Origin of the sequence: Dactylosporangium sp. McL0621, from assembly GCF_049995355.1 — a bacterium.
Taxonomy (GTDB): domain Bacteria; phylum Actinomycetota; class Actinomycetes; order Mycobacteriales; family Micromonosporaceae; genus Dactylosporangium.
In genome coordinates this window covers 6,557,749-7,007,904 of the sequence record NZ_CP188259.1, presented here as the reverse complement: position 1 = coordinate 7,007,904, position 450,156 = coordinate 6,557,749, and the positions used below count along the sequence as shown (strand labels likewise).

408 protein-coding genes, 4 pseudogenes and 1 riboswitch (2 of these 413 cut by a window edge) are annotated in these 450,156 nt (G+C 73.5%); of the genes and pseudogenes, 205 read left to right on the top strand and 207 right to left on the bottom strand.

What is annotated here, in order from left to right:
* A protein-coding gene (locus ACPPVO_RS33060) for an ArsR/SmtB family transcription factor (protein WP_426502465.1) crosses the window boundary here: on the top strand, window positions 1–119 show its 3' end. The gene continues 196 nt to the left of window position 1, outside the view; the window shows 119 of its 315 coding nt (coding positions 197–315); its start codon lies beyond the left edge, outside the window; it ends in the stop codon at window positions 117–119.
* Between the two features lie 9 nt (window positions 120–128).
* Here ACPPVO_RS33060 and ACPPVO_RS33055 read toward each other — a convergent pair whose 3' ends face one another.
* Complete coding sequence (locus ACPPVO_RS33055) at window positions 129–695, bottom strand: hypothetical protein (protein ID WP_426502464.1); 567 nt, start codon at window positions 693–695, stop codon at window positions 129–131.
* A gap of 98 nt (window positions 696–793) precedes the next feature.
* On the opposite strand from ACPPVO_RS33055, the gene ACPPVO_RS33050 reads away from it, so the two are divergent.
* On the top strand, window positions 794–1,627 hold the full coding sequence (locus ACPPVO_RS33050; protein ID WP_426502463.1) for a M15 family metallopeptidase: 834 nt from the start codon (window positions 794–796) through the stop codon (window positions 1,625–1,627).
* On the opposite strand, the gene ACPPVO_RS33045 is transcribed toward ACPPVO_RS33050, so the two are convergent.
* The 3 genes from ACPPVO_RS33045 to ACPPVO_RS33035 all read right to left on the bottom strand — a co-directional run bounded on the left by ACPPVO_RS33045 (window position 1,620) and on the right by ACPPVO_RS33035 (window position 3,481).
* Window positions 1,620–1,973, bottom strand: a complete 354-nt coding sequence (locus ACPPVO_RS33045; RefSeq protein WP_426502462.1) for a hypothetical protein — start codon at window positions 1,971–1,973, stop codon at window positions 1,620–1,622. The genes ACPPVO_RS33050 and ACPPVO_RS33045 overlap by 8 nt on opposite strands.
* 192 nt (window positions 1,974–2,165) lie before the next feature.
* Window positions 2,166–3,113, bottom strand: coding sequence for a phosphotransferase (locus tag ACPPVO_RS33040; protein ID WP_426502461.1), 948 nt, complete (start codon window positions 3,111–3,113; stop codon window positions 2,166–2,168).
* Window positions 3,110–3,481, bottom strand: coding sequence for a winged helix-turn-helix transcriptional regulator (locus tag ACPPVO_RS33035; RefSeq protein ID WP_426502460.1), 372 nt, complete (start codon window positions 3,479–3,481; stop codon window positions 3,110–3,112). Before ACPPVO_RS33035 ends, ACPPVO_RS33040 begins: the two co-directional genes overlap by 4 nt.
* Before the next feature lie 66 nt (window positions 3,482–3,547).
* On the opposite strand from ACPPVO_RS33035, the gene ACPPVO_RS33030 reads away from it, so the two are divergent.
* On the top strand, window positions 3,548–4,414 hold the full coding sequence (locus tag ACPPVO_RS33030) for an aldo/keto reductase family oxidoreductase (RefSeq protein WP_426502459.1): 867 nt from the start codon (window positions 3,548–3,550) through the stop codon (window positions 4,412–4,414).
* On the opposite strand, the gene ACPPVO_RS33025 is transcribed toward ACPPVO_RS33030, so the two are convergent.
* Window positions 4,411–5,250: an NAD(P)H-binding protein gene (locus ACPPVO_RS33025; protein WP_426502458.1), complete on the bottom strand. Its 840-nt coding sequence runs from the start codon at window positions 5,248–5,250 to the stop codon at window positions 4,411–4,413. The two genes, ACPPVO_RS33030 and ACPPVO_RS33025, sit on opposite strands and share 4 nt — an antisense overlap.
* A gap of 83 nt (window positions 5,251–5,333) precedes the next feature.
* On the opposite strand from ACPPVO_RS33025, the gene ACPPVO_RS33020 reads away from it, so the two are divergent.
* The gene (locus tag ACPPVO_RS33020) at window positions 5,334–5,759 is read left to right on the top strand and encodes a MarR family winged helix-turn-helix transcriptional regulator (RefSeq protein ID WP_426502457.1); all 426 of its coding nucleotides are present in this window, start codon (window positions 5,334–5,336) and stop codon (window positions 5,757–5,759) included.
* A 20-nt stretch (window positions 5,760–5,779) separates the two neighbouring features.
* Here the strand turns inward: ACPPVO_RS33020 and ACPPVO_RS33015 are convergent, their stop codons facing one another.
* Window positions 5,780–6,253 (bottom strand): carboxymuconolactone decarboxylase family protein, encoded by a 474-nt coding sequence (locus ACPPVO_RS33015; RefSeq protein WP_426502456.1) that lies wholly within the window; start codon window positions 6,251–6,253, stop codon window positions 5,780–5,782.
* 137 nt (window positions 6,254–6,390) lie between these two features.
* On the opposite strand from ACPPVO_RS33015, the gene ACPPVO_RS33010 reads away from it, so the two are divergent.
* Window positions 6,391–7,257, top strand: a complete 867-nt coding sequence (locus tag ACPPVO_RS33010; RefSeq protein WP_426502455.1) for an RNA polymerase sigma-70 factor — start codon at window positions 6,391–6,393, stop codon at window positions 7,255–7,257.
* A gap of 210 nt (window positions 7,258–7,467) precedes the next feature.
* Window positions 7,468–7,806, top strand: a complete 339-nt coding sequence (locus tag ACPPVO_RS33005; RefSeq protein WP_426502454.1) for a hypothetical protein — start codon at window positions 7,468–7,470, stop codon at window positions 7,804–7,806.
* Here the strand turns inward: ACPPVO_RS33005 and ACPPVO_RS33000 are convergent.
* From ACPPVO_RS33000 to ACPPVO_RS32980, 5 genes are all read right to left on the bottom strand, one after another.
* On the bottom strand, window positions 7,745–8,374 hold the full coding sequence (locus ACPPVO_RS33000; RefSeq protein WP_426502453.1) for a DUF2306 domain-containing protein: 630 nt from the start codon (window positions 8,372–8,374) through the stop codon (window positions 7,745–7,747). The two genes, ACPPVO_RS33005 and ACPPVO_RS33000, sit on opposite strands and share 62 nt — an antisense overlap.
* Entirely contained in the window at window positions 8,371–8,724 is a 354-nt protein-coding gene (locus tag ACPPVO_RS32995) for a hypothetical protein (protein WP_426502452.1), read from the bottom strand. Before ACPPVO_RS32995 ends, ACPPVO_RS33000 begins: the two co-directional genes overlap by 4 nt.
* A gap of 10 nt (window positions 8,725–8,734) precedes the next feature.
* Window positions 8,735–9,067: a hypothetical protein gene (locus ACPPVO_RS32990; RefSeq protein WP_426502451.1), complete on the bottom strand. Its 333-nt coding sequence runs from the start codon at window positions 9,065–9,067 to the stop codon at window positions 8,735–8,737.
* 96 nt (window positions 9,068–9,163) lie between these two features.
* Window positions 9,164–9,937, bottom strand: a complete 774-nt coding sequence (locus tag ACPPVO_RS32985) for a phosphotransferase (protein ID WP_426502450.1) — start codon at window positions 9,935–9,937, stop codon at window positions 9,164–9,166.
* A 46-nt stretch (window positions 9,938–9,983) separates the two neighbouring features.
* Window positions 9,984–10,595 (bottom strand): TetR/AcrR family transcriptional regulator, encoded by a 612-nt coding sequence (locus ACPPVO_RS32980; RefSeq protein ID WP_426502449.1) that lies wholly within the window; start codon window positions 10,593–10,595, stop codon window positions 9,984–9,986.
* Between the two features lie 107 nt (window positions 10,596–10,702).
* Between ACPPVO_RS32980 and ACPPVO_RS32975 the strand changes: the two genes are divergently transcribed.
* Window positions 10,703–11,683, top strand: a complete 981-nt coding sequence (locus ACPPVO_RS32975) for a zinc-binding dehydrogenase (protein ID WP_426502448.1) — start codon at window positions 10,703–10,705, stop codon at window positions 11,681–11,683.
* Window positions 11,684–11,752: 69 nt separating this feature from the next.
* On the opposite strand, the gene ACPPVO_RS32970 is transcribed toward ACPPVO_RS32975, so the two are convergent.
* Together ACPPVO_RS32970 and ACPPVO_RS32965 are read right to left on the bottom strand one after the other, a co-directional pair.
* Entirely contained in the window at window positions 11,753–13,702 is a 1,950-nt protein-coding gene (locus ACPPVO_RS32970) for a hypothetical protein (RefSeq protein ID WP_426502447.1), read from the bottom strand.
* A 21-nt stretch (window positions 13,703–13,723) separates the two neighbouring features.
* On the bottom strand, window positions 13,724–14,626 hold the full coding sequence (locus tag ACPPVO_RS32965; RefSeq protein ID WP_426502446.1) for a DMT family transporter: 903 nt from the start codon (window positions 14,624–14,626) through the stop codon (window positions 13,724–13,726).
* A gap of 72 nt (window positions 14,627–14,698) precedes the next feature.
* Here ACPPVO_RS32965 and ACPPVO_RS32960 point away from each other — a divergent pair, with 72 nt between their 5' ends.
* Entirely contained in the window at window positions 14,699–15,616 is a 918-nt protein-coding gene (locus ACPPVO_RS32960) for a LysR family transcriptional regulator (protein ID WP_426502445.1), read from the top strand.
* 26 nt (window positions 15,617–15,642) lie between these two features.
* Here the strand turns inward: ACPPVO_RS32960 and ACPPVO_RS32955 are convergent, their stop codons facing one another.
* Window positions 15,643–15,816, bottom strand: a complete 174-nt coding sequence (locus ACPPVO_RS32955) for a helix-turn-helix domain-containing protein (RefSeq protein WP_426502444.1) — start codon at window positions 15,814–15,816, stop codon at window positions 15,643–15,645.
* Window positions 15,813–16,382, bottom strand: coding sequence for a cupin domain-containing protein (locus ACPPVO_RS32950; RefSeq protein ID WP_426502443.1), 570 nt, complete (start codon window positions 16,380–16,382; stop codon window positions 15,813–15,815). The genes ACPPVO_RS32955 and ACPPVO_RS32950 overlap by 4 nt, the downstream gene beginning before the upstream one ends.
* A gap of 51 nt (window positions 16,383–16,433) precedes the next feature.
* Between ACPPVO_RS32950 and ACPPVO_RS32945 the strand changes: the two genes are divergently transcribed.
* Together ACPPVO_RS32945 and ACPPVO_RS32940 are read left to right on the top strand one after the other, a co-directional pair.
* Window positions 16,434–17,543 (top strand): MFS transporter, encoded by a 1,110-nt coding sequence (locus ACPPVO_RS32945; RefSeq protein WP_426502442.1) that lies wholly within the window; start codon window positions 16,434–16,436, stop codon window positions 17,541–17,543.
* A gap of 54 nt (window positions 17,544–17,597) precedes the next feature.
* Window positions 17,598–17,645: pseudogene (locus tag ACPPVO_RS32940) on the top strand (hypothetical protein); the annotation flags it as partial.
* Here the strand turns inward: ACPPVO_RS32940 and ACPPVO_RS32935 are convergent.
* Genes ACPPVO_RS32935 through ACPPVO_RS32915 form a run of 5 tightly spaced genes read right to left on the bottom strand, consistent with a single transcriptional unit; the run spans window position 17,644 to window position 23,287 of the window.
* Window positions 17,644–18,672, bottom strand: coding sequence for a LacI family DNA-binding transcriptional regulator (locus ACPPVO_RS32935; RefSeq protein WP_426514739.1), 1,029 nt, complete (start codon window positions 18,670–18,672; stop codon window positions 17,644–17,646). The pseudogene ACPPVO_RS32940 and the gene ACPPVO_RS32935 overlap by 2 nt on opposite strands.
* 53 nt (window positions 18,673–18,725) lie before the next feature.
* The gene (locus ACPPVO_RS32930; RefSeq protein WP_426502441.1) at window positions 18,726–19,541 is read right to left on the bottom strand and encodes a carbohydrate ABC transporter permease; all 816 of its coding nucleotides are present in this window, start codon (window positions 19,539–19,541) and stop codon (window positions 18,726–18,728) included.
* Complete coding sequence (locus ACPPVO_RS32925) at window positions 19,538–20,407, bottom strand: carbohydrate ABC transporter permease (protein ID WP_426502440.1); 870 nt, start codon at window positions 20,405–20,407, stop codon at window positions 19,538–19,540. Before ACPPVO_RS32925 ends, ACPPVO_RS32930 begins: the two co-directional genes overlap by 4 nt.
* A complete protein-coding gene (locus ACPPVO_RS32920) occupies window positions 20,407–21,711 on the bottom strand; it encodes an ABC transporter substrate-binding protein (protein WP_426502439.1) in 1,305 nt (434 codons plus the stop codon). The genes ACPPVO_RS32925 and ACPPVO_RS32920 overlap by 1 nt, the downstream gene beginning before the upstream one ends.
* A 31-nt stretch (window positions 21,712–21,742) precedes the next feature.
* Window positions 21,743–23,287 carry a cellulase family glycosylhydrolase gene (locus ACPPVO_RS32915; protein ID WP_426502438.1) on the bottom strand — a complete coding sequence of 515 codons (1,545 nt, stop codon included), beginning with the start codon at window positions 23,285–23,287 and terminating at the stop codon, window positions 21,743–21,745.
* Window positions 23,288–23,460: 173 nt separating this feature from the next.
* Between ACPPVO_RS32915 and ACPPVO_RS32910 the strand changes: the two genes are divergently transcribed.
* The gene (locus ACPPVO_RS32910; protein ID WP_426502437.1) at window positions 23,461–23,679 is read left to right on the top strand and encodes a hypothetical protein; all 219 of its coding nucleotides are present in this window, start codon (window positions 23,461–23,463) and stop codon (window positions 23,677–23,679) included.
* A gap of 50 nt (window positions 23,680–23,729) precedes the next feature.
* On the opposite strand, the gene ACPPVO_RS32905 is transcribed toward ACPPVO_RS32910, so the two are convergent.
* From ACPPVO_RS32905 to ACPPVO_RS32895, 3 genes are all read right to left on the bottom strand, one after another.
* Window positions 23,730–24,725, bottom strand: a complete 996-nt coding sequence (locus tag ACPPVO_RS32905) for a hypothetical protein (RefSeq protein WP_426502436.1) — start codon at window positions 24,723–24,725, stop codon at window positions 23,730–23,732.
* Entirely contained in the window at window positions 24,725–25,285 is a 561-nt protein-coding gene (locus tag ACPPVO_RS32900; protein ID WP_426502435.1) for a sigma-70 family RNA polymerase sigma factor, read from the bottom strand. The genes ACPPVO_RS32905 and ACPPVO_RS32900 overlap by 1 nt, the downstream gene beginning before the upstream one ends.
* Before the next feature lie 246 nt (window positions 25,286–25,531).
* A complete protein-coding gene (locus ACPPVO_RS32895) occupies window positions 25,532–25,990 on the bottom strand; it encodes a hypothetical protein (protein WP_426502434.1) in 459 nt (152 codons plus the stop codon).
* Window positions 25,991–26,149: 159 nt separating this feature from the next.
* Here ACPPVO_RS32895 and ACPPVO_RS32890 point away from each other — a divergent pair, with 159 nt between their 5' ends.
* Both ACPPVO_RS32890 and ACPPVO_RS32885 read left to right on the top strand, forming a co-directional pair.
* Entirely contained in the window at window positions 26,150–26,620 is a 471-nt protein-coding gene (locus ACPPVO_RS32890) for a hypothetical protein (protein ID WP_426502433.1), read from the top strand.
* Entirely contained in the window at window positions 26,617–27,069 is a 453-nt protein-coding gene (locus tag ACPPVO_RS32885) for a hypothetical protein (protein WP_426502432.1), read from the top strand. Before ACPPVO_RS32890 ends, ACPPVO_RS32885 begins: the two co-directional genes overlap by 4 nt.
* 142 nt (window positions 27,070–27,211) lie before the next feature.
* Here the strand turns inward: ACPPVO_RS32885 and ACPPVO_RS32880 are convergent, their stop codons facing one another.
* From ACPPVO_RS32880 to ACPPVO_RS32870, 3 genes are all read right to left on the bottom strand, one after another.
* Window positions 27,212–30,079, bottom strand: coding sequence for an ATP-binding protein (locus ACPPVO_RS32880; protein WP_426502431.1), 2,868 nt, complete (start codon window positions 30,077–30,079; stop codon window positions 27,212–27,214).
* Between the two features lie 457 nt (window positions 30,080–30,536).
* Window positions 30,537–31,409 (bottom strand): hypothetical protein, encoded by an 873-nt coding sequence (locus ACPPVO_RS32875; RefSeq protein ID WP_426502430.1) that lies wholly within the window; start codon window positions 31,407–31,409, stop codon window positions 30,537–30,539.
* Entirely contained in the window at window positions 31,406–32,197 is a 792-nt protein-coding gene (locus ACPPVO_RS32870) for a MerR family transcriptional regulator (RefSeq protein ID WP_426502429.1), read from the bottom strand. Before ACPPVO_RS32870 ends, ACPPVO_RS32875 begins: the two co-directional genes overlap by 4 nt.
* A gap of 78 nt (window positions 32,198–32,275) precedes the next feature.
* Between ACPPVO_RS32870 and ACPPVO_RS32865 the strand changes: the two genes are divergently transcribed.
* The 3 genes from ACPPVO_RS32865 (at window position 32,276) to ACPPVO_RS32855 (ending at window position 33,761) form a co-directional block, all read left to right on the top strand.
* The gene (locus tag ACPPVO_RS32865; RefSeq protein ID WP_426502428.1) at window positions 32,276–33,088 is read left to right on the top strand and encodes a DUF6597 domain-containing transcriptional factor; all 813 of its coding nucleotides are present in this window, start codon (window positions 32,276–32,278) and stop codon (window positions 33,086–33,088) included.
* 4 nt (window positions 33,089–33,092) lie between these two features.
* Window positions 33,093–33,416 carry a dihydrofolate reductase family protein gene (locus ACPPVO_RS32860; RefSeq protein WP_426502427.1) on the top strand — a complete coding sequence of 108 codons (324 nt, stop codon included), beginning with the start codon at window positions 33,093–33,095 and terminating at the stop codon, window positions 33,414–33,416.
* Between the two features lie 177 nt (window positions 33,417–33,593).
* Window positions 33,594–33,761 (top strand): hypothetical protein, encoded by a 168-nt coding sequence (locus ACPPVO_RS32855; protein ID WP_426502426.1) that lies wholly within the window; start codon window positions 33,594–33,596, stop codon window positions 33,759–33,761.
* A 90-nt stretch (window positions 33,762–33,851) separates the two neighbouring features.
* On the opposite strand, the gene ACPPVO_RS32850 is transcribed toward ACPPVO_RS32855, so the two are convergent.
* On the bottom strand, window positions 33,852–34,130 hold the full coding sequence (locus ACPPVO_RS32850; RefSeq protein WP_426502425.1) for a hypothetical protein: 279 nt from the start codon (window positions 34,128–34,130) through the stop codon (window positions 33,852–33,854).
* Between the two features lie 395 nt (window positions 34,131–34,525).
* Between ACPPVO_RS32850 and ACPPVO_RS32845 the strand changes: the two genes are divergently transcribed.
* Window positions 34,526–35,269 carry an MBL fold metallo-hydrolase gene (locus tag ACPPVO_RS32845; RefSeq protein ID WP_426502424.1) on the top strand — a complete coding sequence of 248 codons (744 nt, stop codon included), beginning with the start codon at window positions 34,526–34,528 and terminating at the stop codon, window positions 35,267–35,269.
* A gap of 665 nt (window positions 35,270–35,934) precedes the next feature.
* On the opposite strand, the gene ACPPVO_RS32840 is transcribed toward ACPPVO_RS32845, so the two are convergent.
* Window positions 35,935–36,456 carry an RICIN domain-containing protein gene (locus ACPPVO_RS32840; protein ID WP_426502423.1) on the bottom strand — a complete coding sequence of 174 codons (522 nt, stop codon included), beginning with the start codon at window positions 36,454–36,456 and terminating at the stop codon, window positions 35,935–35,937.
* 36 nt (window positions 36,457–36,492) lie between these two features.
* Between ACPPVO_RS32840 and ACPPVO_RS32835 the strand changes: the two genes are divergently transcribed.
* On the top strand, window positions 36,493–36,834 hold the full coding sequence (locus ACPPVO_RS32835) for a hypothetical protein (RefSeq protein ID WP_426502422.1): 342 nt from the start codon (window positions 36,493–36,495) through the stop codon (window positions 36,832–36,834).
* Between the two features lie 240 nt (window positions 36,835–37,074).
* Here the strand turns inward: ACPPVO_RS32835 and ACPPVO_RS32830 are convergent, their stop codons facing one another.
* Window positions 37,075–40,152, bottom strand: coding sequence for an ATP-binding protein (locus ACPPVO_RS32830; protein ID WP_426502421.1), 3,078 nt, complete (start codon window positions 40,150–40,152; stop codon window positions 37,075–37,077).
* Between ACPPVO_RS32830 and ACPPVO_RS32825 the strand changes: the two genes are divergently transcribed.
* From ACPPVO_RS32825 to ACPPVO_RS32815, 3 genes are all read left to right on the top strand, one after another.
* Window positions 40,094–40,684 (top strand): hypothetical protein, encoded by a 591-nt coding sequence (locus ACPPVO_RS32825; protein ID WP_426502420.1) that lies wholly within the window; start codon window positions 40,094–40,096, stop codon window positions 40,682–40,684. The two genes, ACPPVO_RS32830 and ACPPVO_RS32825, sit on opposite strands and share 59 nt — an antisense overlap.
* Window positions 40,600–41,274: a hypothetical protein gene (locus tag ACPPVO_RS32820; protein WP_426502419.1), complete on the top strand. Its 675-nt coding sequence runs from the start codon at window positions 40,600–40,602 to the stop codon at window positions 41,272–41,274. The genes ACPPVO_RS32825 and ACPPVO_RS32820 overlap by 85 nt, the downstream gene beginning before the upstream one ends.
* Before the next feature lie 168 nt (window positions 41,275–41,442).
* Entirely contained in the window at window positions 41,443–41,781 is a 339-nt protein-coding gene (locus tag ACPPVO_RS32815; RefSeq protein WP_426502418.1) for a hypothetical protein, read from the top strand.
* A 193-nt stretch (window positions 41,782–41,974) separates the two neighbouring features.
* On the opposite strand, the gene ACPPVO_RS32810 is transcribed toward ACPPVO_RS32815, so the two are convergent.
* Entirely contained in the window at window positions 41,975–42,211 is a 237-nt protein-coding gene (locus ACPPVO_RS32810; RefSeq protein ID WP_426502417.1) for a hypothetical protein, read from the bottom strand.
* 514 nt (window positions 42,212–42,725) lie between these two features.
* Here ACPPVO_RS32810 and ACPPVO_RS32805 point away from each other — a divergent pair.
* Complete coding sequence (locus tag ACPPVO_RS32805) at window positions 42,726–43,073, top strand: hypothetical protein (protein WP_426502416.1); 348 nt, start codon at window positions 42,726–42,728, stop codon at window positions 43,071–43,073.
* A gap of 467 nt (window positions 43,074–43,540) precedes the next feature.
* On the opposite strand, the gene ACPPVO_RS32800 is transcribed toward ACPPVO_RS32805, so the two are convergent.
* The 5 genes from ACPPVO_RS32800 to ACPPVO_RS32780 all read right to left on the bottom strand — a co-directional run bounded on the left by ACPPVO_RS32800 (window position 43,541) and on the right by ACPPVO_RS32780 (window position 46,016).
* Window positions 43,541–44,248: an SDR family oxidoreductase gene (locus ACPPVO_RS32800; RefSeq protein WP_426502415.1), complete on the bottom strand. Its 708-nt coding sequence runs from the start codon at window positions 44,246–44,248 to the stop codon at window positions 43,541–43,543.
* Between the two features lie 9 nt (window positions 44,249–44,257).
* Complete coding sequence (locus ACPPVO_RS32795) at window positions 44,258–44,713, bottom strand: zinc-binding dehydrogenase (protein ID WP_426502414.1); 456 nt, start codon at window positions 44,711–44,713, stop codon at window positions 44,258–44,260.
* A 14-nt stretch (window positions 44,714–44,727) separates the two neighbouring features.
* The gene (locus ACPPVO_RS32790; protein WP_426502413.1) at window positions 44,728–44,874 is read right to left on the bottom strand and encodes a hypothetical protein; all 147 of its coding nucleotides are present in this window, start codon (window positions 44,872–44,874) and stop codon (window positions 44,728–44,730) included.
* Window positions 44,875–44,949: 75 nt separating this feature from the next.
* Window positions 44,950–45,126: a hypothetical protein gene (locus ACPPVO_RS32785; protein WP_426502412.1), complete on the bottom strand. Its 177-nt coding sequence runs from the start codon at window positions 45,124–45,126 to the stop codon at window positions 44,950–44,952.
* Between the two features lie 11 nt (window positions 45,127–45,137).
* The gene (locus tag ACPPVO_RS32780) at window positions 45,138–46,016 is read right to left on the bottom strand and encodes a helix-turn-helix transcriptional regulator (RefSeq protein WP_426502411.1); all 879 of its coding nucleotides are present in this window, start codon (window positions 46,014–46,016) and stop codon (window positions 45,138–45,140) included.
* A 308-nt stretch (window positions 46,017–46,324) separates the two neighbouring features.
* Here ACPPVO_RS32780 and ACPPVO_RS32775 point away from each other — a divergent pair, with 308 nt between their 5' ends.
* Together ACPPVO_RS32775 and ACPPVO_RS32770 are read left to right on the top strand one after the other, a co-directional pair.
* Entirely contained in the window at window positions 46,325–47,461 is a 1,137-nt protein-coding gene (locus tag ACPPVO_RS32775) for a HEAT repeat domain-containing protein (RefSeq protein WP_426502410.1), read from the top strand.
* Between the two features lie 74 nt (window positions 47,462–47,535).
* The gene (locus ACPPVO_RS32770; RefSeq protein WP_426514933.1) at window positions 47,536–47,766 is read left to right on the top strand and encodes a hypothetical protein; all 231 of its coding nucleotides are present in this window, start codon (window positions 47,536–47,538) and stop codon (window positions 47,764–47,766) included.
* Here the strand turns inward: ACPPVO_RS32770 and ACPPVO_RS32765 are convergent.
* Window positions 47,658–47,942, bottom strand: coding sequence for an HIT family protein (locus tag ACPPVO_RS32765; RefSeq protein ID WP_426502409.1), 285 nt, complete (start codon window positions 47,940–47,942; stop codon window positions 47,658–47,660). The genes ACPPVO_RS32770 and ACPPVO_RS32765 overlap by 109 nt on opposite strands.
* A 500-nt stretch (window positions 47,943–48,442) precedes the next feature.
* On the opposite strand from ACPPVO_RS32765, the gene ACPPVO_RS32760 reads away from it, so the two are divergent.
* Complete coding sequence (locus ACPPVO_RS32760) at window positions 48,443–49,117, top strand: cytidylate kinase family protein (protein ID WP_426502408.1); 675 nt, start codon at window positions 48,443–48,445, stop codon at window positions 49,115–49,117.
* Here the strand turns inward: ACPPVO_RS32760 and ACPPVO_RS32755 are convergent.
* Window positions 49,109–49,372, bottom strand: coding sequence for a GNAT family N-acetyltransferase (locus tag ACPPVO_RS32755; RefSeq protein ID WP_426502407.1), 264 nt, complete (start codon window positions 49,370–49,372; stop codon window positions 49,109–49,111). The two genes, ACPPVO_RS32760 and ACPPVO_RS32755, sit on opposite strands and share 9 nt — an antisense overlap.
* Window positions 49,373–49,421: 49 nt before the next feature.
* Window positions 49,422–49,811, bottom strand: a complete 390-nt coding sequence (locus ACPPVO_RS32750; protein WP_426502406.1) for a hypothetical protein — start codon at window positions 49,809–49,811, stop codon at window positions 49,422–49,424.
* Between the two features lie 73 nt (window positions 49,812–49,884).
* On the opposite strand from ACPPVO_RS32750, the gene ACPPVO_RS32745 reads away from it, so the two are divergent.
* Complete coding sequence (locus ACPPVO_RS32745; RefSeq protein WP_426502405.1) at window positions 49,885–50,655, top strand: hypothetical protein; 771 nt, start codon at window positions 49,885–49,887, stop codon at window positions 50,653–50,655.
* Window positions 50,656–50,858: 203 nt separating this feature from the next.
* On the top strand, window positions 50,859–51,761 hold the full coding sequence (locus ACPPVO_RS32740) for a pentapeptide repeat-containing protein (RefSeq protein ID WP_426502404.1): 903 nt from the start codon (window positions 50,859–50,861) through the stop codon (window positions 51,759–51,761).
* Window positions 51,762–51,961: 200 nt separating this feature from the next.
* Here the strand turns inward: ACPPVO_RS32740 and ACPPVO_RS32735 are convergent, their stop codons facing one another.
* Entirely contained in the window at window positions 51,962–52,930 is a 969-nt protein-coding gene (locus ACPPVO_RS32735) for a helix-turn-helix transcriptional regulator (RefSeq protein WP_426502403.1), read from the bottom strand.
* A 98-nt stretch (window positions 52,931–53,028) separates the two neighbouring features.
* Between ACPPVO_RS32735 and ACPPVO_RS32730 the strand changes: the two genes are divergently transcribed.
* Both ACPPVO_RS32730 and ACPPVO_RS32725 read left to right on the top strand, forming a co-directional pair.
* The gene (locus tag ACPPVO_RS32730; RefSeq protein WP_426502402.1) at window positions 53,029–53,937 is read left to right on the top strand and encodes an NmrA/HSCARG family protein; all 909 of its coding nucleotides are present in this window, start codon (window positions 53,029–53,031) and stop codon (window positions 53,935–53,937) included.
* A complete protein-coding gene (locus ACPPVO_RS32725) occupies window positions 53,934–54,446 on the top strand; it encodes a cupin domain-containing protein (RefSeq protein ID WP_426502401.1) in 513 nt (170 codons plus the stop codon). Before ACPPVO_RS32730 ends, ACPPVO_RS32725 begins: the two co-directional genes overlap by 4 nt.
* On the opposite strand, the gene ACPPVO_RS32720 is transcribed toward ACPPVO_RS32725, so the two are convergent.
* The 4 genes from ACPPVO_RS32720 to ACPPVO_RS32705 form a co-directional block, all read right to left on the bottom strand.
* Window positions 54,443–58,807 carry a CHAT domain-containing protein gene (locus ACPPVO_RS32720; RefSeq protein WP_426502400.1) on the bottom strand — a complete coding sequence of 1,455 codons (4,365 nt, stop codon included), beginning with the start codon at window positions 58,805–58,807 and terminating at the stop codon, window positions 54,443–54,445. The two genes, ACPPVO_RS32725 and ACPPVO_RS32720, sit on opposite strands and share 4 nt — an antisense overlap.
* Window positions 58,725–59,789 carry a hypothetical protein gene (locus ACPPVO_RS32715; protein ID WP_426502399.1) on the bottom strand — a complete coding sequence of 355 codons (1,065 nt, stop codon included), beginning with the start codon at window positions 59,787–59,789 and terminating at the stop codon, window positions 58,725–58,727. Before ACPPVO_RS32715 ends, ACPPVO_RS32720 begins: the two co-directional genes overlap by 83 nt.
* On the bottom strand, window positions 59,786–60,121 hold the full coding sequence (locus tag ACPPVO_RS32710) for a hypothetical protein (protein ID WP_426502398.1): 336 nt from the start codon (window positions 60,119–60,121) through the stop codon (window positions 59,786–59,788). The genes ACPPVO_RS32715 and ACPPVO_RS32710 overlap by 4 nt, the downstream gene beginning before the upstream one ends.
* A gap of 93 nt (window positions 60,122–60,214) precedes the next feature.
* Window positions 60,215–60,400, bottom strand: coding sequence for a hypothetical protein (locus ACPPVO_RS32705; protein WP_426502397.1), 186 nt, complete (start codon window positions 60,398–60,400; stop codon window positions 60,215–60,217).
* Window positions 60,401–60,420: 20 nt separating this feature from the next.
* Here ACPPVO_RS32705 and ACPPVO_RS32700 point away from each other — a divergent pair, with 20 nt between their 5' ends.
* Entirely contained in the window at window positions 60,421–60,573 is a 153-nt protein-coding gene (locus tag ACPPVO_RS32700; RefSeq protein WP_426502396.1) for a hypothetical protein, read from the top strand.
* Between the two features lie 127 nt (window positions 60,574–60,700).
* A complete protein-coding gene (locus ACPPVO_RS32695) occupies window positions 60,701–62,965 on the top strand; it encodes a HelD family protein (protein ID WP_426502395.1) in 2,265 nt (754 codons plus the stop codon).
* Here ACPPVO_RS32695 and ACPPVO_RS32690 read toward each other — a convergent pair.
* Complete coding sequence (locus ACPPVO_RS32690; protein WP_426502394.1) at window positions 62,956–63,837, bottom strand: SDR family oxidoreductase; 882 nt, start codon at window positions 63,835–63,837, stop codon at window positions 62,956–62,958. The two genes, ACPPVO_RS32695 and ACPPVO_RS32690, sit on opposite strands and share 10 nt — an antisense overlap.
* Before the next feature lie 84 nt (window positions 63,838–63,921).
* Between ACPPVO_RS32690 and ACPPVO_RS32685 the strand changes: the two genes are divergently transcribed.
* Complete coding sequence (locus ACPPVO_RS32685; protein ID WP_426502393.1) at window positions 63,922–64,500, top strand: TetR/AcrR family transcriptional regulator; 579 nt, start codon at window positions 63,922–63,924, stop codon at window positions 64,498–64,500.
* An 88-nt stretch (window positions 64,501–64,588) separates the two neighbouring features.
* On the opposite strand, the gene ACPPVO_RS32680 is transcribed toward ACPPVO_RS32685, so the two are convergent.
* The 5 genes from ACPPVO_RS32680 to ACPPVO_RS32660 all read right to left on the bottom strand — a co-directional run bounded on the left by ACPPVO_RS32680 (window position 64,589) and on the right by ACPPVO_RS32660 (window position 70,396).
* On the bottom strand, window positions 64,589–66,757 hold the full coding sequence (locus tag ACPPVO_RS32680; RefSeq protein WP_426502392.1) for an Hsp70 family protein: 2,169 nt from the start codon (window positions 66,755–66,757) through the stop codon (window positions 64,589–64,591).
* A gap of 147 nt (window positions 66,758–66,904) precedes the next feature.
* Entirely contained in the window at window positions 66,905–67,477 is a 573-nt protein-coding gene (locus ACPPVO_RS32675) for a response regulator (protein WP_426514738.1), read from the bottom strand.
* A gap of 56 nt (window positions 67,478–67,533) precedes the next feature.
* Window positions 67,534–68,748, bottom strand: a complete 1,215-nt coding sequence (locus tag ACPPVO_RS32670; protein WP_426502391.1) for a sensor histidine kinase — start codon at window positions 68,746–68,748, stop codon at window positions 67,534–67,536.
* Window positions 68,745–69,542, bottom strand: a complete 798-nt coding sequence (locus ACPPVO_RS32665; RefSeq protein WP_426502390.1) for an ABC transporter permease — start codon at window positions 69,540–69,542, stop codon at window positions 68,745–68,747. The genes ACPPVO_RS32670 and ACPPVO_RS32665 overlap by 4 nt, the downstream gene beginning before the upstream one ends.
* Window positions 69,539–70,396 (bottom strand): ABC transporter ATP-binding protein, encoded by an 858-nt coding sequence (locus tag ACPPVO_RS32660; protein ID WP_426502389.1) that lies wholly within the window; start codon window positions 70,394–70,396, stop codon window positions 69,539–69,541. The genes ACPPVO_RS32665 and ACPPVO_RS32660 overlap by 4 nt, the downstream gene beginning before the upstream one ends.
* 346 nt (window positions 70,397–70,742) lie before the next feature.
* On the opposite strand from ACPPVO_RS32660, the gene ACPPVO_RS32655 reads away from it, so the two are divergent.
* The 10 genes from ACPPVO_RS32655 (at window position 70,743) to ACPPVO_RS32610 (ending at window position 83,337) form a co-directional block, all read left to right on the top strand.
* Window positions 70,743–72,350, top strand: a complete 1,608-nt coding sequence (locus tag ACPPVO_RS32655) for a cellulase family glycosylhydrolase (RefSeq protein ID WP_426502388.1) — start codon at window positions 70,743–70,745, stop codon at window positions 72,348–72,350.
* A 777-nt stretch (window positions 72,351–73,127) separates the two neighbouring features.
* Complete coding sequence (locus ACPPVO_RS32650) at window positions 73,128–73,886, top strand: SDR family oxidoreductase (protein ID WP_426502387.1); 759 nt, start codon at window positions 73,128–73,130, stop codon at window positions 73,884–73,886.
* Between the two features lie 298 nt (window positions 73,887–74,184).
* Window positions 74,185–75,471 carry a hypothetical protein gene (locus ACPPVO_RS32645; protein WP_426502386.1) on the top strand — a complete coding sequence of 429 codons (1,287 nt, stop codon included), beginning with the start codon at window positions 74,185–74,187 and terminating at the stop codon, window positions 75,469–75,471.
* Window positions 75,468–76,562, top strand: coding sequence for a hypothetical protein (locus ACPPVO_RS32640; RefSeq protein ID WP_426502385.1), 1,095 nt, complete (start codon window positions 75,468–75,470; stop codon window positions 76,560–76,562). The genes ACPPVO_RS32645 and ACPPVO_RS32640 overlap by 4 nt, the downstream gene beginning before the upstream one ends.
* Window positions 76,563–76,707: 145 nt before the next feature.
* Window positions 76,708–77,451: a GntR family transcriptional regulator gene (locus ACPPVO_RS32635; protein WP_426502384.1), complete on the top strand. Its 744-nt coding sequence runs from the start codon at window positions 76,708–76,710 to the stop codon at window positions 77,449–77,451.
* Window positions 77,452–77,458: 7 nt separating this feature from the next.
* The gene (locus ACPPVO_RS32630; RefSeq protein ID WP_426502383.1) at window positions 77,459–77,686 is read left to right on the top strand and encodes a 4Fe-4S dicluster domain-containing protein; all 228 of its coding nucleotides are present in this window, start codon (window positions 77,459–77,461) and stop codon (window positions 77,684–77,686) included.
* The gene (locus tag ACPPVO_RS32625; RefSeq protein WP_426502382.1) at window positions 77,683–79,095 is read left to right on the top strand and encodes an ABC transporter substrate-binding protein; all 1,413 of its coding nucleotides are present in this window, start codon (window positions 77,683–77,685) and stop codon (window positions 79,093–79,095) included. Before ACPPVO_RS32630 ends, ACPPVO_RS32625 begins: the two co-directional genes overlap by 4 nt.
* A complete protein-coding gene (locus ACPPVO_RS32620; RefSeq protein WP_426502381.1) occupies window positions 79,092–79,961 on the top strand; it encodes an ABC transporter permease in 870 nt (289 codons plus the stop codon). Before ACPPVO_RS32625 ends, ACPPVO_RS32620 begins: the two co-directional genes overlap by 4 nt.
* Window positions 79,958–80,689: an ABC transporter ATP-binding protein gene (locus ACPPVO_RS32615; RefSeq protein WP_426502380.1), complete on the top strand. Its 732-nt coding sequence runs from the start codon at window positions 79,958–79,960 to the stop codon at window positions 80,687–80,689. Before ACPPVO_RS32620 ends, ACPPVO_RS32615 begins: the two co-directional genes overlap by 4 nt.
* Window positions 80,671–83,337 carry a fumarate reductase/succinate dehydrogenase flavoprotein subunit gene (locus tag ACPPVO_RS32610; protein WP_426502379.1) on the top strand — a complete coding sequence of 889 codons (2,667 nt, stop codon included), beginning with the start codon at window positions 80,671–80,673 and terminating at the stop codon, window positions 83,335–83,337. The genes ACPPVO_RS32615 and ACPPVO_RS32610 overlap by 19 nt, the downstream gene beginning before the upstream one ends.
* Window positions 83,338–84,154: 817 nt before the next feature.
* Here the strand turns inward: ACPPVO_RS32610 and ACPPVO_RS32605 are convergent.
* On the bottom strand, window positions 84,155–84,748 hold the full coding sequence (locus ACPPVO_RS32605; RefSeq protein ID WP_426514737.1) for a TetR/AcrR family transcriptional regulator: 594 nt from the start codon (window positions 84,746–84,748) through the stop codon (window positions 84,155–84,157).
* 93 nt (window positions 84,749–84,841) lie between these two features.
* Between ACPPVO_RS32605 and ACPPVO_RS32600 the strand changes: the two genes are divergently transcribed.
* Complete coding sequence (locus ACPPVO_RS32600) at window positions 84,842–85,684, top strand: enoyl-CoA hydratase/isomerase family protein (protein ID WP_426502378.1); 843 nt, start codon at window positions 84,842–84,844, stop codon at window positions 85,682–85,684.
* A gap of 350 nt (window positions 85,685–86,034) precedes the next feature.
* Entirely contained in the window at window positions 86,035–87,477 is a 1,443-nt protein-coding gene (locus ACPPVO_RS32595) for a sigma-70 family RNA polymerase sigma factor (RefSeq protein ID WP_426502377.1), read from the top strand.
* Between the two features lie 39 nt (window positions 87,478–87,516).
* On the opposite strand, the gene ACPPVO_RS32590 is transcribed toward ACPPVO_RS32595, so the two are convergent.
* The 4 genes from ACPPVO_RS32590 to ACPPVO_RS32575 all read right to left on the bottom strand — a co-directional run bounded on the left by ACPPVO_RS32590 (window position 87,517) and on the right by ACPPVO_RS32575 (window position 93,952).
* Window positions 87,517–88,893 (bottom strand): endo-1,4-beta-xylanase, encoded by a 1,377-nt coding sequence (locus ACPPVO_RS32590; RefSeq protein WP_426514736.1) that lies wholly within the window; start codon window positions 88,891–88,893, stop codon window positions 87,517–87,519.
* A 379-nt stretch (window positions 88,894–89,272) separates the two neighbouring features.
* The gene (locus ACPPVO_RS32585; RefSeq protein WP_426502376.1) at window positions 89,273–90,751 is read right to left on the bottom strand and encodes an arabinofuranosidase catalytic domain-containing protein; all 1,479 of its coding nucleotides are present in this window, start codon (window positions 90,749–90,751) and stop codon (window positions 89,273–89,275) included.
* A gap of 73 nt (window positions 90,752–90,824) precedes the next feature.
* Entirely contained in the window at window positions 90,825–92,447 is a 1,623-nt protein-coding gene (locus ACPPVO_RS32580; RefSeq protein ID WP_426502375.1) for a glycoside hydrolase family 27 protein, read from the bottom strand.
* A 29-nt stretch (window positions 92,448–92,476) separates the two neighbouring features.
* Complete coding sequence (locus ACPPVO_RS32575) at window positions 92,477–93,952, bottom strand: lectin (protein WP_426502374.1); 1,476 nt, start codon at window positions 93,950–93,952, stop codon at window positions 92,477–92,479.
* 281 nt (window positions 93,953–94,233) lie between these two features.
* On the opposite strand from ACPPVO_RS32575, the gene ACPPVO_RS32570 reads away from it, so the two are divergent.
* Window positions 94,234–95,334 carry a ricin-type beta-trefoil lectin domain protein gene (locus tag ACPPVO_RS32570; protein WP_426502373.1) on the top strand — a complete coding sequence of 367 codons (1,101 nt, stop codon included), beginning with the start codon at window positions 94,234–94,236 and terminating at the stop codon, window positions 95,332–95,334.
* A 19-nt stretch (window positions 95,335–95,353) separates the two neighbouring features.
* On the opposite strand, the gene ACPPVO_RS32565 is transcribed toward ACPPVO_RS32570, so the two are convergent.
* Window positions 95,354–96,316: a PaaX family transcriptional regulator C-terminal domain-containing protein gene (locus tag ACPPVO_RS32565; RefSeq protein ID WP_426502372.1), complete on the bottom strand. Its 963-nt coding sequence runs from the start codon at window positions 96,314–96,316 to the stop codon at window positions 95,354–95,356.
* A 162-nt stretch (window positions 96,317–96,478) separates the two neighbouring features.
* Here ACPPVO_RS32565 and ACPPVO_RS32560 point away from each other — a divergent pair, with 162 nt between their 5' ends.
* Window positions 96,479–97,816 carry an extracellular catalytic domain type 1 short-chain-length polyhydroxyalkanoate depolymerase gene (locus ACPPVO_RS32560; RefSeq protein ID WP_426502371.1) on the top strand — a complete coding sequence of 446 codons (1,338 nt, stop codon included), beginning with the start codon at window positions 96,479–96,481 and terminating at the stop codon, window positions 97,814–97,816.
* A 55-nt stretch (window positions 97,817–97,871) separates the two neighbouring features.
* Here ACPPVO_RS32560 and ACPPVO_RS32555 read toward each other — a convergent pair whose 3' ends face one another.
* Window positions 97,872–99,623, bottom strand: a complete 1,752-nt coding sequence (locus tag ACPPVO_RS32555) for a family 43 glycosylhydrolase (protein ID WP_426514735.1) — start codon at window positions 99,621–99,623, stop codon at window positions 97,872–97,874.
* A 378-nt stretch (window positions 99,624–100,001) separates the two neighbouring features.
* On the opposite strand from ACPPVO_RS32555, the gene ACPPVO_RS32550 reads away from it, so the two are divergent.
* The 10 genes from ACPPVO_RS32550 to ACPPVO_RS32505 all read left to right on the top strand — a co-directional run bounded on the left by ACPPVO_RS32550 (window position 100,002) and on the right by ACPPVO_RS32505 (window position 115,392).
* The gene (locus ACPPVO_RS32550; RefSeq protein WP_426502370.1) at window positions 100,002–101,444 is read left to right on the top strand and encodes a non-reducing end alpha-L-arabinofuranosidase family hydrolase; all 1,443 of its coding nucleotides are present in this window, start codon (window positions 100,002–100,004) and stop codon (window positions 101,442–101,444) included.
* Window positions 101,445–101,678: 234 nt separating this feature from the next.
* Window positions 101,679–103,145, top strand: coding sequence for a non-reducing end alpha-L-arabinofuranosidase family hydrolase (locus ACPPVO_RS32545; protein WP_426502369.1), 1,467 nt, complete (start codon window positions 101,679–101,681; stop codon window positions 103,143–103,145).
* Window positions 103,146–103,226: 81 nt separating this feature from the next.
* Window positions 103,227–104,564 (top strand): extracellular catalytic domain type 1 short-chain-length polyhydroxyalkanoate depolymerase, encoded by a 1,338-nt coding sequence (locus tag ACPPVO_RS32540; RefSeq protein WP_426502368.1) that lies wholly within the window; start codon window positions 103,227–103,229, stop codon window positions 104,562–104,564.
* Between the two features lie 80 nt (window positions 104,565–104,644).
* Window positions 104,645–106,318 carry a glycoside hydrolase family 27 protein gene (locus ACPPVO_RS32535; protein WP_426502367.1) on the top strand — a complete coding sequence of 558 codons (1,674 nt, stop codon included), beginning with the start codon at window positions 104,645–104,647 and terminating at the stop codon, window positions 106,316–106,318.
* Between the two features lie 29 nt (window positions 106,319–106,347).
* Window positions 106,348–108,420 (top strand): family 43 glycosylhydrolase, encoded by a 2,073-nt coding sequence (locus ACPPVO_RS32530; protein WP_426502366.1) that lies wholly within the window; start codon window positions 106,348–106,350, stop codon window positions 108,418–108,420.
* Complete coding sequence (locus tag ACPPVO_RS32525) at window positions 108,417–110,393, top strand: alpha-L-fucosidase (RefSeq protein ID WP_426502365.1); 1,977 nt, start codon at window positions 108,417–108,419, stop codon at window positions 110,391–110,393. The genes ACPPVO_RS32530 and ACPPVO_RS32525 overlap by 4 nt, the downstream gene beginning before the upstream one ends.
* 14 nt (window positions 110,394–110,407) lie before the next feature.
* On the top strand, window positions 110,408–112,807 hold the full coding sequence (locus ACPPVO_RS32520) for a ricin-type beta-trefoil lectin domain protein (protein ID WP_426502364.1): 2,400 nt from the start codon (window positions 110,408–110,410) through the stop codon (window positions 112,805–112,807).
* A gap of 49 nt (window positions 112,808–112,856) precedes the next feature.
* Window positions 112,857–113,177 (top strand): hypothetical protein, encoded by a 321-nt coding sequence (locus ACPPVO_RS32515; protein WP_426502363.1) that lies wholly within the window; start codon window positions 112,857–112,859, stop codon window positions 113,175–113,177.
* Entirely contained in the window at window positions 113,156–113,491 is a 336-nt protein-coding gene (locus tag ACPPVO_RS32510; RefSeq protein WP_426502362.1) for an L-rhamnose mutarotase, read from the top strand. The genes ACPPVO_RS32515 and ACPPVO_RS32510 overlap by 22 nt, the downstream gene beginning before the upstream one ends.
* Before the next feature lie 452 nt (window positions 113,492–113,943).
* Complete coding sequence (locus tag ACPPVO_RS32505) at window positions 113,944–115,392, top strand: arabinofuranosidase catalytic domain-containing protein (protein WP_426502361.1); 1,449 nt, start codon at window positions 113,944–113,946, stop codon at window positions 115,390–115,392.
* Window positions 115,393–115,450: 58 nt separating this feature from the next.
* Here the strand turns inward: ACPPVO_RS32505 and ACPPVO_RS32500 are convergent, their stop codons facing one another.
* The 3 genes and pseudogenes from ACPPVO_RS32500 to ACPPVO_RS32490 all read right to left on the bottom strand — a co-directional run.
* Window positions 115,451–117,148: a cellulose binding domain-containing protein gene (locus ACPPVO_RS32500; RefSeq protein WP_426502360.1), complete on the bottom strand. Its 1,698-nt coding sequence runs from the start codon at window positions 117,146–117,148 to the stop codon at window positions 115,451–115,453.
* A gap of 183 nt (window positions 117,149–117,331) precedes the next feature.
* The gene (locus tag ACPPVO_RS32495; protein WP_426502359.1) at window positions 117,332–118,357 is read right to left on the bottom strand and encodes an arabinofuranosidase catalytic domain-containing protein; all 1,026 of its coding nucleotides are present in this window, start codon (window positions 118,355–118,357) and stop codon (window positions 117,332–117,334) included.
* A 56-nt stretch (window positions 118,358–118,413) separates the two neighbouring features.
* A pseudogene (locus ACPPVO_RS32490) lies at window positions 118,414–118,755 on the bottom strand (cellulose binding domain-containing protein); the annotation flags it as partial.
* Between the two features lie 140 nt (window positions 118,756–118,895).
* Between ACPPVO_RS32490 and ACPPVO_RS32485 the strand changes: the two are divergent.
* The 3 genes from ACPPVO_RS32485 (at window position 118,896) to ACPPVO_RS32475 (ending at window position 122,741) form a co-directional block, all read left to right on the top strand.
* Complete coding sequence (locus ACPPVO_RS32485; protein ID WP_426502358.1) at window positions 118,896–119,933, top strand: LacI family DNA-binding transcriptional regulator; 1,038 nt, start codon at window positions 118,896–118,898, stop codon at window positions 119,931–119,933.
* A 172-nt stretch (window positions 119,934–120,105) separates the two neighbouring features.
* The gene (locus ACPPVO_RS32480; protein WP_426502357.1) at window positions 120,106–121,494 is read left to right on the top strand and encodes an endo-1,4-beta-xylanase; all 1,389 of its coding nucleotides are present in this window, start codon (window positions 120,106–120,108) and stop codon (window positions 121,492–121,494) included.
* Between the two features lie 260 nt (window positions 121,495–121,754).
* Window positions 121,755–122,741, top strand: coding sequence for a Clp protease N-terminal domain-containing protein (locus tag ACPPVO_RS32475; RefSeq protein ID WP_426502356.1), 987 nt, complete (start codon window positions 121,755–121,757; stop codon window positions 122,739–122,741).
* Window positions 122,742–122,745: 4 nt separating this feature from the next.
* Here the strand turns inward: ACPPVO_RS32475 and ACPPVO_RS32470 are convergent, their stop codons facing one another.
* The 4 genes from ACPPVO_RS32470 to ACPPVO_RS32455 all read right to left on the bottom strand — a co-directional run bounded on the left by ACPPVO_RS32470 (window position 122,746) and on the right by ACPPVO_RS32455 (window position 130,327).
* The gene (locus tag ACPPVO_RS32470; RefSeq protein WP_426502355.1) at window positions 122,746–124,455 is read right to left on the bottom strand and encodes an ABC transporter ATP-binding protein; all 1,710 of its coding nucleotides are present in this window, start codon (window positions 124,453–124,455) and stop codon (window positions 122,746–122,748) included.
* Window positions 124,452–126,116, bottom strand: coding sequence for an ABC transporter transmembrane domain-containing protein (locus ACPPVO_RS32465; protein WP_426502354.1), 1,665 nt, complete (start codon window positions 126,114–126,116; stop codon window positions 124,452–124,454). Before ACPPVO_RS32465 ends, ACPPVO_RS32470 begins: the two co-directional genes overlap by 4 nt.
* 7 nt (window positions 126,117–126,123) lie before the next feature.
* A complete protein-coding gene (locus tag ACPPVO_RS32460; RefSeq protein ID WP_426502353.1) occupies window positions 126,124–127,740 on the bottom strand; it encodes an AAA family ATPase in 1,617 nt (538 codons plus the stop codon).
* A 220-nt stretch (window positions 127,741–127,960) separates the two neighbouring features.
* The gene (locus ACPPVO_RS32455; protein WP_426502352.1) at window positions 127,961–130,327 is read right to left on the bottom strand and encodes a penicillin-binding protein; all 2,367 of its coding nucleotides are present in this window, start codon (window positions 130,325–130,327) and stop codon (window positions 127,961–127,963) included.
* Between the two features lie 220 nt (window positions 130,328–130,547).
* On the opposite strand from ACPPVO_RS32455, the gene ACPPVO_RS32450 reads away from it, so the two are divergent.
* Window positions 130,548–131,531 (top strand): cellulose binding domain-containing protein, encoded by a 984-nt coding sequence (locus ACPPVO_RS32450; protein ID WP_426502351.1) that lies wholly within the window; start codon window positions 130,548–130,550, stop codon window positions 131,529–131,531.
* 5 nt (window positions 131,532–131,536) lie between these two features.
* Here the strand turns inward: ACPPVO_RS32450 and ACPPVO_RS32445 are convergent, their stop codons facing one another.
* Both ACPPVO_RS32445 and ACPPVO_RS32440 read right to left on the bottom strand, forming a co-directional pair.
* Window positions 131,537–132,571, bottom strand: coding sequence for a LacI family DNA-binding transcriptional regulator (locus ACPPVO_RS32445; protein ID WP_426502350.1), 1,035 nt, complete (start codon window positions 132,569–132,571; stop codon window positions 131,537–131,539).
* A 42-nt stretch (window positions 132,572–132,613) separates the two neighbouring features.
* The gene (locus tag ACPPVO_RS32440; RefSeq protein WP_360383294.1) at window positions 132,614–133,645 is read right to left on the bottom strand and encodes a LacI family DNA-binding transcriptional regulator; all 1,032 of its coding nucleotides are present in this window, start codon (window positions 133,643–133,645) and stop codon (window positions 132,614–132,616) included.
* 156 nt (window positions 133,646–133,801) lie between these two features.
* Here ACPPVO_RS32440 and ACPPVO_RS32435 point away from each other — a divergent pair, with 156 nt between their 5' ends.
* The 5 genes from ACPPVO_RS32435 to ACPPVO_RS32415 all read left to right on the top strand — a co-directional run bounded on the left by ACPPVO_RS32435 (window position 133,802) and on the right by ACPPVO_RS32415 (window position 141,791).
* Entirely contained in the window at window positions 133,802–134,695 is an 894-nt protein-coding gene (locus ACPPVO_RS32435) for a carbohydrate ABC transporter permease (protein WP_426502348.1), read from the top strand.
* Window positions 134,692–135,513: a carbohydrate ABC transporter permease gene (locus ACPPVO_RS32430; protein WP_426502347.1), complete on the top strand. Its 822-nt coding sequence runs from the start codon at window positions 134,692–134,694 to the stop codon at window positions 135,511–135,513. The genes ACPPVO_RS32435 and ACPPVO_RS32430 overlap by 4 nt, the downstream gene beginning before the upstream one ends.
* The gene (locus tag ACPPVO_RS32425) at window positions 135,510–138,200 is read left to right on the top strand and encodes a family 78 glycoside hydrolase catalytic domain (protein ID WP_426502346.1); all 2,691 of its coding nucleotides are present in this window, start codon (window positions 135,510–135,512) and stop codon (window positions 138,198–138,200) included. Before ACPPVO_RS32430 ends, ACPPVO_RS32425 begins: the two co-directional genes overlap by 4 nt.
* The gene (locus tag ACPPVO_RS32420; RefSeq protein ID WP_426502345.1) at window positions 138,197–139,459 is read left to right on the top strand and encodes an ABC transporter substrate-binding protein; all 1,263 of its coding nucleotides are present in this window, start codon (window positions 138,197–138,199) and stop codon (window positions 139,457–139,459) included. Before ACPPVO_RS32425 ends, ACPPVO_RS32420 begins: the two co-directional genes overlap by 4 nt.
* A 103-nt stretch (window positions 139,460–139,562) precedes the next feature.
* Window positions 139,563–141,791, top strand: coding sequence for an alpha-L-rhamnosidase C-terminal domain-containing protein (locus ACPPVO_RS32415; protein WP_426502344.1), 2,229 nt, complete (start codon window positions 139,563–139,565; stop codon window positions 141,789–141,791).
* A gap of 7 nt (window positions 141,792–141,798) precedes the next feature.
* Here ACPPVO_RS32415 and ACPPVO_RS32410 read toward each other — a convergent pair whose 3' ends face one another.
* From ACPPVO_RS32410 to ACPPVO_RS32395, 4 genes are all read right to left on the bottom strand, one after another.
* Window positions 141,799–142,590: a helix-turn-helix domain-containing protein gene (locus ACPPVO_RS32410; RefSeq protein ID WP_426502343.1), complete on the bottom strand. Its 792-nt coding sequence runs from the start codon at window positions 142,588–142,590 to the stop codon at window positions 141,799–141,801.
* A gap of 4 nt (window positions 142,591–142,594) precedes the next feature.
* Window positions 142,595–143,152 (bottom strand): carboxymuconolactone decarboxylase family protein, encoded by a 558-nt coding sequence (locus ACPPVO_RS32405; RefSeq protein ID WP_426502342.1) that lies wholly within the window; start codon window positions 143,150–143,152, stop codon window positions 142,595–142,597.
* A 51-nt stretch (window positions 143,153–143,203) separates the two neighbouring features.
* On the bottom strand, window positions 143,204–144,427 hold the full coding sequence (locus ACPPVO_RS32400) for an MFS transporter (RefSeq protein WP_426502341.1): 1,224 nt from the start codon (window positions 144,425–144,427) through the stop codon (window positions 143,204–143,206).
* Window positions 144,428–144,516: 89 nt separating this feature from the next.
* Window positions 144,517–145,455 (bottom strand): LysR family transcriptional regulator, encoded by a 939-nt coding sequence (locus tag ACPPVO_RS32395; RefSeq protein ID WP_426502340.1) that lies wholly within the window; start codon window positions 145,453–145,455, stop codon window positions 144,517–144,519.
* A gap of 83 nt (window positions 145,456–145,538) precedes the next feature.
* On the opposite strand from ACPPVO_RS32395, the gene ACPPVO_RS32390 reads away from it, so the two are divergent.
* From ACPPVO_RS32390 to ACPPVO_RS32365, 6 genes are read left to right on the top strand one after another with little or no spacing between them, the layout of a single operon-like run.
* Window positions 145,539–146,660: an FAD-dependent monooxygenase gene (locus ACPPVO_RS32390; RefSeq protein ID WP_426502339.1), complete on the top strand. Its 1,122-nt coding sequence runs from the start codon at window positions 145,539–145,541 to the stop codon at window positions 146,658–146,660.
* A gap of 8 nt (window positions 146,661–146,668) precedes the next feature.
* Window positions 146,669–147,607, top strand: coding sequence for a VOC family protein (locus ACPPVO_RS32385; RefSeq protein ID WP_426502338.1), 939 nt, complete (start codon window positions 146,669–146,671; stop codon window positions 147,605–147,607).
* Between the two features lie 13 nt (window positions 147,608–147,620).
* On the top strand, window positions 147,621–148,541 hold the full coding sequence (locus ACPPVO_RS32380; RefSeq protein ID WP_426502337.1) for a fumarylacetoacetate hydrolase family protein: 921 nt from the start codon (window positions 147,621–147,623) through the stop codon (window positions 148,539–148,541).
* Window positions 148,538–149,233 carry an SDR family NAD(P)-dependent oxidoreductase gene (locus tag ACPPVO_RS32375; protein WP_426502336.1) on the top strand — a complete coding sequence of 232 codons (696 nt, stop codon included), beginning with the start codon at window positions 148,538–148,540 and terminating at the stop codon, window positions 149,231–149,233. Before ACPPVO_RS32380 ends, ACPPVO_RS32375 begins: the two co-directional genes overlap by 4 nt.
* A 2-nt stretch (window positions 149,234–149,235) precedes the next feature.
* The gene (locus ACPPVO_RS32370) at window positions 149,236–150,381 is read left to right on the top strand and encodes an alpha/beta hydrolase family protein (protein ID WP_426502335.1); all 1,146 of its coding nucleotides are present in this window, start codon (window positions 149,236–149,238) and stop codon (window positions 150,379–150,381) included.
* Complete coding sequence (locus ACPPVO_RS32365) at window positions 150,378–151,346, top strand: cyclase family protein (protein WP_426502334.1); 969 nt, start codon at window positions 150,378–150,380, stop codon at window positions 151,344–151,346. Before ACPPVO_RS32370 ends, ACPPVO_RS32365 begins: the two co-directional genes overlap by 4 nt.
* On the opposite strand, the gene ACPPVO_RS32360 is transcribed toward ACPPVO_RS32365, so the two are convergent.
* A complete protein-coding gene (locus ACPPVO_RS32360) occupies window positions 151,339–151,731 on the bottom strand; it encodes an alpha/beta fold hydrolase (protein WP_426502333.1) in 393 nt (130 codons plus the stop codon). The genes ACPPVO_RS32365 and ACPPVO_RS32360 overlap by 8 nt on opposite strands.
* Before the next feature lie 170 nt (window positions 151,732–151,901).
* Here ACPPVO_RS32360 and ACPPVO_RS32355 point away from each other — a divergent pair, with 170 nt between their 5' ends.
* Together ACPPVO_RS32355 and ACPPVO_RS32350 are read left to right on the top strand one after the other, a co-directional pair.
* Window positions 151,902–152,660, top strand: a complete 759-nt coding sequence (locus tag ACPPVO_RS32355) for an IclR family transcriptional regulator (RefSeq protein WP_426502332.1) — start codon at window positions 151,902–151,904, stop codon at window positions 152,658–152,660.
* A 115-nt stretch (window positions 152,661–152,775) separates the two neighbouring features.
* Window positions 152,776–155,376, top strand: coding sequence for an AAA family ATPase (locus ACPPVO_RS32350; RefSeq protein ID WP_426502331.1), 2,601 nt, complete (start codon window positions 152,776–152,778; stop codon window positions 155,374–155,376).
* Here ACPPVO_RS32350 and ACPPVO_RS32345 read toward each other — a convergent pair.
* Window positions 155,356–155,982 (bottom strand): TetR/AcrR family transcriptional regulator, encoded by a 627-nt coding sequence (locus ACPPVO_RS32345; RefSeq protein ID WP_426502330.1) that lies wholly within the window; start codon window positions 155,980–155,982, stop codon window positions 155,356–155,358. The genes ACPPVO_RS32350 and ACPPVO_RS32345 overlap by 21 nt on opposite strands.
* Before the next feature lie 51 nt (window positions 155,983–156,033).
* Here ACPPVO_RS32345 and ACPPVO_RS32340 point away from each other — a divergent pair, with 51 nt between their 5' ends.
* Window positions 156,034–157,476, top strand: coding sequence for an MFS transporter (locus ACPPVO_RS32340; RefSeq protein WP_426502329.1), 1,443 nt, complete (start codon window positions 156,034–156,036; stop codon window positions 157,474–157,476).
* 10 nt (window positions 157,477–157,486) lie between these two features.
* On the opposite strand, the gene ACPPVO_RS32335 is transcribed toward ACPPVO_RS32340, so the two are convergent.
* Genes ACPPVO_RS32335 through ACPPVO_RS32325 form a run of 3 tightly spaced genes read right to left on the bottom strand, consistent with a single transcriptional unit; the run spans window position 157,487 to window position 161,669 of the window.
* On the bottom strand, window positions 157,487–159,886 hold the full coding sequence (locus ACPPVO_RS32335; protein ID WP_426502328.1) for an ATP-binding protein: 2,400 nt from the start codon (window positions 159,884–159,886) through the stop codon (window positions 157,487–157,489).
* A complete protein-coding gene (locus ACPPVO_RS32330) occupies window positions 159,883–160,938 on the bottom strand; it encodes an AfsR/SARP family transcriptional regulator (protein ID WP_426502327.1) in 1,056 nt (351 codons plus the stop codon). Before ACPPVO_RS32330 ends, ACPPVO_RS32335 begins: the two co-directional genes overlap by 4 nt.
* 11 nt (window positions 160,939–160,949) lie before the next feature.
* Window positions 160,950–161,669: a TetR/AcrR family transcriptional regulator gene (locus ACPPVO_RS32325; protein ID WP_426502326.1), complete on the bottom strand. Its 720-nt coding sequence runs from the start codon at window positions 161,667–161,669 to the stop codon at window positions 160,950–160,952.
* A 38-nt stretch (window positions 161,670–161,707) separates the two neighbouring features.
* Between ACPPVO_RS32325 and ACPPVO_RS32320 the strand changes: the two genes are divergently transcribed.
* Together ACPPVO_RS32320 and ACPPVO_RS32315 are read left to right on the top strand one after the other, a co-directional pair.
* Window positions 161,708–163,168, top strand: coding sequence for an FAD-dependent monooxygenase (locus ACPPVO_RS32320; protein ID WP_426502325.1), 1,461 nt, complete (start codon window positions 161,708–161,710; stop codon window positions 163,166–163,168).
* A gap of 100 nt (window positions 163,169–163,268) precedes the next feature.
* Entirely contained in the window at window positions 163,269–164,816 is a 1,548-nt protein-coding gene (locus tag ACPPVO_RS32315; protein WP_426502324.1) for a sensor histidine kinase, read from the top strand.
* Window positions 164,817–164,826: 10 nt separating this feature from the next.
* Here ACPPVO_RS32315 and ACPPVO_RS32310 read toward each other — a convergent pair whose 3' ends face one another.
* A complete protein-coding gene (locus tag ACPPVO_RS32310; protein WP_426502323.1) occupies window positions 164,827–165,774 on the bottom strand; it encodes an anti-sigma factor RsbA family regulatory protein in 948 nt (315 codons plus the stop codon).
* The gene (locus ACPPVO_RS32305; RefSeq protein WP_426502322.1) at window positions 165,771–166,520 is read right to left on the bottom strand and encodes an MEDS domain-containing protein; all 750 of its coding nucleotides are present in this window, start codon (window positions 166,518–166,520) and stop codon (window positions 165,771–165,773) included. The genes ACPPVO_RS32310 and ACPPVO_RS32305 overlap by 4 nt, the downstream gene beginning before the upstream one ends.
* Window positions 166,521–166,727: 207 nt before the next feature.
* On the opposite strand from ACPPVO_RS32305, the gene ACPPVO_RS32300 reads away from it, so the two are divergent.
* Both ACPPVO_RS32300 and ACPPVO_RS32295 read left to right on the top strand, forming a co-directional pair.
* On the top strand, window positions 166,728–166,979 hold the full coding sequence (locus ACPPVO_RS32300) for a hypothetical protein (protein WP_426502321.1): 252 nt from the start codon (window positions 166,728–166,730) through the stop codon (window positions 166,977–166,979).
* Window positions 166,960–167,553, top strand: a complete 594-nt coding sequence (locus tag ACPPVO_RS32295) for an AAA family ATPase (RefSeq protein ID WP_426502320.1) — start codon at window positions 166,960–166,962, stop codon at window positions 167,551–167,553. Before ACPPVO_RS32300 ends, ACPPVO_RS32295 begins: the two co-directional genes overlap by 20 nt.
* Before the next feature lie 32 nt (window positions 167,554–167,585).
* Here the strand turns inward: ACPPVO_RS32295 and ACPPVO_RS32290 are convergent, their stop codons facing one another.
* Together ACPPVO_RS32290 and ACPPVO_RS32285 are read right to left on the bottom strand one after the other, a co-directional pair.
* Window positions 167,586–167,813: a hypothetical protein gene (locus ACPPVO_RS32290; protein ID WP_426502319.1), complete on the bottom strand. Its 228-nt coding sequence runs from the start codon at window positions 167,811–167,813 to the stop codon at window positions 167,586–167,588.
* Window positions 167,814–167,851: 38 nt separating this feature from the next.
* Window positions 167,852–168,412: a TetR family transcriptional regulator gene (locus tag ACPPVO_RS32285; protein WP_426502318.1), complete on the bottom strand. Its 561-nt coding sequence runs from the start codon at window positions 168,410–168,412 to the stop codon at window positions 167,852–167,854.
* 102 nt (window positions 168,413–168,514) lie between these two features.
* On the opposite strand from ACPPVO_RS32285, the gene ACPPVO_RS32280 reads away from it, so the two are divergent.
* Window positions 168,515–169,645 carry a hypothetical protein gene (locus ACPPVO_RS32280; protein WP_426502317.1) on the top strand — a complete coding sequence of 377 codons (1,131 nt, stop codon included), beginning with the start codon at window positions 168,515–168,517 and terminating at the stop codon, window positions 169,643–169,645.
* Here ACPPVO_RS32280 and ACPPVO_RS32275 read toward each other — a convergent pair.
* Genes ACPPVO_RS32275 through ACPPVO_RS32255 form a run of 5 tightly spaced genes read right to left on the bottom strand, consistent with a single transcriptional unit; the run spans window position 169,610 to window position 172,118 of the window.
* On the bottom strand, window positions 169,610–170,326 hold the full coding sequence (locus tag ACPPVO_RS32275) for an NUDIX hydrolase (RefSeq protein WP_426502316.1): 717 nt from the start codon (window positions 170,324–170,326) through the stop codon (window positions 169,610–169,612). The genes ACPPVO_RS32280 and ACPPVO_RS32275 overlap by 36 nt on opposite strands.
* A gap of 1 nt (window position 170,327) precedes the next feature.
* Window positions 170,328–171,056 (bottom strand): siderophore-interacting protein, encoded by a 729-nt coding sequence (locus ACPPVO_RS32270; protein WP_426502315.1) that lies wholly within the window; start codon window positions 171,054–171,056, stop codon window positions 170,328–170,330.
* A gap of 9 nt (window positions 171,057–171,065) precedes the next feature.
* On the bottom strand, window positions 171,066–171,326 hold the full coding sequence (locus ACPPVO_RS32265; RefSeq protein ID WP_426502314.1) for a hypothetical protein: 261 nt from the start codon (window positions 171,324–171,326) through the stop codon (window positions 171,066–171,068).
* A complete protein-coding gene (locus tag ACPPVO_RS32260; protein WP_426502313.1) occupies window positions 171,323–171,688 on the bottom strand; it encodes a DUF1622 domain-containing protein in 366 nt (121 codons plus the stop codon). Before ACPPVO_RS32260 ends, ACPPVO_RS32265 begins: the two co-directional genes overlap by 4 nt.
* Entirely contained in the window at window positions 171,678–172,118 is a 441-nt protein-coding gene (locus tag ACPPVO_RS32255; RefSeq protein ID WP_426502312.1) for a DUF6098 family protein, read from the bottom strand. Before ACPPVO_RS32255 ends, ACPPVO_RS32260 begins: the two co-directional genes overlap by 11 nt.
* A 129-nt stretch (window positions 172,119–172,247) precedes the next feature.
* Between ACPPVO_RS32255 and murJ the strand changes: the two genes are divergently transcribed.
* Together murJ and ACPPVO_RS32245 are read left to right on the top strand one after the other, a co-directional pair.
* Entirely contained in the window at window positions 172,248–173,726 is a 1,479-nt protein-coding gene (gene murJ / locus ACPPVO_RS32250; RefSeq protein ID WP_426514734.1) for a murein biosynthesis integral membrane protein MurJ, read from the top strand.
* A 22-nt stretch (window positions 173,727–173,748) separates the two neighbouring features.
* Entirely contained in the window at window positions 173,749–174,912 is a 1,164-nt protein-coding gene (locus ACPPVO_RS32245; protein WP_426502311.1) for a GAF domain-containing protein, read from the top strand.
* Window positions 174,913–175,071: 159 nt separating this feature from the next.
* On the opposite strand, the gene ACPPVO_RS32240 is transcribed toward ACPPVO_RS32245, so the two are convergent.
* The 7 genes from ACPPVO_RS32240 to ACPPVO_RS32210 all read right to left on the bottom strand — a co-directional run bounded on the left by ACPPVO_RS32240 (window position 175,072) and on the right by ACPPVO_RS32210 (window position 184,352).
* Window positions 175,072–175,446, bottom strand: coding sequence for a VOC family protein (locus tag ACPPVO_RS32240; RefSeq protein ID WP_426502310.1), 375 nt, complete (start codon window positions 175,444–175,446; stop codon window positions 175,072–175,074).
* 43 nt (window positions 175,447–175,489) lie between these two features.
* Window positions 175,490–178,663, bottom strand: coding sequence for a hypothetical protein (locus ACPPVO_RS32235; RefSeq protein ID WP_426502309.1), 3,174 nt, complete (start codon window positions 178,661–178,663; stop codon window positions 175,490–175,492).
* Between the two features lie 35 nt (window positions 178,664–178,698).
* Window positions 178,699–180,057: a GH1 family beta-glucosidase gene (locus ACPPVO_RS32230; protein WP_426502308.1), complete on the bottom strand. Its 1,359-nt coding sequence runs from the start codon at window positions 180,055–180,057 to the stop codon at window positions 178,699–178,701.
* 22 nt (window positions 180,058–180,079) lie between these two features.
* Entirely contained in the window at window positions 180,080–181,222 is a 1,143-nt protein-coding gene (locus ACPPVO_RS32225; RefSeq protein WP_426502307.1) for a sugar ABC transporter permease, read from the bottom strand.
* Window positions 181,219–181,926 carry an ATP-binding cassette domain-containing protein gene (locus tag ACPPVO_RS32220; RefSeq protein WP_426502306.1) on the bottom strand — a complete coding sequence of 236 codons (708 nt, stop codon included), beginning with the start codon at window positions 181,924–181,926 and terminating at the stop codon, window positions 181,219–181,221. Before ACPPVO_RS32220 ends, ACPPVO_RS32225 begins: the two co-directional genes overlap by 4 nt.
* Before the next feature lie 26 nt (window positions 181,927–181,952).
* On the bottom strand, window positions 181,953–183,029 hold the full coding sequence (locus ACPPVO_RS32215; protein ID WP_426502305.1) for a sugar ABC transporter substrate-binding protein: 1,077 nt from the start codon (window positions 183,027–183,029) through the stop codon (window positions 181,953–181,955).
* Window positions 183,030–183,107: 78 nt separating this feature from the next.
* Window positions 183,108–184,352, bottom strand: coding sequence for an ROK family protein (locus ACPPVO_RS32210; protein WP_426502304.1), 1,245 nt, complete (start codon window positions 184,350–184,352; stop codon window positions 183,108–183,110).
* 172 nt (window positions 184,353–184,524) lie between these two features.
* Between ACPPVO_RS32210 and ACPPVO_RS32205 the strand changes: the two genes are divergently transcribed.
* Entirely contained in the window at window positions 184,525–186,228 is a 1,704-nt protein-coding gene (locus tag ACPPVO_RS32205) for a ricin-type beta-trefoil lectin domain protein (RefSeq protein WP_426502303.1), read from the top strand.
* A gap of 355 nt (window positions 186,229–186,583) precedes the next feature.
* On the opposite strand, the gene ACPPVO_RS32200 is transcribed toward ACPPVO_RS32205, so the two are convergent.
* From ACPPVO_RS32200 to ACPPVO_RS32190, 3 genes are all read right to left on the bottom strand, one after another.
* Window positions 186,584–187,588, bottom strand: coding sequence for a ribonucleotide-diphosphate reductase subunit beta (locus tag ACPPVO_RS32200; RefSeq protein ID WP_426502302.1), 1,005 nt, complete (start codon window positions 187,586–187,588; stop codon window positions 186,584–186,586).
* Between the two features lie 74 nt (window positions 187,589–187,662).
* The gene (locus ACPPVO_RS32195; protein WP_426502301.1) at window positions 187,663–189,948 is read right to left on the bottom strand and encodes a ribonucleoside-diphosphate reductase subunit alpha; all 2,286 of its coding nucleotides are present in this window, start codon (window positions 189,946–189,948) and stop codon (window positions 187,663–187,665) included.
* Between the two features lie 139 nt (window positions 189,949–190,087).
* A riboswitch (cobalamin riboswitch) is annotated at window positions 190,088–190,295 on the bottom strand.
* Window positions 190,296–190,350: 55 nt separating this feature from the next.
* Window positions 190,351–192,609, bottom strand: a complete 2,259-nt coding sequence (locus ACPPVO_RS32190; RefSeq protein WP_426502300.1) for a DPP IV N-terminal domain-containing protein — start codon at window positions 192,607–192,609, stop codon at window positions 190,351–190,353.
* 177 nt (window positions 192,610–192,786) lie between these two features.
* Between ACPPVO_RS32190 and ACPPVO_RS32185 the strand changes: the two genes are divergently transcribed.
* Complete coding sequence (locus ACPPVO_RS32185; protein ID WP_426502299.1) at window positions 192,787–193,506, top strand: helix-turn-helix domain-containing protein; 720 nt, start codon at window positions 192,787–192,789, stop codon at window positions 193,504–193,506.
* Here the strand turns inward: ACPPVO_RS32185 and ACPPVO_RS32180 are convergent.
* Both ACPPVO_RS32180 and ACPPVO_RS32175 read right to left on the bottom strand, forming a co-directional pair.
* Complete coding sequence (locus ACPPVO_RS32180) at window positions 193,460–194,587, bottom strand: AI-2E family transporter (protein ID WP_426502298.1); 1,128 nt, start codon at window positions 194,585–194,587, stop codon at window positions 193,460–193,462. The genes ACPPVO_RS32185 and ACPPVO_RS32180 overlap by 47 nt on opposite strands.
* A gap of 28 nt (window positions 194,588–194,615) precedes the next feature.
* A complete protein-coding gene (locus ACPPVO_RS32175; protein WP_426502297.1) occupies window positions 194,616–195,356 on the bottom strand; it encodes a dienelactone hydrolase family protein in 741 nt (246 codons plus the stop codon).
* A 57-nt stretch (window positions 195,357–195,413) separates the two neighbouring features.
* Here ACPPVO_RS32175 and ACPPVO_RS32170 point away from each other — a divergent pair, with 57 nt between their 5' ends.
* Together ACPPVO_RS32170 and ACPPVO_RS32165 are read left to right on the top strand one after the other, a co-directional pair.
* Window positions 195,414–196,451 carry a helix-turn-helix domain-containing protein gene (locus ACPPVO_RS32170; RefSeq protein WP_426502296.1) on the top strand — a complete coding sequence of 346 codons (1,038 nt, stop codon included), beginning with the start codon at window positions 195,414–195,416 and terminating at the stop codon, window positions 196,449–196,451.
* Window positions 196,452–196,629: 178 nt separating this feature from the next.
* Window positions 196,630–197,481, top strand: a complete 852-nt coding sequence (locus ACPPVO_RS32165; protein WP_426502295.1) for an NAD(P)H-binding protein — start codon at window positions 196,630–196,632, stop codon at window positions 197,479–197,481.
* Here the strand turns inward: ACPPVO_RS32165 and ACPPVO_RS32160 are convergent.
* The 4 genes from ACPPVO_RS32160 to nhaA are packed head-to-tail and all read right to left on the bottom strand — an operon-like array spanning window position 197,474 to window position 200,668.
* Window positions 197,474–198,205, bottom strand: a complete 732-nt coding sequence (locus ACPPVO_RS32160; RefSeq protein WP_426502294.1) for an SDR family oxidoreductase — start codon at window positions 198,203–198,205, stop codon at window positions 197,474–197,476. The genes ACPPVO_RS32165 and ACPPVO_RS32160 overlap by 8 nt on opposite strands.
* Complete coding sequence (locus tag ACPPVO_RS32155) at window positions 198,202–198,501, bottom strand: putative quinol monooxygenase (RefSeq protein ID WP_360383194.1); 300 nt, start codon at window positions 198,499–198,501, stop codon at window positions 198,202–198,204. The genes ACPPVO_RS32160 and ACPPVO_RS32155 overlap by 4 nt, the downstream gene beginning before the upstream one ends.
* Before the next feature lie 36 nt (window positions 198,502–198,537).
* On the bottom strand, window positions 198,538–199,425 hold the full coding sequence (locus ACPPVO_RS32150; RefSeq protein WP_426502293.1) for a TIGR03620 family F420-dependent LLM class oxidoreductase: 888 nt from the start codon (window positions 199,423–199,425) through the stop codon (window positions 198,538–198,540).
* Between the two features lie 40 nt (window positions 199,426–199,465).
* Window positions 199,466–200,668 carry a Na+/H+ antiporter NhaA gene (gene nhaA / locus ACPPVO_RS32145; RefSeq protein ID WP_426502292.1) on the bottom strand — a complete coding sequence of 401 codons (1,203 nt, stop codon included), beginning with the start codon at window positions 200,666–200,668 and terminating at the stop codon, window positions 199,466–199,468.
* A gap of 61 nt (window positions 200,669–200,729) precedes the next feature.
* Here nhaA and ACPPVO_RS32140 point away from each other — a divergent pair, with 61 nt between their 5' ends.
* Both ACPPVO_RS32140 and ACPPVO_RS32135 read left to right on the top strand, forming a co-directional pair.
* A complete protein-coding gene (locus tag ACPPVO_RS32140; RefSeq protein ID WP_426502291.1) occupies window positions 200,730–200,873 on the top strand; it encodes a hypothetical protein in 144 nt (47 codons plus the stop codon).
* Between the two features lie 54 nt (window positions 200,874–200,927).
* A complete protein-coding gene (locus tag ACPPVO_RS32135; RefSeq protein ID WP_426502290.1) occupies window positions 200,928–202,109 on the top strand; it encodes a hypothetical protein in 1,182 nt (393 codons plus the stop codon).
* Window positions 202,110–202,163: 54 nt separating this feature from the next.
* On the opposite strand, the gene ACPPVO_RS32130 is transcribed toward ACPPVO_RS32135, so the two are convergent.
* Together ACPPVO_RS32130 and ACPPVO_RS32125 are read right to left on the bottom strand one after the other, a co-directional pair.
* Entirely contained in the window at window positions 202,164–203,120 is a 957-nt protein-coding gene (locus tag ACPPVO_RS32130) for an MBL fold metallo-hydrolase (RefSeq protein ID WP_426502289.1), read from the bottom strand.
* Window positions 203,121–203,194: 74 nt separating this feature from the next.
* Window positions 203,195–204,067 (bottom strand): serine hydrolase, encoded by an 873-nt coding sequence (locus ACPPVO_RS32125; protein ID WP_426502288.1) that lies wholly within the window; start codon window positions 204,065–204,067, stop codon window positions 203,195–203,197.
* Window positions 204,068–204,079: 12 nt separating this feature from the next.
* Here ACPPVO_RS32125 and ACPPVO_RS32120 point away from each other — a divergent pair, with 12 nt between their 5' ends.
* The gene (locus ACPPVO_RS32120; RefSeq protein WP_426502287.1) at window positions 204,080–205,045 is read left to right on the top strand and encodes a LysR family transcriptional regulator; all 966 of its coding nucleotides are present in this window, start codon (window positions 204,080–204,082) and stop codon (window positions 205,043–205,045) included.
* Between the two features lie 2 nt (window positions 205,046–205,047).
* On the opposite strand, the gene ACPPVO_RS32115 is transcribed toward ACPPVO_RS32120, so the two are convergent.
* Window positions 205,048–205,653 (bottom strand): TetR/AcrR family transcriptional regulator, encoded by a 606-nt coding sequence (locus tag ACPPVO_RS32115; protein ID WP_426502286.1) that lies wholly within the window; start codon window positions 205,651–205,653, stop codon window positions 205,048–205,050.
* A 105-nt stretch (window positions 205,654–205,758) separates the two neighbouring features.
* Between ACPPVO_RS32115 and ACPPVO_RS32110 the strand changes: the two genes are divergently transcribed.
* The 6 genes from ACPPVO_RS32110 to ACPPVO_RS32085 all read left to right on the top strand — a co-directional run bounded on the left by ACPPVO_RS32110 (window position 205,759) and on the right by ACPPVO_RS32085 (window position 215,109).
* Window positions 205,759–207,738 (top strand): acyl-CoA dehydrogenase family protein, encoded by a 1,980-nt coding sequence (locus tag ACPPVO_RS32110; RefSeq protein ID WP_426502285.1) that lies wholly within the window; start codon window positions 205,759–205,761, stop codon window positions 207,736–207,738.
* A gap of 195 nt (window positions 207,739–207,933) precedes the next feature.
* Complete coding sequence (locus ACPPVO_RS32105; protein ID WP_426502284.1) at window positions 207,934–210,066, top strand: acetate--CoA ligase family protein; 2,133 nt, start codon at window positions 207,934–207,936, stop codon at window positions 210,064–210,066.
* The gene (locus ACPPVO_RS32100) at window positions 210,066–211,184 is read left to right on the top strand and encodes an NAD(P)H-dependent flavin oxidoreductase (protein ID WP_426502283.1); all 1,119 of its coding nucleotides are present in this window, start codon (window positions 210,066–210,068) and stop codon (window positions 211,182–211,184) included. Before ACPPVO_RS32105 ends, ACPPVO_RS32100 begins: the two co-directional genes overlap by 1 nt.
* Window positions 211,185–211,200: 16 nt before the next feature.
* Entirely contained in the window at window positions 211,201–213,567 is a 2,367-nt protein-coding gene (locus ACPPVO_RS32095) for an acetyl-CoA acetyltransferase (protein ID WP_426502282.1), read from the top strand.
* A gap of 88 nt (window positions 213,568–213,655) precedes the next feature.
* The gene (locus tag ACPPVO_RS32090; protein WP_426502281.1) at window positions 213,656–214,396 is read left to right on the top strand and encodes a glycosyltransferase family A protein; all 741 of its coding nucleotides are present in this window, start codon (window positions 213,656–213,658) and stop codon (window positions 214,394–214,396) included.
* Window positions 214,393–215,109, top strand: coding sequence for a polysaccharide deacetylase family protein (locus tag ACPPVO_RS32085; protein ID WP_426502280.1), 717 nt, complete (start codon window positions 214,393–214,395; stop codon window positions 215,107–215,109). Before ACPPVO_RS32090 ends, ACPPVO_RS32085 begins: the two co-directional genes overlap by 4 nt.
* 3 nt (window positions 215,110–215,112) lie before the next feature.
* Here the strand turns inward: ACPPVO_RS32085 and ACPPVO_RS32080 are convergent, their stop codons facing one another.
* Both ACPPVO_RS32080 and ACPPVO_RS32075 read right to left on the bottom strand, forming a co-directional pair.
* Window positions 215,113–215,877, bottom strand: coding sequence for an AfsR/SARP family transcriptional regulator (locus ACPPVO_RS32080; RefSeq protein ID WP_426502279.1), 765 nt, complete (start codon window positions 215,875–215,877; stop codon window positions 215,113–215,115).
* The gene (locus ACPPVO_RS32075) at window positions 215,874–216,041 is read right to left on the bottom strand and encodes a hypothetical protein (RefSeq protein ID WP_426502278.1); all 168 of its coding nucleotides are present in this window, start codon (window positions 216,039–216,041) and stop codon (window positions 215,874–215,876) included. The genes ACPPVO_RS32080 and ACPPVO_RS32075 overlap by 4 nt, the downstream gene beginning before the upstream one ends.
* Before the next feature lie 219 nt (window positions 216,042–216,260).
* On the opposite strand from ACPPVO_RS32075, the gene ACPPVO_RS32070 reads away from it, so the two are divergent.
* Window positions 216,261–217,031 (top strand): response regulator transcription factor, encoded by a 771-nt coding sequence (locus ACPPVO_RS32070; RefSeq protein WP_426502277.1) that lies wholly within the window; start codon window positions 216,261–216,263, stop codon window positions 217,029–217,031.
* A gap of 81 nt (window positions 217,032–217,112) precedes the next feature.
* On the top strand, window positions 217,113–217,982 hold the full coding sequence (locus tag ACPPVO_RS32065; RefSeq protein ID WP_426502276.1) for a hypothetical protein: 870 nt from the start codon (window positions 217,113–217,115) through the stop codon (window positions 217,980–217,982).
* 102 nt (window positions 217,983–218,084) lie between these two features.
* Here the strand turns inward: ACPPVO_RS32065 and ACPPVO_RS32060 are convergent, their stop codons facing one another.
* From ACPPVO_RS32060 to ACPPVO_RS32030, 7 genes are all read right to left on the bottom strand, one after another.
* The gene (locus ACPPVO_RS32060; protein ID WP_426502275.1) at window positions 218,085–218,729 is read right to left on the bottom strand and encodes a 4'-phosphopantetheinyl transferase family protein; all 645 of its coding nucleotides are present in this window, start codon (window positions 218,727–218,729) and stop codon (window positions 218,085–218,087) included.
* On the bottom strand, window positions 218,726–220,432 hold the full coding sequence (locus tag ACPPVO_RS32055; protein WP_426502274.1) for a putative bifunctional diguanylate cyclase/phosphodiesterase: 1,707 nt from the start codon (window positions 220,430–220,432) through the stop codon (window positions 218,726–218,728). The genes ACPPVO_RS32060 and ACPPVO_RS32055 overlap by 4 nt, the downstream gene beginning before the upstream one ends.
* Before the next feature lie 61 nt (window positions 220,433–220,493).
* The gene (locus ACPPVO_RS32050; protein WP_360383172.1) at window positions 220,494–221,297 is read right to left on the bottom strand and encodes an SAM-dependent methyltransferase; all 804 of its coding nucleotides are present in this window, start codon (window positions 221,295–221,297) and stop codon (window positions 220,494–220,496) included.
* A 101-nt stretch (window positions 221,298–221,398) separates the two neighbouring features.
* Window positions 221,399–225,373, bottom strand: a complete 3,975-nt coding sequence (locus ACPPVO_RS32045) for a tetratricopeptide repeat protein (protein WP_426502273.1) — start codon at window positions 225,371–225,373, stop codon at window positions 221,399–221,401.
* On the bottom strand, window positions 225,370–225,786 hold the full coding sequence (locus tag ACPPVO_RS32040; protein ID WP_426502272.1) for a hypothetical protein: 417 nt from the start codon (window positions 225,784–225,786) through the stop codon (window positions 225,370–225,372). Before ACPPVO_RS32040 ends, ACPPVO_RS32045 begins: the two co-directional genes overlap by 4 nt.
* Window positions 225,787–225,837: 51 nt before the next feature.
* The gene (locus ACPPVO_RS32035) at window positions 225,838–226,779 is read right to left on the bottom strand and encodes an NAD(P)-dependent oxidoreductase (RefSeq protein ID WP_426502271.1); all 942 of its coding nucleotides are present in this window, start codon (window positions 226,777–226,779) and stop codon (window positions 225,838–225,840) included.
* 69 nt (window positions 226,780–226,848) lie between these two features.
* Complete coding sequence (locus ACPPVO_RS32030; protein ID WP_426502270.1) at window positions 226,849–227,940, bottom strand: LysR family transcriptional regulator; 1,092 nt, start codon at window positions 227,938–227,940, stop codon at window positions 226,849–226,851.
* Between the two features lie 84 nt (window positions 227,941–228,024).
* On the opposite strand from ACPPVO_RS32030, the gene ACPPVO_RS32025 reads away from it, so the two are divergent.
* Window positions 228,025–228,699, top strand: coding sequence for an alpha/beta fold hydrolase (locus ACPPVO_RS32025; protein ID WP_426502269.1), 675 nt, complete (start codon window positions 228,025–228,027; stop codon window positions 228,697–228,699).
* Complete coding sequence (locus ACPPVO_RS32020) at window positions 228,692–229,501, top strand: LLM class flavin-dependent oxidoreductase (RefSeq protein ID WP_426502268.1); 810 nt, start codon at window positions 228,692–228,694, stop codon at window positions 229,499–229,501. The genes ACPPVO_RS32025 and ACPPVO_RS32020 overlap by 8 nt, the downstream gene beginning before the upstream one ends.
* 1,035 nt (window positions 229,502–230,536) lie before the next feature.
* Here ACPPVO_RS32020 and ACPPVO_RS32015 read toward each other — a convergent pair.
* Complete coding sequence (locus tag ACPPVO_RS32015) at window positions 230,537–231,484, bottom strand: LLM class flavin-dependent oxidoreductase (RefSeq protein ID WP_426502267.1); 948 nt, start codon at window positions 231,482–231,484, stop codon at window positions 230,537–230,539.
* 58 nt (window positions 231,485–231,542) lie between these two features.
* Between ACPPVO_RS32015 and ACPPVO_RS32010 the strand changes: the two genes are divergently transcribed.
* Window positions 231,543–231,719, top strand: a complete 177-nt coding sequence (locus ACPPVO_RS32010) for a hypothetical protein (protein ID WP_426502266.1) — start codon at window positions 231,543–231,545, stop codon at window positions 231,717–231,719.
* A gap of 356 nt (window positions 231,720–232,075) precedes the next feature.
* Here the strand turns inward: ACPPVO_RS32010 and ACPPVO_RS32005 are convergent, their stop codons facing one another.
* Window positions 232,076–232,681, bottom strand: a complete 606-nt coding sequence (locus ACPPVO_RS32005; protein WP_426502265.1) for a dihydrofolate reductase family protein — start codon at window positions 232,679–232,681, stop codon at window positions 232,076–232,078.
* A gap of 172 nt (window positions 232,682–232,853) precedes the next feature.
* Here ACPPVO_RS32005 and ACPPVO_RS32000 point away from each other — a divergent pair, with 172 nt between their 5' ends.
* Together ACPPVO_RS32000 and ACPPVO_RS31995 are read left to right on the top strand one after the other, a co-directional pair.
* Window positions 232,854–233,303 carry an SCP2 sterol-binding domain-containing protein gene (locus ACPPVO_RS32000; RefSeq protein WP_426502264.1) on the top strand — a complete coding sequence of 150 codons (450 nt, stop codon included), beginning with the start codon at window positions 232,854–232,856 and terminating at the stop codon, window positions 233,301–233,303.
* Window positions 233,304–233,447: 144 nt separating this feature from the next.
* Window positions 233,448–234,251 (top strand): TIGR03084 family metal-binding protein, encoded by an 804-nt coding sequence (locus ACPPVO_RS31995; protein WP_426502263.1) that lies wholly within the window; start codon window positions 233,448–233,450, stop codon window positions 234,249–234,251.
* A 25-nt stretch (window positions 234,252–234,276) separates the two neighbouring features.
* Here the strand turns inward: ACPPVO_RS31995 and ACPPVO_RS31990 are convergent, their stop codons facing one another.
* From ACPPVO_RS31990 to ACPPVO_RS31960, 7 genes are all read right to left on the bottom strand, one after another.
* Window positions 234,277–234,915: a MerR family transcriptional regulator gene (locus ACPPVO_RS31990; RefSeq protein WP_426502262.1), complete on the bottom strand. Its 639-nt coding sequence runs from the start codon at window positions 234,913–234,915 to the stop codon at window positions 234,277–234,279.
* Window positions 234,916–235,212: 297 nt separating this feature from the next.
* The gene (locus tag ACPPVO_RS31985; RefSeq protein WP_426502261.1) at window positions 235,213–236,055 is read right to left on the bottom strand and encodes a helix-turn-helix domain-containing protein; all 843 of its coding nucleotides are present in this window, start codon (window positions 236,053–236,055) and stop codon (window positions 235,213–235,215) included.
* Between the two features lie 334 nt (window positions 236,056–236,389).
* A complete protein-coding gene (locus ACPPVO_RS31980) occupies window positions 236,390–238,015 on the bottom strand; it encodes a DHA2 family efflux MFS transporter permease subunit (RefSeq protein WP_426502260.1) in 1,626 nt (541 codons plus the stop codon).
* Window positions 238,012–239,073, bottom strand: coding sequence for a carboxymuconolactone decarboxylase family protein (locus tag ACPPVO_RS31975; protein WP_426502259.1), 1,062 nt, complete (start codon window positions 239,071–239,073; stop codon window positions 238,012–238,014). The genes ACPPVO_RS31980 and ACPPVO_RS31975 overlap by 4 nt, the downstream gene beginning before the upstream one ends.
* A gap of 103 nt (window positions 239,074–239,176) precedes the next feature.
* Window positions 239,177–240,814 carry an FAD-dependent oxidoreductase gene (locus tag ACPPVO_RS31970; RefSeq protein ID WP_426502258.1) on the bottom strand — a complete coding sequence of 546 codons (1,638 nt, stop codon included), beginning with the start codon at window positions 240,812–240,814 and terminating at the stop codon, window positions 239,177–239,179.
* Between the two features lie 174 nt (window positions 240,815–240,988).
* Window positions 240,989–241,519, bottom strand: coding sequence for a DUF5987 family protein (locus ACPPVO_RS31965; protein ID WP_426502257.1), 531 nt, complete (start codon window positions 241,517–241,519; stop codon window positions 240,989–240,991).
* Window positions 241,520–241,745: 226 nt separating this feature from the next.
* Window positions 241,746–242,795, bottom strand: coding sequence for an NAD-dependent epimerase/dehydratase family protein (locus tag ACPPVO_RS31960; protein ID WP_426502256.1), 1,050 nt, complete (start codon window positions 242,793–242,795; stop codon window positions 241,746–241,748).
* A gap of 134 nt (window positions 242,796–242,929) precedes the next feature.
* On the opposite strand from ACPPVO_RS31960, the gene ACPPVO_RS31955 reads away from it, so the two are divergent.
* From ACPPVO_RS31955 to ACPPVO_RS31915, 9 genes are all read left to right on the top strand, one after another.
* Window positions 242,930–243,991: a carboxymuconolactone decarboxylase family protein gene (locus ACPPVO_RS31955; protein ID WP_426502255.1), complete on the top strand. Its 1,062-nt coding sequence runs from the start codon at window positions 242,930–242,932 to the stop codon at window positions 243,989–243,991.
* 69 nt (window positions 243,992–244,060) lie between these two features.
* Window positions 244,061–244,642: a hypothetical protein gene (locus ACPPVO_RS31950; RefSeq protein WP_426502254.1), complete on the top strand. Its 582-nt coding sequence runs from the start codon at window positions 244,061–244,063 to the stop codon at window positions 244,640–244,642.
* On the top strand, window positions 244,642–245,262 hold the full coding sequence (locus ACPPVO_RS31945) for a copper resistance CopC family protein (protein ID WP_426502253.1): 621 nt from the start codon (window positions 244,642–244,644) through the stop codon (window positions 245,260–245,262). Before ACPPVO_RS31950 ends, ACPPVO_RS31945 begins: the two co-directional genes overlap by 1 nt.
* A gap of 52 nt (window positions 245,263–245,314) precedes the next feature.
* On the top strand, window positions 245,315–246,310 hold the full coding sequence (locus ACPPVO_RS31940) for a DUF1702 family protein (protein WP_426502252.1): 996 nt from the start codon (window positions 245,315–245,317) through the stop codon (window positions 246,308–246,310).
* A gap of 109 nt (window positions 246,311–246,419) precedes the next feature.
* The gene (locus tag ACPPVO_RS31935; RefSeq protein WP_426502251.1) at window positions 246,420–247,388 is read left to right on the top strand and encodes a DUF1702 family protein; all 969 of its coding nucleotides are present in this window, start codon (window positions 246,420–246,422) and stop codon (window positions 247,386–247,388) included.
* Window positions 247,389–247,439: 51 nt separating this feature from the next.
* The gene (locus ACPPVO_RS31930; protein ID WP_426502250.1) at window positions 247,440–253,277 is read left to right on the top strand and encodes an SDR family NAD(P)-dependent oxidoreductase; all 5,838 of its coding nucleotides are present in this window, start codon (window positions 247,440–247,442) and stop codon (window positions 253,275–253,277) included.
* A gap of 2 nt (window positions 253,278–253,279) precedes the next feature.
* On the top strand, window positions 253,280–253,732 hold the full coding sequence (locus tag ACPPVO_RS31925; RefSeq protein ID WP_360390831.1) for an acyl-CoA thioesterase: 453 nt from the start codon (window positions 253,280–253,282) through the stop codon (window positions 253,730–253,732).
* A gap of 17 nt (window positions 253,733–253,749) precedes the next feature.
* The gene (locus ACPPVO_RS31920; protein WP_426502249.1) at window positions 253,750–254,286 is read left to right on the top strand and encodes a flavin reductase family protein; all 537 of its coding nucleotides are present in this window, start codon (window positions 253,750–253,752) and stop codon (window positions 254,284–254,286) included.
* Window positions 254,283–255,638, top strand: coding sequence for a cytochrome P450 (locus ACPPVO_RS31915; RefSeq protein ID WP_426502248.1), 1,356 nt, complete (start codon window positions 254,283–254,285; stop codon window positions 255,636–255,638). Before ACPPVO_RS31920 ends, ACPPVO_RS31915 begins: the two co-directional genes overlap by 4 nt.
* Before the next feature lie 62 nt (window positions 255,639–255,700).
* Here the strand turns inward: ACPPVO_RS31915 and ACPPVO_RS31910 are convergent, their stop codons facing one another.
* Entirely contained in the window at window positions 255,701–257,104 is a 1,404-nt protein-coding gene (locus tag ACPPVO_RS31910) for a nucleotide disphospho-sugar-binding domain-containing protein (protein ID WP_360390840.1), read from the bottom strand.
* 60 nt (window positions 257,105–257,164) lie between these two features.
* Window positions 257,165–257,851, bottom strand: coding sequence for an O-methyltransferase (locus ACPPVO_RS31905; protein ID WP_426502247.1), 687 nt, complete (start codon window positions 257,849–257,851; stop codon window positions 257,165–257,167).
* A gap of 239 nt (window positions 257,852–258,090) precedes the next feature.
* Between ACPPVO_RS31905 and ACPPVO_RS31900 the strand changes: the two genes are divergently transcribed.
* The 7 genes from ACPPVO_RS31900 (at window position 258,091) to ACPPVO_RS31870 (ending at window position 265,794) form a co-directional block, all read left to right on the top strand.
* On the top strand, window positions 258,091–259,248 hold the full coding sequence (locus ACPPVO_RS31900) for an epoxide hydrolase family protein (protein ID WP_426502246.1): 1,158 nt from the start codon (window positions 258,091–258,093) through the stop codon (window positions 259,246–259,248).
* A gap of 24 nt (window positions 259,249–259,272) precedes the next feature.
* Complete coding sequence (locus ACPPVO_RS31895; protein WP_426502245.1) at window positions 259,273–260,661, top strand: NDP-hexose 2,3-dehydratase family protein; 1,389 nt, start codon at window positions 259,273–259,275, stop codon at window positions 260,659–260,661.
* Window positions 260,658–261,662 (top strand): NAD-dependent epimerase/dehydratase family protein, encoded by a 1,005-nt coding sequence (locus ACPPVO_RS31890; protein ID WP_426502244.1) that lies wholly within the window; start codon window positions 260,658–260,660, stop codon window positions 261,660–261,662. The genes ACPPVO_RS31895 and ACPPVO_RS31890 overlap by 4 nt, the downstream gene beginning before the upstream one ends.
* On the top strand, window positions 261,659–262,768 hold the full coding sequence (locus tag ACPPVO_RS31885) for a DegT/DnrJ/EryC1/StrS family aminotransferase (protein WP_426502243.1): 1,110 nt from the start codon (window positions 261,659–261,661) through the stop codon (window positions 262,766–262,768). Before ACPPVO_RS31890 ends, ACPPVO_RS31885 begins: the two co-directional genes overlap by 4 nt.
* Before the next feature lie 17 nt (window positions 262,769–262,785).
* Entirely contained in the window at window positions 262,786–263,412 is a 627-nt protein-coding gene (locus ACPPVO_RS31880; RefSeq protein ID WP_426502242.1) for a dTDP-4-dehydrorhamnose 3,5-epimerase family protein, read from the top strand.
* 75 nt (window positions 263,413–263,487) lie between these two features.
* Window positions 263,488–265,113 (top strand): MFS transporter, encoded by a 1,626-nt coding sequence (locus ACPPVO_RS31875; protein WP_426502241.1) that lies wholly within the window; start codon window positions 263,488–263,490, stop codon window positions 265,111–265,113.
* 93 nt (window positions 265,114–265,206) lie between these two features.
* Window positions 265,207–265,794 carry a dihydrofolate reductase family protein gene (locus ACPPVO_RS31870; RefSeq protein WP_426502240.1) on the top strand — a complete coding sequence of 196 codons (588 nt, stop codon included), beginning with the start codon at window positions 265,207–265,209 and terminating at the stop codon, window positions 265,792–265,794.
* Between the two features lie 58 nt (window positions 265,795–265,852).
* Here the strand turns inward: ACPPVO_RS31870 and ACPPVO_RS31865 are convergent, their stop codons facing one another.
* Window positions 265,853–267,148, bottom strand: a complete 1,296-nt coding sequence (locus ACPPVO_RS31865; RefSeq protein ID WP_426502239.1) for an acyltransferase family protein — start codon at window positions 267,146–267,148, stop codon at window positions 265,853–265,855.
* A gap of 290 nt (window positions 267,149–267,438) precedes the next feature.
* Between ACPPVO_RS31865 and ACPPVO_RS31860 the strand changes: the two genes are divergently transcribed.
* Window positions 267,439–268,446 (top strand): RNA polymerase subunit sigma-70, encoded by a 1,008-nt coding sequence (locus ACPPVO_RS31860; protein ID WP_426502238.1) that lies wholly within the window; start codon window positions 267,439–267,441, stop codon window positions 268,444–268,446.
* A gap of 62 nt (window positions 268,447–268,508) precedes the next feature.
* Here the strand turns inward: ACPPVO_RS31860 and ACPPVO_RS31855 are convergent, their stop codons facing one another.
* The 8 genes from ACPPVO_RS31855 to ACPPVO_RS31820 all read right to left on the bottom strand — a co-directional run bounded on the left by ACPPVO_RS31855 (window position 268,509) and on the right by ACPPVO_RS31820 (window position 282,460).
* Entirely contained in the window at window positions 268,509–269,636 is a 1,128-nt protein-coding gene (locus ACPPVO_RS31855; protein ID WP_426502237.1) for a cobalamin-independent methionine synthase II family protein, read from the bottom strand.
* A 26-nt stretch (window positions 269,637–269,662) separates the two neighbouring features.
* Window positions 269,663–270,913 (bottom strand): cytochrome P450, encoded by a 1,251-nt coding sequence (locus tag ACPPVO_RS31850; RefSeq protein ID WP_426502236.1) that lies wholly within the window; start codon window positions 270,911–270,913, stop codon window positions 269,663–269,665.
* Between the two features lie 167 nt (window positions 270,914–271,080).
* Window positions 271,081–272,232, bottom strand: coding sequence for an abortive infection protein (locus ACPPVO_RS31845; RefSeq protein ID WP_426502235.1), 1,152 nt, complete (start codon window positions 272,230–272,232; stop codon window positions 271,081–271,083).
* 52 nt (window positions 272,233–272,284) lie between these two features.
* Window positions 272,285–274,417 carry a peroxidase family protein gene (locus ACPPVO_RS31840; protein WP_426502234.1) on the bottom strand — a complete coding sequence of 711 codons (2,133 nt, stop codon included), beginning with the start codon at window positions 274,415–274,417 and terminating at the stop codon, window positions 272,285–272,287.
* A gap of 187 nt (window positions 274,418–274,604) precedes the next feature.
* Window positions 274,605–275,942 carry a condensation domain-containing protein gene (locus ACPPVO_RS31835; protein ID WP_426502233.1) on the bottom strand — a complete coding sequence of 446 codons (1,338 nt, stop codon included), beginning with the start codon at window positions 275,940–275,942 and terminating at the stop codon, window positions 274,605–274,607.
* 10 nt (window positions 275,943–275,952) lie between these two features.
* Window positions 275,953–277,455 carry a tryptophan 7-halogenase gene (locus ACPPVO_RS31830; RefSeq protein ID WP_426502232.1) on the bottom strand — a complete coding sequence of 501 codons (1,503 nt, stop codon included), beginning with the start codon at window positions 277,453–277,455 and terminating at the stop codon, window positions 275,953–275,955.
* A 35-nt stretch (window positions 277,456–277,490) separates the two neighbouring features.
* The gene (cmdF, locus tag ACPPVO_RS31825) at window positions 277,491–279,119 is read right to left on the bottom strand and encodes a tyrosine 2,3-aminomutase (protein WP_426502231.1); all 1,629 of its coding nucleotides are present in this window, start codon (window positions 279,117–279,119) and stop codon (window positions 277,491–277,493) included.
* Window positions 279,116–282,460 (bottom strand): non-ribosomal peptide synthetase, encoded by a 3,345-nt coding sequence (locus ACPPVO_RS31820; RefSeq protein ID WP_426502230.1) that lies wholly within the window; start codon window positions 282,458–282,460, stop codon window positions 279,116–279,118. Before ACPPVO_RS31820 ends, cmdF begins: the two co-directional genes overlap by 4 nt.
* 164 nt (window positions 282,461–282,624) lie before the next feature.
* Here ACPPVO_RS31820 and ACPPVO_RS31815 point away from each other — a divergent pair, with 164 nt between their 5' ends.
* Window positions 282,625–282,891, top strand: coding sequence for a phosphopantetheine-binding protein (locus ACPPVO_RS31815; RefSeq protein ID WP_426502229.1), 267 nt, complete (start codon window positions 282,625–282,627; stop codon window positions 282,889–282,891).
* Between the two features lie 99 nt (window positions 282,892–282,990).
* Here the strand turns inward: ACPPVO_RS31815 and ACPPVO_RS31810 are convergent, their stop codons facing one another.
* Window positions 282,991–284,355, bottom strand: coding sequence for an FAD-dependent oxidoreductase (locus ACPPVO_RS31810; protein ID WP_426502228.1), 1,365 nt, complete (start codon window positions 284,353–284,355; stop codon window positions 282,991–282,993).
* Window positions 284,348–285,952 (bottom strand): 4-hydroxyphenylacetate 3-hydroxylase family protein, encoded by a 1,605-nt coding sequence (locus ACPPVO_RS31805; protein ID WP_426502227.1) that lies wholly within the window; start codon window positions 285,950–285,952, stop codon window positions 284,348–284,350. The genes ACPPVO_RS31810 and ACPPVO_RS31805 overlap by 8 nt, the downstream gene beginning before the upstream one ends.
* Before the next feature lie 173 nt (window positions 285,953–286,125).
* Between ACPPVO_RS31805 and ACPPVO_RS31800 the strand changes: the two genes are divergently transcribed.
* The 5 genes from ACPPVO_RS31800 (at window position 286,126) to ACPPVO_RS31780 (ending at window position 292,226) form a co-directional block, all read left to right on the top strand.
* Entirely contained in the window at window positions 286,126–287,307 is a 1,182-nt protein-coding gene (locus ACPPVO_RS31800) for an acyl-CoA dehydrogenase family protein (protein WP_426502226.1), read from the top strand.
* Window positions 287,308–287,338: 31 nt separating this feature from the next.
* Entirely contained in the window at window positions 287,339–287,767 is a 429-nt protein-coding gene (locus ACPPVO_RS31795; RefSeq protein ID WP_360390902.1) for an SgcJ/EcaC family oxidoreductase, read from the top strand.
* Between the two features lie 289 nt (window positions 287,768–288,056).
* Window positions 288,057–290,123 carry a CRTAC1 family protein gene (locus ACPPVO_RS31790; protein WP_426502225.1) on the top strand — a complete coding sequence of 689 codons (2,067 nt, stop codon included), beginning with the start codon at window positions 288,057–288,059 and terminating at the stop codon, window positions 290,121–290,123.
* Window positions 290,124–290,143: 20 nt separating this feature from the next.
* A complete protein-coding gene (locus tag ACPPVO_RS31785) occupies window positions 290,144–291,160 on the top strand; it encodes an enediyne biosynthesis protein (protein ID WP_426514733.1) in 1,017 nt (338 codons plus the stop codon).
* 124 nt (window positions 291,161–291,284) lie between these two features.
* Complete coding sequence (locus tag ACPPVO_RS31780) at window positions 291,285–292,226, top strand: hypothetical protein (protein WP_426502224.1); 942 nt, start codon at window positions 291,285–291,287, stop codon at window positions 292,224–292,226.
* A gap of 36 nt (window positions 292,227–292,262) precedes the next feature.
* On the opposite strand, the gene ACPPVO_RS31775 is transcribed toward ACPPVO_RS31780, so the two are convergent.
* Complete coding sequence (locus tag ACPPVO_RS31775) at window positions 292,263–293,120, bottom strand: maleylpyruvate isomerase N-terminal domain-containing protein (RefSeq protein ID WP_426502223.1); 858 nt, start codon at window positions 293,118–293,120, stop codon at window positions 292,263–292,265.
* A 285-nt stretch (window positions 293,121–293,405) separates the two neighbouring features.
* Complete coding sequence (locus tag ACPPVO_RS31770; RefSeq protein WP_426502222.1) at window positions 293,406–294,257, bottom strand: DUF1996 domain-containing protein; 852 nt, start codon at window positions 294,255–294,257, stop codon at window positions 293,406–293,408.
* Window positions 294,258–294,519: 262 nt separating this feature from the next.
* Here ACPPVO_RS31770 and ACPPVO_RS31765 point away from each other — a divergent pair, with 262 nt between their 5' ends.
* The gene (locus tag ACPPVO_RS31765) at window positions 294,520–296,679 is read left to right on the top strand and encodes a discoidin domain-containing protein (protein WP_426502221.1); all 2,160 of its coding nucleotides are present in this window, start codon (window positions 294,520–294,522) and stop codon (window positions 296,677–296,679) included.
* A gap of 48 nt (window positions 296,680–296,727) precedes the next feature.
* On the opposite strand, the gene ACPPVO_RS31760 is transcribed toward ACPPVO_RS31765, so the two are convergent.
* Window positions 296,728–297,231: a YbhB/YbcL family Raf kinase inhibitor-like protein gene (locus ACPPVO_RS31760; RefSeq protein WP_426502220.1), complete on the bottom strand. Its 504-nt coding sequence runs from the start codon at window positions 297,229–297,231 to the stop codon at window positions 296,728–296,730.
* Window positions 297,232–297,278: 47 nt separating this feature from the next.
* Here ACPPVO_RS31760 and ACPPVO_RS31755 point away from each other — a divergent pair, with 47 nt between their 5' ends.
* Together ACPPVO_RS31755 and ACPPVO_RS31750 are read left to right on the top strand one after the other, a co-directional pair.
* Complete coding sequence (locus tag ACPPVO_RS31755; RefSeq protein ID WP_426502219.1) at window positions 297,279–297,926, top strand: GntR family transcriptional regulator; 648 nt, start codon at window positions 297,279–297,281, stop codon at window positions 297,924–297,926.
* A 37-nt stretch (window positions 297,927–297,963) separates the two neighbouring features.
* Window positions 297,964–298,620: a glycosyltransferase family 2 protein gene (locus ACPPVO_RS31750; protein ID WP_426502218.1), complete on the top strand. Its 657-nt coding sequence runs from the start codon at window positions 297,964–297,966 to the stop codon at window positions 298,618–298,620.
* A gap of 212 nt (window positions 298,621–298,832) precedes the next feature.
* On the opposite strand, the gene ACPPVO_RS31745 is transcribed toward ACPPVO_RS31750, so the two are convergent.
* Together ACPPVO_RS31745 and ACPPVO_RS31740 are read right to left on the bottom strand one after the other, a co-directional pair.
* Complete coding sequence (locus ACPPVO_RS31745) at window positions 298,833–299,153, bottom strand: transcriptional regulator (RefSeq protein WP_426502217.1); 321 nt, start codon at window positions 299,151–299,153, stop codon at window positions 298,833–298,835.
* Window positions 299,150–299,845, bottom strand: a complete 696-nt coding sequence (locus ACPPVO_RS31740) for a hypothetical protein (protein ID WP_426502216.1) — start codon at window positions 299,843–299,845, stop codon at window positions 299,150–299,152. Before ACPPVO_RS31740 ends, ACPPVO_RS31745 begins: the two co-directional genes overlap by 4 nt.
* 126 nt (window positions 299,846–299,971) lie before the next feature.
* Between ACPPVO_RS31740 and ACPPVO_RS31735 the strand changes: the two genes are divergently transcribed.
* Window positions 299,972–303,079, top strand: a complete 3,108-nt coding sequence (locus tag ACPPVO_RS31735; protein ID WP_426502215.1) for a BTAD domain-containing putative transcriptional regulator — start codon at window positions 299,972–299,974, stop codon at window positions 303,077–303,079.
* Here ACPPVO_RS31735 and ACPPVO_RS31730 read toward each other — a convergent pair.
* Window positions 303,063–303,812, bottom strand: a complete 750-nt coding sequence (locus tag ACPPVO_RS31730) for an ABC transporter permease (protein WP_426502214.1) — start codon at window positions 303,810–303,812, stop codon at window positions 303,063–303,065. The genes ACPPVO_RS31735 and ACPPVO_RS31730 overlap by 17 nt on opposite strands.
* A complete protein-coding gene (locus ACPPVO_RS31725; RefSeq protein ID WP_426502213.1) occupies window positions 303,809–304,744 on the bottom strand; it encodes an ATP-binding cassette domain-containing protein in 936 nt (311 codons plus the stop codon). Before ACPPVO_RS31725 ends, ACPPVO_RS31730 begins: the two co-directional genes overlap by 4 nt.
* A 106-nt stretch (window positions 304,745–304,850) precedes the next feature.
* Here ACPPVO_RS31725 and ACPPVO_RS31720 point away from each other — a divergent pair, with 106 nt between their 5' ends.
* The 5 genes from ACPPVO_RS31720 to ACPPVO_RS31700 are packed head-to-tail and all read left to right on the top strand — an operon-like array spanning window position 304,851 to window position 312,881.
* Window positions 304,851–307,430 carry an MGH1-like glycoside hydrolase domain-containing protein gene (locus tag ACPPVO_RS31720; protein WP_426502212.1) on the top strand — a complete coding sequence of 860 codons (2,580 nt, stop codon included), beginning with the start codon at window positions 304,851–304,853 and terminating at the stop codon, window positions 307,428–307,430.
* Window positions 307,427–309,322, top strand: a complete 1,896-nt coding sequence (locus ACPPVO_RS31715; RefSeq protein WP_426502211.1) for an amylo-alpha-1,6-glucosidase — start codon at window positions 307,427–307,429, stop codon at window positions 309,320–309,322. The genes ACPPVO_RS31720 and ACPPVO_RS31715 overlap by 4 nt, the downstream gene beginning before the upstream one ends.
* 10 nt (window positions 309,323–309,332) lie before the next feature.
* Complete coding sequence (locus ACPPVO_RS31710) at window positions 309,333–311,531, top strand: xanthine dehydrogenase family protein molybdopterin-binding subunit (protein ID WP_426502210.1); 2,199 nt, start codon at window positions 309,333–309,335, stop codon at window positions 311,529–311,531.
* On the top strand, window positions 311,510–312,427 hold the full coding sequence (locus ACPPVO_RS31705; RefSeq protein WP_426502209.1) for an FAD binding domain-containing protein: 918 nt from the start codon (window positions 311,510–311,512) through the stop codon (window positions 312,425–312,427). Before ACPPVO_RS31710 ends, ACPPVO_RS31705 begins: the two co-directional genes overlap by 22 nt.
* 1 nt (window position 312,428) lies before the next feature.
* A complete protein-coding gene (locus ACPPVO_RS31700) occupies window positions 312,429–312,881 on the top strand; it encodes a (2Fe-2S)-binding protein (protein WP_426502208.1) in 453 nt (150 codons plus the stop codon).
* On the opposite strand, the gene ACPPVO_RS31695 is transcribed toward ACPPVO_RS31700, so the two are convergent.
* From ACPPVO_RS31695 to ACPPVO_RS31675, 5 genes are all read right to left on the bottom strand, one after another.
* Complete coding sequence (locus ACPPVO_RS31695; RefSeq protein WP_426502207.1) at window positions 312,874–313,623, bottom strand: helix-turn-helix domain-containing protein; 750 nt, start codon at window positions 313,621–313,623, stop codon at window positions 312,874–312,876. The genes ACPPVO_RS31700 and ACPPVO_RS31695 overlap by 8 nt on opposite strands.
* A 1-nt stretch (window position 313,624) precedes the next feature.
* Window positions 313,625–313,927, bottom strand: coding sequence for a putative quinol monooxygenase (locus tag ACPPVO_RS31690; RefSeq protein ID WP_426502206.1), 303 nt, complete (start codon window positions 313,925–313,927; stop codon window positions 313,625–313,627).
* 90 nt (window positions 313,928–314,017) lie between these two features.
* A complete protein-coding gene (locus ACPPVO_RS31685; protein ID WP_426502205.1) occupies window positions 314,018–316,567 on the bottom strand; it encodes an ATP-dependent Clp protease ATP-binding subunit in 2,550 nt (849 codons plus the stop codon).
* 52 nt (window positions 316,568–316,619) lie between these two features.
* The gene (locus tag ACPPVO_RS31680) at window positions 316,620–317,033 is read right to left on the bottom strand and encodes a rhodanese-like domain-containing protein (protein ID WP_426502204.1); all 414 of its coding nucleotides are present in this window, start codon (window positions 317,031–317,033) and stop codon (window positions 316,620–316,622) included.
* A gap of 74 nt (window positions 317,034–317,107) precedes the next feature.
* Entirely contained in the window at window positions 317,108–318,658 is a 1,551-nt protein-coding gene (locus tag ACPPVO_RS31675) for a cellulose binding domain-containing protein (protein ID WP_426502203.1), read from the bottom strand.
* 253 nt (window positions 318,659–318,911) lie between these two features.
* Between ACPPVO_RS31675 and ACPPVO_RS31670 the strand changes: the two genes are divergently transcribed.
* From ACPPVO_RS31670 to ACPPVO_RS31640, 7 genes are all read left to right on the top strand, one after another.
* Window positions 318,912–319,154: a hypothetical protein gene (locus ACPPVO_RS31670; RefSeq protein ID WP_426502202.1), complete on the top strand. Its 243-nt coding sequence runs from the start codon at window positions 318,912–318,914 to the stop codon at window positions 319,152–319,154.
* A 72-nt stretch (window positions 319,155–319,226) separates the two neighbouring features.
* Window positions 319,227–319,316: a K(+)-transporting ATPase subunit F gene (gene kdpF, locus ACPPVO_RS31665; protein ID WP_260723139.1), complete on the top strand. Its 90-nt coding sequence runs from the start codon at window positions 319,227–319,229 to the stop codon at window positions 319,314–319,316.
* Complete coding sequence (gene kdpA / locus ACPPVO_RS31660) at window positions 319,316–320,977, top strand: potassium-transporting ATPase subunit KdpA (RefSeq protein WP_426502201.1); 1,662 nt, start codon at window positions 319,316–319,318, stop codon at window positions 320,975–320,977. Before kdpF ends, kdpA begins: the two co-directional genes overlap by 1 nt.
* A complete protein-coding gene (gene kdpB, locus ACPPVO_RS31655) occupies window positions 320,974–322,965 on the top strand; it encodes a potassium-transporting ATPase subunit KdpB (RefSeq protein WP_426502200.1) in 1,992 nt (663 codons plus the stop codon). The genes kdpA and kdpB overlap by 4 nt, the downstream gene beginning before the upstream one ends.
* Before the next feature lies 1 nt (window position 322,966).
* Window positions 322,967–323,719, top strand: coding sequence for a potassium-transporting ATPase subunit C (locus ACPPVO_RS31650; RefSeq protein WP_426502199.1), 753 nt, complete (start codon window positions 322,967–322,969; stop codon window positions 323,717–323,719).
* Between the two features lies 1 nt (window position 323,720).
* Complete coding sequence (locus tag ACPPVO_RS31645; protein ID WP_426502198.1) at window positions 323,721–326,213, top strand: ATP-binding protein; 2,493 nt, start codon at window positions 323,721–323,723, stop codon at window positions 326,211–326,213.
* Window positions 326,214–326,231: 18 nt separating this feature from the next.
* Window positions 326,232–326,384, top strand: a complete 153-nt coding sequence (locus tag ACPPVO_RS31640) for a hypothetical protein (RefSeq protein WP_426502197.1) — start codon at window positions 326,232–326,234, stop codon at window positions 326,382–326,384.
* A 13-nt stretch (window positions 326,385–326,397) separates the two neighbouring features.
* Here ACPPVO_RS31640 and ACPPVO_RS31635 read toward each other — a convergent pair whose 3' ends face one another.
* Window positions 326,398–326,826: a DUF6069 family protein gene (locus ACPPVO_RS31635; protein ID WP_426502196.1), complete on the bottom strand. Its 429-nt coding sequence runs from the start codon at window positions 326,824–326,826 to the stop codon at window positions 326,398–326,400.
* 89 nt (window positions 326,827–326,915) lie between these two features.
* Complete coding sequence (locus tag ACPPVO_RS31630) at window positions 326,916–327,497, bottom strand: TetR/AcrR family transcriptional regulator (protein ID WP_426502195.1); 582 nt, start codon at window positions 327,495–327,497, stop codon at window positions 326,916–326,918.
* Between the two features lie 49 nt (window positions 327,498–327,546).
* Here ACPPVO_RS31630 and ACPPVO_RS31625 point away from each other — a divergent pair, with 49 nt between their 5' ends.
* The 3 genes from ACPPVO_RS31625 to ACPPVO_RS31615 all read left to right on the top strand — a co-directional run bounded on the left by ACPPVO_RS31625 (window position 327,547) and on the right by ACPPVO_RS31615 (window position 329,707).
* Entirely contained in the window at window positions 327,547–328,479 is a 933-nt protein-coding gene (locus ACPPVO_RS31625) for an NADP-dependent oxidoreductase (protein WP_426502194.1), read from the top strand.
* 1 nt (window position 328,480) lies between these two features.
* Window positions 328,481–328,669 (top strand): hypothetical protein, encoded by a 189-nt coding sequence (locus ACPPVO_RS31620; RefSeq protein ID WP_426502193.1) that lies wholly within the window; start codon window positions 328,481–328,483, stop codon window positions 328,667–328,669.
* 180 nt (window positions 328,670–328,849) lie between these two features.
* Window positions 328,850–329,707: an oxidoreductase gene (locus ACPPVO_RS31615; RefSeq protein ID WP_426502192.1), complete on the top strand. Its 858-nt coding sequence runs from the start codon at window positions 328,850–328,852 to the stop codon at window positions 329,705–329,707.
* 3 nt (window positions 329,708–329,710) lie between these two features.
* Here the strand turns inward: ACPPVO_RS31615 and ACPPVO_RS31610 are convergent, their stop codons facing one another.
* Window positions 329,711–330,478: a hypothetical protein gene (locus ACPPVO_RS31610; protein WP_426502191.1), complete on the bottom strand. Its 768-nt coding sequence runs from the start codon at window positions 330,476–330,478 to the stop codon at window positions 329,711–329,713.
* Between the two features lie 203 nt (window positions 330,479–330,681).
* On the opposite strand from ACPPVO_RS31610, the gene ACPPVO_RS31605 reads away from it, so the two are divergent.
* The 6 genes from ACPPVO_RS31605 to ACPPVO_RS31580 all read left to right on the top strand — a co-directional run bounded on the left by ACPPVO_RS31605 (window position 330,682) and on the right by ACPPVO_RS31580 (window position 340,200).
* Window positions 330,682–334,773 carry a SpoIIE family protein phosphatase gene (locus ACPPVO_RS31605; RefSeq protein WP_426502190.1) on the top strand — a complete coding sequence of 1,364 codons (4,092 nt, stop codon included), beginning with the start codon at window positions 330,682–330,684 and terminating at the stop codon, window positions 334,771–334,773.
* Entirely contained in the window at window positions 334,770–335,084 is a 315-nt protein-coding gene (locus tag ACPPVO_RS31600; protein WP_426502189.1) for an STAS domain-containing protein, read from the top strand. Before ACPPVO_RS31605 ends, ACPPVO_RS31600 begins: the two co-directional genes overlap by 4 nt.
* Window positions 335,081–336,286: a PP2C family protein-serine/threonine phosphatase gene (locus ACPPVO_RS31595; protein WP_426502188.1), complete on the top strand. Its 1,206-nt coding sequence runs from the start codon at window positions 335,081–335,083 to the stop codon at window positions 336,284–336,286. The genes ACPPVO_RS31600 and ACPPVO_RS31595 overlap by 4 nt, the downstream gene beginning before the upstream one ends.
* Before the next feature lie 88 nt (window positions 336,287–336,374).
* Entirely contained in the window at window positions 336,375–337,574 is a 1,200-nt protein-coding gene (locus tag ACPPVO_RS31590) for an SGNH/GDSL hydrolase family protein (protein WP_426502187.1), read from the top strand.
* A gap of 42 nt (window positions 337,575–337,616) precedes the next feature.
* On the top strand, window positions 337,617–338,648 hold the full coding sequence (locus ACPPVO_RS31585) for a YihY/virulence factor BrkB family protein (protein ID WP_426502186.1): 1,032 nt from the start codon (window positions 337,617–337,619) through the stop codon (window positions 338,646–338,648).
* Between the two features lie 382 nt (window positions 338,649–339,030).
* The gene (locus ACPPVO_RS31580) at window positions 339,031–340,200 is read left to right on the top strand and encodes a M20 metallopeptidase family protein (RefSeq protein ID WP_426502185.1); all 1,170 of its coding nucleotides are present in this window, start codon (window positions 339,031–339,033) and stop codon (window positions 340,198–340,200) included.
* Between the two features lie 238 nt (window positions 340,201–340,438).
* On the opposite strand, the gene ACPPVO_RS31575 is transcribed toward ACPPVO_RS31580, so the two are convergent.
* Window positions 340,439–340,819 (bottom strand): STAS domain-containing protein, encoded by a 381-nt coding sequence (locus ACPPVO_RS31575; RefSeq protein WP_426502184.1) that lies wholly within the window; start codon window positions 340,817–340,819, stop codon window positions 340,439–340,441.
* An 88-nt stretch (window positions 340,820–340,907) separates the two neighbouring features.
* Here ACPPVO_RS31575 and ACPPVO_RS31570 point away from each other — a divergent pair, with 88 nt between their 5' ends.
* The 4 genes from ACPPVO_RS31570 (at window position 340,908) to ACPPVO_RS31555 (ending at window position 344,695) form a co-directional block, all read left to right on the top strand.
* Window positions 340,908–342,140, top strand: a complete 1,233-nt coding sequence (locus ACPPVO_RS31570; protein WP_426502183.1) for a PP2C family protein-serine/threonine phosphatase — start codon at window positions 340,908–340,910, stop codon at window positions 342,138–342,140.
* A 373-nt stretch (window positions 342,141–342,513) separates the two neighbouring features.
* A complete protein-coding gene (locus ACPPVO_RS31565; RefSeq protein WP_426502182.1) occupies window positions 342,514–342,909 on the top strand; it encodes a hypothetical protein in 396 nt (131 codons plus the stop codon).
* On the top strand, window positions 342,906–344,075 hold the full coding sequence (locus ACPPVO_RS31560; RefSeq protein WP_426502181.1) for a zinc-dependent alcohol dehydrogenase: 1,170 nt from the start codon (window positions 342,906–342,908) through the stop codon (window positions 344,073–344,075). Before ACPPVO_RS31565 ends, ACPPVO_RS31560 begins: the two co-directional genes overlap by 4 nt.
* A gap of 44 nt (window positions 344,076–344,119) precedes the next feature.
* Window positions 344,120–344,695, top strand: coding sequence for a DUF5709 domain-containing protein (locus tag ACPPVO_RS31555; RefSeq protein ID WP_426502180.1), 576 nt, complete (start codon window positions 344,120–344,122; stop codon window positions 344,693–344,695).
* On the opposite strand, the gene ACPPVO_RS31550 is transcribed toward ACPPVO_RS31555, so the two are convergent.
* A complete protein-coding gene (locus ACPPVO_RS31550) occupies window positions 344,623–345,495 on the bottom strand; it encodes an alpha/beta fold hydrolase (RefSeq protein WP_426502179.1) in 873 nt (290 codons plus the stop codon). The genes ACPPVO_RS31555 and ACPPVO_RS31550 overlap by 73 nt on opposite strands.
* Window positions 345,496–345,704: 209 nt before the next feature.
* Here ACPPVO_RS31550 and ACPPVO_RS31545 point away from each other — a divergent pair, with 209 nt between their 5' ends.
* The 5 genes from ACPPVO_RS31545 (at window position 345,705) to ACPPVO_RS31525 (ending at window position 348,855) form a co-directional block, all read left to right on the top strand.
* Window positions 345,705–346,133 (top strand): ATP-binding protein, encoded by a 429-nt coding sequence (locus ACPPVO_RS31545; RefSeq protein WP_426502178.1) that lies wholly within the window; start codon window positions 345,705–345,707, stop codon window positions 346,131–346,133.
* 63 nt (window positions 346,134–346,196) lie between these two features.
* The gene (locus ACPPVO_RS31540) at window positions 346,197–346,631 is read left to right on the top strand and encodes a phage holin family protein (protein WP_426514732.1); all 435 of its coding nucleotides are present in this window, start codon (window positions 346,197–346,199) and stop codon (window positions 346,629–346,631) included.
* The gene (locus ACPPVO_RS31535; protein WP_426502177.1) at window positions 346,628–347,188 is read left to right on the top strand and encodes a DUF3618 domain-containing protein; all 561 of its coding nucleotides are present in this window, start codon (window positions 346,628–346,630) and stop codon (window positions 347,186–347,188) included. Before ACPPVO_RS31540 ends, ACPPVO_RS31535 begins: the two co-directional genes overlap by 4 nt.
* Window positions 347,189–347,216: 28 nt before the next feature.
* The gene (locus ACPPVO_RS31530; RefSeq protein WP_426502176.1) at window positions 347,217–347,498 is read left to right on the top strand and encodes a hypothetical protein; all 282 of its coding nucleotides are present in this window, start codon (window positions 347,217–347,219) and stop codon (window positions 347,496–347,498) included.
* 142 nt (window positions 347,499–347,640) lie between these two features.
* Window positions 347,641–348,855, top strand: a complete 1,215-nt coding sequence (locus ACPPVO_RS31525; RefSeq protein WP_426502175.1) for a PP2C family protein-serine/threonine phosphatase — start codon at window positions 347,641–347,643, stop codon at window positions 348,853–348,855.
* 52 nt (window positions 348,856–348,907) lie between these two features.
* Here the strand turns inward: ACPPVO_RS31525 and ACPPVO_RS31520 are convergent, their stop codons facing one another.
* Window positions 348,908–349,354, bottom strand: coding sequence for an Hsp20/alpha crystallin family protein (locus ACPPVO_RS31520; RefSeq protein WP_426502174.1), 447 nt, complete (start codon window positions 349,352–349,354; stop codon window positions 348,908–348,910).
* A gap of 98 nt (window positions 349,355–349,452) precedes the next feature.
* Between ACPPVO_RS31520 and ACPPVO_RS31515 the strand changes: the two genes are divergently transcribed.
* Window positions 349,453–350,058 carry a hypothetical protein gene (locus tag ACPPVO_RS31515; protein WP_426502173.1) on the top strand — a complete coding sequence of 202 codons (606 nt, stop codon included), beginning with the start codon at window positions 349,453–349,455 and terminating at the stop codon, window positions 350,056–350,058.
* Window positions 350,059–350,217: 159 nt separating this feature from the next.
* On the opposite strand, the gene ACPPVO_RS31510 is transcribed toward ACPPVO_RS31515, so the two are convergent.
* On the bottom strand, window positions 350,218–351,234 hold the full coding sequence (locus ACPPVO_RS31510; RefSeq protein ID WP_426502172.1) for a LacI family DNA-binding transcriptional regulator: 1,017 nt from the start codon (window positions 351,232–351,234) through the stop codon (window positions 350,218–350,220).
* A gap of 56 nt (window positions 351,235–351,290) precedes the next feature.
* Between ACPPVO_RS31510 and ACPPVO_RS31505 the strand changes: the two genes are divergently transcribed.
* Window positions 351,291–352,100: a phytanoyl-CoA dioxygenase family protein gene (locus ACPPVO_RS31505; RefSeq protein WP_426502171.1), complete on the top strand. Its 810-nt coding sequence runs from the start codon at window positions 351,291–351,293 to the stop codon at window positions 352,098–352,100.
* 84 nt (window positions 352,101–352,184) lie between these two features.
* On the opposite strand, the gene ACPPVO_RS31500 is transcribed toward ACPPVO_RS31505, so the two are convergent.
* Entirely contained in the window at window positions 352,185–353,198 is a 1,014-nt protein-coding gene (locus ACPPVO_RS31500; RefSeq protein WP_426502170.1) for a LacI family DNA-binding transcriptional regulator, read from the bottom strand.
* Between the two features lie 88 nt (window positions 353,199–353,286).
* On the opposite strand from ACPPVO_RS31500, the gene ACPPVO_RS31495 reads away from it, so the two are divergent.
* The 5 genes from ACPPVO_RS31495 (at window position 353,287) to ACPPVO_RS31475 (ending at window position 358,468) form a co-directional block, all read left to right on the top strand.
* On the top strand, window positions 353,287–354,768 hold the full coding sequence (locus tag ACPPVO_RS31495; RefSeq protein WP_426502169.1) for an alpha-N-arabinofuranosidase: 1,482 nt from the start codon (window positions 353,287–353,289) through the stop codon (window positions 354,766–354,768).
* Between the two features lie 103 nt (window positions 354,769–354,871).
* Window positions 354,872–356,182: an ABC transporter substrate-binding protein gene (locus ACPPVO_RS31490; protein ID WP_426502168.1), complete on the top strand. Its 1,311-nt coding sequence runs from the start codon at window positions 354,872–354,874 to the stop codon at window positions 356,180–356,182.
* A gap of 3 nt (window positions 356,183–356,185) precedes the next feature.
* Window positions 356,186–357,085, top strand: coding sequence for a carbohydrate ABC transporter permease (locus ACPPVO_RS31485; protein WP_426502167.1), 900 nt, complete (start codon window positions 356,186–356,188; stop codon window positions 357,083–357,085).
* A 2-nt stretch (window positions 357,086–357,087) separates the two neighbouring features.
* A complete protein-coding gene (locus ACPPVO_RS31480) occupies window positions 357,088–357,906 on the top strand; it encodes a carbohydrate ABC transporter permease (protein WP_426502166.1) in 819 nt (272 codons plus the stop codon).
* Window positions 357,907–357,943: 37 nt separating this feature from the next.
* Window positions 357,944–358,468: a family 43 glycosylhydrolase gene (locus ACPPVO_RS31475; RefSeq protein ID WP_426514731.1), complete on the top strand. Its 525-nt coding sequence runs from the start codon at window positions 357,944–357,946 to the stop codon at window positions 358,466–358,468.
* Between the two features lie 7 nt (window positions 358,469–358,475).
* Here the strand turns inward: ACPPVO_RS31475 and ACPPVO_RS31470 are convergent, their stop codons facing one another.
* From ACPPVO_RS31470 to ACPPVO_RS31450, 5 genes are all read right to left on the bottom strand, one after another.
* The gene (locus tag ACPPVO_RS31470) at window positions 358,476–358,787 is read right to left on the bottom strand and encodes an STAS domain-containing protein (protein ID WP_426502165.1); all 312 of its coding nucleotides are present in this window, start codon (window positions 358,785–358,787) and stop codon (window positions 358,476–358,478) included.
* 121 nt (window positions 358,788–358,908) lie between these two features.
* The gene (locus ACPPVO_RS31465; RefSeq protein ID WP_426502164.1) at window positions 358,909–359,604 is read right to left on the bottom strand and encodes a diguanylate cyclase; all 696 of its coding nucleotides are present in this window, start codon (window positions 359,602–359,604) and stop codon (window positions 358,909–358,911) included.
* A 48-nt stretch (window positions 359,605–359,652) separates the two neighbouring features.
* The gene (locus ACPPVO_RS31460) at window positions 359,653–361,503 is read right to left on the bottom strand and encodes an acyltransferase family protein (protein ID WP_426502163.1); all 1,851 of its coding nucleotides are present in this window, start codon (window positions 361,501–361,503) and stop codon (window positions 359,653–359,655) included.
* A gap of 48 nt (window positions 361,504–361,551) precedes the next feature.
* On the bottom strand, window positions 361,552–362,226 hold the full coding sequence (locus ACPPVO_RS31455; RefSeq protein ID WP_426502162.1) for a DUF6766 family protein: 675 nt from the start codon (window positions 362,224–362,226) through the stop codon (window positions 361,552–361,554).
* Between the two features lie 81 nt (window positions 362,227–362,307).
* The gene (locus ACPPVO_RS31450) at window positions 362,308–362,721 is read right to left on the bottom strand and encodes a hypothetical protein (protein WP_426502161.1); all 414 of its coding nucleotides are present in this window, start codon (window positions 362,719–362,721) and stop codon (window positions 362,308–362,310) included.
* Between the two features lie 77 nt (window positions 362,722–362,798).
* Here ACPPVO_RS31450 and ACPPVO_RS31445 point away from each other — a divergent pair, with 77 nt between their 5' ends.
* Window positions 362,799–363,029, top strand: a complete 231-nt coding sequence (locus ACPPVO_RS31445; RefSeq protein ID WP_426502160.1) for a CDGSH iron-sulfur domain-containing protein — start codon at window positions 362,799–362,801, stop codon at window positions 363,027–363,029.
* Here the strand turns inward: ACPPVO_RS31445 and ACPPVO_RS31440 are convergent.
* The gene (locus tag ACPPVO_RS31440; RefSeq protein WP_426502159.1) at window positions 362,981–364,021 is read right to left on the bottom strand and encodes an iron-containing redox enzyme family protein; all 1,041 of its coding nucleotides are present in this window, start codon (window positions 364,019–364,021) and stop codon (window positions 362,981–362,983) included. The two genes, ACPPVO_RS31445 and ACPPVO_RS31440, sit on opposite strands and share 49 nt — an antisense overlap.
* Window positions 364,022–364,056: 35 nt before the next feature.
* Between ACPPVO_RS31440 and ACPPVO_RS31435 the strand changes: the two genes are divergently transcribed.
* Both ACPPVO_RS31435 and ACPPVO_RS31430 read left to right on the top strand, forming a co-directional pair.
* Entirely contained in the window at window positions 364,057–365,061 is a 1,005-nt protein-coding gene (locus tag ACPPVO_RS31435; protein WP_426502158.1) for a methyltransferase, read from the top strand.
* A complete protein-coding gene (locus ACPPVO_RS31430; RefSeq protein ID WP_426502157.1) occupies window positions 365,061–366,203 on the top strand; it encodes a carboxylate-amine ligase in 1,143 nt (380 codons plus the stop codon). Before ACPPVO_RS31435 ends, ACPPVO_RS31430 begins: the two co-directional genes overlap by 1 nt.
* 3 nt (window positions 366,204–366,206) lie before the next feature.
* Here ACPPVO_RS31430 and ACPPVO_RS31425 read toward each other — a convergent pair whose 3' ends face one another.
* The 4 genes from ACPPVO_RS31425 to ACPPVO_RS31410 are packed head-to-tail and all read right to left on the bottom strand — an operon-like array spanning window position 366,207 to window position 369,646.
* On the bottom strand, window positions 366,207–367,787 hold the full coding sequence (locus tag ACPPVO_RS31425; RefSeq protein ID WP_426502156.1) for an MFS transporter: 1,581 nt from the start codon (window positions 367,785–367,787) through the stop codon (window positions 366,207–366,209).
* A 17-nt stretch (window positions 367,788–367,804) separates the two neighbouring features.
* The gene (locus ACPPVO_RS31420; protein ID WP_426502155.1) at window positions 367,805–368,827 is read right to left on the bottom strand and encodes an FUSC family protein; all 1,023 of its coding nucleotides are present in this window, start codon (window positions 368,825–368,827) and stop codon (window positions 367,805–367,807) included.
* A 50-nt stretch (window positions 368,828–368,877) separates the two neighbouring features.
* Window positions 368,878–369,237 (bottom strand): hypothetical protein, encoded by a 360-nt coding sequence (locus tag ACPPVO_RS31415; RefSeq protein WP_426502154.1) that lies wholly within the window; start codon window positions 369,235–369,237, stop codon window positions 368,878–368,880.
* A 37-nt stretch (window positions 369,238–369,274) separates the two neighbouring features.
* A complete protein-coding gene (locus ACPPVO_RS31410) occupies window positions 369,275–369,646 on the bottom strand; it encodes a hypothetical protein (protein WP_426502153.1) in 372 nt (123 codons plus the stop codon).
* A gap of 80 nt (window positions 369,647–369,726) precedes the next feature.
* On the opposite strand from ACPPVO_RS31410, the gene ACPPVO_RS31405 reads away from it, so the two are divergent.
* Window positions 369,727–370,293: a dihydrofolate reductase family protein gene (locus ACPPVO_RS31405; protein WP_426502152.1), complete on the top strand. Its 567-nt coding sequence runs from the start codon at window positions 369,727–369,729 to the stop codon at window positions 370,291–370,293.
* A 2-nt stretch (window positions 370,294–370,295) separates the two neighbouring features.
* On the opposite strand, the gene ACPPVO_RS31400 is transcribed toward ACPPVO_RS31405, so the two are convergent.
* On the bottom strand, window positions 370,296–371,729 hold the full coding sequence (locus tag ACPPVO_RS31400) for a hypothetical protein (RefSeq protein ID WP_426502151.1): 1,434 nt from the start codon (window positions 371,727–371,729) through the stop codon (window positions 370,296–370,298).
* Between the two features lie 128 nt (window positions 371,730–371,857).
* Between ACPPVO_RS31400 and ACPPVO_RS31395 the strand changes: the two genes are divergently transcribed.
* The gene (locus tag ACPPVO_RS31395) at window positions 371,858–372,931 is read left to right on the top strand and encodes a hypothetical protein (RefSeq protein WP_426502150.1); all 1,074 of its coding nucleotides are present in this window, start codon (window positions 371,858–371,860) and stop codon (window positions 372,929–372,931) included.
* Between the two features lie 6 nt (window positions 372,932–372,937).
* Here the strand turns inward: ACPPVO_RS31395 and ACPPVO_RS31390 are convergent, their stop codons facing one another.
* Together ACPPVO_RS31390 and ACPPVO_RS31385 are read right to left on the bottom strand one after the other, a co-directional pair.
* Window positions 372,938–373,090 carry a hypothetical protein gene (locus ACPPVO_RS31390; RefSeq protein ID WP_426502149.1) on the bottom strand — a complete coding sequence of 51 codons (153 nt, stop codon included), beginning with the start codon at window positions 373,088–373,090 and terminating at the stop codon, window positions 372,938–372,940.
* Window positions 373,087–373,215, bottom strand: a complete 129-nt coding sequence (locus ACPPVO_RS31385; RefSeq protein WP_426502148.1) for a hypothetical protein — start codon at window positions 373,213–373,215, stop codon at window positions 373,087–373,089. The genes ACPPVO_RS31390 and ACPPVO_RS31385 overlap by 4 nt, the downstream gene beginning before the upstream one ends.
* Window positions 373,216–373,277: 62 nt before the next feature.
* Here ACPPVO_RS31385 and ACPPVO_RS31380 point away from each other — a divergent pair, with 62 nt between their 5' ends.
* Complete coding sequence (locus ACPPVO_RS31380; RefSeq protein ID WP_426502147.1) at window positions 373,278–374,447, top strand: phosphotransferase family protein; 1,170 nt, start codon at window positions 373,278–373,280, stop codon at window positions 374,445–374,447.
* A gap of 19 nt (window positions 374,448–374,466) precedes the next feature.
* On the opposite strand, the gene ACPPVO_RS31375 is transcribed toward ACPPVO_RS31380, so the two are convergent.
* The gene (locus ACPPVO_RS31375; protein ID WP_426502146.1) at window positions 374,467–374,895 is read right to left on the bottom strand and encodes a hypothetical protein; all 429 of its coding nucleotides are present in this window, start codon (window positions 374,893–374,895) and stop codon (window positions 374,467–374,469) included.
* On the opposite strand from ACPPVO_RS31375, the gene ACPPVO_RS31370 reads away from it, so the two are divergent.
* Both ACPPVO_RS31370 and ACPPVO_RS31365 read left to right on the top strand, forming a co-directional pair.
* The gene (locus ACPPVO_RS31370) at window positions 374,885–375,118 is read left to right on the top strand and encodes an Lrp/AsnC ligand binding domain-containing protein (protein WP_426502145.1); all 234 of its coding nucleotides are present in this window, start codon (window positions 374,885–374,887) and stop codon (window positions 375,116–375,118) included. The genes ACPPVO_RS31375 and ACPPVO_RS31370 overlap by 11 nt on opposite strands.
* Window positions 375,119–375,122: 4 nt before the next feature.
* A complete protein-coding gene (locus tag ACPPVO_RS31365; protein WP_426502144.1) occupies window positions 375,123–375,743 on the top strand; it encodes a hypothetical protein in 621 nt (206 codons plus the stop codon).
* Between the two features lie 12 nt (window positions 375,744–375,755).
* Here ACPPVO_RS31365 and ACPPVO_RS31360 read toward each other — a convergent pair whose 3' ends face one another.
* On the bottom strand, window positions 375,756–376,103 hold the full coding sequence (locus ACPPVO_RS31360) for a hypothetical protein (protein WP_426502143.1): 348 nt from the start codon (window positions 376,101–376,103) through the stop codon (window positions 375,756–375,758).
* A 268-nt stretch (window positions 376,104–376,371) separates the two neighbouring features.
* Window positions 376,372–376,821: a tannase/feruloyl esterase family alpha/beta hydrolase gene (locus ACPPVO_RS31355; protein ID WP_426502142.1), complete on the bottom strand. Its 450-nt coding sequence runs from the start codon at window positions 376,819–376,821 to the stop codon at window positions 376,372–376,374.
* 207 nt (window positions 376,822–377,028) lie between these two features.
* Between ACPPVO_RS31355 and ACPPVO_RS31350 the strand changes: the two genes are divergently transcribed.
* Entirely contained in the window at window positions 377,029–377,979 is a 951-nt protein-coding gene (locus tag ACPPVO_RS31350) for a DUF3500 domain-containing protein (protein WP_426502141.1), read from the top strand.
* Here the strand turns inward: ACPPVO_RS31350 and ACPPVO_RS31345 are convergent.
* Window positions 377,958–379,232: an MFS transporter gene (locus tag ACPPVO_RS31345; protein ID WP_426502140.1), complete on the bottom strand. Its 1,275-nt coding sequence runs from the start codon at window positions 379,230–379,232 to the stop codon at window positions 377,958–377,960. The genes ACPPVO_RS31350 and ACPPVO_RS31345 overlap by 22 nt on opposite strands.
* Window positions 379,233–379,286: 54 nt before the next feature.
* Here ACPPVO_RS31345 and ACPPVO_RS31340 point away from each other — a divergent pair, with 54 nt between their 5' ends.
* Entirely contained in the window at window positions 379,287–380,066 is a 780-nt protein-coding gene (locus ACPPVO_RS31340; protein ID WP_426502139.1) for a class I SAM-dependent methyltransferase, read from the top strand.
* Window positions 380,063–380,779 carry a DUF6193 family natural product biosynthesis protein gene (locus ACPPVO_RS31335; RefSeq protein WP_426502138.1) on the top strand — a complete coding sequence of 239 codons (717 nt, stop codon included), beginning with the start codon at window positions 380,063–380,065 and terminating at the stop codon, window positions 380,777–380,779. The genes ACPPVO_RS31340 and ACPPVO_RS31335 overlap by 4 nt, the downstream gene beginning before the upstream one ends.
* Window positions 380,780–380,977: 198 nt before the next feature.
* Here the strand turns inward: ACPPVO_RS31335 and ACPPVO_RS31330 are convergent, their stop codons facing one another.
* Window positions 380,978–381,937 (bottom strand): quinone oxidoreductase family protein, encoded by a 960-nt coding sequence (locus ACPPVO_RS31330; RefSeq protein ID WP_426502137.1) that lies wholly within the window; start codon window positions 381,935–381,937, stop codon window positions 380,978–380,980.
* Complete coding sequence (locus ACPPVO_RS31325; protein ID WP_426502136.1) at window positions 381,934–382,182, bottom strand: hypothetical protein; 249 nt, start codon at window positions 382,180–382,182, stop codon at window positions 381,934–381,936. Before ACPPVO_RS31325 ends, ACPPVO_RS31330 begins: the two co-directional genes overlap by 4 nt.
* A 70-nt stretch (window positions 382,183–382,252) precedes the next feature.
* Between ACPPVO_RS31325 and ACPPVO_RS31320 the strand changes: the two genes are divergently transcribed.
* The 3 genes from ACPPVO_RS31320 to ACPPVO_RS31310 all read left to right on the top strand — a co-directional run bounded on the left by ACPPVO_RS31320 (window position 382,253) and on the right by ACPPVO_RS31310 (window position 385,037).
* Window positions 382,253–382,885, top strand: coding sequence for a TetR/AcrR family transcriptional regulator C-terminal domain-containing protein (locus ACPPVO_RS31320; protein WP_426502135.1), 633 nt, complete (start codon window positions 382,253–382,255; stop codon window positions 382,883–382,885).
* Between the two features lie 90 nt (window positions 382,886–382,975).
* Window positions 382,976–384,451 (top strand): RNA-guided endonuclease InsQ/TnpB family protein, encoded by a 1,476-nt coding sequence (locus ACPPVO_RS31315; RefSeq protein WP_426502134.1) that lies wholly within the window; start codon window positions 382,976–382,978, stop codon window positions 384,449–384,451.
* Between the two features lie 10 nt (window positions 384,452–384,461).
* Window positions 384,462–385,037: a GIY-YIG nuclease family protein gene (locus tag ACPPVO_RS31310; RefSeq protein ID WP_426502133.1), complete on the top strand. Its 576-nt coding sequence runs from the start codon at window positions 384,462–384,464 to the stop codon at window positions 385,035–385,037.
* 13 nt (window positions 385,038–385,050) lie between these two features.
* Here ACPPVO_RS31310 and ACPPVO_RS31305 read toward each other — a convergent pair whose 3' ends face one another.
* Window positions 385,051–385,809 carry an alpha/beta hydrolase gene (locus ACPPVO_RS31305; RefSeq protein ID WP_426502132.1) on the bottom strand — a complete coding sequence of 253 codons (759 nt, stop codon included), beginning with the start codon at window positions 385,807–385,809 and terminating at the stop codon, window positions 385,051–385,053.
* Window positions 385,810–385,857: 48 nt separating this feature from the next.
* Between ACPPVO_RS31305 and ACPPVO_RS31300 the strand changes: the two genes are divergently transcribed.
* Window positions 385,858–386,733, top strand: a complete 876-nt coding sequence (locus ACPPVO_RS31300) for an aminoglycoside phosphotransferase family protein (RefSeq protein WP_426502131.1) — start codon at window positions 385,858–385,860, stop codon at window positions 386,731–386,733.
* Here the strand turns inward: ACPPVO_RS31300 and ACPPVO_RS31295 are convergent.
* Window positions 386,708–387,829, bottom strand: a complete 1,122-nt coding sequence (locus ACPPVO_RS31295) for a cellulose binding domain-containing protein (protein ID WP_426502130.1) — start codon at window positions 387,827–387,829, stop codon at window positions 386,708–386,710. The two genes, ACPPVO_RS31300 and ACPPVO_RS31295, sit on opposite strands and share 26 nt — an antisense overlap.
* A 267-nt stretch (window positions 387,830–388,096) precedes the next feature.
* Between ACPPVO_RS31295 and ACPPVO_RS31290 the strand changes: the two genes are divergently transcribed.
* A complete protein-coding gene (locus tag ACPPVO_RS31290; protein ID WP_426502129.1) occupies window positions 388,097–388,957 on the top strand; it encodes an aminoglycoside phosphotransferase family protein in 861 nt (286 codons plus the stop codon).
* Window positions 388,958–389,118: 161 nt separating this feature from the next.
* Here ACPPVO_RS31290 and ACPPVO_RS31285 read toward each other — a convergent pair whose 3' ends face one another.
* Window positions 389,119–390,054, bottom strand: a complete 936-nt coding sequence (locus ACPPVO_RS31285) for an intradiol ring-cleavage dioxygenase (RefSeq protein WP_426502128.1) — start codon at window positions 390,052–390,054, stop codon at window positions 389,119–389,121.
* 66 nt (window positions 390,055–390,120) lie between these two features.
* On the bottom strand, window positions 390,121–390,678 hold the full coding sequence (locus ACPPVO_RS31280) for a TetR/AcrR family transcriptional regulator (protein ID WP_426502127.1): 558 nt from the start codon (window positions 390,676–390,678) through the stop codon (window positions 390,121–390,123).
* Between the two features lie 88 nt (window positions 390,679–390,766).
* Between ACPPVO_RS31280 and ACPPVO_RS31275 the strand changes: the two genes are divergently transcribed.
* The 4 genes from ACPPVO_RS31275 (at window position 390,767) to ACPPVO_RS31260 (ending at window position 395,656) form a co-directional block, all read left to right on the top strand.
* Window positions 390,767–391,681, top strand: coding sequence for an NADP-dependent oxidoreductase (locus tag ACPPVO_RS31275; protein WP_426502126.1), 915 nt, complete (start codon window positions 390,767–390,769; stop codon window positions 391,679–391,681).
* Window positions 391,682–391,690: 9 nt separating this feature from the next.
* Entirely contained in the window at window positions 391,691–391,924 is a 234-nt protein-coding gene (locus ACPPVO_RS31270; RefSeq protein WP_426502125.1) for a zinc-ribbon domain-containing protein, read from the top strand.
* 107 nt (window positions 391,925–392,031) lie between these two features.
* Window positions 392,032–392,592, top strand: a complete 561-nt coding sequence (locus tag ACPPVO_RS31265; RefSeq protein WP_426502124.1) for a hypothetical protein — start codon at window positions 392,032–392,034, stop codon at window positions 392,590–392,592.
* A 115-nt stretch (window positions 392,593–392,707) separates the two neighbouring features.
* Window positions 392,708–395,656, top strand: a complete 2,949-nt coding sequence (locus tag ACPPVO_RS31260; protein ID WP_426502123.1) for a tetratricopeptide repeat protein — start codon at window positions 392,708–392,710, stop codon at window positions 395,654–395,656.
* Between the two features lie 73 nt (window positions 395,657–395,729).
* On the opposite strand, the gene ACPPVO_RS31255 is transcribed toward ACPPVO_RS31260, so the two are convergent.
* Window positions 395,730–396,920 carry an MFS transporter gene (locus tag ACPPVO_RS31255; protein ID WP_426502122.1) on the bottom strand — a complete coding sequence of 397 codons (1,191 nt, stop codon included), beginning with the start codon at window positions 396,918–396,920 and terminating at the stop codon, window positions 395,730–395,732.
* Window positions 396,921–397,006: 86 nt separating this feature from the next.
* Between ACPPVO_RS31255 and ACPPVO_RS31250 the strand changes: the two genes are divergently transcribed.
* The 4 genes from ACPPVO_RS31250 (at window position 397,007) to ACPPVO_RS31235 (ending at window position 400,473) form a co-directional block, all read left to right on the top strand.
* Complete coding sequence (locus ACPPVO_RS31250; RefSeq protein ID WP_426502121.1) at window positions 397,007–398,389, top strand: ferredoxin reductase family protein; 1,383 nt, start codon at window positions 397,007–397,009, stop codon at window positions 398,387–398,389.
* 6 nt (window positions 398,390–398,395) lie between these two features.
* Entirely contained in the window at window positions 398,396–398,803 is a 408-nt protein-coding gene (locus tag ACPPVO_RS31245; protein WP_426502120.1) for an FMN-binding protein, read from the top strand.
* Window positions 398,800–399,561, top strand: a complete 762-nt coding sequence (locus ACPPVO_RS31240) for an FAD:protein FMN transferase (RefSeq protein WP_426502119.1) — start codon at window positions 398,800–398,802, stop codon at window positions 399,559–399,561. The genes ACPPVO_RS31245 and ACPPVO_RS31240 overlap by 4 nt, the downstream gene beginning before the upstream one ends.
* Window positions 399,562–399,795: 234 nt before the next feature.
* Window positions 399,796–400,473, top strand: a complete 678-nt coding sequence (locus ACPPVO_RS31235; protein WP_426502118.1) for an alpha/beta hydrolase — start codon at window positions 399,796–399,798, stop codon at window positions 400,471–400,473.
* 6 nt (window positions 400,474–400,479) lie between these two features.
* On the opposite strand, the gene ACPPVO_RS31230 is transcribed toward ACPPVO_RS31235, so the two are convergent.
* Entirely contained in the window at window positions 400,480–400,710 is a 231-nt protein-coding gene (locus ACPPVO_RS31230) for a hypothetical protein (protein ID WP_426502117.1), read from the bottom strand.
* Between the two features lie 123 nt (window positions 400,711–400,833).
* Between ACPPVO_RS31230 and ACPPVO_RS31225 the strand changes: the two genes are divergently transcribed.
* The gene (locus ACPPVO_RS31225; protein ID WP_426502116.1) at window positions 400,834–401,694 is read left to right on the top strand and encodes an alpha/beta fold hydrolase; all 861 of its coding nucleotides are present in this window, start codon (window positions 400,834–400,836) and stop codon (window positions 401,692–401,694) included.
* A gap of 4 nt (window positions 401,695–401,698) precedes the next feature.
* On the opposite strand, the gene ACPPVO_RS31220 is transcribed toward ACPPVO_RS31225, so the two are convergent.
* Window positions 401,699–402,229 (bottom strand): DinB family protein, encoded by a 531-nt coding sequence (locus tag ACPPVO_RS31220; RefSeq protein WP_426502115.1) that lies wholly within the window; start codon window positions 402,227–402,229, stop codon window positions 401,699–401,701.
* Window positions 402,230–402,275: 46 nt separating this feature from the next.
* On the opposite strand from ACPPVO_RS31220, the gene ACPPVO_RS31215 reads away from it, so the two are divergent.
* Entirely contained in the window at window positions 402,276–403,076 is an 801-nt protein-coding gene (locus ACPPVO_RS31215) for an ATP-binding cassette domain-containing protein (protein ID WP_426502114.1), read from the top strand.
* A 144-nt stretch (window positions 403,077–403,220) separates the two neighbouring features.
* Window positions 403,221–403,712, top strand: a pseudogene (locus tag ACPPVO_RS31210) (ATP-binding cassette domain-containing protein); the annotation flags it as partial.
* A gap of 139 nt (window positions 403,713–403,851) precedes the next feature.
* Here the strand turns inward: ACPPVO_RS31210 and ACPPVO_RS31205 are convergent.
* Complete coding sequence (locus ACPPVO_RS31205; protein WP_426502113.1) at window positions 403,852–404,256, bottom strand: hypothetical protein; 405 nt, start codon at window positions 404,254–404,256, stop codon at window positions 403,852–403,854.
* Entirely contained in the window at window positions 404,253–405,221 is a 969-nt protein-coding gene (locus tag ACPPVO_RS31200) for an SDR family NAD(P)-dependent oxidoreductase (RefSeq protein WP_426502112.1), read from the bottom strand. Before ACPPVO_RS31200 ends, ACPPVO_RS31205 begins: the two co-directional genes overlap by 4 nt.
* On the opposite strand from ACPPVO_RS31200, the gene ACPPVO_RS31195 reads away from it, so the two are divergent.
* Both ACPPVO_RS31195 and ACPPVO_RS31190 read left to right on the top strand, forming a co-directional pair.
* On the top strand, window positions 405,220–405,405 hold the full coding sequence (locus ACPPVO_RS31195; RefSeq protein WP_426502111.1) for an antitoxin: 186 nt from the start codon (window positions 405,220–405,222) through the stop codon (window positions 405,403–405,405). The two genes, ACPPVO_RS31200 and ACPPVO_RS31195, sit on opposite strands and share 2 nt — an antisense overlap.
* Before the next feature lie 179 nt (window positions 405,406–405,584).
* Window positions 405,585–406,352 carry an STAS domain-containing protein gene (locus ACPPVO_RS31190; RefSeq protein WP_426502110.1) on the top strand — a complete coding sequence of 256 codons (768 nt, stop codon included), beginning with the start codon at window positions 405,585–405,587 and terminating at the stop codon, window positions 406,350–406,352.
* Here the strand turns inward: ACPPVO_RS31190 and ACPPVO_RS31185 are convergent.
* The 5 genes from ACPPVO_RS31185 to ACPPVO_RS31165 form a co-directional block, all read right to left on the bottom strand.
* Window positions 406,321–407,223 (bottom strand): ornithine cyclodeaminase family protein, encoded by a 903-nt coding sequence (locus ACPPVO_RS31185; protein WP_426502109.1) that lies wholly within the window; start codon window positions 407,221–407,223, stop codon window positions 406,321–406,323. The two genes, ACPPVO_RS31190 and ACPPVO_RS31185, sit on opposite strands and share 32 nt — an antisense overlap.
* A gap of 2 nt (window positions 407,224–407,225) precedes the next feature.
* Window positions 407,226–408,338: an alanine racemase gene (locus tag ACPPVO_RS31180; protein WP_426502108.1), complete on the bottom strand. Its 1,113-nt coding sequence runs from the start codon at window positions 408,336–408,338 to the stop codon at window positions 407,226–407,228.
* On the bottom strand, window positions 408,335–408,982 hold the full coding sequence (locus tag ACPPVO_RS31175) for a helix-turn-helix transcriptional regulator (RefSeq protein ID WP_426502107.1): 648 nt from the start codon (window positions 408,980–408,982) through the stop codon (window positions 408,335–408,337). Before ACPPVO_RS31175 ends, ACPPVO_RS31180 begins: the two co-directional genes overlap by 4 nt.
* A 44-nt stretch (window positions 408,983–409,026) precedes the next feature.
* Window positions 409,027–410,145 (bottom strand): M48 family metalloprotease, encoded by a 1,119-nt coding sequence (locus ACPPVO_RS31170; protein WP_426502106.1) that lies wholly within the window; start codon window positions 410,143–410,145, stop codon window positions 409,027–409,029.
* 173 nt (window positions 410,146–410,318) lie between these two features.
* Window positions 410,319–412,130, bottom strand: a complete 1,812-nt coding sequence (locus ACPPVO_RS31165) for an ABC transporter ATP-binding protein (RefSeq protein ID WP_426502105.1) — start codon at window positions 412,128–412,130, stop codon at window positions 410,319–410,321.
* Between the two features lie 147 nt (window positions 412,131–412,277).
* Between ACPPVO_RS31165 and ACPPVO_RS31160 the strand changes: the two genes are divergently transcribed.
* Both ACPPVO_RS31160 and ACPPVO_RS31155 read left to right on the top strand, forming a co-directional pair.
* Entirely contained in the window at window positions 412,278–412,469 is a 192-nt protein-coding gene (locus tag ACPPVO_RS31160) for a hypothetical protein (protein ID WP_426502104.1), read from the top strand.
* Window positions 412,470–412,524: 55 nt separating this feature from the next.
* Window positions 412,525–412,911 carry a S26 family signal peptidase gene (locus tag ACPPVO_RS31155; RefSeq protein ID WP_426502103.1) on the top strand — a complete coding sequence of 129 codons (387 nt, stop codon included), beginning with the start codon at window positions 412,525–412,527 and terminating at the stop codon, window positions 412,909–412,911.
* Here the strand turns inward: ACPPVO_RS31155 and ACPPVO_RS31150 are convergent.
* A complete protein-coding gene (locus ACPPVO_RS31150; protein WP_426502102.1) occupies window positions 412,859–413,143 on the bottom strand; it encodes a DUF427 domain-containing protein in 285 nt (94 codons plus the stop codon). The genes ACPPVO_RS31155 and ACPPVO_RS31150 overlap by 53 nt on opposite strands.
* Window positions 413,144–413,210: 67 nt before the next feature.
* Window positions 413,211–416,672, bottom strand: a complete 3,462-nt coding sequence (locus ACPPVO_RS31145) for a ricin-type beta-trefoil lectin domain protein (protein ID WP_426502101.1) — start codon at window positions 416,670–416,672, stop codon at window positions 413,211–413,213.
* A 310-nt stretch (window positions 416,673–416,982) separates the two neighbouring features.
* Between ACPPVO_RS31145 and ACPPVO_RS31140 the strand changes: the two genes are divergently transcribed.
* A complete protein-coding gene (locus ACPPVO_RS31140) occupies window positions 416,983–418,143 on the top strand; it encodes an epoxide hydrolase family protein (protein WP_426502100.1) in 1,161 nt (386 codons plus the stop codon).
* A gap of 122 nt (window positions 418,144–418,265) precedes the next feature.
* Here ACPPVO_RS31140 and ACPPVO_RS31135 read toward each other — a convergent pair whose 3' ends face one another.
* The gene (locus ACPPVO_RS31135; protein ID WP_426502099.1) at window positions 418,266–420,506 is read right to left on the bottom strand and encodes an MMPL family transporter; all 2,241 of its coding nucleotides are present in this window, start codon (window positions 420,504–420,506) and stop codon (window positions 418,266–418,268) included.
* A 127-nt stretch (window positions 420,507–420,633) separates the two neighbouring features.
* On the opposite strand from ACPPVO_RS31135, the gene ACPPVO_RS31130 reads away from it, so the two are divergent.
* A complete protein-coding gene (locus tag ACPPVO_RS31130; protein ID WP_426502098.1) occupies window positions 420,634–421,353 on the top strand; it encodes a TetR/AcrR family transcriptional regulator in 720 nt (239 codons plus the stop codon).
* A gap of 80 nt (window positions 421,354–421,433) precedes the next feature.
* On the opposite strand, the gene ACPPVO_RS31125 is transcribed toward ACPPVO_RS31130, so the two are convergent.
* Window positions 421,434–422,765 carry a hypothetical protein gene (locus ACPPVO_RS31125; RefSeq protein WP_426502097.1) on the bottom strand — a complete coding sequence of 444 codons (1,332 nt, stop codon included), beginning with the start codon at window positions 422,763–422,765 and terminating at the stop codon, window positions 421,434–421,436.
* Window positions 422,766–423,294: 529 nt separating this feature from the next.
* On the bottom strand, window positions 423,295–423,948 hold the full coding sequence (locus ACPPVO_RS31120; protein WP_426502096.1) for a TetR/AcrR family transcriptional regulator: 654 nt from the start codon (window positions 423,946–423,948) through the stop codon (window positions 423,295–423,297).
* Between the two features lie 80 nt (window positions 423,949–424,028).
* On the opposite strand from ACPPVO_RS31120, the gene ACPPVO_RS31115 reads away from it, so the two are divergent.
* From ACPPVO_RS31115 to ACPPVO_RS31100, 4 genes are all read left to right on the top strand, one after another.
* Window positions 424,029–425,054, top strand: coding sequence for an alpha/beta fold hydrolase (locus tag ACPPVO_RS31115; protein ID WP_426502095.1), 1,026 nt, complete (start codon window positions 424,029–424,031; stop codon window positions 425,052–425,054).
* 516 nt (window positions 425,055–425,570) lie between these two features.
* Complete coding sequence (locus tag ACPPVO_RS31110) at window positions 425,571–426,644, top strand: cellulose binding domain-containing protein (RefSeq protein WP_426514730.1); 1,074 nt, start codon at window positions 425,571–425,573, stop codon at window positions 426,642–426,644.
* A gap of 18 nt (window positions 426,645–426,662) precedes the next feature.
* Window positions 426,663–428,030 (top strand): extracellular catalytic domain type 1 short-chain-length polyhydroxyalkanoate depolymerase, encoded by a 1,368-nt coding sequence (locus ACPPVO_RS31105; protein ID WP_426502094.1) that lies wholly within the window; start codon window positions 426,663–426,665, stop codon window positions 428,028–428,030.
* A 54-nt stretch (window positions 428,031–428,084) separates the two neighbouring features.
* Window positions 428,085–429,335 carry a hypothetical protein gene (locus ACPPVO_RS31100; protein ID WP_426502093.1) on the top strand — a complete coding sequence of 417 codons (1,251 nt, stop codon included), beginning with the start codon at window positions 428,085–428,087 and terminating at the stop codon, window positions 429,333–429,335.
* 189 nt (window positions 429,336–429,524) lie between these two features.
* On the opposite strand, the gene ACPPVO_RS31095 is transcribed toward ACPPVO_RS31100, so the two are convergent.
* From ACPPVO_RS31095 to ACPPVO_RS31050, 10 genes are all read right to left on the bottom strand, one after another.
* Window positions 429,525–430,208, bottom strand: a complete 684-nt coding sequence (locus ACPPVO_RS31095) for a hypothetical protein (protein WP_426502092.1) — start codon at window positions 430,206–430,208, stop codon at window positions 429,525–429,527.
* A gap of 35 nt (window positions 430,209–430,243) precedes the next feature.
* Window positions 430,244–431,626, bottom strand: a complete 1,383-nt coding sequence (locus ACPPVO_RS31090) for a ricin-type beta-trefoil lectin domain protein (RefSeq protein WP_426502091.1) — start codon at window positions 431,624–431,626, stop codon at window positions 430,244–430,246.
* 207 nt (window positions 431,627–431,833) lie between these two features.
* Window positions 431,834–433,834, bottom strand: coding sequence for an ABC transporter permease subunit (locus ACPPVO_RS31085; protein ID WP_426502090.1), 2,001 nt, complete (start codon window positions 433,832–433,834; stop codon window positions 431,834–431,836).
* Window positions 433,831–435,270, bottom strand: coding sequence for an extracellular solute-binding protein (locus ACPPVO_RS31080; protein ID WP_426502089.1), 1,440 nt, complete (start codon window positions 435,268–435,270; stop codon window positions 433,831–433,833). Before ACPPVO_RS31080 ends, ACPPVO_RS31085 begins: the two co-directional genes overlap by 4 nt.
* 121 nt (window positions 435,271–435,391) lie before the next feature.
* Window positions 435,392–436,159 (bottom strand): IclR family transcriptional regulator, encoded by a 768-nt coding sequence (locus tag ACPPVO_RS31075; protein WP_426502088.1) that lies wholly within the window; start codon window positions 436,157–436,159, stop codon window positions 435,392–435,394.
* Window positions 436,160–436,375: 216 nt separating this feature from the next.
* On the bottom strand, window positions 436,376–437,110 hold the full coding sequence (locus ACPPVO_RS31070; RefSeq protein ID WP_426502087.1) for a hypothetical protein: 735 nt from the start codon (window positions 437,108–437,110) through the stop codon (window positions 436,376–436,378).
* Window positions 437,095–438,696 carry a hypothetical protein gene (locus ACPPVO_RS31065; RefSeq protein WP_426502086.1) on the bottom strand — a complete coding sequence of 534 codons (1,602 nt, stop codon included), beginning with the start codon at window positions 438,694–438,696 and terminating at the stop codon, window positions 437,095–437,097. Before ACPPVO_RS31065 ends, ACPPVO_RS31070 begins: the two co-directional genes overlap by 16 nt.
* Window positions 438,689–439,579: an ABC transporter ATP-binding protein gene (locus tag ACPPVO_RS31060; RefSeq protein ID WP_426502085.1), complete on the bottom strand. Its 891-nt coding sequence runs from the start codon at window positions 439,577–439,579 to the stop codon at window positions 438,689–438,691. The genes ACPPVO_RS31065 and ACPPVO_RS31060 overlap by 8 nt, the downstream gene beginning before the upstream one ends.
* A complete protein-coding gene (locus ACPPVO_RS31055) occupies window positions 439,576–440,424 on the bottom strand; it encodes a hypothetical protein (protein WP_426502084.1) in 849 nt (282 codons plus the stop codon). Before ACPPVO_RS31055 ends, ACPPVO_RS31060 begins: the two co-directional genes overlap by 4 nt.
* A complete protein-coding gene (locus tag ACPPVO_RS31050) occupies window positions 440,421–440,948 on the bottom strand; it encodes an RNA polymerase sigma factor (RefSeq protein ID WP_426514729.1) in 528 nt (175 codons plus the stop codon). The genes ACPPVO_RS31055 and ACPPVO_RS31050 overlap by 4 nt, the downstream gene beginning before the upstream one ends.
* Between ACPPVO_RS31050 and ACPPVO_RS31045 the strand changes: the two are divergent.
* A pseudogene (locus tag ACPPVO_RS31045) lies at window positions 440,947–441,414 on the top strand (hypothetical protein); the annotation flags it as partial. The gene ACPPVO_RS31050 and the pseudogene ACPPVO_RS31045 sit on opposite strands and share 2 nt — an antisense overlap.
* A 126-nt stretch (window positions 441,415–441,540) precedes the next feature.
* Here the strand turns inward: ACPPVO_RS31045 and ACPPVO_RS31040 are convergent.
* On the bottom strand, window positions 441,541–442,941 hold the full coding sequence (locus ACPPVO_RS31040) for an NAD(P)/FAD-dependent oxidoreductase (RefSeq protein ID WP_360382477.1): 1,401 nt from the start codon (window positions 442,939–442,941) through the stop codon (window positions 441,541–441,543).
* A gap of 109 nt (window positions 442,942–443,050) precedes the next feature.
* Here ACPPVO_RS31040 and ACPPVO_RS31035 point away from each other — a divergent pair, with 109 nt between their 5' ends.
* Window positions 443,051–443,719: a TetR/AcrR family transcriptional regulator gene (locus tag ACPPVO_RS31035; RefSeq protein ID WP_426502083.1), complete on the top strand. Its 669-nt coding sequence runs from the start codon at window positions 443,051–443,053 to the stop codon at window positions 443,717–443,719.
* Here ACPPVO_RS31035 and ACPPVO_RS31030 read toward each other — a convergent pair.
* Genes ACPPVO_RS31030 through ACPPVO_RS31015 form a run of 4 tightly spaced genes read right to left on the bottom strand, consistent with a single transcriptional unit; the run spans window position 443,706 to window position 447,232 of the window.
* A complete protein-coding gene (locus tag ACPPVO_RS31030) occupies window positions 443,706–444,509 on the bottom strand; it encodes a transglutaminase-like domain-containing protein (protein ID WP_426502082.1) in 804 nt (267 codons plus the stop codon). The two genes, ACPPVO_RS31035 and ACPPVO_RS31030, sit on opposite strands and share 14 nt — an antisense overlap.
* A 46-nt stretch (window positions 444,510–444,555) precedes the next feature.
* Window positions 444,556–445,434, bottom strand: coding sequence for a fructosamine kinase family protein (locus ACPPVO_RS31025; protein WP_426502081.1), 879 nt, complete (start codon window positions 445,432–445,434; stop codon window positions 444,556–444,558).
* Window positions 445,435–445,492: 58 nt separating this feature from the next.
* The gene (locus ACPPVO_RS31020) at window positions 445,493–446,587 is read right to left on the bottom strand and encodes a glycosyltransferase (protein ID WP_426502080.1); all 1,095 of its coding nucleotides are present in this window, start codon (window positions 446,585–446,587) and stop codon (window positions 445,493–445,495) included.
* Window positions 446,588–446,590: 3 nt separating this feature from the next.
* Window positions 446,591–447,232 carry a TetR/AcrR family transcriptional regulator gene (locus tag ACPPVO_RS31015; RefSeq protein ID WP_426502079.1) on the bottom strand — a complete coding sequence of 214 codons (642 nt, stop codon included), beginning with the start codon at window positions 447,230–447,232 and terminating at the stop codon, window positions 446,591–446,593.
* 62 nt (window positions 447,233–447,294) lie between these two features.
* On the opposite strand from ACPPVO_RS31015, the gene ACPPVO_RS31010 reads away from it, so the two are divergent.
* Window positions 447,295–447,894, top strand: coding sequence for an MBL fold metallo-hydrolase (locus ACPPVO_RS31010; RefSeq protein ID WP_426502078.1), 600 nt, complete (start codon window positions 447,295–447,297; stop codon window positions 447,892–447,894).
* Between the two features lie 7 nt (window positions 447,895–447,901).
* Here the strand turns inward: ACPPVO_RS31010 and ACPPVO_RS31005 are convergent, their stop codons facing one another.
* On the bottom strand, window positions 447,902–450,156 hold the 3' portion of the coding sequence (locus tag ACPPVO_RS31005; protein WP_426502077.1) for a putative bifunctional diguanylate cyclase/phosphodiesterase. 91 nt of this gene lie beyond the right edge of the window; only the last 2,255 of its 2,346 coding nucleotides appear in the window; its start codon lies beyond the right edge, outside the window; the stop codon is at window positions 447,902–447,904.

The window sequence follows — 450,156 nt, the reverse complement described above, 5'->3', positions numbered from 1 at the left end:
AGGCGGGCCTGACCCGCACCGTCGTGGCCGGCCGCACCCACACCGTCGAGCTGCGCCGCGACGAGCTCGACGCCCGTTTTCCCGGCCTGATCGACGCCCTGACCACCGGCACCGGGTGAAGGCCCGCCTCAGTCGTCGAACAGCGCGGTGGCCCGGCTCGCGGCGTCCAGGACGAGGGCGGCGTCGAGCTCGGCGGTCGTCTCGGCGATCCCGCGCGCCGGCCACTCGCAGACCACGTCGAGCCGGCCGGGCGGCGGCAGCGGCCACACCCAGTACGACTGCTCGTGCCGGTGCAGGCCGCCGTGCCCGCCCTCCGGCACCAGCCGCGGCCCCGCATCGCTCTCGTCGGACGGGCCGGGGTCGAGGTTCGTCACGACGGTACCGTCGGCGAAGCGCAGCCCGAAGCGCAGGAAGTCCTCCGGCACCGGCCCCGGCCCGAAGCGGCGCAGGAAGCCGCCGGACCCGAACGCGGTGCGGTGGCGCAGCGGCTCCCGCGTGTACGCGGTCACCACGAGCTGGAAGCCGTTCGGGTAGGCCCGCAGGTCGCCGAGGGTGAGCACGAGGTCGTCGGTGCGGGCGAGGATCACCGTGTCCGCGACGGCGCCGGGCAGGACCGTCTCGGGCCGGGCCCACGCGGGGCGGCGCGGCTCCGGCGGGGGCGGCGGCGGCTCGGGCCGCTGGTCGAAGAATCCCATGGACCCGAGTCTCGCACCACGCGGCGCGGACGTCCGCCGGGTGGCTTCCGCGGTGCCCGGGGCCGCATCGACCGGCGCGGACGCCGAATACTCCCCGGATGCGCCTGCTGATCGCCGTGATGGCCTGCCTGCTGCTGGCTGCGTGCGCGGGCCCGGCGGACCCGCCGGTGTCGGCGCCGGTGTCACCGCCCTCCGCCCCGGTTCCGGTGTCGCCGCCGGCGCCGAGCCCGTCCGTCACGCCGTCGTCGGCCAAGCTGCCGGCCGGCTTCGTGGACCTGGCCGACGTGGACGACAGCATCCTGGCCGACATCCGGTACGCCACCCCGCACAACTTCGTCGGCCGGCCCGTCACCGGGTACCTGCGGCCGCGCTGCCTGCTCGCGCGCCAGGCGGCCGAGGCCCTGCACCGGGTGCAGCAGAACGCCCAGGCGCGCGGGTACAGCCTCAAGGTGTACGACTGCTACCGCCCCCAGCAGGCCGTCGACGACTTCGTGGCCTGGTCCGGCGACGCCGACCAGCGCATGAAGGGCGAGTTCTACCCGCGGGAGGACAAGTCCGCGCTGTTCGACGACGGGTACATCGGCGGCCCCACCGCGCACAGCCGGGGTAGCACACTCGACCTGACGCTGGTGGCGACGCCGGCCCGCACCCAGCCGCCGTTCCGCGCGGACGACCCGCTGGTGTCGTGCACCGCCCCGGCCGGCACGCGGTTCCCGGACAACAGCATCGACATGGGTACCGGCTTCGACTGCTTCGACCCGCTGGCGCACACGGCGGCGACGGGCGTGACCGCCGCCGAGCGCGCCAACCGCACCCTGCTGACCGGCCTGATGTCGGCGGGCGGCTTCACCAACTACCCGAAGGAGTGGTGGCACTACACCCTCGACGGCGAGCCGTTCCCGGACACCTACTACAACTTCCCGGTCACGTGAGGAGCAGCTTCGTGCCCGCCGCGATGAGCCGCTGGATCGTCGGCGCCTGCGACTCGGCCTTCGCGTCCGTCGCGTTGACCGAGTACACCAGGCGGGTCGCGGCGTCGGCGGTGGCGGCGATCGCGGCGCTGTAGCCGTAGCGGGCGCCGGACTTACCCGCGGTGGCCGTCGGCGGCGCACCCGCGGCCCCGTCCGGCGGGCCGGCGATCGCGTCGCGGATCGGCGCGTACCACTGCGGGTCCGCGGCCGGCGGCGCGGCCCACGAGGCGGTACCGAGGCCGGTGGCGGCGGCGGCACCGCCGAGCGCGGCGATGGCGAGCAGGCTTCTGCGGGGCAACGTCGTCATGCGCCGAGGCTCACAGCCCGCGGGTAAACGGACATCCAGGGATACCCCGATCGAGATCCCTGATCTGCCACCGCGGGTACGCCAAGATGGTCGGGCTGCTCCGGCGCCACACCACGTCGTGGTGGCTGGCCGCGATGACCGATGCCGGCGCACACAGCGGCCCGGTCGGCAGCCTCCTCGGCTACGGCACGCTCAGCCTGGCCCACGACCCGACCCGGTACCAGGTCGGCTACACAACCTCGGTCCTGGGCCGGGCGCAGCTGGTGGTGCTGGCGTACCAGAGCGGCCTGGTCCAGGCGGGGGACCGGCTGCCCTGAGGGCCGCGGCGAGGAACGCGTCGCGGCGGAGCGTGGCGTGGGGGCTGTACAGCTGCGTCGGCGTGTTCAGCGCCGCCACGGCGTCCCAGTACGGGACGTGCGCGGCGCGCGTGCCGCTCGCCAGCTCCCAGCCCTCCAGGACGTGGCCGGGGGCGTCGTCGTCGTACAGGATCGCGACCTGCTTGCGCAGCTCGCCGAGGTCCACGCCGGGGTGGCCGACCCCGGCGGTCTTCCAGTCGATGAGGGCGCAGACCTCGCCGCCCCGCACGAGGGTGTTGCCGGGCCACACGTCGCCGTGGACGAACACGGCGGGCGCCCGCGGCGGCTCGATCGCCCGCACCCGTTCGTCGGCCCGCCGCAGCAGCGCGGTCGTGGGCATCCGGCCTTCGCGGCGGTCCGCGGCGAAGTCGTCGACCGCGATGGGCCGGGGCCGCCACGGCAGCTCCGGCCGCGGCTCGATCGTGACGGCGTGGACCCGGGCGATCGCGGCGCCGGCCGAGCGCAGCAGCGCGACGGAGGGCGCGGCGGGCCACGTGCTCGTCCCGGGTAGCACGGTCTCCAGGGTCGTCGTCGCCCCGGCCGCGAGCAGGCGCGGGGCCGGCAGCCCGTGCCGCGCGGCGACGACGAGCGCGGCCGCGTTCGTCGCGATCTGCTCGAGGGTGACCCGGCTGCTCGGGGTGCGCAGGATCGCCGGGTGCACCGACCCGTCGGGCGCCGTGATCTCGACCCACCACGGGCTTTCCCCGCCGTGCAGCGATCGAGCGGCCTCAGTCTTACCCTTCCCGCACCGCACGACTGTGACCCGGTCCGGGTCGGCTGTCAAGCGCCGCGGTCGTAGGTCTCCCGGTGGGCGTGCACGTCGTCCATGTGCGTCTCGGCCCAGGCCTTCAGGCCCCGGATCGTGTCGTGCAGCGAGTGGCCGAGGCCGGTCAGCTCGTACGACACCGTCACCGGCACGGTCGCCACCACGGTCCGCGTGACGAGGCCGTCGCGCTCCAGGGCGCGCAGCGTCTGGGTCAGCATCTTCTGGCTGACGCCGTCGAGGCGGCGGGCCAGCTCCGAGTACCGCAGCGGTCGCGGTTCGCCGTCGCAGTCGCGAAGGGCGGCCAGGACCAGCGTGACCCACTTGTTCGCGATCCGGTCGAGCAGCTGGCGGCTCGGGCACTGCGCCAGGAAAGCGTCGTACTGCATCTGGGTTCCTTACGAACTTTGAGGTGCCTTCTTCCCAATAGGAAGCTACTCCTCGAGAGTTGCGGCATGGAAACGACTGCACTTCCCGGCGGCACGTGGACCCTGGGCGACCTGACCGTGACCCGGTTCGGCTACGGCGCCATGCAGCTCGCCGGGCCCTGGGTCATGGGGCCGCCGGCCGACCACGACGGGGCGCTCGCCGTCCTCCGCGCGGCCGTCGAGCTCGGCATCACCCACATCGACACATCCGACGCCTACGGGCCGCACATCACGAACCGGCTGATCCGGGAGGCGCTGCACCCGTACCCCGGCGCGCTGCACATCGTCACGAAGGTCGGCGCGAACCGCGACCCGCAGGGCGGCTGGCCCCCGGCCCGTGACCCGCAGAGCCTGCGCCGGGCCGTGCAGGCCAACCTCGACAACCTCGGTCTCGAGGTACTGGACCTGGTCAACCTCCGGCTCGGCAACGCCGAGGGGCCCCGGGCCGGGTCGCTCGCCGAGGCGTTCGGGACGCTCGCCGAGCTGCAGGGGCAGGGCCTGATCCGCCACCTCGGCCTGAGCAACGCGACGCCGGAGCAGGTCGCCGAGGCGCAGGCGATCGCGCCGATCGTGTGTGTGCAGAACATGTACAACCTCGCGTACCGCCACGACGACGGCCTGGTCGACGCGCTCGCCGGCCAGGGCGTCGCCTATGTGCCGTTCTTCCCGCTCGGTGGGTTCAGCCCGCTGCAGTCCTCGGCGCTGTCGGCCGTGGCCGCCCGGCTGGAGGCGACCCCGATGGCGGTGGCGCTGGCCTGGCTGCTGCGGCGCTCGCCGAACATCCTGCTGATCCCCGGTACGTCGTCCGTGGCCCACCTGCGCGAGAACGCCGCGGGCGCGGGACTGTCGCTCTCCGACGACGACCGCGCCGAGCTGGACAAGATCGGAGGTTAGTTCCGGAATCGGTACGCGTTGCGCTCGCACCAGTCCGCGAAGGTTCGCGGGGCCCGGCCGAGCAGCCGCCGTACGGTGTCGGTGCGCAGCCCCCGGGTGTCCGCGCGCATGAGCGTGAAGCCCTCCAGGATCGCCTCGGCCAGGGCCGGTGGGGCGCCGTCCGGGAAGCGGGCCCGCACCGCCTCGGCCGGGGTGGCCGCGGTGCGCACCGCGAGGTCGCGGCCGAGCGCGGCGCCGAGCACGCGGACCTGCTCGGCGACGGTGAACGTCTCCTCCCCGGTGAGCATGTACCCGGCGCCGGCGTGCCCGTCCTCGGTCAGGGCCAGGGCGGCCACGGCGGCGATGTCGGCCGGGTCGATCGGGGCGTACCGGCCCGGCCCCGTCGGGTCGAGCACGCAGCCCTCGTCCCGGATCGTCGCCCGCCAGTCCAGCGCGTTGGTCATGAAGCCGCCGGGGCGCAGGAACGTCGCCGGTATGCCGCAGCCGCGGATGAGCTCCTCCCGCTCGTGGTGCCACCGGCCCATGGCCGGCATCGGGTCGCCGAGGACGTTGAACGACGACAGGTGCACGATGCGCCCGACGCCGGCCTCACGCGCCGCGGCCACGGCGTGCTCGGTGTGCCGCCGGCCGATGCCCGGCGTCACCAGGAACAGCGCGGACGCGCCGGCGAACGCCGCCGGTAGCGTCTCGGGCCGGTCCAGGTCGGCGACGACGACCTCGGCGGTCCGGGGGAGGGCCGCGGCGCGGGCGGGATCGCGCGCGAGGGCGCGGCAGGGCCCGAGGATCGCGGCCAGCTCGCGGCCGACGTTCCCGGTGGCGCCGGTGATGAGTAACATGGGACTCCTGTTCGTGTACCGGTTAACGACTACGGGCACGAACGCTAACCGGTTAACGATCTGTTCGTCAACGAGGGGGCGGGATGCCGGACTTCCTGGACCTGCACGGCCGCACGTCGAAGCAGGTGCGGGCGCTGACCGAGGCCCGCCTCCAGCGCCACGGCCTGCACCTGGGGCAGGACCGCCTGCTCGCCGAGCTGTGGGAGCGCGACGGCCGCACCCCGGGGGAGATCGCCACCGCCGCCGGCGTGACGACCCCCGCCGTGGTGAAGATGGCCGGCCGCATGGTCGAGGCCGGCTGGATCGCCAAGCGCGGCGACGAGCGCGACAGCCGCCTGGTCCGGCTCTGGCTCACCGACGCCGGCCGGGCCCTGCGGGAGCCGGTCGAGGCCGAGCGCCGCTGGGTCGACGAGCAGATCACCGCGGACCTCACCGCCGGCGAGCGTCGCGACCTGATCGCCGCCCTGGCCAAGGTCCACGCCGCGGCGCGCGCCCTCGCGGCCGGCTGACGGCGATCCGCCGCTCGGGGTCAGCCGAACATGCCGGGTTCGTAGGAGCCGCCCGGGTTGTGCACGATCACGCCGAGGCGGTTGGCCGCGTTGATCATGGCGACCAGGTAGACCAGGGCGGCGACCTGGTCGTCGTCGTAGTGCTTGCGCACCTGCGCCCAGGTGTCGTCGGAGACGCCCTCGTGGGCGTCGGCCAGCCTCGTGCCCTCCTCCGCGAGCGCCAGCGCGGCCCGCTCGGCCTCGGTGAAGACGGTCGAGTGGCGCCAGGCGGCGACCAGGTTGATGCGCACCGACGTCTCGCCGGCGTGCGCGGCGTCCTTGGTGTGGTAGTCGACGCAGAAGCCGCAGCCGTTGATCTGGCTCGCGCGCAGCATCACCAGGTCCTGCACGTCGCGGGGCAGCGGCGACTGCTGGATGGCCAGGCTGACGTTGGAGAAGCGCTTGCCGATCTTCGCGCCGAGCTCGTTGGTCATCAGGTCGAAGCGGGGTTCCATGGGCTGTCCTCACCGGTCGTTGGTGTTCGGTCGGACATGAAGATGCCGGCGGCGCGACCCCTGTGACCGTGCGGCAGTGTGGCCCGCGCCACGCGCCGGCGGTGTCACAGGGCGGCGGTGACCGGCATCGTGTGGGTATGGACCCGGCCACCGAGGCGTTCCTCGCCCACCGCAACCTGCTGTTCACCGTCGCGTACGAGATGCTCGGGTCGGCCGCCGACGCCGAGGACGCGCTCCAGGAGACCTGGCTGCGCTGGGTCGACGTCGACCTCGACACGGTGCGGGACCAGCGGGCGTACCTGGTGCGGATCACGACGCGCCAGGCGCTGGGCCGGCTGCGCACGCTCAGCCGCCGCCGGGAGTCCTACGTCGGGCCCTGGCTGCCCGAGCCGTTGCTGACCGCGCCCGACGTGGCCGAGGACGTCGAGCTGGCCGACAGCGTCTCGATGGCGATGCTGCTGGTGCTGGAGACCCTGAACCCGACCGAGCGGGCGGTCTTCGTCCTGCGGGAGGTGTTCGACCTCGAGTACGACGAGATCGCCGGGGCCGTCGACAAGAACCCGGCCGCGGTCCGGCAGATCGCGCACCGCGCCCGGGCGCACGTGGCCGCGCGCCGGCCGCGGGGCGACGTGTCGGCCGTCGAGTCCCGGGCCGCGCTGGAGGCGTTCCGGCTGGCGGTGGAGACCGGTGACCTGCAGCGCCTGCTCGACGTACTGTCGCCGGATGTTGTGCTCCTGACCGACGGCGGCGGCGTCCGGCCGGCCGCGCTGGATCCCGTGGTGGGGGCCGGGCGGGTGGCCGCCGTGCTGGGCCGGATCGCCGCCGCGGCGTCACTGCGGCCGGCACAGGTCAACGGCTGCCCGGCGCTGATCCTGCGGCTGGACGGCGCGGTCGATGCCGTCATCGCGCTGCGCATCGACGACGAGCTCGTGAGCGGCCTCTACGTCGTGCGCAACCCCGAGAAGCTGTCGCGGGTCGAGCGCGAGAGCCTGCTGAGCCGCTGAGACCGGCGTGTGGGCAATGGCGGCGATCCACTTTCGTGGGAGCGATCCCACGGGTAGCCGGCCCGGCAGTTAGGGTCGCCGGCGAGGTCGCGCTCCCGGCGGCTGCAGGCGGGCGTGGGCACGAGCCTGCCGCACTTCAGCGGCGTCGGCCGGGAGCCGCGCCCGGAGCAGGCCGAGGTGTGACTCGCCCCGGGCGCCCCGCAGTCCATTGTGGACGCCCTGACGGCCGGCGGCCTGACCGCCACCGGCGAGCGCACCGTCGCCGCCGAGTGGGCGGTGCTGAGCCGCTCCGGCGGAGCGCTCGGCATGCGCTTCTCGCTGCTGGCCGGCGTCGCCGCGATCCTGCTGGGCGCGGCCGGTCTCGCCGTCACCGTGCTCGGCGCGAGCCGGGCCGACCTCGTCGCCCTGCGCCGCCAGGGCGTCCCCGCGCGCGTGACCCGGCGCGTGGAGCCCGTCGCGACGCTGGCGCTCGTGGCCGTCGCGCTCGTCACGGGGGCGGCGGCAGCGGCGGTGGCGTGGTATGCGATCGGCCGGTACGTCGGACAATGAACAGCTCCACGAGCGCCAGATTGACGATCCAGCCGAGCGTCTGACCGATCGGGATCAGCTCGGGCACGCGGGCCGGGTCGGCGCCGCCGAACGGGATCTGGACCAGCAGCAGCACCGGCACGAGGACCCGCGCGGTGACGGCCAGGAACGTCAGCGCGTAGTTGCGCAGCATCCAGGCCCGGTGGGCGGCGAAGTCGCGCCTTCGCGCCGCCCGGTACGCGAGGCCGCCGGTGACGAGCCACAGCACGGCCGCGCTGATCAGCCCGACCTGCGTCAGGAGGCGGCCCGACCACAGCGCGACGGGGACGGTCGCGACCGCCGCGGGCAGCACCCCGGCGAGCAGGTACACGCGTCCGAGCGTCCGATGCGTCGTGCGGCCTCGCGTCAGGAACTGCAACGGGCCGAGCACCAGCGCGACCGCGGCGGTGAAGATGTGCGTCACCAGCACCGCGTACCGCAGGCCGCCGGGGACCTCGATGCGGCTGTCGCCGGGGTCCAGGCCCAGGTACGGGTAGCTGAGCCCGAGCGCGAAACCGACCGCGACGACGATCAGCAGCGCTCGCCTCACCGGTCCCGCCGGGCGGCGACCATCGCGGCGACGCCTGTGACCGCGGCGAAGAGCAGGCCGAGCGCCATCACCGAGGTACCGACGACGGTTCCTGGGTTGTCCGACGTGAGGTTCGGCGTCATCTGGCCGGCCGCCCACCCGCCGAAGACGATCCAGAGCGAGATCAGCACCGCGAAGATCGGGGCCCACCAGCGCCGGGCCAGCACGGCGGTCAGGGTGCCGCACACCGCGATGAAGGCGATGCCCGGCGGGAACCCGCCGAACTTGACCGGGTCGGCGATCCACTGCACGACGAGCCCGGCGATGCCGACCGCCAGCCCGGCCAGGGCGAGTTTCGTCTTCGTGTTCACGCGCTCCTCCTCACGACGGCGGCCGTCCCGAAGAGGATCGCGGCCGCGAAACCGAGCATCTGCAGCCAGCCCGCGAAGAAGCCGACGGAGGGCGGGCCGGTGAGCCGGCCGACGAACTCCGCGCTGGCGAGCCCGCCGGGAGGAAGAGCGCGGACATCGCCACGGCGAGCAGGGGCGCGAACCGCCACCGCACGGTGGCCACGACCACGGCGACGCCGAGGTAGATGAGGGGCCCGGGCCCGTCGTACCCGGCGAAGAGACTCCGCGAGGCGACGATCTCCGGCCCGGCGTCGCCGACCGCCGCCAGCACGAGCGCGACACAGGTCGCGGACTTGTTGGTCATGCCCCGATCATTCGCGGCGCGGCATCGATCGGCGTCCCCCGCACAGCGGCCCGCGCGTACGCAAACCTGCGTACGCGAGCTACGCCGGTCGCGCGGTCAGCGCCGCCAGAAGGTGTCCGGCAGGGACTCGACGTCGGTCGCGGAACGTTCGAGGAGCTCGGCGATGGGCAGCAGGGCGATCGACGCCGGGTCGCCGGCGTCGGCCATGCGGCGGATCACGCCGGCCTGGCGCCGGGCCCGCTGCGGTACCACGGTCGCGAAGACGCCCCGGTCGCCGTCGTAGCCGTACGCGTCGAGGAGCAGGTGCAGGCGCCGGGACCGTTCGCGCCGGTCGTCGTCGCTCAGCGGCGTGCGGTCGTGCGGCGACGCGAGCGGTATCCAGGTCAGCGCCGAGAACGCCAGGTCGAACTCCCGTGTGGACGGACCGGCGATGTCCCAGTCGCAGAAGCCGACCAGCCGGTCGCCGTCGACCACCGCGTTGTGCGGAGCCGCGTCCTGGTGCCCGACGACCAGCCCGGGGGCCATCGCGCCGCCGATGAACCAGTGCTCGTCGTCCGGCGGGGTGAAGCCGGCGGTCAGGTCGTGCACCCGGCGCAGCCACTGGCCGACCTGGGTCAGCATCGCGTCGGCCGACGCCCACGCGGGCCGGGGAACGCGGCCGCCGAGCGTCTCTCCCGGCAGGTAGGTGAGCATTTCGCGGCCCTGGTCGTCGAGGCCGAGCGCGCGGGGCGCCGCGTCGAAGCCGGCCCGCTCGAGGTGCCGCAGCAGGGCGTGCACCGTCGCCGTCCACGGGGCGGCCGGCTTGCGGATGGTGCCGTCGATCAGGACGGCGCCGGTGGTGTTGCCGCCGGGCAGGGCCTCTTCGCGCATCCGCCGTGTGTACCAGGCCTCGACCGCGCCGCGACACCGGTTTTGTTCAGGCCGCTGCCGTCAGCGTGTCCCATGCGGCCATCGCGCACGTGACGACCGTTTCCAGCTCGGCCCGCGTGGCGCCGTCGCGGGCCTGGATCGAGAGGCCCTGCACGACCGTGGTGTAGTAGCGGGCCAGGGCGTCGAGGCCGGCGGGCGGCGCGTCGAGGTCGCCGTCGGTCACGCCCCGGGCGAGGCGGTCCCTGATGGTGGTGTGCATGTCGCGCCGGCGGTCGGCCAGGAACTCCCGCACCGCGTGGTTCTCCACGGCGCCGGTCGGCGCGGCGAGGATCAGCATGCAGTAGTGCGGGGTGTCCGGACCGGTGATCTGGTCGGCGGTGGCGCGCAGCATGGCGTGGACCGCGGCGCGGGCGGTCGGCTGTTCGCGCAGCGCGCGCCGGGGCGGCTCGCCCGCGGTCCGGCCGTACAACATCATGACCTTGCGGAAGAGGTCCTCCTTGCTGCCGAAGCAGGCGTAGATGCTGGCCGAGGCGATGCCCATGGCCTGGGCCAGGTCGTGCAGCGAGGTGCCTTCGTAGCCGCGCTCCCAGAAGACGTCCAGCGCCTGGCGCAGGGCGGTGTCCGGGTCGAAGGTGCGCGGTCTGCCGCGACTGGCCATCGGTGCGTCTCCGTACTTTGTTTGTCGATCGACCAAGTTTAGCTTGACCCGGCGCCGAAGGGCCATGCACCATTTGTTGGTCGTTCGATAAACAACGAGGAGCTCCCATGCGCGCGCTGCAGCAGACGTCCCTGAACGGCCCGCAGGACCTGCGGCTGATCGGCGACGCCCCCGTGCCGAGCCCGGGCCCGGGGGAGGTCCTGGTCCGGGTCACCGCGGCCGGGGTCAACTTCGTCGACCTCTCGCAGGCCCGGGGCACGTTCGCCGGCGGACCGCGGCCGCCGTACGTGGCCGGCATCGAGGCCGCCGGTGAGGTCGTCGCCGCCGGCGAGGGGGTGACCGGCCTCGAGCCCGGCGCCCACGTCATCGGCGTCGCCATCGCCGGCGGCGCCTTCGCCGAGTACCTGGTGCTGCCGGCGGCCGCCGCGGTACCCGTGCCGGCGGGCTGGGCCGACCACGAGGCGCTGGGCCTGGTCGTGAACTGGCCGACCGCGCTGGCCGCCCTCAAGCCGCTCGGCGGCGTCGAGGCGGGCCAGACCGTGCTGATCCACGCCGCGGCCGGCGCGACCGGCCAGGCCGCGGTGACGATGGCCAAGCACTACGGGGCGACGGTGATCGCCGCGGCCGCGCCGGGCAAGCACGAGGCGGTACGCGCCCTCGGCGCCGACCACGTCATCGACTCCCACGGCCCCGACCTCGCCGCCGACGTCCTGCGCCTGACCGGCGGCGCGGGCGCCGACCTGGTGCTGGAGTCGGCGGGCGGCGCCATGCTCGCGGCGAGCCTGGCCGCGGCGAGGCGGGTCACCGGCCGGGTCGTCGTCTACGGCCTGGCCGGCGGGGAGGCCACGGTCAGCAACTGGGACCTCGTGTACAAGCACCAGGTCCACGTCATCGGCCTGAACATCGGCATCCTGATCCAGGCCGCACCGCAGGTCTTCGGCGCGGTCATGGGGGAGATGGCCGGGCTGCTCGCGGCCGGGGTCCTCGGGCCGGCGCAGCCCACCCTGCACGACCTGGCGGAGGGGCCGAAGGTGCTCGCGGAGCTGGAGGCGCGGGCCACCGTGGGCAAGCTCGCCCTGCGGCCCTGAGCGGCGGGGCGGTTCGACCTGTCCGCCTGGCGTGACGGCCGGACGTGGACCGTACCGTGCCGCGGGCGGTCAGGCGATCCAGTACGAGTACAGGTCGGCGCCGTCCACGGTGAAGCGGAACCTGACCTGCTGGCCGGCCAGGCTCGCCAGCGACACGCCGCTCGCCCAGGTGGCCGTGGCGTCCAGCTGGTCGCCGGTGACGGGGTTGGACGTCGCGACCACGGTGCCGGACGCGTTCAGTACCTCGACCTTCACGCTGCCGCCGGTGAACACGTCGGTGTTCAGGTGCAGCGTGCTGCCCGTGTACGTGACCGGCCTCGTCGTCACGGTGCCCGGCTCGTCGCCCGCGTTGCGCAGCGACACGAAGCCGTCGCGGCGCCAGGTGGCCAGGCCGATGCGCGCCGACTGGCCCGGGCCGCCGCCGTGGTCGACGTTGAAGCCGCCGTAGTACACCGAGACCGTGCTCGCGGTGGTCTGCAGGGTGCTCGACGTGAAGATCATCGAGTCGTCCCAGGCGCCCTGGTCGCCCAGGGGCAGGACCGGGTCGCGGGCCGGGCGGGACCAGCGCAGCAGGTCCTGGTCGCGGGAGGTGGCGAGCTGGGGCACGATCGGGCCGCCGCCGGCCCCGTTGGCCCCGGCGTCGGTGATGGTGAACATCCACGGCAGCGCCAGGTACACGCCCTCGTACGGGTACACCGGCATGCCGTACACCTGGGCCTCGAGGCCGCCGGCCCCGCGCGCCGCCTCGTCGTCGCGGTAGTCGCCCTCGACGGCCAGGCGCGGCGCGGTCCACGTCACGAAGTCGGTGCTGGTGGACACGAACGCCATGCGGTCGTTCGTGCCCGGCGACGCGGAGATGTCGACGGTGCGCTGCTTGGTGGTGGCGATGAACCGGCCCTGCGGGGCGTCGTAGACCACATTTGACACATCCCCGTACGGCAGGACCGGGGTGGTGCCGTACTGCGTCCACGCGATGCCGTCCGGCGAGAAGAACGCGTAGTAGCCCAGCGTCGCGTGGGTGGCGTCGGCGGCGATGAAGGTGAGCATCTTGTACCGCCGGTTGGCGTCCGTCGCCGCCGGGTCGTACACGACGGTGCCGCCCTTGTCGCCGACGATGTTGTTCGCGGTCGAGCCTTCGAAGGTGTACCGGCCCAGGTTCGGCTTGGTCCAGGTGACGCCGTCGGTGCTCGTGGCGTAGCACAGCAGGTACGCCAGCGTCGCGTTGTAGCACGTGTACCACATCTTGTACGCCGCGCCGGGGCTGCCGGTGACGACCGAGCCGTAGATGTAGTCGCTGGTCTCCCACGGCTTGTCCGGCACGATGACCGGGGCGCCGCGCTTCACCGCCGGGTGCACCTTGCGCCCGACGTCGACGGCCGACTCGATGCGGTAGTCGTCGGTGAACAGCTCGCGCGTCGGGCCCAGCGCCGCGGTGTAGGCCGGCGCGGCGGCGACCAGCGAGGCCTGGTCGACATAGGTGACCCCGCTGACGCTGGTACCGCTGTAGATGAGCACGGCCGCGTGGACCGTGCCCGCCGGCGCGCTCAGCGTCAGCGACTTCTCCTGCCAGGCGGTACTGAAGGCGGGGGTTGTGCTGCTGACGCCGATCCGGGCGCCGGTGGCGTCGTAGAACTCGAGGTAGAGCGACGCCTCGGTGCCGGAGGTGCCCTTGAACCACGCCTTCGCGGTGTAGCTCACGCCCGCGTAGGCGGTCACGTAGTGCCGGACGTAGATGTTGTCGGCCGCGGTGGCGTCGGTGACCCGCAGCGCCTCCCAGCCGTCGTGGCGGTTGGCCTCGGTGCTGATGAGGACGGCGTCGTTGGCGCCGGTCTTCGTCATCGTCCAGCCGACCGGGTGCTGATCCTGGTCGCCGACGTCGAAGGAGGAGTTGGCGAGCAGGTTGCCGTCGACCGCCACCGCCGGGTCGGGCAGCGGTCCGCCGGCGGCCGGGGAGCTGCCCAGCGGTACCAGGGCCAGCGCGGTCAGGCCGGCCGCACTGATTGCGATGGTGCGTTGCACACGTCGGAGCATGCCAACACCTCACGTGAAACTTCGTTCCATGTCAATACTTCGATGAGCCGGGCGCAGCTGCAGCACGACGACCGACGACAGGACCAGCAGCCCGCCGGCGAGTTGGACCGGGGTGAGGAGCTCGCCGAGGGTCAGGGCGGCCAGCGCCGTGGTGACCACCGGCTCGAAGGTCGACAGGATCGCGGCCGCCGACGGGCCGGTGCGCCGCAGGCCCGCGAAGAACGTCAGCATCGCCGCCACCGTGGAGACCACGGCGATGCAGGCCAGCCAGAACCAGCCCCGCGGCCCGAAGCGCAGGTCCACGCCGCCGGTCAGCAGGGCGCGGGCGCCGAAGGAGCCGGCCGCGCCGGTCATCACCAGCGTCGACAGGACCACCGGGGGCAGGCGGTCCACGACGGTGTCGGACACGAGGATGTACCCCGTGTAGACGACCGCGGAGCCGAAGCCCAGCAGCGCCCCGAGCGGGTGGAAGCTCCCGCCGCCCGCGCCGAGCAGGACCAGCAGCGTCCCGGCCGACGCGGCCACGAGGGCGGCGCCGCGCGCGGGGGTGAGGCGGTCCCGGCCCAGCAGTACCGCGGCCACGGTGACCAGGATCGGGTACGTGTACAGGATCAGCGACAGCAGCGTGGCGTCCATCATCCGCAGGGCCGAGAAGAACAGGCCGGCCTGGGTGGCGTACCCGACGGCGCCCAGCCCGACGGCGACGAGCAGCACCCGGCGGCCCCGTGCGCCCGGGCCCGTCCGGCGCAGGTCCGGCCGCGCCAGCAGGATCAGGCCCATCAGCGCGGCGGCCAGGGTGAAGCGCACCAGCAGCAGCGCGCCGGGGGAGACGCCGGCGTCGTAGGCGAGCTTGCCGAAGATGGCCAGGGCGCCGAAGCACGCCGCGGAGACGAGGCACAGCAGTGATCCCATCCGTCGAGGGTCGGCGACCGGAGTCATCAGGTCCAGCGATGATTCGTGGAGCTGATTCGTTAGGATTTCCGCATGACCGCACTGGACCTGCGGCGGCTGCGCTTCCTGCGGGAGTTCGAGGAGCGGGGCACGCTGGCCGCGGTCGCCGCCGCGCTCGGCTACAGCCCCTCCACCGTGTCCCAGCAACTGGCGCTGCTGGAGAAGGAGGCCGGGGCGCGGCTGTTCGACAAGGCCGGGCGCGGGGTGCGGCTGACCGACGCCGGGCGGCTCCTGGCCCAGCACGCGCGGGTGCTGCTCGCGGCGGCCGAGGCCGCCGAGGCCGACCTGGCCGCGCTCGCCGGTGACATCCGCGGGACCGTCCGCGCCGGTGGCCTGCAGTCGGCGGCCCGGCGCCTGCTGGTGCCGGCGGTGGCGACGATGATGGCCGAGCACCCGCGGGTCCGGGTCGAGGTCTTCGAGCTCGAGCTCGAGCAGTCCCTGCCCGGGCTGCGGCTGGGCTCGGTCGACCTGGTCATCGGCGACGAGTACGACGGCCATCCCCGGCCCCGTCCGGCGGGGCTGCGCTTCACGACGCTGCTCGAGGAGCCGCTCAAGCTCGTCCTGCCGGCCGCCCATCCGCTGGCCCGGCCGGGCGGGCCCGTCGCGGTGGCCGCCCTGCGCTCCGACATCTGGGCCGTGTCCGCCGAGGGCACCGGGCACCACGCCATGGTCGTCGGGACCTGCCGGTCGCTCGGCGGCTACGAGCCGGACCTGCGCCACCGCTCGAACGACGCCGACGTCCAGCTCGAGCTGGTGCGGGCCGGGGCCGCCGTCGCCCTGATGCCGCCGCTGGCCCTGCCCGGCGCCGACCCCGCGCTGGCCGTCCGGGACATCGCCGAGGCCACGCTCCGCCGCCGCCTGGTCGCCGTGACCCGGGACGGCCCGCTTGCGCCCGCGTTGATCGCCTTTCTCGACGCGGTGGAGAGGACCCGCGACACGGACATGATGTAGACCCGGGACGGTTGTCCGCCCTCGGCTCAGCGCAGGTGCGTGCCCGGGGTGTGCCCGAAGGCGCGGCGGAACACGTCGATGAACGCGCTCGCCGACGACCAGCCGCACCGGTGGGCCACCACGGTCACCGGGGTGTGCTCGGCGAGCAGCACCAGCGCGTGGTACAGCCGCAGCTGGGTCCGCCACTGCGGGAACGTCATGCCGAGGTCCGCCTGGAACAGCCGCGTCGGGTCCGCCCGCTCGCCCCCGCCGCGGCGCCGAGCGCGGCCAGGGTCCGGTCGTCGGCCGGGTCGGCCCGCAGCATCGCGCACACCGCCCGCAGCCGCGGATCGGAGGGTGCCGGCAGGTGTACCGGCTGCTGCGGGGCGGCGCGCAGCCGGTCCAGCAGCACGGCCCGCAGCCGGCGGCGCGGCGCCGACTCGTCGTGCGGCGGCCGGGTGTACTCGACGATGAGCTCCCGCAGCAGCGGCCCGACGGCGAGCACGGTGGGCTCGCGCAGCCGCAGTGGGTTCGTGGCCGCGGGCAGCCCGAGCAGGTGCAGCTCGAGCTCGCCGTGCGCGTGATGGGCGTGCACGGTGCCGGCGGGAACCCAGATGGCCCGCGTCGCCGGCGCGATCCACGACCCGCGGTCGGTCGTGATCGCGAGCGTGCCCCGCGCCGCGTACACGATCTGGTGGTCGTCGTGACGGTGCGCGGTGATCCCGGTCCCGCGGGCGAGCGTCTGCACCCGCGTAGGCGCCGTGGCGACGTGGCGGATTTTCGTCATTGATTGGCATTCTATCGGAAGCGGGACAGCGCTCCGGGCCGCGAGCATGGCATGGTGATCAGATTGTCCGTCGGGCACGCGAGCGTCGACATCTACCAGGGCATGGTGGCCGCCCTCGTACCGTTCTTCGTGGCCGAGCGCGGCTACGGCTACGCGGCCGCCTCCGGCATCGTGCTCGCCGCGTCGCTGCTGTCCTCCGTGGCCCAGCCGGCGTTCGGCGCGCTGACCGACCGGTGGGCGCTGCCGTGGCTGCTCCCGCTCAGCACCGTCCTCGCCGGCCTGGGCATCGCCGTCAGCGGCGTCGGCGACTCGTACGCGCTGACCCTCGCGGCCGTGGCGGTGTCCGGCCTCGGCGTCGCCGCGTACCACCCCGAGGCGGCGCGGGTCGCCCGGATCGCCAGCGCCGGAAGGCACACCGGGATGGGCTGGTTCTCCCTGGGCGGCAACCTCGGCTTCGCGGCCGCCCCGCTGCTCGTCGCCGCGGTCATCGGCGCCGGCGGCCTGCGCTGGTCGCCGCTGCTGCTCCTGCCCGCCCTCGCCGGCGCGGCCCTGTGCCGCCGCCCGCCCACCGGGAAGAGCGCTTTTGCCGCCGCGGCCCCGCTTCCCGACGACAGGGCCGCGTTCGGGCGGCTGTCCCTGGTCGTGGTCCTGCGCTCGGTCGTGTTCGTCGGGCTCAGCGCGTTCGTCGCCCTGTACGCCCCGCAGCGCACCGCGGGCGGCGTCTGGGCGGGCGGCGTCGCACTGTTCCTGCTGTACCTCGGCGGCGCGGTCGGCACCGTGCTGGGCAGCCGCCTGGCGGAGCGGTTCGGCCGGGTCGCGGTGCTGCGCTGGTCGTACCTGACGGCGGCGGTCGCGGTGGCGGGGGTCGTGCTGGTGCCGGGCCCGGCGTTCTTCGCGTTCGTGGCGCTGGCGTCGGCCGGGCTGTACGTGCCGTTCTCGCTGCAGATCACCCTCGCCCAGGACTACCTGCCGTCGCGCGTCGGCACGGCGAGCGGGGTCACCCTCGGCCTGGCGGTCAGCGTCGGCGGGGTCGTGAGCCCGCTGATCGGTACCGTCGCGGACCACACGTCGCTGCAGACGGCCCTCGCCCCGCTGATCGTGCTGCCGGCCGCGGGCTGGCTGGTCGCCCGCACCCTGCGCGAGCCGCCCCGGCCGGCGTGAGCAACGGTATCGCAGATAGACGTCCGATTCCCGCAAGCCCGCCGCCCCCGGGGCGTGCGCTCGGCCCGCGGGTGGACGGCGGCGCCGGTACGCCACGGGGTCAGCGTGGTCCGCTCGGGGGTCCGCCACGCCCTGGGTCTGGTCCTCCACGACGCCGAGTGAGGCGCGGGGCGGCCGCGGTGCTGCCGCGGACCATGAGCGTCGCCGCCGGCTCCTGCAGGGAGGTCGCGCGGCCCCCGTCGATGAGCTCCAGCAGCGCCCGGGCGGTGTGCGCGCCGTACGCCTGGATGTCCCACGACAGGGCGGTCAGCCCCGGGTGCACCAGCACGCACAGCTGGGAGTCGTCACCGGCCACGATGGACAGTTCACCGGGGACCGCGACCCCCATCTCCTGGGCGACGTTGAGTGCCGCCACGGCCATCAGGTCGTTGTCGAAGATGACGGCGGTCGGCCGGTCCCGCCGCGACAGCAGCGCCCGGGTCGCGCGGGCGCCCTCCTCCCACGTGTAGTCGGTCTCGACGATGTCCGGGCCCGGCAGCCCGTGCGCGGCCATGGCCCGGTTGAACGCCTCGATGCGCAGCTGGGTGTGGTTGAGCACCGGCAGCCCGGCGACCCGGGCGATGCGCCGGTGCCCGAGCGCCACGAGGTAGTCCACGGCCGCCACGACCGCGGCCTCGTCGTCGGTCCACACCGCGGGCAGGCCGGTGCCGGCGCGGTCGCGGCCGGCCAGGATCGCGGGCACGCGCAGCTCCTCGATCACCGGGATCCGGTCGTCCTGCGCCCACAGGTCGGTGACCACCATGCCGTCGACGCGCCGCTCGGCCCACCACAGGCGCATCGCCTCGATGGCGGTGCGGTGGTCCTCGACGATCTGCAGCAGCAGCCCGATCCGCTGCGCCGACAGCTCCCGCTCCAGCCCGGCGATGAACCGCATGAAGAACGGCTCGACGCCCAGCGTGTCCGCGGACCGGGCGATGATCAGCCCGACGCTGTGCGCGCGGGAGCCCGACAGCGACCGCGCCGCGACGCTGGGCCGCCAGCCGAGGTCGTTGGCGATGTCGATGATGCGCTGGCGCGTCTCCGGCGACACGCCCGGGCGGCCGTTGAGCGCGTACGACACCGCGCCTATCGAAACCCCGGCGCGGGCCGCGATCGACGCGATCGTCGGCCGCCGCGGCGCCGTCACTTCGTCGCCCCCGCGGTGAAACCGTTGTAGATGAAACGCTGCAGCAACAGGAACACCACCAGGGTCGGCAGGATGACGAGCACCGCCCCCGCACAGATGATCTCCCAGTGTGCCCCGTACGGGCCCTTGAACCGGAACAGCGAGGTCGAGATGACCGCGAGGTCGGGCGAGGGCATGTACAGGAACGGCACGTAGAAGTCGTTGTAGATGACCACGCCCTTGACGATGACGACCGTGGCGATCGCGGGCTTGAGCAGGGGCAGGATCACCGAGCGGTAGATGCGCCACGAGGAGGCGCCGTCCAGGCGGGCGGCCTCGTCAAGCGACACCGGGATGCCGCGGATGAACTGCACGAAGATGATGATCGACACGATGTCGGTGCCGGTGTACAGCGCGATCGGCGCCCACCGCGTGTTGAACATCCCGAAGCTGTTCACCACCTGGAACGTCGCCACCTGGGTCGTGACCCCGGGCACGAGCGCGGCGAGCAGGAACAGGGCCACGACCAGGCGGCGCAGGCGGAACCGGAACCGGTCGATCGCGTACGCGGCCATGGAGCCGATGAACACCGTCCCCGCGACCGACACCACGAGGATGACGACGGTGTTCAGCAGCGCCGGCAGCATCTGGCCCTGGGTGAACGCGAACCGGTAGTTGTGCAGGTTCAGCCAGTCGTGCGGCAGGTCCAGCGGGCCGGTCGAGGCGGCCTCCCGCTCGGTCTTGAACGACGTGGTGAACACGACCGCCAGCGGCAGCAGCGTCACCACGGCGGCGAGCACGAGCGAGAGGTACTTCGCGATACGAGCCGTCATACCAGGTCCGCGCCCTCGTCGGGGACCAGGCGCCGCTGCACCCAGGAGACCAGCAGCACGATCGCCAGCAGCACGATCGCCGCGGCCGAGGCCAGCCCGACCTTGTTGAACTGGAAGGCGAGCTTCACCGTCTGGATGACGAACGTGGTGCTGCCGTTGGCGCCCGCCGTCATGATGTACGGGATCTCGAACACCGACAGCGAGCCGGAGACGACGAGGATCGCGCTCAGCCCGATCACCGGCCGGATGCCGGGCACGATCAGGTGCCGGACCTGCCGCCAGCGGCTCGCCCCGTCCAGCTCCGCGGCCTCGTAGATCTCGCCCGGAATGGACTGGATCGCGCCCAGGAACAGGACGAAGTTCAGTCCGAGGTACCGCCACAAAGAAACGCCGGCGAGCGACCAGTTCACGAGGTCCGGGTCGCCGAGCCACAGGTGCTGCCCGTGCACGCCGAACAGGCGCAGCACGGAGTCGAGGGTGCCGCCGGGCTGGAAGAAGTACAGGAACACGAAGCCGATGGCGACGCCGTTGATGAGGTACGGGAAGAACAGCACACCCTTGAAGAAGGCCCGGAACCGCACATTGAAGCTCAGCACGGTCGCGAAGTACAGCGCCAGCACCATCTGCACCGCGCCGGAGGCGAGGTAGAACAGGCTGACGAAGAACACCTGGAACAGGTCCGGCCGGGTGAACAGCTCGGCGTAGTTGTCCGGCCCGACGAACGGCATCTCCGGGCTGAACCCGTCCCATTTGGTCAGGCTGTACCAGACGAGGTTCGCCACCGGCGCATACGTGAACGTCAGCAGGAAGGCCAGCGGCACGAGCAGGAACAGCCACGGCGTCGCCTTGGTCGTGAGCCGCCGCATCAATGCATCGCCGCCGCCCACTTCTTGTTGAGCTCGGCGAAGTAGGCGTCCAGGCCGCCCCCGGCCGCGCCCCGCGCGAGGTCGACGATGTGCTGGCGGTAGTCGGGCTTGCTGAGGCCGATCTCCGACTCGTTGTCGATCTTCGACACCAGCGCGTTCTTGTCCTGGCTCAGCTCGACGAACTGCACCCCGGCGCCCTGGTACGCCTGCAGCGTCGCCGGCAGCGCCCCGGACCTGAGCGTCGGCAGGAGGCTCTGGTCCTGCGCGTACGTGCTCTTGTCCACGAACCAGTCCAGCCAGGCCCGCGCCGCCTCCTTGTGCTTGGAGTGGATGCTCACGCCCTGCAGGTAGTCGGGGGAGTCCAGCGCGCAGTAGTGCCCGCCCGGCTGGGCCGGCCACGGCATGAAGCCGATGTTCGCCGGGTCGGTGCCCGCGAGCTTCGCCGCCTGCTGCATCTGCGAGATCGCCCACGAGGCCAGCATCAGCGTGCCGGTCTTGCCGGTGGCGATCTGGCTCTTCGCGGCGTCCCAGGCGGTCGTGGTCGGGTCGGTCTCGACCAGCCCGTCGTGCACCACGTCGTAGAGCAGCCGGTCGATCTGGGCCATCTCCTTGCCCGCCGCCCACGGCGCGGGGTCGGTCGCGAGGTTGTCGTTGGCCTTCGTGTCGCAGCTGCCCGAGCCGAGGTAGCTCTGCCAGGCCGTCATCGGCCAGCCCTCGTGGTAGATCGTGTACAGCGGGGTCGCGCCCGTCTTCGTCTTGATCGCGCGCAGGTCGGCGCGGAACTCGTCGAACGTCTTCGGCCACGCGGTGATCCCGGCCTGCTGCCAGACCGCCTTGTTGTACACGATGCCTGTCGCGTTGCCGTTGATGGCGACGCCGTACACCTGGCCGTCGACGGTGCCCTTGTCGACGAAGCGGTACTTCTGGGCGAGCTCGCCCTGCCCGCCGAGCGGCGCGAAGAACTTCGGGTAGTCCGGCACCGGCACCGCCGCCGGGATCATCAGCACGTCGCCGTAGTTGTCGCTGTTCATCCGGATCTTGACGGCGCCCTCGTAGTCGCTTATCGCCTCGAACTTGACGTGCACGTTCGGGTACGTCTTGTTGAACTCGGCCGCGTACCGGTCCAGGGTGCCGTCGCCGGCCAGGTCGGTCTTGTGGGTCAGCACCGTGATGTCGCCGCTGACCTTGGCCGGGTCGGCCGGAGCCGCGGCCGACCCGCCGGTGTCGCCGTGCCCGCCGTTGCAGCCGGCCGCGCCCAGCAGCACCGCCACGGCCGCCAGCAGCGCCGCTGAGCGCTTGCGCATGTGTCTCTCCTTCTCGCGTTCTCGAGCCGGACTACGGGTTCTGGGTCAGCAGGTGGGCCTTGTAGCCCTCGCCGAACGTCGCCGTCGGCGTGCCGTTCCAGTCGGTGATGAGCACGTTGCCGGCGCTGCCGCACACGCCCCACGGGTTCCACGTCCACGCCAGGTACCCGACGCCGTGCGCGTCGGCCCACGTCATCACCTGGTCGATGTAGTCGTGGGCGCAGGTGTTCTGGCCGATCTCGGTCGCCACCAGCGGGACCTGCGCGGCGACCGGGGCGATCTGGCTGTCCCAGCAGGCCGCGGTCACGCAGGCGTTGAAGTTGTACGTGTGCCACGACGCCGCGAGGTTGCCCGTCGGGTCCGTCGGCTTGTACTGCAGCCACTGGGTCATGTCGTTGGTCCACGTCAGCCCGGCGGTGAAGATGACGTTCGTCGCGCCGGTGGCCCGGACCGCGTTCACCAGGCTCTGCATGCCGGCCACCTGGTACCCGATCCCGGTGCAGGTGCCGCCGTCGCGCAGGCAGGTCCACGCCTCGGTCGCGTCGGTCCAGTTGTTCGCGGCGTCCGGGTACGGCTCGTTGAACAGGTCGAACACGACCGCGTTGTTGCCCTTGAACGCCGTGGCCACCTGGGTCCAGAACGTGGGCGCGTACTGCGCGTCGGGCATCGGCTTCTGGCAGGTCGCCTTGACGTCCGAGCAGCCCGCCCCGGCCCCGGAGTACTGCCCGTAGTTCCAGTGCATCTCCACGATCGGCGTGATGCCGCTGCCGACCAGGAGGTTCACGTAGTCCTTGACCGCCTGCTGGTACGCGGCGCCACTGGTGCCGGCCGCGGGCACGTCGGCGGTACCGAGCCAGCACTCCTCATTGAGCGGGACGCGCACCACATGGACGTTCCAGGTCTTCATCGCGTCGATCGACGCCTGGTCCGCGGGCCCGTCCCACATGCCGTTGCCCTGGATGCAGGCGAACTCGCCGCTGGACCGGTTCACGCCCAGCAGCCGGTACGGCGTCCCGGCCGCGGTCACGAGCTTGTTGCCGGACACGTGCAGGGCCGGGGCCTTGCCGCCGGTACCGCCACCGGACTGGCTCGGGCCGGGGCTGCTCGGCTTCGGGCTGCTCGGCCCGGAGCTCGTGGGCGTGCCGGTGCAGGCGACGCCGTTCAGGGCGAAGTTCGTCGGCTGCGGGAACGGGGTGGCCTGGGCACCGGTCCACGAGCCCTGCAGCCCGACGGACGTGTTGGTGGCACCGGTGCCGATCGAGCCGTTCCAGCCGACATCGGTGGCGGTGATGGCGGTGGTACCCGTAAATCCGGCGTTCCAGCCACCCCCACGGGTCTGCCCGGCCGGCAGCGTGAAGGTCAGGGTCCAGTGGCTGATCGGGTCGCCGAGGTTCTTGATGGCCAGGCCGGTGGTGAACCCGCCCGCCGTCGGCGACGACTGCCACGTGCTGAGATTCTGGTACGTGACCGAGCAGCCGGCGCTGGCGGCCGTAGCGGGCAGCGTCACGACGGCGACCCCGGCCACGGCGAGCGCGCCGACCGCGCCCATAGCCAGCGCGGCTCTTCGTTGCTTCATGCGGTCTCCTCGTTGGTGACGTCGATGGATGACGCACCCGGGAACATGAAGAACTTAAAGGTTTAAGTCAAGACGATCGATGCCCTGAAGGCCGTGATGTTCGAGCGGGGCTGAAACTTTCGCGGCCCGTTGATTAAGCTCTTAAGTCCGTGGATCGCTGGTACCGTCCGGCCATGGCCCGACGACCGTTACTCACAGCGGCGGCGTACACCGCCGCGACCGTGGTTGTGCTGCTGCTCGGGATGGCCTTGGTGTCCTTCCGGCACACCACGCTCCTCCAGGGCGGCGGAAAGACCGCGGTCCTACTCGCCGGCGCGGCACTCCTGGTGCTCGGAGCGGGACGCCTGGTCTTCAAGGCCCTCCGGGGCATGATCCGGCCCCGCGACCACTGAATGCCGCTCAGGCGGCCTGACACACGCGGTGCAACGTTGTGGTCACGGCACTAGCCAGGCAGCGGCGTCCAGGTCGAGCGGTCGATGCACGAGCCGAACCGGACCTCGCGCACCATCCGTTCCAGCATCGTCCGGGTCACCGTGCGACTGTCCGAGGTGCGCAGCTTGAGGGTGCACCCCGGCTGGTACTGCACGATCAACGCGGCCCCGTCGGGCTCGACGACCCCGTCGGAGTTCGCCTTGGTGACATACCAGGTGTCGTACCCGCCGATCGGCACAGGCGCCCCGAACAGCGAGCCGTACTGGACGTTGACCCCGATCTCGCTGGAAACGTTGAGCAAGGTCCGATGGTCGGCGTCCTGGAAGTTCAGCACGGTGTACGCGTCGAGCGGCTTGGAGATCACCGACGACGCACGCAGGCCGTCAGGCACGAAGCCGAGCCGGAACGGTACCTTCACGTCGTACGGCGGCCCGATCCGCACCGCCACGGCCGCCTTGGCCAGGCGGTCCTGCGGGGCCGAGCCGTACGCGATGATCCACGCGCCCGTCGGGTCGCGCCGGGCGACGCCCGCAGCCGCGTTGCCGACCGAGTCCTGAGGTGTAAACCTCCGCAGGGCGAAGCCGGTCGCCGAGTTGCCGAGGTCGATCCGTCGCGCACCCGCCAAAGTGCTGGGATCGTAGCTGTCACCCGGATCGTGGACCTCCGCCAGCACGTCGCCGCCGAGGACCAGGTGCTGCACGTCGCCGGATGCGTCGTAGCCCTGCAGCTCGAATCCGCTGTCCGGCGTCACAACTGCCGTGAGCTGCGACGGGCCCCGGTTGTACGGCGCTCCGGGGGCGATCACCGGCCGTGTGAACTGCCCCACGGCGAGCGTCGCCATCACTGCAACCGCCAGCGCACCAGCCACCACGCCCACCCGGCGGCGCCGCCGCAACCGCACCGCACCGGCCCTGACGTCGTCGAGCAGGCCGGCTCCATCGGATGCCAGGCCCGCGTGCTCCTCAAGGCTCTCCCGCAACACATCAATACTGTTCATCCCGGTCATCACTGCCGCCTTTCGGTCGCGAAGCTGGAGTCGGCCGGCTCGATCCGCAAAGCCGCCAAGGCACGCGTCGCGTTGCTGCGCACAGTGGCCGGGCGGCAGCTGAGCACATCTCCGATCTCGGCGTCGGAGAGCCCCTCGTAGAAGCGCAACACCAGCGTCGCGCGCTGCTGGGGCGGCAGGCCGGCCAGCCGTTGCCACATCGCCTCGCGGGCCGACGCGTCAGTGGCGAAGTCGCGCTGGGCCGGCGCCGCCGGCCCGTCGAGCGCATCGAACGTCAGCGGCACCGTCACCACCCGGCGACGGCGGCGCTGCGACAAGAACTCGTTGGTCAGCATCGCCCGCACGTAGGCATACGGCTCGTCCAGCACACCGATGCGCCGCCACCGGACCAGGGCACTGGTGAGCACGTCCTGCACCAGGTCACGAGCCGATTCTCGCTCACCGCACAGCAGCGTCGCGTAACGCAGCAACGCCGGCAACCGGGCCTGCGCGAAGTCCTCGAACCTCATAAGCCTCCTTCCGTCGGGAGAGAAACGCAGAAGGCAACCGATTTGCTGCATCGAGCCGGAAAATAGCGCGTCGTCGAGGACAGACCTCGACCCGAGCGCTCCCCGCTCGCCCCGCTCGTCACGCCGTTGTGCACCCCGGGGCGGAAACGGTTCCAGGTACGCGCTGAACGCCTCGCCGGTGCAGCCCCAGATCGTGGCGGTGTGTCCGGCCGGGTCGCGGTAGTACGCATCGAACGGACGCCCGACGCCACAAGTGCCTCACCCCGAGGTACATGCCGGGCCGCCCACGCGTGGACCTCACCTCACGTTGATACGCGAGAACCGGGGAAACCGGGAGCCGTCGAGTGCGGCTCCGATGACCCGCTGGGCGATGCCGGCGTCCACCACGACACAGGCCACCTCCATCGCTCCCGATCCGATGCTGCCGCCGTCGCAGTGGCCGAGCCCGGTCCAGCCGAGCACCTCATCCAGGTGGGCCATGATGGCGTTGCGCAGGTCGAGGTCGTCCGCATTGCCCCAGCGGCCGTCCAGGTCGTACTGCACCTCCATCCAGACGGCCTGCCCGGAGCCGAACTCCGCGAACCCCTGAGCGCGGGCGTCGGCGAGCACGCACTCCAGCCCGTCGCGGCGGTGGTGCGTCCGGGTCTCGCCCAGCTCGCCGACAACACCCCAATGCTCGGTGATCTGTCCACCGTCCGACCAGGCCTCGTGGTACCGAAGAAGCCCGCCCGAATCCCGCCGATACAGCTTGATCATGCGGCCACCGTACTGACCACGCGCGCCCCTCAGAAGGCCCGGTGACGCGGAGCTCCGACGACGAAGCGTGACGAGCTGCTCTGGGCGCGCTGGCTGGTGATGGCGCGCGGAGGACGAGGTGGCAGGGGGGCCGCGTGTACACACCGGTACCCTCGCCGGGTGACCTCCAACGACGACCCAGCCGACGGGCAAGCCCGATTCCACCAGCTCAGCGCCGCCGTGCGGGAGAGCCGGCCCGAAGACGACCCGGCGCTGCTCGCAGCTCTGCTCGCCGAGCCCGACCGGCTCATGGCAGAGTCGGTGCTGACGTCCCTTGTGGACACCAGGGCCGAAGGGCTGGCCTCGCCGGCGTCGTTCGCCGAGTGGGCGAAGCCGGTGCTGGACGCGGTGGGCACCGACGGATTCATCGCCCGCCGCGTGCAGGAGTGGTCCCTGTTCAAGGCGCTGCAGTCCGGCGAGCCGATCGATCGCGAGGCGCTGGCGGCCGCGTCCAACTGGCTCCAGCGCAAAGTGGTCGAGGAGGTCGATTCGGCCACGGTACTGGGGGTGCTGGGCGAGACCGGCCGCACGAAGCGGGTCCGCAACCTCGCGAAGACCCGCGCCGGGCGCCTGCGATCCCCGGGCCGGTGAACGGCAGACCCCGCGGCCCGGAGCGCCGGCCGGTCACGCCGGAGAGGCGGGTCGCGATCGGGGAGGCGATACTGCGGATCGAGGAGCTCGTCGACCGCGGTGACGACGCCACCGCTGCGATCGAGAAGCTGAACGAGATGACCGGCCACAGCTTCGGGCTCGACGACTTCCACCACCACTGCGGAGCGCCCGACCGTGAGCAGCTAATCGAGTGGGCGTGCGCGCCGCGACCAGTCCGACTGCCCGACGTCACCCGAGACGAGCTGGTCGAGATCGTGCGTCGCATCCTCGCCGACCCGACCGACGACTGGTACATCGAGGCGTTCGAGCGCAACACCGTGATGCCCGGCGCGAGCGGACTCATCTTCCACCCGCCGCCCGAGCTGCGGGACGCGACGGCGCAGGAGATCGTCGACGCCGCGCTGGCGTACCGCCCGATCGCGCTGTGACGCGGTACGAGCTTGAACGGCATGTCCGCGAGCCGGGGCGCCGAGGTCTGAGCCTTCCGCGCACGTCCTGGGCGGCGAAGTTACTCCCCTCAACGGTGATGTACCTGCCACCAGGAACGAGGACTCGGCGGCTTCGAACGCGTTACGGCACGGGGCCGTAGGGGCGGAGACGCCGAGCCGTGTCCTCCACGCCTGCCGGGGATCGAGCGAGCGCGTGTCCGCGGGGGGTGGCGGCGGGCGGGTAGCCACCGATCTGGTACTGCCCGACGCCTAGCGTGTGCAGGGCGTTGGCCTGGCCGAGCTGGCAGCCGAGCTGTCGGTAGAGGTCGACGGCCCGCCCAGCGCTGATGGTCGCGGCCCTGTGGTCGCCGATCAGGTTCAGCACGATGCCGAGGATGTGCAGGGCGTTGGCCTGGCCGAGCCGGCAGCCGAGCTGTCGGTAGAGGTCGAGGGCCTGCCCAGCGCTGATGGTCGCGGCCTTGAAATCGCCGGCCATGCACTGCGCGCGGCCGAGGATCTGCAGGGCGTTGGCCTGGCCGTACCGGTTGCCGAGCTGGCGGGACAGGACAAGGGCCTGCGCGGCGCTGGTGGTCGCCGCCGGGTAGTCGCCGGACAGGTACTGCACACGGCCGAGGATGTGCAGGGCGTTGGCCTGGCCGAGCGGGCAGCCGAGGTGCCGATAGAGGTCAAGGGCCAGCCCGGCGCTGGTGGCGGCCCCCGCCAGGTCGCCGGTCATGCACCGCACGATGCCGAGGGTGCTCAGGGCGTGAGCCTGGCCGAGCTGGTCGCCGAGCAGTCGGTACAGGTCGAGGACCTGCCGGGCGGTGATGGCCGCGGCGGCGTAGTGGCCGCTCTGGTGCTGCACAACGCCCAGGGTGTTCAGGGCGTTGGCCTGACCGCTCAGGTCGCCGAGCTGCCGGTACAGGTCGAGGGCCTGCCCGAGGGTGGTGGTCGCGGCCGGGTAGTCGTCGGTCAGGCGCTGCGCGTCGGCGAGGTTGGTCAGGGTGAGGGCCTGGCCGGGATGATCGTCGGCATCTCGCGCGCCCGCCAGGGCCGCATGGTGCAGGTTCAGGGCCAGCGTCCACGGGCCCTGGATGCGCAGGTGGTCGTGCAGCGCGGCAGGGATTCCGACGGCGGCCGGGGTACGGCGCCGGGCGGCGGCCCAACCCGCCACGGCAACCAGGTTGGACTGCTCCGCGTTGAGCCAGTCGGTGGCCTGTTGACGACTGGCCAGGGCGGGGGTCTCGACGGGCACCCAGCTGGTCTGGTGGACGGCGGGCGGGGTGCGATGGGTCTGCATCCGAGCGGCGGCGGTGACGGTGTGCAGGTAGAAGCCGAGCAGCCGGTCCAGGGCGGCGTCCTGCTCGGCGGGGGTGTCGGTGGCGGCCATGGTACGGGCGTGTTCAGCGATCAGATCGTGGAAGCGGAAGCGTCCCCGGTGCGGTTCGGTGATCAGGCTGTGTTCGAGCAGGTCCTCCAGCCCGCGGCTGGTCGCGGCGAGGCTGGCGTCGTCCAGGGCCGCCGCAGCGTAGGCGTCCAGGTCCGGACCGGTGTGCAGGCCCAGCCGGCGAAACAGCCGCTGCCGGTCGGCGGGCAGGTCACGGTAGGACAGGTCGAAGGCGGCCGCCACCGCAAGGTCCCCGCTGGCCAGTCCGGCCAGCCGGTCGCGGGTCCGGTCCAGGTCGTCGGCCAGGTCGGCGACGGTCCAGGTGGGGTGGGTGTGCAGGCGGGCTACGGTCAGGACGATCGCCAGGGGCAGGTTCCCACACAGCCGGATGATCCGCTCGACGCTGACTGGGCCGACTCGGTCGGCGCGCACCCCGGCGGTCGCGGCTCGGGACAGGAACAGCTCGGCGGCGGATCCCGGGGGCAGGATGTCCAGCGACACGAAGGCAGCGTCGGGCAGTACGGTCAGCTTCCGGCGGCTGGTGACCAGGACGAGGCAGCCGGGTGCGCCGGGCAGCAGCGGGGCCACGTGGGCGGCGCCGGCGGCGTCGTCGAGCACCAGCAGCGCGCGTTTGTGGGCCATCCGGTCGCGCCACAGGGCGGCCCGGGCATCCATATCGGCGGGGATCTGCGCCGCGGCGACCCCGTCGGCCTGCAACAGCGCCGCCAACGCCGCGGCTGGATCGACCCGGGCATGCCCTGGCTTGTGGGCCTGCAGATCCACGAACAACCGCCCGTCCGGAAACCGGGCGGCCAGGCGATGGGCGGCATGCACCGCGAAGGCGGTCTTTCCCACCCCGGCCATGCCATCTACGGCATGGATCGCTACCGTCCGCGCCCGCTGTTCGGTGGCTCCGTCGCCGACCGCGACGAGCAGGCGCTCAAGCTCGTCCTGGCGACCCACGAAGTCGGCCACGTCGGCGGGCAGCGTCTGCGCAGCCCGCAGCGGAGTCGGGTCTGCCACCGCCGAGTCCCGCTGCGTACGGGCACCCGGAACCCACAGCCAGGCGTCCTCGTCGACTTCCTTCTCGCGCACGCGTATCCGACGGAACTGGTCGCGGTCCAGTGCACTGCGCCCGCTGGCCACCCAGTCGCGATGCACCACATGCGACAGCACGACCACCAGCGCAGCGTCCGGTTCATCCGCCAGCGCCTGCCTGGCAGCTGACGAGTTCACCAGGCGACTGGCTCCCACCACGGCCCTCCCGACGAACCCGTTCGCGCCCTGCCGAACCGGACCCTCGTCAATCGCCATCCGCAACCGAAGCCGTCCACCACGACCAGCCTGAAGACTCTGTCGATGCAACAGTGCGGCCAGTTCGAAACAGAACTCGCCGACCACCCGCTGCGGCGCCTCGCCAGCGGGAATCAACGCGAGTTCCTCGTCCCCGCCCGTCTGGCGCTGCCATCGACGCCTGTCGACGTCGGCGCGGACCGCGGCGGTGTCCAGCAGCTGCACCAATACCCGCTGGATCTCGCCTTGCGCGATATCGTCGCGGGCGCCGTAGCCCTGCACGTCAACCGCCAGGCACAGGTAACGGCGAAACATGGCATCGATGCTCATCGACTCTCGTCCCATTTGTCGGCGCCGATCGGTTGCGGCGCCATCGTAGGCAGCCCCGACCGCCACACAACAGGCGTCCAGATCCGGAATAGACCGTACGAATATGCGGAGTTCGTCGATGATCGTCCATGGATAAAGATCTTCGAGGGGTTCGGCTTGATCGGCATCCGGGACGGAGCGTGTCGTGACATTGTCCGATGTATTGATCCCGGAGCGGGCCGACGACCCCATCCGCCCTTGCCCAGTGCTGGAATTGCTCCGGCGTCCAGCCGCGCCGACGGACGAGCCAGTCGAGGGCCCCGAACGTCGGCGACGAACCGCCGTCCAGCGGCGCCCCGTAGCTGGTCGACCTGACGCACGGATCGCGGGCAGATCCGTGCACTCGGTTTTGGCACGGTCTATCTTCGTGCCCGCGATTCGCAGTATTGCCGTGTCGCTGCGGATCGGCTGACTCCGTTCATGGAACGTTCTGCAGCGCGGGGACGCGGGCGCGGAGGGCGGCGACGGAGGTGGCGGCGTCAGCGGCGTAGAAGCGGAAGACGCGGGCACGGGCACGCTTGCCCAGCGGGCGCGTGAAGGTCACCGGCCGGGTGAGTTCCACCGACACGGTTGTCTGGCCGCCTTGGGAGAGGTCGACGCATCCGTCATCGTCAACCGCCCCCTTTTTGCCGCGCGCGATTCGGCGTTCGACCCGGACGGCGGCGATGTCCTGCGCCGGGATCCGGATGTCCAGAAGGGCGCCGGAGCGCAGCCGCAGAGAGCCGTCCGCTCCGATGACGTGGGGGCGGACCACCGAAGAGGCGAATAGGCCAAAAAAGAAGAGTACGCCCCATACGTCGAGGGCGAGCGTGATGTACCGGACGAGCGGCCAGGGGATGAGCAAGGCGAGAACCACCGTCTCGATGACGCAGACGCCGACGAGGATGAGTAGCAGGCCAGCGCCGCCGGAGGCGTACCGGACCGCGATGTCACCCTCTCGCACGCCGTGCCGCCAGCGGCCCGTCAGCAACCGCAGAATGCTGGTGTAGAGACGGAACTCGTGGATCATCAGCCTGAGCCCTGGAACTGACACCACGTCGGCGGCGATCGTGTAGAGAGCGGCCCCCCTGGCCAGGCCACCGCGCCGGTAGCGCAGGTAGGTCGTGGCCATCCTCGCCACCAGAAATATGAGGGGGACAGTCATCGCCAGTTCCAGAGCCAGGCGGACCGTGGAACCGACGTGGACTCCGGCCGTGGCGCACAGCGCCAGCAGCAGCACGCCGGCCACCCTGGCCCCGATCGACCACCACACCGCCTTGCGCAGGGTACGGCTTGCGGTGCGGTCCGTCATGACTTCCTCATCAGGTCGATGGCGCGACGGATCGCGGCGGCCTGGGCCGGGGCGAAGTCTGCGTAGAACGCAGCGGCAAAACCCTCGGCCGTGTCCTCAAGCTCCCCTTCGGGGAACGGGATCGCCTTCCGGACCGTCTCCGGGATAGCCGCGACCAGGGCCAGGGCGGTTTCCTCGATCCGGTGATCGTCTGCCGGCAGCTCGGCCAGCCCATCCAGGCGGGCGTAGACCGCGTAGGCCTGTTCGGCTGCCTCAGGATCTGAATCGAGTACCCGAGCAAGCTCACGGAGCCAGCCGGCGCCGCGGGCCAAGGGCGCGGTTTCCAAGAGAGCCAGGATCTCGCGGTCCTTGGCTGCCATCGCCGGTTCCGGCCCCGGCTTTCCCGCGCCGACGTCGGCCAAGCGGTCGAACAGCGCAGCCAGTCCGGCAGAGACGGGTGCCTGCCCGAAGTCCCTGCCTCCGGCCTCGGCCTGTCGCAGCAGCGGAGCCAGCCGGACCCGGCGCCGGCGGATGTCCTCTTCCTGACGGGCGAGGTCGCTATCGAGCTCACGCAGGATCTCCGCCAAATCTCGTCCGGCGTCATCGGCCAGCGCGTCGCCCACCTCGTCCAGGCTCAAACCCAGCTCGGTCAGGCGCCGTACCCGGGCAAGCTCGACGGCGTCCCGCAGCGAGTACTCGCGGTACCCGTTCGCTCTACGCTCGGGCTCAGCCAGCAGACCGATCCGGTGATAATGCCGGATCGCCCGGGTGCTGATGCCGACCAGTCCGGCGAGTTCTCCGATCCTCACCCCTCAAGGGAACACCATGACGCCGCGACAAGGTCAAACCGCTTGCCACGTCAGCGTGGTGCGCTCGCCACTGGGTTCATGGAGTACGTAGGTCGGGTACCGGGCCGGCCGCTCGACCGGTTCATCGATGACATTTACTGTCTGAATGGGGTGCCGCGCCACCGCCGGATGAACGTCCCGCCGATGCCGTCGGCACACCTGTTCCTCAATCTGGGCGGACCGGTCCGCCTATGGGATCCCGACGCATTGGTACCGCCGGCGGTGCTTACCGACGGGTGGTTCATGGGTCTGTGGACCAGGCGGTTCGTCTTCGAGTACCCCACCCGGGTGCGGCTGGTCGGGGTGCATTTCAAGCCTTGGGGGATGTCGCCGTTCGTCGATATGCCAGCAGCCGATCTCCAGGACCGATGGGTACCGGTCGACGCCGTCTGGCAACGGTCGTTGGACCGGATTCGCAACCAGGTCGGGGACACCGCTTCGGCGAGCGAGACGCTGCGAGTCTTGGAGGCCGAGCTGCGATCGCGACTTACCGAAGCACCGCCGCATGGTCTCGACCTGGTCCGGTACGCCGGCGGCCGGTTGGAATCTTTGCACGGCGCGGTCTCGGTCGGTGCGCTAACCGATTCCATTGGGGTCAGTGGCACTCACCTGGCCACGCAGTTCAAGTCTCACGTTGGGGTCACTCCGAAGCGGGTGGCGCGAATCTATCGGTTTGCGCAGCTGATCCTGTCCGTGGACGCCCTGCGTCCGGTCGATTGGTCGGCGCTTCAAGGTTTCACCTGCGTCGGCGCCCTACGTCCGGGCGACGTGGGAAGGCATCGGCACGATTGTGATGGGTCGGCACCTGTTCGACCTGGTGAACGGCTGGGAGGGTCATCCACCGGCTGGTGAGCACGTGGTTGTGGTGTCCCGTCGGCCCAAGCCGGAAGGCTGGCACCCCGAGGCGTCGTACCATTTCGTCGGTGATGTGGCGGCCGCCGTCGACAAGGCCAAACAGCTCGCCGGGCAGCGAGACGTCGCGGTGAACGCCGGCGAGGTGGGAAGCCAGATCCTGGCGGCCGGCCTCGTGGACGAGGTGGCGATGGACGTGGTGCCGGTGGTGTTCGGGTCGGGCAAACGCTACTTCGGCCGCATCGACGGGCAGTATCTGCTCGAGGATCCCCACGTGGTCATCCAGAGCAACCGGGTACTGCACCTGAGGTTCAAGGTACGCCGATAGACGCCTACGGATCACCGGACCGGAGTGGCGCAACCCGGGTCGATACGATCACACAATGGGTGCTGAGGATGAGGTTCGTGCGCTGTCGGCGCGGTGGGACGAAGCGCTGCTTGCCAACCACCCGGAACGGGTCGCGTCCTTCTGAACGACGACTGGGTCTACGTCGGCCCGGACGGCGTGACCCCCAAGTCCGACATCATCGGCTGGATCGCCTCTGGTCGTCTGCGGCACGACCGCATGACCTCGGTAGGCCCAGAGCACGTGGTACACGCCGGCGACACCATCGTTCTGACGGCGCGCAAGACCAGCGTCGGCACCTGGGACGGCAGCGTACACCGCCGATGAATGGATCACCGAGGTCTACGTCCGGGCAGGCGACGGCTGGCGCTGCGCACTGAGCCAGAAGACGCCGGCCCGCTCCGACGCCTGATCGGGTCATCCGGCGGGTTTGATACGCAGGACGGCGATGGTGGCGCGGATCTCGACCACCTCCAGATTCATAACATCGTTGACCGTCGCGACGCTTCCCAACTTGCAGTTCATCCTGACACCGCCGCGGCCCTGCGACGACACGCCGCCGCCACCCGAACAGCCCGACAGGCCGAAGCCCGACCCGGTCACCGGCGCGACCATCTCGATCGCGTCGGCGGTGATCGCCGTAACCTCGATCGGCCCGAGGCCATACCGTTCCGGCAGCACCACGACGTCGCCCACGGCGACCTCGATCTGGCAACTCCCGCCAACACACGGCCCGCTCGGCGCAGGCGACGGTGCGGCCGCCTGCGAAGAAGCCGGTACGCCACTGGCGGCTGAGGTCGCGGATGCGGACCCAACCGAAGAATCCGTTGAGCACGACGTCAGAGCAGCGAAAACGACTACCCCGACAACAGCGATCGCTGCGAACCACAACTCCTGCGGCATCTTAGCCATAGATCTCAGGCTATACCTGACCGAGCCCGCGCCGGCCGTCGGCGCGATCGCACAGCTCGGAGCGCCGATCAGCGCCGCCACAGCAGCCTATCGAGCGTGCGAGTGTTGCCGAACGGTCGGCGGCAAATGAGGATGTCGGTGACGTGTGCTGCAGATCGAGTGGCGATAGCATTCCTTGAATGCGACTCAGCGTTCTCGGCGCGTGCGGTGCGTGGCCCCAGGCGGGCGAGGCGTGCAGCGGTTTCCTCGTCGAGCACGACGGGTTCCGGCTACTTCTCGACCTCGGCTATGCGACCGTCCCGCGGCTGTTGAGGCGAATCCCCGCGGAACAGGTCGACGCCGTGTTCGTCAGCCACGGCCACCCCGACCACTGCGCGGACCTCAACCCACTGCTGCGGGCCCGTGCTCTCGGCGGCCGATCATCATCACCCCTACCGATCTACGCGCCGGCGGGCGCGCTCGATGCAGTGCTGGCACTGGACCGCCCCGGGATGCTCGACGACACATACGTGGTGCACGACGTCCTACCCGGCGCCCTGTTCGAACTCGGGCCGTTCCGGGCCGAGACCCGGCTCCTGCCACATTGGGAACCGAACGCCGGTATCCGTCTGGTCGCCGACGGTCGAGCATTCGCCTACACGGGCGACGCCGGGCCCAGCCGACATGTCGTAGACCTGGCCAGGGAGGTGGACCTGCTGGTGGCCGAGGCGACATACCCGGACCACGTGCCGGACCACTCGAGGCGGTACCTGTCGAGCGCGCGCACAGCCGGCCGGCAGGCTGCGGAAGCCAGTGCAGATCATCTGCTCCTGACTCATCTCTGGCCGGGAACCGACCCGCAGATCGCGCTGGCGGCGGCTGCCGAGACGTACGGCGGCACCTTGGACGTGGCCGTCAGCGACTTCACCGTCGATCTGGCCTGAACACACCCGGACCGCACCCGCTCATCGGCATCTTGTGGGCTGCGACAGCTCGTCGCGGTTCAGCCGGCAGTGCCGCTGCCAGTTCGGTGTCCGGCCGGGTCCAGGACGCCGAACGCTGGTGCGCGGCGTGCCCGTTGATGCCGTGGTTCGCGCAAACGCCACTCGCGACCTGGTTCCGGTCGCGATGATGACGATCATGCTGAGACACCGGCGGCTGGGGATAGTCGGGCGCGCGGACGGCGAGGCCGTCAGTCCATGTCCTGGTTCTGCGGCCGTGATGCTTGCAGGAGGTGAGTCGGTCGCGGACGACGGGTGCTGTGTTGAGCTGAGCGACGGTGGTTGCGATGTGCTGATTGTTGATGGCGATCCCGGTAAGGACGCCGACGATCGAAGCCGCGATACACACGACGACCTTGGTTCGTCGACGCACCGGCGATCTGCTGACGCCATCGTCGGCAGGCGGTTCGAACCCGGGCCGCCGTCCGCACACCCGGCGACCCGGAAACCGTGCGGTACCCGGCTCCGCCCGTTGCGCATCTGAGCCGTCGCGGGGGGGGGGGGGGGGGGGGGGGGAGCTGCTGGTCTTCGGCCTGTTCGGCTGTCGTTGACGACGGTGACGGGATCGCGGAGGTCCCCGGTGGCCTCCGCGGTCCCGTCCGGTCTGATCAGGCCGGAGTGGCCTGGAAGTACTGGTTGTTGCCGCCGGTCCACCCGTAGGTGTCGAGTTTCGCGCCGTCGCCGCGCGCGTCCTGGTACACGTCCAGGTAGAGGCCGCTGGAGACGTTCTGGATGGTCCGGCCGATGTAGTCGGTCGTCAGGCCGGTGCGCCACAGCTCGTACTGGTTGCCGTCGCAGGGAACCTGGAGCACCTGGTGACCGGACACGCCGTCGCTCCACAGGCACTTGCCGCTGTTCAGATTCTGGATCAGGTAGTAGCCGCTGGCCTGCTGCCAGAAGACCCACTTCTGGTTGTTGCCGCCCGTCCAGTGGTAGAGGATCACCGGTGCCAGCGTGCTGGTCGAGGCGCTTTGCACGTCCGCGAAGATGTACGGGTTGGATGCGGGCGACAGCCATGCGGTGAAGTTGCCGGAGGCGTGTGCCGTCCCGGGGCTGATGGCGACCGCGCCGGCCACCGCCGCGACCGTGGCGGCGGCGCTGACGGCGAGCTTCTTGAGTTTCCGGTTCATCGGGTGCTCCCTGTCGCGTTGCTGTGATCGATGCGGGTGAGTGTTTCGCCAGGGAAGACCGTCGAGTACGGACGGTCGATACGTCAGGAATCCGTCACAAGGTGGCCGATCGTTGCGACCGACATCGCCGCGGCGCTGAGGGCGTATGGCGACGACTCGTTGACCGATCAGGTCAAGAAGCTGCGCGTCGTGCATGTGCGGCTGCGGGGAGGACTTCTGCCAGAGCTTCGATACCGCCCCGAGACCGATTGGCGCGTATGGCAAGGGCCACCGGACCATATGCGCCTCGACCCGCCATGGGCGGGCTACCTCAACCTTGCAGTAGTCGACGACGTCATCGTCCACGTTGAGGTCCTGTACCGATCACCCCTGTGCTGATCCGATTCCAGGTGAGCGAACAGCGAATGGCTCCGCGTCTCGTCGCGCACGACCGGGGGCATGAGCGGATGCGGTGCGGGTATGTCTCGACGCTGGCGTCCGCGTCGGCGTTCGCCGTCATCGCCGGCGGCCCGGAACCCGGTGGTCGACGTCCGGGACATCGCGGACCTGCACGTGCGCGCGATGGTCGAGCCGGGCGCCGCGGGCGAGCGGTTCCTGGCCGCCGCCGGGGTGATGTCGCTACCGGAGATCGCGAATCTGCTGCGGGTACGGCTCGGCCCGGCGGCCCGCAAGGTGCCGACCCGAACGGCATCGGACTGGGCGATCCGCCTCGGCGCGCGGGTGAGCCCTCGCTTCGCGACGGTCGTTCCGGACCTGGGCGTGGCCCACCGGGCGTCGAGCGCGAAAGCACGCGAGGTCCTGGGCTGGCGGCCCCGGCCGATCGAGGAGACGATCCTGGACACCGCGGCCAACCCACCGCTCGGTCGCGTGCATCGCCCAGGCCGCGTCACCGGCCATCGAGGCGGCCATGGTTTGGTAGCGGGTCCAGCCCGACATCTCGAAAGTGTCTCCCTCGGCCTGGTACACCGTGCCGAGCAGGGACCGCGCCGTCTCGACATCGCCCTGCAGCGCGGTGATCACGGCCAGATAACCGACCCACTCATCCGGGATCCGCCAACGTCCGAGGTCATGGCGGCGTCGAATCGGGAAACCCCCGACCTGGCTGGCAAGGTGGTACAGGCTTTCCTGAGCCGGCCCTGGGTGCGGGTCGGCGGAGTTCGCGAGCAGCGAGGCAACGCCGTCCGCAGTGGTATGGCCTAGCCAGCTGAACCACTGATACGCCGCGCCGATGTCGCCGATGTCCCACTGGTACAGGCCCCAGGCCTGCCGGCCGTACGCCTGGATGATCGGGTCCGCGGACGCCTGGCCTTGCTCATGCAGCCGGCGAGCCCACATCCCACGGTCTTTCTCGGTGTTGACGTAGGCCCCGGTCATCCGAAAGAAGAGAAACTCGGCGGCGGCCGTCTCGCGGCCGAGTTTGCCGGCAAGATATGCGCCCCGTTCCAGCAACTCGAACGTCGAGCCGCCAAATCCCGGGGGCTCGACGGCGAGGAGGTTGTGCAGCGACAGGACGGACAGTTCCAGCTCCAGCAGCCCTGCGGTCCGGGCGATCTGGACGGCCGATTCCAGGTTCCGATAGGCGGCTGCGAACGCGAGCTTGGTTGCCGCGCGGCGACCCGCGCGCGCCAGTGCCTTCGCGGTGCGACCCGGGTCGGCCAGGGGGCCAGCGCCCCGCAGATGGTAGGCGAGGCGTTCGGCGACGGACTCGTCGTCCGCATGGATGTGTTCGAGGGCGTCGGCGACGCGTAGATGCAGCTGGACGGCCTGCTGCAGCCCAGTGGTCTCGGTGACCGAATCGCGGACCAGGTCGTGCGCGAAGCGCCACGAGAACGGGTCTTCCGGCCTGGTCTCCAGGAGACCGAGTGCTTGCAGCGGTTCGAGGCGTTCGAGGCAGTCGGCGATGTCGACGCCGATCGCGCGGGCGAGCAGGTCGAGGTCCAGGTCGCGGCCGATGACCGCGGCGATGCGCAGCAGGCGGTGAGCGCTGTCGTCGAGACCGGTCATCCGATCGCGGACGACGTCTCGCACGGTGCCCGGCACCCCGGCCCGTGTTGATGCGCCGCCGTCGCCGAGCGCGCCGCCGTCGCTGAGCAGCCGGGACAGCTCCTGGACGAAGAACGGATTGCCGGCGGTGCGGACATGGATGTCGCGGGCGACCTCGGCACCGGGATCGTGGCCGGTTTCGCGGCGGATGAGCTCGGTCACGTCGGTCAAGCCGAGCGGGCCGAGCCGGATCCTGCGGTGACCGGGCAGCCGGCTGGCCTCAGCCAGCACCCGCGACAGGCTGGAGCGGGGTGTGGGTGCGCGATCGCGCAGCGCACCGATGATCACCGTGCCGGCGGGTAAGCGGCCCGCCGGGTGGCCGAACAGCTGGAGCGAGGCGGCGTCGGCCCACTGCAGGTCATCGATGATCAGCAGCATGGGCCGTGGCGCCGAGGCCTGCCCGACGACGGTGACGACCTGCTCGAACAGTCGGAACTGCGCACCGCTGTCGAGAATCGCCGGCGCGGCCGCATAATCGTCGTCTCGCGATTCGAGGAGGCCGCCGACCTCACTGGCGAGCCACTTCTCCCGCAACGGCGCGGGCAGACTGTCGAGAATCGGGCGGAGCGTCTGTTCCCAGGGCCACATCGACGGTGTTCCGTCGCCTTCCAGACATGAACCCCACACGACCAGCACGCCACGCCGGCTCGCTTCGGTGGCGATCTCTCGCACCAGGCGGGTCTTGCCCACGCCCGGCTCGCCTTCGACGATGCGGAGCGCTGGGCGGCCGGTGAATGCCATCTCGACGGATTCCCGCAGTAAGGCGAGTTCCTCCGCCCGGCCGACCAGCCCAGCTGCCGTTCGTACCGACGCGCCGTCACCCCCACCGTCCGTACGCGCCACGAGCGGCGACGCCGAGGGCTGCGACAGCACTCGCAGGTGTGCGGCTTGCAGCTCCGGGCCAGGATCGATACCGAGCTCGTCGGCAAGGCGGGCGCGGAACTCGCGGAACAACGACAGTGCCTCCGTCTGACGTCCCGCCGCCCCGAGAGCGGAGATGAGGCTGGCCTGGACGGGTTTGTGGAACGGCGCCATCGATGCGGCCAGCTGCAACGCCGCCAGCACCCGTGCCGGTCGGCGCAGCGACACGGCCAGTTCGGCCGCTTCAGTGCACGCGGCGTAGAACTCGTCGTCGATGGTGGTGAAGATCGGCAGCGCGGTTGACCTGTGCGTGAACCCGTCGCCCGCACGGCCCCGCCAGAGGCCGAGCGATTCGACATAGCGATCGAGCGCCATTTCAAGGCGTTGCTGTGCGAGGGCCTCCTTGGCCGTCTCGACGAGTTCCCGGAAGGTGACGAGATCCAGGGTGCCGGGGGGTGCGGTGAACAGGTAGGCGTTTCCGCGGCGGTGCAGGTAGGAACCGTGTCGCTTCCGTCGTTGATCGGCGGCGCGATGATCCCGCCCTAGCCAGCCGCGCTCGGCGGCGCCGGCGCGCTCGTGATGGAACGGGATGGAACGCCAACAGCGCGACGGCCCGATCTCAGGAGTGCCGATGCAGCGCGGATGGCGGATGGGCCCGGCGGTGGCCGGGGCCGTGGTGTTCGTGGCCGGCGTCGCGACCGTCGCCGCTGTCGGGGTCGCGCAGACCGTCGCGATGCCGCCGTGCTCGCTGGAGTATCCGTGCCGGCCGGACGAGCTGGGGTCCAGCTTCATCAGCGTCCTGCTGACACTGCCGTTCCTCGGCTGGGTCGGGCTGCGGTTCACGGCCGTCGTCGCGGCCGGGGCCGAGCTCATGGTCATGGCGCACGATCTGTGGTACCCCTCCTCGCGCCTGGCAGTGGTCCATCTGGCCGTCGTGGCCCTCGTGGCCGTCTGCGTCGTGCTCGCCCGGCGGGTCCGCGCCGAGCCGATGCGGTTCCGGCCCACCGCCGCCCAGTACACCCGCGCGGTGGTGCTGCTCGTCGCCGGCCTCGCCGTGGCCGGCTACACGTTCCACCGGCAGGTCGACGCCGACGCCCAGACGCGAGCGGCCCGGATCGTGACGTTGACGGTGACCGCCCGACTCGGCGACGACGCCATCGCGGTGGACACGCATGGTGTGCGGTGGACGAGCGGGAGCCGGTCCAGCGGGTCGTCGTCGTTGATCCGGCCGCGTATCCGGTGGGTTCCGAGCAACTCCTCGCCGTCGACGACGCGGGCCTGCGCCAGCTGGTCGCCGAGCCGTACGACGCAACCCTGCTGCTGATCCCCGCCATCTTCGCCGTCCTGCTCGGCGCCGGGCGGGTGTGGCGGCTACGGGAGGCCGCCGCCGATTCCCGGCTCGAGAAGGTGGTACGCGAGCCCGGCGCATGGCCGGCGCTGGGGCCCGAGGCACTGCTCATCGCCGTCGTCGCGGTGCTCGGCATCATCTACTGGGAGCCGGTGCTGGGCCGGCTGGTCCTGGCGGTCTGCGGCCCGGACACCTGCCGGCCGCTGCCGATGGTGCTCATCGGCTGGGCCGCCATCGCAGTGCCGATGTTCGCCCTGGTCGCGATCTCCACGCTCGCCCGGCCCGGCTGGATCGCGATGTGGTGGATCTACGGGTCGTCCGCGGTGCTGGCGTTCACCTGCTCCGTCCTGATCGCCGCCGCCGATCTGGACAACAGCCCGCGTCAGCCCACCTTCTTCGCAGCCCACCCGGGCTCGTTCGCGACCCTGACCGGCTCCGGTCTCGTACTCGCCGCCCTACCCCTGGCCGTCCCCTTCGCCCGAGCAGCGCGGGGCCGGACGCGGCTGCTGGTGCTGGCCGGCGCCGAACTGGCCGTGCTCCCGCTCGCGATCTGGCTCGGCAGCTGACCGCCGCGCCCGGCCGCCGACCGCACCGCTGACACCCACCGCGACGACGGCGGCGGTGCCGTCACCGAACGCCCGTCCGTCAGCGCCGACCGAGCATCCTCATCTGCTTGTAGGTGCCAGGGACCTTCAGGCCCTTGCCACCGCGGGCTGGCCGGACAAGAGTTGGACATGAGCCCGGATGCCAGCGAGGTGGTCGGAATGGCGTTCGCCGTCTTCTTGATCGTGCTGGTGGTAGTCGCGGTCGTGTCATCCGCCAGCGCGTGGTTTGCCAGGTGCCGAAGCCTGGATGCGGCCGGACCGCAGCCGGCTTCGCCACGAGCGGTGGAACCATGGGCCACCTCTGAGGCGATCGGTCGGGCTGACCGGCACGGTGAGCGCGCCGAGGCCGTCCTCGCCACGCGGCTACTTGCTGGTCGCATGTCGGCCGAAGAGTACCGGCGAGACATGGCCAGCCTCGCCGCGCGGGACACGGCCGGCCACCCGCTGGCCACCCCGCCCGACCAGTGATCCGGCCTTGACTGGGCCTTGCCCGGCGCACACGCCGGAGAGACCTCGATGGTCGTTTCGAACCGGTAGGAATGTCGATCTTCGTGAGCTCGAAGGACTACCTGCCGGTGTGGGCAAAGGGGAAAGAGGGCCGACGCGCCGGACCGAGTTGCACGGGTCGTGCCCTGGCCCGGGGCAACCTGGAGAGTCGGGGCTACCGGTCGGCCGGCGTGGTGTGCGTGGCGCCGCCGGGACGGCGGCGTGTTGCGCAGATCGTGGCGCGGGTAGCGGACAGCGTGATGGTGAACAGGTCGTAGTCGGCTGTGGCGGCGCGCAGACGGAGCAGGACGGTCAGCGCGATGGGAACCCCGGTGAGGGTCGCGCCGGCCAAGCCGGTCGCGGTGGTACGGACGGCGGCCGGGGTGCCGGGGCCGCAGCTCAGTGCACACAAAGAACCTGCGAGGCGATTTTCCTTCCCCGGCACTACCCGGGTCCGGTGCACAGGACCACAGCCGTTCGACCTTTCGGCCGTTCAGCCGCTGAACTCAACTGGGCTACCAGTTTCGCTCTCCCGCTCGTCTCGCAGGCCAATTTCTACGTTACGCCGGGACCGGGCCGGCGCGGGGTGAGAACTCGGGGGAGTCTCCGTCGTCCTCTCCCAGCGCCCGCGCTCCACCGCTGCCCAACGCGATTTTGGCGGTACCGCGGGCCTGCTGGTGCCGTCGGGCGTTGTTGTGTAATCGCGGCTGGCGTCGACTGGGTTGTGTTCATCGCCAATGACCCCCGCGCAGGCTCGGGGGGTGCCTGGTCGTGCGGGCGGCGGCCCGCGAGCCCCGGGTCAGTCGGGTCGTCGCGTGGGACGTTTTCACCGACCTGCACGAGAACGCCTCGCGGGCGTTGGACGCGGTCGGCTTGGAGACGGTCGAGAAGAACGCTGGCAGATCCCGGCGACGGCCCTCGACGCGGTGAGCAAGTCCGACCTGTTCATCGAGTGGACCTTCAATCAGGGCAAGCGGGTGATGGGTGTGGATACCCCGTCGGACGTTTTCAAAGCCTGGGACGAGTACCACACCGACGACGTCTCCTCGCTGGTGAAGCAGGACATTCTGCTGATGGTCGGGACCAAGGATCACTATGAGCCCCTGCACCAGCTCGGTGATCAGGTGATGACCCTGACCGCGGCGCCGTCGGTCACCTGCCGGGTCTTCACCGAGGAGGAGCAGGCGCAGAACCACTGCCAGGTCGGCAACACGGGCCTGGCGATCAGCGTGATCCTGAACTGGCTCGACCAGGTCGGCGGCCGGAAAGCCTGACCCGGACCGGGGGACAGGTCTCTGATCGCTGACCTGGCGACGGCGGCGCCCCGCGCTCGAGGTTCTCGGGCGTACGGTGCCGCCGTACCGGGTGTCCCGTTCCCTGGCTGCCGACTGCGCGCTGCCTCCGGGTGGCACGGGCAGGAGGGCGCAATGCCCAACCTCGCGCGGCCGTCAATACGGTCGGCTGCCCGGTTTCCGGCAAGTGGCTGGATCGATGCCACCGGTCGCCGTTCCTGGGGTTTGGACATGAGATCACGTACTTCAACAGCTTCCTCCGCCAGGACCGAAGTCGCCGCGCCTGAGCACGCTGCTCGGCCGCGCACGCACGGCATGCCCATGGCGGGCGATCTCTCATCCCCGCCGGCGGTGAGGTGGCGTCCCGGCTCCACCGGAAGCCGGCCGCCACGGCGGGCGTACGGCCCTTGACCACGCGGCTTACTCCCGCAGGCGGGATGCCGGCAGAGTCACCGGAAGAGGTTGCCGGTGATGTCGGCGTAGAAGAGGGCGGGGTCGCCGGAGAGGGAGGCCTTGACGTTGGCGGTGGGCTTGTCGGCGATGACTTCGATCTTGCCCGCTTCCATGCCGTCGAGGGCCTGGGCAACTACCACGTGGGGCGCGAGCTTGGGGATGTCGTAGCCGGCCATCATGTCCGTGTCGGCGATCGCCAGCGCCAGGGCGGTGACCAGAGTCTTCTGCTCGGCCAACTCGATGCGGATGCCGTTCGTCAGGGACCACTCGGCGGCCTTGGACGCGGCGTAGCCGTTGCTGCCGGGGGCGATGGTGTACCAGCTCAGCGCCGAGATGACGTTGAGAATGGCGCCACCGGCCAGCCTGGGCGCGAATGCGCGGGTGACGTTGAGGGTGCCCCAGAAGTTGGTGTCGAGGTCGCGGCTGATGTTCTCCAGGGAGGGACCGAGCAGCGGGGCGTCCGTGGAGGTGCCGGCGTTGTTGATGAGGATGTTGAGGTCGCCCACCTCGCGTGCCGCGGCCTCGATGGAAGCCGGATCGGTGATGTCCATCTGGAGGGCGATGGCACCGGGGGTGTCGATGCTGTCCAGGCGACGGGCGGTCGCATAGACGGTGGCGCCGCGGGCGAGGAGGGCCTCGGCGAAGGCCTTGCCCAGGCCGCGGTTGGCGCCGGTCACGAGAGCTGTTGAGCCGTTGATCTGCATGCCGCGACGTTAGAACCTCACGTTGACGTCAGGGGCGAACAATGCGAGGTGAATCACGGCCAGTCCCGGTCCACGCGGCCCCCCAGCAGATCCTGATCGCCCGCATCCGTGGCGAGGGCGGCGTCGCTGTTGACGAAGAGGTTGATGCCGCGTACGCCCCGCGTCTCGTCGGAAGGGAGCGGGCATCCACACCGTGGTGTTGACCAGGACGCCGCCCGCCCGGACCAGGCCGATCAGCTCGTTTAGCTGAGCCGGCTCGATCGGCGCCAGGTTGAGCACCACCTCCACCGGGGTCGTGGCCGTTGCCACCGTGGTGCTGGAGTGGTCGATGACCTCGTCGGCGCCCAGGGCCTTGACCCGCTCGGCGGTACGCGGCCCGGCCACGCCGACCACGTACGCCCCGGCGCGCTTGGCCAGCTGCACCGCGAAGCCGCCGACCGCCCCGCCCGCACCGTTGATGAGCACCCGCTGTCCGGCCGTCAGCCGCGCGTGTTGCCGTCGACGCCGTTGAACGATGTCGCCGCGACCCGGATCAGCACCTGCCCCGCGCCGGGGGTGGGCTGCTCGACGTCCTCGTAGCGCAGGACGCTCGGATCGCCGTACTCGTGGTAACGCACGGCCTTCATCTCAGGGCCCTTCCGGGGTTGGCGCTTCGTGTTCGAAGCGAATGTGGGTGGTGCGAGCCGGGGTGGATTCGCGGCTCAGGCAGCCGGCCGTTCGCGGCGTTCGCGGCCGGTGTCGACCTCCTGGATGACCTGAGGCCGTGGGCGTCGAGGTCGACGGCGACCGATGACATTTGCTTGGCGGCGAGGCGGCTGGTGATCGGCGTCCAGCACCAGGGCGTGCCAGAAACCGTGAACAAGAACGATGTTGCGCATGCTCGGGAACGTTAGGAAAGCCCGGCGGCGGCAACCACGTCCTGATTGTGCGGGGACACGCGGTAGGTGTGCAATGCGGCGATCCGCTGAGCGGTGGGCGTGCCTGCCACCGGTTGCAGGGTGAGCATCCGCTGCCGGGTCGTCGCCCCGGTCACGATCTCGCAGTCCAGGTCGAGGCGGCCGACCCGCTCGTCGTGCACCACCTTCGTCGAGCAGTGCAGCATCGCGACCGTATGCCGCCCCCACATCGCCCGGAACTCGCTGCTGGCGCCGCACAGCTGCTCGACGAGCTCACTCGCCGTACGGTCCTGGCCGCGTTGGGCGATCACCGCCCTCAGGTCCGACACGTAGGCCATCCCGGTCTGCTCCTGCTGCTCCGGTGGGTCGAGCCGATGCCGCCACGACGGCGACGTGAACCAGTGCCAGACGAGGTTCGCCTCCATACCTGGGCGGTCGGCGAACTGCCCGAACAGCGTGACGTTGAGCCAGTTCTGCGCCAGGACGGTGCCGAGGTCGTCGGTGACGAACGCCGGAGTCGTCCCCGAGATCGCCCCCAGCAGGTACGCGAGCCCGGGATCCACCGGTTCGGGCTGCGGCTCCCATCGGGCCGGGGCCGTGTGGCCCGCCAGCCGGAACAGATGGGCCTTCTCGGTATCGGTCAGCCGCAGCGCCGCAGCGATCCCGTCCAGCACGGTGGCCGACGGCCGTGGCCCTCTCGCCTGCTCGAGGCGCTCGTAGTAGGTAGCCGACACGTTGGCCAGCGCCGCCACCTCTTCGCGCCGCAGCCCCGGTGTCCGCCGCCGGGTCAGCGACGGCAACCCTGCTTCCACCGGTGTCAGGGCCTCGCGCCGGCGTCGTAAGAACTCACCCAGCCAGTCGCGGTTTTCCACCGCGCCATGGTACGTAAGGTTCGCTCCCGCTGCCCATGCGATCCTCGTCGCCGCGACGGCCGGGCCGCTTCGAGCACACTTCAGCCTTGCGACGGTGTGACGCTCGTCGCGGGCGTGGACGCGCCGCGTACGCCGTCAGGTGGTGCGGTAGCGGGACGCCAGCTCGGGGCTCGGTCCGTTGAACGCGGCCAGGTCGGCGGCGAAGACCGCGTCCAGTCTCTGCCCAGGCCGGGGCGGTTCTGCGAAGGAATCGGGGACCAGTCCATGAGCGGCTGCGGTCGGCAACGTTGGTCGTCCATACTCGTGCGATGCGTCATGAGGATCTTCTCGCGGAGACCGACTGGTCGGCGGTCGAGCACGCGTGCGGCAGGGCGCCGGGGGTGCCGCAGACTCCGGAGATCCTCACGGCACTGTTGAGCACCGAGGTCGCAACGCAGGTCAGCGCGCTCAACGCCCTCTATGACCTGGTGCACCACCAGGACACTCTTTACACCGCGACGCCACCGGCGGTGGATTTCGTGGTCGCCGTCCTGGGGGATCAGCGGACGCTGACGCCAGTCCCGGCCGATCGAAGGCGCGGCGCCAAGCTCGTGCCGTTACGGGCCGAGTTGCTCGGCTGGCTGACCTCTGTCATGGAGGCCGCCGCCGAGCACGAGCAATGGCCCCCGGCGGGCGGGGCGGCCGAGATCGCTGCCTGCCGTGCCGCTCGCCCGCGTGTGTATCAGGCCGCACGCTCGTGGTGCACCGATCCCGACCCCGAGGTCGTCGCCGCGGCGCTGGGGACGATCGCATGCCTGCTCGATGCCCCGGAGCTCAACGGCCACCGCCGCGGTGTCGCAGCGTGGCTGCACGACCAGGCCCTGGCGTCGCCAGATCGGGGTGTCCGGGTCATGGCGGTCCTGATGCTCGACGCATGGGGCTACGACACCACGCCGGTGCTGCAGCACGATCCGGACCCGGTCGTGCGGGCGACCGCCGCGCTGTCTGCCGCGCACACCCCGACACCGACCGCCACCCGGGCGATCCTCCAAGTGCTCTCGGCCCCGGCCGACGCCGCATGGTGCCAGCAGGTGTTTCCGCATTTCGGGCGGCTCTTCCCGTGGCGGCTCCTGCCCGCCGCCATCGATCGAGCGACGCTCGACGACCTCGTCCCGGCGCTGACGCTGCTGCTGGCCGACCCACCGACCGGCACCTACGCCGGCGACTGGGGCGCAAGGCTGCGCCGGAAGGCATTTCCGGACGGCTTCCCACCCTCGCGTCCGCTCAGCCCAGCCCAACGCGCACTGCTGCATCTGCTTGCCGAGCGTTGCTTCGGACCGGCCGCCCCGCCGGTCCGGTTCGCCACCGACACCCGCAGCGCACTGAGCGACCTCATCTTCGACGGCGCGGTTCACCGCGGACAGACCGCCGAGCAGTGGTCAACACCCCAGGAAAAGCCGGAATAGGCCACCTGTCCGAGGACTGGGCCGCCCCCGACTGGCGATCCCGCGTCGCAAAGTCGCGGATTCTCGCGGCCTGCGTGGAGGACCTCGACACGGTAACCGGGGCGTTCACCCATGGCGAAGAGCTGTACTACCTCCAGCAGTCGCGCATCATGGCAACCACCGTGCTCGCCAAGACCGACGCTGCGGAAATGACCGGTCAGTCCGTCGACGCGATAGCCTCTTTGATCGCTTGCGCGTCGCTGTCGAGGAGCGACCTCTCGCGCTCCGGCGAGTCGGGCTTGAGGGTCCAGCCGTCTCCTGCGTAGCGAGGGATGACGTGAAGGTGGAAGTGGAAGACCGTCTGGAAGGCGACTTCGCCATCACAGAGGAGGACGTTGATTCCCTCGCAGCGCAGCTTTGAGCGTCGCACGGCCCGTGCCATGTCATGACCGACCGACCAGACGTGAGCGCTCGTGGCTCCATCGAGGTCTTCGAGACCCACCGCGTGCTCGCGTGGCACGACGAGGAGATGGCCGGGTGTGACGGGGGTTCAGGTCCATGAAGGCCACGACGGTCTCGTCCTCGTACACCACACTGGCCTCGGCCTGCCGGGCCGCAACGGCGCAGAAGATGCACCCCGGCGCCGCCGATGTCGCGCTCTGTGTCATGCGCGCAATCGTCCCAGCGCACCCAGACAAGTGCTACGCAGTTGTTGCCGCGCCTGATGTCTGCCGACCGCTCATCGGCAGTTCAGCCTGGCGCGGGGCGCCGTTGCGCAGGACGTTCAGCTCTGTGCGCCGCGAGGCACCGTGGGCATGATGGTTCGGTGGCCAACGACCGTTCGACGGCAGCCGAACTCCATGACTATCTGGCCGGGCCTGCTCAAGGTCAACGGCACCGCAGTGCCCGTGGCCGGCGGCAACTGGATGCACTTCGATATGGCTCGCACGCATAAGGTTGGCTCGACATGGTGACCTACGCCAGATCAGGACGGGGCAGGACATGGACCGAGGCACCCGCGACGAACTGCTCGGCCGCCTGGCTGCGGCGGTCGGCTCCGTCACCGTCGCGCACCCGCTGCGGGTGGCCGTCGACGGAGCGCCCGCCGCCGGCAAGACCACGCTCGCCGACGAGCTCGCCGTCGTCCTGCGCGCCCAGGGCCGCGACGTCATCCGCGCGTCGATCGACGACTTCCTGTTTCCCCGCGCCCAGCGCTATCCGCGCGGCGAGTACTCGGCCGAAGGCTGCTACTTCGACACCCACGACTACGCCGCGCTGAACCGGGTACTGCTCGATCCGCTCGGCCCCGGCGGCGATCGGCGCTTCCAGAACGCGGTCTACGACCGGACTGCGGATGCGGTACTGTCGCCGCCGGTCTCGACCGCCCAGGCCGACGCCGTGCTGGTCTTCGACGGCGTCTTCCTCATGCGCCCGGAACTGTTCGACCGGTGGGATCTGCGCGTCTTCGTGTCGACCGCGCTCGAGAAGACCGTGGACCGTGCCGTGGTCCGGGAGCGCCAGGTGTCGTCCCGGGCCGAGGTCGAGCGGCGCTGGCGTGAGCGATACATCCCTTCCCAGCAGTTGTACTTCGCTGAGGTCCGCCCGGCCGACCACGCCGACATCGTCGTGCACAACGACGAGCCCCAGCAGCCGACCTGGGAGACCCGGTCATACTGAAGCCAGATGGATGCTCAGCTGGGAGCCCAGCTCACGGAAGCCGAGCGCCCGGGCCACCCGGCGGGACGCCTCGGGCCGGGCCCGCCACTGGGGGAGCAGGTCGGATCGCAGCGCGTCGGCCACGGCGGCGGTGGCGACGACCCGCGCGAGTCCTCGTCCGCGCTGCTCCGGCGCGGTCAGCACACTGAGGTGGGCGGTGTCGCCGGGCCACGCCTGGAAGCCGGCGGCCGCGACGACCTCCGTTGCGGTGCGCACCACGAACACCGGCGATGTGACGTCGGCCAGACCGGACTCGTCGGCGTCGTCAGCCGGTACACGGGCGATCAGGGTCTTGAGGTCGGCGTTGGCCGCGGGGATCGTCTCGAGCGCGGCGGTGCCGGCGGGGCGGAAACCGGCGCGTCGCAGTAGGCCGGGGTCGCCGCCCCAACGTCTCGTCGGCCGGCAGCGTGTCGTGAAGCTCGGCCATCGTGGGGAGATCGGCCAAGGCGCGCCGCACGGTCTCGGCAGCGTCGCCGTCGGGGGCGGTGACGATCACGGCTCCTCCCAGCGCGACGATGCCCACCCAGCCGGGCGGACACAGCGACGATTGCGGGGAGACCACGACCTCGACGGCCGCGTCCCGGAAGACGACCGGTGCCCCGGCCAGGCCGGCCCAAAGCCGTCGGGCGCGCTGCAGCAGGAGGTCGTCGGCCACGGTCGGATTATGGGGCAGAATCGGAGTCGTCCACATGACTGCGCCGGCGGCGCATGTGGATCATGCTGCTGTCATGACCTCCGAGCGTGGGCCCATCGGCATGTTGGTGATCGGCTCCGTGGAGCTCGTGATCGGTGGCGCAATGCTCGCCGCGGCCCTGCTCGGCCTCGCGCCGGCGGGCGGGTCGGTGTTGCTCATCATCGGCATCATCCTGTTCGTCACCGGGGCGCTGTTCCTGCTGATCGGTCTGGGGCTGCGCGGCCATGCCGCCGCGACGCGCCGGCTCCGGGCGGCCGGTGTACCCGGGCAGGCGCAGGTGGTCGCGGCGCGGCCGACCGGCGTCCAGCTCAACAGGCAGCCGCAGGTCCAGCTGGACCTGCGGGTCACCACGGCGGCCCACGGCACCTTCGACGTGGCCCTCAAGGTCTTCGTCCCGCTGGTCGCGATCGGCCGGATCAGCGACGGCCGGCCGCTCGCGGTGGTGGTCGACCCGGCCGACCGGCAGCGGATCGTCGTGGACTGGTCCGGCGCCGCCGAGACGCCGGTGCCCACACCGGCCGGGGCCGCGCAGCTGAGGGACCACCTGCTCCGCACGGGGGTACCAGCGCTGGCCAGGGTCCTGGGCGCGTCGTTCACCGGGCAGCTCGACGAGCGCGGCCGTCCGGTCTACGACGTCCAGATGCTCCTCGAGGTCGAGGGGCAGGCGCCGGTGGCCGGCCCCGGCCGGTTCGCGGTCCCGGCCGAGCGGGTGGCCGTCATGCAGCCGGGCGGCGTCATCCCGGTGCGGGTCGACCCGCACAACTCCGCGACGATGGCCGCCGACTGGGACCGGCTACCGGTCTGAGCCGAGCCCATGGGGCGAGACGGGGCGGTCGGGCCGGTCAGGATTCGTCGAGCAGCGGCGTTCTGCCGCCCGAACAGCGGTGCTGGAGCAGAGCGGTACCGCCGGACCCGCGCCGGGCAGGTCGAGGTCGTAGCCGACGCACCAGCGCAGCGAGAGTCGGACCCGCCCGGCCGGCAGTTGACCCGATCCGCGACTATCAGTGGGTGCGCAAGGTTCTCGTGCTCGCAGCGGCCCTGGCGGCCGCGGTTGCCGCGGTGCTCACCGCCGGTCCGGCGCTCGCTGCGCCACACGACGTCGGCTGCCCGGATCAGGTGCCGAACCTGGCCGGCAAGACCGTCACCTCGACGAAGGACCTGCCCAGCCACCTGCGCTGCGCCAACCTGCGCGGTGCGGTCCTCGACGGCCTCGACCTCAGCCAGGCCGACCTGCAGCACATCGACGCCGAGGGCGCCTCGTTCCGCCACGACGACCTGACCCAGGCCGACCTCGACTTCGCCGACCTGCGCGGCGCGCACTTCGACCGGGCCACGCTCGACCAGGCCGACCTCGTCCAGGTCGACGCCACCGGGGCATTCTTCCCGCACGCAAGCCTCGATCAGGCCGATCTCACCGACGCCCGGCTCACCGGCGCCGACCTCAACCTGGCGACGCTCGTCCAGACCGACCTCACCCGCACGGACCTGCGCGGCGCGTCGCTCTGGGCGGCCGCATCGGTCATGGCCCACGGTGGCGGCACGCGAATCAATCTGATCCAGCCCGGCGCTGTCCAGCTGATGTGGGTACTGGTCATCGTCGCCCTGGTCTTCCTGGTTCGCGGCGCGATCGCGGCCGCGCGCCCGCTGCGGTGGCGCGGCGCCCGCCGGCTCGACCTGCGCCCCGATTTCAAGCCGCTCGTCGCGTTCATCATCGCCACCTTCCTCATCGGGCTCCTCGGCAACGTATTGGCGCCGCTGCAGTTCATGGACCCGCTCCTGCCCGGTGGCATCGCCGTTGCGGTGATGGTCCTGGCGTGCGTCCTGCACGGTCCACCGCATCGGGCCGACAGGGTGCCACTGATCCTCCGGCCGTGGGACAGCGGCCCGGACGGACCAGCGGCCTTGCCGTAGGGCGACCGGTCGTGCACTGCGCTGTCACACTGAGCGCCATGCTGGGACTCTCCGCAGGCATTCCTGCAGGCGGCCGGGTACACACGCTGACCCTCTGACGCGGGCGCCCAAAGCGCGCCCGCGGACTGGCGAAGGGCACCTCCGCATGGTCCAGATGCACCTGGACGTCGAGGACAGGCCCGGTGGCCGACCCGGGCCGGTCAGGATCCGTCGAGCAGCGACGCCACCCGCTGGAGAGCGTCCTTGCTCGCCGGTACCTGCAGGACCATGAGCAGGTCGGGGTGCTCGACCGGGTGGAACTGGAACAGCTCGAGGTCCAGCCGGCCGGCCTCGGGGTGGTCGATCCGGATCGTCGCCGGCCGGAAGTCGCGGATCGGATACGTCGCCCACCACGCGCGGAACTGCGGGCTGGCCTCGCTCAGCTCCGCCACCATCGTCGCGAACCGCGGGTCGTCGGGGCGCCGGCCGACGACGGCCCGGAACTGGCTCAGCACCGCCCGCGCGGCCGGCTCCCAGCGGACCATGCGGGCCCGGCTCTGCGCGTCGGTGAACATCATCCACAGGAGGTTGCGCCGGTCGGCGGGGAGCGCGGCCGGGTCGTGGCGCAGCCGCGCGTACGGCGTGTTCCACACCACGTAGTCGAAGTGCGTGTCATAGATGGAGGCGATGGTCGGGGCGGCCGCGTCGACCAGGCGCTGCAGCCGGGGCAGCGCGTCACCGAGCTGTGTCTCGCCCACCGCGGTGGCGAGACCGGCCAGGCCGCGCAGGTGCCGGCGCTGGTCGGGGTCGAGCCGCAGCGCCCGGGCCAGCGCGTCGACGACCTGTTCCGACGCCGCGATGTTCCGGCCCTGCTCCAGCCAGGTGTACCAGGTCACGCCGACCCCGGAGAGCTCGGCGACCTCTTCCCGCCGCAGGCCGGGAGTCCGGCGCCGGCCGGGATCGAGGTCCTCCGGCAGCCCCACGTCGACCGGCCGGAGCCGGGCCCGCTGAGCCCGGAGAAAGGCCGCCAGCTCGACCCGGCGCGCCGGCCGCGGCGTCTCGTTCTGAGCCTGGAGGAGGGCGGCCGGCTCGGCCCGGCGCGCCGGCCGCGGCGTCTCGTTCTCAGCCGCGGGGGAGGCGGCCGGCTCGGCCCGGCGCGCCGGCCGCGGCGTCTCATTGCCATTCGTCACGCCGGCTCGGCTCCCGGGCGGAGTGGACGGTTACCGACCGCAGGCTAGCAGTATCAGCACCAGGACCAGCCGGGCGAACGCTCACTATTCTGCCACTCATGGCAGATCACGAGGGGCCGGTGCTGGTCATCGGGGCCACCGGCCAGCAGGGCGGCGCGACCGCGCGGCAGCTGCTCGAACACGGTCACACGGTCCACGCCTTCGTGCGCGACCCCGATTCGGCCGCCGCACGGGCGCTGCGGACGGCGGGGGCCGGCCTCGTCGTCGGGGACCTGGACGATCCGGCGTCGCTGCGCGCGGCGATGCGGGGTGTACACGGGGTCTTCCTCGTGCTGACGATGATGGACGGTCCCCGGATCAGCCCCGATGCGGTGGTGGCGGAGGAACGGCGGGGAAAGGCGGTGGCCGGCCTCGCCCACGAGGCCGGCATCGGGCATCTCGTCTACAGCTCGCTCAACGGCGCCGACGCCCTGTCCCGGATCCCGTACTACGACAGCAAGGCCCGGATCGAGGAGCACATCCACGCGCTCGGACTTCCGGCGACCGTCCTGCGTCCCGTGTCGTTCATGGACAACTTCGCGACCTACAACCGCCCGGTCCTGGACGACGGCGAGCTGGTGGTCAGCCTGGCCGTGCGCGAGGACCTGCCGATGCAGCTGATCTCGGTCCGCGACATCGGCGCCTTCGCGGCGATCGCGTTCGACCGGCCCGAGCACTTCCTCGGCCGGACCGTCGAGATCGCCGGGGACCGGCTCACACCGCCGCAGATCGCCGGGACCTTCGGCCGGGTCTGCGGCCTCCCGGCGCGTTTCCGCCAGACCCCCGTCGCGCAGGTCCGCGCCTTCGACGAACAACTGGCCCAGATGTTCACGTTCTTCAACGAGCACCCCTCCGAGCCGGTCGACCTCCCGGCGCTGCGGGCGCAGCACCCGGACCTGATGCGGCTGGAGACCTGGTTGCGTACGACCGGCTGGAAACCCCGAGCCCAGAAAGCGAGCGGACAATGACCGATGGACTGCTGCTACCGCCGGGAGGCGGCCGCCGGATCCAGGCCATGACCTTGAAGTCGGGCGCCGGACAGTCGGCGATCTGGTCGGCGTTCGAGGCCGAGGTCGCCCCGGGGTTCGATGTCGGAGCGCACCGGCACCAGCAGGCCGAGGAGGTGTTCTACGTGCTGGAAGGCGAGCTCGACCTGCTCGCCTTCCACCCGACCGGCAACGCCGGCGGCGACTGGCGTACCTGGGAGTCGCAGACCGGCGCCACGGTGTTCCGGGGCGGGCCGGGGAGCTTCATGTTCGTGCCCGCCGGGTGCCCGCACGCCTTCTTCAACCCGGGACGCGAAACGGCCCGGATGCTGTTCCTGGTGTCCCCGGCCGGCCACGAGCTCTACCTCCAGGAGCTCACCGACCTGCTGGCCGCCGGAGGACCACCGGACCAGGCCGCGATCGCGGCGCTGCGCAGCCGCCACGACATTCACCAGCTCACGCCCCTGACCAACCACCCGACCGGCGGTTAGGCGCCGACGTGGATGTGCGCCGCCCACAGGTCGGAGCGCTGCGGGTACGCGGCCCGCAGCGAGCGGACCACCCGGTGCAGCGCCCGGGCCGTGCGGGCGGTGTCCGGCGGCCCGCTGCCGTCGCCGGTGAGGTCGGTGTAGAGCTCGTCGGCGAGGCGGGCCGCGGCGCGGTCGTCGACCTCCCAGAGGGTGCCGATCACCTGGCGGTACCCGGCCAGCTGGAACGCCGCCGTCAGGTGCACGGACTCGTCGGCCAGCCGGGGCGTGGTCGCCGCCGTGCTGCACGCCGACAGGTACGCCAGGGCCCCGCCGGTCAGCCGTAGCCCGGCGATCGCGGCGACGGTGAGCGGGTGTTCGGCGTCGTCGTGGACCAGCAGCCGGGACCGGCTCGGCTCACGCGGGTCGGTGGAGCCGTGGCAGGCCAGGTGCGCGATCCGGTGGGTGCGCAGCGCCGCGACCACGGCGTCGTGGGTCGCCTCGGCGTCGCGCAGCAGGCTCGACTGTGGCAGCAGCGCCCGGATGCGTCTCGCCTCGATGTCGGCCCCGGGCAGCGGGGCGGCGCCCGCGGTCGTGGTCATCGCGACCACGACGGTGTCGCCGGGGCCGGGCGGGGCGGGCTCCGCGCGGCGGGCGTAGCCGAGCGCGCGCAGCGTCGGCGTGTACGACGACACCACGCGGTCCATGACGGCCGGGCCGCCCGCGCGGCCGGCGGCGTGCAGCGGCAACAGCGCCAGCGGGCCGACCGGGCACCACCAGAGCCGCGGCGGCTCGGCCCCGGCGGGCTCGAGGCGGTCCAGGACCGGCTCCGCGACGTGCTGCCACAGCCACTCGAGGGTCCCGTCCAGCGCCTCCCGGCCCTCCCGGCGGCGTGCGGCGTCCGGGTCGGCGGTGCCGGCGATGCCGTGCGCCAGCGCGCCGAGCTGGGCGGTGGCCGCGGCCGGGGTGAGCCCGGGCAGCGGCACCACCAGGACGGCCGGGGAGCCGGGCACGAGCAGCAGAGCCTCGCCGCTGTACCGGCTGACGTTGACGATCGCCACCGCGCCCCGGCCGGCGTGTGCGGTGAGCGTGGCGATCGGGGGCGGACGCAGGAAACCGGCGAGGGCGGGCACGGCGCGGACCCGGGTCAGCAGGGCGTCCCACTCGGCCAGCAGCGCGTCGCGGTCGGCCGGCGCCAGCCCGGAGGCGGCGTCGAGCTCCTCCCGCAGGGCGACGAACCGCTCGACCACCGCCGGGTCGTGCTCGCGCAGCGCGTCGACGTCGCCCCGCAGGTCGATCGTCTCGGCCAGCAGCAGCCCGCGCGCCTGCTCGAGCAGCTCGACGGCCCGCTCCGGGGCGCCGGCCGCGACGGCGACGGACGCCGCCTCGGCCCCGAGCCCGGCCAGCTGCCCGAGGCCGTGCTCGCGGTCCGCGCGCAGCAGCCGGCGCGGCGCCAGCATCGGCATCCGCTCCACGGCCCGCTCGTACGCGCGCAGGGCGGCGGCGGGGTCGCCGGTCAGCATCGCGATCCCGCCGAGGGCACGGTCGGCCAGGACCCGCACGCGCGTGGGTGCGTTGGCGGCGGCCGAGGCCCGCTCCAGCCGTTCGGCCGCCTCGGCGAGCGGCGCCGGGTCCAGCGTCGCGGTGTGCAGCGCGGCCAGGCTCTGGGCCAGGTTGACCTCGAACCCGGCCCGGCTCGGGTCGCCCGGCTCGATCCCGGCGACGGACTCCCGTCCGGCGGTGACGGCGTCCAGCAGGGCGGACTCGTCGCGGCTGGTCTCGTACACCTCCAGGAGCACCACACCCAGGTTCGACCGGACGGCCCGCCGGCTGGGGTGCCCGGCCGGCGTGTGGCCGGCCGCCTCGCGCAGCAGGCGCACCTGCTCGCCCGGCAGCGCGGGGTCGGGTGCATGGTCGTGCAGGAGGCCGAGGTCCAGGGCGAGGTTGCTGAGCCGGCCGGACCGGTCGGGGTGCCCGGGCGGCGACGCGGCCAGGCTTTCGCGTCGCGCGGCCACCAGCTCCGCGAGCACCGCGGGGTCGCCGGTGCGCTCCAGGGTCGCGTGCAGGACGTTGCCGAGGGTCTCGAAGCGCAGCCCGCGGTCGTGGTGCCCGGGCGGGGTGGCCCCGGCGGCGTCGGCGGCCGCCCGGTGCGCCTCGGCCAGCAGCGCCGAGTCCGACGTGTGCCGGTACTGCACCAGCAGCATGCGAGCCAGGGTCGCGCGGAACGTCGCCCGGGCGGTGGCCCGGGTTCCGAGCTCGACGGCGCGCCGGGCCGCGGCGGCCGCCTCCGCCGGTGCCTGTTCGTCGCCGACGGTCTCGGCGGACCGGCCGAGCGCGAGCGCCAGGTTGTTCCAGCGCCCGGCCAGCTCCGCCGGCGGTCCGCCGGCGCTCACCGCGGCCCGCCCGCACTCCACGGCCTCCCGCAGCGCGGCGGCGTCGCCGGTGAGCTCGGCCGTCGTGCGCAGGGCGATGCCGAGATGGTCGAGACGCCGGCCGCGGTCGGGGTCGTCCGCCGCGGCGGCGTCCAGCGCCTGCCGCGCCAGCCGCACCGCCTCCTGCACGTCGGCCGGCCGGTTGGCCCGCTCGGCCCGCATGAGCAGCGCGAGGCTGAGGTTCAACCGGCGCGCCCCGGGGTCGTTGCCGATCAGCGCGACCGCCCGGCCGCCCTCGTCGATCGCCTCGTCCAGCGCAGCCCCGTCGCCGGACAGCCGGTAGATCTCCTGCAGGGCGATGCACCGCAGGTCGTGGTAGCGGCCGCGGGCGAGGTGATCGTCGCCGGCGAGGTCCAGTGCCCGCGCGAGCAGCTCGTCGGCCGCCCGCGCCGTGGCCGCGTCGCCGTCGTACCGGGCCCGGGCCCATACCGTGAGGCCCAGCTCGGACAGGTGCCCGTGGTCCGGGCCGCCCGGGCCGGCGATGGCCCGGCGACCGGCCTCCTCGGCCTCGGCCAGCGGCGCGGGATCACCGGTGTGGTCGTACACCTCCCGCAGCATCCGGCCGAGCGCCGACTCCAGCCGCGGGCGCCGCGCGTCGTCCGCGCCGGCCGCGCGCACCGTCTGGCGCATGGTCTCAACGGCCTCGGCGAGGGCCGCGGCGTCGCCGGTGCGCTCGGCCAGCACCTCGAGCCCCTCGGCGAGGTTCCAGCGGGACACCAGCGCGGCCGGATCGTCCGCGGGCATGGCCGTCACCGCGCGGCGGTTCAGCTCGATCGACTCGGTCAGCAGCCCCGGGTCGGGGTCGTGGCGGTACGCGAGGCGCAGATCGCTTGCCAGGTTGTTGAGGACCAGGCCGTGCCGGTCATCGCCGGCCGGGAGCGCCGCGAGCGCCCGCCGGCCCAGGTCGACGACCTCGGGCAGCAGCCACGGGTCCCCGGTGTGCTGGTACTCCTCCCGCTCCTCCCGCCACCACCCCAGCAGCGTGTCCGCCGAGGACTCCGGGTCCGGCGGCTCGCCGTCGTCGTCGTCCACATTCGACCCGAGCGCGAGAGCGAGGTTGCGCGTGTACGGCACGCGCTCGGGATCGTCCTCGGCGAACGCGGCCACGCACTCGCGCAGCAGCGCCACCGCTTCCGCGGTCGCGTCGGGCCGGTCGAGCGCCAGGAGCGCCCCCGCGAGCCGGTTGGCCAGCTCGATGCGGTGCTTGCCGGGCTCGGCGTTCGCCTGCCGCAGCAGGGCCAGCGCGGCCTCGAGGTCGCCCGGCTCGGCCCGCTGCTCCAGGGCGGCGGCGAGCCGGGCCCAGTTCAGCGCCGGCCGCTCGTAGCCGGGCCACATCTGCTCGACCGCGCTGCGCAGCACGGCGATCGCCTCGCCCAGCTCGGCGGCGTCGCGGGTCTGCCGGGCGTGCAGCTGCAGCGCCGTGCCGAGCAGCGACGTCAGGTCCGGCCGCTGGTGGTGGCCCGGCGGGGTCGCGTGCAGGGCCCGGCGGTACCGGGCGATCGCCTCCTCGAGCGGGCCGACGGCCCCGGTCCGGTCGTGTTCCCGGACCAGGTCGTCGGCCTCGAACTGCCAGGTGCGGGCCGGGCCCGCCTCCGGGTGCAGGGGCGGGATCCCGTCCGGGCCGTAGTGGGCCACGTAGGCGCGCAGCTGGTCGGGCACCGCGTCCGGCTCGGCGCGGTACAGGTGGGCGTAGGCGGTCAGGGCCCGGTGCAGGTCGGTCTGGCCGCGTTCGTCACGCAGCCGGCCGTACCGCTCCCAGTGCAGCATCCCGATCACCGTCATGGACGCCGAGGCCGCGTCGGGGAAGCGGATCAGGCCGAGCAGCTCGGTGGCCTCGGCGACGGCCTCGTCGGCCATGATCGAGGACGGGTCACTGGTCTGCAGGTACCGCATCAGCCGCTTGCGCAGCCGCAGCCCGAGCCGGGTCCTGCGGTACGTCTCGCGCAGACTCACGATGACCCCCGGCGCTGAAGTCCTTGTACGACAGCCGGGCCAGCCGCGACTGCCGCGCCCACATCTCCCGCTCCTCGTCCAGCGTCGCCGGCAGCGTCAGCCCGAGCGCCGCCGCGAACGGGGCCCGCCCGACGTTGACCATGGCGCGCACCGCCGCCGCCCACTCGTCGGTCGTCACGACGGCGAGCCGGTACCAGCAGTACGACAGCAGCGGCAGGCCGACCGCGGCCGCCCACGGCAGCGGTCCCGGCCGCACCAGCGCCGCGACGAGGGCGGCCCCGGCGACGGCGAGGTGGCCGTAGAGCAGGGCCACGAAGAAGTCGACAGTCGTGCGCGCCTGCTCGACCTGCTTGGTGTTGCGCTCCTCGACGACCGACGTCAGCTCGTACCAGAAGACCTGCGTGTCGAGGCGGTAGCGGTCGTACCCGTACTCCTCCAGCCGCCGGATCGCGTTGCCCAGCCGCGTCGCGACCACCTGGTCGTCGTCCACCGGGAAGCGCCGCAGCCGCTCGTGCAGCAGCCCGCGCCGCACCGCGCCGCCGTTCGCGTCGGCGACCAGATGCCGGCGTACCGCCCGATGCGCGCGCATCGCGGCCAGCGCTTCCGCCCCGGCCTCGTCGAGCCGCCCGGCGCGCTCCCGGTCGACGAGCTCGACCGCGGCGATCCGGTCGGCCAGCAGCAGCTTGCGTTGCCGCATGCCCTCGCGGGCCCGGCTCGCCACCGACCGCGGCCAGCCGAGATAGCCCTCGAGAATCCGATACAGCGGCGTCTGTACCGCCGCGAGCATGAGCCCCGCCAGCACCGCGACGGCGAGCCCGGCCCCGGCGACGTCCACGTCGCGCACGAGCCGCCCGATCCCGGGCAGCCAGTGCGTCCCCGACAACACCCAGACCGCGAGCACCACGTTGACGGCCGCCGGCGCGATCCAGCCGACGAGCAGCGCCCAGCCGCCGCCCAGGACGCCTTTGACGATCTCGCTCAACGGGACCCCGTGATCCGGCGCCAGAGGCGCACGAGCAGGGGATCGCGGTCCACGCTGCGCGGCCCGGCCGTCCGGCCGGTCGAGTCCAGGTCGCTCAGGTAGGGGCCCGGCGGGGCGGCGCCGGTGGGATAGCTCGGGATGTCGGCGGGGTACGGCGGCGGCCGGACGTCGCCGTCGCTCAGATAGGGACCCGGGGGACTGCCGTAGGGATTGCGCGGCTGCCGGGCGTCGTCGTTGCTGTACGGGTCGGCCCAGGCCGTGTAGGGAACCGGCTGGTCGTAGGGCTGCTGCGGGGTGTCCTCGTGGCGGTACGGGTCCCGGTCCTCGGTCACGGCGCGGCCCCCTCCGGCGAATGCTTGGCGATGGACACCACCCTATGCGACCCGAACCCCGGCGACAGCCCCGCAGCGACCGGAGGCGAGCGGTCACCGCTCGGTGTACGAAGGCTCGTGCACGTGCCGGTCGGACGATCGGTGCAGCGCCCGGACCGTGCCCGGGTCGTGCGCGAACACGGTGGTGACGATTGCCGGGGCGCCGGCCGCGCGGGGTCCGCCGCTGAGGGCGGTGAGGTCGTTGTCGGCCCAGCGAGATCGGCGGTGCGTGCAGGACATGGCGCGGCAGGGCATCGGGCGTGGCGATGCGCTCCAGCAGGAGGTCCACGGCCGAGTGCGTCGACGTCAGCGCCGTCTCCACCGCCGCTCACGCGCTGATCCACCAGTGGACCGGCAACCCCGCCGGGCCGGGCATCCCGCTCAACCAGACCTGGCGCCTGCTGGGCCGGTAACCGCCGGACAACGCCGGGCCGCATCCTTGGGGAGCGGTCCGGCACTTTCCATTGTACGGGCCGCACAACCCCCACGAATCGCCCTGAATGCCGATTTTCGCCGCTCCCGCCCGGCCTACGCTGCAGTGTGTCCGACGTCAGAACGCAGGAGATCGCCGCCGAGCAGCACATCGTCGACCGGGTGTACGAGCGGCTCGAGGGCATGCGCGAGCAGGCGGCCGCGCTCGCCCGGGAGGGGTACACCCGCGCCTCCGGGAGCACGGTGACCGGACTGGTCGAGCGCGACGCGATGGTGCTGCGCGCCGCCGCGCAGATGCGGGCCCTCGACGCCGAGGAGGAGGGGCTCGTCTTCGGGCGCCTGGACTTCGACGACGGGGAGACCTTCCGCATCGGCCGCCTCGGCGTCCGGGACGGCATCGAACCGCTGCTCATCGACTGGCGTGCGCCCGCCGCCGCCCCGTTCTACCGGGCCACCTCCGGCCAGCCGCTCGGGGTCGTGCGCCGCCGCGTCATCATCTGCCGCGGGCGGCACGTGCTCGAGCTCGACGACGACGTGCTGACCCCGGAGCGGGCCGGCGACCTGCGCGTGATCGGCGAGGGCGCGCTGCTCGCGGCCCTGCGCCGGTCCCGGGGCCCGCACATGCGCGACATCGTCACCACCATCCAGCAGGAGCAGGACCGCGCGATCCGGGCCCCGGCCCGCGGCGTCACGCTCATCACCGGCGGCCCGGGCACCGGCAAGACCCAGGTCGCGCTGCACCGGGCGGCGTTCCTGCTGTACACCGACCGCGGCCGCCTCACCGACGGGCGCATCCTCGTCGTGGGCCCGTCGACGGTGTTCACCACGTACATCGGCCGGGTCCTGCCGTCGCTCGGCGAGGACAGCGTCCACCTGCGCGCGATCGGCGAGCTCGTCGACGGCGTGACCGCGACCCGCCGCGACCCCGCCGCGCTGGCCGGCATCAAGGGCGCCGAGCGGATGCGGGACGTCCTGACGGAGCTCATGTGGCAGACGCCCCCGGCGGCCCCGAGCCGACTGCGCCTGGTGTACGCCGGGCAGGTCCTCACCCTCGACGCCGCGGGCCTGCGCGAGGTGCGCCGCCGGGTCCGCGACGACGGCCGGCCCAACGCCGCCCGCCCGCGAGCCGCCCGGGCCCTGCTCGACGCGCTGTGGGCCGGGGTCGACGGCGCCCACCTCGACCGCGACCTGTTCACGGAGGAGGTCCGCGACCGCGGCGAGTTCGTGCGCTTCCTGCACGCGTGGTGGCCGCCGCTGACCCCGGCGTCGGTGCTGCCCTGGCTCGCCGAGCCCGAGCGGGTCGTCGGCCTCGACCCCGCCGACGCCGAGCGGCTCTCGGCGTCGTACCGCGGGCGGGCCGGCGACTGGTCCGTGGACGACGTCCCGCTCCTGGACGAGCTGGCCGGCCTGCTCGGCGAGCCCCCGGCGCCGCCGAAGGCCCCCGAGCCCGAGTGGCGCCTGCGGGAGCTCGGCGCCGGCCCCCGCCTCGTCTCCACGTTCGTGCTGAGCTGCGGCCTGCGCGACGGCTGGGAGCTGTACGCCCCCGGCCTGCTCACCCCCATGGCCCAGGCCGGCCAGTCGATCGACAACGACCAGGTCGGCGCGGCCCAGCGCTGGGCCGAGGCCGTCATCCGGCGCGAGGGCCACCGGGTCGTCGGCTGGACGGACGGCTTCGACCCGCACGGCGAGGAGGGCTACGTCCCGCGCCTGGCCGAGCCCCTCCTCCCGGACCCGCCGGCCGACGACACCTCGGCCGTGGACCCGTACCTGCACGTGATCCTCGACGAGGCCCAGGACCTCTCGCCGATGGAGTGCCGGATGATCGCGCGCCGCGCCGAGTACGCGTCGATGACCGTGGTCGGCGACCTCGGCCAGGCGACCCACCCGCTCGCGGTGGCGGCGTGGCCGGACCTGCTCGCCCGCCTCGACAAGCGCGAGGTGCGCACGTTGGACCTGCCGACCGGCTACCGGGTGCCGCAGACGATCGCCGACTACGCGGCGCGCGCGCTGGCCGCGGGGATCGAGCCGACGCGCTCGTACCGCCCGGGCGGCACCTTGACCGTGCGCCGCGTCGACGACCTGGCGGCCGCGGTCGCCGCGGCGCTGGACGAGGCCCCGGAGGGCGCGACGGTCGCGGTCATCGCCGCCGACGCGCTCGCCCCGGCGCTGCCCGGGCCCGTGGTTCCCGTGAGCCTCGTGAAGGGCCTCGAGTACGACCACGTGATCCTGGTCGAGCCGGCGGCGATCGTGGACGCGGAGCCGCGCGGGCTGAACCGGCTCTACGTCGCGCTGACCCGCGCCGTGGCCGCCCTCGTCGTGCTGCACCACGATCCGCTGCCGCCGGCCCTCGCGCTGCGGGAGCCTCAGGGCTGAAGGTTCTCCAGGTCCGCGAGGAGGCCGGGGTGGGTGGGCCGCCACCCGAGGACCTCGCGGGTGCGGGCGCTGGAGGCCGGCTGGTCCATGGCGAAGATCGGGCCGAACGGGCCGAAGGTCTGCTGCGGTACCGCCTCGACCGGCAGTCCCAGCCGCCGGCCGATGACGGCCGCGATGTCGCGTACCGCGTCGCCCTCGTCGGCGACGGCATGCCACACCGTCCCGGCAGGGGCCGACTCGAGGGCGAGCCGGAACAGGACCGCGGCGTCGCGGGCGTGCACGGCCGGCCAGCGCTGGGCGCCGTCGCCGGGGTAGCCGGCCACGCCGGTGCGGCGCGCCTGGTCGGTCAGCAGACCGGCGAACCCGCCCCGGCCCTCGTTGTGGACCGTGCGCGGCATGCGCACGGCCGTGCCGCGCACCCCGCGGGCGGCCAGCTCCAGCAGCGCGTTCACCGAACGGCCGCGCCCGCCCACCGGCCCGTCGGTCGGGGCGGGGTCGGCCTCGGTCGACGGGCGGCCCGGCACCCAGGGCGTGCCCGAGACCGCGACGATCGGGCGGTCGCTGCCGAGCAGCTCCGCCCCCAGCGCGGCGAGGGCGGCGCTCTCCTCGGCGATCGACCGGGCGAGGGCCTCGGCGGTGCTGTAGTCGGTACCGAACGCCAGGCTGATCACGCCCTCGGACCGGGCGGCGCCGGCCCGCAGGACGTCGAGGTCGGCCAGGTCCCCGCGCAGCACCTGGGCGCCGGCGCCGGTCAGGGCCTGCGCGGACCGGTCCGACCGGGCCAGCGCGAGAACGGTGTGACCGCCGGCGAGCAGCTCGGCGACGACGGCGGAGCCGATGGTACCGGTACCACCGGTGACGAAGACGTGCATGAAACGCTCCTGCAGTGACGAGACCAATGTCCCATCACCATACACGCCGACGGGACATTGGTCCCATCACCTATGATGGTCCGCATGGCCCGATGGCAACCGGAGACGACCCAGCGACTCGTGGTCGCGGCCGTCGACCTGTTCACCGAGCAGGGCTACGACGCCACCACGGTCGCCCAGATCGCCGAGCGCGCCGGCGTCACCAAGAGCACCTTCTTCCGCCACTTCGCCGACAAGCGCGAGCTCCTGGTCGCCGGCCAGGAGACCCTGAGCCGGCTGCTCGCCGAGGGGATCGCCGAGGCCCCCGTGAGCGCCAGCCCGCTGGAGGCGGTCGGGGCCGGGCTCGAGCGCGCGTCGAACGCCATGGGCCCGGCCAACCGCGAGCTCGGCCCCCGCCTGAAGGCGGCCGTGGCGGCCAGCACCGAGCTGCAGGAGCGCGACGCCCTCAAGAGCGTGGGTCTCGCCGCGGCCATGAGCGCCGCGCTCATCGCTCGCGGCGTGCCCGACCCGATCGCGCAGCTGGCCGCCGAGATGGGGGTCCTCGCCTTCAAACGGGGCTACGCCCACTGGTCCGAGGGCGATCGCGACGACGCCGGGGGGCTCGCGCCGCATGCGCTGGCCGCCCTGCAGGACCTGCGCACGGCAACGGCGGCGCTGGGCTGATCCCGCGAGCCGGCCCGTGACTGCCGCGCCCCGGCCGCGGAGCGCGAAGGCGGCACGCCTGTGCGGACACGCTGACGCACATGCGCGCTCATTTCGACGTTGAGCTGGATGGCGTGGCCGACGGAACCGTGAGCTTGATGTCGGCCGAGCCGCGCGGCTGCCCGCTGTAGCGGTCCAGGTCGAGCAGCCGCAGCGTGTACGGTCCGCCGGCCGGCGCCGGCACGACCCAGACCGCCTGGACATTGCGGTTCTGCTTGTCCTTGTCAACGACCTCACTCGGCGCGCTGTCCGGCGCACGCAGGTCGCCATCCGGCATGGCGAGGCGGACGTTGCCGGCGAAGATCCCGATGTCGACCTCGGTGCCGCGGTAGGTGACGTCGAAGGTGCAGGCGATCGCCCGGCTGCCGGCCGGGACCTGGCGGATCGCCTTCGGGTCGTCGCCGCGCAGCTCGCAGGTCAGGCCGTCGAAACGCAGCGCCGCGACGGTGATGCTGGTGGCCGCCAGCACCTGGACCGGTTCCAGGCTGATGAGTTGCCCGCCGGCGACGATCGGTACCTGCGCCCGCAGCTTGTCGTCGCTGCCCAGGCTGAGCACGCCGCCGGTCAGGTTGGTCATCCGCTCGGCGACGTCGAACGCGACGTCCGCCTCGATTTCCGAGCCGGCGCCGACCGCCCGGGTCGCGCCGGGGAATTTGCCGGGTGTCGCCTGGCCGGCGAACACAACCGAGATGGGGACTTCGACCGTGCTCAGGCTGCGATCCTTGGTCAACAGGTTCTTGACCTTCAAGTCGATCGTCAGCGTCTTCGCCGTCGCGTCGTAGGCGGCCTTGCCGAAGGTGACGCGAAACCCATTGTACCAGGCGACCTTGTGGATCTCGGCGCGGACGCCGCCAGGCCGGGCGGCATCGGCACTGCCCGCCCCCAGCGTGCCGGAACCCGGATCGTCGCCGCCACGCAGACCGCGCCCCTGGATGCCCGCCTGCCAGACCACCAGCACGACCGCGACCATCACGAGCGCGACGAGCCATCCGGCCGCTGGGACCCAGCGGCGTCTTCGCGGCCTCACGGGTGCGGCCGGCGTGATCGGTGGCGGCATCTGGGGCGCGGCGGCCGGTGTGCTTGCCGGCTCCGACGGTGCGGGGCCGGACCGCTCGGCCGCGACCGTCGATGTCGCGGGCTCGGCATCCGGTACCAACAACGCCCCCTGACCCACGACGAGTTCCGGCTCGTCGACCAGCAACGGTGCGCGGCCGAACCTCCGGTGCAGGAGGGTGGCGACCAATGGCACCCGGCTGGAGCCGCCGACCAGGAACAGCGCGTCGAGCCGCTCGGGTGGCACCGCCGCACCTTGCAGCACCCGCGCCGTCAGCTCGATCGTGGGACCGAGCAGCGGCTGGACGGCGGCGTCGAACTCCTCGCGGGTCACATGTGTGTCGATCTCGAGCAGCGGAACGTGGATCCGCACCGACGGCGCCCGCGACAGCTGCTCCTTGGCGGCCCGCAGGTCGGCGCGGAACCGCTGCAGGGTTCGCTGGCCGGCCGGATCGGTCGGGCTCACCAGCCGCCGCCACTGCCGCAGGTTCGGCGCCACGACCCCGGCGGCCAGGATGTCCAGCAGCGCGCCGTCGAGGTCGATGCCGCCGACGTCGTCGCGACCCGCGGTGCCCACGATGTCCCAGCCGCCTGGGGTACGGCGCAGGACCGTGCAGTCGAACGTTCCGCCGCCCAGGTCGTACACGGCCAGCGTGTATCCCGGCATGGCCGGCCGGGCCGGCAACGAGGCGTGGTACCAGGCCGCGGCCACCGGCTCCGGCACCAGCGACACGGCACCCAGCCCAGCGATCTCCGCCGCCCGCAGCAGCACCCCCCGCCGGCTCGCGCCCCACGCGGCCGGGCAGGTCAGCACCGTGCTGGACGGCGGCCCGCCCAGGCGCCGGGAAGCCTCGGTCAACACCCGCCGCAACGGCGCCGCGATCAACTCCTCGACCGGAATGCTGGTGCCGCCGAGCAGCACCCGCTCGTCGTCGATACGCAGTTTCGGGTTCGGCTCGTACCGCCCCGGATCGAGCTGCCCCGTCCGTACCGCGTCCTGGCCGGTCAGCAGCCGTCCGTCGGTCTCGATCGCCACCGCCGAGCTCAGCAGCGGCGAGGCGTCGAACAGCAGCGCCGTCGTGGGCGCGAGCACGGCCACCGTGTGCGTCGTGCCGAAATCGACCGCCAGCCGACGATCCCACTGCGCCCGTGCTGCGTCCGCCATCGCTGACTCCTCGACCGGGTACGGAACTGTCGGTACGTTCATACGACCGCGGCGCAACCCCTGCACCGATCCACAGCAGTTTCTGACAGACCCGTCGCCGGCCGGACGCAGGCAATGACTCACGTGCGCGGATCTGGACGCACGGCACTACAGCGGTGGGCGCAGGATCCCGCGCGACAACGCGGCGGTCACGGCGGCCGTCCGGTCACTTACGCCGAGCTTCACGAACGCGCGTACCAGGTGCGTCTTGACCGTCGCCTCGCTGATGAACAGCACGCGGCCGATCTCCGGGTTGGACAGTCCGTGGGCGACCAGGCCGAGCACCTCGGCCTCGCGCGGCGTGAGCTGCTCGGCGATCGGTGCCCGGCGCCGATCGGCCAGCCGCGCCGCGACCAGGGGCGCGAGCACCGACTCGCCCCGGGCCGCGGCGTGGATCGCGTCCACCAGTTGCGCGAGCGGGGTGTCCTTGAGCAGGTAGCCGACCGCACCGGCCTCGATGGCGCGCAGGATGTCTTCGTCGGTGTCGTACGTGGTGAGTACCAGGACCCGGACACCGGGCAAGCGGGCGGTGATGCGCGCGGTCGCCTCGGTGCCGTCGACGTCGGGCATCCGCAGATCCATCAGGACCACGTCGGGTCGCAGCGTGACGGTGAGGGTCAATGCCTCGCCGCCGGACGCCGCCTCGCCGACCACGTGGAGGTCCTCGGCCATCTCCAGCATGCCGCGGAGCCCGACCCGGACCACCGGGTGGTCGTCGACGAGCAGGACACGGACCGTCACCGTAAGTCCGGCGGTACCGTCAAAACCTGCTCCGGCAATGGCATCGGCAGCTCGACGCGGACCGTCGTGCCCGCGCCCGGCGCCGAGACGACCGTGCAGGTACCGCCGAGTCCGATCACCCTGCTGCGCAACCCGGAGAGGCCGTAGCCGCCGTGCCCGCGCCCGGGTTCGAAGCCCTGCCCGTCGTCGCTGACGGTGAGCGCGCCGGGCGAGAGCACGATGCGCACCGACGAGGCCTTGGCATGCCGCCGGACGTTGGCGAGGGCCTCTTGCGCGGCCCGGAGGAACACGGCGTCGCGCTCGGGCGCCCCGCCGCCCGGCGGGTCGTCGCTCTCGACGTCCACGGGGACGCCGGTGTCGCGGGTGTGCCGCTCGGCCAGCCGGGCCAGGGCGTCGGCCAGGCTGTGCGCGCTGAGGTCGGGCGGGCACAGGGCAGCCACCAGGGAGCGCGCCTCGGCCAGGTTCTCCCGGGCGGTGCGCTCGATGAAATCGAGCTGGTCGGGGACCGGGGTGGCGTCGCGCTCGAGGGTCAGCCGGGCCGACTGGGTCAGCATGAGGATGCTGGTGAAGCCCTGCGCCAGCGTGTCGTGGATCTCCACCGACAGCCGCTCGCGCTCGGCCGTCATGCCGGCCGTATGCCGTTCGCGGGCCAGCGCGGTGCGGGTCTCGATCAGCTCGGCAATGAGCATGCTGCGGGCGCGGCTCTGTGAGATGAGCGCGGAGATGTAGGCGCCGAGGAGCCCGGCCGACAGCACCGGGACGACCACCGTCGGCAGGAGTGCGACAGCGGTTGATGCGGAGAGCCCGAAATGGACGAACATGCCGGCCATGACCAGCCCGGCGAGGATGCCCAGGACGATCAGCCGGTCGCGCCACCGCCCGAGGAACAGGAACAGGTGCAGGAACAGCACGGACAGCAGGTACGCCGCGACCATCGTCACCATGATGAGCCCGGCGAAGAGCACGAGGGCCCCGGCGAACTGCACGATCCCGCGCCGCTCGCCGGGGCGCCCGACCGCGCGGGCGCCGACCCGCCAGTACCACACCAGCAACAGGCACAGCAGGAGGGACGCCAGCAGGCGGGAGCGCGTGGTCAGTGCGTCATCGGCCCAGACCAGCGCGCCGGTGAGAACCGGCACCACCACGGCCACCAGATGCCAGCCGGCATGGAACCGGTCCCACGCGTGCCCGCCCGTTGGCGCAGCGTTCAATTGTCCTCCCGGCCGGTCCAGCGGAACGTCAGCAGACACAGCGCCAGTCCGAGGATCACCCACGCTCCCAGCATGATGGCAACCCGGCCCAGTTCCCAAGACCCGGCGGGCTCGTTCGCGGCGAACGCGTCCGGCAGGAACACCGACCGCATGCCCTGCGCCATCCACTTCAGCGGGAACACCGCCGCGACCTGCTGCATCCACGCGGGCAGGTCGGTGAACACGAAGAAGACGCCCGAGATGAACTGCAGCACCAGCGCCACCGGGGTGACCACGGCCGGCGCCCGCTTGGCCTCCCGTGGGACCGACGAGAACGCGATCCCGCACAGCGTGCAGGCGGCGATGCCCAGCAGCGAGACCCACAGCAGCGTGAACCACTGCCTGCCCGTCGACGGCAGCGTCACGTCGAAGAACGTGGTCGCGATCGCCAGCATGATGGCGCAGCCGCCCACGCCGACCAGGTAGACCATCGCGACCTTGCCGATGAAGTACGAGCCGGCCGGCATCGGCGCACCGTACAGCCGCTTCAGCACGCCCCGGTCACGCTCCATCGGAATCTGGATCGCGAGGGTCTGAAAGCCGTTGGTGAGCTGCGCGGCGGCGATCATGCCGGCCACGAAGTACTGCGTCAGCGTCACCCCGGGCGCCACGTCGACGCCGCCGAAGACCGAGCCGAACACGACCAGCAGCAGGATCGGCAGCGCGAAGGAGAAGATGACCGACTCGCGGCCGCGGAAGAACTGGCGCAGTTCCAGGCCGCTACGCAGCAGACCAAGACGCAGCGTGAGGGTCATGCCGTCTCCTGAATCATCGAGAGGTACGCGTCTTCCAGCGACGGCCGGGTGACCGTCAGCTCCGGCACCTCGCCGCCGAATCGGGCGAACAGGTCGGCCACGAACTTCGCCGGGGTGTCGGTGTCGTGCTCCTGCGGGCCGTCCGGGACGGTCCAGCGGACCTTCGCCGCCGCGCTGCCCCGGCCGCCGAGCGTCGCCGGCGTGGCGACCGCCACCAGCCGTCCGCGGGCGATCACGCCGACCCGGTCGGCCAGCGTCTCCGCCTCGTCCAGGTAGTGCGTGGTGAGCAGGATCGTGGTACCGCCCGCGGCGAGGTTCCGGATCAGGTCCCAGAACTCGCGCCGGGCCTGCGGATCGAAGCCCGTCGTCGGCTCGTCGAGGAACAGCAGCTCCGGCCGGCCGATGATGCCCAGCGCCACGTCGAGCCGGCGGCGCTGCCCCCCGGAAAGCACCTTGGCCCGGTCCTTACGCTTCTCCTGCAGCCCGACCCGTTCGATCACCTTGTCCGGATGGTCGGGGTTCGGGTAGTACTTGGCGAAATGCTGGACAACCTCCAGCACCGACAGCTCCTCGAACTCGCCGGTGGACTGCAGCACGATGCCGATCCGGGACCGCCAGTCCAGCGGGCGGCGCTGCGGGTCGACGCCGAGAACACGTACTTCGCCGCCGCTGCGCTTGCGGAAGCCCTCCAGCATCTCGACGGTCGTGGTCTTGCCGGCACCGTTCGGCCCGAGCAGGGCGAACACCTCGCCCCGCTCGACGGTGAGATCGAGCCCGTCGACCGCCTGGTGGCTGCCGTAGGTCTTGCGTAGGCCCTTGGCCTCGATGGCATATGCATCGGTCACGATCTCCATCGTGACCGGTCCGCGACGTCCGCGGGTCAACCGGTCGATGGACGCGCCCTACGACGCCTCGGACTCGATGACTCCGGTAACTCGATTGATGGACGGCGCCGTCAGTGGTTCGGCGCGGGCAACTCGGTCGCGGCGCGTCAAGAGCATCGGCAATGTCCGAAAGATGCAGAGCCGGTTTGCGGCCGTCGCCGGCAAACCGGCTGCTCAGCGGCCTCCGGCGGTCAGGCGAACATTTCGTCGAAGCGCGTCGATTGACACCCGCCGCGCCCGTGGCAACACTCCTCGCCAGGTTCGGACCGGAGACGCCGCCACGTCCGGCGCTCGAGACCGTACGAGAGGAAACGTCATGAGTTCGAAAGTGAGGAGGGCCGGGCTCGCTGTCTTTGCCGCCACCCTGGTCCTCGCCGGAGCCGTGTACGGCGTGACGAGGTCAACCGCGGCCAACGCCGCGGTGCAGCTGACCGCTCCCCAGCTGGTCGCCGACATGGGCGCTGGGTGGAACCTCGGCAATCAGCTGGAGGCCAACGCCAACGGCATTCCCAGCGAGACGGCCTGGGGCAACCCGGTCATCACCCAGGCCCTCATCGACCGGGTGAAGGCATCGGGCTTCAAGACGATCCGCATCCCCATCTCGTACCTGGGAAAGATCGGGTCCGCCCCGAACTACACCGTCGACTCGGCCTGGTTGAATCGGGTCCAGGAGGTCGTCAACTACGCCTACAACTCCGGCCTGTACGTGCTGATCAACATGCACGGCGACGGCTACAAGAGCGTGACCGGTTCCTGGCTGATCTGCGACGCATCGGACCAGACCACGATCAAGGCCAAGTATCAGAAGGTCTGGCAACAGGTCGCGACGAAGTTCGCGAGCTACAACGATCACCTGATCCTCGAGTCGATGAACGAGGAGTTCGACGGGCAGTACGGCAACCCCACCCAGCCGTGCTACTCGAACATCGTCGCCTACAACCAGATCTTCGTCGACACCGTCCGGCGGACCGGCGGCACCAACGCGTCGCGATGGCTGCTCATCCCGGGCTGGAACACCAACATCGAGTACACGACGGGCAGCTACGGCTTCTCGCTGCCCACCGACGCCTACCGGTCGTCCTCCATCCCCAGCGGCGAGCAGCGACTCATGATCTCCGTGCACTACTACGACCCGTGGGATTTCACGGGCCAGGAGGACGGCAACATCACGCAGTGGGGAGCGGCCGCGACCAACTCGGCCAAGAAGTCGACCTGGGGCCAGGAAGACTACATGGACCTCACGCTGAAGAAGATGTACGACACCTTCGTCACCAAGGGCTATCCGTTCTTCGTCGGTGAGTACGGCTCGATCGACAAAACGTCGGCCGACCCGGCGAACAACACCTACCGCGCGAACTTCGCCAAAGCACTGGTCACCACCGTGAAGAAGTACGGCGGGGCGAGCGCCTACTGGGACAACGGCTACAACGGCCAGTACGGGTTCGGCCTGTTCAACCGCAGTTCCAACACCGTGACCCAGCAGGGCATCATCAGCGCCATCATCACCGCCGCCGGCGGCACGTCCCCCACCACCCCGCCCGTCACGCCGTCCCCGACCAAGACGCCCGTCACGCCGTCGCCCACGACCCCGACGAGCAGCCCGGGTGGCACCGGCACCTGCCGGGTCGTCAACGCGGTCAACGCGTGGAACACCGGCCTGACCAACAGCATCACCATCACCAACACCGGCAGCACCGCCATCAACGGCTGGAGCCTGGTCTTCACCCTGCCCGCCGGGCAGACCATCACCGGCGGCTGGAGCGCTACCTACTCCCCGACCAGCGGCACGGTGACCGCGACCAACGCCGGCTACAACGGCAATCTCGCCCCGGGCGGCTCCGCCACCATCGGCTACCAGGCCAGCCACACCGGCAACGCCGCCGCCCCCACAGGCTTCAAGCTCAACGGCTCCACCTGCAGCTGAAGGTGCGCGGGAAGCCGCAGTGGTTCGACGCGCCCCGATCGGGCCGGACGTTGCACCGTCCGGCCCGATCGGGCGGATCGACTCCGGCGATCAGAACGTCCTCCTTCAGATACGGCCCGCTGGAGGCTGAGATCGCGGCCTTGTGGTTACCGGCCCAGGCACCCACGTGAGCAGCCAGGTACAACATGGCCAGGATCGCGATGAGCGTCGTCGCCAGGTCGGGTCTGTCGCCATGGCCGCGGATTGGGCCGCGCCGCATGATGGCGCACATCGCGGTAGGTGCCGTCGCCCGCTGGGTCGGACGGTGGGCCCTGGTTGCCGCCGGCGTTGCTGTAGTTGGTCCAGGTGTTGGTGTTGCCGCCGACGGTTTCGGCGTGGGTTGACGGCGGCGGTGGAGGTGGCGGGGGCGCCGCGCCGCCCCAGGTGACGTGGTTCGACTCGTGGCCGCCGGCGTTCACCCAGTGGTCGGGTCCGTCGCCGGAGTAGCACTGGCTCTGGGTGGACGCGTTTCCGGATGCGTCGGCCGCCACAGTGAACCAGGTTTACTCAGACGATTGCCGGGCATCGCGTCTCAGCTATTCAGCGTGATCACGCGCGTCGTCCTGGAGTGCTGCTCATCTCAGAACTGCCGCTCGCGCTCCGCCCGAGCGCGGCCGTCCCTGCTGCGCGAGACCGTCGACGTGTGCTGCGCGGGGCGCTGGTCCGCGACGGCGGGACACCCGGGCGGGGTGACCGGTCATCTGCGCCGGGCATGTCCGAAACACCCGGGAGGTTGGCATGACGAACGTTCAGCAGGGCGGCAGGGTCGCCCTCATCACGGGTGCGAGCAGGGGGATCGGCGCGGCCGTGGCCCGGTTGCTGGCATCGCGGGGGATGCGGGTCGTGGTCAACTACCGCAGCAGCCGCGACAAGGCGGACGATGTGGTCGCGTCGATCGGGTCCACCGGCGGCCGGGCGATGGCCGTGGAGGCCGACGTGCGCGACGGGGACGCCGTGCTCGGCATGGTCGAGCAGGTCCGGGCCGCCATGGGCGAGGTGGAGGTCCTGGTCCACAGCGCATTGATCCCGTACGCCATCAGGTCGTTCGAGGAGATCTCGGTCGACGAACTGGGCAGCAAGGTGGAACAGGAGATGCGAGCGGCCTTCCTGGTGACGAAGGCCGTTGTCCCCGACATGACCTCGCGCAGCTACGGACGGATCGTCTACCTCGGCGCCGTGTTGAGCCGGCGGCCGGATGAAGGAATGATCGCGCTCGGAACCGCGAAGGCGGCCTTGAGCTCGTTCGCCCGCTTTGTCGCGCAGGAGCTGGGGCCCCGCGGGATCACCGTCAACGTGGTGGCCCCGGGGCCGGTGGGTGGCCTCCTCCATGCCACCCTCGATCAGGAACAGCAGCAGCGTATGGCGGCCCAGACGGCGCTGGGCCGCATCGCCTCCCCCGACGACGTGGCCCGGACTGTCGCCTTCTACGCCGGCGACGACAGCGGATTCATCACTGGCACGACCGCGCCGGTCAACGGCGGACTGACCATGGACTGAGGCAGGCGCCGACGCGCTGCACGGGGCGCCAACGACCCGGAAGTCTTCGATCAGCGTCGTGGCCCGTCGGCCGGAGGAGCGTATAGATCGAGTTTCCGCTCATGCCGCGGATGATGCGCGGCGGTGCTGCAGTCGTCGTCCGGCTGCTGTTGCCGGTCCGGGACCGCCGGTGTCAGGCCGCGTAGCGCCGGCCGCCCCGCAGGACCTGCGCACGGCAACGGCGGCGCCGGGCCGATCGCGAAAGCCGGGCCCGTTGGGACGATGACGTTCCGGCTGCGGATCGGCCAGCATTGGGGCCGTGCTGGGCCTTGGGGATACGTACGTCGAGGCGGCCGGGCTGTTCGTGGCGGCGGCCGGGCTCGGGGTCGCGGCGTACTGGGCGGTCGCCCGGCGCCGTTCGGCCCGGCTCCGTCCGGCCGGGCCCGTGACGGTCCAGGTGCGCAACAGCGCCGGCGTCTACATCGGCGACCACGGGCACCAGCAGAACTTCTTCCGGGTCGACGTGCCCGCGGCGATGTGGGCGTCGCTGGTGACGCTCGTCGCCTCGGTGCTGGCCGTGGGCGCGGGGTGGCTGTACCTCGGCTGGTTCAAGCCGAGCTTCGCGCCGAACTACCGCACCCAGTTCCTCGTCGACACGGCCGAGACCACCGACCGGGCCGACCTCGGCGCGGTCACCACCGCGCTCAGCAAGGCGGTCGGCAACTCCGGCGACCACGACGCCCTCGCGCTGCGCCGCTTCGGCGGTGAATGCGGGGCGTCGAACAACACGACGAGCCTGACCGGCTTCGGCACCGGCGACCGGCGGCCGCTCGTGACCGCGGCGAGCGGCCTGCGCGCCGGGGGCAAGCCCACGCTGGTGCGGGGCATCGTGGAGGCGGTCGAGGACTTCTCGAAGCCGCTCGGCGGCAAGGCCCGGCAGGTCGACCGGATCATCGTCGTGACCCGGCACGGCGCCGACGCCTGCGACGACGACACGGCGTACGTGGAGCGGGAGATCCGCGAGCGGGTCGGGGCGGCCGGGCTGGCGCTGGAGTTCCGGGTCATCGGCTACCAGGTGCCGGACGGCCAGCACGCCGAGCTGGAGCAGATCACGACCGCGGTCAAGGCCCCGCCGCCCCTCTACGCCGCGAACCCGGCCGACCTGGAGCGGGCCGTGGACTGGTACTCCAATGTGGAGCCGGTCCTGCACAGCGCCGCGGTGATCGTCGACACCCTGAACGCCACCGTGACGAACGTCAACACCGCCGTGGACGCCGTCGTGAACGGCCGCCTCGACGTCGCCGACGCCACGCTCGCCCAGGCGAAACGGGCGGCCGACGACACCGGGGCGCAGTTCGCGGACCTGACCGACCGGGTGAAGACCGCCGACGCCCGTGAGGTACACGACCGGGCCGTGCGGCTGCGGGAGCAACAGCAGCGCGTCGTCGCAGCGGCGTCCGAGCTGCTCGCGACCGCCCGGGCCGGATCGCCGCTCGAGCCGCCGCTGCAACGGTTCCGGCTCGTCGCGGCCGACTACAACAGCGAGGTCAACGCCCTGAACCAGGTGCTGGCCGCGCTGCGCGCGAAGCTGACGGCCGGCCCGTGAACGCGGCCCGGGCGCGGCGCCGGCCGCTCGTCGTGCAGCTCGTGGTGCTCGCCGTGGCCCTGGTCATCGGCGCGGCCGACCTCGTGGTCATCTTCGGGATGCCCGCCTACCGGACCGAGCTGCTCGTGGACGCCTCCCAGGACGCCGGCGACTTCACGGCGATCGCCGACGCCGTCGGCGCGGCGGCGCAGAACGCGGCCGACGGCGACTCGCTGTCCCTGCGGCGGTACGGCGGCGCGTGCGGCGACGGGCACAACACCGCGACGGTCGTCGGCCCCGGCACCGGGCACGGCGGCCCGATCGGCGCGGCGGTGCACGCCCTGAAACCGTCGGGGCGCCCCACGCTGCAGAGCGGCCTCCTGGCCGCGATCGGCGACTTCGCGGGCTACTACCCGTTGCGGGGCGAGCAGCAGAACCGCATCATCGTGGTGACCTCCCACGGCGCCGAGGCCTGCGCGGCCGACCAGGCCGCGGTGAGCCGGGCCGCCGCCGAGGCCGGCGTGCGGCTGGACTTCCGCTTCGTGGGCTACAAGGTCCCGAAGGACGAGCAGCCGTCGTACGCACAGCTCGCCGCCGCGACCGGCGCTCCGGTCCCCAAGTTCGTCACCACCGCGGGGGAGCTCGACACGACGCTGAAGGCGCTCACGGTCCCCAGGTCGCCCGAGGCGCAGCACGTCGCGGTCCCGAGCCCGTCGCCGTCGGCTCCGCTGGCCGACGGCGAGCATTACGTGTACATCAAGGGGATCGACGTGCCCCGGCGCCGGCTCACGGTCGACGAGTTCGAGTACTACACCCGTGAGCAGGCGAAGGCCGAGGAGCAGAAGGACGGTCTCGGCCCGGACTACGAGGACGACGGGTACTACTCGCGCAACCCCGACAAGAAGACGGTCGACGTCGACGTGGCCCCCGACCTCAGGATCGCCCTCAACATGCTCGACGGGTCCGCGGGGGACCCGCAGCACATCCGGAACGTCAGCCTGGACGAGCTGTCCGCCATCTTCGCCCGGCAGCCGTTGGCGCCGAACGAGTTCTTCAGGCTCACCATGGTGGGCGGCCGTGTCACCGTGCTGCAGGAGATCTGGCGGCCCTGAAGTGTCCCGCCATGCGGACGCACCGGTGGCGTAACCGGCGTACGGCGGCCGATCCCCGCAGCTCAGTGCGCTGCTTGCGCCGTCCGGGGTGGCGCAATCCCGTACCACTTCCCATCAATCCTATCGGCTTAGTAGTGTCTGGCCCGTGAATACGGTCATCGATGCGCACCGGCGGCGGGCCGATCGCGCTCGCCAGGTCGCCGACGTGCTGCGCCATCAGGTGCTGGACGGGGCGTATCCGGACGGGGCGCTACCCCGCGAGGAGCAGCTGAGCCGGGACTTCGACGCGTCGCGCAACACCGTGCGCGACGCGCTCGCGCTGCTCGTGGCCGAGGGCCTCGTCGAGCGAGTCCCCGGCGTCGGCACGACGGTGGTCACGGGAAAGTACCCGCACGGCCTGCACCGGCTCATGGGCCTGGCCGAGACGCTGCGCGACCACGGGGAGATCACCAACGAGGTGCGCGCCGTGGCGATCGTGCGGCCCCCGGCGGCCGTGGCGCGGCGGCTGGGTCTCGGCGGCGGCGACCGGGTGGTCTACGTCGAGCGGGTCCGGCACCTCTGCGGGCTGCCGCTGTCGCTGGACCTGACCTACCTCGCCCACGACATCGGCGAGCCGCTGCTCGGCGCCGATCTCGGCCACCGCGACATCTTCGGGCTCATCGAGGAGCTCGCCGGGCAGCCGCTGGGGACCGCGGAGATCTCCCTGGAGGCGGTCAACGCCGACCCGCACACCGCCGCACTGCTGGAAACCACGGACCGGGCGGCGCTGCTCATGGCCGAGCGGCTGACCCGCCTCGCCGACGGGCGCCCGGTCGACCTGGAGTGGATCCGCTTCCGCGGCGACCGGATCACGATGCAGGGCGAACTGCGCCGCACCGGCAGCGAATAGGAGCGCCATGCCGATCGTCAACCAGCGCGTCGACGTGCCCGTCACGATCGACCCGGACCGGTGCCTCGACGGATGCACGCTGTGCGTGGACGTCTGCCCGCTGGACTCCCTCGCCATCGACCCCGAGACCGGCAAGGCCTACATGCACGTCGACGAGTGCTGGTACTGCGGGCCCTGCGCGGCCCGGTGCCCCACCGGCGCCGTGACCGTCAACATGCCCTACCTGCTCCGGTGAGGCGCATCGTCGCGGCCGCGGCCGCGGTGCTGCTCACCGCCGGCTGCTCGGTCGCCGCGGCCGACTCCACCGCCGAGCCCGTCGTCGTCGGGTACCAGTCCAAGACCATCAACACCGTCACCGCCGGCACCCTGCTGCGGGCCAAGGGCTTCTTCGAGCAGCGGCTGAACGAGCTGGGCCGGCGCAACGGGCACCGGTACAGCGTCGTCTGGCAGGACTACGACACCGGCGCGCCGATCACCGCGCAGATGATGGCCGACAAGATCGACATCGGCTCGATGGGCGACTATCCGCTGCTGATCAACGCCGCGCGCGGGCAGCAGAGCGCGCAGACCCGCACGAAGCTCGTCGCCATCACCGGGTACAACTCCCGGGGTGGGCTCAACAGCATCGTCGTCGCGCCGGACTCACCCGTGCACTCGCTGGCCGACCTGCGCGGCCGGACCGTCTCCACCAGCGTCGGCTCGGCCGGGCACGGCCTGCTCGTCCAGGCCGCCCGCAAGGCGGGCCTCGACCCGGGGAAGGATTTCAAGACCGAGAACCAGCAGCCGCAGGTCGGCGCGAGCGCTTTGCAGTCCGGCGCGGTCGCGGCGCTGTCGCAGTTCGTCGCGTGGCCCGGGCTGCTGGTCTTCAACAACCAGGCCCGGGTGTTGTACGACGGAGGCGCCCTCGGCGTGCCCACACTGCACGGCGTCGTGGTGCGCGAGCGGTACGCGAGCGAGCACCCCGACGTGCTGCGCGCCTTCCTCGCCGCCCAGCTCGACGCGACCGGCTACCTGCACCAGCACCCGCTGGAGGCGGCGCAGGCCGTCGCCGACGCCACCGGCCTGCCGCCCGAGGTCGTGTACCTGTACAACGGCCCGAACGGCGTGTCCACCTTCGACGTGACCGTCAAGCCGCTGCTGCGCGACGCGCTGGCCCAGGACGTGCCGTTCCTCAAGGAGATCGGCGTGCTGCAGCAGGTCGACCTGGCCGCGTTCGTCGACGACCGGGCGATCCGCGAGGTCGCCGGGGCCGGCTACGACCGGGACCTCGCCGGAACCGCGAACCCCGCGGCCATCGCCGGCACCGACGCGGTCTGCGGCCGCCCGGTCACCGACCCGGCCCGGGCCGGCGAGATCTGGCCCGCCGGGGCCGCCGCGACCCAACCGGCGGCCACGCCCACCTGCCTGCTGCGGGCGCTGCGGGCGCTCACGACGACGCCGCGCGCCGCCTACGTCCCGGACACCGTGACCGGCACCCGCTGGTTCGCCGACCGCAGCGTGTGGGTCCGCGACCCGTCGGCCGGGGAACAGGACCGGTTCAAGCCGTTCACGACCGCCGACGGGGCCCGGTCCTATGTGGACGCTCATCCGGGGTCGGCCGTGGTGTCCTTCGCCGAGGCCAGGTCCGGGGCGGGTGCGCCGTGACCGCCGCGACCGTCACCGAGACCGCGGCGGCGGCAACGGTACCGTCGAGCCGGCGCCCGGCCGCCACCCGCCGGTACCCGCGCTGGCTGCGCTGGACGGTCCGCATCGCCTCCCTCGCCGCCGCGCTCGCGCTGTGGCAGTGGGCCAGCGCCGCCGGGCTGCACCTGTTCCTGCGCTTCGACCGGCTCCCCGGCCCGCTCGCGGTGGCCGACGCGTGGGGCGGGCACCTGGGCACGGCGCAGTACTGGCTCGACGTCGCCCAGAGCCTCGTGCGCATCCTGACCGGCTTCGCGCTCGCCGCCGTCCTCGGCGTGGCCGCGGGCATCGCGGTGGCGCGCTCCCGGATCGCCGCCGACGTCCTGCAGCCGCTGTTCGAGGTCGCCCGGCCGATCCCGGCGATCGCCCTCGTGCCGGTCGCGATCCTGCTGTTCGCCACCGACGAGCAGGGCATCGTGTTCATCACCGGCACCGCCGCGTTCTTCCCGGTCCTGGTCAGCACCCGCCACGCCGTGCGCGCCCTGCCGGCGGTGTGGGAGGACGCGGTGCGCACCATGGGCGGCGGCCGGCTGCGCGTGCTGGGCACCGTCGTGCTGCCCGGCATCCTGCCCGGCGTCTTCGGCGGCCTCTCCGTCGGCATGGGCGTGGCCTGGATCTGCGTCATCTCGGCCGAGATGATCTCCGGTGACTTCGGCATCGGCTACCGCACCTGGCAGGCCTACACCATCGTCGACTACCCGGGCGTGCTCGTCGGCATGGCCACCATCGGCGTGCTCGGCTGGCTCACCTCCGGCGCGGTGGAGCTGCTCGGCCGCCGCCTCACCCGCTGGCTGCCGGCCCGCGGCACCGGCACCGGGGGCCGGTCGTGATCGCCCTGCGGGCCGCCGGCGTGACCCTCGGCTACGGCGGCACGGCCGTCCTGCGCGGCGTCGACCTCGAGGTGCGCCCGGGGGAGGTGCTCGCCGTGGCCGGCCGGTCGGGCTGCGGCAAGTCGACACTGCTGCGTGCGTTCGCGGGCCTGCTCGCCCCGCAGGCGGGCACGGTGCTCGCCGACGGGGCGCCGGTGCGCGGTACCGCGCCGGAGCGGGCCCTGGTGTTCCAGGACGACGCGCTGCTGCCGTGGCGCACCGCCCGGCGCAACGTCGAGCTGCCGCTGGCGATCCGCCGCGTGCCGCGCGCCCAGCGCCGCGCCCGCGCCGAGGAGTGGCTGGCCCGGGTCGGGCTGGCCGGGCACGGGCGGCGGCTGCCCGGCGCCCTCTCCGGCGGCATGCGCCAGCGGGTCCAGCTCGCCCGCACCCTCGCCGGGGCACCTCGCGCGGTACTCATGGACGAGCCGTTCGGGGCGCTCGACGCCCAGACCCGCGCGGCCATGCAGCGCCTGCTGCTCGACGTGCTCGCCGACGCGCCCGCGACCGTCGTGTTCGTCACCCACGACGTCGACGAGGCGCTGCTGCTCGGCGACCGCGTCGCCGTCCTCGCCCCCGACGGGGTGCGCGACGTCCTCGACGTGCCCGGCGGGCGCGGCCGGGCCGGAGCCGCCGCCGCTCGTACCCGCATTCTCGAAGCCCTGGAGGCCACGTGCGCCCCGAACCCCTGACCGAGCGGCTGGAGCTCGACTGCGACGTGCTCGTCGTCGGCGGCGGCACCGCCGGGACCATGGCCGCCATCTCGGCCGCCGAGGCCGGGGCGCGGGTGCTGCTGCTGGAGAAGGCCCACGTGCGCCACTCGGGCGCGCTGGCCATGGGCATGGACGGGGTCAACAACGCCGTCATCCCGGGCAAGGCGACCCCGGAGGAGTACGTCGCCGAGATCACCCGCGCCAACGACGGCATCGTCGACCAGCGCACCGTGTACCAGACCGCCTCCCGCGGCCACGACATGGTGCGGCGGCTGGAGGGGTACGGCGTCAAGTTCGAGAAGGACGAGCACGGCGAGTACGCGGTGCGCCGCGTCCACCGCTCCGGCAGCTACGTGCTGCCGATGCCCGAGGGCCGCGACGTCAAGAAGGTGCTCTACCGGGTCCTGCGCGAGCGGCGGATGCGCGAACGGGTCCGCATCGAGAACCGGGTGATGCCGGTGCGGGTCCTGACCCGCGACGGCCGGGCGGTCGGCGTGGCCGGGCTGCACACCCGCACCGGGCAGTTCGTGACCGTCACCGCCGGCGCGGTCGTCCTCGCCACCGGGGCCTGCGGCCGGCTCGGCCTGCCGGCCAGCGGCTACCTCTACGGCACCTATGAGAACCCGACGAACGCCGGCGACGGCTACGCGATGGCGTACCACGCCGGCGCCGAGCTGTCCGGCATCGAGTGCTTCCAGATCAACCCGCTCATCAAGGACTACAACGGCCCGGCCTGCGCCTACGTCGCCAACCCGTTCGGCGGGTACCAGATCAACAACCGCGGCGAGCGCTTCGTCGACTGCGACTACTGGTCCGGCCAGATGATGGCCGAGGTGGCCCGCGAGATCGCCTCCGCCCGCGGCCCCATCTACCTCAAGCTCACCCACCTGCCGGAGGAGACGATCGGCCGCCTCGAGTCGATCCTGCACACCACCGAGCGGCCCACCCGCGGCACCTTCCACGAAGGCCGCGGCCACGACTACCGCACGCACGACGTGGAGATGCACATCTCCGAGATCGGGCTGTGCGGCGGCCACTCGGCCTCCGGCGTGTGGGTCGACGAGCACGGCGCCACGACCGTGCCCGGGCTGTACGCCGCCGGCGACCTCGCCTGCGTGCCGCACAACTACATGATCGGCGCGTTCGTCTTCGGCGACCTCGCCGGCCGGCACGCGGCCGGGCACCTCGCGCCCGGGCCGCTGCCCGAGGACCAGATCGCCGCCGCGCACGAGCTGGTCTACCGGCCGCTGTCCAACCCGGACGGCCCGCCGCAGCAGCAGGTGGAGTACAAGCTGCGCCGTTTCGTCAACGACTACCTGGCGCCGCCGAAGACCGCGGCGAAGCTCGACATCGCCGTCGAGACGTTCGAGCGCATCCGGGGCGAGATCGACGCGATGAGCGCCCGGACGCCGCACGAGCTCATGCGCTGCGCCGAGGTGACCTTCATCCGCGACTGCGCCGAGATGGCCGCCCGCGCCTCCCTGACGCGCGCCGAGAGCCGCTGGGGCCTCTACCACGAGCGGGCCGACCGGCCCGGCCGCGACGACGACTCCTGGTTCTGCCACCTGAACCTGTACCGCGGCGACGACGGCGCCATGCACTTCCGCAAACGGCCCGTCGCGCCGTACCTGGTGCCCGTGCCGGAGTTCGTGCCCCTGGACATCGCCGAGGAGGAGCTCGTCGCGGCGCCGGCCCGCGAACACGTCACGGCCCGGGCGGGCGCGGGCGGCCGTGCGGGTGGCGCGCCGGCGGCCGACGACCGCCTGCTCGACCTCGTCCGGCTGCTCGACGCCGAGCCGGACCTGGACCGGCTGCGCCCCTTCCTGGCCGACCCCGACCCGGCCGTGCGGCGGACGGCGGTGGCGGGGCTCACCGAGGCGGTACCGGACGGCGCCGCGCACGCCCTCGCCGGCGCCCTCGCCGACCCCGACCCGGGCGTGCGCGCGGCCGCGGTGACGGCCCTGCGCGAGCTCGCCGACGTCCTGCCCGCCGGCTTCGGCCCGGCCCTGCGCGCGCACGCCGGCCACGCCGACCCGGGCGTGCGCGCGGTCGTCGCCGAGCTGCTGCGCGTCACCGGCGACGGCCACCGCGGCGACTACACCCGGGCCCTCGGCGACGACACCCCGGCCGTGCGCCTGGCCGGCATCCGCGGCCTGGTCCGGCTCGACGACGCCGAGGGCCTGGCGGCCGCCGCGGCCGACCCCGACCGCGAGGTGCGCGTCGCCGCGGCGCACGGGCTCGGCACCGTGGCCGACCGCCGCGGCGCGCCCGCCCTGCTGCGCCTCGCCCGCGACGCCGACCCGCTCGTGCGCGCCGCGGCCCTCACCGCCGCGGCCGCGCTCGGCTGCCCGGGCCCGCTCGCCGGCGCCGCCGCCGACGGCCTGCGCGACCCGGCCTGGCAGGTCCGCGAGGGCGCCGCGGCCGGCCTCGCGGGCGCGCCGGCGGAGGTGGCGGTGCGGCCGCTGCTCGGTGCGGCCGGCGACGGGAACCTCGACGTGCGGCGGGCCGCCGTCCGGTCGCTGGCCCGGTGGGCCGGGCGTTCCGACGTGGCCGCGGCGCTGCGGGCGGCGGCCGAGGACCCGGACGCCGACGTGCGCGCGTACGCCCGGCAGGGCCTGGCCGGGTAGCCTTCGTACCGGCCGCGGGTGGGGCCGGAGCGCACGGCGATGAAGATGACGAAGACCACGACGCCGATGCAGATCCAGCCGCAGATGCCGAATGCGCCGAGGACGAGCCGGTCGCTGCTCACCCCCTTGTCCGCCGTCGAGCGGTGGTTGGCGGGGTCAGGGCAGATGGTGCTCAGGTCGGCCCGCTCCGCGTCGCTGCCGTTGTCCAGCCGTTTGCGCTTGAACTCGGCGTTGACCGCGCCGAGGCAGTCGGGGTGGGCGTCGGCGTAGCGGGTGTACTCGTACCAGCTCGTAACGCACCGCCTCTCGTTCTTCTCGCTCTCCAGGCCCAGCCCGGGCGGGGCGTACACGCCGAAGCTGACCGCGTTGCAGACCCGTCCGACGTCGTAGGCCCCCTCGGACTCCGGCCGCAGCGCGACCCGCTCGGCGGCCCGCGGGTTCTGCTCGCAGTGGTGCTTGGCCAGCGCAATCACCTCCTCGGCGACGTACGCCGGGGAGTCGAGTAGTTGCTGGTAGCGCTCGCACGCGGTCGAGTCGGCGGCGTTCGCCGGGCCGGCGCCGAACGTCACCGGCCCGAGCGCGGCCAGGAGAACCACGACGGTTCCCGCCAGCCGGCGTCGTCCCATGGTCGTGGCCCCTTTCGATGCGTTGCCAACCATGCAACGCGCCGGCGGGCCGGACTGCATCGAGCGTTCGGTTCAAGACGATCACCATTGGGGCGCCGACACCCCGACCAGCGTGGTGCCGGTCCCGGCGAGGAGGTAGCTGACGAGGTCGCCGGGCTGGGTGTAGTCGCGGATCAGGGCATGGCCGCCGGCTACATACCCCCGCGGCCGTCCTGGGTGGGCGCGCCGGGGCGGGTCAGCAGGCCCTCCATCAGCAGGCTCAGGTACCGGTCGCTGAGCTCGGCCGCCCCGGTCGACTGCCGGGCCGCCCACGCCATCGCGTTCGCGGTGGCCAGCAGTTCGCTCGCGGTCAGGTCGCGGCGCACCCGGCCGGACCGCTGGGCGCGCGCCAGCAGCTCCGTTGCCGCCGTGCGCAGGCCCTCGCACGAGGCGTGCAGGCGCGAGGCCGGGTCCTGCAGCGCCTCCATGACCGACGCGGGCAGGCCCTCGTACCGGGTGGAGGCGACCCCGAACCCGCGCAACCACGCGGCCAGGGCCTCGCCGGGGTCGGGCGCGTCGAGCAGCTCCACGGCCTGGGCGCGCAGTGCTTCGAAGCCCTCGCCGAGCAGGGCCTCCAGCAGTGCCTCCCGGGTGGGGAAGTGGCGGTACAGCGTGCCGATGCCCACCCCGGCCTGGCGGGCGACCTCCCGGAGCGAGGCGTCGGTGCCCTGCTCGGTGAAGACGGCCCGCGCGGCGGCGAGCAACTGGGTGTAGTTGCGCCGGGCGTCGGTGCGCATCGAGTCCATCACTCCGACATCCTTCCAGCTTGCTAAGCGGAGCGGTGCTCCAGTACATTCGGAGCAGTGCTCCGTATTATTCCATCACGGAAGGTGCCCGCCATGCCCAGGGAACTCGACGAATGGCATGCCCGTACGGGCGGCTACGTCCCGCGGCCCCGCTTCGAGTCGTACGCCGAGAAGTATGCCGACTACTTCGTGATGCAGCGCCGTGACGGGATCATCGAGCTGCGGATGCACACCGGCGGCGGACCCGCCCAGTTCGGCTTCGGCGCGCACAACGCCTGGGGTCAGGCCTGGCAGGAGATCGGCAACGACCCGGACAACGAGGTCTTGATCCTCACCGGCACCGGTGAGCACTGGCTCACGCTGCCCGTTCAGGACGGCGACGCGGCCGAGCGGACCCGCGCGCTCATGCGCGAGGCGCGCCCGGACGGGTTCGCGTACGAGCACACCTACTACGACGCGATCAAGCTGCTGGAGAACTTCGTCTTCGGGATCGACATCCCGACGATCGCCGCGATCAACGGGCCGAGCATCGCCCACACCGAGGTCGCGCTGCTGTGCGACATCACCCTGGCCGCCGAGACCGCCACCATCGTCGATCCCCATCTTCCCACCGGGGTCGCCCCGGGGGACGGCCAGCAGCTGACGCTGCAGGAACTGCTGGGCACCAAGCGGGCCGCGTACCACCTCTACACGGGCGAGCCGATCGGGGCCCGGCAGGCCCTGGAGCTCGGCCTGGTCAACGAGGTCCTGCCGGCCGGGCAGCTGCTGCCGCGCGCCTGGGCGATCGCGGAGAGCATCATGCGGAGCCCGCGCTCGGCCCGGCGGCTCACCCACGCCATCGCGCAGCGGCCCTGGAAGCGCCGGCTGGTCGACGACCTGGGCTTCGGCGTCGCCCACGAGATGTTCGGGATCTCCGCCGACCGGCTGCGCGGCTGACCCGGGCGGGCCGGGCGCCGGTCAGTCGACGGGCCGGTCGTCGGGCGCGGCCGCGCCGAGCCGGAGGGGCCGGCCGGTCCACGGTCCGGCGGGCCGGCCGGTCCACGGTCCGGCGGGCCGGCCGGTCCACGGTCCGGCGGGCCGCGTCGTGGGCGGCGAGGGCCTGGCTATCGAGCCGCGGACGGCGACCCCGAGCCGAGCGCGGGCCCGCGGCTGAACAAAGCCCGGGCCCCGGCAGTAAGCACGAAAAAATGTTATGCCACCGGTCCTGATCAAGTCGCTGTTCCGGCCGCTTGACAACATCCCGGGCGATATGCCGAGATGGACATCCGTAACAGGTCGGTGATGTATTGGGAACAAACACGGGTCAGGCCTCGCTCGTCGCCGCGGCGAAGGCCGGGGACGAGCGCGCGCTCGCCGACCTGCTCGCGGCGCACCTCCCGCTGGTGTACACGATCGTGCGCCGCGCCCTCGCCGGGCATCCGGGCGCCGTCGACGACGTCGTGCAGGAGACGATGCTGCGCGCGCTGCGCCAGCTGCCGTCGCTGCGGGAGCCGGAGAGCTTCCGGATCTGGCTGGCCGCGATCGCGGTCCGGCAGGCCGGCACCTACCTGCAGCGCGAGCGCGTCGCCGCCGGTCGCCGGGCGCCGCTGGACGTGCTGACCGACGCGCCGGACGCCGACGACTTCGAGGACCTCACGGTGCTGCGGGTGGAGCTGTCCGGGCAGCGGCGCCAGGTCGGGCAGGCCGTCGGCTGGCTGGACGCGGACGACCGGGTGCTGTGGTCGCTGTGGTGGCTGGAGATCGGCGAGGAGCTGACCCGGGCCGAGCTCGCCGCCGCGCTGCGAGTCAGCGTCGTGCACGCCGGGGTGCGGGTCCAGCGGATGCGCAACCGGCTCGAGCAGGCCCGCGTGCTCGTGGCGGCGCTCGACGCGCGGCCGCGCTGCCCGTGGCTGGACACGGTCGTCGCCGACTGGGACGGCATCCCGAGCCCGCTGTGGCGCAAGCGGATCGCCCGGCACACCCGCTCCTGCGTGGCCTGTGCGCGGGCCGCCGAGGGGATGGTCGACACCGAGCGGTTGCTCACCGGCTTTGCGCTGCTGCCGGTACCGGCTCTGCTCACCGGCGCTGTGGCGGTCCACGAGGCGGCCACCGGTACCACCGCATCGTCCTCGGTCGTCAGCGGCGCCGCGATCGGCGCGGCGAAAACGGGCTGGCCGGTCGCGAAGCTGGTCGTCGCCGGCTCCCTGGCCGCCGGGGTCGCGGTCGCGGCCCTCGCGTGGCCGCACGACGAGCCTCCGCCGCCGTCCGCGGCGCTCCCGTCCGCGGCGCCGTCGGCGTCATCGTCGTCCGCGGCCCCGCCGGCGACCCTGCACCCGGGCCCGGTCTCCCTCGAGCTGCAGAACGCGCCCGGGCGGTATCTCGGCACCGACGGCCAGCTCGGCATCCTCGTCACGGCCGACACGGCGTCGGGGCGGCAGCGGGCCACGTTCCAGGCGGTGCCGGGCCTGGCCGACGCGAACTGCTTCTCGTTCCGGGCCGCCGACGGGCAGTACCTGCGGCACGCGTCCTGGCGGCTGCGGCTGAGCCCCGGCGAGGGCTCCTCGCTGTTCCGCGGCGACGCCACCTTCTGCCCGCTCGGCACCGGCAACGGCGACGTGATGCTGGAGGCGTCGAACTACCGCGGGTACTTCATCCACCGCGACGGCGACCAGCTGTGGGTGCGGCAGGCGGACGGCACGGTGTCGTTCCACACCAACAGCACGTTCCGGATCCGGCCGGCGCTCGCGTAGCGGTGCGGCGACCGGACGGCCGCCGCACCGCGCCGAGCGTCAGCTCAGGCTGAACTTCTGGTTGGCTCCGCCCCAGCAGTCGTACAGCTGGACCTGCTGGCCGTTACCGGTGCCCCAGACGTCCAGGCAGCGCCCGGACTGCACACCGGAGATGGTGCCGTTGCTGTTGACGTTCCACTGCTGGTTGGCCTGGCCGTTGCAGCTGTAGATCTGCACGGCCGCGCCGTTGCCCGAGCCGGCGGCGTCGAGGCACATGTTGCCGTACACCTGCAGCTGCCGGCTCGACGTCAGCGTCCAGGCCTGGTTGGTCTGGCCGTTGCAGTCGTAGAGCTGCACCCGGGTGCCGTTGTTGTGCGAGGCGTTCGGCACGTCGATGCACCGGCCCGACTGGGCGCCGACGATCCGGCCCGACCCGCCGCCGCCCGTGGTGGGCGTCGGCGTCGGCGACACGGAGGCGGTCGGCGTCGGCGAGCCCGTGCTCGTCGGGTTGGCGGCGTTGAGGGCGTTGAGGACCGAGGTGTACGCGGCCTTCTTGTTGCCGCCGCCGTCAAACAGCAGCGGGCTCTCGCTGGACCGCCACGAGTCGCTGTCGCGCACGCCCCACACGGTGATGCCCACGCAGCGGGGCACGTTCATGCAGGCCTGGGTCAGCCCGGCGTACTGCGACGTCGACGCGTTCGTCACGTCGACCTCGGTCAGGGCCACGTCCACGCCCAGCGCGGCGAAGCTCGACAGGGTCGTCTGGAAGTTGCTGGGCAGTGAGCTGCCGCCGGTGAAGTGGGTCTGCAGCCCCACGCAGTCGATCGGCACGCCGCGGGACTTGAAGTCCTGGATCATGCGGTACACGCCCTGCGTCTTGGCGTACGACCAGTTCTCGATGTTGTAGTCGTTGTAGCACAGCTTCACCGACGGGTCGGCGGTGCGCGCGGTGCGGAGCGCCACCTCGATCCAGTCGTTGCCGGTGCCCTGCAGGTTCGACTGCCGGCGGCTGCCGTCCTCGTTGAACGCCTCGTTGACCACGTCCCAGTAGGCGAGCTTGCCCTTGTAGTGGCCCACGACGCCGTTGATGTGGTCGATCATCGCCTGGCGCAGGGTGGAGCCGGACAGGCTCTGCATCCACCCGGGCTGCTGCCCGTGCCACGCCAGGGTGTGGCCGCGGACCTTCATGCCGCGCTGGGTGGCCCAGTTGTAGATCTGGTCACCGGCGCTGAAGTTGAACTGGCCCCGCTGGGGCTCGGTCGCGTCGGGCTTCATCTCGTTCTCGGCGGTCACCATGTTGAACTCGCGCCCGGCGATGGTGGTGTACGTCGAGTCGCCGAGCCGGCCCGCCGCGATCGCGGTGCCGAAGTAGCGTCCCGACTGCGCGGCCGCGGCCCCGAGGGTGCTCGCCGCGGCGCTCGCGTCCGGGATCATCATCACCACGCCCGCGGCGGCGACGGCGGCGACGGCCCCGCCGATCACCGCCTTGACTCGCCATGATCGTCTCAAGATGGGCCTCCTTCTGGGTTCGGCGCCGGGCCACGTCCACGCCGCACGCGGCCGGCGGGAGCGCGGCCGCGCATACAGAAGGGGTGTCGGTGGGCTCGCAGGGCCCAGCGCCGAAGAACGGTGGGCTTCAATGCCACGCCATGCTGACACGGGTGCCCGCGGCGAGCAAGACTTTCCGGAATACTTTCGGAACGACTCCGGCCCACCCTGCCCGGCGTGTCGGTGGGGCCGTGGCAGTTCAGTAGGCGTGGGCCGGAGCCGTCCGTTCCGGAAGTTTCGAAGCGCTTACCGTGAAAATTTCGGCGGTTCAGCGGTAGCCGGCGGCCACGATGTTGGCCTGCACCGCGTTCTCGGTGGCGTCGGACGGGTACCCGGCGACCATGGCGCCCTCGTAGAACGTGCCGGCGCTGAGGTTCGCCCCGCCACCCGGCTTGCAGCAGTCGCCGCCGCTGCCCAGGATGATGGCGCCCTGCTTCTTCATCGGGCTGTACCCGCCGGGAAGCCCGCCGTCCCACAGGGTGTACAGGCTCCCGGACTGGGCGTTGCTGCCCTTCATGGCGAAGCGGGAGGTGCCGTTGTTCTTCAGCGTGGCCGTCACGAACTTGCTGGTGAAGGCCCGCTGGTTGGAGTTCCAGGCCTGGCTGCCCCCGGGGTACAGGCCCCACTCGAGGTCGGCCTGCACCCACGGGCCGGTGCCGGAGCACCCGCCGAACCAGCACTGGGTGCCGAAGTTGATCGCGTCCATGGCTCCGGCGGCGTCGGCCTTGCGGGTCGTCTCGCTGTTGCCGTAGTCGAAGCAGCAGCCGTTGTTGACGTGCGTGCCCGACGTGACCATGTACATGCCCTCAGGCGCCGAGCCGGTCGGCACCCCCGTGAGGTGCCCGTCGCGCCAGTAGCTGTTGCCGGGGTTGATGTACAGCGAATAGGCCTTGCTCCCGCCGACGGTCAGCGCCTCGGACGTGGCCCGCGCGGGGCTGCTCTGGCTGGAGCCGGGCACGACCGCGGAGCCCTGGTACCACAGGTCGTTGCCGTGGCCGGACTGGTCGTAGACCACCGTGATCACGCAGGTGGTACCGGCGCAGAACGCGTCCTGGGCGGCGGCGTCGGCCGAACCGCCGGCGCTGCCCACGGCGATGTCGCGGGTCGCGCTGTCCGACGCCCGGCGGACCTGGTAGAGCCTTCCGGCGTAGGCCTGCAGCAGCGCCCGCGTCGTGCTGTGCGCGGCGACGCACGGCGTGCCCCCGGCGGCGTAGAGGTCGCAGGGGCCCGAGCCGGACGGCGGTGGAGGCGTCGCCGACTGGCTCCACCGCTGGTTCGCCCCGCCGTTGCAGCTCCAGAGGATGAGCTTCGTGCCGTTGGCGGTGCCGGCCCCGTTGGCGTCCAGGCACAGCCCCGACTGCACCCCGGTGATGGTGCCGCTGCTGTTGACCGTCCACTGCTGGTTGGTCTGGCCGTTGCAGTCCCAGATGATGACCGCCGTGCCGTTGGTGGTGCCGCGGCCGTTCGCGTCCAGGCACTTGGTGCCGTACACCTGGAACTGTCCGGCGGCGGTATAGGTCCACGACTGGTTGGCCTGGCCGCTGCAGTCCCACAGCTGCAGCTGGGTGCCGTTGGTGGTGGCGGAGTTCGGCACGTCGATGCAGCGCCCGGACTGCTGCCCGACGATGGGCGCGGCCGTGGCGGCCGACGCGGCGCCGGCGGTCAGCGTCACGCCGGCGACGGCGAGGGCGGTGGCGACCAGCACGGCGAGTGCGGGCCGCCAACGCGGCGGAGCGAATTGGAGCATGGCGGTCCTCCGGTGGTAGTGGGGGGTGGGGCGTGGCGGGCGGCGGCGGGCCGCCCGCCACGCGGATCGATGGTCAGGAGCGCGACCACCGCTGGTTGGCGGCGCCCGTGCACGTCCACAGCTGCACGAGCGTGTTGTTGGCGGTGCCGGCCCCCGACACGTCGAGGCACAGCCCGGACTGCGCGCCGGTGATGGTGCCGTTGCTGTTGATGTTCCACTGCTGGTTGGTCTGGCCGTTGCAGTCCCAGATCTCCACCTTGGTGCCCGGCGAGGTCTGGTTGTTGTAGGCGTCGAGGCACTTGCCGAGGACCTGCAACTGGTTGCCGGCGGTGGCGGTCCACTGCTGGTTCGCCCCGCCGTTGCAGTCCCAGATCACCAGCTGCACCCCGTTGGTGGTGCTGCTGTTGGGATCGTCGAGGCAGCGGTTGGACGCGGCGCCGCGGATCACGGCCGTGGTGCCGCCGCCGGGGTTGCCGGTCGTACCGCCGGAGACGCGGTACATGACCACGCCGTGCCCGGGCACGCTCGCCGAGATCGTGCCGGTGGTGCTGCTGGTGGCCCCGCTCCACAGGTCGTTGAGCGTGTAGCTGGACGCGCCGGTCTTGCCGATCGCCGCGGCCGTGGTGCTGATGGTCGCGGTGCCGCTGTTCTCGTTGAACAGCACGACGGAGACGTCGCCGTTGGTCAGCGGCTTGGCCAGCACGTCGAGGCCGCCGGAGGAGCTCACCATCCGGCCCTGCTTGCCGGCCGGGTCCTGGTCGACCGCGATCACCGCCTTGTTGCCGAGGATCGACAGCGTGGTGGCGCTCGCGTTGACCAGGTTGTTGCCGGCCAGCAGCGGCGCGGCCATCTCGGCCCAGAGGCTGAAGTGGGCCCGGTCCTCGGTGGCGGACATGCCGTTGCCGACCTCGAGCATGTCCGGGTCGTTCCACTGCCCGGGCCCGGCGTAGGCGGCCAGCCCCACGTTCTGGTGGAAGATGTTGAGCATGCTGCCGAAGTTGGCCTGGATGTCGCCGGTGGTGCGCCACAGGTTGCCGACGGGTGCGGCCCAGGTCCACGGCGCGTTGACGCCCCACTCGCAGATGCTGTACACGATCGGGCGCCCGGTTGCGGCCAGGGCGTCGCGCATCGCCGAGTAGCGCGCGATGTACTGCTGCGTGGTGGAGCTGCCGTTGTTACTGCAGTTGTCGTACTTGAGGTAGTCCACGCCCCAGGCCGCGAACGAGCGCGCGTCCTGCGTCTCGTGGCCGAGGCTGCCGGGGTACCCGGCACACGTGAGCGTGCCGGCGTCCTCGTAGATGCCCAGCTTCAGGCCCTTGCCGTGCACGTACGCCGCGGTGCCCGAGATGCCGTCGGGGAACTTGGCGAAGTCGGGCTGCAGGTTGCCGGCCCCGTCGCGGCTGTGCTGCATCCAGCAGTCGTCGATGTTCACGTACTGGTAGCCGGCCGCGGCCAGCCCCGACGACACGATCCGGTCGGCGGTCTGCTTGACCAGCGTCTCGGAGACGTTGCAGCCGTAAGCGTTCCAGTCGTTCCACCCCATCGGCGGGGTGAGCGCCAGGTTGTTGGCCAGCGCGTGCGCCGGCTCGGCCGAGCGCACGCCGATGAACCAGAAGGCGGCGCCGGCCGCGAGCAGCAGCGCCACTGCGCGGGCCAGCCAGCCCCGGATGCGCGGGCGCCTGTCGTGCATGTGCATGGTGGTGTCTCCTTCTTGTCGGAGCCGCATCAGGCGCGCAGGCTCCATCGCTGGTTGGCGCCGCCGTTGCAGGACCAGAGGACGATCTTCGTGCCGTTGGCCGTCGCGGCTCCGCTGGCGTCGAGGCACAGGCCGGACTGGACGCCGGTGATGGTGCCGTCGGCGTTGACGGTCCACTGCTGGTTGGTCTGGCCGTTGCAGTCCCAGATGATCACGCTGGTGCCGTTGGTCGTGCCCCGGCCGTTGGCGTCCAGGCACTTGTTGCCGTACACCTGCAGCTGCTGTGACGCCGTGGCCGTGAAGCGCTGGTTGGCCCCGCCCCAGCAGTCGTAGAGCTGGACCTGGGCGCCGTTGGCGGTGCTCTGCCCGCTCACGTCGAGGCACCGGCCGGACTGCCCGCCGACGACCTCGACGCCGCTGGTCGGGCCGCCGGTGCCGAACGCGTAGCCGGCGGCGGTGACGCTGGCCTGCACCGCGTTCTCCGTGGCGTCGGACGGGTAGCCGGCGGTGATGGCGCCCTCGAAGAACTCGCCGACGCCGGTGTTGCTGTTGTCGCCGCCGGTGCCCAGCAGCAGGGAGCTGTCGGTCTTCATCGGTGAGTAGCCGTTGGGCAGCGGCCCGGAGAACGTGGTCGTCAGCCCGCCGGTGGTGGCGTTGCCGTACTTGAGGGTGAAGTTGCTGGTGCCGTTGTTCTTCTCCCAGGCCGAGACGAACGGGAAGTGCACGCCGGAGTTGTTCGGGTCCTTGTTGGAGCCGGTGTTGGTGTGGTACATGCCGTTCTCGAGGTCGGCCTCGACCCAGGGTCCGCTGCCGACGCAGTTGCCGAACCAGCAGGCGGTGCCCCACTCGATGGCGTTCATCGTGGCGTTGCCGGTGTCGGTGTGGGAGTTCTCGCCGCTGCCGTAGTCGAAGCAGCACCACTGGTTGACGTAGTTCGACGACGTCACCATGTAGATGCCCTCGGGCTGCGCCCCGGTCGGCGCGTTCTTCGCGTGGTCGATCCGGTAGCCGACGCCCTGGTTCACCTTGACGCCGTAGGCGCGCTGACCGCCCACCATGAGCGGCAGGGCCTTGGCGTCCGCGCCGACGTCGGCGCCGTTGGGGCCCGGGCCCTTCCAGAAGCCGCCCCAGGAGATCGGCAGGTCGTTGTGGTTGGTGCTCTGGTCGTAGATCTTCGTGATCGTGCACGACGTGTTGGCGCAGAAGGTGTCCTGCGCGGCCGCGTTGGCCACGCCGCCGGCCGCGAGCAGGCCGACGTCGGTGTAGGCGTGGTCGGAGCCCCGCTGCACCTGGTACAGCGGGCCGTTGTACGCGGCGAAGAGCGCCCGCGTCGTGCTGTGGGCGCCGATGCACGGCGTACCGCCGGAGGCGTAGATGTCACACACCTGCGGCGACGCCGCGTGGGCGCCGGTTACGGGGGCGAGCAGGGCGACCGCCCCGGCGGCAATGGCCGTCGCGGCGCCGGTCAGGGCCGCGCGGAGGCGGCGGCCGACATTCGATTCCATGACGATCGGGGTCCTCATGACGGGGGCGCCGCGCACAGCGGCGCCAGCGGCGGGCCGGTCCGCGATGTGAGCGCTCACAGAATTGGGCCGGTGATTGGGGTGTCCGACTGACGGTGCCACAATCTTTCCGCTCGTTCAAGAGCGGATTCCCGGGCCGTCCGACTCGTGTGCGGGGTCCTGCATAACATAAATTCCGGCTTGACGTTAAACGCGTACGCGCGCATTCTGACGCGGCTTTCGCAATTGGCGTATGGCAATCTCTATTGCGCAAGGAGCCGGTCGTGGGCAGAGCGGGTGGATGGATGCGGGCGGTCGCGCTCGCCGCGGTGGCCGTCGTCGTCGGTGCGGTGGTGCACGCACCCGCCGCCGCGGCCGAGTCCAACGGCGGGGTGCGGGTCATGCCGCTGGGCGACTCGATCACGGAGGGCACGCAGGTGCCGGGCGGGTACCGGATCGGGTTGTGGCAGCGGCTGGCCGCGGGCGGGTACCGGATCGACTTCGTGGGGTCCCAGTTCAACGGCCCGTCGAGCCTGGGTGATCATGATCATGAGGGGCACCCGGGGTGGCGGATCGATCAGGTCGACGCGAACATCGCCGGTTGGCTGCGGACCTCGGGCCCGCGCACGGTGTTGCTGCACCTCGGCACGAATGACGTGCTGCAGAACTACAACGTGTCGGGTGCGCCGGGCCGGTTGTCGACCCTGATCGACCACATCACGGCGGCGGCGCCGGACGCGGACGTGTTCGTGGCGACGATCATTCCGCTGGCGAACGCGGGTCAGGAGTCGGTGGTGCGCACGTTCAACGCCGCCATCCCGGGGATCGTGCAGAGCAAGGTCAACGCGGGTAAACACGTGCACCTGGTGGACATGCACAGCGTGGTGAGCACGTCCGAGCTGATCGACGGCGTGCACCCGACCGCGGGCGGCTACGACAAGATGGCCGCGGCCTGGTACAGCGCGCTGCGCTCGGTGCCCGGCAGCATCGGCACCACCGGCGGCAGCACGGCGTCCGCACTGGTCGGGGCCGCCTCCGGGCGCTGCCTGGACGTGCCGGGCGGCAACACCGGCAACGGCACCCAGCCGATCATCTGGGACTGCAACGGCAACGCCAACCAGCGCTGGACCGCCAACGGCGCGACCCTGCAGGCCCTCGGCAAGTGCCTCGACGCGCCGACGAACGCCGCGGCCGGCGCGAAGGTGCAGATCTGGGACTGCAGCGGCGGCGCCAACCAGCAGTGGAGCCTCAACGCCAACGGGACGATCAGCAGCGTCTCGTCGGGCCTGTGCCTCGACGTCTCCGGCGCCGGTACCGCCAACAACACCCCGGTGATCCTGTGGAGCTGCACGGCCTCGGCCAACCAGCGGTGGAGCCGCGCCTGAGCCGTCGCCGGCACCGGCGTCAGGGATCCTCGCCGCCGACCCCGGCGAGGATCTCGGCGACGGTGTGCGCGCCGATGCCGGACGGCGGCCCGTCGGTGTGGGCCGCCACGACCGCCCGCACGTGCTCCTCGGCGGCCCGGGCCAGGCCGTCGTAGACCGCGGCGAAGACCTCGGCGGTCGCCGCCCGCGGCCACCCGGGCGGCAGCAGGGCCAGGGGCAGGCGGGGGTCGAGCACGGCGAAGCGGCGGTACGTGTCCATCACCTCGGTGCGGGCGCGTACCGCCTCGGCACCGCCGACGGCCCCGGCGGCGATCCGCGGCAGCAACGGCCGCCAGCGCTCGGCGAACGCGTCGTAGTGCCCGGCGATGGCCGCGATGTCCCAGGCCTGGATCGGGTCGCGCCGGGCCGCCGCGCCGAGCTCGAGGTGCCGGGCGCGGAACACGGTCATCGCGCCCGGGGCCACCTCGTCGAGCTGGGCGGCGGACGGCCCGGCGAGCGCGTGCGGCGAGATCCACAGCCCGTCGTACAGGGGCGCGCAGCCCAGCCAGCGCAGCCGGCCGCGCAGGGCCCGGCGGCGGGTGCGCTCGTGCTGGGGCAGTGAGAAGGCGATGAGCGTCCACCACTCGTCCCACGGCTCGGCCCCGGCCGCCGACGACACGATCCACTGCCCGCCGGCCGAGAGCTGGCCGGCGGCGGCGGGGGCGAGCCGGTAGCGGCTGTGGCGGCCCCGGCGGGCGCCCAGCAGCACCCCGCGGCGGGCCAGCCGGCTGATCGCCGTGCGGGCCCCCGCCTCGCTCGCCCCGGCCTCGGCGAGCAGCGCGACGATGGCGGCCGACGGCAGCCAGGCGCGGGTGCGCAGCGTGTAGTCGGCCAGCAGCGTCACGGCCAGGCCCTGCGGGGCCGGCCCCGACTGCCGCCGGGGGAGCCGGACGGGGGCGTCGTCGTCCGGGAAGATCTCTTCGATGTCGAAGGCGTCGGCCAACTGGTGCTCCGGCGGGTCGGGTCGGTCGGGTGCGTGGACTCTATCCGACGTGATCGAGGTCATTCGATTGACACTTCCATGCCCCGCGAGCACACTTTGTGCCACGTGACGGTTGGGAGCCGCGCCGATTTCCGTTCGACCAGGCATCGAAGGAGCAGGCGCATGAACTTGGCACGGAAAATCCTGCTCGGCCCGGCGGTACTGCTCGCCGTGGCCGGGCTGACCCTCGTGGCGTTGCGGCCCGCATACGCCGCGACGCTGAGCGAGGTCACGAACTTCGGCTCGAACCCGGGCGGCATGCGGATGCATGTGTACGTGCCGGACGCCCGTCCCGCGAACCCGGCGATCGTGGTCGCCATGCACGGGTGCGGCGGATCGGGCCCCGGCTTCTACTCGGGCAGCGAGTTCGCCGGCCTCGCCGACCGGTACGGATTCATCGTCATCTACCCGACCGCGACCCAGCAGGCCGGCTTCGGCAACTGCTTCGACACCTGGTCCGATGCGGCCAAGCGGCGCGGCGGCGGCAGCGACCCGGTCTCGATCGTGTCGATGGTGACGTACGTGCAGCGGCAGTACGGCGGTGACCCGAACCGGGTGTACGCCACGGGCAGTTCCTCCGGCGGCATGATGACCAACGAGATGCTGGCGCTCTACCCGGACGTGTTCAAGGCCGGCGCGGCGTTCATGGGTGTGCCGTTCGGCTGCTTCGCGGGCGCCGCGGACTACCCGCCCGGCACCAGCCGCTGCACCGGCGGGAGCATGGACCGCACGCCGCAGCAGTGGGGCGACGCGGTACGCCAGGCCTATCCCGGCTACACCGGGCCGCGGCCGCGCGTCCAGCTGTGGCACGGCACCAGCGACACGCTCGTGCCGTACCAGCTGCTGCAGGAGGAGATCGAGCAGTGGACCGACGTGCTCGGCCTGAGCCAGACACCCACGGCCACCGACACCCCGCAGGCGGGCTGGAACCGGCGCCGCTACGGCACCGGCCAGGTCGAGGCGTACAGCATCCAGGGCGCCGGGCACAGCCTGCCGTCGAGCGGGATGGCCGCGGCCGCCATCGCGTTCTTCGGCCTGAACGGCACCGTACCCACCGATAGCGCCTCCCCGAGCCGGAGCCCGAGCGCGAGCCCGAGCCCGAGCGCGAGCGCGTCCGCCTCGTCCAGCCCGCCCCCGGCCGGGGGCGGGTGCCGCGTCACGGACACCGTCAACGCCTGGAACACCGGCCTGACCGAGAGCATCACCATCACCAACACCGGCACCACCGCGATCAACGGCTGGGCGCTGGCCTTCACGCTGCCGGCCGGCCAGAGCATCACCTCGGGCTGGAACGCGCAGTTCAGCCCGGCCAGCGGTTCGGTGACCGCGCGGAACATGAGCTACAACGGGGTACTCCCGGCCGGCGGGTCGACGACGATCGGCTTCCAGGCCACCCACACCGGCAACACCGCCCGCCCGGCGGCGTTCGCCCTCAACGGCACGGCCTGCGCCGCCGGCTGAGCCCGGCGGACCGTTCCCGGCCGCGGCACGTCCGCCGCGGCCGGGAACGGTGTGCCTACTGCAGGGAGGCGTCGTCGAGGTACAGGCCGTCGGTGCCGGCGGCCGTCTCGACGTAGAGGGTGGCGCCGGTCAGCGTGCCCGTCCACGACACGGTCGCGGTACCCGACAGCTGGGTCCAGCCGTTGGCGTTGACCGTGGCGGCCGGCGTCAGCTGCACGTAGTTGGTCGTGCCGTTCGCGGTGACGGCGAGGGTCACCTTCGCGCTCGGGGTGCCGCTCTGCGAACGGACCCAGACGCTCGTCGCGTAGCTGTGCCCGTTGGTCAGCTTCGACGTCACGTCCTGGGCCGGGCCGTTCCACGACGCCGTGCGGCCGGTGAGCAGCAGCGACTGGCTGCCGCCGTGGGCGACGGTGCTGCCGGCGAGCGTGCCGGCGCCGAACACCGTCCAGCCGCTCGGGCCGCCCTCCATGGTGCCGTTGGCGAGCAGGTTGCCGCCGCCGTCACCGCCGGTGCCCGTGAACTGCCACCAGTTGACGTTGAAGAGGTTGCCGGAGCCGCCGGTGTACTTGAAGTACAGGTCGTGGGTGCCGGTCGCGCCGCTGACCGGGCACGTCACGGTGGCCCAGGTCTGCCAGCCGCCGGTGCCGGCCACCGTGCACGTGCCGGCCAGGGTGCCGTTGACGCCGTCGAGGTGCAGCTCGATGCGCCCGCCGCTGGTCGCCGACGCGACCCGGGCGGTGAACGTGGTCGCGCCCGCGCCGAAGGCGACCCCCTTGACCTTGATGTTGTCGCCGTTCTCGATCCAGCCCACGTTCATGCCGCCCTCGCTGGACGGCTCGGTCTCCACGCCGTTCTCCCAGGCGATGGTCTCGGCCTCCTGGCGCACGTACGGGTTGAGCGGGCTCACCTGCGGCGCCCCGGTCGTGGACATGGACAGGGCCGGGATCGTGCCGTCGGCGTTGTAGCTGAACTTCTCCACGGCCACCGAGCGGGTGTAGCCGCTGCCGCCGGGCAGGGCGCCGTTGTGGTAGAAGAAGTACGAGCCGCCGTTGAAGTCGACGACGCCCGGATGGTTCGTGAAGCTGGCGCCCTGGCTCGCCATGACCGTGCCGCGGAAGGTCCACGGCCCGGTCGGGCCGGTCGCCGTGGAGTAGGCGATGTACTCCGAGCAGCACCGGGCGGCGAACACGTTGTAGTACAGGCCGTTGCGCTTGTAGACCCAGGGGCCCTCCTCGAACAGCGTCGGCCGGCTCGCGTTGCCGGTGCGGGTGCCGAAGCCGGCCGTGGTGAGCGGGATCTGGGCCGGGCTGCCGTTCGTCGAGATCATGTCGGCGTTCAGCTTCACGTACCACAGGTGCGGGTTGCCGTAGTACAGGTACGCCTGGCCGTCGTCGTCGATGAAGACCGTCGGGTCGATCTCGGAGTTCTGGATGAGCGGCCGGCCCAGGGCGTCGTGGAAGGGCCCGGTGGGGCTGTCGGCGACCCCCACGCCGATCGCCTGGGCGCCGTTGGCCATCCGCACCGGGACGTACCAGTAGAACTTCCCGTTGCGGTACACGGTCTGCCCGGCCCACGCGTCCGAGCTCGCCCAGCTGAACGTGGACAGGCTCATCGGCGAGCCGTGGTCGGTCCAGTTCACCATGTCGGCCGAGGACCAGACCCGCCAGTCGCGCATGGTGTAGTTCGTCGACCCGTCCTCGTCGTGCCCGGTGTACAGGTAGACCCGCCCGTTGTACACCAGCGGCGCCGGATCGGCGGTGTAGATGGTCTGCACGATCGGGTTGTCGGCCCGGGCCGCGGCCGGCATGAGCGCCGCCGCGCACAGCAGGGCGACCGCCGCGGTCAGCGCCCGCAAGAGGTCGGGGCGTCGTCGTCGCAGGATCGAGCGTTTCACATAGCCTCCCGGCATCGGTGGTGCATTGGGCATTCAGGAGTGTGCATCCGAAATTCCCGGTAATCAGGACCGACCAGTTGTCCGGCGCCGGCATAACAGGTTTTTCGTGGCGTCGCGATACCGGCGGTCACGAGCCCCGCGGCACCCTGCGTGCGGGCCAGGCCTGCACCGGAGAAAGTTTCACGGCGCGCCGGTGGGCCGGCCGCCCGGGCCCGATCCGACCCTTGACGCGAAAACTGTGAGCGGTCACATTCGCGAATGTAGTTCTCTCCCGCGTGACTGGAGGCTTTGATGAAGTTCCCTCGCACCCGGACCCGGGTGGTGGCCGCGGCCTGCACGGCCGGGCTCACCGTGGCCTGGGCCGCCACGGTGCTGACCGCGAACGCCGCCCAGGCCGCCGCCGGCTGCCGCGTCGACTACACCGTCGCCAGCTCCTGGCCCGGCGGCTTCAACGCCAACGTCACGGTCACCAACTTCGGCGAGGCGGTCAACGGCTGGCGGCTCACCTGGACGTTCGGCGCCGGGCAGGGCATCACCCAGCTGTGGAACGGCACGGTCACCCAGTCCGGCGCCCAGGTCACGGTCGTCAACGCCGGGTACAACGGCAGCATCCCCACCAACGGCACGGCCGCCTTCGGGTTCAACGGCTCGTGGAACGGCACCAACCCGGTCCCGGCCGACTTCGCGCTGAACGGCACCGCGTGCAACGGCCCGACCGGCAGCCCGTCGAGCGGCCCCTCGAGCAGCCCGCCGAGCAGCCCGCCCGTCAGCCCGTCCAGCAGCCCGCCCGTCAGCCCGTCCAGCAGCCCGAGCAGCCCCTCCCAGTCGTGCACCCTGCCGTCGTCGTACCGCTGGTCGTCGACCGGCGCGCTGGCGACCCCGCAGTCCGGGTGGGCGTCGCTGAAGGACTTCACGAACGTCGTCTACAACGGCAAGCACCTCGTCTACGCCACCACGCACGACAACGGCTCGGCGTGGGGGTCGATGAACTTCGGCCTCTTCAACGACTGGCCCGACATGGCCTCGGCGAGCCAGAACAAGATGTCGTTCGGTACCGTCGCGCCCACGCTGTTCTACTTCGCGCCGAAGAACATCTGGGTGCTGACCTACCAGTGGGGCGGGGCGTCGTTCAACTACCGCACGTCCAGCGATCCGTCCAACGCGAACGGATGGTCGGCGGCGCAGACGCTGTTCACCGGCACCATCTCCGGCTCCGGCACCGGCCCCATCGACCAGACCATCATCGGTGACGGCTCGAACATGTACCTGTTCTTCGCCGGCGACAACGGCAAGATCTACCGGGCGAGCATGCCGATCGGGAACTTCCCGGGCAGCTTCGGTTCCTCGTACACCCAGATCATGAGCGACTCGACGAACAACCTGTTCGAGGCGGTGCAGGTCTACAAGGTCAAGGGCCAGAACCAGTACCTCATGCTCGTCGAGGCCATCGGCGCCAACGGCCGCTACTTCCGCTCCTTCACGTCCTCGAGCCTGGGCGGCTCCTGGACGCCGCAGGCCGCGTCGGAGAGCAACCCGTTCGCGGGCAAGGCCAACAGCGGCGCGTCGTGGACCAACGACATCAGCCACGGCGACCTGGTGCGTACCAACCCGGACCAGACCATGACCGTGGACCCGTGCAACCTGCAGCTGCTGTACCAGGGCCGGGCCACCAACTCCGGTGGCGACTACGGCCTGCTGCCCTACCGACCGGGGGTGCTGACCTTGCGACGTTAGACGGGTTCGAGGTGACCGGTGGTCGTGGGCGACCGGCCCACGGCCACCGGCCTCGTGGGGTGAGCGCTCACATCGATACCTATTGAGTCCGCGAAAACGTTATGCGTCGACGGGACATTGAGTCGGTCTGGCATCGGCACCGACCGACGCCGATGATTGTTAGCGCTCACGTGGCCGGTCCGACCCGCCAAATCGGTCCGGCGATTTCGTCCAGCTGTTAGGAGTACACCCGCTATGAAACTCCTCGGCGCCGCGCTCGCGGCGACGGTCGTGGCCGCCGGGCTGGTGGTCGCCGTGAACGCGACCTCCGCCTCGGCGGCGACCGTCGACACGACGGCGTGGTACACCCTCGTCAACCGCAACTCCGGCAAGGCCCTCGACGTCTGCGGCGCGTCCACCGCGGACGGCGCCTGCATCCAGCAGTACACGCGGTCGGGCGGGCAGAACCAGCAGTGGCAGTTCGTCGACTCCGGCGGCGGCTACTACCGGCTCAAGGCCCGGCACTCCGGCAAGGTGCTGGACGTGTACAACTTCTCCACCGCCGACAGCGCGAAGCTCGTGCAGTGGACCGACGGCAACGGCACCAACCAGCAGTACCGCCTCGCCGACTCCGACGGTGGCTACGTCCGGCTGATCAACCGCAACTCGAGCAAGGCGGTCGAGGTGCAGGGCGCGTCCACCGCCGACGGGGGAGCGGTCGTGCAGTACAGCGACTGGGGCGGCACCAACCAGCAGTGGCAGCTCGTCCGCGTCGACGGCACCACCCCGACCACGCCGGGCAGCACCGGCGGGACGTGCTCGCTGCCGTCGTCGTACCGCTGGTCCTCGACCGGTGCGCTGGCGAACCCGAAGTCGGGCTGGGTGTCGCTGAAGGACTTCACGAACGTCGTGTACAACGGTAAGCACCTCGTGTACGCCACGACCCATGACACCGGTTCGACGTGGGGGTCGATGAACTTCGGCCTGTTCACGAACTGGTCGGACATGGGTTCGGCGAGCCAGAACGGCATGAGCTTCGGTGCGGTGGCGCCGACGCTGTTCTACTTCGCGCCGAAGAACATCTGGGTGCTGACCTACCAGTGGGGCGGGGCGTCGTTCAACTACCGCACGTCCAGCGATCCGTCCAACGCGAACGGATGGTCGGCGGCGCAGACGCTGTTCACCGGCACCATCTCCGGCTCCGGCACCGGCCCCATCGACCAGACCATCATCGGTGACGGCTCGAACATGTACCTGTTCTTCGCCGGCGACAACGGCAAGATCTACCGGGCGAGCATGCCGATCGGGAACTTCCCGGGCAGCTTCGGTTCCTCGTACACCCAGATCATGAGCGACTCGACGAACAACCTGTTCGAGGGCGTCGAGGTCTACAAGGTCCAGGGCCAGAGCCAGTACCTGATGCTCGTCGAGGCCATCGGCGCCAACGGCCGCTACTTCCGCTCGTTCACGTCCTCGAGCCTGGGCGGCTCCTGGACGCCGCAGGCCGCGAGCGAGAGCAACCCGTTCGCGGGCAAGGCCAACAGCGGCGCGTCGTGGACCAACGACATCAGCCACGGCGATCTGGTGCGCACCAACCCGGACCAGACCAAGACGGTCGACCCGTGCAACCTGCAGCTGCTGTACCAGGGCCGCGCGACCGGCTCCGGCGGCGACTACGGCCTGCTGCCGTACCGGCCGGCCGTCCTGACCCTGCAGCGCTGAACCAGCGTGCGCCCGGTGCACCCCGGACAGGGTGCACCGGGCGCCGTACGGATCCCGACTTCGAAGGAAGGTGGCACCGGCATGCGCATGGGACGACTGCTGACCGCCGCGGCGCTCGCCGCCGCGACCGCCCTGACCGCCGTCGCGCTGGCGGCCGCGCCCGCCATGGCGGCCGGGCTGACGCAGGTCACCGGGTTCGGCAACAACCCGACGAACCTCAACATGTACATCTACGTTCCGGCCCGGGTCGCGCCCCGCCCGGCGCTGCTGGTGCTCGTGCACTACTGCGGCGGCTCGGCCAGCGGCATCTTCAACGGCAACGGGCACGACTACGTGACCGCGGCCGACCGGTACGGGTACATCATCGTGCTGCCGGAGGCGACCCGCGACGGGCACTGCTTCGATGTGTCGACGCCCGCGGCGCTCACCCGCAACGGCGGCGGCGACTCCACCGGCATCATGTCGATGGTCGGCTACGCCCGCTCGCACTACCCGATCGACCCGGCCCGGATCGTGGTCTCCGGGTTCTCCTCCGGCGCGATGATGACAAACGTCCTGGCGGCGCAGTACCCGGACGTGTTCACCGCCGCATCGGCGTTCTCGGGCGTGCCGGCGGGGTGCTTCGCCACCACGAACGGGTCGCTGTGGAACAGCCAGTGCTCCGGCGGAACGGTCATCAAGACGGCGCAGCAGTGGGGCGACCAGGCCCGCGCGATGTACCCCGGCTACACCGGCGCGTACCCGCGGATGCAGGTGTGGCACGGTACCACCGACACCACCCTCGCCTACCCGAACTTCGGCGAGGAGCTCAAGCAGTGGACGAACCTGCGCGGGCTGGGCCAGACGCCGGCGTTCACCGATCATCCGCAGTCGAGCTGGACCCGGACCCGCTACGGCAGCACCGGCACGCAGGCCACCGTGGAGGGGATCAGCATCGCCGGGGTCGGCCACCAGCTGCCGATGTCCGGCCAGATCGCCTACGCCATCGCCTTCCTCGGCCTCGACACCGGCGGCGACACCACCGGCTCGCCGACGCCGGGCGGCACCACCGCGCTGGTCGGCGTCGCGTCCGGGCGCTGCCTCGACGTGCCCGGGTCCAACGCGGCCAACGGCACACAGCCGATCATCTGGGACTGCCACGGCACCGCCAACCAGCAGTGGACCATCAGCGGCCCGACGATCCGGGCGCTCGGCAAATGCCTCGACGCCCCGCTCAACGGCACCGCCGGCGTCAAGGCGCAGCTGTGGGACTGCAGCGGCGCGACGAACCAGCAGTGGACCCTCGGCGCGGACGGCTCCATCCGCAACGCGCAGTCCGGGCTGTGCCTGGACGTGTCGGGCGCCGGTACCGCCAACAACACGCCCGTGCAGCTGTGGACCTGCACCGGCGCCGCGAACCAGCGCTGGCTGCGCGGCTGACCACCCGGCGCCGCCCGCATCCGCACGTTGTTAGCGCTCACAAGACAGTGAAGTCCCTACCGCCAGAAGGACTGACGCTCATGCTCGCTGCATCACACGACCGGCGGCGCCGCACCCCGCTGCGCTGGGTCGCGCTCGCCGCCGCACTGCTGGCGTTCGCCGCGGCCGCCGTCGCCGTCCTGCGCCCGCCCAGCGCCCAGGCGCTGGAGAACGGCGTGGCCCGGACGCCCCCGATGGGCTGGAACTCCTGGAACACCTTCGGCTGCAACATCAACGAGACCCTGATCCGGCAGATGGCCGACTCGATCGTCAGCTCCGGGCTGCGGGACCTGGGCTACCAGTACGTCGTCGTCGACGACTGCTGGTTCAACCCCAGCCGCGACGGCTCCGGGAACCTGCAGGGCGACCCGTCGCGGTTCCCCAGCGGCATGAAGGCCCTCGGTGACTACCTGCACGGCAAGGGCCTGAAGTTCGGGCTGTACGAGGTGCCGGTCGACAAGACCTGCGCGCAGTACTTCGGCTCGTACCCCGGCGCCACCGGCAGCCAGGGCCACGAGGCCCAGGACGCGCGGCAGTTCGCGGCCTGGGGCGTGGACTACCTCAAGTACGACTGGTGCTCGCCCAACGGCTCGATCAGCGACCAGGTGACCACGTTCGCGAAGATGCGTGACGCGCTGGCCGCCTCCGGGCGCCCGATCGTCTTCAGCATCAACCCGAACAGCATCCACGCCAAGACCGGGCCGCAGCGCAACTGGGGCGACGTGGCCAACATGTGGCGCACCACCGAGGACATCACCAACGCCTGGGACACCGGCCAGAGCAACGGCTACCCGATGGGCATCCGGAACATCGTCGACGTCACGGTACCGCTGGCCGGATACGCCGGCCCGGGGCACTTCAACGACCCCGACATGCTCGAGGTCGGCCGCGGCGGCATGAACGACACCGAGATGCGCAGCCACTTCGCGCTGTGGTCGATGCTCGCCGCGCCGCTGCTGGCCGGCAACGACATCCGCTCGATGAACGCGGCGACGCAGACCATCCTCGGCAACCGCACGCTCATCGCCATCGACCAGGACACCCTGGGCCTGCAGGCGACCCAGGTCGCCAACGACGGCACGCGACGCGTCCTGGCCAAGCGCCTCGCCAACGGCGACGTGGCGGTCGCGCTGTTCAACCAGGGCGGCTCGACCACCACCGTCTCCACCACCGCCGCGGCCGTCGGCAAGGCGGGCGGCCCCTTCACGCTGCTTGACGCGTGGACGGGCGCCACCGCCACCACGTCCGGCCCGATCTCCGCGAGCGTGCCCGCCCACGGCACGGTGGTGTACCGGGTCAGCGGTGGTACCGGCGGCGGTACCACCACGCCGCCGCCGTCGGGCACCACGCTGGTCAGCGCCGCCTCCGGCCGGTGCCTCGACGTGCCCGACGCGAACACCGCCAACGGCACGCAGCCGATCATCTGGGACTGCAACGGCGGGACGAACCAGCGCTGGACCGTCAGCGGCCAGACCCTGCAGGCCCTCGGCAAGTGCCTCGACGCCCCGCTCAACGCCACCGCCGGCGCCAAGGTCCAGCTGTGGGACTGCAACGGCGGCGCCAACCAGCGCTGGACGCTCAACGCCTCCGGCACCGTCGCCGGCGCCGCCTCGGGCCTGTGCCTGGACGTCAACGGCGCCGCCACCGCCAACGGCACGACGGTGATCCTCTGGACCTGCACCGGCGCGGCCAACCAGCGCTGGACCTGGTCCTGACCCCCGCCCCCACCGAAGGGAACGCATCCATGACCATCAGGCGAAGGGCCGCGGCGATCGGCGCCGCCGTGCTGGCGCTGGCCGGGGGAGCCGCTGTCGCGCTGCACATCGCGCCGGCCGCGGCCGCCACGGTCGACACGAGCGCGTGGTACGTCCTCGTCAACCGCAACAGCGGCAAGGCGATCGACGTGTACAACTCGGCGACCAATGACGGCGCCCGCATCACCCAGTGGACCCGCAACAGCGGCGCGAACCAGCAGTGGCAGTTCGTCGACTCCGGCGGCGGCTACTACCGGCTCAAGTCGCGCTCGTCGGGCAAGGTGCTCGACGTCTACAACCTCTCCACCGCCGACGGCGCGAGCATCGTGCAGTGGAGCGACGGCAACGGCGTCAACCAGCAGTTCCGCCTGGCCGACTCCGACGGCGGCTACGTGCGGCTGCTCAACCGCAACAGCGGCAAGGCGGTCGAGGTGCAGAACGCGTCGACGGCCGACGGCGGCAACATCGTGCAGTACAGCGACTGGGGCGGGGCCAACCAGCAGTGGCAGCTCGTCCGCGCCGACGGCGGCAGCACCAGCCCGACGCCGACGTCACCGGCGCCCGGCGGCCAGTACAACAACCCGGTGGTGTGGCAGGACTTCGCCGACGGCGACATCATCCGCGTCGGCGACGCCTACTACTACTCGGCCTCCACGATGCACTACTCGCCCGGCGCGCCGATCCTGCGCTCGTACGACCTGGTGCACTGGGAGTACGCCGGGCACTCCGTGCCGAGCCTCGACTTCGACTCCAACGCCTACAACCTCAGCGGAGGCCGGGCGTACGTCAAGGGCATCTGGGCCTCGACGCTGAACTACCGGGCCAGCAACAGCACGTACTACTGGCTCGGCTGCGTCGAGTTCAACCGCACCTACGTCTACACCGCCTCCGCGGTCGACGGCACGTGGTCGAAGAAGGCCCGGATCAACAACTGCTACTACGACGCCGGCATGCTCATCGACGACAACGACACGATGTACGTCGCCTACGGCAACACGACGCTCAGCGTGGCCCAGCTCTCCGCCGACGGCACCAGCGAGGTCCGTCACCAGCAGGTCTTCCAGACGCCCGCGAGCGTCGGCACCCTGGAAGGCTCGCGCTTCTACAAGCGCAACGGCTCCTACTACATCTTCGTCACCAAGCCGGCCAACGGGCAGTACATCCTCAAGTCCAGCAGCCCGTGGGGCCCCTACGAGATGCGCCAGGTGCTGCTGAACATGCCCGGCCCGATCTCCGGCGGCGGGGTGCCGCACCAGGGCGGCCTGGTGCAGACCCAGAACGGCGACTGGTACTACATGGCCTTCGAGGACGCCTACCCCGGCGGCCGCGTCCCCGTCCTCGCCCCGATCACGTGGAGCGCCGACGGCTGGCCGAGCGTGCAGACCGTCAACGGCGGCTGGGGCAGCAGCTACCCGGCGCCGCGGATCTCCACCACGAAGACGGTCAAGCCCATGATCGGCACCGACACGTTCGGGACCGCCGCGCTCGGGCCGCAGTGGGAGTGGAACCACAACCCCGACAACACCAAATGGTCGGCCGGCAGCGGCCTGCGGCTGCAGACCGCGACCGTGACCAGTGACCTGTACTCGGCCCGCAACACGCTGACCCAGCGCATCCAGGGCCCGAGCTCGACCGCGACGATCGAGCTGGACTACTCGGCGATGGCCGACGGCGACCGGTCCGGGCTGGCGATGCTGCGCGACTCGTCGGCGTGGATCGGCATCAAACGCGACGGCGCCACCACCCGGGTCACCATGGTCAACGGGCTGACCATGGACGGCAGCTGGAACACGACCGGCACCGGCAGCGAGGCGGCCGCGGCCACCGTCTCCGGCGGCCGGATCTGGCTGCGCGCCACCGCCGACATCCGGCCCGGCTCCGGGCGGCAGGCGCGGTTCTCCTACAGCACCGACGGCGTCACGTTCACGACGCTCGGCCCGGCGTTCACGCTCAACAACGCCTGGCAGTTCTTCATGGGCTACCGCTACGCCGTGTTCAACTACGCCACCAAGTCTCTCGGTGGCGCCGTGACCGTTCGCTCCTTCGGACAGGACTCGCCATGACCTTCATCGTCACCCGCCGGCGGCTGCTCACGGCGGCCGGGCTCTCGGGCGCGGCCGCGTTCACCGGGCTGCTGCGGCCCGGTTCGGCCGCCGCCACCGCCGGACCCTCCAGCTACACCGCCGCCTGGTCGTCGGTCGACCAGCACCCGCCCGCGCCGGAATGGTTCCAGGACGCGAAGTTCGGCATCTACTACCACTGGGGCGCCTTCAGCGTCCCCGCGTACGCCAGCGAGTGGTACCCGCGCAACATGTACAACAACGGCTCGAACGAGAACAACCACCACAAGGCCGTCTACGGCGACCCGTCGGTCTGGCCGTACCACAACTTCATCAACGGCGCCCGCGACAAGGCCGGCAACTTCGTGCAGTTCGCGCCCAAACTGCGCTCGGCCGGCGGCGCCTTCGACCCCGACGAGTGGGCCCAGCTCTTCGCCGACGCCGGCGCCAGGTTCGCCGGGCCCGTCGCCGAGCACCACGATGGCTTCTCGATGTGGAACAGCAGCGTCAACGAGTGGAACTCGGTCGCCCGCGGCCCCCGCCTGGACCTGCTGCGGCTGCACGCCGACGCGATCCGGGCGAAGGGGCTGCGGCTGTACGTGTCGCTGCACCACGCCTACAACTTCACCGGCTACTACCAGTGGGTCCCGCAGCAGTCCGACGCGAGCCTGCGCAAGCTCTACGGCCAGCTCGGCACGGCGGAACAGCAGCTGTGGTACGACAAGCTGCGCGAGGTCATCGACGGCTACCAGCCCGACATCATCTTCCAGGACTTCAACCTGGGCCAGGTCAGCGAGGCCCAGCGGCTGAACTTCCTGTCGTACTACTACAACCGCGCGGTCGCCTGGAACAAGGACGTGGCCGCCACCTACAAGGACGGCTTCAACAACCGCGGCGAGGTCTACGACTTCGAACGCGGCGGGCCGGCCGACATCCAGTCGCCGTACTGGCTCACCGACGACAGCGTGTCGAGCTCCAGCTGGTGCTACACCAACGGCATCGGGTACTACCCGGCCAACGCGCTGCTGCACGCGCTGCTCGACCGGGTCAGCAAGAACGGCACGATGGTGCTCAACATCGCCCCGATGGCGGACGGCACCATCCCCTCCGGCCAGCGCAGCATCCTGCTGGCCATCGGCGATCACCTCCGGCGGTTCGGCGAGTCGGTGTACGCGACCCGGGCCTGGACCGTCTTCGGCGAGGGCCCGACCCAGATGGGCGGCGGCTCCTTCCAGACGCCGCGCATCGGCACCGCCCAGGACATCCGGTTCACCCGCAGCAAGGACAGCCGGATCCTGTACGCCACCGTGCTGGGCTGGCCCGGCAGCACGCTGCACATCACGACCCTGAACGCGAACCGGATCAACCTCAGCTCGCTCAGCGCCGTCGAGCTGCTCGGCGCCACGGCCGGGACCGCCATCAACCTGCCGACCCGAAGCCAGGACGGCTCCGGCCTGCACATCACGATGCCGTCGGCGAGCGCACCGTACAGCGCCGGCGCGTACGTGGTCCGGCTGACGTTCTCCGGCCAGATCCCGGCGCTGGGCGGCGGCGGTACGCCGACCGGCTGGGTCCGCATCGCCAACGTCACGACCGGCCTGGTGCTGGACAGCGGCGGCAGCGTCGCGTCCGGCTCCGTGCTCAAGCAGTGGAACTACGACGGCAGCACGAACCTGCAGTGGCAGGTGGTCGACCTCGGCACCGGCTACGTCCGCATCGTCAACCGCACCAACGGCATGGTGGCCGACAGCTGGGGCAACGCCGCCAACGGCGCGAACGCGATGCAGTCGCCCTGGAACGGCGGCAACAACCAGCAGTGGCGGCTCAACAGCGTCGGCAACGGGCGCTACCAGATCATCAACCGCGGCACGGGCACCGCCCTGGACGGCGCGGGCAGCACCGCCGCCGGCGCCACCACCGTCATGTGGGCGCCGAACGGCAGCACCAACAACCAGTGGACCATCACGGCCGTCTGAAGGAGCGCCTTTCCGTGCGACACCAACTACGCGTGCTCCGCCTCGGCCTCGCCGGCGCGGTGCTGGCGGCGGCCGTCCTGGTCACCGCCACCGCCGAACCCGCCGCGGCCGCGACCTCCATCACCGTCAACGGCTCGTCCGGCGGGCGGACGTTCGACGGCGTCGGCGCGGTCAGCGGCGGCGGCGGCAACAGCCGGCTGCTGATCGACTACCCCGAGGCCCAGCGCGGCCAGATCCTGGACTACCTGTTCAGCCCCGGCTACGGCGCCGCGCTGCAGATCCTCAAGGTCGAGGTCGGCGGCGACACCAACTCCACCAGCGGCTCCGAGCCCAGCCACGCGCACTTCCGCGGCGATCTGAACTGCGACCGCGGGTACGAATGGTGGATCATGGAGCAGGCCAAGGCCCGCAACCCGAACATCAAGCTGGCCGGGCTCGCCTGGGGCGCGCCCGGCTGGATCGGCAACGGGAACTTCATGTCCACCGACATGATTGACTACCTGGTCTCCTGGCTCGGCTGCGCGAGGCAGCACAACCTCACCATCGACTACATCACCGCGGCCCAGAACGAGAAGCGGACCGACGCCAACTGGACCATCAGCCTGCGCAGCGCGCTCAACGCCAACGGCTACAGCGGCGTGAAGATCATTTACGGCGACGACTACCCGGGCAGCTGGGGCCCGGCCAACGCGGTCGCGAGCAACGCATCGCTGCGCAACGCCATCGACGTGCTCAGCGCGCACTACGTGTGCGGCTACCTCAGCGCCCAGACGACGTGCACGGTGCCGGCCACCGCCACCAACACCGGTGAGACGCTGTGGAACAGCGAGGGCGGCTCGCAGGACTACAACGACGGCGCCAAGCCCCTCGCGCGGGGCATCAACCGCGGCTACGTCGACGGGAAGATGACCGCGTACCTCAACTGGGACCTGATCGCCGCGGTCACCCCCAACGTGCCGTGGGCGACCGTCGGCCTGGTGCTGGCCAACCAGCCGTGGTCGGGCTGGTACGCCGTCGGCAAGAACACCTGGGCCCTCGCCCACACCACCCAGTTCACCGCGCCCGGCTGGAAGTACCTCGACTCCTCCAGCGGCTACATCGGCGGCAACCGTAACAACGGCAGCTACGTCAGCCTGAAGTCGACAAACAACACCGACTACAGCACCGTCATCGAGACCATGGACGCGAGCGCCGCCCAGACGCTCAACTTCACCGTCGCCGGCGGGCTGTCCACCGGGGCCGTGCACGTCTGGTCGACCAACCTGAACTCGAACAGCGCCGCCGACCAGTTCCGCCACGCCACGGACATCACCCCGTCCGGCGGCGCGTTCTCGCTCACCGTCCAGCCCGGCTACCTGTACACCATCACCACCACCACCGGCCAGGGCAAGGGCACGGCGGCCAGCCCGGCCCAGGGTGCGCTGGCGCTGCCCTACGCCGACAACTTCGACGGCTACGCCGCTGGCCGGCAGCCCAGGTACCTGCAGGACATGCAGGGCGCCTTCGAGACCGCCGCGTGCGGGGCCGGGCGCTCCGGGATGTGCCTGCGCCAGTCCTCGCCCCAGGCGCCGATCACCTGGAAGACGCTCGCCGAGCCGAGCACCTACGGCGGCAACCTGTCCTGGGCCAACTACACCGTCTCCGCGGACGCGCTGCTGGAGAAGTCCGGGTACGTCCAGCTCGAGGGGCGCGTCGGCAGCCAGAACCTGGACCCGATCGCCAACCAGAACGCGTACTACCTGCGCGTCACCGACGGTGGCGCCTGGTCGATCCTGCGCAACAGCACCGGCGGGCAGCTCACGACGCTGCGCAGCGGGTCCGTGGCCGCGCTGGGTGTGAACCGCTGGCACGCTCTGGCGCTGGGCTTCTCCGGCAGCACCATCACGGCGGCCATCGACGGCGCCACGGTCGGCACCGTCACCGACTCCGCCTACGGCGCCGGGCAGGTCGGCTTCGGGACCAGCCAGGGCGAGACGGCCCAGTTCGACAACCTCTCCGTCGTCGCCGGCCCCGGCGGCTCCGGCGGGGCGACCGCGCCGCTGCGCAACCTCAACGCGGGCCGTTGCCTGGACGTGCCGTCCCGCTCGCAGACCAACGGCACGCAGCTGGCGCTGTGGGACTGCAACGGCGGCACCAACCAGCAGTGGACGCTCACCTCCGGCAAGCAGCTGCAGGTGTACGGCACCAAGTGCCTCGATGCCGAGAGCGGCGGAACCACCGCCGGCACCCGGACGGTCATCTGGGACTGCAACGGCCAGCCCAACCAGCAGTGGAACGTCAACGCCGACGGCACCGTCACCGGGGTGCAGTCCGGCCTGTGCCTGGACGCCAGCGGCGCCGGGACGGCCAACAGCACGCCGGTGATCCTGTGGAACTGCAACGGCGGCAGCAACCAGCAATGGAGCAGGAGCTGACGAGCGGCACGCACACCGTCGCAGCGGCGGCAAGCATCGCACGGCAAGGTTGAAACCCCTCCTGGCGGCCCCGGCCGGCCAGGAGGGGGCCGGCGACCACCTCGGCAAGCCGCGCATCGGCGGGGGCGGCGCCGGGTTGCGCCGCCGGCGGGACGGGCTCACCGCGCCGGCCGCCAACTACAATGTCGCCGGCAAGCGGTCGGGCCTGGTCACCGCGGCCGGTCCACACTGGACACCGGACGACCGGGCGACCGGACGCCGTTCGTCGCGATGGCGGGCGGCACCGGTGCGCAACCACGCCCGGGTCAGCGGCCGCCCGGAGAACGACCTGCCTGGAAGGAAACGAGGATGCAACGCTACGCCTCCGTGATCCGGCTGCGGCCGGAGCACCGTGCGACATACCTGGAGCTGCACGCCGCGGTCTGGCCGGGCGTCGAGCAGACATTGCGCGCGGCAAACATCCGCAACTACACCATCTTCATCCACGACGACCTGCTGTTCGGCTACTACGAGTACGTCGGCGACGACCACGAAGCCGACCAGGCCCGCATCGCCGAAGACCCCGTGACACAGCAGTGGTGGAAACTCACCGACCCCTGCCAGGAGTCGCTCGCCGCTCCCGGCGCCGGGCACTGGTGGGCACCGATGCGGCAGGTGTGGCACCTGAGCGAGGAGACCGCCTGACCCGCGCGGCGTACCACCTCGGCGAGCGCACCTTCGCCGTCCGCGAGGCCGACCCCGTCCCGCCCGGCCACGGCGAGGTCCGCATCGACGTCGCCTGCACCGGATATGCGGGACCCACCTGCGGACGGCTCGGCCTGGCCGCCCTGGACCCGGCCGCCGGTGACGTCGCCGCGCCGGTCCAGGAGGCCACGAACGACGCCGGCGCGCCGTGGTGTTCGAGGTCTCCGGCTCGGCCGCCGTTTCCGGCCTGCAACTTACATCGGGACGGCCCGGGGCAGCCGCATTTATCCATGTGCAGGCTTGAATGCGCGGATCGAATCTGGCACCGTCGGCTGGCCGAACCTGTGAGCGCTAACACGGCGCCCTTCCGCCGCGTTGCGTCGCCGCCCGAGCGCCTCCGCCGCGGCGACCAACATCGTTCACCGTGTCTTCAGCCCCGGAAAGGAAGCTCGATGTCCGAACGCACCCCGCGCCGGCGGCGCTGGCCGCTCGTCGCGGTCGCCGCGGCGCTGACCATCGGTGGCGCCGGCGTGGCCGGCACCCACCTGGCCTCCGCGGCCACGACCGGCTGCCGCGTCACCTACACCATCACCAACTCCTGGCCCGGCGGCTTCGGCGCCGGGGTCGACGTCACAAACCTCGGCGACGCCGTGAACGGCTGGCGGCTGACCTGGTCCTTCACCGCCGGGCAGAGCATCACCCAGCTGTGGAACGGTACCGCCGCGCAGTCCGGCAGTGCGGTGACCGTCACGAACGTCTCGTACAACGCCGCCATCGCCACCGGTGCCACCGTCAACTTCGGGTTCAACGGGAGCTGGACCGGCTCCAACCCGGCCCCCGCGAGCTTCGCGCTCAACGGCGTGACCTGCACCGGCAGCCCGAGCACCACCGGCCCGGCGCCGTCGTCGGCCGGCCCGTCGCCGAGCACCTCGAACCCGCCGCCCGGCCGCGGGCCGTGCGACATCTACGCGTCCGGCGGCACGCCGTGCGTGGCGGCGCACAGCACGACGCGGGCGTTGTACGGGGCGTACAACGGTGCGCTGTACCAGGTGCGGCGCTCCTCGGACAACACGACCCGCGACATCGGGGTCCTCGCCGCGGGCGGGTACGCCGACGCCGCCGCCCAGGACTCGTTCTGCGCGAACACGACCTGCCTGATCACGATCATCTACGACCAGTCGGGCCGCAACAACCGCCTCACCCAGGCCCCGCCCGGCGGCTTCAACGGCCCGGCGGCCGGCGGCTACGACAACCTCGCCAACGCCACCGCCGCGCCGCTCACCATCGCCGGGCACAAGGCCTACGGCGTCTACGTCGCGGCCGGCACCGGCTACCGCAACAACAACACCAACGGCGTGGCGACCGGCGACCAGCCCGAGGGCATGTACGCCATCTTCGACGGCACCCACTTCAACGGCGGCTGCTGCTTCGACTACGGCAACGCCGAGCGCAACAGCCGCGACAACGGCAACGGCACGATGGAGGCCATCTACTTCGGCAACATCAAGGTCTGGGGCTACGGTACCGGCAACGGTCCCTGGGTCATGGCCGACCTCGAGAACGGCCTGTTCTCCGGGGTCAACGCCGGCTACAACGCCAACGACCCGTCGGTGAACTACCGCTACCTCACCGCGATCGTCAAGGGCGAGCCGAACCACTGGGCCATCCGCGCCGGCAACGCCCAGTCCGGCGGCCTGTCGACGTTCTACGACGGCAAGCGCCCCAACGTGTCGGGCTACAACCCGATGAAGAAGGAAGGTGCCATCATCCTCGGCATCGGCGGCGACAACAGCGTCGGGGCCGCCGGCACCTTCTACGAGGGCGTCATGACGTCCGGGTACCCCACCAACGCCACCGAAGACGCGGTGCAGGCCAACATCACGGCGGCCGGCTACCGCTGATCGCCTGAAACAGTGCGGCCCCTCCGTTGCCGGAGGGGCCGCATTTTTCGGGTCGCGGTCAGGCCACGGTGCAGGGGATGCCGTTGAGGGTGAAGGCGGTCGGCTCGGCGGTGTTGCCGGTGTGGGTGGCCTGGAAGCCGATGTCGATGGTGGCGCCGGGCGCGAGCGTGCCGTTGTAGCTGAGGTTGCGGGCGCTGACCTGGCCGCTGGAGGGCGCGAAGGTGGCGTTCCAGCCGGAGGTGATGGCCTGGCCCGAGGGCAGGGTGAAGGCGAGCGTCCAGCCGTTGATGGTCGAGGTGCCGGTGTTGGTGATGCCGATGCTGGCCGTGAAGCCGTTGTTCCACGTGCTCATCGTGTAGGTGACCCGGGGGCCCGTGCCGCCGCCGCTGGGCGACGGGCTGAGCGAGGGGCTCGGCGAGACGGGGACCGAGGGGCTCGGCGAGGTCGTGTCGCCGAGGGCGGCCACGAACGTCATCGCGCTGCGGGCGGGGAGCGTGACGGTCAGGGAGCCGTTCGACATGCTGAGCGCGCTCTGCGGGGCCACGTTGCGGCTGGCGTCGGTGAGCCAGTTCGCGACGCTGCCCGACGCCGTGGTGTTCGCAAGGGTGAACTGCTGGGTCACCGCCGAGGTGTTCTTGTTGACGGCGACGATGACGACGGTGTTGCCGCCGCGGTACGCCGAGACGAAGACGTTCGACGCCGGGTTCGCGGTCGCGTCGATCCGCACGTATCCGGGGCGTACGAACCGGGCGAACTGCGCCATCATGGCGCCGCGCTTGCTGATCTGGCCGTCCTCGCGCATGGGGCCGTAGCTGCGCCGGATGGTCCACCAGATGTACGCCTGGAACTCGGCGTCGACCATGGCGTGGTGGATGTGCTCGCCCACGTCGAGCGCCTGCGGCCAGAGGTCCCCGGAATCGGAGCTGTTGGGGTAGTACACCTCGGTCATCCAGAGCTCCTTGCCCGCGCCCTTCTGCTTGAACAGCGGGTACGGGAAGTTCGCGTAGGACGTGCCGTAGAGGTGGGCCCCGATGATGTCCACGTTGGCCAGCGCCGTGGGGTCGTTGAGGATCGGGTCCGACATGGACTTCACGTACTGGAACGACTCGGGCGCGATGACCCGGGTGCTGATCGAGCCGGCGTTCTCCCGCAGGAAGCGGACGATCTCGGCGGAGGTCCACCACGTCCAGTCCGTGGCGTAGTCGGGCTCGTTCTGCACCGAGATGCCGTAGAGGTTCACCCCGTTGGTGCGCATGTACGAGGTGAAGTCGTTCAGGTGCTGGGCGTAGGCGCCGTACGAGCTGTACCTCAGGCGCTTCGCGTTGGTCTGGCTGCCGTGGGTGAACGTCTCGATCATGCTGGCGGGCGGGTTCCACGGCGAGGCGATGACGGTCGCCCCGAGCTCGACCGCACGCTTCGCCGTCGCCAGGTCACGGCTCCAGTCGGACTGGTTCTCGCCGACGGGGATCCGCAGCAGGGAGAACCCCAGCTGGCCGTCGCCGCCGCCGAACGCCGTGGTCCGCTGGGCGGCGGTGAGGTCACCGATCCAGGCCGCGTGGGCCATGCCGCCGAAGCCCCGGATCGTCTGCCGCGGCGCCGACGGATTGATGTTCGCCGCGGCGGCCGAAGCGTCCGTAGCCAGCAGGACCGACCCCGCGACCGTGAGGACCGGCACGGCCCCCATCGCCGTCAGGACGGTGCGCCGGCTCAGCATCCTGCGCTCGCCGGCCGGCGGCTCGTTCCGATCTTGCGTCATGTCTCGTCCTTCGATCGTTACCCGTTAGCGCTCACACGGTATGGTTTCGCCGTCGTCGCGCGTCAAGGAAAGGCGCACAGGGGCGCATGAATGGATTGCTCCAGCGTGAAAGTTTCCATTCGAAAAAGGGCGCCGACTTTTTCGATGCGCGCGGCGTAACCCATTTCTTCGAACGGATCGGCGTCAGCGGTAGCCGGCGGCCACGATGTTCGCCTGCACCGCGTTGTCGGTCGCGTCGGACGGGTACCCCGAAACCATCGCGCCCTCGTAGAACGTGCCCGCGCTCTGGTTCGTGTTCGTCGCGCAGCAGTCGCCGCCGCTGCCCAGGACGATCGCGCCCTGTTTGCGCATCGGGCTGTACCCGCGGGGCAGCGCGCCGTCCCACAGCGTCGTCAGGCTGCCGGCCTGGGCGTTGCTGCCCTTGATGGCGAAGCGCGAGGTGCCGTTGTTCTTCAGCATCGCGGTCACGTACTTGTTCGCGAACGCCCGCTGGTTCGGGTTCCACGACGAGCTGCCGCCCGGGTAGAGGCCGTACTCGAGGTCGGCCTGGACCCACGGGCCGCTGCCGGAGCAGCCGCCGAACCAGCAGCTCGTGCCGAAGTAGATGGCGTCCATGGCCCCGGCCCCGTCGGCGCGGCGGGTGGTCTCGCTGTTGCCGTAGTCGAAGCAGCAGCCGCTGTTGACGTGCGTGCCGCTGGCGACCATGTACATGCCCTCCGGGGCGCTGCCGGTCGGCACGCCGGTGGCGGCGCCGTTGCGCCAGTAGCTGTTGCCGGCGTTGATGTACAGCGAGTACGCCTTGGCGCTGCCCACCGTCAGCGACTCGCGGGTCGCGCTCGCCGGGGTGTCGGCCCCGCCGGCCCCGCCGGGCCCCTGGTAGGCCAGGTCGTTGCCGTGGCCGGACTGGTCGAACAGGATCGTCACGACGCACGACGTGCCCGCGCAGAAGGCGTCCTGCGTCGCGGCGTTGGCCACCCCGCCCGGCGCGAGCGCGGCGATGTTGCGCGTGGCGTTGTCGGAGGAGCGCCGCACCTGGTACAGGTTGCCGCCGTACGAGCCGTAGAGCGCCCGGACCGTGCTGTGCGCGGCGATGCAGGGGGTACCGCCGGCGGCGTAGAGGTCGCACGGCCCGCTCGACCCCGGCGGCGGCGGGGTCGTGCTGCCCGTCGGCGACGGCCGCCGGATGTGGGGGTGGTGCCGCCGGTGCACGTGACGCCGTTGAGCGCGAAGCTCGCCGGTGCGGGGTTGGTGGCGGTGTAGCTGCCGTTGAAGCCGAACGAGACGGTGGCGCCGGTGGCGATGGCGGCGTTGTACGAGACGTTGGTGACGGTGACCGCGGTGCCGGACTGCGCGGCGGTACCGTTCCACAGCTGGGTGATGCTCTGCCCGGCGGCGAAGGTCCAGGTCAGGTGCCAGCCGTTGACCGGGTCGCCGAGGTTTGTGACGTCGACGGCGGCGCCGAAGCCGCCCGGCCAGGAGTTGGTGACGGTGTACGTGACGCGGCAGCCGGTCGTGGCCGCGGAGGCGAGCTGCGCGCCGGCGACGGCGGCGCCGGTGAGCAGGAGGGCGGTGGCCGGGATCAGCGCCCACCGTCTGGATCGTGGCATGAGCACACCCCTCGGGATATTCGCGAACGTGTATGCGGGAGTGTTAGCGCTCACTTTTGCGGTGTCAACCGACGCCGCGGCGCGACCACCAGGGAGGCGTGCGCATAACGTTTTTCGGCGGCTCCCGTACACTCGCCGGTGTGATCGACAGGCATCTGCCCGCTCCGCGCGTGCGCTGGCGCGGCGACCTGTCCGTGGCGAAGATCGCGCAGCTCGCCGGGGTCTCCCAGCCCACCGTCTCCAAGGTGCTCAACGGCCGGGCCGGGGTCGGCGAGTCCACCCGCCGGCGCGTGGAGGATCTGCTGCGCGAGCACGGGTACCGCCGACCGGCCGGTATGCCCGCGACCGCCGGCCTCGAGGTGCTCTTCTCCGGGATGCTCAGCTACATCGCGGTCGCGGTCATGGGCGGCATCGAGGACGTGGCCGCGGCCCGGGACCTGACCGTCGGCTTCACCGACATCAAGCGGCGGGCGGCGGCCGGGCAGTCGTGGATCGAGCCGCTGCTGCTGCGCCGCCCCGTCGGGGTCGTCGCCGCCTTCGCCGGCTTCACCGCCGAGCATCTCGAACTGCTCGACGGCAACGGCATCCCGGTCGTGACCCTCGACCCGATCGGCGACCTGTACCCGACCCCATCCGTCGGCTCGAACAACTGGAGCGGCGCGCTGGCCGCCACCCGGCACCTGCTGGGCCTGGGCCACCAGCGCATCGGCGTGATCACCGGGCCGGTCAAGGACCTCGCCGCCCGGGCCCGCCTCGACGGCTTCCGGGCCGGCCTCGACGCCGCCGACGTGCCGTTCGACGAGCAGCTGCGGCGCAGCGGCGTGCTCACCTTCGAGGACGGCCGCGACCTCGGGCTCGAGCTGCTGCGGCGGGCCGACCCGCCGACCGCGGTGGTGTGCGGCAACGACCTGCAGGCCCTCGGCGTGTACGAGGCGGCCCGGATCGCCGGCCTGCGCATCCCCGGCGACCTCAGCGTGGTCGGCTTCGACGACATCGAGCACTGCAACTGGGCCGGGCCGCCCCTGACCACCGTGCACCAGCCGTTCGCCGAGATGGGCGCGGCCGCCGCGCGGCTCGTGCTCGACCTCGCCGCGGGGGAGCGCCCGGGCCAGTCCCGGATCGAGCTCAGCACCGCGCTCGTGGTGCGCGGCAGCACCGCGCCCCCGCCGACCAGCTGAAACTTTCAGGTCGCCCCGACCGCCCGGACCACGGGTCACCAGCAACCGGATCTCCGGCTCGGTATCGAGCGCATTGACGCCTGTCGTGTGAGCGATAACATTCGCGAATCTCATTCGCCAGAACGCCCGTACCGCTGCTCAGACCGCAGATCCGAGAAGGGAACCCTTCCGCATGTCGCGAATCCCCCGAGGCCGACACAGCCGTGTGCGCCTCGCCGTCACGCTCGCCGCGGTGAGCGCGGTCGCCGCCGGCGCGGCGATCGCCCTCGCCTCCGGGGCCGACGCCGGTACCACGCTGGGCGCCTCGGCCGCGGAGAAGGGCCGGTACTTCGGTACCGCGGTCGCCGCGGGCAAGCTCAGCAACAGCCAGTACACCGGCATCCTCGACCGCGAGTTCAACATGATCACGCCCGAGAACGAGATGAAGTGGGACGCGACCGAACCGTCCCAGGGCCAGTTCCGCTACACCTCCGCCGACCAGATCGTCTCCCACGCCCAGTCCCACGGGCAGCGGATGCGCGGGCACGCCCTGCTCTGGTACCAGCAGGAGCCCGGCTGGGCCCAGAACATGTCGGGCACGGCGCTGCGCAACGCGATGATGAACCACGTCTCGACCGTGGCCGGACACTACAAGGGCAAGATCTACGCCTGGGACGTGGTGAACGAGGCCTTCGCCGACGGCGGGGGCGGCGGGCGCCGGGACTCGAACCTGCAGCGGACCGGCAACGACTGGATCGAGGTCGCGTTCCGCACCGCCCGGGCCGCCGACCCGGGCGCGAAGCTCTGCTACAACGACTACAACACCGACGGCGTCAACGCCAAGAGCACCGGCGTGTACAACATGGTGAAGGACTTCAAGGCGCGCGGCGTGCCGATCGACTGCGTCGGCTTCCAGTCGCACCTGGGCGGCCTGCCGCCGTCGGACTACCAGGCGAACCTGCAGCGCTTCGCCGACCTCGGCGTCGAGGTGCAGATCACCGAGCTGGACATCTCCGGCTCCAACCAGGCCACCGCCTACGCCAACGTGGTGAAGGCCTGCCTGGCCGTGTCGCGCTGCGCCGGCATCACCGTGTGGGGCATCCGCGACAGCGACTCGTGGCGCACGGGCGAGAACCCGCTGCTGTTCGACGGCAACGGCAACAAGAAGGCGGCGTACACCTCCGCCCTCAACGCCCTCAACGGCCCGGGCAGCACCGTGTCGACGCCACCGGTTTCGTCGCCACCGGTTTCGTCGCCGCCCGTGTCCACGTCGCCGTCCTCGCCGGGCGGCAACGGCTGCACGGCGACCGTGTCGCTCAACCAGTGGCAGGGCGGCTTCGTGGCGACCGTGCGCGTCACCGCGGGTACCGGCGCGATCAACGGCTGGACCGTGAACCTGACCCTGCCCTCGGGCGCCGCGATCACCGGCATCTGGAACGCCAACCGCAGCGGCGACACCGGCGCGGTCCGGTTCACCAACGTGGCCTACAACGGCCAGGTCGGCGCGGGGCAGTACACCGAGTTCGGCTTCCAGGCCACCGGCACGGGTTCGGGCATCACCCCGGGCTGCTCGGCCGGCTGACTTTACGCAAGACGGGGTTCCGCGCCGGCTGATGGCGGGCGGCGGCGGAGGCCCGATCCCCGTGGCCGTGCGGTTGGCAGACCGCACGGCCACGGGCTTTCCCGGCATCCCGGGACGAGGCGGCCGTGACCGCGGGTGAACGCAGGCCCGGCACGTGACCTCGACGGGCCCCGGCGCGATGATTGACGCATGAGCGGGCTCGGTGGCTCCGTGTTCCAGGCCCTGCTCGGGGCCGGCCGGCCGAAAAGGGGACGGGTCCGGTGACCTCCACGGCCGTCCTGGCGCACCTGGCCCGCTGGCCGGCGCCCGACGAGGCGCCCGTGGTCAGTCAGGTGGGGCTCGCACTGCGAACCGACGGTGGATGGCCGCCCGCGCCGGAGCCGGCCGGCACGTCCGACCACGTCGGGGCGGACCGGGTCTCCGCGGTGCTGCGGGAGGCCCGATGGCGGCTGGCCGAACGGCAGCCCGTGGATCGGCCGGTCGTCGGCTGGCACCCCTCGGTCGCCGCGGCGCTCACGGCCACCATCGCCGAGGCGCGGAGCGCGGGCGTCGACCGCGCCGGTCCGAACCACTTCATGGTCGGCCTGCTCGGCACCGGCGACGAGCAGGCCCCGTTCGCGGCGTCCCTGCGTGCCGACCCGTCGTGGCGGCAGCCCGGGGAGCCCCACGTCCCGCTGGTCAACCGGCTCGACATCACCGAGGAACTGGACGAACGCAACGGCCGGCTCCTGGCCTGGCTCGGCCGGCGACTTCGCCGCGGCCGGGCCCGGCGCACCAGGTTCGGCGGCACGCTGGCCCCGAACCTGCTCGACGAGGCGGCACGGCAGGCGGTCCGCGCCGGCAACGGCACGGTCACGCCGGCGCATCTGGTGCTCGCGGTCGCGTCGCTGCGGGCCCAGCTCGACGCCTCCGGCCGCTCGCTGCGCGCGGCGGTCGCGCCGTGGAACGCCGCCGTGGAAACGCTCGGCCGGCACGGCGTGACGCTCGAGCGGGGTGCGGCCGCGCTGGCGCCGGACCCGCAGCAACCGATCCGTCCGGAGTGGACGGGCGAGGCCGAGGCGGCCGTCGAGCGATCGGTCGCCCTGGCCGCCGCGGCCGGCGACCCGGAGGTCGGGTCGTCGCACCTGACGATCGCCGCACTCGAGCACGAGGCCGCCGCCGCGCTGCTCGCGACGATCGGCGCCGATCCGGCCGCCGTCCGCGCCGAGCTCGAGACCGGGATGGCGCGCGGTACCGGCGGACGGTAGCGGCTCAGCCGTGCCACTGGCGCCAGAGGCGGGCGTACGGGCCGTCGCGGGTGATCAGGTCGTCGTGGGTGCCCAGCTCGATGATCCGGCCGCCGTCCATCACCGCGATGCGGTCCGCGTCGTGGGCCGTCTGCAGGCGGTGCGCGATGGCGATCACCGTGCGGTTGTGCAGTACCGCGGCCAGGGCCCGCTCCGCCGCGCGCGCCGCGCGCGGGTCCAGCAGGGCCGTCGCCTCGTCCAGGATCACCGTGTGCGGGTCGGCGAGCAGGACGCGGGCGAGCGCCAGCTGCTGGGCCTGGGCCCCGGTCGGCGGGTGCTCGCCGAGGTCGGTGTCCAGGTCGCCCGCCCAGTCCGCGCCGACCGTGCGCAGCGCCGCGGCCAGGCGGTCGTCCGGCGCCGGCACGATCAGGTTGTCCCGGACCGTCTCGCGGAAGACGTGGTGCTCCTGGGTCACCAGGACCACCTGCCGGCGCAGCACATCCGGCGGGAGCTCGGCCACGGCGACGCCGCCGACGGTGACCGTGCCGGTGTGCGGACGGTCCACGCCGGCCAGGAGCCGGCCCAGGGTGGACTTGCCGGCGCCGGAGAGGCCGACGATCGCCAGCCGTTCGCCGGGCTGGACCGTGAGGTTCACGTCGTGCAGCACGTCCGGGCCGCCCGGGTACGCGTAGCGGACGCCCCGCACCTCGATGCGGTCGCCGTCCGGGACCGCGGTGGCCGTCACCGGGTCGGCCGGCACGACGGCCAGGCCCTCGACCCGGGCGAACGAGGCGCTGCTGCTCTGCAGCTGCTCCAGCCAGATGAGGATGGTGTCCATCGGGCCGATCAGCTGGCGCAGGTACAGGGTGGCGGCGACGACCGTGCCGAGCGTCACCCGGTCGTCGCGGTACAGCAGGCCGCCGATCAGGAGGACCAGGACGACCGGGACGTTGTAGGAGCCCTCGGCGGCCGGGAAGTACACCGACCGCAGCCGCAGGGTGGCCAGCCGGCTGCGTCTGGTCCGGGCGATCGCGGCCCGGCCCACCGCCAGCCGGGAGCGGTGCAGGCGGAAGGCCTCGATGGTGCGCGCGCCGGCGGTGGTCGCGGCCAGCTCCTCCGCCAGCTCCGAGTTCGCGGCCCCCTCCTCCAGGTACGCGGTGCGGGCCCGGCGCAGGTACCAGCGGCCGGTGACCACGATCCCCGACAGCCCGAGGAGGCCGGCCAGCCCGAGCAGCGGGTCGAGCAGGAGCACCGCCGCGACCAGCAGCAGCGCCTGCATGCCGGCCACGAACACGCCGGGCAGCACGTCGCGGAGCGTGCCGGCGACCGCGTCCACGTCGCTCGTGCCGCGGGCGGCCAGGTCGCCGGGCGGGACCCGCTCGATCACCGAGGCGGGCAGGCTCAGCGCGCGGCCCAGGAAGCCCGTCCGGATGCGGGCCGCGGTGCGCTCGCCGAACCGGTACCCGAGCAGCAGGGCCGTCCGCGCGAGGACCGTCTGGGCCAGCGCGCACAGCAGGACGGCGCCGGCCAGCAGGTCGATCCGGGCCGCGGCGCGCGGTCCGGTGACCGCGTCGATCATCCGGCCCAGCAGGTAGGGCGGGCCCAGGGCGGCCACCGCCGCCAGCACGTTGAGCAGGAGCACGGCCGCCGCGGCCCGCTTGTCGGCGGCGATCAGCCGGCCGGCGGCCCGGGCGACCTGGCGGGCGTCCGCGATCGGCAGCGTCGGGGCGCTCACGACGCCTCCTCGGCCGCGGCGAACGTCCGGCTCACGAGGTCGCGGTACCCGGGCTCGCGCTCCAGCAGCTCGCGGTGCGTTCCCGAGGCGGCGACGCGGCCGTCGACGAGGTAGTGCACGACGTCGGCCCGGTCCAGCAGCACCGGCGACGTGGTGGACACCAGGGTGCCCCGGCCGGTGCGGGCCGCGGCCAGGCGCTCGGCGATGGCCGCCTCGGTGTGCGCGTCCACGGCCGAGGTGGGGTCGGTCGCGAGCAGCATCTCGGGGTCGGCGGCCAGGGCCCGGGCCAGCCGGACCCGCTGCCGCTGGCCGCCGGAGAGGTTCCGGCCGTCGCGTTCGACGACGTGGTCGAGCCCGGCGATGTCGGTGGCGACGGCGGCGCCGATCGCCCGGCGGATCGCGTCGTCGCCGGCCCCGGTGCCGCCCGCGACCACGTCCCGCAGCGCCCCGGCGAACAGGTGCGCGTCGTGGTCGGCGACCAGGATCCGCTCGCGTACCGCCGGCTTGGCGACGTCGGCGATCCGGTACGGGCCCCAGGTGGCGGCGGTGTCGGCGAACCGGCCGAGCCGGTCGATGATCACGGCCCCGTCGTGGGGGCGGGCCGAGGCCAGCATGGTCAGCCGGCCCGGCTCGGCGACCACGCCGGACTCCGGGTCGCGCAGGACCGCCGGGCCTGGCGGGGCGGCGCCGTGGCCCGGCTCCTCGACGGGCAGCCGGAGGAACCCGATGATCCGCCGGGCCGCGATCACCCCGCGGCTGACGTCGCCCGCGCTGAAGATCAGCATCCAGGTGGGTACCACGAGGATCGCCACATACCCGTAGACCGCGACCAGTTCGCCGACGGTGAGCTCGCCGCGGACCGTCAGCCGCGCCGCCAGCCAGGTCACCGAGGCCAGGAAGATCGTCGGCAGGCCGTCGCCCAGCGCGGTGATCCAGCTCAGGGGGGCGCCCATCCGGTACCCCTCGGCCCGGACGGCCTCCGACTGGGCGGCGTAGCGCTGCCGGTGCGCGTCCTTGCCGCCGAGGCCGTTGAGGATGCGCAGGCCGCCGAGCACGTCGACCAGCCGCGCGGCCAGCCGGCCCTGCCGCTCGCGGTACTCGCCGCCGGAGGTGTTGAGCCGGCGCAGCAGCGGCCCGAGCACCGTCGCGAGCACGACGACCCCGGCCGCCACGACCAGGGCGATCATCCCGGACACCCGGATGAGCAGCGTCATCACGACAACGTAGGCGACGATCGCGCCCACGCCCGGCCCGGTCACGGTCAGCGCCCGCGCGACCAGCCACACGTCGCCGATGCCGATGGTCACCACCTCGCCGGCGGTGATCCGGCGGGGGAGCGCGGCCCCGAGCGCCACCCCGTGGGCCATGACCGCGTCGGCCGTGCGCAGCGCGCCGTCCAGCCGGATCTTGGTCATGGTCCGGTGCCGGAGGATGCCGAGCACCGCGTTCGCCACCCCCACCACGAAGATGGCGCCGGCCCAGGCGACCAGCGGGCCGGTCTGCCGCGGGCGCAGGCCGCGGTCGATCGCCTGGGAGATCAGGTACGGCGTGATCGCCAGGCTGATCATCCAGAGCGAGCTCCACAGCGCGCCCAGCGCGACCCGTCGCTTCTGCCGCCACACCAACCATCCCAGGTACTGTCCCGGCCCCCGTGTCCGCATATGTTCATCATCGCCGATGAGCCGCGGTGTCGAGGGACGGCCAGCGGTGCGCGGCCCACTCGGGCCAGCCGGGCCAGCCCGGCGGCGGCGGCGGAACCGGTGCGCCGTAACGCATCTCGGCGGCGTCGGGCGCCTGGAACAGGGTCCGCCACTCGTCGACGTCGGCCTCGGTCATGGGGAACGTCGTGTGCGGCGCGGTCGCCTGGCGGTGGGCGATCCGGGCACGCTGGACGTCCCGGTCGACCGGCAGGTAGATCACGCGGCTGGACGCCCCGGCCGCGGCCGCCAGCCGGCGCAGCGCCGACCGTTCGTCGCGGCTCCAGAGCCCGAAGTCGAGCACCACGCTGGTCCCGAGCCGCAGCGCCTGCAGGGCCACCGTGATGAGCCGCCCCTCCAGTACGTCACGTTTGCCGCCGGCCTCGGGGTCGCCGAACAGCGGGATCATCCACTCGTCCGGGGTCAGCCGCAGCGCGCGGTGCGCCACGGCCAGCTCCCGGGCCCGGGTGGACTTGCCGGCGCCCGGCAGCCCGACCATCAGGAGCAGCTCGGCGCGCGCGGGGCGGCGGCGTCCCCGGAGCGCGAGACGCCTGACGGAGAGGTGGCGGCGGCGTCCCTGGGGCGCGAGACGCCTGACGAAGGGGTGGCGGCGGCGTCCCTGGGGCGCGAGACGCCTGACGAAGGGGTGGCGGCCGCGTCCCCGGGGTGCGAAACGCCTGACGAAGGTGCCCGCGGCCAGCCGGTCCGCCACGGCGAGGAACCTCGCCGCCTCCGCACGGTCGCCGAGGCGCAGGACATGCAGGCCGGTGGAGACGAGCTCGGCGTACGCCCACTCCCAGATGGCCTCCGGGCCGACCCCGGTGAGCCGGCCGAGCCGCCGGCAGGCGCGCCGGTCGAGAAGGCCCGGCACACCGCGGGCCAGGATCACGCCGAGGTCGTGCGCGGGCTCGGAGTGCAGCCCGCCCGGGTCGATGAGCGCGAAGTCCTCCGACCCCGGCCTCTGCAGAGCATTGAAGGCATGGACATCCCCGTGTACCAGCACAGCCCGGCCGGGATCGAAGGCCGCTTCCCGCGCGGCGGCACAGCGGACGGCCAGGCGCACGGCCGCCGCCGAGCACGGCCGTCCGAGGGCCTCCCACGTCTTCGGGATGAAGTCCGCGTGCCAGCGGGCCGCCTCCGCCGCGGTGGGCAGCCGGCCGCCGGTGGGCAGCCGGCCGCCGGCGGGGACCGGGCGCCATCCCCGGGCCGCGGTGCGCGCGAGCGCCGCCAGCTGACGCGGGGCCGGCCAGCCCAGGGCGGCCAGCGGCGGGCCGAGGCGCTCCAGCAGCAGGGCCCGGCGTGGCCCGTCGTGCCGGATCAGCCGGGCGTACGGGTCGCCGCCGGCGAGGCGCAGGGCGGCCAGCTGCCGCTCGAAGTCGGCCGCCGGGATCGACACCTTGAGGACGGCCGGCGTCCCGTCGATCGTCGTCGCCTCGGCGACGTAGGCGGTCCGGCCGCCGTCGAGCCGGGCGCCGAGGGTGATCGACCACTCGGCGGCGAGGCCGGCGAGCAGGCCGGGCAGCCCGGCCCGCCAGGCCTCCCCGATGGGCCCCCGCGCGCGCAGCGACAGCCCGACGCGCTCGGACACGGTGACTGGTGGAAGTGCCGGCACAGCTCTGCTCCCCGGATCACGGCAGGACCCGGCAGCACAGCGAGACACGCGATTCGGCTGCCGGAGGACACTGATCCGGCGGTACGCCCTGAGGCCGCGGTTACCTGAACCGCGATACCGCCGCTAAGCGGCGGCGCGGATGTTCATGGCGGCGGAGCAACCCATGAGATCACGATAGCCGACGGGCCCGGCGCGGTCACGCGGGCTGGCCGTTGCTGACGACGAGCTGGACCGGGCCGCCCTTGGTCGTGGCGCCGGCCGGGTTGGTGCGGTCGACGGTGCCGGCCGGGCACTTCGAGGCGACCTGGCCGGCCGCGACCGTGACCGCGAAGCCCGCCTTCGCGACCTTGTCCCGGGCCTGGTCGACCGCGAGGCACCTGACCGACGGGATGTCCACGAGCTTGCCCTGGGACCGGTCCTTGTTCGGCGGCGTGAACTTGACCTCCGGCTGGCCGGCCAGGCCGTCGCGCAGCACGCCGAGCGCCGCGTAGTTCACGGGCGCGTGCAGCATGTTCTTGTCGGTCTCGGGCCAGTCCGGGTCGGTCAGGAAGCCCGACACCGCGAGCTGCTTGGTCATGACGGTGAACGTGGCGCTCTTCTCCGAGTCCGTGGTACCCGACTTGCCGGCGATCTGGCGCTTCACGAAGCCCCGCGCGTACTGCGCCGTGGCGCCGTTGCACTTGCCGTTCGCGGACTGGTCGCCGACCGGGCAGCGGGCCATGTCCACGGCGGCGCGCGCGACCTCGGGGTCGACGGCCTGCTTGCACTTGGGATCGAGGCCCTCGACCTTCTTGCCGCTGTTGTCCCTGACCTCGAGGATCGGGGTCGGCTCGCAGTACAGGCCGTCCGCGGCGAGGGTGCCGTAGGCGTTGGCCAGCTGCAGCGGGGTCGTCGCGGAGACGCCGAGCGTGAAGGCGCCCCACTGCTTCGGGTCCCCGGCGAGCTTGGCGTCGTCGGGGGCGTTGAACTGGATGCCGAGGCGCTTGGCCACGTCGACCACGTGCTCGACGCCGACCTGCTGCTCCAGCGGCACGAAGAACGTGTTGATGGAGCTGCCGAACGCGGTCCACATGTTGTACGGGCCGGACTGCCCGTTGGAGTTCTTCGGGCAGTAGTGCGCCCCGTTGCACGCGGCGGAGCTGCCGGCGCTGATCGGGAAGTCGGAGACGAACTGCTTCTCCGTCTGGATCGTCGTGGCCAGCGGCAGCCCGGCCTCGAGGGCCGCGACCGCGGTGAAGATCTTGAACGCGGAGCCGGCCTGGTAGCCGGGGATGTCCGCGTCACCGGTGATGATCGGCACCGTGGTGTTCGGGTAGTTGCCCTTCTGCCCGCGCTTGCCGGGGTTGGTGTTCTCGCGGTTGCCGGTCTGGTCGTTGCTGAAGGTCCGGTTGGTCGCGAGGGCGGTCACCCGGCCCGTGCCGGGCTGGATGGCGGCCAGCATCAGCGCGTTGGGCGAGCCGAGGTGGACCTGCTGGTTCTTGGCGACCTCGCTGGGCTGCTCCTGCGCGTACTTCGCCGCCGCGGTCTGGGTCTGCAGGTCGAGCGAGGAGACGACCGTGTAGCCGCCGGACCGCAGCCGGTTGGCGCGCTGGTACTCGTCCTCCCCGAACACCTTCTGGTCGCTCCACCAGCGGCGCAGGTAGTCGCAGAAGAAGCCCGCATCGAGCCCCGGGCGCTGGATCGACTCGCAGCCCTCAGGAGTGCGCTTGCCGGTGACGGTGAGCTTCGTGCCGCTCGCGGCGTCGGCGGCGGCCTGGTCGATGTAGCCCATCGCGGCCATCTGGTTCAGCACGTACTTCTGCCGCTTGACCGCCTCCGGGTAGCCCTTCTCGGTGGCCGGGTCCATCGTGCCCGGCGCCTTCACCAGACCGGCGATGAGCGCGGCCTCGGGCAGCGTGAGGTCCTTGGGGTCCTTCTCGAAGTAGACGTGCGCGGCCGCGAAGACGCCGTAGGCGCCGTGGCCGAAGGGCGCGATGTTGAGGTACCGCTCCAGGATCTCCTTCTTGGAGAACTTCTTCTCCATGGCGATCGCGTACCGCATCTCCCGCAGCTTGCGCGTGGAGGTCTTGTCGGTCGCGTTGACCACCTCCTGCGGCGTGCGCGCGGAGTAGGCGATCGCCTGCCGGACGTACTGCATGGTCAGCGTCGAGGCGCCCTGCTCGGTCCCGCCCGCGTTCTGGTTGGCCACGAACGCCCGCGCGACGCCCTTCACGTCCACGCCCCGGTGCTCGAAGAACCGGTTGTCCTCGGCCGCGACCATCGCCTGCCACATCACCGGGGCGACGTCGTCGATCTTCACGTCCCGGCGGTTCTCGTCGTACATCATCGCCAGCAGCGTCTTGCCGTCGGAGGCTTTGACGTACGTGATCTGCGGCGAGGGCAGCACGTCGATGTCGGTCGGCAGGTTCTCGAACGTGTCGGACCCGGTCTTCGCGGCCAGCCCCGACATCGCGATCGCCGGGAACGCGGCGGCGGCCACCACCAGCCCCGCCAGGAGCCCACACAACAGCAGCGACGCCGCATTGGGCAGCAGGCCATGCTTGCGAATCCGTACCCGGGCCACGCGTCGTCCCCCTGTGTCATGCGGCGTCCTCGTTTGTCGTAGACGCGGCACGTGGAGCGTGAGGTTGGCGCCAGGGTGGAACTTTCAGTTTTCGGTACCGGCCGCCGCCGGTGCGCGCCCCGAGGGCATTGACGGGCCTCACTCGCGTGGCTAGCGCCCGCGAAACATAAACACCGCTTGTCCGGAAAGTTTCCAGATCTTGCTGAGATCGGAGAAGCCGATGAACAGACAGGCACGCCGCACGGTGCTGGTGCTGAGCGTGGTCTCCGTGTACGCCGCCAACTCCCTGAAGTTCATCGCCGCGATGAAGGCCGTCGACCCGAACATCCGCGTGTGCATCCAGCTGACCACCCCCGGGGCCTGGCCGGACGGGGTCACCAACGCCGCGAACCCCAAGTCGTGGAACGAGACCGTGCTGAGCGCGATCGGCGCGAAGACGGACTGCGTCATCATCCACTGGTACCCGGCCGGCTTCCCGCCCAGCACGGACGTGGCGGCGGCGCTGGAGTACCCGGGCCAGATCGCCGGCATGGTCTCCGCGGCGAAGGCGCAGGTGAAGCAGTACATCGGACTGAACCAGGCCAGTGTCCAGATCATGGTCACCGAGACGAACTCGAACGTCGCCGTGGACGTGCAGCCCAGCGCCCTCTTCGCGGCCGACAGCTACCTGACGTGGTTCGAGAACCACCCGGTCGCGAGCTACAAGGTCTACCAGCTCACCCCGGCCGGCCGGACGCTTGTCGCGAGCCCGGCCGCGACCACGCTCGACCTCGGCGGCCTGACGATCGGGGCCACGTACCGCTACCAGGCGGTCGCCGTCGACAGCCACGGCTACGAGTCGCTGCCGACCTCGCCGGCCACGGTGACGGTCCCGCCCCCGGCCGACGCCTCCTGCGCCGCGCACCACGAGATCAGCAACAGCTGGCAGGGCGGCTTCATCGCCGCCATCACGCTGACCAACCGCGCCGCGACACCGGTCAGCGACGGGCGGGTCACGTTCAGCTGGCCGGCCGACGGGCAGAGCGTGACGAACGGCTGGGGCGCCACCTGGACCCAGTCGGGCCGCCAGGTCACGGTGACCGCGGCGGGCACCATCGCCGGGGGCGGCGGCACCGCGAGCCTCGGCTTCCAGGGCGGATACACCGCGCAGAACCCGGCCCCGACGGTGTTCTACCTCAACGGCGTTCCCTGCTCGAACGTTTGACCGGGCTACCCGGGCGCGGCGGTCGTCCGGCGGACGGCCAGCGTCGGGGTGAGGGTCATGTGGGTCGCCGGGCGGGCCGGGTCGGCGATGCGCTCCAGCACCAGCCGGGCGGCGTTGCGGCCCAGCTGGCGCCCGCCCTGGTCGACGCTGGTCAGGCCGACCGGCGCGAAGTCGGCGAACATGGTGTTGTCGTACCCGGCGACGGCGATGTCGCCCGGCACGGCCAGGCCCGCCTCGGCCAGGGCCTGCATGACGCCCATGGCGACGATGTCGGCGCCGGCGAAGATGGCCGTCGGCGGGTGCAGGCGGGTCAGCAGCTGCCGGGCGCCGAGGTAGCCGCCCTCCTGGGTGTAGCTGGTGGAGGCGATGTCGATGTACTCGTGCAGGCCGCGGGCGCGCATGGCCTGGCGGTAGCCCTCGGCGCGCACCGCGTTGGGCATCTCGGTCATGCGGTCCCGGTCGCGCTCGAGGTGCTCGATGTGGGCGATGCGGCGGTGGCCGAGGTCGGCGAGGTGGTCGACGACGAGCGCGGCGCCGGCGATGTCGTCGTCGGCGACCGAGTCGTAGCCGGCGGCGCGTCCGTGCCGGCCGACGATGACCGTCGGTACGCGCTCGGCGACGTGCTGCAGGTGCCGGCGCGACGAGACCGGCGCGACCAGGATCAGCCCGTCGAGGCTGTGGTCGATCATCGTCTCGGTGACCCGGGCCTCCGCCGCCTCGCCGTTGCTGCCGGGCCCCATGAGCAGCTGGTACCCGGCGCCGTCGAGCAGCTCCGCGGCGCCGTCGAGGACGTCGGCGAAGAACGGGTTGCGGATGTTGGGCAGCATCACGCCGATCGTGTAGGTCTGGCCGCGCAGGCCCCGCGCCGACGCCTGCGGGCGGTAGCCGAGCTCGTCGATGGCCTTGCGGACCTTGGCCTGCATCTCGGGGCTCGCCCCGTAGGCGTTGCGCAGCACCTTCGACACGGCGGTGGTGGACACGTTGGCGTGCCGGGCCACGTCGATGATCGTGACCCGCCGCGTGGCCGCCGGTTTCGGCATTCGATCTCCTTGCGGGGGCTGCGGGCAACGTTGCCCGGGAGTCTACGGCCGCGCCGCCGGGGGCGCGGTGGAGCGCCGGGCGACGAGGGTGGGGGAGAGCCGGATGTGGCTGGTCGGGGCGTGCCGGTCGGCGCAGCGCTCCAGCAGCAGCCGGGCCGCGTTGCCGCCGATGCGGCGGCCGGCCTGGTCGACGGTGGTCAGCGAGACCGGGTCGAAGGCGGCGAGGGCGATGTTGTCGTAGCCGGCCACCGAGATGTCGGCCGGGACGGACCGCCCGGCCTCGGCCAGGGCCTGCAGGGCGCCGATCGCGACCACGTCCGCGCCGGTGAACAGGGCGGTGGGCAGGCTCGGGCGCTCGAGGAGCAGCCGCGCGCCGAGGTACCCGCCGTCGTGGGTGTAGGTCGTCGTCACGACGTCGATCTCGGCGGCGAGCCCGTGCGCGCGCATGGCGTCGCGGTAGCCGAGGGCCCGCACGGCGTTGGGCATCTCGGCCAGCCGGGTCGCGTCGGTCTCGTGATGGTCGATCAGCGCGATGCGCCGGTGCCCGAGCCCGACGAGGTGGTTGACGACGAGGTGCGCCCCCGCGTGGTCGTCGTCGGTGACGGTGTCGTACTGCGCGGAGCGGCCGTGCCGGCCGACGACGACCGTGGGCACGGCCCGGGCGATGCGGTCCAGCCGGGCGCGGGAGGCGAGCGGGGCGATGAGGACCAGGCCGTCCAGGCCGTGGTCGATCATCGCCTCGGTGACGCTCGCCTCGGTGTCCTCGCGGTTCCAGCTGGTGCCGTGCAGCAGCTGGTAGCCGGTCCCGTGCAGCTGGTCGTGCAGGCCCTCGAGGACGTCGGCGAAGAACGGGTTGCGGATGTCGGGCAGCATCACGCCGACCGTGTAGGTGCGGCCGCGCATCCCGCGGGCGGCGGCGTACGGGCGGTAGCCGAGCTCCTCCATGGACTGCCGGACGCGGGCCCGCGCGGCCGGGCTGGCGCCGGCGGCGTTGCGCAGCACCTTCGACACCGTGGTCGTGGACACCTGGGCGTGCCGGGCGACGTCGACGATTGTGACGCGGCGGTCCGTCATCGCGGCACTACCTCCGGGAGTGGGTAACGTTTCCCTCGCAGTGTACGGGCGATCACCGTTATCTCTTGACGGGGCCGCGGGCTCGAACCTATGGTCGGCGTCACACATTTGGAAAACGTTGCCCACGATCTCGGTACCAGTGAAACGTTTTAGAAGGTGGTTCCCATCGCATCGCTGCAAGCCCGGACCGGTCCGCCGTGGTGGTTCGCGGCGCCGGCGCTCCTGCTGTTCGCCTTCGTGGTCCTGGTGCCCAGTGCCCGGGGCGTGTACTACGCCTTCACCGACTGGGACGGCCTGTCGCCGGACCTGGCCTTCGTGGGGCTCGGCAACTTCGCCGCGATGGCCGACGACCCGAACGCGGTCCAGGCGGTCTGGCACACGCTGGTCATCGCGGTGTCCATCACGATCGTGCAGAACGGCGCCGGGCTGCTGCTGGCCCTCGGGGTCAACTCGATCATCAAGTCGCGCAACGTGCTGCGGGTGTTCCTGTTCGCCCCGGCCGTGGTGACGCCGATCGTGACCGCTTACCTGTGGCGCAACCTGCTCGGCCCGGACGGCGCCGTGAACAGCCTGCTGTCCGCGGTCGGGCTCGGGTCCTGGCGGCCGGACTGGCTCGGCGACCCGCAGCTGGCGCTGTGGTCGGTGGTGGCGGTCATCGTGTGGCAGTTCTCCGGGTACTCGATGGTGATCTTCCTCGCCGGGCTGCAGTCGATCCCGAAGGAGATCTACGAGGCGGCGGCGATGGACGGCACCGGCCCGGTGCGCCGGTTCTGGTCGATCGTCCGGCCCCTGCTCGCGCCGGCGATCACGATCAACCTGATGCTGTCGATCATCGGCGGGATCAAGCTCTTCGACCAGGTGTACGCGCTCACCGGCGGCGGCCCCGGGCACGCCACCGACACCATATCCACGCTGATCTACAAGGACGCCTTCACGCTTGGCGAGTTCGGCTACAGCATCGCCCTCGCGGTCGTCCTCACCATCATCGTGGCGGTCGCCTCGAGCGGGCAGTACCTGGTGCTGGCGCGCAACGAGCGGGCGGCGGCATGAACCGGTACCGCTGGCGGACCCTCGCCCTGGAGGCGGCGATGGTGGCCGCCGCCGCGGTCGTCGGGTTCCCGGTCTACGTCCTGGTGAACCTGGCCGTCCGGGCCCCCTCCGACACGAGCTCGCCGATCCGGCCGACCACCGCGCCGACCCTGTCGAACTTCAGCGCGGCCTGGCAGCAGGCCGGCCTCGGCGGCGCACTGATCAACAGCGCGCTGGTCACCGCGGTCAGCGTCGCCGTCGTGCTGGCCGTGTCCGCGCTGGCCGCCTATCCGCTGGCCCGGGTCGCCGCGGCGTGGTCCCGGGGCACCTTCCTGCTCATCATGCTCGGGCTCGTGCTGCCGTTCCAGCTCGCCGCGCTCCCGTTGTACCAGACCATGCGCGACCTGGGCCTGCTCGGCTCCGTAGGGGCGCTGGTGCTGTTCTACTCCGGCCTGCAGGTGCCCTTCACGACGTTCCTGTACGTCGGGTTCCTGCGCTCGCTGCCCCGCGACTTCGAGGACGCCGCGGCCATCGACGGCGCCTCCCCGATCGGCACGTTCCGGTACGTGGTCTTCCCGATGCTCAAGCCGGTCACGGTGACCGCGCTCGTCCTGAACGCGGTGGCGGTCTGGAACGACTTCTTCACCCCGCTGCTGTACCTCAGCGGCGGCACCCAGCAGACGGTGCCGGTCGCGCTCGCGGGCTTCTTCGGCCAGTACGTCTCGGACTGGAACCTCGTCTTCGCCGCGCTGGTGATCAGCATCGTGCCGGTGCTCGCCGTGTACTTCGCGCTGCAGCGCAGCATCATCAACGGCTTCGCCGGAGGGCTGAAGGGATGAGCCTGCGCATCTACGGACTGCAGGCCGAGCAGCTGGCGGAGCCGCTCGGCCTGGACCGGCCCCGGCCGCGGCTGTCGTGGAAGCTCGACAGCGACCGGCGCGGAGCGGCCCAGTCGGCGTACCGCATCACCGCCGCCCTCCGGCGCGACGACCTCGGCGAGCCGGGCCGGCTGGTGTGGGACAGCGGGCGCCGCGAGTCCGGCGACGGGCTGCTCGTCGCCTGGGAGGGACCCGTGCTGCAGTCGGCCACCCGCTACCACTGGCGGGTCGAGGCCTGGGACGAGACCGGCGCGCCGGCCGAGCCGGCGCAGAGCTGGTTCGAGACCGCGCTGCTGCACCGGGCCGACTGGACCGCGGCCTGGATCGGCCGGGACCCGGCGGAACTGCCCCCGGTCGACCCGCCCGGCGGCGACGACGTCGCCGGGGCCGACCTCGTGCCGCCGCCGCTGCACCTGCGCCGCTCGTTCGAGCTCGACCGGCCCCCGGTCCGCGCCCGCCTCTACGCCACCGCCCGGGGCATCTACGAGCCGCGGCTCAACGGCGCCCGCGTCGGCGACCGCGAGCTGGCCCCCGGCTGGACCGAGTACCACCGGCGGCTGCAGTACCAGACCTACGACGTGACCGGGCACCTCCGGCCCGGCCCGAACGTGCTCGCCGCGGTCGTCGCCGACGGCTGGTGGAGCGGCTACGTCGGGTTCGACCCGCGCCGGGCCGCCCGGCACTACGGCGACGACCCCGCCTTCCTGGCCCAGCTGGTGGTCGAGTACGCCGACGGGTCCCGGCAGGTCGTGGCCACCGACGCCGCGTGGACGGAGGGACCCGGCGCCATCGCCGGCGCCGACCTGCTCATGGGCCAGATCGTCGACGCGCGCCGGCACGTGCCCGGCTGGGACGAGCCCGGCCCCGCCGACGGGTTCCGGCCGGTCGCGGTCCTCGACGCCGAGCCCGGCCCGCTGGTCGCCGAGCCCGACCATCCGGTGCGCGTCACCGAGCAGCTCCCGGCGGCGACGGTGGAGTGCCGCGGGCCCGGCCGGTACATCGCCGACTTCGGGCAGAACCTCGTCGGCCGGGTCCGGCTGACCCTGCGCGGTGCGCCGGCCGGGCAGCGCGTCACGGTCCGGCACGCCGAGATGCTGGCCGGCGGCGAGCTGTACACCGCCAACCTGCGCCGGGCCGCGGCGACCGACGTCTACGTCGCCGCCGGCGATCCCGTCGAGGTCTTCGAACCGCGGTTCACCACGCACGGCTTCCGCTACGCCGAGATCGACGGCCACCCGGGCGACGTCGTCGCGCAGGTCCTGCACAACGACACCCCGTTCACGGGCCGGTTCGAGTGCTCCGATCCGGTCACCAACCGGCTGTACGACAACATCCGGTGGGGGCAGCGCGGCAACTTCGTCGCCGTCCCGACCGACTGCCCGCAGCGCGACGAGCGCCTCGGGTGGCTCGCCGACGCGCAGATCTTCGCCCCGACCGCCGGCCGCAACGCCGACGTCGCCGCGTTCTTCGCCCGCTGGATGCGCGACGTCGTCGACGGGCAGGACGACGGCGGGGCGTTCCGCGACGTCGCCCCGGTCGTCACCCTCGGCCGCGAGGCCGCCCCGGCCTGGGGCGACGCCGGCGTGATCATTCCCTGGTACCTGTGGCGCACCTACGGCGACCGGCAGGCGCTGGCGCACGCGTACCCGGCCATGAAGGCCTGGATCGCGCACGTCCGCCGGCACAACCCGGACCTGCGGTGGCGCCGCCGGGCCGGCAGCAACTACGGCGACTGGCTGCAGATCGGCGCCGACACCCCGCGGGAGGTGCTGGCGACCGCCTACTTCGCCCGCAGTACCGCGATCGTCGCCGACGCCGCCGCCGTGCTCGGCCACGCGGCGGAGGCGGCCGAGCACCGCGCGCTGCACACCGCGATCCGGCAGGCGTTCGCCAGCTCCTACGTCCGCGCCGACGGCACCGTCGCCGGCGAGACCCAGACCGCGTACCTGCTCGCCCTCGGCTTCGGCCTGCTGCCCGAGGATCTCGTCGCGGCGGCGGCGGGGCACCTCGCGGCCGACATCGAGCGGCGCGGGCACCGGCTCACGACCGGCTTCGTCGGGGTACCGCTGCTGGGCCCGGTCCTGACCGAGCACGGCCGGCCCGACCTCGCCTACGCGCTGCTGCACCAGGACGCGTTCCCGTCCTGGGGCTACTCGATCCGCCACGGCGCCACCACCATCTGGGAGCGCTGGGACGGCTGGACCGAGCACGACGGCTTCCAGGCCGGCGCCATGAACTCCTTCAACCACTACAGCCTCGGCAGCATCGGCGACTGGCTGTTCGGCCGGGTCGCCGGCATCGACCAGGCCCCCGGCTCGGTGGCCTACCGGGAGCTGCTGCTGCGCCCGACCCCGGGCGGCCGGCTCACCTGGGCCCGCGCGGAGCAGGACACCGCCCGCGGCCGCGTCGCCTGCGGCTGGGCCGTCACCGACGACCGGATCACCGTGACCGCCACGGTGCCACCCGGCAGCACCGCCGTGCTCGAACTGCCCACGGCCGACCCGGCGAGCGTCCGCGAGGACGACCGGCCGGTCGACACCCAGCCGGGGGTACTCCGGGCCGGACCGTCACCCAGCGGCCTCACCGTGGGCCTGACGTCCGGCCGCTACACCTTCACCGCCGCCGCACCCCTCAGGGAGACATCATGAAACGACCCGCAAGCGTGGCGGCCGCGACCGCCGCCGCCGTCGTGGCCCTCGCCGCCTGCAGCAGTGGCACCAACGCAGGATCCGGCGGTACCGACGCCAAGACCCTCACCCTCGCCTCCGTCGACCAGGGCTCCATCGAGGACGTCGTCAAGGCCTTCGAGGCCGCCAACCCCGGCGTCAAGGTCCGCTACACCACCAGCGGCGCCGACCAGTACCAGCAGCAGATCCGCACCCAGCTCGCGTCCGGGACGGCTCCCGACGTCATGACGGTCTGGCCCGGCAACGGCAACCCGGGCGCCACCTACGTGCTCGCCAAGCCCGGCTACCTGCTCGACCTGTCCGACCAGCCCTGGGTGGCCAAGCTCCCCGCCGGGCTCAAGGGCGTCACCCAGTTCCAGGGCAAGACCTACAACGCGGTCTTCGGCCTCAACGGCATCGGCGCCGTCTACAACCAGCAGGCCCTCGACCAGGCCCAGCTCAAGCCGCCGACCACGTGGACCGAGCTGCTCACCTTCTGCCGCGCCGCGGCCGGCAAGGGTACGCCCGCGTTCGCGCTCGGCATCCAGGACAACTGGGTCACCCAGCTCGCCCTGTACGCGCTCGTCGCCACCCTCGTCTACGGCCCGGACCGCGACTTCGACACGAAGATGCAGAGCGGCTCGGCGACCTTCGCCCAGTCCCCGTGGACGACGGCGATGGCCAAGTACCAGGAGATGAACGGCGCCGCCTGCTTCCAGAAGAACCCCCTGGGCACCAGCTACGAGGCCAGCCAGGAGCTCGCCGCGTCCGGCAAGACCCTCGGCATCATCCAGGGCAACTGGGTCGTCGCCCTGCTCAAGGGCAAGAACCCGGCCGCGTCGTTCGTGCTGAAGGCCCTGCCGGCCACCGACACCCCGGCGACGTTCGTGATGCCCGCCGCGGCCGGCGCCGGCTACGGCGTCAACGCCAAGACCAAGAACAAGGAGCTGGCCCTGAAGTTCGTCAGCTACATCATGTCGCCGGAGGGCATGAAGGTCTTCAACGGCAAGCAGGGCAGCCTGCCGGCGATCCCGGACAACGGCTCCGGCGCGGACCCGGCCTTCACCGAGCTGACCACGTTCCTGAAGGACAACCGGACGGTCCCGTTCATGGACCAGCTGTGGCCGAACGCCAAGGTCCAGCAGACCATGCTCTCCGGCCTGCAGGAGATCTTCAGCGGACAGTCCACTCCGGACAAGGTCCTGGCCGCGATGGACGCCGACTACAAGGCCGGCGCCTGACCGTGCAGCGGTTCCCGGACGGCTTCCTCTGGGGCGCGGCGACGTCCGCGCACCACCGGCCGCCTCGACGCGACCGCCTGACGGCCCACGAGAAGGAGTCTCGATGCATCGATCCAAGCTCACCCGCCTGCTCGTCGCCTGCGCGGTCGGCGCCACCGCGGTCGTCGCCCCGCCGGCGGCGGCCGAAGCCGCCCCGGAGCCGGCGTGGCACCGTTACGTCCTGGGGCCGGCGGCGCCGACCGTGACCCCGGTGCGGGCCGAGGGCCGCGGCGACGTCACGCGGCCCGACGCGCTCGTGTCCGGCCGCGGCCGGGGCGCCACGCTCACCACCGTCGCCGGGGCGACGCCCGCCTCGGTCCTGCTCGACTTCGGCCGTGACGTCGCCGGGACGCCCGGCATCGACGTCACCGCCGTGACCGGGGCGCCGACGCTCACCCTCGTCACCGGGGAGGCGCGCCAGTACCTGCGCCGCCCCGCCGCCACCACCGTCGCCGCCCCGGCCACCGCCGGCGCCACCGTGGTCACGCTCGCCTCCGCGGCCAACCTGGAGGCCGGCAACACCATCACGTTCGGCACCGGCGCGACGGCGCAGACCCGCACCGTCACCGCCTTCGACACCACCGCCGCGACCGTCACCGTCGGCCCGGCGCTGGCGCAGGACGTGCCGGCCGGAACGGCCGTCACCACCAGCCCCGGCGCGCCCGCCTCCGACGAGTCGCGCGGCCTGGCCGGGGTCGGCGGGCCGGACACGTTCCAGCCCACCGCCGCGGGCCGGCTCACCGGCGGCTTCCACGGCGGGTTCCGGTTCATCCTGCTGACCCTGGCCACCCCCGGCTCCGTCACCGTCTCCGGGGCCGGCGTGGACTTCCAGGCGTACCGGGCCACCCCGGCCGACTACCGTGGCTGGTTCCTGTCCAGCGACGACCAGCTCAACCGCATGTGGTACTCCGGCGCCTACACCCTGCAGCTCGACATCAAGCCGGCCGGGCTCAACGGCCTGCCCGAGACGCGCATCTACGACGGGGCCAAGCGCGACCGCAGCATCTGGACCGGCGACCTGCTCGTGCAGGCGCCCACCGCGATCAGCACGCTCGGGCCGCCCGGGGCCGACGCCGTGCGCTCCTCGCTCGACGTGCTGCTCGCCGCCCAGCGCGCCGACGGGGCCCTGCCCGGGTCGCCGGACTTCGGCAAGGGCCGGAACCCGGCCGGGTCGCCGCTGTTCTACTCGAACAACTACTCCGGCTACGGGGCCCGCGCCGTCATCGACTACTACCGGTACACCGGCGACGCCGCGTACGCCACCGCCGCGCTGCCCGCCCTGCGCCGCGAGCTCGCCTACAACGACACGTTCATGGACGCCAACCATCTGGTCGTGTCCAACGACCGCGACTTCTGGCAGGCCACCCAGACCGGCGAGGTCACCAAGTACAGCATCGACCACCACGTCCTGCTGCGCGAGATGGCGTGGCTGGAGCGCCGCCTCGGCTCGGCCGACGCGGCCGCCGCCGACGAGGCCGAGGCCGATGCGATAAAGGCCGCGGTCAACGAGCGGCTGTGGAGCCCGGCCCTCGGCGCCTACGGCCAGAGCAGCGACCACCCCGACGTGCTCGTCGAGGACGCCAACGCCCTGGCGCTGCAGTACGGCATCGTCCCGGCCGAGCGCCGCGCGAGCGTGCTCGACGCGCTGCGGCGGTTGTGGACCCCGTACGGTGCGATCCTCGGGCCGGGCCTGCAGGACCCGACCGGGCACACCATCGAGCCGTTCGGCAACGGCATGGAGACGGCCGGGCGCTTCGCCGTGCAGGACACCGCGGGCGCGCTCGAGCTGATGCGCCGCACGTGGGGGCCGATGGTGGACCCGGGCAACCCGCTGTACACCGGCGGGCTGTGGGAGTTCAAGAACTCCAGCGGCGGCGTCAACCGCGCCACCGCGAGCCTCGCGCACGGCTGGGCCGCCTCGCCCACCGTCCAGCTCACCGAGCAGGTGCTCGGCGTGAGCCCGGTCGGCCCCGGGTACGCGACCTGGCGCATCCAGCCGCACACCGGCGGCCTGACCTGGGCCCAGGGCGCGGTACCGACGCAGTACGGCACCATCACCGCGGGCTGGGCCTCGATCCTGTTCGGCCAGCTCGTGGCCCTGCAGGCGGACACGCCGGCGGGTACCACCGGGACCATCGCCGTGCCGGCCACCGCCCGGACCGTGGTGACCGTGAACGGCCGCGTCGTGTGGGAGCACGGGCACGGCCACGGGTACCAGGCGACGCTCGCCGACGGCTACGTCCAGCTCACCGTGCCGGGCGGCAGGTACACGGTCGCGGCGGTGGGCCGGTGACCGCCGCTCACCGGGCGAGCGCGCGGGCGTGGTCGCGCGTCGTGTCGTCCATCGGGAAGAAGCACTCGATGCGCAGCTCCTGCAGGGTGACGTCCTGCGCCGTGCCGAGCGTCGTCACGGTCGAGAAGTAGCCGAGGCGCCGGCCGTCGCGGGCGTACCAGATCGGCACGACCGGCAGGACCGGCACGGTGACGTCCAGGGAGCGCAGTGAGGCGGGGACACCGGGGTAGGCCAGCACCTCCCGCAGGATGTGCTGGGCCCGCTCGTCGGTGGCCCCGCCCACGGCCTCGCGCCGCACCCGGCGGACCAGGGCCTCGCACACGTCGGGCCAGTTCTGCACGTGTTCCCGGACGCCGTCCGGGTGGAACATCCGGCGCAGGACGTTCGGCGGCCCGGGCACCGGCGTTTCGTGCCCGGCCCGCAGGAACGCGAAGAACCGCTCGGCCGCCGTGTTCGTGTGCCGGATGTTCCAGTCGCGGTCGATCACCAGCGCGGGGTAGGGCTCCTGCTGGGCCAGGATGGCCCCGAGCGCGTCGCGCACGACCGCCAGCTCGGGGCCGTCGAGGGCCGACTCCTGGTACGCCGGCGCGAATCCGGCGGCGAGCAGCAGGGTGTTGCGCTCCCGCAGCGGCACGTCGAGCACCTCGGCGAGCCGCAGCACCATGGCCCGGGACGGGCTCGAGCGGCCGGTCTCGATGAAGGACAGGTGCCGCAGCGAGACGGCCGACTCCGCCGACAGCGCGAGCTGACTGAGCCCGCGGGCGGCTCGCCAGCGCTTGAGGAGCGGGCCGACGGTCATCGCTTCAGTATTCCGGGTCCCAGGCGTACTCGCGGTACTGATCCTGCAGCGCGGCGTCCGCGAACGTCGCCGTGTAGTTGGTCATCGTGGAGATCGCCACCCCGGCCACCACGTCGAGCACCCGGGCCCGGTCGAAGCCGGCCGCGACGAACGCGTCCGTGTCCGCCGCCTCGAGCCGGCCGCGCTTGGCGATCAGCGCCCGGGTCAGCGTGGAGAGGGCCCGCAGCCGCGGGTCGGCGGGGGACCGCCGCCGCCGGATCGCCTCGACGTCGGCAGGCGGCACCCCGTCCTGGAGCGCTTCGAGCGTGTGGAAGGCGACCGCCCAGGTGCAGGCGTTGGCGACGGCGTTCGACAGCAGCAGCACCTGGCGCTCGGCCGGCGTGAACGGGGTCTCGCCGCGGAAGTGGCCGAACGCCGCGAAGAAGGAGCGCAGCAGCGCGGGCGAGTCCGCCATCGCCGCGGCCGTGCTCGGTACGAACCCGAAGGCCTCCTGCAGGTGGGCCAGTTGCGGCCGGGCCCAGCCGGGCGCGGTGTCGAGCGTGTGGACCGTTTGGTTCGTCATGCCCTCGACACTGCGCCCGCGGCTGCGGCGGAACAATTCCCTCCGAGGTAACTATCCCCGGGGGCCCGGCGACGCCCCGGCGGGGACGGCGAGCGTGTCGGTGCGGTCCAGCGGCGCCGCGCCGCGGGGGAGCAGCAGGGTGGCGACGGCGAGCACGGCGGAGATCCCGGCGAGCACGCCGAGCGCCGGCTGCAGGCCGCCGGCGGCGGCGCCGAACGCGGCGATCAGCAGCGGGGACAGGAACTCGCCGAGGAACAGGAAGCCGGTCCACAGGCCGGTGCCGCGGCCGCGCTGCGCGAACTCGAGCCGGTTGATGGCCCAGGTGACGAGCACCGGCAGCAGCAGGCCGGTGCCGGCGCCGGTGATGACCGCGCCGACGGTGATGACGGGGATGTCCGGGCCGAGCGCGACGACGGCCAGGCCGGCCGCGGCGACCCCGAACGCGATCGGCAGCAGCTGGCGGGGCGTGCGCCCGGAGAGCTTCGCGAACGACGCCGAGCCGGCCGCGGTGGCCAGCGACATCGCCGCGCTGAGGGCGCCGATGGTCGCGGTCGCGGTCACGCCGATGTCGTCGAGGACGAACGACAGCTGCACGATGAGGGCGTAGAACACGACGCCGCCGACGAGGGTCACCAGGCACGGGACGAGCAGGGTGCGCCAGGGCAGCGGCGGCAGCCGCCGCTGCGGGGCCGCCGCGGCGGGGCGCTCGGGCTGCCACAGCGAGCGGATCATCGGTACCGCGAGGGGGACGGCGACGGCGTAGAGCCAGAACGGGGTCCGCCAGCCGGACGAGCCGAGCGCGCCGCCGACGGCCAGGAACACGGTCGCGGACAGGGTCGCCACGAGCGTCTGCAGGCCGAGGTACCGGCTGCGGCGCGGCCCCGTCCAGTAGTCGGCGATGAGCGTGGTGCAGCAGGTCATGATGGCCGCCTCGCACAGGCCGACGAGCACGCGGCTCGCGATGATGGCGCCGAGCGACGGCAGGTACAGCGGCGCGGTGCCGGCGACCGCGTAGACGAACATGGCCACGATGAGCAGCCGCTTGCGGTCGAGGCGGTCGACGACGACGCCGGCGAACGGGGCGGTGAGGCCGATGACGAGGGCCGGCACCGTGAGCACGACGGGCACGAGCACATCGGCGCCGGGCACGGCCGCGAACTGGTCCTGCATCTGGGGCAGTACCGGGGCGATGAGCACGGCGCCGAGCACGGACAGGCAGCTTCCGGCCAGCAGCAGGGCGAGTTGTACCCGACCGGCCTGACGGGGTGCGGACATGGCGGACGCCTTTCGGGGCGGCGACGGAGTGCGAGCACTATCGGCACGCGGGGCCGCCCGGAGGAAGAGCGAATCGCCGATGGTCGCTATCAGCCGGACTGATGGGCGCCGCCGAGCTCCGCGCCGGCGGCCGCGAAGACGGAGCGCAGCCAGGCGTGGGCCGGGTCGTTGCGGTACATCGGGTGCCACCACAGCGCCTCGGTGAGCGGCACGACCTCGAACGGGCAGGGCAGGACCCGCACCCCGGCCGGCTCGGCGAGGCGCCGGGCGAGCTGCTGCTGGATCAGCGCCACCCGGTTGGTCCCGGCGACCAGGAACGGCATGGGCAGGAACCCGTCGACGACCACCTCGACGCGCGGCTCGACACCGATCATGCTCAGCTGCCGGGCGGCCGGGGCGAACGCCGTCGGCCCGTTGAACAGCACGACCCAGCCCATCTCCCCGAGCTGGCGCAGCGTGAGCGCGTCGCCGACGTCCGGGTTGCCGGCCGAGACGATGCACACCCAGTGATCCGTGTAGAGGTCCAGGTGCGGCAGGCCGGTGAGGAAGCCGTGCGGGATGATCAGCCCGTCGGCGGTGCGCAGGGTGTCCGGGGCGTGGTCGACCGCCTCCGGCGAGGTCTGGCGCAGGTGCAGCCGCACCCCGGGGGCCTGCTCGGCGAGCCGGCGGGTGACGTGCGGGCCCAGCACGGTCGCGGCGTAGTCGGAGGTCACCACCGTGAACTCGCGGACCAGCGAGCTCGGGTCGAACTCGGCCGTCGCGTCGAACACCCGGCGCACCCCGGCCAGCGCCGGCGCGGTCAGGACGGCCAGCTGCGCGGCCAGCGGCGTCAGCTCGTAGCGGTTGCCGACCCGGTTGAGCAGCGGATCGCCGAAGTGGCGGCGCAGCCGGGCGAGGGCGGCGCTCACCGCGGGCTGGCTGACCCCGAGCGCCTGGGCGGTGCGCGTGACGTTGCGTTCGCGCAGCAGCGTATCGAGGCTGACCAGCAGGTTCAGGTCGAGGTTGGCCAGGACCCGGTCCGCCGTCATCGGCCCAGCATAAACGCCGGTGATGCCCACCATCAGCAAGTGCTGGCTACCTGATACCCGGGTGATCTCGCACAGTGGTGCCCATGCCAGCAGTTCGTAACGTGCTCGTAATCGGCGCCGGGGCCGCGGGTACCGCGACCGCGATTCTCCTCGCCGAGGGCGGCGTCTCCGTCGACCTGGTCGACATCAAGCCCGACGCCGGCGCCGTGGGCTCCGGCATCACCCTGCAGGGCAACGCCCTGCGTGTCCTGCGCCGGCTCGGCGTCTGGGACCAGGTACGGGCGGAGGGCTACGGGTTCGACACCCTGGGGCTGCGCGCGCCGGACCCGCACGGGACGCTCATCGCCGAGCTCACCGACCACCGCACCGGCGGCCCGGACCTGCCGGCCACGGTCGGCATGTACCGGCCGGCGCTGGCGCGGATCCTGACCGACCGCGCGGTCGCGGCGGGCGCCAAGGTCAGCTACGCCACCACCTGCACCAGCCTGGACCCGGACGGTGGCGTCACGTTCGCCGACGGGTCCACGGCCCGGTACGACCTGATCGTCGGGGCCGACGGGGTGCGCTCCTGGACCCGCGACGCGCTCGGCATCGACCTGGGTACGCGACCCGTCGGCATGGGCATCTGGCGGGCGTTCACGCCGCGGCCCGCGAGCGTGACCCGCACCGACCTGTACTACGGCGGCCCCAGCTACATCGCCGGGTACTGCCCGACCGGCGCGGACTCGCTGTACGCGTACGTGGTCGAGGAGGCCCAGGACCGCAGCGCGCTCGGCCCGGAGGAGTCCCTCGCCGTCATGCGCGGCCTGGCCGAGGCGTACCACGGCCCGTGGGACGACATCCGCCCGCTGCTGACCGACCCGTCCCGGGTGAACTACACCCGGTTCGAGAGCCACGTGCTGCCGGCCCCGTGGAACCGCGGCCGGGCCGTGCTCATCGGCGACGCCGCCCACACCTGCCCGCCCACGCTCGCGCAGGGCGCGGCCCAGGCCCTCGAGGACGCGGCCGTGCTCGCCGAGCTCCTCCTGGGCGCCGACCGGCTCGACGACACGCTGTGGCAGGCGTTCACCGACCGCCGGTACGAGCGGGCCAGGACGGTCGTCGACGCCTCGCTGCAGCTGGCCCGCTGGCTGCTGGACCGCGAGCGCGGCGACGTACCCGGCCTCATGGCCCGCATCGCCCACCTCGTCAGCGAACCCGCGTAAGGAACCCGATGTCAGAGCGGCTCATCACGCACCTGCGGCACGTCGACCTCGCCGTGCCCGACTACGACCGGCAGCTGGACTTCTACACCACGATGTGGGGCCTGACCCCGGAGACGACCGACGACGGCATCGCCTTCCTCGCCGCCGCCGGCTCGCCCGAGCAGTACTCGGTGCGCCTGCGCCGGGCCGAAGAGAAGCGCCTCGACCTCATCTCCTTCGGCGCGGCGAACGCGGCCGACGTCGACGCCCTCGCCGAGCGGCTCGGCCGCGACGGTGTGCCGCTCGTCGGCGAGCCGGGCCCGCTGCAGACCCCCGGCGGCGGGTACGGCTTCCGCTGCTTCGACATCGACGGGCGCACGGTCGAGGTCTCCAGCGACGTCGCCGTCCGGGTCCACCGCAAGGTCGAGGAGGGCGAGTCCATCCCGGTCAAGCTCTCCCACGTGGTGGTCAACGGGCCGAACCCGGAGGCCACGGTCGCGTTCTACGAGCGGCACCTCGGCTTCGCGCTGTCCGACACGCTCACCTCGCCGCACATGGGCTCGGTGATGTGGTTCCTGCGCACGAACCGGTACCACCACAGCCTCGCCATCGCCCGCGGCCCGCACGTGTCGCTGCACCACGCCTCGTTCGAGCTGCGCGGCCTGGACGAGTACATGCGCGGCACCGGGCGGCTGCTGCGCGCCGGCGTCGAGAAGGTCTGGGGGCCGGGCCGGCACATGGCCGGCAACAACACCTTCAGCTACTTCCTCGACCCGCACGGCAACACCGTCGAGTACACCACCGAGCTGGAGGAGCTCGACGAGGACACCTGGCACCCGCACCTCTACGACTTCTCCGACCCGATGGTCACCGACCAGTGGGGCACCGCGAACCCGATGAGCGAGTTCGTCGCCAAGCGGTCGTTCAACGACCGCGACCGCGGCGTCTTCGTCGCTCCCCCCGTCTGATGGGCGCGGTCTGATGCGGCTCGCGACCTACCGCCACGCCGGGCGGGACCGCGCCGGCGTCGTCGCCGGCGAGCGGGTCCATCCGCTGGACGGCCTCGACATGCGCGGCGTCGTCGCGCTCGGCCTCGACGCCGCGCTGGAGGCCGGCGAGCGGGCGCTGCGGCTCGGCGGCGTCCCGCTGGGCGAGGTGCGGCTGCTGGCGCCGATCCGGCCGGCGAGCATCCGGGACTTCGTGGCCTTCGAAGAGCACGTGGAAGGTGTACGGCGAAGTGTCGACGGCGCCCGCGGAGTGCCCGACGCGTGGTACGACGCCCCGACGTTCTACTTCACCAACCCGCACACCGTCATCGGCCCGGACGACGCGGCCGCCTTCCCGGCCGCGTGCGCCGCCCGCGACTTCGAGCTGGAGGTCGCGGCCGTCGTCGGGCCCGGGGCGATCTTCGGGTACACCATCCTCAACGACTGGTCGGCGCGCGACCTGCAGAGCCGGGAGATGCAGGTGCGCCTGGGCCCGGCCAAGGGCAAGGACTTCGCGACCACCCTGGGCCCGTGGATCGTCACCGCCGACGAGCTCGCGGGCCGGCGCGACGCCGACGGCTTCCTGGACCTGCGCTGCACCGCGTCGGTCAACGGCGTCGAGGTCGGCCGCGACCGGCTGGCCAACATGGGCTGGACGTTCGAGACGCTGCTCGCCTACGCCGCCCGCGACAGCCGCGTCGTGCCCGGCGACGTCCTGGGCTCGGGCACCGTGGGCAACGGCGGCTGCCTGGCCGAGCTGTGGGGCCGCCACGGCGCCGCCGCCCCGCCGCCGGTGCAGCCCGGCGACGTCGTGACGCTCACGGTCGAGGGCCTCGGCACCCTCACCAACACGGTCGCCGTCGCCCCGCCGGCCCCGCCGCTGCCCGCGTTCCGCCGCCCCGGCGGCCGCCGGTGAGCGTGGTCGTGACCGGGGCCGCCTCCGGCATCGGGGCCGCGGTCACCGCCGCCCTCCCCGGCGCGATCGCGCTGGACGTCGCGCCGGCCGACGGCGTGCGCCCCTTCGACGTCACCGACGCGTCGGCGTGGGCCGCGCTCGCCGGGGAGCTGCGCGCCGACCCGCCGCGCGGCCTGGTCCACTGCGCCGGCACGACCCTCCGGGCCCGCCTCGGCGAGGTGACCGCCGAGGCGTTCGCGGGCGTCCACGCGGTGAACGTCCTCGGGCCGCTGCTGGGCATCCAGGCCCTGGCCCCGCTCATGCCGCCCGGCGCGTCGATCGTCGTCGTCGGCTCGCTCGCCGCCCTGCAGGGCCACTACCCGGTGGCCTACACGACAAGCAAGTGGGCGGTGCGCGGGCTCGTCCGCGCGGCGAGCCTCGAGCTCGGCCCGCGCGGCATCCGGGTCAACGCGGTGCACCCCGGCTTCATCGACACGCCGATGACCGCCTCCGCCCCGCCGGCGTTCCGGGCCGCAGCCATCGCCGAGACGCCGCTGGGCCGCGCCGGCAACGCCGCCGAGGTCGCCGCCGTCGTGCGGTTCCTGCTCACCGACGCCGCCGCCTACGTCACCGGCGCCGAGATCCCCGTCGACGGCGGCGCATCCGGCCACGGCGGCGCGAAGTCCGTGTCCGACGCTCTCCGAAAGGCCTGACCGTGTTCGAGTACTTCCCCGGCAACTACGTGTGGAACCTGGGCGTCGTCGCCACCCTCAACAGCGGTGGCCTCATCGACGAGGTCGACCGCGCCTGCCGGCCCATCCGGGAGCTGGCCGCGCAGGGGTCCGACGTCGGCACCCGCGAGTTCATGGCCGCCTGGACCGCCGTCGCCGAGGACCTGGCCGCGCAGGCCGGGGCGGACGAGAAGGCCGGGCACCGGCGCACGGCGGGGCAGAAGTACCGCCGCGCCACCAACTATCTCGTCCAGGCCGAGCGGATGCAGAGCGCCCACGACCCGGACCGCAACGTGGTGTACCGCCGCTGCCTCGACCTGCAGCAGAAGGTGTTCGACCTGATCGACCCGGCCACCACCCGCGTCGCCGTGCCGTTCGAGGGCACGACGTTGCCCGCGTACTTCACGAACGCCGGCGGCACCGCGCCGTGCATCGTCATGTGGAACGGCCTCGACTCGACCAAGGAGCACATGTACGCCTCCGGGTTCGCCGAGGAGCTCGCCGCCCGGGGCATCTCCACCCTCATGGTCGACTGCCCCGGCAGCGGCGAGGCGCTGCGGCTGCAGGGCCTGACCGCGCGGGTGTCCACAGAGGACTGGGCCGCCGCCTGCGTCGACTACCTGCAGGGCCGCGACGACGTCGACCCCGGACGGATCGGCCTGGTCGGCTGGTCGCTCGGCGGCTACTACGCGCCCCGCGCCGCCGCGTTCGAGCCGCGGCTCGCGCTGTGCGTCGCGTGGGGCGCGAACCACGACTGGGGCGCGGTGCAGCGGCGCCGGCTGGAGCGGGAGGGCGAGAACCCGGTCCCGCACTACTGGGACCATGTGCTGTGGGTCTGGGGCGAGACCGACCTCGACACGTTCATCGGCAAGGCCGAGGCGGTAAACCTCGACGGCGTCGTCGAGCGGATCGCGGTGCCGTTCCTCGTCGTGCACGGCGAGAACGACCGGCAGATCCCGCTGCGGTACGCGCACCGCTCCTACGAGCAGGCCGTCAACAGCCCCCGGCGCGAGCTGCGCGTCTTCACCGCGGCCGAGGGCGGCGCCGAGCACATCGGCCTCGACCACCTCTCGCACGTGAGCGTCTTCATCGCCGACTGGATCGCCGACGTCCTCGGAGCCCGGGCATGAGCTTGGACCGCACCGACCCCGAGGGCGAAATCCGCGCCGCCGCCGCGGCGTGCTCCAACTGGAACCGTTGGGGCGCCGACGACGTACGCGGCACGATGAACTTCCTCACCGAGGAGAAGCGGCGCCGGGGCGCGGCCCTCGTGCGGCGCGGCGTGTCGTTCTCGCTGGCGCAGCGCTTCGACATGGACGGGCCGCAGAAGGGCTGGCGGCGGCGGACCAACCCGGTGCACACGATGCTCGACACCGGTACCGATGCGGCGGCCGGCATCCAGGGCTTCCCGCACGGGCTCGGCGGCGCCGACGACGTCATCAGCATGCCGCTGCAGTGCTCGACCCAGTGGGACGGGCTCGGGCACATCTTCGACCACGGGCTCGCCTGGAACGGCCGCCCGGCCGGCGAGGTGGTCACCAGCCTCGGCGACGGGGTCACCGGCATCGAGACCGTCGCGGACGTCATCGCCGGCCGGGCGGTCCTGCTCGACGTCGGGCGCGCGTTCGGCAGCGGCGGGGAACTGCCCGACGGGTTCGCCATCACCGAGAAGCACCTGCGTGCCACGGCCGGGCGGCAGGGCCCCTCGGCGGCGGTCGGCCGCGGCGACCTCGTCCTCGTGCGCACCGGCCAGCTCACCCGCGCCCGCCGCGACGGCTGGGGCGACTACGCCGGCGGGGCCGCCCCCGGGCTGTCGTTCACCACCGCCGGCTGGCTGCACCGCACCGAGATCGCCGCGATCGCCACCGACACGTGGGGCTTCGAGGTGCGGCCGAACGAGTTCGACGTCGCGTTCCAGCCGCTGCACCAGGTCGCCATCCCGCACATCGGGCTGTTCATCGGCGAGATGTGGGACCTCGACGCGCTCGCGGAGGACTGCGCCGCCGACGGCGTCTACGACTGCTGGCTGACCGCGGCGCCGATCCCCGTCACCGGCGCGGTGGGCGCCCCGGTCAACCCCGTCGCGGTCAAATGACCTCACGCAGCAGCGCCGCGACCGCCGCCGGGCGTTCGGCCGGGGCGAGGTGGGCCACGCCGTCGAGCACGACGAGGCGGCCGCGCCGGACCCCGGAGGCGATCTCGGCAAGGCCGGCCGTGGGGGTGACCCGGTCGTCTCCGCCCGCGACGGCGACGACCGGCACGCCGATCCCGGCCAGCCGCGCCCGCACGTCGAAGCCGGCCAGCGCCTCGCACACCCCGGCGTAGCCGGCAGCGGCCCCCGGCCGGAGCCGGTCGGCGAGGTCCAGCACCCCGCGGGCCAGGTCGGCGACGCCGAACGCGGCCGCCGGTGGGGCGCCGCGGCCGTGCCCGGGCAGCTCCCAGCCCACGACGTGGTCGCGCCCCCCAGCTCGTCCACGCACCGCGACCACAGCGCCTCGGCCGACGTGCCCAGGGACGGGCCGAGCAGCAGCAGCGGCCGGTCGGGTACGTCGGCCAGCACGACTCCGGTCAGGTCACTCACCCCGGCACCATGGACACGGCGCCGGGGTCGGTGCGAGAGTCGGTTTCCGATGAGCGGAAGGGGTGGCGGGTGACGGCGAGCGTGACGTCGCGGGCGCTGGACCTGCTCGGCGCGTTCGACGGCGACCACCGCAGCCTGACGCTGAGCGAGCTGGCGCGGCGGGCCGGGCTGCCGCTGACGACCACGCACCGGCTGGCCGGCGAGCTGTGCCGGTGGGGGGCGCTGCACCGCCGGGCCGCGGGGGAGTACGTCATCGGACGGCGCCTGTGGGACCTCGGCCTGCTCGCCCCGGTGCCGACCGGCCTGCGCGAGGCCGCCTCGCCGTTCCTGCACGACCTGTACGCGGCCACGCTCGCGACGGTCCACCTCGCGGTCGCCGACGGCGCCCAGGCGCTGTACGTCGACCGGATCTCCGGCAACGCGACGGTGCCGATCGTCAGCAAGGTCGGCTCCCGGCTGCCCATGCACGCGACCGGGGTCGGCAAGGTGCTGCTCGCCCACGCCGAGCCGGACGTCCTGGCCGCGGCGCTCGGGGCGCTGACCCGGATCACGCCGTACACCGTCGTGCGCCCCGACCGGCTCCTCGAGCAGCTGCGGCGGGTCCGGTCCGACGGGTACGCCACGACCGCCGAGGAGATGAGCGCCGGCGCCTGCTCGGTGGCGGTGCCGGTGCGCGGCCCCGGCGGCGAGGTCGTCGCGGCCCTCGGGATCGTCGTGCCGGACCTGCGCCGCCAGCAGCAGCGGCTCGTGGCCGCGCTGCGCGTCGCGGCCCAGGGCATCGGCCGCACCCTCCCGCCGGCGCCGCCGCAAGCGCCGGCGCCGGCATGAGCACGGTGCTCATGGTGAGCGGCCTCTCGGCTGCGCTCCGGACCGCTCACGCCCTGGTGTGTCCGGAATGAGCACCGGGGTCGGCCGGGCCGCCGCGACGGCGGACACTGACGGCGTGAAGCTGCTCGAACGCGACTCGGCGCTGGCGTCGCTGGCCGAGTACGCGCGGGACGCCCTGGCCGGCGACGGCCGGCTGGTGCTCGTCGGCGGCGAGGCCGGCGTCGGCAAGTCGAGCCTGGTCGAGGCGTTCACCGAGCGGCTGGCCGGGACGATGCCCACGGCCCGGGCGGCCTGGGGCCTGTGCGACGGCCTGTCCACGCCGCGGCCGCTCGGCCCGCTGTTCGACATCGCCGGCGAGCTCGGCGGCGAACTGCTCGAGCGCTCCCGCGCCCGCGCGTCGCGCGACGAGCTGTTCGCGACGCTGCTGCGCCAGGCCGACGCGCCGGGCGAGCTGCACGTGCTGGTGCTGGAGGACCTGCACTGGGCCGACGAGGCGACAATCGACCTGCTGCGCTTCCTCGGGCGGCGGCTGCGCGGCGCCCGCATCCTGCTCGTCGCCACCTACCGCGACGACGACCTGCCCTCGCGCGACCTGCTGCGGATCGCCCTCGGCGACATCGCCACCCAGCGCACGACCCGGCGGATCGGCCTCGCCCCGCTGTCGGTCCGGGCGGTGGAGCACCTCGCGGGCGGCAGCGGCATCGAGCCGGCCGGCCTGCACCGGCTGACCGGGGGCAACCCGTTCTTCGTGACCGAGGTGGTGCGCTCCGGCTCCGCGGCCGTGCCGGCCTCGGCGCGCGACGTGGTGCTGGCCCGGGTCGCCACCCTGGGCGAGGACGCCCGGGCGGTGCTCAACGCCGGCGCCCTGATCGGCAACCGGATCGACCCGCGGCTGCTGGCCGAGGCCACCGGCGGCCCGCCGGCCGTGCTGGACGAGCTGGTCATGTCCGGGCTGCTCATCGGCGACGGCGGCCTGCTGACCTTCCGGCACGAGCTGACCCGGCTCGCCGTCGAGCAGGCGATCCCGCAGCACCGGGTGGGCCCGATCCACGCCCGGATCCTGGCCGCGCTGGGCGAGCTGGGCCGCGACGACGACGCCGGGGCGGCCTTCCACGCGGAGGCGGCCGGGGACGCGCCGGCGGTGCTGCGGTACGCGGTGCGGGCCGCCCGCCGCGCGGCCGAGCTGGGCTCGCACCGGGAGTCCGCGGCGCAGTACGAGCGGGCCCTGCGCTGCGCCGACGGCGTGCCGCCGGCCCACCTCGCCGAGCTGTACGACGCGCTGGCCGCCGAGCTGTCCCTGGTCGATCGCGGGCCGCGGGTCTGCGAGGTGGCCGAGCGGGCCCGGGAGCTGTGGCACCGCGCCGGCAACCGGCTGCGGGAGGGCGCCGCCCAGCGCCGGCTCTCGGCCGCGCTGCGGTACGCGTGCCGCGGCCGGGAGGCCCTGGCCGCGGCCGAGGACGCCCTGGCCACGCTGGCGCCGCTGGGCCCGACCGCCGAGCTGGCCTGGGCCTGGGCGAACCTCGCGGCCCAGCGGATGGTGAGCGAGCAGCACGAGCTGGCGATCGCCACCGCGGCCCGCGCCCAGGAGCTCGCGGTGGCGCTGGGGCTGCCCGAGGTACACAGCGACGCCCTCATCACCGAGGGCTGCTCCCGCGCGATCGTCGGCGGCGACTGGCTCGGGCCGCTGGGCCGGGCGCTGGACCTCGGACTCGCGCACCGCCTCGACGAGCAGGTCGGCCGCGCCTACATCAACCTGCACGGGATGCTCTGCACCAAGCGCCGCTACCCGGAGGCCGAGCGGTACTACCAGGAGGGCGTGGCGTACTGCGACGAGCACGACGTGCGCACCTACGCCACCTGCATCCGCGCCGAGCGCGTCAACACCCTGGCCGGCACCGGGCGCTGGGACGAGTCGCTGGCGCTGGGCGAGTACGTGCTGACCAACCGCGTCGACGCGTCGCCGCTGAACCGGGTCACCCCGCTGGTCTGCCTCGGCCTGATCCGCGCCCGGCGCGGCGAGGACGGGGTGTGGCCGGCGCTGGACGAGGCGGCCGAGCTCGCCGACGGCTGCGACGGGCCGCAGTGGATCGCGTTCGTGCGGGCCGCGCGGGCCGAGGCGTACTGGCTCGAGGGTCGCGAGGAGCCGGCCCGGCGCGAGGCGGAGCTGGTCGCCGACGCCGTCGCGGGCGGCGACGAGTGGGCCCGCGGCCTGGCGGTCTTCTGGCTGCGGCGGACCGGCTCGGACCGGATGCCGGAGGGGACGCTCGCCGAGCCGTACCGGCTGGAGGCCGACGGCGACTGGCCGGCCGCGGCGGACCGGTGGGACGAGGCCGGCTCGGCGTACGAGGCCGCGCTGGTCCTGCTCGAGTCCGGCGACGGGGACGCCCGGCGGCGCGCCCTGGGCATCCTCGACGACCTCGGCGCGGCGGCCGCGGCCCGGGTCGCCCGGCAGCGGATGCGCCGCGAGGGCGTCCGCGCCGTCCCGGCCGGCCCGCGCGCCGCGACCCGCGCCCACCCGGCCGGGCTGACCCGGCGCGAGCGGGAGGTGCTCGCCCTGATCTGTGCCGGGCACACCAACGCCGAGATCGCGGAGCGGCTGTTCATCGCGGTGAAGACGGTCGACCACCACGTGTCGGCGGTGCTGGGCAAGCTCGGCGTCGCGACCCGCTCCGGCGCGGCCAAGGAGGCCGTCCGGCTAGGCCTGGTCACCGCCTGAGCCGCCGAACCCCGCGCGCAGGGCGTCGAACAGCCGCTCGAAGCGCGCCCGGTGCTCGTCCAGCACGGCGCTGTGCGGCTCCCCGGCGATGAGGCGCTGCGCCGTCTGCACCAGCACGGTGCCGTACCCCGCGACGAAGAACGCGGCGAACAGGTCGGCGTCGCCGGTGAAGCCCGGGTCGCGGCCGAGCTCGCCGGCGAGGGTCCGCTGCAGGTCGTAGGCGATCTCCCGGGCCCGCGCGATGAGCGCCGGCGACGCGGCGACGGTGCCGAAGAACGGCACGGACCGGTCGTTGACGCCGGAGAGCGGGTGCCGGGCGTCGAGGAGGCCGAGGGTCGCCGCCCGCAGCGACGCGAGCACGCCGGTGCCCGCCGGCCGGTCGCGCACGGTCGCGTGCAGGAGCTGCTCGGCGTCGGCCGCCCGGTCCAGGAACAGGTCCTCCTTGCGCGGGAAGTGGTTGAAGACCGTCACGCTCGACACCCCCGCCTCCCGGGCGACGTCGGCGACGGTGACCGCGTCGAACCCGCGCTCGAGGAACAGCCGGGCCGCGACCTCCGCGATCCGCGCCCGCGTCTGCGGCCCGCCGCGCTCGCCGGTCCTGGGCATGTGTGACCCCACTCTCTTGTGTGACTAAATTTAGTCGCTTAACCTAGCACCATGATGCGCGCCAACTGGGTGGCCCTGACCGGCCTGTCCGCGGTGTTCCTGTTCGAGATGCTCGACAACTCCATCCTCAACGTCGCGCTGCCCACGATCGGCCGCGAGCTGCATGCGTCGACGACCGCGCTGCAGTGGGTCACCGGCGCGTACGCGGTCGTGTTCGGCGGCCTGATGCTCGCCTTCGGCGCCGTGGCCGACCGCTTCGGCCGGCGCCGAGTCATGATCACCGGCCTGGCCCTGCTCGGCCTGGCCAGCCTGGCGACCGCGTTCGTCACCTCGGCCGAGCAGCTCATCGCCGTCCGGGCGGTGACGGGTGTCGCGGCGGCGATGACGACTCCAGGGTCGATGGCGCTGGCCTTCCGGCTGTTCGAGGAGGATAGCCTGCGCGTCCGGGCGATGACCCTCATCTCCACCGTGGGCCTGGTCGGGCTCGCGGTCGGCCCGACCGCGGGCGGCTTCGTGCTCGCGGTCGCACCCTGGCAGGTGCTGCTGCTGGTCAACGTGCCGATCGCCGTACTCGCCGCCGTCGGCATCCGGATCGGCGTCGCGCCCGACGACCCCGCCGGGCTGCACCGTGACCCGGCCGATCTTCCGGGCGCCGCATTCGGTACCGCCACCGTCGTGCTCGCCCTCGTCGCGCCGACCCTGTTCGTGAACGAGGGCACCGGCTCCTGGGCCCCGTGGACCGTCGCCGCCGCGGCCGTGCTGAGCGCCGTGCTGTTCGTCGTGCGCGAGCGCTCGGCGCCCCACCCGCTGCTGGACCTGAGGCTCGTCGCGCGGCCGCTCGTGTCCAGCGGGCTGGCGTACAAGGCCGCGACCGGGCTGGCGGTCGCCGGCCTCGGCTACCTGGCGACGCTGCAGCTGCAGCTGGACTGGGGCTGGTCGCCCGCGCTGGCCGCGATCGGCATGCTGCCCCAGGTCGTGGTCCTCATCGCCGGCGGCGCGCTGGTCAACCCGTTCGTGCAGCGGGTCGGGCTGGACCGCGCGGCCTGGCTCAGCGCCGCCGCGGTCGTGGCCGGGCTCGCGGTCTACGGGCTGCTGGGCCGGTACGGGTACGTCTGGGTCGCCCTCGCCCTCGCCCTCGTGGCCGCCGGCATCCGCGTGGTCGGCGTGGTCGCCGGGGTCAACGTGCTGCGGGGCCTGCCGAAGAGCCGCACCACGATCGGCGCGGCGCTTGTCGACACCGCCTCGGAGGTCACCTCGGGGGCGGGGATCGCGGTCACCGGCACCATCCTGGCCGCCCTGTTCACCGGAAACATCGCGACCTCGGCCTGGACCGCGGCCCAGACCGCGCAGTTCCGCCACGCCGTGACCGTCGCCGCGCTGACCCTCACCGTCGCGGCCGCGGCGCTGGTGGCCTGGGGCTACCTCCGCGGCCGGGGCGCCGCGAGCGACCAGGCCGTCGCGCCCGCGCCCGCGGCGGTCCGCGGAGCGGCCTGACGGCCAGGCCCTACGGACGGGCCGGATCCGCGGCGGTCACGGCCGCCCCGGGGTCGAGTTCCCAGCCCTGCTCGTACGCCGCGGCGAACGCCTCCGCGCCCATCGCTGCCCGGGCCGGACTGGCGAGCGCGCGGACCTGCGGATCGGTGCGGTCGTGCGCGCCCCGCAGCCGGGCGGCGACCCCGAGGAGCACGGCCGGCTCGGGCCACCGCCCGCGTGCCGCGGCGAGCGCCGCCGCGTGCACCGCGACCGGCGACAGGGCCGGCAGTTCCCGGGTCGCCACCGCGGCCGCGTACGCCTCCCGTAGCGCCTTCTCCGCCCCGGCCAGGTCGCCCCGCGCCAGACCGAGGGCGGCCCGTGCGCAGCCGACAAGCGTCCGGGCGTGGTCCGCGGGGAACGCGGCGCCGCTGCGCAGGCCCCGTTCGGCGACGTCGAGGAGCTCACCGGCCCGGTCCAGGTCGCCGAGGCGCACCCGCAGGCCGGCCTCGCTCGTGTCGATCAGGACCAGCATCTCCGCCGCGGACGCGTGCAGCGCCCGCTCCCGGGCCGAATCGATCATGGCCAGGGCCCGGTCGGTGTCGTCGCCCCGCAGGTGAACGTCGATCCAGCGCAGGTCGCTGTGGAGCTGGTCGCCGAGGCTGAGCGCGCCGAACCCGTCCGCCAGCGTCCGGGCCGCCCGCAGGTCCTCCAGTGCGCCGTCGAGGTCGTCGTACCGTCGCCGCTGGGCGCGCATCGGTAGGGTGGCGGCCTCGCCCCAGCGGTCGCCGGCCTGCCGGAAACGGGCCAGCGACGCCTCCACGTGGGCGTACATCCGGTCGAGCGCGCCCGCATTCTCGGCGATCTCGGCGAGGAACATGTGGGCCAGTCCGGACAGCCACACGTCGTCGCCCTCGGCCAGCGTACGGAAGATCGTGCGCGCCGTCGCGGGCTCCAGCAGGAAGTACATGACCGGGCCGAACACGCGGTACTGGCTCGGCAGGTCCGGGTGCGCGAGCAACCGGTCGGCCAGTGCCCGCATCTCCGCCCGGTCGTCCGCGGCCTGCCCGGCGGTGATTCCCGACAGGATGTCCGCCCGGTTCAGCAGGTACACGGCCCGGGCGCAGTCGCGTTCGGGCGTCGGCCCGCCGCCGGGTACCGCCAGCGCCTCGCCCAGCCAGTAGGCGCCGTCGGGCTGGCGCCCGGACATCTGCCAGTACCAGGTCAGGCTCAGGGCGAGCGCGATCGCGCCGCGGGAGTCGTGGGTGGCGCACAGGTGATGCAGGGCGGCGACCGTGTTGTCGTACTCGGCGCTGATGACGCTCATGGCGTTGAGCTGCCCGGCCCCGCGCAGCCGCGGGTCGTGGCGGGCCATCAGCCCGGCGAAGTGGGCGGCGGCCCGGTCGCGGGCCGGGCCGAGGTCGCCGGTGCCGGTCAGGCGTTCCGCGCCGTACTCGCGGATGGTTTCGAGCATGCGGTAACGGCCGGCGCCGGGGGCGAGCTGCAGCAGTGACCGGTCGACGAGGGCGGCGAGCAGGTCGGGGACGTCGGCGGCGGGCACGGAGGTGCCGGCGCAGACGGCGGTGGCCGAGGCGGGGGTGACGCCGCCGGGCAGGACGGAGATCCGATCCGCGACGGTGCGTTCGTGCTCGTCGAGCAGTTCCCAGCTCCAGGCGATGACGGCCCGCAGGGTGCGGTGCCGGGGCGGTGCCGTACGACTGCCGGTGGTGAGCAGCCGGAAGCGGTCCGCGAGCCCGTCGGCCAGGTCGGGCAGCGACAGCGTCCGCAACCGGGCGGCGGCCAGCTCGAGGGCCAGCGGCAGGCCGTCCAGGCCGCGGACGACGTATTTGATCTGCGGCAACGTCGAAGGATCAACATCGAAGCCCGGCCGTACGGCGGCGGCCCGCTCGACGAACAGCCGCACCGACGCCGCCCGCCGGGCCGCTTCGACGCCGTCGCCGGGCTCGGGCAGCGGGAGCGATCCGAGAGGCACGAGCGCCTCGCCGTCGACCGCGAGGGGTTCGCGGCTGGTGGCGAGCACGCGCAGCCCGGGGCAGCGGGACAGCAGGGCGGCGACCAGGCGGGCCACCGCGTCGATCAGGTGCTCGCAGTTGTCGACCAGCAGCAGGCTCTCCCGGCCGCCGAGCTCGCCGGCGAGGACGTCCAGCTCGTCACCCTCGGCCCGTTTGCGGGCGTCGAGCATCGCGCCGCCGCGCAGCCCGATCCCGGCGAGCACGGCGGTGGCGACCTTCGCTGGTTCGCTGACGGGCGCGAGGTCGACGAGCCACGCGCCGTCGCGGTGGCGGCGGGCGGCCTCCATTGCGAGCCGGGTCTTCCCGGCGCCGCCCGGCCCGACGACGGTGACCAGACGCCCGGCGGTGAACAGGGTGCCGATGCGGTCCAGGTCGTCGTCGCGGCCGATGAAGCTGGTCAATGGCGCCGGCAGCCCCGCCGGGGTCCGGACGGGGGCCGCGCTCCCGGCCGGGGCGTCCGGCGCCGGGGCGGGCGGACCGGGGCGCAGCAGCCGCAGATGGCGTTCCCGCAGGGCAGTGCCCGGGTCGGCGCCGAGGAAGTCGGCCAGGAGGCGCGGACGCGTTCGTAGACGGCCAGCGCCTCGGCCTGACGCCCGGCGGCGGCGAGCGCATCCATCAGCAGCGCGGCCGCCCGCTCGTGGACCGGCTGCTCGGCCACCAGCCCGGTCAGTCGGACCACGGCCGCCTCGGCGCGCCCCAGCGCCAGCTCGGCGGCGGCGAGGTCGGCGACCGCCTCGACCGACACCTGCGCCAGCCGGGTCGCGACCGTGGGCGCGACCGCGGCGATCACGGCGGGTTCGGCGCCGGGCCGCTCGCCCCACAGCGTCACCGCCTCGGCGAGCGCGGCGGCCGCCGCGGCCGGATCACCCGCCCGCAGCCGCTCCCGGCCGGCGGTGGCGAGTCGCTCGAAGCGCAGCGCATCCACGTCGGCCGCGTCCACCGCGAGCCGGTAGCCGCCCACCACCTGCAGGAGCACGCCAGGCGCCGCGCCGTCCGGGGTGAGGGCGCGCCGCAGCCGGGAGGCGAGGGTCTGCAGGGCGGAGGCCGGACCGGACGGCGGTTCCCCGGCCCAGATCGCCTCGACCAGCACGCCGGGCTCGACCGGGCGGCCGCCGGCGAGCGCCAGCCGGACGAGCAGGCCCCGTAGCCGGCCGCCCGGGACGGGCAGGACGGTGCCCCGGCGAGACGCCTGGAACTCGCCGAGCAGCGTGACGCGAAGCCCCGCACCCAGGTCCATCGCACGATCCTCGCGCGGCGACCGGCACGCGCCCTGCTCGTGATCCTGATCGGCCGGACGTGTCCGCTCCTCGGACTCCCGCACCGACTGGGCCGGGCCCTGGTGGTGCCCGGGATTCTCGGCTTCGTCTCGCTGGCGGCGTTCATGGCGGTCCTGGCATCGGGAGCCGGCGTCCTCATCGGCCTGTTCGAGCGCGGCGCGGTTGTACTCGGTCATGATCGGCCTGATCAGTGTGGGGGTAGCCCTGCGCCCAGGCCGTCCAGGAGCCAGTCCAGGATCGCCTCGAAGGTCTGCGGGGCCGGGGCGTGCCGTTCCGGGTCGGCGGCCCACCGGCTGAAGTGGGGGTGGGCGCCCGCGGCGGCGATGCGCTCCAGGTAGGGCGCCGCGCTCGCGGCCAGGTCGGCGTCCGTCGGGGTGCCGATGCCGGCGCGCATGCGCTGCTCCTCCAGCAGGGCCAGGCCCGAGCCGAACACGTGGCCCAGGACGGTGTTCACGAAGCCCATTCGCGTCGCCGCGGGCAGGTTCAGCGGGTCGAGCTCGGCCAGGGCGGCGTCGTACAGGTTGAGCGCGTTCGGGCCCAGGGGCGGCCGGGCGAAGGCGAGGCGGGCGAACCACGGGTGACGCTGGACCGCCGCCCAGCCCGAGGTGCCGAGCTCGCGCAGGGCCGGGCGCCAGCCGTCGCCGCGGTGCACGGAGAACCGGCCGTAAACCTGGTCGGCCATGAGGTCGGCGAGGCCGTCCTTGCTTCCGACGTACCGGTAGAGCGCCATCGGGCTGCGCACGCCCAGGCGGCCGGCGAGCGCGCGCATGGTGATCTCGCCGCCGGGCTCGCGGTCGGCCAGCTCGGTCGCGGCGGCCACGATGCGTTCGCGGCTGAGCGGCTCCGTGGTGCGCGGGGGAGCGGGGGCGTCGAACCACACCAGGCCGCCGGGTTCGGGATTGTTCATGGTGGACGAAGATTATCAGGTGGTGTACAACGTACACCATGAGTGGACTACGTACACCGGACGTGCTCGTCGTCGGGGGCGGGCTCGTCGGGCTCACCGCCGCGCTCGTGCTGCGCCACCACGGCGTCTCCGTCACCCTCGTGGAGCGGCGGGCCGGCACCTCGCCGCAGCCCAAGGCCCGCCGCTTCCACATGCGCACCATGGAGATCTTCCGCGAGCTCGGGCTGGCCGGGCTCGTGCACGAGGCCGCCCGCGACCTCGCCGGGCACGATCACATGGCGGCCGGGCGCACCCTCGCCGAGGCCCGGCAGCTCCCGCTGTGGCAGCCCGCCGGCGGCCTCGCCGCCGAGGTCAGCCCGGAGTCGCCGTGCCTGCTCGCCCAGGACGCCCTCGAGCCGCTGCTGCGCGCCGCCGCCGTCGACGCCGGGGCCGACGTGCGCTTCGGCACGCCGCTGGCCGGTCTCGAGCAGACCGCCGGGGAGGTGGTCGGCCGGCTCGCCGACGGCGAGATCCGCGCCCGCTACGTCGTGGCCGCCGACGGAGCCCGCAGCGGGATCCGCGAGGCGCTGGGCATCACCCGGTCGGGCCGGGGCGCGATCGGCGGGCCGAGCGTGAACGTGTACTTCACCGCCGACCTCGGCGAGGTCGTGCGCGGCCGCGAGTTCAACCTGTGCCAGATCGAGCACCCGGACGCGCCGGGCGGGCTCGCCTCGGTGGACGGGCGGTACCGCTGGGTGTTCATGAGCCCGGGCGGCGAGACCGGACGCGACTGGCCGGCGCGGCTGCGGCAGGCCCTGGGGGTACCGCTGCCGGATCTGGAGGTTCTGAGTGTGCTGCCGTGGCAGGCCGAGATGCTCGTCGCCGACCGGTATTCGGACGGGCGCGTCCACCTCGCCGGGGATGCCGCCCACGTGATGCCGCCGTATGCGGCCAGCGGGGCGAACACCGGGATCGCCGACGTGCACAACCTCGGCTGGAAGCTCGCCGCCGTTCTGCGCGGCGAGGCCGGGCCCGGGCTGCTGGACAGCTACGACGCCGAACGCCGCCCGGCCGGCTGGTTCGCGGCCGACCAGTCCGCGCGCCGCACCGACTCGTTCAAGCGCGGCACCCCCGACCCGGCCCTCGCCCACCCGTACGTGCTCGCGGCCGGCGGCTTCCAGTACACCGCCGGCGCGCTGGTGCCGGACGGCTCCGAGGAGCCCGTGCTGGACTTCGCCCCGGCCGGCCGGGCCGGCACCCGGGTGCCGCACCGCTGGCTCGACGACGCGCGGACCCGCTCCACGCTCGACCTCGCCGGACCCGGCTGGGCGATCCTGCCGGGCGGAAATCGGGTGGATTTCGCCGGTACCGGCGAGTGCCTGCTCCTGCGCCCGGACCACGTGGTCGCCTGGCGGGGCCGCGGGGCCGGCGAGGCCGCGAAGGTGCGGGCCGCGCTGCTGGCGGCTGGGGGCTGTATCGAAGTGGATGGCCGGGCTGCGGCGGACTCAGGCACCGTCTGAGCCTCGCCTCGCTCCGACCCCCACTTCGATACAGCCCCTAGTAGCGTTGCGAAGGTGTGGGTCTGAACGCCTGCGGCGGAGCCTGGTCGCCTTCGGACTGGTGGCCGTGGTCGTCGGCCTGGCCAGCTCCGGCTGGCTGAGCCCGTGGTGGTCGGTGTTCGTCGACGACGCCGCGCAGTTCCTCGCCGCGCTCGCCGCGACGCTGGCCTGCTGGATCGCGGCGGCCCGGCACCACGGCGCCCAGCGGTGGTGGCGCATCTGGATGGGGGCCGCGGCGTGCGGCTGGACGCTGGGCCAGGTCATCTGGTCGTGGTACCAGCTCTACGCCGGCGTCGGGCTGCCCACGCCGTCGCTCGCCGACGCCGGCTACCTGACCCTGCCCGTCTTCGCGTTCGCCGCGCTCGTCACCCTCTCCGCCGGCCAGTCCGTGCACCGGCTGCCCCGCCACCTGGAGGGGCAGGTCCTGGGCGCCCTCGACGGCCTGGTCATCGTCGGCGCGCTGTTCGTGCTGAGCTGGGTCACCGCGCTCGGGGCGGTCGTGCACGACGGCGCCGCGAGCCGGATGGCCTACCTGGTCGCGCTCGCGTACCCGATCACCGACCTGCTGCTGACCGTGCGGGTCCTGATGCTCATCGGCACGGCCTCGGCCGGCAACCGCGCGCAGCTGATGCTGCTCGGGGCGGGGCTGTTCGGCATCGCGATGTCCGACAGCGTCTTCGCCTATCAGGTGACGATCGGCGCGCACGGCATCCCGCCGCTGGGCGACGCCGGGTTCGTCGCGGGCTTCGTTCTCGTCGCCATCGCCGCGTGGACGGAGACGAAGCAGCCGCAGGGCTGGACGTCGCGTCCGGACCCGCACTGGGGGCGGCTGCTGCTGCCGTACTTCGCGGTCGGCGCCATGGCCGTGGCGCTGATCGTGCAGCGGGCCTGCGGCAACGAGCCCGACGACACCGCCGGGTTCGTCGCGTCCGCGGTCGTGACGCTGCTCGTCGTGCGCCAGGCCGTCACCCTCGTGCGGGTGGGCGGGCTGGTCGCGTCGCGGACGCGGCTCGTGCTCGCCACCGACGACGACCGGCGGCAGCTGGAGCGCGACCTGCACGACGGCGTCCAGCAGCGGCTCATCGCCCTGGCGCTGGACATCCGCCGGGCCGAGGCGGAGGTGCCGCCGGAGTGCTCCCGGCTGCGCGACCAGCTCAACGACGTGGTGGGCGCGCTGAACGGCACCGTCGACGAGGTGCGGGAGCTCTCGCGCGGGGTACACCCGGCGATCCTCACCCAGGGCGGCCTGCGCCTCGGGCTGCGCGCGCTGGCCCGCCGCTCGGCCGCGCCCGTTGAGCTCGACGTGCGGGTGGACGGGCGGCTGCCCGAGCCGGTCGAGGTCGCGGCGTACTACGTGATGGCCGAGGCGCTGACCAACGCGGCCAAGTACGCCGAGGCGAGCGTCGTGTCGGCCGCGGTCGAGGTGCGCAGCGGCGTGCTGCACATGTCGATCAGCGACGACGGGGTCGGTGGCGCGGACCCCCGGCGCGGCACCGGCATCATCGGCCTGACCGACCGGGTCGAGGCCCTCGGCGGCACGCTCGCCGTGGACAGCCCGCCCGGGCTGGGCACCCGGCTGCACGCCGAGTTCCCGCTGGACCGGCCCTGACGCTTTTCGATCAGGGGCGCTCGGCGACCAGGCGGATGGTGAAGCCGTCGGGGCCGTGGTGCAGCGACACGTACGCGCAGAGCTGGTGGGTCAGCCACAGGCCCAGCCCGCCCGGCCCGCCCGCCGGCATCAGCCCGGCGGCCGGGTCGGCCGGTCCGGGGCCGGCGTCGGTCACGGCGACGACGATGCGGCCCGGCTCGGCCCAGCCCCGCAGCCGCACCGGCGACGCGCCGTGCCGGATGGCGTTGGTGACCACCTCGGTGACGCTCAGCTCCAGCCCCTGCCGCTCCTCGTCGCCCAGCCCGGCGATCAGCTGGAGCACGCCGACGGCGTGGCGGCCCTGCGCGGGCGACGGGTCCGCGAGCTCCAGCGCCGGGGGCGCGGCCTGCAGCGGTACCGTCCACGGGGCGACCGCGGTGGCGAGGAAGTCCCGCGGGCGCAGGTACAGGGGGCTGGGCCGGCGGTCGCCGTCGGCGGTGACCACGTGCGTGTGCGTGCGCCGTACGTCCTCGAGCACCTCGGGCGGGGCGGTGCGGGTGTCGTAGGGGCACAGCCCGTACATCGGGAACTCGTCGTAGACCTCGTTGGCGGCGGCCTCGTACCGCGCCCACCACTCCCAGGGCACGCCGACCCCCGGGTGCGGCACGTCGCCCGCGATGCGGATCTGCGCCGCGCCGCCCGCGACGTAGCCGGCCAGCATCTCGCGGTGGCTGCGGATCGCCGAGGCCGGGCGCAGGTAGTGCGGGCCGCCGTCGATGAACCGCACGCCGCCGCCCTCGCCGAGCGCCGCGCGCAGCAGCTGCTGGTTGCGCCCGCCGAAGATCGAGACCGTCGGCTCGCCGGCCGCGACGCCCTCGCGCAGGAACGGCAGCACGACCGCGAGGAACTCCTCGTCGGAGCCGTAGAACGCGGCTTCGTGCAGGATGCCGTCGTGCCCGGCCGCGGGGCCAGATCTCACGACATCACCACCCGGAGGTCACCCAGTTGCAGCAGACCGGCCAACCGTGCCACGGGGCTGCCCGGGTCGACCAGCAGCGCGGTGGCGGCGCCGCGGCCCCGGACGTGCTCGACGAGCCGGATCAGGGCCCGGTGGTCGATGAAGGTGAGCTCCCGCGCGTCCAGGGTGACCACGCCGCCGTCCGCCGCCAGCTCGGCCCGGCCGAGCGCGTTCTGCAGCTGCGCGTGCCCGCCGGGGTCGACCTCGCCGGCCAGCACCGCGGCGACGCCCGGCCGGTCGGTGGCGAAGAGCCGCAGCGGGGTCGAGCCCCGCCGGGCCACCGGGTGCATCCCGGCCAGCTCGGCCACGGCCTCGTCGCCCAGCTCGCTGCGGTTGAACCCGCACAGGCCCGACATCGGCCGGCGCGCCATGAACACGTCCATGAGGAACTCGTACCGGGCGAACGCCGCCCGCTCCTGCGCGGTGCGCACCAGCGGGGTCGCGTCCGCGGCGACGCGCAGTCCGGTGTAGCCGTCGGCGAGCGCCCGCTCGGTGGCCCGGGCGTAGGTGCGCACCTGCGCGGCCGGGTCCGCCGCGGCCGTGGGATCGCGGTCGGCGACGAACATCACCTGCTGGCCGGCGGCCCGGCCGTCGGCCAGGAACCGCTCCACGACGGGGTGGTACTCGTCCGGGTCGTCGAACACCCAGCCGACGTGATCGTGGCCGCCGAGGGCGTCGACGGTGTCGACGAAGCCCGAGTGGCGCATGCCGGAAAGGTAACACGCGTGCCGCCGGACCCGCTGTGACCAGGCCCGGGTCCGGCGGTTGCCGTTGTCGTGGTGGTCGTTGTTCTGGGGACTCGGCGATGTGGCGCGCGGCGGGTACCCTTGGTCGCGAAGGGGAGTAGTCCTCCGCCGTGTCGCCGTCAGTTCGGAGCCCTCGTGGCTCCCGGTGCCCGGGCCCCGCACCGCGGGGTGGACGAGACCTTCGACCCAGCAGGTGACGAACACGTTGCCGCGGACGGGGTCGGGGTCCTCTTCGTGGATTCGGCCCCCGCCGGCGGCGGGAAGGCCTCACTCATGCCAACGCTTGCCGACCGTTTTCGCCGGTTCCTGCGCAGCCCGCAGGGGCAGCGGCTGATCGTCCGGGCGCAGGAAGAGCTGCGCAAGCCCCAGAACCGCCGCCGCCTCCAGCAGGTCGTCGCCCGTGTCCGCCGTCGCGGTTGAGCGCCCCGGCGAGCTCCGGTACGGCACCGACGCCGTGCTGGTGGTCGCGGGTGTCCCGGGCGCGGGCAAGACCACCCTGCTCCGGCGCCTCTTCCCGACCGGCGGCGCGGGCGTGCGCGTGCTGGACTCGGACCACTCCCGGGAATGGTGGCGGCCGTACCTGGGCCGGCTGCCGTACCGGTACTGGCGCCCGATCGTGCACGCCACCCACTACGCCCGCCTCGTGCACACACTCGGCGGGCCGGGCCCGGTGGTCGTGCACGAGTGCGCGACGCGGCCCTGGGCGCGGCGACTGATCTTCGCCGCCGCGCGCCGGTCCGGCCGCCGGGTCCACCTGCTGCTGCTCGACGTCAGCCCGGCCGACGCGCTCGCGGGGCAGGAGTCGCGGGGGCGCCGGGTGCGCTCCGCGGCGTTCGCGGCGCACTGCCGCAACTGGCAGGACGTGCTGCGCGACGCCCACCGCGAGGCCGCGACCGTCACGCGCATCGACCGCCCGGGCGCGACCGCCCTGCGCGCGATCCGCTTCGGCCCGGCCGCCGACCGTGCCGACCGGGTCGCGGTCCGGCCCGGTTAGCGTTCGCCGTCCGGGCCGCGGTCTCGGTCCGGTTAGCGTTCGCTGACCACGATCGCGGGCGCCCGCAGCGGTCTTGGGTCCGGTGGCAGGCGGAGCCGCGCGGCGTGCCAGGCGGCCCGCTCGTCGCCGAGCCCGTCGGCGTCCCGTGGCGCGGCCGCCCCACGCGAGCCGCGGGCCGGACGACGGCAGCGGATGCTGAGGACGTCCGCGGCGGCGATCCAGCGGGCCGGGCGGGGCAGTGGTGGCGGCGGGGCGGTCATGCGCCAAGTCTTGTATCGGCCGGCGCCGCGGCCCGGGCTCAGCTCAGCTCGGCCCGCAGGGTGGCCAGCGAGGCCTCGATGATGTCGTACAGGGGGCGGTCGTCGTCGCGGTCGAGCCACTCGGTCACGGAGACGTACATCAGGGTCACCGACGTCTCGGCGAGCAGCGCGGCCCGGGTCGGCTCGAGGCCGCGGGCGCGGAAGCCGTCCCGGACCACCTCGGCCAGGGCGGCGCGTTTGTGCAGGTCGCGCTCGCGCAGGCCGGGGTCGGACTCGACGATCGCCCGGCGCTGGCGCAGGGCCGGCTTGCGGCCCTCGAACTGGGCCTCGGCGACCGTGCGCAGGCCCTCGAGGAGCGTCGTGAGCGGGTCGCCGGCCGCCGGGGCCGCGGCCATGAGCTGCCCGGCGAACGCGGAGATGGCCTCGTCCGCGAAGAGCACCTCGCGCTTGTCGGCGAAGTACCGGAAGAACGTGCGCGTCGTCAGGCCGGCCCGCGCGGTGATCGCCGGCACCGTGGTCGCGGCGAAGCCCTGCTCGGCGAAGAGCTCGAGGGCCGCCTGGCGCAGCCGCTCGCGCGCGTCGGGTTGCCACCGTGCCATGTCCGCAGTCTAGCGGTGATGACATGTCGTGTCATGAGAGGTACGGTCATGACACGGCGTGTCGTCAGCGGGACGGCCGCCGCACCAGGGCGGAGCTGTGCCATGACCGAGGTTTGGATTCTGGGCGGGACCGGCCGCAGCGGGCGGGCGATCGCCGCCGAGCTGCTGCGCCGGGGCATCGGGCCGGTGCTTGTCGGACGGGACGCCGGCCGGCTGGCGGAGGCGGCCGCCGGGCTGCGGCCGGCGGGGACCGGTGCGGCCGGCGGGCTCCGGACGGTCGTGGCCGGGTCGGTCGCCGGGACGGCGGATGCGATCCGCCGGGAGCGCCCCGCCGTGGTCGTCAACACCATCGGTCCGTTCATCGAGACCGCGGCGCCCCTCCTGGAGGCGTGCCGGCCGTCCAGCCACTACCTGGACCTGGCCAACGACCTGGCCGCGGTGGCCGCGACCCTCGGCCGGAGCCGGGCGTTCACCGACGCCGGGCGCACCGCCGTCACCGGGGCCGGCTTCGGCGTCACCGCGACCGAGAGCGTCGTGGTGAAGCTGTGCGAGGGGCGGCCGGCCCCGCGGCGGGCGCGGGTCGACATGGTGCCGTCGCTCGCCGTGGAGGCCGGGGCCGTCGGCGATGCCCTCGCGGGCACCATCGTGGAGGGGCTGCCGGGCGTCGCGGGCGGCGGGCGGTTCCAGGGCCGGCGGTACCGCGGCGGACGGCTGGCCCCGGCCCGCCTGGGCGGCGACCCGATCCGGCTGGTGCTGCCCGACGGCTCGACGGTCACCACCGCGAGCATGCCGCTGGGCGAGCTGATGGCGGCCCAGCGCGCCAGCGGCGCCGCGGACGTGGTCGCCGCGTCGAGCGAGGCCCCGTCCTCGCCGCTCGTCCGCGCGGTGCTGCCGGCCGCGACCGCCCTGCTCGCGATCGGGCCGGTGCGCGCCTTCGCCCGGCGGCGTCTGGCGGCGGTACGGTTCACGGCCCGGCCGAAGCCGCGCGAGCACTCCTGGGGCCACGCCGTCGTGCAGTGGCCGGACGGGAGCACCCGCGAGGGCTGGCTGCGCGTCGGCGAGGCCCAGGCCTTCACCGCCGCCGTACCGGCCGAGGTCGTCCGCCGCCTGCTCGACGGCGAGGGCAAGCCGGGCGCGTACACCCCGGCCGCGCTGTTCGGCTCGGCCCTCGCCGAGTCCTGCGGCGGCGAGTACCGCCTAGAGGAGCCCGGCCTCGCGCAGCGCCCGCATTGAGATGCGCGTCGCGGCGGCGTCGGGGTCGCGGACGCGGTCGGCCGCCTCGCTCGCCGGGACGATCCGCCGGTGGGCGATCTCGAACCGCGGCTCCCAGGCCCCGACGGCCACGCGTGCGAGCCAGTAGGAGCGGACGAGCACCAGGCCCAGCTCGCGGCCCCGGACGCAGGCGCTGCGCGACCAGCCCAGCCGCCTCGCCTCCCGGACCTCGACGCACGCCTCCTCGCGCAGCTCCCGGGCCAGGGTCTCCCGCGGCGTCTCGGCCCCCTCCGGCCGCCCGGCGGGGAAGCCCCAGAACACCCCGTCGGGGCTGATGAGCACCAGGTCACGGCCGTCGCCGGCGACACAGATGCCGGCGGCGCCGTGGTCGCGGCCCACGGGCTCGGCCGCGGGCGGATGCCAGGACACCAGCCAGTGCTGGCCACCCGACACCGTCGGCATCGGCTCGTCGTCGGCGGCCGGCTCCGGGGTCGTCACCTCAGTCGCCGCCGGCGCCGGAGCCCGGCCGGCGGGGTCCGGGGTCGTCACCTCAGTCGCCGCCGGCGCCGGAGCCCGGCCGGCGGGGTCCGGGGTCGTCACCTCAGTCGCCGCCGGCGCCGGAGCCCGGCCGGCCGGGTCCGGGGTCGTCACCTCAGTCGCCGCCGGCGCCGGAGCCCGGCCGGCCGGGTCCGGGGTCGTCACCTCAGTCGCCGCCCGCGCCGAAGCCCGGGCGGCCCGGGGTCCACTGGGGCTGGGCGTGCACGGCCCGGCGGGCGAAGCCGCGCTTCTCGATCAGCAGGCGCTGCAGGAGGCGGCAGGTGTCGCTCTCGCCGGCCACGTACGCGACGCCGGCGCCGGGCGGCAGCTCCAGGTCGGCCACCGCGCGCAGCAGGACCCGGGAGCCGACCGCCGAGGCGCCGCCGCGGTGGACCCACGGCAGCGCGGGTACGCCGTCGGCCCCGGGCATCTCGTCGGCGGGCGCCGGGGCCTCGAAGACGCCGAGGGCCGGGGCCGAGCGGGGGAGGGCGGCCCGCATGGCCAGGAGCGGTACCGCACCCGTCTCGTCGCCCGCGAAGAGGTGGAACGCGGCGGAGCCGGCCAGGGTGATCTTGCTGCGGGGCGGCTCCAGCGTGACCCGGTCGCCGGGCGCCACCTTGCGCGCCCATGCGCAGCCCGGGCCGTCGGCGTCGTGCAGGGCGATGCGCAGCGACAGCAGGGAGCCGGCGGGGTCGTGGCGCCAGATGGAGTACACCCGGCGCGCCTCCCCGCCGTCCGCGGGCACCCGCACGACCAGGTGCGCGCCGGGCCGCAACCGCAGGCGCGGCACCTCCGGGCCGGCCAGGTCGATCTGGCGCATCGAGGCGGTGACGTCCCGGACGTCGCGGACCCGGCCCTGCAGCGGCGGCCGGGCCGTCCTGCGCGGATAGGTCACGCCGCGAGACTAACAATCCTCGTCGGGTCGCAGCGTGCGCCGGCGCAGCGCGGAGGCGGCGAGCCGGCGCACGGCCACGATCGCCGCGGCCACCAGCAGCGGCGGCCAGCCCGGCGGGCCGCCCAGGCGCAGCAGGCCGGCGGCGAGCCAGAAGTCCAGCGCCACCTGCAGCGCCGTGCGCACGCCCCCGCCGATGACGAGGGTGACGGCCCCGGTGACGAGCCCGGCGGCGACGCAGGCGAGGGCGGCGTAGGCCAGCAGCACGCTCACGGCACCGGCGCCCCGCGGCGGTCCAGCTCGGCCCGCTCCTCCTTGATCTCGCGGCTCAGGAAGTAGTTCAGGGCGGTGCGGATCGCGGCGATCGCCGCGAGCTCGCCGATCTCGCGCAGGGTGGGGGCGATCGCGGTCCGCAGGATGTCCGAGGCGAGCTGGAACTCGAGGCCGAGCGCGAGGAAGCGGCCGAGCCCCAGGCGGATGGGTGTGAAGCTCTCGGTGCGCCGGGTCCGGACGGCGGCGACCGCGAACCGCCCGAACGCGACGACCGCGCCGGTGAAGATGATGACCGCGCCGCCGGCCTCGACGACCCGGACGAGCAGATCGACCGCCGAGGCCAGCCACGCCTCACCGAACACCGGGCCCCCGCTCCGGGGCGCCCTCGGCCGCGATCTGCGCCGCGCACTCCTCCAGCGCCGCGTCGGAGATCCACGCGACCGGGTGCCGGCAGATGACGAGCGGCTCCTCGTCGCGGCCGCGGCCGCACTCCTCGGCGCGCAGGAGCCACGGGCGCACGCCGGGGCCGCACGGCTCGTGCCGGGCGCGGCAGTCGCAGAGGCGCCGGGCCACCCACAGGCGTACCGGGCGCTCGCCCCACCACGGCTCGACCCCCAGCGGGTGGGCCGGCAGCTCGGGCAGCGCCAGGCCCGTGAGGCCGCCGGCGCCGTGCTGCAGGCCGCCGGTGGACGCGAGGTCGGCCTGCGGGCCGCGCGACCAGCGGACGTACAGATCGTCGCCGCCGCGGCGCACGAGCTCGGCCAGCCGGTCCAGGACCTCGATCGTGTCCACGCCGGGCGGCCTCAGCGGGCGGCGGTGCCGTTGCTCATACCGCCGGGCCTACCCGGCGCGAGCGGCGGAAAACCACCACCGGATGCTAAGAAGGACGGCGTGGCCTCACTGAGCGGTGCCGGGCGGGGGATGGCGGTCGCGACCCTGGCGTCCCGCGTCGCGGGGTTCGTCCGGATCGTGGTGCTGACCGCGGCGCTCGGGCTCGGGACGCGGCTGCTGGACACGTACAACGTCGCCAACACGCTGCCCAACGCGGTCTTCGAGCTCGTCGTCGGCGGGGCGATGGCGAGCGTCGTCGTGCCGCTGCTCGCGCGGGCGGCGGTCACCGAGGCCGACGACGGCGTCGTCTACGCGCAGCGGCTGCTGTCGCTGATGGTGTACGGGCTGGGCGCGGTCACCATCGTCGCCGTCGTCGCCGCGCCGTGGCTCGTGCGGCTGTACGCGCCCGGCTTCACGGGGCCGCAGCGCGAGCTCGCCGTGGTCTTCTGCTGGTACTTCCTGCCGCAGATCCTGTTCTACGGCGTCGGGGCCACGGCCGGGGCCGTGCTCAACATCCGCGGGCGGTTCGGGGCCCCGGCGTGGGCGCCGCTCGTCAACAGCCTCGTCGTGATCGCCGTCGGGCTGGGCTACCTCGCGGTCGGCGGCCTCACGACGGTACACCTGACGCTGCTTGCGGTCGGCACGACCGCCGGCGTCGTCGCGCAGACGGCGCTCGTCGTGTGGGCGCTCGCGCGCAGCGGCTTCCCGGTGCGGCTGCACCTGGACCCGCGCGGGATCGGGGTGCGCCGGATCGGCCGCCTCGGCGCCTGGGTGCTGCTGTCGGTCCTCTCCGCCCAGGTCATGCTCGCGGCGGCGACGCGTGCGGCGTCGCTGAGCGGGCCGGGCGGGGTCACGGTGTACCAGAACGCGTACGCGATCTTCCAGGTGCCCTTCGCGGTCGTCGCGCTGTCGGTGATGACCACGATGCTGCCCCGCCTCAGCCGCAGCGCCGCCCGCCACGACCACGAGCGCGTCATCCGCGACCTGTCCCTGGCCGTGCGGGTCGCGGCCGTGGCCCTGGCCCCGGTGGCGGCGGCGATGCTCGTGCTCGGCCGCCCGGTCGCCGCGCTGCTGTTCGGCCACGGCCGCAGCGCCACCGCGACCGTGGGCGTGCTCGGCGTCGCCGTGGCCGCGTTCGGGCTGGCGCTGCTGCCGTTCGCCGCCTACATGATCCTGCAGCGCGGCTTCTACGCCCTGCAGGACACGAGGACGCCGGCGCTGATCACCGCGGCCGTGAGCGCCGTCGGCGTCGCCGGCTGCGGGGCCGCGATGTGGTGGCTGCCCACCGCCGACATCGTGGTCGGGGTGCCGCTCGCCTACGCCGCGGCGTACACCGTGGGCCTCGTGGCGACGGCGCTGGCCCTGCGCCGCCGCCTCGGGCGCATCGACGGGCGTCGCATCGCCGGCACGCACGGCCGGGTCCTGGTCGCGGCGGGCGTGGCCGGGGCGGGCGCGGCCCTCGCCGGCACCGTCATGACGGTGGTGCTCGCCGCGCTCGTCGGGCTGCTGCTGTATATCGCCGCTGCGGCCGCGCTGCGCCTGACCGAGCTGCGCCACGTGCGGTGGTGATCCGCCCCGGGTACGATGCGGCGTGGACGAAGATCTGCAAGCACTGTTCGGGCAGTCCAGCGCCGTGTTCGCCGCCCTCGCCGGGCCGGCCCACGAGGTGGAGTCGGCGAACCCCGCGTTCGCCGCCGCCCGCCCGGTGCTGACCGACCAGGACTTCGCCGCACTGCTCGACGAGGTGTACCGCACCGGCGAGGCGCGCTCCCGCCGCGACGTCCGCGTGGGCGAGGCGTTCTTCGACGTCAGCCTCGAGCCCCGCCGGGCCGCCGACGGTACCGTCACCGGGGTCCAGCTGATCGGCGTGGAGACCACCCAGGTCAAGCACGCCCAGCGGCTCATGGCCGAGCACCGCGCGCTGCTGGAGCAGATCGCCCGGCAGGCCCCGCTGCGCGAGGTCCTCGACGGCATGGCCCGCGGCATCGAGGACCTGGCCCCGCAGGAGGTGTTCGTCTCCGTCCTGCTCGCCGACGCCGACGGCCGCCACCTGCGCCACGGCGCCGCGCCGAGCCTGCCGGACTTCTACAACCAGGCCATCGACGGGATCGCCACCGGCGAGGGGGTGGGCTCGTGCGGTACCGCCGCGCACCGGCGGGAACCGGTCATCGTCACCGACATCGGCACCGACCCGTTCTGGGACGACTTCCGGGACCTCGCCGAACGGGCCGGGCTGGGCGCCTGCTGGTCCACGCCGATCCTCGCCCGGGACGGCACCCTGCTGGGTACCTTCGCGATGTACCACCGCACCCCGCGCGTCCCGCAGGACACCGACCTCGCCCTCACCCGGGTCTTCACCGGCACCGCGGCCCTGGCCATCGAGCGCCACCACATCGAGCAGGCCAAGGCGGCCGCCGAGGCCCTGGCCCGCGCGGCCCACGACGAGCTGGCCAGGGTCGTGCGCGCGGAGCGGGAGCTGCGCGCCGAGGCCGAGCAGCGCGCCGCCGTCGCCGCGGACCTGGCCGCCCGGATGCGCGCCGCCGCGGCCGCGCAGGCCGCCGCCCCGCACCCGGAGCGCTGCCAGCTCGGCGGCGCCGCCGGGTGCACCGCCCCGGCCGAGATCAAGGTCGCCGACTCCTGGGGCGACGCGGCCTGGGGCTGCCCCGGCCACGCCGAGGAGGCCATCCTCAACGTGCGCACGGCGTTCATCGCCAGCGAGGAGCTGGGCGGCCTGGCCGCCTACCGCGACCGCTAGGGCTGTATCGAAGTGGGGGCCGGGCTGCGGCGGACTCAGGCGCCGTCTGGAACCACGCCGGTCACACCCCGATACAACCCCGGTATCGGGGCGCGCCCGGCGCGGCCCCAGCCGACGCCTGAGCCTCGCCTCGCTCCGACCCCCACTTCGACACAGCCCCTAGCTGTCCGCCATGACCTCGTAGAGGTTGCCGGTCGCGTCGCGGAAGAACAGGCCCCGCGCGCACAGCGGGTGGTCGATCCGGCCGTTGTCCGGGGTCGCCGGGTGGTTGCCGAACGGCACCCCGGCCGCCCCGATGCGGGCGTGGACGGCGTCGAACGTGGCGCCGTCGACGGCGAAGGCCAGGTGGTGGCCGACCGGCTCCGCGGTGGTCATGAAGTCCAGCGTCAGCGTGTCGTTGACCCGGACCGGCCGGAAGTGCCCGTGCGTCCCGGCCGGCGGCAGGAGCTCGAAGCCCATGACGCCGGCCAGGAACCGGGCCGCCTCGTCGTTGTCGAGGGCGGGAACGATGGTGTGGTTCAGCGTGACGGTCATGGTTCCCATCGTACGGAGTGAGTACTCACTCCGGCAACGGGGTTCAGTACTGGCCCTGCCGGATGTTCTGCTGGATGTAGCGGAAGTACGGGCTCGCCGGGTCCATGTCGGTCGACGTCTGGGTGCTGCCCGGACGCTGGTTGCCGACGAACCAGTCGGCGACGATCGCCGCCTGCTGCTCCAGGTTGAACTCCGAGAACGACGCACCCGGGGGCCCGTACTCGTACGGGTCGTGCCTGAGCTGGTTGCCCAGGACGCCGGCGATCAGGCTGAGCTGCATCGGCGTGTGCGCGATCTGCCACGCGTGGGTCAGCTCGTGCACGAACGTCTCGCCGTACTGCTTGCCCCGGGCCAGCCCGAACTTGCGCGGGTCGGCGAACGCCTCCCGGCCCATGTTGAGGTAGATCCAGTCGCCGCTGCCGGGCATGGTGAACGGCCGGTCGTCCTTGCCGATGATGTCGGTCAGCAGGATGTCCTCGCGGGGCGGCAGGGTGCCGCCGAACACGGTGGAGTCGGCCCAGTCGTACTCCTCCGGGGTCAGCGACCGCGACTCGCTGCCGAACGAGGCGAGCCCCTCGGCGGCGATGGACAGCAGGGTGTTCGTCGGGCCGGCCATCCACAGGCTGCTGCCGATGATCCGCGCGCCGGGCACCAGCGACCCGGTGGCGAACAGCGAGCCGACCTCGACGCCGATGAACGCGACGAGCCCGACGACCGCGCCGACCGGCGAGGCGCCCAGCTCCCAGGTGACGATGAAGTCGACGACGTCCACCACGAACGTGCCGATGTCGCTGGAGTACGACACCGGGATGGCGACCTCGGCCGCCGCGAACGTCCGGAAGTACTGGGCGATGACGGGGTCGGCGGGGCGGAACTCGTCCCAGTCCTCGTCGCGGCCGCCCTCGGTGGAGAGGGTGCCCTCGACGTGCCCGTGGTGCGAGAACGCGAGGACCCGGCCGGCGCGGTTGCTGATTGTCGCGCTGACCCCGAAGGCGTACCCGTCCAGGCCGCTGTCGTGCGCGTGGCCGCGCCACCGGGAGGTGCCGTCGGGGAAGATCCGCGCCTCGACCCAGCCGCCGAGCGCGGCCAGGCCCTCGCTGGCGATCGGGCCGCCGAAGATGAGCGCCGGCTGGGCGTCGCCGATGCGGAACCAGTCGTGCCAGTCCCCGTGCCACCAGGCGCTCCAGACGCCGCCGTCGTCGCCGGCCGCGAACACGTCCATCTGGTCGGGGTTGCGGGACAGCACCGCGAGGGCTGCCCGCTGCGCAAAGGTGCGCGTGCCGACGCGGAACCAGTCGTGCCAGTCGCCGTGCCACCAGGCGCTGTAGACGCCGCCGTCGTCGCCGGCCGCGAACAGGTCCATCTGGTCGGGGTTGCGGGAGTTGAGGGCCAGTGGCGTGCCCTGGCCGAAGGTGCGGGTGCCGATCCGGAACCAGTCTTGCCACTCGCCGTGCCACCACGCGCTGTAGACGCCGCCGTCGTCGCCGACGGCGAACACGTCCATCTGGTCGGGGTTGCGGGAGTTGACCGCGAGTGGCGTGCCCTGGCTGAAGGTGCGGGTGCCGACGCGGAACCAGTCCTGCCAGTCCCCGTGCCACCACGCGCTCCACACACCGCCGTCCTCGCCGACGGCGAAGATGTCCATCTGGTCGGGGTTGCGGGAGTCGACCGCGATCGGGGTGTCCTGGCTGAAGGTGCGGGTGCCGATCCGGAACCAGTCGTGCCACTCGCCGTGCCACCAGGCGCTCCATAGGCCGCCGTCGTCGCCGACGGCGAAGATGTCCATCTGGTCGGGGTTGCGGGACAGCACGGCGATCGGGGTGCCCGGGGCGAACGTACGGGTGCCGATCCGGAACCAGTCCTGCCACTCGCCGTGCCACCACGCGCTGTAGACGCCGCCGTCCTCGCCGACCGCGAACAGGTCCATCTGGTCGGGGTTGCGGGAGTTGACCGCGATCGGGGTGCCCGGGCCGAAGCCGCGGGTGCCGATGCGGAACCAGTCGTCGTGCCACTGCCCGTTCCACCAGGCGCTGCGCACGGCGCCGTCGGCGGCGACGGCGAAGAGGTCCATCTGGTTCGGGGTGCGGGACAGGGCCGCGACCGGGGCCCCACCGCGAAAGACCGCCGGCTGTACCCCGACCGGCGGCTCGGGCTCGCCGCCGGCCCCGGCGGCCGCCCGGCGCTGCTCGATCACCAGGCGCAGCCAGTCGAGCAGGCCCTGGTAGGCCGGGTTGCGCGCGGCGAGCTGCTCGGCGAACGGCAGCAGGTCCAGCACGGCCCGCAGCGCCTCGACCGGCGGCAGCAGGCCGGAGACGACCGCGACCTCGGTGATCAGCTCGGCGAGCAGCGCGTCGGGGGCGGCGGGGGCGATCGCGAGGTGCCGCCGGACCGCCTCCCGGGCCGGCGGCTGCGCCTCGGCGTGCTGCCCGGACGCCTCGAGCCGCTGCGCGAACACGACAAGCGCCCACGCGAACCGGCCCTGGTAGTCGATGTTGCCCGGGTTGCGGGCGGCGAGCGCGGCGGCGGACGGCAGCATGGCGCGGATGGCCTCGACCCCCTCGGCCACCGGCAGCTGCCCGGAGATGACCGCCACCTGCACGATCATCTCGAAGATGAGCGCGTCGGACGCGGCCGGGGCGAACTGCAGGAACCGGGCGATGGCGGCGCGGGCCGGCGGCACCGACTCGTCGTGCTGACCGGCCGCCTCCAGGCGCTGCGACAGCACGACAAGCGTCCACGCGTACCGGTACTGGTATTCGGCGTTGGCCGGGTCGCCGGCCACGAGCCGCTCCGCGACCGGCACCAGGCCGCGCAGCGCCGTGGCCGCCTCCGCCGGGGGCAGCTGCCCGGAGATGACGGCGACCTGCACGAGCATGTCGAACGCCAGCCCCGCCGGCGTGTCCGGTCCGAGGCCGAGGAACCCGGCGATCGCGTCCCGGGCCGGCTGGACCGAATCGTCGTGCCGGCCGGCCGCCTCGAGGCGCTGCGAGAGGACGACGAGAATCCACGCGTACCGGTACCGCATGTCGAGGTTGCCCGGGTTGCGGGCGGCGAACCCGGCCGCGTACGGCGTGATGGCCTGCATGGCGGTGACGCCGTCGGCGGCGCCCACCTGCCCGCTCAGGACGGCCACGTCGACGACGAGGTTGAACAGCCGCGTGTCGTCCGCGGTCGCCGCTTCATCGATCAGTGCCTGGATGCTTGCCGCCGGATCCATCCCCGCTCGCCCCCTGTCAGGTCATGCGCGCTTCCTCATGACGGATGCGGCCGGAGGGGATCTGATACGAGGCCGTTGTCGCGGATGACGCCGGCGTACCAGTGGGCGCTGCGCTTCGGCCGGCGCGACTGGGTGGGGTAGTCGACGTAGTAGATGCCGTAGCGCACGCCGTAGCCCGAGGCCCACTCGAAGTTGTCGACGAACGACCACGGGAAGAAGCCGAACAGCGGCACGCCCCCGTCCAGCGCCTCGTGGGCCGCGCGGATGTGGCCGTCGAAGAACGCGATCCGCTCGTCGTCGGCGATCTCCCCGTCGGGGCCCGGGTAGTCGTGCAGGGCCAGGCCGGTCTCGGTGACGACGAGGGGGAGCGGCGTGTACTCCTTCGCCACCCGCCGCAGGATCTCGGTGAGGCCCTCCGGGTGCACGCCGATGCCGGTCACCGTCGGGTGCTCGGGCGGGACCCGCAGCCAGCCGCGGTCCGGGTCGGCCGGGTCGGCGCGGGCGTGGTGGCGCTCGTAGTAGTTGATGCCGAAGAAGTCCAGCGGTGCCGCGATCGCCTCGAGGTCGCCGTCGTGGACGAAGCCGAAGTCCGTGACCGGGGCGTAGTGCGCGGCGGCGTCGTCGGGGTAGGCGCCGCGGAACAGCGGGTCGAGGTACATCCGGTTCTCGTGCAGGTCGAGGCGGCGCGCGGCGGCGAGGTCGGCCGGGTCGGCGGTCGCGGGGTGCACGGACGTCAGGTTGCAGGTGATGCCGACCTGCCCGCGCACCCCGCCGGCGCGCAGGGCCGCGACGGCCCGGCCGTGGGCCAGGAGCAGATGGTGTACCGCGGTGACGGCGACCCGCTCGTCGCGCAGCCCGGGGGCGTGACGGCCCTCGAGGTGCCCGACGACGGCGGCGCAGTAGGGCTCGTTCAGCGTGAGCCAGTACGGAATCCGGTCGCCGAGGCGTTCGTGCACCGTGGCCGCGTAGTCCGCGAAGTGCTCGGCGGTGTCGCGGTTCGCCCAGCCGCCGCGGTCCTGCAGGGCCTGGGGGAGGTCCCAGTGGTACAGCGTCACCATCGGGGTGATGCCGCGCTCCAGCAGCCCGTCGGCGAGCCGGTCGTAGAAGTCCAGGCCGGCCGGGTTGACCGCGCCGGCGCCGGACGGGAAGACGCGGGGCCAGGCGACCGAGAAGCGGTAGGCGCCGACGCCGAGCCCGGCCAGCAGGTCGAGGTCGTCGCGCCAGCGGTGGTAGTGGTCGCAGGCGATGTCGCCGGTGTCGCCGCGCCGGACCGCGCCCGGGGTGTGGCTGAACGTGTCCCAGATGGACGGTCCGCGGCCGTCCTCGGCGACGGCGCCCTCGATCTGGTACGCGGCGGTGGCCGCACCCCACAGAAATCCGTCGGGGAAGCGCATGGTTGTGCCTTTCTGCGAGGAGCTATTCGGCGGAGCCGCGGGCGAGGCGCCGGCGGCGGCCCACCGCGTCGAGCACGACGGCGACGACGAGGATGACGCCGGTGGCGATGTTCTTCACGGCGGCCGGCTCGCCGAGCAGGTCGAGGCCGTTCTGCACGCTGCCGACGACGAGGGCGCCGAGGATCGCGTGGGAGATGCGCCCGCGGCCGCCGAAGAGGCTGGTCCCGCCGATCACGGCCGCCGCGATCGCGTTGAGCTGCAGGGTTCCGCCGCCGAGGGCGTTGGACGCGGAGAACTGCCGGGACGCCTCGACGACTCCCGCGAGCGCGGCGATCGCCGAGACGAGCACGAAGACCACGACCACCGTGCGCGCGACCGGGATGCCGGCGCGGCGGGCCGCCTCCCGGTTGCCGCCGATCGCGGTGACGTGCCGCCCGAACGGGGTGCCGGTCATGAGCACGCCGGCCGCCCCCGCCAGCGCCAGGAGCAGGACGAAGACCCAGGGGATCCCGAAGTACGAGTTCAGCAGCCACGTCACGGCGCCGACGAGCACCGCCACGGCCGCCACGGCGATGACCTCGGCCCGCGCGGGCGGGTTGGCCAGGCCGTGCCGGGCGCGGCGCCGCCGCCGCAGCGCCCGCAGGCCCGCGAAGCCGGCGACGACCAGCAGCGCGAGCACCCAGCCGAAGCCGGGCACGACGTAGCTGGAGGCGATCGAGCGGATCGCGGTGTCCCGGATCGGGATCTGCCCGCCGTCGCCGACCAGCGCGAGCTGCACGCCCTGCCAGACGAGCAGGCCGGCGAGGGTGATGATGAACGACGGGATGCCGGCCGCGGTGATGACGACGCCGTGCAGGAGGCCGATCACCGCGCCGGCGAGCACGGCGGCGGCGATGGCGAGCCACGGCGGCGCCCCGTGGTCGGCGATCAGCCGGGCCAGGACCGCGGCGCTGACGCCGGCGACCGCGCCGACCGACAGGTCGATCTCGCCGAGGACGAGCACCAGCACCATGCCGACGGCGAGGGTGCCGAGCACCGCGATCTGCAGCAGCAGGTTGGACAGGTTGCGTGCGGACAGGAAGTTGTGGTTGAGCGCCTGGAACAGCGCCCACACCACGACCAGCCCGACCAGGACGGTGGTGGTCCCGCTCGCCCGGCGGATCATGAGCGGCTCCCGGTGATGGCGGCGACCACGTCGTCGGTGGTGTCGGCGCCGGGGCGGAACTCCCCGGCGTTGCGGCCCAGGCGCAGCACGCTGATCCGGTCGGCCACGGCGAACACGTCGGCCATGTTGTGGGAGATGACCACGACGGCCAGTCCGCGGTCGCGCAGGCGGCGGATGAGGTCGTACACCATCGCCGTCTGCGCCACCCCGAGCGCCGCGGTCGGCTCGTCGAGCAGCACGATCCGGGAGCCCCAGAGCGCGGCCCGGCTGACCGCGATCGCCTGCCGCTGCCCGCCGGACAGCGCGGAGACCGGCTTGTCCAGGTCGGGCAGGTGGGCGGCGAGGTCGGCGATGACCCCTGCGGCATAGGCCTGCATCGCCTCCCGGTCCAGCAGCGGCGAGTACCGGCGGCGCCGCTCCCGCCCGAGGTACAGGTTGGCGGTCACGTCGAGGTTGTCGCACAGGGCCAGGTCCTGGTAGACGGTCTCGATGCCCAGCGCCGAGGCCTCCTTGGGGGAGCCGACGGTCACCGGCTCCCCGTCGAGCAGGATCTGCCCGGCGTCGATGCGGTGGGTGCCGGCGATGGCCTTGACGAGCGTCGACTTGCCGGCGCCGTTGTCGCCGACCAGGGCCACCACCTCGCCGGCGGTGGCCGTGAAGCCGACGTCGGTGAGCGCCGCGACGCGGCCGTACCGCTTGACCACGCCGCGGAGCTCGAGGGTCGGGGGACCTACAGGCTGCACTTGTCCGCCGCCAGTCCCGCGCAGATCTTGTCCTTCGTGCTGTACCCGTCCTTGATCACCACGTCGGCGATGTTCTCCTTGGTGACCGCGACCGGGTCGAGCAGCAGCGCCGGGACCTTGCCGGTGCCGTTGTCGACGGTGCTCGTGGTCAGCCCGGTGACCCCGGCGGCGTCGCCCTTGGCCAGCGCGACGGCGATCTGCGCGGTCGCGGTCGCCTCGGCCCGGATCGACTTGTACACGGTCATCGACTGGTTGCCGGCCAGGATGCTGCCCAGGCCCGCGTCGGTGGCGTCCTGGCCGGTGACGAGGACCTTGCCGTTGAGCTTGCGGGCGGTGAGCGCGGTGATGACGGCGTTGGCGAGCCCGTCGTTGGGGGCGACGACGCCCTGGACGTTGTCGGCGAGCTTGGTCAGCCCCTGCTCCATCGCCTGCTGGCCCTTGGCCGGGTCGAAGCCGGGCGTGTCGGACTCGTAGCCGAGCTTGAGCCGGCCGGACTGGAACGCCGGGTCGAGGATCTTGTGCGCGCCGGCCTTGAACTCGCGGCCCGGGGCCGAGGTGATGTCACCGTTGATCATCGCCACGGTGGCGCCCGGCGGCAGCTTGTCGAGCAGGTACTGCCCCTGCAGCTCGCCGACCTTCTCGTTCTGGAACGAGACGTACGCGGCCGGCACCGCGCCCTCGATCGCCCCGTCGTAGGCGATCACCCGGGCCCCGGCGGCGTCGGCCTTGGCCACGATCGACGCGCCGGCCTCGGCCGTGAACGGGCTGACCACGATCACCTTGGCCCCGTTGGTCAGCGCCGACTCGGCCTGCTGCAGCTGGACGGCGGCGTCGCCCTGGGCGTTGCCGGCGATCACCTTGATGTTCGGGTCGATGGCCTTCACGGCCTCCTCGAAGTACGGCTTGTCCTTGCTCTCGAAACGGTCGGCGCAGGTGGAGCAGGGCATCAGGAAGGCGATGGTGAGGTCCTTGCCCGGATTGCCGGTGTCCTGGGTGGCCGGGGCGGCCTGGGTGCAGGCCGCGGTGGCCAGGACGGAGGCCAGGACGAGCAGTCGTCGCAGCATTGGGTGTCCTTTTCTGGGGTGTTTTCGGGTGTACGGCACCGCGCCACCGGCATAGCGGCGGCGGGAGGGTGTGCCGGGTCAGCGCAGGCGCTCGACGCCGGCGCCGGTCTCGATGAGCTGGCTGATGGGCAGGGTGGCGGCGCCGCGGACGGCGGCCTCGGGGCCGAGCTGGGAGCGCACGAGGACGACCTCGCCGCCCGGCTGGGCGAGCGAGTCGGCGCGCACGGCGACCTGCAGCTCGTCCAGTAGCTCGGCGGCGATCCGGTCCCCGAACCAGCCGCCGACGATGATCTTCTCGGGGTTGTAGAGGTTGACGAGGTTGGACAGGGCGAGCCCGAGGTGGCGCACCAGGCCGTCGATCGCCCGCTGGGCCGCGGGATCGCCGCCGCGCCACGCGGTCAGGATCGCCTCGACGCCCTCGGTCTCGCGGCCGAGCCACGTCTCGTCGGGCCCGCGCCACTGATTGAGTACCGCCGACGCGCCGACGAAGGTCTCGACGCAGCCGGCGCGCCCGCACCGGCAGTGCGGGCCGTCCAGGCTGATCTTCGTGTGGCCCCACTCGCCGGCGCTGCTGGACGAGCCGCGGTAGAGCCGGCCGTCGGTGATGATGCCGGCGCCGGCGCCCTCGCCGATGAGCACCATGACGGCGTGCTCGGCGTCGCGGGCGGCGCCGTACCAGGCCTCGGCCTGGGTGGTCGACTTCGCGCCGTTGTCGATGTAGACCGGGATGCCGGGTCCTTCGCCGCGCCCTTTGCCGGGCCCGTCGCGGTCGTCGCCGCCCAGTTCGTTGCCGAAGCCCGCGAAGTCCGCGCCGTGCCAGCCGACGACCTCGGCGTGCACCAGCTGCCGGTCCTCCTCGACGATCCCCGGGACGCCGAGGCCGAGCCCGACCACGTCGGCGCTGCCGACGCCGAGCTCCGCGAGCATCGAGGCGACCTGGTCGGCGATCGCCGTGCGGGCCTCGCCGACCTCGATGCGGCGGCTCTTGAACGGGTACACCCGGGCGGCGAGGCGATTGAGCCCGAGGTCGAACACCTCCACGCCGATCTGGGTCTCGCCGACGTCCGCCCCGACCACGAGCCCGGCGTCGTGGGCGACCCGGACGATGGCGCGGCGCCGGCCGCCCTCGGAGTCGTGGAAGCCCTCCTCGCGGACCGTGCCCTCGGCGAGCAGCTCGTTCATCACGTTTGTCACGGTGGCGGGGGAGAGCCCGGTCGCCGTGCCGACCTCGCTGCGCGAGGTGGGTCCGTTGAGCCAGACGTGCCGCAGGATCAGCGCGCGGTTGCGCCGCCGCACGTCCTTGACCGAAGCCTTCTTCGCCACCGTTGCTCCAACCGTTGGTTCAATGGTTGTTTTATAGTCTGAAAAAAGTAGCCGCGCAAGAGTCCCGCCGGCCCGCTCGCACCGTCGTATAGACGCTTGTTGACATGGCGCGAACGAAACTGTAAACAAAGCTGACAGAGAGCGCTCTCAGGAGCGCGGGAGAGGTCAGTCGATGCGCAGGAAGCTCCAGGCGGCCCTGCTTGCCGCCGTCGTCGCGGTACCGGCGTACTACGCCGTCACCGCCACCATCGCCGCCAACGCCACCACCAACCCGGCGCCGCCGGGCTTCACCCTCACGTGGAGCGACGAGTTCGACGGGCCGGCCGGCTCGGGGCTCGACACCAACGTCTGGAAGTACGACACCGGCCCGGGCTCGAACTTCGGCACCGGCGAGATCGAGACCATGACGAGCAGTACCGCCAACGTCCACCACGACGGCGCCGGGCACCTGCTGCTGACCGCCCTGCACAGCGGCTCCGACGCCCGGTCGGGCTGGACGTCGGGCCGGATCGAGACGCAGGCCGCCACCTTCGGCGCGGCCCCGGGCGGCGTCATGCGCGTCGAGTCCCGGCTGCAGCAGCCGGACGTGAACACGGCCAACGGCGCCGGGTACTGGCCCGCCTTCTGGATGCTCGGCGCCCCGCTGCGGGCCGGCGTGCCGTGGCCGGACTCGGGCGAGATCGACGTCATGGAGGACATCAACGGCCGCAGCTCGCTCTTCAGCACCCTGCACTGCGGCGTCAACCCGGGCGGCCCGTGCAACGAGAGCACCGGCCTCGGCAGCGGCGAGCGCGGCTGCCCCGGCTGCCAGACCGGGTTCCACGACTACGCCGTGGAGGTCGACCGCTCGGTGTCGCCCGAGCAGATCCGCTTCTACTTCGACGGCGGCAACTTCTTCACGCTCAACGCCGGCCAGGTCGACGCGACCACCTGGTCCAACGCCGTCGACCACCCGTTCTTCATCATCTACGACCTCGCGATCGGCGGCGGCTTCCCGGACGCGTTCGGCGGCGGCCCAAACGCGTCGACCGTGTCGGGCGCGTCGCTCGTGGTCGACTCGGTGGCCGTGTACAACAAGGGCCCGGGCGGCGGCGGTTCGAGCGGCACCGGGTACAACGTGCTCGGTCCCGGCGGCAAGTGCGTGGACGTCGCCGGCGACGACACCGGCGGCAACGGCACGGCCGTGCAGCTCTGGGACTGCCAGTCGTGGGCGGTCGACCAGCACTGGGTGCTGAAGAACAACGGCACGCTGCAGACCCTGGGCCGGTGCCTGGACGTCGCCGACGCCTCCACCGCGGGCGGCGCGAAGCTGCAGCTGTGGGACTGCCACGGCGGCGCCAACCAGCAGTGGCGCACGACCCCCGGCGGGACGCTCGTGAACGTCGGCTCGGGCCGGTGCCTGGACTCGCCGTCGGGCAGCACCGCCAACGGCACCCGGCTGCAGATCTGGGACTGCAACGGCTCGGGCGCGCAGGCGTTCCCGTACAACGGCGGCGCCTCCAACATCGTCGGCCCGGCCGGCAAGTGCGTGGACGTGGCCGGCGACGACACGGGCGGCGACGGCGCGGCCGTGCTGCTGTGGGACTGCCAGGACGCGGCGCGCGACCAGAACTGGAAATGGACCGGCTCGGCGCTGACGACGCTCGGCAAGTGCCTCGACATCGCCGGCGGCGGAACCGGCAACGGTACCGTCCTGCAGCTGCACGACTGCACGGGCAACCCGGCCCAGGCATGGGTCGACGGCGGCAACGGCACCCTGCGCAACCCGCAGTCGGGCCGGTGCCTAGACACGCCGGGCGGCGCCACGGCCAACGGGACGCGGCTGCAGATCTGGGACTGCAACGGCAGCGGCGCGCAGACGTTCCGCAAGTCCTGAGCTCTCACGGGCCGGCGGTGCGCTCACAGTGCCGCCGGCCCATGACGCGGGAGCGCGGCGCGGGCCCGGCTGCGTGCTCAGCCGGGCGTCGCCCTCGTCGCGGCGGTGTTCGGCGGGGTGCCGCGGCGAGCTCGGGCGCTGACGGACCTGGTGACGGCGTTGCGGTACTGACGCCGGCGTTCACCCGGAACGTGTTCGGTGTGTCGGTGGATACCTGCCGCCGATCCACGCCCGCGACCTCAGCCGCATCCTGCTGGGGCGGGACTCGGCGAGCATCGATCTCGGCGTCGCGGTGGGCGGGCCGGAGGCCGGCGGTCAGCTTTAGGAAGACACGCCACCACCGGCGCTCGCGGGGTCAGAAGTCGTCGTCGAAGGTCACCGTGCCCGTCACGCCGTGCTGGTAGGCCGAGACCCGGCGTTCGAAGAAGTTGGACAGCTCCTGCACGTCCTGCAGCTCCATGAACGCGAACGGGTTGCGGCTGCCGTACAGCGGCTCGATGCCCAGCGTCGCCAGGCGGCGGTCGGCCACGTGCTGCAGGTACTCGCGCATGTCCGTCAGGGACAGGCCCGAGACGCCCTGCTCGAGCAGGTCCGCGGCGAACTGGACCTCGCACTCGACCGCCTCGGCCAGCATGTCGCGCACCTGCGCGGCCATCGTGTCGTCGAACAGGTCCGGCTCCTCGGCGCGGACGGTGTCCACGACGTCGAAGGCGAACGCCATGTGCATCGACTCGTCGCGGAACACCCAGTTGGTGCCCGAGGCGAGGCCGTGCAGCAGGCCGCGCGAGCGCAGGTAGTACACGTACGCGAAGGCGCCGTAGAAGAACAGGCCCTCGATGCACGCGGCGAAGCAGATGACGTTGAGCAGGAAGGCGCGCCGGTCGTCGCGGGTCCGCAGCGAGCGCAGCGCGAAGACGGAGTCGATCCACTTGAAGCAGAATGCCGCCTTGCGCGCGATCGACGGGATGTTGTCCACGGCCGCGAAGGCCGCGACGCGCTCGGCCTCGTCGGGCACGTAGGTGTCGAGCAGGTTCAGGTAGAACTGGACGTGCACGGCCTCCTCGAACAGCTGGCGCGAGAGGTACAGCCGCCCCTCCGGCGAGTTCACGTGCTGGTACAGGTTCAGCACGAGGTTGTTCGCGACGATCGTGTCGCCGGTGGCGAAGAAGGCGACCAGCCGCGAGACCAGGTGCCGCTCGGCCGGGGTCAGCCGGTCCAGGTCCGGGCGGTCGCTGTGCAGGTCCACCTCCTCGACGGTCCACGTGTTCTTGATGGCGTCCTTGTACCGGTCGAAGAAGCGCGGGTACCGCATGGGCCGCAGGGTCAGGTCCAGGCCGGGGTCCAACAGGCGCGCCGGCACCTCCGCAGGCTCCGGTACCGGCGCGAGAAGGCTGAGCCTCTGGTGAGCGGCCCCTCCGCTGCGCTCCGGACCGCTCACTGGCAGGCCTCGCACGACTCGGGGCTCTCCAGGGAGCAGGCCACCGCGATGAGCGGGACCGTCGCCTGCTGGATGCGCGTCGCCGGGCGGGAGCGCAGGTAGTAGGTGGTCTTCAGGCCGGACTTCCAGGCGTGCAGGTACATCGAGGAGAGCTTGCCGATCGTGGGCGCGCTCATGAACAGGTTCAGCGACTGCGACTGGTCGATGTACGGCGCCCGCGCGGCGGCCAGGTCGATCAGGGCGCGCTGCGGCAGCTCCCACGCGGTGCGGTACAGGTCGCGGACGTCGGCCGGCAGCTCGCCGATGCCCTGCACCGAGCCCTCGGCGCGCTTGATCTGCTCGCGGACCTCCGGCGTCCAGAGGCCGCGGGTCTTGAGCTCGCGCACCAGGTAGGAGTTGATCTGCAGGAACTCGCCCGACATCGTCTCGCGCTTGAACAGGTTGGACACCTGGGGCTCGATGCACTCGTAGCAGCCGGCGATCGAGGCGATGGTCGCGGTGGGCGCGATCGCCACGAGCAGCGAGTTGCGCAGGCCGTTTTCCGCGATCTGTGTGCGCAGCGCGGCCCAGCGCTCGTCATCCGTGGTAACGCCCCACAGGTCCGGGTGCAGCACGCCCGCGGCCGCTCTGGTCTCGGCGTACGCCGGGTGCGGGCCGAACCGCGCGGCCAGTTCCGCCGACGTCTCCAGTGCGGTGAGCAGAATTTCCTGCTGCACCGCTGTGGACAACGCCCGCGCGGCCGCCGAGTCGAACGGTAGTTTCAGCGCGAAGAAGGCGTCCTGCAGGCCCATCAGGCCGAGGCCGACCGGCCGCCACCGCGGGTTGGACGCCCCCGCCTGCCGCGAAGGGTAGTAGTTGATGTCGATGACGCGATCGAGGAAGACCACGGCGGTGCGGACCGTCTCCCGCAGTCGCTCCCAGTCGACGCCCGCACCGGTCACGTGCGCGCCGAGGTTGATCGAGCCGAGGTTGCACACGGCGGTCTCGTCGTCGCTGCTGACCTCGAGGATCTCGGTGCACAGGTTCGACAGGTGGATGGTGTTGCGCGGGCCACCGGTCTGGTTGGACAGGGCGTTGGCGCGGTCCTTGAACGTCATCCAGCCGTTGCCGGTCTGGGCGAGGGTGCGCATCATGCGGCCGTAGAGATCGCGGGCCTTGACGGTGCGCACCGCCTTCTTCTCGGCCGCGCGGTAGGCCGCGTCGAACGCCTCGCCGTGGAGGTCCGGCAGCTCGGGGGCGTCGGTGGGGTCGATCAGCGACCAGTCGCCGTCGGCCTCGACGCGGCGCATGAACTCGTCCGGCACCCAGTTGGCGAGGTTGAGGTTGTGGGTGCGGCGGGCGTCCTCGCCGGTGTTGTCCCGCAGCTCCAGGAACTCCTCGACGTCCGGGTGCCACGGCTCCAGATACACGCACGCCGCGCCCTTGCGCCGCCCGCCCTGGTTCACCGCGGCGACACCCGCGTCCAGCGTCTTGAGAAAGGGCACGATGCCGTTGGATAGCCCGTTGGTACCGCGGATGAGCGCGCCCCGCCCGCGCACGCGCGACCACGAGATCCCGATGCCGCCGGAGAACTTCGACAGCCGCGCGACCTGGTGGTAGCGCTCGTAGATGGAGTCGAGCTCGTCCCGGGGCGAGTCGACGAGGAAGCACGACGACATCTGCGTGTGCCGCGTGCCGGAGTTGAACAGGGTCGGCGAGCTCGGGAGGTAGGCCAGGGAGGACATGAGGCGGTAGAACCCGATCGCCTCGCCCGGGGTCTGCGACAGGCCGCAGGCCACGCGCAGCAGCCAGTACTGCGGCGTCTCCACGACCAGGCGGGCCTCGGGGTGGCGCAGCAGGTAGCGGTCGGCGACCGTGCGCAGGCCGAAGTACTCGAACCGCAGGTCCCCGTCGAGGTCGACGGCGTCGTCGAGCTTGCGCGCGTTCGCGGCGACGAACGCGGCGGTGTCGTCGCCGATCAGGCCGAGCTGGTGGCCGTAGCGGATCGACTGGCTGAAGCTCGCGACGCCCTGGCCGCGCACCTCCTTGTCCACGTACGCGGCCAGCAGCCGCGCGGCCAGCCGCGAGTACTGCGGCTCCTCCCCGATGAGCTCCGCCGCCGTCTGGATCGACAGCTTGTCCAGCTCGGCGGTGCTCGCCCCGTCGTACAGCCCGCTGATCGTGCGGGTCGCGACGCGCAGCGGGTCGACCTCGTCCAGGTCGCCGGCCCACCGCTCGACCGCGCGCACGATCTTGTTCACGTCAACGGCCTCGGTGTCGCCGTTGCGCTTGCTTACCTGCATCCGCGTGCCCTTTCTCGCCTCAGGTCGGAGGGCCGAAGGAGCGCGCGGGGACGCCGCCGGGACCCCTGCGGCGGCATGCGGCCAGGGTCCGGCTCGTGGCGTCGGCCGTCCCGCGCGGCCTTCGACCGCCGCGCACCGGGCGGTGCGCGGCGCGCTGGCAGGTCTTCGGACTCGTGGGCGCCGAGCGCATGCCTACTGACCGTCGCTTCCCAGGCCTGATCGGGCCCAGTGCACATGACGGCGATCGTTCCCACTGACCGCTGCGGGGCAGTCCCGGACTCGCACCGGGTTCCCTCTTGCCTCGGCCGCCCTGGGCGGGCGGCCGAACCAGCTGCGGTCATCACTATATATAGGGCTGCCGGAGAATTGGAAACACCAGATGTCGTGTCGGCGTGTCGTGGCTCAGGCGAACATCTCGGCGAGCATCTCCGGGCCGACCGGGATGGCGGCGGGGCGGTACGCGGGCGGCGGGGTGCCCATCAGCTCGCGCACCAGGAAGTCCCAGCAGCGCTTGCGCACGTACGCGAGGCAGTCCAGGAACGTGTGCTCGGCCCCGGGCACGATGAGCAGCTCGAAGTCCTTGTCCGCGGCGATGAGCCGGTCGGCCAGGCGCAGCGTGTGGTCCGGGTGGACCTGGTCGTCGAGCTCGCCGTGGACGAGCAGCAGCGGGCCGGCCAGCCGGTCGGCGAGGTCCACATTGGACGTCCGGGCCCAGGCGTCCGGGTCGTCCGCGCCGTCGTAGGACTCCACGAAGCCCGCGTTGAAGCAGCGGGCGTCGTGCGAGCCGGCCAGGGCGACGCCGGCCCGGTACACCGCGGGGAAGTCCAGCATCGCCCGCGCCGCGGCGAACCCGCCGCCGGAGTGCCCGAACGCGCCGACCCGGTCGAGGTCCATCCACGGCCGGTCCGCGGCGAGCTGTCGCAGCGCGGCGACGTGGTCGGCCAGGCCCCCGGCGTCGCCGAGGCGGCCGTAGGAGGCGTCGTGGAAGGCCTTGCCGCGCCCCGGCGTGCCGCGCCCGTCGAGCGCGACGACCACGAACCCGAGCGCGGCGAGGGGCTCGGCGTCCAGGCCCATGCCGCCGGGGTCGAAGCCGGGCTCGACCCGGCCGACCTGCGGGCCCGGGTAGAGGCTGTCCACGACCGGGTAGCGGCGCGCGGGGTCGAAGCCGTGCGGGCGGTACAGCACCCCGTAGACGTCCGTCACGCCGTCGGCCGCCTTGACGCGGAAGCGCTCGGCCGGGGTCCAGCCGGTGGCCCGGAGCCGGGTGATGTCGGCCCGCTCGAGCTCGACCAGCACGCGCCCGGTCCAGTCGCGGACGGTGGTCACCGGCGCGGTGTCCACTGTGGACGCACTGTCGACGAAGTACCCCCGGTGCCCGGGCAGCGTCACGACGTGGTCGAGCTCGTCGTCGGTCAGCCGGGCGAAGCCGGTGCCGTCCAGGCCGGCCCGGCACACCGTGCGCCGGTACGGGTCGGCCTCGACGAGGCCGGCGGCGGTGAAGTACACCGTGCGCTCCGCCTCGTCGACGTGCAGGATCTGCCGCACCGACCAGGGCCCGGAGGTGACCCGGCCCAGCGGCGCGCCGGTGTGCCGGTCGTAGCGGTACAGGTGGCCGGAGCCGTCACGCTGGGAGTACCACAGCACCTCGTCGGCCAGCACGCGTACGATCGGCGGCTCGTAGGCCCACTGGTTGGGCTCCACCCGGGTGTCGCCGGCCTCGCTGAGCACGGTGGTGACGGCGCCGGTGGCCGGGTCCAGGCGGTGCAGCGCGAGGGTGTGGCGGTCGCGGGCCTGGCCGAGGAAGTACACGGCCGAACCGTCCGCGGCCCACCAGGCCCACTTGGTCATGATGGGTGACAGCTGCGGCATGAGCAGCGGCTCGGTCTGCGCGCGGACCACGGTGCCGGTCGCGACGTCCAGCACCACGAGCTCGGCGAGCGGGAGGTGCTCGTCGCCGGGGTAGGCGTACCGCTGCGGATGCGTGCGCGGCGGCCCGCCGTCGGCCGGCCGGGCCTCGACGAGGTGGGTCTCGCGCACGTGGCGCTCGTCGGTGCGGTGGGCCAGCACCCGGCTCGAGTCCGGCGACCAGGCGATCGCCGGCGGCAGGTGCGGCAGGCCGATCTTGCGCAGCAGCGTGGCGTTGCCGGTGCATTCGGGGCCGCTGCCGTACCCGTAGTGGGCCTCGCCGTCGGTGGTCAGCGCCCACTCGCGGCCGTCGGCGCGGGCGCGGGCCCACAGGTCGTGCCCGCGCCGCGACACCGCGACCGTCCCGTCGGGCGACGGCACCTCGAGGGGGTTGCCCGGCGGCATGAACGTGGCCCGCTCGCAGGCGTAGCCGTCCAGGTCGCAGCGCCAGTACTCGCCGAGCGCGAAGAACTCCACGGCGTCGCCGGCGGGCACGATCGCCGCGAACGGCAGCGCCTCCGGGTCGACCGGCTGACCGGCCGCGGCGGCCAGGGCGGCGGCGAGCCGGTCGTGGTCGAAGCAGGGCTCGCGGGTGCCCGCGGCCGGGTCGACGCGCAGGAACCGGCCGTTCGCGGTGTACCAGAACCCGCCGTCGACCCACTGCGGCCTGATCTTGTCGCCGGCGACGAGCTCGCCGGGGTACGCCGGGCGGCGCAGGAGTTGTTCGGCCGTCCGGTAGTGCTGCTCGGTGCTCATGTCCGCCGTCCCCGTCCTCGTGGTTTCTGACGACGGAAACGCTACGTTGCGTTCATTGAATGGGCAACGATGATTCAACATAACGCCAGCTCAGGCCCACTATTTCATTGCGACAGCTGAGTAATCAACGCAACGTTCGTTGCGTTGAGTGGCCGGTGAACGCTAAGCTCGCGCACGGTGACGAGGCGGAGGGAGACCGCGGTGCGGCTCAGCCAGCAGGACCGGCAGCAGATCGCGCTGGGCGTGGCCGAGGGGCTCGCCTACGCGGAGATCGCCCGGCGCCTCGACCGGCCCACGTCGACGATCACGCGCGAGGTGATGCGCAACGGCGGCCCCACCGCCTACCGCGCCGAGCCGGCCCACCGGGCCACCGAGCAGCGCGCCCACCGGCGCCGGCCGACGGCGCCGCGGGGTCCGCGGCCGGCACCGCCCCGCGGCCGCGACGCCGGGGCCGTGCGCGACTACGAGGAGCGGTTCACGACGTTGCTGATGCAGTCGGGCCTGCCCCGGATGATGGCCCGGGTCCTGACCTGCCTCTACACCACCGACGCGGGCAGCCTCACCGCGGCCGGGCTCGTCGCGCGCCTCCAGGTCAGCCCGGCGTCGGTCTCCAAGGCGGTCGCCTTCCTGGAGCGTCAGGGCCTCGTGCGCCGCGACCGCGACGAACGGCGCCGCGAGCGGTACATCGTCGACGACGACGTCTGGTACCAGTCGATGATGGCCACCGTCCGCGCCAACGCCCGCCTCGCCGAGACCGCCCGGCAGGGCGTGGAGGTCCTCGGCCCCGACAGCCCGGCCGCGGCCCGCCTGGCGAACATCGCCGACTTCGTCGACTTCGTCGGCGAGAGCATCAGCCGCGCCGCCGAGCAGGGCCGGGAGATTCTCCGGAAGAACTAGCCGGGGTTTGCTCCTCGCCGACCGTCGCCGCGGGCTTGAGGCCGCCGCGGTGGGTGTCCCAGACGTCGCGCACGATGATCTGGATCATCCCGGCGACGGGGATGGCCAGCAGCGCGCCCAGGATGCCGGCCAGGTCGACGCCGGCGAGGATGGCGATCAGCACCGTGAGCGGGTTGAGCTTGACCGTTCGCGAGAGGATCACCGGCTGCAGCAGGTGGTTCTCCAGCTGCTGGTACACGACGAAGAAGACGACCACGACGATGCCCGCGGTCACGGAGTGCACGAACCCGGCCACGGCCGCGACCACCGCGCCCAGCGTCGCCCCCACCAGCGGGATCAGGTCGGCCACCGCGACGAACACGGCGATCAGCCCCGCGAACTGCACGCCGATGACGAGCAGCACGACGTACGTCAGCAGGCCGCAGATCAAACTGATGAGGAGGTTGCCGCTGATGTACCCGGTGATGGTCTTCGCGCAGTCCCGCCCGACCCGGCGGACGCGCTCGGCGCGCTCGGGCGCGAACAGCGCCAGGAACGCGGCGAGGAGCTTCGGCGCCTCGAGCACCATCAGGTACGACAGCACGAAGATCGTCACGATGCCGGCGACGGTGGTGGCCGCCGAGCGGGCGAAGGCGAGGGTGCCGCCGCCCAAGCTGCGCACGTACTGCTGGATCTGTTCCCGGTGCTGCTGCACCCACTGCAGCACGTGGAACCGCCGCAGCACGTCGCCCACCGGCCCGCGCCCGGCCCGGGCGTCCGCGATCAGCTGCGGTGCCTCGTCGGCGAACCGCGCCCCCTCGTGCACCAGGGGCGTGACGAACAGCGCGACGAGCCCGCCCAGCAGCGCGAAGACGGCCAGGAACACCACGAGCGTGGACAGCCAGCGCCTGCACCACGTCACGTGCCGCTCGACCCAGTCGGCGAGCGGATGCAGCGCGGTGGCGAACAGCGCGGCGACGACGATCCACACCAGCACCTGGCGCATCTGGTACAGCAGCAGCAACGCCAGCCCCGTCGAGAGCACCATCGCGATGACGATCGCCGTGATGCGGGCCACCGAGCGGTTGTCCGAAGCGGGCATGCGGTCCCCGTGCCCCGCCGCGACCGGGTCAAACGAGGAACGCCGCCAGCCGGCGCCAGACGTCGTCCACGGTATCCGGCCGCACCTCCCGGTCGAGGTAGTGCCGCTCGAAGAACCCGTGCGGCGCTCCGGGATAGACGACGAGCTCATGCGGTACACCCGCCGCAGTCAAATGTTCGTCGAACGCCCGCGGGACGGCGGCCGGAACGACCTCGTCGGCGCCGCCGAAGAGCCCGAGCACGGGGACCCGCACGCCGGCGACGAACGCGTCGGGCAGCGCCGGCTCGCGGCCCAGGTCGCCGGTCCACGGGTAGAACGCGACGACGCCGGCGACGTCGATGCCGGTGGTACCGGCCAGCAGCGCGGTGGCCCCGCCGAGGCAGAAGCCGAGCACGTAGGGCCGGCCGCCGAGGCGCTGCACCGCGGCGGCCACGTCGAGCAGCATCGTGTCGCGGAGGAGCCGCCGCTGGTGCGGCAGGTAGTCGAAGCGGCCGTCGCGCGCGGGTGACGCGGCCGTGCGGCCGTAGTAGTCGATCGCGAGCGTGGGGTGCCCGAGCCCGGCGAACCTCCCCGCCAGCTCGCGGTAGAACGGGTCGAGGCCGCCGGCGTCGGGCAGCAGGACGATCGCGGGCCCGGCCGGTCGCTCGGGCCGTGCCAGGAACGCGGCCACCCGGCTGCCGTCGGCGGCGGTCAGCTCGAGCTCGGCCCCGCGGACCGGATGCTCCTCGCCGGGCGGCACGGGTACGAGGTCGCTCTCGTCGTAACACATGCCCGCAGTTATCGCAGCCTCCCGCTCCCGGGCCATAACGATGTAGCGTTGTGCTTCATGATCAGGTACGAGCTGGGCGGCACGGACCTGGGCGACGTCCGGTTCGCGGTGTCGCCGCTGAACGAGCTCGTCCTGTCCCTGCGCGCCTGGCGGCACCCCGGCCTCTTCCCGCTGCACCTGCCCTGGCTGCGGGATCTGGCGTCGGTACGCGACCAGCTCGACGACGCCGTCCTGCTCGCCCTCACCAACGAGCGCGGCTGGACGCCCGACTTCCTCAGCCCGCGCCCGCACTCGCCGCTGACCCGTCTCGACGACGAGCTGGCCCGGCTGGCCGGCACCGACCCGGCCGCCGTGCGCCGCGACCTGCGGGCCGTGCACGGGACCACCCCGCTGCCGCCGCCGCTGCGGGGCTCCGGCCCGCGCGTGCTCGCCCGCATCGTCGCCGCGCTGCGCGACTACTGGCAGCGATGCTTCGCGCCGCACTGGCCCCGGATGCGGGCGCTGCTCGAGGGCGACGTGACGTACCGGGGCCGCCGCCTCGCCCAGGGCGGCCCGGCGGCGATGTTCGCGGAGCTGTCGGGCACCGTGCGCCTCGCCGGCCGCGTGGTCGAGGTCCGGCTGCCGAACGCCGAGGTGCGCTACACCCGGGTGGTCACCGACGGCCTGACCCTGGTGCCGACCCTGTGGACCTGGAACGCGTCGGCCCCGATCGCACCGGAGGAGCCCCCGATGATCCTGTACGCGGCGCGCGGCCTGGCCACCCTGTGGCAGCCGCAGACCCTGCCCGCCCCGGGCGCCGTCGCCGAGCTCATCGGCGCCACGCGCGCGGGCCTGCTGCGGCACCTGGAGACGCCGGCCTCGTCCACGGAGCTGGCCTCGCGCCTGGGCGTGACGCCGTCGGCCGTGAACCAGCACCTGCGGGCCCTGCACGCGGGCGGCCTGCTCATCACGGCGCGGCACGGGCGGTCGGTGCTGTACCGCCGCTCGGACCTCGGCGACCGGCTGCTCGGGCTCAGTACCGAAACGCCGTCACCAGGTCCCTCAGCCGCCCGCCGGACCGGTCGAGCTCCCCGGCGACCCGGCCGCCCTACCTGAGCTGAATCCCGCATCGTCCAGGCGCTCCAGGCGGGTCCAGCTGGCCCAGCCGCGCTCGCGCATCAGCTGCCGGTACGACTTCTCGATGCCCTGCACGTGGATGCTCATGGCGGCAAGCATGGAGGGTTGACGCTGCGTCAGGGTCAAGCCCGTGCTAGGCAGAAGGATGCGGATTCTGATGACCGGGGGCACCGGGAACGTCGGCCGGCTCGTCGTGGAGCAGCTCGTCGCGGCGGGCGTCGACGTGCGGGTGATGAGTCGCAGGCCGCGCGCCGACCGGCCCGGCGGCGTCGAGGTCGTCCCGGGCGACCTGGCCGAGCCGGACAGCCTGGGTCCGGCGCTGCGGGGCGTGGACCGGATGTACCTGTTCCCGTACGCGGCGACGGCGCCGCAGGTGGTCGCGCTGGCCGGGCGCGCGGGGGTCCGCCGGATCGTGACGCTGTCCTCGGGGGCGGTGACCACCGGGTACGACACCAACTTCCACCTGCCCGTGGAGCAGGCGGTGGAGGCGTCCGGGCTGGAGTGGACGCACGTGCGGCCCGGCGAGTTCATGCTCAACACGCTGTGGCTGTGGGGCCCGTCGATCCGGGCCGAGCGGGTGGTGCGCGACCCGTTCCCGGACTGGGCCGGCCACCCCGTGCACGAGCGCGACGTCGCCGACGTGGCGACCGTGGCGCTGCTGGGGGAGGGGCATGAGCACAGGGCGTACACCCTGAACGGCCCGGCCTGGATCAGCCGGCGCGAACAGATCCAGTCGATCGCCGGCGCGATCGGGGCCGACATCCGGCTCGAGGTGGTCACGCCGGCAAGGGCCCGGGAGCTGTACCTCGCGCAGGGCGGCTTCGCGGCCGCCTCGGCCGACTTCCTCACCGGCTTCGAGTCGTACTCCGGCGGCGACGAGGCGGTCGTCGACGCGCCGGTCGCCGATGCGCCCGCCGACACCTCGCTGACCACGGCGCAGGACGTCACCGGCCGGCCGGCGCGCACGTTCGCCGCGTGGGCCCGCGACCACGCCGGCGACTTCAGGTGAGCTGCTGGCCGCCGTCGACGTCGTAGGTCGCGCCGGTCAGGGCCGTGTTCGTCATCAGGTGTACCGCCAGGGCCGCCACGTCGCCCGGGCCGACCACGCGGCGGATGGGCAGGTGCGCGCGCAGCTCCGCGCGGCGCACGTCGAGGTCGTCGCCGAGCAGGCGGGCCGACAGGTCGGTGTCGACGAACCCGGCGGCGATGAGGTTGACCCGCACCGGCGCGAGCTCCAGCGCCAGGTTCGCCACCAGCGCGGGCATCGCGGCGGTGAGGGCGCCCGACAGCAACTGGCCGGGGCCGGGACGGCGGCCGCCGGTACCACCCATGAACAGCAGCGTCCCGGACGGGCGGATCTTCCCGGTGACGGCGCGGGCGAGGTGCAGCGGCAGCCACAGGTGCTCGTCGACGAGGCGGCGGGCCTGCGCGAAGTCGAGGTCGGCCAGGCGCGTGTAGTAGTTGCCGCCCACGGTCACCATGACGTGGTCGACCGGCTCGGCCCGCTCGGCGAAGAACCCTTGCAGGGCCTCGGGATCCGTGGCGTCGAAGGCCGCGACGCCGGCGGCGTCGAGGTTCGCCGCGGCCCGGGCGAGGCGGTCCTGGTCGCGGCCGACGAGCAGCACGTCGGCCCCGGACGTGCTGGCCTGGCGGGCCGTCTCCAGGCCGATGCCGCCGCTGCCGCCGAGCACCACCACGGTCTGCCCGGACAGCGGGGCGCTGCCGCCCGTCACCCGAACCCCTGGACCGGCTCGACCATCTCGACGCGCCGGTGCACGGCCCAGTGCTCGGCCTCGGTGAGCAGCCGCCGGGTGTGCGCCTGCCGCCGGTGCTCGTCGAGCGCCTCGTCGTCGCGGTAGAGCTCGTAGACGACCCGGGCGAGCGGCTCGCCGGCGACGTGATGCATGGTGTACGCGATGGCGCCCGGCTCGCTCGCCCGGACCGCCGCGCTCGTCTCGGCCGCGAGCCGGTCGAACGCGCGGGCCGCTTCCTCGTCGCGCAGGTCGAATCGCACCAGGAGTCCCAACACGGTTCCGAGCGTAGGGCGGCCGGAGGTACCGTCGCCTCACCCCAAAAGCGGTGCGAGCTCCTCGAGCTGGCGCAGGGTGTCGTTGGGGCCCTCGCCGAGGGGCTGGACGAGCACGTGGTCGGCGCCCGCGTCGTGGTGGGCCTTCACGCGCTCGACGATGTCCGCCGGGGTGCCCCAGGCGACGATCGCGTCGACGAGCCGGTCGCTGCCGGCCCCGGCCAGGTCCTCGTCGGCGAGCCCCAGGCGGCGGAGGTTTTTCACGTAGTTCGGCAGCTGCAGGTACCGCACGGTGTGCCGCCGCGCCACCTCGCGCGCCACCTGCGGGCTCGTCTCCACGACCACGGCCTGCTCGGGGATGAGCAGGCGGTCGGGGCCGAGCGCGGCGCGGGCCTCGGCGGTGTGCTCGGGCGGAACGAAGTACGTGTGCGCGCCGTCGGTGCGGTCGGCGGCCAGCTCCAGCATGCGCGGGCCGAGCGCGGCGAGGACGACGGGCAGGGTGGCCGGGGTCTCGCCCATCGCCGTGAGGTACTCGCGCATGCGCTGCAGCGGATTGCGGTACGCCTGACCGGACTGCTCCACTATCGGCGCGTGGCTGACGCCCAGCCCGAGGACGAACCGCCCCGGCCAGGCATCGGCGAGCGTGGCCGCCGCGGCGCGGGCCGTGCTGCCGTGGCGCGCCCAGATGTTCGCGATCCCGGTGCCGGCCACGATCCGCGAGGTGGCGGCCAGCCACACCGCCTCCTGCGCGAAGACGTCGTTGGCCCCGACGACCTCGCCCTGCCACACCGAGCGGTACCCGAGCGCCTCGATGCGGGCCACCACCTCGCGCTGCACGGCGGCGGGCTCCCGCTGCACCGCGTTGGTCCACACCCCGACGCCCCCGAGGGCCTGCCTGATCGCCGTCACACGCTGCGGTACCGACATGGCTTCATTCTTCCCGGCCAGCGGCCAAACATGCGCGGCATCACGCCGGCGGGGCGCGGCGGCGGTACCGGGCCGCGCGGACCGACAGGATGGCCCCGGCGAGGACTGTCGCGATCGCGGAGCCCGCGAGCACGCCGCTCTTGGCGTCGTCGAGCAGGCGCTGGCTGCCGTAGGACAGCTCGGCCATGAGCAGCGAGATCGTGAAGCCGATGCCGGCCAGCTGGGCCAGGCCCACGATGTCCCACCAGCCCAGCTCGGGGCTGAGCTCGGCCGGCGTGAGCGCCGCGGTCAGCCAGGCCCCGCCGGCGATCCCGGCGACCTTGCCGAGGACGAGCCCGAGGACGATCCCGACGGTGACCGTGTCGCCGAAGGGGCTGGCGGCGCGGAAGCTGACCCCGGCGGCCAGGAAGGCGAAGACGGGCAGGACCACCGCGGCGGTGACGGGCCGCAGCAGGTGCTCGGCCCGGTGGCTCGGGTCGGTCGCCTCGCCCGGCAGGGCCCGGGTCCGCATCAGCAGCCCCAGCGCGGCGCCGGCGATCGTCGCGTGGACCCCGCTCTCGTGCGTCAGGACCCAGACCGCGACCGCCAGCGGTACCGCGACCGCCCACCCCGGCACCCGCAGCGCCCGCAGCCACGCCGCGGCCCGCCCGGTCTGCAGCAGCCCGAACACGGCGAGCAGGCCCAGCGCGGCCACGAGCGGCGGCCAGCTCACCCCGGCCGCGTAGAACACCGCGATCACGACGATGGCGACGAGGTCGTCGACGACGGCGAGGGTCAGCAGGAACGTACGCAATGCGGGCGGGATCCCGCGGCCGACCAGGGCCAGCACGGCGACGGCGAATGCGACGTCGGTCGCCATCGGGATGCCCCAGCCGGCGGCGGCCTCGCCGTGCCCGGCGTTGACCAAGGTGAACACGAGCGCCGGGACGACGACACCGGCCAGGGCGGCGGCGATCGGGAGCAGCGCCCGGCGCGGGTGGCGCAGCTCGCCGTGGACGAACTCCTGCTTGAGCTCGTTGCCGACGAGGAAGAAGAACACCGCGAGCAGCCCGTCGGCGGCCCACACGGCCAGCGACAGGTGTAGATGCCAGGCGGCCGGCCCGACCTCGGTGCCGCGCAGCGTCTCGTAGGCCGCGGCCCACCGCGAGTTCGCCCAGACCAGCGCCGCGACCGTCGCCACGAGCAGCAGCACGCCCCCGACCACGTCCCGGCGCAGCGCCGCAGCGACCTTCACCGCCGCCATCCTACGGTCGGGACCAGCGGCTTTCGCTCACTCGCAGCGCGCCACGGGTGGCCGCCCGCGGATGAACTACGCCCCGCCGCCGCGGAACCCGGGGGAGCGGATGGCCGCGGCGATGCCCCGGCTGATGGCCGCCACGGAGGGCGGCATCTTCTTGCTGGTCCCGGCGCTGCGGCTGACCCGGGCGGCGCGGGTGAGCGCGGCCTGAGGACGGCCTCCGGCGGGGCAATGCGAACCGCGGACATCGACTACGGTGACGTCCGTGACCTATCCACCGAGCGGTGAACCCAGCCACGACCAGTACTACGGCGCCCAACCGGCGCCGTCCGGGCCACCGACCGGTGCCTTCCCGGGCCAGCCGGCCACGCCCGGCTACCCGCCGCAGCCGCAGTACGGGGAGCCGGCCGCGCCGGGCTACCGGCCGCCGCAGCAGTACGGGGAGCCGGCCGCGCCGGGCTACCCGCCGCAGCAGTACGGGGAGCCGGCCGCGCCGGGCTACCCGCCGCAGCAGTACGGGGAGCCGGCCGCGCCCGGCCACCCGTCACAGCCGCAGTACGGGGCGCCGCAGTACCCGCCGCCGACCGGCGCTTTTCCGAGCCAGCCGCCGGGGCCGCCGCCGACCGGGGCCTTCCCCGGCCAGCCGGCCGCGCCGGGTTACCCACCGCAGTACGCGCCGCCCCCCGGGTACCCGCCGCAGCCGCCGCCCACCCAGTCCTGGCAGGCGCCCGGGCCGCCGCCCGGCGGACCGCGCGGCACGATGCCCTGGGTGCTGATCAGCGTGATCGCCGGCGTCGTGGTCCTGGCCCTGGTCGGCGGCGTGCTGGCCATCCGCCAGCTGACGAGCTCCGACGACCCGGAGACGCCGAGCGCCCAGTCGGCCTCGACCACGGGCGCGACCACCACCGGCCCCGCGCTGCCGACCAGGGCCCCGACGAAGGGCGCCACCCCGACGAAGGCGGCCGCGCCGGCGAAGTACGCCGCGCCGGGCGACCTGTGCTCGTCGGACCTGACCGCGCTCGGCCCCTACGCGGCCAAGAAGGAGAAGTCCACGCCGAACGTGCGCAAGACCGGCGACGTCGCCCGCTCGGACTGCGACTTCGATCTGCGCATGTCCTCCGGCGTGAAGGTGACCTTCGGCATCAAGACCCAGGTGTACGCGACCGCCGAGGACGCGAAGGACTACTTCGACGTCGGCTACGACGCGGACAAGAAACGGTTCTTCGACGCCGACCTGAGCGGCCTGGGCGAGCAGTCGTACGGCACCAACCGGGACTGGGACATCGGCTCGAAGACCAGCGACTATACGATCCGCCTGGTCGACAGCAACCTCTACTTCTCGGTGAGCCTGGTGACCTTCGGCACCAGCTTCGTGCCGAAGGACCAGCTCAAGCCGAAGGTGATCGACGAGGCCAAGGCGCTCATCGCCAAACTGCCCACGGCCTGACGCCGTCCGCCCGGCCGGGGGAAGCGCCTGTCGTTTCCCCCGGCCGCGGGGGCGTCAGAAGGTGTACGGCGTGTCGTACTCCGGCATCAGCACCCGGGCGCGCGGCGAGGCCTGGTGGATCGCGGCGACGAACGCGTCGAGCTTCGCCTTGTCCGAGGCGGCCACCGCCGGCGGGTTGTGCAGCGGGGTCTCGAAGTTGTCCCAGTGCACCGGGACGACCACCCGCGGGTGGTCCAGCGCCGTCAGCAGCCGCGCGGTGAAGTCGTGCACGACGCCGCCGGACGGCAGGGCGACCATCGCCACGTCCGGGGCCAGGCCGGTGAGGTTGCGCCCGACGAAGTCGCTGCCGCCCATGAAGAAGACCTTCGGGCCGCCGGCGATCGTCACCTGGTAGGCGAGGGTGTCGCCCTCCGGCAGGTCCGCGATCGTCTGCGGGGCCGGCGGCTGGGCGACCCGCACGCCCGGGAACGCGAGCGAGTAGGCGGCGTTGCGGCTGTGCAGCGCCGCGATCACCTCGACGGTGTAGTCGCCGAAGTCGAGGTACTCGCCGCCCTTGACCGGGATCGCCTGGCCGCCCGGGACGCCCGAGGCGAGCGCCAGGTGGTAGGCGGTGAGGGTGCCCAGGACGCGGACGCCGGCGACGGTCTTCGCGATGTGCGGTACGTCGTTGAAGTGGTCCCAGTGCGTGTGCGTGACCAGGACCGTCTCCGGCTTGCCGATCCGCGGGCCGATCGCGTCGGGGTCGGCCTGAAGCGGCGTCGCCGGGTCGAACGCGCCGGTGAACAGGCCGGTGGGGTAGCGCGTGAGGTACGGGTCGACGAGGACCGTGCGCCCGTTGACGTCGATGCGCCAGCCGGAGGTACCGAACCATCGGAATGTGCCGTTGCCGGAGCGGTCGGCGGCCGGGGCGGCCGCGGCTCGGCCGGCGGCGGCGAGGCCGGTGGCCACGGCGGTGCCGGCGACGGCGGTGCGGATGAGGGCGCGGCGGTTCAGATCACGAGTTTCGATCATGGCGACCACCCAAGCACCGCGCCGCTCGGGCTGTCCAAGACCAAGGCCCGGCACGGCCCATATCCGAGTGGATATCAGCGCTGGTCACGCAGCCCGGCGACGGCGGCCGCGGCGGCCCGGCCCAGGGCCGTGTCGACCTCGATGCGGGGCGCGCGGCCGCCGCCGGTGACGAAGACCGCGACCGCGTAGCGACCGCCGTCCGGGTACTCCGCGACCCCGATCTCCATCGCGAGCCCCGGCAGCGTGCCGGTCTTGCCCGCGACCCGGACCTCGGCCGGGAACCCCGACCGGAGCCGGGTCCAGAACATCTGCCGGGCCATGAGGTCGCGGACCGCCGCGCACGCCGCGGGCGGGCCGGCCTCGTCGCGCCAGACCAGGCCGAGCAGGCGGGTCATCTCCTCGGGGGTGCTCGACGTCGTGCGCCGCGGGTCGAACACGCGCAGCGCCGCCACCCGCTCCGGCGGCAGCGTCGGGAACAGCCGCGCGAACTCGGCGTCGTCGCGGGCGCCGATGTCGGCGAACATCGACTCGAGCATCTCCCGGGGGCCGCCGACGACGTGGGTGCGGTGCAGGCCGAGCTCGGCGGCGAGCAGCGCGAGCAGGTCCGGGCCGCCGAGTCGGCGCAGCAGGACGTCGGCGGCGCTGTTGTCGCTGACGGACATGGCGAAGTACGCGAGGTCGCGCAGGGACAGCTCGACGTCGTCCGCGCATCCGGCGGTACCCCAGCCGCCGAGGCGGTCGCCGGCGCCGATCACGACACGCTCGGCCGGGTCGAGGGCGCCGGCCGCGACCTGCCGGGCGAACTCCAGGACCAGCAGGACCTTGACGATCGACGACAGCACGACCGGCTCGCCGGCGCCCACGCCGACCGCCCGCCCCGAGTCGATGTCGCACGCGTGCAGCCGGCCCCGCACCCCGGCCGCGGCGAAGGCCTCCTCGATCAACATAAGGTCAACTCTATGGCCGACCTGTCCAGGCACCTGCGGTATTTCCTCGTCGTCGCCGAGGAGCTGCACTTCAGCCGGGCCGCGGAGGTGCTCGGCATCGCCCAGCCGCCGCTGAGCCAGGCGATGCGCCGCCTGGAGCGCGAACTGGGCGTGACGCTGTTCGACCGGCTGCCGCGCGGTACCGAGCTCACCGCGGCCGGCCGCGCCCTGCGCGACGAGGCGCCCCAGTTCCTGGCGGCCGAGCGGCGCCTGCGCGCGCTCATGCACAGCATCCGCGACGGCGACCTCGGCACCCTGCGCGCCGGGGTGCCGCCGGAGACGCCCGCGGCCGCTCTCGGCGAGCTCCTGCGCCGCCTCGGCGAGCAGGCCCCCGGGCTCGACGTCGACCTGCAGGAGCTGACCACCGCCGAGCAGCTCGACCTGCTGGCCGCGGCGCGGCTGGACGTGGGCCTCGTGCACCACCCGGTCGACGCGGCCGACCTGCGCCGCGGACCGGTCACCCGGGTGCGTCTCGGCGTCGTGCTGCCGCGCGTCTCGCCGCTGGCCCGGCTGGCCGAGCTCACCGCGGACCAGCTCGCCGGGCAGGGGCTCGTGGTGTTTCCGCGGGCGACGGCGCCGGCGTGGTACGACACCCTGATCGGCGCCTGCCGGGAACTCGGGTTCGTGCCGTCGCGGGTGCGCCACGCCCGCAATCCGGAGTTCCTCTGCGGCCTCGTCCTGGCCGGGCTCGGGGTGGGCCTGGAGCGCGAGGACGCGGTGCGGCGCGAGCCGCGGGTCGCGTGGCGGCCCCTCGCGGGCGACCCGCTGTGGCAGGAGACGTCGGCGGTGTGGCCGCGGCGCGCCCCGCACCCGGCGGCGGCGCGGTTCGGCGAGCTGGCCGGCGCCGTGCTGGAGACCCGTGCCGACGTGCCCGGGCGCATCCTGGGCGCGCCGGGCCCGTGGTCGGTGGTGTTCGATCGCGCGCGTACCGCAGACTGACGTCAGGCGGGGGCGGTCACGGCGTGCAGCAGGAAGTCCACGAGGCGCCGGGCGTGGGCGGCGGTGTCCTGGGCGAGCGCGGCCCGCATGTCCGGCGGTGTGCTCATCGCGTGCATCATGGCGCCGCCGACGAGCGTGTCCAGCAGCAGCGTGATCGACGCGCCGGCGGGCAGCTCGCCACGGTCGATGCCGCGGCGCACGATGGCCCGTGCGGCGAGCGTCTGGGCCGTGCGCATCGCCTCGTAGTGCTCGGCGACGCCGGGGATCGTGGCGGCCTCCAGGGGCAGGCGCAGCGCCGCCCGGCTCGTGGGCCCGGCGTACAGGTCGAGCATCTGGGTCGCCAGCTCGACGAGGTCGCCGTCCAGGCTCCCGGTGTCGACGTCGCTGACCTGGAGCAGCCCGGTCGTGAGGGCGTCGGTCAGCAGCGCCTCCTTGCCGGCCCAGCGCAGGTAGACCGAGGCCTTGCCGACGCCGGCGCGCCGGGCGACGACCTCCATGGCGAAGCCGGCCCAGCCGTTGTCGCCGAACACGTCCAGCGCGGCCCGGACGATCCGGCGGTCCACCGCCGGGTCGCGGGGCCGGCCCGCCGCTGAGGGCGTCTCGCTCATCGTGACCATCCTCCGGGTCGACCGGGCCGGGCGTATTGCTGAACGGTTTCCGTCAGAATACACTGCTGAAACATGAACGGTTAGCGTTCAGTATTGGAGGGCGGCATGACACCGGACGAACTCGAGGCGCTGCGCGATGCCGTGCATGGGGCCGCCGCGAAGCACTGGGGCCGGGCCACGGCCGCCGGGACCGTCGACCTCGACGACGTGTACTCGGCCGGCGAGGCCCAGGGCTGGTTCGAGATCGGCGCGGACGACAACCTCGCCGCCGCGCTGACCGTCACCCGGGCGCTCGGCGCGGTCGCCTGCCCGCTGCCCGTCATGGACGCCTTCGTCGCGGCCCGCCTTGGGCTGTCCGGGCGGATCCTCGTCACCGTTGTGCCGGAGCACCTGGACGCGGCCGGGGCGGCCACCCAGGTGCTGCTCCTGAAGGAGGCCTCGCTGCACGAGATCACCGGCCGCGAGGAGCAGCCCGGCCTGGCCGTCCCGGCCTGGTCCAGCGTGCGCCTCGGCCCGCCCGTGCGGATCGTCGAGATCGCGGCCCGGCGGCGCGACGAGGCCGTCGCGCTGCTGCGGCTGGGTCTGGCCGCCCGGGCCCTGGCCGCCGCGCAGCGCGCCCACGAGATGGCGGTCGAGCACGCCAAGGTACGCCGGCAGTTCGGCCGGGCGATCGGCTCGTTCGGCGCGGTCCAGCAGCGGGCGGCCACGTGCCAGATCGACGTGAGCGCCGGCAACCACCTCATCGACCGGGCCGCCGAGGCGTACGCCGCCGGCCGCGACGACTGGCCGCTGCGGGCCGAGATCGCGGTCGAGTTCGCCGCCGCGGCCGCCCGCCGGGTGCAGCTCGGCGCCCACCACACCCTGGCCGCCATCGGGTATTTCGAGGAGCACGAGGCGCCGTGGCTGTTCCGCCGCGTGCACGCCGACGTCACCCGGCTGGCCGATCTCCCGCCCGGCCCCGGCAGCGTCGCCGACGTGCTGGTCGAGACCGGCTCGTCGCTGCCGGCCCTCGACGCCGACGAGCCGTTCCGTCACGAGGTCCGCGCGCTGATCGCCGCCTCGGACGACGGGACGGTCGCCGACGCGATGGCCGCGCGCGGCTGGTTCGGGATGGGCTGGCCGGAGCAGGCCGGCGGCCGCAACGCCTCGCTCGCCGAGCAGGTCGTGCTGCACGAGGAGATCACGTACGCGCGGGCGCCCGTCACGCTGCAGCTCGGCTCGGTGATGCTGCTCGGCGGCTCGATCCTGCGGCACGGCAGCGCCGAGCAGCAGCAGACGTTCCTGCCGCTGATCCGGGCCGGGAAGCTGCGCTTCTGCCTCGGTTACAGCGAGCCCGAGGCCGGCTCCGACCTGGCCTCGCTCCGCACACGCGCCGAGCGCGACGGCGACGGCTGGGTGGTCAACGGGCAGAAGCTGTGGACCACCGGCGGCCACGAGGCCAGCCACGTCTGGCTGGCCACGCGCACTGACCCCGGTGCCAACCCGCGGCACGCCGGGATCACCGTCTTCCTCGTGCCGATGGACACCCCCGGCATCACCGTGCAGCGGCATCGCGCCCTGTCCGGGGAGATCTCTTGTACGGTCTTCTACGACGACGTACGCATCCCCGACAGCTACAGGGTCGGCGAGGTCGACGGCGGCTGGAAGGTCATCACCGACGCCCTGGCCGGCGAACGCGTCCTCATGGGCGGCATCGCCGCGAGCCTGCTGCGCCAGCTCGACGACCTCCTCGGCGTCGTGCGCACAGATCCCGATCGCTATGTCGGCCCGCGCGGATCGGCGCGGCGGGCCCGCCTCGGCGAGCTGGCCGTGACCCTGCAGGCCAACCGGGCCCTCGTGGCCGCCGCGATCGGCGCCACCGCCGGCGGCCTCGGCGCCCGCCTCGAGGCGCCGATGGCGGGCGTCCTGGGCGGCGAGCTGGCCGAGCAGTTCGGCGAGGCGATGCTCGACATCCTGGGCCCGCGCGCGGCCCTGACCGGCGACTTCGAGTACGGCCTCCGGCTGTCGATCATGTACGTGGTCGGCGGCGGCACCAACGACATCCAGCGCGGGCTCATCGCCCGCGGACTCGGCCTTCCCCGCTAGGGGCTGTATCGAAGTGGATGGCCGGGCTGCGGCGGACTCAGGCGTCGCCGGGAACCGTAGCGGTCACACCCCGATACAACCCCGGTATCGGGGCGCGCCCGGCGCGGCCCCAGCCGACGCCTGAGCCTCGCCTCGCTCCGACCCCCACTTCGATACAGCCCCTAGCTAGGGGCTGTACACCCCTTGGAGCAGTACATGCCGTCTGACATCACCGGCGAGCGGCTCACGAGCCTCTTCCGGCCCCGCAGCGTCGCCCTGGTCGGCGCCGCCAACAAGTCCACCTTCTCCGGCCTGGCCTACCGCAACCTCGTCGAGTTCGGCTTCGACGCGAACACGTTCCTGGTCAACCGCCGCGGCGCGGAGACCCACGGCCGGGCCACGGTCACGTCCTGCCGGGAGATCGGCGAGCCGGTCGACGTCGCGTACCTCATGGTGCCGCAGGCGGGCACGCTGGAGGCGCTGGACGACGTCGCCGCCGCGGGGATCCGCAACGCGGTCGTGCTCTCCTCCGGCTACGGGGAGGCGGGCGAGGCCGGCCGCGCGGCGCAGGAGGAGCTCGTCGCGCACGCCCGGTCGCTGGATGTCGCACTGCTGGGCCCGAACATGCTCGGCTTCGCCAACTTCGTCGACCGGATTCCGGTGTGCTCGATCCCCGAGCTGCCCACGGTCGCCGGGCCGGTCGCGCTGCTGTCGCAGAGCGGCGCCAGCTCCGCGGCCATGCTGCAGTTCGCCACGATGGTCAACGTCGGGCTGTCGTACATGGTCACCCTCGGCAACGAGGCCATGATCACCGCGGGGCACGTGCTGGACTTCGTCGTCGACGACCCGCACACCCGCGCGGTCGCCGTCTTCATGGAGACCGTCCGCGACCCGGAGGTGTTCCGCCGCGCCGCCCGCCGGGCCGCCGAGGCGGGCAAGGCGGTGGTCGTGCTCAAGGCGGGCAGCAGCGAGCTGTCGGCCCGGACCGCGGCCGCGCACACGGGGGCGCTCGTCGGCGACGACCGGGTCATCGACGCGGTCTTCGCGGAGCTGGGCGTCATTCGCGTCGACAGCATCGAGGACATGCTCATCACGGCGGGTGCCGCGGCGGCGCTGGGCCGGCTGGAGCGCCCCGGCATCGGCATCGTGTCGATCTCCGGCGGCGCCTGCGACATCATCGCCGACCGGGCCGAGGACCTCGGCGCCGCCCTGCCCGAGCTGGCCGAGGAGACCCGCACGGCGCTGGCCGACATCATGCCGGCGTACGGCACCATCCAGAACCCGCTCGACGTCACCGGGGCCGCCATCCTCGACCCGACCATCTTCACCCGCTCGGTCCAGGTGCTCTCGAACGACCCGTCGATCGGCGTCGTCGGCATCGTGCAGGGCATGCCGTGGATCGACGACGGCCGGCCGTACTTCGGCCAGATGTTCATCGACGCCATCGGCGCCGGGATGGCCGCCGCGGCCGGCCCGACCGCCTTCATCAACCAGGTCGTGCAGCCGGTCACCGACTACAGCCGCGACGTCATGGCCAAGGGCGGGGTCCCGTACGTCATCCCGGGGCTGCGCCAGGCGGTCGTCGCCCTGCGCAACGTCGCCTGGTGGTCGCAGGCCTCCCGCGTGACGACGGTGGCGGCGCCGCCGGCGGCCGTCGTCGTGCCGCCGCGCGAGACCCGGTCCGGCCACTGGTCGGAGGCCGCCGCCCGCCGCCTGCTCACCGATGCCGGCGTGCCCGTTGTTCCCGCCCGCCTCGCCGCCTCGGCCGACGAGGCGGTCGCGGCCGCCGCCGAGCTCGACCGGCCCCTCGCCCTCAAGATTGTCTCGCCCGGCATCCTGCACAAGAGCGACATCGGCGGGGTACGGCTCGACGTCGCCCCGGACGAGGCGGCCGTCCGGGCCGCCTACGCCGCGGTGACCGCGGCCGCCGCCGCCGTACCCGGCGCCCGCGTGGACGGCGTGCTCGTGAGCCCGATGCGCCGCGGCGGCGTCGAGCTGCTCGTCGGCGTGGTCCGCGACGCCCAGTGGGGGCCGATGCTGGCCGTCGCCTTCGGCGGCATCTACGTCGAGATCCTGCACGACTCCGTGCTCGCCCCTCTGCCGGTCACCCCGGCGCAGGCCCGCGGGCTGCTCGAGCGCCTGCGCGGCATCGCCCTGCTGCGGGGCGCGCGCGGCGGCACGCCCGCCGACCTCGGCGCCGTCGCCGCCGCCGTGGCCCGCGTCGGCGACCTCGCGCTCGCCCTCGGCGACGACCTCGAATCCCTCGAAATCAACCCGCTCCGGGTCGACGGCGACGTCGTCGAGGCGCTCGACGCCGTCGTCACCTGGGCGCGAAAGGACCGGCACTGATGCGTACCGCCCTGACCGACCTGCTCGGCGTCGAGTACCCGATCGTCGGCTTCAACCGCTCGCCCGGCGTCGTCGCCGAGGTCACCAGGGCCGGCGGCTTCGGCGTGCTCGCCGCGTCGGCCTTCACCCCGCAGGAGCTCGACGCGCAGCTCACCTGGATCGAGGAGCAGGTCGGCGACCGGCCCTACGGCGTGGACATGCTCGTACCGTCGAAGTTCGCGGCCGGCGATCCGCAGAACCTGATCGCCAGCCTGCGGGCGCAGATCCCGGCCGAGCACTTTGCGTTCGTGCGGAGCCTGCTGGAGCGGTACGACATCCCGGCCGCGCCCGCCGGCCTGCGCGACTTCGACGAGATCGCGGCGGGCATCAACCCGGACGGCGCCGCCGCGCTGCTCGACGTCGCGTTCAAGCACAACATCAGGCTGTTCGCCAACGCGCTCGGCGCGCCGCCCGCGGAGCTGGTCGAGCGCAGCAAGGCCGCCGGGGTGGTGGTCGCGGCGCTCGTCGGGCAGGCCAAGCACGCCCAGCGCCAGGTCGAGGCCGGCGTCGACGTCCTGATCGCGCAGGGCACCGAGGCCGGCGGGCACACCGGCACGATCGCGACCATGGTGCTCACACCCGAGATCGTGGAGATCGCCGGCGACCGCCCGGTGCTCGCCGCCGGCGGCATCGGCTCCGGCCGCCAGATGGCCGCCGCCCTTGCCCTGGGCGCGGCCGGCGTGTGGACCGGCTCGGTGTGGCTGTCCAGCGAGGAGGACGTCGCCAACCAGGCGATCAAGAACAAGTTCCTGGCCGCGACCAGCAACGACACGCTGCGCTCGCCGACGCGCACCGGGAAGCCCGCGCGGCAGCTGCGCACCGCCTGGCACGACGCCTGGGCGGCCGCCGGCGCCCCGCAGCCGCTGCCCATGCCGCTGCAGCCGCTGCTGGTCAACGACGCCTGGAACCGCATCGACGCCGCCGCCCAGGCCGGCCACGAGGGCGCCCTGGAGCTGGAGTCCTTCTTCGTCGGCCAGATCGTCGGCTCCTTCCGGGACGTCCGCCCCGCCGCCGACATCCTGCGCACGATCGCCGCCGACTGCGAACGGCGCATCCGCGACCTGTCCGCCCTGCTCTGACCGGGAGTCACCTGTCATGTCACCGAACCTCGACGACCTTGACCCGCGCACCCCCGTCGTGGTGGGCGTCGGGCAGTCGTCCGAACGCCTCGACACCCCCGGCTACCGCGGTCGCTCACCGGTCGACCTCGCCGCCGACGCGGCCCGGGAAGCCCTGGCCGACGCCGGGGTCGACCCCGCCGCCGTCGACACCGTCGCCGCGACGCGGCAGTTCGAGAATTCGACGCCGATGTCGCGGGCGCCGCTGGGCCGCTCCGACAACTTCCCGCGCTCGGTCGCCGGGCGCCTGGGCGCCGACCCGAAGCGCGCCGTGCTCGACGTCAGCGGCGGGCAGAGCCCGCAGCACCTGGTCAACGAGTTCGCGGCGGCCATCGCGGCCGGGGACGCGGAGGTGGTACTGCTCTTCGGCGCCGAGGCCATATCGACGATCGAGCAGCACGCGAAGGCCGCCGACCGGCCCGGCTTCGCCGAGCACGCCGACGGCGACCTCGAGGACCGCGGCTACGGCCTGCGCGGGCTCGTCTCGATGCACCACGCCGCCCATGGGCTCGCCGACGCGCCGAGCCAGTACGCGCTGTTCGACAACGCCCGCCGGGCCCGGCTCAAGCTGACCCGCGAGGAGTACGCGCGGGCGATCGGCGAACTGTTCGCCCCGTTCACCCGCGTCGCCGCGGCCAACCCGCACGCGGCCGCCCCGACCGAGCGCGACGCCCGGGAGCTGGTCACGCCGACCGAGGCGAACCGTCCGATCGCGGACCCGTACACCCGCTACGTGGTGGCCCGGGAGAAGGTCAACCAGGGCGCCGCCGTCCTGCTCATGTCCGTCGCCGCCGCCCGCCGGCTCGGTGTGCCCGCCGACCGGTGGGTGTTCCTGGCCGGCCACGCCGACCTGCGCGAGCGCGACCTCATGCAGCGTGCGGACCTGTCCCGCGGCCCGGCCTCGGTCCGGGCCGCCGAACACGCCCTCGAGGTCGCGGGCATCGGCCCCGGTGACCTGGCCGCGATCGACCTCTACAGCTGCTTCGCCGCCCCGGTGTTCAACATCGCCGACGGCCTCGGCCTCGCCCCGCAGGACCCCCGGGGCCTGACGGCCACCGGCGGCCTGCCGTTCTTCGGCGGGGCCGGCAACAACTACTCCATGCACGCCATCGCCGAGATCGTCGGCCGGGCCCGCCGGAATCCGGGCCGCTACGGGCTCGTCGGCGCCAACGGCGGCATCATGAGCAAGTACTCCGTGGGCGTCTACAGCACCACCCCGTCGCCGTGGCGGCCCGACGACAGCGCCCGGCTGCAGGCCGAGATCGACGCGTGGCCCGCACCGGACGAGGCCCGGCAGGCCGACGGCTGGGCCACCATCGAGACGTACACCGTGAAGCACGCCCGCGACGGCAAGCGCATCGGCATCGTCATCGGGCGCCTGGAGGCGGACGGGCGCCGGTTCGTGGCCCGCACCGACGACCGCGACACCGCGACCGTCGAGCTGCTCGGCACCGGCGAGCCGATCGGGCAGCGCCTCTATGCGCGCTCCTTCGGCTTCGGCAACCGGGTCACCGTCGACGAGGCGACGATGCGGCAGTTGTACCCGGCCGAGCCCGCGGTGCTGCGCGAGCGCTACGAGCACATCCTGACCCGCCGCGACGGACACCTGCTCGAGGTCACCATCAACCGCCCCGAGGCGCGCAACAGCCTGCACCCGATGGCCAACGACGAGCTCGACCACGCCTTCGACGCCTACTTCGCCGCCGACGACCTGTGGGTCGCGATCCTCACCGGCGCCGGGGACAAGGCCTTCAGCGCCGGCAACGACCTCATCTACTCCGGCTCCGGCCGGCCCATGTGGGTGCCGAAGAACGGCTTCGCGGGCCTGACCAGCCGGCGGTACCTGCCCAAGCCGGTCATCGCCGCGGTCAACGGCTTCGCCATGGGCGGCGGCTGCGAGATCGCCCTCGCCTGCCACCTCGTCGTCGCCGACGCCACCGCGCGGTTCGCCCTCAGCGAGGTCAAGGTGGGCCTGATCGCCGGCGCGGGCGGCGTCGTACGGCTGCCCCGCACCGTGCCGGCCAAGCTGGCCAACGAGATGATCCTCACCGGGCGCCGGCTCACCGCCGACGAGGCCCTCGCCTGCGGCCTCGTCAACCGCGTCACCGGGGCGGGGCAGGCGATCGAGGGCGCCCGCGCCCTGGCCGCCGACATCCTCGAGTCGTCGCCGACCTCGGTGCGGATCTCGCTGCAGGTGATGGCCGAGACGCGCGGGATTCCCGACGTCGTCGAAGCGGTCACCCACCACAGCCCGGCCCTCGACGAGCTCATGGTGAGCGAGGACATGATGGAGGGGCTGACGGCGTTCGCCGAGAAGCGCCGGCCCCGGTGGCGCAACCGCTGACCCGACCGTTGAATAGGGGGAAAGCCCCCGGTCGAAATCGGGGGAAGTCCGGATCGTTTCGAGCGGTCCGGACATCAAGACTCTTCTCATGACCGACACGCCCAGGTTCAGCATCGTCATTCCGTGCTTCAACGAGGCCGGGTACGTCACCGACGCCCTCCTCTCCCTGCGCAAGCAGGACTTCGAGGGCGAGTTCGAGGTCGTCGTGGTCGACAACAACTGCACGGACGACACCGCCGGCATCGCCCGCGACTTCGGTGCACGGGTCGTGACCGAGCCGGTGCCCGGCGTGTGCAACGCCCGGCAGCGGGGCACGGAGGCGGCGCGCGGCGAGATCGTCGTCTCGGCCGACGCCGACACGGTCTACGATCGCGACTGGCTGAGCCGCATCGACGCCCGGTTCCGGGCCGACGAGCGCGTCGTGGCGGTGGTCGGGCCGTGCCGGTACGCCGACGGCCCGCGCTGGGGCAAGACCTACGCCCGGATGCTGTTCGGCGCCGTCAACGGCGTCTACAAGATGACCGGCCGCGCGGTCTACGCGAGCGCGACGAACATCGCGTTCCGGCGCGAGGCCTGGACCGGCTACGACACCACCCTGACCCAGGGCGGCGACGAGCTCGACCAGCTGCGCCGCCTGCGGCCGCAGGGCCGGATCGTCTACGATCACGCCAACCCGACGTACACCTCGGGCCGGCGGCTCAGCCGTGGACTGACCTACAACCTGTTCGTGAGCCTGCCCGTGCACTACGTGCTGACCTACGCCGTGAACCGCGCCGCGGGCCGCCGCGTGCTCGGCCAGGCCCCGGCGTTCCGGGAGACGTCCCGATGATCGTGCTCGCGGTCCTGACCCTGGCGGCGGCGCTGGGCGTGTCCTACTGGCTGCTGATGTCGCCGTTCGCGCCGTCTTCGCGGCGGTACCCGTACCACGCCCCCGCCACCGAGAAGGTCGTCGCCCTGACCTTCGACGACGGGCCCAACGAGCCGTACACCTCGCAGATCCTCGACCTCCTGAAGGCCAACGACATCCGGGCGACGTTCTTCCACGTCGGCCAGTGCGTCGAGCGCCACCCGGAGGTCGCGGTGCGCGCCCTGGACGCCGGCCACGTGCTGGGCAACCACTCGCTGAGCCACCGGTTCGGCACCTACCTGCGGCCGCGGGCCTTCGAGCGCGAGGTCGAGCGCACCCAGCACATCCTGGAGGGGGTCACGGGCCGCACACCGGCCCTGGCCCGCACGCCGTGGCTCTGGCGCCAGCCGGCCCTGCTGCGCATGCTGCGCCGCCGCGGGCTGCACGCCGTGGCGGGCGAGTTCGTCCACGCCCTCGAGGTCTTCCAGCCGTCGGGGGTACGGATGGCCCGCCGCGCGATCGCCAAGACCCGCCCGGGCTCGATCCTCATCTTCCACGACGGCTTCGACAGCCGCGGGGGAGACCGGACGCAGACGGTGGTCGCGGTGCGCGAGACGATCGCGGGGCTGCTGGCGCGGGGGTACCGCTTCGTGACGGTGGACGAGCTGCTGGGCGTGCCGGCGTACCAGGCGTAGCCGTCACTGCGGGACAGGGGAGCGCCGCCGGCCGATCCGGGCGCGGCGGCGCGGGACCGGGAGGCGGCGGATCAGGTCGGCGGCGGGTTCGGCGCCGAGCTCCGAGCGCAGCAGCGCCCGGTACGTCTCGTAGCTGCGCCGGGCCTCGACCCAGTTGCCCTCGGCCAGGTGGGCCTCGATCAGGGCCCGCTGCGCGCTCTCCCGCAGCGGCTCCACGCCCACCGCCGTCAGCGCCGCCTCCACCGCCTCCGCGCAGCGCGACGACGCGCGGAGGCGTTCGCTCACGGCCTCGATCGCGTGCAGCATGCGCTGGCGCAGGCGTTCGCGCTCCATGAGGAGCCAGTCGTCGTACCAGCCGGGCAGCAGGTCCAGGGCGTCGCCCCACCACGGGGCGATGACGAGGTCGGCCGGCTCCTCGGTGCGCTGGATCAGGCGGGCCGCCCAGGCGTTGATCACGCTCAGGTCCACGGTGACCGCGCCGGACATGCACAGGGTCCACTTGTCCGCGTGGATCAGCTCGACCGGCAGCGTCCGCAGGCGCCACAGGGCCGAGCGCAGGTTGCCCGCGGCGCGGGCGTCGTCGCCGGTGGGCCACAGGGTTCCCGCGGCGCAGCGGCGCTCGATGCGGCCGGTCCGCAGCGCCACGAACACGAGCAGGCGCTTGCTGCCCTCCGGTACCTCGTAGCGGCGGCCGCCGAGGCTGAGACAGGGGCCGCCGGCCAGGTGCAGGACCGGGGTTCCGGCATCGGCGAACACACTGATCGTCACCGGCCCGCCTCCTCCGCGAAGCGCTCGAGGAACTCATGGACGGCGGCGGTCGCCGCTTCCACGTCGGGCAGCCGCCGGGACTCCTCGGCCGTGCGAGTGTCGACGTCCGGGTTCATGAGCACGGTGATCAGCAGGCCGGACGGTTGCCGTTGCACGCGGAGCACGCAGACGCCGGTACGGTTGGCTGGCATTGGCATGGCCCCAGCCTCGCCGGTCATCGTCACCGCACCGTGCTGCGCCGCCCCCGTATGCTCGCAGACTCCCGGCCGCGGCGACATACGACGTGTCACGTAGCCCGACCGGCGGACCTCGATGGGCTGAACGTCTTGACGAGGAGCCGACAGTACGGTCGAGTCCGGCTCCGCGGCCGAGATGCTGACAGTATGGCGGCGCTGTCGGCACGCGACTACGAGCGGATGCTCGACCTCGTCGTGTGCGCGATGGCCGACATCGACGAGGGTCGTTCGGCGTGGCAGCGTGTCTGCGTCGAGCTGGGCGGGTCCGTCGACGCCGCGCTCGCCGGGATGTTCGACATCGGCTGGCCCGAGGGCGTCACGCGCCGGCGGGTGGTCTGGCCCGTCTGGGTCGACGAGGTCGCCATGACCAACGGCGACTCCGCCGCCCACCCGCTGGTCCGGCACTTCGGCCTGCGCCGCGCCTGGCGTACCCGCACGCTGCGGGACGTGCCCGACGACTGCGGCTGGCTCACCGCGCCGCGGTACGCCGCCGCCCGCGAACAGCTCGGCGACGTCACCGAGCACGTGGGCGTGCCGCTGTCCGTCGTGCGCGGCGGGTTCCGCTTCCTGGCGCTCGGGCGCCCGGACACCAACTTCACCGAGCACGAGCAGGCGTACCTCTCCCGCGTCCAGCCCGTGCTCGCCCGGCTCGACGGCCACCTGGAGACCGTCGTGCGCTGGCGGGGCGCGAACGGCACCGGCAGCGCGCCGAGCGCGCTCGAGGAGCACCGGATCACCCCGCGCGAGCTGACCGTGCTGGCCCTGTTCGCCGACGGCCTGACCATCCCGGCGATCGGCCGCCGGCTCGGCATCTCGCCGCGGACGGTGACCAAGCACCAGGAGAACCTGCAGCGCAAGCTGCGCACCCGGGACCGGCTCACGACCGTCCTGCGGGCGCAGCGCCTCGGCATCGTCTGACCGGGGGCCGCCTTCGCGGTGACGCCGGGGTGACGCTCGGGCCCCACGCTGGGTTCGGAAATCTTCCTGGAAAGGCCGACCATGCTCATCACCGAACTCGCGCTGGTCGCGGACACTGCGAACGTGACCGGCTCACAGCTCAACCGCGTCGCCGCCGCGCTGCAGAAGCAGGCGATCCGCGACTTCGCGCCGATCTGGGACATCGTCGCCACGATCGACGGCTTCGAGCGCCTCGAGGACGTGCCGATCGGGTACTGGCCGATCATCGTCCGCGACGACATCGACGCCCCGGGCGCGGCCGGCGTCCACCTGGACCGCAACGGCCAGCCGTTCGCGCTCGTGCAGTTCGGCGACAGCTGGTCGCTGACCGCCAGCCACGAGATGCTCGAGATGCTGGTCGACCCGTTCGGCAACCGGCTCGTCGCCGGCCAGTCGCCCAAGCCGGACCAGGGCCGCGTCGAGTTCCTCGTCGAGGTCGCCGACCCCTCCGAGGACGCGCAGTTCGGGTACACCGTCAACGGCCTGCTCGTCTCGGACTTCTTCACGCCGCAGTTCTACGACCCGGTCGCCGCCGGCGGGGTGCGGTACACCTTCGGCGGTCACCTCACCGGCCCGCGCCGCATCGCCAAGGGCGGCTACCTCAGCTGGCACGACCCGATCAGCGACCACTGGTGGCAGCAGATCTGGTTCGACACCGACGAGCCGCAGTTCCGCGACCTGGGCCGCCTGACCGACCGCGCGGGCAGCCTGCGCTCCGCGATCGACGCCCGCACCCAGACGGCGCTGCGCATGGCCCGCGAGGGCGCCGGGTCGGCCCAGCTCACCTCGGCCCGCGAGCTGACCGCCCAGATCAAGACCACGACGGGCTCCCGGGCCGGCGACCTGCGCCGGCAGATCCAGGACATCCGCGACGCCGGCGCCACCGAGGGGGTGTGGGTCGACGTGCCGTAGTACCGAGCCGGTCAATCGGCGGCGCGGGCCAGCAGGAGCGCGCCGTGCAGGTAGGAGACGGCCCCGAGCGTGGCCGCCCGCACCGGGGCCGGGGGCCGGCGTTCACCGGGGGGCTGGCAGCGCGATCGCCGTGAGGACCAGGCCCGAGCGGGCCAGCCACCGGCCGTCGAGGCGGCTCATCGGGCCGGGCACGAGCAGCCGGGCCGTGAACGCGCCGGCCTCGGCGTCGATGGTGATGTCCGCCTCCGTGAAGTCGAGCCAGCGCCGCGCGAGCGGGTACCACGTCTTGTACACCGACTCCTTGGCGCTGAACAGCAGCCGGTCCCAGCGCACCTCCGGCCGCGCCCGCAGCAGCGCGCCGATGCGGTCCACCTCCCCGGGAAGGGCGATGGTGTCGAGGACGCCCTCGGGCAGCGGCTCGTCCGGCTCGGCGTCGACCCCGACGGAGGCGAGATCGCGATCGCGGGCGACAACGGCGGCACGGTACCCCGCGCAGTGCGTGATGCTGCCCACGACGCCCGGCGGCCACAGCGGCTCCCGCTTCGGGCCGGACAGCACCGCCACCGGCGGCTCCCCGAGCCCCAGCAGCGCCTGCCGCGCGCAGTGCCGGGCGGTGGTGAACTCCCGCCGCCGCTTCTCGACCGCGCCGGCGACCAGGCGCTCCTCCTCCGGCCACAGCTTCGCGTCGGGAGGGTCGCCGGTCACCTCGAAGGCGCTCGACGCCGCGGGCAGGATCTCCTCGATCAAGACGTCGTGAGCCGCTCGGTGATGTGCTCGGCCGGGGCGGGGCGGCCCAGGTGGTACCCCTGGCCGGTGTCGCAGCCGAGCTCCAGCAGGCGCCGCCGCTGGGCCTCCGTCTCGATGCCCTCGACGGTCACCGCGAGGCCCAGGTCGCGGCCGAGCTTGATCATGGCGGTGAGCACCGTGTGGTCGGGGCCGTCGGCGGCGTGGCGGCCCTTGAGGTAGCCGGCGAAACAACCCGCGATCTTGATGGTGTGCACGGGCAGGTTACTGATCTCGGCGAGTCGGCAGTTGCCGGTACCGAAATCGTCGAGTGAGATCCGCACGCCCATGCGGGCCAGGTCGTCGAGCGTGCCCAGGCCCTCCGGGTCGAGCAGGACGTTCTCGGTGACCTCCAGGTGGAGCAGGCCCTCGGGCAGCCCGGTCTCGTCGAGGATCGCCCGCACCATGGCCGGCAGGCCCGGCCGGCGCAGCTGCGCCTCGGCCACGTTGACGCTCACGAACATCGGCCGGTCGGGGTCGGCCGCGTGCCACGCGGCGGCCTGGACGCAGGCGCGGCGCAGGACGTCCTCGCCCAGCGGCACGATCAGGCCGGTGTGCTCGGCCAGGTCGATGAACCGGCCCGGCATGATCACGCCGTGGACCGGGTGCCGCCACCGCACCAGCGCCTCGGCGCCGGCGAGGTGCCCGGTGGCCAGGTCGACGAGCGGCTGGTACTCCACCACGAACTCGCCGCGGGTGAGCGCGTCGGGCATCTCCGCGCTGAGCGCGTGCCGGGCGCTCTCCTCGGCGGCGCGCTCCGGGTCGTAGACCATCCAGTGCCCGCGCCGCTCGCGCTTGGCCCAGGCCAGGGCCTGCTCGGCCGCGCCGAGCAGGGCCGCGGGGTCGGTGTCGGCGGCGGCCTGCTCGACGACGCCGACGCTGGCCCCGATCGGCAGGTTGTACCCGTTGTTGATCGGGAACGTGTGCGCGATCGCGGCGAGCGCCTCGTCGGCGGCCTTCGTCACCTCGTCCGGGCCGGTGGTGTCGGCCACGAGCAGGACGAAGGTGTCGTTGTCGAGGTGCGCGGCGAAGTGCCCGGCGGTGCGGGCGAGCCGGTCGAGGCGGTGCGCGACGGTACCCAGCACCTGGTCGCCGCTGCGGTAGCCGAGGCTCTCGTTGACGGTCCGGAACCGGTCGAGGTTGATCAGGCACAACCCGAGCCGGCGCCGCGGATGCCCCTCGAGGGCGTCGCCGAGCTGCCGCAGCAGCGCGTCGCGGTTGCGCGGGACGGTGTGGGTCCGCACGGTCAGCGTGCGCTTGGCCAGCTCGGCGCGCCGCAGCGCCTCCTGGGCCGCGACCGTCTGGTCGATGAGGGCGCCCGTGAAGCCGGTCGCGACGGCGCCCAGCAGCTCGTCCAGGCGGGCGCGGGCGTCCGGGCGGAGCATCCGCACATCGGCGAGGAAGCGGCGGCCGATGAGCATCGTCGTGCCGCCGAGCAGCTCCGGCGTGGCGATCCCGGCCGCCACGAGGTCGGCGCCGAGCTGCCGCCCGGGGGCGGCCGCGAACGGCTCGGCGTGCAGTGCCTCGGCGAGCCGCCGCGCGAACCGCTCGAGCAGGGCGTAGACCTCTTCGCGGCTGTGGCGCAGCACCGTCTGGCCGGTGACGACACGGGTCCAGGCCCGGGTGAACGCGTCGATGCCGGCCGTCCGGCCATCGGACGGGATCACGCCGCTGATTATGGTCCAACGACAACGCTGAATGCCAGCGCCACGCGGACGCAAAGCCGATCTACGGTTTGCGGCCGACGGCCGCGAGCACCTCCGGCCGGGGCTCGGTGCCGCGGTCCTCGGGCTCGGGGTGCCAGTCGGTCACCGGTACGACACCCGGCGCGACGACCTCCAGCCCGTCGAGCAGCCCGCGGATCTGCTCCGCGCTGCGCAGGTGCAGCGGGGTCGAGGTGCGCTGGTACACCCCCTTGACCGCATCGGCGTCCTCCTCGTGCTGCGGCGGCGGCGAGCCGTGCGAGATCGCGATGAAGCTGCCCGGCTTCACCGCCTCCCGGAACCGGCGCACGATGCCCGCCGGGTCGTCCTCGTCCGGCACGAAGTGCAGCACCGCGATGAGCATGACCGCGACCGGCTCGGTGAAGTCCAGCAGCCCGCTCACCGCGGGGTGGCGCACGATGTCGTCCGGGCGGCGCACGTCGCCGACCATCACGTCGGCGTTCGGGTTGCTCGCGAGGATCGCGCGGCCGTGCGCGACGGCGACCGGGTCGATGTCGACGTACATCACCCGGGCCCCCGGATCGGCCTGCTGCGCCACCTCGTGGACGCTGGCCAGGGTCGGGATGCCCGAGCCGACGTCGAGGAACTGCCGCACGCCGCCGGCCACCAGCCGGCGCACCGCCCGGCCCAGGAACGCCCGGTTGGCCAGCCCGATCTGGCGCGCGTTCGGCGCCATCGACACGACTCGCTCGACCATCTCCCGGTCGGCCGCGAAGTTGTGGAACCCGCCCAGCGAGTAGTCGTACATCCGCGCCGCGTTCGGCACGCTGATGTCAATGTCCTCCGGTGCCCACTCCGGTCGCGTCATCGCCGTACCGCACCCCCCGTGTCGTCGTCAGCGCCGTCATATTATGGCCACATGGCCGAAGCCGCCAGGCCCTGAAGATTTTGAGTTTCCGGGCCCGGCGATCAATCGACGCTGTCGACCATACCGATGCGGCGGAGGATGCGGTCCGCGTCCCGGTGGCCGGCCGCGCCCGCCGGGTCGCCGAGCTCGTCCGCGCACCGCGCCGCGCCGGCCAGCGCCCGGGCCCGCTCCAGCGGCGACCCGACCGCGACGGCCAGCGCGAGGGCCCGGTGGTGCCGCGCGCGGGCGCCCTCGGCGTCGTCCCGGCGCAGCAGCAGGCGGCCCTGCAGGTTGAGGACCTCGGCCTGCCCGCGCCGGTCGCCCACCCGCTCGTAGGTGTCGAGCGCGGCCGCGAGGTCGGCCGCGGCCGCGAGGTCGTGCCCCTGGGCCAGCCGCAACGCCCCGAGGGCGGCCCGCACGTACGCGGCCCGGTGCGGCTCCCCGGTGGCGCGGGACCGGGCCAGGGCCGACTCGAGCAGCCGCTCGGCCTCGTCGAAGCGCCCCGCCTCGCGGTGGACCACGGCGAGCTCGCACAGCATGCCCGGATACGGCTCCGGCTGGAGTCGGCGGTACCCGTCGTGCGCCTGCCGCAGCCACTCGGCCGCCCCGTCGAGGTCACCGGCCAGGCGCCGCTGCACGCCGAGCTCGAACTGCGCGGACGCCTCGCCGAACGGGTCGCTGACGGCCCGGAAGATCTCCAGCGCCGCCTCGCCCAGCGCGCTCGCCCGCGGCAGGTCGTCGAGCAGCCGGCGGACACCGGCCAGGAAGCAGCGCGCCCAGCCCTCCCCGGCCCGCTCACCGCGGGCGACGCGGAGGTCGAGCGCCCGCTCGAGCGCCCGCAGCGCCGCGCGGTACCGCGACGCCCCCTGGTGCGCGAGGCCGAGCTGGGTGAGCACCCACGCCTCGGACGACCGGTCGCCGGTGGCCCGGCAGCGCCGCAGCGCCCGGTTCAGGTCCCGCACCGCCGCGGGGTAGTCGGCCCGCGCGAGATGCTGGTTGGCCCGCTCCACGATCACCCGCAACTCGCCGGTTCCCGTGGCCCCCTGCAGCGCCCGCTCGAAGGCGCCGGCCGCGCGGTCGTGGTCCCCGCCCGTCCGCCACACCACGCCCAGGTCGCACTCGACCTCGGCCGCGTTGGCCCGGTCGCCGGCCGCCGCGAACCGCGCGCCCGCCTCCCGCAACAGCTCCACCGCGCCGTCCCGGTCGCCGCCGCCGAGCCGCACCTGGGCGAGCTGCCGCCCGCACCACGTCTCGCGCGCCGCGTGGCCCAGCTCGGCCGCGATCAGCCGGGCCTCCGCGAACGCCTCGCCCGCCTCCGCCCACCGGCCCATCGGCAGGCACAGCAGCCCGAGCTCGGCCAGGGTCTCGCCCAGGCCGGCGCGGTCGGCGAGGCGGCGGCGCACGTCGAGCGCCTCCCGCAGCTCGGGCGCCGCCCGGGCGTACTCGCCGAGCAGGCGCAGGACGACCCCGTGCTCGTGCAGCGACCAGCCGAGGGCGGCGGCGTCGTCGAGGTCGCGGCGGACGGCGACCGAGCGCGCCAGGGCCGCCTCGGAGGCGGGCAGGTCGCCGAGCAGCCGCCGGACCGCCCCCAGCTCCGCCGCGGCCCATCCGGTCTGGCGCCGGTTGTCGGAGCGCGTGCCCGCCTCGACCGCCCGCTCGAGCGCGATGGCGGCCTCGGCCGGGCGGCCCGACTGCCGCAGCACCGTGGCGAGGCGGCCGGAGGTGCCGGCCTCGTCGTAGAGGTTGCCGTTGTCGCGGTCGATCGTCGCGGCGCGCTGCAGCGCCAGCCGCGCCTCGTCGTACCGCCCGGCCGCCCGGTGGGCCTCGCCGAGCGCCTTGAGCACCTGCGTCTCGGCCCGCCGGTTGCCCAGGTCCTCGACGATCGCCAGCGCCTCGCGCAGTACCTCGGCCGCGCCGGCGTGGTCCCCGCCACCCGTCCGGGTCTCGCCGAGCTGCCGGAGCAGGTCCGCCTCCACGCTGCGCTCGGCCAGCTCGCGCGCGGTGCCGAGGGCCGTCTCCAGGTGCGCCGTCGCGGCCGCGTGCTCGCCGGTCGCCGACAGCGCGGCCGCGAGCTGGCCCTGGAGGTCGGCCTCGCCCAGCCGGTCGCCGAGCCGCCGGCGGACGGCGAGCGCGCGTTCGAAGAGGGGTACCGCCGCCGCCGGGTCGCCGTGGAAGCGCCGCAGCACGCCCCAGGCCCGCAGCGCCGTGGCCTCGCCGGCGTGGTCGCCCGCGGCGCGCCGGCCCTCCACCGCCTGCTCCAGCTCGGGGTCGCCGTCGAACTCGCGGCTCACCGCGAGCCGGACGGCGCGGATGATGTTGGCGGTGAAGACCTGCCCGGCCGCGTTGCCGGTCTCCTGCCTGATCGCGAGCGCCTGTTCGAGCGTGGCCAGGGCGGTGCCCGGGGTGCCGGTGAGGGCCTGGACGACGCCGAGCTCGTGCAGCGCCCACGCCTCCACCTCACGCTGGCCGAGTTCGCGGTGGATGAGTACCGCCGCCTCGAAGTTCTCCCGGGCCGCCGGATAGTCGCCGAGGCGGCTGCGGAACGAGCCCAGCTGCCCGAGCGCCCACGCCTCGTTCCGGCGGTTCCCGCGGCGGCGGGCGGCGGTGTTGTACCGCTCCACGAGCTCGATCCCGAGGGTCAGCGGCCCGTCCAGGTTCACCACCGTGACGCAGCTGTACGTCAGGTCCTCCGCCCGCTCCGGCCAGCCGCGCTCCTCGGCGCAGCGCAGGGCGGCCAGCAGGTTGCCGCGCTCGGCCCGCATCCAGGCCGCGGCGCCGGCAAAGCCGAGCAGGTCCGGCGCGTCGGGCGGGGCCGTGCTGCCGGTGCGGATGCTGTACCCGCTCAACTGGTCGCTGGCCAGGGCGGCCAGCGCCTGGTAGTGCGCGAGGAGCCGCTCGACGGCCGGGTCGCCCTCGCCCGGCTCGGCCTTCGCCCGCAGGTAGCGCCCGACGAGGTCGTGCAGGCCGTACCGCTGATGCCCGAACTGCTCGAGCAGCCGGTGGGTGTGCAGCTCCCGGAGCCGGCGGTGGGCCTCGTCGAGGGGCAGGCCGGTCAGGGCGGCGACGGCGGGCGGCCCGATGTCGCCGCCGGGCGCGATGCTGAGCAGGCGCAGCACCGCCTGCCGGTCCGCGCCGAGCCGCGCGTACGACAGCTGGAACGCCGATGCGACGCCGACGGTACCGTCCTCGAGGTGCGCGTCGATGCCCGCCAGCCGGTCCCGGGCCGACTCCAGGTCCGCGAGCAGGTCGCGGACGTGCCCGGCCTCGGCGTCGGCCCCCGCGGCCACGATGGTGATCGCCAGCGGCAGCCGGCCGCACAGCCGCACCAGCGCCTCGGCCGCGGCGTGTTCGTCGGCGCGCAGCGGGCGCGGATGGACGCGGGCGAACAGCGCCACGGCGTCGGGCACCGGCAGCGTGTCGACGGTGAGCAGGGTCGCCCCGTAGTCCCGGCGCAGCCCGGCCAGGCGCTGCCGGCTGGTGACGAGCACCAGGCACGACGCGGCCCCGGGCAGCAGCGCGGCGATCTGCCGGACGTCGGCCGCGTTGTCGAGCAGCAGCAGCATCCGCCGCCCGGCGACCCGGTCCCGCCAGGCCGCGGCCCGCTCGTCGGTCGCGGCCGGGATCTGCTCCGGGGGTACCCCGGCCGCGGCCAGCAGTACCGCCAGGACCTCGGCGGGCTCGGCCGGCTGATGGTCGGCGCTGTGCGCGTGAAGGTCGACGAAGAGCTGCCCGTCGGGGTACCGGTCGGCGATCCGGTGCGCGACCCGCAGGGCCAGGGCGGTCTTGCCGACGCCGGGCATGCCGTCGAGGGCGCAGATGCTCGCGGTACCGTCGGCGATGCCCGCCAGGATCCGCTGGATCTGCTCGTCGCGCCCGGTGAACGTGGCGATGTCGGCCCGCAGCGTGCGCATCCGCGGCGGCGGGGGAGTCGCGCCCGCCACGATGATGTTGTACTGGTCCCCGGCGAACTGGTTGAACGTGCCGCCGAACGACTGCCCCGTGAGGGTGACGCCGGGCTCGCGCGGCGCCCCGCTCATGGCCGGTGGTCGTGGTAGTGCTGGTCGCCCACGAACTGGTTGAAGGTGCTCGTGCCGTGCGCCTCGCCGCGCATCGTGACGCGGCCGATCGTGACCTGGGCCGAGGCGGCCGGGGCCGGCGCCGGGACCCGTTCGAGCAGCGCCCGCAGCTCGTCGCCGGCCTCGGGGTGGTCCATCAGCAGCTCGAGGGCGCGCGCCTGCCAGATCCGCACCAGCGCGTCCTCGACCTCGGCCCGGCCGGCCCGCCGCGCCGCGGTCACCCGCTCGCGCAGCGCGTCGAGGTCGGCGGCGATCGGGTCCTCGCGGCGGTACCGCCGCCAGACGGCGACGACGCCCGCGTGCGCCCGCGACCACTCGTGCGTGGCCATCGCCGTCACGAGCGCGGCGCCGAACGAGGTCACCACCGGATCCACGTCACTCACGATACGTGGCCGCGGCCACTACGCATCGGTACCGCTCGGTGGTTACCGCGGCACGACGTTGCGCAGGGCCGCCCCGGTGCGCAGCGCCGCCAGGTTCCCGGCGATCAGCCCGGCCGCGCCGATCGGCCGGCCGCCGGCGGCGTGCGGCGTGATGATGACGTTCGGCTCGTCCCACAGCCCGGAGCCGGCCGGCAGCGGCTCGGTCTCGAACACGTCGAGCGCCGCCCCGGCCAGGCGCCGGGCCCGGATCGCGGCGAGCAGCGCCGCCTCGTCGACCGCCGAACCGCGACCGACGTTTATCACCCAGGCGTGGGCCGGCAGCAGCGCGAGCCGCTCGGCCCCGAGCGCGTGCCGGGTCTCGGCGGTGCCCGGAAGGATCATGACCAGGACGTCGGTCGCCGGTAGTACCGCCGGCAGGTCGTCGCCGAGCAGCACGGGCACGCCGCCGCGTTCGCCGCGGTGCCGCGCGATGCCCGTGACGGTCGCGCCGAGCGCGGCGAGGTGCGGCGCGAGCGTGGCCGCGATGCCGCCGAACCCCCAGATCGTCACCCGGGCCCCGCGCAGGGTCCGGAAGGTGCCGGCCGGGGCCACCGGCTGCAGCCCGCCGAGCTCCCCGGCCCACCGGTGGCCGACCTGCGCGCGGATCACGAGGTTGAGCCGGCGCGCCGCGGCGAGGATCAGCGCGAGCGCGTGCTCGGCCACGGGCGTGTCGTGCAACGTCTGCCCGGCGGTGATGACGACGCCGGGGTCGAACCCTGCCGCGAGTACCGCGTCCGGCCCGGCGGCGAGCGTCTGCACCCAGCGCAACCGTCGCAGCCGCCGCGCCGAGTCGAGCAGCTGGTCGGCCGGGTTGCCCCAGACCACCAGGGCCTCGGCGTCACAGTGCTCGTCGGGCACCGGCCGGTCCACGGCGTACCCGACGGCGACGACATCGGACGGCAGCTCGACGTCGAGATCGATGCTGGTCGGCAGGAGCATTTTCATGCCCCCGAACCTACGGCCCGTTCTCCGGCGTGGCGGTGGCGGTCGGGCGGCCGCCACCCCGTGCGCCCTTCATTCGCGTCGGTACCGGGCCGTGACCTCGGTCGCGAGCTCGATCGCCCGCGCCGCGAGCGGGGACTGCGTGCGCCCGGCCGGCCAGAGCAGGTAGATCTCGCGCGGCGGGAACGCCGGTCGCAACTCGTGCACGGCCAGCGTCTCGCCGGCGCCCCCGAGCGTCTCATGAACGCCCTCGAGCGTCTCGTGAACGCCCTCGAGCGTCTCGTGAACGCCCTCGAGCGTTTCGTGAAGCCCTCGAGCGTTTCGTGAACGGCCCTCGAGCGTTTCGTGAACGCCTCCGAGCGTTTCGTGAACGCCTCCGAGCGTTTCGTGCACGCCTCCGAGCGTTTCGTGAACGCCCCCGAGCGTTTCGTGCACGCCCTCGAGGACCAGCCGGGGCAGGACCGCCGAGCCGATGCCGGCCCGCACCATCGACAGCACGGCCTCGTTGCTCGTCGTGCGGAACACGTTGCGGGGCCGCACGCCGGCGCGGGCGAACGCCTCCTCCACCCGGGGCTGGTCGCACACGGCGGGCCACGCCACCATCGGCGCGTCGTGCAGCGCGCGCAGTGGCACCGGGCCGTCGGGGAAGGCGCCGCGGCGGGCGACGAGCGCGTACGGGTCGTCGAGCAGCTTGCGGTGCTCGACGTTCCCGGCGGCCCGCCCGTCGAAGAAGACCAGGTCGAGGTCGTCGACGCGCGGCGGGTCCGTCTCCTCCTCGAACAGGCGGATGTCGCAGTCGGGGTACTCCGCGCGGAGCCGCCGCACGAGCCGCGGCAGGATCACGGTGGACAGGCTCTGGAACGTGCCGATGTCCACGCGGCCCTCGCCGGCCCGGAACCGGTCGACGGCGTCGGCCATGGCCCGGGCCCGGCTCAGCAGCTCCCGCCCGTGGGCCAGCACGACCCGCCCCAGCGGGGTGATCGTCACCGGCCGCGGCCCGCCCGGCCGGTCGAACACCGCGCCGCCGACGGCCCGCTCCAGCCCGGCGACCTGCTGGCTCACGGTCGACTGGGTGTACCCGAGCCGCGCCGCCGCCCGTCCGAACGACCCCTCCTCGACGATGGCGGCCATGGTGGCGAGATGGCGCAGATCGACGTCCGTCACGTCGCCATCCTATCGGCCAGTACGATTGCTTTGATCGGAACCAATCGTTTTTCAGCATGCTTCGCCGCGGTTAGCGTGACAGGCATGACCACTTTCGTACTGATTCACGGGGCGGGAGACTCCGGCTGGTCCTGGCACCTCGTGGCCGCCGAGCTGCGCGCCCGGGGCCATGACGTGGTCGCCCCCGACCTGCCGGACGCCGAGTCGGCCGACCTCGACGCCTACGCCGCCGCGGTGCTCGCGGCCACCGGCGACCGTCCGGACGCGATCGTCGCCGCGCACTCGTTCGGCGCGTTCACCGCGCCGCTGGTGGCCGACCGGCTCGCGGCCCGCGCCCTCGTGCTCGTGGCCGGGATGATCCCCGCGCCCGGCGAGCGGCCCGCGGACTGGTGGGCCAACGTCGGCTACCAGGATGCGGTACGCGCCCAGGCGGCCCGGGACGGCGGGCTGACCGGCAGCGACGATCCGTACGTCTGCTACTACCACGACGTGCCCCGGCCGCTCGCCGAGGAGGCCCTCCGCCGCGAGCGCGCACACCCGTCGGAGCCGGCCTACGCGCAGCCCTGGCCGCTGGACGCCTGGCCCGGGGTACCGACGAGATTTGTGCTTTTCCGGCAGGACCGCTGCTTCCCGGCGCAACTGTTCCGGCGGCTGGCCCCCGAGCGGCTGGGCGTAACGCCCGACGAGCTCGACGCCGGCCACTGCGGCGCACTCAGCCGCCCGGCCGCGCTGGCCGACCTCCTGCACGGCCATGCGTAGCGGCCCGCGGTCGGCGATCTGGCTGCCGCTCTTCGACGAACTGGCCGATCCCGTGACCGTGACCGGCCTGGCCGCGGCGGCGGAGGAGGCCGGCTGGGACGGGTTCTTCGTCTGGGACCACGTGCGGTGGCGCGCGCCCGTGAGGTCGGTCGCCGACCCGTGGGTCACGCTGGCGGCGATCGCGGCGGGCACCTCGCGCCTGCGGATCGGCCCGATGGTCACCCCACTGCCGCGCCGCCGCCCGGCCAAGGTGGCCCGCGAGACCGCAACCCTGGACCGCCTGAGCGACGGCCGCCTAACCCTGGGCGTGGGCATAGGCGGCGACGCGTCCGGCGAGCTGTCGCGCCTCGGCGAGGAGCCGGACGACCGCCGGCGCGGCGAGATGCTGGACGAGGCGCTGGAGATCCTCGCGGCCGCCTGGTCCGGTTCGCCGGTACGCCACCGAGGCGCGCACTACCTCGTCGACGACGTCGAGTTCCGGCCGGGACCGGTGCAGGGGCCGGCGGTACCGATATGGGTGGCGGCTTTTCCGGGCGCCGCGAAACCCCTGCGCCGCGCGGCCCGGCACCAGGGCTTCTTCCCAGTAAACTTCGAGCACGCCGACCAGCTGGCGGAGGCGGTCGCCACCGTCACCGCAATGCGGCCCGACCCCACAGCGCCGTACGACATCGCGGCCGAACGCCCGCCGGGCGCCGACCCGGCCCCGCTGGTGAGGGCGGGCGCGACGTGGCTGCTGACGGCGTTCGAGCCGGAGTCGCTGTCCCTGGACCACGTGCGCGGCGTGGTACGCGACGGACCGTAGCGCCGCGGCGCGGCGTCGAGCTGGAGTCGTTGTCCCTGGACCGTGTGCGCGACGGGCCGTAGCGCTGCGGCACGGCGGCGAGCTGGAGTCGCTGTCCCTGGACCGCGTGCGCGACGGCCGTAGCGCTGCGGCACGGCGGGGCTGGACCACGTGCGTGGCGTGGTGCGTGACGGGCCGTGGCGCTGCGGCGCGGCGGCGAGTTGGAGTCGTTGTCCCTGGGCCACGTGTGCGGTGTGGTGCGTGACGGGCCATAGCGCTGCAGCAAGACGGCGAGCCGGGTAGGTGCGTCGTGCGGGTGGGATTCGGGCGACATCAGCACGGCGCACGTCGCGCCTGTGGCGTCGACACGGCGCACGTCGCGCCTGTGGCGTCGACACGGCGCACGTCGCGCCTGTGGCGTCGACACGGCGCACGTCGCGCCTGTGGCGTCGACACGGCGCACGTCGCGCCTGTGGCGTCGACACGGCGCACGTCGCGCGCGGCGTCGACACGATGCACGTCCCGCCCGCGCCGTGGTGCACGCAGCGGCCATAGCGCTCTTCGTCGCCGCATGACGTCACGGCGGAGCGGCTGCCCGGCGCCGAACCGGTCCCGCTGGTGCCGGCGCGCGCGACCTGGCTGCTGATGGCGTGCGAGTCCAACCCCGCTTGACGGAGTTCGAGCCGGAGTCGCAGTCCCTGAACCAGGTGCGTGACGCGGCCTTAACGCTGTAACACGCCGGCGAGCCGAGTGAGTGCGTCGTGCGGGTCGGGTTCGGCCGGGTTCAGCGTGTCGCTTGTCGTGCCCGCGGTGTGGTGCGCGATGCGGCGTCAGCGCTGCAGCACGCCGGCCAGCGGAGTCACTGTGTCGTGCGGGTCGGGTCGGGTTCGGCCGGGTTCAGCGTGTCGCTTGTCGTGCCCGCGGTGTGCTGCGCGATGCGGCGTTAGCGCTCCAGCACGCCGGCCAGCAGAGTCACTGTGTCGTGCGGGTCGGGTCGGGTTCGGCCGGGTTCAGCGTGTCGCTTGTCGTGCCCGCGGTGTGGTGCGTGACGCGGCCTTAACGCTGTAAGACGCCCGCGAGCCGGGTGAGGGCGTCGAGTGGGTCGGGCTCGGCCGGGATCAGCACGACGCTCGTCGCCCCCGCCGCGTGCCGGGCCGCGATCTGCGCGCGCACCTCGTCGGGCGTCCCGGCCAGTGACAGCTCCCGCACCCACGCGTCGGGCAGCGTGGCCGCGAACTCCGGGCCGCTCGCGGCCGCCGCGCGGTGTTGCGCCAGCTCGGCCGCGAAGGGCAGCGGGGCCAGGTGTGGGGCCCAGTCCGGCTCGCCGATCCAGGCCAGGCCGGGCCGCACCAGGTCGCGGGCGGCGCGCCCGTCGGGGCCGACGGCCGCGGCGTCGTACGTGATGACGATCGGCGACGGGGCCGCGAACCGCTCGATCGCGTCCGCGATGTAGGGCGGGGCGGACGGTTCGGCCAGCAGCAGCCCGTCGGAGACCTCGCCGGCGATGGCGATCGACTTCGGGCCGCGCACGCCCAGCACCACCGGCGGTACCACCGACGGGGTTTCGCCGATCACCACGCCCTCGACCTGCACGTAGCGCCCCGCGGCCGGGCCCGGCTCGCCGCGCAGCAGCGCCCGCACGGCCACCGTGTACTCGCGCAGCAGCGTCAGCGGGCTCGCCGGTCGCGCGCCGACCTGCCGCATCCAGTCGGGCATCCCGTGCCCGATGCCCGCGATCAGGCGCTCGGGGAACAGCTGGGCCAGGGTCGCGAGCTCCATGGCGGCGAACGCGGCGTTGCGCGCCCCGGCCGGCAGGATCCCGATGCCGACCACGATGTGCGACGTGGCCGCGAGCACCGCCCCGGCCTGGGCGACGCCGCCCCGGAATCCCAGGTCCTCCACGACCCAGAGCTCCTCGAAGCCCAGCTGCTCGGCCCGGCGGGCATAGGACAGCACACGGTCCGCGGGAAGGTCCCGCGGCAGCATCACCCCGACTCGTGTCATGCGGCAAGCCTGCCACATCCGGGGTGTCAGCCAGGTTGCAACGTGCGATCGTGGATTGATGTGGGGTGATGTTCCGGGCTGGCGGTCGGCGCCGGCGTCGGTCCTGGCGCTGTTGTTCGCCGGCGTGGCCGTGGTCGTGGCCAACCGGACGTTCCGGATCGTCATCGAGCCCGTCGCGCTGGCGGCGGAGCAGCGCGAGCAGTTCCTGCCGTGTCCGTCCGCGGCTTCCTGCTGACCCGCAGTGGCGCGAACCGGCTCGTCGCGCGCGACCTGATGCCGGACTACCTGACCCGGACCGACGTCGCCCGCACCCTCACCAGCCGGCTCGCCACGCCGAGCTGCCTGCGCCGGTTCGACGCGGGCGACGGCGACCTGCGGGCGTTACGCGGCGACCCCGGCCACGGCCTGCTGATGCCGGTGCACCCGCGGATGACGCAGGCGTGGCGGCCGATCGCCGAGACGTTCGCGCGCGTGATCGACGGCGACGACCCGGCCGCGTGCGCCCGGGGGCTCGACGAGCGGCTCCGCGAGATTCCTGAACGGGTGAGGCCCGGACGCCGGACGGTCCGGAGACCGTCCGGCGCCGGTTCGCTACTTCAGGACCTTGTAGGTGATGTGCGTGACGCCCGGTGCGTCGATGACCTCGACCGTCTCCAGCTTCGTCTGCTCGCTGATGTTGTCCAGCAGGCGGACGCCGCCGCCGAGCAGGATCGGCACGATGGAGAGCTGGACCTCGTCGAGCAGCCCGGCCTCCAGGGCCTGCTGGACGGACTGGCTGCCGGTCAGCGCCACCGCCTTGCTGCCCGCGGCCTTCTTGGCCTGCTTGATGCAGCTCTCGATGCCGTCGGTGACGTAGGTGTAGGGCACCGAGCCCTTCACCGGCTCGGCCGGGGCCTTGTGGGTGAGCACGAAGACCGGCAGGCCGGGAACGGGGCCGTCACCCTCCCACGCGTTGGCGATCTCGTAGGTCCGCCGCCCGGTGACGACCGCACCGGAGGCGTCGAGACCCGCGTCGAAGAAGTCCGCGCTCTTTTTCGACAGGCGGAACCGGTCGTAGTGACGGCTGGGTGTGTCGCCGTTGAAATACCACTCGAAGAGTGCCTCGCCCCCCTCACCCAACGGGTGCTTCCTGCCGTCGTTCGGCCCGGCGATGAAGCCGTCGACCGACACCGCCAGAGCCACCGTGACTTTACCCATGCGCTTCCCCTCCGACTGTCCGTCCGTGGTCGTTGACAGACTCCTTCATTGAGACGGCGCCGCGCACGGAAAGTCATCGGTGTCCGCAACATCGGAGTAGGCAGCGGCCGTGGCGCCCTCGGAGAATCAAGTTCTGATCCGTTGTGCGCGAACGCTGAGGAGGGAAACGCCGATGTCCGCTGCCGAGGCCGATCCGGCGACGATGGAGCCGCGCGCGTTCGCGCAACTGATCAAGCGCACCCCGACCGGCGAGCTGCGCGACGTCATGGGCGGCGAGCGCCGCGGCGTCTTTCTCGACGGCATCTTCGTGCGGATGCCCGGCCTGTTCCGGGCCGACCGGGCCGGCGCGATGGAGGCGGTCATCCACTGGACGGTGGGGGACCGGCCGGACGGCGGGGCCGACACCTACGAGCTGGTCATCTCCGGCGGCACCTGCCGGCTGTCGGCCCACCCGGCGCGCCAGCCGCGGCTGACCCTCACCGTCGGGGCCCTCGACTTCCTCAACCTCGTCACCGGCAACGCGCACCCGATGGCCATGTTCATGACGGGCAAGCTGAAGGCCGCGGGCGACATCCCCCTCGCCACCCGGATTCCGCGGCTGTTCGACATCCCGAAGGCCTGACCGATACAGCAATCACGGAGAAGACAGCGCCACCCGCGCCGGCGCATGCTCGAGCGACCGTGACGGCGACTCGAGCCGCGGTCATGCCGAGGCCGATGCAGTGCGGGGGCGGCCTGATGACCGAGTGCCAGAGAGGGCAAACCCGTGACAGAGCAGCCGAACGTGGTCTCCCACCTGATCGCCGAGGGCAACGACGTCGACCGGTTGGTGGCCGATCTCGACGAGAGCCGGTGGTCCACCCCGACCCCCGCGCCCGGATGGACCGTCGCGCACCAGATCGCCCACCTGTCGGCGGTGTTCCGGATGGCCGCGCTCGCGGCCGCCGACCCGCAGAAGTTCACCGCGTTCGCGTCGCGGCTCGGGCCCGACTTCAACGCCAACGTCGACGCGGCGCTCGCGCCGTTCCTCGCCCAGCCGCCGGGGCAGCTGCTGCAGAGCTGGCGGGCCGAGCGCGGCCGCGCCGAGGCCGCTGTGGGCGCGCTCCCGCCGGACCAGCTGGTGCCGTGGCTCGTTCGGCCGCTGCCGGCCCGGGTCCTCGCCGCGGCCGGGATGATGGAGCTGTTCGGCCACGGCCAGGACATCGCCGACGCGCTCGGCGTCCGCCGGGATTACACCGACCGCGTCCGGGTGCTCGTCGAGTTCGCGGTGCGGGTCTGGGACTTCGGCTACATCGCGCGCGGGCTCACGGCCCCGGACGTCGAGTTCGGCTTCGAGCTGACCGCCCCGTCCGGCGCCGTGTGGACGTTCGGGCCGCCGGACGCCGCCCAGCGCATCACCGGGCCGGCCGTGGACTTCTGCCTGCTGGTCACCCGGCGGCGCCACCGCGGCGACCTCGCCCTGGCCGCGACCGGTGCGGACGCCGAGCAGTGGCTCGACATCGCGCAGGCGTACCGCGGGCCCGCCGGCGCCGGCCGGGCCGCCGGCCAGTTCACGGTGTCGCAGCGGTAGTGCTCGTGTTCGCCGCCCCCGACCCTCAGCTCGGCTCCGGGTCGGGGGCGCACTCGTGGCAGTGGGCCGCCACCTGGTGCTCCTGGGACATCCGGCGCATAGCGGTGAAGGCGACCTCGAGCAGTACCGTGCGCACCACCGCCTCCGCACGGCCGGCGGCGGACCCGGTGTCCAGCAGCCGGAGCTCCTGCCGGGCCAGCTCGTTGGCGGCCTCGGCGTACGGCGTGAAGAAGTCGATGTCGGTCGCGCAGCCGAGCCGCTGCAGCGCCGTCACGACGAGCGCGAGCTGGGTCCGGCCGCGTGAGTCGTCGGCCACCAGCCAGCCCTGACCGTCGATGAATTCGTCGATGTCGGCCTGCGCCTTCTTGGTGGCGCTCAACGCCGGCTCCTCGGAGAACAGGACCCGGTTGACCGCCTCGAAAAGGTTGGGCAGGGGCAGTTGCCGGTCTTCTATTGCGTTGAGTAATTCTCGCACGGAAGACAGGTCCAGACGGCCGATACTGGTGAACGCACGAATGAGCCACAATCGACGAAGATGCTGCTCGCCGTACACGGCCTGATTGCGACTGGTGGATCTACCCGGAGGAAGGAGCCGCTCACGAAGATAAAACTTGATCGTCGCGACCGGCACGCCTGTATGTCGGCTAAGATCCGAGATGCGCACGCGACGTCCTCCCCCATGGTCGGCCTCACTGATCCAGCAGTGTAATTCCCCACATTGTCGAGGATCAATGGCTAGTCATTGATGTGCGATATGTCGGATATGCCGCCGCGGGCCGGGGCGCGGCCCACCGCCGGCGTGCGTCCGGCACGCCGGGGGCGCCGGCGCGGGCGTGGGCCCGGTACGGCGTGGGCCCGGTACGGCGTCCGAATACCCCTCACCCTATAGGGATTTGTCGAAGTTGTCGTCTTCTGGGTTGCGCCCCTGCCGGGCGGCCGCCACGCCGGCCTCCGCCCGGACTCACGCCGCCGTGCTGCTCGCGTGGTGCTCGTTCGCGGCCCGCGCCGCGGTGCCCACCAGTGAGGGCATGGTGCCCGCGGCCCGGGCGACGGCCAGCTGCCGCACGTCGAGCAGGGCGAGCAGCACGGGCGGGTCCAGCGCCTTGAGCGGCTTGAGCGTCACGTCGGCCCGGATGACGGAGTCCTTGCGGACCGCGATCGGGCCCTCGGTGGCCACGCAGATGGGCTGGCTGGGCGGCTGGTGCACGCTGTCGAAGGCGCCGGTGGCGCACTCCCGCGATGCGGACTGCGCCAGCAAATGCCAGGTGCCCGGCGGTACCGAGTCGAAGCCGAAGGGCCCCGGCCCGGTCAGGATCGCGCAGCGCACCGGCGTGCCCTCGGGGATGCGCTCGGGGAAGAGGCCGATGAAGACGAGCCCGCAGGTCTGGTCGGCGGGGGCGTGCACGACCCCCTCGACGCGTGCGCTCGACTGCACCAGCACGCAGGCCGGGTCGGTCTGGATCTGCTGGGCGAACCCGGCCCGCCGGCGGTAGGTGGTGGGTGACATGCCGACGCTGCGGCTGAACCGGGAGCTGAACGTGCCGATGCTGTTGTAGCCGACCCGCAGGCTGATGTCGGCGACGTTGAGGGAGGTGGAGACCAGCAGATACTTGGCGCGTTGCAGGCGCAGGGCCGACAGGAAGCGCCCTGGCGATACTCCGGTCACCCGCTGGAAAATGCGGGTGAAGTGGAATTTGCTGAACATCGCGGCCCGGGCCATGTCATCCACCGTGAGTTGCTCACTCAAATTCGCCCGCATGGTGGTGATGGCCCGGCGCACTGCTTGCTCCGCCGATTCCTCCATATCTCCTCCGATCGACCGAGTTGGACACGGTTGTCTTTCGACACGCGGGAAGGCATGCTCCGAAACATGACGGTAATGTGAATTGCTGGACCCTATTGACATCGACGGTGCCGAATGTCGTGAGGTCTGATTCGCGACGATCGAACCGGGTTCCGTCTCGTCTGGCGTTGAGGCTAGCCGAGGGATGACGGGTGAGCAACGGTGTGAAAGCGCTGAGTGCATGGACCGCAATCGTGAAGTCGGTGACCAGGGCGGGTGGCCCTGAATGCCGCGTCCATTTTCTGCGTTTAGGTCGATCTGCCGGATAGTAGAACGAACCACATCCGGTTCCGCACTACTCATTTACCGCCGCGGATTTACGTGCTTCATTGACTTCGGACTCGCCCATTGTGATAATGGGCCGGGTGACGGCCAGGGCGAGCAGACTCCCGGCGAACAACACCACGGCGACCACTCCGAGGGTGGGCCGGGCGGCCGGCAGGAATGCCTGACCGAAGGTGTCGGCCACCAGTTGCTGGAAGCGGCCGCCGAGGTCGCCCGGAAGCCCGTCCGGGGTCCGGACCCCGCCGTGCTGGCCACTGCCGAGCTGCAGGCCCCGATCGGCCGCCGCGGCGAAGCCGTCGACGAAGGGCCCGCGGGCCGACGGCGGCAGCTGCGTGGCCCGGTCGGCGGCGGCCTGGCGCAGCGAGGCGGCCAGGCGGTCCTGCAGGACCGCGCCGACGACCGCCGCGCCGAGCGCCGCGCCCACCTGCCGCGCGGTGTTGAGCACCGCGGATGCGGCCCCGGCCCGGTGCGGCGGCGTGGCGCGCATCGCCTCGGCCGTCGTCGGCGCGATCGCGCTGCCCATGCCGATGCCGATGAGCACCAGCGGCAGCACGAACACCGCGGCGCCCGACGTGCGCGAGGGCAGGAAGGCCACCCCCAGCACGCCCAGCGCGTAGGCCGCCAGCCCGCCGCACAGCAGCAGCCGGCTGCCGATCCGATCGGCGAGCCGCCCGGCGAGCGGGGCCACGGCGCTGAGCGTGAGGGTCCAGGGCAGCGCCGCCACGCCGGAGCCGAACGGGCTCATGCCGAGCAGCGTCTGGGTCTGCAGCACGAACACGAGCAGGAACCCGTACAGCGCGAACGACGTGATCAGCGTGATCAGCGTGGCGACGGTGAAGTTCCGGCGGGCGAACAGCTCCAACGGTACCAACGGCTCGGTCTGACGCTTTTCCCACAGCACGAAGAGCACCAGCAGCGCGACCGAGGCCGCCAGGATCGCCGGGATGCTCACCGGGCCCGCGACCCGCCCCCAGTGGTGGCGGCCGCCCTCGATGAGGCCGTAGACGACACCGACCAGGCCCAGGGTCGCCAGCAGCACCCCGACGAGGTCGAACCGGCTCGGCCGCGGTGTGCGCAGGTCCGGCACGAACCGGAACGTCAGCAGGATGCCGGCCAGCCCGATCGGCACGTTGATGAAGAAGATCCACCGCCAGCCGTACTCGGTGACGAGCAGCCCGCCCACCGTCGGTCCGCTGACCGCGGCGACGCCGGCGACCGCGGTGAAGATGCCGAAGGCCGCCCCGCGCCGCTCGGGGCGGAAGAGCCCGGAGATGAGCACCAGCGCCTGCGGCAGGAGGGCCGCGGCGCCCACGCCCTGGGCCACGCGGGCCGCGATGAGCTGAGCCGGGTCGGGGGCGGCGCCGCACCACACCGACGTGGCCGTGAACAGCGCCAGCCCGCCGGCGAACACGGCCCGGGGCCCGACCCGGTCGCCGAGCCGGCCGAAGACGATGAGCAGCGCGGCCAGCGCGATGAGGTAGCCGTTGAGCACCCACAGGATCTCGTCGATGCCGACGTCGAGGGAGCGCATCATGTCGGGGGCGGCGGTGTTGACGATGCTGGTGTCGAGCAGGATCAGGAAGTTGGCCAGGCACAGCACCAGCAGCGCCGGCCAGGGGCCGGACCGGGTCTTCACCGGGAGCCCTCCTTCCCCGCACCGGCGGCGGCGAGGTCGTGCCCGAGCTGCCGGGCGGTCGTCAGGCTCGCCCACGAGACGAGCTCGATCAGCGCCCGGTCGTCGTGGCCCTGGCCGCGGAAGTCCGCCACGACGGCGTCGGTGACCCGGTACGAGGCGAACGCGGCCAGCAGCGCCAGCCGCCCGGCCGGTCGCTCGGCCGCCGGCAGCGGGGCCACCGCGGGCTCGAGCCAGTCCCGCACGAACAGGCCGGGGGCCGGGCCGCCGCCGTCGGCCAGCCGTTCCAGCACGAGCCCCCGCACGCCGTCGGGCACGACGCGCCGCCCGCCGGCCTCGATCGCCGCGGCGGCCCGGGCCAGGGCCCCGGCGACGTGCGGCTGGCCGGCGGCCCAGGACAGGTCGGCGGGCAGCGGCGCCTCGGGCAGCAGGGGAAGCGACGTGCCGAGCGCCGGCCGGTGCCTGGCGAGGCCGCCCATGATGCGCCGGGCGACCCGCCGCACGGCCGTGCGCGCCGGCCCGGACACCGGCGGCAGCGGCGACTCGTGCAGGAAGATGTTCACCATCCGGTTGAGGTAGTGGAACGTCACGACGGTGGCGACCAGCTCGGGCACGTGCACGGCCCGGCAGGGCTCCGGCAGCGGGCCGCCGTCGCGGGCCCAGCGGGCGAGCGCGCGCAGCCGCGGGTCGGTGACGGCCTCCGTGCGCCCCGCGACGATCGCCTCGGCGTCCGGGCCGCCGGTGAGGCCGGCGAGCGTGGCGCCGTGCACCTCGACGCAGTACGGGCAGGCGTTGGCCGCCGACACGGCCGCCGCCACCGCCTCCTTCGCTTTCCGGTCGACCGCCCCGACGCACAGCAGGGTCTCGCGCACCACCATCCAGGCGGCGGCGAGGCTCAGCGGGGCCGGGGCGTGCAGCGCCACCGGCGGGGCGAGCATGCCGAAGTCGGCCTCGACCTGGTCGTACACCTCGGACACCAGCCCGGAGGCGGCGCGCCGCGCGACCGGTCTGACGTGGCGTACGTGTGCGAGGCCGACGCGGCGCGTCGCCCGAACGAGCATCTGGCCCACGGGACTTCCTCTCTCTGCGATGCGGCGCGGGTTCGCGCCGCACATGGGTCGGGGCACCGACGGCAGTGCCGCCGGTGCCCCGGATCGATCCGCTTCAGGCGGTGGGGGCGACGGCTCGCCGGCCCGCCGTTTCTCCGTTGGGTGCAGGGGCGCCGTAGGAGACGGCGACCCCGCGGGCCTGCAGCGCCGCGACGATGCCGGGCATGGCCCGCTCGGCCAGCGCGGCGATGGTCAGCGCCGGGTTGACGGTCAGCGCGCCCGGCACCGCCGAGCCGTCGGTGACGAAGATGCCCGGATGGTTGCGCAGCTCGTGCCCGTCGTCCAGCGCCGACGTGGCCGGGTCGTCACCGATCCGGCACGACGACAGCGGGTGTACCGTGTACGCCCCGACGAGATCGTTGGTCCACGGCATCACCCGCGCCAGCCCGTCCCGTTCGAGGATGTCCTTCACCGCGGCGTCGGCCAGGTTCCACCCGCGCCACGTGTTCCCCGTCGGGTGGTACCGCAGCGGCCCGTGCCCCAGCATCTGCTGCGAGAACCGGTGCGCGTTGCCGGTCTCCGGCGGCGGCCCGAAGACGCCCTCGTTGTCGTCCTCGGACATCGTGAACACGGTCAGCCACGACTGCCAGCGCCGCAGCATCTCCTTCTTCTCCGGGCCGAACCAGGTGGGGCCGGTGGCGTCCGGCACCTGGGCGAGGATGGTGCCGAGGCCGGGCGGGAAGTACAGCTGCTCGAGGGAGAACCGCTCGAACTCCGGCAGGGAGCCGTCGAGCCGGTCCCAGCTGGCGACGGTCGGGCCGCGGCCGATCTGGTTGGCCGCGTAGGCCGGCCCGTCGCCGCGGCTGAGGCCGAGCACCTCGCGCACGCGGTCCTCGTCGAAGACGGCGGTGTTGAGCCGCTCGCCGTTGCCGGAGAAGTAACGGCCGACCGCGTGCGGCATCGGGCCCAGGTCGGGCTCGGAGCGCTGCAGGATCACCGGGGTGGCGCCGGTACCGGCCGCCACGATCACGATCTTCGCGTCGATGGCCCCGGCGTCGTGCAGGATCCGGTAGTCCTCGCCGTCGACGATGCGGTAGTGGACCCGGTAGCCGCCGTCGTCGTTGCGCGTCAGGCGCTGCACCTCGTGCAGCGGCCGGATCTGCGCGCCGTGGGCGAGCGCCGCCGGCAGGTAGTTCAGCAGCAGCGAGCGCTTCGCGTCGAACCGGCAGCCCGCCATCATCCAGTTGCAGTTCGTGCACAGCTCGACGTCGACCGCCGACGGGGCCGGGTTGGCGGTGTGCCCGGCGTGCGCGCAGGCGGCCGCGAACAGCCCGCCCGCGTACGGCACCTTGTCCCAGGACTGCATCGTGATCGGCAGGGCCTCGGCGACGCGGTCGTACCAGGGGTCGAGCGCGGCCCGGCTGACCGCCGCCGGCCACATGCGCCGGCCGATGCTGCCCCGGCGCTCGAAGATGAACCCGGGCGCCCGCGGCATCGTGGCGAAGTAGACGACGCTGCCGCCGCCGACGCAGTTGCCGCCGAGCACGCTCATCCCGTCGCCGACGACGAAGTCGAAGATGCGGGTGTACGACGAGCCGAGCTTGAAGTCGTGGTCGAACTCCTCGCTCGTCAGCCAGGGCCCGCGCTCCAGCATCACCACGCGGGCGCCGCCGGCGGCGAGGTGGTAGCCGGCGATCGCGCCGCCGAAGCCGGTGCCGATGACGAGGACGTCGGTCTCCTCCGTTGCGTTCATGCCGGGACCTCCGCTTCGCTCCGGCCCCGCCATGACGAGACCTGTGCCTGCTGATGAGCGGCCACTCCGCTTCGCTCCGTACCGCTCATGCCGGGACCTCCGCTTCGCTCCGGCCCCGCCATGACGAGACCTGTGCCTGCTGATGAGCGGCCACTCCGCTTCGCTCCGTACCGCTCATGCCGGGCTCCCGGTCGCCGTCGTGTCGGGGTGGAGGCGGGCCAGCGGCCGGCCGTAGGAGAACCGCGGGAAGCGGAACAGCCCGTCGGCGTCGGGGCGCGCGTAGCCGATCGCGAGCAGGCCCGGGTGCCCGGCGGCGAACGCGTCGTGGGTGCTCATGTGCGCGGCGCTGTCGAAGGCCATGTTGCTGAACAGCGCGAGACCGACCCACAGCTGCTTCTCCGGGTGCCCGGGCGTGGTCAGGATCTGCACGAGGGCGGCGCGGTGCTCGTACGACAGCGCCACGAACGCCGGCACGTCGTCGTCGAGGTGCAGGCCGCGCTCCTCGGCGTAGTCCTCCGCGTGGTCGTTGAGCGTGAGGGCCAGCCCCTCCAGCGCGTCCGCGATCCCACCGGCGGGCTGTTCGAGGAGCTCGATGGCGCCCGAGGCGACCGCGCCGCCGCCGCTGGCGACACCCGCGATGGCGCGGTCGTCCGGCGAGCGCCGCTCGCCGGGAACGATGGTGTCGGCGAACGCCTCGAGCGTCATCGTCCGCGTCGGATCCGTTTCTGGCACACCGGGTTGCACGGCATACCCCTCCTGTTCGTGGGTGGTTCGGCTCGGGGGCTGTGAACCGGTATTTCCACACGGGCGGAATGGTGAGCGAATATGCCGGCGATGCGCCGCGCGGATCGGTTCTTCTGGTGCCGGACCATCGTCGCGGGAGCCTGAATCGGGGTGCATCTTCTGCGTTGCCGTTGCGCGTTGCGCTTTGTCACACCGTTTCGGAGATGCGCGCGGCGCGGCCGGCGAGGCGGCGGCCCAGCCGGCCGGTCGCGTGCAGCCAGGCCACCGTGTCGGCCATCGTGACGTACAGCGGCCGGGCCCCGGTGCCCAGCAGCGCGTCGGTGGCGGCGGCGTCGTACGGCCGCGCGGTGGCGCACAGGTAGACGGCGCCGTGCTCGGCCGGCAGGTGCACCGGCACCGCCCGCTGCAGCACCCCGACCAGCGCGCCGATCGGCAGCATCGCACGGGCGGGCAGGAAGACCGTCGGTAAGGTGCGCCCGGTGACCTCGCGCAGCGTCCGCACGTAGTCCCGGGTGGACACGTACCGGCCGGGCCCGAAGTAGCGGCGGGCACCGAGCCCCGGCCGCATCAGCCCGGCGTGCAGCGCGGCGGTGTCGCGGACGTCGCCGATCGGGAAGCCGCCGTACGGCCACATCGGCATCAGGCCGCGCAGGGCGTTGCGCAGGCGGGTGACCTGGTCGCCGAGGCGGTCGTCGTGCGGGCCGAGCACCGCGGGCGGGTAGGTGATGACGACGGGCGCCCCGTCGTCCTGGTGCCGGCGGGCGATCCGCTCGGCGTCGGCCTTCGTGCGCAGATAGGCATCGCGCGCCGTGCCGACCGGAGCCGCGGTGCTCAGCGGGGCGCCCGAACCGGCGTCCGGGCCGGGCAGCAGCGCGCCGAACGTCGACACGTGCACGATCGGGTCGAGCCCCGCGGCCCGGGCGGCGCCGAGGACCACCTCGGTGCCGGGCGCGTTGACGCGGCGCATCGCGGCCACGTCGCGGCTGTCGAAGCTGTACACGCCCGCGGCGTGCAGCACCGAGTCGCAGCCGGCGACCGCCCGCCGCACGGCGTCGCGGTCGGTGACGTCCCCGGCGGACGTGCCGACCTCGGCCGCGTCCACGCCCAGCGGCCGCAGCGCCGGGGCGACCGCCGCCGGGTTCCGCACCAGCATCCGCACCTCGTGACCGGCCCGCAGGAGCGCGGCGACCGAGTGCGCCCCGATGAACCCGGTTCCGCCGGTGACCAGGATCCGCATCGCCGCCTCCTCTACGTGCGCCAATCATCGCCAGCCCGGCCGCCGGGTGGTTCTCGCATCGTGCGGTGTCGCGCCCGCAGGCCTTGCCCGGGCTCCCGGACGGCAAATACTGGCTGCAGCCGAAGGAGGCAGCGATGATCGTCGGTCGAGTGGCGTCGTCAGTCGTCCAGCGTCAGGTCAAATATGTCGTGCCGGTGCCGGTGGAGTCCGCGGCCGGCCTCGTGTCCCGGGTGTACGAACAGGTCGCCGACGAGATGCGCATCGTCGTGCCGCCGGCCCTGCTGCACTCGCCCTCGCCCGACGTGCTCGCCGCGTACTGGATGCTCATGCGGGAGCCGCTGATGCCGACCCGGCACGTCGACCGGTCGACCAAGGAGGCGGTCGCCGCGGCGGTCTCGGTGGCCAACATCTGCCCGTACTGCGTCGACATGCACAGCGTCTCGCTGTACGACCTGTCCACCGAGCAGGACGCGGAGGCGCTGGCCGCGGACCGCGTCGAGGATCTCGCCGACCCGCACCAGCGCGCCGTCGCCGCCTGGGCGCGCACCGCGCACCAGCTCGACGACCCGGCCCCGGCGGCGCTGACGCCGGCCGCCCGCGCCGAGCTGACCGGGGTGGTGGTCAGCTTCCACTACCTGACCCGGATGGTGAACGTGTTCCTGTCCAGCTTCCTGCTCCCGCCCGGGCTGGGCCGGCGCTCCCGGCGGCGGGCGAAGCAGGGGATCAGCCGGATCCTGCGGGCCACGCTGCGCGCACCCCGCGAGGCCGGCCGGTCGCTGGCGCTGCTGCCCGACGCCGCCCTGCCGGCGAACGCGGGGTGGGCCGCGCCGCACCCGGAGGTGGCCGCGGCGGCGGCACGGTCCTACGCCGCGTTCGAGGCCGCCGGCGAGCGCTCGCTGCCGCCCGCGGTCCGCGCGATCGTCCTGGACCGGCTGGACCGGTGGCGGGGCGAGGAGACCGGGATCAGCACCGCGTGGTGCGAGGAGCTCATCGCCGGGCTGCCGCCGGCGGAGCGGGCCGCGGGACGGCTCGCGCTGCTGACCGCCCTCGCGTCGTACCAGGTCGACGAGGACGTGGTGGAGGAGTTCCGGCGGTACCACCCCCACGACGCGACGCTCGTCGACGCCGCCGCGTGGGCCGGCTACGCGGCCGCCGCGCTGGTCGGCGCCCGCCAGCAGGCCGCGTCCCTGCGGTAGCGCACTTTCGAAGAAGTTTCGGCCCGCCCCGACCGGCAGGGTGGACGGCAAACCGTGCGAGGAGGCCAGATGGTGAGCAGGGCAGAGGCGCAGCCGTACCGGGGCGGGCTGTCGCAGTGGTTGAGCGGGCGCGGCCATCGGCTCGCGCTCAACGGCTTCATGGTGATCGTGCTCGCGCACTGGGCCGAGCACCTCACCCAGGCGTACCAGATCTGGGTCCTGGGCTGGCCGGTGCCGAAGTCCAAGGGCGCGCTGGGGCTGGCGTACCCGTGGCTCGTCACGTCCGAGTGGCTGCACTACGGCTACGCGCTGGTGATGCTGGTCGGGCTGTGGCTGCTGCGCGGCGGGTTCGTGGGCCGGGCCCGCATCTGGTGGATGGTGGCGTTCGCGATCCAGTTCTGGCACCACATCGAGCACCTGCTGCTGTTCATCCAGGCCCAGACCGGCACGTTCTTCTTCGGCCGGGCCGTGCCCACCAGCGTGCTGCAGCTGGTGTTCCCGCGCGTCGAGCTGCACCTGTTCTACAACACCATCGTGTTCCTGCCGATGGTGGTCGCGGTCTGGCTGCACATGCGCCCGAACCGGGCCGAGGCCCAGCAGGCGACGTGCGCCTGTGCCGGTACCAGGGCACCGGCCTTGTCGGTCGCGTGATGACGCGGCCCTCGGGGGCCGGGGTCAGGCCCGCACCGGCCCGGCCGGGGCCGGTGCGGCGAATGCTGGGCGGGTTCGTGGTGGCGGCGGTGGCGATCACCGTCGCCACCCTTGCGTTGCTTGACCCCCCGGCCCGGTTCACCGGCACCGACCCGGCCGACGGCACCGTGCTCGGCGCGCCGCCGTCGCGCGTCGCCGCCGTGTTCACGGGCGGCTTCGAGCCGCGGGAGATGCACCTCACCGTCGCACCGGCCGGCGGCGGGCCGTCCGTCACGACCGGCCCCGTGCGCCGCGACGGCTCGGCGATCACCGTCGCGGTGTCCATCACGGCGACGGGGGAGTACCTCGTCGGCTACCACGTCCTGCTCGCCGACGGCCGGGAGCTGTCCGGCATCACCCGCTTCACCGTGTCCGGCACCGGGCCCGCGCCGGCCGCCGGCGGCCCGCCGGCCGAGGCGGAGGGCGACGGCGGGCACGTGCACGGCGGCGACGACCCGCTCAGCCTGGGCCTGCTCGCCCTCGACCTGGTCCTGCTGGTCGTCGTCGCGATCGTGCTGCTGCGCCGGCCACGGCGCCGAGACCGCACGGCAGGAGGCGGCACCGGGCCCATCGGCGCGTGACGATGGGTCGGGTGCCGCCGGCCGGCGGCGGCCGGACCGCGGGAGGACCACCATGCCCACCATGCTCGGCTCGCTGCGCAGGCTGGCGCTCACTCCGTCCCTGCTCGAGGTGACCTTCGCCGAACGGGGCTTCCCGGCCCCGGCGACCGCCGCGACCAGGCGGCTGGAGGCGATTCCCCAGGCCGTCATCTGCGGCTTCGAATGGGGCATCGACATGCGCTCCCAGTGGGAGCTGGAGCGCCGCCTGGAGCTGGTGGAGCCGGAGATGCGCGGCTTCGCCTACGAGGGCGCGGCGATGGCCTGCACGGTGCTCGACGCGATGGGCCCCGGCCGCGGCCACCGCGCCCGGGACCTGCTGAGCGGGCCCGGGTTGCCGCACACGTTCCTCACCTACATCGGCATCGGCTTCGCCATGGCCCGGCTGCCGCGGGTGCTGTGGAAGAAGGTCCTGCCGGACCTCACCGGCACCCCGTACTACCCGACGATGAGCTGGCTGGCCGTCGACGGGTACGGCTTCGACCGCGCCTACTTCCAGACGCCGCGCTGGGTCGGGCGGCAGGAGCGGTTCGAGCCTTACCCGTGGCAGGGGCACTCCGGGTACTTCAACCGCGCCTGCGACCAGGGCGTCGGCCGGGCGCTGTGGTTCATCCACGGCGGCCAGGCGGCCGACGTGGTGAGCGCGGTCGAGCGCTTCGCGGTCGAGCGCCGGGCCGACCTGTGGAGCGGCGTGGGCCTGGCGGCGACGTTCGCCGGCGGCTGCGACGCCGAGGGGCTCCGGCTGATGCGCCGCGCCGCCGGCGCCGACGGCGCACACCTGGCCCAGGGCTCCGTGTTCGCGGCCAAGGCCCGGGTCTTCTCCGGGTTCGTACCGCCGCACACCGAGGTGGCCACGGGCGCGTTCTGCGACATGTCCACGGCCTGGGCGGCCGAGCTCGCCGACGACGTCGCCACCGGCGGGCTGGCCGGCGGCACCGCCGAGCCGGACTACGAGGTGTGGCGCAGCCGCGTCCGTGACCATTTCCTGGTCGCCACCACGCCCTCGAAGTAGTAACAAGCGTTATCCACTTTCCATTGTTCGTCGTTTCCCGCAAGGGCGAAGAAGACGATTCCATCGATACCAATGATGATGGTTGTGACTTCCTCGACCAGGGGGCGTAATGAGCTATTGGCGATCGCTGAGGCGTCGTGTTCTGACACCGAACGTGTCGGAGACCAAACTCGAGGTCCGGGGCTTTCACGTGAAGAGCCCGGAAGCGCGGCACCGGCTGGAAACGGTCGGTGAGTCATTTCTGCGCGGTTATGCGCTGGCGGCGGAGGCCAGGCGGCCGCTCGACGCCGAGACCGGGCTGGAGCGGGTGAACGCCGAGTTCCGCGGCTTCGCCTACGAGGGCGCGGCGATGGGCTACGCGGTCCGCGACGGGCTGCCACTGGGCCGCCGCGACCACGTCGAGCAGTTCCTGCGGGGCCGCGCCGACCGGCACGTCTACATGGCCTACGTCGGGGTCGGCTGGGCGATGGCCCGGGTGCCGAAACTGCGGTGGCCGACGCTGCACATGCCCGACCCGCTGCTGCGCTGGCTGGTGCTGGACGGCTACGGGTTCCATCAGGCCTACTTCCGCACCCGCCGCTACGTGTACGAGCAGTACCGCGACGACCGCTTCGCCTGGCCCGGCGGCGGACCCGGCGACTACGCCAACCGCGTCGTCGACCAGGGCGTCGGCCGCGCGACGTGGTTCGTGGCCGGCACCGAGCCGCGGCGCGTGGTCGAGCTGTTCGCGAAGTTCGCGCCGCACCGGCGGGCCGACCTGTACTCCGGCGCGGGCCTCGCGGCCACCTACGCCGGCGGCGCCGACGCCGCGGAGCTGGAGTGGTTCCGCGACGCGGCCGGGGCGCACGCGGTCGACATCGCGCAGGGGTCGGCCTTCGCGGCCGCCGCCCGGCTGCGGGCCGACCTGCTGGTGCCGCACAACGAAGTCGCGACCAAGGTCTTCTGCGGCATGTCGCCCGCGGAGGCCGCGAAGGTGACCGACGAGACGCGGGTCCAGCTGCCCGGGCGCGCCGACATCGCCGACTACGAGGTCTGGCGGCAGCGAATCAGGGATGCGTTCGTACCCGTCGGCCGCTGAGGCGAGCCAACTGCGCGGTGTGGTGGCCGCGGGAGGAGAGGGTGTTTCAGCATGACGAAAATCGCTGTGGTGGGCATGGCATGCCGGTATCCGGACGCCACGTCGCCGCGGGAGCTGTGGGAGAACGCGGTGGCCGGGCGGCGCGCGTTCCGCCGCCTGCCGGACGTGCGCATGCGGCTGGACGACTACTGGGCGGCGGACCAAAAGACCCCGGACCGCTTCTACGCCCGCAACGCCGCCGTCATCGAGGGGTACGAGTTCGACCGGATCGCCTACAAGATCGCCGGGAGCACGTTCCGCTCCACCGACATGACGCACTGGCTGGCGCTGGACGTGGCCGCGATGGCCCTCGCCGACGCCGGGTTCCCGATGGGTGAGGGGCTGCCCCGCGAGCGTACCGGCGTCGTCGTCGGCAACACCCTCACCGGCGAGTTCTCCCGCGCGAACCAGCTGCGGCTGCGCTGGCCGTTCGTGCGGCGCATGGTGGCCGCCGCGCTCAAGGAGCAGGACTGGGACGACGACCAGCTCGGCACATTCCTCGACGACTTCGAGGCGACGTTCAAGAGCCCGTTCCCGGAGATCGACGAGGACACGCTCGCGGGGGCGCTGTCCAACACCATCGCCGGGCGGATCTGCAACCACTTCGACCTCAAGGGCGGCGGCTACACCGTCGACGGCGCGTGCTCCTCGTCGCTGCTGTCGGTGGCCACGGCGTGCAAGGCGCTGCTCGACGGCGACGTCGACGTCGCGGTCGCCGGCGGCGTCGACCTGTCCATCGACCCGTTCGAGATCATCGGCTTCGCCAAGACCGGCGCCCTCGCCACCGGCGAGATGCGGGTCTACGACCGCGCCTCCAACGGCTTCTGGCCCGGCGAGGGCTGCGGCATGGTCGTGCTGATGCGCGAGCCGGAGGCGGCCAAGGCCGGGCACCGCATCTACGCGTCCGTGGCCGGGTGGGGCATCTCCTCGGACGGCAAGGGCGGGATGACGCGCCCGGAGATCCGGGGGTACCAGCTCGCGCTGCGCCGTGCCTACGAGCGCTCCGGTTACGGCATCGACACCGTGGGGCTCTTCGAGGGCCACGGCACCGGTACCAAGGTCGGCGACGCCACCGAGCTCACCGCCCTCTCCGAGGCGCTCAACGCGGCCGGTGGCGACCGCCCGGTGCCGATCGGCTCCATCAAGGGCATGATCGGGCACACCAAGGCGGCCGCCGGCGTGGCCGGCCTCATCAAGGCCGCGATGGCCGTGCACCACGAGGTGCTGCCGCCGAGCGTCGGCAGCGTCGACCCGCACGAGGTGCTCACCCGGGACGCGCCGAACCTGCGCACCCTGCGCAAGGCCGAGCCCTGGCCGGCCGACGTGCCGGTGCGGGCGGGCGTCACCGCGATGGGCTTCGGCGGCATCAACACGCACGTCGCGCTGGCCGGCGCCCGGCCCCGCCGGCGTACCACCTTCGACACCCGCACGCGCGCGCTCGCCGCGTCGGTGCAGGACGCGGAGCTGCTGCTCGTCGACGCCGCGTCGCCGGGCGAGCTGGTCGAGCGGCTCGACCGGCTGATCGAGTTCGTGCCCGGGCTCGCCTACGCCCAGCTCGCCGACCTGGCCGCGACGCTGCACCGCGAGCTGCGCGACCTGCCGTTCCGGGCCGCGGCCGTGGTCTCCTCACCGGAGGACGCGGTGGCGCGCCTGACGCGGATCCGCGACGCCGCCGGGGCCGGTGAGACGACGATGCTCTCGGCCGACGGCCGGTGCCTGCTCGGCCACGCCGGCGGGCCGCGCCGGATCGGCTTCCTCTTCCCCGGGCAGGGGTCCGGGCGGGGCGTGAGCGGGGGCGCGCTGCGCCGCCGGTTCGCCGAGGCCGAGGAGGCGTACGTGGGCGCCGCGCTGCCGACCGGCGGCGACGTGGTGGCGACCGAGGTGGCCCAGCCGCGCATCGTCACCGGCTCGATCGCCGGGCTGCGGGTGCTCGGTACCCTCGGCATCGAGGCGTCCGTCGCGGTCGGGCACAGCCTCGGCGAGATCTCGGCCCTGCAGTGGGCCGGCGCGCTCGACGAGGAGACCCTGCTGCGCGTCGCCGGCGTCCGGGGCCGCACGATGGCCGCGCACAGCGCGTCGGGCACCATGGCCGGCGTCAGCGCCGGCCCCGACATCGTGGCGACGCTGTTCAAGGACCTGCCGGTGGTGATCGCCGGCTACAACGGGCCGAGCCAGACGGTCATCGCCGGCGCGGTCGACGCGGTGCTGGCCGCCTGCGAGTCGGCCCGCGGGGCCGGGCTGCAGGCCACCCGGCTGCCGGTGTCGCACGCGTTCCACTCGCCGCTGGTCGCCCCGGCCGCGGCGGCGTTCGCCGAGGCGCTCGCCGGTGAGGCGTTCGGGCCGGTGTCCCGCCGGGTCGTCTCCACCGTCACCGGCGACGTGCTGGCCCCCGACACCGACGTCGTCGCCCTGCTGCACCGCCAGATCACCGACCCGGTGCTGTTCAGCCAGGCGGTCGCGCTGGCCGCGAAGAACGTCGACCTGTTCATCGAGGTCGGCCCGGGCCGGGTCCTCGGCTCGCTCGCCGGCGCGTCGACGGAGGTGCCCACCGTCTCCCTGGAGACCGACGACGAGTCGATCGAGAGCCTGCTGCGGGTCGTCGGCGCCGCCTACACCATGGGCGGGGCGCGCGTCGACGTGGCGCTGTTCCACGGCCGGCTCGTCCGGCCGCTGCAGGTCGGCGCGGAGATGAAGTTCTTCGCCAGCCCCTGCGAGGCCGCGCCGATCTCGACCCTGCCGTCCAGTCGCCGCAGCACGGCGCCGGCGGAACCGGCCCCGAGCCCGTCCTCGGCCACAATGACCAGTCCGGACACCCCGGCGGGCCAGGTGGCCGAGGACGCACCCCGGCAGTCCGCCGAAGACCTGCTGCGCCGGCTCGCGGCCGAGCGGGCGGAGCTGCCGCTGGAGCTGGTGAGCAGCGACAGCCGGCTCCTCGACGACCTGCACCTGAGCTCGATCACCGTCGGGCAGGTCGTCAACCAGGCCGCGCAGCAGCTGCAGGCGCCCGCGGCCCACCTGCCCACCAACTTCGCCACCGCGACCGTCCGGGAGCTGGCCGAGGCGCTGGAGTCGGTGGCCCGCACGGCCGCCGACGCGGCGGCCGGGGCCGGGACGCCCGTCGTGGCCGGCGCCGCCGCCTGGGCCCGGCCCTGGCGGCTGGACCTCGACGAGGAGCCGGTGCCGGCGCGGGTCGCGCCGGAGGCCGTCGGCCGCTGGCAGGTGTACGCCCCGAGCGAGCACCCGCTCGGCGAGGAGCTGCGCCAGGCGCTGACCAACGCCCGGCTCGGCAACGGCGTCCTGGTCTGCCTGCCGCCGGACTGCGCCGAGGAGGACCTGCGCTACGCCCTGCACGGCGCGAAGTCGGTGCTGGGCGCGCCCGACGGGACCCGCTTCGTGCTCGTCCAGCACGGGCGCGGTGCGGCCGGCCTGGGCAAGACGCTGCGCCTCGAGGCGCCGCAGCTGCGCACGACAATCGTGCACCTGCCGGTCGGGCCGGGCGCGATCGACAAGGTCGTCGCCGAGGTCGGCGCGACCGCGACCTACGCCGAGGTCCACTACGACGGCGACCGCCGCCTGGTGCCGACGCTGCGCGCGATGCCGGTCCGGCCCAGCCACCGTCAGGCGGCGCTGGGCGCCGGCGACGTGCTGCTGGTGACCGGCGGCGGCAAGGGCATCACCGCCGAGTGCGCCCTGGCGATGGCGACCGACAGCGGGGCCCGCCTGGCGCTGCTGGGCCGCTCGGACCCGGCCGCGGACGCGGAGCTCTCGGCCAACCTCGCCCGCATCGCCGCGGCCGGGGTGACCGTGCGCTACGCCCGGGCCGACGTGACGGACGCCGCCGCGGTACGGCGGGCGGTCGACGAGCTGACCGGTGAGCTGGGGCCGGTCACGGCCGTGCTGCACGGCGCGGGCCGCAACGAGCCCACCGGCCTGGCGAGCCTGGACATGGCGGCGGTGCGCAGCACGTTCGCGCCGAAGATCGACGGCCTGCGCGCCGTCCTCGACGCCGTCGAACCCGAGCGGCTGCGGCTGCTGGTCACCCTCGGCAGCATCATCGGCCGGGCCGGCCTGCGGGGCGAGGCGCACTACGCCACCGCCAACGAATGGCTGGCCGATCTCACCGTCGAGTTCGGCCGGCAGTACCCGAACTGCCGCAGCCTGTGCCTGGAGTGGTCGGTGTGGTCGGGCGTCGGCATGGGGGAGCGGCTCTCGGTCGTGGAGTCCCTGAGCCGCGACGGCGTCACGCCGGTCACCCCCGACCAGGGCGTGGCGATTCTGCGCCGGCTCCTCGCCGACCCGCAGACCCCGCCGGTGACGGTCATCAGCGGGCGCACCGAGGGCATCGATACCGTCCGGTACCACCTGCCGAAGCTGCCGCTGCTGCGCTTCGTCGAGCGGCCGCTGATCCGCTACCACGGCGTCGAGGTGGTCACCGAGGCCGAGCTCAGCGTCGGCGTCGACGGGTACCTCGCCGACCACCACCTCGACGGCAACCTGCTGTTCCCGGCGGTCTTCGGGATGGAGGCGATGGCGCAGGTGGCCGCCGCCGTCACCGGGGTCGCCACGGTGCCGGTGATCGAGCAGGCCGAGTTCCTGCGCCCGATCGTGGTGCCGCCGTACGGCCGGACCACGATCCGGATCGCGGCCGTGGTGACCGACGACGACACCATCGAGGCGGCCATCCGCAGCGAGGAGACGGCGTTCGCCGCCGATCACTTCACCGCCCGGCTGCGCCTCGGCGCCGTCGCGGTGCCGGACGGCCCGCCGGACCAGGTCGCCGACGGCCTGAGCCCGGTGCCCCTCACGCCCGGCGACCTCTACGGCGGCACCCTGTTCCAGGGCGGCCGGTTCCAGCGGCTGCGCCGGTACCACCGCGCCGCCGCCCGCCACGTCGACGTCGACGTCGAGTCGGTCGAGGCGGTGGACTGGTTCGCCCCGTTCGTGCCGCACGAGCTGCTGCTGGGCGACCCCGGGGTGCGCGACGCGCTCATGCACGGCAACCAGGTCTGCGTCCCCGACGCCACCCTGCTGCCGGCCGGCGTCGAGCGGATCCACCCCGGCGGGGAGAAGCTCTCCGCGGCCCGGGAGCTTCGCTACTGCGCCACCGAGCGCAGCCGCGACGGCGACACCTACATGTACGACATCGCGCTGCGCAACGAGACCGGCGCGGTGGTCGAGCGCTGGGAGGGGCTGCGCCTGCGGGCCGTGCGCAAGCAGGACGGCCGCGGACCGTGGGTCGCCCCGCTGCTCGGCCCCTACCTGGAGCGCACCCTCGGGGACCTCACCGGCGCCCGGGTGGCCGTGGTGGTCGAGCCGGACGGCCCGGCCGACAAGCGGGCCGACCACGTCGCGCAGCGGCGGGCCCGGACGCTGGTGGCCGCCGGGCGGGCGTTCGGCCGCCCGGTCGAGCTGACCTACCGGCCCGACGGCCGGCCCGAGGTGGCCGGGGACCGCACGGTCTCGGCCGCGCACGGGGCCGGGGTCACGCTGTTCGTCGCCGCGCCGGGGCTGCTCGGCTGCGACGTCGAGCAGGTCGAGGAGCGCACCGAACAGACGTGGGAGGGCCTGCTCGGCACGCACGCCGAACTGGCCCGGCTCATCTGCGCGACGACCGGCGACAGCCTCGACACCGCCGGCACGCGGGTCTGGTCGGCGATCGAGTGCCTGCAGAAGGCCGGGCTGCCGCCGCGGGGCCCGCTCACCCTGCAGCCCGCGGCCCGCGACGGCTGGGTCGTGCTCAAGGCCGGCGAGGCCTGCGTCGCGACGTTCGTGACGACCCTGCGCGACGTGGCCCGCCCGGCCGTGTTCGCCGTGCTGACCGCTGCGGTGGCGGCCGAAGGGGAGCGGTGAGCGTGGACAAGTACTTCGAGATCCTGCACACCGTCGGCTTCGAAGAGACGAACATCGTCGGCAACGTGTACTACGTCAACTACCTGCGCTGGCAGGGCCGCTGCCGGGAGATGTTCCTCAAGCGGCACGCCCCGGACGTGCTCGCCGACCTGCAGGCCGACCTCAAGCTCTTCACGCTGCGGGTCGACTGCGAGTTCTTCGCCGAGATCACGGCCTTCGACGACCTCTCCATCCGGATGCGGCTGGTGGAGCTGGCCCAGACGCAGCTGGAGTTCGGGTTCGACTACGTGCGGCTCAACCCGGGCGGCGGCGAGACGCTCGTCGCCCGGGGGTCCCAACGAGTGGCGTGCATGCGGGGGCCCAACACCCGCACCGTGCCGGCCCGGGTGCCCGACGCGCTGCAACGCGCGCTCGAGCCCTACGCCGTCGACGCGCGCGCCGGGTACCGGCCCTAGCCATGCAGGAGGTCAGCATGAACGTCCAGCCCCAGCCGAACGGCACGGTCTTCGACCCGGCCGCGCTGCGGCGGGCCTTCGCGGCGTTCGCGACCGGGGTCACGGTCGTCACCGTCGGTGGGGTCACCCCGCACGGGATGACCGCGAACTCGTTCACGACGGTCTCGCTCGACCCGCCCCTGGTGCTGGTCTGCGTCAAACGCGACGCGATCATGCACGACGCCCTCGCCGCCGCCGGCGCGTTCGCGGTGTCGGTGCTGGCCTCCGACCAGGAGCCGGTGGCGCGGTACTTCGCCGACCGCCGCCGGCCCCTGGGCCGCCAGCAGTTCGACATCGTGGACTGGCGGGCGGGCGAGTGCACCGGCGCGCCGCTCATCGGCGGCGCGCTGGCGCACTTCGAATGCGAGATGTGGCGGGCCTACGACGGCGGCGACCACACCATCTTCCTGGGCCGGCCGGTGCGGTTGTACCGCCAGGCCGGCGACGACGCCCTGGTCTTCGTCGGCGGCGAGTTCCGCAACGTGACCAGGGCCCGGACCGAGGTGACGACATGACCGTGGTGAAGGCGCCCGGCCGCACGCCGCCGGGCCCCTCCAAGGCCTCCTCCATCCGCATGCTCATGGTGATGGGCCGGGACCGGCTCGGCATGATGAGCGATGCCGCCGCGCGCTACGGCGACGCGTCCCGGCTGCCGGTGGGGCCGAAGGACCTGTACTTCTTCAACCATCCCGACCACGCCAAGCACGTGCTGGCCGACAACGCCGCCAACTACCACAAGGGCATCGGCCTGGTGCACGCCCGCCGCGCCCTCGGCGACGGGCTGCTCACCAGCGAGGGCGAGCTGTGGCGCAAGCAGCGCAAGGTGATCCAGCCGGCGTTCCAGAGCCGGCGGATCGCGGCCCAGGCCTCGGTGATCGCGGAGGAGGGCGCCGCGCTGGTCGCCCGCCTCCGCGCCCACGGCGACGCCCCGGTCGACGTCCTGCAGGAGATGACCGGGCTCACCCTCGGGGTGCTCGGCCGGACCCTGCTCGACGTCGACCTGGGCGCGTACGACTCCATCGGCGGCGACTTCGCGGCCGTCCAGGACCAGGCGATGTTCGAGCTCGCGTCGCTCAGCGCGGTGCCCACCTGGATCCCGCTGCCCCGGCAGCTGCGGTTCCGCCGGGCCCGCCGCGATCTGCAGCGCATCGTCGACGACCTGGTCGCGCGGCGGACCGCCCGCTCGGTCGAGCGCGACGACGTGCTGTCGCGGCTCATCGTGTCCGCCGGCCAGGAGGAGGACCCGGGCATCGGCCGGCAGCGGCTGCGCGACGAGCTGGTGACGCTGCTGCTGGCCGGGCACGAGACCACGGCGAGCACGCTGAGCTGGACGCTGTACCTCATCGACCGGCACCCGGAGGTGCGCGAGCGGCTGCGCGAGGAGGCGCTGTCGGTGCTCGGCGACCGGCTGCCCACCTACGACGACCTGACCCGGCTGCGGTACACCGCGATGGTGATCGAGGAGGTCATGCGGCTGTTCCCGCCGGTGTGGATCCTGCCGCGCAAGTCCCTCGCCGAGGACGAGGTCGGCGGCTACCGGGTGCCGGCCGGCGCGGACCTGCTCATCTGCCCGTTCACGCTGCACCGCCACCCGGCCTTCTGGACCGACCCGGAGCGCTTCGACCCCGAGCGGTTCGACCCGGACAAGGTCCACGACCGGCCGCGGTACGCGTACATCCCGTTCGGCGCCGGGCCGCGCTTCTGCGTCGGCAACCACCTCGGCATGATGGAGGCCGCCTTCGTGACCGCGCTGCTCGTGCGCGAGCTGACGCTGACGAAGGAGCCCGGCTACGAGGTCCGGCCGGAGCCGATGCTGTCGCTGCGCGTGCGCGGCGGCCTGCCGATGCGGGTCCGCCCGGCCCGCTGAGCCACCCGCCCACGGCAATGCCCCCGGGAGTCGTACCTCCCGGGGGCATTTGCCTGCGCGGGTCAGCCGCGGCGGTTGCCGACGAGCGCCACGAGGGTGCCGACGACCTCGGCCGGGGACGGCGTCGCCAGCCACGACTCGTGGATCGCGGCGGCGCCGGTGCGGAACCGCGGCAGCTCGACGACCTGCAGGATGAGCTTGCCGATCTCCTCGACGCTCAGCGCCCGGTGGTTGAGCGCGACGCCGGCGCCGGTGCGGGACAGGTAGTTGGCGACCGGGGTCGCCTCGGTGCTCTTCGCCGGCATGATCCAGCGCGGCGCCGTCGCCTCGACCGCCTCGGCCACCCCGAACTCCCGGCCGACCTGGTAGGTACCGGTGTCGACGGCGTCCGGCGCGGCCGTCTCCTGCCGCAGCAGGAGCGACTCGCCGGTGTCGCACGAGATCTGCGGTACGCGCAACGCCCGCGCCGCCGCCATCGTGCCGACCCCGCCGTGGTGGATGATCGCCGAGCAGGTCGGCAGCAGCTGGGTCAGCGGCACCCACTCGATCGCGCACACGTTGTCGGGGAGCTTCTCGATGCCCTGCAGCTGCAGCGCGTTGAGGGTCGCCACGACCTCCACGCCGAGGCCGTCGACGGCCTCGATGAGCTTCGGCAGCCGGTCCCAGTCGCCGGGGATGAACCGCCGGTTCGACTCGCCCAGCGACAGCGCGACCCGGGGCACCTGCGGCTCGTGCAGCAGCCACGGCTGGGCCGGCTCGGCCCCGCTGTACGGGACGTGGCGCACGTGGATCGTGGTGACCGTGGTCGGCGGGCCGTACCCGGGCGGGGTCGGGTCGACGGTCCACTGCCCCAGCAGCAGCTCGTCGTCGATCTCGACGCCGTGGCGCTCGGCGAGCGGGCGCAGCAGGTCGGCGAGCGGGTTCTCCGGCAGGCCGGCCGCGCGCACCTGCTCGCGCCGGGCGGCGAGCCGCTGCAGGCTCCACGCGAAGCAGTCGGTGCCGAACAGCAGCCGGCCGTGCGCGGCGCCGGACAGCCGGGCCGCGAACGGGGCCGAGGAGAACGTCGGGTCCCACAGCACCAGGTCGGGCTTCCAGGCCTGGGCGAAGGCGATCAGGTCGCCGGCCTCGGGCAGGTCGGGGCGCACGTAGTCGGCCGCGGGGATGAGCATGTACTGGAAGAACGTGATCCAGTGCTCGAGCTCCTCCTCGTTCAGGCCGAGCGCCTCGGCGTAGGCGAGGACCAGCTCGGGATCGCGCGGCGTGGGCGCGTCCTCGCGGTTGCGGGCCTCGGTGGACTGCGGCTCGCCGAGCGCCACCGCGGTCAGCCCGGCCGCGGTGATGTTGTCGGTGATCGAGTAGTGCGAGGCGATCCGCACCTCGTGGCCCGCGCTCTGGAACGCCCACGCCAGGGGGACGATCGGCAGGAGGTGCGCGACCGAAGGGTACGTGGTGAACAGGACTCGCATCGGCGTCTCCGTCGGTTGGTCGGGGTGGCGTTGGAGGGGGGTGGCGTCGGTCGGGGTGGCTCAGTGTTTGCGGGCGATCGTGAGGCCGTCGGCGATCGGCAGCATCACCGTCTCCAGCCGCTCGTCGGCCGCGAGCGTCGCGTTGAACGTGCGCAACGCCTGGGCGCTGCGCCGGGCCAGGCCGGCGTCGGCCAGCTCCGGGTCGAGGACGTAGCCGTCGAGCAGGACGTTGTCGGCCAGCAGCAGGCCGCCGGGGCGCAGCACCGGCACGGCGAGCTCGAGGTAGGTCGGGTAGTTCATCTTGTCGGCGTCGACGAAGACGATGTCGGCCGATGCCGGCTCCAGGGTGCGCAGCGTGCGGCCCGCGGGCCCGAGGCGGAAGTCGATCCGGTCCTCGACCCCGGCGTGGCGCCAGTGCTCCCGGGCCAGGCCGATCCAGCGGTCGGTCACGTCGCAGCTGATCACCCGGCCGCCGGGGACCAGCCCGCGGGCCATGGCGAGGGCCGAGAGGCCGGTGAAGGTACCGACGTCCACCGCACACCGGGCGGACACCAGCTTCGTCAGCACGGTCAGCAGCGCCACCTGCTCCAGCGGCACGGCCATGCCGGCCGCGTCGCCCACCTTCGCGGTGCTCTCGGCCAGGCCGCGCACCGCCGGGTCGGGCGGGGAGCACGACCTGACCAGATAGTCCCGCATCGCCTGGTTGACCGGCACATGCTTGACCTCGGCGAATCCCGGGGTTCCCATCAGCCCTCCCTGGCCTCGACGAACTCACCACGGCACGGCACGCGCCGGCGCTGTCATCGTCGCGGGGGATCGACCGGCGTCGCATCCTCTGACGTGCGGCGTCGCCCCCGCTGACGTGCGCACGAGGCGGATTGCGTACATGCGCTGACTGCGCAACACCAGAGATGCGCGGGATCGGTGCGACCGGAGATCGTCGCCAGGAGAGCAATCCGACCTCCGTGCTACGAATTGGGGAAGCCATGCGCCGGTTCCGCATCGATGTGCCGCAGACCCAGCTGGACGACCTGCACCGCCGGCTCGCCGACACCCGATGGCCGGCCCAGCCGGACACCGGCTGGGAGCGCGGGGTGCCGCTGACCTACCTCCGCGAGCTGGCCGAGTACTGGCGCACCGGCTTCGACTGGCGCGCGGCCGAGGCCCGGCTCAACTCCTACGAGCAGTACGTCACCGAGATCGACGGCGCCGACGTGCACTTCCTGCACGTCCGCTCGCCCCACGCGGGGGCCCGGCCGCTGCTGCTGACCCACGGCTGGCCCGGCTCGGTCGCGGAGTTCCTCGACGTGATCGGGCCGCTGACCGACCCGGGCACCTACGGCGGCGACCCGGCCGACGCCTTCCACCTCGTCATCCCGTCGATCCCCGGGTTCGGCTTCTCCACCCCGAACGGCGGCACCGGCTGGGGTACCGCACGGGTGGCGGCCGCGTGGGCCGAGCTGATGCGCCGGCTCGGCTACGACCGGTACATCGCCCAGGGCGGCGACGCGGGCTCGGTCATCTCGCTGGGCATCGGGCGCGCCGACGCCGAGCACGTGGCCGGCGTCCACGTCAACATGCTGATGACGTTCCCGTCCGGCGATCCGGCCGAGCTCGCCGGGCTCGGCGAGGCCGACCTGGCCCGGCTGGGGCGGCTGTCCCGTTTCGACACGGAGCTGTCCGCGTACATGAAGCTGCAGTCGACGCGGCCGCTGACCCTGTCGTACGCGCTCACCGACTCGCCCGTCGGCCAGCTGGCCTGGATCGTGGAGAAGTTCCGCGAGTGGACCGACTCCGAGAAGGTCCCCGAGGACGCCGTCGACCGCGACCGGATGCTCACCATCGTCTCGACGTACTGGTTCACCGCGACGGCCGGCTCGTCGGCGATGCTCTACTTCGAGGACGCCGAGGGCCTGCGCCGCATCGGTGCGGCCGGCGGCGCGCTGCCCCCGCCGGTGACCGTGCCCGTCGGCGTGGCCGTGTTCCCGCACGACATCCTGCTGCCGGTCCGCCGGCTGGCCGACCGCGACCTGCCCAACATCGTGCAGTGGAGCGAGTTCGACAAGGGCGGCCACTTCGCCGCCCTGGAGCAGCCCGAGCTGTTCGTGGCCGACATCCGCGAGTTCGCCCGCCGGGTGCACTGAGCCCCGCTTCCGAGGGAGTCAGCGATGAGTACCGACCACGAAGCGTCGACCCCGGCCCGGCTCACCCACTCGGCGCTGTCGGACCGGCACGCCTTCGACGACGTCGAGACCTTCCTGCGGCGCATGGCGCAGGCGCGCGAGCACACGTACACCAACACCGCCCACGTGCCGCTGGGCGACCTCGCGCAGTGGCACACCGACGCCGAGGCCGGGGTCATCCGGCACGCCAGCGGCAAGTTCTTCACCGTGCAGGGCCTCGACGTGCACATCCCGACCGGCGCGGTACCGCGCTGGGACCAGCCGATCATCAACCAGCCCGAGATCGGCATCCTCGGCATCCTCATGAAGGAGTTCGACGGGGTCCTGCACTGCCTCATGCAGCTGAAGTCGGAGCCGGGCAACTGCAACGGCATCCAGGTGTCCCCGACGGTCCAGGCGACCCGCAGCAACTACACGCGGGTGCACGGCGGCAACCCCACCCCGTACCTGGACTACTTCCGCGACCGGTCGCAGCACCGGGTCATCCTCGACGCGCGCCAGTCGGAGCAGGGCGCCTGGTTCCTGCGCAAGCTGAACCGCAACATGATCATCGAGGTGACCGGCCCGGTGGAGGCCCGCGAGGGCTTCCACTGGCTCACCATCGCGCAGCTGCACGAGCTGCTCGCCCTCGACGACGTGGTGAACATGGACGCCCGCTCGGTGCTGTCCTGCATGCCGTTCGAGGAGTGGGCGGACCGCTCCGGCGACGCGCAGGACAGCCGGCACTCCACCGCCGAGCTGCTGAGCTGGATCACCGAGCGGCGCAGCCTCACCAGCGTGGACCTGCGCCAGGTACGGCTCGGGGACCTGGGGGAGTGGCGCGCCGACGGTGCCCGGATCTCCCACGTCCCGGAGCGCTTCTTCGACGTCATCGGGGTGCGGGTGGAGGCGTGCGGCCGCGAGGTCGGGCGCTGGGACCAGCCCATGTTCGCCGCCCGCGGCGAGGGGGTCGTGGCCTTCCTCATGACGCGCTTCGACGGTGTACCGCACGTGCTGGCCAACGCGCGCGTGGAGGCCGGCTACGCCGACCGGGTGGAGCTCGCGCCGACGGTGCAGTGCATCCCGGACAGCTACCGCGACCTGCCGCGCTCGAAGTGGCCGCCGTTCCTCGACGACGTGCTGCGGGCCGACCCCGCGGCGATCCGCTACGACGTGCTGCAGTCCGAGGAGGGCGGCCGCTTCTACCACACCCGCAGCCGCCACCTCGTCATCGAGACCGGCGACGAGCTGGTGCACCCGGAGTTCCGGTGGATGACCCCGCGGCAGCTGGCCGGGCTGCTGTGGCACAGCAACTACGTCAACGTCCAGGCCCGCAGCCTGCTGGCGTGCCTGCGCGCGGTCGAGCGGCTGGCCCCGGTGGAGCGTGCGCTGTGACCACCGTGACCGTACTGGGCGGCTCCGGCTTCCTCGGCAGCGCGTTTACCGCCGCCATCAGCGCCCGGCCGGTGCGGCTGCGGGTGCTGTCCCGCCGCCCCGCCCCCGTGCCCGCGGACGCCCGGGCCGACGTCGAGGTCCGCCGGGCCGACGTCGCCGACCCGGGCGTGGTGGCCGCGGCGGTGGCCGGCGCCGACGTCGTGGTGAACCTGCTCAAGCACGACGGCGACTGGCGCCGGGCCGGCACCGACCCGCGCAGCGAGCTGGTCAACACCGGCACGACCGCGGCCATCGTGGCGGCCCTGCGCGGCCGCCGGTCCTCGGGCCGCCACTCGCCGGCGGTGTGCGTGTTCGCCGGCACGGTGTCGCAGGTCGGGGTCCCCCCGGAGCGGCCCCTGGACGGCTCCGAGCCCGACCGGCCGCAGACGCCGTACGACGCGCAGAAGCTCGAGGCCGAGCGGCTGCTGCTGGCCGCGACCGCCGCCGGTGTGCTGCGCGGGGTCAGCCTGCGCCTGCCGACCATCTACGGGCAGGGCCCGGCCGCCACCGCGCCGGACGTCGGCGTCATCGCCGCGATGATCCGCCGCGCCCTCGACGGCGCACCGCTGACCATGTGGGGCGACGGCCGCGTCATGCGCGAGTTCGTCCACGTCGAGGACACCGTGCGGGCGTTCCTGGCCGCGATCGACGGGGCCGACCGGCTCAGCGGCCGGCACTGGCTGCTCGGCACCGGCGCGCCGAGCTCCCTGCGCGACGCGCTGCACCTGGTGTCCGGCGCCGTCGCCGCCGTCAGCGGGGCCGCGCCGGTCCCGGTGGTCGCCGTCCCGCCGCCCGCCCACGCCACCGCCACCGACCTGCGCAGCGTGCGCGTCGACCCCGCCCCGTTCAGCGCGGCCGCCAGCTGGTTTCCGCGCGTGACGCTGGCCGAGGGCATCAGCCGCACCGCCGCCGCGCTCTTCGCCGACCGTGACCGTGCTGCCCGAAACGGAGTGCTTGCGTGACCATCCGCGTCTGGAACTACACCGCCGAATACGAGGCCGAAAGGGCCGACGTCCTCGATGCCGTCGACAGCGTGTTCCGCTCCGGCCAGCTCGTGCTCGGCCCGAGCGTACAGAGTTTCGAGGAGGAGTTCGCCGCCTACCACGGCCTGCCGCACTGCGTCGGCGTCGACAACGGCACCAACGCCATCAAGCTCGGACTGCAGGCGCTCGGCATCGGGCCGGGCGACGAGGTCATCACCGTGTCCAACACCGCGGCGCCGACCGTCGTCGCCATCGACGCGCTGGGCGCCACGCCGGTCTTCGTCGACGTCCGCGAGGAGGACTACCTCATCGACGTCGGCCAGGTCGAGGCGGCCGTCACCGGGCGCACCAAGTGCCTCCTGCCGGTGCACCTGTACGGCCAGTGCGCCGACATGGCCCCGCTGCGGGAGATCGCCGACCGGCGCGGCCTGGCCCTGTTCGAGGACTGCGCGCAGGCGCACGGGGCCCGCCACCACGGCCGGCTCGCCGGCAGCATGGGCGACGCCGCCGCGTTCTCGTTCTACCCGACCAAGGTGCTCGGCGCCTACGGCGACGGCGGCGCCGTCGTCACCTCCAGCGCGCAGACCGACCAGCGCCTGCGCCGGCTGCGCTTCTACGGCATGGCGGAGCGCTACTACGTCGTGGAGACGCCGGGGCACAACAGCCGCCTCGACGAGGTCCAGGCGGAGATCCTGCGCCGCAAGCTCCGCCGCCTCGACGGGTACGTCGCCGCCCGGCGGGCCGTCGCCGCGCGCTACGCCGAGGGCCTGGGCGACACCGAGCTCGTGCTGCCGCGGGTGAACCCCGGCAACGAGCACGCCCACTACGTCTACGTCGTGCGCCACCCGCGCCGCGACGAGATCATCGAGCGGCTCAAGGCCTACGGCATCGAGCTCAACATCAGCTACCCGTGGCCGGTGCACACGATGACCGGGTTCGCGCGCCTCGGCCACGGCCAGGGCGCCCTGCCCGTCACCGAACGGCTGGCCGGGCAGATCTTCTCGCTGCCCATGTACCCCTCGCTCTCCCTCGACCTGCAGGACAAGGTCATCGACTCGCTCCGCCGGGTGCTCGAAACCGTCTGAGAAAGCCGGAGGTCCACGTGAAGGTTCGCAAGCTGGCCGTAGAAGGGGCACTGGAGTTCACCCCGCGGGTGTTCCAGGACGCCCGCGGCCTGTTCGTCTCGCCCTTCCAGGAGGAGGCGTTCGCGGCGGCCGCCGGGCGGCGGCTGTTCCCGGTCGCCCAGACCAACCACAGCCGCTCGTCCCGCGGCGTGGTGCGCGGCGTGCACTACACGACCACCCCGCCGGGCACCGCCAAGTACGTCTACTGCGCCCGCGGCGCCGCGCTGGACATCGTGGTGGACATCCGGGTGGGCTCGCCCACCTACGGCGCGGTGGACGCGGTGCTGCTGGACCAGGCCGACTTCCGCTGCATGTACTTCCCCGTCGGCGTCGGCCACGCGTTCGTCGCCCTCGCCGACGACACGGTGATGTCCTACATGCTCTCGGGCTCCTACGTGGCCGAGCAGGAGCTGGCCCTGCGGGCGCTGGACCCCGCGCTGGGGCTGCCGATCCCCGACGACGTCGAGCGGCTGCTGTCCGACCGCGACCGGGTCGCCATCACCCTGGCCGAGGCGCGCGCGCAGGGCCTGCTGCCGCGCTACGAGGAGTGCCGGCGGATCGAGGCGGCCCTGATGCCCCCGCTCGACGTCGCGGTGCCCGCGTAGCGCCGATGAGTTTTCCGGCGAACGGCCGTCTCAAGACATGCAGCCGGAACGTGGTACGAATACGAGGAGAGGGTCATGGAAACTGAAGCTGTCGAGCCGGGCGTGCGGGCGGGCCGGCGCGAATGGCTGGGGCTGGCGGTGCTGATCGTGCCGTCGATGCTGGCGATGATCGACCTGACCGTGCTGTTCCTGGCCCTGCCCAAGATCACGGTTGATCTCGGCGCCAACGCCACCCAGCAGCTGTGGATCAGCGACGTCTACGGCTTCCTCATCGCGGGCTTCCTGGTCACGATGGGCACGCTCGGCGACCGCGTCGGCCGGCGCCTGGTGCTGCTCGTCGGCGCCTCCGCGTTCGCCGTGCTGTCGGTCGTCGCGGCCTACGCCAACAGCGCCGAGATGCTGATCGTGGTCCGGGCGCTGATGGGCATCGCCGGCGCGACGATCTTCCCGAGCACGCTCGCGATGATCAACGGCATGTTCAAGAACCCGAAGCAGCTCGGCGTCGCGGTCGCCGCCTGGGCGACCGCCCTGACCGGCGGCGCGGCCATCGGGCCGGTCGTCGGCGGCGTGCTGCTGCACTGGTTCTGGTGGGGCTCGGTCTTCCTCATCGCGGTGCCCGTCATGGCGCTGCTGCTGATCGCGGGCCCGGCGCTGCTGCCCAACCTGAAGGCCCCCGACACCGGCCGCATCGACCCGCTCAGCGTGCTGCTGTCGCTCGCGGCGATCCTGCCGTTCATCTACGGGCTCAAGGAGGTCGCCCGCACCGGCTGGCACCTCACGCCGGTGCTCGTCTCCGTCGCCGGCATCGTGTTCGGCCTGCTGTTCGCGATGCGCCAGCGCAGCCTCGCCAGCCCGCTGCTGGACCTGCGCCTGTTCGCGATCCGCGCGGTCAGCGGGGCACTGGCGCTGGGCCTGCTCTCCGCGATCATCCAGGGCGGCGCGAGCTTCTTCATCACCCAGCACCTGCAGCTGGTGCGCGGGCTGAGCCCGCTCAGCGCCGGCCTGTGGCTGCTCGTGCCGACGCTCGCGCTGGTGCTCGGCATCTTCATCAGCATGGGCCTGGCCCAGGAGGTGGTGAAGCCGGCCTACATCCTCAGCGTCGGCGCGGTCATCGCCGCCATCGGCATGGTGGTGCTCACCCAGATCGGGCCCGCCTCGGGCCTGTCGACGCTCATCATCGGCGCCGTCATCGTCTACGTCGGCGGGGCTCCGGTGGGCCCGATGGTCAGCCAGATCGTCGTGCCGTCCTCGCCGCCGGAGAAGGCCGGCTCGGCCTCCGCGCTGCAGTCGACCGCGGGCGAGCTCGGCCTGTCGCTGGGCATCGCGCTGCTGGGCAGCATCGGCGCCGCCGTCTACCGGGGCGAGATCAGCGTGCCGGCGCCGCTCGCCGGGACCCCGGAGGGCGACGTCGCGTCGGAGACCGTCGCCGGCGCCCTGACGGTGGCCCAGAACCAGCCGGCCGACGTGGCCGGGGCCCTCGTGCAGTCGGCCCGCTCCGCCTTCGACAACGGCATGAACGCCGCCGCCGTGGTGGGCGCGATCGCCTTCCTGGCGCTGGCGCTGCTGCCGCTGGTGACCCTGCGGCACATCAGGCCCTTCGGGGCGCAGGAGAAGGAGGCGAAGGCCGCCGCCGAGGCCAAGGCGAACATCGGCAAGCAGCCTTCCGGGCACGACGCCCCGGCCTCGGCCGCCATCGACTGACCTCTCACCGCAACGCAGACCTGGCCGCTCCACCCCCGGGGGCGGCCAGGTCTGTGTCGTACCACCATCACCGAAAGAGAACGGAGAACATCAATGGCCACAGTAGTAGCCGACATGTCGATGTCCCTGGACGGCTTCATCGCCGATCCGGACGACTCGGTGGGATCGCTGTTCGACTGGTACTTCAACGGCGACGTCGCGGTGCCGTCGAGGTTTCCGCAGCGATGGACCTTCCACACGTCGAAGGCCAGCGCCGAGTGGCTGCGCGAGTCGATGGACAACGCGGGCGCCATCGTCACCGGCCGGCGGCTGTTCGACTACACCGACGGCTGGGGCGGCACCCACCCCTGGGACGTGCCGGTGTTCGTGGTGACGCACGAGGCGCCGGCGGACTGGCGGCGGGACGGCTTCACCTTCGTCACCGACGGCATCGCCGCCGCCGTGGCCCAGGCCTCGGCGGTCGCCGGCGACCGCTGGGTCGGCGTCGCCGGGCCCAACGTGGCCCAGCAGTGCCTCGACGAGGGCCTGCTGGACCTGTTGCGGATCAACCTGGTGCCGGTGCTGTTCGGCGAGGGCATCCGCTTCTTCGACGACCTGGCGGGCGCGCCGTACCGGCTGGAGGACCCCGTCGTGATCGAGGGGCGGTCGGTGACGCACATGCAGTACCGCGTGAAACGCTGAACCCACGCAGACCGGTGCCCCCGGAGACCTGCTCCGGGGGCACCGTCGTGGGCGGGCGTCAGCGGCGTGACGGGTCGAGCTCGCCGGCCGGCGCCGGGCTCACCGGCGCGTCCTGCTCGGCCGAGGACACCGCGGCCGCACCGGCCGGGGCCGGGGACACCGGGGCCTCCGCCGGGACCACGGTGCGCCGCGGGGTCTTGATGAAGCGCCGCAGGCCGCGGGTCGCCGGCAGCTCGACCGTGCGGTAGAGCACCCAGGCCGCGAACATCGCCACGGTCAGGTACAGCAGGAACATCAGCAGGTTGCCCCACACCGGCAGCGGCGTGCGCGGGTTGTCGATGAGGCCGATCGTGGCCATCCACTGCCGCGGGAAGTCGCGGTTCTCCCCGCCCGACATGATCGACTTGGCGTCGATGGTGAACAGGACGAAGAGCACGTGGACCGCGTAGAAGCAGAACGTCAGGTTGCCCAGCCACACCATCAGCCGGGACCGGGTCGGGCTCCACCGGCCGGTCAGGTCGGCACTGGCCAGGGCCGCGATGAGGATCGCGAACGGCACCATCACGACCGCGGCGATGCGCCAGTACGCCGGCACGAACATGTTGACGGCGAACGCGAGCACGCACAGCACGAGCGCGGTCGGCACGTTGATCCGGCTGCGGACGCCCCGCAGCATCAGCATCGCGACGGCGGCGCCCAGCACGAACTCGGCGAAGCGCGTCACCGGGAACGTCATCGTGACCCAGTAGCTGAACTGGGTGTGGAAGTTCTCCACCGGCGCCAGCATCGGCGGGGCCGGCTGGTGCAGGTCGAAGGTGCCGCCGATCAGCCGGGGCACGATCGCGGTGAACGCGACGGCGCCGATCGCGGTCGTCCACAGGGCCCGCTTGCTCGCCTGGGCGAACAGGATCAGCATCGGCGGCAGGAACAGGTAGAAGAACATCTCACAGCTCAGCGACCACAGCACCGGGTTGAGGCCGAGGGAGTGCGCCTGGTCCGGGCTCCACGACTGCACCAGCAGCAGGTTGGTGACGACGACCTTCCAGTCGGTCCACTTGCCGTGCACCAGGCCGAAGAGGAAGAACGCGATCACCGCGGTGACCACCGTGATCGGGTAGATCTTGGCCATCCGCCGCTGCCAGAACTCCGTCGCCCGCATGTCCAGCGGCGTCGACCAGGTCAGCACGAAACCGCTGAGCACGAAGAAGAAGCTCAGCACCGCCTGGCCGCTGTCGCCGAACAGAATCGCGAACACCAGATCGGAGCCCTGCGGCATCTCCGACCCGATCGGGGTGGCGAACTGCATGAACAGGAAATGGTTTCCGAAGACCAGGAACGCGGCTACCCATCGCATTCCGGTCAATGAGGGGAGCAGGTCTACGTTGGGGCGCATCCGCGCCGGTCGACCACGCATCGTTCACCAATCTTTCCCAGCGGCTGCGAATTCATGTCGTTGACCCGGTGCGACGCCGTCATCAGGCATCTTCACACCGGTCAATTGATGTGACATCTCTTGACGTGCGCAGCCGCGCGGCCGGCCACCCGCCGGGTGACGCCGCGTGTGACGCCAACGCGCTGCGTACACGCGTGGTAGCGTCGAGCCGATCGTCCAGGACCGGTGCAGCGAGTGACGGAGACCGATCAATGAGCCTCGAGGTCGAGACGGTGCGGACCCTCGACGAGGCGAGCTTCGCCGAACTGGTCGGACGCCACCGCGGCGAGCTGCAGGTGCACTGCTACCGGATGGTCGGCTCGTTCGAGGACGCCGAGGACCTGGTCCAGGAGACGTTCCTGCGCGCCTGGCGCGGCCGGGAGACGTTCCAGGGCCGCTCGTCGCTGCGCGCCTGGCTCTACCGCATCGCGACAAACGCCGGTCTCGACTTCCTGGAGCGGCACCCGCGCCAGCCGCGCCCGCGCGCGCCACAGGCCGACGGCGCGGGCGCGTCGCCGTACGACCTGCCGTGGCTGCAGCCCTACCCCGACAGGCTGCTCGACCTGGCCGCGCCGGCCGACGCCGAGCCCGACGCCGCGGTCGTGGCGAAGGAGACGATCGAGCTCGCGTTCATGGTCGCGATCCAGCACCTGCCGCCCCGGCAGCGGGCCGTGGTCATCCTCCGCGACGTGCTGGGCTGGCCCGCCGCCGACACCGCGGGCCTGCTCGAGCTGAGCGTGGCCGCGGCCAACAGCGCGCTCCAGCGCGGCCGGGCGACCCTCAAGGAGCACCTGCCGCCGCGCCGCCTGGAGTGGGGGGCGGCCGACGACCCGACCCGGGCCGAGCGGGCGCTGCTGCAGCGGTACATGGCGGTGCTCGACCACGCCGACATCGGCCCGGCGATGGCCGAGCTGCTGCACGAGGACGTGCGGGTCACCATGCCCCCGCACCCGTACTACTACGTCGGCCGGGAGCCGTACATCGCCAGCCTGCTGCCGTTGCTGGACCCGGCCTCGCCGGAGTACTTCGGGCAGTGGCGCAGCGTGGCGACCCGGGCCAACCGGCAGCCGGCGATCGCGCACTACGTGCGGCGGCCGGGCGACACCGAGTTCCGCCCGCAGGTGCTCGACGTGCTGCGCGTCGTCGACGGCCGGATCGCCGAGATCACCTCGTTCGTGCCGGCCCTGTTCCCGGCGTTCGGCCTGCCCGCGACAGTCTGACCGGACGGTGCGCACGCGCCGGCCCCGCCACCCGGACGGGCGGCGGGGCACGATGTGCGGTTTCAGCCCCAGACCTTCTGCGCGGTCTGCACGACCAGCTCCAGCTTGCGCCGCTGCTCGTCGAGCGTGAGCAGGTTGCCGCTCGCGGTCGAGGCGAAGCCGCACTGGGTGGTGATGCCCAGGTTTTCCAGCGGCACGTACTCGGCCGCCGCGTCGATGCGCCGGCGCAGGTCGTCGGGCGACTCCAGCTGCGGCGTCTTGGTGGAGACCAGGCCCAGCATGACGGTCCGGCCGGCGGGCATGTGGCGCAGCGGCTCGAAGCCGCCGGCGCGCTCCGAGTCGTACTCCAGCAGGAACCGGTCCACGCCGACCTCGCCGAACAGCCGCTCGGCGACCGGCTCGTAGCTGCCCTCGCCCATCCAGGCGCTGCGGTTGTTGCCGCGGCAGAAATGCATCGCGATCGTCGCGTCCGGGTTCTTGGCCTTCGCGGCCTCGACCACGGCCCGGTCCATCGAGACGGTCATGTCCAGCATCTGTTCGGCGGTCAGGCCGGTCATCGCGGTGAACTTGTCCCGCAGTTCCGTGTCGATGATCCACATGTAGCTGAGCGAGTCGAGCTGGATCCAGGACACGCCCTGGTCGAACAGGGTGTGGATCTCCTCGATCTGCAGGCGGACCACGTCCTCGAGCAGCTGCTCCGGCGACGGGTAGACGCCGTCGGAGATGCCCGGCTGCCACAGCGAGGTGCCCATCGAGGCGGCCATCATGGTGATCTTGTACTGACCCGGCGCGTGCTTGGCCAGGAACGCGGCCTCGGTGCTGGTCATCGCCTTCTTCTGGTACAGCTTGCCGCCCGCGGCCGCGCCCTCGAAGGCCAGCTCCTCGGGGGTCGGGTCGGCCATGCCGGCCCGGTGCCACGAGACCAGGCCGCCGGTCTCCTCGACCGGCACCAGGCCGCCGAGGGACTCCATCAGCCCGGCCATGAAGGTGCCGCGGCGCACCTCGCCCTCGGTGAACACCTCGACGCCGGCGTCGCGCTGCAGGGCGATCGCGGCCAGCGCGGCCTCGTCCTCCAGCTCGCGCAGGCGTTCGTCGCTCACGTCGCCCTTGGCGTGCGCGGCCCGGGCGTCGAGCAGCGCCTGCGGGCGGAGCAGGCTGCCGACGTGCTCGGCTCGGAATTGCGTCGTCATGTCGTAGTCCTTTCGCTTCCGGTCGCCTACCAGGTCACGGGGAACGACTGCAGGCGGGAGACGATGAAGTCGTACTTCCACGGGATCTCGGCCACCGGGACGGCCGGGCGCAGGTTCGGCAGGCGCCGCACGAGGGTCCGGAACACGATGTCGAGCTCGAGCCGGGCCAGGTTGTGGCCCAGGCAGTGGTGCAGGCCGTAGCTGAAGGCGAGCGGATTCGTCGGCGGCCGCGTGATGTCGAACTCGTCCGGGTGCGTGGTGACCGTCGGGTCGAGGTTGGCCGCGGCCATGCTCAGCAGGATGCCGTCGCCGGCCTTGATGGTGTGCCCGGCGATCTCGACGTCCTCGATCGCCACCCGGGCCAGCTGCTCGACGAGGTTGATGTACCGCAGGATCTCCTCGATCGCGCCGGGCGCCAGGTCCGGGTTCGCCCGCAGCGCCTCGTACTGGTCCGGGGGGTCCAGCATCGCGAGGGTGCCCAGGGCGATCGCGCTGATCGTGGTCATGCTGCCGGCCATGAGGATGGCGAGGGCGAACGCGGCCAGCTCGTCGCGGTTGAGCTCGCCGGTGCGCACGAACTTGACGATCAGATCGTCGAGCAGGCCGACGCCGGGCTCGACCTCCTTGGCCCGGATCAGCTGGTCGAGGTACGCGGTGAACTCCTCCAGCGCCTCGTCGGCCTTCTCCGGGTCGAGGATGTCGCGCATCGGGCCCTGGAAGTAGTCGCGCTCCTCGTACGGCACGCCGAGGAACATGCAGACCACCATCATCGGCACCGGCACGGCGAAGTGCGCCATGAAGTCCGCGCCCGGCCCCGCCGCCATGAGCGCGTCGAGGCGCTGGTCCACGATGCGCTGGATCGTCGGGCGGAACTTGGCGATCTGGCGGTTGGTGAAGCTCGGCAGCAGCATCTTGCGCTGCCGGGTGTGCGCCGGCGGGTCGACGCCGAACAGCACCTCGGGGAAGCCGCCCTCGACCTCGCGCGCCATCTCCCGGGTGGCCCGCATGTGCAGCAGCGACTCGTCGATCACCGGGTAGTCCTCGAACGTCGACAGGCTCGACATCCGCGGGTCGGCGAGCAGCGCCCGGACCTCCGCGGGGCCGGTCACGAACCAGGTGACCTTGCCGTCGTACAGCCGCACCTTCGTGATCGGGCCGGGGGCGCGGAACTTCGCCGTGCCCGCGCCGGGCTTGTACGGGCATTCCCGCTGCAGCGGGTAGTCCAGCACCTCGTGCTGCTGCGTTTCCACCGAATCGTTCAGCGCGGTCATGGCCATCCTCTGAATGCGGAAAAAGGCGGCGGCTCGTCTTCGTCAATGGTGGTCGGCGCCTATTGGGCGGGCATCTCCGAGAATGCCGTCCGGCCGCCCTGACCGGGCATTCCCCCGGGCGCGCCGCAGCGCACCGCGAATCGTCTCCGCGGTGCGCTGCGGCATTTCGGCGGTCAGGCGGGAACGGCGGCCCGGTCACGCACCCGCGCGTAGTACGCGGCGACGGCGTGGAACGACTTCTTGGGCGTGCGCCGGTATTGCGAGTTCGGGTCGGCGAAGTCCGTGCGGACCGACCGGACGATGCACATGCTGGCCATGTCGAGGTCGTGCCGCACGTCGGTCTCGTGGTGCGGGTGGGTCGGGTGGACCAGGTCGGCGGGCGCGACGCCGTAGACGCCGGCCCGGTCGAAGATCTCGAGCATCTTGCCGTAGTACTCCGCCTGGGCGCCCTCGTCGCGCTCGTGCCCGTCGAGGATGGTCAGGTTCGGCGTGCTGCGGTCGACGATGTCCCAGTTGAAGAAGCCCTTCTCCTCGGCACCCTGGTAGCTGGCGGTGCCGAAGCCGGAGACGAACACCGGCTTGCCGTGCCGGGTGTACCGGCCCAGCTCGCTGAGGTGCTGCTCGACCGTCATGTGCGCCGGGAACAGGTAGTGCACCACGCTGACGGCGTCGAACGGGGTCCAGTCGACCTGCTCCCAGGGCGCGGCGGTGTAGCTGAGCCGGCCGTGGTAGATGCCCCGCGTGACCCGGACGAGCCGGTCCAGGTAGGCGTTGAGCTTCGGCGCCGACTCGGTGAGCATCCCCGTGACGTTCTCGGTGAGCCACTGGTCGGCCGTCTTGGGCTCCCGCACGCCGAAGCGCTGGTCGCCGTCGAAGTAGATGTTCGCGAGCCGCTCCAGGTAGGGCTCGCCGGGGAAGATGCCGGGGGTGAAGATCGTGTGCGTGGCCCCGACCGTGAAGTCGATCGGGGCGCCCTGCTTGCGCAGCGACTCCGCGAGGCCGGCCAGCTCGGCGACGAAGTCGACGACCTGCTCCTGGGAGCGGTCCGGCAGCCGCGGGTCGAGCCGCACGTGCAGCCCGCGCTCGACGGCGGACTCGGCGGCGGCCGACAGCCGGCCCAGGTCGCTGCCGTACAGGTTGACCGAGTTGGCGTTGAGCTCGACCACCAGGTCCAGCTCCGCGTTCATCAGGTCGGTGTCCCACACGTTGCGGGAGGTCTCGCCCTGCCCGGTCGCGAACGTCGAGCCGGTGTCGAACTGGACGCTGCGCAGGACGATGCCGCGGGTGCCGTCCGGGCGGGTCTGATCCGCGGGTGGATGTGCCATGGTGGTTCCCTTCTGCACGAGGGGTTGGGCTGTAGGGCGCGCTGAACAGCCCCTAGATCTCCGCGCGGCCGCAGTACCAGGGCTGCCGGTCCGTGGCGGTCGCGCCGGCGGCGAAGTAGGCCCCGACCACGGGCGCGGCCACCGGCTCCTCGCCCTCGCCGTGCCAGGCGACGCCGTCGGCCTCGGCGGCCGTGGCCATGCTGGCGAAGAAGACCTGGGGGGCCAGCGAGTGCCGCGGGATGTCGGTGTTGCGGGCGATGACGTCGCCGAGGGTGGTGCGGTAGTCGATGCCGAACGCATTGCGGACGAACCGCAGCAGCGGGTTGATCTCGTAGAAGAACCGGTCGCCGTCGCGCAGCGCGGTGAACTGCGCGCGCCAGATCGTCCACTGCAGCTCGCCGAACTCCGAGTCGGGCCGGTGGCGCTCGCAGACCATGCCGGCGAACGCGTCGACCGCGTCGACGGTGCCGTAGACCGCCTTGAGCCGGGCCGCGAGGGTCGTGCGGCGCTTGCCGCGCACGGCGTTGTTCGCCTCGGCGGTGGTCTTGCGGCCGTGCCGGTCGTACAGCGCGACGAAGTCCAGGCAGTGCGGGCTGTCGATCTCGTGCCCCGGGGGCAGCAGCGGGTCGGCCGGGAACTCCTCGGTGTCCTCGCCGGTGATGTCCTTGAACGACGTCTTCGGGGCCAGCCCGAAGGCGCGGCGGATGTCGTTGTACTTCGGGAACCCGTGGTCGCGGCCGCGCTCGATGTCGACCGCGGCGAGGTCGTTGACGGCCTGCAGGGTGTCGGTGACGGGGGCGACCAGGCTGCGGATCCGGTTGGTGATGAGCTCGTCGTTGTTGCTCATCGGGGTCAGCCCGATGCCCTGCAGGGCCGGGCCGAGCTCCAGCCGCTCGATCAGGGTGGGCTGGAAGAACGTCAGGTAGCCGTGCGGGATGACGAGGTCGACCCGGTCGCCGCGGTACTTGACCTGGATGCCCAGCGAGCGCAGCCACTGCACCGTCCCGGCGTCGTAGCGGCGGGCCTCGGTGCGCACCTCCAGGGCCGGGTTGATCATCGAGTGGGCCCGGTAGCCGATGGTCGCGAACTCGTTGGTGACCGACGTGTTCACCCCGGGCCGGTAGCCGGTGTAGCGGGGCAGCTGCACGCCGAGCGCCGGCAGCCACTCGTTGTAGGTGATGTACTGCGTCTCGGCGATGACCACGGCCCGCGCGATCTGGAACTTGTCCTCCTCGGCCATCCCGCGCGGCAGCTGGTTCACGATCCGGTTGTGCTCGCGGGCGAAGAGGGTCTGGGCCGACAGCAGCATCGGGTTCTCGTTGGCCCGCTGGTCGCCGGCCGCGACCGCCTCGCCCGGGTCGGGCATCGCGCCGATCACCATGTTGGGCGCGCTCGCGGCGTCGCCGCGGGCGTTGCGGCGGGGCAGGTAGCCGTCCTTCATGAGCAGCCGGCCGCCGGAGTGGGCGGAGTCGCCGTCGGCCGGGCCCTCCCGCAGCCAGTTCAGGCGGGCCTCGTCGGAGCCGTACAGCGGCACGGCGTCGAGGTAGGAGCTGGCCATGTTGATCTGCTCGCGCGGGCCCGTCTCGCCAGTGCCCGGGGCCGGGATCGACCGGTTCATGAACACGAAGTCGAGATCGTTGCGGTACCGCTCGAGCGGGTCCGGGTCGGTGGTCGGGATGTTGGCGACGTCGCCGTCCTCACCCGTCTGCCGCCGGCCGCGGCGCAGCGCGATCGTGTGGTCCACGAACTGGCCCCAGACGAAGCCCCAGGCGCTGACATTGCGCGCCGAGTACAGGGTGACGTCGACGTCGTCGAAGAGGCGGTTGCTGATCCACCGGGTGTTCTTGCCGGGCGGCATCTGGGCGATGCCGTCGACGTACGCGGCCGGGGCCACCCGCGGGTAGATGCTCTCCGCGACGCCCCACTCCGGGTGCGCGAGGTTGTTGCCGCTGCCGTCGAGGCTGCGGACCTCCCAGACGTTGAGGACGCGGCGCCGCCCGGCCGCCGCCGCGGCGGGGGCGGCGGCCGCGGGCTCGCCGGCGGCGGCGTCGGCCGCCGCGCCGGTGCCGAGGCCGCCGACCACGGCGGCGACCCCGAGGGCGCCCTTGCCGAAGTCGCGGCGGGTGACCGTGTGCGCGGGTACCGCGCCGCCGGCGGGTACGTCGTCGTCGTGCATATCGGGCATCGCTGGCTCGCTTTCCTTCGGGCACGAAGCGTTTCCCCGTGGATTGGCCCCAGTCTCACGGCCGGGATCGGGCGTGTCGTCTCGCAGCGTGCGCTGTTGACGGCGGCCCGCGGCCCGGGCCGGGCGGACGGGGCCGAGCCGGCCCGGACGGGGCCGGGCCGGCCCGGGGACGGTCGCGCACGCGCCCTCAGGCGGCGACGGACCGCCCGACGACGGTGTCCAGCAGCGTGCGGCGCAGATCGGCCACCATGCCGGTCACCGTCTCCTCGTCGTACATGTGCCGCGTGTACGCCACCTTGCCGAACATCCCGCCGTCGGGGTGCAGGTCCAGCTCGGCCAGGATGCCGTCGGGGATCTGCGAGCCGACCGGCGTCGACACCACCCGCCGGCGGATCGCGTCGAACCGCAGGCCGTCGACGGTCTGCCCGTCCAGGGCCACGCCATGCTGGATGACCTGGAACGCGACCGCGGCCGCGCCGGGGTCCATCACCGCCGACATCAGCTCCGGCGCCTCCGTCACGACCTGCAGGAACGGCAGCTCGTTGGGGTACGTGGCCAGGCACGACGCGCGCACCGTGGCCACCACGTCGGCGAAGTCCCGGCAGCCGGACAGGTCGGCGCGCAGCGGCATGAAGTTGTAGAACGTGCCGATCACGTCGAGGGTCCAGGACGGGTCGCGGCCGGTGGTGAGCGTCGGTACCACGAGGTCCGTCACGCCGGTGCGGTCGCGCAGCATGACCATGAACGCCGCCATCAGCACCATGAACGGCGAGCTGCGGTACTGCCGGGCCGCCGCCAGGGTGGCCGTGCGGAACCCGTCCTCCAGCATGAAGCGGTGCCAGCCGGTGGTGTACGGGTCCGGGGTGCGCGGCCGGTCGTTCGGGACCGGCAGCACGCGGGCGCCGTCGAGGTGCCGGCGCCAGAACTCCTGGGCCTTGCGCACCGCCGCGCTGCCGGCCCGCTCCTGCTGCCAGGCCACGTAGTCGCGGTACTGCCGCACCGGGGGCAGCTGCGGCGACCCGCCGGCCCGGCGGGCGGCGTAGCAGGCGGTGAGGTCGCGCATCAGCACCTGCATCGACCAGCCGTCGACGAGGCTGTGGTGCGCGACGATCGCGAGGACCCCGTCGTGGTCGTCGAAGCGGCCCAGGACGGCCCGCATCCGCGGCGTCTCGGTGGTGATCGAGACCTCGGCCTCCACCTCGTTGAGGAACTCCTCGACCACCCGCTCCCGGTGCTCCGGCGCGGTCTCGGGGAGCTTGCGGGTGCTCAGCCGGGCCGCGTCCGGCGGGGCGATGCGCTGGTAGGCCTCGCCGTCGGCGAACACAACCTGCGTGCGCAGGGCCTCGTGCCGGGCGACCACGTAGTCCAGGGACTCCTTCAGCACCGCCGAGTTGAGCCCGCCGATGACCCGCCAGCCGGCCACGATGGTGTAGCGCGGGCCGAACGGGCCGGCCGCGCCGCCGCCGTCCATCATCCGCAGGAACTCCAGCTGCAGTGACAGGGGCGCGCGTTCGCTCGTCGTCATCGCCGCCTCCTCAGGCGTCCGGTTGGGCGGCCGGCACGGACCAGTGCAGGCCGTCGGTCGACGGCACGAGGCCGCCCGGGCGGATCGGTACCTGCTCGTCGAGGTTGCTGCCGGTCACGGCCTGCGCCTGGATCCGGTGCCCCTCCTTGGCCACCGAACGGATCAGCGCCGACTTCAGCAGCTCGTGGTTCTCCGCCTCGCCGCGGGCCCGCCGGTCGACGATCTCGGAGAGCTCCTCGAAGGCCGCGGACCGCGCGCTCACGTACGAGTCGGCGTCGACGAGGGCGATCTCGTGCGAGGCGCCGCCGCCGACCAGCTCCACGAACGACTCGACGTGCGAGGCCGCGTTGCGGGTGACCTTCTTGGCCTTCCAGAAGTACGAGTCCTCGTCCTGGTGCATGTCGTAGAACGCGACGAGGAAGTCGTGGAAGCGCGCGTACTCCATCCGGTAGCGCGTCTCGAACTCCTCGAACGCGGCCTGCTCCGGCACGTCGCCGGCGAGGGCGGTGTTGAGCGAGCGGGCCGCCAGCAGGCCGCCGTAGGTCGCCAGGTGCACGCCCTGGGAGAACACCGGGTCGATGAAGCACGCCGCGTCGCCGGACAGGACCATGCCCGGCCGCCAGAACTTCTCCTGCACGTAGGAGTAGTCCTTGCGGACCCGGACCTCGCCGTACGTGCCCTCGGTGACGCGCTTGGCGCCGGCGAGGTACTCCGCGATCAGCGGGCACTCGTCGATGAGCGCCAGCAGCGCCTTCTCCTGGTCGCCCTGGACCCGCTCGAGCTCCTCGGGCAGCAGGACCACGCCGACGCTGGTGAGGGTCGCGGACAGCGGGATGTACCAGAACCAGCCGGCCTCGAACGCGACCGCGAGGATGTTGCCCTCGTTGGGCGCCGGCAGCCGCTTGCCGCCCTCGAAGTAGCCGAACAGCGCCAGGTTGCGGAAGAACTCCGAGTAGACCCGGCGGCCGCCGATCCGCCCGTGGATGCGGCTCTTGTTGCCCGACGCGTCCACGAGGTAGCGGCTGCGCACCTCGTGCTCGCGGCCGCCGGCGTCGGTGTAGCGCACGCCGACGACCCGGCCGTCCTCCTCGATGACGTCGGCGACCGACGCCTCCTCGCGCACCTCGACGCCCTTGCGCCGGGCGTTGTCCAGCAGGATCTGGTCGAACTTCATCCGCTCGACCTGGTAGGCGGTGGAGGCGCCGTCGACGAACTTCGAGGACAGGGAGAAGGAGAACTCCCACGGCTCGGGGTTCTTGCCCCACCGGAAGCTACCGCCCCGCTTGATCGGGAAGCCGGCGTTCTTCAGCTCCTCCGACACGCCGAGGATCTTGCAGATGCCGTGGATGGTCGCCGGCAGCAGCGATTCGCCGATCTGGTACCGCGGGAACTTCTCCTTCTCCAGCAGCAGGACCCGGTGGCCCTGCATCGCCACGAGCGTCGACACGGTCGAACCACTCGGGCCGCCGCCGACGACCACGACGTCGAACTCGGCGTTGATGGGGTTGCTCACGTTGCGTCCTCCTCCTTGCGTGCGGCTGGTGCCGGTCAGCGCATCTCGACGTCGGTCCGGGCGATCGCGGCGGCGAAGACGCCCCGCGACAGTGCGTCGCCGACGGCCTCGAGGTCGTCGGCCATGTAGCGGTCGTGGTCGAGCGTCGGCACCAGCGCGCGGATCGCGTCGTAGGTGGCCTTGCCCGCCACGCTGAGCCCGTCGTAGCGACCCGACAGATCCACCGCCTGGGCGGCGGCGAGGTACTCCAGGGCCAGGATCGTGTTGTTGTTCTGCAGCACCCGCCGGGCGTTGCGGGCCGAGATGAGGCCCATGCTGACCACGTCCTGGTTGTCCCCGTTGGACGGAACGCTCTGCGTGCTGGCCGGGCCGATGGTCCGGTTCTCCGCGATCAGCGCCGTCGCCGGGTACTGCGCGCCGGCGAACCCGCTGTTGAGCCCCGGGTCGCCGGCGACCAGGAACTCCGGCAGGCCGTAGGAGAGGTGCCGGTTGAGCAGCCGGTTGCTCTGCCGCTCCGAGAGCACCCCGAGCTGGGTCAGCGCGATGGTGACGAAGTCCATGGCGAACGCGATCGGCTGGCCGTGGAAGTTCGCGCCGTGGAAGACCTCCTGGCCCACGAAGAACAGCGGGTTGTCGTTGGCCGAGTTCAGCTCGATGTCGAGCTTGTTCGTCGCGTGGTACAGCGTGTCGCGCACCGAGCCCAGGATCTGCGGGATGGCCCGCAGCGAGTACGCCTTCTGCAGGTAGACCTTGGTCCGCTGGACCGCCCCGGTCTCCAGGGTGCCGTCGCCCTTGCCCTGGTCGCCGCTGTCGGCGACCTGGCGGCGCAGGTCGGCGTGCTCGACGGTGAGCCGGCTGCCGGCCATCAGGCCGCGCATGTTGGCCGCGGTGTCGATCTGCCCCTGGTGCGGGCGGGCCACGTCGTGCCCCTCCGGCAGGAACGGGCTGCGCGAGCCCTGCAGCGTCTCGATGACCAGCGCGGTGACGATCTCGTGCTGGCGGACCTGGGTCAGCGCCCGGTCGACGACCAGCGCGCCGAGCCCGGTCATCGCCGAGGTGCCGTTGATCAGCGCCAGGCCCTCCTTGAACCGCAGCTCGAGGGGCTCGATGCCCAGCTCGCGCAGCACCGGGCCGGTCGGCACCCGCTTGCCGTCGCGCAGCAGGTAGCCCTCGCCGATGACGGTGGAGGCGATGTGCGACAGCGGGGCCAGGTCGCCGCTGGCGCCCAGCGAGCCGATCTCCGGGATCGCGGGGGTGATGCCGAGGTTGAGGTACAGCGCCAGGCGCTCCAGCACCTCGGGCCGGACCGCGGAGTAGCCCTTCGCGAGCGCGTTGAGCCGGGCGATGACGATCGCCCGCGCCTCGTGCTCGGCGAACAGCGGACCCACCCCGGCGCTGTGGCTGCGCACGAGGTTGGTCTGCAGCTCCACCTCCTTGGAGGTGCCGACGAGCATGTAGATCATCTCGCCGTAGCCGGTGGTGACCCCGTAGATCGGGATGTCCAGGGCGACGATGTCCTCGAACATGGCGCGGCTCTTCGTCGCCTTCGCCAGCGCGGACGGCGAGACCTCGCACGGCGCGCGGTCCTCGGCGATCCGGCGCACGTCGGGGATGGTCAGGTCGTTGCCGTTGAGCACTACCTGCTCGGTGTCGGCTCGCGTCATCTCAGTTCCTCCACTGGCTGTCCGGCGCCCGGTGGGCGGCCGGAGGGGGCTGGCTGTTCGGCGCCCGCTGGGCGGCCGGAGGGGGTTGGCGGCGTGCCCGCGGACGCCGGGCGGCCGGAGGGGGCTGGCTGTTCGGCGCCCGCCGGGCGGCCGGAGGGGGCCGGCTCTTCGGCGCCCGCCGGGCGGCCGGACGGGGTTCGGGGCGTGCCCGCGGCCGCGATACGGGCGGACAGGGCGGCGACCGTGGGACCCGCGAGGCAGTCGGCGAGCGAGAGCTGCACCCCGAACCGCTCGCGTACGCGGTGCACCAGCTGCATCAGCTGCAGCGAGTGCCCGCCGACCGCGAAGAACGTCTCGTGCGCGCCGACGCGGGGCACCCCGAGCAGCTGCGCGAACAGCTCGGCGACGTCCTGCTCCAGCGCCGTCTGCGGCGGCCGGGCCGCCTCGGCGGCGAGCGCGCGCGGCGCCGGCAGCCGGCGGCGGTCCACCTTGCCCGCGATGTTGCGGGGCAGGCGGCCCGGGAACGGCTCGAACAGGATCGGCAGCTGCCGGCCGAACCGGGTCCGCAGCGTCGCGCGCCACCGGGCCGGGCCGGCCGCGGGCGCGCCGTCGTCGCCGGGCCGGGCCACCACGTAGGCGACCAGCTGCACCACGAGGCCGTCGCGGTCCTTGCGCGGCACCACCACGCACTCCGCGACGGAGTCGTCGGCGGCCAGCGCGGCCTCGATCTCGGCCAGCTCCAGGCGGTTGCCCTGCAGCTTGACCTGCTGGTCGCGGCGGCCGCGGAACTCCAGCAGCCCGTCCGGGCGGCGCCGGGCGAGATCGCCGGTCCGGTAGCAGCGGCCGCCCGGCCCGGCGAGCGGGCGGAACGATCCGCTCGCCGGGTCGCCGACGTAGCCGTCCGCCACGTGCGGGCCGCAGATGACGATCTCGCCGGTCACGCCGGTCGGGCACGGCCGGTCGTCCTCGTCGACGACCAGGACCCGCCGTCCCGGGATGGCGGCGCCGATCGGCACCACCGCGGTACCCTCGTCGACCAGGCCCGGGCCCAGCTCGCACCAGGTCGCCGCGATGGTCTCGGTCGGGCCGTAGAGGTTGACCACGCGGGTGCCCGGCAGGGTCGCGCGCAGGGCCAGGACCAGCTCGCCGGGGACCGCCTCGCCCATCAGCACCAGGTGGTCGAGGGCGAGCCGGCCGGCGGCGCCGGTGGCGCGGATCGCGGCGAGGACCTCGCGGGCGAAGCTCGGCACGGTCTGCAGGAACGTCACCCGCTCCTCGGCCAGCCAGGCCACGAACCGCTCGGGGTGCACCCGCGCGCGGTCCGGCACCGGGCACAGCGTCCCGCCGGCCACGAGCGTCGCGAACACCTCGCAGAGGCTCGGGTCGTGGTCGGCGGCGACCCACTGCGCCACCCGGGCGCCGGGGCCCAGCCCGAACGCGTCGCCCATCCAGGAGACGAACTGGGAGAGCGCGCCGTGGGTCTGGGCGATGCCCTTCGGCCGGCCGGTGGAGCCGGACGTGTGCGCCACGTAGGCGGGCCGGTCCGCCGCCACGACCGCCCCGCCGCCGTCGCCGGCCGCGTCCTCGTCCCAGAACGTCAGAACGTCGAGGACGCGGCCGCCGAGCTCCTCGCGGAACCAGGTGGCGAGCTCGTCGGCGGCGGGGTCGCCGGCGACGAGCAGGGCGGCCGGGCGCTGCTCGCTGAGCACGGCCCGGGCCCGCTCGCCGGCCTCGCCGGTCCCGAGCCAGATCAGGTGGCCGCCGCTGTGCAGCACGCCGAGGGAGGCGGCCAGGTGCGGGGCGCCGTGCGGCATCCGGATCGCGACCGGGGCGCCCGGCGCGTCCAGCCGGGCCGCGATGGCCGCGGCCCGGCGCAGCAGCTCCCGGTAGGTGGTGGTGCCGACCGCGATGGCGCCGGAGTCCTCGCCGTGGCGCCGGACCAGCTCGTGCACCGGCGCGCCCGGCGGTCCGTCGGCGATGCGGTCGGACGTGGCCGCGATCCGGCGGGTCCGCAGCATGTCGTCCATGGGCAGGTCCGGCACCGGGCGGTCGGGCGCGGCGAGCGCGGCGTCGAGCAGGGTGCGCACGTGCGCGAGCACGAGGGCGGCCACGGCCCGTCCGGCCGCGCCGCCCCGGTAGCCGACCGTCCCGGTCACGGACGGGTGGACCTGCCGCACGGTCACGGTGAGCTCGGAGCGGGCCGGGGCGGCGTCGATGCGCCGGCCCATCACGTCGGCGCCGGCCAGCCGCAGCGACGGCATGGGGTCGGTGCGGTACTCGAACCGCACGTCGCTCAGCGGCGCCCGGCCCGGCTCGCGGTCCACGTCGAGCCCGGCCAGGAGCCGGCCGAACGGCATCTCCCGGTGCGCCAGGGCCGCCTCGGCGGTGGCCGCGACCCGGCGCACGAACTGGCGGAACGACGGCGCGCCGGTCAGGTCCGCGCCGACGACCAGCAGGTTGTCGAAGGGCCCGACGACGCCGGCGAACTCGGGCGGGCGCACCGTGGTGGTCACGCCGACCGCCACCGGCTCGCCGGCCGCGTACCGGCCCAGCACGGCCAGCCAGGCCGCCAGCAGCACGGTGGACTGGCCCTCCTTCCCGGCCTGGCACCACGCGGTCAGGCGGCGGCCGAACCCGGTGCCCCAGTCGAACGGCAGCACGCCGCCGGGGGACGGCGTGTGGCGGTCGCCGGGGAGGGCCACGGGGGCCGGCAGCGGGGTCAGCTCGGCCGTCCACCAGCGCAGCAGGTCGGCCTCGGACCGCTCGCGCTCGCGGCGGGCGAAGTCGGCGTAGCGCAGCGCCGGCGGGCGCGGCGGCGCCTCGGCGTACTCGCTGGAGACCTCGTCCACGAGCAGCGCGACCGAGCGCTCGTCGGCCACCGCCCGGTGCACGACCAGCACCGCGTGGTGGGCGTCGGCGGCGACCCGGACCACGGTCAGCCGGATCATCGGGCCCGCGGTGACGCTGAGCCGCCCGGCGACCAGGGCGGCGCTGAGCTCCTCGGCGCGCCGCTGCCGCCCGGGCCAGTCCAGCAGCGTCAGGTCGACCACCGAGAACGTGTCCGCGGCCGGCACGGTCGCGCGCTGGTGCGGGCGGCCGCCGGCGTCGGCGATCGACGAGCGCAGGATCTCGTGCCGGTGCAGCACCGCGAGCCACGCGCTGCGCAGCCGGTCGACGCGCAGCCGGCCCGAGATCCGGTACTGCCACGCCACCCGGTGCTCCGCCGAGTCCGGCACCAGGTGCTCCAGCAGCCACCACGCGTCCTGCGCGTGCGAGGTCGGTACGACATCGGTCGGGGAATGCGAGGCATTGGTCGCGGTCACCGTGTTCGGATCAGCCACGAAGGCATCGTTGCACGCCGGCGGGGCCGGAACTTCTTGTGTTTTGCGCTTACTCGCCGACCGTGCCGGAAACGCCCGCGTCCGAGCGCAATCTGAAGGATGACCGCGTCCGCTGGGGCCGCCGACAATTGGTCGCGGTGGTATTCGCGAAAGGAGCATGGCCGATGGTGGAGCAAGCGGGCGACCTCGATCCGGACGTGATCGCCAAGCGTGTCGAGGAGATCTGGAAGGACGTGCTGGACATGCCCGAAGGGCGGCGTGACCTCACGTTCTTCGACCTGCAGGGGCAGTCCATCTCCGCGGTGCGCATCACCGCCCGGGTCGAGGACGAGCTCGGCGTGCCGGTCGACGTCGGCATTCTGTTCGAGGATCCCGACCTGGACCGGTTCACGAGTGCGGTGCTGGCCGCCGCGACGACGCCGGTGGCCTGAAAGTTCATAGCAACGTCGTTTTCGCCAAAGCCTCAGGAAACACCCGCCGGGCAATTCCCGGCGGGTGTTCCTGAGGCTACGTTTCGTGTTTCCCCGGGCTTACGTCAGGGCGTGCTCGGGGGCCGGCGCGGGGCCCGTCGCCCGGCCGCCGCGCAGGACGCGCAGCATCGTGCCCGGGCTCATCAGCGCCGTCGGCGGGTCGACCAGCCCGGCGACCCGGAAGAAGGTCCGGGTGACGGCGCCGTCGTGGACCGCCGCCGCGTGCAGCCGCGACATGTAGGCGTTGGCGAGGCGCACCTTGAGGGTGCGGGGGCCCTCGACGCCCGGGAAGCCCAGGTCGCCGCCGGTCGAGATCTCCCACGGCACGCCGATCAGCGGCTTGATCTCGCGGAAGAACCGCAGCGCCTGCGGGTCGCCGAAGCGCTGGAGGTGTTCGCGCAGCGCGACCGCCTCCAGGGCGGCGGCGGTCATGCCCTGGCCGTAGACCGGGTTGAAGGCGCACACCGCGTCGCCGAACACCAGCAGCCCGGCCGGGAACTCGCGCAGCCGGTCGAAGCGGCGCCACACGCTCGCCGCCACGCGGAAGCTGACCGCCTCGTCGACCGGCTCCGCGGTGCGGATGGTCTCGTAGATCTCCGGGGCCGGCAGCGAGCGGGCGAAGGCGAGGAACCCCTCGTGGTCGGTGGGCGGGTAGTCGCCGAGGATGCCGGTCAGCGAGAGCATGGAGACGCCGTCGCCCAGCTTGGGGAAGAACGCGCCGCGCGGGAAGGCGGGGGAGGCGACCGGGTTGATGCTCAGGTCGGTGCCGTACGGGTCCTCGCGCAGCCGGAAGTGCCGCGTGGTGTACGCCATGTCGATCTTCACCCGGTCCTCGGCCGGGCGGGCGTAGCCGAACTCCTCGAGCCACGCCGGCATCCGGGAGCCGCGGCCGGTCGCGTCGACCACGAGGTCGGCCCGCAGCACCTGGGTGGCGGCCGCGGCGCCGTCGTCGAGCACCTCGACACCGATGACCCGCTTGCGGTCGGCAGTGGTGACCAGGCCCCGGATCGTGCAGCCCTCCAGGAACTCCACATTGGACAGCTCGGCCACCCGGGCGCGCACGTGGGCCTCCAGCACCGGCCTGGTCGCCGACACGCTGGAGAGCCCGGTGCGGGCCTGGCTGAGGCGCTTGCCGTTGAAGTACCAGCGCAGGTTCCCGGAAAGGTCGCCGGCGAGCACGCCCTCGGCCGCCATCGCCTTGTCGAGGCCCGGGAACAGCTCCTCGAGGATGTGCTGGCCCTTCGCGAGCAGCGCGTGCGCGTGCCGGCCGTGCGGCACCCCGCGGCGCGGGTCCCGCACCCCGAGCAGCCGGTCGCGGTCCACCAGCGACACGTGCCGGTAGGAGTCGGCGAGTATCCGGGCGGCGAGCAGGCCCCCGATGCCACCGCCGAGCACCACGGCTCGGTCTGCGACGTAGTCAACCATCCTGGCCGTCCTCCAGTCGTGAGTCTGATCGGGTCGGGGGGCCCGCGGCGTCGGGCCGGCCGTTCATCAGGTCGGTGCGCAGCCGGCGCAGGTCCTTGAACGAGTCGAGGTCCGGTACCGTCCAGCCGTCCAGGTCGTACTCGGACAGGCACGCGTCGGCGAACGCCTCGTAGCCGTCGGTGAGGCCGCCGGCCATCTGCGCGGAGAGCAGCGCGACCCGGGTGTCCTCGTGGCTGCCGGCGTAGTTGCGCTCGTACAGTTCGTGCCGCCCGCCGAACTCGGTGCCGACGGCGTCCCACAGCAGCTTCATGACCTTGACCCGCTGTACCGCGTCGACGCCGTTGGAGCCGCGGACGTAGGTGTCGAGGTACCGCCGCAGGTCGGGGTTCTGGAAGTCCTCGGCGCTGGAGTTGACGTAGATCAGGCCGCTGGCGACGTCCTGCTGGACGATCTCCTTGATCCGCGGGTAGCCGATCTGCATGAACCACCGGTAGGCCAGGCCGTACTGGGGGTTGGGCAGCACCGCGCCGCCGGTCCACGGCACCGGGTTGCGCGCCGCGGCGTCGGACAGCGCCCAGAACAGGTTGCGCCACGCCAGGACCTCGCCGAGGCGGCTCTGCACGCCGCGGAAGTCGCGGGTGCCGGTGATGTCCAGCGCCTTGAGCAGCAGGCCGGCGATGAACTCCAGCTTCACCGCCAGCCGGGTGCAGCCGTGGAAGGTGAACCGCTCGGGGAACCCGGAGCGCCCGGTGAACAGCTGCACCTTGGCCAGGTCGCCGTAGATGAAGACGTTCTCCCAGGGGATGAGCACCTTGTCCAGCACCAGGATCGAGTCGTTCTCGTCGAGGCGGGAGGAGAGCGGGTAGTCGAACGGGCTGCCGGTCATCGCCGCGGCGGCGCCGTAGGACGGCCGGCAGATCAGCTTCATGCCGGGCGCGTCCATCGGGATGGTCGCCACGACGGCGAACTTGCGGTCCTTGATGGGCAGGCCGTAGTGCGCGATGAAGTTGTAGTGGGTGAGCGCCGAGCCGGTGGCGACGACCTTGGCCCCGCTGACCACGAGCCCCGCGTCGGTCTCGCGCTCCACGTGCACGAAGACGTCCCCGACCTTGTCGGCGGGCAGCTTGCGGTCGACCGGCGGGTGCACGATCGCGTGGTTCCAGTACAGGACCTTCTCCTGCGACTCGCGGTACCAGCGCCGGGCGTTGGCGGAGTACGGCGCGTAGTACTCGGCGTTGGCCCCGAGCGTGCCGAGGAACGACGCCTTGTAGTCGGGGCTGCGGCCCATCCAGCCGTAGGTGAGCCGGGCCCAGGCCGCGATCGCGCCCTGGTGGGCGACCAGGTCCTCGGCGCTGCGCGGGGTGGTGAAGAACCGGTGCGTCCAGCCGTCGCTGCCGGGCGCGTCGGTCGGCGCGGTCAGCACGTCGCGGTGCTCCGGGTCGTGCAGCGCGTCGTAGAGCCGGGCGACCATCCGGACGGGGTTGCGGAACGCGAGGTGCGTCGTCACGTCTCGGACGCGCTCGCCGTAGATGTAGACCTCGCGGTCGTCGCGGAGGCTCTCGACGTACTCGTCGCCGGTCAGCGGGCGGGTGGTCATGAGCACCGATGGTGGCAGCCGCCGGCGCCGTGGCCCTCTCCCATCGTGCGCAGCTGCCGGCGCCGCGCGCGTGTGCCGGGAAGGACCGCACGGCCGGAGATGCCGGGCGGCCCGCCGGTCGGCACGGTGTCTGGTGGACGGTTCGGCGTGGACTCGAGAGGAGTCAGATGGCTATGACGACGACGGATGCTCCAACCCGCGAGGATCTCGTCGGGCGCGCGGCGGAGCTGGTGCCCCTGCTGCGCAGGCACGCGCCGTGGGCGGAGGAGCACCGGCGCCTGCACGAGGAGGTGGTCGAGGCGCTCACCGCCGCCGACATGTTCAAGCTGCGCCGGCCGCGGCAGTACGGCGGGCTCGAGGTCGACACCCGCACGCTCGTCGACGTGGCCACCGAGCTCGGCCGGGGCGACGGCTCCGCGGCGTGGGTCACCTCGGTGACGTGGATCCCCGGCTGGATGGCCTGCATGTTCCCCGACCACGTGCAGGACGAGGTGTTCGCCGGGCCGGACACCCGCGTGTGCGGCACCCTGAGCCCGTCGGCGATGGCGTTCCCGGCCGAGGGCGGCGTCGTGGTCAACGGCAAGTGGCAGTTCATCAGCGGCGCCCACCACGCCGACTGGCAGGTCATCATCGCCATCCACGTGCCGGCCGAGGGCGAGCCCTATCCGGTCATCGGTCTCGTGCCGATGGCCGACCTGCTCATCGTCGACGACTGGAACACCTTCGGGCTCAAGGGCACGGGCAGCGTCGGTACCGTGGCCAAGGATCTCTTCGTCCCGCAGGACCGGATTCTGCCGCTGCCGGTGGTCCTGGCGGGCCAGTCGGCCTCGAAGGTCAACGCGGAGTCGCCGATCTACCGCAGCCCGCTGCTGCCGGTGGCGTCCGCGTCGTCGGTCGGCGCGATCGTCGGGCTGGGCCGCGCGGCCCAGGACGCGTTCCTGCACCGGCTCCCGGGCCGGAAGATCAGCTACACCGGCTACGACAGCCAGCGCGAGGCGCCGGTGACGCACCTGCAGGTCGCCGACGCGGTGCTGCGCCTGGACGAGGCGGAGTTCCACGCCCACCGGCTGACCGCGCTGGTCGACGGCAAGGGCGCCGGCGGCGGCGAGTGGACGCTGACCGAGCGGGTGCAGGCCCGGGCCGACATGGGCGCCGTCGTGCAGCGCGCCAAGGAGGCCGTGGACATCCTCGCCGGGGCCAGCGGCGGCTCGTCGATCTACACCGACCTGCCGATCCAGCGGGTCATGCGCGACATCCACGCGGTACACCTGCACGCCCTGATGCACCCGAACACCAACGCCGAGCTCTACGGCCGCGTCCTGTGCGGCCTGGAGCCCAACACGCTCTACATCTGACCGGCCGCGGCCCAGCCCGAGAGGACACAGCATGACGAGCAGCACGACCAGCCCGACGGACCTGTCCGACGCCGACAAGGCGGCGGTCGCGTCGCTGACCCAGCGGGTCATCGCCGCGTGGGCGTACCACGACGCCGACGCGTTCGCCGGCGTGTTCGTCGACGACGGCACGATGACGATGCCCGGGGTGCACCTGAAGGGGCGCGCGAGCATCCGGGACTACATGGCCGACGGCTTCGCCGGCCGCTACAAGGGCACCCAGGTCACCGGCAAGCCGATCGACCTGCGCCCGCTCGGCCCGGACGCGGCGATCCTGCTGTCGCAGGGCGGCGTCATGGCGGCGGGGGAGTCCGAGGTGTCCGACGCCGAGGCGATCCGGGCCGCCTGGGTCGTCGTCCGGCACGACGGCCAGTGGCGGCTGTCGGCGTACGTCAACACCCCCCGCGACAAGGCCGCCTGAGCGTCACCCGGCCGCAATACCCGCGCCGCCCCGCCGTTTCCGGCGGGGCGGCGCTGTCGTTCGGGTGCGTTTCGAACAATGCGGACGCGGGTCTCGGAAAGCGCCACTATCCCCTGTCTATTCAGGAACATCGATGAGCACGTTTTGAGAAGACATAGATACCCGTAGCAGTGAAGATAGCTGTGGTCCGCATTCTTTTCGGGAGGTTGAAATCGGATCGCAGAAATGGCCGCCAAAGACTCTTCCGACCAGTTAAGGGGGACCGTTGCCAGCGCAACCTGTCGGTTTGATGCGCCGACTCATCCCAATCTGCTTCGTTCTCGTGGTGGTCGGCGCGTTGTACGTCAACGCGCGGCTGCCTTCCGTATCGGCCTCCGACCGGGCGGCGATGGCGTCACGGTTCAAGTTCACCGAGCTGCCGATCGCGATGCCGCCGGGCCTGCCCGAGCACACCGTGCGGGTGGTCAACCCCAAGTACGAGCACATCAAGGCGTGGATCTCCTCGGTCGGGGCCGCGGTGGCCGTGAACGACCTCGACGGCGAGGGCGTGGCCAACGACCTGTGCCTCGTCGACACCCGCAGCGACTCCGTGATCGTGACCCCGGCGCCGGACAGCGGCGGGACCTACGCGCCCTTCGTCCTCGACCCGTCGGCGAAGCTGCCCATGGGCCCGGCGATCGCGCCGATGGGCTGCACGCCGGGCGACTTCAACGCCGACGGCCGGATGGACGTGCTGGTCAACTACTGGGGCCGCACCCCGGTGCTGTTCATGCACAAGGCCGGCGCGAAGTCGCTGAGCCTCGACGCGTTCGCGCCGGTCGAGCTGATCCCCGGCAAGTCCACGCCGGACGGGGGCTACCAGGGGCCGCTGTGGAACACCAACGCCGTGGCGGTGGCCGACTTCGACGGTGACGGCCACGCCGACATCGGGGTGTTCAACTACTTCCCCGACACGCAGGTGCTGGACCCCAACGGCCACCCCGACGTGACGATGAACCACTCGATGTCCCGGGCCCAGAACGCCGGCGGCGCGCACGTCATGCGCTGGAAGTCCGCGACCGCGGGCGACCAGCCGACGGCCACGTTCGAGGAGCAGGTCGCCATCGACCCGAGGTACTCCACCGGCTGGACGCTCGGCTCCGCCTCCGCGGACCTCGACGGCGACCTGCTGCCGGAGCTGTACCTCGCCAACGACTTCGGCCAGGACCGCTTCTTCCACAACGTCTCGACCCCGGGCCACATCAAGTTCGCGCTGGCCGAGGGGAGCCGGGGCCCGACGACGCCCAAGTCCCTGGTCGTCGGGCACGACTCGTTCAAGGGGATGTCGGCCGAGTTCGGCGACCTCGACGGCCGCGGCCGGTTCGACCTCTTCGTCAGCAACATCACCGAGTCGTGGGGCCTGGAGGAGAGCAACTTCGTCTGGAGCAACACCGCGGCGACCCCGGAGGCGGCCCGCGCCGACCTGGCCGACGGCGTCGCGCCGTTCGAGAACAAGGCCGCGGCGAAGAACCTCGCCTGGGTCGGCTGGGGCTGGGACGCGAAGATGGCCGACTTCGACAACAGCGGCCGGCTCGTCGTCGTGCAGACCTGCGGCTTCGTCAAGGGCACCATCAACCGGTTCAACTGGCTGCAGGAGCTCGCGATGAGCAACGACCTGCTGCTGCAGGAGCCGGACATGTGGCCGAAGGCGGAACCCGGTGATGACATCGCCGGCTCCAACCCCCTGGCCTTCTGGGTCAGGGAGGAGCACACCGGCCGGTTCACCAACCTCAGCGCCAACCTGGGCCTGGCCGTGGAGACGCCGACGCGCGGGCTCGCGGTCGCCGACACCGACGGCGACGGCAGCCAGGACTTCGCCGTGGCCCGCCAGTGGGGCCCGCCGGCGTACTACCGCAACGGCAACACCGCCATGAGCGACTTCCTCGGCCTCCGCCTGTACCGCCCGGCGACGACGGGCGCGACCGGCACGACCGGGACCGCCGGCACAACCGGCACAACCGGCACGACCGGCACGACCAGCACGACCGGCACGACCGGCACGACGGGCGCGACCGGTACGACCGGGACCGGCGCGACCACCGGTGCCCCCGCGACCCCCGCCTACGGCGCGGTCGTACGCATCCGCACCGCCGACGGCCGGGTCCAGGTGGCCCAGCTCGACGGCGGCGGCGGGCACTCCGGCAAGCGCAGCTTCGACGTCTTCTTCGGCCTCGGCGCCGCCGGCGCCAAGCCGGTCTCGGCCGAGCTGAGCTGGCGTGACACCACCGGCGCCACGCACCACCAGAAGCTCGACCTGAGCGCCGGCTGGCACAACCTCATGCTGACCGACCAAGCCCAGGAGGTGACGACGCCGTGACGGACGTACAGCAGGCCCCCATGACCGATGCGGTGCCCACCGCGACCCCGCCCGCCAAGCTCACGCCGGCCGCACCGGCGCGGCCGGAGCCGGCGGCCACCCCGGGCAAGGCGCCCCGGGTCGACGCCCGCGACCCGCGCTACCTCGCGCTGCGCAACTTCGCGATCTCGATGAGCATCTTCAACATCCTCGGCTACACCGTGCTCGGCTTCGAGCAGCCGTGGACCTGGCCGCTGCTGTCGCTGCTGGTCGGCTACACGGCGGAGTTCGCCTTCGAGACGGTGCAGGCGCGGGCGCTGCGCCGGCCGGCCGCCTACTCGGGCAACGGGGCCTGGGGCGTGTACACGTTCCTGCTCCCGACCCACATCACCGCCCTCGCGGCCAACATGCTGCTCTACGCCAACGACGTGTTCTGGCCGATCGCGTTCGCGGTCGTCGTCGCGGTCGGCGGGAAGTACGTGCTGCAGGCCCCGATCAAGGGCCGGCTGCGGCACTTCATGAACCCGTCCAACCTCGGCATCACCGTGGCGCTGCTCGCGTTCCCGTGGGTGAACGTCGCCCCGCCGTACCACTTCACCGAGCACGTGCCGGACGTGATCCGCATCGTCGTCCCGGTCGTGATCATCACCGCCGGCACCGTGCTCAACGCGATGCTGACCAAGAAGGTGCCGCTCATCGTCGGCTGGGTCGGCGGGTTCGTCATCCAGGCGCTGATCCGCCACTACGTCTGGGACGTCGCGCTGTGGGCGGCCCTGGCCCCGATGACCGGGGTGGCATTCGTGCTGTTCACCAACTACATGATCACGGACCCGGGCACGACGCCCGGCCCCGCGCGCAACCAGTTCATGTTCGGCGCGAACGTGGCAATGGTCTACGGCCTGCTGATGCTGTTCAACGTCGTCTACACGCTGTTCTTCGCCGTCACCATCGTGTGCCTCCTGCGCGGCCTGTTCTGGTGGGCCAAGTGGCTGCGGGAGCGGCGGGCGCCGGAGCCGGCGGCGACACCGGCACCGGCTGCGGTACCCGTCACGGCATGAGCCCGGGCCGGGCGGCCAGGGTCGCCCGGCCCGCACCAAGTCGCGCCGCATCCGGCGTGACCGAACCATCAGGCGGCCCCGGACCGGGGCCGCCTGAACCCCGTACGGCAGGAGGGAAGCTCCCATGACCACTGCCCCCCGTTCCCTGACCCGCCCGGCCGCCGGCGGCCTCGAGCGCCCGATCCGCAGAGGCGCGGTCGTCGGGTGGAGCGTCGCCGCGGGCCTGCTGCTCGCCGTGCTCTGGTCCTTCGAACTGGTCGACAAGGTGATCGGCGACAATGTCGCCAACACGCTGCTCGGTCACGACGCCAAGAAGACGGCGATCGCCGGCACCGCGGCCGGCCTGGTGTTCGCGTTCGTCTCCGGGCTGGCCGGCACCTTCACCGCCTGCAACATCGCGATGGCGGCGTCGATCGGCCCGCTCAGCATCGCCGGCGGGGAGGCCCAGCGCCGCTCCGGGCTGTTCCGGACGCTGCTGCGGCCGATCGGCTGGCTCACCCTCGGCATGGTGTCGGTCTCGGCCGTCTACGGCTTCGTCGGCGTGCTCATCGGCGACGACCTGCCGCAGCTGTCGGCCGCGGTGGTCGGCACCGTACCGGTACGCCTCATCCAGTCGATGGTCGTCTTCGGCGTGATCGGGCTGGCCCTGACCTACCTCGGGCTCGCCGCGCTCGGGGTGCTGCCCGACGTGTTCCGCGACCGGCCCGTGGGGCGGGTCGTCGCGCTCGGCGCGCTGGTCGGCGGCTTCCTCATCGGCCGGCCGTACCCGCTGTTCAACAAGCTGTTCCACTGGGCCGCCGACACGCACAACCCGCTGTACGGGGCGGCCGCGTTCGTGCTGCAGTCGCTCGGCAACATCCTGATCGTCACGGCCCTGTTCGCGCTGCTGACCCTCGGCACCGGCGGCCGGTTCCTGCGCTGGATGGCGGCCGCGCCCCGGCGCACGACCGTCATCACCGCGGCGCTGCTGATCGCCCTGGGCGTCTTCACCGTCGTCTACTGGGACGTGCGGGTGCCCTCGATGTTCGGCTGGGGCTGGTTCCCGACCATGCCGTACAACACCTGACCGCCGGGCCCGGGCCGCGGCCGGACCGGTCGCGGCTCAGGCCGGCGCCAGGCGCCCGTTGGGCATGTGGACCACGCGCAGGAAGGCGGGCAGGCGCCACGGCCGCGGGCCGCCGACGACGACGTCGCGGCGCAGGGCCGCGGTCGCGGTGCTGATCCGCCCGAACAGCATCAGGTTGAACCGGGCCGGCCGGAACGTGACGCGCACGTCGTAGGGCTGCTCGTCCGGGGCGATCCACACCCGCCGGTCGCCGAGCATGATCGTCGCCTCCGGGGTGTGCGCGGAGCGGAACCGCACGGCGATCGGGTGGCGCGGCATCGGCAGCGACGTGTTCAGCAGCGTGCCGTAGTCCAGGCGCAGCATGCCGAGGAAGAACTGGTCCCAGTACAGCGCCGCCTCCTCGTCCGGCATCGGCCACGGGCGCCGGGCCGCGCGGGCCATGTCCCAGCCGTGCACCAGCAGCTCGTTGACGAGGTGCGACACGACGCCCGAGACCGGGACGAGGGACGAGCCCAGCCACGGGATCGGCGTCTGCGGCGCCATGTCCGCGGTGGCGGCGAGGATCCGCTCGATCGCGTCGCCGAGCGCGGCGGCCAGCGCGGCCGGGTCGCGCTCGGCGAAGTGGCGCAGCACGAGGGCGTTGACGTCGGCGACGGTGTCGACGTTGGTGGTCGACATGACCTCGGCGAGCCCGGGGACGTCCAGCAGCCTGGTCCCGGGCTCGACGAGCTCGACGTACAGCAGCGCGATCCCCAGCACGTGGGCCGCGGAGTCCGCGATCGTCCAGTCCCGCGTCGCCGGCGCCCGGGGATCGTCCGCGCCGGTGAGCAGGCCGCGGAACCGTGCCCCCGCGCCGCGCAGGGCCGACCGGGCGAGCGTCCACTGTTGCGTCACGGATCCACGGTCGCAGACGGCCCGCGGTGACCGGAACTCCTGGCGTGCTGCGCTGCCCGGTCCGTGGTGGATGTGGTCCAGGTGCAGCATCCGCTTGAGGACGTGGTCCAGCTCGGCGTCGTCGAAGCTGGACTTCCAGCGTCGCCCAGCGCCGCCGGCCCACCCTCGACGCCTGACAGAAAGCGTCCGCGATGCGGACTGTGCCGTGTCTTCGGGCACGCCGCCACAGGCGGGTGGCTCGGGGCCGATGGCGGTCGGCACCCGAGCCGGTCGATCCGCGGGGCATCAGGGGTTCTTCGGGTCCTCGCCGAAGCCGTTGCACTGCCGTCCGCCATTGATGCAGTACTGGACGAGGTAACTCTGGCGCGCCGGGTCCCAGCCGTTCATGAAGTCGTAGTGGAACGTGTAGCTCGCGCCCGAGGCGTAGGCCAGGCCGCCCGTGTCGCCGTTCTTCAGCGGGTACGGCAGCTTGATCTCCAGCATCGGGAGCGGGACCGGGTGATCGGCCGGGCACACGCCCGAGACCGGCCACGCCATGTGGGACTTGTGGTCGGCGGTGTCCAGGTGGACGCCGTCCCAGCAGCTCGGGGCGGTCAGGCGCACCTGCAGCGTCGCGCCCGCCGGGCAGGACGGCGGGATGTCCGTGCCCTTGTAGCCGGTGCACTGCCAGTTGCCGGTGAAGTGGGCGACGTCCGGGGTCTTGGCGTCGCCGACCAGGAGCTTGAACCCGGCCGGGAACGGCTTGACGGTGCGGTAGTCGCGCACGGCGGACTTGTAGTAGACGGTCGGCTTGTCCGGCTGCAGCGGCACGCCGCGCTGCAGCAGCGTCGGGAACCAGTAGCCGGACGCGTCGAGGGTGTCCTCGCACGAGGTGGCCCCGCCGACCAGTGACTGCGGGGTCGAGTTCGCGTTCACCGACGGGTTGCCGATGAACGAGTGGTTGTGCGAGGCGCCGGGCAGGCCCGGGAAGACGATCGGGTCGTCGCTGAGCGTGTGGTTGACGGTGCAGTTGGCGTGCATTTCGTGGTACTGGGTGCGGGGCGGGTCGTCGGCGGCGAGCGCCGGGCCGGCGATCGCGGCGGCGCCGGCCACGGCGAGGGCCGCGACGGCGATGGGCAGCATGGATCTGATGCTCATGTTCGACTCCTTGGCGGTGAATCGAGCATCGGCAATTGGTAGCTGCGGACCGTAGCAGCCTCCGCGACGGCGGGGAAAGCGCTTGCCATTGAGTTGCCATGCCATTTCATGGTCCACATTGGACGCACCGTGATCGATTTGGCAACTCATGGCAAACGGTTGTCCACGGCTGAGCGGCGGGCCTACCGTCCAGTCATCCGCCCCGCCGTACCGCGCCGCGCCGTTCACGCCGCGCGGCGGCGAATACTGTCCGGGAGCCGCCATGCAAACCATACGCCGAACACTGCTCGCCGCCGCGCTGCTGCTCGCGGCGGCCGCGCTCGTCGCCGTCGACCGGCCCGCGGTCGCCGCGGCGGCGTGCGGTACCACAAATGCCGCCCTCAACCGTCCGGCCACCGCTTCGTCGTCCGAGAGCGCGAGCCTCGGACCGGCCAAGGCGGTCGACGGGTCCGGCTCGTCGCGCTGGTCGAGCGCGCACGGTGTCGATCCACAGTGGATTCAGATCGATCTCGGGGCCACGACCCAGATCTGCCAGGTGGTACTGACGTGGCAGCGGTCGTACGCGACCGCGTACCGCATCGAGGTCTCGGCCGACGGGGTGAGCGGCTGGAGCCCGGTCTACTCGACCACGACCGGCGCCGGCGGCACCGAGACCCTGGCGGTGAACGGTTCCGGCCGCTACATCCGGATGTACGGCACGACGCGGGCGACCCAGTACGGGTACTCGCTGTACGAGTTCGCCGTCTACGCCGGCGATCCGGGCGGCCCGCAGTTGCCGGGCGGCGGCGATCTCGGCTCGAACGTGGTCGTCTTCGACCCGGGCCAGTCCTCGGCCACCATCCAGGCCCGGCTGGACCAGATCTTCACGCAGCAGGAGAAGAACCAGTTCGGCGACGAGCGCTACCAGCTGTTGTTCAAGCCGGGCTCGTACTCGGGCCTCAACGCCCAGCTCGGCTTCTACACGTCGATCAGCGGCCTCGGCCAGAACCCGCAGGACGTGCAGATCCACGGCGACGTCACGGTCGACGCGGGCTGGATGCAGGGCAACGCGACCCAGAACTTCTGGCGCTCGGCCGAGAACCTGTCCCTGTACCCGGTGTCGGGCACGGACCGGTGGGCGGTGGCCCAGGCGGCGCCGTTCCGCCGGATGGACGTGCACGGCGGCATGACGCTCGCGTCGCCGAACTGCGGGTGGGCGTCCGGCGGGTACATCGCCGACAGCCGGGTGAGCGGGCAGATCAGCCCGTGCTCGCAGCAGCAGTGGTTCACCCGCGACTCGACGATCGGCAGCTGGAAGGGCGCCCTGTGGAACATGGTGTTCTCGGGGGTCCAGGGCGCACCCGCCACCAGCTTCCCGTCGCCGGCGATCACGACGCTCGCCACGTCGCCGGTGACGCAGGAGAAGCCGTACCTGTACGCCGACGCGTCGGGCTACAGGGTGTTCGTGCCGTCGCAGCGGACCAACAGCAGCGGTGCGACCTGGATCAACGGGCAGACCCCGGGCACGTCGCTGCCGCTGAGCCAGTTCTATGTGGCGAAGCCGGGCGTGACCGCGGCGACGCTGAACCAGGCGGTCGCGCAGGGCCTGAACCTGCTGTTCACTCCGGGCGTGTACCACCTGGGCTCGACCGTGAACATCAACCGCGCCGGCACCGTGGTGCTCGGCCTGGGCTACGCGACGATCGTGGCGGACAACGGCGCCCTGCCGATGGCCGTCGGTGACGTCGACGGGGTCAAGATCGCCAGCCTGCTGTTCGACGCGGGCCCGACGAACTCCCCGGCCCTGCTGCAGGTCGGCCCGAACGGTGCCGGCGGCAACCACGCGGGGGCGCCGAACCTGGTCTCGGACGTCTTCCTGCGGGTCGGCGGCGCCGGTGCGGCCAAGGTCACCAACGCGCTCGTGGTCAACAACAACAACACGATCATCGACCACATCTGGTCCTGGCGGGCCGACCACGGTGCCGGGGCGGGCTGGACGTCCAACCCGGCCGACACCGGGCTCATCGTCAACGGCCAGAACGTCACCGCGTACGGCCTGTTCGTGGAGCACTTCGAGAAGTACAACGTCATCTGGAACGGCAACGGCGGCAAGACGATCTTCTTCCAGAACGAGCTGCCCTACGACCCGCCGTCGGCCGCCGCCTGGTCCCACGACGGGATCACCGGCTACGCCGCCTACAAGGTCGCCAACACCGTCACCTCGCACGAGGCGTGGGGCATGGGCAGCTACTGCGTCTTCACGACGGACCCGTCCATCGCGGCCTACCACTCGTTCGAGGCCCCGGTGAACGCGGACGTCAAGTTCCACGACATCCTGACGGTCTCGCTGGGCAAGGGCTCGATCACCCACGTCATCAACGACACGGGCGACGCCGCCCTGCCGAGCAAGGTGACACCGCACACCGTGGTCAGCTACCCGTGACCGGTGCGGGGCCCGGCGGCGCGGGTTGCCGCCGGGCCCCGCACCCCGTCAGGCGGGGGTCTCGGCCGTCGTGACCAGGGTGGCGCGGCCGAGGATGTGCCCGGACATGGTGAAGCCCAGCAGCGCGGGCGTCGCGTCGGCGGGCACGCCGATGTCCTCGACGTCGAGGGCGTGGACGGTGATGAAGTACCGGTGGACGCCGTGCCCGGCCGGCGGGCCGGCGGGGACGTACTGCGGCAGGCGCACGTCGTTGGGCAGCTGCACGGCGCCGGCGGGCAGGCCCGAGCCGGCGGCGTCGCCCGCGCCCTCGGGCAGGGACGTGGTGGCGGCCGGGAGGTTGGCGACCGCCCAGTGCCAGAAGCCGGAGCCGGTCGGGGCATCGGGGTCGTACATGGTCACGGCGTAGCTGCGGGTGCCGGCCGGGGCGCCGCTCCAGCTGAGCTGCGGCGAGGCCGCCCGGCCCGCGAAGGGCCGGCCGTCGCCGAGGGTCGCGCTGGTCAGGTCGAAGCCGGGCACCTGCGGCAGGCGCGCGAAGGGGTCGTTGTCGCTCATAATCGATATCTTCACAGATAATCGATTACCCTGCTAGGGTGGCGAATGTGACAACGCAACCCATCGAGCGACAGCCGTCGGAGCGGGTATACGTGCGCCTGCGCGCGGGCGTGCTGCGCGGCGAGTACGCGCCGCGGCAGGCGCTCAAGCCGCAGGAGCTGGCCAACGAGCACGGCGTGAGCCTCGCCGTCGTGCGGGAGGCGCTGCTGCGCCTGGTCGGCGAGGGGCTCGCGGAGCGGCTGCCGAACCGCGGGTTCGCCGTACCGGCGACGGGCGACGAACGGTGGCAGCGCGTCGCCGAGGCCCGGGCCGTCATCGAGCCGGCGACGCTACGGCTGGCGATCGAGCGCGGCGACCTGGAGTGGGAGGCCCGGGTCCGGGCCGCCCACCACCGCCTGGCGGGCACGCCGGTGGACGACCTCGACACGTGGTCGGAGGCGCATCGGCTGTTTCATCGGGTACTGCTGGAAGGCTGCGCCAACGACGCCCTGCTGGAGACGTTCGACCGCCTCTGGACCGCGAGCGAGCTCGCCCGCCGCTGGTCGGCGCGCGCCGCCCCGGGCCGCGACCACGCCGCCGAGCACCGCGCGATCGAGGAGGCCGCCCTGGCCCGCGCGGCCGACCGGGCGGCCGAGCTCCTGCGTATCCACGTGAGCCGCACGGTGGAGGCGCTCGCGATCGAGCCCCCGTCCTGATGAGTTTCGTGGGTTTTGCCGGGGTAAGGGGACCGCCATGTCCAAGGTCACCGTCGTGATCGCCACGCGGAACCGGTGCGCCGGACTCGAACGCACCCTCCGCGAGCTGCATCGCGGCGCCGGGCCGCCGCCGGTGGTGGTCGCCGGCAACGGTTCCCGCGACGGTACCGCGGCCATGCTCGCGGCCGCCTTCCCGCACGTGCACCACCTCCGGCTGGGCCGCAACGAGGGCGCGGTCGCCCGCAACCACGTGGCCGCCGCGGCCGGCACGCCGTACATCGCGTTCGCCGACGACGACTCCTGGTGGGCGCCGGGCGCGCTGAACCGGGCCGTCCGGCACCTCGACGCCGCGCCCCGCCTGGCGCTCGTCGCGGCCCGCACGCTCGTCGGGCCGCAGGAACGCCTCGACCCGGTGTCGGCGTTCATGGCGCAGGACCCGCTCGGCACCGCGGCCGACCTGCCGGGCCCATCGGTGCTGGGCTTCCTTTCCTGCGCCGCGACGCGTTCCTGGCCTGCGGCGGCTTCGACCCGGTGGTGTTCTTCTTCGGCGAGGAGGCCCGGGTGGCCCTCGACCTGCGCGCCGCCGGCCTCGGCCTGGCCTACTGCGCCGACGTCGTGGCGCACCACCACCCGGCGCCGGGCGCGTCCGCCGAGCCGGCGAAGCGGCTCCTGGCCCGGCGCAACCGCGCCCTGACGGCCTGGATGCGCCGCCCGATCCGTACCGCGATCGCCGCGACCGCCGAGGTGCTGGCGGCCACGCGCACGGGGCCACCGGCCCGCCGTACCGCGCGGGAACTGCTCGCCCGGATTCCCGCGCGCTGGCCGGGCGACGGCCGGTGCCCGCCGAGGTCGAGTTCGAGCTGGCCCTGCTGGCCGCGGCCGAACGCACGGGCGGCGCGGCGACGGTCAGCCGTTCGTAGTCTCGACGCGGGCGATGAGCTGCTTCAGGCGCCCGATCTCCGCCGCGAGCGCCGCGTCGCCGGCCGGGGTCAGGGTGATCCAGGTGCGGCCGCGCCTGCCCGCGTAGCCCTTCTCGACCTCGATCAGGCCGGCCGACTCGAGGACGCCGAGGTGCTGGGACAGGTTGCCGGCGGTCAGCTCCAGCTGGGCCCGCAGGAAGCCGAACTCGACCCGGCGGGCCTCGTGCGTGATGGTCAGGATGCCCAGCCGGACCCGCTGGTGCACGACGTCGTCGAGGCCGTTGACGGGGTGCGGGGCCTCGGTCATCGGGCCCGCCGTTGCGCCAGCGCGAAGCCGGCGCTGCCGAGCAGGAGCAGGCCGCCGGTGATGGTCAGCATCGGCGCGAACTGCCAGCGGCTGCCCCAGCCGTTGCCCCAGCCCAGATTGACCTTCGCCACCACGACGACAAGGTACCCCAGCGCGAACACCAGCAGCGCGACGTGCCGCTCCAGCCAGGCCAGCACCAGCAGGGCCAGCCCGAACGTGCCGGTGACGTCGACCAGGCGGTAGAGCGCCTCGACCGCGGCGGGCGGGCGGCCCAGGTCCGGCGGCGGGTCGAGGTGGACCCAGAACCGCATGGCGAAGGAGAACAGCACGACGAGCCCGACGCCGGTGAAGACGTACGGCAGGACCCGGGCCTCCACGCCGCGGGACCGGGCCACGCGCAGGTACACGGTGGCGATCACGATGTACCCGGCCGCGAGGGCCAGCGCCCAGTAGATCTCCGCGGCCACCATCTCGACGTGGCAGACCCGGCCGCCGTCGGGCAGGGTGCGGCAGTCGCTGACGATCCGGTAGCCGAAGCGGTACACGGGGATCGCGCCGAGGGTCAGCACGCCCAGCACGAGCAGCGGCAGCCACGTCACCCGCTGGGTGAGACGGACCCGGCGCGCGAGCTCGCGCACGTCGGCCAGCAGCCGGCGGGGGTCCCCGCCGGCGGAAACCGCATCGGAAGTCATACCAATAGGTTTGCACAACAAACCGATTGGCGCCAGTACCGGTTGGCGCGTCGGCCTCTCATCGAGCGACCGCCGCCCCATGTCGCCGCCGCGAGGCCCGCGACCGGCGCGTGGCAGAATCGCCAGGTGCAAATCGGGCTCTTGGGACCGTTCGAGGTTCGCGCGGACGACGGCGGTGTCGCCGACGTGCCGGGGGCGCGGCTGCGTGGGCTGCTCGTGGCGCTCGCGCTGCGGCCTGGGCACGCGGTTCCCAAGGGGACACTCGTCGACTGGATCTGGGGGGAGCAGCCGCCCGCCGATGCCACGAACGCGCTCCAGCGGCTCGTGTCCCGGCTGCGCAAGGTGCTGCCCGACGGGTCGATCGAGGGGCAGACGGACGGGTACCGGCTGACGCTGGACCCCGACGCCGTCGATGCCGTGCGGTTCGAGCGGCTCCTCGGGGCCGGCCGCGCCCGGGAGGCCCTTGCCCTCTGGCGCGGCGCGGCGATGGAGGACGTCGGGCTGCTCGACAGCATGGCGTTCGACGCGGCGGCCGCGCGGCTCGACGGGCTGCGGCTGGCGGCTCTGGAGGATCTGTACGAGGGCGAGACCGCGCACGGGCAGGGTGCCCCGCTCGTCACCGAGCTGACCGACCTCGTCGCCGCGCATCCGGAGCGTGAGCGGCTCGTCGCGGCGCTGGTCCGGGCCCTGGCCGCGGCCGGGCGGGACAGTGAGGCGCTGCTGGTGTACCAGCGCACCCGCGAGGCCCTCGCCGACTCGCTCGGGGTCGATCCCGGGCCGGAGCTGTCGGCGGTGCACGTCGCGCTGCTGCGGGGCGAGCTCGGGCGGCGGGAGGAGCGTCCGCGGACCAACCTGCGGGCCGAGCTGACCAGCTTCATCGGCCGGGACGCCGACGTCGCGGCGGTGCGGGACCTCGTCGCCGGGCACCGGCTCACGACGCTGATCGGGCCGGGCGGGGCGGGCAAGACCCGGCTCGCCGCGGAGACCGCGCGGACGCTGCTCGGCGATCTGCCGGACGGCGCGTGGCTGGTGGAGCTCGCGGCCATCGGGGCCGACGGTGACGTGGCACAGGCGACGATCGCGGGGCTGGGCCTGCGCGACACGCTGCTCGGCAACGCGCCGAACGCGGACCTGACCGACCGGCTCATCGCCGCCGTCCGGGACCGCGAGACGCTGCTGATCCTGGACAACTGCGAGCACGTCATCGACGCCGCGGCGGCGCTCGCGCACCGGGTGCTCGGGGCGTGCCGGCGGCTGCGCATCCTGGCCACCAGCCGGGAGCCGCTCGGCATCACCGGCGAGGCGCTGTGGCCGGTCGAGCCGCTGGGGCTGCCCGACGGCGACGCGGAGCCGGCCGAGATCGAGTCCGCGCCGGCGGTGCGGCTGCTGCGCGACCGGGCCGGGGCGGTACGCCGGGACATCGCGGCCGACCCGAGGACGCTGGCGGCGATGGCGCGGGTGTGCCGGGCGCTGGACGGGGTGCCGCTGGCGATCGAGCTGGCCGCGGCCCGGCTGCGCACCATGACCGTCGACCAGCTGGCGCACCGGCTCGACGACCGGTTCCGCCTGCTCACCGGGGGCAGCCGCACCGCGCTGCCGCGGCACCGGACGCTGCGCGCGGTGGTGGACTGGAGCTGGGAGCTGCTCAGCGACGCCGAGCGGATGGTCCTGCGGCGGCTGTCGGTGTTCGCCGGCGGGGCGAGCCTGGAGGTGGCCGAGCGGGTCTGCGCCGGGGACGGCGTCGAGCCGGAGCAGGTGCTCGAGCTGCTGACCGCGCTGACCGAGAAGTCGCTGCTGGTCATCGCGGCCGGCGACGCGCCGCGGTACCGGATGCTCGGCACGATCAAGGAGTACGCGGCGCAGCGGCTCGCGGAGGCCGGGGAGGAGGACCTGGCCCGCCGGGCGCACCTCGCGTGCTGCATCGAGCTCGCCGAGACCGCCGACCCGCACCTGCGCCGGGCCGAGCAGCTGGAGTGGCTCGCGATCCTCGAGGCCGAGCACGACAACATCGGCGCGGCGATGCGCGGGGCCCTCGCGGCCGGCGACGCGCACGCGGCGATGCGCCTCGGGGCGGGCGCCGGCTGGTACTGGTGGCTGGCCGGGCACAAGGCCGAGGGCATCGAGCTGCTCACCGCGGCGACGGCCCTGCCCGGCGAGGTGCCGGACGAGGTGCGGGCCCGGGCGTACGCGCTGATGGGCACGTTCGCCAGCGGCGGGCGCAACGACGAGACCCACGCGGCCGAGTGGATTCGCAAGGCCGGCGAGCTGCAGCGGCGCACCGGCTCGCGCGACCAGCTGCTGCAGTTCATCGCCCCGCTGGAGCGCATGCTGCAGGGGCCGGACCAGGCCCGGGACGCCTTCGAGCCGATGCTGCGCGCCGCCGACCCCTGGGCCCGGGCCCTGGCCCGGCTGCAGCTGGGCAAGATGCGGATCATCCTCGGCCACGGCGGCCGGGACGCCGACGCGTACCTCGAGCTGGCGCTGGCCGAGTTCCAGGCCCTGGGCGAGCGGTTCGGCATCCAGTTCGCGCTGTCGGAGCTGGCCGAGCGCATCGCCACCCGCGGCGAGTTCGCCGGCGCCTGCGAGCACTACGAGCAGGCGGTCGCGGTCATCGCCGAGGTCGGCGCGGTCGAGGACATCATCCGGATGCGCTCGCGCCAGGCGCTGCTGTACCGGTTGATGGGCGACGAGGAGGCCTCCGCGACCGCGATCGCCGAGGCGGACCGGTACGCCGCGCGGGTCACCTGGCCCGACGCGCTGGCCGACCTGGCCCTGAGCAAGGCGCGGCTCGCGGTCTGGGGCGGCGCCGCCGACGAGGCCCGCCGGCAGCTCGGCGTCGCGACGGCCCTGCTCGGCCCGGAGGCGGAGTGGGCGCACAACCGGGCGGCGAGCCACGACCTGCTCGGCTATCTGGCCGAGGACCTCGACGAGGCCCGGGCGCACCGCGCGGCGGCCTGCGCGGCGGCGGCCGAGGCCGGGTACCTGCGTGCGATCGCCGACGTCCTGGTCGGGGTCGCGGACCTGGCCCTGCGTCGCGACCAGCCCGAGCAGGCCGCGCGCCTGCTGGGGGCGGGCGCCGCGGTGCTCGGGCTGCCGGACCGGGCCAACCCGGACCGGACCCGCGTGGAGCGGGAGGCCCGGCGCCGCCTCGGCGACACGGGGTACGCCGAGGCGGCTCAGGAGGGGGCCCAGACGGACTGGACGGAGGTTGCCGCGGTTACGCTCGCCGCTTGAAACTGCGCAGCGCCCACAGGTAGCCGACCAGGCCGATCCCGGCGCACCAGGCGACCGCCTGGATCGCCGACCCTGTCGACGGCGTGCCGATCAGCAGCCCGCGCAGGGTCTCGATGATGGGCGTGAACGGCTGGTACTCGGCGAACTGCTTCACCCCGGCCCCCATCTTCCCGGCCGGCGAGAAGGCGCTGCTCAGGAACGGCAGCATGATCAGCGGTACCGTGCCCAGCCCCGCCGACTCCGCGCTCTTGGCGGCCAGCCCCAGCGCCACGGTGATCCAGCTCGCCGCGAACGCCAGCAGCAGGACCAGGCCGGCCACGCCGAGCCAGTCGGCGAACCCCGCGTCCGGGCGGAACCCCATCGCGAACGCCACCCCGACGATGGCCGCCACGGCCACCAGCGCCCGCAGGGTCGTCTCGACGACGTGGCCGGCCAGCACGGCGGCGCGGGAGACGTCCATCACCTTGAACCGGTTGATGACGCCGGTGGTCATGTCGGCGTTGACGGCCGTCGCGGTCGCCCCCAGCCCGTAGCTGATGGCCATCACGATCAGGCCCGGCGTCACGTAGTTGATGTACTTGACGCCGACGTCGAACGCGCCCCCGAGCACGTACACGAACATGAGCGCCATCACGATGGGGAACAGCACGGCGTTGAACACGGTGACCGGGTTGCGGACCGTGTGCTTGAAGTTGCGTCGGAGCATGATGGTCGAGTCGGCCACGGCGCTCATGCGGTCACCTCCGTGCTCGCGCGGCCCGTCAGGGCCAGGAAGACGTCGTCCAGGTCAGGGGTGTGCACCGAGAACTCCTCGATGCCGATCTCGTGGGTGTCGAGCCGGTCGAGCAGGGCCCGCAACGACCGGACGTCGCCGTCGCCGGGCACCCGCAGGGTCAGGTCCTGCTCGTCGCGGGTGGCGTCGGGCAGCACCCGCGCCGCCGCGTCGAGCTGGGTGCGGTCCGGGAACCGGAGGCGCACGTGGCTGCCCCGGACGCGGCGCTTGAGCTCCGCGGCCGTGCCCTCGGCGACCACGCGGCCCTGGTCGAGCACCGCGATCCGGTCGGCGAGCTGGTCGGCCTCGTCGAGGTACTGCGTGGTGAGGAAGATGGTCACGCCGCCGGCGACGAGGTCGCGGACGATGTCCCACATCGTGCGGCGGCTGCGCGGGTCGAGCCCGGTGGTCGGCTCGTCCAGGAAGATGATCCGGGGTCCGCCGACCAGGGTCATCGCCAGGTCGAGCTTGCGCCGCATGCCCCCGGAGTACGTCGAGGCGAGCTTGCCCGCGGCCTCGGCCAGGTCGAAGCGCTCCAGCAGCCCGGTGACGACCGGACCGGACGGGCGCACCCGCCGCAGGTCGGCCATCAGCTCGAGGTTCTCGCGGCCGGTCAGCAGCTCGTCGACCGCGGCGAACTGGCCGGTGACGCCGATGAGCCCGCGCACCGCCTTGGTCTCGGTGGTGACGTCGTGCCCGGCGATGCGCACCGTGCCGCCGTCGGCCGTCATCAGCGTGGTCAGCACGTTGACCGCGGTCGTCTTGCCGGCCCCGTTCGGGCCGAGCAGGGAGAAGATGGAGCCTGTGGGGACGTCGAGGTCGATGCCGTCGAGCACGACCTTCTCCCCGAATGATTTCCGCAGCCCCGTGGCCGCGATCGCCGAACTACTCATGCGAGGAGCATCGGCGGGTGGCCTGACACGCCTCCGCCACCGCCCTGACACGGCTCCCACCCGCGGGGTGTCGCCGCCCCGGCGCCGGGCGTGGTCGCCTGGAAGCATGAGCAATCCGGAGCGGGAGCGGGTGGCCACGGTCGGGCGGCCCGAGGACGGGCTGGCCGAGGCTAGCCCCTGGTATCGGTGGGGGCCCTATCTGAGCGAGCGCGCATGGGGGACCGTGCGCGAGGACTACAGCGACGGCGGGGCGGCGTGGGAGGCGTTTCCGCACGACCATGCCCGTTCCCGGGCGTACCGCTGGAGCGAGGACGGCCTCGCCGGGGTCTGCGACGCCGGGCAGCGGATGTGCTTCGCGCTGGCCTTCTGGAACGAGCGGGACCCGATCCTCAAGGAGCGCATCTTCGGGCTCACCGGCAACGAGGGCAACCACGGCGAGGACGCCAAGGAGTACTGGTGGTACCTCGACGCCACCCCCAGCCACAGCTGGATGCGGTGGCGCTACCACTACCCGCAGGCGGCGTTCCCGTACGAGGACCTCGTGGCCGAGAACCGGCGGCGCGGGCGCGACGAGCCGGAGTACGAGCTGCTCGACACCGGCGTCTTCGACGACGACCGGTACTTCGTGATCGAGGCCGACTACGCCAAGGCCGACCCGGACGACCTGTGCATCCAGGTCCGCATCACAAACGTCGGGCCCGACGCCGCGCCCCTGCACGTGCTGCCGACGCTGTGGTACCGCAACACCTGGTCCTGGGGCCCGGACGGCGAGCGGCCGCGGCTCACCTCCGACCGGCAGGCGATAAACGCCGGCTCGATGGTGCTGCAGGCCGACGGGCAACCGCAGCAGCTGTACTGCGACAACGACACCAACGCCGAGCGGCTCTTCGGCGCCGGCTCCACGGTGCCGTACCCCAAGGACGGCATCAACGACCACGTCCTGCACGGCGCCCCCACCGTCAACCCGGCCGGCGAGGGCACCAAGGCCGCCTTCTGGTACCAGCTGAACATCGGCCCCGGCGAGACCGTCGAGCTGAACCTCCGCCTCGCCCCGAAGGCCGACCCGAAGGCGTTCGGCCCCGCCTTCAAGAAGACGCTGCAGCAGCGGCGGCAGGAGGCCGACGCGTTCTACGCCGACCTGACCCCGAAGGGGACCAGCGCCGAGGACGCCATGATCATGCGGCAGGGCTTCGCCGGGATGATCTGGGGCAAGCAGTTCTACCACTACGACGTGGCCCAGTGGCTGGCCGGCGACCCCGCGCAGCCGCCACCCCCGCCCGGGCGGCGGCAGGGGCGCAACGCCGGCTGGCGGCATCTGGACGCGGCCGACGTCATGTCGATGCCGGACCCGTGGGAGTACCCGTGGTTCGCCGCCTGGGACTCGGCCTTCCACGCGGTCGCGCTGGCGCACCTCGACCCGGCCTTCGCGAAGTACCAACTCCTCCTGCTCTGCCGCGAGTGGTTCCAGCACCCCAACGGGGCCATCCCCGCCTACGAGTGGGCGTTCGAGGACCTCAACCCGCCGGTGCAGGCGTGGGCCGCGCTGCAGGTGTTCGAGATCGACGGCCGGCGTGACATCGAGTTCCTGACCCGGATCTTCTCGAAGCTCGTGCTGAACTTCACCTGGTGGGTCAACCGCGAGGACGCCGGGGGCAAGAATCTCTTCGAGGGCGGGTTCCTCGGGCTGGACAACATCGGCCCGATCGACCGGTCGCACCTGCCGCCGGGGTACACCCTGGAGCAGTCCGACGCCACCGCGTGGATGGCGTTCTACTGCCTGAACCTGCTGGAGATGGCGCGCGAGCTGGCCCAGCACAACCCGGCGCTGGACGACCTGGTCATCAAGTTCCTCGAGCACTTCGCGCTCATCACCGAGGCGATGCGCGGCAGCGCGCTGTGGGACGAGCAGGACAGCTTCTTCTACGACACGCTGCGCGGCCCGGACGGCTCCGCGGTGCCGCTGCGGGTGCGCTCGATGGTCGGCATCATCCCGCTGTTCGCCACCAAGACGCTGCGGGAGGAGGACTTCCAGCGGGTCCGGGCGCGGAGCAAGAGCCTCGCCGACATCCCCGAGGAGCACGTCATCCACACCGAGGACGGCGGCCGGTTCGTGGGCGTCGGGGTCGCCGGGGCCGGGCGGGTGCGCCGTGTGCTGCCGCACCTGTTCGACGAGGACGAGTTCCTGTCGCCGTACGGGCTGCGCGCCCTGTCGCGGTGGCACGCCGAGCACCCGTTCAGCGTGGACCTGCCGGGCTGGACCGCGACCGTCGGCTACGAGCCGGCGGAGTCCACGACCGGCATGTTCGGCGGCAACTCCAACTGGCGCGGGCCGCTCTGGATGCCGCTGAACTACCTCGTCATGCGGACCCTCGCGGACTACGACGCCAACCTCGGCGGCGCCGTGAAGGTCGAGTACCCGACGGGCTCGGGCCGGATGCTCACCGCCGGCGACATCGCCGAGGATCTGCGGCAGCGGATGCTCTCGCTGTACCGCCGCGGAGAGGACGGCCGCCGGCCCGCCTTCGGCTGGGTCGACAAGCTCCAGCACGACCCGAACTGGCGCGACAACCTGCTGTTCTTCGAGTACTTCCACGCCGACAACGGCGCCGGGCTCGGCGCGATGCACCAGACCGGCTGGACCGGCCTGCTCGCCGAGCTCGTGGCGCGCCCGGGGGTGCAGCGATGATCACGTTCGGACGGCAGATCTGCGGCGACCTCGAGTCCGCGAGCACCCGCGAGTGGCTGGTGACCGACGGGCTCGGCGGCTACGCGATGGGCACCGTCTCGGGGCTGCGCACCCGGCGCTACCACGGGCTGCTCGTGGTCGCCGCGCCCGGCGGCGGCGCGCGGCAGCTCGGCCTGGCCGCGCTCGAGCCCGTCGTACGGATCGGCGATCGGGTGGTGCGCCTCGCCACCGACGAGTGGGCCGGCGGCACCGTCGACCCGGCCGGGCACGTGCACCTGGCCGAGTTCCGCCTCGACGAGGGCGTGCCCTGCTGGCGCTGGGACCTCGGCGACGTGGTCGTCCAGCGCGAGATCGCGATGGCGCACGGGCGGGCCGCGGTCGGGGTCGTGTTCACGGTACTGCGGGCGCCGCGCCCGATCACGCTGGAGCTTACGCCGCTGTGCACGTGGCGGGACGCGCACGGCGAGCGCACCGCGGCCGGCGACCCGCGGGTGACCCCGGCCGCGGGCGGCTTCGCCTTCGAGGACGCCTACCGGGTCACCGGCCCGGACTGGCAGCCCGGCGGCGACTGGTACCGGGGCGTGTACGCCCGCGAGGAGGCGGGCCGCGGCCTCAACGCGGCCGAGGACCTCTGGGCCGCCGGGCACTTCACGGCGGAGCTGGAGGCCGGCGGTACCGCGGAGGTCACCGCGGCCGCGAGCCCCCTCGACCGCGCCGTGCCCACCGCGGCCGGCCTCGTCGTCGCCGCGCGCAAACGGGCCCGCAAGGTCGCCCGGCAGGCCGGCGCGAGCGACCCGGTCGGCCGGCAGCTCGCTCTCGCCGCCGACCAGTTCGTCGTCGGCACCCCGACCGGGCCGTCGGCGGTCGCGGGCTACCCGTGGTTCGGGGAGTGGTCCCGCGACCTCATGACGTCCTTCGAGGGGCTGTTCCTGAGCACCAACCGGCCCGACGACGCCCGCGCCGTGCTGCTGCGGGCCGGCGCCACGGTGTCGGAGGGTATGCTGGCCAACACCGCCGACACCGGCACGCTGGAGTACAACACTGCCGACGCGGCGCTGTGGTTCGTCCACGCGATCGGCCGCTACGCCGCGGCCACCGGCGACCTCGACACGGTAAACGCGCTCGCCGGCCCGATGCGGGAGATCCTGACCCGCCACCGCGACGGCACCCGTTACGGCATCGCCGCCGACCCGGCCGACGGGCTGCTCACCCAGGGCAAGCCCGGCTTCGCGCTCACCTGGATGGACGCGCGGGTCGACGGCCGCCCGGTCACCGAGCGGCAGGGCAAGGCCGTCGAGATCAACGCCCTGTGGATCTCGGCGCTCGCGTCCGCCGGGGAGCTGCTCGGGGACCGGGAGTTCACCGCGGCCGCGGAACGTGCCGCGTCGTCGTTCCGGCGCCGTTTCGTGCGCCCGGGCGGCGCGGGGCTCTACGACGTCGTGGACGGCCCCGCCGGCGACGACCCCACGGTCCGGCCGAACCAGCTTCTCGCCGTGTCGCTGCCGCACGCCCCGATCGGCGACGCGGCCCCGGTCGAGGCGTGCCGGCCGCTGCTCACCTCGCTCGGCCTGCGCTCGCTGGCCGCGTCCGACCCGGCCTACAAGGGCGTGCACCGCGGCGGCCCGTACGAGCGCGACTACGCCTACCACCAGGGCACGGTCTGGCCGTGGCTGATCGGGCCCTTCGCCGACGCCGCCCGCCGCACCGGCGTGGACACCACCGGCCTGCTCGACGGCCTCGAGCTGCACCTCGGCGAGTGGGGCCTGGGCTCGGTGTCGGAGACGGCGGACGGGGACGCCCCGCACGCGGCCACCGGCTGCCCGTTCCAGGCCTGGTCGGTCGCCGAGGTCCTCCGCGTCCGCCAGTCGTTTGCGGCCCCGGCGCGGGGGTAGGCGGGGTCGCATGATCGGTGCCCGGACCCCCCGCCGCGAGGACGCGCGCCTCGTGCGCGGGGCCGGGCAGTATGTTGCGGACGTCCGCGTCGAGGGCTGCCTCGACGCGGCGTTCGTGCGCGGCACCGTCGCCCACGGGGAACTGCGGGGCGTGGACCTGAGCCGGTCGCGCGAGGTGCCGGGGGTCCTGGGCGCGTGGGCGCACGCCGACCTGCCGTACCTGCCGCCGACCCCGCCGATGCTCGACCCCGGCTCGATCGAGGGGCGCCCGTGGCCGGCCCTGGCCACGGACCGGGTGCGCTACTACGGCGAGCCGGTCGCGATCGTGGTCGCCGCGGACCGGTACCTCGCCGAGGACGGGCGCGACGCGGCCGGCGTGCGGATCGACGCACTGCCGGTGCTGCTCGACCCGACGGAGGCGGCCGCGAGCGACGTGCGCCTGTTCGCGGGCCTGAGCAACGTGGCCGTCGAGCGGGAGTTCGGCGCGGCCGCCCCGGACGAGGTGTGGCGGGCCGCGGCGATCGTGGTCGAGGCGCGGTACCGCCAGCAGCTGCTCATCCACACCTCCATCGAGCCCCGGGCGATCCTCGTGCGCCCCGAGCCCGACGGCGGCCTGACCGTCTGGGCGTCGCACCAGGCCCCGCACCGGCTGCGCCGCGACCTCGCGGGGGCGTTCGGGCTCGAACCGGGCCGGGTCCGGGTGATCGTGCCCGACGTCGGCGGGGCCTTCGGCGGCAAGAGCGAGACGTGGCCCGAGTACCTCGCCGTGGTCGCCGCCGCCCGCCGCCTCGGCCGCCCGGTGCGCTGGCTCGAGGACCGCGCGGAGGCGCTCGCCGGGCCGCCGCACGGGCGCGGGCAGAACCAGCGCGTCCGGCTCGCCGCCGCCGCCGACGGCCGCATCCTCGCCTACGAGCTGCACGTCGACGCCGACGTCGGCGGCTACCCGCACACCGGCTCGTTCATGCCCATGGCCACGTCGATGATGGCGACCGGCGCGTACGCCATCGAACACGTGCATGTGCGCACCCGCGCGGTCGTGACGAACACCGCGCCCACGGCCCCGTACCGCGGCGCCGGGCGCCCCGAGGCGGCCGCGGCGATCGAGCGCACCGTGGAGCTGCTCGCCCGCCGGCTCGGCCTCGACCCGGCCGAGGTGCGCCGGCGCAACTTCATCACGGCCTTCCCGTACGCCACGCCCACCGGGTTCACCTACGACAGCGGCGACTACGCGGCCGCGCTCGGCGTGGCGCTCGCCGAGCTGAAGGTGGAGGACTGGCGCGCCGAGCAGGCCCGCCGCCGCGCCGCCGGGGGCCGGCCGATCGGCATCGGCCTGTGCACGTACGTCGAGCGCTCCGGGTCGGGGGAGGAGTACGGGGCCGTCGAGGCGTGCCCGGACGGCACGTTCGTCGCCGTGTCCGGCTGCTGCAGCACCGGTCAGGGGCACGAGACGTCCTTTCCGCAGGTGGTCGCCGACGTGCTGGGCGTCGAACCGGAGCGGGTCCGGCTCGTGGAGAAGGACACGGCACTGGTACCGCAGGGGATCGGCTCGTACGCCAGCCGATCGATGCAGACCGGCGGCGCCGCCCTGTACCGGGCCGCGGCCCGGCTCGTGGACACCGCGCGGCAGCGGGCCGCCGAGGCGCTGGCGGTGCCGGTGGCGCAGGTCGAGTACCGGGCCGGCGCGCTCGTGGCCGGCCCGCGCTCGGTCACGCTCGCCGCCCTCGCCCCGCTGCGGGCCGAGGAGACGCTCGACCCGCCGGAGGCGTTCCCGTTCGGCGCCTACGCGGCCGTCGTCGAGGTCGACCCGGAGCTCGGCGGCGTCGCCGTGCTCGAGCTCGTCGCGGTCGACGACTACGGCGTCGTGATCAACCCGCTCATCGTCGACGGGCAGGGGTACGGCTCCATCGCGCAGGGCCTCGGGCAGGCGCTGTACGAGGACGCGCGCTACGACGCCGACGGCCGCCCGGGCGCCGTGAGCCTGCTCGACTACCTGCTGCCGACCGTCTCCGAGCTGCCGCCGCTGCGCCTGGCCGAGACCTGCACCCCGAACCCGAACACCGCGCTGGGGGCCAAGGGCGCGGGCGAGGCCGGCTGCATCGGCGTGCCCCCGGCGATCGTCAACGCCGTCGCCGACGCGCTCGGCCTGGACGACCCGGCCGCCCTGCAGATGCCGCTGACGCCGTACACGTGCTGGAGCGCCGCCCGATGAAGCCCGCCCCGTTCGACTACGTGGCCGCCCGCAGCACCGGGGACGTCGTCGCCGCGCTCGCCGACGGCGACACCCACGTGCTCGCCGGTGGGCAGAGCCTGGTGCTGGAGATGAACTACCGCACCCGGCGGCCCGCGCGGCTCGTCGACATCAACCGGGTGCCGGGCTTCGACCGCCTGGAGGTGCTCGACGGCGCGCTGCGGGTCGGCCCGCTCGTGCGGCACCGCGCCTTCGCGGCCGGGGCCGGCGCGGCCGCGGCGCTGCGGCCCGGGACCGGGGAGCGGGCGGCCGCCGTGGGTGCGCTCGGCGACCTGCTGGGCCGGGTGGCCCGGCACATCGCCCATCCGCCGATCCGGGCCCGCGGCACCATGCTCGGCAGCCTCGCCTACGCCCACCCGGCCGCCGAGTGGCCCGCGGTCGCCGTCGCCCTCGACGCGCGCCTCGAGCTCGTCGCCGCCGCCGGGAGCCGCAGCGTCGCCGCCGCCGACTTCTTCACCGGGCCGTTCGCGACCGTACGCCGGCCGGGGGAGCTGCTGCACGCGGTACACCTGCCACTGCTGCCGCCCGGAACGAGCGTCGGCTTCGCCGAGCACCGGCGCACCCACGCCAGCTTCGCCCAACTGGCCGCCCTCGTGGCGGTGACGCTCGCCGGGGGCCGGGTCACCGCCGCGCGCATCGGCCTGGTCAACGCGGCCGAGCGCCCGGTCCGCGCGACCGGCGCGGAGGCGGCGCTGCGGGACCGGCCGCTGGACGACGCGGCGATCGCCGGGGCCGCCGCGGCCGCGCGGGACGACGCCGACCCGCGGCCGCAGCCGTACGCGGACGCCGGCTACCTGCGCCACGCCGCGGCCGTGCTGGTGCGCCGGGCCCTGCTGCAGGCGCGGGACGGAGGCTGACGTGCGCATCACCCTGACCGTCAACGACCGCGCGTACGAGCTCGACGTGCCGCCGCGGCGCACCCTGGCCGACGCCCTGCGCGAGGACTGCGGCCTCACCGGCACCCACCTCGGCTGCGAGCACGGCGTCTGCGGCGCGTGCACGGTACTCGTGGACGGCGAGGCGGTGCGCTCGTGCCTGATGTTCGCGGTGCAGTGCGACGGCGCCCGGGTCCGCACCGTGGAGGGCCTCGACCACCCGCTGCAGGCGGCGTTCTCGGCCGAGCACGCGCTGCAGTGCGGCTTCTGCACGCCGGGCTTCCTGATGCTGGCGACCGGCGCCCTGGAGTCGGACCCGGCGGTCTTCGACGACCCGGAGCGCCTGCGCGAGCTGCTGACGTCGAACCTGTGCCGGTGCACCGGCTACGAGGGCATCAGGCGGGCCTGCGAAACCATGCGCGACCGGATCAGCTGAAGCTGTCGCGGTACTGCGTCGGCGAGCGGCCGGTCAGCTCGCGGAACGCCGCGTTGAACGCCGACAGCGACGTGTACCCGACCGCGAACGCGATCTTCGTGACCGGCGCGTCGCCGGCCGCGAGCTCCTCGATCGCCCGCATGACGCGCATCCGGCGCAGGGCCGCGCGCCAGGTGAGGCCGGTCTCGTCCTCGAAGCGGCGGGCCAGGGACCGGGGCGCGAGGCCGACCGCGGCGGCGATGTCCTCGAAGCGGACCTGCTCGCCGAGGCGCTCCTCGGTGAGCCGCAGGGCGCGGCGCAGCTCGGGGGAGCGCCCGGCCGGCACGACGACCGGGCTCGGCGTCCCGGCGAGGCGCCAGGCGACCGCGGCCAGGGCCGTGAACAGCGCCGCGGCGTAGGGGGTGAGCGGCTCGTCGCCCGGGCCCCACGCGCCGCACTCGGCGACCAGGGCCCGCGCGAGCGGGGAGAGGTCGAACACGGCCAGCGGCGCGCCCGGCGGCGGGGTGAAGGCGGTGTCGAAGAGCACGGAGGCGGTGGTGACCGGCTGCGGCAGGCTCACCTGGATGGGGCGGCCGGCCTCGATGAGCGCCGCCCGGGCCGGTGGCAGCAGCCAGGCCTGGCCCTGCGCCTCCAGCCGGAGGGCACCGGTGGAGGCGCAGAGCAGGTAGTGCCGGTCGACGCACAGCTCGCGCGCGGGTTCGGGCGCAAAGGTGCGCACGAAGCTGTACGCCTGCCGGGTCATCTCAGGCCACCGTCTCCAGCAGTTCGGCGTGGAAGCGCCGGCTCACCGGCGCGTCGGTCATCATCGGGCGCAGCGCCGCGCCGGAGCGCGTGAAGGCTTCGGAGGCGAGGTACGGCGCGAACGCCTCCTCATCCTCCCACTCGTGCACGACGGTGACGGTGGTGTCGTCCTCCCGGGAGGCGTAGACCCGGAAGGCGATGTTGCCCGGCATGGCGCGGATCTGGTCGCGCTCGGACTCGAGCTGGGCGAGGGCCGCGGGCCGGTCGGCGGCGGCGGTGCGGAAATCGAGAATCGCGATGAACATGCAACGATCCTCGCCCGCGCCGCGACCGTACCGCCGCCGCCGGTCGGACAGGTTCACGCTCCCAGCGGACACGTTGTCCCGGTGCGGTTCTCAGCGGGCGGCCTGCGCCTGCGCCTGCGACGTGTCGAAGCGGAGGGCGCCGCCCTCGGCGTCGACCCGCACGTGCTGACCCCGGTCCAGCCGGCCCGTGAGGAGCATCTCGGAGAGCGGGTTGTCGACCTCGCGCTGGATGGTGCGCCGCAGCGGCCGGGCGCCGAACTCGGGCTCGTGCCCGTGCTCGGCGATCCAGTCCACCGCCGCCGGCGTGAACTCCACGGTGACGTCCTGGGCGCGCAGGCGTCGCCGGGTCAGCTCGAGCAGCAGCCGGGTGATCTCGCCGAGCTGCCCGGAAGTGAGCCGGGCGAAGATGACGACCTCGTCGATGCGGTTGAGGAACTCCGGGCGCAGCTCCTGCCGCAGCCGGCGCAGGACCCGGTCGCGCACCTCGCCGTCGTCGCGGCCGGCGCCCTCGCCGCCGGCGGTGAAGCCGAGCGCCGGGCCGCCGGCGGTGAGCAGCTCGGAGCCGAGGTTGCTCGTCATGATCAGCACGGTGTTGCGGAAGCTGACGGTGCGGCCCTGGCTGTCGGTGAGCCGGCCGTCGTCGAGCACCTGCAGCAGGAGGTTGAACACGTCCGGATGGGCCTTCTCGATCTCGTCGAGCAGGACCACGCTGTACGGGCGGCGGCGCACCGCCTCGGTGAGCTGCCCGGCCTCCTGGTAGCCGACGTAGCCGGGCGGCGCCCCGACGAGGCGGCTGACCGTGTGCCGCTCCTGGAACTCGCTCATGTCCAGCCGGATCATCCGGTGCTCGTCGCCGAACAGGGCCTCGGCGAGGGCGCGGGCCAGCTCGGTCTTGCCCACGCCGGTCGGGCCGAGGAACAGGAAGCTGCCGATCGGCCGGCCGGGGTCACCGAGCCCGGCCCGCGACCGGCGCACGGCCTCGGCCACCGACCGCACCGCGTCCTCCTGGCCGACCAGCCGCCGGTGCAGCCGCTCCTCGAGCCGGCCGAGCCGCTGCCGCTCCTCCTCGGTGAGCTGCGCGGCCGGGATGCCGGTGGCGCGGGACACGACCTCGGCGACGTCCTGGGCGGTGACCTCGCCGGGCCGGGCCGGTCCGGTGGCGGCCCGCTCGATGCGCGACCGCAGCTCGTGGATCCGGTCGCGCAGGGCGCTGGCGTGCTCGTACTGCTCCTGGGCGACCGCCTGGTCCTTGTCGCGCACCAGCTGCTCCAGCCGGGCCTCGAGGTCGCGCGTGTCGGTGGCCGGGGCCAGCGCGCGCAGCTGCACCCGGGCGCCGGCCTGGTCGATGAGGTCGATCGCCTTGTCGGGCAGGAACCGGTCGGTGAGGTACCGGCTGGACAGGTCGGCCGCGGCGACGAGCGCCTCGTCGCGGAACCGCACGCCGTGGTGGGCCTCGTAGCGGTCCCGCAGCCCGCGCAGGATCTCGACGGTGTCCGGCACCGAGGGCTCGGGGACCAGGACCGGCTGGAAGCGCCGCTCCAGCGCCGCGTCCTTCTCGATGTAGCGGCGGTACTCATCCAGGGTGGTCGCGCCCATGACGTGCAGCTCGCCGCGGGCCAGGGCCGGCTTGAGGATGTTCGCGGCGTCGGCCCCGCCGGTCTCGCCGCTGCTCCCGGTGCCCACGACGGTGTGGACCTCGTCGATGAACAGGATCAGCTCGTCGCTGTGGCGGCGCACCTCCTCGATGAGCGTCTTGAGCCGCTCCTCGAAGTCGCCGCGGTACCGGGTGCCGGCGACCAGCCCGGTCAGGTCGAGCTGGACCAGGCGCTTGCCGGTCAGCGTGCGCGGCACGTCCCCGTCGGCGATGCGCTGGGCCAGCCCTTCGGCGATCGCGGTCTTGCCCACGCCGGCCTCGCCGATGAGCACCGGGTTGTTCTTGGTGCGCCGGGCCAGCACCTCGACGCACTGGTCGATCTCGCCGGCCCGCCCGATGACCGGGTCGATCCGGCCTTCGCGGGCGGACGCGGTGAGGTCGGTGCCGTACCGGTCCAGCGTCGGGGTGTCGCCGTGCGCCGGACCGGCGCTGCGGGCACCGGCCGGGGCGCCCGGCGCCGGCTGGTTGATCGCGTCGCGCAGCGACTCCGGCGTCACCCGCTGCCCGGCGAGCGGCTCGCCGCCGGTCGACTGCGGGTTCAGCGACAGCGCGAGCAGGATGTGCTCGGGCCCGATGTACGACGCGCCGCCGGCCCGGGACAGCTGGTGCGCCTGCAGCAGGGCCCGCTTCGTGGCCGGCGACAGCGCCGATGTGCTGCCCATGGGCCGGGCGGGCCCGTGCTGGCGGTGCACGTCCAGCACCTGCCCGAGCTGGTCGGGGTCGCCCCCGGCCCGGCCGAGCACCTGGCGCAGCGGCTCGCGCTGCAGGATCGCCCACAGCAGGTGCACGGTGTCCAGGTCGTCGTCGCCGGAGTCGGCCGCGTAGCGGGCCGCGTCCAGCATGAGGTCGCGGGCCTCCTGGCTCATGAGCCGGCCGAGGTCGATCCGGCGGCCCGAGCGGTCGGCCGGACCGGCGAAGAACCGGGCGATCAGGTCGTCGAGCGGGTTGTCCGCGCCGGGGTCGTCGTCCCAGTAGGCGTTCGTCACCGGGGCCCGGCTACCCCGCCCGGGGCCCGGTAACCCTCCGCGGGCCGGCTCGTCAGCGGCGGACGTCGGCCGGGCCGCGGTGCAGCGGCAGCCCCGCGGCCAGCCACGCCTCCACCCCGCCGGCCAGGTCGGTCGCCCGGTGCAGCCCCACCCGCCGCAGGCTCTCGGCCGCCAGGCTGGAGCTGTACCCCTGCCGGCACACGACCACGACCTCGATGTCGTACCCGGCCGCCTCCCCGATGCGCGTGTCGCTCGCGGGGTCGAGGCGCCACTCGAGCACGGTGCGGTCGATGACGATCGCCCCGGGAAGCTCGCCGGTCTCGGCCCGCTGGGTCTCGGTCCGCGTGTCGACGACGAGGGCCCCGCGCCGGCGCGCCGCCTCCGTCTCGTGCGGGGTGTACCGCCGGATGCCGTTGCGGGCCTCGTCGAGGATCCGGTCCACGCCTGTGGCGCCGAGTTGCTGCACCCCCCGATTCTGCCGGGTGGCGGCCCCGGTCTCGGGGGCGGGTCGGCGTCGCGCCGTCCCGCCCCGGCGGGTACCTACCAGGTCAGCGGCAGGCCGTTGATGAACGTGGTGAGCGCGCCGGCGATGATCCGGTCGTCGTGCAGCGACGGGTGCCAGTCGCAGCCGAGGTGGTCCAGGCCCAGCGCGTTGTCGTCGTAGTACAGGCTGCGGACCCGGGTGTCGCCCTGGCCGGCGCGGGTCTGCACGATCTGCTGCACGGAGCTCGCGAACGCGGTGGTGATGTAGGACAGGTCGGGGTAGGTGAGCACGATGTACGTGTCCGGCCCGTACCGGTCCCGCAGCTTGGCGATGAACGCGAGGTAGGCGGTGCGGTAGTCGGCGGCGAGCGCGTCGACCGTGGCCCAGGGCTCACCCGCCGTGAGCGCGGTGGAGAAGTCGTTGATGCCGAGGCCGACGACGACCACCTGCGGCTTCCAGGTGCCCGGGTTCGGCCAGACGGCGCTGTTGTACAGCGCCTGGAGGTCCGTGTCGTAGTAGCTGCGGAAGCTGGTCGCGGTGTTCTGGCCGCCGTAGTTGCGCACCATGCCCAGCCCCGACCAGGCGATGGTCTGGTAGTCGGCGCCCAGGTCCTTGGCCGCGAGGGCGCCGAAGGCGGAGTCAGCGTTGGAGTTGCGGGTGACGCCGCCGTTGCTGCTGCAGTCGCGGGTGGTGGACATGTTGCCGTAGCCGGCGGTCCACGAGTCGCCGATGAGCTCGACCTGCCGGGGGCGCGCCGCGGGCCGGCTCAGGATCGCCCCGCCGGGCGCGGCGACGAAGCCGGAGAACTCGCCCGCGGCCCACGGGCTCTCGGTACGCTTCGCCAGCCGGACGGTGTGCTCGGCGTTGCTGAGGTTGTTCACCCAGTAGGTGGTCCGGCCGGGGGTGACCAGCGTCGCGACGGTCGCGCCGTCGACCTGCACCACGTAGTCGTTGTTGGAGTCGTTGAGGGCGACGCCGACGCCGGTGCCGCGGAACCGGCCCTCGAAGTAGACGCCCGGCCAGGTGTACTGCATGACGCCGTCAACGGTCCGGACCCGGCCGGGGGTGTACACCTGGGCCAGGCCGGCCGGCGGCGTGGACGCCGACGGCGACGGGGACGCCGGCTTCGACGACGACGGCGAGGCCGAGGGGGACGCCGGTTTGGACGACGACGCCGACGCCGAGGGGGATCCCGGCGGGACGGGGCCGTTGCAGGCCGTGCCGTTCAGGGTGTAGGCGGTCGGCACCGGGTTCGATCCGGTCCACGACCCGTTGAAGCCGAACGAGACGGTCGCGCCGCTGGCCAGGCTGCCGTTCCAGGCCGCGTTGGCCACGCTGACCTGGGCCCCGGTCTGGGTCACGGTGCCGTTCCACAGCTGCTGGACGGTCTGCCCCGCGCCGAAGGCCCACCCGAGCCGCCAGGTCGACACGGCGTCGCCCAGGTTCGTCAGGCTCACGCTGGCCCCGAAGCCGCCCGTCCACTGGCTGGTCACGGTGTAGGTCACGCGGCAGCCGGCGGCGGCCGCGGCCGGCCCGATCGCGCTGAGCGCGGCCCCGGCGGCGACGGCGCCGGTGGCGAGCGCCGCCACCCAATGCCGATTTCCCATCGATCCACCTCCTGGTGTCAGACATCGACTTACAGGAATTTTCGAAACCAGGGCAACCGGCCGGGACCCGGCCCGCCGCCGACCGCGTGGCGGCGATGAAACATGCACGCGTCAAGCGCGCGTCAAGAAACCCCGGTCCCGCGTAGGGAAAGCATCAAGAGCCCTGGGCCGGGTAGGACGCCCGGTCTTCACTTGCAGCGGAAGCGCAGCGAGTGTCGAAACGGGTGCGAGATGAGCGGGACATGGGTGGCCGGTGCGGCGCAACGCCGCCCCGGCCGGCCTCACCCTCGCCGCCGACCTCGTCGCCGCGTCCGCGACGGCGGCGACCGCCTGGACCGCGCTCGACGGGTTCCCGGTGCACCGGCCCGGCACGCTGGCCTGGGACGGCCCGGCGGACGCGCTCCGCCTCGCCGTGCGGCGGATGCGCGTCTGGCTCTGCGGCGGCGGGTTCGCGTCGTCGATTCATGTCCACAAGGAGGCGAGCCCCAGTGGCTGATGTGTGGTTTGTGTTGCTGACGATCGCGGTGTTCGTGGTCCTCGGCCTGGCGGTGCGGGCGGTGGAGCGGCTGTGAGTGCCGAGAATCTTGTCGGTCTGGTCCTGGCGGTCGCTCTGACCGCGTTTCTGGTCGCGGCGCTGTTGTTTCCGGAGCGGTTCTGATGAGCCCGACGGTGGCGGGTGTGTTGTTCATCGTGTCGCTGGTCGCGGTCCTGGTGCTGCTGTTCCGGCCGTTCGGTGACTACATGTTTCGGGCGATCACGGCCCCGCGTCATCTGCGTGCTGAGCGGTTCGTGTACCGGGTGGTCGGTGTCAACCCGGACGGTGAGCAGTCGTGGGGTGTCTACGCCCGCAGTGTGCTCGCGTTTTCGGCGGTGTCGGTGCTGTTCCTGTATGTGTTCCAGCGGTTGCAGGACCGGTTGTGGCTCAGTCTCGGGTTCGGTCCGGTCCGGCCGGGTCAGGCGTGGAACACGGCGGTGAGTTTCGTGACGAACACGAACTGGCAGTCGTACTCGGGTGAGTCGACGATGGGTCATCTGGTGCAGATGTCCGGGCTGGCGGTGCAGAACTTCGTGTCCGCGGCGGTTGGTGTGTCGGTTGCGGTGGCGCTGGTCCGCGGGTTCGCCCGGTCGAGGACTGATCAGCTCGGCAACTTCTGGGTCGATCTGGTCCGGGTCAGCCTGCGGGTGCTGCTGCCGGTCGCGGTCCTGGCCGCGCTGGTGCTCATCGCTGGTGGTGTGGTGCAGAACCTGTCGGCCGGGACCGAGGTGACGACCCTGGCCGGCGCGGGTCAGCACGTGACCGGGGGTCCGGTCGCGTCGCAGGAGGCGATCAAGGAACTCGGGACCAACGGTGGTGGTTTCTACAACGCCAACAGCTCCCACCCGTTCGAGAACCCGACCGGCTGGACCAACTGGCTGCAGATTTTGCTGATCCTGGTGATTCCGTTCAGTCTGCCGCGGGTGTTCGGGCGGATGGTCGGCGACCGGCGTCAGGGCCTGGCGATCGCGGGCATCATGGCGGTCCTGGCGATCGGCAGCACCATCGCGCTCACCGTCCTGCAGCTGCACCACGCCGGTACCGTGCCGGCCGCGGCCGGGGCAGCAACCGAAGGGGTGGAGACCCGGTTCGGGGTGGCGCAGTCGGCGACGTTCGCCGCGGCCACCACCCTGACCTCGACCGGCGCCGTGAACTCGTTCCACGACTCCTACACCGCGCTGGGCGGGATGGTGACGATGCTGAACATGATGCTCGGCGAGGTCGCGCCCGGCGGGGTCGGCTCCGGCCTGTACGGGATGCTCATCCTCGCCGTCATCACCGTGTTCGTGGCTGGGCTCATGGTCGGGCGGACACCGGAGTACCTGGGCAAGAAGATCGGGGCACGGGAGATCAAGTTCGCGTCGCTGTACCTGCTGACGACCCCGGCCCTGGTCCTCGTCGGCACCGCGACCGCGATGAGCTCGGCGTCGGCGCGTTCCGCGATGGCCAACCCCGGCCCGCACGGCCTGTCCGAGGTCCTCTACGCCTACACATCGGCGTCGAACAACAACGGCTCCGCGTTCGCCGGGATCAGCGTCAACACCACCTTCTACAACACGACACTCGGCCTGTGCATGCTCCTGGGCCGGTTCCTGCCCATCATCTTCGTCCTCGGCCTCGCCGGCTCCCTCGCCCGGCAACAACCGGTCCCCGCCTCCGCCGGAACCCTCAAAACGTACCAACCCCTCTTCATCGGCATGGTCGTCGCCGTCACCGTCGTCGTCGTCCTCCTCACCTACCTCCCAGCCGTCGCACTCGGCCCCCTCGCGGAAGGCATCCGATGAACGTCGCCGCAACCCTGCGGTCCACCCCCGACGCGCTGCGAAAGCTCAACCCGGCGACGCTGTGGCGTAACCCCGTCATGTTCATCGTCGAGATCGGCTCCATCTACTGCACCGTGCTCGCGATCGTGGATCCCGGCGTGTTCGCGTGGGCGATCGCGGCCTGGCTGTGGCTGACCGTGCTGTTCGCCAACGTCGCCGAGGCGGTCGCCGAGGGCCGCGGGAAGGCGCAGGCGGACACGTTGCGGCGCGCGAAGCAGGACACCGTCGCGCACCTGCGCGACGGCCGCGCGGTCCCGGCCGGCGAGCTCCAGCAGGGCGACGTCGTCGTGGTCGAGGCCGGTCAGGTCATCCCCGGCGACGGCGACGTGATCGAGGGCATCGCCTCGGTGGACGAGTCGGCGATCACCGGGGAGTCGGCGCCGGTCATCCGCGAGTCGGGCGGCGACCGGTCGGCGGTCACCGGCGGCACGAAGGTGCTCTCCGACCGGATCGTCGTGAAGATCACGCAGCGGCCGGGCGAGTCGTTCATCGACCGGATGATCGGCCTCGTCGAGGGGGCGAACCGGCAGAAGACCCCGAACGAGATCGCGCTGAACATCCTGCTCGCCTCGCTCACCATCATCTTCCTGCTCGCGGTCGTCACCCTGCAGCCCCTCGCCGTCTATTCGGGCGGCCCGGTCTCCGGCATCGTCCTCGTCGCCCTGCTGGTCTGCCTGATCCCGACCACGATCGGGGCGCTGCTCTCCGCGATCGGCATCGCCGGCATGGACCGGCTCGTGCAGCGCAACGTCCTGGCCATGTCCGGCCGGGCGGTCGAGGCGGCCGGCGACGTGAACACGCTGCTGCTGGACAAGACGGGCACGATCACACTCGGCAACCGCCAGGCCGGCAACCTGCTCCCGGTCGACGGGGTGACACCGGACGAGCTCGCGGAGGCCGCGCAGCTGTCATCGCTCGCCGACGAGACACCCGAGGGCCGTTCCATCGTCGTGTACGCCAAGGAGCACCACGGACTGCGCGAGCGCGACGTCGCCGGCGCCGTGTGGGTGCCGTTCACCGCACAGACCCGCATGTCCGGCGTCGACGTCGACGGGCGCGAGGTCCGCAAGGGCGCCGCGACCGCGGTGATGCAGTGGGTCCGCACCCACGGCGGGCACCCCACCAGCGAGGTCGGGTCCATCGTGGACGCCGTCTCCTCCTCCGGCGGCACCCCGCTCGTGGTCGCCGTCCGCCGCGCCGGCGAGCCGGCCCGCACCCTCGGCGTCATCCACCTCAAGGACGTCGTCAAACAAGGCATGCGGGAACGGTTCGAGGAGATGCGCCGCATGGGCATCCGCACCGTGATGATCACCGGGGACAACCCGCTGACGGCCAAAGCCATCGCCGAGGAGGCCGGCGTCGACGACTTCCTCGCCGAAGCCACCCCCGAGGACAAGATGGCCCTCATCAAACAGGAACAACAGGGCGGCAAACTCGTCGCGATGACCGGCGACGGCACCAACGACGCCCCCGCACTGGCCCAGGCCGACGTCGGCGTAGCCATGAACACCGGCACATCAGCCGCAAAAGAAGCCGGCAACATGGTCGACCTCGACTCCGACCCGACAAAACTCATCGAGATCGTCGAGATCGGCAAACAGCTGCTCATCACCCGCGGCGCACTGACCACCTTCTCCATCGCCAACGACATCGCCAAATACTTCGCGATCATCCCGGCAATGTTCGCCGCCGTATACCCCGGCCTGGACCGGCTCAACATCATGCGGCTGCACTCACCGCAATCAGCAATCCTCTCCGCCGTCATCTTCAACGCCCTCGTCATCATCGCGCTGATCCCCCTCGCCCTGCGCGGCGTGCGGTACCGGCCCGGCTCCGCCGCCGCCATGCTCCGCCGCAACCTGCTCATCTACGGCGCCGGCGGCATCATCGTGCCGTTCATCGGCATCAAACTCATCGACCTCATCGCCATGACCATCCCAGGAATCTGACATGCGCCTCCCAGCCTGGCTCGCCCAGCACCTCGCCGCCCTGCGCACCCTGGCCCTGCTCACCATCGTCCTCGGCCTCGCCTACCCCCTGCTCATGGTCGCCGCCGCCCGCCTGCCGGGCCTGAACCGCGACCACCGCGACCTCATCGGACAGTCCTTCGTGGACGGTCAGGGGCAACCGCTGCGGCAGTACTTCCAGTCCCGCCCGTCGGCCGCCGGCGACGGCTACGACCCGACCTCGACCGGCGCCAGCAACCTCGGCCCCGAGAACCTCAAGCTGCTGAACCTCGTCTGCGAGCGCAGCAAGGCGGTGGGGGAGCTCGAGCGCGTCGACGGCGCCCGGCCCTACTGCGCCCCCGACGGCCACGCCGCGGTGCTGGCGGTGTCCCCGGACCGGGTCGTCAGCGCCTACCAGGCCTGCCCCGCGACCCCCTTCGTGGCGTCGTACCAGGGCCGCGCGGTCGAGTGCGCCACCGGCGAGCCCGGCGGCGCGCTGGTCGCGATCCGCGGCGACGCGCCCGATCACCCGGCGGTGCCGGCCGATGCGGTCACGGCCAGCGGCAGCGGCCTCGACCCGCACATCAGCGTCGCCTACGCGAACCTCCAGGTGCCGCGGGTCGCCCAGGCGCGCAACCGGTCCGAGGCCGACGTGCGCAGGCTGGTGGACGAGCACACCGGAGGCCGTACGCTCGGGTTCATCGGGGAACCGGCGGTCAACGTGCTCGAGCTGAACCTCGCCCTGGATCGGAGCTGACATGACGGCGCGCGGGACGCTGCGGGTGTACCTGGGCGCGGCGCCCGGCGTCGGCAAGACCTACAAGATGCTCGAAGAGGGGCGGCGGCGCCGCGAACGCGGCACCGACGTGGTCGTGGGGTTCGTGGAGACCCACGACCGCCCCGCCACCGAGGCGATGCTCGAGGGCCTGGAGACCGTCCCGCGCCGGGACATGACCTACCGGGGCGCGGCCTTCACCGAGCTCGACCTCGACGCCGTCCTGGCCCGCCGGCCCGAGGTCGCCCTCGTCGACGAGCTCGCGCACACCAACGTGCCCGGCAGCGCCCACGCCAAGCGGTGGCAGGACGTCGAGCTGCTCCTCGAGGCCGGCATCGACGTGCTGACCACCGTCAACGTGCAGCACCTGGAGTCGCTCAACGACGTCGTCGAGGCGATCACCGGCGTGCCGCAGCGCGAGACCGTCCCCGACGCCGTGGTCCGGCGGGCCGAGCAGATCGAGCTCGTCGACATGACCCCGGAGGCGCTGCGCCGGCGGATGGCGCACGGCAACGTCTACAAGCCGGAGAAGATCGACGCCGCGCTCGGCAACTACTTCCGGGTCGGCAACCTCACCGCCCTGCGCGAGCTCGCCCTGCTGTGGCTGGCCGGCAAGGTCGACGAGCAGCTCGACCGGTACCGCAGCGAGCACGGCATCGACAAGAAGTGGGAGACCCGGGAGCGGGTCGTGGTCGCGCTGACCGGCGGCCCGGAGGGCGACACGCTCATCCGCCGGGCCGCGCGGGTCGCCGCCCGGACCAAGGCCGCCGACCTCCTCGCCGTGCACGTGGTCCGCGGCGACGGGCTCGCCGCCGCGGACCCGGCCCGCCTCACCCGGCAGCGGCTGCTCGTGGAGTCCCTCGGCGGCACGTACCACCAGGTCCTCGGGGCCGACGTGCCGCGCGCCCTGCTCGACTTCGCCCGCGGCGTCAACGCCACCCAGCTCGTCCTCGGAGCCAGCCGCCGCGGCCGCCTCGCCCAGATCCTCTCGCCCGGCGTGGGCACCACCACCACCGCCGAGTCCGGCGCCATCGACGTGCACCTCGTCACCCACGAGGAGGCGCGCCGGTTCGCCTTCCGCGCCCGGCGCCCGGGCGGCCTCGACCGCCGCCGGCGCATCGCCGGCCTGCTCGTCGCCGCGGCCGGCCTGCCGCTGCTGACCCTGGTCCTCGACGCCCTGCGCGACGGGACGGCACTGACCACCGAGATCCTCGCCTACCTGGTGCTGGCCGTCGCCGCCGCGCTCGTCGGCGGCCTGCTGCCCGCGCTCATCTGCGCCGTCGGCGGCTTCGTGCTGCTCAACTGGTTCTTCACGCCGCCGCTCAACCGGTTCACGATCGACGAGCGGGAGAACCTCTTCGCGCTCGTCGCGTTCGTCGGCGTCGCGGTCGCCGTGGCCACCGTCGTCGACAGCGCCGCCCGCCGGGCCCGCGATGCCGCCCGCGCCTCGGCCGAGGCCCAGACCCTGGCCACCCTCGCCGGCAGCGTCCTGCACGGCGACAACCCGCTCGAGGCGCTGCTGGAGCGGGTCCGCGAGTCCTTCGGCCAGTCCTGCGTGACACTGCTGGAGCGGGACTCGGAGCACGCACCGTGGCAGGTGGCCGCCTCGGTCGGCGCCGCGCCGTGCACCTCGCCGGCCGACGGTGAGACGGAGGTACCGATCGAGGAGAACGTGGCCCTGGTGCTGCGCGGACACGCCCTGCCCGCGACCGCCCGGCGCCTGGTCGAGGCGTTCGCCGCGCACGCCGCGATCGCCCTGCGCCAGCGCCGCCTGGGCGAGCAGGCCGCCGCCGCGGGTACCCTCGCCGAGGTCGACCGGCTGCGCACCGCGCTGCTCTCCGCGGTCAGCCACGACCTGCGCACCCCGCTCGCCTCCGCCAAGGCCGCCGTCGGCAGCCTGCGCAGCCCCGACATCGACTTCTCGCCCGAGGACACCGGGGAGCTGCTCGCCACCGCCGAGGAGTCGCTGGACAAGCTCACCCGCCTGGTCGAGAACCTGCTCGACATGTCCCGCCTGCAGGCCGGCGCCCTCGCCCTGACGCTGGAGGCGGTCGACCTCGCCGACGCCCTGCCCCGCGCCGCCGACGACCTCGACGCGGCCGTCGCGATCAGCGTGCCCGAGGAGCTGCCGGAGGTCACCGCCGACCCGGCCCTGCTGGAGCGCATCCTGGTCAACCTGATCGCCAACGCCCTGCGGCACAGCCCGCCGGACCGCCCGCCGTCGATCGGGGCCAGCGCCCACGCCGAGCGGGTCGAGATCCGGGTCGTCGACCACGGCCCGGGCCTGCCGGCGGCCGACCACGACCGCGTGTTCCAGCCGTTCCAGCGCCTCGGCGACCGCGACAACTCCACGGGCGTCGGCCTCGGCCTGGCCCTGTCCCGCGGCCTGGCCGAGGCGATGGGCGGCACCCTGCGGCCGGAGCCGACCCCGGGCGGCGGGCTGACCATGACCCTGAGCCTGCCCGGCGTCCGCTGACCCGCGTCCTCAGGCCGCGTGCTCCGGGTGGTCTCGGCGCTGCTCGCCTTCGTCTCGTTCTTCGCCGGCGCGCCGCTGCTGGTGATGATCGCCGAGGCCGTCGTCATTGTGGCGACGGTGGCGGCGCCCGTGCTCCTGCGCCGCCGGTCCGCCGTCACGGTGCCGGCCTGACCACGTCCTCGGGCTACGACCGCGGCGGGATGAGCCGGCGGTACGCCGGAACGGCCGCCGCGGCCACCCCGAGGTGCATCAGCATCAGGCAGAGGACCCCGGCGGTGGTGGTGCCCGGCTGCGACTTGTTCGCGAGCAGCAGCACGTCGGGGATCCACGAGAGCACGAGCACGGCGGGCACCAGCATCCGCAGCAGGCGGCCGGCGTCGCGGGCCCGGCTCGCGATCAGGTGCCAGCCGACGGCGCCGGCGAGCGCGCCGACGAGGGTCAGCATGCCGTACACCTGCGGCTGCAACGGCATGAACTCGCTCGGCGCGTCGAGCAGGGCCCGCCCGGTCAGCGCGATCACGCTGTTGACGACGAACCCGCCGACCGCCCCGATGCCGGCGGCGGCGAGGGTCGACTTCCACGAGATGCCGGGACGGGCGATGGTGCTGGTCATGGCGAGCCTCCCGAAGCTGTTGTTGAAGTTTCAACGACCAGCATCGGGGGCGACCCTACGAAATGCACTACCGTCTCTCTAAGACGGGCCTAAGAAAGCACCCGGACCGCCGGGGGTAGCGCCGCTGGCTCCGGGCGCGCCCGGAACGACTCGATCGTCAGCGCCGCGAACCGCCGCGACGCCGCCGCGCGAACGGCGGGCGACCCGGCCCGGATGCCCTCGTTGGCCATCAGCGCCACGACGACGTCCTCGAGCTCGAGGTCGGCGCGCAGCTCGCCGGACGCCTTGGCGCTGGCGATGAGGCGCAGCAGCAGGCGTACCGTCCGCTCGCGATCGGAGCGCAGGTAGCCGGTGGGCGCTCGGCGGCGGGCGGGCCGGCGCATCAGCTCCCCGACCACGTGGCGGAAACCGTGCCACGGGTCGGTCTCGGCGAGCCCCCGCTCCACGATCGCCGAGCACAGCGCCGGCTCGGCGGCCGCGGCGGCCGCGGTGAACAACGCCTCCTTGGTCGGGAAATGCCGGTACACCGTCGCCGGCCCGACCTCCGCCCGCCGCGCGATCTCCCGGATCGGCACGCCGAGCCCCTCGGCCGCGAACGCCGCGCGCGCGACGGCGAGGATGCGCCCCCGGTTGTCCCGCGCGTCCGAGCGCTGTCTCACTTCCGCCGTCACCCCTCTCACTTTAGCCAGGCGGGCGGGGGGTTCCGTTACGGTCCGGATCATGCGAGCAGTCCAGTTCACCGAGTACGGCCCGCCCGCCGTCGTCCACGTCGCCGACGTCCCGCCGCCCCACGCCGGCCCGGGGGAGATCCGCATCGCGGTGCGCGCGTCGGGCTTCTCGGCCGGCGAGACCCGCATCCGCTCCGGGCGGCTGCGCGACGTGGTCCCGGCGGCCTTCCCGTTCCGCACCGGCTTCGACGCCGCCGGGGTCGTCGACGAGGTCGGCCCGGGCGTGACCGGCACCGCCGCCGGCGACGAGGTGTTCGGCTGGACCGCGATGACGGCCCGGGGCGCCCACGCCGAGCACGCCGTCCTCGTCGCCTGGGCCGCGAAGCCGGCCGCGTGGACCTGGGCGGAGGCGGGCGGTGCCGCCGGTACCGCCGAAACGGGCACGCGCGTGCTGGACCGCCTCGGCGTCGGCCCCGGTCACACCGTGCTCGTGCACGGCGCGGCGGGCGGCGTCGGCACGGTCGCGGTCCAGCTGGCGGCGGCGCGGGGCGCGACGGTCATCGGCACGGCGAGCCCGGCCAACCACGCCTTCCTGCGCTCGCTGGGCGCGATTCCCGTGGTGTACGGCGAGGGCCTGCCCGACCGCGTGCGCCCCCTGGCCCCGGACGGCGTCGACGCGGTCTTCGACACCGCGGGCGGCGCACTGCCGGACCTGATCGCCGTCGCGGGCACCCCGGCACGCGTGGTGACCATCGCCGACCTCACCGCCGCGGCCCACGGCGTGCACATGTCCCACGGCTCCCCGTCCGCCGCCGCCGGGGATCCGCTGGCGGTCCACGCCCTGGCCCTCGCGGCCGCCCTGGCCGACGAGGGCCGGCTGCACATCCCGATCGCGGCGACGTTCCCGCTCGAGGCCGCGGCCGCGGCCCACGAACTGAGCGAGACCCGCCACGCCCGCGGCCGGATCGTCTTCGTCGTCTCGTAGGGTGACGCCGTGGCCACTGCCGACGAGCTGTTCCCCGGCCGCCGGCGTCGACGCGTGGCGCGAGGCCCTGGCCGGCGCCGGCGCGTCCGTCGGCGTGCACACCTACCCGGGCGCCGGGCACCTGTTCACGACGCCGGCACCCCGGACCACGACGGCCCGGCGTGCGAGCTGGCGTGGCGGCGGAGCCTGACGTTCCTCGACGGCCTCGGGTGATCAGCCGATGCACTCGGAGTCCGCGGCCCGGTTGCCGAGGGTGCTCACCTCGGTCAGCCGGGTCGCGGTGCGCCGAAGTCGATCCCCAGCCGGATATCGGCCGGCGCCCGTCACGGCCACCTAGGGGCCGGACGCGGCTGCGGTACTGTCGGCCCTCGTGACGAGCGAGCGATGGTTCTTCGGCGGCGATCTGGGCGTCGGCCGGGTCGGGTACGGCACGATGAAGCTCACGGGCTGGCCGCGCGGCGACGCGCCCGACCGGGACACCGCGCTGGCGATCCTGCGCCGGGCCGTGGAGCTGGGCGTCGACCACCTCGACACGTCGAACTACTACGCCCGCGCCGGCGTGGCCGCCAACGAGCTCATCCGGACGGCGCTGCACCCGTACCCGGCCGGCCTGGTCATCGTGACGAAGGTGGGCGCCCTCGTCGAGGGCGACGACCTCGGCCGCCCGGCCGCCGAGCACACCGGCCTCACGCCCGACGGCCTGCGCCGCGGCGTGGAGGCGAACCTGCGCACCCTGGGCCTGGACCAACTCGACGTGGTGAACCTGCGCCTGGGCGACCGCGGCCACGCCGACGCGCCCCTGGAGCCGGCCCTGGAGACTCTCATGGCCCTGCGCGCGGAGGGCCTGATCCGGCACCTGGGCGTGTCGAACGTGGACCGGGACCAGGTCGACCGGGCGCGCAAGGTCGCCGACATCGTGTGCGTGCAGAACCTCTACAACATCGCGGCCCGCGACGACGACCCGCTCGTGGACGCGTGCGCGGAGGCGGGCATCGCGTACGTGCCGTTCTTCCCGGTCGGCGGCTTCGCCCCGCTGACGGCGGACGCCCTGAGCACGGTGGCGGCCCGGCACGGCGCGTCGGTACCGCAGGTCGCCCTGGCCTGGCTGCTGGCCCGCTCCCCGAACATCGTGCTGATCCCGGGTACGGGCTCGCCGGCCCATCTCGAGGAGAACGTCGCGGCCGGCGGGCTCCGGCTGACGAGCGAGGACCTGGCCCGGCTCGGCTGATCCTCAGCGGACCGGATTGGTGTAGAGGCGGGTGTGGCAGCCCGACTCGCCCGGCTGGAGCTGGATGCGGGGGAAGTCGACCGGCTTCGGCTCGGCGCCCGGGTCCTTGATCATGACGATGCAGTCGCGCGTCTGGGGGTGGGGCACGCCCACGGCGGCCACGAGGGTGCCCTGGTCCGTCGTCGTGGTGTCGACGGTGATGTAGTCCGGCGGGAACGCGGCCCGCACCGTGCCCGCCAGCGTCTGCGGGGTCGCGGTGCGCAGAGCGTTCGCGAGGCGGGCCCGGGCGTCGTCCGGCAGCCGCGGCAGCGGCGTTTCCGAGGGCATGCTCGTCATGTGGGTCTTCGGGCACGGAATCCCGGCGTAGGCGGTGCCGCGGTAGATCTGCATCGTGTACCGGTAGCAGGCGGTGGCGTGCCCGGCGGTCTGACCGGGGTCGCCCAGCGACTGGCCCTTGCGTGCGGGCTCCCAGACGTCGATCTGGATCTCGATGACGCCCCGCTCGTCACTGGAGGCCCGCCCGGACCAGGCCACCGGCACGACCTGGATCTCGGGCGGCATTTGCAACGGTATGATCACGGTCGCGGTGACCGACTCGGCGTCGCGCCCGTCGCCGTTGTTGCCGATCTCGCCCTGGATCTGCTTGGCCGCCCACTCGGCCTCGTTGCGCGCCGCCTCGTTGCCGTCGCCCGGCCCGCGCGACCAGAACCCGCAGCCGAGCAGGGCGACGGCGACCAGCGCCGCGGCGATCGTCTTCCCCCGAGTCCCCATGCCGGGACTCTAGTGGCATCGATCAACCGGGCGAGCGCCTTGCGCGTCGTCGCGCCAACTGCTCGATGGCGTGCTCGTCCAGCCGTCGTCCAAGGCGGAGCTGCGGTATACCCGTACGGCGGCCCGCCGTGATTGAAGTCCGCGAGGACTGGGCACTGGGACCGCGACCGATCATGCCCGGCGAGCAAAGGGGGAGGGGCCGCATGCCCGAAGGCAGGCGTCCCGACGGGGCCGACGTGTTCGCCGCGGACGCCGAGGTCGGCCGGGACCTGGCCGCCGTGGACTGGGCGGCGACGCCGCTCGGGCCGCCCGGCGGGTGGCCGCAGAGCCTGCGTACCGCGGTGAGCATCCTGCTGGCCTCACGGTTCCCGATGTGGATGGCGTGGGGCCCGCGGCTGACGTTCTTCTGCAACGCCGCGTACCGCCGCGACACGCTCGGCCGCAAGTACCCGTGGGCGCTGGGCCGCCCGGCCAGCGAGGTCTGGGCCGAGATCTGGGACACCATCGGCCCGCGCATCGAGTCCGTGCTCGGCACGGGCGCCGCGACCTGGGACGAGGCGCTGCTGCTGTTCCTGGAGCGCTCCGGGTACCGCGAGGAGACGTACCACACCTTCTCCTACAGCCCGCTGCGCAACGACGACGGCGCGCTCACCGGCATGCTCTGCGTGGTCAGCGAGGACACCGAGCGTGTCATCGGCGAGCGGCGCATGGCCACGCTGCGCGACCTCGGCTCCGACCCGAGCGTCGTGCGCACCGAGCAGGAGATGCTCGCGTTCACCGCCGAGCAGCTCATGCGCAACGGCCGCGACCTGCCCTTCACGCTGACGTACCTCTTCGACGACGCCGGCGCGCGCCTGGCCGCCGCGACCGGCTTCCCCGCGGGGCACCCGGCCGCCCCGGAGCGCATCGGCGCGGACGGGGTCGCGGCGCCGTGGCCGCTGGCCGGCACGCCAACCCAGGTCGACCTGCGCGACCTCGACGGGCTGCCCACCGGCGCCTGGACCGAGCCGCCGGCCGAGGCGCTGCTGATGCCGCTGCTGCGCCAGGGCGCGGCGCCCTACGGCTTCCTCGTCGCCGGGCTCAACCGGTACCGGCTGCTCGACCAGGGCTACCGCGGCTTCCTCGAGCTCGCCGCCGGGCACGTGGCCACCGGCATCGCCAGCGCCCGCAGCTACCAGGCGCAGCAGCTGCGGGCCGAGGAGCTCGCGGAGCTCGACCGGGCCAAGACGACGTTCTTCTCCAACATCAGCCACGAGTTCCGCACGCCGCTGAGCCTGATCATGGGACCCTTGCAGGAGCTGCGCGACCGCCTGCCGGCCGACGACCACCAGGCCCGCAACGAGGTCGAGGTCATCCACCGCAACGGGCTGCGGCTGGGCAAGCTCGTCAACACGCTGCTGGACTTCTCCCGCATCGAGGCGGGCCGGATACAGGCGCGCTACGAGCCGGTCGACCTGCCGGCGTTCACCGCCGAGCTGGCCAGCGTGTTCCGGGCCGCGGTCGAGCGGGCCGGGCTGGCCTTCGAGGTCGACTGCCCGCCGCTGCCCCGGCCGGTGTACGCCGACCGGGGCATGTGGGAGAAGATCGTGCTCAACCTGCTCAGCAACGCGCTCAAGTTCACGTTCGACGGCGGCGTCCGGGTCGCCGTGGCCGCCGCGGGCGAGCACGCCGTCGTGACCGTGGCCGACACCGGCATCGGCGTGCCGGCCGAGGAGATGCCGCGGCTGTTCGAGCGCTTCCACCGCATCCCCACCGCGCGGGCCCGCTCCAACGAGGGCAGTGGGATCGGTCTCGCCCTGGTGCAGGAGCTGGTGTACCTGCACGGCGGCACCATCGAGGCGGTCAGCGGGCCCGGCGCCGGCACCACGTTCACCATCCGCCTGCCGTTCGGCTCGGCGCACCTGCCGGCCGACCAGCTCGCGACCTCGACGGGCAGCGACACCGCCACCGAGACCGCCGAGCCGTTCGTGCGCGAGGCGCTGCGCTGGCTGCCCGGCGCCGCCGAGGACGACCCCCAGGACGCCGGGCCGGTGGTACCCGCGGCGCCCGGCGACGGCCCCCGCGCCCGCGTGCTCGTCGCCGACGACAACACCGACATGCGCGACTACCTGCGCCGGCTGCTGGCCGCCCGGTACGAGGTGGCGACGGTCGCCGACGGTACCGCCGCCCTCGCCGCCGCCCGGGCCCAGCCGCCGGACCTGATCGTCAGCGACGTGATGATGCCCGGCCTGGACGGGCTGGCCCTCGTGGCGGCGCTGCGGTCCGACCCGCGCACCGCCGGCGTCCCGGTCATGCTGCTGTCCGCCCGGGCCGGGCAGGAGGCGGCGGTCGAGGGGCTGTCGGCCGGGGCCGACGACTACCTCGTCAAGCCGTTCGAGGCCCAGGAGCTGCTGGCCCGCGTACGGGCCAACGTCGACCTGGCGCGGCTGCGCAACCAGCACGCCCGGTTCCGCAGCGCGCTCATCGACTCGCTGCAGGAGGGGTTCTTCGTCGCCGACGCCGACGGCGCCGTCGTCGAGGTCAACGCCGCGTTCGCCGACATCGTGGGGTACCCGGCCGACGGGGTACCGTACGCGCCGCCGCACCCGTGGTGGCCGGACCCGGACACCGACCCGGTCGCCTACGAGGAGGTCATGGCCCAGTACCGCCACGTCGTCTCGGGGCGGCACGGCAACCTGGTGGTGCCGGTGCGCCACCGCGACGGGCACCGGCTGTGGACCGCCGTCACGATCAACTCCGTGCACGACGACGGCGGCTCGACGATGCTCGTCGGCACGCTGCGCGACATCACCACCGAGCGCTCGGCGGCCCAGCGCGAGACGGCGCTCAACGCCATGAACGAGCGGCTGGCCGGCGCCCGGACCGTGCCCGAGGTGCTGCAGGCGGCCGCCGCCCAGCTGCGCCGGCAGTGGCACGCCACCGGCGTGACCGCGCGCGCCGGGAGCGTCACGGTCACCGACGCGGCCGACGGGGCCGAGCCGCCCCCGGTCCTCGACGACCTGCTCGACCTCGGCCCGTCCCGCATCCTGATCGACATCGGCGACGCGGGCCGGCCCACCGGTGCCGGCACGTCCATCGAGTCGCCGCTCGGGCCGGTCGGGATCCGGCTGGCGCTCGACCCGGCGCGCGGCTTCGGCACCGAGGACCAGACGCTGCTGTTGCTGCTGTGCGGCTCGCTCGCGCAGGCGGTGCACCGGGCCTACGCGTTCGACCAGGAGCGCGAGGTCGCCGTCACGCTCCAGCGCTCGATCCTGGGCCCGGTCGTGCTGCCGGACGGCTTCGCGGTGCGCTACCAGCCGGCGACCCGGCCGCTGGAGGTCGGCGGCGACTGGTACGACGCCATCGACCTGCCCGACGGGCGCATCGGCATCATGGTCGGCGACTGCGTCGGCCGCGGGCTGACCGCCGCCACCATCATGGGCCAGCTGCGCAGCGCCGCCCGCGCCCTGCTGCTGCAGGCGACCGGGCCGGGCGAGGTGCTGACCGCGCTGGACCGGTTCGCGGCCCTGCTGCCCGGGGCGGTGTGCACCACGGCGTTCTGCGCCATCCTCGACCCGGAGGACGGCGGCCTGGTGTACTCCAGCGCCGGCCACCCGCCGGCCATCCTGTCCTTGCCGAACGGGCGCAGCGAGCTGCTGGAGGGCGGGCGGGGACTGCCCATCGGCGTGCCGCGCGACAGCGGCCGGGACGAGGCGCGCGCGGCCGTGCCACCGCGGGGGGTGCTGCTGGTGTACACCGACGGGCTCGTCGAACGCCGCCGGCGCCCGCTCACCGTCGGCATCGGCAACGCCGCCGAGGCCGTGCAGTCGCACCAGGCCCTGCCCGTCGACGAGCTCGCCGACCGGGTCATGGCGCAGATGATCGGCGAGGACGGCGCCAGCGACGACGTGGCGCTGCTGCTGTACCGCCACCCGGCCCCGCTGGAGCTGTCCTTCGAGGCCCGCAGCAACCAGCTGGCCCCGACCCGCGCCGCCCTGCGCCGCTGGATGCACCGGGCCGGCATCGGCAACCAGCTCGCCCAGCGCGTGCTCGTCGCCGCGGGCGAGGCGTGCGCCAACGCCATCGAGCACGGCCACCGCGAGGGCGTCGGCTGGGTCCGGCTGCTGGTCCGGGCGATGGGCGACGACCTGCACCTCACCGTCACCGACAACGGCAGCTGGCGGCCCGCGCGCAGCGAGCCCGACCCGAACCGCGGCCACGGCCTCAAGCTCATGCGGGCCCTCATGCAACACGTCGATCTGCGGACCGGCGCCACCGGTACGACCGTCGAGATGTCCACGAGGATCACATCATGACCACGCCGCTGCACATCACCATCGGACGCTCGGCCGACGGCGTCGCTCAGCTCAGTGCCGTCGGCGAGATCGACCTCACCAACGCCCCCGAGTTCGCGGCCCGGCTGCGCGACGCGCTGGGCGGTGGCTCGCGGGCGCTGGTCGACCTGACCCGGGTCGACTATCTCGACAGCGCGGCGCTGGCGACCCTGTTCGCGCACGCCGACCGCCTCGACATCCGCATCAGCCCGCTCAACGAGGCGCTGCTGTCGTTCAGCGGCCTGGACCAGCTCGCCGCCGTCGAAGTGGTCGCGGAGGGCGGCAGCCAGTGACCGGGACGCGCGACAGCGGGGAACAGCTGCGGCGACTGCAGCTGGTCACCGATGCCGCGCTGTCCAAGCTGGGCGTCGAGGACCTGCTCGAGGAGCTGCTCGTGCGGGCCCGCGAGCTGCTGCACGCCGACACCGCGACGGTGATGCTGCTCGACCCGACCGGCGCCGAGCTCGTCGCCACCGCGACCAGCGGTCTCGAGCGCGAGGTACACCAGGGCGTGCGGGTGCCGGTCGGTCGCGGCTTCGCGGGCACGGTCGCCGCGACCGCCCAGCCCCTCGCCATCGACCGCGTCGACGAGACGAACGTGATGAGCCCGGTCGTGCTGCACGAGCACATCGCCTCGATGCTCGGCGTGCCGATGATCACGGCGGGGCGGCTCATCGGGGTGCTCTACGTCGGCGCCCGCCAGCCGCGCCGGTTCACCGCGGGCGACATCGAGCTGCTGCAGCTCGTCGCCGACCGGATCGCCCCGGCCACCCAGGCGCGCATGCACAGCCTCGACCGGGCCACCGCCTACGCCCTGCAGCGCAGCCTCCTGCCGACCCGCCCGCCGGACATCGCCGGGCTGGAGCTCGCGGTGCGGTACGTGCCCGGCGCCGAGGTGGGCGTCGGCGGGGACTGGTACGACGTCTTCGAGCTGCCCTCGGGCGCGATCGGCGTGGCGGTCGGGGACGTGGCCGGCAACGGGCTGCGCGCCGCGGTGGTCATGGGCCGGATCCGTTCGGCCCTGCGCGCGTACGCCCTGGAGACCGACGATCCCGCCGACGTCCTGACCCGCCTGGACCGCAAGATCCACCGCTTCGAGCCGGGCGCGATGGCCACCGCGATCTACGCGGTCATCGACCCGTCGCTGGACACCGTCACCATGTCGACCGCCGGGCACCCGCCGCCGATGTTCGCCACCCCGGCCACGCCCGGCGAGCTGCTGACGATCCGCGCCAACCTGCCGCTGGGCACCGACATGCACCTGGCCCGGACCAATACCACGCTCGCCCTGCCGACGGGCGGCACGCTGCTGTTCTACACCGACGGCCTGGTCGAGCGCCGCGCCCGCTCGATCAGCGAGGGCCTCGACCGCCTCGCCGCGGCCGTGACCGCGACCGCCCCCGACCGGCTGTGCACCACGGTCATGGCCACCATGCTGCAGGACCAGCCGGCCGGCGACGACATCGCCCTGCTGGCCCTGCGCCGGAGGGCCTGACGTTCTGTAAAGCGTTGACAAATCATCGACGGCCGTCTTTGCTGGGCACGTGCCCAAGCATCGACGGCTTTCTTTCGCAGTCATCGGCGTGGCCGCCACCGCGCTGACCTTCGTCACCGCGATCCCGGGCCCGGCCGCCCCCGCGACGCCGGTGCGCATCATGCCGCTCGGCGCCTCCATCACGTGGGGGACCGCCTCGACGGACGGCAACGGCTACCGCGAGGAGCTGCGCCGCCACCTCGCCGACGACGCCGGGATCGCGGTCGACTTCGTCGGCTCGCAGCAGTCCGGCAACGGGCCCGACCGCGACAACGAGGGCCACCCGGGCTTCCGCATCGACCAGGTCGCCGCCGGGGCCGACGCCTGGATCGCGGCCGCGAGGCCCGACGTGGTGCTGATCAACGCGGGCACCAACGACATGATCCAGAACTACGACGTCGCCAACGCGCCGGCCCGCCTCGGCGCGCTGGTCGAGCAGGTCCGCCGCGACGCCCCCGGCGTCAGGGTCGTCATCTCGACGCTGGTGCCCAACCGGGATGCGGCCGTCAACGCGCGCGTGACCGCCTTCAACGCGAAGCTGCCGGCGCTCGGGGTACCGCTTGTCGACTTCTACGGCAACCTCACGCTCGCCGACATCGGCGCCGACGGCATCCACCCGACCGACGACGGGTACTCGAAGCTGGCCAACGCGTGGTACTCGGCGCTGCAGCCCGTGCTCGGCGCCGGGCGTGCCTGGCCGCTGTTCCGCACCGACCTCGGCGCCACCGTGCAGCAGCTGACGTGGACCGACACGGTGCAGTCGGCGCTCAACGTCGGCGGCTACTGCTGCGGGCTGACGAAGATGGAGTCCGGCCGGCGCGCCGAGCTGGCCCACGGCGGCACCTACGCGCTGATGTACTCGGGCAACGACCTGAGCGCGTCCGGCTCGTACTCGTACAACCGCCTCTACAACGTGCACCTGATCCTCACCGCCCACACCACGCTCACGTACTGGATCCATCCCCAGAACGCCAACGGCGCCTCGGTGGCCCTGGACCTGTTCCTGACCGACGGGCGCAGCCTGCGCGACTCGGGGGCCGTGGACCAGTACGGCGTGCGGGCGCACCCGCAGCACCAGGGCCAGGGCGGCCACCTCGTGGCGAACCAGTGGAACCGGGTCACGGTCGACCTGAACCCGCTCGCGGGCGGCACCGTCGACCAGATCCGCATCGGCTACGACCAGCCCGGCGGCACCGGTGTGTTCCGCGGTTACGTCGACGACATCGACGTCACTCGCCCGTCCGGGTGACAAATCGTGGTTGGCCGCCGCCGCGGCGGGAATGGGACAGCCATGACCGAAGACACCGAACCGCGGGAGCAGGGGCGCACGGCCGCGGACGAGCCCGGACCGCTCCCTCGGCAGCCCACCGCCGATCGGGGTCCGGACGAGCTCAGCGCCCTGCCGAAGCACTCGTACCTGCAGGTGCTCAAGCGCACCGTCAAGGAGCTCGGCGACGACAGCGCAACGGTGTGGGCCGCGGCGTTGACGTACTATGGCGTGCTTTCGATCTTCCCCGGCGTCCTGTTGCTCGTCACGGTGCTGCGGTTGTTCGGCAAGGACACGGTGCAGAAGGTCATCGACAACATCGGCGAGGTCGCGCCGGGCTCGGCCGGCGGGATCCTCGGCGACGCCGCGAAGAACCTGCAGCAGGGCCAGCAGGGCACCGCCGGGCTGCTGGCCGTGGTCAGCATCGTCGGCGCGCTGTGGTCGGCCTCCGGCTACGTCGGCGCCTTCATGCAGGCCTCCAACGCCATCTACGACGTGCCCGAGGGGCGCCCGGTGTGGAAGACGCTGCCGATCCGGCTCGGCGTCACGATCGTCACCGGCGTCCTGCTCACCGTCGCGGCGCTGCTCGTGGTCTTCACCGGCCCCGTGGCCGAGCAGGCCGGCCGGTGGATCGGCGCCGGCGGCGCGGCGGTCACGACGTGGAACATCGTGAAGTGGCCGGTGCTGGTGGCGATCGTGGCGCTGCTGTTCGCGATCCTGTACTGGGCCTCGCCGAACGCGAAGCACGGCGGCTTCCGCTGGGTCAGCCCCGGCAGCCTCCTCGCCGTCGTGATGTGGGTGATCGCCTCGGCCGGCTTCGGCTTCTACGTGGCCAACTTCGGCTCGTACAACAAGACCTACGGCAGCCTCGCCGCCGTCATCGTCTTCCTCATCTGGCTCTGGATCAGCAACCTGGCGATCCTGGTCGGCGCCGAGTTCGACGCCGAGCTGCAGCGCAGCCGGGCGATCCAGGCCGGGCACGAGGAGGCCGACGAGCCGTACGTCGGCCTGCGCGACACCCGCAAGCTCAAGAAGAACCCGCACCCGGCGCATTGAATCGGCCGCCGTCGAAATGTCATACCCGCTCACTATGATGTGGGCATGAAGGTCATCGATCACCCGGGCCGTGACGCGTGTGGAGCCCAGGTGCGGGATCTGCCGCGGGGCGACGGTGCGCTCGTCGTGCGCGTCGCGGAGGCCGCCGACGCCGGCCACGAGCACGGTCCACACTCCCGTGAGCGCGGCGCGGGCCTTTACGGGCCTTGTCGGCGACGTTGTGCCGAACCTGCAGCGCCAATGCCGTGCCGTGTCGCCCGCTCCGGCTCCTCCGCCCTCGGCCACGACGACCGCCTGGGGCCTGCTCGAGCGGCTCCGGCGGGGGTGGGTCGTCCATCCGATACTGTCGAACCTGACGGCCTCACCACCGGGAACGGAGCCCATGGGACTGCGGGAAGACCTCATCGACCTGCGCCGGCGGCTGCATCGGCGGCCGGAGATCGGGCTCGACCTGCCGGGCACGCAGCGGCAGGTGCTCGCCGCGCTCGACGGGCTGCCGCTGGAGATCAGCACCGGTGCCGCGCTCTCGTCCGTCACTGCGGTGCTGCGCGGCGCGCGGCCCGGGCCGGTCGTGCTGCTGCGCGGTGACATGGACGCGCTGCCGGTCACCGAGCTCGCCGGCGTGCCGTACGCGTCCGAGGTCCCCGGCGCCATGCACGCCTGCGGCCACGACCTGCACACCGCCGGGCTCGTCGGCGCCGCGCACCTGCTCGCGGAGCGTCGCGGCGAGCTCGCCGGTGACGTGGTCCTCATGTTCCAGCCGGGCGAGGAGGGGTACGACGGCGCCGGTCTGATGATCGAGGAGGGGGTGCTCGACGCGGCCGGGCGGCCCGCCGACGCCGCCTACGGGCTGCACGTGCTGGCCGCCCTGTTTCCCCGCGGGGTCTTCGCGGCGCGGCCCGGGCCGCTGATGTCGGCCGCGGCCGGGCTGTTCGTCCGGGTCGTCGGCGCCGGCGGGCACGGCGCGACCCCGCACGAGGCCGCCGACCCGATCCCGGCCGCGTGCGAGATGGTGACCGCGCTGCAGACGATGGTCGGGCGCCGCTACAGCCCGTTCGAGCCGGTCGTCGTCACCGTCGGCGCGTTCCACGCCGGGACCCTGCGCAACGTGATTCCGGACGAGGCGGTGTTCGAGGCCACCGTCCGCACGTTCAGCGCCGCCGCCGGGGAGCAGATCGCCCGCGAGTCGGTGCGGCTGTGCGAGGGGATCGCGGCCGCGCACGGGCTGCGGGCCGAGGTGCGGTTCGAGCCGGAGTACCCGGTGACCGTCAACGATCCGCGCGAGTACGACTTCGTCGCCGGGACCGCCCGCGACCTGTTCGGCGCCGGGCGGTTCACGCTCATGGAGCACCCCGTCCCCGGATCGGAGGACTTCAGCCGGGTGCTGGAGCGGGTGCCGGGCGCGTACCTCTTCCTGGGCGCCGCGGCCGGCGACGACCACCGGGGACTGCCCGGCAACCACTCGCCGCGGGCCCGGTTCGACGACGACGTGCTCTTCGACGGCGCCGTCCTGCTGGCCGAGCTGGCCGCGCGGCGCCTCGCCCGCGGCTGACCCCCGAGCCGGCTCAGGCCGGTCGCGGCGCCGGTCGCGGCGGGGTTTGACCACGCCGGCGCGGCGCCGGTCGCGGCGGCTTTGATCATGCCGGCGCGGCGCCGGTCACTGCGGGGTTTGATCACGCCGGCGCGGCGCCGGTCGCGCGGCTTTTGATCACGCCGGCGCGGCGCCGGTCGCGGCGGGGTTTGACCACGGCGGCGCGGCGCCGGTCACGGCGGGGTTTGACCACGGCGGATCACGCCGCCGTGGACGCCTCCTCGACGGTCTCGTACATCGGCAGGATCCACGACAGGTTGGTGATCTCCAGGACGCTGCCGACCATGGGCTGCGCCGCCGCCAGCCGTAGCCAGCCGCCCGCGTCGGCCCGGGCCGTGCGGGTGCGCACCAGCAGGTTCAGCGCGCTGGAGTCGCACAGCGGCACCCCGGCGAGGTCCAGCACGACCCGGGGACGCCCGGCCGGGTCCAGCTCGCCCAGCGCGTCCGCAAGGGGCTGCAGCGTGTCGAACAGGAGCCGCCCGGTGACGGCGACGATGACGGGATCGCCGTCCGTGATGTGCACCGTGACGATGTCGGCGGGGTTGCCGCCGGGTCCGCTGCCGATGAATGAGGAACGCACACTCATGAGCCTATCTGCGCCGGACGGCGCGCGGGCCGCCCGGATCTGCGAGAAGGTGGTGGGATCGTCGCGCTGACAGGGAGGTCACGTGAGCACCGCCATTGACCCTTGGCCCTGGCGGGCCGCCCTGGCCGACCTGCTCCAGCGCACCCGGCTCGCCCAGCCCGACGAGCTGGCGGACGAGGTCGCGGCGGCCGCCGGGCCGCTGGGGCTGGCGGCGACGATCTACCTGGTCGACCAGGAGCAGCGCACGCTGCGGGCGGTACCGCGGGCCGGGGTGGCCACCGCCGACCCGCTCGCCGTCGAGGGCACGGTCGCGGGCCGGGTCTTCATGACGGTCCGGCCGGCCCCGGTGCCCGCCGGCGGGTCCGAGCCGGCCCGGCTGTGGCTGCCGCTGCTGGACGGCACCGAGCGCCTCGGGGCCCTCGAGCTCGTGGCGCACGGCGACGTGCGGCTCGGCGACGAGGCCTTCGTGGCCGGCTGCGACCTGTTCGGCCAGCTGGTCGGGCACCTGATCGCGACCAAGGTCCCCTACGGCGACGCCCTGCTCAAGGTGCGCCGGGTGCGCCGGATGTCCGAGGCGTCGGAGCTGCTGTGGCGGCTGATGCCGCCCATGACGTTCGTGTCGCGCCGGGCGGTCGTGTCGGCGATCCTCGAGCCGTGCTACGAGGTCGGCGGCGACGGGTTCGACTACGCCGCCGACGGCGACACGCTCTACTTCGCCATCTTCGACACCGCCGGGCACCACCTGCGCGCCGGCCTCGGCACCGCGGTGGTGCTCTCCGCGATCCGGGCGGCCCGGCGCGCGGACGAACGCCTGGAGGCCATGGCCGCGGCGGCCGATCGGGCGCTGGAGGAGTACCTGCCGGAGCTGCGCTTCACCACCGCCGTCCTGGCCGAGCTCGACCTCGAGCGGGGCCGGCTGCGATACATCAACGCCGGCCACCCGCCGCCGCTGCTGCTGCGCGAGGGCCGGCTCGTGCGCGGGCTCACCGGCGGCCGCCGGCTCCCGCTCGGCCTGGGCGACAAAGGGGTCGAGGCCGGCGAGGTGACCCTGGAGCGCGGTGATCGAATCCTGCTGTACACCGACGGCGTCGTCGAGGCGCGCGACCGCGACGGCACCAGCTTCGGCGTGGCACGGCTCGCCGGGCTCGCCCAGCGCGACGCGGGCCGCCTGCCGGCGCCCGAGACCCTGCGCCGCCTGTGCCACCAGGCGCTGTCGCACTACGACGGCCCCCCGTCCGACGACGCGACCCTGATGCTGGTGGAGTGGTCGTACGACGCGGTGCGCGCGATGCTGCCCACGGCCGGACGCGACTGACCCACGCTCACCGCTCCCGCACCTCCGAAGACGTCCGACCGATCGCAGGACGTCTACCCACCGGCGCGCCCGCCAACCACAGGTGCCGGCGTCATCCGCACGGGTGGCGCCGGCGTCCTGCACCTCCTGGCGGAACAGTCGCGCACCGCCGAGCCGGCCGTGTCCAGCGCGGCGGCCGCCTTGTCCTTGGCGCCGCCGCCGTTGTCCTCGTATTCGGTTGGTGCCATTGCTCGACCTCCATGCTGGGGATTGGCCGTCGTCGACCCGGTATGCCTGAGGGCTACCAAATGGGGCCGGAGGTGTCGGCCCTGCGCCTGTGGGTAGCGGCTGTCCTATGCGCAGATCTGGACTGAGGCGGGCATTACCCGCCGCCGTGGCCGTGGCCGTCGGCGCCGGCGCGGTCACCGGCGTCGTCGTGGCGCGCCGCCGCCGCCGACCGGAGACCGACCGCTGGCACAGCGTCACCATCAACTGTTCACCCGAGCAGCTCGGCCCCAAGCCGCGGCCGCTCGACGAGCTCGCCTTCCCCGTCGAGGTCCGCATCCGTCCGGCGCCGGGGGACCGCGGCACCGAGCTCTCCGTGCGCGTCGCGTCCGACGCCGGGCGGCAGCGGGTGCGGGACGTGCGCAAGGCCCTGCGGGCCGCGCGCTCGCTGGCCGAGGTCGGCGAGGTGCTGCTGCCGGACACGCCGCCGACGACGCGGCCGACGATCACCGGAGCGCCGCTGGCCTACGCCACCCGGCACGGACGTGAGGAGGGGCGGCTGTGAAGGCACTGTGCTGGACCGGGGTCAACAAGGTCGCGCCGGAGCAGGTGCCCGACCCGCAGGTCCGCAACAGCGGCGACATCATCGTGCGGGTCCGCCGCAGCGTCACCTGCGGCTCCGACCTGCACCTGCTCGGCGGCTACATCCCGTTCATGCGCCAGGGCGACGTGCTCGGCCACGAGTTCATGGGTGAGGTCGTCGAGGCCGGGCCGGGCGTGCGCCGCCATGCCGTCGGCGACCGCGTGGTCGTGTCGTCGTTCATCGCGTGCGGGCAGTGCTGGCACTGCCGCCACGAGGAGTACTCGCTGTGCGACAACGGCAACACCAACCCCGCCATCACCGAGAAGATGTGGGGCGCGGCGCCCAGCGGCTGCTTCGGGTACTCCCACGCGATGGGCGGCAACGCCGGCAGCCACGCCGAGTACATCCGGGTGCCCTTCGCCGATGTCGGCGCGTTCACCGTCCCGGAAGGGGTCAGCGACGAGCGGGCCGTGTTCGCGTCCGACTCCGCCGCGACCGGCTGGATGGGCGCCGACCTCGGCGGCGTGCGCCCCGGCGACGTGGTCGCGGTGTGGGGCGCGGGCGCGGTCGGGCAGATGGCCGCCCGGGCCGCCGTCCTGCTCGGCGCGGAGCGCGTGATCAGCATCGACCGGTTCGACTACCGCCTGGAAATGGCCCGCAAGTACGCCGGCGCGGAGACCCTCGACTACAGCCGCACCGACGTGGGCGCGGAGCTGCTGGAGCGCACCGGCGGCCGCGGCCCGGACGTGTGCATCGAGGCCGTCGGCATGGAGTCCCACGCGAACGGCGCGGAGCACGTCTACGACAAGGTCAAGCAGCAGCTGCGGCTGCAGACCGACCGCACCGCCGCGGTGCGCTCGGCGATCTACAACTGCCGCAAGGGCGGGAGCGTCTTCGTCCTCGGCGTCTTCGCCGGCGTGGTCGACAAGTTCCCGCTGGGCGCGATGATGAACAAGGGCCTGACGGTGCGCGGGGCGCAGATGCACGGCCAGCGGTACATCCCGATGCTGCTGGAGCGCATGGCGCGCGGCGAGCTCGTGACCGAGCACCTGGCCACCCACACCATGCCGCTGGAGCGGGGCCAGGAGGGGTACACCATCTTCAAGGAGAAGGCCGACGGCTGCGTCCGCACCGTGTTCACCCCCTAGACCGGGCGGTGTGTGGCCCCACCCGGACCGGGTACGTGGCGGGTATGCGTACCGACGATTACCCCAACCCGGTGTCGGACCCGGAGGCCGCCGGCCTTCCCGACACCGCCGACGATGACTCCACCGCCCGGGACGACGCCGAGTCCGGCCGTATCGCCGACGGCCCCGACCCCGCCGCGCTGCCGCTGGACCGTGAGGACCGTCCGCTCGCGGTCGACCACTTCGGCACGACGCCGGAGGAGGCCCTGGCCGGCGAGCCCCTCGACCTGAAGCTCGACCGCGAGGTCCCCGACCCGGCGCTGGAGGTCGGGGCCCCTGACGTACGGCCGGCCCCGGACAACGGGGAGGAGTTCGACCCGGACGCGCTGGCCACCGAGATCGACGCGATCGAGCGCGAGACGGTGATCGACGACACGCCGGTGGAGCCGAACCTCGGCTCCCCGGTGTCCATGTACGACACCGGCATAGGCGGCGGCAGCGGTACCGTCGGCCGCCTCGTCGAGCCGGACGAGGGCACCGGTCCGGATGTGGAGAAGGATGCGATCGCCTACGACGCGGGCCCGGCCGGCGGCGGGGCGAGCGCCGAGGAGGCCGCGCTGCACGAGATCCCGGAGCGCTGACCCGGCGGCGGGCCGGGCGCGACGAACGCCGTTGCGAGCGCCGCGACCTGGGCGCCCGCGGTCGTCACGGCGTTGTGCCCGGCCCGCGGTACGCTCGCCCGCGGCGTGACGGCGGCGGCCCGCTCCAGCCAGTCGCGCGGGGCGATCGGGTCGTGCTCGCCGCGCAGGAACAGGACGGGCGCGGCGACCAGCGGCAGCCGGCGCTCGACGCGGTGCTCGACGCTGCGCCGCAGGGTACCCAGGATCCGCCGCGCCCCGGCGTCGCGGACGTCCCGGGCCAGGATCGCGATCTCCCGCGGGTCCTCGCGGCCGAGGTCGCGCACCCAGCGCCGGAACTGCCCGGCCGCGTCGGGGGCCGCGGGGTCGGCGGTCGGGCCGACGAGCACGAGCCCGGCCACCAGATCGGGCCGGCGCACCGCGAGCTCGACCGCCACCTGGGAGCCGAACGAGTTCCCGAGCACCCCGGCGGCGCGCAGCCCGGCGCGGTCCATCCACGCCGCGACCACCTCGGCGTGCCGGCCCGGCCCGTAGACCGCCCGCGGCTTCCCGGACAGGCCGAAGCCGGGCAGGTCGGGGACGTACAACGAGGCCGGCCGCAGCGCCGTGGCGGTCGGCATCAGGTACCGGTGGGAGACCGCCAGACCGTGCAGCAGTACCCAGGCCCCGGCGCCCGGCACGACACGTTCCCGGACGTGCAGCCGCAGCCCGCCGACGTCGGCGGGGCGGCTGACGAACCCGTCGCGCTCGCGCGGAGCGGCGACGGCCGACCGGCGTTCCGCGCGGGTCATGAGGGCTCTCATGGTCTCCTGGTACCCGCTTTCCGCCGCTCGTCCCGGGTCCCGGCGGTCTGCCCATCGGCGTCGATCGGGCCCGGTTCGCCCTGCTCACGGGCCCGCGCGGGGTCGCGGTCCGCTGAGCGCGGTCACTGTCGTCACCTCAATCAGGTGTGCGCCGTCGATGTCGGGGTAACCCGGATCATGCGGATCGAGTGAAATCCGGGGGAAACGGCATGCGGGACGACGACAGCGGCAGACCCTCGGGCCGCTCCACGCGCTGGAGGCCCCGGATCGGCACCGACGTGTCGGTCGCCGCCGCGGCCCGCGCCTGGGTGCTGGCCGCGCTGCCGCGGCTCCTCGCCCGGCCCGCCCCGGCCCGGCTGAGCGACAACGTCGAGCTGCTCGTCTCCGAGCTGACCGCCAACGCCCTGCTGCACGCCGGCGGGGTCGAGCACATCGACCTGTACTGCACCGACCGTGTGCTCGGCATCTCCGTGCGCGACCAGGACCGCGCGCCGATCACCGTGCGCCAGGCGCCCCCGCCGGACCTGGACCACGGCCGCGGCCTGGTCCTCGTCGAGGCGCTCGCCTCGCGCTGGGGCGTGCGCGAGCACCCCGGCGACGGCAAGGACGTGTGGCTCGAGCTGCCCCTCGATCGTTGACCGCGCCGCATTCGGAAGTTTCGTTGCCGTTTGACCAGGGAACAGGGTCGGCGACTCGAGGAGGTGGTCGCCGTGACCGATGTCGGCACTGGCGGAGTGCGCGACGACGCGTCGACGGCCGAGCTGGTCCGGCGCGCGGCGGAGCAGGTCTCGACCCTGGTCCGCGACGAGCTGACGCTGGCCAAGGTGGAGCTGGTCGAGAAGGGCAAGCGGGCCGGGATCGGCGGGGGACTGTTCGGCGCCGCCGCGGTGCTGGCCTGGTTCGGCGTCGGGCTGCTGCTGACCTTGCTGGTGGTACTGCTGGATCTGGTTTGGCCACTCTGGCTCGCGGTGCTCGTCGTCCTCGTCGTCGTGCTGGCCGCGGCCGGGATCGCGGCGCTGCTGGGCCGCCGGCAGCTGCAGCAGGCGGCGCCGCCCGTGCCGCAGCAGGCGGTCGACGGCGTGCACGCGGACGTGGACGCGGTAAAGACCGCCGTCCGGGAAGGGCGGAGGGCGTGAGCAGTCACGGCAACGACCCCGAGCGGCTCCGCGCGGAGATCGCGCAGACCCGCGCCGAGCTGGCCGACACAGCCGAGCAGCTGGCGGCCAAGACCGACGTGAAGGCCCGGGCCAAGGAGGCGGCCGCCGGGGCGGTCGACGACGCCAGACAGCGCGTCGGCGCCGCGGCCGAGCAGACCCGCCGGGCCGTGAGCGACGCGGCGAGCACGGTGGCCGAAAAAGCGAGCACGGTGGCCGACAAGGCCGGTAACGCGGCGAGCACCGTGGCCGACAAGGCCGGCAGCGCGGCGAGTGTCGTGGCCGACAAGGCCGGCAGCGCGGCGAGTGTCGTGGCCGACAAGGCCGGCAGCGCGGCGAGTGTCGTGGCCGACAAGGCCGGCAGCGCGGCGAGTGTCGTGGCCGACAAGGCCGGCACCGCGGCCACCTCCGTCCGCGCCGCCGTGCGCGACGCCGACCTGCCCGCGCAGGCCCGCAAGCCCCTGCCGTGGGCGGTGATCGCCGGGCTCGCCGCGGCGATCACCGTGATCATCTACGCCGTCCGCCGCCGGCGGGCGTGAACCCCGTACAACGAAGAGGAGACTTTGAATGCGTCTGCTGACTGTGGCCGCCGGAGTGGCCGTCGGCTATGTGCTCGGCACCCGGGCCGGGCGGGAGAAGTACGAGCAGATCGTCGCCAGCACGGGCCGGCTGCGGGAGAACCCCACCGCCGGGCAGGCGGTGCAGACGGTGCAGGAGCTGTTCAAGTCGCCCACGCCGCCGCTGCCGGCCGCCACCGCGACGGTCGAGCCGGGCACTCCGGCGCCGAAGCCGCGCAAGCGCACCGCGGCGAAGGAGACGGCGAAGCCGGACTTCGAAAGCACAGTGTGACGGTCGGGGCGGGGCCCCGGGGCGACGATGGTGGATAGACTCGGCACCGTACTGATTCGGCCGACTCGGTCCTGATGCCCGTGGTCCGGGTCCCCGCCACCACCGAGGAGGACCCTGTGGCTCATACCGGCGCGATGATCGCGTGAGCGGGCCCGGCGGCGAGCTCGACAGCGCCGGGCAGCTGCACCGAATGCAGCAGATCACCGACACCGCGCTGTCCCGGCTCGGCGTCGAGGACCTGCTCACCGAGCTGCTGGTGCGGGCGCGGGCCCTGCTGCACGCCGACACCGCCACCGTGATGCTGATCGACCCGACCGGCAGCGAGCTCATGGCGACCGCCGCCAGCGGCCTGGAGCGCGAGGTGTACCAGGGCGTCCGGGTGCCGGTCGGGCGCGGGTTCGCCGGCCGGGTCGCCGCCGCCGCGGCGCCGCTCGCGATCGAGCACGTCGACGGCAGCAACGTGCTCAGCGCCGCCGTCCACGCCGAGCACATCGCGTCGCTGCTGGGCGTGCCGATGATCACCGAGGGCCGGGTGATCGGGGTGCTGTACGTCGGCACCCGCAGCCCGCGCCGGTTCAGCGTGCCGGACATCGAGCTGCTGCAGCTCGCCGCCGACCGCATCGCGCCCGCGACGCAGGCCCGCATGCACAGCCTCGACCAGGCCGCCGCGCACGCACTGCAGCGCAGCCTGCTGCCGAGCCGCCCGCCGCGCATCGCCGGGCTGGATCTCGCCGTCCGGTACGTGCCGGGGGCCGAGGTGGGCGTGGGCGGGGATTGGTACGACGTCTTCGAACTGCCCTCCGGCTGCATCGGCCTCGCCGTGGGCGACGTGGCCGGCAACGGCCTGCGCGCGGCGGTCGTCATGGGCCGCATCCGCTCCGCGCTGCGCGCCTACGCCCTGGAGACCGACGACCCCGCCGACGTGCTCACCCGCCTCGACCGCAAGATCCAGCGGTTCGAGCCGGGCGCCATGGCCACCGCGGTCTACGCCGTCATCCCGCCCAGTCTCGACGCGGTGACCGTCTCCAACGCCGGGCACCTGCCCCCGGTCGCCGTCGAGCCGGACGGCCCCGGCCGGCTCACGACGATCAAGCCCAACCTGCCGCTCGGCGCCTACCCCGACGCGGCGCGCGGCACCACGGAGCTGCGGCTGCCGCGCGGCGGGGGCCTGGTCTTCTACACCGACGGGCTGGTCGAGCGCCGGGACCGTTCGCTGCCGCTGGGCCTGGCCCGGCTCGCCGCCGCGGTCACGTGCGCGCCGGCCGAGGCCATGTGCACGACCGTCATGGCCGCGATGCTGGACGACAACGCCCCGACCGACGACATCGCCGTCCTGGCCCTGCGCCGGAGCGCGTGAACGGATGCGGTCCCGCCGCCCGCTGACACCGGGCGGCGGGACCGCATCCGGTTCAGCCGTTGAGGACCTTCGACTCCGGCGCGGATACGCCGTCGACCGTGATCTTGCGCGGCTTCGCCTTCTCGGTGATCGGGATCCGCAGGGCCAGGACGCCGTTGTGGTACGTCGCCTGAATGGCGCCGGTGTCCAGCGTGTCACCGAGGAACATCTGCCGGGAGAACACGCCGAGCGGCCGCTCGGACAGCGTGACCTGGGCCTGCTCGCCGAGGTCGATCGGCCGGCGCTCGGCCCGGACGGTCAGCACGTTGCGCTCGACGCTGATGTCGATCGCGTCCTGGTCGACGCCGGGCAGGTCGAACACGATCACGAACTCGTCGCCGTTGCGGTAGGCGTCCGCGGGCATCGCCGCGGGCTGCGACCATGTGCCGGTGGCCGGGCCGCCGAAGAGCTGCTGGGCGAGCCGCTGGACCTCGGTGAAGGGTTCGCTGCGCATCAACATGATTGCACCTCCTGTAAGTCTGGCGAATGACTATGTTGTACCATGTCGTCGATCCGACGACAACCAGATCGTCAACGAAACGATGACAGGGAGTCGCCGTGATTCGCTCGGAGGTCGCCGAGGGCGTCGCCACCGTCCTGGCCATGGCGGAGCTGGCCTCCGACGAGGCCGTCCCGGTCCGGCCCGCGGCCGTTCTCGACGCGCTGACCCTGCTGCAGGCCGTGCGGGCGGCGCTGGACGCCATCGAGCCCGACCTGGTCGCGGCGGCGCGGCGGGCGGGCGTGAGCTGGCAGGCCCTCGCCCCCGCGCTGGGTGTGGCCAGCCGGCAGGCGGCCGAGCGCCGCTACCTGCGCGCGGCGACGGGCGGGCTCGCCGCGGACACCCGGGACGGCCGGGTGCGCGCCGAGCGTGACCACCGCGCCGGCACCCGCGCGGTCGGGCGCTGGGCCAACGACCACTCCGCCGACCTGCGGCGCATCGCCGGGCAGGTGAGCGGCCTGACCGACCTTCCGGCGGCGGCCGGCGACGACGTGGGGCGCCTGCACGCGGCCCTGGGCGACGCGGACGCCACCGCCCTGCCGGCCCTGCTCGCCGCCGTGCGCAGGCACCTGGACCGCCACCCGAACCTGGCCGGCCAGATCGACCAGGTGGCCGCCGACACCGCGGAGGTGCGGCGCCGGACCAGCGAGGAACGGGACGGCTGACCGGCACCAGCCGGGTGCGGGCGGCCGAGCGAAGTAGCACCCGCCGGGATGCAGGGCGGCCGCGCACGGCGGTGCCCGCCGGGAGGCGGGGCGGCCGAGAGGGCGGTGCCCGCGGGGCGGCGGGCCCGGCCGAGTCCGCACCCGCCAGGAGCGGGACGGCTAGGCGGTGCTCTCCCGCACGACCAGCCGGTGCGCGACCACGACGGAGCGCGCCGGCCCGCTGCCGGAGGCCCCGGCCAGCCGCTCCGCCAGGCAGTCCAGCGCCGCCTCCGCGATCGCCGCCTTGTCCGGCGCGACAGTGGTCAGCGACGGCACGCTGAACCGCCCGTCCTCGATGTCGTCGAACCCGGCCAGCGCCACCTCCGACGGCACGCCCACCCCGCGCTCCGCAAGAGCGCGCCGCGCCCCGAGGGCCAGCTGGTCGGTGAAGCAGAACACCGCGTCCGGGCGGGCCCCGGAGTCCAGCAGTACGCCCATCGCCGCGGCCCCGTCCGCGCGGTGCAGCGCGCCCACCGGCACCTCCAGCGCCGGGTCCGGGGCGATGCCCGCGCCGGCCAGGGCGGTGCGGTAACCGCGGTGGCGCTGCTCGGCGGTGCCGTTGGCCAGGTGCGGCTGCAGGCCGACGGCGGCGATGCGGCGCCGGCCGGTCGCGAGCAGGTGGCGGGTCAGGTCGGCCGCGGCCGCGACGTTGTCGATCGCCACGCGGTCGAGCAGTCCGGAGGCGTCCTGCTCGCCGAGCAGGACCACCGGGGCGCCGCCCGGGCGCCGGTGCAGGTCGGCGGGGCTGAGCGCCCACGGGCTGATGAGCAGCCCGTCGACGACCTGGCCGCCCGGGGCGCGCCCGCCGTCCAGCAGCCGCCGCTCCCGCTCCGCGTCGCCGTCGGTCTGCTCCACCAGCACGGTCCAGGACCGCCGCTCGGCGGCGCGGGTCACCAGGGCCGCGAGCTCGCCGAAGTACGGCGAGGCCAGCTCCGGCAGCACCAGCCCGACCAGGCCCGAGCGCCCGCCGCGCAGGCTGCGCGCGGCGGCGTTGGGCCGGTACTGCAGCTCGTCGATCGCGCGCTGGACGCGCTCGCGGGTCTCCGCCGCCACGAGCGGGAAGTCGTTGACGACGTTCGACACGGTCCGGATCGACACGCCGGCCCGCTGGGCGACGTCCTTGAGGCTGGCAACCACGGCCCGATCGTACGGCACCACTTGCAACGTTGCATGCAACGTTGCAAGCTGAGTCCATGGCTGACCCGAAGCAGGCGTACGACGACATCTACCGCGACGGCATCACCGCCTGCCGGGGCGCGTTCCCGGTCGAGTGGGCCGACCGGATGCGCGAGGACATGGACACGGCGCTGCGGGAGGCGCTGGCCCGGCCGGACGGCGCCGTCGGGCGCGGGCCCGACCGCTACTACGTGGAGATCCACCCCGAGCAGCTGCGCGGCTTCGCCGACCTCGCCGCCCACCCGTGGGTCACGGCGGTGTGCGCGGCGGTGCTCGGCCCGGAGTACAAGATCGTCGAGCTGGGCTTCGACGTGCCCGGGCCCGGCGCGGCCGACCAGCCCTGGCACCGCGACTTCCCGATGCCGGCGGTCACCCGCGACACCGGCGTGCTCGACTCGCTCGCGTTCAACCTGACCGGCGTGGACACCGTGGAGGCGATGGGCCCGTTCGAGATCGCGCCGGGTACCCAGTTCGACGACGACCCGGCCTTCGCGCACGGCATGTTCCCGCCGAAGGAGCTGTACCCGCGCTACCTCGAGCGGGCGGTGCGCAAGTACCCGCGCCGCGGCGACATCTCGGCCCGCTCCGCGCTGACCATCCACCGCGGTACCGCCAACGTCTCCGCCACGCCCCGCCCGGTGCTGGTCCTCGGCGTCGACGCGCCCGGGGCCGGCAACGACGAGCGGCACGACATGGCGGTCACCCGCGACTACCACGCGGCCCTGCCGGCCGTGGTCCGCGACCACCTGACCTGCACCGTCGTCGACGCGCTGGTCCCGATCCGGCAGAAGCACACCATCGAGGGCCTCGTCATGGGCGAGGCCTGAGGGCCGCGCCGGTCAGGCGCGCTCGTGGATGGCTGGGCGGCGCGGCAGCAGCACTCGCGCGGCACGGCCTGACGGCCGCGCCGGTCAGGCGCTCTCTCTGATCGTCAGGCGGTGCGGCACGAGGCACTCCCGCGGCGGCCGGTCGGCGCCGCCCCCGATCCGCTCGGCCAGCAGCTCGACCGCGAGGGTGGCCAGCCGCTCGATGTCCGGCTCGATCGTGGTCAGGGTCGGGATGGAGAAGCGGCCGTCGTCGATACCGTCGTAGCCGGCCACCGCGACGTCCTCCGGCACCCGCAGCCCGGCCTCGTGCAGGGCCCGCAGCGCGCCCAGGGCGAGGGTGTCGTTGAAGCAGAACACCGCGTCCGGGCGGGCGCCGGAGTCCAGCAGCGCGCGCATCGCGGCGGCGCCGTCGGCCCGGTGCCACCGGTCGGCCGGCGCGAGCAGGGCCGGGTCGGCGGGCAGGCCGGCGTCGGCCAGGGCGGCCTGGTATCCGGCCAGCCGCAGCCGGGCGCTGACGCCCTCGGCGGTGTGCTGCACGCCCAGCGCGGCGATGCGCCGCCGGCCGAGCGAGGCCAGGTAGGCGGTCGCGTCGCGGGCCGCGGCGACGTTGTCCACGGCGACGTGGTCGGCCGGGCCGCGGCCGTCGGCGGCGTCGATGCGCTCGCCGAGCAGGACGGTCGGGGTGCGGTCGGCGCCGCCGGTGAGCTCCGCGCCGGACAGGGCCAGGGGGCTGAAGATGAGCCCGTCGACCAGGTGGTCGCGGATGCCGGCGGCGACCTCGCGCTCCCGGTCCGGGTCGCCGTCGGTGTGGTCGATGAGCACGGTCCAGCCCTGCGCGGCGGCGGCGGTCACCACGTGCCGGGTCAGCTCGGCGAAGTACGGGTTGTCCAGCTCCGGCACGGCCAGCGCGACGAGCCCGGTGCGGCCCTGGCGCAGGTTGCGCGCGCTGAGGTTCGGCCGGTAGTCGAGCGCGACGATGGCGGCCTCCACCCGGGCCCGCGTCTCGGGGCGGATGTGTGGATACCCGTTGACCACGTTGGACACGGTCTTCACCGAGACCCCGGCCCGCTCGGCCACATGTTTGAGGCTGTGCCGCACGAGCAGCACTGTACCGCGTACTGAGCCCTTTACAACGTTGCCTACAACGTTGTAAAAACTCATCACGTTCGAACGAAAGGCCACGGCTTTGGACACCGCACGCGTCGTGATCGATCCCGCGTTCCGCATCGGCGAGGCCGACCGGCGGCTCTTCGGGTCGTTCGTGGAGCACATGGGCCGCTGCGTGTACGGCGGCGTCTTCGAACCCGGCCACCCCGCCGCGGACCGGCTCGGGCTGCGCGGGGACGTCCTCGAGCTGACCCGCGAGCTGGGCGTCAGCGTGGTGCGGTACCCCGGCGGCAACTTCGTCTCCGGGTACCGCTGGGAGGACGGCGTCGGCCCGGTGGGGGACCGGCCCCGCCGCCTCGACCTGGCCTGGAAGACCGTCGAGACCAACGCGTTCGGCCTCGACGAGTTCATGGTCTGGGCCCGGGAGGCCGGCGTCGAGCCGATGCTCGCCGTCAACCTGGGCACCCGCGGCGTGCAGGACGCGCTGGACCTGCTGGAGTACACGAACCACCCGGGCGGCTCCTATTTTTCCGACGCACGGCGCCAGCACGGCGTCGAGCAGCCCTACGGGGTGCGCCTGTGGTGCCTGGGCAACGAGCTCGACGGGCCGTGGCAGGTCGGGCACAAGACCGCCGAGGAGTACGGCCGCCTCGCCGCCGAGACCGCCCGCGCCATGAAGATGATCGACCCCGGCGTGAGCCTGGTCGCCTGCGGCAGCTCCAACCGGGGCATGCCCACGTTCGCGGCCTGGGAGGCGACGGTCCTCGAGCACGCCTACGAGCACGTCGACTACATCTCGGCGCACACCTACTACGACCCCTCCGACGGCGACCGGGCCAGCATCCTGGCCTCCGCGGTGGACATGGACGCGTTCATCGACGAGGTCGTGGCCACGGCCGACCACGTGGGCGCACGGCTGCGGCAGCGGCGGCGGCTCAAGATCTCGTTCGACGAGTGGAACGTGTGGTACCAGTCGCGGCTCCAGCACGACCTGGACCGCCGCGGCTGGGTCGAGGCGCCGGCGCTGATCGAGGACGACTACACCGCCACCGACGCGGTCGTCGTCGGTGACCTGCTCGTCACGCTGCTGCGCCACGCCGACCGGGTGGGCGTGGCCTGCCAGGCCCAGCTCGTCAACGTCATCGCCCCCATCCGCACCGAGAACGGCGGGCGGGCCTGGCGGCAGAGCATCTTCCACCCGTTCGCCCTCACCGCCCGCCACGCCCGCGGCACTGTCCTGCGCACCGAGCCGGGCGGGCCGTCGCACGACACGAAGCGGTACGGCAGCGTCGCCTCCCTCTCCACGGTCGCCGTGCACGACGAGGAGGACGGCGCCCTGTCCGTCTTCGCCGTCAACCGCGGCGAGTCGCCCGTCACCACCGAGCTCGACCTGCGCGGCTTCCCCGGCCTGGCCGCCGTCGAGCACCTCGCCATCGACGCCGGCGACGCCACGGACGTGACCCCGCGCCGCCTCGACCCGCCCCGCCTCGACGGCGGCCGCGCCACCGTGCGCCTGGCGGGCCCCTCCTGGAACCTCATCCGCTTCCAGGCCCCCCGGTAGACGCTTCCAGACCCCCGGTAGACGCCTCCAGACCCCCGGTAGACCCCCGTAGGACGCCTCCAGACACCCCGACAGAGGAGCGTTGAGAGCAATGACCCCCGCCATGAACAGACGTCATGTACTCGGCCTCGGACTCGGCCTCGGCGCCGCCGCGCTCGGCCTGGCCGCATGCGGCGACGACGACGCCAAGAACACCGCGCAACCGGGCAACGGCGGCAAGGACTACACCGGCCCGAAGGTGCAGCTGAACCTCTGGAACGGCTTCACCGGCGGCGACGGCGACATCTTCAAGAAGCTCGTCGACCAGTTCAACGGCGAGCACGCCAACGTCGCCGTCACCGTGGCCACGTACAAGTGGGAGGACTACTACGCCAAGCTGCCCGGCGCGGTGTCCAGCGGCAACGGCCCCGACATCGCCGTCATGCACATCGACATGCTCGCCACCTTCGCCGCCCGCAAGGTGATCCAGCCGATCGACGACGTGGCGAGCGCGCTCGGCCTGTCCGAGTCCGACTTCGCGCCGGTGGTGTGGAAGGGCGGGCTGTACCAGGACAAGCGCTACGGCATCCCGCTCGACATGCACCCCGTCGGCCTGTACTACAACAAGGCGCTGTTCACCCAGGCCGGCCTCGACCCGGCCAAGCCGCCGACCGACCGGGCCGAGATGGAGGCCGCCCTCGCCGCGCTGAAGGGCAAGGGCATCCAGGGCTTCTGGATCAGTCCGTTCCAGTTCACCGGCGGCATGACCGCCTATTCGCTGGTGTACCAGTTCGGCGGCGCCCTGTACAACGCCGACGCCACCAAGGCCACCTTCAACTCCGACCCGGCCGTGGAGGCCGTCAGCTGGCTCACGAAGCTGGTCGCCGACGGGCACTCGCCGGCCAACGTCGGCCAGGACGCCGACTACCTGGCCCTCAAGAGCGGCAAGAACGCCTTCAACGTCAACGGCATCTGGCAGGTCAACGACCTCAAGAAGAGCCCGGACGTGCAGTGGGGCGTGGCCCCGGTACCGCAGATCGGCAGCCGGAAGGCCGTCTGGGCCAACTCGCACAACTTCACCATCGTGCAGCAGAAGAAGACCGACGCGAACAAGGTCGCCGGGGCCAAGGTGTTCATCAACTGGCTCAGCCAGCACTCCCTGGACTGGGCCGCCGGCGGCCAGGTGCCGGCCCGCAACGCGGTGCGCGACGACCCGAAGTTCAAGGAGCTGACCGAGATGAACACGCTCGCGGCGGAGCTGCCCGACGCCGCGTTCCCGCCCGCCGCGCCCGGCATCGGCGACGTCACCGCGCTGTTCTACACCGCCTTCAACGAGGCGGTGCTGGGCAAGAAGTCGCCGAAGCAGGCGCTCGACGACGGCGTGGCCAAGGCGGACAAGCTGCTCGAGGACAACCGGAAGAAGTACGGGAGCTGACGGATGTCCGCTGCGAACGGGGTGGCGCACGGCCGCGCCACCCCGTACCTCTTCCTGCTGCCGTACCTCGCCGTGTTCGGCGTCTTCGGGCTGCTGCCGATCGGTCTCGGGGTGTGGCTGAGCCTGCACCAGTGGGACTTCTCGCTGCCCAACAAGCCGTTCGTCGGCGCCGACAACTACGCCGAGCTGTTCGACCCCGAATCGCTGGTGTACGGCGACTGGTGGGAGAGCGTGCGCGCCACCGGGATCTTCACCGTCGCCTCGGTGCCGCTGCTGGTCGTGCTGCCGCTGGGCATCGCGCTGCTGCTCAACCGCTCCTTCCCGGGCCGCACGTTCTTCCGGGCCGTGTACTTCGCGCCGTACGTCCTCGGCGTGGCCGTCATCGGCCTGCTGTGGCGGTTCCTGCTCGACGCCAACCTCGGCTTCGTCAACGCCGTGATGGACGCGGCCGGCCTGCCCTCGGGCACGCCGTGGCTGACCGCGACGCCGTACGTGTGGATCTCCCTCGTCGGCGTGACCGTCTGGTGGACGTGCGGCTTCAACGCCGTCATCTACCTCGCCGGGCTGCAGGACATCCCGGCCGAGCTCTACGAGGCGGCCCAGGTCGACGGGGCCGGCGCGTGGGCCCGGTTCCGCCACGTGACCCTGCCCGGGCTGCGGCCCGTGCTGCTGTTCGTCATCACCACCACGATCATCGCCTCGGCCAACATGTTCGGCCAGTCCTACCTCATCACGCAGGGCGCCCCGGGCACCGAGACGCGCACCGTCGTGGCCTACGTGGTCGACCTCGGCCTCGGCCAGAACGACGCGGGACGGGCGGCCGCGATGAGCGTGGCCCTCACCCTCATGCTCGCCATCGTCAGCGTGGCCAACTTCCGGCTGCTGCGGTACCGGGAGGACTGACCATGCGCCGCGCCCTGCTCTACACCGCCCTCATCCTGCTGACCGCGGTCTTCGTACTGCCGCTGGTGTGGATGGTCCTCACGTCGTTCAAGACGTATCCGGCGGCCCAGCACACCCCGCCGACCTGGCTGCCCGACCCGGTCTCCGGCTACGGCTACCACCGCCTGGCCGAGCCCGGCTCGCAGAACCCGGTGCTGCGCTGGTTCGCCAACAGCATGCTGGCCGCGACGCTGCACGCGGCCACGGTGCTGGTGACCGCCTCCATGGCCGCCTACGCCCTGGCCCGCATGCGGTTCCGGGGCCGCCGGCTGATCTTCGGCCTCATCGTCGCGACGCTGTTCGTGCCGCCGGCCACCCTGATCATCCCGAGCTTCCTCATCGCCGACACCGTCGGCTGGCTCGACACCCTGGTCGTGGTCGTCGTGCCCGGCGCCGCCAGCGCGTTCGGGGTGTTCTTCCTGCGCCAGTTCTTCCTGTCGCTGCCCCGCGAGATCGAGGAGGCCGCGCTGCTGGACGGGGCCAACCAGTGGCAGGTCTTCGCCCGCGTGGTGCTGCCGCTGTCCCGCCCGGCGCTGGCCACGCTCACCGTGCTGTCGTTCCTGACCAACTGGAACGACTTCCTGTGGCCGGTCTTCGTGCTGTTCAGCCCGGGCCGGCTCACGCTGCCGGCCGGGCTGGGGCTGCTGCAGGGGGAGTACGTCTCCGACTACCCGGTCATCATGGCCGGGGCCGTGCTCGCCAGCGTTCCGGCGCTGATCCTGTTCGTGTTCGCGCAGCGGTACATCATCGAGGGCGTCTCCCGCAGCGGCCTCAAGGGATGAGGCGCGTCGCGCTGGTCCTGGCGCTGCTGCTGGCCGGCTGCTCCGGCCCGACGCCGACGGGCGGCTGTACCTGCTGTGGAAGAACGACGGCAACGCGGCCGGCCAGGACACGTGGCTGTGGGCGCAGCGTCTCACCCCCGACGGCCTGGGGCTGCTCGGCGAGCCGGCGCGGCTGCTGCGCCAGACCGAGGCGTGGGAGGGCCACGTCGTCGAGGCACCGTTCCTGTGGCGCCACGGCGCCGGGCTGCTGCTGTTCTACGCGGCCAACGCCTACGACACCGCCGCCTACGCCGAGGGCTACGCGCGGTGCGACACGCCGCTCGGCCCGTGCCGCAAGGCGCCCGGCAACCCGATCCTCGCCTCGCGCGGCGGCGCCTCGGGGCCCGGGCACGCCTCGATGGTGGAGCAGGACGGGCGGACCTGGCTGCTGTACCACGCGTGGCCGCCCGGGGCCGAGGGCTCGACGTCGCCGGGCCGCCGGCTCTGGCTGGACGAGGTGACGTGGGACGGCGACACGCCGGTGGTGCACGGCCCGACGGACACGGCCCGGCCGGTGCCCTGAGGCCGGGTCAGTTCGCCAGGTCGAGCAGGCCGACGACGGCCAGCACGTCCCGGGCCGGCTCGCTGAGGCGGCCGACCCGGAACCGTACGCCGGCGGTCCGGGCCCGGTTGCGCGCCGCCAGCAGCACGCCCACCCCGGCCGCGTCGAGCAGCGTCACCGCCCCGAGGTCCACGACGACCCGCCGCAGCCCGTCGCGGGCGAGCACGTCCGCGACGGCGTCGAAGAGGCGGTTGCCGGAGTCGACGTCGACCACGCCGCTGACCGCGACCGTCGCCTCGTCGGCCCAGTCGTCGACCCGCACAGCGAACTCGTCGAGCAAGCGGAGGACCTCCTCTCACCGGCGGCACGAGCCCCTGTACCACGTGGTACCCAACGGGCACGCGCTTCGACCGCCGCCGAGGGGGTAGTCGTCCCGGGTGACCCCGGAAGCTGCCGGTGGGTCAGGCCGTGCGGGCCGGGTGCAGCTCCGTGGCGCCCGCCACCGCCACCTGGTCGCGGCCCGCCCGCTTGGCCGCGTAGAGGGCGGCGTCGGCCCGGGCGACGAGCTCGTCGGAGCCCTCGCCGTCGGCCAGCAGCGCGATGCCGGCCGAGAACGTCTGCCCCAGCGGCGTCGCCTCGCGCATGCGGTCGAGGATGCGCGCGGCCACCTCGGCGGTCGCGCCGGGCAGCAGGACGACGAACTCCTCGCCGCCGTAGCGGGCGAGCAGGTCGACCGTGCGCAGGTGGTGCTGCCAGGCGGCCGCGGCCTCCTTGAGGGTGCTGGCGTCGACGATCGTGGACCGGTTGCGCTGCGGGCTGCGGCGCCGCACGAGCAGGATCAGGCCGGCCGCGGCGAACGGGTACAGCGACAGGTAGGCCGCCTCGGCCCACGACGGGAACCCCGGGTCGGCCATGGTCCGGGTCAGGATCGTCTCCACGCCGATGCCGGCGGCGTTGCCGGCCACGCCGGCCGCGATCAGCCAGCAGGCGGCCGGGACGGCGGGGCGGTGCCGGCGCACGCCGGCCACGATCGCCGCGGCGCCGAGCCAGCCGCAGGCGACCTGCGTCTGGGTGAGGCTGCCGTCGGGGACGAGGAGGAACCCGAGGACCGCCGCCGCCGCGACGGCGAGGTAGGCCGAGGCCAGACGACTGCGCATGCCGGTAAGTTCGGCCGCCCGGCCCCGATGCTGCGTTGCGGTCCGGTTTCAGATGGTCGCCAGCCGGGCCAGCTGCGGCGCGAGCCACGGCGCGACGACCTGGCGCACGCCGTCCGGGGTGAGGTGCAGGCCGTCGCTGCGCACCCGGACCCCGCCGACGGTCCAGGCGAACGCCCCGGCCGGGCACAGCACCCGGTTGAGGTCCAGCACCACCGGCCGGCTCGGGTGGTCCGCGGCGGCCCGGGCCAGCAGCCGGTTCCAGGCGTCGACCCGCGCGGGCTCGTCCTCCGGCCACAGCCCGCCGTCCGGGCGCTCCTCGCGGTGGGTGTACGGCGCGCTCAGCAGCGCGACGCGGGCGCCGTGCGCGGCGGCGAGGTCGAGGGCGCGGTCCAGCTGGCCGGTGAGGTACGCGTCGTAGTCCGCCTCCCCGACGTGGGTCCAGCGGTCGCCGAGCCGGCGGTCCATGAGCTCCCACCGGTCGAGCAGGATCACCACCACGTCCGGGTCGTCGGCGGCGACGGACCCGCCCCAGCGCGACTCCCAGGTGGCGCAGTACGGGTAGTTGGCGTGCAGCGCGCCGCCGTAGCGCACGTCGGGCAGCACGGCGATGCCGCAGCCCTGCACGCCCTGGTTGCTCAGCGTGAACTCCGCGGCGCCGGGCCAGTAGGCGCCGAGGGTCCACGAGACCGAGTCGCCGATGACGGTGACCCGGGGCGGTCCCGGCCGGCGCCCCGCTCGCCGCACCGGGGGAGTCGCGACCGCGGGCGCCGCGACCGGCGCCGCGGCGGGCGTCGCCGGCACCGGAGGTACCACCGCCGCGGTCTGGGGCTTTTCCGCGGGAACCGCGGCGAGCAGGGCGATCGCCGCCGCGGCCGTGGCGATCGCCGGGAGCGGACGCCGGCGCCGGACCGGCTGCTCCACGAGGTGGAAGCTCGCGGCGGCGGCGGCGAGGGTGGCCCCCACCCGGACCGCGAACAGGGGCGGGCCGGCCAGGCCGGTGCGCTCGGCGTCGAGGATCGCGAACAGCGGCCAGTGCCACAGGTAGCCGCCGTAGGAGACGCGGCCGATCCAGCGCAGCGGCGCCACGCCGAGCACGCGCGCGGGCGCGGCGACGACGGCGGCGGCCGCGAGGGCGATGAGCACGAAGCCGCCGCGGTACAGCGCGGCGGTGTCGCCGTGGACGCCCAGCGCGGCGGCGGCGAGGACCGCGGCCCCGATCGCGGCGGCCCATCGGCGGCCCCGCAGGCCGGGCGGGGCCGCGGCGAGGGCGGCCCCGATGAGCAGGGCGCTCGCCCGCGTGTCGGTGCCGAAGTAGACGCGGTCGGGCGCGGCCGGGTCGTACAGCACCGCGGCCGCCACCGCCGAGGCCGCCGCTCCGGCCAGGGCGCCGGCGCCGATCCACCGGCGGGGGTGCGGGAGGCGCCCGGCGAGCATCAGCAGCAGCGGCCACAGCAGGTAGAACTGCTCCTCGATCGCCAGCGACCAGGTGTGCTGCAGCGGCGAGGCGGCGGCGGTCTGGGTGAAGTAGTCACCGCCGCGGTAGATCATGCGCCAGTTGGCCCAGTACGTCAGCGCGGCCACGGCGTCGGGGCGCAGCGGCGCCGGGTCCTGCCCGGGCAGCAGCCGCGGCCCGGCGAGGACGACGAACGCGACGACGAGCGCGAGCGCGGGCAGCAGCCGCCGGGCGCGGCGCCGCCAGAACTCGCCCAGCCGGAGGCGGCCCTGGGAGTCGTACTCGTCCAGCAGCAGCGACGTGATCAGGTAGCCGGAGAGCACGAAGAACAGGTCGACGCCCAGGAATCCGCCGGGCAGCACCGCGGGCAGCCCGTGCGCGAGCAGCACCCCGCCCAGCGCGACGGCCCGCAGACCGTCCAGCGACGGCTGGTAGCGCAGCGACACGCGGCGCCCGCTGCCCCCGGGCCGGACCCGCAAACCGCCCCGGCGGGGTTATCCCTCCAGGCTCGTGGCCCGATGGGGGGCGCCGACCGGCTTCGACTCCGGCGAGCCCCGCTGGCGCAGGTAGATCGACAGGATCGCCATGGACGCGACGGCGAGCAGCTCCGACTGCCAGTTCTGCAGCGTGCGGTTCCAGAAGTCGGGCTCCAGCAGGTACTTCGCCCAGCTCACCGGGTCCTGCCGGTCGGCCAGCTGCCGCTCGTTGAACGAGCTCACGCCCGCGATCGACTGCGCCAGCCAGGACAGCAGGAAGATCACGCCCATGACGGCGCCGAGCGAGTTGGACAGCAGCGCCGCGCGCCAGCCGCCGGTGCGGGCCCAGGCGGGCGAGCCGGGGCGGGCGTGCGGGCCGACCATCTGCTCCTCGTCGGACTCGGTGCCGGCCTCGTCGAGCTGCTTCGACTCCGGCGAGCCCTTCTGCACCAGCCACACGGTGAGCACGATGTAGAGGAAGAACTGCAGGTACTCCGACTGCCAGTTCTCGGCGACGTCGGCGGCGAAGGAGGCCGAGGTCACGTACCGCAGCAGCGACACCGCCGGCAGCCCGTCGGTCAGCTGCTCGGCGTTGAACTGGGCGTGCCCGACGAGGGCCTGGCCGACCAGCGCCAGCAGGAACAGCAGCCCGAAGACGAGGCCCAGGGAGTGCTCGCGCAGCTTCGCTCTCATCGGTGCATCAGCCCCAGCGCGATGAAGTACGTCAGGCCGGCCCCGATGAACACGAGGCACAGCACGAACAGGGTGCGCACGTCAGCCTCCCTGGACCGAGCAGTCGTAGGGCCGCTCGCCGCGGGACCGGCAGCCGGCGGCCACCACCCGCCAGCCGCCCGGGAACATTGCCAGGAACAGCGTGCCGTCGCCGTCGGCGGCGATCACGACCTGGGCCCACTGCCCGTCGACCCGCACGCGTGTGGCGTCGCCCGGGCCCGGCAGGTCCTCGCCGGTGATCGCGTCGGCGCACGGCCGGCCCGCGTTCTTCGCGACCTCGTCCGCCGTGTCCGGCGCGAGCAGGCCGCACGCGCCCGCGCCGTCGCCGTCGCGCACGGCGCCGAGCAGCCTGTCGGCGGTGGCGACGGCGGCGTCGGCGCGGGCGCCCGTGTCACCGCAGCCCACCAGCCCCAGCGCCATCAGGGGTCCCAGCACGGCGACGGCGATCATGCGCATGCCCTCACCCATTCCCGGGGCGGTCACCCGCCACACATCGGCGTTTGGCCGCGGGTGGCCCGGGCACAGCACTGGGCATGGACGACGCTGCCTCCGTCACCCCCTGCGAGGACGGCCCGCTGCTGCTGCGCGGCAACTTCACCCTGCTCACCCAGGACGGTGAGGTCATCGACCCGGGCCGGCGCACCGTCGCGCTGTGCCGGTGCGGCCGCTCGGCGATCAAGCCGTTCTGCGACGGTACCCACAAGGTGGTGGGCTTTCAGGCCCCCAGCGCCCCGACCAGCCGCCGGCCGATCGAGCCGGCCTGATCCCGCAGCGAGCTCCCGCCGGCCTCCCAGCGCGCCAGGAGGTGCCCGGCGAAGCGCGCGTCGAGGGCGAGCGCGCACGCGGCGCCGAACAGCACCAGTGAGGTCTGCCCGGCCCGGCGCGCCGGCGGCAGGTCCGCGCAGTAGGCCGCGCACAGGTCGTGCGCCGCGATCTGCTCGTGCACCGCGTCGGCCTCGACGTGCTCGTCGTAGAAGCGGGTCGCGTCCGCGCCGCCGCCGAGCCGGCGCAGGCCGTTGCCGTAGCGGCGGTTCGGCAGCGACGAGGTCATCTCGTAGATCGCGAGGTGGCCCACGATCGCGCCGAGCAGCCGCCGGTTGAGCCCGAACAGCGACATGAGGTTGTTCACGGCCAGGGTGACCGCCGGGGCCGACTCCAGGTAGGCGCCGTAGGTGTCGTCGAGGCCCAGCTCGCGCATCGTGGTCCGGAACAGCTCGGCGTGCATGCGCTCGGGGCGCCCGCCGCCGTACTCGTCGGCCTGGATCTCCACCAGGGCCGCCTTGGCCCGCCCGCCGAGGCGCGGGATGGCCCACGTGTGCGGGTCGGCCTCGCGCTGGTGGTAGATCGAGCGGTGCATGACGAACTCGCGGAACTGTTCGAGGGTGGCGCGGCCGGTGAGGTACTTCGACAGCGGCGGGCCGTCGTCGGCCTCCAGGATGGCCGTGAGCGCGCCCGGTACCGCGGCCGGTGCCACGGCGGCGGGCATGGGTACGAGGCGGCGCAGCGCGGTCTCGAAGCGGCGCTCGGCCGCCTGGTGCAGTGCGAGGCGGGACGGGTGCCACTCCCAGCCGTCGTCGACGTCGTCGTAGCCCCGGTAGTGCAGCTCGTAGCCGATGTGCAGGGTCAGCTGGAGGTCTTCGTCGCCGAGCGGGTCGGCGGCCGCGAACGCGGGGTGAGCGGGGAGGTCGCGCGGGGGACCGGCGAGCGCGTCGACGAGGGTGGCCGACACGGGTCCGCGAGCCTGGGGTAGCTGCATGGGTGATCACCTTCCCGCGCAAACTTCGGTTAAGCATGAGATTTTCGGGGAAGTCGCAGGCCATGACCTCCACGATCGAGGCTCCCGCCGAGCCCGACGCGGCGCTGTTGCGGCTCGGCACACGGCTCAAGGCCGCCGGGTACCGGTTCACCACCGTCACCCCGGCGACCCACGAACGGGTGAACCGGCGCCCCGGCAACGCCCGCGGGCACACCGTGACCGACGTGCTCGGGTGGAGCCGGCCGTTCGACCGCGACGCCCTGCCGGGCGACGTCGTCGAGCTGCTGGAGGCGGCCGGGGCGCTGCACGGCGGGCCCGGCGGGCGGCGCAGCGCGATCCGGGTCTCGGCCTACGACGGCGAGCTGTTCATCCACTCGGCGTTCCCGCCGGCCGGCCCCGACGCGGTATTCTTCGGCCCCGACACGCACCGCACCGTCGACGCCGTGCTCGCCCACCTGGCCGCGCGGCGGGACCGGCCGGCCCGGGTCGCCGACATCGGCACCGGCAGCGGCGCCGTCGCCGTCGCGGTCGCCAAGCGCCTCCCCGCGGCCGAGGTCGTCGCGGTCGACATCAACCCCACGGCGCTGCGCTACGCCCGGATCAACGCCGCCCTGGCCGGCGTGGCAAACGTGCGCCCCTGCCACAGCGACCTGCTCACCGGCGTACCCGGCCCGTTCGACCTGATCGTCTCCAACCCGCCCTTCATGATCGACCCGGAGGGCCGCGCCTACCGCGACGGCGGCGGCCCGCACGGCCACGACCTGCCCCTCGACGTGCTCGACACCGCCGTGCGGCGCCTCGCCCCGGGCGGGTCGCTCGTGCTGCTCAGCGGCACCGGGATCGCCGGCGGCCGGGACCCGCTGCTGGACGCCGCCACCGCGCGGCTCGCCGGCACCGGGCTGCGGTGGACGTACCGCGAGATCGACCCCGACGTCTACGGGGAGAACCTGCTCGAGCCCGCCTACGGCCACGCCGACCGGATCGCGATCGCCGTGCTCGTCGCCACCCGTCCCGCCGCGGTTCTCCGGGAGGAAACCTGATGTCGCTGACCGTGCTGAGTCCGGCTCAGGTGGCCGAGACCCTCGCCCGGCTGACCCTCACCGTCGGCGTCGAGGAGGAGTTCCTCCTGCTCGACCCGCGCTCGTGGCAGAACGCGCCGCGCGCCGACGCGGCCCGGGAGGCGCTGCCGGCCGCCCTGCGCGAGCGCAGCCAGATCGAGTTCCGGCGCAGCATGATGGAGATGGTCAGCCCGGTCTGCACCGACCTGACGCAGCTGTACCGTGCGCTGCGCGAGAACCGGTCCGGGGCCGGCGCGGCCGCCGAGGCGGTGGGCGCCCGGCTCGTCGCGGTAGCGGCGACCCCGGTCGGCGAGCCCGACCTCGAGGTCGTCGACACGCCCCGCTTCCACGCGATCGCCCGCCACTACGGCCCCATCGCGCACGACCCGGCGCTGTGCGGCTTCCACGTGCACATCGGCGTGCCCGACCGCGAGCTGGCGATCCAGGTCTGCAACGCGATCCGGCCCTGGCTGCCGGTCGTGCAGGCGCTGAGCGTCAACTCGCCGTTCCACGCCGGCGCGGACACCGGGCACACGAGCTGGCGCGGCATGGCCCTCGAACGCTGGCCCAGCCTCGGCCCGTCGCCGTACCTGCACTCGGTCGAGGAATACGAGCGGGTCGTCGGCGAGCTCGTCGCGACCGGGGTCATGCTCGACGCGTCGATGGTGCTGTGGTGGGCGCGGCCCTCGCTGCGGTACCCAACCGTGGAGATCCGCGTCGGCGACGTGTGCCCGACCGCGGGCGAGACCGTCGTCATCGCCGGGCTCGTACGGGCCCTGGTCGCCACGTCGATCGCGGGCATCGCCGCGGGCCGCGAGGCGCTGCGCCCGCCGGAGCACCTGCTGCGCGCGGCGCACTGGAACGCCGCCCACACCGGGCTGAGCGGCACCCTGATCGACCTGCGCAGCCACGAGCCGCGCCCGGCCTGGGACCTGGTCGACGAGCTGGTCGCCACGGTCGGCCCGGCCCTGGACCGCCACGGCGACCGGGCCCACGTCGTGTCGGGCCTGGCCGAGCTGCGCGAGTACGGCACCGGCGCGGACCGGCAGCGCCGCGCCGCCGCCCACGGGGCCGGGCTGCCGGGCGCGATGACGGAGCTCACCGAGGCCACCATCGGCAGCTGAGCCCTACCGCGGGCGGGCCGGCAGCAGGTGCACCACGGTCGGCGGGCGCTCCGACAGCGCCTGCACCCGCAGGTCGATCTCCCGGTCGGCCCCGGTCAGCCGGCCGGCGTGCTGGCGCAGGTGCTCGTCCCACGTCAGCACGACATACACCTCGACCATCTCGCCGGCCACCTCCCCGGCGCGGAACAGGCCCCACCGCACCGCCCCGGTCCGCATCCGGGTGCGCCGCAGCGCGCCGGCCGCGGCCAGGAACGCAGGCTCGTTCTCCGGCGCGATCGCGTACGTCACCTCGACCACGACCGGCCCGGCGAACCGGTCCGGCTCCACGGTCAGCCGCGGCTCCGGCCAGAACGTGGCGGGCTCCCGGTCGAGGTGGCGGGTGTCGATGAGCGGCCACAGCGGGATCGTCGCCGCCCCGGCCGCCGTCATCGCGGCCGCGACCAGCAGCGCGGGCACCAGGCCGGCGTGCTGGGCGAGCAGGCCCCAGCCGAACGCCCCGAGCGCCTGGCCGCCGAAGAAGGCGCTCTGGTACGTGCCCAGCCCCCGGGCCCGCACCCAGTTCGGCAGGAACAGCTGCAGCCCGGCGTTGGCGTTGGACAGCACGGCGATCCAGGCGAACCCGGCGGGCACGAGCGCGGCCACGACGACCGCGGGCTCGCGCACCAGCGCCACGGCGGCGAGCGCGAGCGCGTAGATCGCGCTGCCGATGCCGAGCATCCGGTTGTCCGACAGCGCCTCGCGCAGCTTCGGCAGCATCACCGCCCCGCCGACCGCGCCGGCGCCGAGCGCGGCGAGCAGCAGCCCGTAGCCGCCCGCGCCCATGTGCAGCCGCCGGCTCGCCAGCACCGGCAGCAGCGCCCACAGCGCGACGGCGGGCAGGACGAACAGCTCGATGCGGAACAGGAACCGGCGCAGCGTCGGGGAGTGGCGCACGTAGCGGCCCCCGGCGCGCAGGGCGGCCAGGAACGGCTCGGGCAGCATCTCGTCCGGCTCCGGATGCCGCCGCCAGAAGAAGAGCACGACCGCGAAGAGCAGGAACGACGCCGCGTTGATGCCGAAGACGGCGGCGACCCCGGTGTGCGCGATGAGCACGCCGGCCACCGCCGGCCCGACCGCCCGGGCGAGGTTGACGCTGACCGAGCCGAGCGCGGCCGCCGACGGCAGCTGGGCGCGCGGCACCAGTTCCGGAATCAGCGCCTGGTACGTCGGGTTGGTCATGGCCATGCCGCAGCCCAGCCCGAACGTGAGCGCCAGCAGCAGCGGCGGGGTCATCTGTCCGGCCATGGTCAGGCCGGTGAGCAGTACGCCGATCGCGAGCATGAACAGCTGCACCCAGATCAGCAGCCGCCGCCGGTCCAGCGAGTCGGCGAGGACCCCGGCCGGCAGCGCCAGCAGCACCACCGGCAGCGTGCCCGCCGTCTGCACCAGCGACACCAGCGCGGGCGCCCCGGGCCGGTCGACGAGCAGCCACTGCGCCCCGACCGTCTGCATCCACGTGCCGACCTGGCTGCCGAGCACCGCGAGCCAGAGCACCCGGAACACCCCGATGCGCAGCGGGCTCCACGTCGACGCCGGGGCGGTCACTCCGCTGCCGCTACCCCTCAACCGGCCCCGGAAACAACGGGGTCACGCCGCCGGGTGAGGGCGGCGACCGCCACGCCGATGCCGACGCCGACCAGCGTCTCGGCGAACCGGGACAGGATCAGCTCCGGCACCGGCCGCCGGTCCGCGACCTGCCCGACGAGCAGCGCCAACGGCGTGATGAAGACCAGCGCGGCGGCGTAGTGGCGCACCACCAGCAGCTCCGCGCCGGCCTGGAGGGCCGCGACCAGCAGGAGGGTCGCCGGCACGGGCAGCGGCAGCACCAGCAGCCCGGCGGCGACGGCGAGCCCGGCCGCGGTGCCGGCGACCCGGTGCAGGCCGCGCAGCAGCTGGTGGTGCAGTTCGATGACCGCCAGCGGTACCACCGACGCCGTCATCGCCCAGTAGGGGTGCCCGAGCCCGGACGCGGTCGTGACGGCCCCGGCGAGCGCGACCGCCACCGCGCAGCGCACCGCGTGCAGCCGCCGCCGCTCCCGCGGCGGCGCCGGCGCGGGCGGGGCCGGCGCCGCGGTTCCCGGGAGGCTGGCCTCGGCCGCGCCCAGGACCACCGCGAACGCCGCGGTGGCCGCCGCGACCAGCACCGCCGTGGCGACGCGGCCCGGCGGCGTGGGGATCGCCGCGCACGTGGACACCGCGAACACCGCGAACATCGGCCCCGGCGGCCGCCAGGCGAAACGGTCGGAGAGCCACGCCGTGCCGGCCGCCCAGGCGGCGGCCACGGGCACGGAGAGCCAGGCCCGCTGCTCGAGGGTGCCGACCGCCGCGCCGGTGGCGACGGCCGTGGTGAGCAGCGCGCCGAGCGCCGCCTGCAGCCGCCACCGGCGCGGCGAGCGGGCCGTGCCGCCGTAGACCGAGGCGAACGCGCCGAAGGTGGCGTAGGCGGCGTGGCCGAGCGCGCCGGCGAGCCACAGGGCGAGGAGGGCGGCGAGCATGGTGGTGGCGGCGCGGGCGGCCGTCCAGCGGCTGCCGGTCACCGGCGTCACCCGCAGCGCGGCGGCCACCCATTCCCGTCGCGCGGCCATCCGGATCACGGTACCGTTCGCGGCCCGGGCGGCACCGCGAGTTGCCGGTGTCAGGCCGGCGGCGTGAACCAGGCCCGCGACGCCCTCGGGACGGTGACCGCGACCGCGATGAAGGCGTGCACGGCGATCAGGGCCAGCCCGAAGAGGTCGCCTTCGCCGAGCCGCTGCAGGCCGGTGACGAGGCCGACGACGGCGAAGATGCAGGCGACGACGCGCGCGCCGCGATAGCCGCGCCACAGGCCGTGCGCGAGCAGCGCGGGAACGGCCGCGGCGACCAGCGCGACGATGGTGAAACCCCAGCCGCCCGCGTCGTCGGCGAAGAGGACCGAGACGCCGATCGCGAGCAGGGACACGCAGAGCAGGGCGTAGAGACCGGCCGCCACCGCGACCGGCCAGGGCGGAGTACGCATAGGTGATTATGACTTGCCCGGCGCCTCGCCGTGAGTGTCAGCCGGTGATGTAGCCGGCCGGCGGGGCGTCCTGGCTCACGCACGCGGACGGGGCGAGGACCTCGGACGCGACGCCGCCGGATGTGCCGGTGCGGAAGGTGCCGGGGGCGCCGGTGCAGGAGGTGGCGGTGTAGGTGAGGCGCACGCCGCCGGCGTCCCACGCCGGGTTGCGGCCGGCGCGGTCGCTCACCTGGTGCTTCGCGGTGTCGTCGAGGTTCATGACCCAGACGGTGCTGTTGTGCACGTGGGCGATCTGGGTGGCGTCCGGGGAAAGCACGGGCTGGGCGCTGACCTCGTCCTGGGTGAGGCGGGTGGTGTGGCCGTTCTGCTTGAGGTAGACGGCGCCGTGGCTGGCGTACGCAGGGACCATCGGCGCAACCGTCCGGCACCTGAAGGAAACCCTCCGGGAACCGGCGATGATTTCGCGGGCCCCGGCTCGTCTGAACCCGCATGAGCAACGACACCGAGCGGCAGACGGCCGCGGGCAAGGTCCTGTGGCACTTCACGATGTCCCTGGACGGGTTCGTGGCCGGGCCCGGCCACGCGATGGACTGGATGGACCGGGGGATGTCCTTCCGCCCCGGGCTCGTCGCCGAGTACGTCGAGACGACCGGCGCCGTCCTCGGCGGCCGCAGCGGGTGGGACGCCGCCATCGACGGCGCGCGGCCGTACGGCGGGGCGTGGCAGGGCCCGATCTTCGTGCTCACCCACCACCCCGAGGACGCCCGGCCCGCGGCGGGCGTCACGTTCCTCGACTGCGACGTGGCCGAGGCCGTGCGCATCGGCCTGGCGGCCGCCGGCGGCAAGAACCTCGAGGTCTTCTCGCCGACGATCGGCCGGCAGCTGATCGAGCGGGGCCTGATCGACGAGATCGACCTCCACATCGCCCCGGTCCTGCTCGGCCACGGCATCCGGCTGTTCGACAACCCCGGCGGCGCCCCGGTCCGCCTGCTGGCGGCGCGCGAGGGGGAGCCGCGGGCGGTGGTGAACGTGCGGTACCGCCCGGAGCGCCCCTGACCTCAGGCCGCCAGCGCCCGCACCAGGTCGGGGCGCTCGGCCTCGGCCGCGCGCTCGGCCGCGGTGCGGTTGAAGCACTCCCGCACCGACGGGTCCAGGCCCGCGGCGAGCAGCCGCGGGACCAGGCCGGTGCCGGGGAAGTGCGGCAGCAGGTGCAGCAGCGTCGCGCCGAGGGTGTCGCGCAGGTGCGGGTCGAGGCCGCGGTCGAGGGCCGCGGCCAGCGCGTCGGGGTCGCCGTGGCGGACGAGGGCGAGGACCCGGTCGCGCAGCGCGCGCATCTGCCGCGGCATCCGCACCGCCGGGTCGCGCCACCCATCGAGCGCGGCCACGCAGCCCTGGACGCGGCCGCCGAGCGCGGCGAGCGCCCGTTCGCGGTCGATCTCGCCCGGGCTGTGCGGCACGTGGAGCGCGCCGTCGCGCATGACGATCGCGTGGACCGCGCCGCCGCAGTACACCCGGACCCGGTCCGGCAGCGGCGGCGGCGCGGGCGGCCGCAGCGGGACCGCGGCCGGGAAGAGCGCGGCCTGCACGAGCGGGTGCAGGCCGGCGCGGCTCAGCGTGCCGGCGAGCAGCCCGGCCACCTCGGGCGGCATCCGCACCCGGTCGGGCCAGATGCGCGGGATCTCGGCGATCGGGCGGCCGAACTCGGCGCGCTCGACCGCGTCACGCCCGGCGGCGCGCTCCTTGCGGGTCGGCATCGGCACGAGCGTCGCGCGCGGCCGGGCCCCGGCGGGCCACTCGACGACGAGACCGCGGCCGGGCCAGTCGAGGCGGACCGGATGCTCTCGCGGTTCGACAAGCGTCAGGTGTACCGGTCGCAGCCCCGCCAGCACCTTGTCGACCTCGCGGCCACGCGCCCGTTCGTCGCCGGCGAGCGCGGCCGCGCTGGTCCGCACCGGCCCCCACGCGGGGTCGAACAGCCGCACCCGCAGGTCGAACCCGGCCTCGGCCCAGGCGTCGGCGGACCGGCCCGCGTCGTGCCGCGCCAGGGCCCGCTCGGTGACGCCTTCCGGACCGGCCCCGCCGAGCTCGTCCGGCTCGAGGCGCCGGCCGGCCGGGTCGAAGAACGGCGTGCGGGTCGCGCCGCCGCAGCGGGCGCGCAGCTCGGCGGTACACCCGGAGTCCCACTGGTAGCGCGGAAGCTCCAGCGCCGGGGGAGCCGCCTCGACGTGCAGCTCGATGCGCTGCGGCTCGCCGTAGGCCATCCGGGCGACGAGCCACCCGGCGCCGTGCCGCCCCAGGCCGAACCGGAACCCGGTGAACGTCCGCCACCGCGGTTCGCGCTCCAGGTACCACCGCAGCAGGTCCGGCGCGAGGTGCGGAAGATCCGCAAGGCTCGCGTCCGGCACGACGTTCGCCACCGCGCACGCGCCACGCCAGTCCCCGGCGAGCCGGAGCCGGGTCGCGTGCTCGACGACGTACGCGGGGACCGCCACGCCAGCACCCTACGGCGTCGGACGTCCGGGTCGACATCGCGGCCGCGCGATCGATTGACTGTCCGCGCCGCGGTGACGACGCTGGGCGGGCCCCTGTGCCAGCGTCGTGTTCGAGGAGTTACCGCGGGATGCCTTACCGTCACCGGCTGTGGATCGCCGCCGTGCTGGCGATCGCCGTGGTGCTCTCAACCGGGCTGGTCTGGGCCACGCCCCGCGAGTCCGCGGCCACCTCCGCCGCCGCCGCCGGCGTTTGGGCGGGCCACGGGGCCACCTCCGCCGGCGCCGGCGTTTGGGCGGGCCACGGCGTCGCGGTCGTCGACGCGGCCACGCACCGGCCGGTGCTCGGGCTGAGCCCGCTCACCGACGGCACCGTGATCGACCTGTCCCGCCTCGCCGGCCGCCGCTTCACCCTTCGAGCCGGCGCCGTGGACTCGCCGCTGCCGACCGAGCCGGGCGAGTACACCGTGCCGAACGGCGACGCCCGGGTCCGCTTCACGGTCACCGCCGGCCCCGCCGCCCCGGCCGCACTCGACGTCCTGTTCGTGGGCAACAGCCTGCTCGGCAGCTTCACGCGGGCCACGCACGAGGACACGCCCGGGCTCGTGCACCGCCTGGCCGCGTCGACCGGCCGCACCCTCAACGTGACCGAGGTCATCCACTCCGGGTACACGCTGCACCAGACCTGGGACGAGGGCCTGCCGGCCCCGGCCCTGAACGGCGGCCGGCGGTACGACTACATCGTGCTGCAGGAGTACAGCACGCTGGTCGCCACCGACCCGACGGCCGCGCTGGACACGCTGCTGCACACGTACGCCCCGACGTTCACCCGCGCCCTGAAGCCGGGCGGCCGGGTGGTGCTGTTCAAGAACTGGGCCCTGGTGGACCCGTCCCCGTTCCCGTCCCGGGCCGCGGCGAAAACCGCGATCGACGCCGGCTACGCAACCCTCTCGGCGGCCCTGCCCACCCCGAACGTCCTGGCCCCGATCGGCGACGAGTTCGAGACGGTGATCGCCACCTACGGCCCGTCGTACCTGATCGACCCGGACGGCAAACACCCGAACGACGCCGCGCGCTACCTGGACGCGGCCACGCTCTACGGCATCCTCTTCCACGAGTCCCCGCGCGACCTGCCCGACCTGTACGTGCCCGCCCGCGACGCGTCCGAACTCCGCGCGGTCGCCGCGACCGCTATCGGCTACTGAGCACACTCAGTCGTCTTCGTCGTCGTCCCCGGCCGGGGTGAACAGCAGCATGTCGGCGACGAAGCACGCCACCGCGCCGGTGGTGTCGTACCCACTGCGACCGTGAACGGCCCGGCGTCCCCAGCCGTCGCAGTAGACCGCCGCGAACCTGGCCGTCACGCCGCGACCCGCCGGCCGAACTCGGTGTGGACCGGCCCCTCCCCGGACCGGGCCGCGGCCAGGGCGACCCGCAGCCGCCGGGCCTGAGACGGCTTCAGCCGGGGCTCGGCCTCGTCCAGGGACATGGGCAGCAGGATAGGTCCCGTCCGGCACCGCGGGCGCGTACCGTCACCGGTAAGAATGCCTCGTGCACCATCCCCTGACCGCGCACCAGCGGGACACGGTCCTCGCGTTGTTGCGCCCCTTGCACGGTGGGTCCGCGTCGCTGGTGGCGCAGATGCCGCTCGGGCACGACTGGGCCCCGGTCACGCGGCTGACGTTCGACCGTGACCTGCCCGGCGTCGGCCGGACCGTCGTGGTCAAGACCCGCCGGGCCGACGGGGCCGGTCATGGGGGCCCGGCCGGGCTGCGACGGGAGGAGGCCGCGTTGCGGACGGTCGCACCCACCGGGGTCGCCGCGCGGTTCATCGCCTCCGACCAGGCCGCGGGCGTCGTCGTCACCACCGATCTGGCGGACGGGCCGACGCTGGAGAACGTCCTGCTCGGCGCCGATGCCGACGCCGCCGCGCGGGCGGTGGTCGAGCTCGGCGTGGCCGTCGGTCGGCTGCACGCCGGCACCCGCAGCGCGGGGGAGGGGTACCGGCGGGCGCTGGCAGGTCTCGGCGCGCCGGAGACGGACGCCGGCCCCGGACTGCCGTGGCCCGGTGTGGACCGGTGGCGGGACGTGGAGGTCGCGTGCGCCGGGCTGGGCCTGCCGGACGCGCGCGGAGCGGCCGGTGACGCCGCGTTCGTCGAGGATCGCATCGCCGACGCCGGCCCGTTCGCGGCCCTGACGCACACCGACCTCAATCCCGGCAACGCGCTGGTGACGCCGCAGGGCGTGCGTCTCGTGGACTTCGAAGGCGCGATCTTCGGCCATCTCGGCTTCGACGTGTCGTTCCTGCACTTCCCGTTCCCGATGTACAGCGCCCACTGGGCGACGCTGCCCGGCAGCGTGGTGACCGAGGCCGATCGGGCCTACCGCCGGGAACTGGCGGAGTCCATGCCCGCCGAGGTCCTCGGCCGCCTCGACCAGGCGCTCGCGGTCGGTGCGGCGGCCGCCCTGGCTGTTCGGGTACAACGGCTGCCACTGCTTGCCGCTCCCGGCCAGCCTCCGGACACCAGCCGGCGCCGCCGGGCGCAGCTCGTGCAGCAGATCCGGGTGTTCACCGGGCTCGCCGAGCGGGCCGCGACGCTGCCGGCGATGGCGGCCTGGTTCGCCCGGCTGGCCGACGCGATGTCCGCCCGCTGGCCGGACGCGACAACCCCGCCGCCCGCGGTGTTCCCCGCGTTCCGACCGGCCCGGGCCGGACGCTGAGCCGCCGACGCGATCGCGATCAGGTCGGCGACGACGTCGTCGAGCGGCCGGCCGGCGCGTCCAGCTCGTGCGTGCCTCCCGCGCGCAGCAGCGGCTCGACCGTGGCGAGGTCGTCCAGGATCGTCGCGCGTTCCACCGGACTCTTCCCGTAGTCGTTCGTCGTCCTGCGCGCGACCCGGTCCAGGATCACGTCAGCGGGGGCGCTGAGCAGAACGACCGCGTTGAAGCGGCCGTAGAACCTGGACTGGTTCCGCAGCCATTCCCCATGGTGTTGCGGAGTGCCCTTTTGGGCGACCTCGGAAGAGCGAAGATGCGTGCGCGACCGTGCCACCATGAGGACCAGCGGCGAGATCGAGACCCGTGCATCGCCGCCCGCCCCAGATCGGATCCCGCCCATGACCAACCATTCCGTAGTTTCGGCATACCTGCTGATCACGGTGCCGGCCAAGAGCTCCGGCGACCTCGTCAACCGGCTCCTGGAGGACTATCCCCAGTTCGTCAAGGAGGTCGAGGCGGTCTACGGCGAGGCCGACGTCATCGCGCGAATCGAGACCACGTCCATCGAGGAGCTCCACCGGCTCGTGATGGAGCAGATCCAGAAGCTGCCGATCGTCACCGTGACCCGCACGTTCATCATCATCCCGAACATGCATCGCGTGCAGACCAGGTGACGCCATGTCCCCCGCGGCCTTCACCGCGCTCGGCGCCCTCGGAACGGCCCTGATCGTCGCGGTCGGCTCCACCGTGGCGTTCCTGGTCCAGCACAAGCGGCTGACGCAGAACGAGCATCTGCAACGGGCCTTCGAAAAGCACCTGGACAGCTACGAACGGGTCTTCGTCAGCGCCCGCACCGCCCAGGACACGTTGCGCAACTACATCACGATCAGCAAGAAGGTCGAGGACTGCTCGGACCCCTTCCTGCTGCAGCTGCTCACCATCGCCGAGAACGCGTGCCACGACTACTGCACCTCGGTGACCTGGAGCCACAATCCCGCGATGCTGTACCTCGACAAGCGCCTCGAGGAGCGCTGCCTGGGCGCGCGCGACCTGTTGCTGGCATGGCTGGCCGTGCGCCGCGTCCACGCGGGTGACGTGCCGTTCCTGCGCCGGGGGAGCCGGTGGGAGAGGCTCCCGGTGAGCGCGGTCAAGTCGCTGAAACTGGGCGACTACCGGGAGCTGCGGGTCGAGACCCGGCTCCTCGTGCTCAAACCGGCCAACGAGGCCAGGCGATTCAGGGCGATAGACCGATCGCTGTCGCAGGTCATCGCCCAGCTCAAGAAGGTCATGGCGTACTGAGGCGCGGCGGAGTCAGAGCCACCGGACCTTCCCCGCGAGGCGGGGGCGGGCGACGCCGTCGACCGCGGTACAGATGCCGTAGACCCGCTGGCCGCTGGTCCACCCGTTGACCCGGCCGTGGTTGTTGCTGATCTGGACGCGTCCGGTGCCGGCCTCGATCGCGGACACCAGGTGCAGGTACGTCGCCCCGGCCACCCTGGCCAGCACAATGTCCCCGACCTCTAAACGCGCGAGCTCCACCGGCGCCACCGTCACGAGCTGACGACTGCGGATCAACGGAACCATCGACGTCCCCGTAGGGCGAAACTCCACGGTCGCCCCACCGGCGACGCGATTCGCGATCATGTCGAGCATTCCCACACCGCCAGCGTGTGCCCAGATCGCATGGCGGGCCACTGATTTCCCGGCGGTGCAGTAGCCGCAACGCGCCGTCGTGACACCGAACCGCCCGGGGCTCAGTGCTCCAGGCAGCCGTCGGGGACCAGCAGAGCCGTGTGGAAGGCCTCGGGGCCGCGCGGCGTCCATGGCAGCCGGACGCTCAAACGGATGCCAGCCGAAAAGCGAAGAACGAAGAGCTTCAAATTTTTAGGGAGGAAAGAGCAATAATTTGAGCCGGGTTCGAGGCGTCTCACGGACGCGACTCGTTGCCGTGGTTGCGCGCCGTCGGGGTTGAAGAGCGGGCCGCGGCTCGCACGGCGACCATCACCGGACCGAATGTCGGCGGATGATCCAATGCACGCCGTACCGCGCCGGTTGCGTGCGCCAGAGGACCAGTTTCCCGTTCACGGCCCTCGGCCAGGCCTGGTCGGCCCCGGAGAAGAGGCTGCGTACCACCGTCGCCTCGGCCGGGGTCAGGCACGTCGCCGGGGCCCGGGCCGGCGGTGCAGCGCAGGGTGTCCGGGTCGAAGTCGCACCGCCTCGGGTCGTCGACCACGCCGTCGGTCGGGCCGTCGCGGCTGTCGCAGGCCGTGAGCACGGCGGTGTGGATGAGCGGGAGCCGGTCGGCCGGCAGGATGTAGCCGCCGTTGGCGTCACGGTTGGCCAGCACGTTCCAGGCGTGGTGGAACGTGTTCTGCACGGCCATGTTGCTTGCGGGCGCGCCGGCGGCGATGCCGTCGAAGTCCGGTGGTGTCGCTGCCCGAGTACTTGGCCATCATTGAGGCCTGTGCGCCCGAGTCCCGGCTCGCGCCGAGGCGGCGATGGGTGGCCACCTCGACAGCGTCCTGCGCATGCTCACCAGCTTCTCGGCGGACCTCATACCGATCCGCGGCTAAACTGGCGATTTGTGCGTGGTTCGCTGCTCGTCGCCGGACTGGTGCTGGCCTCCGCGACCGCCTGCGGGTCGGCCGGCGAGGAGGTCCCGGTCGCGACCGTCACCTCGTCCTGCGAGGCACCCGGCGCGAGCGCCGCGGCGACCTCCGGCGACGTGCTCGGGGCCGCGAAGTCGCTGCTCAGCACCCTTGACGACGACCAGCGCCGGGCCGTGCGGGCCGAGCGCACCCCGGCCAACCTGGCCCACTGGTCGGACCTGCCCGACGCCCGGTTCCCGCGGGCCGGGCTGCGCATGGGCGCGCTCGGCAGCGTCCAGCGCGCCGCCGTCCTCGGCGTGCTCCGGGCCGCGCTGAGCGACCGCGGCTACCAGCAGGTGATCGAGATCACCGCGCCCGACGGGATCGACCGGTACTGGGTCCGCATCCTCGGCACCCCCACCGCCGCCGGCATCTGGACGCTGCAGTTCGGCGGGCACAACCTCGCCCTCAACCTCACCGTCGAGGGCGACGCGTTCACCCTCGCCCCGACGCTGCGGGGCGGCGCCGGGCCGCTGTGCGGCGAGATCCGCAAGGGCCAGGCGCTCATCGACGACCTCGACCCCGGCCAGCAGCAGGCGTCGGTCCTGCCCCAGCCGGTGCACGACGTCGTCCTCGGCCCCGGCCAGGACGGGCGCACCCTGCCGGCCGCGGGCATCAAGGCGTCCATGCTGCGGCCCCAGCAGCAGGCGCTGCTGCTGGAACTCGTCGACCAGTGGCTCAGCGTGCTCGACCCCGCGCAGGCGGCCGCGAAACAGGCCGCCTTCCGCAAGGGCCTCGCCGAGACGACCTTCGCCCGGTACGGCTCCACCTACTACCGCGTGCAGGGCCCGACGGTGTTCATCGAGCTCGCCCAGCAGCCCGACACCGGCGAGGTCCACGCCGTGTACCGCGAACCCGGCAACGACTACGGCGCCGCGGCCGGCTGAGGCTCGGCCGCGGCCTGGGCGTGCGGCGACGTGCGCTCGTCGTAGCGGGTGAAGCCCGGCATCAGCACGGTGCACAGGGCGACCGCGCCGGTGCACAGCAGCCCGCCGGCCGCGATCGCCCCGCGCAGGCCGACGGCGCTGGCCATGAGCCCGGCGCGCAGCTGGCCCGCGGTCGGGCCGATCGAGTACGACAGCAGCTCGATCCCGGCGAGGCGGCCGCGCAGGTGGTCGGGGATCGTCTGGTTCCAGATGGTCGAGCGGAACAGCCCGCTGACCATGTCCGCCCCGCCCGCCACGACCAGCAGCGCCATCGCGACCCCGATGTTCGGGGCGATCCCGAAGCCGGCGATGGCCAGCCCCCACAGCCCGGCCGCGACAAGCACCGCCAGGCCGTGCCGGTGCACGTGCGAGGCCCAGCCGCTGGTGAGCGAGACCAGCATCGCGCCGACCGGCAGGCACGCGTACAGCAGGCCGAGCGCCCAGCGCGAGTGCAGCTCGTCGGCGACGAACGGGAACAGCGCGACCGGCATGGCCAGGAACATCGCGGCGATGTCGACGAAGTAGGTGCCCAGCAGCTCCGGGCGGGACCAGGCGTACCGCGCCCCGCGCGCGATCCCGCGCAGGCTCGGGCGCTCCGCCTCCGCCGAGGGCGGCACCGGGCGCAGCGCCCACAGCAGCGCGATGGACAGCAGGAACGTCAGCACGTCCACGGCGTAGGCGATCGGCACGCCGGCCAGGGCGACCAGCACCCCGCCGACCGCGGGCCCGGCGACCGCGCCGATCTGCCAGCGCACGCCCGAGATGGCGTTCGCGGCGGTCTGCTCGTCGCGGGGCACCAGCCGCGGCGTCATCGCATCGAGCGAGGGCCGCTGGAGCCCGTCGAGCGCGGCGACGGAGCCGGCGACGACGTACAGCGGCCACACCGCCGGATGCGGCAGCAGCGCGTTGAGCAGCAGCCCGGCCGTGCACACGGCCAGCGCCGCCTCGCAGACCAGGACCACCTTGCGCCGGTCGGCCGCGTCGGCGATCGCGCCGCCCCACAGCCCGCTCAGCACCATCGGCACCAGCTCGACGACGCCTACCGCGCCGACGGCCACGTAGGAGCCGGTGAGCTGCTTGAGCTGGAACGGTACCGCCACCATCGTGATGAAGCTGCCGAACATCGTGACGACGCCACTGGCCATGAGCAGCCGGAAGTCCCGGTGCCGCAGCGGCCGGAGGTCCATGCGCAGATGCCGGAGCCGTTTCAACACGGCGCGCAGCGTAACGGCGGACGGGCGTCGCGGCACCTGAATTACGCTGATCGCATGCCCGCTCCCGACCCCAGATGGACCGGCCGCGCGACGGCGTTCGCCGACAGCTACGCGCACCTGTGCGCGCACACCGCCCCGGACCTGCTCGACGCGGCCGGCCCGGCCCCCGGCGGCGCCCTGCTGGACGTCGGCACCGGCTCCGGTACCGTCGCCGCCCTGGCCCTGGAGCGGGGCGCGCGCGTCGCGGCCGTCGACGCCGAGCCGACCATGGTCGAGCTGGCCCGGTCGCGGGTGCCGGACGTGCGCCTGGGCCGGCTGCCGGAGCTGCCGTACCCCGACGCCGCCTTCGACGCGGTGGTCGCCAACTTCGTCGTGAACCACGTGCCCGACCCGGCGCGCGCGGCCGCCGACCTCGCCCGCGTCACCGTCCCGGGCGGCCGCGTCGCGATCACCGTGTGGCCGCGCCCGGCGCCGCCGCTGCAGCAGCTGTGGAACGACGTGCTGGACGCGACCGGCCTGCCCCCGTCGCCGTCGATCGTCCCGCCCGCGCTGAACTTCGAACGCACCGCCGAGGGCGTCACCGGCCTGCTGCGCGGCGCCGGCCTGCGCGACGTGTCGGCCCGCCTCCTGACCTGGGAGCACCGCACCGACCTCGACTCGTGGTGGATCGGCCCGGCCAACGGCATGGGTGCCCTCGGCGAGGCCCTGGCCGGCCGGGACGAGGCCACGGTGGCCCGGGCCCGGCGCGAGTACGAGCGCCTGGCCGCCCCGTTCCTGACCGGCGACGACCTCGTCCTGCCGACGGCGGCGTTACTGGCCTGGGGTACGCGATGAGCTTCTACCCCGACGTCGAGGCCGCCGGCGGGCTCGCCGAGGCCCTGCAGGCCCACGGCATCGAGGCCACCGCAGACGGCCGCGACCCGATGCACCGCGCGGCCGTCCCGACCCCCGTCGCGCACCGCAACGGCCTGGAGATCAGCGCCTTCGAGCACGAGCGCCGCTGGTCGATCGTCGGCGGCGAGGCCCACCAGCACCTGCCGCTCATCCACGGGTACGCCGACGACGTGGCCGAGATCGCCGGGGTCGCCGCCGCCTGGCGCGCCGGGGCGAGCCTCGCCGACATCTGCGCGCGGGCCCCGTTCATGGAGCCGACGGGCCGCTTCGAGGTCCCGGACGGCGACCCGGCACGCCTGGCCGAGGCCGAGTGGCAGTGCGTGCGCGCGGAGATGACGGCATCGGGCCTGCCGCGCCTGCACGCCATCACGGAGGCGGCCTACACCGCGCCGGAACTGCGGCAGCTGTACCCGTACACCAGCCATTGGATTCTGAGGTTCTCGGCCACGACCCGCCCGTTCCTGCGCGACGTGGGCCTGAGCCTGTGGGCCGAGACTGAGGACGCTTTCGTCGTGCGCTCCCGCTACCTGGGCGACGTGATCGGCGAGACCACGACGGCCGAGCACGCCGTGGCGATCGCGGTACGCCAGCTCCCGCCGGGCTTGGGCCCGGTCACTTCGGGCGCGCACGAGCAGGGACCACCATGGTATTGACATTCGACGACCAGCCGATCGGCCGGGACGAACTCGCGGACAGCGGCGTCGAAGAAATGGTCATCGTCGGACCGCGACAACCGCGCTAGCTCGGCCGGAGATGGCCGGTGCGGACGGGGTTGGTCTCGTCCGCACCGGCCATCTCCAGCTGTTGCCTCAGCTGCAGCACAGCTCGTCGTCCCCCTATTGGCGTGCCGGTCACGGCACTACGACGAGCCTGCTGCCCCGTAGGTCGGTGCGTTGCCAGGCGGCCTCGATGTCGCTCAGCGGGACCTTCACCACGTCGAAGGTCAGTTCGCCGGACTGCGCCCACCTCAGGACCTGGCCGTACACCTCCTGCATGGTCTGCGGGCCGAGTCCCTTGGCCGCGCCGTAGATCTCGACGCCGGAGGTGCGCAGGCTCTCCGCGGCGACGACGAGCCCGGCGCCGGCCGACTCGCCGATCTGGATCAGCCGGGTCGGCTTCGGGAACGCGAAGGTCTCCGGGATCAGTGATCGCAGCAGGATCTCGGTGGGGCGGCCCCAGAGGTAGTCCAGCACGACGTCGTAGCCGTCCCCTTTGGCATCGAGGTACGCCTGCACCAGCGCCTCGTCCGGTACGGCGGTGTTGATCACCGCATCGGCGCCCAGGGTCTGTACGTCACGCAGCTGGTCGTCGTCGCGGCCGGTCGCGATGATCCGTCCGGCGCCGAGCAGGCGGGCCACCTTCACCGCGAGCCGCCCCGCGACGCCGGTCGCGCCCTGCACGAGCACGGTCTCGCCCGGCACGAAGCCGGCGGCGGTCCTGATGGACATGCCGGTGATCGCCGTGCCGAGCACGGTCGCGATCGCCGGATCGATACCGTCCGCGATCGGCATGTAGGCGACCTTGGGTACCACGGTCTTCTCGGCGAGCGCGCCGTAGGGCCGGCGCGGGTTGCCGAACCCGACGAGGGTGCCGTCCGGCAGCGCGCCGATGCCGTCGAAGGCGGGGATCGCGGGCAACTGTGCGGTGTACTGCTGGCTCGCGTAGTGCGTGCCGGCCGCGATGCGCTTGTCGACGTTCTCGACCGCGACCGCCTTCACCTCGATGATCACCTCATCGTCGCCGGCCACGGGATCGGGGAAGTCCTCGTAGCGGGGGATGCCACCGATCTCGTGCAGCACCGCCGCCTTCATCCCACCTCCCGGCCGAAGAGCGCCGCGATCCGGCGCTGCCAGGCCGGCAGGAACCGGGGCGGACGGGCGGGCGAGTGGTTCCACCCGTGGTTCACACTCCGGCGCCGGGCACGGCCGTGGGCCGCCGTGCCCTCGTGGACCGCCGGGCCCTGGTGCCCGGCCGGGTGCTCGGCGTGCTCGGGAACGCCCGGAACGCGATGGGTCGCCCGGTGCAGCAGGCCGCGGATCGGGTGCTTGGCTGTCATCTGCATCTCCTCGTCTCTATCAGTGATAGAGAACTCTACCACTGATAGAGTTCTGACGGGAGGTACCGATTTGGCGCTGGACCGGCAGCGGATCGTCGACGAGGCCGTCGCTCTGCTGGACGCCGAGGGGCTCGACAGCGTGACGACGCGCAAGCTCGCCGCGCGGCTCGGCGTGCAGTCGCCGACCCTCTACTGGCACGTGCCCAACAAGGCGGCCCTGGTCACCGCGATCGCCGATGCGATCCTCGACCAGGAGTTCGGCGACATGGCCCCGCCCGAGCCGGATCAACCCTGGAAAGACTGGCTGAGCGGCCTGGCCGGGCGGCTGCGCCGGGCGCTGCTCGCCCACCCCGACGGCGCCCGGGTCATCTCCGCCGCTCAGCTGTCCGTCACGATGGCCGCGATCTCCGAACTGGCGATGAGCACCCTGGTGGCTCGCGGCATCTCGTTGCGGCAGGCCCGCGTGATCGTCCTGACCGTCGAGCGCTTCACGGTCGGCCACGTCCTCGAGGAACAGGCCCCCCGCCCGGACGCGGAGGCGCTGAAGACGTTCGACCTGGACGTGTTCACCGAGCGGCACCCGACCATGGTGTCCGCGATCACCGAGTACTTCCGGCCCGGCCGCACCGTGGACGACCTGTTCGGCGACTGTCTCGAGGTGGTCATCGAGGGCGCTGTGGTCAAAGCCGGGGCCATCTCCTGAGGCGGTTCGGGGCGGCTAGTGCTGTGACCACATACGTTGGCCGGGTTGGCCGGGTCAGATTCTGCCGTACGTGTGTGCTAAAACGTTGAGGTGCCTCGTCGTCGGGATTCGGCCGCGCCAGCGGTGGTGTATCGCACCGCCCGGGTCGGTCTGCGCCTCACGCGAGCACAGTGGAGCCGCGGTTTTGGGTTGTTGCGATCGGCCGGTGACGTATGGGCGTGCCTCCTCGAGGTGAATGCATGGCGGCGGCAGCGGCGGGACGCGCCGCTGGTGTCGTATCAAGCGTTGTGCCGGGAACTGGCCGCGGCGGGTCCGGGCACGTTCGGTGACCTGGACAGTGTCGGTGCCCGGTCGGTGCTGCGCCGGTTCTCCGATGCCTGGTTCGCCGCGGCGAAACGCCGCCGCGCTGGCGACACCACGGCCCGGTTCCCCCGCCGTCGTCGGGGTTTGGTGCCGGTCCGCTGGTATCACGGCACGTTCGCCCTGGACGGCCGGCAGCTGCGGCTGCCAACCGCGGCCGGTCGCCCGCCGTTGCGGCTGCACCTGGACCGGACCGTGCCGTATCCGGCCGAGCGGGTCCGGTCGGTGACACTGCTCGCCGACGGTGGCCGGTTGTGGCTGGAGGTCACCGCCGAGATCCCGGTCAGCGTCTACCCTGACGGCGCTGCGCCTGACCCGGGCCGGGTCGCCGGCGTGGACCTGGGGGTCATTCACCCGTATGCGGTGGCCGGTCCGGACGGGCACGGGTTGCTGGTGTCTGGGCGGGCGGTCCGGGCCGAGCACCGGATGCATCTGGCCGACACGAAGGCCCGCCGCCGGGCCACCGCCGGCCACGCCCCGACACCTGGGCAGCGGGGGGCGCGGCGGTGGCGCAAGATGCGCCGCCGGGCCCGGCTGGTCGAGGCCCGGCACCGCCGCCGTGTCCGCCAGGCGCAGCACGAAGCGGCGAAGACGGTCATCGGCTGGGCGGTGCAGCAGCGGGTCGGGACGTTGACCGTCGGCGACCCCCGCGGTGTGCTCGACCTGGATGCCGGGCGGCGGCACAACCTGCGGCTGCGGCAGTGGCAGATCGGCCGGGCCATCGCGATCCTGCGGGACAAGGCCGAACTCGCCGGCATCACCCTGCACCTGGTCGACGAGCGCGGCACCTCCTCCACCTGCCCCGCCTGCCGGCAACGGATCCGCAAACCGGTCGGCCGGACCATGACCTGCCACCACTGCAACATCTCCGGGCACCGCGACCTGTTCGCGGCCGCCACCATCGCCACCCGCACCCCGGCCGGGGCGGGCGGCGGCACCACCACCACAGCAGCCGTAGTGCTGCCGTGCGTGCTCACGCACCGTCGAGCGGGACGGCACCTGCCCGGTGCCGGACCGTCCCGGCGTGACCCCCGCCGACCACACCAGCCGCCACCAACCACGGTGACGGCCGGCGCAGCGGCGCGAGGATCAGTTGGCCGGCTGAGGCCCGCCCCACCACCACACACCACCGTGGCGGGGAGTCGCTCGACCGCACCCGCGGGCGAGGAACCACAAACCGGCGAACGTTTGTGGTCACAGCACTAGCATGGCCCCGATGACCACTGCCGGAACGCGACCCGACGAAGACCCGGCCGACCGGGCCCGGATCGACGAGGCCATGCGGCTGCTGTCCGGCGCGCCGGTGGCACTCGATATCGCCGTCAAGAAGCTCGCCCGGGGCGGCGGTGTCTACGCCTGGTGGGCGTCTCCCTCGATCCTTCCCGAGCTCCCCGGGCCGCCGAACGAGAGCGTCCCGTCGCTACGGCTGCTGTACCTCGGACGGGCGACCAGCCTGCGCGGCCGGATCCTGCGCAACCATCTGCGGCGTTCGGGCAGCTCGACGCTGCGCCGTACCCTGGCCGGGCTTCTCGTCTCCGAGGGCTACCGCACGACCTGGACCGATCGGGTCGTCCTGGTCCCGCAGGACGAGGCCCGGCTGACCGCGTGGATGTACGCGCACCTGCGCCTGACCTGGGCGGAGGACGCCGAGCCGGCGATCATCGAGGCCGAGCTCGTCCGGCGGGTGCACCCGCCGCTCAACGTGCACGGGGTCGACCCGGAGCACATTCAGGCCGGCGTGGTCGACGCCAAGAACGCGTACAACGACAGCAGCCGCCCGGTCGCGCCGTAACGGGTGCACTCGGTCAGCGCAGCGTCGCCAGGACGTGGTCGACGGCCTCGGTGACCGCCTGCCGGGAGGCGTCGGTGTCGTCGAGGGTGTCGAAGGCGTGCCGCCCCGCCGGCACGTCGACGATGGTCAGGTTCGCCTCGGCGGCCTGTGCCGCGGCCACGAACTGCGCAACGGTGGCGGCGATGTCCGGGCGCTCCAGCCCCACCCGGGTCAGTACGATCGGCAGGGCGTTGGCCCGCATCGCACCGGCCACCCCGGCCGCGGCCGCCGCGCCGACGGCCTCGACCGCGTCGACCGGCCGGAAGTCGGGTTCGAGCGCGGAGCCGCCCAGCCGCGGGTACGTCAGCGCGACGCAGCGCAGCCACGGCGGCGGGTCGCGCAGCCAGCCGGCGGACAGCGGCCCGCCGCCGGAGAAGAACCACAGCGCGATGCGGTCGCCGTCGACGCGCGGGTGCTCGCGGGCCCGCTCGACCGCCTCGCGGAGCCGCCCGGCGGACCGCGGGTAGGCGTCGGGGCCGTGCAGCGGGTGGTCGAAGGTCACGGCGACGACGCCGCGCCCGGCGAGCAGCGAGCCGTACCCGCGATAGACCGGCCAGTCCCGCGGCGTGGGCCTGCGGTCCGCCGGCACCGGTCCGCCGTGGACGAGCACCAGCGCGGGCCGGGCCGGTCCGGCACTCGCATCGGGCAGGTAGAAGTCCGCCGTTTCGCCACGCTCCGGGTCGACCGGGTCGACCGGAACCACGAACGGTTCCAGGTGATCGGGACGCTGCACGTCGGTCAGGGTATGCAACCGCGCCGCCGAACACCTACGGTCGGCGGCGTGGACATCGTCGTGCCGGCCTCGCTCCGCGCCATGCCGCGATGGTGGGGCGAGGGCTCCGAGTGGCTCGACGCGCTGCCCGGCCTCGTCGCCGCGCAGTGCCGGCGGTGGGGGCTGCGCGTCGACGGGGAGGTCGTGCACGGCTCCAACGCGCTCGTCGTGCCGGTCGTGCGGGGGGATTCCGCGTTGGTACTGCGAATGGCGCCCCCCGGCGGCGAGGACACGCGCGCGCTGCGGTTCTGGAACGGGCGCGGCACCGTCCTGCTCGTCGACGCCGATCCCGCCGCGGGCGCGACGCTGCTCGAGCGGCTCGGGGGGTCGCTGCTGGCGGAGCCCGTCGGCACTGCGGTCGCGGTGCTCGGGGCGATGATGCGGCGGCTCGCGGTACCGGCGCCGGACGACGTGCTGTCGACCGCCGATCGGGTGCGGGAGCGCGCGGCCCGGCTCGAGGCCGAGTGGCGGGCGCTGGGCGAGCCGTTCGGCGCCGCCTACCTCGCCGAGGCGCTGCGGGTCGCGCCCGCGCTCGCGGACACCGGGTCCGGGCTCGCGGTCAACGGCGACCTGCACAGCGCCCAGGTGCTGCGCGGGCGGCGGGAGCCGTGGCTCGCCGTCGACGCGGTGCTGCTGCGCGGCGACATCGAGTTCGACCTCGCGCGGGTGCTGTGGACCCGCCTCGACGAGATGGCCGGCCACGAGGTGGCCGGCCACTTCGACACCGCCGTGGCGGCCGCGGGCGTGGACCGGGCCCGCGCCCGCGACTGGGTGGCGTTCCGTACCGTCGACTACTGGCTGTGGGGCCTCGGCAAGGGTCTCACCGAGGACCCGCAGCGGTGTCAGCGGCTGATGGACGTCATGATGCGCACGGCACCCCGTTGACGGAGACGACCGCGGGCGGGGTGGCCGGGGTGGAGCGCTCGCCGTACAGGCCGACGGTGACCGAGCCGCCCGGCGGGATGATGCGGTTCCAGGTCGCGTGGGTCAGGGTCACCGCGGTCCCGGTCTGGACGTAGGAGCCGTTCCAGGACTGGATGACCCGCTGGTCGCCGCCGAAGCTGAAGGTGATGACCCAGTCGACGATCGGCGTGGTGCCCGTGTTGGTGACCGTGACGTCGGCGACGAAGCCCGACGACCACACGGACGTGTAGGTGAACGTCGCGCGGCAGGACAGGGGCGGCGGTGCGCTCGGCGACGGGGAGCTCGACGAGGGCCGCGGGCTCCCGCCGGTCACGGTGACCGAGTTCGAGGCGGCCGACAGGTTGCCCGCCGCGTCGCGGGCCCGGACGTAGAACTGGTCGCGCGGCGTGACGACCGCGGCGGTGTACGTGGTGCCGGGGACGGTGGCCAGCAGCGTGGAGACGAACACGCCGTCGAAGCGGTACACGTTGTAGCCGGTGACGCCCACGTTGTCGGTCGACGGTGACCAGGTGAGCGTCGTGGTGGGGCCGTTCGTCGGGTCGGCCGCGAGGCCGGTCGGCGCGGCCGGGGGTACGGTGTCGCCGCCGGTCGCGACCGGGGTGACGACGGTGACCACGGCCGAGCTGCCGGAGCGGTGCCCGAGGTCGTCGTGGGCCGACACCCAGAAGCGGTACTGCTGGCCGGGCCGGATCTCGGCGGTGACGGTGGCGGTGGTGACGTTGCCGACGCTCGCGGTCCAGAAGATGTCGTTGAACGCCTGCTGGTACAGGATGTCGTAGCCGGTCACCGCGCAGCAGCCGCGCGCGGACGCGGTCCAGGTGAGCGTGACCGACGTGGTCGTGACGGCGCTCGCCTGCAGGTTGGTCGGCGGCGACGGCGGGAACGGGGAGGTGTTCGGCGTCCCCGAGATCGACGGGGCCGGAGTGGACAGGGATGCGGCGGCGGGTGCGCTGCCGCTGGCGTCGTTGACGGCGATGAGCAGGGCCCCCGCGATCAGCGCGAGCGCGGCGACGGACGCCAGCCGCAACGACGACGGAAGCGTTCGAGTCCTGGACATGGGCCCGACACTGGCCGCATCCATCGACGTTGGTCAAGTGATCAAGATATGACGCCCAGTGACGTGGACGGGACCGTGAAAGTTTCCCGCAGGCCGGGCAGCGCGGCCGGGCCGCCGAGGTACCCCTGGACACCTCGTCCGGGAAGCGTCCGGGCCGGGTCGCGCGGGTCATCGGCGGGCACCGCCCGGGCCTGAGCGTTCCCGGCGCCGATCCCGTACAAATCCGCTTGCCTGCGGCATCGGTATCGGTGACCCTGCGGTGTGCGGATGCATCCCGACCAGCTGCCGGTGACGCCCGAGACCGTGCGCGGCCTCGTCGCCGCGCAGTTTCCCCAGTGGCGGGACCTGCCGGTGCGGGAGCTGGCCCCCGGCACCGTCAACGCCGTGTTCCGCCTCGGCGACGCGCTCGTGGCCCGGTTCCCGCTGCAGCCGGGCGGCGCGGACGGACTGCGCGCGGAGGCGGAGGCGGCCGTGAAGCTCGCCGCGCACACCCGGTTCGCGGTGCCGGAGCCCGTCGCGTTCGGCGCGCCCGGGCCCGGCTACCCGCTGCCGTGGTCGGTGCTCACCTGGGTGCCCGGCGACGTCGCCGGCGCCTCCTCGGACGGGCTCGCCGAGGACCTCGCCGAGCTCGTCGCCGACCTGCGCCGGATCCCGACGGAGGGCCGGACCTTCGGCGGCCGCGGCCGCGGCGGGCGGATCGCGGCTCAGGACGAGTGGATGCAGACGTGCTTCGCCAACAGCGAGGGGCTGCTGGACGTGCCGCGGCTGCGCCGGCTGTGGGCGGACCTGCGCGACCGGCCCCGCGGCGACGCGCCCGACGTGACCAGCCACGGCGACCTCATGCCCGGCAACGTGCTCGTCCGCGCCGGCCGGCTGACCGGCGTCATCGACGTGGGCGGCCTCGGCCCGGCCGACCCGGCTCTGGACCTCGTCGGCGCCTGGCACCTGCTCGACGCCGGCCCGAGGGCCGCGCTGCGCTCGCGGCTCGGCTGTGACGAGGCGGAGTGGGAGCGCGGCCGGGCGTGGGCCTTCGTGCAGTCGATGGGGCTGGTCTGGTACTACCGGCGCAGCAACCCGGGGATGGCCGGCATCGGCCGCCGGACCCTGGCGCGGATCCTGGCGTCCTAGGGGCTGTATCGAAGTGGATGGCCGGGCTGCGGCGGACTCAGACGCCGGCTGGAACCACCCCGGTCACACCCCGATACAACCCCGGTATCGGGGCGCGCCCGGCGCGGCCCCAGCCGACGCCTGAGCCTCGCCTCGCTCCGGCCCCCACTTCGATACAGCCCCTAGCGGCTCGGCGGTGGCCCGCCGCCCGGTCCGCCCGGTCCGCCGCCCGGGGCGCCGCCACCGGCCGGGGTGGTGCGCGTGTCGACCTTCGCGGTCAGGGCCACGCTGTAGCCGGCGGTCGCGCTGCCGGTGACGGTGCCGAGCTGCAGCGCCCCGCCGTCGTCGCCGAAGACCATGTCGTTCTGCAGCGTCACCCGCGCCAGGTTCGCCACCGAGGCCGAGTACCCGGCCGTGGCGTACACGGTGTCGCACACGTCCTTGGGCAGCGCGACCTGCGACGTGGCGATCGCCTTCGTCGCGTCGGTGATGCTCGCCTGGTCGGGGTACACCTCGAAATGGATGTGCGGCCAGCGGCCGTCGTAGCAGGCCGGGAACACGCTCGTGAACCGGACCTTGCCCTGCGCGTCGGCGATCTGGACCCCGCGCAGGTAGTTCTGGTCGGTGACGCCCGGCGAGTACAGCGAGTACCTTCCCTCGCGGTCGCAGTGCCACACGTACACGGCGACGCCCGCGAACGGCCGGCCGCCGGCCAGGTCCACGATGGACAGTTCGAGCGCCATGGGCACGCCGCCGGCGGCGCCGCTCGCGGTACCGAAGCCGGATCGGATGTCACTGCGGACGATGCCCATCTGGTTGAGCACGTCGGGGCCGTTGGAACCGTCGCCCGGGTAGGGCCCGGCGGTCTCGTCGGGGATCTCGCCGCTCGCGGTGCCGGCGCCCGGCGTGCCGCTCGCTCCGCTCGCCGTGCCGCCGTCCAGGTCGTCGCCGCAGGCCGCCGCGAGCCCGAGGACGGCCGCCCCGAGCCCGAACGCGCGCAACACCTGCCGCCGCCGCATCACGGTGCCGATGTCGAAGCCCAGGCCCTGGTCCACCAGCTCCTCGCCGGGCCGGGCGAACGGCCGCCCTTCGTACGTGTCGCGCTTCGGGTCTCCCATGGGCTCAGGCTGGCCGGGGCGGCTGGCACGAGCCTGCGCACAGCCTGCGAGCGGGCTGTGAGCCGGTCACGCGCCGGCGACGACGGCCCGCAGGTCAGCCGTGGCCGCGGCCAGCAGGGCCGCGAAGTCGGCGCGCTCGTCGGTGACCCAGCGGCGCGTGGCCAGGCGCAGCACGGCGGCGGCGGCGTCGGTGGCGAGGCGGGCGGCCGGCTCCGGGTGGCCGCGGCGCACCAGGGCGGCGGTGAGCGCGTCGGACAGCGCGGCGAGTTTGATCAGCTCGCGCTCCTGCAGCGGCGGGTTGGCCGCGATGACCTCGGCGCGCTCCAGCAGGAAGTCGCGCGGGCGGAGCACCTCGGGCACGACGGTGCAGGCGGCCAGCAGGGCCGGCAGCGCGCCGGTGCCGGGCGGGGCGGCGCCGACCGCCGCGACCAGGCGCTCCTCGAGCTCGTCGCCGGCGAACAGGACCTCGCGCTTGTCGGTGAACCAGCGGTAGAACGAGCGCTCGGTCAGGTTCGCCCGCTGCGCGATCTGGGCGACCGTCGTGCGGTCGTAGCCCTGCTCGCGGAACAGCGTCAGGGCGGCGCGCTCCAGCCGCCCGCGGGTGTTGCCCTCCCACCGTGCCATGCCTGTGAGCATAGCGACAGCAGATGCTGTCATCACTTCTGCTAGCGTCGGTGATGTCAGCTTCTGTCGTCATGTTGGGGAGGACGTCATGCGTACCCTTCGCTTCCACGAGTACGGAGACCCGGCCGCGGTGCTGCGCCTGGAGGAGGCCGCGCCGCCGGAGCCCGGGCCCGGGCAGGTGCGCGTCGCCGTGCAGGCGTGCGGGCTCAACCCGGCCGACTGGGCGCTGTGCGGCGGGCTGTTCGCCGGTGACCTGCCGCGCGGCATCGGCCTGGAGGTGGCCGGCACCGTCGACGCGCTCGGCGCCGGGGTCCGCGGCGTGGACGTCGGCGACGCGGTGTTCGGGCCGGCGCCCTTCACCGGGCCGACCGCCGGCGCCGCCGAGCAGGCCGTGCTCGACATCTGGTTCCCGCGCCCGCCCGGCCTGGGCCCGGTCGCGGCCGCCGCGCTGCCGATGGCGGTCGAGACCGCGCACCGCGGCCTCGACGTGCTGGGCGCCGGCGCGGACGGCACGGTGCTGGTCTACGGCGCCGGCACGACCGTGGGGTTCGCCGCGGCGCAGATGGCCGTGCGGCGCGGGGCGCGGGTCATCGCGGCGGCCGGCGAGACGTACGCGGACGCGCTGCGCGCCGCCGGGGCCGAGGTCACCGCCTACGGCGACGGCCTGGTCGAACGGGTGCGGGCGCTGGCCGGCGGGCCGGTCGGCCTCGCGCTGGACGCCGGGCCGGTCAGCGACGTGCTGACGGACCTGGTGCGCACCGTCGAGGCGCCCGCGCACGTGGTGACGCTGAGCAACTTCGCGGCCGCCGGGGCGCTGGGGGCCCGGGCCGGCTTCGCCGCGCGCCGCGACGACGTGCTCGGCGACTACGCGCGGCTGGCGGCCGCGGGGGAGTTCACGGTACCGGTGGCGCGCGTTTTCCCGCTCGAGGACTGGCGTGCGGCGCTGGAACGGAGCCGGTCGGGGCGGGCACGGGGCAAGCTCGTCCTCGGCGTCGCCGCGTAGGCTGCGGCCATGCTGCTGATCTTCGGACTCAAGACCAAGCGCGAGTTTCTGCGGTGGGTCGCGTTTGTCTGCCGCGTCTGCGGGCAACCCGGGCGGGCCGCGCTCGTGCGGGAGGTAACGAAGTTCAGCCTGTTCTTCGTCCCGCTGTTCCCGGTCCGCGTCCGCCACGTCGCCGAGTGCCCGAACCCGGCCTGCCGGGCGCGCACCAAGCTCAGCGGCGAGGAGGCGCAGCGGCTCGCTTGACACTCCTCGCGCGCGCGTACCAAGCTTGCGGTGAGAGCGCTCTCAAGGCTCGAAAGGCCTGGCCGTGACAGGTGCAGAGAGCGCTCTCTCCATTGGAGAGGAGAGCCATGCGGAACCCGGCGTTCGCCGACCTGCTCGACGTCCCGGTCAACGAGGCCCTGTCGTCCCGGGTGGTGTACGTCCGCTGCCCGCACGGGCTGACCGGCCCGTACGGCGCCGTGGTGGAGTCCATAGTGGACACCCTCGACCGCCACGGGCTCGTCGTGCGGCTCGGCCGGGGACCGCTACCCGACGGCGTCGACCCGTGCGGGGCCATCCTGATCGGCGACGCGGAGCCGGTGCCGTACCCGTACGTGGTCGTCGGCGACGAGCCGCCGCCCGAGGGCGTCGCCGGCGTGTGGTCGGACCGGGCCGCCGCCCGGCGATTACTCGTCGAGCACCGGCCCGCGGCGGTGGTGTGCGCCGACGCCGGCCAGGCCGCCGAGGCCCGCCGGCGCGGGGCCGAGGTCGCCGTGCTCGACGACACCGGGGTCGTCGGCGGGGACATGGTCGCCGTGCGGCGCTCGTGGGGCGAGGTCGGGGCCCTGGCCGCGGCCGTCCTGCTGCGGCTGCTCGACGGGGCCGGCGGGGAGCCACCGCGGGTGGCGGTACCGCCGGAATTGGCCTGATCCCCGCGCGCGGCCACTGTCGGATACGGAGCAGCACGTCGATCCGGCCCCCGCGCGGCGGATAGCGTGGTGCACGGCAGATTCGACCCGCGAGCCGGGCTGGTGACGTGCCGACATGAGCCGAGATCCGCGCCGCGCGCCCCGCCGCCGCTGGGCCGCCGACCTTGCCCGCCTGGCCGTGCCGGTGCTGCTGATCATCGCCGCGGGCGCGGCCGTCGCCTGGTTCGCCGACGAGCGACGCCGCGCCGTGCTGGTGCAGGTCCGGGAGTCGGGCCTGGTCGTACTCGAGGTCGCGGGCGTCCTGCTGCTGCTGGTGCTGGCGGTCGGGCTGATCGTGTGGCTGGGCCGGCCGCCGGGGATCACGTTCGACAGCTCGCTCGACGGCGCGGATCTCGACGGCACCGCACTGGCCCGGGCGATGGCCGGCGAGCTGCACCGGATCCGCTCGGTCCACGAGGTGCAGGGCGAGCTGAAGATCCAGGACTCGTCGCGGCCGCCGGTCGTGCTCAACCGGCGCGACACCGTCGCCGACAGCGTGCTCACGCCCGCCGCCCCCGCGCGGCTGGCCGACGCCGTGGTCGGCATCGGCTCGGTCGAGCTCGCCGGGGCGACCCTCCCGGTCGGCTCACTGCTCGCCGCGCTGCGCCACGTCTGGCCGCTGCGCCGCTCCGGGCCCTCGATCAGCGGGCAGGTGTTCCGGCAGGGCCGGGCGCTGCGGCTGACGGTCCAGCTCCGGCCGGGCCGCCGCGCCGCGCCCGTCGACTTCTCCGTGCTGGCCATCTGCGACGACGTCCGGGCCGGCCGCGACGAGCTGCTGCGCACGGCGGCGGCCCGCATCGCGCACACCCTGTCGCCGGGCGCGGCGGGCATCACGTGGCAGGGCTTCGCTCGGCTGACCCGCGCCCTGGAGCAGTACCAGGAGTACGAGGAGACGGCCGACCCGGCGGTCCTGGAGTCCGCGGTGCTCGCGGCCCGCGGCATCCCGGCCCGCGACGAGCACAGCCGGGACGTCCGCGCGCTCGTCTACAACCTCGGCGTCGCCTGCCTCGCCGCCCGCGACCTGCGCAACGCCCAGCGGCTCCTGGAGCGCGTGCACGTCGCCGACCCCGCCGACGCCGTCACCCGCAACGCGCTCGCCGTCACCTACTTCGAGCAGCGCCGCTTCGCCGAGGCCCGGGCCGCCTTCGAGGAGGCCCGGGGGCTCACCCCGTCGGCGCTGTGGGACGGCGCCGACGTCGAGGGCGTCGCGGCGCACCCCTGGAACGGGCTCGGCAACACGTACGTGGAGCTGGCCGACTACACCAGCGCGATCCAGGTCTACCAGGAGGCGATCGAGCGCTGGCCCGCCGCGGCCTACCTGTACAACGGCCTCGGCAACGCCTACCTGCAGCAGCACCAGTGGGACGAGGCCGAGCGGGCCTACCGCGCGGCCGTCGAGCGCGACCCCGACTCGGCCTACCCCCTGCACGGGCTGGGCAACCTGCGGGCCCGCCGGGGCCGGTTCGAGGAGGCGGAGGAGTACCACGAGCAGGCCCTGGAGCGCGACCCCGCCTTCGCGCACGCCTGGAACGGCCTGGGCGAGGCGCTCGCCGGGCGCGGACGCCACGGCGAGGCCCTCGACAAGCACCGCCGGGCGGTCGAGCTGCGGCCCGACGACCCGTACACCTGGTGCTCCCTCGGCCTGACCCACCTGCGCCACGGCGACGTCGCCGAGGCGCTGGAGGCGCTGCACCGGGCGCGCGAGCTCGACGGGCGGGCCGCGTACGTGTGGCGCGGCCTGGGCGATGCCTACCTGCGCCTGGGCTCGTGGGACGAGGCCCGCGACGCCTACCGCGAGGCGGTCGACGCCAACCCGGCCGACGCCGCGGCCTGGGACGGGCTGGCCCGGGCCACCGGCGCCCAGGGCAAGGGCGACCTCAAGCGGCAGGTCGCACTGTTCGAGAAGGCGGCCGAGGCCAACCCGACCGAGCCGTTCGGCTGGAACCAGCTCGGCGACGCCTGCTACCGCGCCGGGCTGCTCGCCGAGTCGGTCGAGGCGCACCTGGCCGCGCTGGAGCTCGACCCGAAGAACTCCTTCGCGCAGGACGGGCTCGGCAAGGCCCACCTCGGCCTGGGCAACTTCGACGCGGCCGAGCGGGCGCACCGCGAGGCCGAGAAGATCAACCCCCGGGACGCGTACGCGCCGCACGGGGTCGCCGCCGTGCACCTCGCGCGGGGCGAGTTCGAGGCCGCGCTGGAGGAGAACCGCCGGGCCATCGTCATCGAGCCGCGCGCGGACTTCGCCTGGAACGGCCTGGGCGACGCGGCCGAGCGGCTGCGACGGTACGACGAGGCCGAGATGTCCTTCCGCACGACCCTGGAGATCAGCCCGGACAACGCCTACGCGCACACCGGCCTGGCCCGTGTCGCCCTGGCCCGCGGCCGCGCGGCCGAGGCGCTGGCGACCGGCGCCCGGGCCGCCACGCTGCCGCCGCCCACCGCGTTCGCGTACATCACGCTCGGCGACGCGCACGCGGTGCTGGGCGAGCACGACCGGGCGATCGAGGCGTACCGCGAGGGGCTCGTGCTCGACCAGCGCCGCATCGACGGCTGGGCCGGGCTCGGCCACGCCTACGTCTGGCTCGGCGACTTTGTCAACGCGCTCGGCGCCTTCGACCAGGGCCTCGAGGTCCGCCCCGAGCACTGGCGGCTGCTGCTGGGCCGGGGCGACGTCCTGCTGCGCAAGGAGGCCGAGCGCGAGGACGTCGGCGACTTCGGCCCGGCCCGCGCGCTGTACGAGGCCGCGGTGCGGGCCCAGCCCGACGCCGCGCTCGCGCCGCTGGTCCGGCTGGCGGCGCTGGCCGTGCGGGCCGGCGACCTCGACGCGGCCCGCCGCCACGCCGGGCACGCGCAGCGGGCGTTCCAGCGCTGCTGGGACCTGCGCCGGCACTCCGACGCCGACCTGGGGGAGCTGCGTACGCTCGCCACGATGCTGGCGGGCCCGCCGGACGAGGCCCGCCAGGGACTGCGGCGGCTGCTGCGCGGCGGCGCCGTGCCGGGCGTCGCGGTGCTCCCGGAGGCGTAGCGCGCGGCGGAGGAGCCCGGCTCAGGGCCGCGCGGCGGCCCGGAGGCGTAGCGCGCGGCGGAGGAGCCCCGGCTCAGGCCGGCCGGGTTCGCAGCAGGGCCGCCAGGGGCGCGCCGGCGAGCAGGCACAGCGCCGCGCCGCAGACGAGGGCCGTGCGGACCTCCGCGGCCCCGGCGCCGTGGCGGATCGCCGCGCCCGCCAAGGCCGCGCCGAGGCCGGCCCCGAGCAGCCGCCCCGCCGAGATCAGCGCCGACACCCGCCCGTGGGCCCGCTGCGGTACCGCATTGAGCCCCGCCCGCGACACCCCGGCGAACAGCGGGCCGAGCCCGAGGCCGAGCGCGACGGCGAGCGGCAGCGCGGCCGGCCCGTGCAGCGGCGTGTCCGTGAGCCCGTACCAGGCCAGCCCGGCGCCGGCCACGGCGAACGCCGCGACCATGACCGGACGCTCCCCGCGTGCGTCGATGAGCCGGCCCGCGAACGGCCCGACCGCGCCGATGCACACCGCGATCGCCATCGGCGCGGCCGCGGCGAGCAGCGGGCTGTAGCCGGCGGCGTCCTGCAGGTACTGCTCGATGATGAAGAACACGCCGATCATCACGAGGAAGCTCAGCCCCGCGGCGGCCACGGCGACCAGCACGGCGGGGCGGCGCAGCACCCCGGCGGGCGGCTGCGGACCGGAGCCGGGCGGCCCGGCCGGCACCAGGCGCGCCACGGCGACGGCGGCCGCGGCGGCGAGGGGCAGCAGCGACCACCACGCCGCCCGCCAGCCCAGGCCGGTGGTGAGCAGGCCCCCGAGCAGCGGCCCGGCGATGTTGGCCACGCCGGAGGCGGCGCCCCAGATGCCCAGCGCGGTGCCGCGGCGCTCGGGCGGGAAGCCGCTGACCGCGCCGGACAGCGCCGCCGGGCTGGCCAGGCCCGCGCCGGCGCCCTGGACCGCGCGGGACACCACCAGCACCGCGAAGCCCGGGGCGAGCGCGCCGAGCAGGGCACCCGCGGCGAAGAGGGCGAGGCCGGCCAGGGCGGCGGTGCGCCCCCCGAACCGGTCGACGAGCCGGCCGCCGGGTAGCAGGACGACCGCGAACGCGAGAAAGTAGACGGTGATGACCCAGCCCAGCGGCTGCGGCGCGGTGTGCAGCGACCGGCCGACGTCGGGCAGCGCGACCGCAACCAGGGTGCCGTCGACCTGCAGCAGCGCCGCGAGCCCGCTGCACGCCGCGAGGGTGCGCCACGCACCGCGCGGCACCGTCGCCGTGTCGCGAGCCATCGCGTCAGCATAGAGTGCGGCCTTCTTAGGAGATTTTTATACGTGCATTCAGGCGGTTCACAGGTTTTCTGCCGATGGTTGCAGTCATGACGACGACTCTCGCCCCGCCCGCCGCCGGACGCCGGCCGGCCGTGCGCGCCACGCCGTGGTGGTGGGCCGACGCCGGTGGGGTCGCCGCCGGGGTGAGCCTGCTCGTGGTGACCGCCCTGTGGGTCGCCGACGGCGGGGTGCAGGCCCTGGGCGGTGCGTGGCCCGACGCGTTGAGCTCGCTCGGGCGGCTGACCGGGCTGCTCGCCTCGGACCTGCTGTTGCTGCAGGTGCTGCTGATGGCCCGGGTACCGCTGGTGGAGCGCGCGTTCGGGCAGGACCGCCTGGCCCGCTGGCACCGGTGGACCGGGTTCACCTCGTTCCACCTGATGCTCGCCCACATCGTGCTGATCACGATCGGCTACGCCGGCGCCGCCGACGTGAACGTGTTCGGTGAGCTGTGGGACCTCGTCGTGGACTACCCGGGCATGCTCCTGGGCACGGCCGGGACGGTGCTGCTGGTCATGGTGGTGGTGACGTCGATGCGCCGGGCCCGGCGCCGGCTGCGCTACGAGTCCTGGCACCTGCTGCACCTGTACGCGTACCTCGGCGTCGGTCTCGCCCTGCCGCACCAGATCTGGACCGGTGCCGACTTCATCGGCTCGGCGTGGTCGCGGCTGTACTGGTGGACCCTCTACGCCGTGTCCGCCGGCGCCGTCCTCGTCTACCGCCTCGGCATCCCCGCCTGGCGCAACTGGCGCCACCGCCTCGTCGTCGACCGGGTCGTCGCCGAAGGCCCCGGCCTGACCTCGATCTACCTGCGCGGCCGCGACCTCGGGGCGCTGCCGGTGCGGGCCGGGCAGTTCTTCCAGTGGCGGTTCCTCGACGGCCCCGGCTGGTCCCGGGCCCACCCGTACTCCCTCTCGGCGACCCCGCACACCGGCGTGCTGCGCATCACCGTGAAGGACCTCGGCGACGGCAGCGCCCGCACCGCCACCCTGCGGCCCGGCACCCGGGCCCTCATCGAGGGCCCGTACGGCAAGCTCACCGGCGAGCACTACCGCGGCGGCCCGGTCGTCATGCTGGCCTGCGGCGTCGGCGTCACCCCGCTGCTGGCCCTGCTCGGCGAGCTGCCGTACCGGCCCGGCCAGGCCACCCTCGTCTACCGCGCCCGCAGCGCGGCCGAGATCGCGTTCCGCGCCGAGCTCGACTGGCTGGCCCGCCACCGCGGCGTCCGCGTCATCCACCTGCTCGGCCCGCGCGCCGGGCACGGGTCCTGGCAGCCGGCCGGCGTGCCGCCGCTGCACCACCTCGCGCCCCACCTGGCCGGCGCCGACGTGTACGTGTGCGGCCCCGACAGCTGGACCGCGGCCGCCACCGGCGCCGCCGTCGCCGCCGGGGCGAGCCCCGAGCGCGTCCACACCGAACAGTTCGCCTGGTAGGAGCCCATGAGACGCATCGTCCTCTGGTTGCTGTCCACCCTCGCCGCGGTGGTCCTGCTGTTCAGCTACCGCACCGGCCTCGGCGCCGCCATGCCCGCGAGCACCACCCCGGCCGCCGGGGCCGGGGACGGGGGCGGCACCGCGTACAAGGGCTCGGTCGCCGCCACCCGCTGGGGCGACGTCCAGGTCGTCATCACCGTCGCCGCCGGCAAGATCACGGCGGTGTCGGTGCCGGTGTACCCGGACAACAACAACCGGGACGTCCAGATCAACAAGCGCGCGCTGCCGATCCTGGTGCGGGAGACCATCGCCGCGCAGAACGCCCGCATCGACACCGTCTCCGGCGCCACCGTCACCAGCGACGGCTACATCGAGTCGCTGCAGGCCGCCCTCGACGCCGCCCACCTGTCATGAACCAGCGCGCCTACGTCGAGCAGATCATGGGGCTGCCGATCAGCCTCCACGTCCGCGGCGAGGACCCGGACGGCCCCGAGGTCCGCCTCGGCGCCGAGGCCGTCTTCGCCGAGCTGCGCCGCTTCGACGCGATGTTCAGCCCGTACCGCGACGACAGCGACCTGGCCCGCTTCGAGCGCGGCGAGCGCCCGGACGACCCGCTCTTCGCCGAGATGCTGGCGCTGTGCGACGAGGCCCGCGCCCGCACCGGCGGCCGCTTCGACCCGCGCGGCCTGCCCGACCCGCGCACCGGCACGCCCCGCTTCGACCCGTCGGGCCTGGTGAAGGGCTGGGCCGTGGAGCGCTCGGCGGCGCATTTGCGAAAGCTGCGGCGGTACTCCTGGTGCTTGAACGCCGGCGGGGACGTCCTCGTGCACGCGGAGGAGGACCACCCGGCGTGGCGGGTCGGCATCGAGCACCCCGACGACCCGGCGCGCCTGCTGCAGGTGATCGAGCGCCGGACCGGCGCCGTCGCCACGTCGGGCACCGCCCACCGCGGCGCGCACATCGTCGACCCGGCCACCGGGCAGCCGGCGACGGCGGTGCAGGCGGTCACCGTCACCGGCCCGCAGCTGCTCTGGGCCGACGTGTACGCCACCGCGGCCGCGGCCGCCGGCCCCCGGTCGCTGGAGTGGCTCGGCACGCTCGACGACCACGCCGCGCTGCTCGTCTCCGCGTCCGGCCTGGTCCAGTGCACGGAGGCATGGCCGGCGCCCTGAGCCGCGGACCTGGCGCGATCGCCGGTCCCGGACCGGGCGGCTCCGGCACCGGCGATCGCCAGATGCCCCGGAATCCCACCAACACGGGTGAATCGTATTCGCGCTGCGGGCCCCGCGGGCGGAGTCGGCCACCGCGGCGACCGTCACGTTCACCCCCGGTGCTGGGCCTGCTCCTGGTGGCGGCCGGTTCCGCCGCCGGTCGGACGGGGGCGTCGCGGGACTAGGGTCGGACGGGTGGAGACCGCGTACCTGCTCGTGCACAGCCCGCTCCTCGGCCCGCGCTCGTGGGCGCCGGTCGCCGCGCGCCTGCGGGACGCGGGCGCGGCGGTCGCCGTACCGCCGCTGGTGCACATCGCCGACGACGGGCCGCCGTTCGCGCCCAGGGTCGCCGCCGCCGTCGCCGCGGCCGGGCTGCCGCCGGGGGGACCCGTGGCCGTCGTCGCGCACAGCAGCGCCGGGCTGTTCGTGCCGGCCGTCGCGGCGGCCCTCGGCGGCGCCGCGGCCGCGTGCGTGTTCGTCGAGGCCGCGCTGCCGGCGCGGAGCGGGCCGAGCCGGGCCGCGACGCCGGAGCGGGTCGAGGTGCTGCGGGGCCTGGCCCGCGACGGGCGGCTGCCGCGCTGGACGGACTGGTGGGAGGACGTCACGCCGCTGTTCCCGGACGCGGAGACGCAGCGGGAGGTGTCGCAGGAGCAGCCGCGGCTGCCGCTGAGCTACTACACCGAGCCGATCGCGAACCCGCCGGGCTGGGCGGCGCTGCCGTGCGGGTACATCCTGTTCAGCCCGGCCTACGAGCCGGTCGCGGCCGACGCCCGGGAGCGCGGCTGGCCGGTGGTGGAGCTGCCCGGCCGGCACTTCCACCAGCTCGTCGACCCGGACGCGGTGACCGCCGCCGTCGTCGCGCTGGCCGCCTGAGGCGGTCTACGGCAGCCGCAGCGCGATCTCGACCCGCCGGTTGAAGGCCCGGCCCGGCAGGCTCGCCGACCCGTCCGCGTTCGCCTCCTCGGCCGGCGGCCGGGTGCTGCCGAGGCCGACGGACGTGACCGCGGCGGCGTTGACGCCGTGCCCGGTGAGGTACGCCTGGACGCGGCCGTCGCCGGAACCGCACCCGGCCAGCAGGAGCGCGCCGCCGGCCGCGATCGCCATCAGCACCCCGGGCGCGATTCGTGAGCGTCATGCCCGGGCAGCCCAGGCGCGGCGGTGATCACGCACGGGTGAACGACGGTCAGCCGACAGCGATGGTGGGCCGGGCCGCGGACGGGGTACCCGTGGTGGATGTTCGAGGGATTCCGGGACGAGCGCATCGACGTGGGCGAGGTCGAGCTGCGCGTCCGCCACGGCGGGCACGGGCCCGCGGTCCTGCTCGTGCACGGCCACCCGCGCACCGGGGCGACCTGGCACCGGGTCGCGCCGCGGCTGGTGGAGCGCGGGTTCACGGTCGTGTGCCCGGACATGCGCGGGTACGGCCGCTCGGGTAAGGCGCCGATCCGCCCCGACCACGCGCAGCAGTCCAAGCGCGCGGTCGCCGGCGACCTCGCCCGGCTCATGCACACCCTCGGCCACGAGCGGTTCGCCGCCGCCGGGCACGACCGCGGCAGCTACGTGGCGCTGCGGCTGGCCCTGGACCACCCGGGCGCGGTCGAGCGGCTCGTGGTGATGGACGGGGTACCGATCAGCGAGGCCCTCGCCCGCTGCGACGCGAAGTTCGCCCGCGACTGGTACCACTGGTTCTTCTTCGCCCAGCCGGACAAGCCGGAGCGGGCCATCAACGCCGACCCCGACGCCTGGTACAGCGCGGCCCGCCCGGAGACCATGGGCGCCGAGAACCACGCCGAGCTGCGCGCCGCCATCCACGACCCGCAGACCGTCCGCGCGATGCTGGAGGACTACCGCGCCGGCCTCGGCGTCGACCGCGAGCACGAGGAGGCCGACCGGCGGGCCGGCCGCACGATCGGCTGCCCGACGCTGCTGCTGTGGTCGGCCCTCGACGACCTGGAGGACCTCTACGGCGACCCGCTCGCCGTGTGGCGGCCGTGGGCGCCGGACCTGCGCGGCCACGCCATCGAGTCGGGCCACCACCTCGCCGAGGAGAACCCCGGGGACCTGACCGAGGCGCTGGCCGCCTTCCTGCGCTGAGCCGTCACTCGCCGGTGGCGCCGTCCACGGACTCGCGCAGCAGGTCGGCGTGGCCGTTGTGCCGGGCGTACTCCTCGATCATGTGGCACAGGATCCAGCGCAGGGCCGGGCGGCGGCCGTCCGCCAACGGCCGGGCCGCCGCGGCTCCCAGGCCGCGCTCATGCAGCACGTCGGCGGTGATCCGGCGGGCGCGGTCCACACTGGACTGCCAGAGCCGGCGCAGCTCGGACGGGTCGTCGGCGGCGGCGGAGTGCCACTCCCAGTCGCGGTCGGCCGCCCAGTCCACCCCGGCCCACGGCGCCGGGCGGTCCTCGCCGAGCAGGCAGTGCACGAACCAGTCGTCCTCCACGTAGGCCAGGTGCTTGAGCAGCCCGCCGAGGGTCATGGCGGAGGCCCCGACGGTGGCGTTCAGCCCGCCCGCGTCGAGGCCCGCGCACTTCCACGCCAGCGTCGCGCGCTGGAACTCCAGGAACCCCAGCAGCGTGGCCGCCTCGTCGCCGTCCAGCGGCGGCTCGGGCCGCTCGTCCTCGTCCATACGCCGAGTATGGCCCGGACGTACCGCTCAGAAGTCCCGCTCGCCCGTGACCGACCACACCTGGATCGCGGAGGCCCGCGGCTCGGCCGAGCGCGTCGCGCTGGTGCTCAACGCCCCGCATGTGCTGCCCGAGCCCGGGGCCGAGCCGGCCGGCGCCGCCTCGCTGGAGCTGGCCGGGGTGCGCCACGGCCCCCTCGACGGGCTCGACCTGGCACTGCGGCCCGGCGAGTTCGTCGGCGTCGTGGCCTACCGGCCCGCGGACGCCGAGGCGCTCGTAGCGATCCTCGCGGGGCGGGTCGCGCCCGCGGAGGTCGGCGGGGCGGTGCGGCTGGGTGGGGTACCGCTGCCGGAAGTCGGGTCCGCGCGGGCCGTCCTGCACGTGGAGCCGCACCACACCGACCTCTTCGCGGGCACCCTCGCGGCCAACCTCGCGCCCGGCGGCGCCGACCCGGACGCCCTCGCCGCGGCGCTGCGGGCCTCGGCCGCCGACGAGGTGGTCGCCGCCCACCCGGCCGGGGTCGAGCACGCGGTCGACGAGCGCGGGGCCGGGCTCTCCGGCGGCCAGCGCCAGCGCCTCGCCCTGGCCCGCGCGCTGCTCGCCCGGCCGCCGATCCTCGTGCTGCACGACCCGACCACGGCCGTCGACGCCGTCACCGAGCAGTCGGTCGCCCTGGGCGTCCGGGCCCTGCGCAAGGACCTGACCACGCTCGTGGTGACCAGCAGCCCGGCCCTGCTCGCCGTCGCCGACCGGGTCGTGGTCGTCGACGCCGGCCGCGTCCGGGCCGCGGGCACCCACGCCGACCTGGGCGCCACCGACGCCGACTACGCGAAGGCGGTGCTGCGGTGAGCCTGCCGGTCGCGACCGCGCGGGAGACCTGGCGCTGGCTGCGCGGCGAGCTGGGCACCCGGCGCCTCGAGGTGGCCGGTACCCTCGCTGTCGGCCTGATCGGCGCGGCCGCCGCGATCGTGCCCGTCGCCGCGCACCGCCCGGGTCGCCGTCGTCACCCAGGAGACGCACGTCTTCGCCGGCCCGCTCGTCGAGGACCTGCGCCTGGCCCGCCCGGGCGCGACGGCCGCCGAGGCGTCGGCCGCCCTCGCCACCGTCGGCGCGCTGGACTGGGCCCAGGGCCTGCCCGACGGCCTCGCGACGATCGTCGGCGAGGGCGGCCACCCGCTCACCGCCGCCCAGGCCCAGCAGCTCGCCCTGGCCCGGCTGGTGCTCGCCGACCCGGCCGTCGCCGTGCTGGACGAGGCCACCGCGGAGGCGGGCAGCCTCGGCGCCCGCGACCTGGAGGCGTCGGCCCTGGCCGCGACCGCGGGGCGGACCACGCTCGTCGTCGCGCACCGCCTCACCCAGGCCGCCGCCGCGGACCGGATCGTGGTCCTGGACGCCGGCCGCGTGGCCGAGGAGGGCACCCACGCCGAGCTCGTCGCCGCGGGCGGCGCCTACGCCCGCCTGTGGCGCGCCTGGCAGACCCGCTGAGCCGCGGCGATCATCGCCGGTGGCGGTGGCGGTGGCGGTGGCGGTGGCGGTGGCGGTGGCGGTGGCGGTGGCGGTGGCGGTGGCGGCGTGCTGCTCGTCCTGATCGTCGGCGGCCCGGTCGCCACGTCGCGCCGGCCCGCTAGCGGCGGGCGTCGCGGTGCGGGCCCAGCGCGATGAACCACCGGTCGTCGTGGCGGTAGAGCCAGAGCCGTTCGCTGTACGGCGAGCCCCCGACGGTGCCGGTGATGTCCACCGGCCGCAGGTGGTCGGACTCGGTGGTGCCGATCGCCGTGCCGGTGACGACGAGCCGGCCCGATCCCAGCCGGCGCAGCCGGTCCGGGATCTCGGTGCTCGCGTCGTGGTCGGGGTCGGCGATGTCCTCCAGCCGGCCGCGATCGCCCGCGCCGAGCGCCGCCACGTAGCCGGCGACCGCGGCCTCCGGGCTCGCGGCGCCGCCGGGCCCGCGGTGCAGCACGAGGACGATCACTCCGGCGACGGTGAGTGCCCCGATCACGGCCACGCCGGCAATCGCTCTGCGCCTCATGTCCGGCGAGCATACGTCCCCGCCGCCGGCTCGAAGACGTTGCCGTCGTGCGGGGCGACCCGCTCCCGCGACAGGCCGGCGATGCGCATGAGCGGGCCGACCAGGGCATCGTACAGCCGCGGCGTGGCCACGAAGCCGAGGCGGATGAGCCGGCTCGCCGCGCCGACCGTGACCGTGCCGCGCGGGCGCGCGGCGCACCGCAGGATCGCCCGCGCCACCTTCGCGGGCGGGTCCACCGGCGGCGGCGGGCGGCCGATGCGCCCGGCGAAGTTGGCCGCGCTGCGGTAGATCGGCGTGTCGACGGCGCCCGGCGCGACGAGGCACACGTGGATGCGCGGGGCGTCGCGGGTCTCCTGGCGCAGCACGCGCACCAGGCCGCGCAGGCCCCACTTGCTGGTGATGTACGCGCTCGTGTACGGCGTGGCCACGGTGCCCAGCAGCGAGCCGCCGAAGATGAGCACGCCGTGGCCCTGGGCGCGGAACCGGCGCAGCGCCGTGCGGGCCACCGCCGCGGCGCCGAGCAGGTCGGTGCGGACCACCCGGTCGAAGACCTCGGCGGGCACGTCCTCGAACCGGCCGTACGCCATCACCGCCGCGGTGTCCACCCACACGTCGACGCGGCCGAACTCCTCGACGGCGGTCCGCTCCACGGCGGCCAGCGTCTCGGGCCGGGCGAGGTCCGTGGGCACCGTGCGCACCTGCGCCCCGAGCGCCCGGCACCGCGCGGCGACGGCCTCCAGCCGCTCCCGCCCGCGCGCGGCGAGCACGAGGCGGTCCCCGGCGCCGGCGAACGCGAGCGCGGCCGCCCGGCCGATGCCGCTGGAGCCCCCGGTGAGCACGACGACCCGATGACCATGCACCAGGTGCGGGTACCCACTCCCGGCCGCCTCACCCGCGGCCCGGTGGTTATGGCCGGTCAGCGCGGGTACCGGAGCGGCATCCCCGTCAGAGAGGCAGTGGATCATGAACGACTTCATGGACAAGGCCAAGCAGTTCCTCGGCAAGCACGACGACAAGGTCGACAAGGCCGCAGACAAGGCCGGGGAGCAGGCGGACCAGCGGACTGGCGAGAAGTACTCGGACCAGATCGACAAGGGCGTCGACTACGCCCAGCGGCACACCGGGCAGAGCGACACCCAGCAGCGCTGACGCTACTGCGGGAGGGCCGGTCGCCGAGGGGGCGGCCGGCCCTCACGCGTGCCGCCGGGACGTCCGCGAGGCGGCCGTCCGGGACACCATTTGTTTACCGATCTCAGGATGCGAAAGTGGGCAACAAGAACCACCCGGGCGCTGAAGGGGGTCGACATGCCGGACGGCGATGATCCACGATGAGCCGGGCGGGCCTGCGGTGCCCCGTCGTCGAGGACTTCCCGCTGGCGGTCCTCGAACCGGCCGGCGTGCTGGGCCGGGCCACCGCGCCCGTGCTGCGCCAGGCCCTGGCCAAGGTGCTCACCGCGCGACCCGACGTCGTGCTCCTCGACGTGCCGCGGCTGCGCGTCGAGGACGATCTCGTCCTCACCGTCTTCGCCGCGCTCAAGCGCCGCTGCGAGGCCGAGGGCGCGATGCTCGTGGTGTGCGGACCGCCGCCCGCCCTGGCCGCGGCGCTGTCCCGGGTGGCCGTGTGCCGGCTCGTGGCGACGTCGCCGTCCGTCGGGGCGGCGCTGGCCGACGTCGCCCGGCATCCGGTACCGCGGCGGCGCCACGCCTTCCTCCTGCCGCTGACGTCGTCGGTGCCGCGGGCCCGGGCGGTCGTCGAGGAGGCCTGCCTCGCCTGGGGCATCGACGAACTGGTCGGGCCGGTCCTCATGGTGACGGGGGAGCTCGTCACGAACGCCGTGCGCCACGCCGGCACCGAGATCGGGCTCTCGGTCGAGCTCGGCCGCTACTACGTGATCGTCGCGGTCCGCGACGGCCGCCCGACGCTGCCGCGGCTGCGCACCCCCGACCCGGAGACCGGCGGGCGCGGCCTGCTGATCGTCGAGGGGCTGTGCGCCTCCTGGGGCAGCGCGCCGACCGTCACCGGCAAGATCGTGTGGGGCACCCTGCGCCGCCCCGGCGCGGGCCTCAGGCCCGCCGCAGCAGCGCGTCGGCGATGAAGAGGTCCTGCAGGGCGATGCCGGAGCTGTCGAAGACGGTGATGTCGGCCGGGTCGCGGCGGCCCTCGGCGCGGCCGGTCAGCACGTCGCCGATCGCCGTCAGCGGGCCGGCGCCGTCCGCGAGGTGCTGGAACTCGCCGATGCGCCGCGACTGGGCCGGCAGGTCGCAGAAGAGGCGGGCCCGCTCGAACAGCGCCGGCGGCAGCTCCTGCTTGCCCGCCGCGTCCGAGCCCATGCTCGCCACGTGCGTGCCCGGGCGCACCCAGGCGGCGTCGAACAGCGGCCCGGTCGCGGTCGTGGCGGTGACGATGACGTCGGCGGCCAGGCACGCCTCGCGCGCCGGGGTCAGCGTGCCCGCCAGCCCCCGGCCCGCCAGGCGCGCCAGGAACTCCTCGCCGCGCTCCGTGCTTCGGGCGACCACGAGGATCGACCCGACGGGCCGGACGCGGCTCAGGGCGGCGCACTCGTACAGCGCCTGATGCCCCGTGCCGAAGACCGTCAGGGTCGCGGCGTCCGGGCGGGCCAGGGCGTCGGCGGCGACCGCGTCGGCGGCGGCGGTACGGTAGGCGTTGACGACCCCGGCCTCCACCACCGCGGCGATGCGGCCCGCCGCCTGGTCGAACAGCAGCACGATCGAGTTGTGCCGCGGCTGCGCGGCCGGCCAGTAGCTGCCGACCTTCAGCCCGGCCAGGCCGGTCGACGCGGCCGACTTGACCGTGAACCGGTTGCGGGGATCGGAGCCGTGCGCGAGCACCGCCGGGAAGACCTCGGCCCGGTCGTCGACGGCGGCGATGAGCGCCTCGCGCGCCGCCGCGAACGCGAGCTCCTCGTCGATCAGGGCGGCGGAGTCCGCCTCGGACAGGAACCGCATGGTCACCAGCCTCGCACTCGGGGCCACTCGGCCTGGATCGTCCGCGAGCCGGGCTCGAGGACGTGGTACCGCTCGTGCTGCGCCGCGGTCGCGCACGCGTGGATCGGCAGGATGCGTACCCGGCCGCCGACCGGGATGTCGGGCAGCTCCGCGGTGCCGCCGGGGCGGACGGCGAGGATGCCGTGCTCCTGGCTGGCGTCGGTCATGAGCAGGTCGTCGTACGGGTTGCCGTCGAGGTCGGCGACGAGCCCGTACGCCTGGTCGACCCGCTGGCGCCCGGTACCGCGGTCGCGTGAGGTGGCCATCCACCCGCCGTCGGTGAGGATCCGGCCCAGGTCCGGCCGGTGCCCGATGACCGTGGTGACGACGCTCAGCGCGAGATCGGCGTGGGTGCACACGCCGATGCCGGCCATCACCAGGTCGAAGAAGACGAAGTTGCCCGCGCGCACCTCGGTCACGCCGGTCAGGTCCGTCGCGAAGTGCGCGGTCGGGGTCGAGCCGACGCTCACGACCGGCGCCGCGAACCCGGCCGCGCGCAGGGTCCCGGCCGCCGCGACGGCGACGCGGCGCTCGTGCCCGGCCGCGGCCCGCAGCTGCTCGTCGCCGTCGGCGAAGTAGGACTCGCCGGCGTGCGTGAGCACACCGCGGGGCGCGCCGAGGGCCCGTGCGATGTCCACGAGGAGCGGACCATCCGGCGGTACACCACCCCGATGCCCGTCGCAGTCGACCTCGATCAGCGCCGGCACCCCGGCCGCCGCCACGGCCGCGGCCTGCTCGACGCTGTCGAGGAGCACGGTCAGGTCGACCCCGCGCCCGCGCAGCGCCCGCACGCGGTCCAGCTTGTGCGGCGCGATGCCGACCGCGTAGAGGATGTCGCGGTACCCGGCCGCGGCGAACGCCTCGGCCTCCGCCAGCGTCGACACCGTGACCGGGCCCGGCCCGCCGTCGTGGACCAGCCGCGCCACGTCGAGCGACTTCGCGGTCTTCACGTGTGGCCGCAGCGGTACCCCGAGCCGGTCCAGGTGCGCGCGCAGCCGCCGCACGTTCGTCGCGACCCGGTGCGGATCGAGCGCCAGGAACGGCGTATCGGGATCGTCAAGCGTGCGTGGGCTCATGCCGTCGGCTCCTTGTCCTTGCGGCTCTCGGCGAGGTCGGCGTAGACGGCGGACCGGGACACCCCGAGACGGTCGGCGACCCGGGGCACCGCGTTGCGCACGCGGAAGACCCCGCGCTCGTCCAGCGCGCGCAGCAGCGCGATCCGCTCGCCCCGGCCCAGCCCGGCGGCGGGCCGGCCGCGGGCCAGCTCCTCGGCCCGCACGAGCGCGTCGACGACGTCCTCGAAGTCGTTGGTGAACGTGGTCGCGGGCGGCTGCGGCGGTACCGCCCCGGCGAGCGCGCTGAGCAGGTCCCCGGCCTGCCGCAGCGCGGTGACGTCGACGTTCACGCAGAGCGCCCCGAACACCCGCCCGTCCGGGTCGCGCAGCGGCATCGTCGAGGACTTCACGACCCGCCCGTCCGGCGTGCGCGAGACGTAGTTCAGGTCGTTGCCGGCCGCGTCGCCCTGAGCGAGCACGGCGAGCCCGATCTCGCTCAGCGCCCCGCCGACCGCCCGCCCGGTGACGCTCCCGGCCACGGCGACGACGGACCGCTCCCCGCGCCGGTAGTCGTGCAGCACGACCTCGCACGTGGGCCCGAACGTTGCCGCGATCCCGTCCGCGACGGGCCGCAGCGCCGCGAGAATCGCATCGGCCCCGTCCACCCGCCTATAGTAACCGTCCAGGAGCTGGACGGAAGATCCAGGGCTCAGAGCAGCTTGAGGGTACGGGCCGACCGCGCGCTCGCCGCCGCCAGTTCGGCGTCGATCCGCGCGTTCAGCGCCGGCGGGACCACCACCGCGGCCGACTCGCCGCCCAGCGCCTCCAGCACCCGCGCGCGCAGCCCCTGCGGCGGGTGCGTGTCGAACAGCTCCACCGCGTCGACCGACGTCGCGCGCCGCGCGGGCAGGGCCGGCCCGACCTCCACGAGGAGCTTGGCGACGGACTCCGGCCACTGGGCCAGCGGCCGCCCGGCCCGCGCGTTGCGCCGGATGAGCATGACCACGCTGTCGCCCAGGAGCAGCACGTCACACAGCTCGGCCGCCGCGGCCCGTCCGGCCACGGCCGCGGCGAGGCGGTCGGCCCGGTACTCGGCCCGCTGCCCGTCGCGCACCGCCAGCACGGCGAGGCCGACCCGCAAGGGCAGGATCAGCCCGCGCAGTACCCCCGTCACGACCGCCATCACCAGCCGGGTGGCGATCGAGGCGGTCGCCATGCGCACCGGCACCAGCCACCCGTCGAGCCGCTGCAGCGCCGTCACCGCCGGCTGCACGAGCAGCCCGCGGCGCGGGTCGCCGTTGACGAAGTGCCCGAGCTCGTGCCCGAGCAGCGCGACCCGCTGCTGTGCGGACAGCGCGTTCCACAGCGGCAGCCCGACCACGAGCACGGCCCGGCGGCGCAGCCCGACCCGCGCGGCGGAGGCGTTGAACACGTCCTCCTCGACGTAGACGGCGGGCACCGGAGCGCCCAGCGCCGCGGCGACGAGCCCGACGAGCCGATGCAGCTCGGGCGCCTCGGCGGGGGCGACCTCGGTGGCGTACTTCGGCACGCGCCCGAACCGCGGCCGCAGCTCGACCGCGGTGCCGACCAGGATCACCGCGGGCACCAGGCCCAGCCCGGGGAACGACAGACTGCCCAGCCAGAGCCCGCCGGCGAACAGGACCGCGATCAGCGCGTACAACACCAGGCTCAACCCGATGAGCAGCCCGGCCGCCGCGGTGCCGCCCGGGCGCCCGCCGAGCTGGGCCTCGAACGCGCTCAGGCTGTGCCGCCGCGCCAGCCGGTGCGACCACCGGTCGATCCTCCGCCACACGAAATCTCCCGCCACGGCGAGAGATCATGCTCCACGGCCGCGGCCACGTACAGCCCGCCGCCGGTATGGTGCGCTTCCCGGTCGCCGCGCTCGCCGCCGGCCGGTGGGACGGCCCGGACGGGCTCCTGGTCGCCGGGGACCTGCAACGGCGGCCTCAGCGCCTGGGTCGTCCGGCCGGCGGACGGCGGTCAGGCGACGGGCTCGGACTCCGGGCGGTAGCCGTCGGCCTGGAGGCGGAACAGGCGGGCGTACTCCCCGGCCGTCTCCAGCAGCGACGCGTGCGTGCCCCGCTCCGTGATCTCCCCGCCCGACAGGACGACGATGGTGTCGGCCTCGCGCAGGGCGCCCAGCCGGTGGGAGATCAGCAGGCTCGTCGCGCCCGTGCGGTGGGTGTGCAGGCCGTGGTGGATGGCGTGTTCGGCCTCGGCGTCCAGGCCCGCGCTCGGCTCGTCCAGGATCAGCAGGTCGCGGCGGTCGCGCAGGTAGGTGCGGGCCAGGGCCAGGCGCTGCCACTGGCCGCCCGAGAGCAGGACGCCGTCGGAGTCGAAGTCGTCGACGAACATCCGGGACAGCATCGTGTCGTAGCCGCGGGGGAGGGCGCGCAGGACCGGGTCGATGCCGGCCCGCGCCGCCGCCGACTCGATGCGGTCCGTGTCGCCGAAGGCGGTCGTGTCGCCGAGGGCGATGTTCTCCGCGGCCGTCAGCTCGTAGGTCATGTAGTCCTGGAACAGCGCGCCGATGCGGGCGCGCAGGCCCTCCAGGGACAGCTCCCGCAGGTCGGTGCCGTCCCACAGGATCGCGCCCCGCGTCGGGTCGTAGAAGCGGCACAGCAGCTTCACGATGGTGCTCTTGCCCGCGCCGTTGAGGCCGACCAGGCCCACCGCCCGGCCGTGCGGGATGACGAGGCTGACGCCGCGCAGCACCCAGTCCTGGTCGGGGGAGTAGCGGAACCACACGTCGCGCAGCTCGATGCCGTGGCGCAGCGGCGGTACCGGGCGCGGGTCCGGCGGCCGCGGCAGGTCGGGCTCGGCGTCGAGCACGGCGCGGAAGTGGCGGTACAGCAACAGCGCGTGGTGCACCACCGAGACGCGCCCGACCAGCGCGGCCAGCGCCGTCTGCAGCGCGGCGATCCCGGCCACGAGCGCCGAGACGTCGCCGACCGACAGGCCGCCGCGCACCGCCGCGCGGGCGGCCCAGGCGAGCGTCGCCCCGAGTACCGCCGCCGAAAGCAGGCCCAGGAGCAGCTGCACGCGCAGGGTGCGGGCGTCGAGGCGGCGCCGCTGCCCGTCGGCCGCGGCGAGCTCGTCGAGCATGCGCCGGCGGAACAGCTCCGACAGGCCCAGCAGGCGGACCTCCTTCGCGGCCGGGATGCTGGTCTGCAGCTCGGCGTAGAAGAACTCGCGGCGCTCGTGCGGGCTGATGCTCCACATCATCGCCGCCTGCTCGCGGCTCAGCCGCACCTCGGCGAGCAATGCGGGCCCGAGGCCCAGCAGGGTGACGGCGGCGATCGCCGGGCTGATCGCGGCGAGCACCCCGACCAGGCCGCCCAGGGTCGCCGTGAGCTGGGCGATGCCGAGCACGCCGCCGACGACCTGGCCCGGGCCCGACCGCCCGGCGGACTGGGCCATGCGGAGGCGGTCGTGGAACTGCGGGTCCTCGAGCCGGGCGAGGCCGCCGAGACGCGCCGTGGCCCGGTACAGGTCCGACTGGGCGCGGCGGCCGACCGCCCGGCCCACCTGGTGCTGCAGGAACGTGCCGAGCGACGGCAGGGTGGCGGCGAGCAGCCCGGCGCCGACCAGCCCGGCGATGCTCACCGTGAGAGCTCCGGAGGTACCGCCGCCGCCGGAAAGCTCGTCGAGGGCGCGCTTGAGCAGCCAGACGGTGGCGACCGGCACCGCCGCGCCGAGCAGCGAGACGGCGGCGTCGCCGGCGAGCGGGCCCGGGCAGGCCCGGACGCCGAGCCGCACCGCGTGCCAGGCGTCGTGGAGGGGCTGGCGCACGCCGGGCACGTTACCGTGATCAATGTCGATGGGACAGTTTTCACGGCGCTTTCACGCCCGGCCCGGCGTTTCGCGGTAGCGCGTTGACACCTCTCCGCGCGGTCGCCGACCCTTCGATCGTCGTTGTTCGATCGAGAAAGGACGCCCATGGTCGCACTCGTGAACCGGCTCGCCGACCGCATGCTCGCCCGGATGGCCCCCGCGCCGGCGGAGGCCGACTGCGCCTACCACCTCAGCTGCTGGTGCTCCGGCGGCCTGCACTGGTGCCAGAAGTGCATGTACGGCTGCCCGGGCGTGCCGAACCACTGCTACGCCAAGTACGCGACGGGTACATGCTGATCGGTTTTCCGGCCGGCGCGGGGGCGGAACGGACCGATCTGGTGGCACCGTCGCCGTGAAGTGGTTCCCGTGGTTCGTCGTGCGTGTGTCGGGCGGCAGCATGGCGCCCGCCCTGCACGACGGCGATCTGCTGCTCGCCCGCCGGTACCGCGGCCGGCCCCTCCGGGTCGGCGACATCGTGGTGCTGCACCGGCCCACCGCGCCGGTGCGGCTCCCGCCGGGCGTGCAGATCCAGGCCGGCCCGGTCGCTCCCCAGCGGCCGGGCTGGCTCGTCAAGCGCGTCGCCGAGCTGGTGGAGCCCGGCGCGATGGTCGTGCTCGGCGACACCCCCGGCTACGACTCGCGCCTCTTCGGCCCCGTCCCGGTCAGCGCCACCATCGGGGTCGTCGTCAGGCGACGACCTTCACGTCCTTCCAGAACGCCACCCGGTCGCGCACCATAGCGGCGTCGGGCTTGGGCTCCGGGTAGTACCAGACGGCGTCGTCGCTGCGGGCGCCCTCGTGCTCGAGCGAGTAGTACGACGCGGTGCCCTTCCACGGGCAGACCGTGTGCGTGCCCGACTCCCGGACCACGTCGTCGCGCAGTGCGGAGCGCGGGAAGTAGTGGTTGCTCTCGACCACGACGGTGTCGTCGCTCTCGGCGATGACGATTCCGTTCCAGACTGCTTTCGGCATACAGCCACCGTAGCGCGGGACATCGGGCCCTGCCGTGGCGGCGGCAGAGCCCGATGCGCCCGTGGGGTCAGCCCAGCCGGAACTTCTGGGCGGCCGTGGTGTTGCAGTCCCAGATGTGCAGGATGTCACCCGCGTGCTGGTTGTTGTTCGGGTCGTCCAGGCAGCGGCCCGACGGCGGGTTGTAGAGCGTCCCGTCCGCGCGGGTGGTCCACGTCTGCGACCCGGTGCCGTTGCAGTCCCACAGCTGCACCGCGGTGCCGTTGGCGGTCCCGCCGTTGACGACGTCGAGGCACTTGCCGAGGGTCCGCAGCGTCTGGTCGCCCGGGGCCGACCACCGCTGCGCGTCGCTGCCGTTGCAGGTGTACAGCTGGACCGCGGTGCCGGAGTTCGGCGACGCGTTGGCGACGTCGGCGCACAGCCCGCCCGGGCCGGTGACCGGGCCCGGCGGCAGTTTCCAGACCTGGGCGGAGGAGCCGTTGCAGGTGTACATCTGCAGCTGCACCGCCCCCGGGGTGGTGTTCGAGTTCGGCACGTCCAGGCACTGCCCGCCGGAGGTGAGGGCGCCGTTGGACTGGTGCGACCACTGCTGCGCGGCCGCGCCGGAGCACGTGCTGATCGTGACCCCGGCCCCGGCGGTGAGGCACTTGCCGAGCACCCGCACCGTGTTGTCGGACCCGTAGGCGAACGTCTGCGCGGCCGAGTGGTTGCAGCCGTACAGCTGCATCGCCGTGCCGTCCGCCGACACCCCGCCGCGCACGTCCAGGCACAGGCCGCCGGCGCCGATGACCTCGCCGCCGGTCGGGTTGGCGGTGGCCGAGCCGGCCAGCGAGACGGTGTGCGCGGCGTTGAGCGGCAGCGCGCCCGTCGTCACCGTCACCGTGCGCCGGTTGGCGTTCCACGACCACGCCGTCTCCGGCACCTGCACCCCGTCCACGCTGACCGCCGTGGGCGCGTTGGAGTTCGAGAGCCGCAGCGTGTACTGCCGGGAGGCCGGCGCCCCCGGGAAGGACCCGGTCTGCGCGCCGATGGTGAGCGTGCGCGACGCCTCGCTCCACGCCAGCGGGGCGCTGGTCGCGGCCGTCGACGTGCCCTCACCCGCGTCGGAGTACAGCGAGAAGCTCCCGTCGGCCCCGGCGGCCACGTTGACCGTCAGCTGGGTCAGCGGCCGCTGGCCGGCGTTGTCGACGTAGTCGGTGCGGGTCGTCAGGATGCCCCCGGACCTGATGAGCACAGGCATCTCGGTCAGCGGGGCCGACACGGTGACCGTGGCCGGTCCACTGTAGACGTTCCCGGTGAAGTAGTCGGTCCAGGTGCCCGGCGGGACCCACATCGAGCGGGAGCCGGAGCTGCTCGTGATCGGCGCGACGAGGACGTTGTCGCCGTAGAGGTACTCGGTCGGGTTCGTGTACGCCTCGTTGCTGGCCGGGTAGTTGAGGTACAGCGGCCGCACGATCGGCACGCCTGTCGTGTTCGCCTGCTTGGCGAGGGTGTACGTGTACGGCACGAGCGCCTCGCGCAGCCGCAGGAACGTCTCCGCGCTCGCCGCCGCCGTGCCCGTGTAGTTCCACGGCAGCCGGTCGCCGTGGTCGGAGTGCAGCCGGTCGATCGGCTGGAAGGTGCCCAGCTGGACCCAGCGCGCGTACATGTCGTCGGCGAGGTGCCCGCCGTGGAAGCTGCCGATGTCGTGGCTGACGTTGGAGAAGCCGGCGGCCGCCGCGTCCGGAGTGAACCGGGCCTCGAAGTTCAGCATGTCCCACGTGGCCGGGGTGTCGCCGGTGAACTGCAAGGTGTTGCGCCGCTCGGCCCACGGCCCGACGGCGAAGCTGGAGTCGTCGTTGCCGTACTCCGCGCCGCCGATGCGGCCGAAGGAGAACCCGCGCAGGCCCCGGGCCGTCGCGGCGTCCGCGTAGGCCTGGTTGATCCAGGTGTCCGGCGACACGTGCGGGTTGGACGCGGTCGAGGCGCCGCAGCCGGTGCAGTAGTCCAGCCACCACGTGCGCACGCCCTGCTGCTCGAAGGGCTTGTGCAGGTTCATGTACGCGCTGAGGTGCGCCGGCTTCGACCAGTCGAACACGTAGTTGCCGCCGTCGGGGATCAGCCCGCCCGCGGTGCTGCTGGCCGCCGCGTACTTCGGGTCGTTGCCGGCGATGCTGGTGTGGATGTTCAGCGAGACGTTCAGCCCCTGCTGCTTCGTCCAGTTCAGGAAGCCCTGCGGGTCGGGGAACAGCGCGGAGTTCCAGTTCCAGCCGTTCCACTGGCTCGGCGACTTCCAGTCGGTGTCCACGACCAGCCAGTCGATCGGCGTGAAGGTGCTGCGGAACGTCGGCAGCAGGGAGTTCTGGTAGTCGCTCGTGCTGTAGCCGTAATAGCGGGAGTACCAGACGCCGTATGCCGACTGGGGCAGCAGCGCGGAGCCGCCGGTGAGCGCGTTGAGGTCGGCGAGGCCCTGCTTGTAGTTCTGCCCGTAGCCGAAGAAGTAGCCGTCCTGGTACGGCTGACTGCCGTGCGAGGGCCGGTCGGCGAGCGCGTGCGCGGCGCTGAACAGCGCGGTGCGGGAGTCGTCGAGCAGGTACCAGCCGGACCGGGCCAGGATGCCCGGGTGCTCGGGGACCGGGATCGTGCGCGGGTTGTCCAGCGAGCGCGACCAGCCGCCGAGGGCGTCCTTGGGCCCGGCGCCGTAGCCGGTGGTGAGCAGCGCCGTCGAGGCGGCCGGGAACGCGGTGGTACCGGTCGGCGTCAGCGCGATGCTGTCGATGTTCACGCGCCCGGAGTCCGACGCGTTCTGCACCAGCGTGACCGTGCTCGTGCCGGCCGGCAGGCTCACCGTCGCCGACGCGGTGCCCCACGTGTCCCAGCTGCCGGTCGGCGGCAGGCTGAGCTGCGGCCCGCCGGCGCTGCCGACCCTCGTGGACAGCGTGCGCGTGGTGTTCTGCCCGTCGCCGCCGGTCGCGTTGGCGTAGCGGACCTGCAGCCGGTAGCTGCCGGCCGCGGGCACGCCGCTGACGTCGACCGCGCTCCCGGAGCCGGCGGACTCGATCCCGGCGGCGAACGCCGAGCCCGTGTAGCCGGTGTGGTCGTAGGCGGGCGTGGCGCGCCCGGTGAGCAGCGCGTTCTCGGCCTCGCAGGCGGTGTTGTAGGCGCAGTAGCTCGGGAAGGCGGGCTGGGCCGTCACCCCGGTGGACAGCGCGACCGAGAGGTTCGCGGCGGTGAAGGCGCCGCTGCCCTGCTTGTAGCGCAGGGTCAGCGCGCTGGTGCGGATTTCGCGGTACCCGTCCGACGTGGCGGTCGTCGTGTACGACGGCACCGGGAAGTTGCGGTTGACCACGTTGAACGTGGTCGCGTCCTGGAAGGCGCCGTCGCCGGCGTACTCGAGGCGGATGAGCGTCGGGGTGAGCACCTCGAAGCGGGCGTTGCCGTCGGTGACGACGTTTGTGGCAGCCTGGGCGGGCTGAGCCGGCTGGGCGGCGACGAGCGCACCCAGCAGGAGCGCGAGCGCGGCGGTCTGGGACAGGAGGCGGCGTTTGAGCACGCTTTTCACTGAACTGCGGTGTAACTAAAGTTGTCAATACGTGTTTTGGGAATTGTTTACAGAACGCGCTCCGGTGTTCAAAGCGCCGCGCACGCGAACGGCTCAACCGGCGGCCTCGCCGTAGCGACCGCCTGACCGAGGCGATCGCCGACGCGTACGGCGCCCCGCCCGACGACGTCGCCTGCGCGGCCCTCGCCCGGTTCGTGCTGCAGATCCCGGCCATCACCCGCGGCCGCCGCGATCCGCAGGCCGCCGTCGAGACCGTCTTCGCCATCCTCACCGATGGCTGGCCGCGGGTACCGTTCCAGGCATGATCGAACCGTTCAGCCCGCGGGCCGGCGCCGAGCAGTTGGCGGACCTCCGCGCCCGGCTGCGGGCCACGCGCTGGCCGGACGAGCCCGCGGGCGCGGGCTGGGACCTCGGCGCCGACGTCTCCTACCTGCGCGAGCTCGTCGCGTACTGGGCCGACGGCTTCGACTGGCCCGCGCAGGAGGCGGCGCTGAACCGGCTGCCGCGCTACCGGGTCACCCTGGGCGACGGCCTCGGGCTGCACGTCGTGCACGCCCGCGCCGCGGCGCCGGCCGGACCGGCGTTCCCGGTGGTCCTCGGGCACGGGTGGCCGGACTCCTTCTGGCGGTACACCAAGGTCATCCCGCTGCTGACCGACCCGGGCGCGCACGGCGGCGACCCCGCCGACGCGTTCGACGTGATCGTGCCGGACATGCCCGGCTACGGGTACTCCGACCGGCCCGCCGGGCCGCCGGTGAACACGATCCGGGTGGCGGGGCTCTGGGCCGAGCTCATGGACGTGCTCGGCTACCCCCGCTTCGGTGCGGCCGGCGGCGACATCGGCGGGGGCGTGAGCCGGTACCTCGCCCTCGATCACCCCGAGCGGGTCGTGGCCGTGCACCGCATGGACGTGGGCATGCCCGTGTACACCGGCGACCCGGCCCTCCTCGCGCCCGAGGAGCGGGCGTTCCTCGACTCCGCCGCGGCCTGGGGCGCGGCCGAGGGCGCCTACGCCGCCATGCACCGCACCAAGCCGCAGACCGCCGCCGTCGGGCTGCACGACTCCCCGGCCGGGCTCGCCGCCTGGATCGCCGAGAAGCTGCGCGCCTGGAGCGACTGCGGCGGCGACCTCGAGAGCGTGTACTCCAAGGACGAGATCCTCACCAACATCACCATCTACTGGCTGACGGGCACGATCGGCCCGGCGATGCGGATGTACCGCGCGAACGGCGCCATCCCGCCCGCGCAGCACGCCCGCCGGGTCGAGGTACCGTCCGGATTCTCGCTCTTCCCCGGCGACCTCGTCCGCCCGCCCCGCGCCTGGCTCGACCGCATCGCGAACACCACCTACGTGACCTCGCCGGCCCGCGGCGGGCACTTCGCGCCGTTCGAGCAGCCCGCGCTGTACGCGCAGGAGCTGCGCGACTTCTTCCGCCCGTTCCGCGACACCGTCCGGCGCTGACGCCAGGGCGGTGATGCCGGCATCGCCGTCGCCCGGCGGCCGGGCGGGCTCGTTCACGCCATGTGCGGCCGGCATACGCCGGGGGCCCGCCGCGGTGTGCGGCGGGCCCCCGGTGGTGCCGGTCAGGCCGGCACGAGCTCCGGCTCCGGCGTGGGCAGGTGCTCGTGCGCCCGGCCCTCGACGTGCAGCTCCGGCAGCAGGCGGCCCAGCCAGGCCGGCATCCACCAGTTGGCCCGGCCCAGGATGTGCATGACGGCCGGGACGAGCAGCAGCCGGACCACTGTCGCGTCGAGCAGGATCGCCGCGGCCATGCCGACGCCGATGACCTTCAGCACCAGGTCCGGGCTCGGGACGAAGGCGGCGAACACGGCGATCATGATGGCCGCGGCGGCCGTGATGACCCGGGCCGTGCCGGCGAGTCCCTCCGTCACCGCCCGGCCGTTGTCCGCGGTGCGGGTCCAGACCTCGCGCATGCGGCTGACCAGGAACACCTCGTAGTCCATCGACAGGCCGAACAGCACCGCGAACATGAGCACCGGGATGAACGCGGGCAGCGGGGTCTCGGTGTCGATGCCGATCAGGCGGCCGGCCCAGCCGCCCTGCAGCACCAGGGCCACCACGCCGTAGGCGGCGGCCACGGAGAGCAGGTTCATCGCGGCGGCCTTGACCGCGACGGCGACGCTGCGGAACGACACGAGCAGCAGGAGCATGGACAGCAGGACGACGCCGCCGATGAGCAGCGGAAGGCGCCGGGAGATGTTGGCCGTGCTGTCGATGGCCGTCGCCGTGACGCCGCCGACGTGCACGACCGCGCCGGTGCCGGCGACCGAGGCGGGCAGGGTGTCGCGGAGGCGCTCGACGAGCCGCTCGGTCCGTTCGTCCTGCGGGCCGTACTTCGGCAGCACCGTGATGACGGCGGTGTCGCCGGCCCCGTTGAGCTGGCGCGGCAGGGCGGCCGCGACACCGTCGGTGCGTTGCAGCGCGGCGGCGATGGCGTCCAGCGGCGCCTCCCCCGCGGGCAGCTCCACCGCGAGCACGAGCGGGCCGTTGGCACCGGGGCCGAAGCCCTCCGCGACCAGGTCGTACGCCTGGCGGGTGGAGGTCTCCGCGCGGTTGTTGCCCGCGTCGGGGAAGCCGAACCGCACGCCGAGGAACGGCGCGGCGAGGGCCAGCAGGATCGCCACGCCGGCGAGGGCGGCGAGGAACCGGTGGCGCTGGACGGCACGGCTCCAGCCCAGCCAGGCACGGCCCGGCTCGATGTGGCCGCCGGCGGCGACGGTGACGGCGGCGCGCCGGCCCAGCGGCAGGCGGAGCTTGTCGACGTAGCGGCCGAGGTACCCGAGCAGCGCCGGGAACAGGGTCACGCTGGCGACGAGCGTGACCAGGACGCCCAGGATGGTGACCAGGCTCGCGCCGCGCATGAAGGACAGGCCCATGGCGAACAGGCCGAGCATGCTGACGATGACCGTGCTCCCGGCGACCATGACCGAACGGCCGGCCGTGTCCAGCGTCGCGACGGTGGCGGCCTCGGGGTCGAGCCCGGCGGCGCGCCACTCGCGGAAGCGGGTGACCATCAGCAGCACGTAGTCGATGCCGATGCCGATGCCCATCATGGTGGCCAGCGACGTCGACCAGTCCGGCGCGTCGACGGCCAGGATGAGCAGCCCGGTCAGGCTGCTGCTGACGGCCAGCCCGGCGACCGCGACGATGACGGGCAGGCCGGCGGCCACGACGGAGCCGAACATGAGCAGCAGGATGACGATCGCGGCGGCCAGGCCGATGCCCTCGGAGCCGATCGCGCCCTGCTCGGCCCGCTGGATGCTCTGGCCGCCCAGCGCGACGGTCAGGCCGGGGTGCTCGGCGGCGTGGGCGATGTCCAGCAGCCGCTGACTGTCGGCGACGGGCATGTCGTCGGGGTTCGTGACGTCCAGGCGAAGGTCGGCGGCGAGGGTGCGGCCGTCCCCGGCGATCGCCCCGGGCTTGGTGAACGGGTCCTCGGCGGCGGTCACGTGCGGCGCCTTGGCCAGCGCCGCAAGCAGCGCCTGGACCTCGCCCTGGACGCCGGCGACGCCGCCGTCGGCGCGCACGACGACCGAGACGGTCGCCCCGGACTGGCTCGGGAAACGCTGCTCGAGCAGCTCGAGGGCCGCCTTGGAGTCCGAACCGGGCGCCGAGTAGTCGGCCTTGAAATCGCCGCCGAAGAACGCCGAGAGCACGACGGAGGCGGCGAGCGCGGCGAGCCAGGCGAGGACGGTGATGCCTCTCCGGCGGTAGGACAGGCGCCCGAGACGCCCGAGCGGGCCGAGCTTGGGCCCCGGTTGACCTGCTGGTTCGGCTTGCGGGCGCGTTGCGAGGTCGGTCATCGTTCCTGCCTCAGATAATGTCGCGTCATCTCCGTTACGACTATTAACGAACACTACGAGCCATCACTTGTCAAGCGGCTTCACGTCTGTAACGATGCTTAACGCACCGTTCATCGGAAGGAACACCATGGGTAACACCCCGCGCCCCGCCCCCCGGCGCGAGAAGGCCCGCGCCGCCACGATCGAGGAGATCAAGCGCACGGCGGTCACCCTCATGCACGAGCACGGCACCGCCGACCTCAAGTTCACCGACATCGCCCGCGCGATGGACATGACCCCTCCGGCGCTGTACCGGTACTTCGCCGACCGCGACGCGCTGCTCAGCGAGCTCATCACCGACGCGTACAACGACCTCGGCACCGCCGTGGCCGAGGCCCGCGACGCCCTGCCCGCCGACGACATCGCCGGCCGGTTCCGCGCCATCACCCACAGCTACCGCCGGTGGGCCCGCGAGGAGCCGCAGCGCTTCGCGCTGATCTTCGGCCTGCCCGTCAGCGGCTACGTCGCCCCCGAGGACGGCTCGACGACGGAGGCGGCCCAGCGGGCGATGTCGCAGATGTCCGCGCTGTTCGTGGAGGCGCTCATGGCCGGGCGGCTGGGCCCGCCGCGGATCCGCGAGGTCCACCCGGCGATCGCGGCCTGCGCCGAGACCAAGAACGACGAGCTGCCCGTCGCCATCCCGGCCGACACCTTCCAGGCCATGCTGCACGTGTGGTCGTCGCTGCACGGCTTCGTGTCGCTGGAGGCCTACGGGCACTTCGCCTGGATCGACGAGGCCGGCGTCGACGCGCTGTTCGAGACCCACGCCCGGCTCACCGCGCAGAACGCCGGGCTGCCGGTCGACTGAGCACCGGCCCCGGCCCGGTCCGTGCACGGCGCCGTCGACGGTGGTCCGTACCGGGGCCCCCACGCGCCCGGCCCCGCCGGTCAGCGGCGCACGTTCGTCCGTTCGTGGTCGCGCAGCCGGGCCGCGGCCAGCGCGCGGTCGGCCGGGCGGTCCTCGTCCTCGGCGCGGTCGCGGGCGAAGACACGGACGAGATCGTGCAGTGCGTAGCGGCCGGGCGCGGGCCGCTCCAGGAGATGCTCGTCGGCCAGCCGCTGCAGCCGCGGGACCGCGGTGGCGGGGTCGGTGCCGAGCAGCGCCGCGGCCGCGCCCGCGTCGAGGTCCGGGCCCGGGTGCAGCGCCAGCCGCCGTAGCAGCGCCTGCGACTCGGGCGGCAGCGCGCGGTACGACGGATGCAGCGCGGCCTCGACCTCACCGTCGAGGCGCAGGCGGGCGTGGCGCTCGTCGAGGCGGTCGGCGTGGTCGGTGACCGTCCACCCGGTGCGGGCCGCGATCTGCCCGGCCGTCAGGCGCAGCGCGAGGGGCAGGTGGCCGCAGCGGTGGGCGACCCGGCGGTACGCGTCCGGGTCGGCGCCGACCGGCACGCCGGGCACCGCGCCGCGCAGCAGGCGCTCGGCCTCGGCCGGCGTGAACGGGCACAGGCGGATCCGGGTGTCCACGTCGTCGAGGCGGCGCCGGGACGTGACAAGCGCCTGGGCGTCGGGGACGGCGTCGAGCAGGGGCCGCACCTGCTCCGCCGACGCGGCGTTGTCCAGCACCAGCAGCACCCGCCGGCCCTCCAGCCGCGCCCGCAGCGCCGCCGCCCGGTCCGGCGTGGCGGGGTGACCCAGCAGGCGCAGGAAGCCGTCGAGCACCTGGCCCGGCTCGGCCGGCGGCAGCGCCGGATCGGGGTGCCGCCCGCGCAGGTCGGCGAAGAGCGTCGCGTCGAAGCGGCCCTCCGCGGCGAGCCGGTGCGCGGCGTGCACGGCGAACGCGGTCTTGCCGACGCCGGGCATGCCGCTCACGACGGTGACCGGCCCGGCGATCCGCCGCCGCTCGGCGTCGCGGCCGACGAACGCGATGTCGGCCGGCAGCCGGTCGGCGACCCGGACGCGGGCCGCCGCCTCCGTACCGACGCGGCCGTCGCGCAGGGCCTGCCGCCAGCGGGCCAGGTACTCCGGGTAGTCGTGCAGCGCCTGGACCACCGCGACCATCAGCTCCGCGTTGATGCGGCGGCGGCCGGTCTTGAAGCAGTCGACGACGGTACCGCGCCGGGCCAGTTCGTCCGCCCGGCGCCCGGCGGCCCGCCAGCGCGCGTTGATCCGGCGCGTGATCGTCTCGAACGACGGGTCCCCGGCCCACGCCTTCAGCCCGCGCAGGCAGCCGACGAGCTCGTCCAGGCCGTGCGCCCGCGCCGGGTCGGGCGGCAGCGCCATGCTTCCCCCGTCCTGTCGTACAACTCCAAACGATCCCGTACGGCGAACCCGTAGCGACATCGAAACATGGACCCGTAGCGTTTGCTACGGGAATGCTGCCTGTACAGCGCAGACACCGCGGCCGCCCATACCCCCCGGGCGGCCGCGGGCCCCGCTGCTCAACGCTCGCTCGCGTAGTACCGGTAGAGCAGATGCGCGGCGGCCGCGACCTCGAGCCCGGCCGCGGCAACGAGCAGCAGCCCGAAGGCGTTGCCCGGCGTACATCATCACCGGGACCGGCTCGGGCCACCGCCCGGCGAGCTCGCAGGCCGCGAACGTCACGCCCGTCGTGCGCCACCCGGCCCGGCGCCACCGCATCACGGCGTACCCGAGCGCATCCGCGGCGCCCGCCGCCGTCCGGTGCCGGCGTCGCGTGGGTGCCTGGCGCACCACCTGGCCGGCCGGCTCGGTGCCGCTGCCGGGCCGTCGAACGCTGGCATCGGTCTTGTCGAAGCCTCAACGTATCGCGGCGGAAACCTGCAAGCAGTACTCAAGCCGCCGTCAGGCCGCCGGCAATGAAGGCGAGCGTGAGCCGCTCGAAGTGCCGGCGGGCGGCGGCGGGGGCGTCGCGCAGCGGGCCCTGGCCGGCGAGTACCGCCAGCCCGTGCACGGCCGACCAGACCGGGTATTCGATGCCGTCCCGGCGCCCGGGGTCGAGCACGCCCGCGACGACCAGCTCGTCCAGCGCGGCGCGCAGCTGGCCCAGGGGCGAGCGGTCCGGCCCGGCCCGGCCGACCGTGTAGGGGTGCTGCTGCGGCAGGGCGAACGCCGTCGCGAACAGCCCCGGCTCCCGCCGCGCGAAGTCCAGGTAGGCGGCGCCGATCGCACCCAGGCGGCGGCGGGCCGCGGCGGGTTCGCCGTGCCGGCCGCGCACCCGGGCGACGTCCGCGGCCATCCGGTCGGCCAGCTCGCCCATGGCCGCCGCGCACACCGCGGCGAGCAGCTCGTCGCGGTCGGCGAAGTGCCGGTAGGCGGCGTTGGGCACGACGCCCACCAGTCGGGTCGCCTCGCGCAGCAGCACCGCCTCCGGGCCGCCGGCCCGGGCCAGCTCCAGCCCAGCGGCGACGAGTCCGTCGCGGACGGCGCCCGGCGCGCGCCGGCGCGCGGACGGCGGCGGCGGCCCAGCGGCCGGACCGGTTGTCATGGCACCACGGTACCAACGTGGACACCGTCCACCTCCGGCGCTAGTGTGGACAGTGTCCACTAGACGACGAGGGGGCCACGATGGGCAGGAACGACGCGGCGGCAAGGCCGCAGGATCGGACGCTGGTGACCGCGGAGCAGTGGTTCGCCGGCGGGCAGCGGGTCCCGTACCACCCCGGCCACGCGCGCATCCTCGACGAGGACGCCCCCGGCGCGCTGCGGGTCTTCCACCGCGTCGCCGCCGTGCGGCCGGACCCGGACGCCGTGTGGCTCACCATGCTGCCCGGGTTCCCGGACGGCTCCTACGGTTGGGCGCAGGTGGACCGGCTGCTCGGCGACGACCTGGGCCCGCGCCTGTACGTCGAGCCGGTGGGCCAGGGCGACTCCGACAAGCCCGCCGACCACCCGTACTCCACCATGGAGCGCGCCGACCTCGTCGAGGCGATGTGGCGGCATCACGGCGTGCGCCGCACCGTCGTGGTCACCTTCGACTACACCTCGCTGGCCCTGCTCGAACTGCTGCGCCGGCAGCTGGAGCACCGGCAGCCCGCCGCCGCGACGCCGGCCATCGCCGCCGCGTTCATGATCAACGGCGGCCTGTTCGCCGACGCGCACACCCACCCGTGGCAGAGCACGCCGCTGCTGCGCACCCGGCTCGGCGCGCTGGGCATGCAGCGGGCGCAGCGCTCCCCGCGCCAGTTCGACGCGGCGATGATCCGGGCCCGGATGTACTCCCGCGGCTACCACCCCACCCCGCAGCAGCTCGCCGAGCTGCGCTCCGCCGTCACCCGCCGCGACGGCGCCGCGTTCCTGCACCACGCGGCGGGCTTCGTCGCCGAGCACCGCCACCACGCCCGGCGCTGGGACCTCGCCGCGATCGCCGCCGAGCTGGACGGCACGGTCGCCCTCGTCGTGGCCGGCAGCGACGAGGACCCGTACGAGCACCGGCAGGTCCGGGCCGCCCGCGAGCGCGTACCCGCGGCCGAGATCCTCACCTTCCCCGGCGGCCACCTGACCACCACCGAACACCCGGACCTGCTCGCCGCCGCGATCCGCGACGTCGCCACCCGCCACGGCGTTGCCACAGGGGCGGCCCCGGTCACCTGAGGCGACCGGCGGGCACGCGCATGCGGGGTGGATACGGCAGGCCGTACGAGGCCGCCGGACGCGGGCGGCCACACCCGGTCAGGGCGAATCGGTAGGGACACTGCCGCACCGGCGGGTGCGGCGTGGCCCGATGACGCCACCGCCCTGCGGGCGGAACAGAACCGGCGTATGCGCCGGCCCACCTCGCACATTGCGCGCGGCCTCGCAGAACGCCGCCCCGCGGCCGCAATCCGCCGCGGCTGCGGTGGGCGCCGCTTCGAGGTGTTCGTCGTCGTCATGGACTCCGGTCCGCGCGCGCTTACGCCATCATGGCGGCCGGTCTCGGGGAAACTGTTATGTCGTGGCCCGGATAAAGGTCGGGTACCGCGGCCGCGAAAGTTACAGCACAGCGACACACGCCAATACGTGAGCGACCCTCATTCCCTTGAATTGCCGGCCCGTCTCTGGCAGCGTCCGTTCGCGACTGTTAGCGCTAACACGGAACGTTCTGGAGGGCGCGTGAAGTCACTTCATCGAATGCTTGTCGCGGCCGCCGTGGCGACCGCGACCGCCATGGCTCTGACGCCCGGTCTCGCCGGGGCGGAGTCCAACGGCGGCGTGCGGGTCATGCCCCTCGGCGACTCGATCACCGAGGGCACGCAGGTGCCCGGCGGCTACCGGATCGGGCTGTGGCAGCGCGTGGCCGCCGGCGGCTACCGGGTGGACCTCGTCGGCTCGCAGTTCAACGGGCCGGCCGCGCTCGGCGACCACGACCACGAGGGGCACCCGGGCTGGCGCATCGACCAGATCGACGCCAATATCGCCGGCTGGCTGCGCACGTCGAACCCGCACACGGTCCTGCTGCACATCGGGACCAACGATGTGCTGCAGAACTACAACCAGTCCGGTGCGCCCGGCCGGCTGTCGACGCTCATCGACCACATCACGGCCGCGGCGCCCACCGCCGAGGTGTTCGTCGCCACCATCATTCCCCTCGCGAACTCCGGCCAGGAGTCGGCCGTGCGCACGTTCAACGCCGCCATCCCCGGCATCGTGCAGAGCCGGGCGAACGCCGGTAAGCACGTCCACCTGGTCGACATGCACGCCGTCCTGACCGCCGCCGACCTCGTCGACGGGGTCCACCCGACCGCCGGCGGCTACGACAAGATGGCCGCCACGTGGTACGCCGCGCTCCGGTCGGTGCCGGGCAGCATCGGCAGCACCGGCGGTCCGAGCTCGTCGCCGCCCGTCTCGCCCTCGAGCTCCGCTCCGTCCGCCTCGCCCTCGGGCTCCGCTCCGCCGGACGGCGGCCGGGCCTGCACCGCGACGTACGCCGTCACCGGCCAGTGGCAGGGCGGCTTCCAGGCCGCGGTCACCGTCACCGCCGGATCCGCCCCGATCGCGTCCTGGACCGTCACCTGGCAGTTCGGTTCCGGCGAAACGGTGAACCAGGTGTGGAGCGCGACGGTCACGTCCTCCGGCGCCGCGGTCACGGCCCGCAACGTGAGCTACAACGGCACTCTCAGCGCGGGCGCCAGCGCCCAGTTCGGCTTCCTCGGCTCCGTGAGCGGCAGTCCCGGCACGCCTGTGCTGCGCTGCACCGCCGCCTGATCAGGACAGGACGTACCCATGACCCGTATCCCAAGGCTGCTGCTCGCCGCGGCCGCAGCACTCGCGGCCGGCCTCGCCGCCCTGGTTCTGCCGGGCCCGCCCGCCCTGGCCGCCGGCCTGACCCAGGTCACCGGCTTCGGCAACAACCCGACCGGCCTCGGCATGTACATCTACGTTCCGGCCCGGGTCGCGCCCCGCCCGGCGCTGCTGGTGCTCGTGCACTACTGCGGCGGCTCGGCCAGCGGCATCTTCAACGGCAACGGGCACGACTACGTGACCGCGGCCGACCGGTACGGGTACATCATCGTCGTGCCGGAGGCGACCCGCGACGGGCACTGCTTCGACGTGTCCACCCCGGCCGCGCTGAAGCGCAACGGCGGCGGCGACTCCACCGGCATCATGTCGATGGTCGGCTACGCCCGGTCGCACTACCCGATCGATGCGGGCCGGATCGTGGTGTCCGGGTTCTCCTCCGGGGCGATGATGACAAACGTCCTGGCGGCGCAGTACCCGGACGTGTTCGCCGCCGCGTCGGCGTTCTCCGGCGTCCCGGCCGGCTGCTTCGCGACCACCAACGGCTCGCTGTGGAACAGCCAGTGCTCCGGCGGCACCATCAGCAAGACCGCGCAGCAGTGGGGCGACCAGGCCCGGGCCATGTATCCGGGCTACACCGGCCGCTACCCGCGAATGCAGCTGTGGCACGGGACCACCGACACCACCCTCGCCTACCCGAACTTCGGCGAGGAGCTCAAGCAGTGGACCAACCTGAACGGGCTGAGCCAGACGCCGGCGTTCACCGATCATCCGCAGTCGAGCTGGACCCGGACCCGCTACGGCAACACCGGCACCCAGGCCACCGTCGAGGGCGTCAGCATCGCCGGCGTCGGCCACCAGCTGCCGATGTCCGGCCAGCTCGCGTACGCCATCAGCTTCCTCGGCCTCGACGGCGCGAGCAGCCCCCCGCCGTCGTCCAGCCTCCCGCCGTCGTCCAGCCCGCCGCCGTCGTCCAGCCCGCCGCCGTCGTCCAGCGCGCCGTCGTCGCCCTCCTCGTCGCCGTCCGCGGGATCGGCCGCGTGCCGCGTCTCCGACACCATCAGCGCCTGGAACACCGGGCTGACGAGCGCCATCACCATCACCAACACGGGTACGACGACCATCAACCACTGGTCGCTGGTCTTCACCCTCCCCAGTGGACAGACCATCACCGGCGGCTGGAACGCCACCTACACCTCGGCCGGCGGCCGCGTCACGGCCACCGACGCCGGTTACAACGCCGTCCTCGCGCCCGGCGCCTCGACCGACATCGGCTTCCAGGCCACCCACACCGGCAACACCGCCAAGCCGGACGGATTCACCCTCAACGGCTCCGCCTGTACCGCGGTGTAAGCCCCCGGACGGGGCGGCAAGGCACCGGCGCGATCCATATGGTGGCAGCAATCGATGCTCATCTACGAGGGGGAGTACATGCTTCGATCGTTGCGCCTTGCCGTCATCGTGTCGGCGGCCGTCGTCGTCGCCGGCATCGGGGCGGGGACCGCGCAGGCGGCGCCGGCGCCGCTGACCTATTCGCAGATCGCCGCTTTGCCGCCGCAGCAGCAGGCGAAGATTCTCGACCCGCTGCGGGCCGTTGCGGACGTCGCCGGCACGGTCGGCCGGTCGCAGGAGAGCGGCGTGTTCTCGGGCGTGCAGATCGACGCAACGGCCGGGGCCGTCACCGTCTACCTCACCGACCTCGGCCGGCAGAAGGCGTTCCTGGCGGCGATGCGCGCCGCCGACGCCGGGCTCGACACCCGGCCGGCCCGGTTCGCCCGTAGCCCGCTCACCCGGGCGGCGCTGGAGGCCGGACGGGACGCGCTGCTGGCCGGGTCCACGGCGGCCGACCTGACCGTGGAGAGCATCGTGGTGCCGGCCGACGGGACGGCCCTGCACGTGCGGGTGCGCGACACCGGCCGGGCGGCCCGGGCGTTGCCGGCGTCGGGCGCCGGGCTCGCGGCGCCGAACGGGGTGCCCGTCGTCCTGGAGCCGGCCAGTGATGGCGCCGACCGTTCGCGGGTGCGCGACACCCAGCCGTGGATCGCCGGCGAGGCGCTCGCCTCGGCCAGCACGTCGGAGTCCGCCGTGTACAGCTGCACCTCCGGGCTGCCCTCGCGGCGCATCTCGGACAACCGGTCGTTCCTCATCAGCGCCGCGCACTGCTTCAACGACAACGCGTCGGTCTACACCGGCTGGTCCGGTGGTGGGTTCAACTTCATCGGCACCGCCACCTACCGCGACAACCTCGACGACGCGATCGCCATCGACACCAGCAGCACCGGGATCACCGGCGGCCGCGAGTGGGACGGACCGGCGAACAACATCTACAACGTCACCGGCTCGGGCTGGTCGTACAACGGCGACATGACGTGTCAGGACGGCTTCAGCTCGAAGATTGTCTGCGGCCTGCTGGTCACCGGCGACAACATCACCTGGACCGGGTCGAACGGGGTGGGGCACCGCGGCGTCGAGGCGCATCAGGTGAACGGGCAGACCGCGTCCCGCCCCGGCGACAGCGGCGGCCTCGTGTTCTCCCTGAGCGGCACCACCCGGCAAGCGCGGGGCATCGTGAGCTGGGGCGGCGGCAGTACGACCCGCTGGACCGAGGCACCGTACATCTACAGCCAGTTCGCGATGCAGCTGGCACCGGCGGCCTAGGGGCTGTGTCGAAGTGGGGGTCGGAGCGAGGCGAGGCTCAGGCGTCGGCTGGGGCCGCGCCGGGCGCGCCCCGATACCGGGGTTGTATCGGGTCGGTGCAGCTGTCGCTCGACGACGGGGGTGTGACCGGGGTGGTTCCCGGCGGCGTCTGAGTCCGCCGCAGCCCGGCCATCCACTTCGACACAGCCCCTAACCGGCCAGGCGGGCCCGGGCGACCAGCAGCGCGGCGTCCAGCGGGAGCGGGATGCCGAGCGCGGCCTCGTCCGGGCCGGTCGGTTCGAGGGGGCCCTGCACGACGACGACGTCGTACCGGTTCGGGTGGGACCACACGCGCGACCAGGTCAGCGCCGGGCACAGGGTGTCGCGGGGGCCGAGGCGCTGCTCACTCGGGGCGCCCGGGCCGACGGCGAACCGGCGGCCGATCGCGTCCAGGCCCTGGGCGCTCGTGTCGCCCGGCCGGTTCAGCATCGGGCCGCCGCCGACGATGACGCCGTCCTCGAGGTACAGCACCTGGAACAGCTCCGGCGGGCTGGCCGCGACGACCAGGCCGGACTTCGCGGTGAACGTCACCGTGAGGTCGGGCCCGCGGTCGGTCCCGGCCCCGCGGACGGTCAGCGACATGGCCAGGCCGCCCCGGCTCGAGGCGGCGTCGGGCAGGCGGAGCCGCTCGCCACACATGTACACCGGCGTCGGGCCGCCGCCCGTGGTCCAGGCACCGATCGCCGCGGTCACGACCAGCACCGAGGCGACGGCCGCCGCGGCGCCGAGGACCGCTCGGCGGTGGCCCGTCCGGGGCGCGGCCGGGGCGGGCGGGCCGGCGTCTCCGGCGGCCGTCGCGACGTTTCGGCGCAGCCCCTGCTCACCGGGTGGCATGTCCGGCCGCCTTTCCGGGGATCACGGGGGCATGGTCAGGAGCGGGTCCAGGACTGGTTGGCGCCGCCGTTGCAGGTCCAGATCTCGACCTTGGTGCCGTTGGCGGTCGCGGCGCCGATGACGTCGAGGCACAGGCCGGACTGGACACCGGTGACGGTGCCGTTGGCGTTGACGTTCCACTGCTGGTTGGCGGCGCCGGTGCACGTCGCGATCTGGGCGGCCGCGCCGGCGGTCGTCGACTGGCCGGCGACCTCGAGGCACTTCGTGCCGTACACCATGAGCTGTTTGCCCGTGGTGAGGGTCCACTGCTGGTTGGTGCCGCCGTTGCAGTCCCAGATGGCCACCTGCGTACCGTTGGCGGTCGACTGGTTCGGCACGTCCAGGCATCGGCTGGAGCCCACGCCGCGCAGGACTCCGGTGGCGTTGCCGCCGTCGGCCGGCCCGACCGTGCCGGTCGCGGTGTCGACGGTCCAGCTCGACTGGCAGGTCATCGTGGCGCTGGTGCCGCCGATGGTCAGCGGTTGCCAGACGTAGCGGGAGTCGGCCAGGTTGCCGGGGTTCCAGCGATCGCCCAGGAACAGGTAGCCGGTGCCGCTGCTGCCCGACACCGGCAGGATCTGCGTGGTCTGGGAGTTGCAGGTGTTGGTGCCGGCCGGTGCGAAACTGCGGAAGGCGCTCCAGGTCCCGGTGATCGAGCCGGCCGTCGTGTACTGGTTGTCGTTGGTGTTCCAACCGGTGAGGTGCGAGCCGAACAGGTAGTAGGTGCCGCCGACCTTGACCATCGCCGGTGACTCGTACTGGTTGAGCGTCTTGACCAGCGCGGACACGCTCAGGAAGTCGGCCGAGAGCTGGTAGATCTGCAGCTTGGCGTTGGTGCGGTCCTCGCTGATGAGGTAGCCGGTGCCGCCGTCCAGGAACAGGTTGTCGTCCAGGCTGTCGTGCCCGGCGGGCTTGAAACTGCCCCGGTACTGATAGGTGCCGCAGATGCTGCTGCTGGTGGCCACTCCGCTGCGGCGCTCGGAGTAGCTACTGTTGTCGATGTGCATGTACATCACGTACGTCGCCGTGGCGGCGTTGTAGATGACGTGCGGGCGCTCGACGATGCGGTTGGGGCCGAGATCGCCGCCGGACTGGCGGGTGAGCACATTCGCGACGAACGTCCAGTTCTTCAGGTCGGCCGACGAGTAGCACTTGACGTTCTGGAACGGTGAGCCGCTGGTCTTGTCCTCGCCGAGCCAGTAGTAGACGCCGCCGACCTTGCTGATGTCCCCGCCGTGGGCCTGGATGACGTGGCCGGAGGTGTCGTTCCACACCGTTGCCGGGGTGATCGTCACCGGCGCCGCCCAGGCGGGCGAGGCCACGGCCGCGCCGAGTCCGACGGCGGCGACAAGCGCGGTGAGCGCGCGGCGCGTCTGCATGGCGATCCCTAACCAATGCGTCGAAGCGGATCGATGTATGCGGACATTAACACGACCGTTGCCCGGCGCGACATTGCCGGACGTGTTTCGATGGCCGGCCTTTGATCGCCGACGTCCGTAACACTTTTTGTCCGGCGGATCTGCGCCATTGTGGCGGCAATACACCATCGCCAACGGGCGTGATCGCGCCGCCGCGCGAGGCGGGGGTCAGCCTTTCACCGCGCCCGCGGTGAGCCCGTCGGTCAGGAAGCGCTGCCCGAAGGCGTACATGAGCACGACGGGGATGCTGACGAGCAGCGACGCGGCGGCGAGCTGGCCCTGCGGCACGACGTCCCCGGCGATCATCGACTGCATCCCGACGGGGAGCGTCTTGTACTCGTCCTTGGTGATGAAGACGAAGGCGAAGAGGAACTCGTTCCAGGCGTTGGTCAGGGTGAACAGCGCGACCGCCAGCAGCCCCGGCTTGGCGAGGGGCAGCATCACCCGGCGGAACGCCTGGATGCGGCTGCAGCCGTCGACCAGCGCGGCCTCCTCCAGCTCGACCGGGATCGACGAGAAGTACCCCGTCAGCAGCCAGGTCGCGAACGGCAGCGTGAAGGTCGGGTACGTCAGCACCAGCGACCACAGCGAGTCGGTGAGCCGCACCCCGATGAGCAGCTGGTACAGCGGGATGAACAGCAGCGCGCCCGGCATCACGTAGGTGAGCAGCACCGTGACGGTGAAACCCTGCGCCCCGCGGAACCGCAGCCGGGCCAGCGCGTAACCGGCCAGGGCGGCGCAGACGAGGGCCACCGTGGTGGACGCCAGGGACACCACAATGGTGTTGACGTACCAGCGGCCGAAGGGCTGGTTGGCGAACAGGTCAGTGAACTGCTGCAGGGTCCACGGCGTCGGCCACAGGTCGCTGTAGTGCATGACGATCTGGTCCTCGGACTTGAAGGCGGTGACGGCGATCCAGTACAGCGGCCCCAGCCCGAAGGCGAGCAGCCCGGCGAGCGCCACACCGGACCCCAGGTTCGACACCAGGGACGACGCCCGGCGATGGCCCCGGGTGGGCAGCGCCGAGACCACCCGCCCGACCGCCAGCGCGATCAGCAGGATTCCTCCGAGTACCACCGCCGCTTTCCAGAAGATCTGCGGCGAGGCCCAGAGCAGCAGCAGGGCGACGGCCCCGGCGATGACCCACGGCCGCGCCTTCCTCAGCTTTCCGGCCGGGCGGCGCGGCGCGGCGCCGGCGTCCCGGCGCATCGACCGGACCAGGACGAACACCAGGCCGCCGATGACCGGCAGCATGACGAGCGTGACCGCCGCCCCGGCGCCGTACTGCAGCTGCAGGATCGCCTTCGAGTAGGCGACGAGCACGTACGGCGCGGTCGCGTCGCCCGGGCCGCCCTGCGTCAGCAGCCAGATCAGGTCGAAGTTGTTGAACGTCCAGATCGAGGACAGGGTCACCGTCACGGTGATCACGTGGCGCAGTCCGGGCAGGGTCACGTGGACGAACCGCCGCAGCGACGAGGCGCCGTCGATGGTCGCCGCCTCGTACAGGTCGGCCGGGATGGCCTTCAACCCCGCGAGGAACGTGACGGTGAAGAACGGCACCCCCTTCCAGACGTTGACGAGGATCACCGACGGCATGGCCAGCGACGGATCGGACAGCCAGCCGGCCGGCCAGCTGTCGACCAGGTGGGCGCCGGCCAGCAGCGGCCCGATCCCGGACTCGGTGAGCAGCGCGTTGACGCTGCCGAAGATCGGATCGAGCAGCGAGCGCCAGCTGAACGCCGTCACCACCGTCGGGACCACCCACGGCAGCAGCAGCAACCCGGCCAGCACCGCCCGGCCGCGACGCCGGTGGTGCAGCAGCAGGGCCGCGGCGAGCCCCAGCACCACCTTGAACACTTCGGCGTACGCGGTGAACACGAACGAGTTCTCCACGCCCGTGCGGAACTGCTCGTCGCCGGCGAGGGCGATGTAGTTGTCCAGGCCGACGAACACGCTGTCCGGCCCGTGCCGCTCCGTCGTGCTGGTGAAGACCGACCGGGCGATCGGCACGAGCACGAGCCCGCCGACCAGCACCGCCGTCGGCGCCAGGAACAGCGCGGCCAGCCGCCAGTCGCGGCCCAGGCGGCGCTGGGTCGGGGTGAGCGAGCCGCGCCCCGGCAGCGGCGATGCCGCCGCCGCCGGGACCGGCGCGGTGCGGACCGAACTCACTGCGGCAGCCCTTGCTGGTTGAAGATCTGCACCATCTTCGCGTGGGCGGCGGTGACGGCCTTGGCGGGCGCCGTGCCCTGGACGACCTGCTGCATCATGTCGGTGAGGACGTAGGCCCCGACGGCGGCCTGCTGGCCCGCGCTGGCCTTCTGCGGGTAGGCCAGGCCGGTCTTCGTCTTCAGCGGCAGCGACAGCTGAGTGATCTTGCGCAGGACGGAGAACGCGGGGTCGCCGCTGGTGAAGAACGGGTCGGCATCCCAGACCTTGTCCCAGGCGGGCAACGCCAGGCCGGGCGCCTCCTTCGCCACCCCGAGCAGCGCCTTCGCGCTGACCAGGTACTGCGCCAGGAGCTTGGCGAGCGGAGCGTTCTTGGCGCCCTTGAACACGACGAAACCCTGGGACTGGCCGAGCAGCAGGGGGGTGTCGGTCGCCGGACCGATGCAGTCGGCGAACACGTGGGTCTTGTCGTAGACGGGGTTCTTCTTGGTCTTGGAATCCGCGTAGACGCTGAACTGGTTGCGGGTGTAGCCGAGGATGCCGGCCAGCCAGTTCTCGTTGTTGCTGGAGTCGGTCCAGGACGCGACGCCCGGCGGGAGCATCGCCTTGTACTTGGGGTTGGTGTAGATGTCGCCGAGGAAGGTGACCGCCTGCACGGTCTCGGGGGAGTCGAAGATGACCTTCCGGCCGTCGTTGTCCACGATGGAGCCGCCGTAGGCGTTGATCAGCGCCTCGATCATGCCGTTGGCGTCACCGGACCGGTTCACGGTCATGCCCCAGCCGTACCGGCGCTTGCCCGGATCGGAGATCGCCAGGCACAGGTCCCGCAGCTCCTCCCAGCTGTAGACATCCTTGGGGGTGATGCCCTTGTCCTGCATCCAGTCCTTGCGCAGGAACGACCCGATCCCGATGAAGTGGTACGGGATGGCGTACCACTTGCCGTCGAAGACGCAGAAGTTCTTCGACTCCGCCGTGGGCTCGCCGTACTTGGCCTTCAGCGCCGTGACGACGTCCGTCACGTCCTCCAGGTCGCCCAGTGAGTGGAACTGCGCGACGAACCGCGAGTCGGTCATGAACGCCAGGTCGCGGGCCACGCCGCCCTTCACCTCGGCGTCGATCTTGGCCACCACGTCACCGGCGTCGGCCTGGACCAGACTGTTCTCAATCTTCGTCCCCGTGGCGTCGGCAAACGTCTTGATCGAGCTGTCGAGCGCCGCGTTCGCCGCCGTCGAGTACAGCTTCTGCGACAGCACCCCCATCGAGGCGCCCTTCAGCGAAGTCGCGGCGTCGAGCAGTTCCTGCGGTACCTCCGGCTGCACCTTGGGTGTCGACTTCGAAGGGCCGTCCCCGCACGCGGCCAGACCGGCCGCGCCGAGCACGCCCACTCCCATCCCCAGAAAGCCGCGCCGGGACCACAACGGCTTGTCGTCCATGGCCATCGCCTCCTCTATGGTTCGATATTTCGAACAGAGTTCGAAATATCGATTCGGGTGACGCGACGGTAGAGGACCCAGTGCGGGGGTGTCAATGAGCTTCGATATGGCGCCGGGCCGCGCGGGGTCAGCGCGGCATCCGGTACCCCAGCCGGCCCGACAGGGCGGAGGCGCCCTCGCGGACCAGCCGGGTCCACTCCGCGTGGGTCGCGGGCGTCCAGCGGATGATCGGCGCGGAGACGCTCATCGCGGCGACGGTCGTGCCGGTGTGGTCGCGGATCGGCGCCGCGACGCAGCGGACGGCGGTGTCGGACTCGCCGTCGTCGACCGCCACGCCCGCGGCGCGGATGCCGTCGAGCTCGGCGCGCAGCCGATCCGGGTCGGTGATGCTGTGCGGCGTCATGCCGGGCAGGTCGCCGGTCGGCCGGAGCGCGTCGAGGGCGGCCGGGTCAAGGCTGCTTAGCAGCATCTTGCCGACGGCCGTGCAGTGCGCGGGCAGCCGCCGGCCGACCGCGGACACCATCCGGACGGGATGCGTGCTGTCGACCTTCACCAGGTAGATCACGTCCGCGCCGTTGAGCACGGCGACGTGCACGGCCTCGTTGCAGGCGGCGGCGACGTCCTGTGCCACGCCCTGCGCCTCGCGGACGAGATCCAGCTGGCCGGCGAACGCGGTGCCGAGCTGGAACACCGGCATGCCGAGCCGGAACTGGACCGGCTGGCCGGGCACGGCGATCAGGTAGGAGCGGGCGACGAGCGTGACGAGCAGTTCGTGGACGGTGGTGCGGGGCAGGCCGAGCTGCTCGGTGATGTCGCGGGCCGACAGCCGGGGGCGGTCCAGGAACAGTTCGAGGATGTCGAGGGTGCGGATGACCGCCGGTACCACGCGGGGCATGTGGAGAGTCCTTTCGAAATACCGGACCGCGTCCGGGATTTCGACGCGACGGTAGTTCGGCAGGATAGTGCTTGGCCCACGCCGGCGGGACGGGGTCGGGGAGTGGTCCGCTCCTCCAGCGACGGTGGGAGCAGGTCCGCGCCGGTGGGCAGGCCGCCGACGTCGTGGTAGGGAACGTCGGCATGACCACGGTGCGTCCCGCGCCGGCGTGCGAGATCACCTCCCGGAACCGCAGCCGCTGCTCCCGGTCGAGGCCGAGTCACGGTGCCGGCAGGACGCGGTGGTGCGCCGGGCGGTCGGCCGGGCCGGGGCCGCCACCGCGGTGACGATTGCGGCGAGGACGAGCGCCAGGAGTGCCGCCCAGCGTTCGTGCACCGCGGTCCACACGGTGCCGCGCACGATGGCCGGCACGAACATCGGTGGCGTGGTCGGGGCGACCGCGACCGCGAGCGCCAGGCCCAGCGCGGCCGGGGCGGCGATCGGGCCGCCGACCCCGCGGGCGCTGAACCGGCACGTCACCGCGGAGGCGGCCAGGGCCAGGGCGGCGATGGTCACGGCCTCCAGCGTCAGGCCCGGCACCGGGAGCCGCAGCTCGTCGGCCCCGGCGTAGGTGAGCGTGACCGCCGCCGCCCACCAGGCCGTGAACGCCGCGAGGCCGAAGGCGCCGCGGATCGCGGCCGGCCACCGGGACGGCACCGGCACGGCGAGCGTGGTCGGCTTGGCCGGGTCGTCGAAGGTGAACGCCAGGCCGGTCGCGGCGCACACCGCGGCGAAGCGCAGCAGCCGGGCGTGGTCGTCGGGCTCGAGGTCGAGGCCGAGCACCGCCGGCACGGCCACGACGAGCAGCGCCGCCGCGAGCGCGCCGGCCACCGGCGCCGGCCGCATCGCCCGCAGGGTCGGCCCCACGAGCGCGGACAGAACGCCGCGGCGGGCGGTCAGGCGGCGCCGCATACGGTCCGCTCCTCGGCCGGGGGCGCCGCCGGGACGGCCACGCCGAGCAGGTCGCCGAAGCGTTCGAGCGACGTGGCCGGGTCGGCCAGCTCGCCCCAGTTCCGCCGTACGACCGCGGCGACCTCGCTCGCCGGCCGGGACAGCAGCGCCAGGGCCGGTGTCGCCTCGCGGTCCGGGACCATGGTCGAGGTGAGCAGGCTCATGTCCGGGAACGCGAGGGCGCCCGAGGACTGCTCGTCGAGCATGCGCAGGCCCTTCGCGGTGCCCGGCGTCGCCTGGCCGACCAGCCAGACCAGCAGCGCGCCCCGAGACCCGCAGATCGGCATCTGGGTCGTCAGCGCGGCGCCGGTCAGCACGCGGTGGGCGACGTTCGCCGCGAGGGTGGCCGCGTCCGCGTCCGACCGCCAGGCGGAGCCCACCAGCACGGCCCCCGGGTGCCCGGCCGCGGCGTCGGCGGCGCTCCAGACCCGCAGGCGGTCCTCGTCCTGCCGCGCGTCGCCGGCGTACGCGCCGCCGCCGTTGGCGGGGCGGCCGGTGAGCCAGATCCGCTGCCGCACGACCAGCGGCGGCCCGGCGATCGACGGCACCGGGCGCAGCACGCCCCGGACCACCTCGTCCCAGGCCGGGATCCACCGCTCGAACTCGCCGATTGCGCAGTACTGCACCTCGCCGAGCTGCCGGCACGTCTCGACCGCGGCCGGGTCGCGGGTGACGTCGGCGCGCCGGCGGTCCAGCGCGGGATCGCCGCGGAACTGGGCCGCCCCGGCCCCGGCGGTGAGCGCGGCCACGACGACGAGCGGCACGAGCAGGCGCCGCCCGCCGGACCGGGCCAGCGCGGCGCCGGCGGCGACGGCGAGCAGGCCCAGCACGTACAGCAGGTGCCAGCCGGGCGTGCGGTCGACCAACGACCTCGGCACCGAGTACTGGTTGAGGTCGGGCGTGATCGGCGTCAGCCGCAGCACCCACAGCGCCCCCTCGGCCCCGGCGATCGACGCCGCAAGCACCCCGGACAGCAGCGCCATGAGGATGAGCGGCCCCCACAGCGCCGAGCGCAACGCCACGGCGACCAGCACCCCGACCGCGCCGAACAGCACCGCGACGGCCGGCGTGAGCAGGAGCTCGGCCGGGTCGGGCCGGCCCACGGCGCCCGGCCGCAGCGCGAGCTCGCCCAGCCGCACCCCGAGGACGAGCGTGATGAGCAGCGCGTAGGGCAGCAGCGCCAGGAGCACGGCCCCGGCCCGCCACGGCCGGGGCAGCACCAGCGTCGCGTCGAGCTCCTCGGTGTGGTGCCGCTGCCCGCGCAGCATCGCCAGGTTGGCGGTCATCAGGGCGCCGCTGCCGAGCGCGAACAGGCCGAGCAGCTGCAGGTCGACGGTGGCCTCGTGCAGCACCGGGAAGTCGCCGGCGGACCCGGTGAGCAGCCCGTAGATCCACGGCAGGAGGAACAGGGCGAGCGCGGCGAGCGTGAACGGGTGGCGCAGCAGCCGCACCGACTCGACCCGGGCCAGCGCGAGCATCGCCCGCCCGGAGCCGGCCCGCGCACCGGCGGCGACGGGGACGGCCGGCGCGGTCAGGAGGTCAGTCACGGCCGTCGCCGCCCGCGCGCACGTCGACGAGCATGAGGTAGCCGTCCTCGATCGTCGGGGCGAGCAGGTCGGCCCCGGCCGGCGGGTCGCCGACGTGCCGGAACGCGCCGGTGCCGGTCCGCCACGACGCGAGCGCCGCCGGCTCCCGCACCGCGCTGGTCCAGACCCGCCCCTCGGCGAGCGCGGCCAGTCCGGTGGGGGGCCCGGCGAACCGGACCCGGCCCTGGTCGATGACGACCACGTCCCGGCACAGCGACATGACGTCCTCCGTCTGGTGGGTGGACAGCAGCACCACGCGCCGCTCGCCGAGGTCGGCGAACAGCTCCCGGAAGCGCATCCGCTGCTGCGGGTCGAGGCCGACCGTCGGCTCGTCGAGCACCAGCAGCGCCGGGTCGCCGACGAGCGCCGCGGCGAGCGCGACCCGCTGCCGCATGCCGCCCGACAGGGTGCGGATGCGAGCCCGGCGGTGCTGGTCGAGCCCGACGGCGTCGAGCACCCGGCGGACCTCCGCGTGGCGTGCCCGCCGGTCGGTGAGCTCCTTGAGGATCGCGACGTAGTCGACGAACTCGAACGCCGTGAACGTCATGTGGAAGCCGGGGTCCTGCGGCAGGTAGCCGAGCCGCCGCCGCACCGCGAGCCGCCCGGGCCCGCTCAGCGGGTCGTGGCCGAGCACCCGCAGCTCGCCGGCGTCGGGCGCCACCGCGGTCGCGAGGATCCGCAGCAGCGTCGTCTTGCCCGCCCCGTTCGGCCCCAGCAGCCCGGTCACCCCGGTGCCGAGGCCGATCGAGACGTCGTCGAGGGCGACCTTCCGCCCGTACCGCAAAGTGAGCCCACGGCCCCGGACCGCGACATCGGTGCCGGGTGCGGCGGTGTCGGTGCTCATCGAAGCCTCCTGGTGAATGCGCTGCGCGGGAACAGGCGGGACGGGTCGAACGCCCGGGCGCGCCGGGAGAACAGCGTGCACGCGACGGCGGCGGCGACCGCGCTGGCCACCTGCCCGGCCGCGGTGAACGGGGCCGACAGGGTCAGGGCGACCAGCACGGCCCAGCCGACCCCGACCGCAGCGGCCGCGGCCGCCATGCCCAGCCGGGTGGCCACCAGCAGCGTCAGCACGGTCAGCGCCAAGGACGGCAGGAACCACCCGGCCGCGGCGAGGCCCAGGTCGGGCAGGGTGAGGCTGGCGAGGGCGCACAGCACCGCGTTGACGGCGACGACGGCGACCACCCGCACCAGCAGCAGCCGCAGCGCGCTGATCGGCGCGACGAGGCCAAGCTCGAAGGTCGGGTCGATGCCCGGCCCGAACGACACGGCGACGCTCAGCAGCGGCAGCAGCGGCGCCGCGGCCAGGAACACCAGCGGCGCGGCGGCGTGCGCGAACACCGCGGTGAGGGCGAGGGTGAGCGCGACCGCGCCGAGCCAGGACAGCCGCAGCGCCGGGGTCGCGGCCAGCAGCCGGGCGGTGGGCTCGGGCACCCCGGCCCGGCGCACCAGCCGCTCCAGCGGCCCCGGCACGGGCGCGTCGAGCGCCGCGTCGAGCCCGGCCCAGCCGTCGTCGAGCAGCGCCGGCTCGGCGGCGGCCGCCGCGGCGGTGAGCCGGTCGCGGCAGCCCGGGCAGGCGACGAGGTGCGATTCGACGGACCACAGCAGCGGCGGCCCGCACCGGCCCGCGGCGTAGAGCCGCAGGTCATCGTCGGGCACGTGCCACGCACCCGCAGCGGATCGAGTCATGTCAGCTCCTGCCGAAGTTGCCGGCGGGCCCGCAAGGCCCGCGTCTTGACGGTGCCGGGCGGGATGCCGAGCAGGGCCGCCGCCTCGTTGGTCGTGAGCCCGTCGAGCACGGTCGCCTGCAGGACCGCGCGCAGCTCGGGCGAGAGCCGGGCCAGCGCCCCGGCGAGGTCGCCGTGCTCGACCCCGGCGAGCACCTGCTCCTCTGCGGACGGCTCGTCGCGCCCGCGCAGCCGGGCCAGCAGCCGGGTCAGCCGGGCCCGGGAGCCGTGCCCGCGCATCGCGTCGACGAGCCGCCGCGCCCCGATCCGCCACAGCCATCCGGCGACGTCGCCGTCATCGCGGTACCGCGCCGCACCCCGCCACACGTCCAGAAACGTCTCCTGCACCACGTCGTCGACGACGGCGGGGTCGGCGCATCGGTACCGCAGGCGCATCGTCAGCCACACCCCGTGGCGGCGGAAGAAGACCTCGAACGCCGCCCGGTCGCCCACGGCCACCAGGTCGAGCAGTTCGCGATCGCCCATGCTGTCCCTCACGCCCCCTCATCGGATCGAGTGCCCGATTCGGTTCACGCCCGCCGGAAAAAAGTTCGGGCGGTCTCAAACCGGTCGGCGGCCCGCCGATGTAGGCGACATGATGGCATGGGCACGGCGGCTCGTGCGGACGCTGCCGAGCGGCCGTCCGCTGCCCGAGCGCGACTGGAACGGCCGGCACCGTGCCATCCTGTGGATCCTGGGCGCGCACATCGCCGGGCTGTTCGGGTTCGCGCTGTTCCAGCGCAGCTCGCCGGCCAACGCCGTGCTCACCGTCATCCCGCTCGCCGTCGCCCTCGCGGCCGCCGCCCAGCCGGTGTTCTCCCGCGTCGACTTCGTGAAGATCGACAGCAGCTTCGTGCGGGGCATCGTCGGCGACCGCGTCGACCGGGCCATGGTCGAGTCGGTGCACCGCATCAGCCACGAGATGGGCCTGCGCACGATCGCCGAATTCGTCGAGGACACCAGCGTGCTCGACGCCCTGCGCGCGATCGGGCTCGACTACGCGCAGGGCTACGGCACCGGCATCCCGGTCCCGTTCGACGACTGGCTGTCGGTGGTGGAGAAGCCGCGCGGCGGCCGCCTAGCTGTCGAACCCGAACCCGATCCGGTCCATCGCCCGCAGCCAGAGGTTGCGCCGCCCGCCGTGCGCGTCGGCGCTGATCATCGCCTGCCGCGTCAGCTGCACCCCGGCCCAGCGCACCGGCTCGGGCGGGAACGGCAGCGGCCGCGAGCGGACCATCCGGGTGCGGGTGCGCGCGGTGTCGGCCCCGGCGAGCAGGTCGAGCATCACCTCGGCGCCGAACCGGGTCGCGCCGACCCCGAGCCCGGTGAACCCGGCCGCGTACGCGACCCGCCCGCGGTGCCCGGTGCCGAAGAACGCCGAGAAGCGCGTGCACGTGTCGATCGCCCCGCCCCAGGCGTGCGTGAACCGCACCCCCTCCAGCTGCGGGAACGCCGTGAAGAACTGCGCGGCGAGCTTGTCGTAGGTGGCCGGCCGGTGCTCGTAGGCGGGGCGGACCTGACCGCCGAAGTGGTACACGGCGTCGTAGCCGCCCCACAGGATCCGGTGGTCGCGGGTCTGGCGGAAGTAGTGGAACTGGTTGCCGCAGTCCGACATGCCCTGCCGGCGCCGCCAGCCGATCGCGGCGCGCTGCCGGGCCGTGAGCGGCTCGGTGACCAGCGCGTAGTCGTACACCGGCACGACGTACGGCCGGGTGCGCCGCAGCAGCGACGGGAACACGTTGGTGCCCAGCGCCACCTTCCCGGCCCGCAGCCGGCCGCGCCCGGTGTGCAGCGCGATCCCGCCGCGGTCGCGGGTCAGGCGGGTGACCGGGGTGCCCTCGAAGACCCGCACGCCGAGTCGCTCACACGCCTCGGCCAGGCCCCACGCGAGGCGGGCCGGGTGCAGCAGGGCGGTACCGTCGCGATCCCAGATGCCCGCGAGGAAGGCCGGCGAGTCGATCTCCTCGCGCAGGGCCCCGGCGTCGAGGAAGTCCACCGCGGCCCCGAGCGCGCGGGCCGCCTCGGCGTGCCCGCGCAGCAGCTCGACGTGGTGGGGCGCGGTGGCCACATCCAGCGCGCCGGTCCGCTCGAAGTCACAGCGGATGTCGTACCGCATGAGCGCCGCCTCGATCGCCGCCAGGTTCTCGGCGCCGAGGCGCTCCAGCTCGCCCAGCTCGTCCGGCCAGCGCCGCAGTCCGTTGCCGATCCCGTGGGTGAGGCTCGCCTGGCAGAACCCGCCGTTGCGCCCGGAGGCGGCGTGCCCGATCCGGTCGCCCTCGACGAGCACCACGTCGAGGCCGGGGTCGCGCTCCTTGGCGATGAGCGCGGTCCACAGCCCGCTGTACCCGCCGCCGACGACGGCCAGGTCGCACTCGAGCTCGCCGGTGAGCGGCGCGCGGGCGGCGGGCCGGCCGGGGTCGTCGAGCCAGTACGGGGTGAGCCGGACATCGGCGAGCGAGGCATGGACAGCGGTGGACATGGCCCAATCATCGTCGTTGTCAACGCCGTTGACAACAGTGTTGAACGTGAGCTTCCCGACGCGGCCCTAACATTGGCGGGACGACGCCGATTTCGGACAGGAGACCCGTTTGCGAACCCGCGCCGCGCTCACGCCCGAGCTGATCATCGACGCGGCGAGCCGCCTCGCCGCCACGGCCGGCGCCGACGCGCTCACCGTCCGCCGCCTGGGCAAGGAGCTGGGGGCGGACCCGACGGCCATCTACCGCCACTTCCGGGACAAGGACGAGATCATCCTGGAGGTCGCCGACCGGCTGGTCGCCGCGACCGTGGAGGCGCTGCCGGCCGGCCTCGCGTGGCGCCCGCGGCTGGAGTGGCTGGCCCGCCAGACCGTGCGCACCTTCGTCGCCCACCCGGCGATCGCCCCGATCGTGGCCCTGCGCACGACCCGCCGCCCGGGGGAGTTCCGCACCGTGGAGGCGGTGCTCGGGGCCCTGCGCGAGGCGGGCCTGACCGAGGAGGAGGCCGCCTTCCAGCACCTGGTCTACTCCGAGACGATCTTCTCGTACGCCGCGATGTGCAGCGCCTACGCCGCCCTCGACGAGTCGAGCCGGCAGGGCGACGAGGCCGCGTGGTCGCACGAGTACCGCTCGCTGCCGCCCCAGCGCTACCCGCACATCGCCGCGGCCGCGCCCTACCTCGCCGAGATCGACGACGACATGGTCCTGGAGGGCATCGTCCAGGCCCTCCTGGACCGGGTGGAGTCCCTGGCCGGCCCCGCGCGGCCTACGGGAGCCTGACCAGCTCCTCGTGGCGGTCCGCCGGGAGGTCGCCGTCGGCGACCGCGGTGATGCTCAGGTCGACCAGCTCGACCGTCCCCGCCAGCACCGTCCCGAACGCCACGTCGGCCGCGTCGCGCCCGGTCGCGATGCGCACCAGGGACGGCCGCGGCGCGAGCCGGGTGGCGTCCCACACCAGCCACTCGCCGCCGACCGCGGTCTCCGCGACCAGGTGGAAGTCCATCGGGTCCAGGCCGGGCGCGTACACGGCGACGACCCGGGCCGGCACGTCGACCGCGCGGCACAGCGCCACGGTCAGGTGGGCGTAGTCGCGGCACACCCCCCGCGCGGCCAGCAGGGTGTCGATCGCGTCGGTCGTCGGGCCGGACGCCGCCGTGTCGTACACCAGCGACTCGTGGACGCCGGCCACGATCGCCCGCACCGTGTCGAGCTCGTCGGCGCGCCGGTAGCGGGCGGCGTACCCGCCGAGCCGGTCCGACGGGCAGTACCGGCTGGGCCGCGTCGCCACGATCCGGTCCAGGTCGGTGGGCGGGAGCGCCGGCGCCGGGCGGCCCGCGCCGTTGCCGGCGTAGGCGACGACCAGCCGCCCGGGGCCGCCGGTCACCAGGTGCGTCCGGCCGCCCAGAGGCCCGCCGGAGCCGGCGACCTCGGTGATGCCGACCGCCGCGCCGTCGAGCGTCGCCGTGATCGTCTCGTCGTCGCGCCGGTCGGCCGCCGCGATCTGCAGCGCGAGCACCGCCGGCGCGGCGATGTCGTAGGTCAGCGTCGCCGCGACGCCCGGGGTCCACATGCGGCAATTGTCACCGCGCAACGTTTCCGATTCGTACCTCGTCCGATCAGCCGCGCACGCGGAACGGGGCGAGCGTGGCCCGGATCAGGCCGGCCGCGCCCCAGTCGTCGTCGAACTGGGCCACCACGGCGAGGTGCTGGCGCAGCTGGATGATCGGCATACGGTCCCGCCAGCCGGCGTCGAGCGAGGTCAGCTCCGCGTAGACGTCGAAGCAGCGCTGCGCCTCGGGCGGGGGCGCGGTCGTCCACACGTGGGCCAGGTCGACCTCGGCCCACATGTAGGACACGGCCGGGTCGATCAGGGCGGGCCGCCCGTCCGGGGTGGCCAGGACGTTCTGGGCCCACAGGTCCCCGTGGGTCAGGCAGGCCGGCCGGTCGGGCAGCAGCTCGGGCAGCCGGTCGCAGAGTCGTTCCAGTGCGGCCCGGTCCGCGGGCCCGAGGGCGGTGTCGACGCGGGGCTCGCCGAGCCACCGCAGCAGCCGGTGCTGCGCGAAGAACGCGAAGCCGTCCTCGGCCCAGGTGTTGACCTGCCGGCGGCGGCCGAGCCAGTTGTCGCGGGGCCAGCCGAAGCGCTTGTGGGTCGTACCCAGGTGCAGCCGGGCGAGCGCGTGCGCGAACCGCTCCCAGAAGGCCGCGCCCTCCGGCCGCGGACGCAGGACCGACAGCACCAGCAGCTCCCGGTCGGCGAGGATCACGTCGGGCGTCGCCACACCGCCGAGCTCGCGCAGGGCGGCCAGCCCCTCGGCCTCGGCCGCGAACACGTCGTCGTCCGGCGCCTCGGCGAAGGCCTTCACGAACACCGGCGGCGCGTCGCGGCGGGTGGCGATCCCGGCGAGCGCCGCGAGACCACCGCTGACGGGCTCCACGGCGGCGACGTCACCCAGCCCGGCCCGGTGCAGGCGCTCCATCAGCAACATCGAGGACATCACGATCATCCTAGGGTGTACTGCGTGGACGACGACGTCACCATCCGGCCTCTGAGCCTCAGCCGCCGGCGAGCCGCTCCAGCGCGGGTACCACGGCGGCCGGCTCCGGCATCGCGGCGATCTCCGCCGCGACCTCCTGCGCCGCGGCCCGCAGCGCGCCGTCGGTGAGTAGCCGGGTCAGCTCGGCCGCGCCGATGGCCTTCGCGGCGAGGGCCAGGCCGGCGCCCCGCCGGGCCAGCAGCTCGGCGTTGTGCCTGCGGTCGCCCGCCCCGGTCGTGGCCAGCTGGGGCACCCCCGCGGCCAGCCCGCCCAGCACGCTGCCGGCCCCGGAGTGGTGCACGAACGCGGCGGCGTGCGGCAGCACCTGGTCGAGCGGCACGCGGCCGACGGCGCGCACGTTGGCCGGGAGGTTGCGGGCCTTCGCCGGTCGGACGAGCACGAACTCGGCGTCCACGCGTGCGGCCGCGGCGATGACCGCGGGGCCGGGGTCGCCGGTGTTTGGGCCCGCGAGGGTGCTCCGGCTGACCACCACGCGGGGCCGGTCGCCGGGCGCGAGCAGCCAGTCCGGAACCGCGCCACCGCCTGAGTACGGCACCGGGCGCATCGCGATCGCCCCGGCCGCGGGCGCGCCGCGCAGGCTCGGCGGCGTGACGGCGATGGTCAGCCCGGGCTCGGGAACGGCGTGCCGGGCCAGGACCGAGCTGGTCGTCACGGCCCGGAACAGATCGGTGGCCGGCCACAGCGTGTTCTCCTGCAGTACCGACGGGATGGACAGCCGCCCGGCCACGACGGCGCCGGCCTCGGCCAGCGACTCGTACACGATCAGGTCGGGCCGCTCCCGCGCGGCCAGCTCGAGCAGCGGCCCGACGAGGGCCAGGTTGGCCCGGCCGAAGAGCTCGCCGACCATGGCGTGCCCGGCGGTCCCGCGCAGCTCGGCGCGGGCGATGCCGGGATGGCGCAGGGCCACGCGGATCGCGCTGCGGGGCAGGCTGAAGGCGGCCCCGATGTCGGCGGTGCGCAGCCCGAGCATGTCGCCCGGGAACCCGCCGCCGGCGACGACCACGTCATGCCCGGCGTCCCGGCAGGCCGCCGCGAGCGGCACCAGCGGCAGTAGATGCCCTTGCAACGGCGCGGCGACGAATACGATGCGCATGCCTCATCGTAGGAGCTGACGCTGCAGGGCGAGGGTGAGCCAGTCCCGGAACTGGGCCGGCGTCCACTGCCGCTTGTGCACCAGCTGGTGGTACAGGACGGGATCGCTGTGCAGCCACAGGATGTCGGCCGCGGTCGCGATCGTCAGCCCCCGCCGGAGGGCACCGCGCCGTGAGATCAGGGTGGCGGGCCGTCGCATGGCCGCCGCCCGTTGCCGCTCCAGCTCCTCGCACTGGGTCCGGGCCTCGGCGTCCGAGCCGGCGGCGACGGTCAGCGCGGCGTGCAGCCGGGCGATGCGTCCGTGGATGCCGGTGAGGAGATCGGCGAAGCCGGCCAGCATCCGGGCCGGGTCGGGCTCCGCCTCCAGCGCCTGGATGGCCGGCCGCCGCCGCAGCGGCACCGGTTCGTCGTCGCCGGCGGTCGCCTGGTCGTACGCCAGGCGGATCAGGGCGGCCTTGCTGCCGACCGAGGTGAACACGGTCTTGCGGCTGACCCCGGCCGCCGCCGCGATCGCCTCGACGGTCGTGGCCGCGTACCCGTTCGCGACGAACAGCTCCGCCGCCGCCGCCACGATCTGCGCACGGGTCCGGCGGGCCTGGGTCGCTCGCAGGTCGGAGTGGTACGGACGCTTGCCCGGGTCGATCATTTCGCGCTACCTTCAGTGTAACCAATACACTCACAGTGTATCCAATACGGAGCGAGCCTACCATGATCCATTCGATCGTCAGCCCGGTGCACATTCCGGCCGGCCTCGCCGGCCCGGAGCCCATGGACTTCGACGTCCGCTGCTTTCTCGTCCCGCACGCCACCGGGGTGACGCTCGTCGACACGGGGCTCGACCGGTCCGTGCCGCTGATCGCGGCGAAGCTCGCCGAGATCGGGGCGGCCTGGAGCGACGTGACGGACGTGGTCCTCACGCACCACCACCCCGACCACACCGGCGGCCTGGCCGAGGTCGTCGCGCTGGCGCCCGGCGCGACCGTCCGGGCCGGCGCGCACGACACGTTCCCGGTCGCGGTCGAAGCGGCCGCGGACGGCGCGACGATCCGCGGGCTGCGCGTCGTCGCCACGCCCGGGCACACCGCCGGCCACCTGAGCCTCCTGGCCGTGGACGACGGCGCCTTGCTCATCGGCGACCTCGCCGGCAACCCGGGTGCCGGGCTCACCCGGGCCCCGCAGGCGTTCACCGCGGACGCCGCCGAGGCCGAGCGCTCGCTGCACAAGGTGCGCCGGCTCGGCTTCGACCGCCTGTACCCCTCCCACGGCGAACCGTCCGATCGGCTCGCGCTGGAGCAGCTCCTCGGCTGAGGGGCGGCTACCGGGTGCTGTACGTGGACTGCTCCGGGCGCCGCCGGCCTCCGGTGTGCTGCTCCGCGGGCGGGCGCTGGGCGGCCAGCCAGGCCTGCAGGGCGTCCACGCTCAGCGGCTCGCCCGGCAGCGTGCCCTGCACGCCGGCGCAGCCCGACAGGGTCACCGCGTCGACCATCTCGCGCGTGTCGACGCCCTCGGCGACCACGGTGATGCCGAGCGAGCGCGCCAGCTCCACGGTCGAGCGGATGACCACCGCGTCCTGCGGGCTGTTCACCATCGGCGCGGCGAAGGCCGGGTCCAGCTTCAGCTCGTCGACGGGCATGCTGCGCAGCCGGGCCAGGGACGGGGCCGAGCGGCCGTAGTGGTCCAGGGCCAGGCGGACGCCGAAGTGGCGGAACTGGCCCAGCGCCGTCTCGGTGCGGCGGGCGTCGATGAGCATGACCTCCTCGGCGATCTCCAGGGTGAAGGCCGACGGTGGTACGCCGAGCTTGTTCACCATCTTCGCCACGTCGTACGGCAGCCGGGAGTCGAGCACGTCGGCGGCGGACACGTCCGCGGCGACGCCGAGCTCGAAGCCCTGCCGGCGCCAGGCCGCGCAGCTCTCCAGCGCGCTGCGCAGCAGGAAGCGGGTCAGCTGGCGGGTCAGGCCGACCTGCACGGCCAGGCGCTGCAGCACCTCCGGCTCGATCCAGCCGTGCACGGGGTGCCGCCAGCGCAGCAGCGCCTCGAGGGCCACCGGGCGGCGGGTGCCGAGGTCGACCTTGGGCTGGTAGTACACGAAGAACTGCTCGTGCTCGACCGCCCGCAGGAGGTCGGGCAGCAGGTGCGAGCCGACGTCGCCGCGGTGGCCGGGGTCGTACACCTCCACCTCGGACCGGCTCGACTTGGCCTCGTGCAGGGCGTCGGCGGCGCAGCGGATCAGCTCGGCCGAGTTGGTGGCGTGCATGGGCGCGAGGGCCAGGCCGGCGCTGAGCTCGATCTGCACCGGCACCGGGCCGGCCGGAATCGGCGCGGCCAGGCTGCGCAGCAGCAGCTCGGTGTCGCGGGAGATGCTGTCGGCGGTACCCGCGGAAACCGTGCGGAGGATGGCGATCTCGGCGCCGCCGAGGCGCACCGCGACCGCCTCCGGCGGCAGGGCCTGCAGCAGCCGGTTGCCGACGGTGTTGAGGATCATGTCGCCGGCGGTGTAGCCGAGGATCCGGTTCATCTCGTGCAGGTGGTCGACGCTGACGATGGTCAGCGGGAGGATCGCGCCCTGGGGGAGGCCCTCCAGCATGCCCGGCAGGGCCGAGTCCAGCACCCGGCGGTTGCCCAGGCCGCTGATCTCGTCGGTGGTGGCCTGGCGGCGGGTCCGGTTCAGCTCGCGGGTCTGCTCGAAGGTGAGCGCGGTGCGGGCGCCGGCGGCGAGCAGGCAGCCGCTGGCCATGACGATGGTCACCGGGTGCAGGTGCACGAAGGTGCCGACGATGAGCACGACCAGCGCGCACAGCGAGAACAGGATCGGCACGAGCAGGGCGGCGAAGCCGCGCACCTCGTCGGCGGCCCGGCGGCGGTGCACCGAGCCGGCCAGCGCCATCAGGGTGAGCCCGATCATCCACGTGCCGTCGATCCAGCTGCCGTCGGTGTACGTGTTGTTCGCCAGGCCGAAGAGGTAGGCGGTGTCGGCCACGGTGAAGGCGGCGGCGCCGAGGCCGGCCATCCACCAGACCGGGTCGTTGCGCCAGCGCACCATCGCCAGCGCCGCGACCGCGACGACCATGAGGACGAGATCGCCGATCGGGTACGACAAATTGGTCACGGTCGCCGCGAACGCCTTGCCGGTGTCGGCGTTGAGGAGGTCGTTGAGCGTGAACGCGGAGAACATCGCGCCGGCCGCGAGCGAGGTGACGACGCCGTCGAGCCAGACCGACGCGGGCAGCCGCCGCACGGTCGCGCGGGCCAGCAGGATGAAGCCGATGTAGGCCAGGGGGTACAGGCCGACGTAGAACACGTCGGCGAGCGACGGCACCGGGATGGTCTCGGCGTCGGCGAAGCTCGCCTGCCAGTAGATGTCCCCGGCGGCCCAGGAGGCCACGCCGCCGCCGACGAAGGCCCAGGCGAGCCGGTTGCGGCGGACCAGGATCGGCCGGGCCAGCGCCAGCAGGGACGTGGCGATCAGCACGACCGAGTAGAACCAGGTGTCCAGCAGCGCCGGGCGCTGCCCGCCCATCGGCAGCAGGGTGCTGAGGGCGTAGACCACGCCCAGGCCGGCGACGACCG

Excerpts from the sequence above, each read along its gene's own strand:
- ACPPVO_RS33055 (WP_426502464.1), bottom strand. The coding sequence starts at position 695 with ATGGGATTCTTCGACCAGCGGCCCGAGCCGCCGCCGCCCCCGCCGGAG.
- ACPPVO_RS33050 (WP_426502463.1), top strand. The coding sequence starts at position 794 with ATGCGCCTGCTGATCGCCGTGATGGCCTGCCTGCTGCTGGCTGCGTGC.
- ACPPVO_RS33045 (WP_426502462.1), bottom strand. The coding sequence starts at position 1,973 with ATGACGACGTTGCCCCGCAGAAGCCTGCTCGCCATCGCCGCGCTCGGC.
- ACPPVO_RS33035 (WP_426502460.1), bottom strand. The coding sequence starts at position 3,481 with ATGCAGTACGACGCTTTCCTGGCGCAGTGCCCGAGCCGCCAGCTGCTC.
- ACPPVO_RS33030 (WP_426502459.1), top strand. The coding sequence starts at position 3,548 with ATGGAAACGACTGCACTTCCCGGCGGCACGTGGACCCTGGGCGACCTG.
- ACPPVO_RS33025 (WP_426502458.1), bottom strand. The coding sequence starts at position 5,250 with ATGTTACTCATCACCGGCGCCACCGGGAACGTCGGCCGCGAGCTGGCC.
- ACPPVO_RS33020 (WP_426502457.1), top strand. The coding sequence starts at position 5,334 with ATGCCGGACTTCCTGGACCTGCACGGCCGCACGTCGAAGCAGGTGCGG.
- ACPPVO_RS33015 (WP_426502456.1), bottom strand. The coding sequence starts at position 6,253 with ATGGAACCCCGCTTCGACCTGATGACCAACGAGCTCGGCGCGAAGATC.
- ACPPVO_RS33010 (WP_426502455.1), top strand. The coding sequence starts at position 6,391 with ATGGACCCGGCCACCGAGGCGTTCCTCGCCCACCGCAACCTGCTGTTC.
- ACPPVO_RS32990 (WP_426502451.1), bottom strand. The coding sequence starts at position 9,067 with ATGACCAACAAGTCCGCGACCTGTGTCGCGCTCGTGCTGGCGGCGGTC.
- ACPPVO_RS32985 (WP_426502450.1), bottom strand. The coding sequence starts at position 9,937 with ATGCGCGAAGAGGCCCTGCCCGGCGGCAACACCACCGGCGCCGTCCTG.
- ACPPVO_RS32980 (WP_426502449.1), bottom strand. The coding sequence starts at position 10,595 with ATGGCCAGTCGCGGCAGACCGCGCACCTTCGACCCGGACACCGCCCTG.
- ACPPVO_RS32975 (WP_426502448.1), top strand. The coding sequence starts at position 10,703 with ATGCGCGCGCTGCAGCAGACGTCCCTGAACGGCCCGCAGGACCTGCGG.
- ACPPVO_RS32965 (WP_426502446.1), bottom strand. The coding sequence starts at position 14,626 with ATGGGATCACTGCTGTGCCTCGTCTCCGCGGCGTGCTTCGGCGCCCTG.
- ACPPVO_RS32960 (WP_426502445.1), top strand. The coding sequence starts at position 14,699 with ATGACCGCACTGGACCTGCGGCGGCTGCGCTTCCTGCGGGAGTTCGAG.
- ACPPVO_RS32955 (WP_426502444.1), bottom strand. The coding sequence starts at position 15,816 with ATGACGTTCCCGCAGTGGCGGACCCAGCTGCGGCTGTACCACGCGCTG.
- ACPPVO_RS32950 (WP_426502443.1), bottom strand. The coding sequence starts at position 16,382 with ATGACGAAAATCCGCCACGTCGCCACGGCGCCTACGCGGGTGCAGACG.
- ACPPVO_RS32945 (WP_426502442.1), top strand. The coding sequence starts at position 16,434 with ATGGTGATCAGATTGTCCGTCGGGCACGCGAGCGTCGACATCTACCAG.
- ACPPVO_RS32930 (WP_426502441.1), bottom strand. The coding sequence starts at position 19,541 with ATGACGGCTCGTATCGCGAAGTACCTCTCGCTCGTGCTCGCCGCCGTG.
- ACPPVO_RS32925 (WP_426502440.1), bottom strand. The coding sequence starts at position 20,407 with ATGCGGCGGCTCACGACCAAGGCGACGCCGTGGCTGTTCCTGCTCGTG.
- ACPPVO_RS32920 (WP_426502439.1), bottom strand. The coding sequence starts at position 21,711 with ATGCGCAAGCGCTCAGCGGCGCTGCTGGCGGCCGTGGCGGTGCTGCTG.
- ACPPVO_RS32915 (WP_426502438.1), bottom strand. The coding sequence starts at position 23,287 with ATGAAGCAACGAAGAGCCGCGCTGGCTATGGGCGCGGTCGGCGCGCTC.
- ACPPVO_RS32910 (WP_426502437.1), top strand. The coding sequence starts at position 23,461 with ATGGCCCGACGACCGTTACTCACAGCGGCGGCGTACACCGCCGCGACC.
- ACPPVO_RS32905 (WP_426502436.1), bottom strand. The coding sequence starts at position 24,725 with ATGACCGGGATGAACAGTATTGATGTGTTGCGGGAGAGCCTTGAGGAG.
- ACPPVO_RS32900 (WP_426502435.1), bottom strand. The coding sequence starts at position 25,285 with ATGCAGCAAATCGGTTGCCTTCTGCGTTTCTCTCCCGACGGAAGGAGG.
- ACPPVO_RS32895 (WP_426502434.1), bottom strand. The coding sequence starts at position 25,990 with ATGATCAAGCTGTATCGGCGGGATTCGGGCGGGCTTCTTCGGTACCAC.
- ACPPVO_RS32880 (WP_426502431.1), bottom strand. The coding sequence starts at position 30,079 with ATGAGCATCGATGCCATGTTTCGCCGTTACCTGTGCCTGGCGGTTGAC.
- ACPPVO_RS32875 (WP_426502430.1), bottom strand. The coding sequence starts at position 31,409 with ATGACGGACCGCACCGCAAGCCGTACCCTGCGCAAGGCGGTGTGGTGG.
- ACPPVO_RS32865 (WP_426502428.1), top strand. The coding sequence starts at position 32,276 with ATGGAGTACGTAGGTCGGGTACCGGGCCGGCCGCTCGACCGGTTCATC.
- ACPPVO_RS32845 (WP_426502424.1), top strand. The coding sequence starts at position 34,526 with ATGCGACTCAGCGTTCTCGGCGCGTGCGGTGCGTGGCCCCAGGCGGGC.
- ACPPVO_RS32840 (WP_426502423.1), bottom strand. The coding sequence starts at position 36,456 with ATGAACCGGAAACTCAAGAAGCTCGCCGTCAGCGCCGCCGCCACGGTC.
- ACPPVO_RS32825 (WP_426502420.1), top strand. The coding sequence starts at position 40,094 with ATGCCGCCGTGCTCGCTGGAGTATCCGTGCCGGCCGGACGAGCTGGGG.
- ACPPVO_RS32830 (WP_426502421.1), bottom strand. The coding sequence starts at position 40,152 with ATGAAGCTGGACCCCAGCTCGTCCGGCCGGCACGGATACTCCAGCGAG.
- ACPPVO_RS32815 (WP_426502418.1), top strand. The coding sequence starts at position 41,443 with ATGAGCCCGGATGCCAGCGAGGTGGTCGGAATGGCGTTCGCCGTCTTC.
- ACPPVO_RS32800 (WP_426502415.1), bottom strand. The coding sequence starts at position 44,248 with ATGCAGATCAACGGCTCAACAGCTCTCGTGACCGGCGCCAACCGCGGC.
- ACPPVO_RS32790 (WP_426502413.1), bottom strand. The coding sequence starts at position 44,874 with ATGAAGGCCGTGCGTTACCACGAGTACGGCGATCCGAGCGTCCTGCGC.
- ACPPVO_RS32785 (WP_426502412.1), bottom strand. The coding sequence starts at position 45,126 with ATGCGCAACATCGTTCTTGTTCACGGTTTCTGGCACGCCCTGGTGCTG.
- ACPPVO_RS32775 (WP_426502410.1), top strand. The coding sequence starts at position 46,325 with ATGCGTCATGAGGATCTTCTCGCGGAGACCGACTGGTCGGCGGTCGAG.
- ACPPVO_RS32760 (WP_426502408.1), top strand. The coding sequence starts at position 48,443 with ATGGACCGAGGCACCCGCGACGAACTGCTCGGCCGCCTGGCTGCGGCG.
- ACPPVO_RS32745 (WP_426502405.1), top strand. The coding sequence starts at position 49,885 with ATGACCTCCGAGCGTGGGCCCATCGGCATGTTGGTGATCGGCTCCGTG.
- ACPPVO_RS32730 (WP_426502402.1), top strand. The coding sequence starts at position 53,029 with ATGGCAGATCACGAGGGGCCGGTGCTGGTCATCGGGGCCACCGGCCAG.
- ACPPVO_RS32725 (WP_426502401.1), top strand. The coding sequence starts at position 53,934 with ATGACCGATGGACTGCTGCTACCGCCGGGAGGCGGCCGCCGGATCCAG.
- ACPPVO_RS32705 (WP_426502397.1), bottom strand. The coding sequence starts at position 60,400 with ATGTCCTGCACGCACCGCCGATCTCGCTGGGCCGACAACGACCTCACC.
- ACPPVO_RS32690 (WP_426502394.1), bottom strand. The coding sequence starts at position 63,837 with ATGCACGTCTTCGTCACCGGTGGTACCGGTACCATCGGCTCCGCCGTC.
- ACPPVO_RS32685 (WP_426502393.1), top strand. The coding sequence starts at position 63,922 with ATGGCCCGATGGCAACCGGAGACGACCCAGCGACTCGTGGTCGCGGCC.
- ACPPVO_RS32680 (WP_426502392.1), bottom strand. The coding sequence starts at position 66,757 with ATGGCGGACGCAGCACGGGCGCAGTGGGATCGTCGGCTGGCGGTCGAT.
- ACPPVO_RS32675 (WP_426514738.1), bottom strand. The coding sequence starts at position 67,477 with ATGCTGGAGATGGCCGAGGACCTCCACGTGGTCGGCGAGGCGGCGTCC.
- ACPPVO_RS32665 (WP_426502390.1), bottom strand. The coding sequence starts at position 69,542 with ATGACCCTCACGCTGCGTCTTGGTCTGCTGCGTAGCGGCCTGGAACTG.
- ACPPVO_RS32660 (WP_426502389.1), bottom strand. The coding sequence starts at position 70,396 with ATGGAGATCGTGACCGATGCATATGCCATCGAGGCCAAGGGCCTACGC.
- ACPPVO_RS32655 (WP_426502388.1), top strand. The coding sequence starts at position 70,743 with ATGAGTTCGAAAGTGAGGAGGGCCGGGCTCGCTGTCTTTGCCGCCACC.
- ACPPVO_RS32650 (WP_426502387.1), top strand. The coding sequence starts at position 73,128 with ATGACGAACGTTCAGCAGGGCGGCAGGGTCGCCCTCATCACGGGTGCG.
- ACPPVO_RS32630 (WP_426502383.1), top strand. The coding sequence starts at position 77,459 with ATGCCGATCGTCAACCAGCGCGTCGACGTGCCCGTCACGATCGACCCG.
- ACPPVO_RS32605 (WP_426514737.1), bottom strand. The coding sequence starts at position 84,748 with ATGGACTCGATGCGCACCGACGCCCGGCGCAACTACACCCAGTTGCTC.
- ACPPVO_RS32600 (WP_426502378.1), top strand. The coding sequence starts at position 84,842 with ATGCCCAGGGAACTCGACGAATGGCATGCCCGTACGGGCGGCTACGTC.
- ACPPVO_RS32590 (WP_426514736.1), bottom strand. The coding sequence starts at position 88,893 with ATGATGATCCCGGACGCGAGCGCCGCGGCGAGCACCCTCGGGGCCGCG.
- ACPPVO_RS32585 (WP_426502376.1), bottom strand. The coding sequence starts at position 90,751 with ATGCTCCAATTCGCTCCGCCGCGTTGGCGGCCCGCACTCGCCGTGCTG.
- ACPPVO_RS32580 (WP_426502375.1), bottom strand. The coding sequence starts at position 92,447 with ATGCACATGCACGACAGGCGCCCGCGCATCCGGGGCTGGCTGGCCCGC.
- ACPPVO_RS32575 (WP_426502374.1), bottom strand. The coding sequence starts at position 93,952 with ATGGAATCGAATGTCGGCCGCCGCCTCCGCGCGGCCCTGACCGGCGCC.
- ACPPVO_RS32560 (WP_426502371.1), top strand. The coding sequence starts at position 96,479 with ATGAACTTGGCACGGAAAATCCTGCTCGGCCCGGCGGTACTGCTCGCC.
- ACPPVO_RS32555 (WP_426514735.1), bottom strand. The coding sequence starts at position 99,623 with ATGCCGGCCGCGGCCCGGGCCGACAACCCGATCGTGCAGACCATCTAC.
- ACPPVO_RS32550 (WP_426502370.1), top strand. The coding sequence starts at position 100,002 with ATGAAGTTCCCTCGCACCCGGACCCGGGTGGTGGCCGCGGCCTGCACG.
- ACPPVO_RS32545 (WP_426502369.1), top strand. The coding sequence starts at position 101,679 with ATGAAACTCCTCGGCGCCGCGCTCGCGGCGACGGTCGTGGCCGCCGGG.
- ACPPVO_RS32540 (WP_426502368.1), top strand. The coding sequence starts at position 103,227 with ATGCGCATGGGACGACTGCTGACCGCCGCGGCGCTCGCCGCCGCGACC.
- ACPPVO_RS32535 (WP_426502367.1), top strand. The coding sequence starts at position 104,645 with ATGCTCGCTGCATCACACGACCGGCGGCGCCGCACCCCGCTGCGCTGG.
- ACPPVO_RS32530 (WP_426502366.1), top strand. The coding sequence starts at position 106,348 with ATGACCATCAGGCGAAGGGCCGCGGCGATCGGCGCCGCCGTGCTGGCG.
- ACPPVO_RS32525 (WP_426502365.1), top strand. The coding sequence starts at position 108,417 with ATGACCTTCATCGTCACCCGCCGGCGGCTGCTCACGGCGGCCGGGCTC.
- ACPPVO_RS32510 (WP_426502362.1), top strand. The coding sequence starts at position 113,156 with ATGCAACGCTACGCCTCCGTGATCCGGCTGCGGCCGGAGCACCGTGCG.
- ACPPVO_RS32505 (WP_426502361.1), top strand. The coding sequence starts at position 113,944 with ATGTCCGAACGCACCCCGCGCCGGCGGCGCTGGCCGCTCGTCGCGGTC.
- ACPPVO_RS32500 (WP_426502360.1), bottom strand. The coding sequence starts at position 117,148 with ATGACGCAAGATCGGAACGAGCCGCCGGCCGGCGAGCGCAGGATGCTG.
- ACPPVO_RS32480 (WP_426502357.1), top strand. The coding sequence starts at position 120,106 with ATGTCGCGAATCCCCCGAGGCCGACACAGCCGTGTGCGCCTCGCCGTC.
- ACPPVO_RS32465 (WP_426502354.1), bottom strand. The coding sequence starts at position 126,116 with ATGCGGACACGGGGGCCGGGACAGTACCTGGGATGGTTGGTGTGGCGG.
- ACPPVO_RS32450 (WP_426502351.1), top strand. The coding sequence starts at position 130,548 with ATGAACAGACAGGCACGCCGCACGGTGCTGGTGCTGAGCGTGGTCTCC.
- ACPPVO_RS32445 (WP_426502350.1), bottom strand. The coding sequence starts at position 132,571 with ATGCCGAAACCGGCGGCCACGCGGCGGGTCACGATCATCGACGTGGCC.
- ACPPVO_RS32440 (WP_360383294.1), bottom strand. The coding sequence starts at position 133,645 with ATGACGGACCGCCGCGTCACAATCGTCGACGTCGCCCGGCACGCCCAG.
- ACPPVO_RS32430 (WP_426502347.1), top strand. The coding sequence starts at position 134,692 with ATGAACCGGTACCGCTGGCGGACCCTCGCCCTGGAGGCGGCGATGGTG.
- ACPPVO_RS32425 (WP_426502346.1), top strand. The coding sequence starts at position 135,510 with ATGAGCCTGCGCATCTACGGACTGCAGGCCGAGCAGCTGGCGGAGCCG.
- ACPPVO_RS32420 (WP_426502345.1), top strand. The coding sequence starts at position 138,197 with ATGAAACGACCCGCAAGCGTGGCGGCCGCGACCGCCGCCGCCGTCGTG.
- ACPPVO_RS32415 (WP_426502344.1), top strand. The coding sequence starts at position 139,563 with ATGCATCGATCCAAGCTCACCCGCCTGCTCGTCGCCTGCGCGGTCGGC.
- ACPPVO_RS32410 (WP_426502343.1), bottom strand. The coding sequence starts at position 142,590 with ATGACCGTCGGCCCGCTCCTCAAGCGCTGGCGAGCCGCCCGCGGGCTC.
- ACPPVO_RS32405 (WP_426502342.1), bottom strand. The coding sequence starts at position 143,152 with ATGACGAACCAAACGGTCCACACGCTCGACACCGCGCCCGGCTGGGCC.
- ACPPVO_RS32400 (WP_426502341.1), bottom strand. The coding sequence starts at position 144,427 with ATGTCCGCACCCCGTCAGGCCGGTCGGGTACAACTCGCCCTGCTGCTG.
- ACPPVO_RS32395 (WP_426502340.1), bottom strand. The coding sequence starts at position 145,455 with ATGACGGCGGACCGGGTCCTGGCCAACCTCGACCTGAACCTGCTGGTC.
- ACPPVO_RS32390 (WP_426502339.1), top strand. The coding sequence starts at position 145,539 with ATGCCAGCAGTTCGTAACGTGCTCGTAATCGGCGCCGGGGCCGCGGGT.
- ACPPVO_RS32385 (WP_426502338.1), top strand. The coding sequence starts at position 146,669 with ATGTCAGAGCGGCTCATCACGCACCTGCGGCACGTCGACCTCGCCGTG.
- ACPPVO_RS32380 (WP_426502337.1), top strand. The coding sequence starts at position 147,621 with ATGCGGCTCGCGACCTACCGCCACGCCGGGCGGGACCGCGCCGGCGTC.
- ACPPVO_RS32365 (WP_426502334.1), top strand. The coding sequence starts at position 150,378 with ATGAGCTTGGACCGCACCGACCCCGAGGGCGAAATCCGCGCCGCCGCC.
- ACPPVO_RS32345 (WP_426502330.1), bottom strand. The coding sequence starts at position 155,982 with ATGCCCAGGACCGGCGAGCGCGGCGGGCCGCAGACGCGGGCGCGGATC.
- ACPPVO_RS32340 (WP_426502329.1), top strand. The coding sequence starts at position 156,034 with ATGATGCGCGCCAACTGGGTGGCCCTGACCGGCCTGTCCGCGGTGTTC.
- ACPPVO_RS32330 (WP_426502327.1), bottom strand. The coding sequence starts at position 160,938 with ATGACCGAGTACAACCGCGCCGCGCTCGAACAGGCCGATGAGGACGCC.
- ACPPVO_RS32325 (WP_426502326.1), bottom strand. The coding sequence starts at position 161,669 with ATGAACAATCCCGAACCCGGCGGCCTGGTGTGGTTCGACGCCCCCGCT.
- ACPPVO_RS32320 (WP_426502325.1), top strand. The coding sequence starts at position 161,708 with ATGAGTGGACTACGTACACCGGACGTGCTCGTCGTCGGGGGCGGGCTC.
- ACPPVO_RS32305 (WP_426502322.1), bottom strand. The coding sequence starts at position 166,520 with ATGCGCCACTCGGGCTTCGTCGACACCGTCGACGCCCTCGGCGGCCAC.
- ACPPVO_RS32290 (WP_426502319.1), bottom strand. The coding sequence starts at position 167,813 with ATGACCGCCCCGCCGCCACCACTGCCCCGCCCGGCCCGCTGGATCGCC.
- ACPPVO_RS32285 (WP_426502318.1), bottom strand. The coding sequence starts at position 168,412 with ATGGCACGGTGGCAACCCGACGCGCGCGAGCGGCTGCGCCAGGCGGCC.
- ACPPVO_RS32280 (WP_426502317.1), top strand. The coding sequence starts at position 168,515 with ATGACCGAGGTTTGGATTCTGGGCGGGACCGGCCGCAGCGGGCGGGCG.
- murJ (WP_426514734.1), top strand. The coding sequence starts at position 172,248 with ATGGCGGTCGCGACCCTGGCGTCCCGCGTCGCGGGGTTCGTCCGGATC.
- ACPPVO_RS32240 (WP_426502310.1), bottom strand. The coding sequence starts at position 175,446 with ATGACCGTCACGCTGAACCACACCATCGTTCCCGCCCTCGACAACGAC.
- ACPPVO_RS32235 (WP_426502309.1), bottom strand. The coding sequence starts at position 178,663 with ATGGATCCGGCGGCAAGCATCCAGGCACTGATCGATGAAGCGGCGACC.
- ACPPVO_RS32230 (WP_426502308.1), bottom strand. The coding sequence starts at position 180,057 with ATGCGCTTCCCCGACGGATTTCTGTGGGGTGCGGCCACCGCCGCGTAC.
- ACPPVO_RS32225 (WP_426502307.1), bottom strand. The coding sequence starts at position 181,222 with ATGATCCGCCGGGCGAGCGGGACCACCACCGTCCTGGTCGGGCTGGTC.
- ACPPVO_RS32215 (WP_426502305.1), bottom strand. The coding sequence starts at position 183,029 with ATGCTGCGACGACTGCTCGTCCTGGCCTCCGTCCTGGCCACCGCGGCC.
- ACPPVO_RS32205 (WP_426502303.1), top strand. The coding sequence starts at position 184,525 with ATGCGCAGGAAGCTCCAGGCGGCCCTGCTTGCCGCCGTCGTCGCGGTA.
- ACPPVO_RS32195 (WP_426502301.1), bottom strand. The coding sequence starts at position 189,948 with ATGCAGGTAAGCAAGCGCAACGGCGACACCGAGGCCGTTGACGTGAAC.
- ACPPVO_RS32190 (WP_426502300.1), bottom strand. The coding sequence starts at position 192,609 with ATGAGCACCGAGCAGCACTACCGGACGGCCGAACAACTCCTGCGCCGC.
- ACPPVO_RS32180 (WP_426502298.1), bottom strand. The coding sequence starts at position 194,587 with ATGCCCGCTTCGGACAACCGCTCGGTGGCCCGCATCACGGCGATCGTC.
- ACPPVO_RS32175 (WP_426502297.1), bottom strand. The coding sequence starts at position 195,356 with ATGTGTTACGACGAGAGCGACCTCGTACCCGTGCCGCCCGGCGAGGAG.
- ACPPVO_RS32170 (WP_426502296.1), top strand. The coding sequence starts at position 195,414 with ATGATCAGGTACGAGCTGGGCGGCACGGACCTGGGCGACGTCCGGTTC.
- ACPPVO_RS32165 (WP_426502295.1), top strand. The coding sequence starts at position 196,630 with ATGACCGGGGGCACCGGGAACGTCGGCCGGCTCGTCGTGGAGCAGCTC.
- ACPPVO_RS32150 (WP_426502293.1), bottom strand. The coding sequence starts at position 199,425 with ATGTCGGTACCGCAGCGTGTGACGGCGATCAGGCAGGCCCTCGGGGGC.
- nhaA (WP_426502292.1), bottom strand. The coding sequence starts at position 200,668 with ATGGCGGCGGTGAAGGTCGCTGCGGCGCTGCGCCGGGACGTGGTCGGG.
- ACPPVO_RS32140 (WP_426502291.1), top strand. The coding sequence starts at position 200,730 with ATGAACTACGCCCCGCCGCCGCGGAACCCGGGGGAGCGGATGGCCGCG.
- ACPPVO_RS32130 (WP_426502289.1), bottom strand. The coding sequence starts at position 203,120 with ATGATCGAAACTCGTGATCTGAACCGCCGCGCCCTCATCCGCACCGCC.
- ACPPVO_RS32125 (WP_426502288.1), bottom strand. The coding sequence starts at position 204,067 with ATGTTGATCGAGGAGGCCTTCGCCGCGGCCGGGGTGCGGGGCCGGCTG.
- ACPPVO_RS32120 (WP_426502287.1), top strand. The coding sequence starts at position 204,080 with ATGGCCGACCTGTCCAGGCACCTGCGGTATTTCCTCGTCGTCGCCGAG.
- ACPPVO_RS32115 (WP_426502286.1), bottom strand. The coding sequence starts at position 205,653 with ATGAGCGAGACGCCCTCAGCGGCGGGCCGGCCCCGCGACCCGGCGGTG.
- ACPPVO_RS32110 (WP_426502285.1), top strand. The coding sequence starts at position 205,759 with ATGACACCGGACGAACTCGAGGCGCTGCGCGATGCCGTGCATGGGGCC.
- ACPPVO_RS32105 (WP_426502284.1), top strand. The coding sequence starts at position 207,934 with ATGCCGTCTGACATCACCGGCGAGCGGCTCACGAGCCTCTTCCGGCCC.
- ACPPVO_RS32100 (WP_426502283.1), top strand. The coding sequence starts at position 210,066 with ATGCGTACCGCCCTGACCGACCTGCTCGGCGTCGAGTACCCGATCGTC.
- ACPPVO_RS32095 (WP_426502282.1), top strand. The coding sequence starts at position 211,201 with ATGTCACCGAACCTCGACGACCTTGACCCGCGCACCCCCGTCGTGGTG.
- ACPPVO_RS32090 (WP_426502281.1), top strand. The coding sequence starts at position 213,656 with ATGACCGACACGCCCAGGTTCAGCATCGTCATTCCGTGCTTCAACGAG.
- ACPPVO_RS32085 (WP_426502280.1), top strand. The coding sequence starts at position 214,393 with ATGATCGTGCTCGCGGTCCTGACCCTGGCGGCGGCGCTGGGCGTGTCC.
- ACPPVO_RS32070 (WP_426502277.1), top strand. The coding sequence starts at position 216,261 with ATGGCGGCGCTGTCGGCACGCGACTACGAGCGGATGCTCGACCTCGTC.
- ACPPVO_RS32065 (WP_426502276.1), top strand. The coding sequence starts at position 217,113 with ATGCTCATCACCGAACTCGCGCTGGTCGCGGACACTGCGAACGTGACC.
- ACPPVO_RS32050 (WP_360383172.1), bottom strand. The coding sequence starts at position 221,297 with ATGACGCGACCGGAGTGGGCACCGGAGGACATTGACATCAGCGTGCCG.
- ACPPVO_RS32045 (WP_426502273.1), bottom strand. The coding sequence starts at position 225,373 with ATGAGCGGGGCGCCGCGCGAGCCCGGCGTCACCCTCACGGGGCAGTCG.
- ACPPVO_RS32035 (WP_426502271.1), bottom strand. The coding sequence starts at position 226,779 with ATGAAAATGCTCCTGCCGACCAGCATCGATCTCGACGTCGAGCTGCCG.
- ACPPVO_RS32025 (WP_426502269.1), top strand. The coding sequence starts at position 228,025 with ATGACCACTTTCGTACTGATTCACGGGGCGGGAGACTCCGGCTGGTCC.
- ACPPVO_RS32020 (WP_426502268.1), top strand. The coding sequence starts at position 228,692 with ATGCGTAGCGGCCCGCGGTCGGCGATCTGGCTGCCGCTCTTCGACGAA.
- ACPPVO_RS32015 (WP_426502267.1), bottom strand. The coding sequence starts at position 231,484 with ATGACACGAGTCGGGGTGATGCTGCCGCGGGACCTTCCCGCGGACCGT.
- ACPPVO_RS32010 (WP_426502266.1), top strand. The coding sequence starts at position 231,543 with ATGTGGGGTGATGTTCCGGGCTGGCGGTCGGCGCCGGCGTCGGTCCTG.
- ACPPVO_RS32005 (WP_426502265.1), bottom strand. The coding sequence starts at position 232,681 with ATGGGTAAAGTCACGGTGGCTCTGGCGGTGTCGGTCGACGGCTTCATC.
- ACPPVO_RS32000 (WP_426502264.1), top strand. The coding sequence starts at position 232,854 with ATGTCCGCTGCCGAGGCCGATCCGGCGACGATGGAGCCGCGCGCGTTC.
- ACPPVO_RS31985 (WP_426502261.1), bottom strand. The coding sequence starts at position 236,055 with ATGGAGGAATCGGCGGAGCAAGCAGTGCGCCGGGCCATCACCACCATG.
- ACPPVO_RS31975 (WP_426502259.1), bottom strand. The coding sequence starts at position 239,073 with ATGCTCGTTCGGGCGACGCGCCGCGTCGGCCTCGCACACGTACGCCAC.
- ACPPVO_RS31970 (WP_426502258.1), bottom strand. The coding sequence starts at position 240,814 with ATGAACGCAACGGAGGAGACCGACGTCCTCGTCATCGGCACCGGCTTC.
- ACPPVO_RS31965 (WP_426502257.1), bottom strand. The coding sequence starts at position 241,519 with ATGACGCTCGAGGCGTTCGCCGACACCATCGTTCCCGGCGAGCGGCGC.
- ACPPVO_RS31960 (WP_426502256.1), bottom strand. The coding sequence starts at position 242,795 with ATGCGGATCCTGGTCACCGGCGGAACCGGGTTCATCGGGGCGCACTCG.
- ACPPVO_RS31955 (WP_426502255.1), top strand. The coding sequence starts at position 242,930 with ATGATCGTCGGTCGAGTGGCGTCGTCAGTCGTCCAGCGTCAGGTCAAA.
- ACPPVO_RS31950 (WP_426502254.1), top strand. The coding sequence starts at position 244,061 with ATGGTGAGCAGGGCAGAGGCGCAGCCGTACCGGGGCGGGCTGTCGCAG.
- ACPPVO_RS31945 (WP_426502253.1), top strand. The coding sequence starts at position 244,642 with ATGACGCGGCCCTCGGGGGCCGGGGTCAGGCCCGCACCGGCCCGGCCG.
- ACPPVO_RS31940 (WP_426502252.1), top strand. The coding sequence starts at position 245,315 with ATGCCCACCATGCTCGGCTCGCTGCGCAGGCTGGCGCTCACTCCGTCC.
- ACPPVO_RS31935 (WP_426502251.1), top strand. The coding sequence starts at position 246,420 with ATGAGCTATTGGCGATCGCTGAGGCGTCGTGTTCTGACACCGAACGTG.
- ACPPVO_RS31930 (WP_426502250.1), top strand. The coding sequence starts at position 247,440 with ATGACGAAAATCGCTGTGGTGGGCATGGCATGCCGGTATCCGGACGCC.
- ACPPVO_RS31920 (WP_426502249.1), top strand. The coding sequence starts at position 253,750 with ATGAACGTCCAGCCCCAGCCGAACGGCACGGTCTTCGACCCGGCCGCG.
- ACPPVO_RS31915 (WP_426502248.1), top strand. The coding sequence starts at position 254,283 with ATGACCGTGGTGAAGGCGCCCGGCCGCACGCCGCCGGGCCCCTCCAAG.
- ACPPVO_RS31910 (WP_360390840.1), bottom strand. The coding sequence starts at position 257,104 with ATGCGAGTCCTGTTCACCACGTACCCTTCGGTCGCGCACCTCCTGCCG.
- ACPPVO_RS31905 (WP_426502247.1), bottom strand. The coding sequence starts at position 257,851 with ATGGGAACCCCGGGATTCGCCGAGGTCAAGCATGTGCCGGTCAACCAG.
- ACPPVO_RS31900 (WP_426502246.1), top strand. The coding sequence starts at position 258,091 with ATGCGCCGGTTCCGCATCGATGTGCCGCAGACCCAGCTGGACGACCTG.
- ACPPVO_RS31895 (WP_426502245.1), top strand. The coding sequence starts at position 259,273 with ATGAGTACCGACCACGAAGCGTCGACCCCGGCCCGGCTCACCCACTCG.
- ACPPVO_RS31875 (WP_426502241.1), top strand. The coding sequence starts at position 263,488 with ATGGAAACTGAAGCTGTCGAGCCGGGCGTGCGGGCGGGCCGGCGCGAA.
- ACPPVO_RS31870 (WP_426502240.1), top strand. The coding sequence starts at position 265,207 with ATGGCCACAGTAGTAGCCGACATGTCGATGTCCCTGGACGGCTTCATC.
- ACPPVO_RS31865 (WP_426502239.1), bottom strand. The coding sequence starts at position 267,148 with ATGCGATGGGTAGCCGCGTTCCTGGTCTTCGGAAACCATTTCCTGTTC.
- ACPPVO_RS31860 (WP_426502238.1), top strand. The coding sequence starts at position 267,439 with ATGAGCCTCGAGGTCGAGACGGTGCGGACCCTCGACGAGGCGAGCTTC.
- ACPPVO_RS31855 (WP_426502237.1), bottom strand. The coding sequence starts at position 269,636 with ATGACGACGCAATTCCGAGCCGAGCACGTCGGCAGCCTGCTCCGCCCG.
- ACPPVO_RS31850 (WP_426502236.1), bottom strand. The coding sequence starts at position 270,913 with ATGGCCATGACCGCGCTGAACGATTCGGTGGAAACGCAGCAGCACGAG.
- ACPPVO_RS31845 (WP_426502235.1), bottom strand. The coding sequence starts at position 272,232 with ATGGCACATCCACCCGCGGATCAGACCCGCCCGGACGGCACCCGCGGC.
- ACPPVO_RS31840 (WP_426502234.1), bottom strand. The coding sequence starts at position 274,417 with ATGCCCGATATGCACGACGACGACGTACCCGCCGGCGGCGCGGTACCC.
- ACPPVO_RS31835 (WP_426502233.1), bottom strand. The coding sequence starts at position 275,942 with ATGACGACGAGCGAACGCGCGCCCCTGTCACTGCAGCTGGAGTTCCTG.
- cmdF (WP_426502231.1), bottom strand. The coding sequence starts at position 279,119 with ATGACGCGAGCCGACACCGAGCAGGTAGTGCTCAACGGCAACGACCTG.
- ACPPVO_RS31815 (WP_426502229.1), top strand. The coding sequence starts at position 282,625 with ATGGTGGAGCAAGCGGGCGACCTCGATCCGGACGTGATCGCCAAGCGT.
- ACPPVO_RS31810 (WP_426502228.1), bottom strand. The coding sequence starts at position 284,355 with ATGGTTGACTACGTCGCAGACCGAGCCGTGGTGCTCGGCGGTGGCATC.
- ACPPVO_RS31805 (WP_426502227.1), bottom strand. The coding sequence starts at position 285,952 with ATGACCACCCGCCCGCTGACCGGCGACGAGTACGTCGAGAGCCTCCGC.
- ACPPVO_RS31800 (WP_426502226.1), top strand. The coding sequence starts at position 286,126 with ATGACGACGACGGATGCTCCAACCCGCGAGGATCTCGTCGGGCGCGCG.
- ACPPVO_RS31795 (WP_360390902.1), top strand. The coding sequence starts at position 287,339 with ATGACGAGCAGCACGACCAGCCCGACGGACCTGTCCGACGCCGACAAG.
- ACPPVO_RS31790 (WP_426502225.1), top strand. The coding sequence starts at position 288,057 with ATGCGCCGACTCATCCCAATCTGCTTCGTTCTCGTGGTGGTCGGCGCG.
- ACPPVO_RS31785 (WP_426514733.1), top strand. The coding sequence starts at position 290,144 with ATGACCGATGCGGTGCCCACCGCGACCCCGCCCGCCAAGCTCACGCCG.
- ACPPVO_RS31780 (WP_426502224.1), top strand. The coding sequence starts at position 291,285 with ATGACCACTGCCCCCCGTTCCCTGACCCGCCCGGCCGCCGGCGGCCTC.
- ACPPVO_RS31770 (WP_426502222.1), bottom strand. The coding sequence starts at position 294,257 with ATGAGCATCAGATCCATGCTGCCCATCGCCGTCGCGGCCCTCGCCGTG.
- ACPPVO_RS31765 (WP_426502221.1), top strand. The coding sequence starts at position 294,520 with ATGCAAACCATACGCCGAACACTGCTCGCCGCCGCGCTGCTGCTCGCG.
- ACPPVO_RS31760 (WP_426502220.1), bottom strand. The coding sequence starts at position 297,231 with ATGAGCGACAACGACCCCTTCGCGCGCCTGCCGCAGGTGCCCGGCTTC.
- ACPPVO_RS31750 (WP_426502218.1), top strand. The coding sequence starts at position 297,964 with ATGTCCAAGGTCACCGTCGTGATCGCCACGCGGAACCGGTGCGCCGGA.
- ACPPVO_RS31745 (WP_426502217.1), bottom strand. The coding sequence starts at position 299,153 with ATGACCGAGGCCCCGCACCCCGTCAACGGCCTCGACGACGTCGTGCAC.
- ACPPVO_RS31740 (WP_426502216.1), bottom strand. The coding sequence starts at position 299,845 with ATGACTTCCGATGCGGTTTCCGCCGGCGGGGACCCCCGCCGGCTGCTG.
- ACPPVO_RS31730 (WP_426502214.1), bottom strand. The coding sequence starts at position 303,812 with ATGAGCGCCGTGGCCGACTCGACCATCATGCTCCGACGCAACTTCAAG.
- ACPPVO_RS31725 (WP_426502213.1), bottom strand. The coding sequence starts at position 304,744 with ATGAGTAGTTCGGCGATCGCGGCCACGGGGCTGCGGAAATCATTCGGG.
- ACPPVO_RS31720 (WP_426502212.1), top strand. The coding sequence starts at position 304,851 with ATGAGCAATCCGGAGCGGGAGCGGGTGGCCACGGTCGGGCGGCCCGAG.
- ACPPVO_RS31715 (WP_426502211.1), top strand. The coding sequence starts at position 307,427 with ATGATCACGTTCGGACGGCAGATCTGCGGCGACCTCGAGTCCGCGAGC.
- ACPPVO_RS31710 (WP_426502210.1), top strand. The coding sequence starts at position 309,333 with ATGATCGGTGCCCGGACCCCCCGCCGCGAGGACGCGCGCCTCGTGCGC.
- ACPPVO_RS31695 (WP_426502207.1), bottom strand. The coding sequence starts at position 313,623 with ATGACCCGGCAGGCGTACAGCTTCGTGCGCACCTTTGCGCCCGAACCC.
- ACPPVO_RS31690 (WP_426502206.1), bottom strand. The coding sequence starts at position 313,927 with ATGTTCATCGCGATTCTCGATTTCCGCACCGCCGCCGCCGACCGGCCC.
- ACPPVO_RS31675 (WP_426502203.1), bottom strand. The coding sequence starts at position 318,658 with ATGGGAAATCGGCATTGGGTGGCGGCGCTCGCCACCGGCGCCGTCGCC.
- kdpA (WP_426502201.1), top strand. The coding sequence starts at position 319,316 with ATGAGCCCGACGGTGGCGGGTGTGTTGTTCATCGTGTCGCTGGTCGCG.
- kdpB (WP_426502200.1), top strand. The coding sequence starts at position 320,974 with ATGAACGTCGCCGCAACCCTGCGGTCCACCCCCGACGCGCTGCGAAAG.
- ACPPVO_RS31650 (WP_426502199.1), top strand. The coding sequence starts at position 322,967 with ATGCGCCTCCCAGCCTGGCTCGCCCAGCACCTCGCCGCCCTGCGCACC.
- ACPPVO_RS31645 (WP_426502198.1), top strand. The coding sequence starts at position 323,721 with ATGACGGCGCGCGGGACGCTGCGGGTGTACCTGGGCGCGGCGCCCGGC.
- ACPPVO_RS31635 (WP_426502196.1), bottom strand. The coding sequence starts at position 326,826 with ATGACCAGCACCATCGCCCGTCCCGGCATCTCGTGGAAGTCGACCCTC.
- ACPPVO_RS31625 (WP_426502194.1), top strand. The coding sequence starts at position 327,547 with ATGCGAGCAGTCCAGTTCACCGAGTACGGCCCGCCCGCCGTCGTCCAC.
- ACPPVO_RS31610 (WP_426502191.1), bottom strand. The coding sequence starts at position 330,478 with ATGGGGACTCGGGGGAAGACGATCGCCGCGGCGCTGGTCGCCGTCGCC.
- ACPPVO_RS31605 (WP_426502190.1), top strand. The coding sequence starts at position 330,682 with ATGCCCGAAGGCAGGCGTCCCGACGGGGCCGACGTGTTCGCCGCGGAC.
- ACPPVO_RS31600 (WP_426502189.1), top strand. The coding sequence starts at position 334,770 with ATGACCACGCCGCTGCACATCACCATCGGACGCTCGGCCGACGGCGTC.
- ACPPVO_RS31585 (WP_426502186.1), top strand. The coding sequence starts at position 337,617 with ATGACCGAAGACACCGAACCGCGGGAGCAGGGGCGCACGGCCGCGGAC.
- ACPPVO_RS31580 (WP_426502185.1), top strand. The coding sequence starts at position 339,031 with ATGGGACTGCGGGAAGACCTCATCGACCTGCGCCGGCGGCTGCATCGG.
- ACPPVO_RS31555 (WP_426502180.1), top strand. The coding sequence starts at position 344,120 with ATGCGTACCGACGATTACCCCAACCCGGTGTCGGACCCGGAGGCCGCC.
- ACPPVO_RS31550 (WP_426502179.1), bottom strand. The coding sequence starts at position 345,495 with ATGAGAGCCCTCATGACCCGCGCGGAACGCCGGTCGGCCGTCGCCGCT.
- ACPPVO_RS31545 (WP_426502178.1), top strand. The coding sequence starts at position 345,705 with ATGCGGGACGACGACAGCGGCAGACCCTCGGGCCGCTCCACGCGCTGG.
- ACPPVO_RS31530 (WP_426502176.1), top strand. The coding sequence starts at position 347,217 with ATGCGTCTGCTGACTGTGGCCGCCGGAGTGGCCGTCGGCTATGTGCTC.
- ACPPVO_RS31520 (WP_426502174.1), bottom strand. The coding sequence starts at position 349,354 with ATGTTGATGCGCAGCGAACCCTTCACCGAGGTCCAGCGGCTCGCCCAG.
- ACPPVO_RS31505 (WP_426502171.1), top strand. The coding sequence starts at position 351,291 with ATGGCTGACCCGAAGCAGGCGTACGACGACATCTACCGCGACGGCATC.
- ACPPVO_RS31490 (WP_426502168.1), top strand. The coding sequence starts at position 354,872 with ATGAACAGACGTCATGTACTCGGCCTCGGACTCGGCCTCGGCGCCGCC.
- ACPPVO_RS31485 (WP_426502167.1), top strand. The coding sequence starts at position 356,186 with ATGTCCGCTGCGAACGGGGTGGCGCACGGCCGCGCCACCCCGTACCTC.
- ACPPVO_RS31480 (WP_426502166.1), top strand. The coding sequence starts at position 357,088 with ATGCGCCGCGCCCTGCTCTACACCGCCCTCATCCTGCTGACCGCGGTC.
- ACPPVO_RS31465 (WP_426502164.1), bottom strand. The coding sequence starts at position 359,604 with ATGCGCAGTCGTCTGGCCTCGGCCTACCTCGCCGTCGCGGCGGCGGCG.
- ACPPVO_RS31455 (WP_426502162.1), bottom strand. The coding sequence starts at position 362,226 with ATGAGAGCGAAGCTGCGCGAGCACTCCCTGGGCCTCGTCTTCGGGCTG.
- ACPPVO_RS31450 (WP_426502161.1), bottom strand. The coding sequence starts at position 362,721 with ATGCGCATGATCGCCGTCGCCGTGCTGGGACCCCTGATGGCGCTGGGG.
- ACPPVO_RS31445 (WP_426502160.1), top strand. The coding sequence starts at position 362,799 with ATGGACGACGCTGCCTCCGTCACCCCCTGCGAGGACGGCCCGCTGCTG.
- ACPPVO_RS31440 (WP_426502159.1), bottom strand. The coding sequence starts at position 364,021 with ATGCAGCTACCCCAGGCTCGCGGACCCGTGTCGGCCACCCTCGTCGAC.
- ACPPVO_RS31435 (WP_426502158.1), top strand. The coding sequence starts at position 364,057 with ATGAGATTTTCGGGGAAGTCGCAGGCCATGACCTCCACGATCGAGGCT.
- ACPPVO_RS31430 (WP_426502157.1), top strand. The coding sequence starts at position 365,061 with ATGTCGCTGACCGTGCTGAGTCCGGCTCAGGTGGCCGAGACCCTCGCC.
- ACPPVO_RS31420 (WP_426502155.1), bottom strand. The coding sequence starts at position 368,827 with ATGGCCGCGCGACGGGAATGGGTGGCCGCCGCGCTGCGGGTGACGCCG.
- ACPPVO_RS31415 (WP_426502154.1), bottom strand. The coding sequence starts at position 369,237 with ATGCGTACTCCGCCCTGGCCGGTCGCGGTGGCGGCCGGTCTCTACGCC.
- ACPPVO_RS31410 (WP_426502153.1), bottom strand. The coding sequence starts at position 369,646 with ATGGTCCCTGCGTACGCCAGCCACGGCGCCGTCTACCTCAAGCAGAAC.
- ACPPVO_RS31405 (WP_426502152.1), top strand. The coding sequence starts at position 369,727 with ATGAGCAACGACACCGAGCGGCAGACGGCCGCGGGCAAGGTCCTGTGG.
- ACPPVO_RS31395 (WP_426502150.1), top strand. The coding sequence starts at position 371,858 with ATGCCTTACCGTCACCGGCTGTGGATCGCCGCCGTGCTGGCGATCGCC.
- ACPPVO_RS31385 (WP_426502148.1), bottom strand. The coding sequence starts at position 373,215 with ATGTCCCTGGACGAGGCCGAGCCCCGGCTGAAGCCGTCTCAGGCCCGG.
- ACPPVO_RS31365 (WP_426502144.1), top strand. The coding sequence starts at position 375,123 with ATGTCCCCCGCGGCCTTCACCGCGCTCGGCGCCCTCGGAACGGCCCTG.
- ACPPVO_RS31340 (WP_426502139.1), top strand. The coding sequence starts at position 379,287 with ATGCCCGCTCCCGACCCCAGATGGACCGGCCGCGCGACGGCGTTCGCC.
- ACPPVO_RS31335 (WP_426502138.1), top strand. The coding sequence starts at position 380,063 with ATGAGCTTCTACCCCGACGTCGAGGCCGCCGGCGGGCTCGCCGAGGCC.
- ACPPVO_RS31330 (WP_426502137.1), bottom strand. The coding sequence starts at position 381,937 with ATGAAGGCGGCGGTGCTGCACGAGATCGGTGGCATCCCCCGCTACGAG.
- ACPPVO_RS31325 (WP_426502136.1), bottom strand. The coding sequence starts at position 382,182 with ATGACAGCCAAGCACCCGATCCGCGGCCTGCTGCACCGGGCGACCCAT.
- ACPPVO_RS31310 (WP_426502133.1), top strand. The coding sequence starts at position 384,462 with ATGACCACTGCCGGAACGCGACCCGACGAAGACCCGGCCGACCGGGCC.
- ACPPVO_RS31295 (WP_426502130.1), bottom strand. The coding sequence starts at position 387,829 with ATGTCCAGGACTCGAACGCTTCCGTCGTCGTTGCGGCTGGCGTCCGTC.
- ACPPVO_RS31290 (WP_426502129.1), top strand. The coding sequence starts at position 388,097 with ATGCATCCCGACCAGCTGCCGGTGACGCCCGAGACCGTGCGCGGCCTC.
- ACPPVO_RS31285 (WP_426502128.1), bottom strand. The coding sequence starts at position 390,054 with ATGGGAGACCCGAAGCGCGACACGTACGAAGGGCGGCCGTTCGCCCGG.
- ACPPVO_RS31280 (WP_426502127.1), bottom strand. The coding sequence starts at position 390,678 with ATGGCACGGTGGGAGGGCAACACCCGCGGGCGGCTGGAGCGCGCCGCC.
- ACPPVO_RS31275 (WP_426502126.1), top strand. The coding sequence starts at position 390,767 with ATGCGTACCCTTCGCTTCCACGAGTACGGAGACCCGGCCGCGGTGCTG.
- ACPPVO_RS31270 (WP_426502125.1), top strand. The coding sequence starts at position 391,691 with ATGCTGCTGATCTTCGGACTCAAGACCAAGCGCGAGTTTCTGCGGTGG.
- ACPPVO_RS31265 (WP_426502124.1), top strand. The coding sequence starts at position 392,032 with ATGCGGAACCCGGCGTTCGCCGACCTGCTCGACGTCCCGGTCAACGAG.
- ACPPVO_RS31260 (WP_426502123.1), top strand. The coding sequence starts at position 392,708 with ATGAGCCGAGATCCGCGCCGCGCGCCCCGCCGCCGCTGGGCCGCCGAC.
- ACPPVO_RS31255 (WP_426502122.1), bottom strand. The coding sequence starts at position 396,920 with ATGGCTCGCGACACGGCGACGGTGCCGCGCGGTGCGTGGCGCACCCTC.
- ACPPVO_RS31250 (WP_426502121.1), top strand. The coding sequence starts at position 397,007 with ATGACGACGACTCTCGCCCCGCCCGCCGCCGGACGCCGGCCGGCCGTG.
- ACPPVO_RS31245 (WP_426502120.1), top strand. The coding sequence starts at position 398,396 with ATGAGACGCATCGTCCTCTGGTTGCTGTCCACCCTCGCCGCGGTGGTC.
- ACPPVO_RS31240 (WP_426502119.1), top strand. The coding sequence starts at position 398,800 with ATGAACCAGCGCGCCTACGTCGAGCAGATCATGGGGCTGCCGATCAGC.
- ACPPVO_RS31225 (WP_426502116.1), top strand. The coding sequence starts at position 400,834 with ATGTTCGAGGGATTCCGGGACGAGCGCATCGACGTGGGCGAGGTCGAG.
- ACPPVO_RS31220 (WP_426502115.1), bottom strand. The coding sequence starts at position 402,229 with ATGGACGAGGACGAGCGGCCCGAGCCGCCGCTGGACGGCGACGAGGCG.
- ACPPVO_RS31205 (WP_426502113.1), bottom strand. The coding sequence starts at position 404,256 with ATGAGGCGCAGAGCGATTGCCGGCGTGGCCGTGATCGGGGCACTCACC.
- ACPPVO_RS31195 (WP_426502111.1), top strand. The coding sequence starts at position 405,220 with ATGAACGACTTCATGGACAAGGCCAAGCAGTTCCTCGGCAAGCACGAC.
- ACPPVO_RS31200 (WP_426502112.1), bottom strand. The coding sequence starts at position 405,221 with ATGATCCACTGCCTCTCTGACGGGGATGCCGCTCCGGTACCCGCGCTG.
- ACPPVO_RS31190 (WP_426502110.1), top strand. The coding sequence starts at position 405,585 with ATGAGCCGGGCGGGCCTGCGGTGCCCCGTCGTCGAGGACTTCCCGCTG.
- ACPPVO_RS31185 (WP_426502109.1), bottom strand. The coding sequence starts at position 407,223 with ATGCGGTTCCTGTCCGAGGCGGACTCCGCCGCCCTGATCGACGAGGAG.
- ACPPVO_RS31180 (WP_426502108.1), bottom strand. The coding sequence starts at position 408,338 with ATGAGCCCACGCACGCTTGACGATCCCGATACGCCGTTCCTGGCGCTC.
- ACPPVO_RS31160 (WP_426502104.1), top strand. The coding sequence starts at position 412,278 with ATGGTCGCACTCGTGAACCGGCTCGCCGACCGCATGCTCGCCCGGATG.
- ACPPVO_RS31150 (WP_426502102.1), bottom strand. The coding sequence starts at position 413,143 with ATGCCGAAAGCAGTCTGGAACGGAATCGTCATCGCCGAGAGCGACGAC.
- ACPPVO_RS31140 (WP_426502100.1), top strand. The coding sequence starts at position 416,983 with ATGATCGAACCGTTCAGCCCGCGGGCCGGCGCCGAGCAGTTGGCGGAC.
- ACPPVO_RS31135 (WP_426502099.1), bottom strand. The coding sequence starts at position 420,506 with ATGACCGACCTCGCAACGCGCCCGCAAGCCGAACCAGCAGGTCAACCG.
- ACPPVO_RS31130 (WP_426502098.1), top strand. The coding sequence starts at position 420,634 with ATGGGTAACACCCCGCGCCCCGCCCCCCGGCGCGAGAAGGCCCGCGCC.
- ACPPVO_RS31125 (WP_426502097.1), bottom strand. The coding sequence starts at position 422,765 with ATGGCGCTGCCGCCCGACCCGGCGCGGGCGCACGGCCTGGACGAGCTC.
- ACPPVO_RS31120 (WP_426502096.1), bottom strand. The coding sequence starts at position 423,948 with ATGACAACCGGTCCGGCCGCTGGGCCGCCGCCGCCGTCCGCGCGCCGG.
- ACPPVO_RS31115 (WP_426502095.1), top strand. The coding sequence starts at position 424,029 with ATGGGCAGGAACGACGCGGCGGCAAGGCCGCAGGATCGGACGCTGGTG.
- ACPPVO_RS31110 (WP_426514730.1), top strand. The coding sequence starts at position 425,571 with ATGCTTGTCGCGGCCGCCGTGGCGACCGCGACCGCCATGGCTCTGACG.
- ACPPVO_RS31105 (WP_426502094.1), top strand. The coding sequence starts at position 426,663 with ATGACCCGTATCCCAAGGCTGCTGCTCGCCGCGGCCGCAGCACTCGCG.
- ACPPVO_RS31100 (WP_426502093.1), top strand. The coding sequence starts at position 428,085 with ATGCTCATCTACGAGGGGGAGTACATGCTTCGATCGTTGCGCCTTGCC.
- ACPPVO_RS31095 (WP_426502092.1), bottom strand. The coding sequence starts at position 430,208 with ATGCCACCCGGTGAGCAGGGGCTGCGCCGAAACGTCGCGACGGCCGCC.
- ACPPVO_RS31090 (WP_426502091.1), bottom strand. The coding sequence starts at position 431,626 with ATGCAGACGCGCCGCGCGCTCACCGCGCTTGTCGCCGCCGTCGGACTC.
- ACPPVO_RS31080 (WP_426502089.1), bottom strand. The coding sequence starts at position 435,270 with ATGGCCATGGACGACAAGCCGTTGTGGTCCCGGCGCGGCTTTCTGGGG.
- ACPPVO_RS31075 (WP_426502088.1), bottom strand. The coding sequence starts at position 436,159 with ATGCCCCGCGTGGTACCGGCGGTCATCCGCACCCTCGACATCCTCGAA.
- ACPPVO_RS31070 (WP_426502087.1), bottom strand. The coding sequence starts at position 437,110 with ATGCGGCGCCGCCTGACCGCCCGCCGCGGCGTTCTGTCCGCGCTCGTG.
- ACPPVO_RS31060 (WP_426502085.1), bottom strand. The coding sequence starts at position 439,579 with ATGAGCACCGACACCGCCGCACCCGGCACCGATGTCGCGGTCCGGGGC.
- ACPPVO_RS31055 (WP_426502084.1), bottom strand. The coding sequence starts at position 440,424 with ATGACTCGATCCGCTGCGGGTGCGTGGCACGTGCCCGACGATGACCTG.
- ACPPVO_RS31050 (WP_426514729.1), bottom strand. The coding sequence starts at position 440,948 with ATGGGCGATCGCGAACTGCTCGACCTGGTGGCCGTGGGCGACCGGGCG.
- ACPPVO_RS31040 (WP_360382477.1), bottom strand. The coding sequence starts at position 442,941 with ATGTCCACCGCTGTCCATGCCTCGCTCGCCGATGTCCGGCTCACCCCG.
- ACPPVO_RS31030 (WP_426502082.1), bottom strand. The coding sequence starts at position 444,509 with ATGTGGACCCCGGGCGTCGCGGCGACGCTGACCTACGACATCGCCGCG.
- ACPPVO_RS31025 (WP_426502081.1), bottom strand. The coding sequence starts at position 445,434 with ATGTCCTCGATGTTGCTGATGGAGCGCCTGCACCGGGCCGGGCTGGGT.
- ACPPVO_RS31020 (WP_426502080.1), bottom strand. The coding sequence starts at position 446,587 with ATGCGCATCGTATTCGTCGCCGCGCCGTTGCAAGGGCATCTACTGCCG.
- ACPPVO_RS31015 (WP_426502079.1), bottom strand. The coding sequence starts at position 447,232 with ATGATCGACCCGGGCAAGCGTCCGTACCACTCCGACCTGCGAGCGACC.
- ACPPVO_RS31010 (WP_426502078.1), top strand. The coding sequence starts at position 447,295 with ATGATCCATTCGATCGTCAGCCCGGTGCACATTCCGGCCGGCCTCGCC.